Annotated in this window: 405 protein-coding genes, 9 tRNA genes, 3 rRNA genes, 6 pseudogenes and 2 riboswitches (2 of these 425 cut by a window edge); of the genes and pseudogenes, 263 read left to right on the top strand and 160 right to left on the bottom strand. The window is 70.7% G+C overall.

Annotated elements, in window-relative coordinates; genetic code table 11:
• The 3 genes from C1N81_RS19045 to nudC form a co-directional block, all read left to right on the top strand.
• On the top strand, positions 1-2,942 hold the 3' portion of the coding sequence (locus C1N81_RS19045; RefSeq protein ID WP_394430657.1) for a UvrD-helicase domain-containing protein. Its footprint begins 589 nt before the window's first position; 2,942 of the gene's 3,531 nt are visible here — the last part of the coding sequence; its start codon lies beyond the left edge, outside the window; the stop codon is at positions 2,940-2,942.
• 10 nt (positions 2,943-2,952) lie between these two features.
• The gene (locus C1N81_RS19040; RefSeq protein ID WP_394430655.1) at positions 2,953-4,374 is read left to right on the top strand and encodes a dipeptidase; all 1,422 of its coding nucleotides are present in this window, start codon (positions 2,953-2,955) and stop codon (positions 4,372-4,374) included.
• A gap of 82 nt (positions 4,375-4,456) precedes the next feature.
• Entirely contained in the window at positions 4,457-5,416 is a 960-nt protein-coding gene (nudC, locus tag C1N81_RS19035) for an NAD(+) diphosphatase (protein ID WP_394430654.1), read from the top strand.
• Positions 5,417-5,435: 19 nt separating this feature from the next.
• On the opposite strand, the gene C1N81_RS19030 is transcribed toward nudC, so the two are convergent.
• Positions 5,436-5,678: a mycoredoxin gene (locus C1N81_RS19030; RefSeq protein ID WP_394430652.1), complete on the bottom strand. Its 243-nt coding sequence runs from the start codon at positions 5,676-5,678 to the stop codon at positions 5,436-5,438.
• Positions 5,679-5,839: 161 nt separating this feature from the next.
• On the opposite strand from C1N81_RS19030, the gene C1N81_RS19025 reads away from it, so the two are divergent.
• The 5 genes from C1N81_RS19025 to C1N81_RS19005 all read left to right on the top strand — a co-directional run bounded on the left by C1N81_RS19025 (position 5,840) and on the right by C1N81_RS19005 (position 9,782).
• Positions 5,840-8,056 carry an ATP-dependent DNA helicase UvrD2 gene (locus C1N81_RS19025; protein ID WP_394430650.1) on the top strand — a complete coding sequence of 739 codons (2,217 nt, stop codon included), beginning with the start codon at positions 5,840-5,842 and terminating at the stop codon, positions 8,054-8,056.
• A gap of 163 nt (positions 8,057-8,219) precedes the next feature.
• Positions 8,220-8,543: a hypothetical protein gene (locus C1N81_RS19020; RefSeq protein ID WP_394430648.1), complete on the top strand. Its 324-nt coding sequence runs from the start codon at positions 8,220-8,222 to the stop codon at positions 8,541-8,543.
• A gap of 187 nt (positions 8,544-8,730) precedes the next feature.
• Complete coding sequence (locus C1N81_RS19015) at positions 8,731-9,099, top strand: WhiB family transcriptional regulator (protein ID WP_324771169.1); 369 nt, start codon at positions 8,731-8,733, stop codon at positions 9,097-9,099.
• Positions 9,096-9,419 carry a hypothetical protein gene (locus C1N81_RS19010; RefSeq protein WP_394430646.1) on the top strand — a complete coding sequence of 108 codons (324 nt, stop codon included), beginning with the start codon at positions 9,096-9,098 and terminating at the stop codon, positions 9,417-9,419. The genes C1N81_RS19015 and C1N81_RS19010 overlap by 4 nt, the downstream gene beginning before the upstream one ends.
• A gap of 132 nt (positions 9,420-9,551) precedes the next feature.
• Complete coding sequence (locus tag C1N81_RS19005) at positions 9,552-9,782, top strand: hypothetical protein (protein WP_394438056.1); 231 nt, start codon at positions 9,552-9,554, stop codon at positions 9,780-9,782.
• An 18-nt stretch (positions 9,783-9,800) separates the two neighbouring features.
• Here the strand turns inward: C1N81_RS19005 and C1N81_RS19000 are convergent, their stop codons facing one another.
• Together C1N81_RS19000 and C1N81_RS18995 are read right to left on the bottom strand one after the other, a co-directional pair.
• Positions 9,801-11,165, bottom strand: coding sequence for an ABC1 kinase family protein (locus tag C1N81_RS19000; protein WP_394430644.1), 1,365 nt, complete (start codon positions 11,163-11,165; stop codon positions 9,801-9,803).
• 67 nt (positions 11,166-11,232) lie between these two features.
• Entirely contained in the window at positions 11,233-12,468 is a 1,236-nt protein-coding gene (locus C1N81_RS18995; protein WP_394430642.1) for a ThiF family adenylyltransferase, read from the bottom strand.
• 298 nt (positions 12,469-12,766) lie between these two features.
• Here C1N81_RS18995 and C1N81_RS18990 point away from each other — a divergent pair, with 298 nt between their 5' ends.
• The 4 genes from C1N81_RS18990 (at position 12,767) to C1N81_RS18975 (ending at position 16,606) form a co-directional block, all read left to right on the top strand.
• Entirely contained in the window at positions 12,767-13,363 is a 597-nt protein-coding gene (locus C1N81_RS18990) for a M48 metallopeptidase family protein (RefSeq protein ID WP_394430640.1), read from the top strand.
• Positions 13,364-13,477: 114 nt separating this feature from the next.
• On the top strand, positions 13,478-15,142 hold the full coding sequence (locus C1N81_RS18985; protein ID WP_394430638.1) for a TerD family protein: 1,665 nt from the start codon (positions 13,478-13,480) through the stop codon (positions 15,140-15,142).
• An 11-nt stretch (positions 15,143-15,153) separates the two neighbouring features.
• On the top strand, positions 15,154-15,834 hold the full coding sequence (locus C1N81_RS18980; protein ID WP_394430636.1) for an AIM24 family protein: 681 nt from the start codon (positions 15,154-15,156) through the stop codon (positions 15,832-15,834).
• 16 nt (positions 15,835-15,850) lie between these two features.
• Positions 15,851-16,606, top strand: a complete 756-nt coding sequence (locus tag C1N81_RS18975) for an AIM24 family protein (RefSeq protein WP_394430634.1) — start codon at positions 15,851-15,853, stop codon at positions 16,604-16,606.
• Positions 16,607-16,674: 68 nt separating this feature from the next.
• Here C1N81_RS18975 and C1N81_RS18970 read toward each other — a convergent pair whose 3' ends face one another.
• Both C1N81_RS18970 and C1N81_RS18965 read right to left on the bottom strand, forming a co-directional pair.
• Positions 16,675-17,217, bottom strand: a complete 543-nt coding sequence (locus tag C1N81_RS18970; RefSeq protein WP_394430632.1) for an NUDIX hydrolase — start codon at positions 17,215-17,217, stop codon at positions 16,675-16,677.
• Entirely contained in the window at positions 17,214-18,737 is a 1,524-nt protein-coding gene (locus C1N81_RS18965; protein ID WP_394430630.1) for a zinc-dependent metalloprotease, read from the bottom strand. Before C1N81_RS18965 ends, C1N81_RS18970 begins: the two co-directional genes overlap by 4 nt.
• Before the next feature lie 193 nt (positions 18,738-18,930).
• Here C1N81_RS18965 and C1N81_RS18960 point away from each other — a divergent pair, with 193 nt between their 5' ends.
• The 4 genes from C1N81_RS18960 (at position 18,931) to C1N81_RS18945 (ending at position 22,180) form a co-directional block, all read left to right on the top strand.
• On the top strand, positions 18,931-20,046 hold the full coding sequence (locus C1N81_RS18960) for an SDR family oxidoreductase (RefSeq protein ID WP_394430628.1): 1,116 nt from the start codon (positions 18,931-18,933) through the stop codon (positions 20,044-20,046).
• A gap of 108 nt (positions 20,047-20,154) precedes the next feature.
• A complete protein-coding gene (locus tag C1N81_RS18955) occupies positions 20,155-20,619 on the top strand; it encodes a molybdenum cofactor biosynthesis protein MoaE (protein WP_394430627.1) in 465 nt (154 codons plus the stop codon).
• 148 nt (positions 20,620-20,767) lie between these two features.
• Positions 20,768-21,004, top strand: coding sequence for a hypothetical protein (locus tag C1N81_RS18950; protein ID WP_394430625.1), 237 nt, complete (start codon positions 20,768-20,770; stop codon positions 21,002-21,004).
• Positions 21,005-21,091: 87 nt separating this feature from the next.
• Complete coding sequence (locus C1N81_RS18945) at positions 21,092-22,180, top strand: YlbL family protein (RefSeq protein WP_394430624.1); 1,089 nt, start codon at positions 21,092-21,094, stop codon at positions 22,178-22,180.
• A 113-nt stretch (positions 22,181-22,293) separates the two neighbouring features.
• On the opposite strand, the gene C1N81_RS18940 is transcribed toward C1N81_RS18945, so the two are convergent.
• The gene (locus tag C1N81_RS18940) at positions 22,294-22,836 is read right to left on the bottom strand and encodes a PPA1309 family protein (protein WP_394430622.1); all 543 of its coding nucleotides are present in this window, start codon (positions 22,834-22,836) and stop codon (positions 22,294-22,296) included.
• A 143-nt stretch (positions 22,837-22,979) separates the two neighbouring features.
• Between C1N81_RS18940 and C1N81_RS18935 the strand changes: the two genes are divergently transcribed.
• The 4 genes from C1N81_RS18935 to C1N81_RS18920 all read left to right on the top strand — a co-directional run bounded on the left by C1N81_RS18935 (position 22,980) and on the right by C1N81_RS18920 (position 28,281).
• On the top strand, positions 22,980-25,931 hold the full coding sequence (locus C1N81_RS18935) for a UPF0182 family membrane protein (protein ID WP_394438054.1): 2,952 nt from the start codon (positions 22,980-22,982) through the stop codon (positions 25,929-25,931).
• A gap of 44 nt (positions 25,932-25,975) precedes the next feature.
• Positions 25,976-26,049, top strand: a tRNA-Met gene (locus tag C1N81_RS18930).
• A gap of 239 nt (positions 26,050-26,288) precedes the next feature.
• Complete coding sequence (locus C1N81_RS18925) at positions 26,289-28,106, top strand: tetratricopeptide repeat protein (RefSeq protein WP_394430620.1); 1,818 nt, start codon at positions 26,289-26,291, stop codon at positions 28,104-28,106.
• A 101-nt stretch (positions 28,107-28,207) separates the two neighbouring features.
• Positions 28,208-28,281 (top strand) — tRNA-Met (locus C1N81_RS18920).
• Between the two features lie 125 nt (positions 28,282-28,406).
• Here C1N81_RS18920 and C1N81_RS18915 read toward each other — a convergent pair.
• Positions 28,407-28,820, bottom strand: a complete 414-nt coding sequence (locus tag C1N81_RS18915) for a Fur family transcriptional regulator (protein ID WP_394430618.1) — start codon at positions 28,818-28,820, stop codon at positions 28,407-28,409.
• A 136-nt stretch (positions 28,821-28,956) separates the two neighbouring features.
• Here C1N81_RS18915 and katG point away from each other — a divergent pair, with 136 nt between their 5' ends.
• The gene (katG, locus tag C1N81_RS18910; protein WP_394430616.1) at positions 28,957-31,173 is read left to right on the top strand and encodes a catalase/peroxidase HPI; all 2,217 of its coding nucleotides are present in this window, start codon (positions 28,957-28,959) and stop codon (positions 31,171-31,173) included.
• A 58-nt stretch (positions 31,174-31,231) separates the two neighbouring features.
• On the opposite strand, the gene C1N81_RS18905 is transcribed toward katG, so the two are convergent.
• Together C1N81_RS18905 and hisN are read right to left on the bottom strand one after the other, a co-directional pair.
• Positions 31,232-31,633 (bottom strand): CBS domain-containing protein, encoded by a 402-nt coding sequence (locus C1N81_RS18905; protein ID WP_394430614.1) that lies wholly within the window; start codon positions 31,631-31,633, stop codon positions 31,232-31,234.
• A gap of 162 nt (positions 31,634-31,795) precedes the next feature.
• The gene (hisN, locus tag C1N81_RS18900) at positions 31,796-32,593 is read right to left on the bottom strand and encodes a histidinol-phosphatase (RefSeq protein WP_394430612.1); all 798 of its coding nucleotides are present in this window, start codon (positions 32,591-32,593) and stop codon (positions 31,796-31,798) included.
• 179 nt (positions 32,594-32,772) lie between these two features.
• Here hisN and C1N81_RS18895 point away from each other — a divergent pair, with 179 nt between their 5' ends.
• Positions 32,773-33,369 (top strand): TetR/AcrR family transcriptional regulator, encoded by a 597-nt coding sequence (locus C1N81_RS18895; protein WP_394430610.1) that lies wholly within the window; start codon positions 32,773-32,775, stop codon positions 33,367-33,369.
• 13 nt (positions 33,370-33,382) lie between these two features.
• Here C1N81_RS18895 and C1N81_RS18890 read toward each other — a convergent pair whose 3' ends face one another.
• The 4 genes from C1N81_RS18890 to C1N81_RS18875 form a co-directional block, all read right to left on the bottom strand.
• Positions 33,383-33,706 carry a DMT family transporter gene (locus C1N81_RS18890; protein ID WP_394430609.1) on the bottom strand — a complete coding sequence of 108 codons (324 nt, stop codon included), beginning with the start codon at positions 33,704-33,706 and terminating at the stop codon, positions 33,383-33,385.
• Between the two features lie 117 nt (positions 33,707-33,823).
• Positions 33,824-34,834, bottom strand: a complete 1,011-nt coding sequence (rsgA, locus tag C1N81_RS18885) for a ribosome small subunit-dependent GTPase A (RefSeq protein ID WP_394430607.1) — start codon at positions 34,832-34,834, stop codon at positions 33,824-33,826.
• Between the two features lie 13 nt (positions 34,835-34,847).
• Positions 34,848-36,191, bottom strand: a complete 1,344-nt coding sequence (gene aroA, locus C1N81_RS18880) for a 3-phosphoshikimate 1-carboxyvinyltransferase (protein ID WP_394430605.1) — start codon at positions 36,189-36,191, stop codon at positions 34,848-34,850.
• Between the two features lie 36 nt (positions 36,192-36,227).
• Complete coding sequence (locus C1N81_RS18875; RefSeq protein WP_394430603.1) at positions 36,228-36,929, bottom strand: M50 family metallopeptidase; 702 nt, start codon at positions 36,927-36,929, stop codon at positions 36,228-36,230.
• Positions 36,930-37,005: 76 nt separating this feature from the next.
• Between C1N81_RS18875 and C1N81_RS18870 the strand changes: the two genes are divergently transcribed.
• The 10 genes from C1N81_RS18870 to C1N81_RS18825 all read left to right on the top strand — a co-directional run bounded on the left by C1N81_RS18870 (position 37,006) and on the right by C1N81_RS18825 (position 47,111).
• Positions 37,006-37,821, top strand: a complete 816-nt coding sequence (locus C1N81_RS18870) for an SOS response-associated peptidase (RefSeq protein WP_394430601.1) — start codon at positions 37,006-37,008, stop codon at positions 37,819-37,821.
• Between the two features lie 76 nt (positions 37,822-37,897).
• The gene (locus tag C1N81_RS18865) at positions 37,898-38,566 is read left to right on the top strand and encodes an alpha/beta hydrolase family protein (RefSeq protein WP_394430599.1); all 669 of its coding nucleotides are present in this window, start codon (positions 37,898-37,900) and stop codon (positions 38,564-38,566) included.
• A gap of 205 nt (positions 38,567-38,771) precedes the next feature.
• The gene (sigR, locus tag C1N81_RS18860) at positions 38,772-39,446 is read left to right on the top strand and encodes an RNA polymerase sigma factor SigR (protein WP_361064360.1); all 675 of its coding nucleotides are present in this window, start codon (positions 38,772-38,774) and stop codon (positions 39,444-39,446) included.
• On the top strand, positions 39,443-39,733 hold the full coding sequence (rsrA, locus tag C1N81_RS18855; protein WP_394430597.1) for a mycothiol system anti-sigma-R factor: 291 nt from the start codon (positions 39,443-39,445) through the stop codon (positions 39,731-39,733). The genes sigR and rsrA overlap by 4 nt, the downstream gene beginning before the upstream one ends.
• 161 nt (positions 39,734-39,894) lie before the next feature.
• Positions 39,895-41,226, top strand: coding sequence for an HD-GYP domain-containing protein (locus C1N81_RS18850; RefSeq protein ID WP_394430596.1), 1,332 nt, complete (start codon positions 39,895-39,897; stop codon positions 41,224-41,226).
• A 26-nt stretch (positions 41,227-41,252) separates the two neighbouring features.
• Positions 41,253-42,482 carry an HD-GYP domain-containing protein gene (locus tag C1N81_RS18845; protein WP_394430594.1) on the top strand — a complete coding sequence of 410 codons (1,230 nt, stop codon included), beginning with the start codon at positions 41,253-41,255 and terminating at the stop codon, positions 42,480-42,482.
• A gap of 97 nt (positions 42,483-42,579) precedes the next feature.
• Entirely contained in the window at positions 42,580-43,560 is a 981-nt protein-coding gene (locus C1N81_RS18840) for a tetratricopeptide repeat protein (protein ID WP_394430592.1), read from the top strand.
• Between the two features lie 141 nt (positions 43,561-43,701).
• Positions 43,702-44,352, top strand: coding sequence for a peptide deformylase (gene def / locus C1N81_RS18835; RefSeq protein ID WP_394430590.1), 651 nt, complete (start codon positions 43,702-43,704; stop codon positions 44,350-44,352).
• Between the two features lie 351 nt (positions 44,353-44,703).
• A complete protein-coding gene (locus C1N81_RS18830) occupies positions 44,704-45,741 on the top strand; it encodes a terpene synthase family protein (RefSeq protein WP_394430588.1) in 1,038 nt (345 codons plus the stop codon).
• Positions 45,738-47,111: a bifunctional albaflavenone monooxygenase/terpene synthase gene (locus C1N81_RS18825; RefSeq protein WP_394430586.1), complete on the top strand. Its 1,374-nt coding sequence runs from the start codon at positions 45,738-45,740 to the stop codon at positions 47,109-47,111. The genes C1N81_RS18830 and C1N81_RS18825 overlap by 4 nt, the downstream gene beginning before the upstream one ends.
• Before the next feature lie 39 nt (positions 47,112-47,150).
• Here C1N81_RS18825 and C1N81_RS18820 read toward each other — a convergent pair whose 3' ends face one another.
• Positions 47,151-48,113 carry a helix-turn-helix domain-containing protein gene (locus tag C1N81_RS18820; protein ID WP_394430585.1) on the bottom strand — a complete coding sequence of 321 codons (963 nt, stop codon included), beginning with the start codon at positions 48,111-48,113 and terminating at the stop codon, positions 47,151-47,153.
• Between the two features lie 94 nt (positions 48,114-48,207).
• Here C1N81_RS18820 and C1N81_RS18815 point away from each other — a divergent pair, with 94 nt between their 5' ends.
• Complete coding sequence (locus tag C1N81_RS18815; protein ID WP_394430583.1) at positions 48,208-48,381, top strand: hypothetical protein; 174 nt, start codon at positions 48,208-48,210, stop codon at positions 48,379-48,381.
• A 43-nt stretch (positions 48,382-48,424) separates the two neighbouring features.
• Here the strand turns inward: C1N81_RS18815 and C1N81_RS18810 are convergent, their stop codons facing one another.
• The 5 genes from C1N81_RS18810 to C1N81_RS18790 all read right to left on the bottom strand — a co-directional run bounded on the left by C1N81_RS18810 (position 48,425) and on the right by C1N81_RS18790 (position 55,072).
• Positions 48,425-49,456, bottom strand: a complete 1,032-nt coding sequence (locus tag C1N81_RS18810; RefSeq protein WP_394430581.1) for a ribonucleotide-diphosphate reductase subunit beta — start codon at positions 49,454-49,456, stop codon at positions 48,425-48,427.
• A complete protein-coding gene (locus C1N81_RS18805) occupies positions 49,456-51,813 on the bottom strand; it encodes a ribonucleoside-diphosphate reductase subunit alpha (RefSeq protein WP_394430580.1) in 2,358 nt (785 codons plus the stop codon). The genes C1N81_RS18810 and C1N81_RS18805 overlap by 1 nt, the downstream gene beginning before the upstream one ends.
• Before the next feature lie 124 nt (positions 51,814-51,937).
• Positions 51,938-52,073, bottom strand: a riboswitch (cobalamin riboswitch).
• Between the two features lie 132 nt (positions 52,074-52,205).
• Positions 52,206-53,831, bottom strand: a complete 1,626-nt coding sequence (mctP, locus tag C1N81_RS18800) for a monocarboxylate uptake permease MctP (RefSeq protein WP_394430579.1) — start codon at positions 53,829-53,831, stop codon at positions 52,206-52,208.
• The gene (locus tag C1N81_RS18795) at positions 53,828-54,121 is read right to left on the bottom strand and encodes a DUF3311 domain-containing protein (protein WP_394430578.1); all 294 of its coding nucleotides are present in this window, start codon (positions 54,119-54,121) and stop codon (positions 53,828-53,830) included. The genes mctP and C1N81_RS18795 overlap by 4 nt, the downstream gene beginning before the upstream one ends.
• 186 nt (positions 54,122-54,307) lie before the next feature.
• Positions 54,308-55,072 (bottom strand): GntR family transcriptional regulator, encoded by a 765-nt coding sequence (locus C1N81_RS18790; protein ID WP_394430577.1) that lies wholly within the window; start codon positions 55,070-55,072, stop codon positions 54,308-54,310.
• Positions 55,073-55,460: 388 nt separating this feature from the next.
• On the opposite strand from C1N81_RS18790, the gene C1N81_RS18785 reads away from it, so the two are divergent.
• The 4 genes from C1N81_RS18785 to C1N81_RS18770 all read left to right on the top strand — a co-directional run bounded on the left by C1N81_RS18785 (position 55,461) and on the right by C1N81_RS18770 (position 60,148).
• Positions 55,461-56,744: an extracellular solute-binding protein gene (locus tag C1N81_RS18785; protein WP_394430576.1), complete on the top strand. Its 1,284-nt coding sequence runs from the start codon at positions 55,461-55,463 to the stop codon at positions 56,742-56,744.
• Positions 56,745-56,838: 94 nt separating this feature from the next.
• The gene (locus tag C1N81_RS18780) at positions 56,839-57,828 is read left to right on the top strand and encodes a carbohydrate ABC transporter permease (protein WP_394430575.1); all 990 of its coding nucleotides are present in this window, start codon (positions 56,839-56,841) and stop codon (positions 57,826-57,828) included.
• Positions 57,825-58,655 (top strand): carbohydrate ABC transporter permease, encoded by an 831-nt coding sequence (locus C1N81_RS18775; protein WP_394430573.1) that lies wholly within the window; start codon positions 57,825-57,827, stop codon positions 58,653-58,655. The genes C1N81_RS18780 and C1N81_RS18775 overlap by 4 nt, the downstream gene beginning before the upstream one ends.
• 8 nt (positions 58,656-58,663) lie before the next feature.
• A complete protein-coding gene (locus C1N81_RS18770; protein ID WP_394430571.1) occupies positions 58,664-60,148 on the top strand; it encodes a glycoside hydrolase family 3 protein in 1,485 nt (494 codons plus the stop codon).
• A 274-nt stretch (positions 60,149-60,422) separates the two neighbouring features.
• Here C1N81_RS18770 and nagB read toward each other — a convergent pair whose 3' ends face one another.
• The gene (gene nagB, locus C1N81_RS18765; RefSeq protein WP_394430570.1) at positions 60,423-61,208 is read right to left on the bottom strand and encodes a glucosamine-6-phosphate deaminase; all 786 of its coding nucleotides are present in this window, start codon (positions 61,206-61,208) and stop codon (positions 60,423-60,425) included.
• A 498-nt stretch (positions 61,209-61,706) separates the two neighbouring features.
• The gene (locus tag C1N81_RS18760) at positions 61,707-62,474 is read right to left on the bottom strand and encodes an SDR family oxidoreductase (protein ID WP_394430568.1); all 768 of its coding nucleotides are present in this window, start codon (positions 62,472-62,474) and stop codon (positions 61,707-61,709) included.
• Between the two features lie 165 nt (positions 62,475-62,639).
• Here C1N81_RS18760 and C1N81_RS18755 point away from each other — a divergent pair, with 165 nt between their 5' ends.
• Complete coding sequence (locus tag C1N81_RS18755; protein ID WP_394430566.1) at positions 62,640-63,272, top strand: TetR/AcrR family transcriptional regulator; 633 nt, start codon at positions 62,640-62,642, stop codon at positions 63,270-63,272.
• Positions 63,273-63,670: 398 nt separating this feature from the next.
• Positions 63,671-65,146, top strand: a complete 1,476-nt coding sequence (locus C1N81_RS18750) for a sensor histidine kinase (RefSeq protein WP_394430564.1) — start codon at positions 63,671-63,673, stop codon at positions 65,144-65,146.
• A 211-nt stretch (positions 65,147-65,357) separates the two neighbouring features.
• Here the strand turns inward: C1N81_RS18750 and C1N81_RS18745 are convergent, their stop codons facing one another.
• Entirely contained in the window at positions 65,358-65,615 is a 258-nt protein-coding gene (locus C1N81_RS18745) for a WhiB family transcriptional regulator (RefSeq protein ID WP_016639615.1), read from the bottom strand.
• A 319-nt stretch (positions 65,616-65,934) separates the two neighbouring features.
• Positions 65,935-66,903, bottom strand: a complete 969-nt coding sequence (locus C1N81_RS18740) for a diacylglycerol/lipid kinase family protein (RefSeq protein ID WP_394430561.1) — start codon at positions 66,901-66,903, stop codon at positions 65,935-65,937.
• Between the two features lie 59 nt (positions 66,904-66,962).
• Here C1N81_RS18740 and C1N81_RS18735 point away from each other — a divergent pair, with 59 nt between their 5' ends.
• Positions 66,963-67,415: a hypothetical protein gene (locus C1N81_RS18735; protein WP_394430559.1), complete on the top strand. Its 453-nt coding sequence runs from the start codon at positions 66,963-66,965 to the stop codon at positions 67,413-67,415.
• Positions 67,416-67,431: 16 nt separating this feature from the next.
• On the opposite strand, the gene C1N81_RS18730 is transcribed toward C1N81_RS18735, so the two are convergent.
• The 3 genes from C1N81_RS18730 to C1N81_RS18720 form a co-directional block, all read right to left on the bottom strand.
• Complete coding sequence (locus C1N81_RS18730; RefSeq protein WP_394430557.1) at positions 67,432-68,457, bottom strand: RNA polymerase sigma factor SigF; 1,026 nt, start codon at positions 68,455-68,457, stop codon at positions 67,432-67,434.
• Entirely contained in the window at positions 68,454-68,867 is a 414-nt protein-coding gene (locus C1N81_RS18725) for an ATP-binding protein (protein ID WP_394430555.1), read from the bottom strand. The genes C1N81_RS18730 and C1N81_RS18725 overlap by 4 nt, the downstream gene beginning before the upstream one ends.
• Positions 68,868-69,130: 263 nt before the next feature.
• Complete coding sequence (locus C1N81_RS18720; protein ID WP_394430553.1) at positions 69,131-69,391, bottom strand: UBP-type zinc finger domain-containing protein; 261 nt, start codon at positions 69,389-69,391, stop codon at positions 69,131-69,133.
• Between the two features lie 50 nt (positions 69,392-69,441).
• Between C1N81_RS18720 and C1N81_RS18715 the strand changes: the two genes are divergently transcribed.
• Complete coding sequence (locus tag C1N81_RS18715) at positions 69,442-71,040, top strand: Na+/H+ antiporter (RefSeq protein ID WP_394430551.1); 1,599 nt, start codon at positions 69,442-69,444, stop codon at positions 71,038-71,040.
• Here C1N81_RS18715 and C1N81_RS18710 read toward each other — a convergent pair.
• From C1N81_RS18710 to C1N81_RS18700, 3 genes are all read right to left on the bottom strand, one after another.
• Positions 71,019-71,960 carry a 1-aminocyclopropane-1-carboxylate deaminase/D-cysteine desulfhydrase gene (locus C1N81_RS18710; RefSeq protein ID WP_394430549.1) on the bottom strand — a complete coding sequence of 314 codons (942 nt, stop codon included), beginning with the start codon at positions 71,958-71,960 and terminating at the stop codon, positions 71,019-71,021. The two genes, C1N81_RS18715 and C1N81_RS18710, sit on opposite strands and share 22 nt — an antisense overlap.
• Before the next feature lie 62 nt (positions 71,961-72,022).
• A complete protein-coding gene (locus C1N81_RS18705) occupies positions 72,023-72,613 on the bottom strand; it encodes an N-acetylmuramoyl-L-alanine amidase (RefSeq protein WP_394430547.1) in 591 nt (196 codons plus the stop codon).
• Between the two features lie 145 nt (positions 72,614-72,758).
• Positions 72,759-72,992, bottom strand: coding sequence for a hypothetical protein (locus tag C1N81_RS18700; RefSeq protein WP_394430545.1), 234 nt, complete (start codon positions 72,990-72,992; stop codon positions 72,759-72,761).
• Between the two features lie 186 nt (positions 72,993-73,178).
• Here C1N81_RS18700 and C1N81_RS18695 point away from each other — a divergent pair, with 186 nt between their 5' ends.
• The 3 genes from C1N81_RS18695 to C1N81_RS18685 all read left to right on the top strand — a co-directional run bounded on the left by C1N81_RS18695 (position 73,179) and on the right by C1N81_RS18685 (position 76,750).
• Complete coding sequence (locus C1N81_RS18695; protein WP_394430543.1) at positions 73,179-74,585, top strand: family 2B encapsulin nanocompartment shell protein; 1,407 nt, start codon at positions 73,179-73,181, stop codon at positions 74,583-74,585.
• 112 nt (positions 74,586-74,697) lie between these two features.
• Positions 74,698-75,876 (top strand): family 2 encapsulin nanocompartment cargo protein polyprenyl transferase, encoded by a 1,179-nt coding sequence (locus C1N81_RS18690; RefSeq protein ID WP_394430540.1) that lies wholly within the window; start codon positions 74,698-74,700, stop codon positions 75,874-75,876.
• Positions 75,877-76,126: 250 nt separating this feature from the next.
• Positions 76,127-76,750: a GNAT family N-acetyltransferase gene (locus C1N81_RS18685; RefSeq protein WP_394430538.1), complete on the top strand. Its 624-nt coding sequence runs from the start codon at positions 76,127-76,129 to the stop codon at positions 76,748-76,750.
• A 7-nt stretch (positions 76,751-76,757) separates the two neighbouring features.
• On the opposite strand, the gene C1N81_RS18680 is transcribed toward C1N81_RS18685, so the two are convergent.
• Entirely contained in the window at positions 76,758-77,348 is a 591-nt protein-coding gene (locus C1N81_RS18680) for a TetR/AcrR family transcriptional regulator (protein WP_394430536.1), read from the bottom strand.
• A gap of 143 nt (positions 77,349-77,491) precedes the next feature.
• On the opposite strand from C1N81_RS18680, the gene C1N81_RS18675 reads away from it, so the two are divergent.
• From C1N81_RS18675 to C1N81_RS18660, 4 genes and pseudogenes are all read left to right on the top strand, one after another.
• Entirely contained in the window at positions 77,492-78,079 is a 588-nt protein-coding gene (locus tag C1N81_RS18675) for a dihydrofolate reductase family protein (protein ID WP_394430534.1), read from the top strand.
• 28 nt (positions 78,080-78,107) lie between these two features.
• Positions 78,108-78,428 (top strand): annotated as a pseudogene (locus tag C1N81_RS18670) (DUF952 domain-containing protein); the annotation flags it as partial.
• 33 nt (positions 78,429-78,461) lie between these two features.
• Complete coding sequence (locus C1N81_RS18665) at positions 78,462-79,010, top strand: sugar O-acetyltransferase (protein ID WP_394438051.1); 549 nt, start codon at positions 78,462-78,464, stop codon at positions 79,008-79,010.
• A gap of 14 nt (positions 79,011-79,024) precedes the next feature.
• Positions 79,025-79,927 (top strand): hypothetical protein, encoded by a 903-nt coding sequence (locus C1N81_RS18660; RefSeq protein WP_394430532.1) that lies wholly within the window; start codon positions 79,025-79,027, stop codon positions 79,925-79,927.
• Here C1N81_RS18660 and C1N81_RS18655 read toward each other — a convergent pair.
• Together C1N81_RS18655 and sodN are read right to left on the bottom strand one after the other, a co-directional pair.
• Complete coding sequence (locus C1N81_RS18655) at positions 79,911-80,750, bottom strand: ATP-grasp domain-containing protein (RefSeq protein WP_394430530.1); 840 nt, start codon at positions 80,748-80,750, stop codon at positions 79,911-79,913. The genes C1N81_RS18660 and C1N81_RS18655 overlap by 17 nt on opposite strands.
• 151 nt (positions 80,751-80,901) lie before the next feature.
• Complete coding sequence (gene sodN, locus C1N81_RS18650) at positions 80,902-81,297, bottom strand: superoxide dismutase, Ni (protein ID WP_365511445.1); 396 nt, start codon at positions 81,295-81,297, stop codon at positions 80,902-80,904.
• Positions 81,298-81,454: 157 nt separating this feature from the next.
• On the opposite strand from sodN, the gene sodX reads away from it, so the two are divergent.
• Entirely contained in the window at positions 81,455-81,907 is a 453-nt protein-coding gene (gene sodX, locus C1N81_RS18645) for a nickel-type superoxide dismutase maturation protease (RefSeq protein ID WP_394430528.1), read from the top strand.
• On the opposite strand, the gene C1N81_RS18640 is transcribed toward sodX, so the two are convergent.
• Positions 81,802-82,440, bottom strand: a complete 639-nt coding sequence (locus tag C1N81_RS18640) for a CGNR zinc finger domain-containing protein (protein WP_394430526.1) — start codon at positions 82,438-82,440, stop codon at positions 81,802-81,804. The genes sodX and C1N81_RS18640 overlap by 106 nt on opposite strands.
• Positions 82,441-82,586: 146 nt before the next feature.
• Here C1N81_RS18640 and C1N81_RS18635 point away from each other — a divergent pair, with 146 nt between their 5' ends.
• On the top strand, positions 82,587-83,366 hold the full coding sequence (locus tag C1N81_RS18635; protein ID WP_394430524.1) for a class I SAM-dependent methyltransferase: 780 nt from the start codon (positions 82,587-82,589) through the stop codon (positions 83,364-83,366).
• A 352-nt stretch (positions 83,367-83,718) separates the two neighbouring features.
• Here the strand turns inward: C1N81_RS18635 and C1N81_RS18630 are convergent, their stop codons facing one another.
• The 3 genes from C1N81_RS18630 to C1N81_RS18620 form a co-directional block, all read right to left on the bottom strand.
• Positions 83,719-84,471 carry an amino acid ABC transporter ATP-binding protein gene (locus C1N81_RS18630; RefSeq protein ID WP_394438049.1) on the bottom strand — a complete coding sequence of 251 codons (753 nt, stop codon included), beginning with the start codon at positions 84,469-84,471 and terminating at the stop codon, positions 83,719-83,721.
• Positions 84,472-84,497: 26 nt separating this feature from the next.
• On the bottom strand, positions 84,498-85,433 hold the full coding sequence (locus tag C1N81_RS18625; protein ID WP_394430522.1) for an amino acid ABC transporter permease: 936 nt from the start codon (positions 85,431-85,433) through the stop codon (positions 84,498-84,500).
• A gap of 85 nt (positions 85,434-85,518) precedes the next feature.
• A complete protein-coding gene (locus C1N81_RS18620; RefSeq protein WP_394430520.1) occupies positions 85,519-86,496 on the bottom strand; it encodes an ABC transporter substrate-binding protein in 978 nt (325 codons plus the stop codon).
• A 572-nt stretch (positions 86,497-87,068) separates the two neighbouring features.
• Here C1N81_RS18620 and C1N81_RS18615 point away from each other — a divergent pair.
• The 4 genes from C1N81_RS18615 (at position 87,069) to C1N81_RS18600 (ending at position 90,390) form a co-directional block, all read left to right on the top strand.
• Positions 87,069-88,292, top strand: coding sequence for an NAD(P)-dependent malic enzyme (locus tag C1N81_RS18615; protein WP_394430518.1), 1,224 nt, complete (start codon positions 87,069-87,071; stop codon positions 88,290-88,292).
• Positions 88,293-88,467: 175 nt separating this feature from the next.
• On the top strand, positions 88,468-89,430 hold the full coding sequence (locus C1N81_RS18610; protein WP_394430516.1) for a zinc-binding dehydrogenase: 963 nt from the start codon (positions 88,468-88,470) through the stop codon (positions 89,428-89,430).
• A 193-nt stretch (positions 89,431-89,623) separates the two neighbouring features.
• Positions 89,624-89,833 carry a helix-turn-helix domain-containing protein gene (locus C1N81_RS18605; protein WP_394430514.1) on the top strand — a complete coding sequence of 70 codons (210 nt, stop codon included), beginning with the start codon at positions 89,624-89,626 and terminating at the stop codon, positions 89,831-89,833.
• Positions 89,833-90,390, top strand: a complete 558-nt coding sequence (locus C1N81_RS18600; RefSeq protein ID WP_394438048.1) for a Clp protease N-terminal domain-containing protein — start codon at positions 89,833-89,835, stop codon at positions 90,388-90,390. Before C1N81_RS18605 ends, C1N81_RS18600 begins: the two co-directional genes overlap by 1 nt.
• A gap of 107 nt (positions 90,391-90,497) precedes the next feature.
• On the opposite strand, the gene C1N81_RS18595 is transcribed toward C1N81_RS18600, so the two are convergent.
• Both C1N81_RS18595 and C1N81_RS18590 read right to left on the bottom strand, forming a co-directional pair.
• On the bottom strand, positions 90,498-91,532 hold the full coding sequence (locus tag C1N81_RS18595; RefSeq protein WP_394430512.1) for a helix-turn-helix transcriptional regulator: 1,035 nt from the start codon (positions 91,530-91,532) through the stop codon (positions 90,498-90,500).
• A 1-nt stretch (position 91,533) separates the two neighbouring features.
• A complete protein-coding gene (locus tag C1N81_RS18590; protein WP_394430511.1) occupies positions 91,534-92,454 on the bottom strand; it encodes a DUF4097 family beta strand repeat-containing protein in 921 nt (306 codons plus the stop codon).
• A 164-nt stretch (positions 92,455-92,618) separates the two neighbouring features.
• On the opposite strand from C1N81_RS18590, the gene C1N81_RS18585 reads away from it, so the two are divergent.
• A complete protein-coding gene (locus C1N81_RS18585) occupies positions 92,619-93,455 on the top strand; it encodes a hypothetical protein (RefSeq protein ID WP_394430509.1) in 837 nt (278 codons plus the stop codon).
• A 63-nt stretch (positions 93,456-93,518) separates the two neighbouring features.
• Here the strand turns inward: C1N81_RS18585 and C1N81_RS18580 are convergent, their stop codons facing one another.
• From C1N81_RS18580 to C1N81_RS18560, 5 genes are all read right to left on the bottom strand, one after another.
• Positions 93,519-93,704, bottom strand: coding sequence for a DUF6104 family protein (locus C1N81_RS18580; RefSeq protein ID WP_030207192.1), 186 nt, complete (start codon positions 93,702-93,704; stop codon positions 93,519-93,521).
• A 68-nt stretch (positions 93,705-93,772) separates the two neighbouring features.
• Positions 93,773-97,597 carry a multifunctional oxoglutarate decarboxylase/oxoglutarate dehydrogenase thiamine pyrophosphate-binding subunit/dihydrolipoyllysine-residue succinyltransferase subunit gene (locus C1N81_RS18575; protein WP_394430507.1) on the bottom strand — a complete coding sequence of 1,275 codons (3,825 nt, stop codon included), beginning with the start codon at positions 97,595-97,597 and terminating at the stop codon, positions 93,773-93,775.
• A 234-nt stretch (positions 97,598-97,831) separates the two neighbouring features.
• Entirely contained in the window at positions 97,832-98,974 is a 1,143-nt protein-coding gene (locus C1N81_RS18570) for a HAMP domain-containing sensor histidine kinase (RefSeq protein WP_394430505.1), read from the bottom strand.
• A complete protein-coding gene (locus C1N81_RS18565; protein ID WP_361064207.1) occupies positions 98,971-99,708 on the bottom strand; it encodes a response regulator transcription factor in 738 nt (245 codons plus the stop codon). The genes C1N81_RS18570 and C1N81_RS18565 overlap by 4 nt, the downstream gene beginning before the upstream one ends.
• 95 nt (positions 99,709-99,803) lie before the next feature.
• A complete protein-coding gene (locus C1N81_RS18560; RefSeq protein WP_394430503.1) occupies positions 99,804-100,490 on the bottom strand; it encodes a spermidine synthase family protein in 687 nt (228 codons plus the stop codon).
• 179 nt (positions 100,491-100,669) lie between these two features.
• On the opposite strand from C1N81_RS18560, the gene C1N81_RS18555 reads away from it, so the two are divergent.
• Positions 100,670-101,458, top strand: coding sequence for a rhomboid-like protein (locus tag C1N81_RS18555; protein ID WP_394438045.1), 789 nt, complete (start codon positions 100,670-100,672; stop codon positions 101,456-101,458).
• On the opposite strand, the gene C1N81_RS18550 is transcribed toward C1N81_RS18555, so the two are convergent.
• Positions 101,361-102,503 carry a DUF3626 domain-containing protein gene (locus C1N81_RS18550; protein WP_394430501.1) on the bottom strand — a complete coding sequence of 381 codons (1,143 nt, stop codon included), beginning with the start codon at positions 102,501-102,503 and terminating at the stop codon, positions 101,361-101,363. The genes C1N81_RS18555 and C1N81_RS18550 overlap by 98 nt on opposite strands.
• Before the next feature lie 169 nt (positions 102,504-102,672).
• Here C1N81_RS18550 and lon point away from each other — a divergent pair, with 169 nt between their 5' ends.
• Positions 102,673-105,090 (top strand): endopeptidase La, encoded by a 2,418-nt coding sequence (gene lon / locus C1N81_RS18545; RefSeq protein WP_394430499.1) that lies wholly within the window; start codon positions 102,673-102,675, stop codon positions 105,088-105,090.
• 63 nt (positions 105,091-105,153) lie between these two features.
• On the opposite strand, the gene C1N81_RS18540 is transcribed toward lon, so the two are convergent.
• Entirely contained in the window at positions 105,154-105,423 is a 270-nt protein-coding gene (locus C1N81_RS18540; RefSeq protein WP_394430497.1) for a hypothetical protein, read from the bottom strand.
• Between the two features lie 346 nt (positions 105,424-105,769).
• Between C1N81_RS18540 and C1N81_RS18535 the strand changes: the two genes are divergently transcribed.
• Entirely contained in the window at positions 105,770-106,042 is a 273-nt protein-coding gene (locus tag C1N81_RS18535; RefSeq protein ID WP_394430495.1) for a winged helix-turn-helix domain-containing protein, read from the top strand.
• Positions 106,043-106,090: 48 nt separating this feature from the next.
• On the opposite strand, the gene C1N81_RS18530 is transcribed toward C1N81_RS18535, so the two are convergent.
• On the bottom strand, positions 106,091-106,912 hold the full coding sequence (locus tag C1N81_RS18530; RefSeq protein WP_394430493.1) for a lysozyme: 822 nt from the start codon (positions 106,910-106,912) through the stop codon (positions 106,091-106,093).
• Between the two features lie 276 nt (positions 106,913-107,188).
• Here C1N81_RS18530 and C1N81_RS18525 point away from each other — a divergent pair, with 276 nt between their 5' ends.
• A complete protein-coding gene (locus C1N81_RS18525; RefSeq protein ID WP_394438043.1) occupies positions 107,189-107,701 on the top strand; it encodes a MarR family winged helix-turn-helix transcriptional regulator in 513 nt (170 codons plus the stop codon).
• Positions 107,702-107,776: 75 nt separating this feature from the next.
• Here C1N81_RS18525 and C1N81_RS18520 read toward each other — a convergent pair whose 3' ends face one another.
• Positions 107,777-108,565 carry a protein phosphatase 2C domain-containing protein gene (locus tag C1N81_RS18520; RefSeq protein ID WP_394430492.1) on the bottom strand — a complete coding sequence of 263 codons (789 nt, stop codon included), beginning with the start codon at positions 108,563-108,565 and terminating at the stop codon, positions 107,777-107,779.
• Between the two features lie 569 nt (positions 108,566-109,134).
• On the opposite strand from C1N81_RS18520, the gene C1N81_RS18515 reads away from it, so the two are divergent.
• Genes C1N81_RS18515 through C1N81_RS18495 form a run of 5 tightly spaced genes read left to right on the top strand, consistent with a single transcriptional unit; the run spans position 109,135 to position 114,858 of the window.
• Positions 109,135-112,032 (top strand): sensor histidine kinase, encoded by a 2,898-nt coding sequence (locus C1N81_RS18515; protein ID WP_394438041.1) that lies wholly within the window; start codon positions 109,135-109,137, stop codon positions 112,030-112,032.
• Entirely contained in the window at positions 112,029-112,547 is a 519-nt protein-coding gene (locus C1N81_RS18510) for a roadblock/LC7 domain-containing protein (RefSeq protein ID WP_394430490.1), read from the top strand. Before C1N81_RS18515 ends, C1N81_RS18510 begins: the two co-directional genes overlap by 4 nt.
• Complete coding sequence (locus C1N81_RS18505; protein ID WP_394430488.1) at positions 112,544-112,948, top strand: DUF742 domain-containing protein; 405 nt, start codon at positions 112,544-112,546, stop codon at positions 112,946-112,948. The genes C1N81_RS18510 and C1N81_RS18505 overlap by 4 nt, the downstream gene beginning before the upstream one ends.
• On the top strand, positions 112,929-113,558 hold the full coding sequence (locus C1N81_RS18500; RefSeq protein ID WP_394430486.1) for a GTP-binding protein: 630 nt from the start codon (positions 112,929-112,931) through the stop codon (positions 113,556-113,558). The genes C1N81_RS18505 and C1N81_RS18500 overlap by 20 nt, the downstream gene beginning before the upstream one ends.
• 49 nt (positions 113,559-113,607) lie before the next feature.
• Positions 113,608-114,858, top strand: a complete 1,251-nt coding sequence (locus C1N81_RS18495; RefSeq protein ID WP_394430484.1) for a styrene monooxygenase/indole monooxygenase family protein — start codon at positions 113,608-113,610, stop codon at positions 114,856-114,858.
• 5 nt (positions 114,859-114,863) lie between these two features.
• Here the strand turns inward: C1N81_RS18495 and C1N81_RS18490 are convergent, their stop codons facing one another.
• The 4 genes from C1N81_RS18490 to C1N81_RS18475 all read right to left on the bottom strand — a co-directional run bounded on the left by C1N81_RS18490 (position 114,864) and on the right by C1N81_RS18475 (position 118,121).
• Positions 114,864-115,952, bottom strand: a complete 1,089-nt coding sequence (locus C1N81_RS18490; RefSeq protein WP_394430482.1) for a C40 family peptidase — start codon at positions 115,950-115,952, stop codon at positions 114,864-114,866.
• A 161-nt stretch (positions 115,953-116,113) separates the two neighbouring features.
• Positions 116,114-116,383 carry a hypothetical protein gene (locus C1N81_RS18485; RefSeq protein WP_394430480.1) on the bottom strand — a complete coding sequence of 90 codons (270 nt, stop codon included), beginning with the start codon at positions 116,381-116,383 and terminating at the stop codon, positions 116,114-116,116.
• A 33-nt stretch (positions 116,384-116,416) separates the two neighbouring features.
• Positions 116,417-117,142 carry a TetR/AcrR family transcriptional regulator gene (locus C1N81_RS18480; RefSeq protein WP_394430478.1) on the bottom strand — a complete coding sequence of 242 codons (726 nt, stop codon included), beginning with the start codon at positions 117,140-117,142 and terminating at the stop codon, positions 116,417-116,419.
• 34 nt (positions 117,143-117,176) lie between these two features.
• Positions 117,177-118,121 carry an AurF N-oxygenase family protein gene (locus tag C1N81_RS18475; protein WP_394430476.1) on the bottom strand — a complete coding sequence of 315 codons (945 nt, stop codon included), beginning with the start codon at positions 118,119-118,121 and terminating at the stop codon, positions 117,177-117,179.
• 145 nt (positions 118,122-118,266) lie between these two features.
• On the opposite strand from C1N81_RS18475, the gene C1N81_RS18470 reads away from it, so the two are divergent.
• Complete coding sequence (locus tag C1N81_RS18470; RefSeq protein ID WP_394430474.1) at positions 118,267-119,373, top strand: ferritin-like domain-containing protein; 1,107 nt, start codon at positions 118,267-118,269, stop codon at positions 119,371-119,373.
• A gap of 11 nt (positions 119,374-119,384) precedes the next feature.
• Here the strand turns inward: C1N81_RS18470 and C1N81_RS18465 are convergent, their stop codons facing one another.
• The 5 genes from C1N81_RS18465 to C1N81_RS18445 form a co-directional block, all read right to left on the bottom strand.
• Complete coding sequence (locus C1N81_RS18465) at positions 119,385-120,857, bottom strand: penicillin-binding transpeptidase domain-containing protein (protein ID WP_394430472.1); 1,473 nt, start codon at positions 120,855-120,857, stop codon at positions 119,385-119,387.
• Positions 120,854-122,341, bottom strand: coding sequence for an FtsW/RodA/SpoVE family cell cycle protein (locus tag C1N81_RS18460; protein ID WP_394430470.1), 1,488 nt, complete (start codon positions 122,339-122,341; stop codon positions 120,854-120,856). The genes C1N81_RS18465 and C1N81_RS18460 overlap by 4 nt, the downstream gene beginning before the upstream one ends.
• A gap of 40 nt (positions 122,342-122,381) precedes the next feature.
• The gene (locus C1N81_RS18455) at positions 122,382-122,912 is read right to left on the bottom strand and encodes an SH3 domain-containing protein (protein WP_394430469.1); all 531 of its coding nucleotides are present in this window, start codon (positions 122,910-122,912) and stop codon (positions 122,382-122,384) included.
• Between the two features lie 139 nt (positions 122,913-123,051).
• On the bottom strand, positions 123,052-124,341 hold the full coding sequence (locus tag C1N81_RS18450; protein ID WP_394430467.1) for an ATP-binding protein: 1,290 nt from the start codon (positions 124,339-124,341) through the stop codon (positions 123,052-123,054).
• Positions 124,338-125,078, bottom strand: a complete 741-nt coding sequence (locus C1N81_RS18445; protein ID WP_394430466.1) for a hypothetical protein — start codon at positions 125,076-125,078, stop codon at positions 124,338-124,340. The genes C1N81_RS18450 and C1N81_RS18445 overlap by 4 nt, the downstream gene beginning before the upstream one ends.
• Before the next feature lie 173 nt (positions 125,079-125,251).
• On the opposite strand from C1N81_RS18445, the gene C1N81_RS18440 reads away from it, so the two are divergent.
• The gene (locus C1N81_RS18440) at positions 125,252-126,055 is read left to right on the top strand and encodes a nuclease-related domain-containing protein (RefSeq protein WP_394430464.1); all 804 of its coding nucleotides are present in this window, start codon (positions 125,252-125,254) and stop codon (positions 126,053-126,055) included.
• A gap of 230 nt (positions 126,056-126,285) precedes the next feature.
• Here C1N81_RS18440 and ligD read toward each other — a convergent pair whose 3' ends face one another.
• Positions 126,286-127,179 carry a non-homologous end-joining DNA ligase gene (gene ligD / locus C1N81_RS18435; RefSeq protein WP_394430462.1) on the bottom strand — a complete coding sequence of 298 codons (894 nt, stop codon included), beginning with the start codon at positions 127,177-127,179 and terminating at the stop codon, positions 126,286-126,288.
• 105 nt (positions 127,180-127,284) lie between these two features.
• Between ligD and C1N81_RS18430 the strand changes: the two genes are divergently transcribed.
• Positions 127,285-128,274, top strand: a complete 990-nt coding sequence (locus C1N81_RS18430; RefSeq protein WP_394430460.1) for a non-homologous end joining protein Ku — start codon at positions 127,285-127,287, stop codon at positions 128,272-128,274.
• A 23-nt stretch (positions 128,275-128,297) separates the two neighbouring features.
• On the opposite strand, the gene C1N81_RS18425 is transcribed toward C1N81_RS18430, so the two are convergent.
• Complete coding sequence (locus C1N81_RS18425; protein WP_394430458.1) at positions 128,298-129,437, bottom strand: acyltransferase family protein; 1,140 nt, start codon at positions 129,435-129,437, stop codon at positions 128,298-128,300.
• A 221-nt stretch (positions 129,438-129,658) separates the two neighbouring features.
• Here C1N81_RS18425 and C1N81_RS18420 point away from each other — a divergent pair, with 221 nt between their 5' ends.
• Both C1N81_RS18420 and C1N81_RS18415 read left to right on the top strand, forming a co-directional pair.
• A complete protein-coding gene (locus C1N81_RS18420; protein WP_394430456.1) occupies positions 129,659-130,099 on the top strand; it encodes a BlaI/MecI/CopY family transcriptional regulator in 441 nt (146 codons plus the stop codon).
• Positions 130,100-130,103: 4 nt separating this feature from the next.
• Positions 130,104-131,027 (top strand): M56 family metallopeptidase, encoded by a 924-nt coding sequence (locus C1N81_RS18415; protein ID WP_394430455.1) that lies wholly within the window; start codon positions 130,104-130,106, stop codon positions 131,025-131,027.
• Positions 131,028-131,122: 95 nt separating this feature from the next.
• Here the strand turns inward: C1N81_RS18415 and C1N81_RS18410 are convergent.
• Positions 131,123-131,188 (bottom strand) — tRNA-Arg (locus tag C1N81_RS18410).
• A gap of 229 nt (positions 131,189-131,417) precedes the next feature.
• Here C1N81_RS18410 and C1N81_RS18405 point away from each other — a divergent pair.
• Positions 131,418-132,116, top strand: a complete 699-nt coding sequence (locus C1N81_RS18405) for a PDDEXK family nuclease (RefSeq protein ID WP_394430453.1) — start codon at positions 131,418-131,420, stop codon at positions 132,114-132,116.
• On the opposite strand, the gene C1N81_RS18400 is transcribed toward C1N81_RS18405, so the two are convergent.
• Both C1N81_RS18400 and C1N81_RS18395 read right to left on the bottom strand, forming a co-directional pair.
• A complete protein-coding gene (locus C1N81_RS18400) occupies positions 132,074-133,312 on the bottom strand; it encodes a DNA cytosine methyltransferase (protein WP_394430451.1) in 1,239 nt (412 codons plus the stop codon). The genes C1N81_RS18405 and C1N81_RS18400 overlap by 43 nt on opposite strands.
• A gap of 178 nt (positions 133,313-133,490) precedes the next feature.
• Positions 133,491-134,558: an STAS-like domain-containing protein gene (locus C1N81_RS18395; RefSeq protein WP_394430449.1), complete on the bottom strand. Its 1,068-nt coding sequence runs from the start codon at positions 134,556-134,558 to the stop codon at positions 133,491-133,493.
• Between the two features lie 1,031 nt (positions 134,559-135,589).
• On the opposite strand from C1N81_RS18395, the gene C1N81_RS18390 reads away from it, so the two are divergent.
• Positions 135,590-136,141, top strand: coding sequence for an HDIG domain-containing metalloprotein (locus C1N81_RS18390; protein ID WP_394430447.1), 552 nt, complete (start codon positions 135,590-135,592; stop codon positions 136,139-136,141).
• On the opposite strand, the gene C1N81_RS18385 is transcribed toward C1N81_RS18390, so the two are convergent.
• Both C1N81_RS18385 and C1N81_RS18380 read right to left on the bottom strand, forming a co-directional pair.
• Complete coding sequence (locus C1N81_RS18385; protein ID WP_394430445.1) at positions 136,142-136,612, bottom strand: NUDIX hydrolase; 471 nt, start codon at positions 136,610-136,612, stop codon at positions 136,142-136,144.
• Positions 136,613-136,647: 35 nt separating this feature from the next.
• Positions 136,648-137,379, bottom strand: a complete 732-nt coding sequence (locus tag C1N81_RS18380) for an XRE family transcriptional regulator (RefSeq protein ID WP_394430443.1) — start codon at positions 137,377-137,379, stop codon at positions 136,648-136,650.
• Positions 137,380-137,557: 178 nt separating this feature from the next.
• Here C1N81_RS18380 and C1N81_RS18375 point away from each other — a divergent pair, with 178 nt between their 5' ends.
• From C1N81_RS18375 to C1N81_RS18305, 15 genes are all read left to right on the top strand, one after another.
• On the top strand, positions 137,558-137,905 hold the full coding sequence (locus C1N81_RS18375; protein ID WP_394430441.1) for an SCO3933 family regulatory protein: 348 nt from the start codon (positions 137,558-137,560) through the stop codon (positions 137,903-137,905).
• Positions 137,906-137,911: 6 nt separating this feature from the next.
• On the top strand, positions 137,912-139,249 hold the full coding sequence (locus C1N81_RS18370; protein WP_394430439.1) for an FtsK/SpoIIIE domain-containing protein: 1,338 nt from the start codon (positions 137,912-137,914) through the stop codon (positions 139,247-139,249).
• 92 nt (positions 139,250-139,341) lie between these two features.
• Positions 139,342-139,524, top strand: coding sequence for a hypothetical protein (locus C1N81_RS18365; RefSeq protein WP_394430437.1), 183 nt, complete (start codon positions 139,342-139,344; stop codon positions 139,522-139,524).
• A 5-nt stretch (positions 139,525-139,529) separates the two neighbouring features.
• A complete protein-coding gene (locus C1N81_RS18360; RefSeq protein ID WP_394430435.1) occupies positions 139,530-139,709 on the top strand; it encodes a hypothetical protein in 180 nt (59 codons plus the stop codon).
• 12 nt (positions 139,710-139,721) lie between these two features.
• A complete protein-coding gene (locus tag C1N81_RS18355; RefSeq protein WP_394430433.1) occupies positions 139,722-139,910 on the top strand; it encodes a pRL2-8 in 189 nt (62 codons plus the stop codon).
• 83 nt (positions 139,911-139,993) lie between these two features.
• Positions 139,994-140,653 carry a DUF2637 domain-containing protein gene (locus C1N81_RS18350; protein ID WP_394430431.1) on the top strand — a complete coding sequence of 220 codons (660 nt, stop codon included), beginning with the start codon at positions 139,994-139,996 and terminating at the stop codon, positions 140,651-140,653.
• A gap of 15 nt (positions 140,654-140,668) precedes the next feature.
• A complete protein-coding gene (locus C1N81_RS18345; protein WP_394430429.1) occupies positions 140,669-140,863 on the top strand; it encodes a hypothetical protein in 195 nt (64 codons plus the stop codon).
• A gap of 23 nt (positions 140,864-140,886) precedes the next feature.
• Positions 140,887-141,222: a SpdD-like protein gene (locus tag C1N81_RS18340; protein ID WP_394430427.1), complete on the top strand. Its 336-nt coding sequence runs from the start codon at positions 140,887-140,889 to the stop codon at positions 141,220-141,222.
• A gap of 279 nt (positions 141,223-141,501) precedes the next feature.
• Complete coding sequence (locus C1N81_RS18335; protein ID WP_394430425.1) at positions 141,502-141,750, top strand: hypothetical protein; 249 nt, start codon at positions 141,502-141,504, stop codon at positions 141,748-141,750.
• A complete protein-coding gene (locus C1N81_RS18330; protein ID WP_394430423.1) occupies positions 141,747-142,931 on the top strand; it encodes a DNA cytosine methyltransferase in 1,185 nt (394 codons plus the stop codon). The genes C1N81_RS18335 and C1N81_RS18330 overlap by 4 nt, the downstream gene beginning before the upstream one ends.
• Entirely contained in the window at positions 142,928-143,275 is a 348-nt protein-coding gene (locus tag C1N81_RS18325) for a hypothetical protein (protein ID WP_394430421.1), read from the top strand. The genes C1N81_RS18330 and C1N81_RS18325 overlap by 4 nt, the downstream gene beginning before the upstream one ends.
• Positions 143,272-143,679, top strand: a complete 408-nt coding sequence (locus C1N81_RS18320; RefSeq protein ID WP_394430419.1) for an ASCH domain-containing protein — start codon at positions 143,272-143,274, stop codon at positions 143,677-143,679. Before C1N81_RS18325 ends, C1N81_RS18320 begins: the two co-directional genes overlap by 4 nt.
• Positions 143,672-145,039, top strand: a complete 1,368-nt coding sequence (repSA, locus tag C1N81_RS18315) for a replication initiator protein RepSA (RefSeq protein ID WP_394430417.1) — start codon at positions 143,672-143,674, stop codon at positions 145,037-145,039. The genes C1N81_RS18320 and repSA overlap by 8 nt, the downstream gene beginning before the upstream one ends.
• A 14-nt stretch (positions 145,040-145,053) precedes the next feature.
• On the top strand, positions 145,054-145,224 hold the full coding sequence (locus C1N81_RS18310) for a helix-turn-helix transcriptional regulator (RefSeq protein WP_394438039.1): 171 nt from the start codon (positions 145,054-145,056) through the stop codon (positions 145,222-145,224).
• Positions 145,221-146,594: a tyrosine-type recombinase/integrase gene (locus C1N81_RS18305; RefSeq protein WP_394430415.1), complete on the top strand. Its 1,374-nt coding sequence runs from the start codon at positions 145,221-145,223 to the stop codon at positions 146,592-146,594. The genes C1N81_RS18310 and C1N81_RS18305 overlap by 4 nt, the downstream gene beginning before the upstream one ends.
• Positions 146,595-146,836: 242 nt before the next feature.
• On the opposite strand, the gene C1N81_RS18300 is transcribed toward C1N81_RS18305, so the two are convergent.
• A tRNA-Arg gene (locus C1N81_RS18300) sits at positions 146,837-146,908 on the bottom strand.
• A gap of 120 nt (positions 146,909-147,028) precedes the next feature.
• Here C1N81_RS18300 and C1N81_RS18295 point away from each other — a divergent pair.
• From C1N81_RS18295 to C1N81_RS18175, 25 genes and pseudogenes are all read left to right on the top strand, one after another.
• Positions 147,029-147,490: pseudogene (locus C1N81_RS18295) on the top strand (PleD family two-component system response regulator); the annotation flags it as partial.
• A gap of 384 nt (positions 147,491-147,874) precedes the next feature.
• Complete coding sequence (nrtL, locus tag C1N81_RS18290) at positions 147,875-148,906, top strand: ArgS-related anticodon-binding protein NrtL (protein ID WP_394430413.1); 1,032 nt, start codon at positions 147,875-147,877, stop codon at positions 148,904-148,906.
• Positions 148,907-148,945: 39 nt separating this feature from the next.
• Positions 148,946-150,337 (top strand): diaminopimelate decarboxylase, encoded by a 1,392-nt coding sequence (gene lysA / locus C1N81_RS18285; RefSeq protein WP_394430411.1) that lies wholly within the window; start codon positions 148,946-148,948, stop codon positions 150,335-150,337.
• Between the two features lie 113 nt (positions 150,338-150,450).
• Positions 150,451-151,743, top strand: coding sequence for a homoserine dehydrogenase (locus C1N81_RS18280; protein WP_394430409.1), 1,293 nt, complete (start codon positions 150,451-150,453; stop codon positions 151,741-151,743).
• 14 nt (positions 151,744-151,757) lie between these two features.
• The gene (gene thrC, locus C1N81_RS18275; RefSeq protein ID WP_394438037.1) at positions 151,758-152,816 is read left to right on the top strand and encodes a threonine synthase; all 1,059 of its coding nucleotides are present in this window, start codon (positions 151,758-151,760) and stop codon (positions 152,814-152,816) included.
• A gap of 326 nt (positions 152,817-153,142) precedes the next feature.
• Entirely contained in the window at positions 153,143-154,069 is a 927-nt protein-coding gene (gene thrB / locus C1N81_RS18270) for a homoserine kinase (RefSeq protein WP_394430407.1), read from the top strand.
• A 402-nt stretch (positions 154,070-154,471) separates the two neighbouring features.
• Positions 154,472-156,586, top strand: coding sequence for a transcription termination factor Rho (gene rho, locus C1N81_RS18265; RefSeq protein WP_394430405.1), 2,115 nt, complete (start codon positions 154,472-154,474; stop codon positions 156,584-156,586).
• Between the two features lie 331 nt (positions 156,587-156,917).
• Positions 156,918-158,018: an LCP family protein gene (locus tag C1N81_RS18260; RefSeq protein ID WP_394430403.1), complete on the top strand. Its 1,101-nt coding sequence runs from the start codon at positions 156,918-156,920 to the stop codon at positions 158,016-158,018.
• Positions 158,019-158,162: 144 nt separating this feature from the next.
• The gene (rpmE, locus tag C1N81_RS18255; RefSeq protein WP_081219441.1) at positions 158,163-158,384 is read left to right on the top strand and encodes a 50S ribosomal protein L31; all 222 of its coding nucleotides are present in this window, start codon (positions 158,163-158,165) and stop codon (positions 158,382-158,384) included.
• A gap of 123 nt (positions 158,385-158,507) precedes the next feature.
• Positions 158,508-159,584, top strand: a complete 1,077-nt coding sequence (gene prfA, locus C1N81_RS18250) for a peptide chain release factor 1 (RefSeq protein ID WP_394430400.1) — start codon at positions 158,508-158,510, stop codon at positions 159,582-159,584.
• Positions 159,585-159,612: 28 nt separating this feature from the next.
• On the top strand, positions 159,613-160,458 hold the full coding sequence (gene prmC, locus C1N81_RS18245; protein ID WP_394430398.1) for a peptide chain release factor N(5)-glutamine methyltransferase: 846 nt from the start codon (positions 159,613-159,615) through the stop codon (positions 160,456-160,458).
• Positions 160,459-160,559: 101 nt separating this feature from the next.
• On the top strand, positions 160,560-161,207 hold the full coding sequence (locus C1N81_RS18240) for an L-threonylcarbamoyladenylate synthase (protein WP_361064076.1): 648 nt from the start codon (positions 160,560-160,562) through the stop codon (positions 161,205-161,207).
• Positions 161,204-161,872 (top strand): arsenate reductase/protein-tyrosine-phosphatase family protein, encoded by a 669-nt coding sequence (locus C1N81_RS18235; protein ID WP_394430396.1) that lies wholly within the window; start codon positions 161,204-161,206, stop codon positions 161,870-161,872. Before C1N81_RS18240 ends, C1N81_RS18235 begins: the two co-directional genes overlap by 4 nt.
• Before the next feature lie 156 nt (positions 161,873-162,028).
• Positions 162,029-163,273, top strand: coding sequence for a serine hydroxymethyltransferase (gene glyA / locus C1N81_RS18230; protein WP_394430394.1), 1,245 nt, complete (start codon positions 162,029-162,031; stop codon positions 163,271-163,273).
• Between the two features lie 158 nt (positions 163,274-163,431).
• The gene (locus C1N81_RS18225) at positions 163,432-164,751 is read left to right on the top strand and encodes an MraY family glycosyltransferase (protein WP_394430392.1); all 1,320 of its coding nucleotides are present in this window, start codon (positions 163,432-163,434) and stop codon (positions 164,749-164,751) included.
• A 359-nt stretch (positions 164,752-165,110) separates the two neighbouring features.
• On the top strand, positions 165,111-165,548 hold the full coding sequence (locus C1N81_RS18220; RefSeq protein WP_394430390.1) for a hypothetical protein: 438 nt from the start codon (positions 165,111-165,113) through the stop codon (positions 165,546-165,548).
• Between the two features lie 225 nt (positions 165,549-165,773).
• Complete coding sequence (gene atpB, locus C1N81_RS18215) at positions 165,774-166,595, top strand: F0F1 ATP synthase subunit A (RefSeq protein WP_394430388.1); 822 nt, start codon at positions 165,774-165,776, stop codon at positions 166,593-166,595.
• Between the two features lie 75 nt (positions 166,596-166,670).
• Entirely contained in the window at positions 166,671-166,901 is a 231-nt protein-coding gene (gene atpE / locus C1N81_RS18210) for an ATP synthase F0 subunit C (protein ID WP_024884520.1), read from the top strand.
• Between the two features lie 42 nt (positions 166,902-166,943).
• The gene (locus C1N81_RS18205) at positions 166,944-167,498 is read left to right on the top strand and encodes a F0F1 ATP synthase subunit B (RefSeq protein ID WP_394430386.1); all 555 of its coding nucleotides are present in this window, start codon (positions 166,944-166,946) and stop codon (positions 167,496-167,498) included.
• 2 nt (positions 167,499-167,500) lie between these two features.
• Positions 167,501-168,316, top strand: a complete 816-nt coding sequence (locus C1N81_RS18200; protein ID WP_394438035.1) for a F0F1 ATP synthase subunit delta — start codon at positions 167,501-167,503, stop codon at positions 168,314-168,316.
• Between the two features lie 115 nt (positions 168,317-168,431).
• On the top strand, positions 168,432-170,024 hold the full coding sequence (gene atpA / locus C1N81_RS18195; protein WP_394430384.1) for a F0F1 ATP synthase subunit alpha: 1,593 nt from the start codon (positions 168,432-168,434) through the stop codon (positions 170,022-170,024).
• A 20-nt stretch (positions 170,025-170,044) separates the two neighbouring features.
• Entirely contained in the window at positions 170,045-170,965 is a 921-nt protein-coding gene (locus C1N81_RS18190; protein ID WP_394430382.1) for a F0F1 ATP synthase subunit gamma, read from the top strand.
• Entirely contained in the window at positions 170,965-172,401 is a 1,437-nt protein-coding gene (atpD, locus tag C1N81_RS18185; protein WP_394430380.1) for a F0F1 ATP synthase subunit beta, read from the top strand. Before C1N81_RS18190 ends, atpD begins: the two co-directional genes overlap by 1 nt.
• 113 nt (positions 172,402-172,514) lie before the next feature.
• Positions 172,515-172,886, top strand: a complete 372-nt coding sequence (locus C1N81_RS18180) for a F0F1 ATP synthase subunit epsilon (protein WP_394430379.1) — start codon at positions 172,515-172,517, stop codon at positions 172,884-172,886.
• Between the two features lie 149 nt (positions 172,887-173,035).
• Positions 173,036-173,491: a DUF2550 domain-containing protein gene (locus C1N81_RS18175; protein WP_324766348.1), complete on the top strand. Its 456-nt coding sequence runs from the start codon at positions 173,036-173,038 to the stop codon at positions 173,489-173,491.
• 85 nt (positions 173,492-173,576) lie between these two features.
• On the opposite strand, the gene C1N81_RS18170 is transcribed toward C1N81_RS18175, so the two are convergent.
• The 3 genes from C1N81_RS18170 to C1N81_RS18160 all read right to left on the bottom strand — a co-directional run bounded on the left by C1N81_RS18170 (position 173,577) and on the right by C1N81_RS18160 (position 177,465).
• Entirely contained in the window at positions 173,577-175,439 is a 1,863-nt protein-coding gene (locus C1N81_RS18170) for a glycoside hydrolase family 18 chitinase (protein WP_394430377.1), read from the bottom strand.
• 182 nt (positions 175,440-175,621) lie between these two features.
• Complete coding sequence (locus C1N81_RS18165) at positions 175,622-176,266, bottom strand: response regulator (RefSeq protein ID WP_394430375.1); 645 nt, start codon at positions 176,264-176,266, stop codon at positions 175,622-175,624.
• Positions 176,263-177,465, bottom strand: coding sequence for a sensor histidine kinase (locus C1N81_RS18160; RefSeq protein ID WP_394430373.1), 1,203 nt, complete (start codon positions 177,463-177,465; stop codon positions 176,263-176,265). The genes C1N81_RS18165 and C1N81_RS18160 overlap by 4 nt, the downstream gene beginning before the upstream one ends.
• Positions 177,466-177,626: 161 nt before the next feature.
• On the opposite strand from C1N81_RS18160, the gene C1N81_RS18155 reads away from it, so the two are divergent.
• On the top strand, positions 177,627-178,169 hold the full coding sequence (locus C1N81_RS18155) for a hypothetical protein (RefSeq protein WP_394430371.1): 543 nt from the start codon (positions 177,627-177,629) through the stop codon (positions 178,167-178,169).
• Here the strand turns inward: C1N81_RS18155 and C1N81_RS18150 are convergent.
• Genes C1N81_RS18150 through C1N81_RS18140 form a run of 3 tightly spaced genes read right to left on the bottom strand, consistent with a single transcriptional unit; the run spans position 178,166 to position 180,295 of the window.
• Entirely contained in the window at positions 178,166-178,738 is a 573-nt protein-coding gene (locus C1N81_RS18150; protein ID WP_394430369.1) for a cob(I)yrinic acid a,c-diamide adenosyltransferase, read from the bottom strand. The two genes, C1N81_RS18155 and C1N81_RS18150, sit on opposite strands and share 4 nt — an antisense overlap.
• A gap of 13 nt (positions 178,739-178,751) precedes the next feature.
• The gene (locus tag C1N81_RS18145; RefSeq protein WP_394438032.1) at positions 178,752-179,507 is read right to left on the bottom strand and encodes an ABC transporter permease; all 756 of its coding nucleotides are present in this window, start codon (positions 179,505-179,507) and stop codon (positions 178,752-178,754) included.
• 5 nt (positions 179,508-179,512) lie between these two features.
• Positions 179,513-180,295: an ABC transporter ATP-binding protein gene (locus tag C1N81_RS18140; protein WP_394430367.1), complete on the bottom strand. Its 783-nt coding sequence runs from the start codon at positions 180,293-180,295 to the stop codon at positions 179,513-179,515.
• A gap of 83 nt (positions 180,296-180,378) precedes the next feature.
• Here C1N81_RS18140 and C1N81_RS18135 point away from each other — a divergent pair, with 83 nt between their 5' ends.
• From C1N81_RS18135 to C1N81_RS18120, 4 genes are all read left to right on the top strand, one after another.
• Positions 180,379-181,017 carry a TetR/AcrR family transcriptional regulator gene (locus tag C1N81_RS18135; protein WP_394430366.1) on the top strand — a complete coding sequence of 213 codons (639 nt, stop codon included), beginning with the start codon at positions 180,379-180,381 and terminating at the stop codon, positions 181,015-181,017.
• Between the two features lie 158 nt (positions 181,018-181,175).
• Positions 181,176-182,027: a 3-hydroxyacyl-CoA dehydrogenase family protein gene (locus C1N81_RS18130; protein WP_394430364.1), complete on the top strand. Its 852-nt coding sequence runs from the start codon at positions 181,176-181,178 to the stop codon at positions 182,025-182,027.
• 187 nt (positions 182,028-182,214) lie between these two features.
• Positions 182,215-182,538 carry an STAS domain-containing protein gene (locus C1N81_RS18125; RefSeq protein WP_394430362.1) on the top strand — a complete coding sequence of 108 codons (324 nt, stop codon included), beginning with the start codon at positions 182,215-182,217 and terminating at the stop codon, positions 182,536-182,538.
• Positions 182,539-182,790: 252 nt separating this feature from the next.
• Positions 182,791-185,316, top strand: coding sequence for an ATP-binding protein (locus C1N81_RS18120; protein WP_394430360.1), 2,526 nt, complete (start codon positions 182,791-182,793; stop codon positions 185,314-185,316).
• 124 nt (positions 185,317-185,440) lie between these two features.
• Here C1N81_RS18120 and nucS read toward each other — a convergent pair whose 3' ends face one another.
• Positions 185,441-186,112 carry an endonuclease NucS gene (gene nucS / locus C1N81_RS18115; RefSeq protein ID WP_394430358.1) on the bottom strand — a complete coding sequence of 224 codons (672 nt, stop codon included), beginning with the start codon at positions 186,110-186,112 and terminating at the stop codon, positions 185,441-185,443.
• A gap of 292 nt (positions 186,113-186,404) precedes the next feature.
• Between nucS and C1N81_RS18110 the strand changes: the two genes are divergently transcribed.
• Positions 186,405-186,797 (top strand): SCO5389 family protein, encoded by a 393-nt coding sequence (locus tag C1N81_RS18110; RefSeq protein ID WP_394430356.1) that lies wholly within the window; start codon positions 186,405-186,407, stop codon positions 186,795-186,797.
• Positions 186,798-186,901: 104 nt separating this feature from the next.
• Here the strand turns inward: C1N81_RS18110 and C1N81_RS18105 are convergent, their stop codons facing one another.
• Complete coding sequence (locus tag C1N81_RS18105) at positions 186,902-187,936, bottom strand: LLM class flavin-dependent oxidoreductase (RefSeq protein WP_394430354.1); 1,035 nt, start codon at positions 187,934-187,936, stop codon at positions 186,902-186,904.
• A gap of 214 nt (positions 187,937-188,150) precedes the next feature.
• Here C1N81_RS18105 and C1N81_RS18100 point away from each other — a divergent pair, with 214 nt between their 5' ends.
• Positions 188,151-188,480 (top strand): ATP/GTP-binding protein, encoded by a 330-nt coding sequence (locus tag C1N81_RS18100; protein ID WP_394430352.1) that lies wholly within the window; start codon positions 188,151-188,153, stop codon positions 188,478-188,480.
• Between the two features lie 9 nt (positions 188,481-188,489).
• On the opposite strand, the gene C1N81_RS18095 is transcribed toward C1N81_RS18100, so the two are convergent.
• From C1N81_RS18095 to mce, 7 genes are all read right to left on the bottom strand, one after another.
• Positions 188,490-189,359 (bottom strand): ABC transporter permease, encoded by an 870-nt coding sequence (locus tag C1N81_RS18095; RefSeq protein ID WP_394430350.1) that lies wholly within the window; start codon positions 189,357-189,359, stop codon positions 188,490-188,492.
• Positions 189,356-190,549: an ATP-binding cassette domain-containing protein gene (locus C1N81_RS18090; protein ID WP_394430348.1), complete on the bottom strand. Its 1,194-nt coding sequence runs from the start codon at positions 190,547-190,549 to the stop codon at positions 189,356-189,358. The genes C1N81_RS18095 and C1N81_RS18090 overlap by 4 nt, the downstream gene beginning before the upstream one ends.
• A gap of 218 nt (positions 190,550-190,767) precedes the next feature.
• On the bottom strand, positions 190,768-191,538 hold the full coding sequence (locus C1N81_RS18085; RefSeq protein WP_394430346.1) for an ABC transporter permease subunit: 771 nt from the start codon (positions 191,536-191,538) through the stop codon (positions 190,768-190,770).
• A gap of 1 nt (position 191,539) precedes the next feature.
• Positions 191,540-192,490 (bottom strand): ABC transporter ATP-binding protein, encoded by a 951-nt coding sequence (locus tag C1N81_RS18080; RefSeq protein WP_394430344.1) that lies wholly within the window; start codon positions 192,488-192,490, stop codon positions 191,540-191,542.
• Positions 192,491-192,616: 126 nt separating this feature from the next.
• Positions 192,617-193,552: a coiled-coil domain-containing protein gene (locus C1N81_RS18075; protein ID WP_394430342.1), complete on the bottom strand. Its 936-nt coding sequence runs from the start codon at positions 193,550-193,552 to the stop codon at positions 192,617-192,619.
• Positions 193,553-193,736: 184 nt separating this feature from the next.
• Positions 193,737-197,723, bottom strand: coding sequence for a polarized growth protein Scy (gene scy, locus C1N81_RS18070; RefSeq protein ID WP_394430340.1), 3,987 nt, complete (start codon positions 197,721-197,723; stop codon positions 193,737-193,739).
• Between the two features lie 242 nt (positions 197,724-197,965).
• Positions 197,966-198,406, bottom strand: a complete 441-nt coding sequence (gene mce, locus C1N81_RS18065; RefSeq protein WP_394430338.1) for a methylmalonyl-CoA epimerase — start codon at positions 198,404-198,406, stop codon at positions 197,966-197,968.
• Between the two features lie 137 nt (positions 198,407-198,543).
• Here mce and C1N81_RS18060 point away from each other — a divergent pair, with 137 nt between their 5' ends.
• The 3 genes from C1N81_RS18060 to C1N81_RS18050 all read left to right on the top strand — a co-directional run bounded on the left by C1N81_RS18060 (position 198,544) and on the right by C1N81_RS18050 (position 202,144).
• Positions 198,544-199,746, top strand: a complete 1,203-nt coding sequence (locus C1N81_RS18060; RefSeq protein ID WP_394430336.1) for an acetyl-CoA C-acetyltransferase — start codon at positions 198,544-198,546, stop codon at positions 199,744-199,746.
• A 39-nt stretch (positions 199,747-199,785) separates the two neighbouring features.
• On the top strand, positions 199,786-200,742 hold the full coding sequence (gene meaB, locus C1N81_RS18055; protein WP_394430334.1) for a methylmalonyl Co-A mutase-associated GTPase MeaB: 957 nt from the start codon (positions 199,786-199,788) through the stop codon (positions 200,740-200,742).
• Between the two features lie 148 nt (positions 200,743-200,890).
• Positions 200,891-202,144, top strand: coding sequence for an MFS transporter (locus tag C1N81_RS18050; protein WP_394430332.1), 1,254 nt, complete (start codon positions 200,891-200,893; stop codon positions 202,142-202,144).
• Here C1N81_RS18050 and C1N81_RS18045 read toward each other — a convergent pair.
• Complete coding sequence (locus tag C1N81_RS18045) at positions 202,111-202,731, bottom strand: PepSY domain-containing protein (RefSeq protein ID WP_394430330.1); 621 nt, start codon at positions 202,729-202,731, stop codon at positions 202,111-202,113. The two genes, C1N81_RS18050 and C1N81_RS18045, sit on opposite strands and share 34 nt — an antisense overlap.
• 130 nt (positions 202,732-202,861) lie before the next feature.
• Between C1N81_RS18045 and C1N81_RS18040 the strand changes: the two genes are divergently transcribed.
• Together C1N81_RS18040 and C1N81_RS18035 are read left to right on the top strand one after the other, a co-directional pair.
• On the top strand, positions 202,862-203,533 hold the full coding sequence (locus C1N81_RS18040) for a response regulator transcription factor (protein WP_394430328.1): 672 nt from the start codon (positions 202,862-202,864) through the stop codon (positions 203,531-203,533).
• A complete protein-coding gene (locus tag C1N81_RS18035) occupies positions 203,530-204,945 on the top strand; it encodes a sensor histidine kinase (RefSeq protein ID WP_394430327.1) in 1,416 nt (471 codons plus the stop codon). Before C1N81_RS18040 ends, C1N81_RS18035 begins: the two co-directional genes overlap by 4 nt.
• A gap of 90 nt (positions 204,946-205,035) precedes the next feature.
• On the opposite strand, the gene C1N81_RS18030 is transcribed toward C1N81_RS18035, so the two are convergent.
• The 4 genes from C1N81_RS18030 to C1N81_RS18015 all read right to left on the bottom strand — a co-directional run bounded on the left by C1N81_RS18030 (position 205,036) and on the right by C1N81_RS18015 (position 207,699).
• Positions 205,036-205,512, bottom strand: a complete 477-nt coding sequence (locus C1N81_RS18030) for a MarR family winged helix-turn-helix transcriptional regulator (RefSeq protein ID WP_394430325.1) — start codon at positions 205,510-205,512, stop codon at positions 205,036-205,038.
• A 116-nt stretch (positions 205,513-205,628) separates the two neighbouring features.
• Positions 205,629-206,378 (bottom strand): AIM24 family protein, encoded by a 750-nt coding sequence (locus C1N81_RS18025; protein WP_394438030.1) that lies wholly within the window; start codon positions 206,376-206,378, stop codon positions 205,629-205,631.
• Between the two features lie 23 nt (positions 206,379-206,401).
• Positions 206,402-207,061, bottom strand: coding sequence for an AIM24 family protein (locus C1N81_RS18020; protein ID WP_394430323.1), 660 nt, complete (start codon positions 207,059-207,061; stop codon positions 206,402-206,404).
• Positions 207,061-207,699, bottom strand: coding sequence for an AIM24 family protein (locus tag C1N81_RS18015; protein WP_394430321.1), 639 nt, complete (start codon positions 207,697-207,699; stop codon positions 207,061-207,063). The genes C1N81_RS18020 and C1N81_RS18015 overlap by 1 nt, the downstream gene beginning before the upstream one ends.
• Positions 207,700-207,836: 137 nt before the next feature.
• On the opposite strand from C1N81_RS18015, the gene C1N81_RS18010 reads away from it, so the two are divergent.
• The 6 genes from C1N81_RS18010 (at position 207,837) to C1N81_RS17985 (ending at position 213,009) form a co-directional block, all read left to right on the top strand.
• Positions 207,837-208,190 (top strand): DUF3817 domain-containing protein, encoded by a 354-nt coding sequence (locus tag C1N81_RS18010; RefSeq protein WP_394430319.1) that lies wholly within the window; start codon positions 207,837-207,839, stop codon positions 208,188-208,190.
• Complete coding sequence (locus C1N81_RS18005; RefSeq protein ID WP_394430317.1) at positions 208,187-208,483, top strand: MTH1187 family thiamine-binding protein; 297 nt, start codon at positions 208,187-208,189, stop codon at positions 208,481-208,483. Before C1N81_RS18010 ends, C1N81_RS18005 begins: the two co-directional genes overlap by 4 nt.
• Before the next feature lie 123 nt (positions 208,484-208,606).
• Positions 208,607-209,116 carry a MarR family winged helix-turn-helix transcriptional regulator gene (locus C1N81_RS18000; protein WP_394430315.1) on the top strand — a complete coding sequence of 170 codons (510 nt, stop codon included), beginning with the start codon at positions 208,607-208,609 and terminating at the stop codon, positions 209,114-209,116.
• Positions 209,117-209,265: 149 nt separating this feature from the next.
• Positions 209,266-209,604: a DUF3817 domain-containing protein gene (locus C1N81_RS17995; protein ID WP_361063948.1), complete on the top strand. Its 339-nt coding sequence runs from the start codon at positions 209,266-209,268 to the stop codon at positions 209,602-209,604.
• Between the two features lie 104 nt (positions 209,605-209,708).
• Positions 209,709-211,409, top strand: a complete 1,701-nt coding sequence (locus C1N81_RS17990) for an acyl-CoA mutase large subunit family protein (RefSeq protein WP_394438027.1) — start codon at positions 209,709-209,711, stop codon at positions 211,407-211,409.
• Between the two features lie 697 nt (positions 211,410-212,106).
• The gene (locus C1N81_RS17985; RefSeq protein ID WP_394430313.1) at positions 212,107-213,009 is read left to right on the top strand and encodes a hypothetical protein; all 903 of its coding nucleotides are present in this window, start codon (positions 212,107-212,109) and stop codon (positions 213,007-213,009) included.
• An 88-nt stretch (positions 213,010-213,097) separates the two neighbouring features.
• On the opposite strand, the gene C1N81_RS17980 is transcribed toward C1N81_RS17985, so the two are convergent.
• Entirely contained in the window at positions 213,098-213,727 is a 630-nt protein-coding gene (locus tag C1N81_RS17980) for a TetR/AcrR family transcriptional regulator (RefSeq protein ID WP_394430311.1), read from the bottom strand.
• 361 nt (positions 213,728-214,088) lie between these two features.
• On the opposite strand from C1N81_RS17980, the gene C1N81_RS17975 reads away from it, so the two are divergent.
• From C1N81_RS17975 to C1N81_RS17960, 4 genes are all read left to right on the top strand, one after another.
• Positions 214,089-215,060, top strand: coding sequence for a tetratricopeptide repeat protein (locus C1N81_RS17975; protein WP_394430309.1), 972 nt, complete (start codon positions 214,089-214,091; stop codon positions 215,058-215,060).
• Between the two features lie 650 nt (positions 215,061-215,710).
• Entirely contained in the window at positions 215,711-216,340 is a 630-nt protein-coding gene (locus C1N81_RS17970) for a DUF6230 family protein (protein ID WP_394430307.1), read from the top strand.
• Positions 216,341-216,488: 148 nt separating this feature from the next.
• Complete coding sequence (locus C1N81_RS17965) at positions 216,489-217,049, top strand: DUF6114 domain-containing protein (protein WP_394430305.1); 561 nt, start codon at positions 216,489-216,491, stop codon at positions 217,047-217,049.
• A gap of 94 nt (positions 217,050-217,143) precedes the next feature.
• Complete coding sequence (locus C1N81_RS17960; RefSeq protein ID WP_394430303.1) at positions 217,144-218,412, top strand: hypothetical protein; 1,269 nt, start codon at positions 217,144-217,146, stop codon at positions 218,410-218,412.
• A 109-nt stretch (positions 218,413-218,521) separates the two neighbouring features.
• Here C1N81_RS17960 and pyk read toward each other — a convergent pair whose 3' ends face one another.
• The 3 genes from pyk to pta all read right to left on the bottom strand — a co-directional run bounded on the left by pyk (position 218,522) and on the right by pta (position 223,359).
• Complete coding sequence (gene pyk / locus C1N81_RS17955) at positions 218,522-219,946, bottom strand: pyruvate kinase (RefSeq protein ID WP_394430301.1); 1,425 nt, start codon at positions 219,944-219,946, stop codon at positions 218,522-218,524.
• A 74-nt stretch (positions 219,947-220,020) separates the two neighbouring features.
• Entirely contained in the window at positions 220,021-221,238 is a 1,218-nt protein-coding gene (locus C1N81_RS17950) for an acetate kinase (RefSeq protein ID WP_394430299.1), read from the bottom strand.
• A 45-nt stretch (positions 221,239-221,283) separates the two neighbouring features.
• Positions 221,284-223,359 (bottom strand): phosphate acetyltransferase, encoded by a 2,076-nt coding sequence (pta, locus tag C1N81_RS17945; RefSeq protein ID WP_394430297.1) that lies wholly within the window; start codon positions 223,357-223,359, stop codon positions 221,284-221,286.
• A gap of 312 nt (positions 223,360-223,671) precedes the next feature.
• Between pta and C1N81_RS17940 the strand changes: the two genes are divergently transcribed.
• Positions 223,672-224,697 carry a 6-phosphofructokinase gene (locus C1N81_RS17940; protein ID WP_361063920.1) on the top strand — a complete coding sequence of 342 codons (1,026 nt, stop codon included), beginning with the start codon at positions 223,672-223,674 and terminating at the stop codon, positions 224,695-224,697.
• A 91-nt stretch (positions 224,698-224,788) separates the two neighbouring features.
• On the opposite strand, the gene C1N81_RS17935 is transcribed toward C1N81_RS17940, so the two are convergent.
• The 4 genes from C1N81_RS17935 to C1N81_RS17920 all read right to left on the bottom strand — a co-directional run bounded on the left by C1N81_RS17935 (position 224,789) and on the right by C1N81_RS17920 (position 228,678).
• Positions 224,789-225,493, bottom strand: a complete 705-nt coding sequence (locus C1N81_RS17935; RefSeq protein ID WP_394430295.1) for a helix-turn-helix domain-containing protein — start codon at positions 225,491-225,493, stop codon at positions 224,789-224,791.
• Positions 225,494-225,575: 82 nt separating this feature from the next.
• On the bottom strand, positions 225,576-226,406 hold the full coding sequence (locus C1N81_RS17930; protein ID WP_394430293.1) for a carbohydrate ABC transporter permease: 831 nt from the start codon (positions 226,404-226,406) through the stop codon (positions 225,576-225,578).
• Positions 226,407-227,213: a carbohydrate ABC transporter permease gene (locus C1N81_RS17925; RefSeq protein ID WP_394438025.1), complete on the bottom strand. Its 807-nt coding sequence runs from the start codon at positions 227,211-227,213 to the stop codon at positions 226,407-226,409.
• 97 nt (positions 227,214-227,310) lie between these two features.
• Complete coding sequence (locus tag C1N81_RS17920; protein WP_394430291.1) at positions 227,311-228,678, bottom strand: extracellular solute-binding protein; 1,368 nt, start codon at positions 228,676-228,678, stop codon at positions 227,311-227,313.
• A gap of 214 nt (positions 228,679-228,892) precedes the next feature.
• Here C1N81_RS17920 and C1N81_RS17915 point away from each other — a divergent pair, with 214 nt between their 5' ends.
• Positions 228,893-229,933 carry a YncE family protein gene (locus C1N81_RS17915; protein WP_394430289.1) on the top strand — a complete coding sequence of 347 codons (1,041 nt, stop codon included), beginning with the start codon at positions 228,893-228,895 and terminating at the stop codon, positions 229,931-229,933.
• On the opposite strand, the gene C1N81_RS17910 is transcribed toward C1N81_RS17915, so the two are convergent.
• A complete protein-coding gene (locus C1N81_RS17910) occupies positions 229,934-230,611 on the bottom strand; it encodes a response regulator (RefSeq protein WP_394430287.1) in 678 nt (225 codons plus the stop codon).
• Positions 230,608-232,242 (bottom strand): sensor histidine kinase, encoded by a 1,635-nt coding sequence (locus tag C1N81_RS17905; RefSeq protein WP_394430285.1) that lies wholly within the window; start codon positions 232,240-232,242, stop codon positions 230,608-230,610. Before C1N81_RS17905 ends, C1N81_RS17910 begins: the two co-directional genes overlap by 4 nt.
• Before the next feature lie 172 nt (positions 232,243-232,414).
• Here C1N81_RS17905 and C1N81_RS17900 point away from each other — a divergent pair, with 172 nt between their 5' ends.
• From C1N81_RS17900 to C1N81_RS17870, 7 genes are all read left to right on the top strand, one after another.
• On the top strand, positions 232,415-233,806 hold the full coding sequence (locus C1N81_RS17900) for a cation:dicarboxylate symporter family transporter (protein WP_394430284.1): 1,392 nt from the start codon (positions 232,415-232,417) through the stop codon (positions 233,804-233,806).
• A gap of 693 nt (positions 233,807-234,499) precedes the next feature.
• Positions 234,500-236,025: ribosomal RNA gene (locus C1N81_RS17895) — 16S ribosomal RNA — on the top strand.
• Positions 236,026-236,336: 311 nt separating this feature from the next.
• Positions 236,337-239,460 (top strand): 23S ribosomal RNA (locus C1N81_RS17890).
• Positions 239,461-239,547: 87 nt separating this feature from the next.
• Positions 239,548-239,664: ribosomal RNA gene (gene rrf / locus C1N81_RS17885) — 5S ribosomal RNA — on the top strand.
• Together the 16S, 23S and 5S rRNA genes form the textbook arrangement of a ribosomal RNA operon.
• 120 nt (positions 239,665-239,784) lie before the next feature.
• Positions 239,785-240,207: a MerR family transcriptional regulator gene (locus C1N81_RS17880; protein WP_394430282.1), complete on the top strand. Its 423-nt coding sequence runs from the start codon at positions 239,785-239,787 to the stop codon at positions 240,205-240,207.
• Between the two features lie 2 nt (positions 240,208-240,209).
• The gene (trxA, locus tag C1N81_RS17875; RefSeq protein ID WP_394430280.1) at positions 240,210-240,524 is read left to right on the top strand and encodes a thioredoxin; all 315 of its coding nucleotides are present in this window, start codon (positions 240,210-240,212) and stop codon (positions 240,522-240,524) included.
• 158 nt (positions 240,525-240,682) lie between these two features.
• Complete coding sequence (locus tag C1N81_RS17870) at positions 240,683-242,917, top strand: HelD family protein (protein WP_394438023.1); 2,235 nt, start codon at positions 240,683-240,685, stop codon at positions 242,915-242,917.
• A 64-nt stretch (positions 242,918-242,981) separates the two neighbouring features.
• Here the strand turns inward: C1N81_RS17870 and glgB are convergent, their stop codons facing one another.
• From glgB to C1N81_RS17850, 4 genes are all read right to left on the bottom strand, one after another.
• The gene (gene glgB / locus C1N81_RS17865; RefSeq protein ID WP_394430278.1) at positions 242,982-245,246 is read right to left on the bottom strand and encodes a 1,4-alpha-glucan branching enzyme; all 2,265 of its coding nucleotides are present in this window, start codon (positions 245,244-245,246) and stop codon (positions 242,982-242,984) included.
• 89 nt (positions 245,247-245,335) lie between these two features.
• Complete coding sequence (locus tag C1N81_RS17860) at positions 245,336-246,703, bottom strand: maltokinase N-terminal cap-like domain-containing protein (protein ID WP_394430276.1); 1,368 nt, start codon at positions 246,701-246,703, stop codon at positions 245,336-245,338.
• Positions 246,704-246,925: 222 nt separating this feature from the next.
• Positions 246,926-248,620 (bottom strand): maltose alpha-D-glucosyltransferase, encoded by a 1,695-nt coding sequence (treS, locus tag C1N81_RS17855; protein ID WP_394430274.1) that lies wholly within the window; start codon positions 248,618-248,620, stop codon positions 246,926-246,928.
• A 37-nt stretch (positions 248,621-248,657) separates the two neighbouring features.
• On the bottom strand, positions 248,658-250,937 hold the full coding sequence (locus C1N81_RS17850; RefSeq protein WP_394430272.1) for an alpha-1,4-glucan--maltose-1-phosphate maltosyltransferase: 2,280 nt from the start codon (positions 250,935-250,937) through the stop codon (positions 248,658-248,660).
• A gap of 496 nt (positions 250,938-251,433) precedes the next feature.
• Between C1N81_RS17850 and C1N81_RS17845 the strand changes: the two genes are divergently transcribed.
• Together C1N81_RS17845 and glgP are read left to right on the top strand one after the other, a co-directional pair.
• The gene (locus C1N81_RS17845; RefSeq protein ID WP_394430270.1) at positions 251,434-252,015 is read left to right on the top strand and encodes a maltokinase N-terminal cap-like domain-containing protein; all 582 of its coding nucleotides are present in this window, start codon (positions 251,434-251,436) and stop codon (positions 252,013-252,015) included.
• A 143-nt stretch (positions 252,016-252,158) separates the two neighbouring features.
• Positions 252,159-254,780 (top strand): alpha-glucan family phosphorylase, encoded by a 2,622-nt coding sequence (gene glgP, locus C1N81_RS17840; protein WP_394430268.1) that lies wholly within the window; start codon positions 252,159-252,161, stop codon positions 254,778-254,780.
• Between the two features lie 84 nt (positions 254,781-254,864).
• Here the strand turns inward: glgP and C1N81_RS17835 are convergent, their stop codons facing one another.
• From C1N81_RS17835 to C1N81_RS17815, 5 genes are all read right to left on the bottom strand, one after another.
• A complete protein-coding gene (locus C1N81_RS17835; RefSeq protein ID WP_394430266.1) occupies positions 254,865-256,430 on the bottom strand; it encodes a M4 family metallopeptidase in 1,566 nt (521 codons plus the stop codon).
• A 291-nt stretch (positions 256,431-256,721) separates the two neighbouring features.
• The gene (locus C1N81_RS17830) at positions 256,722-258,806 is read right to left on the bottom strand and encodes a M4 family metallopeptidase (RefSeq protein ID WP_394430265.1); all 2,085 of its coding nucleotides are present in this window, start codon (positions 258,804-258,806) and stop codon (positions 256,722-256,724) included.
• 447 nt (positions 258,807-259,253) lie between these two features.
• A complete protein-coding gene (locus C1N81_RS17825; RefSeq protein WP_394430263.1) occupies positions 259,254-261,185 on the bottom strand; it encodes an ABC transporter ATP-binding protein in 1,932 nt (643 codons plus the stop codon).
• A complete protein-coding gene (locus C1N81_RS17820; RefSeq protein ID WP_394430262.1) occupies positions 261,182-263,023 on the bottom strand; it encodes an ABC transporter ATP-binding protein in 1,842 nt (613 codons plus the stop codon). The genes C1N81_RS17825 and C1N81_RS17820 overlap by 4 nt, the downstream gene beginning before the upstream one ends.
• Positions 263,024-263,152: 129 nt before the next feature.
• Entirely contained in the window at positions 263,153-264,916 is a 1,764-nt protein-coding gene (locus tag C1N81_RS17815; protein WP_394430261.1) for an NlpC/P60 family protein, read from the bottom strand.
• Positions 264,917-265,202: 286 nt separating this feature from the next.
• Here C1N81_RS17815 and C1N81_RS17810 point away from each other — a divergent pair, with 286 nt between their 5' ends.
• Genes C1N81_RS17810 through C1N81_RS17795 form a run of 4 tightly spaced genes read left to right on the top strand, consistent with a single transcriptional unit; the run spans position 265,203 to position 268,885 of the window.
• Positions 265,203-266,123 carry an ABC transporter ATP-binding protein gene (locus C1N81_RS17810; protein ID WP_394430260.1) on the top strand — a complete coding sequence of 307 codons (921 nt, stop codon included), beginning with the start codon at positions 265,203-265,205 and terminating at the stop codon, positions 266,121-266,123.
• Positions 266,120-266,899: an ABC transporter permease gene (locus tag C1N81_RS17805; protein WP_394430259.1), complete on the top strand. Its 780-nt coding sequence runs from the start codon at positions 266,120-266,122 to the stop codon at positions 266,897-266,899. Before C1N81_RS17810 ends, C1N81_RS17805 begins: the two co-directional genes overlap by 4 nt.
• 59 nt (positions 266,900-266,958) lie before the next feature.
• Complete coding sequence (locus C1N81_RS17800; RefSeq protein WP_394430258.1) at positions 266,959-268,245, top strand: sensor histidine kinase; 1,287 nt, start codon at positions 266,959-266,961, stop codon at positions 268,243-268,245.
• Positions 268,235-268,885, top strand: coding sequence for a response regulator (locus tag C1N81_RS17795; RefSeq protein WP_394430256.1), 651 nt, complete (start codon positions 268,235-268,237; stop codon positions 268,883-268,885). The genes C1N81_RS17800 and C1N81_RS17795 overlap by 11 nt, the downstream gene beginning before the upstream one ends.
• A gap of 221 nt (positions 268,886-269,106) precedes the next feature.
• On the opposite strand, the gene glgX is transcribed toward C1N81_RS17795, so the two are convergent.
• Positions 269,107-271,413, bottom strand: a complete 2,307-nt coding sequence (glgX, locus tag C1N81_RS17790) for a glycogen debranching protein GlgX (protein ID WP_394430254.1) — start codon at positions 271,411-271,413, stop codon at positions 269,107-269,109.
• Between the two features lie 152 nt (positions 271,414-271,565).
• Between glgX and C1N81_RS17785 the strand changes: the two genes are divergently transcribed.
• The 6 genes from C1N81_RS17785 (at position 271,566) to C1N81_RS17760 (ending at position 278,069) form a co-directional block, all read left to right on the top strand.
• Complete coding sequence (locus C1N81_RS17785; protein ID WP_394430252.1) at positions 271,566-272,786, top strand: L,D-transpeptidase; 1,221 nt, start codon at positions 271,566-271,568, stop codon at positions 272,784-272,786.
• 166 nt (positions 272,787-272,952) lie between these two features.
• Entirely contained in the window at positions 272,953-274,143 is a 1,191-nt protein-coding gene (locus tag C1N81_RS17780) for a L,D-transpeptidase (protein WP_394430250.1), read from the top strand.
• A 43-nt stretch (positions 274,144-274,186) separates the two neighbouring features.
• Positions 274,187-274,954, top strand: coding sequence for an enoyl-CoA hydratase/isomerase family protein (locus C1N81_RS17775; protein WP_394430248.1), 768 nt, complete (start codon positions 274,187-274,189; stop codon positions 274,952-274,954).
• A 264-nt stretch (positions 274,955-275,218) separates the two neighbouring features.
• Positions 275,219-275,722 (top strand): ATP-binding protein, encoded by a 504-nt coding sequence (locus C1N81_RS17770; RefSeq protein WP_394430246.1) that lies wholly within the window; start codon positions 275,219-275,221, stop codon positions 275,720-275,722.
• A 353-nt stretch (positions 275,723-276,075) separates the two neighbouring features.
• Positions 276,076-276,852: a polysaccharide deacetylase family protein gene (locus tag C1N81_RS17765; RefSeq protein ID WP_394438021.1), complete on the top strand. Its 777-nt coding sequence runs from the start codon at positions 276,076-276,078 to the stop codon at positions 276,850-276,852.
• Complete coding sequence (locus C1N81_RS17760) at positions 276,849-278,069, top strand: YVTN family beta-propeller repeat protein (protein ID WP_394430244.1); 1,221 nt, start codon at positions 276,849-276,851, stop codon at positions 278,067-278,069. Before C1N81_RS17765 ends, C1N81_RS17760 begins: the two co-directional genes overlap by 4 nt.
• A 5-nt stretch (positions 278,070-278,074) precedes the next feature.
• Here the strand turns inward: C1N81_RS17760 and C1N81_RS17755 are convergent, their stop codons facing one another.
• Positions 278,075-278,737: a GNAT family N-acetyltransferase gene (locus tag C1N81_RS17755; RefSeq protein WP_394430242.1), complete on the bottom strand. Its 663-nt coding sequence runs from the start codon at positions 278,735-278,737 to the stop codon at positions 278,075-278,077.
• A gap of 52 nt (positions 278,738-278,789) precedes the next feature.
• Between C1N81_RS17755 and C1N81_RS17750 the strand changes: the two genes are divergently transcribed.
• The 3 genes from C1N81_RS17750 (at position 278,790) to C1N81_RS17740 (ending at position 280,819) form a co-directional block, all read left to right on the top strand.
• A complete protein-coding gene (locus tag C1N81_RS17750) occupies positions 278,790-279,704 on the top strand; it encodes a MerR family transcriptional regulator (protein ID WP_394430240.1) in 915 nt (304 codons plus the stop codon).
• A 58-nt stretch (positions 279,705-279,762) separates the two neighbouring features.
• Positions 279,763-279,978 carry an EF-hand domain-containing protein gene (locus tag C1N81_RS17745; RefSeq protein WP_394430238.1) on the top strand — a complete coding sequence of 72 codons (216 nt, stop codon included), beginning with the start codon at positions 279,763-279,765 and terminating at the stop codon, positions 279,976-279,978.
• A gap of 154 nt (positions 279,979-280,132) precedes the next feature.
• On the top strand, positions 280,133-280,819 hold the full coding sequence (locus C1N81_RS17740) for an NADPH-dependent F420 reductase (protein WP_394430236.1): 687 nt from the start codon (positions 280,133-280,135) through the stop codon (positions 280,817-280,819).
• Positions 280,820-280,858: 39 nt separating this feature from the next.
• Here C1N81_RS17740 and C1N81_RS17735 read toward each other — a convergent pair whose 3' ends face one another.
• Positions 280,859-281,410: a glycoside hydrolase family 25 protein gene (locus tag C1N81_RS17735; RefSeq protein ID WP_394430234.1), complete on the bottom strand. Its 552-nt coding sequence runs from the start codon at positions 281,408-281,410 to the stop codon at positions 280,859-280,861.
• A 250-nt stretch (positions 281,411-281,660) separates the two neighbouring features.
• Between C1N81_RS17735 and C1N81_RS17730 the strand changes: the two genes are divergently transcribed.
• Positions 281,661-282,650 carry a L,D-transpeptidase gene (locus C1N81_RS17730; protein ID WP_394430232.1) on the top strand — a complete coding sequence of 330 codons (990 nt, stop codon included), beginning with the start codon at positions 281,661-281,663 and terminating at the stop codon, positions 282,648-282,650.
• Between the two features lie 26 nt (positions 282,651-282,676).
• Here the strand turns inward: C1N81_RS17730 and C1N81_RS17725 are convergent, their stop codons facing one another.
• The 4 genes from C1N81_RS17725 to gcvT form a co-directional block, all read right to left on the bottom strand.
• On the bottom strand, positions 282,677-284,062 hold the full coding sequence (locus C1N81_RS17725) for an L-serine ammonia-lyase (RefSeq protein WP_394430230.1): 1,386 nt from the start codon (positions 284,060-284,062) through the stop codon (positions 282,677-282,679).
• A 148-nt stretch (positions 284,063-284,210) separates the two neighbouring features.
• The gene (gene glyA, locus C1N81_RS17720) at positions 284,211-285,476 is read right to left on the bottom strand and encodes a serine hydroxymethyltransferase (protein ID WP_394430228.1); all 1,266 of its coding nucleotides are present in this window, start codon (positions 285,474-285,476) and stop codon (positions 284,211-284,213) included.
• Positions 285,477-285,481: 5 nt separating this feature from the next.
• On the bottom strand, positions 285,482-285,862 hold the full coding sequence (gcvH, locus tag C1N81_RS17715; RefSeq protein WP_394430226.1) for a glycine cleavage system protein GcvH: 381 nt from the start codon (positions 285,860-285,862) through the stop codon (positions 285,482-285,484).
• A gap of 98 nt (positions 285,863-285,960) precedes the next feature.
• Positions 285,961-287,085: a glycine cleavage system aminomethyltransferase GcvT gene (gcvT, locus tag C1N81_RS17710; protein ID WP_394430224.1), complete on the bottom strand. Its 1,125-nt coding sequence runs from the start codon at positions 287,083-287,085 to the stop codon at positions 285,961-285,963.
• A 172-nt stretch (positions 287,086-287,257) separates the two neighbouring features.
• Positions 287,258-287,381, bottom strand: a riboswitch (glycine riboswitch).
• A 114-nt stretch (positions 287,382-287,495) separates the two neighbouring features.
• On the opposite strand from gcvT, the gene C1N81_RS17705 reads away from it, so the two are divergent.
• From C1N81_RS17705 to C1N81_RS17650, 12 genes are all read left to right on the top strand, one after another.
• Positions 287,496-288,113 (top strand): AAA family ATPase, encoded by a 618-nt coding sequence (locus C1N81_RS17705; RefSeq protein WP_394430222.1) that lies wholly within the window; start codon positions 287,496-287,498, stop codon positions 288,111-288,113.
• A gap of 33 nt (positions 288,114-288,146) precedes the next feature.
• Positions 288,147-288,947: an enhanced serine sensitivity protein SseB gene (locus C1N81_RS17700; protein ID WP_394430220.1), complete on the top strand. Its 801-nt coding sequence runs from the start codon at positions 288,147-288,149 to the stop codon at positions 288,945-288,947.
• A gap of 120 nt (positions 288,948-289,067) precedes the next feature.
• Positions 289,068-289,868, top strand: coding sequence for an enhanced serine sensitivity protein SseB C-terminal domain-containing protein (locus C1N81_RS17695; protein ID WP_394430218.1), 801 nt, complete (start codon positions 289,068-289,070; stop codon positions 289,866-289,868).
• Between the two features lie 300 nt (positions 289,869-290,168).
• Complete coding sequence (locus tag C1N81_RS17690) at positions 290,169-291,173, top strand: ABC transporter permease (RefSeq protein WP_394430216.1); 1,005 nt, start codon at positions 290,169-290,171, stop codon at positions 291,171-291,173.
• Positions 291,174-291,286: 113 nt separating this feature from the next.
• The gene (locus C1N81_RS17685) at positions 291,287-293,056 is read left to right on the top strand and encodes an ABC transporter substrate-binding protein (RefSeq protein WP_394430214.1); all 1,770 of its coding nucleotides are present in this window, start codon (positions 291,287-291,289) and stop codon (positions 293,054-293,056) included.
• A gap of 148 nt (positions 293,057-293,204) precedes the next feature.
• A complete protein-coding gene (locus C1N81_RS17680) occupies positions 293,205-294,206 on the top strand; it encodes an ABC transporter permease (protein ID WP_394430211.1) in 1,002 nt (333 codons plus the stop codon).
• Entirely contained in the window at positions 294,203-295,306 is a 1,104-nt protein-coding gene (locus tag C1N81_RS17675) for an ABC transporter ATP-binding protein (RefSeq protein ID WP_394430208.1), read from the top strand. The genes C1N81_RS17680 and C1N81_RS17675 overlap by 4 nt, the downstream gene beginning before the upstream one ends.
• A 20-nt stretch (positions 295,307-295,326) precedes the next feature.
• Positions 295,327-296,910, top strand: coding sequence for an ABC transporter ATP-binding protein (locus C1N81_RS17670; RefSeq protein WP_394430206.1), 1,584 nt, complete (start codon positions 295,327-295,329; stop codon positions 296,908-296,910).
• A gap of 445 nt (positions 296,911-297,355) precedes the next feature.
• A complete protein-coding gene (locus C1N81_RS17665; RefSeq protein WP_394430204.1) occupies positions 297,356-298,762 on the top strand; it encodes a M1 family metallopeptidase in 1,407 nt (468 codons plus the stop codon).
• Positions 298,763-298,855: 93 nt separating this feature from the next.
• Entirely contained in the window at positions 298,856-299,527 is a 672-nt protein-coding gene (locus C1N81_RS17660) for a trimeric intracellular cation channel family protein (RefSeq protein WP_394430202.1), read from the top strand.
• 81 nt (positions 299,528-299,608) lie between these two features.
• Positions 299,609-300,478: a thioesterase family protein gene (locus C1N81_RS17655; protein WP_394430199.1), complete on the top strand. Its 870-nt coding sequence runs from the start codon at positions 299,609-299,611 to the stop codon at positions 300,476-300,478.
• 152 nt (positions 300,479-300,630) lie between these two features.
• Positions 300,631-301,608: a helix-turn-helix transcriptional regulator gene (locus tag C1N81_RS17650; protein ID WP_394430197.1), complete on the top strand. Its 978-nt coding sequence runs from the start codon at positions 300,631-300,633 to the stop codon at positions 301,606-301,608.
• Here the strand turns inward: C1N81_RS17650 and C1N81_RS17645 are convergent.
• Positions 301,568-302,173, bottom strand: a pseudogene (locus tag C1N81_RS17645) (alpha/beta fold hydrolase). The gene C1N81_RS17650 and the pseudogene C1N81_RS17645 sit on opposite strands and share 41 nt — an antisense overlap.
• Positions 302,174-302,218: 45 nt before the next feature.
• Complete coding sequence (locus C1N81_RS17640) at positions 302,219-302,842, bottom strand: TetR family transcriptional regulator (protein ID WP_394430195.1); 624 nt, start codon at positions 302,840-302,842, stop codon at positions 302,219-302,221.
• 124 nt (positions 302,843-302,966) lie between these two features.
• On the opposite strand from C1N81_RS17640, the gene C1N81_RS17635 reads away from it, so the two are divergent.
• The 3 genes from C1N81_RS17635 (at position 302,967) to C1N81_RS17625 (ending at position 304,799) form a co-directional block, all read left to right on the top strand.
• A complete protein-coding gene (locus C1N81_RS17635) occupies positions 302,967-303,125 on the top strand; it encodes a hypothetical protein (RefSeq protein WP_394430193.1) in 159 nt (52 codons plus the stop codon).
• Positions 303,126-303,356: 231 nt separating this feature from the next.
• Entirely contained in the window at positions 303,357-303,575 is a 219-nt protein-coding gene (locus C1N81_RS17630) for a DUF4190 domain-containing protein (protein ID WP_394438019.1), read from the top strand.
• 54 nt (positions 303,576-303,629) lie between these two features.
• The gene (locus tag C1N81_RS17625; RefSeq protein ID WP_394430191.1) at positions 303,630-304,799 is read left to right on the top strand and encodes a cysteine desulfurase family protein; all 1,170 of its coding nucleotides are present in this window, start codon (positions 303,630-303,632) and stop codon (positions 304,797-304,799) included.
• A gap of 19 nt (positions 304,800-304,818) precedes the next feature.
• Here C1N81_RS17625 and C1N81_RS17620 read toward each other — a convergent pair whose 3' ends face one another.
• The gene (locus C1N81_RS17620; RefSeq protein ID WP_394430189.1) at positions 304,819-305,493 is read right to left on the bottom strand and encodes an N-acetylmuramoyl-L-alanine amidase; all 675 of its coding nucleotides are present in this window, start codon (positions 305,491-305,493) and stop codon (positions 304,819-304,821) included.
• Between the two features lie 100 nt (positions 305,494-305,593).
• Here C1N81_RS17620 and mnmA point away from each other — a divergent pair, with 100 nt between their 5' ends.
• Positions 305,594-306,742: a tRNA 2-thiouridine(34) synthase MnmA gene (mnmA, locus tag C1N81_RS17615; protein WP_394430187.1), complete on the top strand. Its 1,149-nt coding sequence runs from the start codon at positions 305,594-305,596 to the stop codon at positions 306,740-306,742.
• A gap of 94 nt (positions 306,743-306,836) precedes the next feature.
• On the opposite strand, the gene C1N81_RS17610 is transcribed toward mnmA, so the two are convergent.
• The 5 genes from C1N81_RS17610 to C1N81_RS17590 all read right to left on the bottom strand — a co-directional run bounded on the left by C1N81_RS17610 (position 306,837) and on the right by C1N81_RS17590 (position 309,544).
• On the bottom strand, positions 306,837-307,052 hold the full coding sequence (locus C1N81_RS17610) for a hypothetical protein (protein WP_394430185.1): 216 nt from the start codon (positions 307,050-307,052) through the stop codon (positions 306,837-306,839).
• Between the two features lie 20 nt (positions 307,053-307,072).
• Complete coding sequence (locus tag C1N81_RS17605; protein WP_394430183.1) at positions 307,073-308,197, bottom strand: hypothetical protein; 1,125 nt, start codon at positions 308,195-308,197, stop codon at positions 307,073-307,075.
• A complete protein-coding gene (locus tag C1N81_RS17600; RefSeq protein WP_394430181.1) occupies positions 308,194-308,520 on the bottom strand; it encodes a hypothetical protein in 327 nt (108 codons plus the stop codon). The genes C1N81_RS17605 and C1N81_RS17600 overlap by 4 nt, the downstream gene beginning before the upstream one ends.
• Before the next feature lie 208 nt (positions 308,521-308,728).
• Positions 308,729-309,142, bottom strand: coding sequence for a hypothetical protein (locus C1N81_RS17595; protein ID WP_394430179.1), 414 nt, complete (start codon positions 309,140-309,142; stop codon positions 308,729-308,731).
• A 57-nt stretch (positions 309,143-309,199) separates the two neighbouring features.
• Positions 309,200-309,544 (bottom strand): DUF427 domain-containing protein, encoded by a 345-nt coding sequence (locus tag C1N81_RS17590; RefSeq protein WP_394430177.1) that lies wholly within the window; start codon positions 309,542-309,544, stop codon positions 309,200-309,202.
• 63 nt (positions 309,545-309,607) lie between these two features.
• Between C1N81_RS17590 and C1N81_RS17585 the strand changes: the two genes are divergently transcribed.
• From C1N81_RS17585 to C1N81_RS17510, 16 genes are all read left to right on the top strand, one after another.
• On the top strand, positions 309,608-310,153 hold the full coding sequence (locus tag C1N81_RS17585; RefSeq protein ID WP_394430175.1) for an LOG family protein: 546 nt from the start codon (positions 309,608-309,610) through the stop codon (positions 310,151-310,153).
• A 25-nt stretch (positions 310,154-310,178) separates the two neighbouring features.
• Entirely contained in the window at positions 310,179-310,886 is a 708-nt protein-coding gene (locus C1N81_RS17580; RefSeq protein ID WP_394430173.1) for an SDR family oxidoreductase, read from the top strand.
• 44 nt (positions 310,887-310,930) lie between these two features.
• Complete coding sequence (locus tag C1N81_RS17575; protein WP_394430171.1) at positions 310,931-311,950, top strand: methionine synthase; 1,020 nt, start codon at positions 310,931-310,933, stop codon at positions 311,948-311,950.
• 68 nt (positions 311,951-312,018) lie between these two features.
• A complete protein-coding gene (ligA, locus tag C1N81_RS17570; protein WP_394438017.1) occupies positions 312,019-314,217 on the top strand; it encodes an NAD-dependent DNA ligase LigA in 2,199 nt (732 codons plus the stop codon).
• Positions 314,218-314,857: 640 nt separating this feature from the next.
• Complete coding sequence (locus tag C1N81_RS17565; protein ID WP_394430169.1) at positions 314,858-317,035, top strand: putative bifunctional diguanylate cyclase/phosphodiesterase; 2,178 nt, start codon at positions 314,858-314,860, stop codon at positions 317,033-317,035.
• Positions 317,036-317,137: 102 nt separating this feature from the next.
• On the top strand, positions 317,138-317,434 hold the full coding sequence (gene gatC, locus C1N81_RS17560) for an Asp-tRNA(Asn)/Glu-tRNA(Gln) amidotransferase subunit GatC (RefSeq protein ID WP_018531282.1): 297 nt from the start codon (positions 317,138-317,140) through the stop codon (positions 317,432-317,434).
• A 5-nt stretch (positions 317,435-317,439) separates the two neighbouring features.
• A complete protein-coding gene (gatA, locus tag C1N81_RS17555; RefSeq protein ID WP_394430166.1) occupies positions 317,440-318,933 on the top strand; it encodes an Asp-tRNA(Asn)/Glu-tRNA(Gln) amidotransferase subunit GatA in 1,494 nt (497 codons plus the stop codon).
• The gene (locus tag C1N81_RS17550; protein WP_394430164.1) at positions 318,930-319,169 is read left to right on the top strand and encodes a hypothetical protein; all 240 of its coding nucleotides are present in this window, start codon (positions 318,930-318,932) and stop codon (positions 319,167-319,169) included. Before gatA ends, C1N81_RS17550 begins: the two co-directional genes overlap by 4 nt.
• 18 nt (positions 319,170-319,187) lie before the next feature.
• Entirely contained in the window at positions 319,188-320,708 is a 1,521-nt protein-coding gene (gene gatB, locus C1N81_RS17545; RefSeq protein WP_394430162.1) for an Asp-tRNA(Asn)/Glu-tRNA(Gln) amidotransferase subunit GatB, read from the top strand.
• 109 nt (positions 320,709-320,817) lie between these two features.
• Complete coding sequence (locus tag C1N81_RS17540) at positions 320,818-322,053, top strand: SLC13 family permease (protein WP_394430160.1); 1,236 nt, start codon at positions 320,818-320,820, stop codon at positions 322,051-322,053.
• Between the two features lie 183 nt (positions 322,054-322,236).
• The gene (locus C1N81_RS17535) at positions 322,237-324,270 is read left to right on the top strand and encodes a phosphocholine-specific phospholipase C (RefSeq protein ID WP_394438015.1); all 2,034 of its coding nucleotides are present in this window, start codon (positions 322,237-322,239) and stop codon (positions 324,268-324,270) included.
• A 189-nt stretch (positions 324,271-324,459) separates the two neighbouring features.
• Positions 324,460-326,688: an MMPL family transporter gene (locus tag C1N81_RS17530; RefSeq protein ID WP_394430158.1), complete on the top strand. Its 2,229-nt coding sequence runs from the start codon at positions 324,460-324,462 to the stop codon at positions 326,686-326,688.
• 8 nt (positions 326,689-326,696) lie between these two features.
• Positions 326,697-327,296, top strand: a complete 600-nt coding sequence (locus tag C1N81_RS17525) for a GNAT family N-acetyltransferase (RefSeq protein ID WP_394430156.1) — start codon at positions 326,697-326,699, stop codon at positions 327,294-327,296.
• Between the two features lie 35 nt (positions 327,297-327,331).
• Positions 327,332-327,967: a hypothetical protein gene (locus tag C1N81_RS17520; RefSeq protein ID WP_394430154.1), complete on the top strand. Its 636-nt coding sequence runs from the start codon at positions 327,332-327,334 to the stop codon at positions 327,965-327,967.
• Between the two features lie 236 nt (positions 327,968-328,203).
• A complete protein-coding gene (locus tag C1N81_RS17515; protein ID WP_394430152.1) occupies positions 328,204-328,395 on the top strand; it encodes a hypothetical protein in 192 nt (63 codons plus the stop codon).
• 199 nt (positions 328,396-328,594) lie between these two features.
• Complete coding sequence (locus C1N81_RS17510; RefSeq protein WP_394438013.1) at positions 328,595-328,864, top strand: DUF6191 domain-containing protein; 270 nt, start codon at positions 328,595-328,597, stop codon at positions 328,862-328,864.
• Positions 328,865-328,920: 56 nt separating this feature from the next.
• On the opposite strand, the gene C1N81_RS17505 is transcribed toward C1N81_RS17510, so the two are convergent.
• Both C1N81_RS17505 and C1N81_RS17500 read right to left on the bottom strand, forming a co-directional pair.
• Positions 328,921-330,108 carry a PQQ-dependent sugar dehydrogenase gene (locus C1N81_RS17505; protein WP_394438011.1) on the bottom strand — a complete coding sequence of 396 codons (1,188 nt, stop codon included), beginning with the start codon at positions 330,106-330,108 and terminating at the stop codon, positions 328,921-328,923.
• A gap of 210 nt (positions 330,109-330,318) precedes the next feature.
• Positions 330,319-331,329, bottom strand: a complete 1,011-nt coding sequence (locus C1N81_RS17500; RefSeq protein ID WP_394430150.1) for an aldo/keto reductase — start codon at positions 331,327-331,329, stop codon at positions 330,319-330,321.
• 75 nt (positions 331,330-331,404) lie between these two features.
• Here C1N81_RS17500 and C1N81_RS17495 point away from each other — a divergent pair, with 75 nt between their 5' ends.
• The 6 genes from C1N81_RS17495 to serA all read left to right on the top strand — a co-directional run bounded on the left by C1N81_RS17495 (position 331,405) and on the right by serA (position 341,255).
• Positions 331,405-332,343: a 2-hydroxyacid dehydrogenase gene (locus tag C1N81_RS17495; protein WP_394430148.1), complete on the top strand. Its 939-nt coding sequence runs from the start codon at positions 331,405-331,407 to the stop codon at positions 332,341-332,343.
• Between the two features lie 441 nt (positions 332,344-332,784).
• Entirely contained in the window at positions 332,785-335,652 is a 2,868-nt protein-coding gene (locus C1N81_RS17490) for a putative bifunctional diguanylate cyclase/phosphodiesterase (protein ID WP_394430147.1), read from the top strand.
• A gap of 243 nt (positions 335,653-335,895) precedes the next feature.
• On the top strand, positions 335,896-337,743 hold the full coding sequence (locus C1N81_RS17485) for an acetolactate synthase large subunit (RefSeq protein WP_394430145.1): 1,848 nt from the start codon (positions 335,896-335,898) through the stop codon (positions 337,741-337,743).
• A gap of 27 nt (positions 337,744-337,770) precedes the next feature.
• Positions 337,771-338,298 (top strand): acetolactate synthase small subunit, encoded by a 528-nt coding sequence (ilvN, locus tag C1N81_RS17480; RefSeq protein WP_361065303.1) that lies wholly within the window; start codon positions 337,771-337,773, stop codon positions 338,296-338,298.
• Positions 338,299-338,410: 112 nt separating this feature from the next.
• On the top strand, positions 338,411-339,409 hold the full coding sequence (gene ilvC / locus C1N81_RS17475; RefSeq protein WP_394430143.1) for a ketol-acid reductoisomerase: 999 nt from the start codon (positions 338,411-338,413) through the stop codon (positions 339,407-339,409).
• Between the two features lie 250 nt (positions 339,410-339,659).
• Positions 339,660-341,255 (top strand): phosphoglycerate dehydrogenase, encoded by a 1,596-nt coding sequence (serA, locus tag C1N81_RS17470; protein ID WP_394430141.1) that lies wholly within the window; start codon positions 339,660-339,662, stop codon positions 341,253-341,255.
• A gap of 69 nt (positions 341,256-341,324) precedes the next feature.
• Here serA and C1N81_RS17465 read toward each other — a convergent pair whose 3' ends face one another.
• Positions 341,325-344,291: a helix-turn-helix transcriptional regulator gene (locus tag C1N81_RS17465; protein ID WP_394430139.1), complete on the bottom strand. Its 2,967-nt coding sequence runs from the start codon at positions 344,289-344,291 to the stop codon at positions 341,325-341,327.
• Between the two features lie 61 nt (positions 344,292-344,352).
• Positions 344,353-345,909 (bottom strand): MFS transporter, encoded by a 1,557-nt coding sequence (locus C1N81_RS17460; RefSeq protein ID WP_394430137.1) that lies wholly within the window; start codon positions 345,907-345,909, stop codon positions 344,353-344,355.
• 83 nt (positions 345,910-345,992) lie between these two features.
• On the opposite strand from C1N81_RS17460, the gene C1N81_RS17455 reads away from it, so the two are divergent.
• Positions 345,993-346,577, top strand: coding sequence for a TetR/AcrR family transcriptional regulator (locus tag C1N81_RS17455; protein ID WP_394430135.1), 585 nt, complete (start codon positions 345,993-345,995; stop codon positions 346,575-346,577).
• Positions 346,578-346,628: 51 nt separating this feature from the next.
• Here C1N81_RS17455 and C1N81_RS17450 read toward each other — a convergent pair whose 3' ends face one another.
• Complete coding sequence (locus tag C1N81_RS17450; protein WP_394430133.1) at positions 346,629-347,801, bottom strand: PucR family transcriptional regulator; 1,173 nt, start codon at positions 347,799-347,801, stop codon at positions 346,629-346,631.
• Between the two features lie 185 nt (positions 347,802-347,986).
• Here C1N81_RS17450 and C1N81_RS17445 point away from each other — a divergent pair, with 185 nt between their 5' ends.
• Both C1N81_RS17445 and pruA read left to right on the top strand, forming a co-directional pair.
• Entirely contained in the window at positions 347,987-348,913 is a 927-nt protein-coding gene (locus C1N81_RS17445; protein WP_394430131.1) for a proline dehydrogenase family protein, read from the top strand.
• A 96-nt stretch (positions 348,914-349,009) separates the two neighbouring features.
• Positions 349,010-350,641 (top strand): L-glutamate gamma-semialdehyde dehydrogenase, encoded by a 1,632-nt coding sequence (gene pruA, locus C1N81_RS17440; RefSeq protein ID WP_394438009.1) that lies wholly within the window; start codon positions 349,010-349,012, stop codon positions 350,639-350,641.
• Between the two features lie 81 nt (positions 350,642-350,722).
• On the opposite strand, the gene C1N81_RS17435 is transcribed toward pruA, so the two are convergent.
• Positions 350,723-351,652: an NADP-dependent oxidoreductase gene (locus tag C1N81_RS17435; RefSeq protein WP_394430129.1), complete on the bottom strand. Its 930-nt coding sequence runs from the start codon at positions 351,650-351,652 to the stop codon at positions 350,723-350,725.
• 110 nt (positions 351,653-351,762) lie between these two features.
• Between C1N81_RS17435 and C1N81_RS17430 the strand changes: the two genes are divergently transcribed.
• Positions 351,763-352,305 carry a GNAT family N-acetyltransferase gene (locus C1N81_RS17430; protein ID WP_394430127.1) on the top strand — a complete coding sequence of 181 codons (543 nt, stop codon included), beginning with the start codon at positions 351,763-351,765 and terminating at the stop codon, positions 352,303-352,305.
• 249 nt (positions 352,306-352,554) lie between these two features.
• Positions 352,555-352,698 carry a hypothetical protein gene (locus C1N81_RS17425; RefSeq protein ID WP_361065280.1) on the top strand — a complete coding sequence of 48 codons (144 nt, stop codon included), beginning with the start codon at positions 352,555-352,557 and terminating at the stop codon, positions 352,696-352,698.
• A gap of 4 nt (positions 352,699-352,702) precedes the next feature.
• Here C1N81_RS17425 and C1N81_RS17420 read toward each other — a convergent pair whose 3' ends face one another.
• A complete protein-coding gene (locus C1N81_RS17420; RefSeq protein ID WP_394430125.1) occupies positions 352,703-354,253 on the bottom strand; it encodes a purple acid phosphatase family protein in 1,551 nt (516 codons plus the stop codon).
• Positions 354,254-354,395: 142 nt separating this feature from the next.
• Here C1N81_RS17420 and C1N81_RS17415 point away from each other — a divergent pair, with 142 nt between their 5' ends.
• The 6 genes from C1N81_RS17415 (at position 354,396) to C1N81_RS17390 (ending at position 360,990) form a co-directional block, all read left to right on the top strand.
• Entirely contained in the window at positions 354,396-355,436 is a 1,041-nt protein-coding gene (locus C1N81_RS17415; protein ID WP_394430123.1) for a 3-isopropylmalate dehydrogenase, read from the top strand.
• A gap of 256 nt (positions 355,437-355,692) precedes the next feature.
• Positions 355,693-356,781, top strand: a complete 1,089-nt coding sequence (locus C1N81_RS17410; protein WP_394430121.1) for a branched-chain amino acid aminotransferase — start codon at positions 355,693-355,695, stop codon at positions 356,779-356,781.
• Positions 356,782-356,922: 141 nt separating this feature from the next.
• Positions 356,923-357,627: an urease subunit gamma gene (gene ureA / locus C1N81_RS17405; protein ID WP_394430119.1), complete on the top strand. Its 705-nt coding sequence runs from the start codon at positions 356,923-356,925 to the stop codon at positions 357,625-357,627.
• The gene (locus C1N81_RS17400) at positions 357,624-359,336 is read left to right on the top strand and encodes an urease subunit alpha (protein ID WP_394430117.1); all 1,713 of its coding nucleotides are present in this window, start codon (positions 357,624-357,626) and stop codon (positions 359,334-359,336) included. Before ureA ends, C1N81_RS17400 begins: the two co-directional genes overlap by 4 nt.
• Before the next feature lie 9 nt (positions 359,337-359,345).
• Positions 359,346-360,371 (top strand): agmatine deiminase family protein, encoded by a 1,026-nt coding sequence (locus tag C1N81_RS17395; RefSeq protein ID WP_394430115.1) that lies wholly within the window; start codon positions 359,346-359,348, stop codon positions 360,369-360,371.
• Between the two features lie 67 nt (positions 360,372-360,438).
• On the top strand, positions 360,439-360,990 hold the full coding sequence (locus C1N81_RS17390; protein ID WP_394438007.1) for a TetR/AcrR family transcriptional regulator: 552 nt from the start codon (positions 360,439-360,441) through the stop codon (positions 360,988-360,990).
• A 4-nt stretch (positions 360,991-360,994) separates the two neighbouring features.
• Here C1N81_RS17390 and C1N81_RS17385 read toward each other — a convergent pair whose 3' ends face one another.
• Genes C1N81_RS17385 through C1N81_RS17375 form a run of 3 tightly spaced genes read right to left on the bottom strand, consistent with a single transcriptional unit; the run spans position 360,995 to position 363,329 of the window.
• On the bottom strand, positions 360,995-361,858 hold the full coding sequence (locus C1N81_RS17385) for a 5-oxoprolinase subunit C family protein (protein ID WP_394430113.1): 864 nt from the start codon (positions 361,856-361,858) through the stop codon (positions 360,995-360,997).
• On the bottom strand, positions 361,855-362,577 hold the full coding sequence (locus C1N81_RS17380) for a 5-oxoprolinase subunit B family protein (RefSeq protein WP_394430111.1): 723 nt from the start codon (positions 362,575-362,577) through the stop codon (positions 361,855-361,857). The genes C1N81_RS17385 and C1N81_RS17380 overlap by 4 nt, the downstream gene beginning before the upstream one ends.
• Positions 362,574-363,329: a LamB/YcsF family protein gene (locus C1N81_RS17375; RefSeq protein WP_394438005.1), complete on the bottom strand. Its 756-nt coding sequence runs from the start codon at positions 363,327-363,329 to the stop codon at positions 362,574-362,576. The genes C1N81_RS17380 and C1N81_RS17375 overlap by 4 nt, the downstream gene beginning before the upstream one ends.
• 213 nt (positions 363,330-363,542) lie before the next feature.
• Between C1N81_RS17375 and C1N81_RS17370 the strand changes: the two genes are divergently transcribed.
• The 6 genes from C1N81_RS17370 (at position 363,543) to cimA (ending at position 370,553) form a co-directional block, all read left to right on the top strand.
• Complete coding sequence (locus tag C1N81_RS17370; protein WP_394430109.1) at positions 363,543-364,286, top strand: DUF969 domain-containing protein; 744 nt, start codon at positions 363,543-363,545, stop codon at positions 364,284-364,286.
• Positions 364,283-365,248 carry a DUF979 domain-containing protein gene (locus C1N81_RS17365; RefSeq protein ID WP_394430107.1) on the top strand — a complete coding sequence of 322 codons (966 nt, stop codon included), beginning with the start codon at positions 364,283-364,285 and terminating at the stop codon, positions 365,246-365,248. Before C1N81_RS17370 ends, C1N81_RS17365 begins: the two co-directional genes overlap by 4 nt.
• A gap of 22 nt (positions 365,249-365,270) precedes the next feature.
• Positions 365,271-365,915, top strand: coding sequence for a pyroglutamyl-peptidase I (gene pcp / locus C1N81_RS17360; protein WP_394438003.1), 645 nt, complete (start codon positions 365,271-365,273; stop codon positions 365,913-365,915).
• 291 nt (positions 365,916-366,206) lie between these two features.
• Positions 366,207-367,190, top strand: a complete 984-nt coding sequence (locus C1N81_RS17355; RefSeq protein ID WP_394430105.1) for a DUF2891 domain-containing protein — start codon at positions 366,207-366,209, stop codon at positions 367,188-367,190.
• Between the two features lie 97 nt (positions 367,191-367,287).
• Positions 367,288-368,613 carry an MFS transporter gene (locus tag C1N81_RS17350; RefSeq protein ID WP_394430103.1) on the top strand — a complete coding sequence of 442 codons (1,326 nt, stop codon included), beginning with the start codon at positions 367,288-367,290 and terminating at the stop codon, positions 368,611-368,613.
• A 305-nt stretch (positions 368,614-368,918) separates the two neighbouring features.
• Positions 368,919-370,553, top strand: coding sequence for a citramalate synthase (cimA, locus tag C1N81_RS17345; RefSeq protein ID WP_394430101.1), 1,635 nt, complete (start codon positions 368,919-368,921; stop codon positions 370,551-370,553).
• Positions 370,554-370,635: 82 nt separating this feature from the next.
• On the opposite strand, the gene C1N81_RS17340 is transcribed toward cimA, so the two are convergent.
• Positions 370,636-372,519 (bottom strand): RICIN domain-containing protein, encoded by a 1,884-nt coding sequence (locus C1N81_RS17340; protein ID WP_394430099.1) that lies wholly within the window; start codon positions 372,517-372,519, stop codon positions 370,636-370,638.
• A gap of 142 nt (positions 372,520-372,661) precedes the next feature.
• Here C1N81_RS17340 and C1N81_RS17335 point away from each other — a divergent pair, with 142 nt between their 5' ends.
• The 3 genes from C1N81_RS17335 (at position 372,662) to C1N81_RS17325 (ending at position 377,054) form a co-directional block, all read left to right on the top strand.
• Positions 372,662-374,026, top strand: a complete 1,365-nt coding sequence (locus C1N81_RS17335) for a hypothetical protein (RefSeq protein ID WP_394430097.1) — start codon at positions 372,662-372,664, stop codon at positions 374,024-374,026.
• A 192-nt stretch (positions 374,027-374,218) separates the two neighbouring features.
• The gene (locus C1N81_RS17330; RefSeq protein WP_394430095.1) at positions 374,219-375,856 is read left to right on the top strand and encodes a PP2C family protein-serine/threonine phosphatase; all 1,638 of its coding nucleotides are present in this window, start codon (positions 374,219-374,221) and stop codon (positions 375,854-375,856) included.
• Positions 375,857-375,884: 28 nt separating this feature from the next.
• A complete protein-coding gene (locus C1N81_RS17325; RefSeq protein WP_394430093.1) occupies positions 375,885-377,054 on the top strand; it encodes a cobalamin B12-binding domain-containing protein in 1,170 nt (389 codons plus the stop codon).
• Between the two features lie 12 nt (positions 377,055-377,066).
• Here the strand turns inward: C1N81_RS17325 and C1N81_RS17320 are convergent, their stop codons facing one another.
• The 3 genes from C1N81_RS17320 to C1N81_RS17310 are packed head-to-tail and all read right to left on the bottom strand — an operon-like array spanning position 377,067 to position 379,433.
• Positions 377,067-378,440, bottom strand: a complete 1,374-nt coding sequence (locus C1N81_RS17320; RefSeq protein ID WP_394430091.1) for an oxidoreductase — start codon at positions 378,438-378,440, stop codon at positions 377,067-377,069.
• The gene (locus C1N81_RS17315) at positions 378,424-378,630 is read right to left on the bottom strand and encodes a DUF397 domain-containing protein (protein WP_394430089.1); all 207 of its coding nucleotides are present in this window, start codon (positions 378,628-378,630) and stop codon (positions 378,424-378,426) included. The genes C1N81_RS17320 and C1N81_RS17315 overlap by 17 nt, the downstream gene beginning before the upstream one ends.
• Positions 378,627-379,433: a helix-turn-helix domain-containing protein gene (locus C1N81_RS17310; protein ID WP_394430087.1), complete on the bottom strand. Its 807-nt coding sequence runs from the start codon at positions 379,431-379,433 to the stop codon at positions 378,627-378,629. Before C1N81_RS17310 ends, C1N81_RS17315 begins: the two co-directional genes overlap by 4 nt.
• Before the next feature lie 113 nt (positions 379,434-379,546).
• On the opposite strand from C1N81_RS17310, the pseudogene C1N81_RS17305 reads away from it, so the two are divergent.
• A pseudogene (locus C1N81_RS17305) lies at positions 379,547-379,942 on the top strand (ATP-binding protein).
• Here C1N81_RS17305 and C1N81_RS17300 read toward each other — a convergent pair.
• Positions 379,936-381,501: a cytochrome bc1 complex cytochrome b subunit gene (locus C1N81_RS17300; RefSeq protein WP_394430085.1), complete on the bottom strand. Its 1,566-nt coding sequence runs from the start codon at positions 381,499-381,501 to the stop codon at positions 379,936-379,938. The pseudogene C1N81_RS17305 and the gene C1N81_RS17300 overlap by 7 nt on opposite strands.
• Before the next feature lie 257 nt (positions 381,502-381,758).
• Here C1N81_RS17300 and C1N81_RS17295 point away from each other — a divergent pair, with 257 nt between their 5' ends.
• From C1N81_RS17295 to C1N81_RS17275, 5 genes are read left to right on the top strand one after another with little or no spacing between them, the layout of a single operon-like run.
• Complete coding sequence (locus tag C1N81_RS17295; RefSeq protein ID WP_394430083.1) at positions 381,759-381,905, top strand: keywimysin-related RiPP; 147 nt, start codon at positions 381,759-381,761, stop codon at positions 381,903-381,905.
• A gap of 37 nt (positions 381,906-381,942) precedes the next feature.
• Positions 381,943-383,856, top strand: coding sequence for an asparagine synthase-related protein (locus tag C1N81_RS17290; RefSeq protein WP_394430080.1), 1,914 nt, complete (start codon positions 381,943-381,945; stop codon positions 383,854-383,856).
• A complete protein-coding gene (locus C1N81_RS17285; RefSeq protein WP_394430077.1) occupies positions 383,853-384,104 on the top strand; it encodes a lasso peptide biosynthesis PqqD family chaperone in 252 nt (83 codons plus the stop codon). The genes C1N81_RS17290 and C1N81_RS17285 overlap by 4 nt, the downstream gene beginning before the upstream one ends.
• A complete protein-coding gene (locus C1N81_RS17280) occupies positions 384,101-384,535 on the top strand; it encodes a lasso peptide biosynthesis B2 protein (protein WP_394430074.1) in 435 nt (144 codons plus the stop codon). The genes C1N81_RS17285 and C1N81_RS17280 overlap by 4 nt, the downstream gene beginning before the upstream one ends.
• A complete protein-coding gene (locus tag C1N81_RS17275; RefSeq protein ID WP_394430072.1) occupies positions 384,525-386,252 on the top strand; it encodes an ABC transporter ATP-binding protein in 1,728 nt (575 codons plus the stop codon). The genes C1N81_RS17280 and C1N81_RS17275 overlap by 11 nt, the downstream gene beginning before the upstream one ends.
• A gap of 40 nt (positions 386,253-386,292) precedes the next feature.
• Here C1N81_RS17275 and C1N81_RS17270 read toward each other — a convergent pair whose 3' ends face one another.
• Positions 386,293-386,901 (bottom strand): YceI family protein, encoded by a 609-nt coding sequence (locus tag C1N81_RS17270; protein ID WP_394430070.1) that lies wholly within the window; start codon positions 386,899-386,901, stop codon positions 386,293-386,295.
• Between the two features lie 232 nt (positions 386,902-387,133).
• On the opposite strand from C1N81_RS17270, the gene C1N81_RS17265 reads away from it, so the two are divergent.
• Entirely contained in the window at positions 387,134-387,643 is a 510-nt protein-coding gene (locus C1N81_RS17265; RefSeq protein WP_394430068.1) for a hypothetical protein, read from the top strand.
• A 7-nt stretch (positions 387,644-387,650) separates the two neighbouring features.
• Here the strand turns inward: C1N81_RS17265 and C1N81_RS17260 are convergent, their stop codons facing one another.
• Positions 387,651-388,073 (bottom strand): MarR family winged helix-turn-helix transcriptional regulator, encoded by a 423-nt coding sequence (locus C1N81_RS17260; RefSeq protein ID WP_394430066.1) that lies wholly within the window; start codon positions 388,071-388,073, stop codon positions 387,651-387,653.
• 179 nt (positions 388,074-388,252) lie between these two features.
• Between C1N81_RS17260 and eno the strand changes: the two genes are divergently transcribed.
• The 3 genes from eno to C1N81_RS17245 all read left to right on the top strand — a co-directional run bounded on the left by eno (position 388,253) and on the right by C1N81_RS17245 (position 391,525).
• Positions 388,253-389,530: a phosphopyruvate hydratase gene (gene eno, locus C1N81_RS17255; RefSeq protein ID WP_394430064.1), complete on the top strand. Its 1,278-nt coding sequence runs from the start codon at positions 388,253-388,255 to the stop codon at positions 389,528-389,530.
• 180 nt (positions 389,531-389,710) lie between these two features.
• Positions 389,711-391,306: an acyl-CoA carboxylase subunit beta gene (locus tag C1N81_RS17250; RefSeq protein ID WP_394430062.1), complete on the top strand. Its 1,596-nt coding sequence runs from the start codon at positions 389,711-389,713 to the stop codon at positions 391,304-391,306.
• Positions 391,307-391,333: 27 nt separating this feature from the next.
• Positions 391,334-391,525 carry an acyl-CoA carboxylase subunit epsilon gene (locus tag C1N81_RS17245; protein ID WP_394430060.1) on the top strand — a complete coding sequence of 64 codons (192 nt, stop codon included), beginning with the start codon at positions 391,334-391,336 and terminating at the stop codon, positions 391,523-391,525.
• 77 nt (positions 391,526-391,602) lie between these two features.
• Here C1N81_RS17245 and C1N81_RS17240 read toward each other — a convergent pair whose 3' ends face one another.
• From C1N81_RS17240 to C1N81_RS17205, 8 genes and pseudogenes are all read right to left on the bottom strand, one after another.
• Positions 391,603-392,193 carry a GTP-binding protein gene (locus tag C1N81_RS17240; protein ID WP_324775244.1) on the bottom strand — a complete coding sequence of 197 codons (591 nt, stop codon included), beginning with the start codon at positions 392,191-392,193 and terminating at the stop codon, positions 391,603-391,605.
• Positions 392,174-392,755 (bottom strand): DUF742 domain-containing protein, encoded by a 582-nt coding sequence (locus C1N81_RS17235; protein WP_394430058.1) that lies wholly within the window; start codon positions 392,753-392,755, stop codon positions 392,174-392,176. Before C1N81_RS17235 ends, C1N81_RS17240 begins: the two co-directional genes overlap by 20 nt.
• A 94-nt stretch (positions 392,756-392,849) precedes the next feature.
• A complete protein-coding gene (locus tag C1N81_RS17230) occupies positions 392,850-393,263 on the bottom strand; it encodes a roadblock/LC7 domain-containing protein (RefSeq protein WP_026057603.1) in 414 nt (137 codons plus the stop codon).
• Positions 393,264-393,273: 10 nt separating this feature from the next.
• A pseudogene (locus C1N81_RS17225) lies at positions 393,274-396,611 on the bottom strand (nitrate- and nitrite sensing domain-containing protein).
• Between the two features lie 384 nt (positions 396,612-396,995).
• A complete protein-coding gene (locus tag C1N81_RS17220; RefSeq protein WP_324775236.1) occupies positions 396,996-397,586 on the bottom strand; it encodes a GTP-binding protein in 591 nt (196 codons plus the stop codon).
• A complete protein-coding gene (locus C1N81_RS17215) occupies positions 397,567-397,980 on the bottom strand; it encodes a DUF742 domain-containing protein (protein WP_361065160.1) in 414 nt (137 codons plus the stop codon). Before C1N81_RS17215 ends, C1N81_RS17220 begins: the two co-directional genes overlap by 20 nt.
• Before the next feature lie 189 nt (positions 397,981-398,169).
• Positions 398,170-398,583 carry a roadblock/LC7 domain-containing protein gene (locus C1N81_RS17210; RefSeq protein ID WP_164305831.1) on the bottom strand — a complete coding sequence of 138 codons (414 nt, stop codon included), beginning with the start codon at positions 398,581-398,583 and terminating at the stop codon, positions 398,170-398,172.
• A 9-nt stretch (positions 398,584-398,592) separates the two neighbouring features.
• Positions 398,593-402,411 (bottom strand): nitrate- and nitrite sensing domain-containing protein, encoded by a 3,819-nt coding sequence (locus C1N81_RS17205; protein WP_394430055.1) that lies wholly within the window; start codon positions 402,409-402,411, stop codon positions 398,593-398,595.
• A gap of 570 nt (positions 402,412-402,981) precedes the next feature.
• On the opposite strand from C1N81_RS17205, the gene C1N81_RS17200 reads away from it, so the two are divergent.
• The 9 genes from C1N81_RS17200 to C1N81_RS17160 all read left to right on the top strand — a co-directional run bounded on the left by C1N81_RS17200 (position 402,982) and on the right by C1N81_RS17160 (position 406,988).
• Positions 402,982-403,170: a hypothetical protein gene (locus tag C1N81_RS17200; RefSeq protein WP_394430053.1), complete on the top strand. Its 189-nt coding sequence runs from the start codon at positions 402,982-402,984 to the stop codon at positions 403,168-403,170.
• A 95-nt stretch (positions 403,171-403,265) separates the two neighbouring features.
• On the top strand, positions 403,266-404,051 hold the full coding sequence (locus C1N81_RS17195; protein WP_394430051.1) for a fumarylacetoacetate hydrolase family protein: 786 nt from the start codon (positions 403,266-403,268) through the stop codon (positions 404,049-404,051).
• A complete protein-coding gene (gene gltX / locus C1N81_RS17190; protein WP_394430049.1) occupies positions 404,035-405,519 on the top strand; it encodes a glutamate--tRNA ligase in 1,485 nt (494 codons plus the stop codon). Before C1N81_RS17195 ends, gltX begins: the two co-directional genes overlap by 17 nt.
• Positions 405,520-405,603: 84 nt before the next feature.
• A complete protein-coding gene (locus C1N81_RS17185; protein WP_394430047.1) occupies positions 405,604-406,362 on the top strand; it encodes an HAD family hydrolase in 759 nt (252 codons plus the stop codon).
• 88 nt (positions 406,363-406,450) lie between these two features.
• Positions 406,451-406,522: transfer RNA gene (locus C1N81_RS17180), tRNA-Gln, on the top strand.
• 42 nt (positions 406,523-406,564) lie between these two features.
• Positions 406,565-406,637 (top strand) — tRNA-Glu (locus C1N81_RS17175).
• A 62-nt stretch (positions 406,638-406,699) separates the two neighbouring features.
• A tRNA-Glu gene (locus tag C1N81_RS17170) sits at positions 406,700-406,772 on the top strand.
• A gap of 30 nt (positions 406,773-406,802) precedes the next feature.
• Positions 406,803-406,874, top strand: a tRNA-Gln gene (locus C1N81_RS17165).
• A gap of 41 nt (positions 406,875-406,915) precedes the next feature.
• Positions 406,916-406,988, top strand: a tRNA-Glu gene (locus tag C1N81_RS17160).
• Positions 406,989-407,167: 179 nt separating this feature from the next.
• On the opposite strand, the gene ndgR is transcribed toward C1N81_RS17160, so the two are convergent.
• The gene (gene ndgR / locus C1N81_RS17155; protein ID WP_324767461.1) at positions 407,168-407,884 is read right to left on the bottom strand and encodes an IclR family transcriptional regulator NdgR; all 717 of its coding nucleotides are present in this window, start codon (positions 407,882-407,884) and stop codon (positions 407,168-407,170) included.
• A gap of 186 nt (positions 407,885-408,070) precedes the next feature.
• On the opposite strand from ndgR, the gene leuC reads away from it, so the two are divergent.
• From leuC to C1N81_RS17135, 4 genes are all read left to right on the top strand, one after another.
• Positions 408,071-409,501 (top strand): 3-isopropylmalate dehydratase large subunit, encoded by a 1,431-nt coding sequence (leuC, locus tag C1N81_RS17150; protein WP_394430045.1) that lies wholly within the window; start codon positions 408,071-408,073, stop codon positions 409,499-409,501.
• Positions 409,502-409,507: 6 nt separating this feature from the next.
• Positions 409,508-410,101: a 3-isopropylmalate dehydratase small subunit gene (gene leuD, locus C1N81_RS17145; RefSeq protein WP_394430043.1), complete on the top strand. Its 594-nt coding sequence runs from the start codon at positions 409,508-409,510 to the stop codon at positions 410,099-410,101.
• 319 nt (positions 410,102-410,420) lie between these two features.
• Positions 410,421-410,660, top strand: coding sequence for an SCO5555 family protein (locus C1N81_RS17140; protein WP_394430041.1), 240 nt, complete (start codon positions 410,421-410,423; stop codon positions 410,658-410,660).
• Positions 410,661-410,793: 133 nt separating this feature from the next.
• Positions 410,794-411,501, top strand: a complete 708-nt coding sequence (locus C1N81_RS17135; RefSeq protein WP_394430039.1) for an HU family DNA-binding protein — start codon at positions 410,794-410,796, stop codon at positions 411,499-411,501.
• Between the two features lie 130 nt (positions 411,502-411,631).
• Here C1N81_RS17135 and C1N81_RS17130 read toward each other — a convergent pair whose 3' ends face one another.
• Together C1N81_RS17130 and cofC are read right to left on the bottom strand one after the other, a co-directional pair.
• Positions 411,632-411,835, bottom strand: a complete 204-nt coding sequence (locus C1N81_RS17130) for a hypothetical protein (RefSeq protein WP_394430037.1) — start codon at positions 411,833-411,835, stop codon at positions 411,632-411,634.
• A gap of 13 nt (positions 411,836-411,848) precedes the next feature.
• Positions 411,849-412,493, bottom strand: coding sequence for a 2-phospho-L-lactate guanylyltransferase (cofC, locus tag C1N81_RS17125; protein WP_394430035.1), 645 nt, complete (start codon positions 412,491-412,493; stop codon positions 411,849-411,851).
• A gap of 135 nt (positions 412,494-412,628) precedes the next feature.
• Here cofC and C1N81_RS17120 point away from each other — a divergent pair, with 135 nt between their 5' ends.
• The 3 genes from C1N81_RS17120 to C1N81_RS17110 all read left to right on the top strand — a co-directional run bounded on the left by C1N81_RS17120 (position 412,629) and on the right by C1N81_RS17110 (position 415,690).
• Positions 412,629-413,390, top strand: a complete 762-nt coding sequence (locus tag C1N81_RS17120) for a lysophospholipid acyltransferase family protein (RefSeq protein WP_394430033.1) — start codon at positions 412,629-412,631, stop codon at positions 413,388-413,390.
• Positions 413,387-414,409, top strand: coding sequence for an NAD(P)H-dependent glycerol-3-phosphate dehydrogenase (locus tag C1N81_RS17115; RefSeq protein ID WP_394430031.1), 1,023 nt, complete (start codon positions 413,387-413,389; stop codon positions 414,407-414,409). Before C1N81_RS17120 ends, C1N81_RS17115 begins: the two co-directional genes overlap by 4 nt.
• Before the next feature lie 102 nt (positions 414,410-414,511).
• Positions 414,512-415,690 (top strand): D-alanine--D-alanine ligase family protein, encoded by a 1,179-nt coding sequence (locus C1N81_RS17110; protein WP_394430029.1) that lies wholly within the window; start codon positions 414,512-414,514, stop codon positions 415,688-415,690.
• Positions 415,691-415,752: 62 nt separating this feature from the next.
• Here C1N81_RS17110 and C1N81_RS17105 read toward each other — a convergent pair whose 3' ends face one another.
• A complete protein-coding gene (locus tag C1N81_RS17105; protein ID WP_394430027.1) occupies positions 415,753-416,262 on the bottom strand; it encodes a DUF3515 family protein in 510 nt (169 codons plus the stop codon).
• Between the two features lie 20 nt (positions 416,263-416,282).
• Entirely contained in the window at positions 416,283-416,516 is a 234-nt protein-coding gene (locus C1N81_RS17100; RefSeq protein WP_351165332.1) for an Lrp/AsnC family transcriptional regulator, read from the bottom strand.
• A 245-nt stretch (positions 416,517-416,761) separates the two neighbouring features.
• On the opposite strand from C1N81_RS17100, the gene C1N81_RS17095 reads away from it, so the two are divergent.
• A complete protein-coding gene (locus C1N81_RS17095; RefSeq protein WP_394430025.1) occupies positions 416,762-417,745 on the top strand; it encodes a thiamine-phosphate kinase in 984 nt (327 codons plus the stop codon).
• Entirely contained in the window at positions 417,742-418,587 is an 846-nt protein-coding gene (gene thiD, locus C1N81_RS17090) for a bifunctional hydroxymethylpyrimidine kinase/phosphomethylpyrimidine kinase (RefSeq protein ID WP_394430023.1), read from the top strand. The genes C1N81_RS17095 and thiD overlap by 4 nt, the downstream gene beginning before the upstream one ends.
• A 141-nt stretch (positions 418,588-418,728) precedes the next feature.
• Here the strand turns inward: thiD and rpmB are convergent, their stop codons facing one another.
• On the bottom strand, positions 418,729-418,914 hold the full coding sequence (gene rpmB, locus C1N81_RS17085) for a 50S ribosomal protein L28 (protein WP_003957616.1): 186 nt from the start codon (positions 418,912-418,914) through the stop codon (positions 418,729-418,731).
• Positions 418,915-419,175: 261 nt separating this feature from the next.
• On the opposite strand from rpmB, the gene C1N81_RS17080 reads away from it, so the two are divergent.
• Positions 419,176-420,891, top strand: a complete 1,716-nt coding sequence (locus tag C1N81_RS17080) for a DAK2 domain-containing protein (protein ID WP_394430020.1) — start codon at positions 419,176-419,178, stop codon at positions 420,889-420,891.
• On the opposite strand, the pseudogene C1N81_RS17075 reads toward C1N81_RS17080, so the two are convergent.
• Both C1N81_RS17075 and C1N81_RS17070 read right to left on the bottom strand, forming a co-directional pair.
• Positions 420,819-423,707, bottom strand: a pseudogene (locus tag C1N81_RS17075) (tetratricopeptide repeat protein). The gene C1N81_RS17080 and the pseudogene C1N81_RS17075 sit on opposite strands and share 73 nt — an antisense overlap.
• Positions 423,704-425,515: an HSP90 family protein gene (locus C1N81_RS17070; RefSeq protein WP_394430018.1), complete on the bottom strand. Its 1,812-nt coding sequence runs from the start codon at positions 425,513-425,515 to the stop codon at positions 423,704-423,706. Before C1N81_RS17070 ends, C1N81_RS17075 begins: the two are co-directional and overlap by 4 nt.
• 173 nt (positions 425,516-425,688) lie before the next feature.
• Here C1N81_RS17070 and recG point away from each other — a divergent pair, with 173 nt between their 5' ends.
• The 8 genes from recG (at position 425,689) to mutM (ending at position 433,254) form a co-directional block, all read left to right on the top strand.
• Complete coding sequence (recG, locus tag C1N81_RS17065) at positions 425,689-427,908, top strand: ATP-dependent DNA helicase RecG (RefSeq protein WP_394430016.1); 2,220 nt, start codon at positions 425,689-425,691, stop codon at positions 427,906-427,908.
• 150 nt (positions 427,909-428,058) lie between these two features.
• A complete protein-coding gene (rsmD, locus tag C1N81_RS17060; RefSeq protein WP_394430014.1) occupies positions 428,059-428,655 on the top strand; it encodes a 16S rRNA (guanine(966)-N(2))-methyltransferase RsmD in 597 nt (198 codons plus the stop codon).
• A 26-nt stretch (positions 428,656-428,681) separates the two neighbouring features.
• The gene (gene coaD / locus C1N81_RS17055; protein ID WP_394430012.1) at positions 428,682-429,161 is read left to right on the top strand and encodes a pantetheine-phosphate adenylyltransferase; all 480 of its coding nucleotides are present in this window, start codon (positions 428,682-428,684) and stop codon (positions 429,159-429,161) included.
• Between the two features lie 100 nt (positions 429,162-429,261).
• The gene (locus C1N81_RS17050) at positions 429,262-430,401 is read left to right on the top strand and encodes an ATP synthase F0 subunit B (RefSeq protein ID WP_394438000.1); all 1,140 of its coding nucleotides are present in this window, start codon (positions 429,262-429,264) and stop codon (positions 430,399-430,401) included.
• 168 nt (positions 430,402-430,569) lie between these two features.
• Positions 430,570-431,214: a YceD family protein gene (locus C1N81_RS17045; protein ID WP_394437998.1), complete on the top strand. Its 645-nt coding sequence runs from the start codon at positions 430,570-430,572 to the stop codon at positions 431,212-431,214.
• Positions 431,215-431,216: 2 nt separating this feature from the next.
• The gene (gene rpmF, locus C1N81_RS17040) at positions 431,217-431,390 is read left to right on the top strand and encodes a 50S ribosomal protein L32 (RefSeq protein ID WP_030361955.1); all 174 of its coding nucleotides are present in this window, start codon (positions 431,217-431,219) and stop codon (positions 431,388-431,390) included.
• 7 nt (positions 431,391-431,397) lie between these two features.
• Positions 431,398-432,204 (top strand): ribonuclease III, encoded by an 807-nt coding sequence (gene rnc, locus C1N81_RS17035; RefSeq protein ID WP_394430010.1) that lies wholly within the window; start codon positions 431,398-431,400, stop codon positions 432,202-432,204.
• Positions 432,205-432,384: 180 nt separating this feature from the next.
• Entirely contained in the window at positions 432,385-433,254 is an 870-nt protein-coding gene (mutM, locus tag C1N81_RS17030) for a bifunctional DNA-formamidopyrimidine glycosylase/DNA-(apurinic or apyrimidinic site) lyase (protein WP_394430008.1), read from the top strand.
• Here mutM and C1N81_RS17025 read toward each other — a convergent pair.
• Together C1N81_RS17025 and C1N81_RS17020 are read right to left on the bottom strand one after the other, a co-directional pair.
• Positions 433,227-433,607 carry a winged helix-turn-helix transcriptional regulator gene (locus tag C1N81_RS17025; RefSeq protein WP_394430006.1) on the bottom strand — a complete coding sequence of 127 codons (381 nt, stop codon included), beginning with the start codon at positions 433,605-433,607 and terminating at the stop codon, positions 433,227-433,229. The two genes, mutM and C1N81_RS17025, sit on opposite strands and share 28 nt — an antisense overlap.
• Positions 433,608-433,689: 82 nt before the next feature.
• Positions 433,690-434,934 carry a CAP domain-containing protein gene (locus C1N81_RS17020; protein WP_394430004.1) on the bottom strand — a complete coding sequence of 415 codons (1,245 nt, stop codon included), beginning with the start codon at positions 434,932-434,934 and terminating at the stop codon, positions 433,690-433,692.
• 181 nt (positions 434,935-435,115) lie between these two features.
• Between C1N81_RS17020 and C1N81_RS17015 the strand changes: the two genes are divergently transcribed.
• From C1N81_RS17015 to C1N81_RS17000, 4 genes are all read left to right on the top strand, one after another.
• The gene (locus tag C1N81_RS17015; protein WP_394430002.1) at positions 435,116-435,397 is read left to right on the top strand and encodes an acylphosphatase; all 282 of its coding nucleotides are present in this window, start codon (positions 435,116-435,118) and stop codon (positions 435,395-435,397) included.
• 384 nt (positions 435,398-435,781) lie between these two features.
• Positions 435,782-435,985: a hypothetical protein gene (locus tag C1N81_RS17010; protein ID WP_394430000.1), complete on the top strand. Its 204-nt coding sequence runs from the start codon at positions 435,782-435,784 to the stop codon at positions 435,983-435,985.
• Positions 435,986-436,204: 219 nt separating this feature from the next.
• A complete protein-coding gene (gene smc, locus C1N81_RS17005; RefSeq protein ID WP_394429998.1) occupies positions 436,205-439,831 on the top strand; it encodes a chromosome segregation protein SMC in 3,627 nt (1,208 codons plus the stop codon).
• Positions 439,832-440,074: 243 nt separating this feature from the next.
• On the top strand, positions 440,075-441,499 hold the full coding sequence (locus C1N81_RS17000; RefSeq protein WP_394429996.1) for a sugar porter family MFS transporter: 1,425 nt from the start codon (positions 440,075-440,077) through the stop codon (positions 441,497-441,499).
• A 93-nt stretch (positions 441,500-441,592) separates the two neighbouring features.
• On the opposite strand, the gene C1N81_RS16995 is transcribed toward C1N81_RS17000, so the two are convergent.
• Positions 441,593-442,564 carry an LLM class flavin-dependent oxidoreductase gene (locus C1N81_RS16995; RefSeq protein WP_394429994.1) on the bottom strand — a complete coding sequence of 324 codons (972 nt, stop codon included), beginning with the start codon at positions 442,562-442,564 and terminating at the stop codon, positions 441,593-441,595.
• Between the two features lie 82 nt (positions 442,565-442,646).
• Positions 442,647-444,092 (bottom strand): cytosine permease, encoded by a 1,446-nt coding sequence (locus tag C1N81_RS16990; RefSeq protein WP_394429992.1) that lies wholly within the window; start codon positions 444,090-444,092, stop codon positions 442,647-442,649.
• Positions 444,093-444,322: 230 nt separating this feature from the next.
• Here C1N81_RS16990 and ftsY point away from each other — a divergent pair, with 230 nt between their 5' ends.
• Positions 444,323-445,525 carry a signal recognition particle-docking protein FtsY gene (ftsY, locus tag C1N81_RS16985; protein ID WP_394429990.1) on the top strand — a complete coding sequence of 401 codons (1,203 nt, stop codon included), beginning with the start codon at positions 444,323-444,325 and terminating at the stop codon, positions 445,523-445,525.
• Between the two features lie 81 nt (positions 445,526-445,606).
• Here the strand turns inward: ftsY and C1N81_RS16980 are convergent, their stop codons facing one another.
• Positions 445,607-446,275 carry a bifunctional DNA primase/polymerase gene (locus C1N81_RS16980; RefSeq protein ID WP_394429988.1) on the bottom strand — a complete coding sequence of 223 codons (669 nt, stop codon included), beginning with the start codon at positions 446,273-446,275 and terminating at the stop codon, positions 445,607-445,609.
• Between the two features lie 489 nt (positions 446,276-446,764).
• Between C1N81_RS16980 and C1N81_RS16975 the strand changes: the two genes are divergently transcribed.
• From C1N81_RS16975 to ffh, 5 genes are all read left to right on the top strand, one after another.
• On the top strand, positions 446,765-448,246 hold the full coding sequence (locus tag C1N81_RS16975; RefSeq protein WP_394429986.1) for a transcriptional repressor NsdA: 1,482 nt from the start codon (positions 446,765-446,767) through the stop codon (positions 448,244-448,246).
• A gap of 275 nt (positions 448,247-448,521) precedes the next feature.
• Positions 448,522-449,877 (top strand): ammonium transporter, encoded by a 1,356-nt coding sequence (locus C1N81_RS16970; RefSeq protein WP_394429984.1) that lies wholly within the window; start codon positions 448,522-448,524, stop codon positions 449,875-449,877.
• Positions 449,874-450,212 carry a P-II family nitrogen regulator gene (locus C1N81_RS16965; RefSeq protein WP_361065033.1) on the top strand — a complete coding sequence of 113 codons (339 nt, stop codon included), beginning with the start codon at positions 449,874-449,876 and terminating at the stop codon, positions 450,210-450,212. The genes C1N81_RS16970 and C1N81_RS16965 overlap by 4 nt, the downstream gene beginning before the upstream one ends.
• 43 nt (positions 450,213-450,255) lie before the next feature.
• Complete coding sequence (locus tag C1N81_RS16960; protein WP_394429982.1) at positions 450,256-452,814, top strand: [protein-PII] uridylyltransferase; 2,559 nt, start codon at positions 450,256-450,258, stop codon at positions 452,812-452,814.
• A 447-nt stretch (positions 452,815-453,261) separates the two neighbouring features.
• Complete coding sequence (gene ffh, locus C1N81_RS16955) at positions 453,262-454,821, top strand: signal recognition particle protein (RefSeq protein WP_394429980.1); 1,560 nt, start codon at positions 453,262-453,264, stop codon at positions 454,819-454,821.
• A gap of 145 nt (positions 454,822-454,966) precedes the next feature.
• Here ffh and C1N81_RS16950 read toward each other — a convergent pair whose 3' ends face one another.
• The 4 genes in view from C1N81_RS16950 to C1N81_RS16935 are tightly spaced (at most 6 nt apart) and all read right to left on the bottom strand, a layout consistent with a single transcriptional unit that may run on beyond the window.
• A complete protein-coding gene (locus C1N81_RS16950; protein WP_394429979.1) occupies positions 454,967-456,202 on the bottom strand; it encodes a phosphopentomutase in 1,236 nt (411 codons plus the stop codon).
• Positions 456,199-457,365, bottom strand: coding sequence for an alanine racemase (locus tag C1N81_RS16945; protein ID WP_394429977.1), 1,167 nt, complete (start codon positions 457,363-457,365; stop codon positions 456,199-456,201). The genes C1N81_RS16950 and C1N81_RS16945 overlap by 4 nt, the downstream gene beginning before the upstream one ends.
• Positions 457,366-457,371: 6 nt before the next feature.
• Positions 457,372-458,499, bottom strand: a complete 1,128-nt coding sequence (locus C1N81_RS16940) for an aminotransferase class V-fold PLP-dependent enzyme (RefSeq protein WP_394429975.1) — start codon at positions 458,497-458,499, stop codon at positions 457,372-457,374.
• A 2-nt stretch (positions 458,500-458,501) separates the two neighbouring features.
• Positions 458,502-458,678, bottom strand: partial view of a phosphotriesterase family protein gene (locus C1N81_RS16935; protein ID WP_394429973.1) — the 3' end only. It continues 771 nt past the right edge of the window; the window shows 177 of its 948 coding nt (coding positions 772-948); its start codon lies beyond the right edge, outside the window; its stop codon occupies positions 458,502-458,504.

Genomic DNA, 458,678 nt, shown 5'->3' with positions numbered 1-458,678 from the left:
CCCTCGAAGGCGTCAAACTCAGCAACGCGGACCTGCGCAAGGTGCCCGAAGCCGCCGCCGCTCGCCTCGAACTGACCGAGCTGGTGGGCCGCTACCGGGAGGCGAAGCGGGCCCGGGACGTCCTCGACTTCGGCGACCAGATCGCCCTGTCGGCCACCCTGGCGAGCACCCGCCCCGAGGTCGGCGAGATCCTGCGCGACGAGTTCCGCGTCGTCCTGCTCGACGAGTACCAGGACACCTCCGTGGCCCAGCGCATCCTTCTCGCGGGCCTGTTCGGCGGCGACACCGGCCACGCCGTGACCGCTGTGGGCGACCCCTGCCAGGCGATCTACGGATGGCGCGGTGCCTCGGTCGCCAACCTCGACGACTTCCCGCACCACTTCGCGTACACCGACGGCCGCCCCGCCACCCGCTTCGCGCTCAGCGAGAACCGGCGCAGCGGCGGCCGCCTCCTGGACCTGGCCAACGGCCTCGCCGAGCCGTTGCGCGCGATGCACGCGGGCGTGCAGGCCCTGCGGCCCGCCCCGGGGGCCGAGCGGGACGGCATCGTGCGCTGCGCCCTCCTGGCCACCCACAGCGAGGAGATCGCCTGGCTCGCCGACTCCCTCGCCCACCTCGTCCGGACCGGCAAGGAGCCGGGTGAGATCGCCGTCCTGTGCCGCACCGCGACCGACTTCGCCGAGATCCAGGGCGCCCTCGTCGCCCGCGACATCCCCGTCGAGGTGGTCGGCCTGTCGGGTCTGCTCCACCTTCCCGAGGTCGCCGATCTCGTCGCCGTGTGCGAGGTGCTCCAGGACCCGGGGGCCAACGCGTCGCTGGTGCGGCTGCTGACCGGCCCGCGCTGGCGCATCGGCCCCCGCGACCTCGCCCTCCTCGGGCGCAGGGCCCGCCTGCTCGTCTCCCACGCGCGCGGGGGCGACGAGGACGATCCCGACCGGCGCCTGGCCGAGGCCGTCGAAGGCGTCGACCCGTCCGAGGTGATATCGCTCGCGGACGCGCTCGACACCTTCCTGGAGACCTCCGTCGAGGCCGACGGGGACGACGACGGGCTGCCCTTCTCCCCGGACGCGCGCGTGCGCTTCGCCCGGCTCGCCACCGAACTGCGCGAGCTGCGCCGCTCCCTGTCCGACCCGCTCATGGACGTCCTGCACCGCGTGCTGGCCGTCACCGGTCTGGAGGTCGAACTCTCCGCGTCCCCGCACGCCCTTGCGGCCCGCCGCCGCGAGACCCTGTCCAACTTCCTCGACATAGCGGCCTCCTTCGCGGCCCACGACGGCTCGGCGTCCCTGCTCGCCTTCCTGGGTTTCCTGCGCACCGCCGCCCAGTACGAGAAGGGGCTCGACAACGCGCTGCCTGGCGGCGAGAACACCGTGAAGGTGCTCACCGCCCACAAGTCCAAGGGCCTGGAGTGGGACGTCGTCGCCGTCCCCGGGCTCGTCAACGGCACCTTCCCCAGCGGCCAGGGGCGCGAGAAGTGGACCGCGCAGGGCAAGGTCCTGCCGCACGAACTGCGCGGCGACGCCGCCACTCTGCCCGACGTGGAGGCGTGGGACTCCCGGAGCATGAAGGCGTTCCACGCCGACATGAAGGACCACCAGCACACCGAGGAGCTGCGCCTCGGCTACGTCGCCTTCACGCGCCCCCGCACCCTGCTGCTCGGCTCCGGCCACTGGTGGGGACCTTCGCAGAAGAAGCGGCGCGGCCCGTCCGACTTCCTCCAGGCGCTGTACGAGCACTGCGCCGCCGGGTACGGCGAGATCGAGGCCTGGGCCGACGAGCCCGAGGAGGACGCGGAGAACCCGGCCCTCCAGGAGGCATCGGCCGAGCACGCCTGGCCCCTGCCGCTCGACGAAGCGTCCCTGGCACGCCGCCGCGCGGCGGCCGACACGGTGCTCGCCCATGTGGAGCGCGCCGCCGATCCGGCCGAGGGCCGCGCGCACACGCAGACGCATCCCGCCGCGCACACCGAGCCCCCGTTCGAGGACCCGGACTGGCCGCCCCCGCCCGACGACGAGGAACCGCCCTTCGCGGACGAGGCGTTCGCCGAGGAGCCGCCCGACGACTGGGACGCCTTGCCCACCGAACGGCCCGCCGTCCCGCATCCGGCGCCGGAACCGCCCTCCCACGCGCGCGTGCCGGAGCCCTCGGGGGAACCCACCGTCCCGGCCGTCCCGCACCCCGCCCCGGAGCCCTCGCTCACCGCGGAGGAGGCCCGCACCATCGCCTCCTGGGACCGCGATCTCGACGCCCTCACGGGCGAGCTGCTGCGCGCCCGCGCCGGAGTGCGCGAGGTGTCCGTGCCGCACTCGCTCACGGCGTCCCAGGTGCTGCGCCTGGCCGCCGACCCCGACGGGTTCGCCCAGGAGCTGGCCCGGCCCATGCCGCGCCCGCCCCAGCCGGCGGCCCGCCGCGGCACCCGCTTCCACGCCTGGATCGAGGCCCGATTCGAAGAGCTGCGCCTTCCCATGCTGGACCCGGAGGAGCTGCCGGGCAGCGACGCCGAGGTCGCCGACGAGCAGGACCTGGAGGCGCTCAAGGAGGCCTTCGAGCGCACCCCGTACGCGCACCGCACCCCCTACCGGATCGAGCTGCCCTTCCAGCTGGCCGTCGCGGACCGTGTCGTGCGCGGCCGCATCGACGCCGTCTACAAACAGGGCGAAGGCGACGAGGCGACGTACGAGATCGTCGACTGGAAGACCGGCCACCAGCACAACGGTGACCCCCTCCAGCTCGCCGTCTACCGGCTCGCCTGGGCCGAGCGGCAAGGCGTGCCCCTGGAGTCGGTGAGCGCCGCCTTCGTCTACGTACGCAGCGGGGAGACGGTCCGGCCCCGGCGGCTGCCCGGCCGCGCGGAGCTGGAGCGACTGCTCACCCAGGAGCCACCGGCGCCGGGCGACTCCGTCCAGGAGCCGACGGCCGAGCACGCTCCGGCGGGGGACTAGGCTCGTGAGCATGAGCAAGCCCGTCGAGAACGCTGACAGCGTGGTCAGCACCGTCCGTGCCCACATCGAGAACAACCGAGCGGCGTTCCTCGACGACCTCGCGGCCTGGCTGCGGATCCCCTCCGTCTCCGCCCAGCCCGATCACGCTCCTGACGTGCGGCGCAGCGCCGACTGGCTGGCCGCACAGCTGGCCGCGACCGGCTTCCCGACCACCGAGGTGTGGGAGACACCGGGCGCCCCCGCCGTCTTCGCGGAGTGGCCCTCAGGGGACCCCGCGGCGCCCACGGTGCTCGTCTACGGACACCACGACGTACAGCCCGCCGCCCGCGAGGACGGCTGGGACACCGACCCCTTCGACCCCGTCGTCATCGGTAATCGGCTCCATGCGCGCGGTGCCGCCGACGACAAGGGGCAGGTGTTCTTTCACACACTCGGCGTGCGCGCCCACCTCGCCGTGACCGGCCGCACCACCCCCGCCGTCAACCTCAAGCTGCTCATCGAGGGCGAGGAGGAGTCGGGCTCGCCGAACTTCCGCGCCCTTGTCGAGAGCCGCAAGCACCGCCTTGCCGCCGATGCCGTGATCGTCTCCGACACCGGCATGTGGTCCGAGGACACCCCCACGGTGTGCACCGGCATGCGGGGCCTCGCCGACTGCGAGATCGAGCTGCGCGGCCCGGACCAGGACATCCACTCGGGATCGTTCGGCGGCGCCGTCCCGAACCCGGCGACCGCCGCCGCCCGCCTCGTCGCCGCGCTCCACGACGAGCACGCGCGCGTGGCCGTTCCCGGCTTCTACGACGGCGTCCAGGAACTCACCGACCGGGAGCGCGCGCTCTTCGCGGAGCTGCCCTTCGACGAGGACCAGTGGCTGCGCACCGCCAAGTCCCATGCCACGCACGGCGAGGCCGGACACAGCACCCTGGAGCGCATCTGGGCCCGGCCCACGGCGGAGGTCAACGGGATCGGGGGCGGCTACCAGGGCCCCGGCGGCAAGACCATCGTGCCGTCCTCCGCCATGCTGAAGCTGTCGTTCCGGCTGGTCGCGGGGCAGGACCCCGACCACGTCGAGAAGGCGATCACCGCCTGGGTCGCCGAGCAGCTGCCCGCCGGGATCGGCCACACGATCACCTTCGGCGCCGCCACCCGGCCGTGTCTGACCCCGCTCGACCACCCGGCCCTGCAGTCCGTCGTACGGGCGATGGGCCGCGCCTTCGAGCAGAAGATCCGCTACACGCGCGAAGGCGGCTCTGGCCCGGCGGCCGACCTCCAGGACGTCCTGGCCGCCCCCGTGCTCTTCCTGGGCATCTCCGTCCCCTCCGACGGCTGGCACGCCCCGAACGAGAAGGTCGAGCTCGACCTCCTCATGAAGGGCGTCGAAACCACCGCCTACCTGTGGGGCGACCTCGCGGAGAACTGGACGGATGCGCACTGAACGGAGCCCCGCCCCCGCCGCACGACCCGTCGAACCACTTGCCGAACCACCCTTTTCACGACCGGGGGAGTTGGAAGCACCTGTGACCACCTGGACCGACCGCACCGCCGACCTCGCCGCGGGCCGCCCGCTGACGCTTGCCGCGCCGAGTGGGATCGACCGCGCCGCACACCACCGCCTCGACGAGGCATGGCTCGCCGCGGCCTGGAGCCACCCCTCGACCCGCGTCTTCGTGGTCTCCGGCGGTCAGGTGCTCATCGACGAGACACCGGACGGCGCGACGGAACTGGTCATGACCCCGGCCTTCGAAGCGCCCCTCACCGAGGCTCACAGGTACTTCCTGGGCACCGACGAGGACGGCGTGAGCTACTTCGCGCTCCAGAAGGACAGCCTCCCGGGGCGCATGGACCAGTCAGCGCGCCCCGCGGGCCTGCGCGAAGCGGGTCTCCTGCTGTCGCAGCGCGACGCCGGCCTCATGGTGCACGCGGTCGCCCTGGAGAACTGGCAGCGCCTGCACCGCTTCTGCTCCCGCTGCGGCGAACGCACCGTCATCGCCGCCGCGGGCCACATCCGCCGCTGCCCGGCCTGCGGGGCCGAGCACTACCCGCGCACCGACCCGGCCGTGATCATGGCCGTCATGGACGCGCAGGACCGCATCCTCCTCGGCCGCCAGGTGCACTGGCCGGAGGGCCGCTTCTCGACGCTCGCCGGGTTCGTGGAGCCCGGGGAGTCCATCGAGGCGTCGGTGCGCCGCGAGGTCTTCGAGGAGGCGGGCGTCCTCGTCGGGGACGTCTCCTACGTGGCCAGCCAGCCCTGGCCGTTCCCCTCCAGCCTCATGCTCGGCTTCATGGCCCACGCCACGTCGACGGAGATCAATGTCGACGGTGACGAGATCCACGAGGCGCGCTGGTTCTCCCGCGACGACCTGCGGGCCGCCTTCGAGACCGGGGAGGTCATGCCTCCCTACGGGATCTCGATTGCGGCCCGCTTGATCGAGCTCTGGTACGGCGAGCCCCTGCCGAAGCCCAGCGACGCCCTGTGAGCGCCCGCCGGTAGCGGCCTCAGACGCCGATCTTCTGCTTGACCTGCGCCAACGAGGGGTTGGTCAGCGTCGAACCGTCGTCGAAGAGAACGGTGGGAACCGTCTGGTTCCCACCGTTCGCCTTCTCGACGAAGGCCGCGGACTCCGGGTCCTGCTCGATGTTGATCTCGGTGTACTCGATGCCCTCGCGCGCCATCTGCTTCTTCAGTCGCTGGCAGTAGCCGCACCAGGTGGTGCTGTACATCGTCACAGTGCCCGGCATGTTCCTCGCGCTCCTTCGGGGCTGGGGTGCGTGTTCGCAATCAGACGAACGCGAGCGACGGCCCCGCCATTCCCGCGCGTCGACCGCATTAGTACGACTAACACCGGCCGCCTGTGGACAACGCGACGCACCCGTCCCCGACGACCTGGCAGCATGGCGGGGTGACAGCAGCAACGCACTCCACCCTGTTCCCACAGGTCCCGCAGACGGCCGACGAGGTGCTCGACGGGCTCGACCCCGAGCAGCGCGCCGTGGCGACGGCCCTGCACGGTCCGGTGTGCGTGCTCGCGGGCGCCGGCACGGGCAAGACGCGCGCGCTCACCCACCGCATCGCCTACGGGGTCCGCGCCGGGATCCTGCAGCCCGCCAGTGTGCTTGCCGTCACCTTCACCAACCGCGCCGCGGGCGAGATGCGCGGCCGCCTCCGCCAGCTGGGGGCGGGCGGGGTCCAGGCCCGCACCTTCCACTCGGCGGCCCTGCGCCAGCTCCAGTTCTTCTGGCCCAAGGCCGTCGGCGGCGAGCTGCCCCGGCTCCTCGACCGCAAGATCCAGTTCGTCTCCGACGCGGCGACCGCCTGCGGGGTGCGTCTCGACCGCGGTGAGCTGCGGGACGTGACCGGGGAGATCGAGTGGTCCAAGGTCACCCAGACCGTCCCCGGGGACTACGCGGCCGCGGCGCACAAGGCCGGGCGGGAGACCGTCCGCCACCCGGCCGAGATCGCCCAGATCTACGCGAACTACGAAACCCTCAAGCGGGACCGCTCCGTCATCGACTTCGAGGACGTCCTGCTGCTCACCGTCGGCATCCTCCAGGACCGGCACGACATCGCCGACCAGGTCCGGGCCCAGTACCAGCACTTCGTCGTCGACGAGTACCAGGACGTCAGCCCCCTCCAGCAGCGCCTGCTCGACCTGTGGCTCGGCGACCGGGACAACCTCTGCGTCGTCGGCGACGCCAGCCAGACGATCTACTCCTTCACCGGCGCCACCCCCGACCACCTGCTCAACTTCCGCACCCGCCACCCCGACGCCACCGTCGTCAAACTCGTCCGCGACTACCGCTCCTCGCCCCAGGTCGTCCACCTCGCCAACGGGGTCCTGGCGCGCGCAGGCGGCCGCGCCGCCGAGCACCGCCTGGAGCTGATTTCGCAGCGCGAGAGCGGACCCGAGCCGGTCTACACCGAGTACGCCGACGAGCCCACCGAGGCCGAAGGTGCGGCGCGCCGCATCCGCGAGCTGATCGCCTCCGGAGTCTCCGCGGGCGAGATCGCGATCCTCTTCCGCACGAACAGCCAGTCGGGCATCTACGAGCAGGCGCTCGCCGACGCCGGAGTGCCCTACCAGCTGCGCGGGGCGGAGCGGTTCTTCGAGCGGGACGAGGTCCGCAAGGCGCACCGGAGGCTGCGGGCAGCCGCGCGCTTCGGACAGAACGACACGGAGTTCGACGACGCCGTCGACCTGCCCTCCCAGGTCAGAGCGGTCCTCTCCGGTGAGGGCTGGACGACCGAGGCCCCGGCCGGGTCCGGCGCGGTGCGTGACCGCTGGGAATCCCTCGCGGCGCTCGCCCGGCTGGCCGAGGAGTACGCGCGTGCCGAGCCCGCCGCCGCCCTGGCCGACTTCGTGACCGAGCTGGACGAGCGCGCCAACACCCAGCACGCCCCGACCGTCGAGGGCGTCACCCTCGCGTCCCTGCACGCGGCGAAGGGCCTCGAGTGGGACGTCGTGTTCCTCGTCGGTCTCGCCGAGGGCATGATGCCGATCACCTACGCCAAGACCGACGAACAGGTCGAGGAGGAGCGCCGGCTGCTCTACGTCGGCGTCACCCGCGCCCGCCACCACCTGAGCCTCTCGTGGGCGCTGTCCCGCTCGCCCGGCGGTCGCCCCACCCGCAGAGCCAGCCGCTTCCTCGACGGTCTGCGGCCCGGCTCCACCGGCTCGGTCGGCCGGAGCGGCGGCGGGGGCCGCGGCGGCGTCGAGCACGGGGCGCGGCCGGGCGCCGCCGAGCCGCCGGGCGCGGTCCGCCGCAGAGGCGCCCGGAAGGTGGCGCGCTGCCGGGTCTGCGGGCGCACGCTCGAAGCGGTCGAGATGAAGCTGATGCGCTGCGAGGACTGCCCCTCTGACATGGACGAGGGGGTCTACGAGCGCCTTGTCGAGTGGCGCGCGCGCACGGCGGCCGCCCTCGGCCAGCCCGCGTTCTGCGTCTTCACCGACAAGACGCTGATCGCGATCGCCGAAGCCGCGCCGGAGGACGAGGCCGAGCTGTCCCGCGTCCCGGGCGTCGGTGTGCGCAAGTTTCGCGCCCACGGATCGGATGTGCTGGCCATTTGCGCAGGTCAGGTGCTGGAGGACCACCAGACAGAGGCTCCCGAGGGGGACTGAGGGAAACTCGTCGAAAAAATAGTTTGCGCATGCCCCAGCGATCCCCATAGGTTCTTAAGCACGAAAGCAGCGGCCTTCTCGGAGGCGCTGGTTTCGTGCTGTACTTACAAGCCGTCGGACCGGTTCACCCCGGTCCCCTAGACGCCGAGAGGAGGCGATTCCAGTGATCAGCATCAACACCAGCTCCAGCACCACCGTGAAAATGACCGATCGCTCGGTCGTCGCTTCCTGCCTGCTCGGCTTCTCGAACCTGGGCACCGGTCTGTCTGGCGTCAGCGCCATGCGTCCGGAGTCCGGTCTGTCTCTCGCGGGTCTTCCCATTCGCGAGGGCAATGAGCGACCGACCAAGGCACCGGAAGCAGTAGCGGCGGCACAGGCTCAGGCCTATGCCTTCGCGGCGGCCGGTGCCGGATTCCGGAAGCAGACGACGCAGCACCACACGATGTGGGCCTTCCGTGGGCTCGAACCCTGGAGCGATCCAGCCTGATCGACGATCAGGCAGGCGCCTTCAGGGCCGCGGAACCCCACCCGGGATCCGCGGCCCTTCTGTTTTCCCGGAAGAACCAGCGATCTTCCGAGGAACCGGCTCGAAGGGGCCTCGGGACAAGAACTGAACCCGGTACCACCGCCACCCGGCACACCCGCCGGAACAACCAGACGAGGAAGACACCACCGTGCAACTCGAAGCGCACGCCCCGTCCGTACCGCCTTCGGACCCTCTTCCCCCGCCCGTCCCCACGGAGGACACCACCTTGAACCCGCTGACTGCGCTCACCGCGCTCGACGACGCCATCGAGAACCTCGGCGTGCCCGTCCCCTGCCGTGCCTACGACCCCGAGGTCTTCTTCGCGGAGTCGCCGGCGGATGTCGAGTACGCCAAGTCGCTCTGCCGCACCTGCCCGCTGATGGAGGCCTGCCTCGCCGGCGCCAAGGAGCGGCGTGAGCCGTGGGGCGTCTGGGGTGGGGAGCTGTTCGTCCAGGGTGTCGTCGTCGCCCGGAAGCGGCCGCGTGGCCGCCCGCGCAAGAACCCGGTCGCGGCATGAACACCCGAGGAACGATCGACCGCCCCCTGACGCACGACCCCAAGAAGCAGGCCCCGATGAAGCCGTCCACGAGCGAGCCCACCGGCTCCGCGATTCCAGACTTTCCCACGTCCGACGCGCACGACTCGCGTCAGAACAGGACCCGTCAGATGCAACTCATCCCAGAAGCCCTGGCCCGTGCGCATATGCACGAGCAGCTGCGGGACGCCCATGCCGAGCGCCAGGCCCTGCGCCTGGTGGTCGCCCGCCGCATGCAGCGGCGTGCCGAGCGCGCCTCGCTGCGCGCCCGGCGGGCGCTCGCCCAGGCCGTCATGCAGTAGGACGCCGACGCGGCCGAGCCGGCACGCGGCGCCACCTGTCACGCAGTTCGCGGGGGCCGGTCCGAGAGGGCCGGTCCCCGCGGTGCGTTGTACCGGACGATCATCGGTATATGGCGTTATCGTCGCGGAGTGATGTCTCTTCCAGGCGGGGGCTCCGCGCAGCCGAACGACCAGCGGGCGACTGACCAGCGGGCGAACGACCGGCAGTACGTCGTGTGCGCCCGGTGCGGCACGCGTGCGCAGGGCACACCGCTGACCTGGTCGTACTCCGTGGAGGACGGGGTGGGCCGGTACGTGTGCGAGGCCTGCGCCCGCGAGCACATCAGGGCCATCGAGGCCCGGCTCGACTCCGACTGGTGGTGACCGCGCCGCGGCCGGTGCTCAGGCCTCCGCTGCCGGTTCCTGCTCGGGCTCCTCTTCCGCCTCCGTCAGGAACCCGGGCACCCACGCCTCCAGTTCATCCCGCAGCCGCACCGTGGCGCCGAGCTGGCACAGGACCCCGATCGTGCTGAGCGTGACCCGGTGGATCAGGAGGTACGCCGGGGGCAGGTTGAGCCGCTTGCCCAACTGGTGGGCGGGAGAACGGGGATCGGCGATCCGCGCCGCCTGGTTGCGCATCCAGGAACGGGTGAACGTGAACGCCTCCACCTGCGCGGGCTCGATGATCGGCAGGAGGTAGTCGAGCACCGCATCCGGTTCGAGCTCGATCGACTCCCGGACGAAGCCCTCCTCGCGCAGCATCTGATAGACGGCGACGGCCTCGCCGTCGAGCGTCATCCGCAGGGCGCGGCCGATCGTGGCGGGCAGGCCGCCCGGCAGCCGGTCGACGGTGCCGAAGTCCAGGACGCCCAGCCGCCAGCCGTCCTCGCCGTCCGGCAGCAGCCGGAAGTTGCCCGGGTGCGGATCCGCGTGCAGGAGGCCGGTGCGCGCCGGACCCGAGAAGAGGAACCGCGCCAGCAACTGGCCCGCGCGATCCCGCTGTTCCTCGCTCCCGCCGCTGATGACCTCGGCGAGCGGTGTCCCGTCGATCCACTCCGTGACCAGGACCTGCTCGCTCTGGTGCACGACGTCCGGCACCACGACATCGGGGTCGTCGGCGAACTCCTCCGCGTGCGCCCGCTGGGCCCGCGCCTCCAGTTCGTAGTCCAGCTCCTCGGTCACCCGGTCGCGCAACTCGGCGATCAGCGGCTTGATGTCCATACCGGGTATGAGCGGCCCCAACAGGCGGGCGAAGCGGCTGAGTTGCGTGAGGTCCGAGAGCAGTGCGTCACCGGCGCCCGGATACTGCACCTTCACGGCGACCTCGCGCCCGTCGTGCCACACGGCGTGATGCACCTGGCCGATGGAGGCCGCCGCCGACGGCTTGTCCTCGAACTCCAGGAACAGCTCCTGCCACCGCGCGCCGAGCCGCTCCTTGAGCACCGCGTGCACGGTGCGCGTCGGCATCGGCGGTGCCGCCTCCTGCAGCTTGGTCAGCGCGGCCCGGTAGGGACCGGCGACCTCCTCCGGCAGGGCGGACTCGAAGACGGACATCGCCTGCCCGAACTTCATCGCCCCGCCCTTCAGCTCACCGAGGACCTTGAAGAGCTGGTCGGCCGTGCGCTGCTGCAGCTCGCGGCCGACGATCTCGGCGGACTTGCCGCCGATGCGTCTGCCGATGCCCCAGGTCGCGCGGCCGGCGAAGCCGATCGGTAGTGCGGCCAGCTTGGCGGTACGGGTAACCGCCTTTCGGGGAAGATCAGACATACACCCCTCCAAGTGCCGGACAGCCGTGCCGCGCATGCCCAGGCGTCATGACGCCGTCAGCCGTTGCTTACACCGCCATTGTGTCGTGCGGCCCTCGCTCCACGGAGGTCTCCTTCCCGTTACCTCCCTCACCCGCACCGCAGGAGCAGTGCGGGTGTGGCCAGACCGGGCGGGCATGCCAGTCGAGTCCCGGCGCGGCCGTCTCCCAGCGCGCCCCGGTGGACGACGGCAGCTCCCCGTCCAGGAAAGCGAGCCCGTGGGCCGCGGCGAGACCCGCGACCGCGGTGGCGAGCGCCACGTCACAGGCCTGGATCTGGCGGCTCGCCCGACCCGAGCCCCACTGCGCGAGCAACCGGGGCCAGGTGGGATCCCGCTCCGTGCGCCCGAGCAGCAGACAGTGGGCGCAGCCGGTGCCGCCCGGCAGGACGAGGGGGCCCACGATCCCGGTGGCCTCCACCACGCCGGCGTACAGATGCGGGATGCCCGCCGCGATCAGGTCCTCGGCGGCTGCCGGGGCGGGGGAGTGGACCGCGAGCCCGTCACGCGGCGCGATGATCACGAGGGAGAGTGCGGACTCCTCTAGCTCCAGGCTCGCGAACTCCTCCTGCCTTCGGCTGGCGGACTCCTCTTGCTCCCGGTTCGCGGATTCCTCCCGCTCCCGGCTCACCGATGACGCCTGTGTCCTGCGCCGGTCGGGGCGCGGGGGCCGCGCAGGCGCCGAAGCGCGCACCACCTGGCGCGCCGACACGTCCCGGCGCTCGCCCACCGCCTCCGCCGGCTGTCCGCCCGGCGCCACGTCCCACGGCTCGACGCAGCCGCCGTCCCGCACGTCGACATGGCCCACGCCCGCGGCGGCGAGGACGGAGGCCACCAGGGCTCCCACGCGCCCGGCGCCCCGCACCTGCACCCTCATGCGGTGCCGGGCCGCGAGCTTCCGCGCCGCTTCGGCGGGCCCCGCCGTAGTCACCGTCAGTGCCGCGTGATCGGGGCGGAGCCGGTCCATCACCTGGGTCTGTTTCCGCAGCGCCCGGGCGGCCGGCCCGCCTCCTGTGGCGTCGTCGAGCAGTCCCGCGCCGCTCAGCCGCTCCAGAAGCGCCTCCACATGTCCGTCGGGCAGGCCCATCCGCTGGGCCTCCTCCCGCAGCAGTGGCACGCCCCGCGTCCCGTCCAGCAGGGTCAGGAAGCTGCCCGTCGCCGTGTCGACCGGGCCGAGCACCACGGCGTGTGCCGGGGTGAGCCCGAACTGCACCGTGTTCAGGTCGTGCCAACCGCGCCGCAGCGCGGGCTTCAAGAGCGGATGCATAGCTGTGTCCCCCGTGCCGAGCCGTCTGTCGATCGATGGCCAGCATGCTCCCCGGGCGCGAACCGTGCCGAAAGTTGTCCACAGGCTGGGGGTGATAGTCGTACTAATCGAGCGGCGGTGCCGGCAGCCCACCGAACACGCCCGCCACGCAGCGCCGCACAGTCCGCACGCCGCGCCGAACAGTTCCACGACCACGCGCCGAACAGTTCCACGACCACGCACTGACCAGTTCCGCGACAGCGCACCGAACCGTTCCGGAGACGGGACTTCCGCCCTGCGCAACCGGTAACGTCGGGGCGTGCCCGCCGACCCTCTGCACCGTGCCACGAAACCGCAGCGCAGCACGACCAGTCCGCCGCCGGGCGGCCCGGGAGTGAGCGCGGTCGAGGTCCGCAGGAGCGCCCGGCGCCGCAGGACGGTCTCCGCCTACCGCGAGGGGGACCGCACCGTGGTGCTCATCCCGGCCCGCATGTCGGAGGCCGAGGAGCAGCGCTGGGTGACCGTCATGCTCGACAAGCTCGCGGCGCAGGAGAGCAAGCGGGTCCTCGGCGACGCCGAACTCGTCGAGCGCGCCGAGCGCCTCTCCGGGCAGTACCTCGACGGCAAGGCCCGCCCGACCTCGGTGCGCTGGGTCACCAACCAGAACACCCGATGGGGCTCCTGCACCCCGGCGGAGGGCAGCATCCGCCTTTCGCACAGACTGCAGGGCATGCCGGAGTACGTCGTCGACTACGTGCTCGTCCATGAGCTGGCGCATCTCCTCGTGCCCGGTCACGGGCCGCGGTTCTGGCGGCTCCTGGAGGCGTACCCGCGGACCGAGCGGGCCCGCGGGTACCTCGAAGGAGTGGTCGCGGCGGAACGTCTTCCGCATCTGCCGCCCGCGCGCGGGGAGTGACCGTCCCACGGGACCGGTTCTGTACCAGGGCTGTACCGACTTCTTCCGCCCCTGGCGTTTGCAGTTAGCCTGACGCGACGCAATCACCATCGGGATGGGGGACGGTCGTTACGCATGGCCAGGGAATTCCAACGCGGCCACAAGGCCAAGATCAGCGACCTCACCGCGGGCACGGATCTGTACGTCGGCGTGCAGATCAGCGGCCCCGGACTGACCTTCGACATCAGTTGCTTCGGGCTCGACGCCGAGGAACGGCTGTCGGACGACCGGTATTTCGTCTTCTTCAACCAGCCCAAGACGCCCGAGGAATCCGTCCAGCTGCTCGGCGCGCAGGCCGGTGACACGGAGTCGTTCCGCGTCACCCTCGACAAGATCCCGGCGGCCGTCCAGAAGCTGTCGTTCACGGCGACCATCGACGGCGCGGGGCAGATGTCGCAGGTGGCGCCCGGGTACATCCGGATTGTCGCCGGTGGCGAGGAGGTTGCCCGGTACTCCTTCCACGGCGGTGAGTTCTCCACCGAGCGCGCGGTGATGCTGGGCGACTTCTACCTCAAGGACGTGTGGCGGTTCGCCGCGGTCGGCCAGGGCTTCGACGGGGGCCTGGAGGCGCTGCTGCGGAACTTCGGCGGGGAGGTCGCCGAGGAGGAGCCCGCCGCGCCGCAGCAGTCCGCGGAGGCTCCCGGCTTCGCGCCGCCCGCCTTCGCCGCGCCGACGGCACCCGCCGCGGAACCGGCCCCCGCGCCCTCCTTCGGCGCACCCTCGGCCCCGGCGCCCGCGCCGCCCCAGAGCCCGCAGCCGCAGACGCCCCCGCCCGCTCCGGCTCCGGCGGCGCCCCCGGTGCACGCGGCCCCGACCGTCATCGCGCCGCTGACCACCCCGCCGGGCTCGGTGCCGCCGCCTCCGGCCCCCGCCCCGTACGGCCAGCAGCCGCCACAGCAGCCCTCGTACGGCCAGGTACCCGGCCAGGGCGGCGCGAGCCTGCCGCCCGGCTACGGGCAGCCGCCGCAGGCACCGTCCGCGCCACCCGGCTACGCCCAGCCGCCCGGCTATGGACAGCCGCCCGCCGCTCCCTCCCCGTACGGCGCCCCTCAGGGCATTCCGCAGCAGGCCGGAACCCCGGGCGTCGCGGCCGCGCTCGAGAAGTTCCGTGAGGCGCCCACCGGGCAGCGCTGGACTTTGCAGAACAAGAAGCTGATCCGTGTCGACCTCGGGGCCGCCGGGGACCAGCCCGTCCTCGCCCGGCAGGGCAGCATGGTGCTCTACCAGGGCAAGGTGGAATTCAGCTACAAGGGCGCGGGTTTCGCGGGCCGCATTGTCGGCAACGCCACCGGCCAGGAGATGCAGCTGATGCGCTGCACCGGGCGCGGCCAGGTCTTCCTCGCCGAGGAGGCCACCTACCTGCACCCCATCGAGCTGCAGGGCGACGCGATCTGCGTCTCCGCCGAGAACGTCCTGGCCTTCGACGAGAGCCTCCAGCACGAGGTGCGCAGGATCGAGGGGCACGGCATCCCCGGCGGCGCCCTGTTCGTGCTGCAGTTCCAGGGCACGGGGACCGTCGTCGTGAAGACGCACGGAACGCCCGTCGTGCTGCCGGTGACGCCGACGACCTTCGCCGACTGCAACGCGGTCGTCGCCTGGTCCGCCGCCGCCCAGGCGATCGTCTCCAGCCAGGTCCGGATGCGCCGCAACGCCTACCCCGGGGACAGCGGGGAGAGCGTGAACCTCCAGTTCCGGGGCGCACCCGGCAACTTCATCGTCGTCCAGCCGTACGAGGTCTGAGGGAGCCCGTCATGAACCAGCCACTCGCGGGCTTCGCCCCGACCCCGGTAGCCGCCCGCATGGAGAACCACGGCAGCAACATGCTGAAGGTCGCCATGCAGACCGGAAACGACCTCTACGCGCGCGTGGGCTCGATGGTCGCCTACGAAGGCTTCGTCCAGTACGAGCCGAACCCGCCCGCCGTGCGCCAGATCGCGCGCGACTGGATCACCGGCGAGGGCGCGCCCCTCATGAAGTGCTCCGGCGACGGCCTGCTGTACCTCGCCGACTACGGGGCGGACGTCGTCGTCATCAACCTCGGCGGAGACTCGATCTCCGTCAACGGCACCAACCTGCTCGCCTTCGACGCGCACCTGCAGTGGGGCGTCGAGCGCGTGAAGGGCCTCGCCAAGTTCGCGGGGCAGGGCCTGTGGAACATCAAGGTCAGCGGGCAGGGGCACGTCGCCCTGACCTCGCGCGGCACCCCCATCGTCGTCGACTGCGGTCGCGGCGAGGACGAGACGTACGTCGACCCGGACGCGCTGATCGCCTGGTCACCGACGCTGAAGGTGAAGGGCAAGCGCAGCTTCCGGGCCGGCTCGCTCATCGGGCGCGGCAGCGGCGAGGCCTACCAGATGGGTTTCTCCGGGGAGGGCATCGTCGTCGTCCAGCCCAGTGAGGACAGCACCGACCGTCTCCGAGCACGGGGCTGAGGGGGAGCGAACCACCATGCAGAGCCCGCTTTTCGCGTACAACGAGCAGCAGACCCACGAGCGCTACACGGCGCAGAACCCGCAGATGCTGCGGGTCGCCCTGGACGGCCACGACGACCTTCTCGCCCGCAAGGGCTCGATGGTCGCCTACCAGGGCCTGCTGGAGTTCGACGGGGAGGTCCAGACGTCCGGGCAGCGCCGTTCGCGCGCGTACACGGGCGAAGGTCTCGACCTCATGCGGTGCCACGGCCAGGGCACCGTCTACCTGGCGAACCTCGCCCAGTACATCCACGTGGTCGATGTCGAGCAGGACGGACTGACCGTCGACAGCAGCTACGTCCTCGCCATGGACTCGGCGCTGCACCACGAGGTCATCGCGGTCGACAGCCAGTTCGGCATCTCCGGCTCGGGCAAGTACCAGCTCAACATCACCGGCCACGGCAAGGTCGCCCTGATGACGTCGGGCCAGCCGCTGATGCTCCAGGTCACGCCCGACAAGTACGTCAACGCCGACGCGGACGCCGTCGTCGCCTGGTCGACCGGGCTGCGGGTGCAGATGCAGGCGCAGACGCACTCTTCGGGCGTCTGGCGCCGCCGCGGCAACACCGGTGAGGGCTGGGAGCTGAGCTTCATGGGGCACGGCTACGCGCTCGTCCAGCCGAGCGAGCTGCTGCCGCCGCAGAACGCGGTCATGGGGCAGGGCATCGCGGCCCAGTACGGCATGGGACAGCAGGGCGCCCGCGGCCAGAACCAGGGCAACGTCTGGGGCTGACGCCACGCAAGGGCGCCTGTAAGGGGCGGGCACTACGGTGCCCGCCCCTTACACATGCGCCCATGTACCTACGCGCCCATCGCTCCCTGGAGGCGCGTGCGGGTCGCCTCCACCAGGCGCACCACCGACGCGTCGGCCACCTCCGCGACCTTGTCGTACGGGAACCAGCGCAGGTCCAGCGACTCGTCGCTGATCGCCTCCGTGGCGCCAGCCGGGGCGAGGGCCGCGTACTGCGTGTCCAGATGCTGCGTGCAGGGCCCCGGGATGGGGTGCCGGTCCAGGCGGACCGGGCCGCCCGGAAGAAGCGTCAGGCCCGCGATCCCGGACTCCTCGGTCGCCTCCCGCAGCGCCGCAGCGGCCAGCGTCGGGTCGCCCGGCTCGCAGTGCCCGCCCATCTGGAGCCACATCTGCAGCTTCTTGTGCAGCGTGAGCAGGACGCGCCCGCGCTCGGGGTCGATCACCAGCGCGCTCGCCGTCAGGTGGCCCGCGGTGCAGGGCTTCCACATCGCGGCTTCACCATGGGCGGCGAGGTGGTCCAGGTAGGCCTGGCGCAGCTCGGCCTGGTCCTCGTAGCTCTTGAGCACGAGGACCGCGTCGTCGTACAGGCTCACTTGTCGGTGTCGTCCTTGCCGTCTGTTTCGCCCTTGTCGCCTGTTCCGCGCCTGTCGCTGTCGCCGCCCTTGTCGCCCGAACGGTCTGCGCCGTCCGGGTCGGCCGCGCCCTCGGCAGGCTTGGCGGTGGACGGGCCGCCGGCCGCTTCGCCGAGCATCTTGTCCAGCTCCGAGAAGTCCATCTGCTCGCGGTGGACGAAGCCGTCCGGGTCGTCCAGGTCCGAGGCGGTCGGCAGCATGTCCGGGTGCTCCCACAGGCCGTCCCGGCCGTCGACCCCGCGCGCGTCCGTGAGCGAGGCCCACAGGCGCGAGGCGTCCCGCAGGCGGCGCGGGCGCAGCTCCAGACCGATCAGCGTCGCGAACGTCTGCTCGGCCGGGCCGCCGGAGGCGCGGCGGCGGCGCAGCGTCTCGCGCAGCGCGTCGGCGGACGACAGGCGCGGCTTGGCGGCGGCGTGGACGACGGCGTCGACCCAGCCCTCCACGAGCGCGAGAGCCGTCTCCAGGCGCGCCAGGGCGGCCTTCTGCTCCGGGGTGTCCTCCGGCTGGAACATGCCCTGCTGGAGCGCGTCCTGCAGCTGCTCCGGGTTCTGCGGGTCGAACTGGCCGACCACGTCCTCCAGCTTCGAGGTGTCGACCTTGATCCCGCGCGCGTACCCGTCGACCGCGCCGAACAGGTGCGAGCGCAGCCACGGCACGTGCGTGAAGAGCCGCTGGTGGGCGGCCTCGCGCAGCGCCAGGTAGAGGCGGACCTCCTCCTTGGGGATACCGAGGTCCTTGCCGAACGCCTCGATGTTCAGCGGAAGCAGCGCCGCCTTGCCGGCCGGGGCCAGCGGCAGGCCGATGTCGGTGGAGCCCACGACCTCGCCCGCGAGCACGCCGAGGGCCTGCCCGATCTGCGAGCCGAACATGGCGCCGCCCATGGAGCGCATCATGCCGATGAGCGGGCCCGCCATGGCCTGCATCTCCTCGGGCAGGACGTCGCCCATGGCGAGGCCGACGCGCTCGGCGACCGGGTCGACGAGCTCCCGCCACACCGGCAGGGTCGCCTCGACCCACTCGGCGCGGCTCCACGCCACGGCGGTGCCGGCGCCCGACGGCAGCGACGTGGCGTCGTCCAGCCACAGGTCGGCCAGGCGGACGGCCTCCTGGACCGCGGTGCGGTCGGCGGGGCCGACGCTCGCGTCCTTCACGCCGTCCTGCGTGCCCTGGGAGACGGTCTGACGGGCGATGTCCTTGGCCATGTCCCAGTTCACCGGGCCGCCCTCGTACGAGAGCATCTGGCCGAGCTGCTGGAACGCCGCTCCCAGGTCGTTCGGGTTCATCGAACCGAACATCGCCGCGAACGGGTTGTCCCCGCCCGCGCCGCCGGGTCCGCCGGCGCCCGGCAGGCCCGGGAAACCGAATCCGAGCGGGTTGGCAGGTCCCTGACCGCCACCGCCCTGCTGGTCCTTCTTCTTGCCCTCGTCGCCGTCCTCCGGCTCCTCCGGCGGAAGGCCGAAACCAAATGGGGTGTCACTCACGGGATTCCTCGGCTGGTAAGGCCACCGGTTCTCTCCCGGCGGCGACTGCCCGACTTACACACACCCAGCGTAGACACCGTGACGGGATCGGGCCTCGGTGCTTCGCCGACTCATGTACTGCGGCAGGATGGATGCCTCCTGGTACGTACGCGTCATACACGTTCGTACTGAAGACAACCGCTGGAGACGCCGGGTGAGTTCCCCAGATCCGCAGGTTCGCGCAGCGCGAAACCCTTCGACCAGTCCAGGACAGCGCGGCCCCGTCGTCGCGGTCACCGGTGCCGCGTCCGGCGTCGGCGCCCAGCTCACCGAGCGGCTCGCCGCCTCCGACGCGATCAAGCAGGTGCTCGCCATCGACGAGCGGCGCGGCGAGTGCTCCTCCGCGACCTGGCATGTCCTGGACGTACGGGATCCGGCCATCGCCGAGAAGCTGCGCGGCGCGGACGTCGTCGTCCACCTCGCTCTCGACCTCGACCTGGAGTCGGACCCGGCGGCCCGCACCGCGTACAACGTGCGCGGCACACAGACCGTCCTGACCGCGGCCGCCGCGGCCGGGGTGCACCGCGTCGTGCTGTGCACCTCCGCGATGGTCTACGGCGCGCTCGACGACAATGAGCTGCCTCTCTCCGAGGACGCCGAGCTGCGCGCCACCGCGGAGGCCACCGGCGTCGGCGACCTGCTGGAGATCGAACGGCTCGCCCGGCGCGCCCCGCGCGCGCACCCCGGGCTCAACGTGACCGTGGTGCGCCCCGCCGTGCTCGTGGGCGGCGGCACCGACACGGCCCTGACACGTTACTTCGAGTCGCCGCGCCTCCTGGTGGTGGCCGGCTCGCGGCCCGCCTGGCAGTTCTGTCACGTGGAGGACCTGTGCAGCGCCCTGGAGTACGCGGTCCTGGAGAAGGTCGACGGGGAGCTCGCGGTCGGCTGTGACGGCTGGCTCGAACAGGAGGAGGTCGAGGAGCTCAGCGGCATCCGGCGCATGGAGCTGCCCTCCACCGTCGCGCTCGGCGCCGCCGCGCGGCTGCACCGCATCGGCCTGACGCCCTCCCCGGCCGGTGACCTGGCCTACACGATGTACCCCTGGGTCGTCAGCGGCAGCAGGCTGCACGACGCCGGGTGGCGGCCCCGCTGGACCAACGAGGAGGTCCTCGCCGAACTCCTCGAAGAGGTCGCGGGGCGGCGCACGGTCGCGGGCCGGCGCCTCGGCCGCAAGGACGCGACGGCGGCCGGGGCCGCGGGCGCGACGGTGGCGCTCCTCGGTACGGCGGCGGTCGTCCGGCGGGTGCGCAAGGCGCGGCGGCGCATCTGAGGGCAGGGCAACCGCCCATGGAGTCGTAGAAGGCTCCAACCCGCCACGCGCGCGTGCCGGGTGAAAGCGCTATTCACGGTTGTCGGCGGCGTACGGCACGATGAGCGCATGGCACCCACCCAGCACGACCACCCGGGCGAGCAGGCGGCACAGGACCCGATCACGCTGCTCGCCATCCGTGAGACGCCCCTCTCCCTCGACGAGGTCTTCCGGGCCGTCGGGGACGACGCGGCGGGCGGCACCGCGCTCTTCGTCGGGACGGTGCGCAATCACGACGGCGGGGCCGACGTGGACCGGCTCGGTTACTCCTGCCACCCCACCGCCGAGGCGGAGATGCGGCGGGTGGCGGCGAAGGTCGTCGCGGAGTACCCCGTGCGCGCCCTGGCGGCCGTCCACCGGGTCGGCGATCTGACCGTGGGCGATCTGGCCGTCGTGGTCGCCGTGTCGTGCCCGCACCGCGGCGAGGCCTTCGAGGCGTGCCGCAAGCTCATCGACGACCTGAAGCACGAAGTGCCCATCTGGAAGCACCAGACGTTCTCCGACGGGACCGAGGAGTGGGTCGGGGCCTGCTGACGCTGCTGGCCCCCGTTGAGCTCACCCCCGTTGTGCTCACCGTGTGGTTCCGGTTGCGAAACGGCACCCCTGCTGTGACGGTTGACGCCGAGGACGGTTAGTCTGCTGATCAGTCAATTGCGGTCGCACACGGGATCGGGAGGTCGGCATGGGGGCGCTCATGTGGCTGCTGATTCCCGTCTTCGCCGGGGTCGGGGCCGCCCTGTGGGGCACCTGGGCGGGTCGGCGCCGTCAGCAGACGGGCGACCACAGCGAACTCACCGGCTACGCGCGCTTCCGTGAGGCGATGGAGAAGCGCGAGGCCATGGAGAGGGCCGAAGCCATCGAGAGGGCCGAGGCCCTGGAGCGGTCGGAGGCCTTGGAGCGGTCCGACTCCGGGACCTGAGGCGACCTGCAGGACCTGACGGGGCGTCGGCCCCGCACGGTCCGGCCCCACAGGTGCGCCGACAGGCACGTCCCGTACTGTCGTTCCATGCCACGCCGCACCGCGACGATGCTCGCCTCGACCCTGCTGCTGATCGCGCTGCTCTGCGCGGGGGTGCTCATCAAAGTGCCCTACGCGGAGATGTCGCCGGGGCCGACGGTGAACACCCTCGGGGACCACGAGGGCGAACCGGTGATCCAGATCTCCGGGCACAAGACGTACGAGGCCAGCGGCCACCTGAACATGACGACGGTCCGTGTCACCAGCGCCGATTTCAACATGAACCTCGTCTCGGCCGTCTACGGCTGGCTGGCGCACGACAACATCGTCGTCCCGCACGACACGCTCTACCCGGACGGCCAGACCGAGGAGCAGTCCTCGCAGGAGAACGCCGAGGAGTTCAGCCAGTCCCAGGAGAGCGCCAAGGTCGCCGCCCTGAACGAGCTGAAGATCCCCGTGAAGTCCTGGGTGATCGTCTCCACGGTCGTCAAGGACAGCCCCGCCGAGGGCCGGCTGCACGCCGGTGACGTCGTCAAGGCCGTCGACGACACCGAGGTCACCAAGCCCGCCGACGTGGCGAAGCTGGTCACCAAGCACAAGGCGGGCGAGAACGTCGTCTTCACCGTCGTGCCCGCCAAGGAGGCCGCCGCCGCCGAGAAGGAGGGCAAGGAGGCGACCCGCACGGAGAAGGTCACCATCAAGACGGCCAAGGCCGACGACGACCGCGCCATCGTCGGCATCCAGGCCGGGACCGACCACACCTTCCCGTTCCAGATCGACATCAAGCTCGCCGACGTGGGCGGACCCAGCGCGGGCCTGATGTTCTCCCTCGGCATCGTCGACAAGCTCACGCCGACCGACCTGACCGGCGGAAAGTTCGTGGCCGGCACCGGCACCATCGACGACGACGGCAAGGTCGGCCCGATCGGCGGCATCGGCATGAAGACCGTCGGCGCCCGGCAGAAGGGCGCGCAGTACTTCCTGACGCCGAAGGACAACTGCGCCACCGCCGCGAAGGACGTCCCGGACGGCCTGACGCTCGTCAAGGTGGACACCATCGACGACGCCATGGACGCCCTGAAGGACATCCGCGAAGGGAAGACCGGCGACCTGCCCACGTGCTCGGCGAAGAGCTGACGAAGAGCTGAAGAAGAGCTGACGACAGCCACGGAGAGGGGCGCGCCGGAGTCTCCGGCGCGCCCCTTCGCGTCTCTGTACAGGCCGCCTACGCGCGCGTAGGCGTGCGAGAGCTACTCGGCGAACGTAGCCGACAGCGCCTCCGCGAGCCCCGGCACCAGCTGGGAGCCGGTCAGGACCTCGGTCGAGGAGTCCTTCTCGCGCAGCCGCAGCGCCGAGTCGCGGGAGCCGTCGCGCAGCACGCCGACCGTCATGCGGACCTCCTGGCGGTCCGGGTGCTCGGCGACCCAGGCGGCCAGCTTCTTGTCGCTGAGGCCCTCCGGGACGCTCGCCTCGGCCGACGGCGGCAGCATGAGGCGCTCCACCGTCAGGGCGCAGCCCACGACGGCGTCCGGCCAGGCGATGGTGCCCAGGAACTCGTCCAGCGCCTTGCCCGCGGGGATCTCGTCCTGCTCGATCGGGGTGTAGCCGGTGCTCTCCTGTTCGCCGTCCAGACCGAGCTGGGAGGCGAGAGCGGGTTCCTGGGCGCGCAGGGCGGCGGTGTCGACAAGGGCGAAGAGGCGAGCGGGCTGGTCCCAGCCGAGGCCGGAGGCGTACTCGTCGATCTCGAGTACGGCCCGGGTGAGGGGGCTCGCTGCCATGGGAGTGTTGGACATGGTCACAATCCTGCCTCGTTCCTCCCCCGAACCGGGAACTGAGTAAAGCGTGAGTAAGTTGCATAGGTGATGGGTTCTCGATCTCGGGGGCCCGGCCGACCGATCGATTACTCAACTTCGAGGTGCGCACCTTGGCTTTCCAGATGCCGGACCGCGGCGGAGGCCCGACGGGGCCGCGGATCAGAGTGGGCCGCCCGTCACGGCGGGCCCGGACGCTGCTGCTGACGCTGGGCGTCCTGGCCGTGCTCGGCATGGCCTTCGTCATGTTCGCCGGATTCTGGACGGACTGGCTCTGGTACCGATCGGTCGACTACTCGTCCGTCTTCACGACGACGCTGTGGACGAAGATCGGACTGTTCTTCGTCTTCGGACTGCTCATGGCGCTGGCCGTCGGCGTCAACATCTGGCTGGCGCACCGGCTGCGCCCGCCGCTGAGCGCCATGTCGATGGAGCAGCAGAGCCTCGACCGCTACCGGATGGGCATCGCGCCCTTCAAGAAGTGGCTGCTGCTCGGCATCACGGCCCTGGTGGGCCTCATCGCGGGCGCCTCGGCCGCGGGCCAGTGGCGCACATGGCTGATGTTCGTGAACGGGGTGCCGTTCCACCAGAAGGACCCCCAGTTCCACCTGGACGTGTCCTTCTACGCGTTCGACCTGCCCTGGTACCGCTTCCTGCTCGGCTTCGGCTTCGCGGCCACCGTCATCGGCCTGGTCGCCGCCGCGCTGACGCACTACCTGTACGGCGGGCTCCGGGTCACCAGCCCGGGGGCGCGCGCCACCGCGGCCGCGACGGGGCACCTCTCCGTCCTGCTGGGCGTGTTCGTGGCCCTGAAGGCCGTCGCGTACTGGCTCGACCGGTACGGGCTCACCGTGAAGTCGAGCGACTTCAAGGCGACCAACAACTGGACGGGTCTGCGGTATGTGGACGCGAACGCGTACCTGCCCGCGAAGACGATCCTGTTCTGCATCGCCGTCATCTGCGCGGTGCTCTTCTTCGCGACCTTGTGGCGCCGCACCTGGCAGCTGCCGGTCATCGGCTTCGGCCTGATGGTGCTCTCGGCGATCCTGATCGGCGGCCTGTACCCGGCCATCGTCCAGAAGTTCCAGGTCCAGCCGAACGAGCAGTCCAAGGAAGCCCCGTACATCGAGAAGAACATCGAGGCGACCCGCAAGGCGTACGGGATCGACAATGCGGACCCGGTCGACTACAGCGGCAAGAGCGGGAACGACACCAAGCAGCAGCGCACCGACTCCGACTCGGCCGCCAGCTACCGCCTGAACGACCCGAACATCGTGTCGCCCACCTTCCAGCAGCTCGAACAGCAGCGGAAGTACTACCAGTTCCCGACCACCCTGGACGTGGACCGGTACAACGGCGTGGACACGGTCGTCGGCCTGCGCGAGCTGAATCTCGGCAAGCTCGACAAGCGCAACTGGATCAACGACCACTTCGTCTACACGCACGGCTACGGCGCCGTGACGGCGAAGGGCACGTCGACCTCGCAGGGCGCCCCGCAGTTCACCGAGTCGGGCCTGCCGACCTCCGGTGACCTGGGCGACTACAACCAGCGCATCTACTACGGCGAGAAGACGACGCAGTACTCGATCGTCGGCGGGCCGCAGAAGGAGCTGGACTACGAGCAGGACGACGGCACGCAGAAGACCACGAGCTATGCGGGCAAGAGCGGCATCAACCTCTCGAACCCGGTCAACCGTGCCGCGTACGCGGTGGCCTTCAGCGAGCCGCAGATCCTCTACTCGGGCGCCATCGGCGAGGGTTCGCGCATCCTCTACAACCGCACGCCCAAGGAGCGCGTCGAGGCCGTCGCGCCGTGGCTGACCATCGACGGCGACGCCTATCCGACCGTCGTCGACGGGAAGATCAAGTGGGTGGTCGACGCCTACACGACGTCGAACGGCTACCCCTACGCGTCCCGGACGACGCTGGGCGACACGACCGCCGACTCCCTCAACGAGGGGGACAACCAGCGCGCGGTGGTGGCCCAGCAGAACCAGGTCAACTACATCCGCAACTCGGTGAAGGCGACCGTCGACGCGTACACGGGCGAGGTCAAGCTCTACACCTGGGACGACGACGACCCGGTCCTGAAGACCTGGAAGAAGGCGTTCCCCGGCACGGTCGAGGCGAAGAGCGCCATCCCGGCGGACCTGAAGGAGCACCTGCGCTACCCGCAGGACATGTTCAAGGTCCAGCGCGAGCTGCTCAGCCTGTACCACGTGACGAACCCGGCGCAGTTCTACAACGCGTCGGACGCCTGGCAGGTCCCCAACGACCCGACGAAGAAGGACAACAGCGCGGTCCCGCCGTACTACCTGTCCATGAAGATGCCGGGCCAGACCAGCCAGCAGTTCTCGCTGACGACGACGTTCACGCCCAGCGGGCGGCCGAACCTGCGCGCCTTCATGGCGGTCGACGCCGACGCCACCAGTAAGGACTACGGGACCATAAGGCTCCTGAGAGTCACCGAGGACAAGGTCTACGGACCCGAGCAGGTGCAGAACAAGCTCAACTCCTCGAACCCCGTGGCGAACTGGGTGCGTGACATGAAGGGCGCCGACTCGACGGTCCTATACGGCAATCTGCTGACAGTGCCGCTCGACAAGGGCTTCCTCTATGTCGAGCCGATCTACGCCCAGGGGCGTAACGCCGAGTACCCCCTGATGCGCAAGGTCGCGGTCTCGTACGGCGACCGGATGGGCTTCGCCGACTCCCTGCCGGAGGCGCTGAACCAGGCCTTCGAGGTGGACGGTGAGCAGCCGGCGGAGCCGGAGAAACCCGGTGGGGACACCACGAAGCCACCGGCGAACTCCACCGTCAAGGAAGCCCTCGACGACGCCGAGAAGGCCTTCGAGGACGGCCAGAAGGCGCTCCAGGACGGCGACTGGGCGGCCTACGGTGAGGCCCAGGACAAGCTCCAGGAAGCCCTGCAGCGTGCCGACAAGGCGCAGACGAAGGCCGACAAGGACGCCAAGGCGGACGGCGATTCCAAGGCCGGTGGCGACGCCAAGGCCGGTGATGGTTCCAAGGCCGGCAGTGACTCCGCAGACGCCGGGAAGACCGGTGACGGCGGCTGATTCGGTTGCCGCCCCCGCGCCGTGGTACGGTTTGTACACAACGGCGCGGGGTGGAGCAGCTCGGTAGCTCGCTGGGCTCATAACCCAGAGGTCGCAGGTTCAAATCCTGTCCCCGCTACTGATGATCGAAGGCTCGGAAGCATCAGCTTCCGGGCCTTCGGTGCGTCGGGGCCCCGGGCGTCACGAGCCACCGGCATGTGCGGACTCTGTATCAAGACAGTACGAACACTGCTCCGCCCGGGGACAGTTCGGGAAATTGTGTTTCACTTGTCGCCCTGTGGGCATGTCGACAAAACGCTGAAGTGACCTCAATGGCTGCGGTATACCAGGTGTACCCAGGTTGCAGGTGGTGCGACGATGGACGTTATGGGGGACAAGGCAACTCTGTTGGATACAGGGCGGTTTGTGCAGCCTTCCGACCGGGACGAACCGGGTGAGGCGGCAGAAGAAGCACGCCAGCGGCTGGCCGCCGAGGCCGGCGACGTCGAGGCGATGAGCGTCCTCGGCGCCATGCTGCTGCGCCGCGGTGATCTCGACGGAGCCGAACCCCTGCTGCGCGGTGCCACGGGCGAGGGCGACCGTGCCGCCGCCAACAACCTGGGCGTCCTGCTGCACCAGCGCGGCTACGCGGACGAGGCCGCGGGATGGTGGCGGGTCGCCGCCGTCGCCGGTTCGGCCGCTGCCGCGCACGCGCTCGGCCGCCACTTCCGCGAGCGCGGCGACGAGCCCGCCGCCGAGTACTGGCTGCGCCAGTCCGCCGAGCAGGGCCACACGCTCGGCGCCTACGCCCTGGCCGACCTCCTGGAGCACCGCAGCGACGTCGGCGCCGAGCGCTGGATGCGGGTCGCGGCCCAGCGCGGGCACCGCGAGGCCGCGTACCGCCTCGCCCGCGCCCTGGACCGGCAGGCCGCCCGCCTCGGCCCCGAGGACGTCCTGGTCACCGACGAGAACAAGCAGCCCGCCGCCGAGGCCGAGCAGTGGTACCGGCAGGCCGCCGCCAAAGGGCACCGCCGTGCCGCGCTGCACCTCGGCTCGATCCTGGAGAAGCGCGGCGAGCTGAAGGAGGCCGGCCGCTGGTACCTGACGTCCGCGAAGGACGGCGAGCCGCGCGCCGCGTGCGCCCTGGCCTTCCTGCTGCGCGACGCCGGGGACGAGGAGAGCGCCGCCGTGTGGTGGCTGCGCGCCGCCCAGGACGGCGACGGCAATGCGGCCAACGCGCTTGGCGCCCTGCACGCCGAGCGCGGCGAGACGCAGACCGCCGAGCGCTGGTACCGCGCCGCCATGGACGCGGGCGACAACAACGGCGCGTACAACCTCGGCCTGCTCTGCGCCGAGCAGAAGCGCACCGCACAGGCCGAGGGCTGGTACCGGCGCGCCGCCTACGCGGGCCACCGCGAGGCGGCCAACGCGCTGGCCGTACTGCTCCTGCAGAACGGCGACGCGGTCGGCGCCGAGCCCTGGTTCTCCAAGGCGGCCGAGGCGGGCAGCGTCGACGCCGCCTTCAACCTCGGCATCCTGTACGCGGGCCGCACCGAGCCGGACGCCGAACAGCAGGCCCTGCGCTGGTACGAGCGCGCCGCCGCGGGCGGGCACACCGAGGCCGCGCTGCAGGCCGGCATCGCGCGCCTGCGCGAGGGCGACGAGCCGAGCGCCGAGCGGCACCTGCGGTGCGCCGCGGGCGGCGGCAGCCCCGAGGCCGCGTACCGGCTGGCCCAGCTGCTCGACGTGCGCCGTCCGCCCGCCCCCCGGCACGAGCTGGGCGAACCGGTCACGGAGAAGAGCGAGTGCGAGGAGTGGTACGAGCGGGCCGCCGAGCACGGGCACCGGCGCGCCCAGGTCCGCGTGGGCATGCTGGCCGCGCTGCGCGGCGACGTGGTCGAGGCGGCCCGCTGGTACCGAAAGGCCGCGGAGGCGGGCTCGCGCAACGGCGCGTTCAACCTCGGCCTGCTGCTCGCCCGCGAGGGCAGCGAGCCGGAGGCCGCGCTGTGGTGGACACGGGCCGCCGACGCGGGGCACGGCCGGGCCGCGCTCCGGCTCGCCCTGCTGCGCGCCCGCCGCGGCGATCTCGTCGAGGGCCAGAAGTGGGCGTCCCGGGCGGTGGAGCTGGGCCCGGCGGAGGTCGCCGAGCGGGCCGGGCGGCTTCGGGACGCGCTGCGGCAGGAGCTGTCGGCCTAGGGCGGCCCCAGGGCGCCTCCCGCCGCGGCGCGGCTCGTACAAGGGATCGCCGGAACGGATTTGCGCTGGTCGGGGGCGTCCCGTAAGGTTGTGTTCAACGGCGCGGGGTGGAGCAGCTCGGTAGCTCGCTGGGCTCATAACCCAGAGGTCGCAGGTTCAAATCCTGTCCCCGCTACTCAAAGGCTCAGGGCCGGAATCCCAAGGATTCCGGCCCTGAGTCGTTTCTGCCCGCACGGGTGTGCGGAGGCGCGGAAAAAGGCCCGCATCAGAAGATGCGGGCCCTCTTGCGTTCAATGACTCCTACGACGCACAGTTCGGGCAGACGCCCCGGTACGTGACCTCGACGTCCGAGATCGTGAAGCCGAAGCGCTCCGAGTCGGGGAGGGCCGTCAGGGGGTTGCCCGTCGGGTGGACGTCGCGGATCTGGCCGCACTGGGCGCAGACCAGGTGCTGGTGCGGACGGTGCGCGTTCGGGTCGTACCGCTTCGCCCGCTTGTCGGTGGCCACCTCGATGACCTCGCCCAGGGACACCATCTCGCCCAGCGTGTTGTAGACCGTGGCCCGGGAGATCTCGGGGAGCTTCGCCACCGCGCGGGCATGCACCTCGTCCGCGGTCAGGTGGACGTGCTCGCCTTCGAGGACCTCGGCCACGACACGTCGCTGCGCGGTCATGCGCCAGCCGCGCCCGCGCAGTCGTTCCAGGAGGTCACTCATGACAACCAGCCTAACAGCAAGGGGACGGGATCCCGAATGAATGTGACTTTGGAGCACCGCTTGACTTAGACATTGTCAATTGTAGGATCCTCATTGGCTGAGGCCAAGCGACAGGACACTCCCCGGAAGGGTTCGCATGACCGAGAACCATGAAGCAATCGTCACGGACGCGAAGACGGAGGAGACGGGTGGCTGCCCGGTCGCGCACGGCCGTGCCAAGCACCCGACCCAGGGCGGCGGCAACACGCAGTGGTGGCCCGAGCGCCTCAATCTGAAGATCCTGGCCAAGAACCCCGAGGTGGCGAACCCGCTGGGCGCGGACTTCGACTATGCGGCGGCGTTCAACGCCCTGGACCTCCAGGCCGTCAAGCGCGACATCGCCGAGGTGCTGACCTCCTCGCAGGACTGGTGGCCCGCCGACTTCGGCAACTACGGCCCGCTCATGATCCGCATGGCCTGGCACAGCGCCGGCACGTACCGGATCAGCGACGGCCGCGGTGGCGCCGGCGCCGGTCAGCAGCGGTTCGCGCCCCTCAACAGCTGGCCCGACAACGGCAACCTGGACAAGGCCCGCCGTCTGCTGTGGCCCGTCAAGCAGAAGTACGGCCAGTCCATCTCCTGGGCCGACCTGCTGATCCTCACCGGCAACGTGGCCCTGGAGACGATGGGCCTCAAGACCTTCGGCTTCGCCGGCGGCCGCCCCGACGTGTGGGAGTCCGAGGAGGACGTCTACTGGGGCCCCGAGACCACCTGGCTCGGCGACGAGCGCTACACCGGCGACCGCGAGCTGGAGAACCCGCTCGGCGCCGTGCAGATGGGCCTCATCTACGTGAACCCGGAGGGCCCCAACGGCAACCCGGACCCGATCGCCGCGGCCCGCGACATCCGTGAGACCTTCCGCCGCATGGCGATGAACGACGAGGAGACCGTCGCCCTCATCGCCGGTGGCCACACCTTCGGCAAGACCCACGGCAACGGTCCGGCGGACGCCGTCGGCCCCGACCCCGAGGCCGCCCCGATCGAGGCGCAGGGCCTCGGCTGGGCCAACAGCCACGGCACCGGCAAGGCCGGCGACGCCATCACCAGTGGCCTGGAGGTGACCTGGACCAGCACCCCGACCCAGTGGGGCAACGGGTTCTTCGACAACCTCTTCGGCTACGAGTGGGAGCTGACCCAGAGCCCCGCCGGCGCCAACCAGTGGGTCGCGAAGGACGCCGAGGCGACCATCCCCGACGCGCACGACCCGTCGAAGAAGCAGCTCCCGACGATGCTCACGACCGACCTGTCGCTGCGCTTCGACCCGATCTACGAGCCGATCTCGCGCCGCTTCCACGAGAACCCCGAGGAGTTCGCGGACGCCTTCGCCCGCGCCTGGTACAAGCTGACGCACCGCGACATGGGCCCGCTCGTCCGCTACCTCGGCCCGGAGGTGCCCTCCGAGGAGCTGCTGTGGCAGGACCCGCTGCCCGCGCGCACCCGTGAGGTCATCGACGCCGCGGACATCGCCGCCCTCAAGGAGCAGATCCTCGCCTCGGACCTGACGGTCGCGCAGCTGGTCTCCGCCGCCTGGGCCGCCGCCTCCTCCTTCCGCGGCAGCGACAAGCGCGGCGGTGCCAACGGCGGTCGCATCCGCCTGGAGCCGCAGCGCGGCTGGGCCGTCAACAACCCCGACGACCTGGCGCAGGTCCTCCGTACGCTCGAGGGCGTCCAGGAGTCCTTCAACGCCAAGGGCGGCCGTCAGGTCTCGCTCGCCGACCTCGTGGTGCTCGCGGGCTCCGCGGCCGTCGAGAAGGCGGCCAAGGACGGCGGGTACGACGTCGAGGTGCCGTTCGCGCCGGGCCGTGTGGACGCCTCGCAGGAGCAGACGGACGTCGAGTCGTTCGCCGCGCTCGAGCCGGCCGCCGACGGCTTCCGCAACTACGTCGGCAAGGGCAACCGCCTCCCGGCCGAGTACCTGCTGCTCGACAAGGCGAACCTGCTGACGCTGAGCGCCCCCGAGATGACCGTTCTCGTCGGCGGTCTGCGGGTCCTCGGCGCCACCACCGGCGGCACGAAGCACGGCGTGCTCACCGAGCGGCCGGGCGCCCTGACCAACGACTTCTTCGTCAACCTGCTCGACATGAGCACGACGTGGAAGTCCACGTCCCCGGCGCAGGACGCGTTCGAGGGCCGGGACGCGAGCGGTGCGGTCAAGTGGACCGGCACCCGTGCCGACCTGGTCTTCGGCTCCAACTCCGAGCTGCGCGCGGTGGCCGAGGTCTACGCGAGCGACGACGCGAAGGAGAAGTTCGTGAAGGACTTCGTCGCGGCGTGGAGCAAGGTCATGGACCTGGACCGGTTCGACCTGGTCTGATCCGCCCGCAAGGCATGAAGGAGGGCCGGTTCCCCGCGGGGAGCCGGCCCTCCTCGCGTCAGACGGCCAGGGTGGCCGCCTTGCGCCTCGCCGGTGTCCAGCAGCGGGTGATGTCGCGGACCGAGACGATGCCGACCGGCTCGCCGGCGTCGAGGACGATGAGGTGGCGGAAGCCGCCGTGGGTCATCGCGTCCGCCGCCTGCTCCAGGGTCCACGCCGGGGTGGCGAAGACGACGTCGGTGGTGGTGTGGGTGCCGGCCGCCTCACGGTCCGGGTCCTGGTCGAGGGCGAGCGAGTTGAGGATGTCGCGCTCGGTCAGGATGCCGATGCCGGAGCCGTCGGGGTCGAGGACGACGGCCGCGCCGACGCGGCGTGCCGACATCAGTCGGGCCGCCTGGCGCAGGGTGTGGGTGGGTCCGATGGTGAGGACCATCGTGCTCATGGCGTCGCGGACGAGCATGGATGGAGCCACCTTCCTTGGGAGGCACTTGTGCGACCGCGTCGCCCCGGTTCGGGCCGGGTACGAGAAACGGTTCACAAGTTCACAAGTGGGGGGACTCTCAGGGTCACAGGTAAAGGGAGTGTCAACAAGAGGGCGCGCGAGGCGAGTTGAGGGGCGCGCTCAGCGCCCGGTCAGATAGCTCAGCATCTCGTCGTGCAACAGCCCGTTCGACGCCGCCGCGTTGCCGCTGTGCGGCCCCGGACGCCCGTCGAGACCGGTGAACGTGCCGCCCGCCTCCGTCACCACGATCGCGGGCGCCGCCATGTCCCACAGCGACAGCTCCGGCTCCGCGCACAGGTCGACCGAGCCCTCGGCCACCATCATGTAGGGCCAGAAGTCGCCGTAGCCGCGCGTGCGCCACACCGTCCGCGTCAGATCCAGGAACCCGGGCAGCCGGCCCTGGTCCTCCCAGCCCGTCAGCGAGGAGTACGCGAAGGAGGCGTCGGCCATCCGGCCCACCTTGGAGACGTGCAGCCGGGACGCGGAGGTCAGGCTGCGGCCGGTGAACGCGCCCGCGCCCTTTGCCGCCCACCAGCGCCGGCCGAGCGCGGGCGCCGACACCACGCCGACGACCGGCTGGTAGCCGCCCTCGCCCGCCTCCATCAGGGAGATGAGCGTCGCCCAGACGGGGACCCCGCGTACGTAGTTCTTGGTGCCGTCGATCGGGTCGATGACCCAGCGGCGCGGCCCGGTGCCCTCGACGCCGTACTCCTCGCCGAGGATCGCGTCCCGCGGCCTCGCGCGGGCGAGGTGACCCCGGATCAGCTCCTCGGCAGACTTGTCGGCCTCGCTGACCGGCGTCATGTCCGGCTTGGTCTCCACCTTCAGGTCGAGGGCCTTGAACCGGTCCATCGTCGCGGCGTCGGCGGCGTCCGCGAGGACGTGGGCGAGGCGCAGATCATCGTGGTAGTCGGGCATGACTGCACAGTATCGATCTCGGTCGCCCGAGAGCCACACGGCCTCCGCGCGCGTGGGGCGCGGCAGGGGCGCACATGAGGGCGCGTACGGGTGCCCGCACGCACTATTGACAGGGCAGTCGGGCCCGTCAACTCTGGCGGAACAAGCCGTTCTGAAGGCGGCGGCCCGGGGAGGCGACGATGCCTGCAGCACGGGAATCCTTACTGGACGCGGCGTACACGGCGCTCGCGCGGCGCCCCTGGTCCGGCGTGCGCATGGTGGACGTGGCGGCGGTCGCCGGGGTCTCCCGGCAGACCCTCTACAACGAGTTCGGCTCCAAGGAGGGCCTGGCCCGCGCCCTCGTACGGCGCGAGGCGGACGCCTACCTCGCCGGTGTCGACCGCGCCCTGAAGGAGGGCGGCCTCGACACGGTCGCCGAGTGGACGGTGGCGAGCGCACGGCGCAATCCGCTGGTGCGGGCCGCGCTCACCGGCTGCTGGAGCGAGCGGCTGCCCTCCCCGACGCTCTCGGCGGTGCCGTCCTCGTCCGCCGTGCCGGCGCAGCGCCGCGCGGACGGACCGCTGCCCGCCCCCACCGACCTCCTCGCCGCAGTACGGGACCGGACGCTCGCCGCGCTCGGCTCGGCGGGCGCCGCCAAGACGGAGGCCGAGGCGCTCGCGCGCGACTGCGAACTGGCGGTGCGCATCGCCTTGTCGTGCGTCATGGTGCCGCCGGGGGAGGGCGGTGTGACGCGCCTTGTGCGCGAGACGATCCGGCAGGGGCGCGCCCACGCGTGAGGGTGCGCGGGTATCAGTGCGCCGAGCCCGACAGTTGCAGGCCGATCACGCCCGCGATCACCAGGCTGATCGAGACGATCTTGAGCGTGGAGACCACGTCACCCAGGAAGATCATTCCGTAGATCGCGGTGCCCGCCGCGCCGATGCCCGTCCACACCGCGTACGCCGGGCCCACGTCGAGCTTCTTCAGGGACAGCGTGAGCAGGCCGAAGCTGCCGAGCGCGAACGAGGCGAAGGCGACCGTCGGCCACAGCCGGGTGAAGCCGTGCGAGAGCTTCAGACAGACGGCGAACCCGGTCTCCAGAAACCCCGCGACGATGACCAGCAGCCACGCCATGTGAAGTGCCTCCCGTGCTCCGCTGATCCCGGCTGAATGCGTACGGTTTCGATCTTGCGTCCGGCTTGGTGTGATTATGCCTTTACCAACGCTTGGGGGCAGCAAACAAGACAGAGGTCAGTCGCCCTCGCGCCGCTCGCGTGTGGCCAGCAGACGGCGCAGCGAGTACAGGCGCGCCGGGTCCGCGTGACCCTCCGCGACCCAGGCGTCCAGGGCGCAGTCCGGCTCGTCGTGGCTGCACGCGCGCGGGCAGTTCTCCGTGCCGGGCTCCAGATCGGGGAAGGCGTGGATGACCCGCGACGGGTCCACGTGGTGGAGGCCGAACGAGCGTACGCCCGGGGTGTCGACGACCCAGCCGGCCTCGCCGGGCAGCGGCAGCGCCCGCGCCGACGTCGTGGTGTGCCGGCCGCGCCCCGTGACCGCGTTGACATGGCCCGTCGTACGCCGCTGGTCCTGCGCCACCAGGGCGTTCACCAGCGTCGTCTTGCCCACGCCCGAGTGGCCGACGAACGCGGTGATCTTGCCGTCGAGCTGCTCGCGCACCAGCGCCACCGCCGTGCCGTCCTCCAGCTCCTCGCGGCTGGTCACCACGTAGGGGATGTCGAGATCCCCGTACAGCTCCAGGAGCTTGTCCGGTGACGCCAGGTCCGACTTGGTCAGGACGAGGAGCGGGGTGAGGCCGCCGTCGAACGCCGCGACGAGGCAGCGGTCGATCATGCGCGGGCGCGGTTCGGGGTCGGCCAGCGCGGTGACGATGGCCAGCTGGTCGGCGTTGGCGACGACGACGCGCTCGTAGGGGTCGTCGTCGTCCGCCGTACGGCGCAGGACCGAGCTGCGCGGCTCGATGCGGACGATACGGGCGAGCGTGTCCTTGTTGCCGGACAGGTCGCCGACGACGGCCACCTGGTCGCCGACGACCGCCGCCTTGCGGCCCAGTTCGCGGGCCTTCATCGCGTGGACGGGACGGTCGTCGATGAGGACGGTGAGACGGCCCCGGTCGACCGTGAGGACCATGCCCTCCGCCGCGTCCTCGTGCTTCGGCCTGATGTTCGTCCGCGGCCTGTTCCCCTTGCGGTTGGGGCGCTGGCGGATGTCGTCCTCGTCGGTGTGCTTGCCGTAGCGGCGCATCGCTCTGCGTTCCCTACGTCCGGTCCGCCCCGGGCGTCCCGGACGATTCGAGCATTCCGGTCCACATGGCGGGGAAGTCCGGCAGCGTCTTCGCCGTCGTCGCCACGTTCTCGATCTGTACGCCGTCCACCGCCAGGCCGATGATCGCGCCCGCCGTCGCCATGCGGTGGTCGTCGTAGGTGTGGAAGATCCCGCCGTGCAGGCGGCGCGGGCGGATGTGCAGGCCGTCGGCCGTCTCGGTGACGTCACCGCCCAGCTCGTTGATCTCCTTGGTGAGCGCGGCCAGGCGGTCCGTCTCGTGCAGGCGCAGGTGGGCCACGCCGCTCAGCGTGGACGGGCCGTCGGCGAGGGCCGCGACCGCCGCGATGCCGGGGGTCAGCTCGCCGACCTCGCCGAGGTCCACGTCGATGCCGTGGACCGTGCCCGAGCCCGTGAACGTCAACCCCTGCTCGGTCAGTTCGCAGGAACCACCCATCCGCGTGAAGATCTCGCGCAGCGCGTCGCCGGGCTGCGTGGTGTGGTGCGGCCAGTCCGGGATCGTCACCCGGCCGCCCGTGATCAGCGCCGCCGCCAGGAACGGCTGCGCGTTCGACAGGTCCGGCTCGATGACGATGTCCCGGCCGAGCAGGGCACCGGGCGTGACCCGCCACACGTTCGCCTCGCCGCCCGACTCCGGGGTGTCGACCTGGGCGCCGACCGCCCGCAGCATGTCGACCGTCATCCGGATGTGGGGCATCGAGGGCAGCGTGGAGCCCGTGTGGCGGACCTCCACGCCCTGGTTGAAGCGCGGCGCCGACAGCAGCAGCGCGGAGACGAACTGGGACGACGACGACGCGTCGATCTCCACGGCGCCGCCGTCGAGCGCCCCGCCGCCGTGCACCGTCAGGGGCAGCGCGCCGCGGTTGTCGTCGTCGATACGGGCGCCGAGCGTGCGCAGCGCGTCGATGACGCCGTGCAGCGGACGCTCGTACGAACGGGGGTCGCCGTCGAACCGGATCGGCCCGTCGGCGAGCGCCGCGACCGGCGGCAGGAACCGCATGACCGTGCCCGCGTTGCCCACGTCGACCGTGGCCGGGCCGCGCAGCCCCGACGGGATGACGCGCCACGCCTCGCCCGAACCCTCCGGGCCCACGCCCTCCTCGATACCGACGCCCATCTCGCGCAGCGCGCTCGCCATCAGCAGGGTGTCGCGCGAGCGCAGCGGGCGGCGCAGCCAGCCCGGCTCGGCGGCGAGCGCCGCCAGGACGAGGGCGCGGTTCGTGACGGACTTCGACCCCGGCACCGCGACGGTCGCGTCGACGGCGCCGCTCGCGAGAGGGGCGGGCCAGAGGGCGGTGGGCGCGGGGTGCGTGGTCATGCCCCCACTTTAGTGGGCCCGGACCGGGTCACCTGTTCAGAGGCCGAGCAGCCAGCGGCCCCCGCCCAGCAGCGAGCACAGAGCGACGGCGTGGAAGAAAAAGAGCCACATTCCCGCCGGGACGTGCGTGAGGCGGGAGAGCTGATCGGCGTCCGAGTCGCCCGCGCTGCCCCGGCGGCGCTTGCCCTGCAGTTCGAACGCGGGGCGGACGCCGCCCAGGAGCAGGAACCAGACCGCGGCGTAGGCGAACGCCGCCTGGATCTGCGGGCCCGTCAGCCAGGAGATCAGCAGGAAGGCGCCGCCGGTCAGCACCACGGTGAGGGCGCCGTACGCGTTTCTGATCATCACCAGCATCGCGAGGAGCAGGGCTGTCGCCAGCCACAGGAGCAGCGTGATGCGGCCCGTCGCCAGGAGGGCCGCGCCGCCCAGGCCGAGCAGGGGCGGGGCCGTGTAGCCCGCCGCCGCGGTGAGGATCATGCCGAGACCGGTGGGCTTGCCCCGGCTCACGGTCAGGCCGCTGGTGTCCGAGTGCAGGCGGATGCCGTCGAGCCTGCGGCCCATCAGGAGGGCGATGAGGCCGTGGCCGCCCTCGTGGGCGATGGTGATGGCGTTGCGGGAGAGGCGCCAGACGGTGTGGGGGGTCACGGCGGCCAGGGCGAGGACGCCGGTGGCTATGACCACCCACTGGTCGGGGTCGGGCTGGGTACCGGTGAGGCGGTTCCAGAGGGTGGTGTCCATGGAGGGCTCGGCTCCCGTTCGTGGTTCCGGGGACTTCGATGGCGGTTCTGGGTTGTGCTCTGGCACTGTGGCACGTATGTGCGGACGGTATGCGTCGAGTCGTGGGCCCGAGGATCTCGCGGCGATCTTCGAGATCGAGAAGTGGGAGCCGGAGGAGGGCTATGAGCCCGACTACAACGTGGCGCCCACCAAAGAGGTCTACGCCGTTCTCGACCGCCCCGTGAAAGACGCCGACGATCCGCGTCCGGTTCGCCAGCTGCGCAAACTGAGGTGGGGCCTTGTGCCGTCCTGGGCCAAGACGCCCGAAGGCGCCGCCCGGATGATCAACGCGCGGGCCGAGACGGTGCACGAGAAGCCGTCGTACCGCCGGGCCTTCGCCGCCCGGCGCTGCATCCTTCCCGCGGACGGGTATTACGAGTGGGTCACCGGGGAGCAGGAGCGGGAGCTCGAGGTCGAGGGGAAGCGGAAGCGTCCGCGAAAGCAGCCGTACTTCGTGACGCCCGCCGACGGGGGCGTGTTCGCCATGGCCGGGCTGTACGAGTTCTGGCGGGACCGGACGCTGCCGGACGAGCATCCTCTGGCGTGGTGGGTCACGTGCTCGGTGATCACCACCGAGGCGGAGGTCGCTCCGCTCGGGGTCGCGCCCGAGGGCGGGCCGCGGTCGCTCGCCGACATCCATCCGCGGATGCCGTTGATGCTCACGCCCGACCGGTGGGACGCGTGGCTGGATCCCGGCGTGAGCGACGTGGAGAGTGCGCGGGCGCTGCTCGCGCCGCCGCCGGAAGGGCTCATGCGGGCCTATCCCGTGTCCACCGCGGTCAGCAATGTACGCAACAACGGGGCCGAGCTGCTGAAGGAGATCGACGGGCCCGAGGAAGGCACCCTGTTCTGACGCCCTCCGTACGGGATGCCCTGCGCACACGTTTCGCGGGCGCGGCCCGGTGGGGCTTCTGCGTCACCATGAAGGCGTGAATCGTACGGAGATCCATTCCACTGCTGCGGGTGATGCTCGTGTCACCTGGCACGACGCCCCGGAACCCGCGCTCGTCCTTGCCGTCGGTCATGGGGCCGGGGGCGGCATCGAGGCGCGAGATCTGCAGGCCCTTGCGCGGGTGCTGCCGGAACACGGGGTGAGCGTTGCCCTTGTGGAGCAGCCCTGGCGGGTCGCCGGGAAGAAGGTCGCGCCCGCTCCGAAGACCCTTGATGTGGGGTGGCGCGGCCTCTGGCCCGCCCTTGCCGAGCCCGGGCTGCCCGTGATCGCCGGAGGGCGGAGCGCCGGGGCGCGGGTCGCCTGTCGGACCGCCGAGGAGCTGGGGGCCGTCGCCGTGCTCGCGCTCAGCTTTCCGCTGCACCCGCCCGGCAAGCCCGAGAAGTCCCGGGCGGAGGAGTTGCTGGGGGCCGGGGTGCCCACGCTGGTCGTCCAAGGGGGCAATGATCCGTTCGGCAGGCCGGGGGAGTTTCCGGAGCCGGCTGGGTTCCAGCTCGTCGAAGTGGCTTACGGGGATCACGGGTTCGCCGTTCCGAAGCGCGCCGGGATCAGTGAGGAGGAGGCCATGGCTGTTGTCACGGACGCCGTGACCGCCTGGATCCGGTCGCTCCGGGGCCCGGGAATGTCCCGTGCGCGGTGTGTGTTGTGAGGAGCGTCGGTGACACTGCGTACGAGAGGAAGTCCGCCGCATGGGTTCGACCATCTGCCCGGGCCGCGCCACCACTCCTGAGCTGGAGTGGAGCGTGCTGAGTGCGGCCAAGACCGCTCCCATTCGGGCGGCGGGCGGACCGGATCGTCGTCTATCCTCCGATTCGGGTGGGACCTTCCCGGGTCTCGCGAAGTCTTCGGAGGAGGTGGGTCCGGTCACAGGGACCGACGCAGGGACCGAGCACGGCCAGGCGGACGAGCGCCCGGAGCCCGCGGAGAGCGACGCCGAGCGCAGCGCTCGCTTCGAGCGGGACGCTCTGGAGTTCCTCGACCAGATGTATTCGGCCGCGCTGCGCATGACGCGCAATCCGGCGGACGCCGAGGACCTGGTGCAGGAGACGTACGCCAAGGCGTACGCGTCCTTCCACCAGTTCCGTGAGGGGACCAACCTCAAGGCGTGGCTGTACCGGATCCTGACGAACACCTTCATCAACTCGTACCGCAAGAAGCAGCGCGAGCCCCAGCGCAGCGCCGCCGAGGAGATCGAGGACTGGCAGCTCGCGCGTGCCGAGTCGCACATGTCCACCGGTCTGCGCTCCGCCGAGTCGCAGGCGCTCGATCATCTGCCCGACTCCGACGTGAAGCGGGCCCTGCAGGCGATCCCCGAGGAATTCCGCATCGCGGTCTATCTCGCCGACGTAGAGGGCTTTGCGTACAAGGAGATCGCGGACATCATGGGAACACCCATCGGTACGGTGATGTCCCGGCTGCACAGGGGGCGTCGCCAGCTGCGCGGCATGCTCGAGGACTACGCCCGTGACCGCGGGCTCGTCCCGGCCGGCGCCGGAGAGTCGAACGAAGCGAAAGGCTCGGGCTCATGAGCTGCGGAGAGCCGCACGAGACGGACTGCAGTGAGGTCCTCGACCATCTCTATGAGTTTCTTGACCGAGAGATGCCGGACTCCGACTGCACCAAGTTCGAGGTGCACTTCGAGGAGTGCTCCCCGTGCCTGGAGAAGTACGGCCTCGAGCAGGCCGTGAAGAAGCTGGTCAAGCGGTGCTGCGGACATGACGACGTGCCCGCCGACCTGCGGGCCAAGGTCATGGGGCGCATCGATCTGATCCGCTCCGGGCAGCCCGCTTCCGACGAGGGTACCTCGCTCGGCTGAGATGTGCGCAGGCGGCGTGAACTCCCGTGCCTTGTGCGGGAGTTCGCTTCCGGCGTCACTTCATTCACTCGAACGTGCTAATCCCGGCCTCTGAGCCGCTCTGACGGTCCGGCACGCGTCCTATCCTCCCTGAATCGGTCGTCACGGGGAGGGGGTTGGGCATGCGTTCGGTACCGCCGGTGGCCCGTGTGTTCGTCCTGCTGGCCGGTGGTGGCGCCCTCGGGTGCGTGCTGCCCGCCTTCTCCGACGACACCGCGTGGGGCGTCGTGGCCTTGCTCGCCTGTGTCTATGCCGCGTGTGAGCAGGTCGGGCGGTGCCGGATCCTCGGACGGCGGGCCCCGAAGGGGATGGGGACGTTCTTCCCCGTGCTCCTTGCAGGAGCGTTTCTGCTGCCCGCCTCCGTCGCCGCCCTCGTCGCCGTGCCCGGCGCCTTCCTCGCCCGTGTCGACCAGCGGCCCGTCGGGCTGCGGCGACTGTGGCGGGGCGCGCAGCTCGTGCTCGGGATCCGGGCGGCCGCCGAGGCGTTCGCGGTTCTGGGTGGGCCGGACGCCGTCGCCGCGGGGCGCCTCGCGTACGCCCTCGGGCCCGCTGCCGCCACTGTCCTCGTTTTCTGCGCAGTACTTACTGTCACCGACGGCGCAATTCTCGCCCTTGCCGAGCGTGTGCCCCCGTCGGCCGCCTGGCGCGGGCTCTTCCTGCGCTCCCTCGCGCCCGTCGGCGTGCACGGGCTCGCCGGGCTGCTGATGGCCGTCCTGTGGGCCAGTCCCTACGGGGCCGTGGCCGCGCTGCTCGTCCTGCTGCCGATGTACATCTCCTGCTGGGTGTTCGCCCAGTACCAGCGCGAGCGCGCCGCCCACCAGGCCACCATCCGGGCTCTCGTCCAGGCCGTCGACATCAAGGACGGCTACACGCGCGGGCACAGCGAGCGCGTCGGGCAGGCGTCCATGATGATCGCCCGCGAGCTGGGGATGGCCGACGAGCGCGTGGAGATCCTCCGGTTCGCCGGGATCCTGCACGACGTGGGCAAGCTCGGGGTGCCCACCCGGCTGCTGCGCAAGGACGGGCCTCTCACGCCCGAGGAGCGGGAGATCATCCAGCTGCATCCCGAGTACGGGCACGAGATCGTGCGGGGCATCGGGTTCCTGGGCGAGGCGCGCGCCGCGATCCTCCACCACCATGAGCGGCTCGACGGCAGCGGCTATCCGTACGGGCTCGCCGGGGCCCAGATCCCCGAGTTCGCGCGCGTGGTCGCGGTGGCCGACGCCTTCGACGCCATGACCTCCACGCGTACGTACTCGCGGGCGCGGCCCGTCCCGGTCGCCCTTGCCGAACTGGAGCGGTGCGCCGGCTCGCAGTTCGACCCCGTGATGGTGCGGGCGCTGGCCGACGTGCTGGGGCGGGAGGGCTGGCACCCCGTGGTCACCGCCGACGAGGGGACGGTGCCCGCCGCCCGCCGCGAGGGTGTGGCCGTGCCGGGGGCGGCCCCCCGGTGACGCAGTCCGGTTCCGGGCGCCCACCCATGGTGGTCGGTCTTCGCGCGGCCGCGGGACTGCTCACCCTGCTCTCCCTGGCGTCCACCGCCTGGCACGGGCTCGACCGGCCCGGGGTCGCGCTCGCCTTCGGGCTGCTGATCGTCGTGGGGGAGCTGGCCCGGTGGGGCGGGGGCGTGGACCGTGAGCCCGCGCCGCTCGGCACTGCGGGGGCGCTCGCGTACGCGCTGCTCGGGCAGGCGGGCGGGCAGCCGTCCCAGCACGGGGTGGAGCAGGTCGTCGCCATCACCGTCGCGGGCACCTTGCTCGGCTGCGTGCCGCACGTCGCCAGGGGGCAAGGGCCCTCGCTCGACAACATGGCGCGGCGCGTGCTGACCGTCGCCTTCGCCGCCGTCTGCTTCCAGCCGCTCTACAACGAGGGCGTGGTGCTGCGCTGGGTCGGCGACGGGGCGTACTACGCCTTGTTCGTCGCCGGGCTGCTCGCGCTCACCGCGCTGTGCGACGCCGTGCTCGCCGCCGCCATCGCGCACGCGCGCACGCGCTGGCCGTTCGGCCCGCTGCTCCGGGACGAACTGCGGGCCATGCCCGGCATCGGCTCCGCCGTCTGCGCGACCGGGGCCGTCATGGCGCTCGCGGTCGCCGTGGCCGGGCTGTGGGCGCTGCCCGTCATCAGCCTGCCGTTGCTCCTCACCCAGCTGGCCTTCCGCCGCTACGCCGCCGTGCGCGCCACGTACCGGCAGACCATCGCCTCGCTCGCCCGTGCCACCGAGATCGCGGGGTACACGCCGCACGGGCACGCCCACCGGGTCGCCGCGCTCAGCCGGTCCGTCGGGCGTGAGCTGGGGCTCTCCGAACCGGACCTGACCGTTCTGGAGTACGCGGCGCTGATGCACGACATCGGGCAGCTCTCGCTCCTCGACCCGGTCGCGCAGGGGGCGACGGCGGCGCTGCCCGCCGCCCAGCAGCGCCGCATCGCCCTGCTCGGTGGCGCCGTCGTACGGCAGACGGGCGTGGACTCCCAGGTCGCCGTGGTGGTGGAGCGGCAGGCCGACCCGTACCGTGAACAGCCGCTGACCGCACGGATTGTGCGGACAGCGAACGCGTACGACGAGATGGCCAGGGAAGAGGGCCCCCAGGGTCCGCTCGCCGCCCTGGAACGGCTGCGTCTCGGCACGGGGCGCGACTACTCGTCCGAGGTCGTGGAGGCGCTGGCCAGGGTGGTGGCGCACCCCGGTCTGAGCCTGGGGTCGGCTGGGTAACCCATGGGTAATGAGCGAGCGTCCGACCGTACGTGGTTGGATGCGAAGAAGAGGGTGTTCCGGGGGCACGGGCCTCGAGTATCGGCAGGCGGGAATCGTGAGGATCTTCGGCAAGGGACGACACCGGCCCTCCGCCTCATGGCGGCAGGCCACAGATCGTGCGTTCACGCTGATCGGCGACGGTCGCTACGAGGACGCGGGGGCGCTGCTCACGCGCGCCGCCGATCTGGAGCCCTGGCTGTCCGAGTCCTGGTTCAACCTCGCGCTGCTGCACAAGTTCCGGCACGACTGGGAGCAGGCGCGCACCGCCGGGCTGCGGGCCGTCGCCCTGCTCGAGCGGGAGACCGGCGCCCCCGACTGGTGGAACGTGGGGATCGCCGCGACCGCCCTCCAGGACTGGCCGCTGGCCCGGCGGGCCTGGCAGGCCTACGGGCTCAAGGTGCCCGGCGGAGCCACCGCCGCGGGCGAGCCGACCGGGATGGACCTGGGCAGCGCCGCCGTCCGGCTGTCGCCCGAGGGCGAGGCCGAGGTCGTGTGGGGGCGCAGGCTCGACCCCGCGCGCATCGAAGTGCTCTCCATTCCGCTGCCCTCCTCCGGGCGGCGCTGGGGCGAGGTCGTGCTGCACGACGGCGTCCCGCACGGGGAGCGGACCACCGCGGCCGGGCACTCCTACCCCGTCTTCGACGAGATCGAGCTGTGGGCGCCCTCGCCGGTGCCGACCTGGGTCGTGCTCCTGGAGGCAGCCACCGAGGCCGACCGGGACGCCCTGGAGCGGCTCGCGGCCGACGCCGGGTTCGCGGCCGAGGACTGGTCGTCGTCGGTGCGACTCCTCTGCCGGATGTGCTCCGAGTCGCGGATGCCGTCCGACGAGGGCGACGGGCAGCACCTCGATCCGCACGATCACAGTGAGCCGGGGCATCCCGGGCCGCTGGGGCATCGGACGGACGGGCAGTTGTGGGTGCCTGAGCGCGAGTGCGGGGTGGCTGCGCCGGCTTCCCTGGTTCGGGGGTTGCTGGACGGGTGGGTCGCGGACTCGCCCGATTCCCGGGACTGGCGGGATCTTGAAGAGGTCTGTTAGGTGCGCTGGCGGGTGCGGGTTTCGTCGTGTCTGGGCGCGCCGTTCCCCGCGCCCCCGGCGGGGCGCTACCTGATCGGCGCCCGCAAACTCCCCGTACCCTGTAAGGGTTCCCAGTAGATTTCAGGAAGGCTTACCTCGGTCATGGCCCAGCAGGACACCGATCAGCAGCGCGCGGGCGTGCTCCCCGTGGACGACGAGGGCTTCGTCATCGACACCGAGGACTGCGAGGCGCGCGAGGCGGCCTACCGGGAGCGCGGGACGTCGCGGCCGATCACCGTCGTCGGCAACCCCGTCCTGCACACGGAGTGCAAGGACGTGACCGAGTTCGACGACGAGCTGGCCGCTCTGGTCGACGACATGTTCGCAAGCCAGCGCACCGCCGAGGGTGTCGGTCTCGCCGCCAACCAGATCGGGGTCGACCGCAAGGTCTTCGTCTACGACTGCCCGGACGACGAGGGCGTGCGCCACACCGGCGTCGTCTGCAACCCCGTCCTGCAGGAGCTGCCCGCCGAGCGGCGCCGGCTCGACGACTCCAACGAGGGCTGCCTCTCCGTGCCGACGGCGTACGCCGAGCTCGCACGCCCCGACTACGCGGTGGTGACCGGGCAGGACGAGAAGGGCAACCCCATCACGGTGCGCGGCACCGGGTACTTCGCGCGCTGCCTCCAGCACGAGACGGACCACCTGTACGGCTACCTCTACATCGACCGCCTGTCGAAGCGGGAGCGCAAGAACGCCCTGAAGCAGATGGAGGAGGGGACGCCGCGCTACCCCGTGGTCCCCAACAACTGAGGTGCGGTTGCACAGTTGAGCGTCGAGCGGCGCCCGGTACGGATGTTTCCGAGCCGGGCGCCGCTCTTGTGTGTGCCCGCGCTCACATTCGTACGCCCGGGTGTGCGAACAGGACCGGCCGATCGTGACCCATATTCAGACATGTAAGGGGACGATTCCGGCGACTGGGGGTAGTGAGGGGAGCAAATCCATTCCCAGAACGGTCAGTTGTAGTGCTGAATAGAAAGCGCGGGGATACGCAACGGCGCGCGCCCGGCACTGCGGGAGGGCGCACGCCATCAGGCGGCAGAGAGGGGTTTGTTCGTGCCTGCTTATCCAGAGACAGCGGTCCCACCGGCGCTGGCGCTACCGGTGATCGAGGACGCGTTTCCTCGCAATCTGCACCCCTATTGGCCAAAGCTCCAGGAGACAACGCGGTCCTGGCTGCTCGAAAAGCGTCTGATGCCCGCCGACAAGGTGCAGAAATATGCCGATGGTCTGTGCTACACGGACTTGATGGCGGGCTACTACACTGACGCGCCCAACGACGTGCTCGCCGCCATATGCGACTACAGCGCGTGGTTCTTCGTCTGGGACGACCGCCACGACCGCGACGTGATCCACGGCCGGACGGCCAACTGGCGGCGGCTCGCGGTCGAGCTGCACGCGGCCACAGAGGCCCCACACCTGCACCAGAACCACAAGGACCCCGTGGTCGCGGGGTTCGCCGAGAGCGTGGGCCGGCTCTACGGCTCGCTCGGCCGGACGTGGAACGGCCGGTTCGCCCGCCACTTCCACGTGGTGATCGACGCGTACGACCAGGAGTTCCACAACCGAATGACGGGCACCGTCCCGTCCGTCGACGAATACATCGCCTTGCGCCGCAATACGTTCGCGCACTGGATCTGGCTCGACCTGCTTGAGTTGAGCGCCCAGTACGAACTCCCCGGGTGGGTTCGGAAAAACGATGCGTATCGTCGTGCGGCGCTTGCCTGCCAGGATTTCGCGGCCTGGTACAACGATCTGTGCTCTTTGCCCAAGGAACTCGCGGGCGAGGAATTGCACAACCTCGGGATAAGCCTCATCAAACACGAGGGGCTTTCTCTTCGGCAGGCAATAGCGGAAGTGCGTGGCAGAGTCGAGGGCACCATCGAGGATTTCATCGCCGCGGAGGCGGAGGTGGAACAGCTCGCGGTTGCGACGGAAAACATCGGCGCCCACGGGAAGGAACTCGCGAGGGCTTTACGGTCGTGCGTGGGAAATATGCGGAACTGGTTCAGTTCCGTGTACTGGTTCCACCACGAGTCCGGGCGCTACGCGGTCGACAGCTGGGACGACCGGGCGACCCCGCCCTACGTCACCGACAGCGAGCCGAGCGAACACACGGACCAAGTGGGAGAGTGCGCATGACCGTCGAATCGACCCTGCCGGCGCCCTCGTCGCCCGGCGCGGAGCCGGGGCGGCCCCCACTCGCCCCGGGCGGCGCGCCGCTGCTCGGCCACGCCTGGAACCTGCTGCGGGACCCGCTCGGCTTCCTGACACGGCTGCGCGACGGCGGCGACGTCGTCCGGCTCAAGCTGGGTCCGGGGACGGCCTATGCGGTGTGCGACCCCGATCTGGTCGCCACGCTGCTCAAGAGCCCGGACTTCCTGGTCGGAGGCCCGCTCTGGGAGACGATGGGCGTCCTGCTCGGCAAGGGCGTGGCGACCAGCAACGGGCCGCTGCACCGGCGCCAGCGCCGCGCCATCCAGCCCGCGTTCCGCATGGACCGGATCCACGAGTACGCGGCCGTCATGGAGGAGGAGGCGCAGGCGATGGCCGCCCGGTGGAGCGACGGGCAGCACGTCGACATCGCCGCCGAGGTGTTCCGTACGGCGACCCGGATCGTGGCCCGTTCCGTGCTCCACATCGAGTCCGTCGACGAGCGGGCCGACCGGCTGAGCGCGGCGCTGCACACGGTGTTCGAGGGCCTGTACCGCCGGATGGTCCTTTCCTTCGGACCGCTGTACCGGCTGCCGACCCCGGCGAACCGGCGATTCGAGAACGCGTTGGCCGATTTGCATCGGCTTGTCGATGAGATCGTCGCCGAACGAAGGGCGTCGGGAAGCAATCCCGGCGACCTTCTCGCGGCCTTGCTCGACGACCGCGACGAGAATGGTGAAACCGTCAACGACCAAGAGGTCCACGACCAAGTCGTGTCCCTCGTCGTGGCCGGTGCCGAGAATGTCGCGAAGACCCTGACGTGGGTGTTCCAGCTTCTCGCCGAACACCCCGATGCGGAAAAGCGGTTGTACACGGAGGTGGAATCCGTGACGGGTGGCGAACCCGTCGCTTTCGGTGACGTCAAGGAACTCGCATATATGCGGAATCTGCTCACCGAGGCGATGCGGATTCGGCCCGCTGTCTGGATATTGACGCGGCTCGCCGTCGTCGACACCACGCTCGGGGGTTATCGCATTCCCGCCGGGTCGGACATCGTCTACAGCCCGCTGGCCATGCAGCGCGACCCGCGCGCGTTCACCGACCCCCTGGCCTTCGACCCGGACCGGTGGCTGCCCGAGCGGGCCGCGGACGTCACACCCGCCGCGCACGCCCCGTTCAGCGTCGGCAATCGCAAGTGCCCCGGCGACCACTTCTCCATGGCCGAACTGTCGCTGATCCTGGGCACGGTGGTGTCCCGCTGGCGGCTCGTGCCGACCCCGGAGACGGACGGCTCGGCCCGTATCGGGATCACGCTCCAGCCGAAGCGGGCGGTGCTGAGGGTCGAGGCGCGCCGCTAGACCGAGGCGCGCCGGTGGGTCGGGGCGTGCCGCCGGGCCTCAGCCGGCCAGGCGTACGCGGAAAGTCCGCCGGAAGGCGTTGGGTGTCGTGCCCAGCGCCTTCATGAACTGGTGGCGCATCGCCGCCGCGTTGCCGAACCCGGCGCGGGCGGCGATGGCGTCCACCGTCTCGTCCGTCCTCTCCAGCAACTCCTGCGCGACGAGCACTCGTTGCCGAAGGAGCCAGCGGTACGGCGTGGTGCCCGTCTCCTGCTGGAAGCGGCGTGCGAACGTGCGCGGTGACATGAGCGCCCGTGCCGCGAGGTCCTCCACCGTCACCGGCTCGTCCAGGTGCCGCTCCATCCAGGCGAGGACCTCGCCCACGGTGTCGCAGCGCGTCGCGGGCAGCGGCCGCTCCACATATTGCGCCTGGCCTCCGTCGCGGTGCGGCGGCACGACCATGCGGCGCGCGATGGCGTTGGCCACCTCGGCGCCGTGTTCGGTGCGGACGATGTGCAGGCAGGCGTCGATGCCCGCGGCGGTGCCCGCGCTGGTGATCACCGAGCCCTCGTCGACGTAGAGGACGTCCGGGTCGACATGGGTGCGCGGGTGCCTGATCGACAGTTCGCGCGTGTACCGCCAGTGGACCGCGCAGCGGCGGCCGTCGAGCAGCCCTGCCGCGCCGAGCACGAAGACGCCCGAGCAGACGCTGAGGACGCGCGCGCCCCGGTCGACCGCGCGGCGCAGCGCGTCGAGCAGCGCGGGCGGATAGCCGTCCGGCCGGGGCGCGGCCGCCGGTACGGCGATGAGGTCCGCCTCCTCCAGGCGTTCGAGCCCGTACGGGGTGGAGATCGTCATCCCGGTGACGTGCGTGGACAGGGTCGGGCCGTCGGCGGAGACCACGGCGAAATCGTAGGTGGGCAGGCCGTCGCCGCTGCGGTCCATGCCGAACACCTCGCAGACGACGCCCAGTTCGAAGGGGTGCACGCCGTCGAGCAGTACTGCGGCCACGTTCTTCAGCATGTCTGCCAGTGTGCCGCAGAGCTGGCAGTAATTCGAGGGTCAGTGACAGGACTGCCACTGCCGCGCGGGGCCGGGCGGCGGGAGAGTAGAGGACATGAACACAGCGATGAACTACCTCACCGTCCTCTTCGTCTTCCTCCTCCTCGCCGCCCCGTCCCTGTGGGGCGCCGCGCACGACCGCCGGATCGACCGGGAGATCCGCCAGGCCCGGGACGCGCGGGAGAGGGAGAACCTGACCAGCGGCCCCGAGTACGCGAAGGTCGCCTGATCCCGCGCCGAAGCGCCCGGAACTCCCGGCTCCGCGCAGGCGCCTAGAAGTCCTCGTCGAAGCCGACCGAGCCCTCGACCGCCACCTGGTACGCCGAGGGCCGGCGCTCGAAGAAGTTCGTCAGCTCCTGGACACCCTGCAACTCCATGAACGAGAACGGGTTCTCCGAGCCGTACACGGGTGCGAAGCCAAGGCGCTGGAGCCGCTGGTCGGCCACGCACTCCAGGTACTGCCGCATCGAGTCGGTGTTCATCCCCGGCAGCCCCTCCCCGCACAGGTCACGGCCGAACTGCAGCTCGGCTTCGACCGCCTCCCGCAGCATGGCGGTGACCTGCTCCCGCAGCGCGTCGTCGAAGAGGTCGGGCTCCTCCTTGCGCACCGTGTCGACCACGTCGAAGGCGAAGCTCATGTGCATCGTCTCGTCGCGGAAGACCCAGTTGGTGCCGGTGGCCAGGCCGTGCAGCAGGCCCCGCGAGCGGAACCAGTACACGTAGGCGAAGGCCCCGTAGAAGAACAGGCCCTCGATGCACGCCGCGAAGCAGATCAGGTTGAGCAGGAAGCGGCGGCGGTCGGCCTTGGACTCCAGGCGGTCGATGGACTCGACCGAGTCCATCCACTTGAAGCAGAACTCGGCCTTCTCGCGGATGGACGGGATGTTCTCCACCGCGGCGAACGCGGCCGTCCGGTCGTCCGGATCGGGCAGGTAGGTGTCGAGCAGCGTCAGATAGAACTGGACGTGCACGGCCTCCTCGAACAGCTGGCGCGAGAGGTAGAGCCGCGCCTCCGGGGAGTTGATGTGCTTGTAGAGCGTCAGCACCAGGTTGTTGGCGACGATCGAGTCGCCCGTCGCGAAGAACGCGACCAGGCGGCCGATCATGTGCTGCTCGCCCGGCGACAGCTTCGCGAGGTCGGCGACGTCGGAGTGGAGGTCGACCTCCTCGACGGTCCAGGTGTTCTTGATCGCGTCGCGGTAGCGCTCGTAGAAGTCCGGGTAGCGCATGGGGCGCAGGGTCAGTTCGAAGCCCGGGTCGAGCAGGTTCTTCTGCGCTTGTTCCGGAGAAGGGGTCGTCGTCATTACTGGCAGGCCTCGCAGGACTCGGGGTTTTCCAGGGAGCAGGCGACGGCGTCGGGCTCGGCCATCTGGACCGGGACCCGGGCCGCGGCCCGCGCGATACGCGTCGCGGGGCGCGAGCGCAGGTAGTACGTCGTCTTCAGGCCCGACTTCCAGGCGTACGCGTACATCGAGGAGAGCTTGCCGATGGTCGGCGTCTCCAGGAACAGGTTGAGGGACTGGGCCTGGTCGAGGAACGGGGTGCGGGCCGCCGCCATGTCGATGAGCCCGCGCTGCGGCAGCTCCCACGCCGTGCGGTACAGGGCGCGGACCTCCTCCGGCACCCAGGTGAAGCCCTGCACCGAGCCGTTGGACTCGCGCAGCGCCTCGCGGGTCTGCGCGTCCCACACGCCGAGCCGCTTGAGCTCGTCGACCAGGTAGGAGTTGACCTGGAGGAACTCGCCGGACAGCGTCTCGCGCTTGAACAGGTTGGAGACCTGCGGCTCGATGCACTCGTAGACGCCCGCGATGGAGGCGATCGTCGCGGTCGGCGCGATGGCGAGGAGCAGCGAGTTGCGCATACCGACGGCGGCGATGCGTTCCCGCAGCGCGGCCCACCGCTCGGGCCAGGTCACCTGCGCGTCGGGGTAGTGGTCGGGGTGCAGGACGCCGCGCGCGGTACGGGTCTTGTCCCAGGCGGGCAGCGGGCCGTTGCGCTCGGCCAGGTCGGCGGACGCCTCGTAAGCGGCGAGCATGATGCGCTCGGCAAGGCGCGTCGAAAGAGCTTTCGCCTGCGGCGAGTCGAAGGGCAGGCGCAGCTTGAAGAAGACGTCCTGGAGGCCCATCGCGCCGAGGCCGACCGGGCGCCAGCGGGCGTTGGAGCGGCCCGCCTGCTCGGTCGGGTAGAAGTTGATGTCGACGACGCGGTCGAGGAAGGTGACGGCGGTGCGGACCGCCTCGTCGAGCCGCTCCCAGTCGATGTCGCCGTCGACGATGAAGGCGCCGAGGTTCACGGAACCCAGGTTGCAGACAGCGGTCTCCCCGTCGTCCGTCACCTCCAGGATCTCCGTGCACAGGTTCGAGGAGTGGACGGTGTGGCCGGGCTCCGCGGTCTGGTTGGCGGTGCGGTTGGCGGCGTCCTTGAAGGTCAGCCAGCCGTTGCCGGTCTGCGCGAGGGTGCGCATCATGCGGCCGTACAGCTCACGCGCGGGGAGGGTCTTCTGCGCCTTGCCCTCCGCCTCGGCCTTGCGGTACGCGGCGTCGAACTCCGCGCCCCACAGGTCGACGAGGTCGGGCACGTCGGCGGGGGAGAAGAGCGACCAGGGGCCGTCGTCGGCGACGCGGCGCATGAACTCGTCGGGGATCCAGTGCGCCAGGTTGAGATTGTGCGTGCGGCGCGCGTCCTCGCCGGTGTTGTCGCGCAGCTCCAGGAACTCCTCGATGTCGGAGTGCCAGGTCTCCAGGTAGACGGCGGCGGCGCCCTTGCGGCGCCCGCCCTGGTTCACGGCGGCGACCGACGCGTCCAGCGTCTTCAGGAACGGCACGATGCCGTTGGAGTGCCCGTTGGTGCCGCGGATCAGCGAACCCCGGCTGCGGATGCGGGAGTAGGGGAGCCCGATGCCGCCGGCGTGCTTGGAGAGGCGGGCCACCTGGTGGTAGCGGTCGTAGATCGAGTCCAGCTCGTCGAGCGGGGAGTCGAGCAGGTAGCAGCTGGACATCTGCGGGTGGCGGGTGCCGGAGTTGAAGAGGGTGGGGGAGGACGGCAGGTAGTCCAGGCGGCTCATCAGGCCGTACAGGTCCGCGACCTCGTCCAGGGCGCGGACGGAGTCGTCCTCGGCCAGACCGGAGGCAACGCGCAGCATGAAGTACTGCGGCGTCTCGATGACCTGGCGGGTGATCGGGTGGCGCAGGAGGTAGCGGCTGTGCAGGGTGCGCAGGCCGAAGTAGCCGAAGCGGTCGTCGGCCTCGGTGTCGATGAGCGCGTCGAGGCGGGCCGCGTGGAGACGGGCGAACTCGGCGGTGCGGTCGGCGATCAGGCCCTCGCGGTGGCCGACCGCGATCGACCCGGTGAAGGAGGTGACGCCCTGCGTGGCGGCCTCGGCGGCGATGGAGAGCGTGAGCAGGCGGGCGGCGAGCCGGGAGTAGACCGGGTCCTCGGAGATCAGCCCGGCGGCGGCCTCGGTGGCGAGTTCGCGCAGCTCGGCCTCGTCGGCGCGGGCGCTGCGGCCGCGCAGCGCGGCGGCGGCGACCCGGCCGGGGTCGGCGCCCGGCAGGTCGGAGGTCAGCTCGGTCAGGGTGCGCAGCAGCGCGGTGCCCGGAGCGTCTTGCGGGGCGTCTTCCGGGGTGGCTGAGACCGGTTCGGCGGGCGGCGCGATGGTCACTGGGGGCTCTCCCTCGCTCGGCTCGGGGCCTTGCGGGGAGGAGTGGCTCGGGCGCGCACGCGAGGGGGCGCCTTCGTCACCGGCCCATTCCGCGAGGCCCGGACGTCGTCTCCATCCGGGCCGGGCGGCTCGGGTGGGCTGCGGCAGGTCGTCGGACTCACGCGGGCGCGGCGTTATGCGCGCTACGTTCACCGTTGCGGGACAGTTCCGGATTTGCACCGGATTCCCCTGCGGCTGCAGCGAGAGCGAGCATACATGTTGTGCCGGGTGTGGGTGACAGCCCCATATCTTGTGTCGCGCGGGCAGGTGCGTGGCGGGCGTGCGGGCCCGCTCATGGCGACGGGCCCCTCCGCGTGCGGAGAGGCCCGTCCCGGGGTGTCGTACGACGGAGCTCAGTGGCCGGAGCCCGCTCCGACGACGGGCAGGTCCGTCTGCACGCCCTTGTCACCGGCGTCGGCGGTGTAGTCGCCGGGCGACGTCTCGTCGATGCCCTCGGGAGCCTTCGCGGCCTTCAGGACGAAGGTCAGGACGACGGTCACGATCACGTTCATCACGAACGCCGTCAGGCCGATGTACCCGATCTCGCCGATGCCCGGGATCTCCTTCGAGGACCCGCCGAAGTGCGCCTGCGTCGGCGACGCCACCCCGTACGCGGCGAGGGTGCCGTACACCATGCCGACCGCCCAGCCGGCGATCAGTGCCCAGCGGTGGAACCAGCGGGTGAACAGACCGCCGACCAGGGCAGGCATGGTCTGCAGGATCCAGATGCCGCCGAGCAACTGGAAGTTGATGGCGACGGTCTTGTCCATGGTGAGGACGAAGACGAGCGCGCCGACCTTCACGAGCAGCGACACCAGCTTGGAGACCTTGGTCTCCTGCGCGGGGGTCGCGTCGGGCTTGATGAAGTCCTTGTAGATGTTGCGCGTGAAGAGGTTCGCCGCGGCGATGGACATGATCGCCGCCGGGACGAGCGCGCCGATGCCGATGGCGGCGAACGCGACGCCCGTGAACCAGTCGGGGAACATGTCCTCGAACAGCTGCGGGATCGCCAACTGCCCGTTCTGCACCTTGATCCCGGCCGCGATCGCCATGAACCCGAGCAGCGCGAGCAGGCCCAGCATGAGCGAGTAGAGCGGCAGGATGGTGGTGTTGCGGCGGATCACGTTGCGGCTCTTGGAGGAGAGCGTCGCCGTGATCGAGTGCGGGTACATGAACAGCGCGAGCGCCGAGCCGAGCGCGAGCGTCGCGTACGTCCAGTGCCCGGCCTCACCCGGCGCGAGCGCCCCGACGGGTTTCCCTGTCGCCGGATTGACCTGCTCGAACTTCTTGCCGGCCGCGGCGAAGATGTCGTCGAAGCCGCCGAGTTTGATCGGGATGTAGATGATGGCGACCGCGATGACGAGGTAGATCAGCCCGTCCTTGACGAACGCGATCAGCGCGGGCGCGCGCAGACCCGAGGAGTACGTGTACGCCGCGAGGACACCGAAGGCGATGAGGAGCGGCAGGTCCTTGATGAACCAGTTGGTGTTCTCGCCGCCGCCGACGCCCATGACGTCGAGCACGGCCTGGATGCCGACGAGCTGGAGCGCGATGTACGGCATCGTCGCGAGGATGCCGGTGATCGCGACGGCGAGCGAGAGGCCCTTGGAGCCGAAGCGGCCGCGCACGAAGTCCGACGTCGTCACGTATCCGTGCCGGTGCGAGACCGACCACAGGCGCGGCAGGAACGTGAAGATCAGCGGGTACACCAGGATCGTGTAGGGCACGGCGAAGAAGCCGGACGCGCCCGCCGCGTAGATCGCCGCGGGGACGGCGACGAAGGTGTACGCCGTGTAGAGGTCGCCGCCGAGCAGGAACCAGGTGATCCAGGTGCCGAACGAGCGGCCGCCGAGGCCCCATTCGTCCAGCGAGTCGGTCTCGGAGCGGCGCCAGCGCGCGGCGAGGAAGCCCATGACCGTGACGGCCACGAAGAAGATGATGAAGACGGTGAGCGCGACACCGTTGACGCCGTCGTTCATCGCTGACCCTCCGGAGCCTGGGCGGACGCGGAGGCCGACGCCTTGCGGCCGCGCTGGTCACGCTGCCACAGCTTGTACGCGATCATCGTGAGCCCGGTCGAGATGATCACCCAGAGCATCTGGTACCAGTAGAAGAACGGGATGCCGATGAAGGTCGGGTCGATCTTCGAGTAGGAGCTGACCCAGAGCATCGCCACGAAGGGCGCGACCAGGCACACCCCGATGACCACGCGGACCGGTGTCACCACCGGTCTCCCTGCTTGTTCCGGCACTTCCGGCGCATCCGACATCTTGGGCTCCGTCCCCTCGCTGATCCCACTTATCTCACGTTTAACGTGCGGGAAATCTAATGCGAGAGTCTTGCTCTTTGGAACCCCTGTCCGGATAACGGACGAGCCTGTTCCGCCTCGCTCTTCAGTTATGTGGGGAAGCTATGTGAGGAAGCTATGTGAGGGAAGGGCCGCGTATGTGCGGGATCAGTCCATCGGGCGCTTCAGGCGCGCCACGAACTTGTACCGGTCGCCCCGGTAGACCGAGCGCACCCACTCCACCGGCTGCGCCGAACCGTCGATCGAGTGACGGGAGAGCATCAGCATCGGAAGGCCGACATCCGTGCCCAGCAGGCCGGCCTCGCGCGGGGTGGCGAGCGAGGTCTCGATGGTCTCCTCGGCCTCGGCGAGACGGACGTCGTACACCTCGGCGAGGGCCGTATAGAGAGAGGTGTACTTGACGAGCGACCTGCGCAGCGCCGGAAAGCGCTTGGCGGACAGGTGTGTCGTCTCGATGGCCATGGGTTCGCCGCTGGCCAGGCGGAGCCGTTCGATACGCAGGACGCGCCCGCCGGCGGAGATGTCGAGCAGCCCGGCGAGGGTGTCGTCGGCGGTGACGTACCCGATGTCGAGCAGCTGCGAGGTCGGCTCCAGGCCCTGGGCCCGCATGTCCTCGGTGTAGGAGGTGAGTTGCAGCGCCTGGGAGACCTTGGGCTTGGCGACGAAGGTGCCCTTGCCCTGGATCCGCTCCAGGCGGCCCTCGACGACCAGCTCCTGGAGGGCCTGGCGGACGGTGGTGCGGGAGGTGTCGAACTCGGCGGCGAGTGTGCGCTCCGGCGGCACCGGCGTGCCCGGCGGCAGGGTCTCCGTCATGTCGAGCAGGTGCTTCTTCAGGCGGTAGTACTTGGGCACGCGTGCGGTGCGGACGGGCGCCCCGCTCTCGTTCTCCGCACTGCTCACGTCGGTGCTCATGCTCCGCCTTCCCGGCTCCGGTGCCGATGCGACCGACGTACCCATCGGCCACGGCTCACATCGTGGCACGGCTCGCTCCGGGGGACTCCCCGCACGCTCCGTGATCCCTCCTTATACCGCCCGCTGACTCTCTGGTCTAGTCCATGTACGCGCGGATGGGAGCGGTCCCCCGAACCGCTCAACCCCCTTGTCCCAGCGGGCGGGTGTCGTTCCGATAACGGACGCACAGGTCTTTCTCAGCCACCCTTGACACCTCTATTGGTCTGGGCCAAGCTCCCCGTACTGGTCTACACCATTAAACGGAGACCGGGTCCCAGTCCCACGAAGCACTGCTCGTCGTATGCGTCGCTGTGGGTGGGGGGTTGCTGGCATCCCTGAGGAGGGTGACGTGAAGCGCAAGCTCATTGCGGCCATCGGCGTCGCGGGCATGTTGGTCTCGATCGCGGCCTGTGGCAGTGACGACGACAAGGACAGTGGGAGCAAGGCGGGGGCGGACGGGTACAAGGGGCAGACGCTGACCGTCTGGACCATGTCCGGCTCCAACCCGCCGGAGTGGACCAAGAAGGTCACCGCCGAGTTCGAGAAGAAGACCAAGGCGAAGCTGGACATCCAGGTCCAGGAGTGGAACGGCATCCAGCAGAAGGTCACCACGGCCCTCTCGGAGTCGAACCCGCCGGACGTCCTGGAGATCGGCAACACGCAGACCCCTGCGTACGCCAAGACCGGCGGTCTCGCCGAGCTGTCCGACCTCAAGAGCGAGATCGGCAAGGACTGGGCCGACTCGGTCAACAAGCCGGCCGTCTACGACGGCAAGCAGTACGCGCTGCCGTGGTACTTCGGCAACCGCACGGTCATGTACAACAAGAAGATCTGGAAGCAGGCCGGCATCACGGAGACGCCGAAGACCCGCGCCGAGCTCTTCGACGACTTCAAGAAGATCGGCGAGAAGACCAGCGCCGAGCCGCTCTACCTGCCGGGCCAGAACTGGTACTTCTTCGACGGCCTCCTCGTCGGCCAGGGCGTCGAGCCCGTGAAGAAGGACGGCGACAAGTGGATCTCCAACCTCGGTGACCCCAAGGTCGCCAAGGCCATGGACGTCTACAAGCAGTACCAGGCTTTCTCCAAGGCGCCCAAGGACAAGGACGAGGCCACGCCGCAGCAGGCCACCGTCTTCGGCAAGGGCAACACCGGCGCCATCATCGCCATGGGCTACGAGGCCGGCACCGCGCTGCAGGCCAAGAAGCTCAAGGCCGAGGACATCGGCTTCTTCACCATCCCCGGTGAGACCGCCGACAAGCCCGAGGGCGTCTTCCTCGGCGGCTCCAACCTCGCCGTCGCCGCGGGCTCCAAGAAGCAGGACCTCGCCAAGGAGTTCCTGAAGATCGCGCTCTCCGTCGAGAACGACGGCCAGCTGGTCAAGGAGGCCGGCTGGGTCCCGAAGTCCCCGGCCCTCGAGTCCTACGCCAAGGACCAGCCGGCCGCGCAGGCCGGTGCCCCCGCCGCCGCCAAGGCCGGTGGCACCACGCCGCTGATCCCGGAGTGGGCGCCGGTGGAGAACCCGCCGAACCCGATCAAGACCTACATGACCGCGGTCCTGAACGGTAAGTCCCCCGCCGCTGCCGCCAAGCAGGTCGAGGGCGAGCTCAACAAGCGCCTGAGTCAGGAGCAGTAGTCGCCCGGGCCGGGGCGGCGGAAGGGACCCAGAACCCGACCGCCGCCCCGGCCCGACGCATCGTCCAGTTACGGCTTTGGAAGAGATGGCGAGCATGGCAGTGCAGACCAACCCGGCGGAAGCGGTCGACAAGATCGCGCCCGACGGGAAGCGCAGCGGTCGCGCACCCGGGCCGCGGGGGGAGAAGCGGAAGGGCGCGGCGAACACCGTCCCGTACCTGCTGCTGCTCCCCGCCCTCCTGGTGACGGCGATCTTCCTCGGCTGGCCCCTGGTGAAGGACGGCTTGCTGTCGTTCCAGAACCTCAACATGGGCCAGCTCATCCAGCACGTCACCGAGTGGAACGGCGTAGAGAACTACAAGGAGGTCCTCGGCGGCGAGGACTTCTGGCGCGTCACGCTGCGCTCCACGATCTTCACGGCGATCAACGTCGTCCTGATCATGGTGGCGGGCACGCTCGTCGGGCTGCTGCTCGCGCGTCTCGGCAAGAAGATGCGCCTGACGCTCATGCTGGGCCTGGTCCTGGCCTGGGCCATGCCGCTCGTCGCGTCGTCCACCGTCTACCAGTGGCTGTTCGCGTCCCGCTTCGGCATCGTCAACTGGGTCCTCGACAAACTCGGCTGGCACTCCATGGCCGACTACAACTGGACCGGCTCGCAGATCTCCACGTTCTTCGTGATCGGCCTGCTGATCGTCTGGGGCTCCATCCCGTTCGTCGCGATCAACCTGTACGCCGCCACGACCACCATCCCGCGCGAGCTGTACGAGGCCGCGGCCCTGGACGGGGCCGGCATGTGGAAGCAGTTCACCTCGGTGACCTTCCCCTTCCTGCGCCCCTTCCTCTACGCCACCACGTTCCTGGAGATCATCTGGGTCTTCAAGGCGTTCGTGCAGGGCTTCACCATCAACGAGGGTGGCCCCGACCGGCTCACCGAGACGCTGCCGATCTACGCGTTCGTCGAGGGCGTCGGCAACCAGCACTACGGCAAGGGCGCGGCGATCGCCCTGCTCACCATCGTGATCATGCTGCTCCTCACCGCGTACTACCTCCGCATCGTTCTCAAGCAAGAGGAGGACGAGCTGTGAAGCGCTCACTGCTCGGCCGCGTCTGGCCCAACGCCACGGCGCTCGTGCTCTTCGTGTTCATGGTCTTCCCCGTGTACTGGATGTTCACGACGGCCTTCAAGCCGACCGCGGACATCGTCACGGACAACCCGGTCTGGTTCCCGACCGATGTCACGTTCGAGCACTTCAAGACGGCCGTCGACGCGCCCGACTTCTGGCAGCTGGTCACCAACTCGATCACCGTCACGGTCTGCGCGGTACTGCTCTCGCTCGTCATCGCGCTGTGCGCGTCGTTCGCCCTCGCCCGGATGCGGTTCAAGGGGCGCAAGGGCATGATCCTGGTCTTCATGATCGCGCAGATGGCGCCCTGGGAAGTCATGGTCATCGCGATCTACCTGATCGTGCGCGACGCCGACATGCTCAACAGCCTCCTCCCGCTGACCCTCTTCTACATGGTGATGGTGCTGCCCTTCACCGTCCTGACGCTGCGCGGCTACGTGGCCGCGGTGCCCAAGGAGCTGGAGGAGTCCGCGATGGTCGACGGGTGCAGCCGCCCGCAGGCCTTCGTCAAGGTCATCCTGCCGCTGCTCGCGCCCGGCCTCATGGCCACCTCCCTGTTCGGCTTCGTCACGGCGTGGAACGAGTTCCCGCTGGTGCTGATCCTCAACAAGGAACCGGGATCGAAGACCCTTCCCCTCTGGCTGTCGCAGTTCCAGAGCCAGTTCGGGGACGACTGGGGCGCCACCATGGCAGCGGCCTCTCTCTTCGCCATCCCGATCCTCATCGTCTTCGTCTTCCTGCAGCGCAAGGCCGTCAGCGGCCTCACCTCCGGCGCCGTGAAGGGATAACGCCCCCGATGACCACTCTCACCAGCGGCACCGACACACTCACCCGCGACGCGCTCGCCGTCCTGCAGCCCGGCTTCGCCGGCACCACCGCCCCGGACTGGGTGCTGCGCAGGCTCGGCGAGGGCCTCGCGTCGGTCGGCCTGTTCGGCCGCAACATCCAGACCCCCGACCAGGTCGCGGCGCTCACCGCCCAGTTGAAGGCGGAACGCGACGACCTCCTCGTCGCCATCGACGAGGAGAGCGGCGACGTCACCCGCCTCGAGGTCCGTACGGGCTCCTCGTTCCCCGGCAACCACGCGCTCGGCAAGGTCGACGACGTGGAGCTGACCCGCTCCGTCGCCTTCGAACTGGGCCGACGCCTCGCCGAGTGCGGCGTCAACCTCAACTGGGCGCCGTCCGCCGACGTCAACGCCAACCCCGACAACCCGGTCATCGGCGTCCGCTCCTTCGGCGCCGACACCCAGCTCGTCGCCCGCCACACCGCCGCCTACGTCGAGGGCATGCAGGCCGCCGGGGTCGCCGCCTGCACCAAGCATTTCCCCGGCCACGGCGACACCGGCGTCGACTCGCACCACGACATGCCGCTCATCGACGTCGGCCTCGACGTCCTGAACGCCCGCGACCTCGTCCCGTTCCGCGCGGCGATCGCCGCCGGCAGCCGCGCCGTGATGAGCGCCCACATCCTGGTCCCGGTCCTCGACCCGGACCGCCCCGCGACCCTCTCCCGCCGCATCCTCACCGGCCTGCTCCGCGAGGAACTCGGCTACGACGGCCTCATCGTCACCGACGGCATCGAGATGCAGGCCATCTCCTCCGCCTACGGGATCGAGCGCGGCAGCGTCCTCGCCATCGCCGCGGGCGCCGACGCCATCTGCGTCGGCGGCGGCCTCAACGACGAGGGCACGGTCACCCGGCTGCGCGACGCCCTCGTCGCCGCCGTCCGCTCCGGCGACCTCCCGGAGGAGCGCCTCGCGGACGCCGCCGCCCGCGTCCGCTCCCTCGCCGAGTGGACCCGGGCGACGGGTTCGGGCTCGGAGATCGTGTCCGACCCCGAGATCGGCCTGATCGCGGCCCGCCGCGCGATCACCGTCACCCGCGGCGACTACGCCCCGCCGGTCTCCGGCCCGGTCCACGTCGCGGCCTTCTCCCCGCTCGCCAACATCGCGGTCGGCGACGAGACCCCCTGGGGCGTCGGCGCCGAACTCGAACGCCTCCTCCCCGGCACCACCACCGGCTCCTACTCGGGCCCCGACGCGGGCGCCGCCGCCCTCGCCGCAGCCGGGGACCGGCGCCTCGTCGCCGTGGTCCGCGACGAGCACCGCCACCCCTGGATGACCGACGCCGTCACCACCCTCCTCGCCGCCCGCCCCGACACGGTGGTCGTCGAGATGGGCGTCCCGGGGGCGACCCCGCGCGGCGCGCTGCACATCGCCACGCACGGCGCGGCCCGCGTGTGCGGGGTCGCTGCCGCTGAGGTCATCGTCGCGGGGTAGCGGTTCCCTCGAGGGCCCTGCACTTGCTGCCGGGCCGCAGGCCGCACATGCCGCAGGCCGCACATGAAGGAGCCGGTCACCCTGGGTGGGGTGACCGGCTCCTTCATGTCTGGCGTTCCGCGTCGCCTTTCGGCCGGCGGAGCGGGCAGTACCCGCGCCTATAGGCCGTGCCAGCTTTCTGGCGGCCGACGTCGAGCGGGTAGTGCCTGCGCCTGCAGGCCGTGCGAGCTTTCGGGCGGCCGGGCGCCGAGCGCCGAGGGGGCAGTACCCGCGCCTACAGGCCCTGCCACTCCGGCTTGTTGGCGTACGTGTGCCGGAAGTAGTCCGCGAGCTTCAGCTTCGACGCGGCGGCCTCGTCCACGACGACCGTCGCGTGCGGGTGCAGCTGCAGAGCCGACGCCGGGACCACCGACGCGACCGGCCCCTCCACCGTCGCCGCCACGGCGTCCGCCTTGCCCTCACCAGTGGCGAGCAGCACCAGGTGCCGGGCCTCCAGGATCGTGCCGATGCCCTGCGTGATGACGTGACGCGGCACTTGGCTCAGGTCCCCGTCGAAGAACCGCGCGTTGTCCGTGATCGTCTGCTCGGTCAGCGTCTTGATCCTGGTCCGCGAAGCGATCGACGAGCACGGCTCGTTGAACCCGATGTGCCCGTCCGTCCCGATGCCGAGCAGCTGGAGATCGACCCCGCCCGCCTCGGCCAGCGCCTTGTCGTACGCCTCGCACGCCGCCTGCACGTCCTCGGCGCTGCCGTCGGGCCCCATGAACGACGCCTCGTCCAGCCCGAGCGGCTCCACGACCTCGCGCAGCACCGTCGCCCGGTAGGACTCGGGGTGCCCCGTCGGCAGCCCCACGTACTCGTCGAGCTGGGCGATGCGGGCCTTCGCCGCGTCGACCTCACCGGCGCGCACCTTGGCCGCCAGCGCCTCGTAGATGGGCAGCGGCGTCGAGCCGGTGGCCACACCGAGCAGCGCGTGGGGCTTGCGCCGCAGCAGCTGGGCCATGGCCTCGGCGATCAGCTCGCCACCTGCCTTGGCGTCCGGAACGATCACAACTTCCACGCTGGGCCTGCCGTTCTGGTCAGAGGAGACTGGGGAATACGTGGTATAGACCAATCGAGACCAATCTAGCAGAGCGAGCCCTTGCCGGTCAGGCCCCGCACGGCCCCGCTCCGTCCATGCTCAGCGCTGCGGGTGGCGTCGGCATGTCGAGGGGGCGGAGCGGCGGGGAACGGGGCGGGTGGGGAGTCGCGGCGGACGGGTTGGGGGTGCGGGTGGGTCGCAGTTGGGGGGCGGTCGTGCGCAGGGGCGCGGTTGGGGAGGGGCGCCGGGCAGGGGTCGCGGTGAGAGAGGGGTGCCGGGCGAGGGCGCGGTGGGGAAGCGGTGTCGGGCGGGGGTGTGGTGGGCGAGGGGTGGTGCGCAGGTCGGGGGCGGGGGGAGCGGCACGGTGCACGGTCGCGGTTGGGGAGGGGTGCCGGGCAGGGTTGGGGTGAGCAGCGGCACCGGAGATGTCTCTTGGGGCAACTGGCGGGCGGCTGCGCGCCCGGTGCCGGGTCTCGCTCAGCGGCCGAGCAGGGAGCCGCCGGTTGCGTCCACCCACTGGCCCGTCACCCATCGCCCGTCCGGCGACGCCAGGAACGCCACCACGTCGGCTATCTCCGCCGGCGTCCCGACCTTGCCGAGCGCCGAGAGCGCGGCCGCCCCGTCCCACGCCTCGTCGCTCGCGCGGAGCCACGCCTCGTTGACGTCCGTGTCGACGATTCCGGGCGCCACCGTGTTGGCGGTGATGCCGCGCGGGCCGAGCACCTTGGCGAGGTAGTGCGTCAGTACGTCGAGCGCGCCCTTCGTCATCGCGTACGGCATGAGGTCAGGCAGCATCGCCGTGCGCGCGGCGCCGGAGGAGATGTTGATGATGCGGCCTCCGTCGCGCATCCTCGGCGCCGCGAGCTGGGCGAGGAAGAAGGGTGCCTTGGCGTTGACCGTGAAGAGGCGGTCGAACTCCGCCTCCTCGATGTCGGCGAAGGCGCTGGACGTGCCGATCCCCGCGTTGTTCACCAGGATGTCCACACCGTCCGCCCGAGCGTCGAACTTCTCCCACAGCTCCCGCGCGGCCCCCGGCGAACCGAGCTCGGCCCCGAGGGCGAACGCCGAACCGCCCGCCACCTCGATCGCGGCCACTGTCTCCTTCGCGGCGGCGTGGTTGGTCCCGTAATGCACCGCCACCCGCGCGCCGTCCCGGCCGAGCCGCTCGGCGATGCCTCGCCCGATGCCCCGGCTCGCGCCCGTGACCAGTGCCGTCTTGCCCGTGAGTACTCCAGTGCCGCTCATGTCGCAGTCCCCTTCGTGTGATCACCGTGCCGAGGTCGCCCCGGAGCCCGCAGCAGGAAGCCGAGGCGCGGAACCCGTAGCCGTGAAATCTGTAGCGGTCGTTATGAAAATAACCGTAGCCCACCCCCACCCCCTTTCGCTAGTGCCCGCTATAGAATTCACCCCATGGCGACGAAACAGCGCGGACGGCCCCGCTCCTTCGACCGGGAGACCGCCCTGGAGAAGGCCATGCGGGCCTTCTGGGAGAACGGCTACGAGGGGACCTCGGTCTCCGAACTGACCCGCGAGATGGGCATCGGCGCCCCCAGCCTCTACGCCGCCTTCGGTGACAAGCGCTCGCTTTTCGAGGAGGTCGTCCGGGTCTACGGCACCACCCACGGGTCCGGACCCGGCCGTGCCCTGACCGAGGAGCCCACCGCCCGCGCCGCCGTGGAGCGCCTGCTGCGGGAGGCGGCCGAGGAGTTCACCGCCCCCGGCCACCCGCACGGCTGCCTCGTCATCCACGCCGCGACCAACTGCACGACGCCCGAGGTCGAGCAATCCCTGCGGGATCAGCGCGGGGCCAGCCTCGCCGCGATCGAGGACCGGCTCCGCCAAGGCGTGAGAGCGGGGGAGTTGCCGCAGGCCACGGACATCGCGGCGCTCGCCCGCTTTGTCGGCGCCGTCTTCCAGGGCATGTCGCAGCAGTCGAGGGACGGTGCGACCAGGGCCGATCTGGAGGCGATCGCCGATCTCGCGATGGCGGCCTGGCCCGCGGATGAACCGGCGAGCACCGGCGCCCGTGGACAGGGGGGATAGAGGGGGTAGAGGGGGACGCCACGGTGGACAAGGCTTCCGGCCCCGCGAACATGGCTTCCGGCCCTGCGAACATGGGCCCCGGCCCCGGGAACATGGCTCCCGGACTCGGAGAAAGCGACGACAATTAAGCCGTGCCGACGCATAGACATTGGCGAATGGTCTAGTCCACAATGCGTACGAAAGGCCTCCGCCCTCCCCGCACAGGAGGACGGACAGAGGAGCCCCGCTCTCTGCCCTGACTGCGGCGGTTCCTCGATCGGCAGCCGGGCACCGCACACCGGGCGGCCGATGCACCTGAAGGGCTGCGGTGCCAGGGAAAGGGTCGAGGGTCCCTCCCCCCGGCGCCGCGGCCCGTCGGTCTTTCCGGGGCCGCAGGGGCCGGCGGGTACGCTCACCTGGTGCCCTCCATGAACGATCTCGTACGCCAGCACACCGCCCTCGGTGACTCCGACCTCGAGTGGCTCCACCTGCTGGTCTCGGAGTGGCAGCTGCTCTCCGACCTGTCCTTCGCCGACCTCGTCCTGTGGGTTCCCACGCGCGACGGCACCCGGTACGTCTCCGTGGCGCAGATGCGCCCGAACACCGGTCCGACGTCCTACCAGGACGACATGGTGGGGCATCTGGTGCCGCGCGGCCGCCGCCCCATGCTGGACGCCGCGCTCGACGAGGGCCGCATCGTGCGCGAGGGCGACCCCGAGTGGCGCGAAGAGGTTCCGGTACGGGTCGAGTCCATCCCCGTACGCAGGGAGGGCCGTGTCCTCGGCGTCATCGCGCGCAACACGAACCTGCTGACCGTCCGTACGCCCTCCCGCCTGGAGCTGACCTATCTGCAGTCGGCGTCGGACCTGGCGCAGATGATCGCCGCCGGTTCGTTCCCGTTCCCCGGCCAGCAGGTGGACATGGACGCCTCCCCGCGCGTGGGCGACGGACTGATCCGGCTGGACGCCGACGGCGTCGTCCAGTACGCGTCTCCGAACGCGCTCTCCGCCTACCACCGCCTCGGCTTCTCGGCGGACCTGGTCGGTCATGACCTCGGCAAGACGACCGCCGAACTCGCGCCCTCGCGCGGCCCTGTGGACGAGGCGCTCGCCAAGGTGGCCAGCGGCTGGGCGCCGCGCGAGTTCGAGATCGAGGGTGAAGAAGGATCGATCCAGCTGCGTGCGATCCCGCTCAAGCCCAAGGGCACGCGCATCGGTTCACTGGTCCTGCTGCGCGACGTCACCGAACTGCGGCGGCGCGAGCGGGAGTTGATCACCAAGGACGCGACCATCCGGGAGATCCATCACCGGGTGAAGAACAACTTGCAGACCGTGGCGGCCCTGTTGCGCCTCCAGGCCCGGCGCATCGAGTCGGACCGGGGGCGCGAGGCGCTCGAAGAGGCGGTCCGGCGCGTCGGCTCCATCGCGATCGTCCACGAGACGCTCTCCCAGAACCTGGACGAGCGGGTGGAGTTCGACGAGATCGCCGACCGGGTCCTCGCCATGGTCGCGGAGATCTCGCCCGGCCAGGTGACGGGCCGGCGCACGGGCCGCTTCGGCATCCTGGACGCCGAAGTCGCCACGCCCTTGTCGATGGTCCTCACCGAGGTGCTGCAGAACGCCCTGGAGCACGGCTACCGCCAGGGCGACACCGGCACCGTCGAGGTCTCCGCGGTGCGCGGCGGCACCAGCAAGGACGCCCGGCTGCTCATCACCGTCCAGGACGACGGCGTCGGTCTGCCCGAGGGCTTCGACCCGAAGCGGGCGGGCAACCTGGGGCTGCAGATCGTACGCACGTTGGTTGAGGGGGAGTTGGGCGGATCGTTCGACATGGTGCCCGCACCCGAGCGCGGCACCCAGGTCGTCCTGGACATCCCGGTGCGCTCGACCAAGTAGCCCGAGCGTACGTACGAGGACAGCACGTACGCGGACAGCAGAGAGCCCCGGACCGTCGAACGGTTCCGGGGCTCTCTGCTCGCGTTGCTCGGGTCTTGTCCCGGGCGGAGCCTGGGGGAGCATCGGGGGTACTGCGCGCTGCGGCTCGGGGGCGGGGGGATGCGTACTCGCTGTACGCGCCGCCGGGCTCAGGCTCGTAAGGGGTGGGGAATCAGGCGGAGGCCTGACGGGCCCGGTTGCGAGCGGCGCGGCGCTTCATCGCGCGGCGCTCGTCCTCGCTGAGGCCACCCCAGACGCCGGAGTCCTGGCCGGACTCGAGCGCCCACTGCAGGCACTGCTCCATGACGGGGCAGCGACGGCAGACGGCCTTGGCTTCCTCGATCTGCAGCAGCGCGGGACCGGTGTTGCCGATGGGGAAGAACAGCTCGGGGTCTTCCTCGCGGCAAACGGCGTTGTGACGCCAGTCCATGGCTGCTACCTCTCCTTGGTATTACATGCGGGTTGCTTGTGAATGTGAACGCTTTCACGAATCCCTCAACAAGTGAAGGGACGAACGTCACATAGGCGACGGGTGTCCGTTGCTTTGAGGAGGGGATTCGGGCTCTCTGTGGGGCCGATGTTGCGGGTTGTCCCGAGCGCCATGTAGAGATTCGCAAACCTCGGCGGCGGATACAACCCCTTCTGGAAAGTTTTTTTTGATTCCTCGGTGTCGACTAGGTCACAGCCGTCATTCCATGGGGTGGGACCTGGCCCAAACGTTCGAGATAAAGGACTTTGGGCCCTTCCACTCACACAATCACACGCAGTGCACGGCGTACGCCTGTGAACGTCACGCTGGTACGCAGCCCCAGGTGGTCACCGTCCATCTGAAGGGGCAGGGGCGCCTTCGAATGCAAGGTGAAGTCCGTGAGGTCATGGAGCGTGACCGCGTTCTTACCGTGCGGTCCCCGCTCGGGTGAGGAGGTCAGCAACTGGGTCCCGTAACGGGCCACCGCCGGGGTCGACAATTTCTTGAGTCCCAGCACGTCAAGGCCGGTGTCGAAGGACGCCTTGGGCGTCGGATACAGCGGCCGGTTGCCCAGGAACGACCACGGGGAGGTGTTGCTGACTATGGAGACGACCAGATCCGTGATCGGGTCCTCGCCCGGCCGTTCGAGCGTGATGGTGCCGTGTCTGCGGTCCGGCTCACCAAGAAATTGACGGACGACCTGTCGCACGTACAGGGCATGGGTCGAACGCTTGCCGCGTTCCCGCTGCTGCTCGACTCTGCCGACCACACCGGCGTCGAAGCCGACACCCGCGCTGAACGTGAACCAGCGCGAGGGGACCGCCTCGTCCTCCGTGCCCGGGGTGCCCGCGGTGAGGCCCAGGCCGACCGTGCGCTCACGGCCCTCGCGCAGGGCGTCCAGGAGCTGTCCGGTGGCCTCCACGGGCTCGTTCGGCAGGCCCAGGGCGCGTGCGAAGACGTTCGTGGAGCCGCCGGGGACGACGGCCAGGCGTGGCAGCCGGTCGGGGTCGGGGCCGTGGTGCAGCAGCCCGTTCACGACCTCGTTGACCGTGCCGTCGCCGCCCAGGGCGACGACCAGCTCGATGTCCTTGCTCTCCGCCGCCTGCCGGCCCAGGTCGCGCGCGTGGCCGCGGTACTCGGTGGTGACCGCGTCGAGCTTCATCTCGCTCGCGAGCGCGTGGATCAAGACATCGCGCGTGCGCGCACTGGTGGTGGTAGCCGCCGGATTGACCACAAGAAGTGCACGCATGCGATGCAGGGTACCCAGCGCCCTGCGGGGAACGCTTGGCCGGGGGCTACCCTGCAAAGGTGACCTCTGAGCAGAATCCCGCCCCCGAGACCCCTGACGAAGACGGCCCGCGACCCGGCCGGCTGACCGCCGCCGCCGCGCTGGCCGGACTCGAGGGGGTCGCGCTCGTCGTGGGCGGCGTCTACATGCTGGTCGCCGGGGTCTCCGGGAACCCCGACAACCCCGAGCAGGCCGTCACCGGCGGGGTGACCCTCATCGTGCTCGCCCTGCTGCCGCTGCTGGCCGCGCGCGGGCTGCTCGCCCGCAAGAGCTGGAGCCGGGGCCCGGCGATCATCACGCAGATCATGGCCCTGCCGGTCGCCTACACGCTGCTGCAGGCCGACAGCATCGCCATCCCGGGCGGGATCGCACTCGCCGCCGTGGCCATCGCCGCGCTGGTCCTGCTGGTCAATCCGGCGACCACGCGCGCGCTCGGCATCCGCACGCCGGGGAGCGCGCACCAGCCCAAGTAGGCGCGGTCGCCGCCGCTCACTCCTCGACAAGGAGCTTCTCCCGCAGCTGAGCCAGCGTGCGGGCGAGGAGGCGCGAGACGTGCATCTGGGAGATGCCGACCTCCTGCGCGATCTGCGACTGCGTCATGTTCCCGAAGAACCGCAGCAGCAGGATGCGCTTCTCGCGCGGCGGCAGATCCTCCAAGAGCGGCTTGAGGGACTCGCGGTACTCGACGCCCTCCAGGGCCTCGTCCTCCGCGCCCAGGGTGTCGGCGACCGCCGGGGACTCGTCGTCCGTGTCCGGGACGTCCAGGGACAGCGTGGAGTACGCGTTGGCCGACTCCAGGCCCTCCAGGACCTCCTCCTCCGAGATGGCCAGCTTCTCGGCCAGCTCATGAACGGTGGGGGAGCGACCGTGCAACTGGGACAGCTCGGCCGTCGCCGTCGTCAGGGAGAGGCGCAGCTCCTGGAGGCGGCGCGGGACGCGCACGGCCCAGCCCTTGTCGCGGAAGTGCCGCTTGATCTCGCCGACGACCGTCGGGGTCGCGTACGTGGAGAACTCCACGCCGCGCTCCGGGTCGAAGCGGTCGACCGACTTGATCAGGCCGATCGTCGCGACCTGGGTGAGGTCGTCCAGCGGTTCCCCGCGGTTGCGGAAGCGGCGGGCCAGGTGCTCGACGAGCGGCAGATGCATGCGCACGAGCTGGTTGCGCATCTCCGCGTACTCGGGGCTGCCGGACGGCAGGGTGCGCAGCTCGATGAACATCGCGCGCGCGTTGCTGCGGTCCCGCGGGTCGTGCCGGCCCTGCTGCTCACCGTGTCGCTCGTGGTCGCTCATCAATCCCGCCCGTCGCGCGTCCGATCCCCCTGGCCGCTCGCGAAGCCCGGCCCCGGAAGTCGGCGCTGCCTGCTGTGGCGCGTCGGCCATCGGGTCCTCCGGGTGCGGCCTGGCCTGCTGCTCGGGGATGCCGGCGGTCATCCGCCGCACCCCCGTCGTGCCGTCGGCCGGGAAATCCCGTGTGCCGCGCTTGTCGTCCCGCACCGGACCGTCCCCGTTCCTCACGCCGGGCCGGGGCCCGCGCCGCGCTTCTTGTAGAGGCTGATCGAGACGGTGTTGTCCTCGGCCACCGAGGAGTCGACCTGGCCCGCGAGGGCCGACAGCACCGTCCAGGCGAAGGTGTCGCGCTCCGGGGCCCGGCCGTCGGTGGTCGGGGCGGAGACCGTCACCTCCAGGGAGTCGTCGACGAGCCGGAACACGCAGCTGAGCACGGAGCCCGCGACGGCCTGCTGGAGCAGGATCGCGCAGGCCTCGTCTACCGCGATGCGCAGGTCCTCGATCTCGTCGAGGGTGAAGTCCAAACGCGCCGCGAGACCGGCCGTGGCCGTCCGCAGCACTGACAGGTAGGCACCCGCAGCCGGCAGCCGGACTTCCACGAAGTCCTGATTCCCGGGCTCTCCTGCGATCTGGGACACCCTCACCTCCAAGGTGGTACAAGCACTTTCGGGCTCCGGAGGTCCTCCCCCGGGTGACGCGCCACATATATCTGCGGTGACGCTACCGCGCGCCCGACTTTCCTGTCCCGGGGACCCCCGGCCCAGTGCTGTCACTCATAGTAAGCCTACGGGTACGGACAGTGGCTAGAGGGCGTGCGCTCCCAATTGGAAGAAGCGGGCGCCGGATTGACGTACCCAAGCGCCAACCGGTCGAACCCCGACCCGGCGAAGGATCGTCCGCATCAGACCAAAGACGTGTCCACGAAGCACCAGCGCCAGCTCTCACCAGGCTCGAAGGTGCGCATCACCGGATGGCCGGTCTCCTTGAAGTGCTCCGTCGCGTGCCGGTAGGGCGAGGAGTCGCAGCAACCGACATGACCGCAGACGAGACAGAGCCGTAGTTGCACAGGGTGACTGCCCAGGGCCAGACACTCCAGACAGGTCTCGCTGAGCGGAGCCGGCTCGGGGTGCGGCAGCGCGTCGACGTGCGGGCACTCGTTCATGATGGCCAGGTTACGACGGGGGACGTGAGAAGGACGGCGGAAGGCTGGGCATGGACGTTTTGCCACTGGTGGGGTTGGTCGCGGCGAGCGCCGCGGTGGCGGGAGTGGCGCGCAGGACACCGGTACCGGCACCGCTCCTCCTGGTCGCGGCCGGCCTGGTGGCCTCGTACGTGCCATGGATTCCCGCGTACGCGCTCGACCCGCACATCGTGCTGCCGCTGATCCTTCCGCCGCTGCTGCACACGGCCGCCCTGGAGAGCTCCTATCTGGACCTGCGGGCCAACATCAGACCCGTGGCGCTGCTCTCGGTGGGCTACGTCCTGTTCGCCACGGTGGCCGTGGGCTGGCTGGCGTACGAGCTGATCCCCGACCTGCCGCTGACCGCCGCGCTCGTCCTGGGCGCGGTGATCGCCCCGCCCGACGCCGTCGCCGCGACGGCGATCGCGCGCAGAGTGGGCCTGCCCGCGCGGCTCACCACGATCCTCCAGGGCGAGTCCCTGGTGAACGACGCGACCGCGATCACCGCCTACAAGGTGGCGCTCGCCGCCGCCGTGGGGGAGGGGGCGAGCTGGGCGGGCGGCATCCGCGAGTTCGTGGTGGCCGCCGTCGGCGGTGTCGGGGTCGGGCTGCTGCTGATGGTGCCGCTGCACTGGCTGCGCAAACGCCTCACCGAGGCGGTCCTGCAGAACACCCTCTCGCTGCTGATCCCCTTCGTGGCGTACGCGGCGGCCGAACAGGTGGGCGCCTCCGGGGTCCTCGCGGTCGTCACCGTCGCCCTGTACCTCGGGCACCACTCCTGGCAGGTCGACTTCGAGACGCGGCTCCAGGAGGCCGCGGTGTGGAAGGTCGTCTCGTTCATCCTGGAGTCGTCGGTCTTCGCGCTCATCGGTCTGCAACTGCGCGTCGTCCTGAAGGACCTCGGCGAGTACAGCGTGGCGCAGGCCGTCTGGTACGCGATCGGGGTGTTCGTCCTGGTGGTCGTGGTCCGCTTCGTGTGGTCGTATCCGGCCACCTATCTGCCGGTGTTCCTGTCGGCGCGGATCAGGGAGCGCGAGAACGACACCGACTGGAAGCGGCCGCTCATCGTGAGCTGGGCGGGGATGCGCGGGGTGGTGTCGCTGGCCATCGCGTTCTCGATCCCGCTCGTCACGGACGAGGGCGAGCCGTTCCCCGCACGCAACCTGGTGCTCTTCCTGACCTTCACCACCGTCATCGGCACCCTCGTGGTGCAGGGGCTCTCCCTGCCGGCGCTGATCAAGGCCCTGAAGCTGCCGGGGCGCGACGTCCAGCACGAGACGCTCGCCGAGGCGCAGGCCCAGAACGCCGCCTCCACCGCCGCGGAGGAGCGCGTGGACACCTTGATGCAGGACGAGCGCAACTGCCTCCCACAGCCCCTCCAGGACCGTCTGCGCACCGTTCTGGAGCGGCGCCGCAACTCCGTCTGGGAGCGGCTCGGCCAGCCCAACCCGGTGACCGGGGAGTCCGCCGACGACACGTACCGCCGGCTCGCGCGGGAGGCGATCGCCGCCGAGCGCGAGGTCTTCGTACGGATGCGGGACGAGCGGCGGATCGACGACGAGATGATGCGCACCCTGCTGCGCAAGCTCGACCTTGAGGAGGCCGCCGCCTACCGGGAGATCGACGACTGAGCGCCCTCGAAGGGGGCGCCGGTGACGACGGCGGCGAGGGCCGTGCCGGGAGCGAAGGCGCCCTCTTCCGTGAGAGTGACAAGGGCAAGGAGCATCTTGGCGACATAGAGGTGCTCGACCGGGACACCGTGGCGGCGCTCGAAGTCGTCCGCGAACTCCGCCACATACGCGGGCACGCGCGCGTAGCCGCCGCAATGGAAGCGGTCCTCGATATACCACGTGCCGCGGGGACTGCCGAACGCGGCCTCCTGCAAGGCGCGGACCTCGGCCGTCAGGAAGCCGCCCTTGAGGACGGAGACGCCCAAGGCGCGCTGCCCGGGGCCGAGCCCTGCGGCAAGGCCCGCCAGGGTGCCGCCCGTCCCGCAGGCGATACCGACGACGTCGGCCTGGCCGCGCAGCTCAAGACCGAGGTCCATGCAGCCCACCACCGCGCGGACGTTGCTCCCGCCCTCCGGGACGACATAGGCGTCCGCCGCTCCGGTGGTGGCCAGGAGAGCGGCCAGGACGTCCGGGTCGTTCTTCCGCCGGTACGTCGCCCTGTCGACGAAGTGCAGCCCCATGCCGTCGGCCGCGCAAGCGGTCAGGGACGCATTGAGCGGCCGCTCCGCGAGCTCCTGGCCGCGGACGATGCCGAGCGTGGGCACGCCGAGGAGGCGGCCGGCGGCGGCCGTGGCCCGCAGATGGTTCGAGTAGGCGCCGCCGAACGTGACAAGGGCGCGCCCGCACGCCGCCGCCAGGTTCGGGGCGAGTTTGCGCCACTTGTTGCCGATCAGATCCGGGTGGATCAGGTCGTCCCGCTTGAGCAGCAGGCGCACGCCGTGGCGCGCGAACCGGTCGTCGTCGACCTCGGTGAGAGGCGACGGCAGCCGGGGGCGCAGGGCGTCGGTGAACGGGCGGGGCACCCGGCCATTGTCGGACATCGGACATCTGTCCGGGTGCCACTACCGCGCGCGGCGTAGTGCTCCAGGCCGCGCGGTACGTGCTACCCGAGACGGACACCGATGCGCTTGCGCATCGACGCCATCGTGAACCCCTTCGGGTCGATCTTCCCGGGCTGCCACTCCAGGTGGCCGATGACCGAGCGCTCCGTCCAGCCGTGGTGGCGGCAGACCGCGGCGGCCGCCTTCTCGATGGCCTCCAGCTGCACCGCGGGCCACGGATCCTGCCCGTCGCCCATGTTCTCGCACTCGAAGCCGTAGAAGTGGCTGTTGCCGTCCGTGTTCGCCTCGTTGTCCGGCGGCAGCGCCTTCTCGGCGATGACGGCGCGCAGGACGTCGTCATCGCCGAGACCCGCATGGTTCGCCCGCCCGTAACCCACCAGGTGGACCCGGCCGTCCTTCGTGATGACGCCGTGGCACAGCGGTCCCGGCAGGCTCGGATGGCCCTCGCGACAGATGCGGACCGTCGCGTCGCTGCCCTTGGTGACGGTGTGATGGATCATCACACCGTGCATCGGCCCCCAGGCGCCCTTGCTGTTGCGGTTGTGATGCTGCCAGTCGCCGACCTGGACGACCGTCAGACCCTCGTCCTCGAGAGCGGACAGAAAACTGTTCGCGGACATGGGTGGGGCCATGGCCGTCTCCTCACGGGCGCGACGGCCGCCCGTCGCGCACCGTCTCGTACGCTGCTTCTACCCGCAACTACGGTGCTACGACCAGTCGTTCGGATTCCGTGCGAGCCGTTCCGGACACCGGGGCAAGGAACGCGCCACATACGCCTCAGGCGCGCAGGAAACCGTCCCCGTTCGCCGCGATGTGCGCCTCCAGCGCCTGGAGCGCCCGCTGCGTCGCGTCCGCGCTGCCGGTGCCCCTGCGCTCCTCGTAGTACGCCGCGCCCAGCTTCTTCAGCAGATCGCCGCCGGCGCGCTGCGCCTGCACATCGTCCAGCTTCTGCTTGCCCTGCGTCAGGCCGCGCTGCGCCTGCTCCTTGGCCCGGTCCAGGAAGCCCGCCATGGTCGTCTCCTTTTACGTCGTGGTTGTTGTCGGATCAACGTGCCGCTGGATCGCGGAGTTCCGCAAAACGCGACTAATGCCCCGTCGGGACGGAATCCATTCCCCCTCATTTGTGTAATGGCGAACTCACGGAACGTGCTGAAAGTGTTTGCCGTCGCAGGTCGGTTCCTGATCAGGAGGCATTTCATGTCGGTAGGCGAAGAGGTCCGCTCGGAGCAGGCGGGGTCACAGAAGAGCCTCAGTACATCCGCCGCGCGGAATCTGGCCACCACCAGCAAGTCCGCGCCGCAGATGCAGGAGATCAGCTCCCGATGGCTGCTGCGCGCGCTGCCCTGGGTGAACGTGAAGGGCGGCACGTACCGGGTCAACCGGCGCCTGAGCTACACGGTCGGGGACGGACGGATCACGTTCGTGAAGACCGGGGAACAGGTGCGGGTCGTCCCGGCCGAGCTGGGGGAACTGCCGGCGCTGCGCGGCTTCGAGGACCCCGAGGTCCTGAACGAACTGGCCCAGCGGTGCGTCCAGCGGGAGTTCGCCCCCGGCGACGTGCTCGCCTCCTTCGGGAGCCAGGCCGACCAGGCGTACCTCCTCGCGCACGGCCGCGTCGAGAAGATCGGGACGGGCCCCTACGGGGACGACGCGCGCCTCGGAGTCCTGGCCGACGGCTCGTTCTTCGGTGAACAGGCACTCCTCGACCCGGACAGCATCTGGGAGTACACGGCGCGCGCGATCACCGCGTGCACCGTGCTCGTGCTGCCCCGCCGCGACCTGGAGCAGGTCGCGGAGCGCTCCGACGCGCTCGGCAGCCACCTCCAGCATCTGCGCGCGATTCCGGAGCAGCGGGCCAACGACTACGGCGAGAAGGAGATCGACCTCTCCGCGGGCCACGTCGGCGAGGCCGTACTGCCCGGCACGTACGTCGACTACGAGTCGGCGCCGCGCGAGTACGAGCTGAGCGTCGCGCAGACCGTGCTGCGCGTCCACACGCGCGTGGCCGACCTCTACAACCACCCGATGAACCAGACGGAGCACCAGCTCCGCCTGACGGTCGAGGCGTTGAAGGAGCGCCAGGAGCACGAGCTGGTCAACAACCCCGAGTTCGGGCTGCTCAACAACTGCGAGTACGACCAGCGCCTCCAGCCGCACAACGGGGCGCCGACCCCGGACGACATGGACGAGCTGCTCAGCAGGCGGCGCGGGTCCAAGCTGTTCCTGGCGCACCCGAAGGCGATCGCCGCGTTCGGCCGGGAGTGCAACCAGCGCGGGCTGGTGCCCGAGAGCATCGACATGGGCGGGCACCGCATCCCGACCTGGCGCGGCGTGCCGATCTACCCCTGCGGCAAGATCCCGATCTCCGACGCGCGGACCACCTCGATCATCTGCATGCGTACGGGCGAGGAGGAGCAGGGCGTCATCGGGCTCCAGCAGACCGGCATCCCGGACGAGATCGAGCCGAGCCTGTCGGTGCGGTTCATGGGCATCAGCGAGCAGGCGATCATCTCGTACCTGGTGACCACGTACTACTCGGCGGCGGTCCTGGTGCCGGACGCGCTCGGTGTCCTGGAGAACGTCGAGATCGGCCGGTGGCAGTGACGCCCCGAGCGCGATCAGCCGTGTCCCCGCCCGGCAGGGCGGGTACACCCTGGGGGTACGCGCCCGACAGCAGCGGACCCGCCACCGTCCGCGCCCTCACCGGGGTGAGTTCATGACGCAGACGGCGGAGACGCGAGGGGCAGCGGGGCCTGCCGAGTCGAACACAGGGCGGACGAAGGCGGCGTTACCCTCGCCCGCGGTGCCCGGCGGAGCGGGCGTGGCCGGGCGCGGGGAGCCTGGCCCCGACGGGCGGGAGACCGCGGAGGCGGAGGTCATCCTGGCGCAGGCCAGGGCGTCGGTCGGGCCCGAACTGCGGCGGGCCGTCGAGCTGTTGCCGCAACCCCTACGCGGCGTCGCCCTCTACCACTTCGGCTGGGAGGAGGCGGACGGCACACCCGTCGCGGGAAGCGCGGCGAACGTCGGCAAGGCGGTGCGGCCGGCCCTCGTCCTCGCCGCGTCGCGCGCCCTCGGGGGGCGGGCGGAGCGGGTGGTACGGGCGGCGGCGGCCGTGGAACTGACGCACAACTTCACCCTGCTGCACGACGACGTACTGGACCGGGACGAGACGCGCAGGCACCGGCCGACCGCCTGGACCGTGTTCGGGGACGCCGACGCGATCCTGGTGGGGGACGCGTTGCAGGTCCAGGCCCAGCGGATGATCGCCGAGGATCCGCACCCGGCGGCACCGGCCGCGGCGGCCCGGCTCGCCGCGTGCGTCGTGGAACTCTGCGCCGGGCAGTCCACGGATGTGGCCCTGGAGCGGCGCGGGCCCCGGGACGTGTCGCTGGAAGAGACCCTGATCATGGCGGAGGCCAAGACAGGGGCGCTGCTCGGCTGCGCCTGCGCGATCGGTGGGTTGTACGCGGGCGCGGGCGAGGAGGAGGCCGCGGCGCTCGACGCGTTCGGGCGGGCGGCGGGCCTCGCCTTCCAGCTCATCGACGACATCATCGGCATCTGGGGCGACCCGGCCCGCACCGGGAAACCGGCCGCGGCCGACCTCGCCGTCCGCAAGAAGTCCCTGCCCGTCGTCGCGGCGCTCGCCTCCGGCGGACCGGCGGCCGAGGAACTGGCCGCGCTGTACGGGCCGCCCGGCCCCAAGAAGGAGAGCTCCGCAGAGCTGGAGGCCATCGCCCGGGCCGTCGAACGCGCGGGCGGCCGCGACTGGGCGCAGGCCCGCGCCGCGGACGAGATGGCCCGCGCCCTGGACGAACTGGCCCGGGCGGTGCCGGTGCCGGAGGCGGCGGGCGGGCTGCTGTCCCTGGCGGAGTTCGTCACGCGACGGGGGTACTGAGGCCGGGGCGGCCCCTGGGACGGCTGGGCTTCGCCCCTCACGGGCCCGCCGCGCCAGGGCTCGCCCCTCACGGGCCCGCCGCGCCAGGGCTCGCCCCTCACGGGCCCGCCGCGCCAGGGCTCGCCCCTCACGGGCCCGCCGCGCCAAGGCTCGCCCCACCCCATAGTCGCCCCCGGCAAGATCGCTTAGGCTGCCAAGTGCCAGCCGGGGAGTGTCGGTTGGCGGAGGGCGAGATGAGGGGACGATCGGCGTGGGTGTGGGGATTCGGCGGGCGCGGGCGGAGGAGCGGGACTTCGTCGTGGAGCTGCTCGACGAGGCGTTCATGGACGATCCCGTGAGCAGCTGGGTGTTCCCGGACGTGGAGCGCAGGCGGGCCCGGCACTCCTACCTCATGGGGGCGTTCACCGACGCCACCTTCGCCGACGGGTACATAGACCTCGCGGAGGACGGCACCGCCGTCGCCCTGTGGATGGACATTCCCGAGGCATCGGACGAAGGCCAGGGCCAGAGCCAGGACCAGGACGCGGGCGAGGACGGGCCCGCGCAGGTCCGTGCCGCCGTCGACCCCGACAACGAGCGGGTCGAGCAGATCGCCCGGCTGACCGAGGCCGCGCACCCCACGGGCCGGGCGCACGCCTACCTGTGGATGATCGGCGTCAAGCCGGAGCGGCAGGGCGAGGGCCTGGGCACCGCGTTGATGGCGCCCGTCCTCGAACGGTGCGACCGCGAGGGGCTGCCCGCCTACCTGGAGGCGAGCAACGCCCGTAGCCGTGCCCTGTACGAGCGGCTCGGCTTCGTGTTCACCGGGACCGCCGTCGACCTGCCCGACGGCCCGTCGCTGTGGCCCATGTGGCGGGAACCGCGGCGCGGCTGACCGCGGTTCAGGCGGGCGGCACGATCCGTTCCACCAGGCGTTCCACGATGCCGTCCGGCACTTGCACGCCCGGGATCGCGCCGTCCAGCATCCCCGGCATCGTCAAGGTCTCCAGGATGAGGCCGAGCATGCCCAGGTAGAGCAGGGTGATCTCCTCCGCGCCGCCGGGCAGTTCCGAGTCGGCGTTGAACGCGATGCCGAAGTCGAGATCCCCGCGGAGCGACGCCGTCAGGGACGCCCGCAGCGCGGGCCGGCGCGTCGCCTCCAGGCGCATCTCCATCATGGCCAGGAACCCGGTGCGGTCGCCCTGCACCCGGCCCATCAAGTTGTGCATGAAGGCGGTGACGAGGGCGCGGTCCCTCGGCCGTTCCAGGAGCTCCGCGACGGCCTCCGGGTCCGGCGCGAGCCGTTCGTGCAGCCATGCGTCGATCTGGGAGAGCAGGTCGTCGCGGTTGGCGAAGTAGTTGGACGCCGTGCCCGTGGGGACGCCCGCCGCCGTGTCCACCGCGCGGAAGGTCAGCCCGCGCGCGCCCTCGGCCGCGAGTACTCCGACGGCCGCGTCCACCAGGGCGGCCCGGCGCTCCGGGTTCTTCACCATGTCCTCGACTCCGTTCCGGTCCGTTCCGAGATCCTTGCACCCTTGCAACCACTACACCTGAAGTACTATAACTGCAGTGGTTGCGTACCGTCGCCCAATGAAGATCCAGCGAAATCCATCGAATCCAGCGAAAAGAGACCAGCTTGCGCAAGCTCACGTACTTCATCGCCGCCTCCGTCGACGGTTTCATCGGTGACGAGTCCGGTGACGGGATGATGTTCATGTCCTATGTCGACGAGGAGTTCCGGCAGTTCCTCGTCGAGGAGTATCCGGAGACCATCTCGTCGGAGGGCCGCCGCGTCCTCGGACTCGACGGGGTCGCGAACAAGAGGTTCGACACCGTCCTCCAGGGCCGCCGCAGCTACCAGGTGGGGATCGACGCCGGGCTGCTCAGCCCGTACGGGCATCTGCGCGAGTACGTCGCGACGCGCAGCCTCGCCGAGTCCCCGCACCCGAACGTCGAGCTGATCCACGACGACGTCGTCGGCAAGGTGCGCGCGCTCAAGGCGGAGGCGGGGGAGCTGGGCATCTGGCTCTGCGGGGGCGCGGAGCTGGCCGGGGTGCTCGCGGACGAGATCGACGAGCTCGTGATCAAGACGTATCCGGTGGTCTTCGGCGGCGGTATGCCCATGTTCGCGGGCCGGGCGTACGACCTCGCCGAGTTCGAGCTCGCGGAGAACCGCACCTTCGCGCAGGGCGCGGTCGTCCGTCGGTACATCAGGCGGCCCTAGCCCTTGGCGGACCCATAGATTGGCCCCCATGGCGATCGAACTGCTGCACCTCACCGAGCGCGCCCTGTGGGAGAGCGCTCGGGCGACCGGCGCGTACACGATGTCGACGCGTGGCAAGACCTTGGAGGAGGTCGGGTTCATCCACTGCTCGTTTCCGCATCAACTCCGCGCCGTCGCGGACATGTTGTACAAGGGCCAGGCGGCGGCCGGGGAGCTTGTCGTCCTGGTCGTCGACCGGACACGGGTCGACGTGCCGGTGCGCGTGGAGTCCGTGGCGCCGGGAGGCGAGGAGTTCCCGCACGTGTACGGGCCGCTGCCGGTCGGCGCGGTGACCGAGGTGCGGGAGTGGCCGCGTCCCCAGGACCGTAGCCAGAAGGAGCGCATGCTCGCCGGTGACCTCTACCTCGCCGACGACCCCGTTCTCACCGCCGACGCGCTGCGCGGTGCCGAGCTGGCCGAGCGGTACAACGCGAGCAGCGTCACCGACCTGCCGGCCCGCGGCGAGCTGCTGCGCGAACTCCTCGGCGAGGTCGGCGAGGACGTGGTGGTGCGCCCGCCGCTCTCCGTCGACTACGGGCAGTACATCAGCGTCGGTGCGCGGACGTTCGTCAACTGCGGGGCCGTCCTCCTGGACGTGGCGCCCATCCGGATCGGCGAGGACGTGCAGATCGGGCCGAACGTCCAGCTCCTCACCCCGACCCACCCCGTCGCCCCCGAGCCGCGCCGCGCCAAGTGGGAGGCGGCGAAGCCCATCACCATCGGCGACAACGTGTGGCTGGGCGGTGGCGTCATCGTCTGTCCCGGCGTCACCATCGGCGCGAACACGGTGGTGGGCGCCGGGTCCGTCGTCACCCGCGACCTGCCGCCGGACGTGGTCGCCGTGGGCAATCCCGCGCGGGTGGTCCGCAAGATCGGGGCGGCGGGGGAGTGAGACGCAGGGGGGCGGTGTGTGTCGCGGCCGCGGTCGTGGCGATCGGCTGCGCGGGCGGTGATGCCGGCGCGGGGGCCGGGCACGCCAGGAGCTGGGCGGACGGGACGCCGGTCGTGTGGTCGGACGACGACGTTCCGGAGCTGCCGATGGCCCGCTACGAGATGGCCGGGGGCGACGGGGACGCGTACCGGTCGATGGAGTCGGCGGCCGGACTGCTCGCGCAGCGGTGCATGGTCCGGCACGGTTTCGCCGACTTCCCCCGGGATCCGAGGCCGTTCACCATGGCCACCACGTTCACGTTGACGGCGGTCTCCGTGAGCACGGGCCCGGTCGGCTCCCACGACCTGGAGAGGGCCGGACGCTGGGGGTACGGCTGGGACCCGGACAAGAAGACCGCTCCGCGCGAGCACACCGGCCGGATGATGACCCGCGAGGAGTCCGACGTCTACTACGGCGACCGGCGCGCCGAGTACGGCGGCTGCTCGGGGGAGGCCTACCGGCGGATCCAGCGCGGGGTGCGTGACGTCAAGCGCATGTGGACGTATGTCACCGAACGCGAGTACGCCGTCGGCAAGCAGGCCGAACGGGATCCGCGTCTGCGCCGCGCCTACCGCACCTGGGCGGAGTGTGTGGTCGACAAGGGGTTCGAGCGGTACGCCGATCCCGCGGCGGCCTCCGCCGACAAGGCGTGGCGGCGCGGGCAGGACGGCAACACGGGGCACTCGCGGCGGGAGGTGGGCACGGCCGTCGCCGACATCGCGTGCAAGCGCGCCCACAACACGGCGGGGGTGTGGTGGGCGGTGACGGCGCGTCTTCAGCGCCGCGAGCTCGACCGGCACCGGGCGGCGTTCGACACCGTACGCGCGGACCGGGACCGGTTGCTCCGCAATGTGGCGGAGGTCAGGGAAGCGGGGTGACGGCCCGGCGGACCGACGCGGTCATCGCCGCCACGAACGCGTCGCGGGTCGCCGCGTCGAGGACGTGGAGCGAGAGGTACGGGTTCAGGTCCTCCAGCTCGACGAGGAGGAGGGCGCCCTCGCGGGTGCGGCAGGCGTCGACGCGCTGGATGCCGTACGGGAGGGCGTTCCAGTCGACGAAGTGCTGGGCGAACGCGCGGTCGGCGGCGGCCGGTTCGTACGGGCGCAGGTCCCAGCGGCGCTCCGGGTCGGGGGCGTACAGGGCGTACTGGAGCGTGCGGTCGACGAAGTAGAAGGAGACCTCGTGGACGAAGTCGATGCGGGGCTGGATCAGGAGTTCGACGTCCTGCGCGGCCGGGAGCGCGCGCGCCTCGGCCGGGTCCACGACGCGCAGCCCTATCGAGTCCGCGCCCCGCTTCGGCTTCACCACGTACGCGTCGGCCTCGGGGAGACGGTCGAGGTCGGCCGCGCTCTCGACCGTCGGGATCACCGGGTGGCCGGCGCGGGTCAGGTCCGGCAGATACTGCTTGCCCGCCATGTCGGCGCGGCCGGTCAGCGGGTTGTAGACGGTCGTGCCACGGGCGAGCGCCTCGGCGCGAAAGGCCGCGTACGCCTCTTGGTGGCCGAGTACCGGGCCGCTGTTGCGGACCACGACCCCGTCGAAGCCGTCCATGAGCGCGGTCGCGTCCAGGGGGTGGCAGAGCGCGAGGTCGAACGACGCGCGCAGACGTGAGGTGAGGAAGATGTCCTCGTCGCAGTAGCGGCGGCCACGCGCCTCGTAGGCGAGGTCGGTCACGTAGAGGACGCGGGGGCGGCGGGGCACGGGTCTCCTCGGGATGTCTACGCCGAAGGGGCCCGGCCGAGTTCGTCGGCCGGGCCCCTCCAGGTGGTCCGGGGCCCGCGGGGGTGCACCGCCCGCCGGTCACCTGAACCGGTGGTTCAGCAGCCCTGGTTCAGGCCGTGAAAGGCCGTGATCAGGCCTTCTTGGTCTCCCAGAAGATCTTGTCGATCTGGGCGATGTAGTCCAGCGCCTTCTGGCCGGTGGCCGGGTCCGTCGAGCCCTTGGCGGCCGAGAGGGCCTTCAGGGTGTCGTTGACCAGCTGGTGCAGCTCCGGGTACTTCTCGAAGTGCGGGGGCTTGAAGTAGTCGCTCCACAGCACCGAGACGTGGTGCTTGGCGAGCTCGGCGCGCTGCTCCTTGATGACCGTGGCGCGCGCCTGGAAGTGCGGGTCGTCGTTGCCGGCCATCTTCTCCTGGACGGCCTTGACCGACTCGGCCTCGATGCGGGCCTGGGCCGGGTCGTACACGCCGCAGGGGAGGTCGCAGTGAGCGCTGGCCTTCACCTTGGGGGCGAACAGGCGGGAAAGCATGTGCTGTCCTTCCTCGTGATCGTCTTCTCGGGTGCGACATTACTCCGTGGAGCACGGCTTTTCTCGGGTGCCCCCGGGGGCTTAGGCCAAAAGTCCAGGGTGACACTGGGACAGGTGGAGGATGTGACCGGCGGACGGAAACCGGGGAGGTCGGCAGATGCCCGAGACGATCGGGGAAGGGCGCGGGACGAAGGTGCCGTTTCAGATCATCGAGGTGGACGGTCCGTCCATGGTGCCGACGCTGTACCACGGTGACTGGATGCTGGTGCAGTACGGCGCCCGGGTGCGGCCCGGCGACGTCATCGTCCTGCGCCACCCCTTCCAGCAGGACCTGTTGGTCGTGAAGCGGATCGCCGAGCGGCGCGACGGCGGCTGGTGGGTGCTCGGCGACAATCCCGGGGCGGGCGGCGACAGCACCGTGTACGGGGTCGTGCCGGACGAGCTCGTGCTCGCCAAGGTGCGCGGGCGGCTGCGGCGGCGCAGGCCCTGGGCCGAGGGCGAGGGTCAGCGGTCGGTGACCGCCGTGGTGTCCTGGGCGCTGGGCGCGGTGCGGCCGGTGCTCTCGGCCCGGTCGGGCCGCTCGGCCTCCAGGCGTTTGCGGGCGCGGTAGGCGGCGACGTTGGCGCGGGTCGCGCAGCGGTCGGAGCAGTAGCGCCGGGAGCGGTTGGTGGACGTGTCCAGGTAGGCGTTGCGGCACGGCGCCGCCTCGCACAGGCCGAGCCGGTCCACGCCGTACTCGGTGAGGTGGAAGGCGAGCCCCATCGCGGCGATCGCGGCGTAGCCCGCCGTCGCGTTCGACGGGTGGTCGGCCAGGTGCATGTGCCACAGCGGGCGGCCGTCGTCGTCGCGGTGGTCGTGGCCGGAGATCTGCGGGCTCACCGGGAACTCCAGGAGCAGGGAGTTCAGCAGGTTCACCGCGAGCGTCTCGTCGCCGCCGTCCGCCGCCTCGAACACCGCGCGCAGACGGCCGCGGACGCTCCTGAACCGGGTCAGGTCGGCGTCCGCCGCGCGGCGGGCCGCCTCCTGGTTGGCGCCGAAGAGCGCGCGCACCGCGTCCACGGACGTCAGGCTGTCCTTGCCGCGGACCGGCTCCTCGGTGTTGACGAGGCGCACGGCATAGTCCGAGTAATAGGCCAGTTCCACTTGTAGTCCTTACGGGGGCGGTCTATCGTCAGGGCGGGAGCGGGTAATGCTCGTATTGGCTTTCAGGGTATTACGCGTGGCGTGACACGGGACGACACGGAACGACACGGGGCATCACGCACACGATGCCCGTACGGGAGGGCTTCATGACCGAGACCGCCGAGACCGCCGAGACCGCCGCCGGCACCGACTGGCACGCCTGGCAGCAGAGCTGGGACCGGCAACAGGAGTGGTACATGCCCGACCGCGAGGAGCGGTTCCAGGTGATGCTCGACATGGTCGAGGCGTGCGTCGGGCGAGCGCCCCGCGTCCTCGACCTCGCCTGCGGCACCGGCAGCATCACCGCGCGGCTGCTCGCCCGCTTCCCGGAGGCGACCAGCGTCGGCGTCGACCTCGACCCCGCGCTGCTCGCCATCGCACGCGGCACCTTCGAGGGCGACACGCGCGTCCGCTTCGTCACCGCCGACCTCAAGGACCCGCACTGGACCGAGGCGCTGCCGCACACCGCGTACGACGCCGTGCTCACCGCCACGGCCCTGCACTGGCTGCATTCCGAACCCCTCGCCACGCTCTACGGTCAGGTCGCCGGAGTCGTCCGGGACGGCGGCGTCTTCATGAACGCGGACCACATGATCGACCAGACGACGCCCCGGATCAACGCCGCGGAGCGGGTCCTTCGGCATCAGGTGATGGACTCGGCGAAGGCGGAGGGGGCGCTCGACTGGGCCGCCTGGTGGGAGCTGGCCGCGCAGGATCCCGTTCTGGCCGGGCCCACGGCACGGAGGTTCGAGATCTACGGGGAGCACGCCGACGGGGACACGCCCTCCGCGGGCTGGCATGTGGAGGCGCTGCGGCGGGCCGGCTTCTCGGAGGGGCGGGCGGTGTGGGCTTCGCCGTCCGATGCGATGGTGCTGGCGCTGCGGTGAGGTGACGGTCGCGTCCGCGGGGGGTGGGGTTCGTCGCGGGGCGCGGCTCGCGACGTGGCTGGTCGCGCCGTTCCCCACGTCCCTGAGGGCTTGCGGCTGCGCCGCGATGCCCTTGCCGGTTGCGTCGTCGGCTGCCGCGCCGCGGTGGCTGGTCGCGCCGTTCCCCGCGCTCCTGGAGCATGCGGCTTCGCCGCAGCCCCATGGGCCCCTGAGATGGTGCACGTAGTGCGCATCTCAGGGGCGCGGGGAACTGCGCGACCGGCCACGACGAGAGTCGCGGTGAAGGATGCGCCCGGGAAGGGGGGCCCGGGGTCCATGACCCCGGGCCCCCCTTCCCGGTTCGCCGGGACGGCTAAAGCACCTTGGAGAGGAAGGACTGCGTCCGCTCGTGCTGAGGGTTCGTCAGAACATCGCGCGGGTGCCCCGATTCCACGACCACGCCCTCGTCCATGAAGACCAGGCTGTCGCCGACCTCACGGGCGAAGCCCATCTCGTGCGTGACGACGACCATCGTCATGCCGGACTCGGCAAGGCCGCGCATGACATCGAGGACGTCACCGACCAGCTCGGGGTCGAGCGCCGACGTCGGCTCGTCGAAGAGCATCAGCTTCGGGTCCATGGCCAGCGCCCGGGCGATGGCGACGCGCTGCTGCTGGCCGCCGGAGAGCTGCGAGGGGTAGTTCTTCGCGCGGTCGGCGAGCCCGACCCGTTCGAGGAGCTGCCCCGCCTGCTCGCGGGCCTGGGCCCGGGAGACGCCCTTGACCTGGACCGGCGCCTCCATGACGTTCTCGAGGGCCGTCATGTGCGGGAAGAGGTTGAAGCGCTGGAAGACCATGCCGATGTCCCGGCGCTTGAGGGCGACCTCGCTGTCGCGCAGCTCGTAGAGCTTGTCGCCCTTCTGGCGGTAGCCGACCAGTTCCCCGTCCACGTAGAGGCGACCGGAGTTGATCTTCTCCAGGTGGTTGATGCAGCGCAGGAACGTCGACTTGCCGGAGCCCGAGGGGCCGATGAGGCAGAAGACCTCGCCCTGCTTGACCTCCAGGTCGATGCCCTTGAGGACCTCGACGCTGCCGAAGGACTTGTGGACGCCCTCGGACTTGACCATGGCCGTGGCGGCGGAGCCGGTGGTGCTCATGCCGTGCCTCCCTTCGGGCGGCCGACGACGGTGCGCAGGCGCTGCAGCGGGGTCGGGGGCAGCGAACGGGACGTGCCGCGCGCGTAGTACCGCTCGATGTAGTACTGCCCGACGCTGAAGATCGAGGTGAGGACCAGGTACCAGGCGGCGGCCAGGAAGTACATCTCCACCGTGGAGGCGGACGACTGGCCGATGTCGGAGGCCACCTTGAACAGGTCGAGGAACTGCACGGCCGAGACGAGCGAGGTCGTCTTCAGCATGTTGATGACCTCGTTGCCCGTGGGCGGCACGATGACGCGCATGGCCTGCGGGATCACGATGCGGCGCAGGGTCTTGGAGTGGCTCATGCCGAGCGCGTGCGCGGCCTCGGTCTGGCCCTCGTCGACGGCGAGGAGGCCGGAGCGGCAGATCTCGGCCATGTACGCGGCCTCGTTGAGGCCGAGTCCCAGGAGCGCGGTCAGCAGCGGGGTCATGAACGAGGACCAGTAGTCCTTGTAGATGAACCCGAGGTTGATGTACTCGAAGACGAGGCCCAGGTTGAACCAGATGAACAGCTGGACCAGGACCGGCGTGCCGCGGAAGAACCAGATGTAGAACCAGGCGATGGTGCTGGTCACCGGGTTCTTCGACATCCGCATCACCGCGAGGACGATGCCGCCCACGATGCCGATGATCATTGACAGGACGGTCAGTTCGAGCGTCTTCCCGACGCCGGTGAGGACCCGGTCGTCGAAGAAGTAGTCGGGGATCGTGCCCCACTCGATCTTGCCCTGCGAGAACGCGTAGACGATGGCGCCGAGCAGCGCCAGGGCGACGGCCGCGGACACGTAGCGGCCCGGGTGCCGCACCGGGATGGCCTTGATGGCCTCCGGCGGGGCACCCGCGGACGCGCTGTCCGCGGGCTCGTTCGCCTTGCTGAGGGGTGGAGTCATGGGTGGTGCCTTTCAGGCCTGTCAGAGTGCCCGTCAGAGGGGAGAGGCCCGCCGCCGGTTCGGGGACGGGCCGGAGTGACAGGGGTCAGGAACCACCGTTGATCTTCGACTCGGTGACGGCGCCGTCGTCGACGCCCCACTTCGCGATGATCTTCTTGTACTCGCCGCTCTTGATGATCTCGGTCATGGCGGCCTGAAGGGCGTCGCGCAGCTGCGTGTTGTCCTTGGCGACGGCGATGCCGTAGGGGCCCGCCTCGACCTGGTCGCCGACGATCTCGAAGTACTTGCCGCCGCCGGACTTCTTCACCGAGTACGCGGCGATCGGGTAGTCGGCGGAGACGACGTCGGCGCCCTTGGAGCGCATCCGGGTCTCGGCCTCCGGGTTGGTGGCGAAGTCCTCGACCTTCAGCGCCTTCTTGCCGTCCTTGGCGCACTTCTTCGCCTGCTCCTTGGCGAGGTCCTGCGAGAACGTCGCCGTCTGCACGGCGATCGTCTTGCCGCACAGGTCGTCCCAGGTCTTGATCCCCTGGTCGTCGCCCTTGTTGGTGTACAGCGAGACGCCCGCGGTGAAGTAGTCGACGAAGTCGACGCCCTTGCCGACCTTCTTGCCGGTGTCGCTGTCGATGCCGTTCTGGCGGTCCTTGGTGTCCGTCATGGCCGACATGGCGATGTCGTAGCGCTTGGAGGCGAGACCGCCCACCAGGTCGGCGAACTTGCCGTTCTGGAAGTTGAACTCGACACCCAGCTGCTTGCCGAGCGCCGCCGCGATGTCCGGGTCGATACCGACCGCCTTGCCCGAGTCGTCCTTGTACTCGACGGGTGCGTACGCGATGTCCGAACCGACGTTGATGACGCCCTTGTCGCGGATCTGCGCGGGCAGCTTGTCGGCGAGCGGCGCGGACTTCGAGGAGCCCGAGGCGGAGGACGAGTCGTCGTCCTTCGACTTCGTCTGGTCACCGCAGCCCGTCAGCAGCAGGGCGCCGGCGACCGCGATCGCGCCGACCGCGGCTATCCGGGACTTCGCGGAATTCGCGGTCGTGCGACGGGTGGTGCTTGCGGTCATGGTGGTGTCCTCCGGCGGAATGGGTGGAGATGCCGTTCGGTCGCCTGGGCACACACCTTCGGGTGTCGCGACCTCGTGCGATGACGTGCGATGACGGCATCTTGCCATTCGGACGGGCCGCCGTTGGGGGTCGATGATGTCAAAATCGGATAACAGGTCCGCCAAGACGGCCAACACGGCGGCGCATCACGGTGCATGGGACCGCATCATCTGCGGGCCCGTCGCGCGGCGGCGGGAAGATCTCCGGCGAACCGCCCGTCGTCTCACTCTTTGAACCGCCGCCCAGCGGACGTCGAGCCCGAGTTGAGGACTTGTCCACATATTCGGCTATGAGTCATGTCACCGGGCTGTGATCGATCACGTATGGGGTCGTCCGCACCCTGCTCCGTCGGGTAAGAAGGTTCTTTACACCCCTCATCCGGGGCTCAGGGCGCGCGTGCGGCGCGCCCGTCGTGTACGCACCTGTGCGGCGGTTCCCCCACAGGAACCGACTGGGGCGTACGCGGTGCCCGCCCGCTCCTCAACCAGGAGCGGACACCCTCACCTGATTCAGAATTTAAGGGGTAAGACAAGTGGCAGCGGAGATCGTCAATCCTCGCAGCGACAGCGGTACCGGCACCGAAGGCAGCAGCGACCTCGCCGATCCCTTCGATCCGGCGTTCGCACTGCACCGGGGCGGCAAGATGGCCGTGCAGGCCACCGTGCCGGTCCGTGACAAGGACGACCTGTCCCTGGCGTACACGCCCGGCGTCGCGAAGGTGTGCAGCGCGATCGCGGAGCAGCCGGAGCTCGTCCACGACTACACGTGGAAGTCGAGCGTCGTGGCCGTCGTCACCGACGGCACCGCCGTGCTCGGCCTCGGTGACATCGGCCCCGAGGCGTCCCTCCCGGTGATGGAGGGCAAGGCCATTCTCTTCAAGCAGTTCGGCGGCGTGGACGCGGTGCCGCTCGCCCTCGCGACGACCGACGTGGACGAGATCGTCGACACCGTCGTCCGGCTCGCCCCGTCCTTCGGCGGCGTCAACCTGGAGGACATCTCGGCGCCGCGCTGCTTCGAGATCGAGCGCAGGCTCCAGGAGAAGCTCGACATCCCGGTCTTCCACGACGACCAGCACGGCACGGCCGTGGTCACCCTCGCCGCGCTGAAGAACGCGGCCCGGCTCAGCGGCCGCACGCTCGGTGAGCTGCGCGCCGTGATCTCCGGCGCCGGTGCGGCGGGTGTCGCCATCGCCAAGTTCCTCCTCGAGGCGGGGCTCGGCGACGTCGCGGTCACCGACCGCAAGGGCATCGTCAGCCGCGACCGCGAGGACCTCACCGCGGTCAAGCGCGAGCTGGCGGAGATCACCAACAAGGCCGGTCTCACCGGCTCCCTGGAGGACGCCCTCGCGGGCGCCGACGTCTACATCGGCGTCTCCGGCGGTACGGTCCCCGAGGCCGCGGTCGCCTCGATGGCGCCGGGCGCCTTCGTCTTCGCGATGGCCAACCCGAATCCCGAGGTGCACCCCGACGTCGCCCACAAGTACGCGGCCGTCGTCGCGACCGGGCGCTCGGACTTCCCGAACCAGATCAACAACGTGCTGGCGTTCCCGGGGATCTTCGCGGGCGCGCTGCAGGTCCGGGCCTCGCGGATCACCGAGACGATGAAGATCGCCGCGGCCGAGGCGCTGGCCTCCGTGGTCGGCGACGACCTCTCCGCCGAGTACGTCATCCCGTCGCCGTTCGACGAGCGGGTCGCTCCCGCGGTGACGGCGGCCGTGGCGGCGGCTGCTCGGGCCGAGGGTGTCGCGCGACGCTGAGCGTTGGTTCGTGAAAAAGGCCCCGCCGACGGCGGGGCCTTTTCCTTGCTTCCTTGCTTCCTTGCTTGCCCGTCTGCCCGCCTGCCCGTCTGCCCGCTTGTCACGGTGTCCACAGGACGTGTGTCACAGGCGGAGGTGGTTCCCCGGCCCGTGCCCGACGCCTATCGTCAAGGTCATGTTCGCCGCCTATGCCGCCCGCATCGACCGTGACCAGCCGCTGAACGGCCTGGAGTTGGGGGAGCGGCCCGCCCCCCGGGACCGGCCCGGCTGGACCACCGTGAACGTCAAGGCCGCCTCCCTCAACCACCACGACCTCTGGTCCCTGCGCGGCGTCGGGCTCGGCGAGGAGGCGCTGCCCATGATCCTGGGCTGCGATGCCGCCGGCATCGACCGCGACGGCAACGAGGTCGTGCTCCACTCCGTCATCGGGCAGACCGGTTACGGGGTCGGGCCCCGCGAAGGCCGCTCCATCCTCACCGAGAAGTACCAGGGCACCTTCGCCGAGCAGGTCACCGTCCCCGAGTGGAACGTGCTGCCCAAGCCCAAGGAGCTCTCCTTCGAGGAGGCCGCGTGCCTGCCGACGGCCTGGCTGACCGCCTACCGGATGCTCTTCACCAACGCGGGCGTGCGTCCCGGCGATTCGGTGCTCGTGCAGGGTGCGGGCGGCGGTGTCGCCACGGCCGCGATCGTCCTCGGCAAGGCCGCCGGGCTACGGGTCTTCGCCACCAGCCGCGACGAGGCCAAGCGCAAGCGCGCGCTTGAGCTGGGCGCCGTCGAGGCCGTCGAGTCCGGGGCGCGGCTGCCGCAGCGGGTGGACGCCGTGATCGAGACGGTCGGCGCCGCGACCTGGTCGCACTCCGTCAAGTCGCTCAAGCCCGGCGGCACGCTGGTCATCTCCGGCGCGACCAGTGGACCCAGCCCGAAGTCCGCCGAGCTGAACCGCATCTTCTTCCTCGAACTCAAGGTCGTCGGCTCGACGATGGGCTCCAAGGACGAGCTGGAGGACCTGCTGGCCTTCTGCGCGGCGACCGGGGTGCGGCCCGTCATCGACGAGACGCTGCCGCTGGACCGGGCGCGGGAAGGGTTCGAGAAGATGGCGGGCGGGGAGCTGTTCGGAAAGGTCGTGCTGACCGTCTGACCGCCTGACCGCCTGGCCGCCTGGCCGCCTGGCCGCCTGACCGCCTGGCCGCCTGGCCGCCTGGCCGCCTGGTCGTCTGAGCAGGTAGGCGGGGCCGGAGGTCATCGGGAAGGGGCGCTGTGGCGCCCCTTTTTCATGTCGCCCTTGTCAACTCCGGTTGACGTCGGCGGCGCTGTCAACCTACATTGACAGCATGACCGAGGCTACAGATCTCGCCGAGCAGGCGGGCGCCCGCGACCCGCGCGTCGGGCTGCGCTCCGTCGCCGCGCTGCGACGGCTGCTCGAGCAACTGGAAGCGGTACAGGTGCGCAACGCGCGCCAACAGGGCTGGTCGTGGCAGGAGATCGCGGCCGAGCTCGGAGTCAGCCGACAGGCCGTGCACAAGAAGTACGGGAGGCGATGATGTTCGAGCGGTTCACCCAGGGCGCCCGTGACGTGGTCAAAGGCGCCGTCACCCACGCGGAACGCGAACGCGCCCCGCACATCGACGAGGGACACCTGCTCCTCGCGATCCTCGACGCCCGCGGCACCCGGGGCTCCTTCGCCCTGGGCGCGCTCGGCGCGGACGCCGAGGGCAGGCGGGCCTCGATCGGCGAGGCGCTGCGCGCCGCGCGCCGCCGGGCCGGGCTCAGCCAGGCCGACACGGAAGCCCTGGCCGGGCTGGGGATCGACGTGGACGAGATCGTCGCCCGCGTCGAGGAGGCCCATGGCGTCGGGGCGCTGAGCGGGAACCGTCGCCTCGGCGGGCGGCGCCCCTTCACCAAGGAGGCCAAGGGCGTCCTGGAGTCGTCCCTCCGCATGGCCCTGGCCCACCACGACCGCGCGATCGGCGACGAACACCTCCTGCTCGCGCTGGCGGCCCGCCCCGGCATCGCGAGCGAGGCCCTGGCCGGGCACGGGGTGACGGTGCCGGGGGTGGAGCGGGTGCTCTACGGGGGCGGCGAGGCGGCGACCGGCTGAGCCCCGGCCCCGCCGCCTTCCGGGTCCAAACCCCGGTCCCGCCTCCGGCGCCGGGTTCCAGCCCCGCCAGCCACCGGTGCTGAGCCCTCGCCCCGCCGACTTCCGGGTCAGACCTTCGGCGTCCGCAGCAACCCCGTGATGCGGGTCGCCGCCTCCGACAGGTGGGTCCTGGCCGCTCGTACCTGGTCCTCGGTGACTCCGTGGTCGCGGGCCGTGTCGCGGATGTCGTCCCTGAAGCGGTCGAGGAGGCGGTCCAGGTCGCGGGCCGGGTCGCCGGTGGAGTCCTCCGTCGTCCAGGACGGGACGTACTCCGCCGCCACCTTGTCCGACGCCGGACGGTACGCGGGCTCCGCGTCTGGGCCCGGGGCCGGGGCCGCAGCCGGTGCCCCGAAGTCCTTGCCGAAGTTCCTGCCGAACTCGCCGAACTCCTTGGCGAGCTCGGACAGCCCCTCCCGCACGCCCGTCGGCCAGTCGCCCCGCGCGAAGTGGTCCTGCACCTGGTCCTGCACCCGCTTGGCCATGCGCTGGAACTCGTCCTGCGCCTGCGCCCGCACCTTGTCCTGTGTCTCCTTGGCCTGGCGGCGCGCCCGCTGGGCCTCCTCGCGGGCCCGGCGGCTCTCGTCCTTCGCGCGCCGCGCCTGCTCCTTCCACTCCTGCTTCGCGCGGCGCAGCTCCTCCTTGGCGGTGCGCCAGGACTCCTTGTCGGTGAGGTCCATGAGGTCGCTCAGGTCCGGCACCGGGCCGCCACGGGTGCCGCGCGTCTGGGAGGCGGCCGCGCGGACCTCGCGGCGCAGGTCGCCCGCCGCGCCGCGCACGTCGTCCCGGATCTCCGCGGCCAGCTCGGCGACGGACTCGCGGATCTCCAGCTCCAGGTCGGCCAGTTCACCGCTGCGGTCGGCCAGCTCGGCGCGGCCCGCGTCGGTGATCGCGTACACCTTGCGGCCGCCCTCGGTGGTGTGGGTGACCAGGCCCTCGGACTCCAGCTTCGCCAGGCGCGGGTAGACCGTGCCCGCCGACGGCGCGTAGAGCCCCTGGAAGCGCTCCTCCAGGAGGCGGATCACCTCGTAACCGTGGCGCGGCGCCTCGTCGAGGAGCTTGAGGAGGTAGAGGCGCAGACGGCCGTGGGCGAAGACGGGAGGCATGTCAGAGCACCTTCTTGTCGGCGGGAGCGGCGGCGGAGGCGGAGGCGCTGGTGTCGGCGTCGGCAGCCGCATCGGCGGCGTCGTCGCCGGGCGCAGGGGCGGCGGGTTCGTCGTCCTCGCCCGGCGGCCTGCGCAGCAGCGCGATCGAGCCGGAGACCGTGGTCGCCTTCAGGGTGCCGGTGCCCGCGCCGAGGCGGCCGGCGATCTTGTGGGCGCCCCACTGGCCGGAGACGCGGAGCCCCTCGAAGGCGTTGGAGACCGCCCCGCTCGCGGTGTTCGCCTCGACCTCGGTGTCCGCCGGGTGCGGGATGCGGATGGCCACCTCGCCGGAGACGCTCGTCAGGGCGACGTCCGTGGGGCCCGCCGGATCCAGGTCCACGATCATCGAACCGCTGACGGTGTCCGCCTTCAGGGACGAGCCGGAGCCCTCCAGGACGGTCAGGTCGCCGGAGACCGAGTGGAACCGGAGGTCGCCGGTGACCGCCTGTGCCTCGACGCCGCCGGAGACCGTGCTGGTGCGCACCGGGCCCGTGACACCGACCAGCGTGGTGTCGCCGGTGACGCTCTTCACCTCGGTGCGGCCCTCGATGCCGGAGACGACGGCGCCCGCGCCCACCGCGCCCAGCTCCACCCGGGTGCCGCTCGGCACGGCGAGCGAGACGACCGCGCTGCGGTGCCAGCCCTTGCGGTCGAGCCACTTGAGGAAGTTCTTCCAGGGAAGGTCGTCATAGGCGACCGTGAGCGTGCCGCCCTCCAGCGTGACGCGCAGCGGCGGCCCCTCGATCTCCGACACCTCGAGGCGGGCGGAGCCCTCCTCCGTGCCCACCACGTTCACCGTGCCGTTCACGATGCGTACGTGCAGGGCCGTCACCCGCTCGTCGAAGGCGAGCTTCCGCGGCTCCGCGACGGACCACTCGGACATGGTGCGACCTCCTCCGGAGCGAACGCGCCATATCGCGTCCTCTGCTCAACACGATATATCGCGGCTACGGAAAGTCAAGACTGTCACGGAATCGTGCGGCAGCTGTCCCGGAACCTTCGGGTCATGTGTGGTGAAAAGCGGGCAAACTGTCTTAGCGTGGAGCCATGCCGTCCCCGCGATCCGCCACCGGTGCCCTGCTGCTCTGCCGCGCCGAACCCGACGTCGTCGGCCCCGCCGCCCAACTGCTCCGCCAGCGGATGCTGCTCACCCGCGCCGGGGCGGAATGGAGCGTGCTCGTGCCCGAGGGCGAGCCGTGGCGGGCCGCGACGGACGGCGGCGGCGACCCCAGCGAGGTCGTGGACCGGGTACTCGGCGGCTGGGCGGGCGCGCTCGCCGTCGGCGCGCCCTGGCCGGTGCTGGCCCTCTGGTGGGACGCCGACCGCAGCGGCTTCACGCTCGCGTCCGGCTTCCGGCGCCCCGTCGGCTACGAGTGGCTCGCGAACGGCACGCCGGTCGGCGAGGAGGAGGCCATGCGCACCTTCGCCGCCCGCCTGGGCCTCGACCCGGTGCTCGACATGCAGTCCCTCGACGTGCTGACCACGCCCGACACCGAGGCCGACGCCCGCGCCCGGCTGCGCGGCCTGCTCGCGGTCCTCACCCGCACCGGTCTGACCCTGCCGCCGGGCCTCGCCCCGGGCGAACCGGCCGACCGGCTGCGCGAGGCCGCGCTCGCCCAGGGCGGCGCGGAGACCGTCGAGTGGCCGGGCTGGCGGGACGCCGTCCACGCCGAGCTGGACGTCGTGGAGACCACCGGCATCGGCCCTTGGATGCGTGGCCCGAAGGGGCGCTGTCTGGCCGCCGCCCAGCTCGCGGCCGGGGTGCCGCTCACCGTGCTCGGTCTGCGGCGGCGCAGCGGCGGCTGGCTCACGGCCGGCGGCCTGCTGCTCGTGCACGGCGTGCTCGGACTCGCGTACGACAGGGTGCGCGCGGCCCGCGACTGACGCCGGACCGACGCCCGTAAGACCGGTAAGACCCGTAAGACCGGTAAGACCGGGAAGACGGACCTATTCCTCGTCGTCCTCGTCGTCGTCCAGGCGGGCCAGCCATGTCGCGAGGCGCTCCACCGGCACCTCGAAGTCCGGGTTGAGATCGACGAACGTACGGAGCTGCTCGGCGAGCCACTCGAAGGTGACTTCCTCCTCGCCGCGCCGCTTCTCCAGCTCTTCGATGCCACGGTCCGTGAAGTACATACCCCCAGGATATGCGGCAGGGCCGCACCCCCTGACGGGGATGCGGCCCTGAGCAGCGTCCGGGACGCCTACGCCTCGAACACCTCGCGCACGAGCTGCTCCTGCTCGGCCTGGTGGCGCTTGGCGGAGCCGACCGCGGGGGACGAGCCGTGCGGGCGCGAGATGCGCCGCAGGCGCTCGGCGCCCGGGATGTCGGCACCGACGGCCAGGTCCAGGTGGTCGATCAGGTTGAGGGCGATGAACGGCCAGGCACCCTGGTTCGCCGGCTCCTCCTGCGCCCACAGGTACTTCTCGGCGTTCGGGTACTTGGCGATCTCCGCCTGGAGCTCGGTGCCCGGCAGCGGGTACAGGCGCTCGACGCGGATGATCGCGGTGTCGGTGTGACCGCTCTTCTTCCGCTCGGCCTCGAGGTCGTAGTACAGCTTGCCCGCCACGAAGACGACCTTGCGGACCGCGTTGGCGTCCACCGAGTCGTCGCCGATGACCGGACGGAAGCCGCCCGAGGTGAACTCCTCCACCTTCGACGCGGCGGCCTTGAGGCGCAGCATCGACTTCGGGGTGAAGACCACCAGCGGCTTGTGGTGCGGGTTGTGCACCTGCCACCGCAGGAGGTGGAAGTAGTTCGACGGGAGGGTGGGCATGGCCACCGTCATGTTGTTCTGCGCGCACAGCTGGAGGAAGCGCTCGACACGGGCCGAGGAGTGGTCCGGGCCCTGGCCCTCGTAGCCGTGCGGGAGGAGCAGCGTGACGCCGGAGGTCTGGCCCCACTTCTGCTCGGCGGCCGAGATGTACTCGTCGACGACCGTCTGCGCGCCGTTGACGAAGTCACCGAACTGCGCTTCCCACATGACGAGGGACTCGGGGCGCGCGAGCGAGTAGCCGTACTCGAAGCCCATGACCGCGTACTCGGAGAGCAGCGAGTCGTAGACGTTGTACCGCGCCTGGTCGGGCGAGAGGTAGAGCAGCGGCGTGTAGTCCTCGCCGGTCTCCCGGTCGATGAGGACCGCGTGGCGCTGGCCGAAGGTGCCGCGGCGCGAGTCCTGGCCCGAGAGGCGCACCGGGGTGCCCTCCAGGAGCAGGGAGCCGACGGCGAGGGTCTCGCCCATGCCCCAGTCGATCGTCCCGTCCTCGATCATCGCGGCGCGGCGCTGCAGCTGCGGCAGCAGGCGCGGGTGCACCGTGACGTTGTCCGGGATGTTGACCTGGGACTCGGCGATGCGCTTGACGACCTCCTGGGAGATCGCCGTCTGCACCGGCACGGGGAACTCGGCCTGCGGGTCGGAGATGGGCGCCTCGCTCGGCTGCGCGACGGCCTCGCGGACCTCGGTGAAGACCTTCTCCAGCTGGCCCTGGAAGTCCTGGAGCGCCTGCTCGGCCTCTTCCAGGGTGATGTCGCCGCGACCGATGAGGGACTCGGTGTAGAGCTTGCGCACCGAGCGCTTCTTGTCGATCAGGTCGTACATCAGCGGCTGCGTGAACGCCGGGTTGTCCGACTCGTTGTGACCGCGGCGGCGGTAGCAGATGAGGTCGATGACGACGTCCTTGTTGAACGCCTGGCGGAACTCGAAGGCCAGACGCGCGACGCGGACGACGGCCTCCGGGTCGTCACCGTTCACGTGGAAGATCGGCGCCTCGATCATGCGGGCCACGTCGGTGGCGTACATGGAGGAGCGCGAGGACTCCGGGGCGGCGGTGAAGCCGACCTGGTTGTTGATGACGATGTGGACCGTGCCGCCCGTGCGGTAGCCGCGCAGCTGCGACATGTTGAGCGTCTCGGCGACCACACCCTGGCCCGCGAAGGCCGCGTCACCGTGCAGGGCGACGGGCAGGACGGTGAAGTCCGTGCCGCCCTTGTTGATGATGTCCTGCTTGGCGCGGGTGATGCCCTCGATGACCGGGTCGACCGTCTCCAGGTGGGACGGGTTGGCGGCGAGGGAGACCTTGATCTGCTCGCCGTCCAGGCCGGTGAAGGTGCCCTCGGCGCCCAGGTGGTACTTGACGTCGCCGGAGCCGTGCATCGACTTCGGGTCGAGGTTGCCCTCGAACTCGCGGAAGATCTGCGCGTAGGACTTGCCGACGATGTTGGCCAGCACGTTCAGCCGGCCGCGGTGGGCCATGCCGATGACGACCTCGTCGAGGCGGGCCTCGGCGGCGGAGTCGATGACCGCGTCGAGCAGCGGGATGACGGACTCGCCGCCCTCCAGGGAGAAGCGCTTCTGGCCGACGTACTTCGTCTGCAGGAACGTCTCGAACGCCTCGGCCGAGTTCAGGCGGCGCAGGATGCGCAGCTGCTCCTCGCGCTCCGGCTTGGAGTGGGCGCGCTCGATGCGGTCCTGGATCCACTTGCGCTGCTTGGGGTCCTGGATGTGCATGAACTCGACGCCGGTGGTGCGGCAGTACGAGTCGCGCAGCACGCCGAGGATGTCGCGCAGCTTCATCATCGACTTGCCGGCGAAGCCGCCGACGGCGAACTCGCGCTCCAGGTCCCACAGGGTGAGGCCGTGCTCGGTGATGTCCAGGTCGGGGTGCTTGCGCTGCTGGTACTCCAGCGGGTCGGTGTCGGCCATGACGTGGCCGCGGACCCGGTAGGAGTGGATCAGCTCGAAGACGCGGGCGGCCTTGGTGACGTCGTCGTCGTGCGAGGCGTCGATGTCCTTGAGCCAGCGGACCGGCTCGTAGGGGATGCGCAGCGCCTTGAAGATCTCGTCGTAGAAGTCCTGCTCGCCCAGGAGGAGGTTCGCGACGATGCGCAGGAACTCGCCGGAGGCGGCGCCCTGGATGACCCGGTGGTCGTAGGTCGACGTGAGCGTCATGACCTTCGAGATGCCGAGCTTGTTCAGGGTGTCCTGGGAGGTGCCCTGGAACTCCGCCGGGTAGTCCATCGAGCCGACGCCCATGATGACCGACTGGCCGGGCATCAGACGCGGCACGGAGTGCACGGTGCCGAGGCCGCCGGGGTTGGTCAGGGAGACCGTGACGCCGGTGAAGTCGTCCATGCCGAGCTTGCCGTCACGGGCGCGGCGGACGATGTCCTCGTAGGCCTGCCAGAACTCGAAGAAATTCAGCGTCTCGGCCTTCTTGATGCCCGCGACGACCAGCTGGCGGTCGCCGTTGGGCTTCACGAGGTCGATCGCGAGGCCGAAGTTGATGTGCTCCGGCTTGACCAGGGTCGGCTTGCCGTCCTTCTGCGCGAAGGAGTAGTTCATCGACGGCATGGCCTTGATGGCCTGCACCATCGCGTACCCGATGAGGTGCGTGAAGGAGATCTTCCCGCCGCGGGCGCGCTTGAGGTGGTTGTTGATGACGATGCGGTTGTCGAACAGCAGCTTCACCGGGACGGCGCGCACGGACGTGGCCGTGGGGACCTCGATGGAGGCGTTCATGTTCTTCGCGACGGCGGCGGCGGGACCGCGCAGCGTCACGAGCTCGGGGCCGGTGGGGGCCTCGGTCGTCACTTGTTCAGCCTTCTTCGGAGCGGGGGCGGCGGGAGCGGGGGCGGCCTTCGCGGCGGGCACCTTCTGGGCCGGCTGCGCGGTCTGGGCCGGCTGCGCGGTCTGCGCCGGCTGCGCGGGAGCCGCGGCGGGCTTCGCGGGCTCGGGAGCCTTCGCGGGCGCCGGCGCGGCGTGAGCGGCCTCGGCCGGTGCGGCGGGGGCCGGGGTTTCGGCCTTCTGGGCCGGCGGCGCGGTCGGCGCAGCCCCCGTGGCTGCGGCACCGGGCTTGTAGTCGGCGAAGAAGTCCCACCAGGCTCGGTCGACCGAGTTCGGGTCCTGGAGGTACTGCTGATAGATCTCGTCGACGAGCCACTCATTGGGACCGAAGCCCGCGGCAGGGCTCTTGCCCTGCTCGGTTTGGTCGGTCTCGGTGGTCGAGTTACTGGGGGACTGTGGCGACACGGCGGTAACCGCCCTCTTCCGCTTCTCACAAGGTGATGGACAGCGGGAATAAAGGCTACGCCTCCATCAGCGGGACGTGCAGGCCGGGCCGGTGATCCGTCGCGTAAGTCACACTGGAGATCGGGTTTCGGGCCGCGAAATGGCGGGAAACAACCGGGGTTTCGGTACGTTCGATCGCGCGCCCGGCGCACGGGGTGCGACTGGGCGCGGCTTGACCTCCGCCTGACCGAAACCCTACGTCAACTTTGCGGACCCGGCTTGTCCCGGAAGAGTGACCTTGATCCGGCAGCCGCGCTCCGATTCGGCCACACCGATCCGGCCGCCGTGCAGGTCCACGGCCCAGCGGGCGATGGCCAGGCCGAGACCCGTGCCACCGTCACCCTTGCCCTTCGCCGAGTGTCCGGCGTTGCCCCGGTTGAAACGCTCGAACACCCGGTGCCATTCGGACTCGGGGATACCGGGCCCCTCGTCGAGCACTTCCAGCTCGAGCGAGTCGGGCGTGAGACCGCGTCGCGCGCGGACGGTGACGCGGCCGTGCGGCGGGGAATGCTTCACCGCGTTGTCGATGAGGTTCGCCACGACCTGGTGGATGCGCTCGGGGTCGGCGTGGCCCGTGAGCTCCGGCGGCGAGACGTCCAGATGCAGGTGGACGTCCGTACGCGTGTGGGTGCCGGAGCCGGAGGCGATGCCGGCGCGCTGGGACACCGCCATGTTCGCCTCCTTGAGCACGCCCGACAGGTACGGCCAGACCTCGAAGCGGCGCGCCTTGAGCGGCACCACGCCGTTGTCCAGGCGGGACAGGTCGAGGAGGGTCTCGACGAGGCGGCCGAGGCGCTCCGTCTGTTTGAGGGCCGTGCGCATCGTCTCGGGGTCGGCGGCCATGACGCCGTCCACCACGTTCTCCAGGACCGCGCGGAGCCCCGCGATGGGGGTGCGCAGCTCGTGCGAGACGTTGGCGACCAGCTCTTTGCGCTGGAGGTCCTGTGCGGCCAGCTCGTCGGCCATGCGGTTGATGGTCACCGCGAGGTCGCCCAGCTCGTCGCGGCGGTCGGCGCCGCGGACCCGGCGCGTGTAGTCGCCGTTGGAGATGGAGCGGGCCACCGTGCTCATCTCGTCGAGCGGCGCGGTGAGGCTGTGCGCCACGAACTGCGTGATGAGCAGCGTCGCGATGATCGAGAACACGGTGATGAAGCGCAGCTCCGTCGCCGTGTACATCGCGACCATGATCAGGCCCGTGGTGATGAAGACGGAGACGACGACGAGCGTGCCGAGCTTCGCCTTGATCGAGAAGGGGCGCAGACCGCCCGTCGCCCAGTGCGGGCCGATGGGGTGCGGTCGCGCGGCGCGGGCGTGCGGTGTCCGGTCCCCGCCGCTCATGGCGTCGGCGTCTCCAGCGCGTAGCCGACACCGTGCACGGTGCGGATGCGCTCGGCGCCGATCTTGCGGCGCAGCGCCTTGATGTGGCTGTCGACGGTCCGGGTGCCGGAGGCGTCGGCCCAGTCCCACACCTCGGCGAGCAGCTGCTCGCGGGAGAGGACCGCGCGCGGGGTGTTCGCGAGGCAGACGAGGAGGTCGAACTCGGTCGGGGTGAGGTGCACGTCCTCGCTCCTGACCCGGACCCGGCGCTGCGCGTGGTCGATCTCCAGCTCGCCGAGGCGCAGGATGCCGCTGCGCGGGGTCGCGGCGGCGAGGGCCGCCCGCTCGACCCGGCGGAGCAGCACGTGCACCCGCGCGGCCAGCTCGCGCATGGAGAACGGCTTGGTCATGTAGTCGTCGGCGCCGACACCGAGCCCGACGAGCATGTCCGTCTCGTCGTCCCGGGCGGTCAGCATCATGACGGGCACCGGCCGCTGCGCCTGTACGCGGCGGCAGACCTCCAGGCCGTCGAAGCCGGGCAGCATGATGTCGAGGATCAGCAGGTCGGGCTGCCAGGCCTCGGCCGTGTCGACCGCCGAGGGGCCGTCCTGTGCGGTTTGCACGAGGAATCCCTCGGCCCGTAGCCGGGCGGCGATGGCGTCCACGATCGTGGGGTCGTCCTCGACGACCAGAACCCGGCGCTGGGCGCCCGGGGTCGCCGTGCTTCCGTTGTGGGAGGTGTGTGTCTGCTCCATCGCCCCGCCCCTGAATGCGCACCGGTCCTGGTGCGCTTGACGCTTGAATGATCTGGGTTTCGGACGTCAGCGTACGGGGAGTTACCGCCGGTCGGCTACGCGGCCCTTACTGCGAGGTGCACCACGTCGGGTACGCCTCGGACAACGGGGATCTCTTCGGTGCGGACCGCCCGGAATCCGGCATTCCGCAAGGTTCCTTCGAAATTTGCGGAGGGCTGTGCGGACCAGACGGCGAGCACGCCGCCGGGGTGGAGCCGGGCGCGGCAAGCGGCGAGCCCGGCGGGGGAGTAGAGGCTGTCGTTGTCCTCCGTGACGGTCCAGTCCGGCCCGTTGTCGATATCGAGGCAGAGCGCGTCGTAGGTACGGGGCGTCTCGTGCAGATGCCGGACGAGGTCGGCCTCGACGATCTCCGTACGGGGGTCGGCGAGCGCCTCGGCGGACAGCGGCCGCAGCGCTCCTTCGCGGTGCCAGTCGATGATCGCCCGCTCCCGCTCGACCACGGCGATGCGGCCCCAGCGCGGCTCCGCCGCCGCGTGCGCCAGGGAGAAGCCGACGCCGAGGCCGCCGATGAGCAGGCTGGGGGCGGGGCGCTCCGGCGGCAGCGCGGCGAGCGCCGCGTCGACGAGCAGCCGCTCGGAGCGGCCGTCGGAGGTGTCCATGAGGAAGGTGCCGTTGGCGATGATCTGGAGCAGATCGCCGTGGCGGCGCAGGACGACCTCGCCGTGCGGGCCCGTGCGGCGGTCCAGGACTGCGGGCCGCTCCGTGAGAATGCTGTCGGACATACGGGCATTCTCCCGGGCTCATGGACGCATGGCGGGGGGTTTACGGGACAGGAGAGGGAAGACGTGACTGGTGCGGACGCGAGCGGCATCTGTGAGGTTGCTGTGAAACCAGTCACATTTGAGGCCGCAGTGAATCGTGAAGCGTGCAATAAGGGGTGTCTTGCGTGAAAACGGGCGCGATGGTCGACGACGGGACGGCGCCCGTCCCCGGGGCCCCGCCCCGGCCAGCGCTGCACGGCGTCCCGGCCCAGGCGGGACCGCCCGCCGCCGAGGCCGCGCCGGAGCGGCGCGCGCCGCGCCGCCGCCGGCTCCTGCGGCTGCTGCCCACCCCGGCCGGCACGCCCTTCACCTTCACGTACGTCCTCGTCCTGATCGGCACGTCCCTCTTCACGGAGTTCGCCGACCCGGCCACGGTCTCCCGTGCGCTCCAGGAGTCCAGCACCGATGTCACTCATCTTGCTCAGTCGCCGGTGCTGGTGCTGACGGCCAGCGCGCTGTGGGTCGTGGGCGGTATCGCCTCACCGTTCATGGTCGCGTTCGCGGTCGTGCTGACCGCCCTCGAACGGCGCACGGGGGGTCTGCGCACCGCCGCCGTCTTCGTGCTCGGCCATGTCCTCGCGACCCTGGCCACCGAGGTCCCCGTCGGCCTCTCGGTGATGGCGGGCCACCTCCCCGACAGCTCCCTGCACCGCCTGGACTACGGCGTCAGCTTCGGCCTCGCCGCCAGCATCGGGGCGCTCGCGGGGCTGCTCACCCCGTGGCCGCGCTACGCCGTGCTCGTCGTCTTCGGCGCGATGCTGGTCGGCGACCTGCTCACGTTCACCGATCCGATGACGAGCTGGGGCCATCTCCTCGCCCTGGGGATCGGCGTCACGGCCTGGCCGCTGCTGCGCCGCCGCCGGAGCCGGACCCCCGGCGTCCCGGCGGACTCGCCCCGAACCGCACGACGCAGTGCCACACCTGCTTGAGGTACTGCGCCACCTCGTCCGGCGTCCCGTACGCGGCCCAGCTCTCCGGTGACCCGACCGCGTGCGCGGCGGCCCGGCCGACAGCGGCCGCGTCCACGCCGCCGTCCTCGCCGAACTCCGCCGCCACGCGCGCGGTGACCGCGGGCAGCGCGGGCCCGCGGAAGTCCGCGAGGTCGGCGTCCCGACCCTCGGGGCGCAGCGTGTACCCGGGGTGCCACTCCACGGGGACCCCGAGCCCGGTGAGCAGGCCGGCGGTGCGGGTGGCGCGGAACGACGGGTCGAGGACGAGCGCCTCCGCGTCCCTGCGCAGGTCCACGTCCCCGTGCACCTGCGCCTCCACGTAGAAGTCGAGGGAGCGGCCGACCGTGCGGGGTGTCGCCGGGTGGGGCAGCCCGCGGATCACGGTGACCGGGTCGGCGTCCGCCACCCCGAGCGACTGACCGCTCGCCGCCGCGTCCGCCACCAGCGCGGCGAGTACGGGGAGCAGGGCGTCGCAGGTGCCGAGATCGGCGGGGCCGACGTGGCTGTCGCCGAAGCAGAAGGAGGCCCGCGCGCTCACCTCGGGGCGCAGCCGCACATGGCAGGAGCCGAAGCGGGGCGCGGCCCCGTCCGGATGGCGGGCCAGGTTCAGCGCGCCGTACTTGGGGCGCTCACCGTCGGCGGCACCCGTGTACGCGCCGCCGAACAGCGTCTCCTCCCAGCCGTCGCGCAGGCCGCCGGGGTGCGCGCTGCGGCTGCCGTTCGACAGGCCCGTCTCGTACTGCCCCCGGTACCGGCCGTCGGCGGCGAGCCGGTCGGCGACCGTGGTGCGCCCGTCCGCGAGCAGCCGGTCGGGGTGGAAGTTGAGCGTCACGCGCGCGTGGGTGCGCAGGGTGCCGACGAGCGCGTCGGCCGCCTCGGGCGGGACGCCGTGGCGCCGCAGCCGTTCGAGCGCGGCAGCGCGGCCCGCGCTCCCCGCCGCCCGCACGTGCCGCAGGGCGGCTTCCTGGGCGCTGGTCAGTGGGGTCGTGAGCGAGGCCGTGGGCGGGATGGCGGGGGCGGTCATCGCCGCAGTATCGAGCGGTGCGGACGGGCGGGGCAAAGAGTTTCCGGTCAGAGCGTCGTGCCCCGGTGCTTGGCATGTGATCGCTGAGAGCGAACGCGGGCTCGGGAACATCCGGGGGCACCCAAGCATTGAGTCCACATAGCTCAACTTGAATGCCGAAGGGGAGATCATGGCTTCGACGTCCACACCGCTCACCTTGCCCGTGCTGCCGCTCGACGACGAGGTCGTGCTGCCCGGCATGGTCGTGCCCCTGGACCTGAACGACACCGACGTACGCGCCGCGGTGGAGGCCGCCCAGGCCGCCGCCCGGTCCACCGGCGACAGCAAGCCGAAGGTGCTGCTTGTTCCGCGGATCGACGGCACGTACGCGAACACCGGCGTGCTCGGCACCGTCGAGCAGGTGGGCCGCCTCGCCGACGGCGACCCCGGCGCCCTGATCCGCGGCCGCGGCCGCGTGCGCATCGGCGCGGGTACCACCGGGCCCGGCGCCGCCCTGTGGGTGGAGGGCCTGACCGTCGAGGAAGAGGTGCCCGAGCCGCTGCCGGGTGCCGTGACCGAGCTGGTCAAGGAGTACAAGGCCCTTGCCACGAACTGGCTGAAGAAGCGCGGCGCCTGGCAGGTCGTGGACCGCGTCCAGCAGATCGACGACGTGTCCGCCCTTGCCGACAACTCCGGCTACTCGCCGTTCCTCACCACCGACCAGAAGGTCGAACTCCTGGAGACCGCGGACCCGGTCGCCCGCCTCAAGCTCGCCACCGAGCAGCTGCGCGAGCACCTGGCCGAGCAGGACGTCGCCGAGTCGATCGCCAAGGACGTGCAGGAAGGCGTCGACAAGCAGCAGCGCGAGTTCCTGCTGCGGCGCCAGCTCGACGCGGTCCGCAAGGAGCTGCGCGAGCTGAACGGCGAGGCCGAGGGCGAGGAGTCCGACGACTACCGCGCCCGCGTCGAGGCCGCCGACCTGCCCGAGAAGGTCCGTGAGGCCGCCCTCAAGGAGGTCGAGAAGCTGGAGCGCTCCAGCGATCAGTCCCCCGAGGGCTCCTGGATCCGCACCTGGCTCGACACCGTCCTCGAACTGCCGTGGACCGAGCGCACCGAGGACGCCTACGACATCAAGGGCGCCCAGGAGATCCTCGACGCCGAGCACGCGGGCCTTGAGGACGTGAAGGAGCGCATCACCGAGTACCTGGCCGTGCGCAAGCGGCGCAGCGACCGCGGCCTCGGTGTCGTCGGCGGCCGTCGCGGCGGCGCGGTGCTCGCCCTCGTCGGCCCGCCCGGCGTCGGCAAGACCTCGCTGGGTGAGTCCGTGGCGCACGCGATGGGCCGCAAGTTCGTCCGCGTCGCCCTCGGCGGCGTCCGCGACGAGGCGGAGATCCGCGGCCACCGCCGTACGTACGTGGGTGCCCTGCCGGGCCGCATCGTGCGGGCCATCAAGGAGGCCGGGTCGATGAACCCGGTGGTCCTGCTCGACGAGATCGACAAGGTCGGCTCCGACTTCCGCGGCGACCCGGCCGCGGCCCTGCTCGAAGTCCTCGACCCGGCGCAGAACCACACGTTCCGCGACCACTACCTGGAGGTCGAGCTCGACCTGAGCGATGTGGTCTTCCTCGCGACGGCCAACGTCCTGGAAGCCATCCCCGAGGCGCTGCTCGACCGCATGGAGCTGGTCCGGCTCGACGGCTACACCGAGGACGAGAAGGTCGTCATCGCCCGCGACCACCTGCTCCCGCGCCAGCTGGAGCGGGCCGGTCTGGAGAAGGACGAGGTCACCCTCGACGAGAGCGCGCTGCGCAAGCTCGCGGGCGAGTACACCCGGGAGGCCGGTGTCCGTAACCTGGAGCGCTCCGTCGCCCGGCTGCTCCGCAAGGTCGCGGCCCAGCACGAACTCGGTGAGCGGGAACTGCCGTTCACGGTGACCGACGCCGACCTGCGCGATCTGATCGGGCGCCCGCACCATGTGCCCGAGTCCGCCCAGGACCCGGCGGAGCGGCGCACGGCGGTGCCGGGTGTCGCGACCGGGCTCGCGGTGACCGGCGCCGGTGGCGACGTCCTCTTCGTCGAGGCGTCCCTGGCCGACCCGGAGACGGGCGCGGCGGGCCTGACCCTCACCGGTCAGCTCGGCGACGTCATGAAGGAGTCCGCGCAGATCGCCCTCTCCTTCCTGCGCTCCCACGGGGCCGAGCTGGAGTTGCCCGTCGCCGACCTGAAGGAGCGCGGCGTGCACATCCACTTCCCGGCGGGCGCCGTGCCCAAGGACGGGCCGAGCGCGGGCGTCACCATGACGACCGCCCTCGCCTCCCTGCTCAGCGGGCGCCTGGTCCGTACGGATGTGGCGATGACCGGTGAGGTCTCGCTGACCGGCCGGGTCCTGCCCATCGGCGGCGTGAAGCAGAAGCTGCTCGCCGCGCACCGGGCCGGGATCACCACGGTGATCATCCCCAAGCGGAACGAGGCGGACCTGGACGACGTCCCCGCCGAGGTCCTGGAGAAGCTGGACGTGCACCCGGTGACGGATGTCCGCCAGGTGCTCGAACTGGCCCTCGCGCCCGCCTCCGCCTCGGCGGACCTGGAGGTTCCGGTCGCGGCGTGACGGACGCGGTCGGTTGCCGGAGGCCCGGGTTCCGTACGGAACCCGGGCCTCTTGGTCGTCGGCTCAGGGTCTCCGGGCGAGCCGTACGACGTCGGTCAGGCAGTCCGTGAGACACCGGCCGAGATAGCGCAGCTCCTCCCGGTCCGACGCCCGGTCCGCGAGCATGGTGGTGGCGTGGCCCAGAAGTTCATCGGCCATGGCGAGCTGGATGGAGGCGATCTCGGCGGCCCGCCGCCCGGCCGGACCGTCCGCCGGTCGTCCGGGTACCTCCGGGACGACGTAGCAGGTCTTGCCGTCGGGGGCGGTCCAGGGGAGGCGGTAGGTGAGGTTCATGCGGCGGCCCACACCCGCGTACGGCCGTGGATCGTGCGCGGGCCGTAGTAGATGCCGGGTGGGGGTGGCGCCGGTGCCGGTACGGATGCTGGGGCGCTTGGCGGGTTCAGGAAACGCATCAGTGGGCGGAGAACGCGGGCGATAGCGTGAGCCATGTCGGCCTGCTTCCTTCAGGTTGGCCATGCCCCCGGGCCGTGTCAGCGGTCGCGGGGGTCTTTCTCTACGCAGGGACGGTACGCCACTTATGACTCGGGATGCAGAGCTATAGCTTTAGCTGACCATGGATGGCGTTTAATGGCTGTACATGTAATAGCCGGGTTCGGTCCTGCGCATCTATCGTTCGGACATGGCCGAGATCGACGAGTGGCAGCCCAACCCGCGCTCGCGGGTCTACGTGTACGTACAGATCGCGGAGCACATCTGCGAGGAGATCCGCTCCGGCGTCATTCCGGTCGACACGACACTGGCCTCGGAACCCGAGCTGTCCAAGCGCTACGGAGTGGCGATCAACACCCTGCGCCGCGCCATCCGCCACCTGCGCGAACAGGGGATCGTCGAGACCGTCCCGGCCAAGGGGACGTTCGTCATCGCCATGCCCGAGGGGCCGAAAAGCAAGTAGCGGGGGCCCGCCCGAATCGGGCGCACCCCCGCTGAACCGTGCGCGTGCTCAGCCGTTGGCGAGCGCCTGGACGCGGTCGAGCGCGCCGTTGAACTTGTTGTGGTCGCCGACCGTCGGGCCGCTCGATGTGTACTGCCACATCGTGTAGAAGCCCCAGCCCGCCGGCAGCGTGCCCACGTCGGAGGCGTACCGGGCCACCCACAGCGGGTTGGTCGAGCCGAACGCGCTGGAGTTGCCCGTGCACTGCGTCCACCAGCTCGTCGCCGTGTAGATCACGGCGTCACGGCCGGTGCGGGCCTTGTACTGGTTCACGAAGTCGCGGATCCACGTCACCATGCCCGCGGCCGTCTTGCCGTAGCAGGCGGCGCCGTACGGGTTCCACTCGATGTCGAGCACGCCGGGCAGCGTCTTGCCGTCCTGGGACCAGCCGCCGCCGTGGTCCACGAAGTAGTTGGCCTGCGTGGCGCCGTTCGTGGTGTCGGGCGTCGCGAAGTGGTAGGCGCCGCGGATCATGCCCACGTTGTAGGAGCCGTTGTACTGCTGCGCGAAGTACGGGTTGGTGTAGTACGTGCCTTCGCTGGCCTTCGTGTAGGCCCACTTCACGCCGCTGCTCCACAGGGTCGACCAGGCCACGTTGCCCTGGTGGCTGCTGACGTCGACGCCCTCGGTCTGGGTGGCGCGGCCGACCGGGCCCCGGCCGGTGTCGCCGTCGTGCGCGGCGACGCCCATGCCCAGGTGGGCCGTGCCGCGGGCGGGCACGTCGGCGGCCTGCGCGGAGCTGGGCAGGGCGAGGAGGAGGGAGAGCGCGGCGAACAAGGCGCCGGCGGCGATGCTTCTACGCTTGCGGGAACCGGGTCTGTGCACGGGCATTGCATGCCTCCATGAAGGCCGTGGGGGACCAGCGAGGCGCTGATCGGGGACCTGTGCTGGGTGTGCGACCTGTCGGCACGTCGTGGGGAAGGGAATGCTGCTGGTGTGGACATGCCATGCACGACGCTACGCATGTAGACCCGGGGGAGGGAAGAGGTCCGGATGCCGCCGTTGGTCTACTCCTGCGAAATACTGACGGAGCTGCGGTGATTGCCGCGATTGGCGAAAACTTTCAGAACTGGGAAACCCGGGGAAACTCTGGCCATGGGTGCTGACGTGCACGAAGACGGGAACAGCGAGCGGCGCGCCGCCGAACGCGGCGGGAATTCCACGCCGGGGCGAAGTGGTGTGGACCGCGGTGTGGATCAAGAATTCCTGTCCCTCGAACGGGAACTGACCGTCTTTCTGCGCCGCGCCCGCGCCTCCTCCGGCGAGATGGCCCGCGAGGTCCACCCCGACCTCGAACCGGCCGCGTACGGGCTGCTCGTGCGCCTGGAGGAGTGCGGGGCGCAGCGGGCCACCGAACTCGCCGCGTACATCGGCGTCGGCAAGGCCACGATGAGCCGGCAGCTGCGCGCCCTGGAGGAGCTGGGCTTCGTCTCCCGGGAGCCCGACCCGGCCGACGGGCGCGCCTGGCTCATCTCCCTCACCGAGCGCGGCCGCGTGGACTTCGGGCGGGTTCGGGATGCTCGGCGTGAGCGGTACGTGCGGCAGCTCGCGGGCTGGGATCGGGTGGAGGTTGCCGAACTGGCCCGGCTGCTGCACCAGTTGAATGCGGGGGCTGAGTAGCGGCCGGCCCGCTGGGGGCAACCTCACGGGGCTCTGCCCGGACCCCGCTCCTCAATCGCCGGAGGGGCTGAGATGTCACAACTCGGCGTATACCAGCGTGGCGTCGTCGTGAGTCTTGCCGCGGCGCAGATACGTACGGGTCTGCGCGTCCGCCGACTCCAGTGCCCGGACCCGGGCCACCGTCGCCTCCGCGCCCTCCTTCCGGATGAGGGCGAACAGGTCGGGCCAGTCGCCCTCCCTGAACTTCTCCACCCAGCGCGTCACCCCGTCGGTCAGTGCGGCGAGTGCGCGGACCTCGGAGCGGGGGAGCGTGCCGGTCACCGCGCGGGCCGCCACCGCTGGGTCGGCGGCGGCCGTGAAGAACCCGCCCTCCTTGTTGCGCGCGGTCGCGTCCGCCACCGCGTCGGAGACGAGATGCGCGCGGGGGACCCGGTCGAGGCGGTCGTCGAGCAGCGCCGTGACCGTGCCGTCCGGCGCCTCGACCAGCAGCGCGGAGTCGGACAGCACCAGGTGGGCGACGTGTTCCGCGTCCCAGCGGGCGAGCACGACGGTTGCCTGAGGCGTGCGCGGGTGAGAAAGGTCACAGGTCACGCGGTGTGCGTCGGCGGTGCGGGTGAGCGCCGCCGCGAGGATGTCACGCAACGTCATATCAGGGCGCGAAGCGGACAGTTCGGCGAGTGCGCCGCCCAGCCGCGCCGTGAACCAATGGACGGAATGCAGACAGCCGTCGTCGCCGGTCGGAGGCGTGACACCGTCGAGGACGACCAGGGTGCCGCCCTGTCCGGAGGCCGGAACCGCGACCGATGCGTAGTCCTCGTTCGGGCGGTCCTGAGTGCCGGGTTCGGTGGCCAGTTCGATGCGCATTCGGCCAGTCTGCACGAGGGGCGCGGATGCGGGCCCAGTCCGGGCGGATCAGGCCGTACGAGCAGGTCGGGCGCCTGTTTTAGGGCGGAATGATCTACTCCGTCGGAGCGTGGCGGGGCATCTTTTCAAAGCCTGTGGAAGACGTCCAACCGGCACCCCGCGCGCGCGGCGACACGGTGCCGGAGGAACTTGCTCCCCAACTCCCGCTCGATGTTCACTCCTTCGGGTGGCGGGCAGGGTGATGTGCGCCCCCTGCACACGGGCACTGGAATGGTCAGGAGCCATGCCAGAGGGGCGCGTGGGTTGTCGGACCGTCACCTGCGCCCATGGGTAGGACGAGTCAGGAATGCGAGCACCAGGTGCGGAACACCTCCGGCAGTGATGTGGCCAGCGGGACAGGTGGGCCGGAGGGTGCGGGTGGCTTGGAATCGGCCCCCTCGATAACGGAATCGGACCCCTCCGCGACACAAGCGGCCGCGCCGTCCCCCGCGAAGGGGCGGCCCTCCGACGAATCGGTCCGGCCGGGCGCGCAGCAGCCCGCACCCGTCGGCAAGGGCAAGCGGGCCCGCGTGCGGAACCGGCTCATCATCGCCGTCGCCGTCGTGGCCGCCGCCATCGTCGGTGCCGGGGCGCCCACCCTCGTCGCCGCCTCCGGGCGGGTCGGGGAGTCCCAGGGGCTCGTCGACGACGCGGAGCGCACCCAGCGGGCCGTCGCCCTCTCCCACGCGCTCTCCGACGAGCGGGACGAGGTCAGCGCGTTCATCGCCGCCGGACGCCCCAAGGGGCAGGGGCTGAGCGAGCAGCGCAGCGGCCGGGTCGACCGGCAGATCGAGGAGCTGCGCACCGACGCCGAGGGCTCGCTGCGGCACACCGTCGACGACATCGCCGCCGTCCGGCGCGCCGCCCTCACCGGCAAGGGCACCGCCCTGGAGGCCCACACCTCGTACTCCAAGGCCATCACGGAGCTGCACCGGCTCGCCGAGGAGCTGGCCGACGCGATGCCGCCGCGCGCGGGCTCCGGCGCGCACGCGCTCGCCGACCTCGACCGCGCCGTCGACCAGGCGTCCGCCGCCCGCGGCCTGCTGCTCGCCGCCTACGCCGTCCCTGCGTCCACCACGACGACCATCGACCCGATCACCGGGCTGCCGACGACCGTCCAGAACGCCGACTCGCCCGAGAGCAAGCGGCGCGACGAACTCAGCGCCGCCGCGCAGCGCGCCCGCGTCCGCGAACAGGCCGCCCTCGACGACTTCCGCGACTCCGCCCCGGCCGCGTCCGTGTCCGCGTACGACTCCACCGTCACCGGCGCCGACATCGAGAAGGCCGACAAGTACCTCGACCGGCTCACGGACGCGCCGACGCTCGGCGAGGACGAGCTGGGCTACAACAGCAAGAACGTCGACGCGGCGCTCACCGCCCGGATCGACGCGATGCGCGGCGCCGAGTCCGCGCTCGGGGACCAGCGCGTCAAGAGCCTTGAACAACTGCGCGACGACGACGTCAGCGACCTGGAGATCCGCGTCGCCCTCGTCGGTGTCTGCCTGCTCGTGGCCCTCGGCTTCGCGATGGGCGCCGCGCGTTCGCTGACCCGGCCGCTCGCCGCGCTCCGGATCGGATCGGCGCGGGTCGCCGAGTCCCCGGCCACCGAGGAACCGGTCAAGTTCACCGGGCGCAACGACGAGTTCGCCCAGGTCGTCCGCTCGGTCAACGCCCTCCACGCGCACGCCGTCGCCCTCCACGAGCGCCAGGGCACGCTGGAGTCCGACCGCAAGCACCTCGTGGGCGAGCGGCAACGCATGGCAGACGACCGCGACGCGCTCCGCGCCGAACTGGCCGAGGCCACCGCCCAGCTGGAGCGCGCCAAGCACTCCATCAACGGCACCTTCGTCAACCTCGCCCTGCGCACGCTCGGCCTCGTCGAGCGCCAGCTCGGCATCATCGAGAATCTTGAGGACCGCGAGCAGGACCCCGAGCAGCTCGCCACCCTCTTCAAGCTCGACCACTTCGCGACCGTCATGCGGCGCCACAGCGAGAACCTCCTCGTCCTCGCCGGCGCCGAGCACGGGCAGCAGCACGCCGGTTCCGTGCCGCTCGTCGACGTGCTGCGCGCCGCCGTCTCCGAGATCGAACGCTACGAGCGGGTCCGGATCGCCGCGCTGCCGCCGCACGCGCACATCGCCGGGTTCGCCGCGGACGACCTCAGTCACCTCGTCGCCGAACTGCTGGAGAACGCCACGTCGTTCTCGCCGCCGGACGCCTCCGTCGAGGTCTCCGCCTGGCTCCTGGAGAACGGCGAGGTCATGCTCTCCGTCCAGGACGAGGGCATCGGCATGGCCGACGACAAGCTGCGCGAGCTGAACGGGCGCCTCTCCGACTTCTCCGCCGAGCAGGCCCACGACCCCGAGGACGCGGACGGGCTCGGGCTCGGCCTCTACGTCGTCGCGCGGCTCGCGGCGCGGCACGGGGTGCGGGTCCGCCTGCGCGAGCAGAAGCAGGGCGGGGTCGCGGCGGTCGTCGTGCTCCCCACCGCGCTGCTCGCCGCCGTCCCCGCGGTCGCGGCGCCCCCGCCGGTCCCGGTCCCGGGCGGCGCCCCCGCGGTCCACCTCCCCGGCTCGGAGGCGGAGGCCAACTCCAACGTCCTGAACGGCCGGACGACGCTCTCCGGCGAGGGCGAGGGCGAGGGCGAGGGCGAGGGCGAGGGCGAGGGCGAGGGCGAGGACGAGGACGAGGGCGAGGGCGGGGTTTCGTCACCGGCCACAGCCGACGCCCCGGCCGGCGCGGCGGGTACGGGCCAGGTGCCCGCGCCCGCCGACGAGTCCGGCCCGGAGCAGGGGCCCGCCCCGGACCCCCTCATCGAGGCCGCCGAGCAGGCCGTGCGCGAGGCGGGGATCGACGACGACACCGAGGTCGCGGCGCAGGGCGAGGCCCCGGGCGCGCCCCAGAAGCCGGGACGCGAGTCCGAGTCCGAGACCGAGTCCGAGTCCGAGTCCACCATGGAGCTTCTCGCTCCGGCGCCCCCCGAGGCTCTCCAGGCCCCCGAGGCCCCCGAGGAGCAGCCCTCCGGACCCGCCGCCGAGACCCATGACCGCGCCCCGGAGGACCAGGACCAGCCCACCGGGCCCGGCGAGACCCACGACCGCGCCCCGGACGACACCCCCGCCGAACCCCCGGCGGGCCACGTGCCGGCCCCCCGCCCGCCGCGCTGGGAGCGCGTCACCGACAAGGGACTGCCCAAGCGGACCCCGAAGGTGACCACCCCGGCCGCCGCGCCGCGACCGCGTACGGGTGCTGTCGACGCGGACGCGCTGCGCCGCAGGCTCGGCGGGTTCCACAGCGGCGCCCAGCAGGGCCGCCGCGCCGTGGAGGCGGAGATCGAGGACGGGGCGCCCGCGACCCGGACCGGGACCGGGACCCAGGAACGTTTCGGAGAAGCCAAGGGGGACTCAGCCGAGGAGGCAAGCAGTTGACTGCGCCCACCCCTGCACTCAACAACCCCGCGCTCAGCAGCGAGGCACGCAATCTGCACTGGCTGCTGACCAATCTCGTAGAGGAGGTGCCAGGGCTGCTCTCGGTCGCGGTCGTCTCGTCCGACGGGCTGCTGCTGCTCTCCTCCGACCCCGGGAGGAACACCGAGGCCCCTGTCGACCGCACCGGCGGCCCGAAGGGTTCGAGCGCCGACCTGGCCACGATCGTCTCCGGCGTCGGCAGCCTGACCATCGGCGCCGCGAAGCTGATGGACGGCGGCGGCGTCAAGCAGACCATGGTCGCGATGGAGGACGGCAGCCTCTTCGTCATGTCCATCAGCGACGGCTCCCTGCTCGGCGTGCACGCGACGCCGGACTGCGACATGAGCGTCGTCGCCTACCACATGGCGCTGTTCGTGGGCCGCGCCGGACACGTCCTGACACCCGAGCTCCGCAGCGAGCTGCGCCAGTCCATGGAGCAGGGCCAGGGCGACCAGAGCGGAGAGAGCAACCGGTGACCAGCCCCAAACTCCCCGTACGCGGCGGCGATCGCAAACCCGCCCGGGTACGCCCCTACTCCCTGACCGGCGGCCGCACCCGCTTCGGCCACGTCCTGCTCGTGGAGACGTTCATCGCGAGCACCGCCGCGATCGAGGGTCCCGACGAGCGCCTGGAGATAGGGAAGGGAACGCTCGCGGGCGTCATGCCCGAGATGCGCGCCATCGTGGCGCTGTGCCGCCGTATGCGCACGGTCGCCGAGATCGCCGCGCTGCTGAAGATGCCCCTGGGCGTGGTCCGTGTCCTGCTGAGCGACCTCGCCGACCAGGGAAAGATCCGCGTGTACGGAACCGGTCACGGCCCGGGACAGCCGGACCGCGCGCTGCTTGAAAGGGTGCTGAGTGGACTCCGCCGTCTCTGACCTCCTGGCCGGGCTCCCCGGCGAGGAGGAGCAGCTTCAGGCCTGGCAGACGGACACCACCCGGGCCCCCGTCGCCACGAAGATCGTGGTGGCGGGCGGCTTCGGCGTCGGCAAGACGACCCTGGTCACCGCCGTCTCCGAGATCGAGCCCCTCCAGACGGAGGCGCTGATGACGCAGGCGAGCGAGGACCACGACGACCTCACCGCGACGCCGGACAAGACGACCACGACCGTCGCGATGGACTTCGGCCGCATCACGCTCGACGACGACCTGGTCCTGTACCTGTTCGGCACGCCGGGCCAGCAGCGGTTCTGGTTCATGTGGGACGACCTGGTGCGCGGCGCGATCGGCGCCGTCGTCCTCGCCGACACCCGCCGGCTGTCCGACTGCTTTCCCGCGCTCGACTACTTCGAGAGCTGCGGGCTGCCGTACGTCGTGGCCGTCAACCACTTCGACGGGACCGAGGAGTATGAGGAGGGCGACGTGCGCGAGGCCTTGACGGTCCCGCCCCACGTGCCCGTACTGATCATGGACGCGCGCCGCCGGATATCGGCGATCGAGACACTGCTCGCCCTGGTCGGCCACGCCCTGGACGTCACCCCCGAGTGACCCCGAACTCCCGTCCCCCTACTCATCAGTGATCAGTTAGAGGCAGCGTATGTCGCGGAAGATACTCGTCGTCGGAGCCGGCCAGTCCGGTCTCCAGCTCGCCCTGGGGCTCCAGTCCCACGGCTACGAGGTCACCCTGATGTCCAACCGCACCGCCGACGAGATCCGCTCCGGGCGGGTCATGTCGACGCAGTGCATGTTCCACACCGCGCTCCAGCACGAGCGGGACCTCCAGCTCAACTTCTGGGAGTCGCAGGCCCCGAGGATCGAGGGCCTCGGCGTCTCCGTCGCCGCGCCCGGCTCCTTCGACCCGGGCCCCTCCCAGCGCGCCATCGACTGGGTCGGCAAGCTGGACGGCTACGCCCAGTCCGTCGACCAGCGCGTGAAGATGGCCGGCTGGATGGAAACGTTCGCGCAGCGCGGCGGCCAGCTCGTCATCCACGGCGCCGCCGTCTCCGACCTGGACTACTTCTCGCGCACCTACGACCTCGTGCTCGTCTCTGCGGGCAAGGGCGAGCTGGTCTCGATGTTCGGCCGCGACGCCGCCCGCTCCCCGTACAGCGAGCCGCAGCGCGCCCTCGCGGTCGCCTATGTGCACGGGCTCGACGTCCGCCCGGAGCACCCGGACTTCGACGCCGTCCGCTGCAACCTCGTACCCGGCGTCGGCGAGCTGTTCATCATGCCGACGCTGACCACGACGGGCCGCGCCGACATCCTGTTCTGGGAGGGCATCCCCGGCGGCCCGCTCGACGCGTTCAAGGGCGTCAAGGACCCCTCCGAGCACCTGGCGCTGACCCTGGAGCTGATGGAGAAGTTCACGCCCTGGGAGTACGCGCGCGCCACGAAGGTCGAACTGACCGACGCCAACGGCACCCTCGCCGGGCGCTACGCCCCGACCGTCCGCAACCCCGTCGGGCGGCTGCCCGGGGGCGGCGCGGTCCTCGGCGTCGCCGACGTGGTCGTCGCCAACGACCCGATCACCGGACAGGGCTCCAACTCGGCGTCCAAGTGCGCGGCCTCGTACCTGGCGTCCATCGTCGAGCGCGGCGACCAGCCGTTCGACGAGGAGTGGATGCGGTCGGCGTTCGACCGGTACTGGGAGACCGCGCAGCACGTCACCAAGTGGACGAACGCGATGCTCGGCGCCCCGCCGGAGCACGTCCTGAACCTGATCGGCGCCGCCGGTCAGCTCCAGCCGGTCGCCGACCGCTTCGCGAACGGGTTCAACAACCCGGCCGACTTCGAGAACTTCTTCTACGAGCCCGAGAAGACAGCCGCGTACCTGGCCTCCGTCGGCTGACCCGCTCAGCCGCCGTCGTACCCCGTGTCGTCGCCCGCTGTCGCCCCGCGCGGCAGCGGCGGCGGCCGGTACCCGGTCATCGCCTTCGCCCCGGGGTCCGGGCGGACCGCGCCGAGCACCGGGTTCGCCGCGATCGGAGACACCTTCACCCGGGCCCCGGGCCGCGGCGCCTGCACCACCTGGCCCTTGCCCAGGTAGAGGGCGACGTGCGTGGCCTTGCGGAAGTAGACGACGAGGTCGCCGGGCCGCAGCCGGTCCATCTCCACCTTCGGCAGGTTCTTCCACTGCAGCTGCGACGTGCGCGGAATCCTCCGGCCCGCGTGCGCCCACGCCTGCGACGTCAGCCCCGAGCAGTCGAACGACTCCGGGCCCTCCGCGCCCCACACGTACGGCTTCCCGACCTGCCGCAGGGCGTACGCCAGCGCCGCCCCGCCCGCCTTCGACGGTGCCCGGCCGACCGAACTGAGCGCCCCCGACGCCATGAACGCCCGCTGCGCGTCGGCCGTCCCGGCGTCCTCCGCCCGGCTCACCTCGGCGAGCTGCTCGGAGGAGAGGGAGGCGAGCAGCTCCTCCACGTCCTTCAGCCGCCGCCGCACCGCGTCCCGGTCCTTCTTCCGCGCGTCCGCCAGCCGCAGCTGCTGGTCGAGCGCGGCCCGCGCCTTGGTGGCGAGCGCGTCGGCCTTCTTCTCGTCACCGGTCAGCCGGTCGACGGTGGCCGTCCGGTCCCGGGCGGCCCGCAGGACGAGGTGCCCCTGGTCGAGCGCGTGCTGCGGATCGCGGGCGAGGAGCAGCCGCACGTACGGCGAGATGTCGCTGCGGCTCTGGTACTGCTCGCGCGCGAGCCGCCCGGCCGCGAGCCGGCTGCCGTGCAGCGAGCCGCGCGCGGAGGCCAGCTTCTCGGCGAGCGCCTCGGCCTGCGCCCGGCGCGCCTTCAGCTCCTCCTCGGTCGCGTTGTACGCCTCGGTGGCCTCCTCGGCCCGCTGGTAGAGGCCCTGCAGCTCCGTCAGAAGGCCGACGACGGACGGTTCGCCGCCCGGCGGCCCCGGCACCGCGCCCGCGGTACCCGGCGCGAGGACCGCCCCCGCGACGGCCATCGCGCACACCCCACGCACAAGCCTGCCTGACACCTGTTCACCTCCGGCGCGGACCGCCCGCTGCGACCCGCACCGTGAACATCACAGGAGACGCCCCTTCTCACGCGCGGGGCTGCGCGGTTCGGCCCAATGACGCCACTCCTGCGGGCGGCGCCGCCCGCTCACGCCCCTGACCTCGTCCACGGCCACCGCACGCTCCGCCGCACCTTCCCGTCCGGCACGAACGCGTACCGCCACTTCTGCACGAGCCGCACGGCCTTACCGTCCGGCACGGGCTCCCGCACGTACACGAGCACGGTGTCGGGCCCCCCGGCCGCGTCCGGCACGGGCACCTTGTAGACCTTGGGCGGGTTGCCGGTGGCGGTCACCAGGACGGGGAGGGTGCGCCCGTCGAGGGGGCCGCCGACAAAGGGGATGTCTTCGCTCTTCACGCCACCAGTGTCACCACACTCGCGCCACGGGTGTCACAGCAGGTGCACCGCGCCGCTCACCACCGGCAGCACCCGCCGGGCCAGGTTGCCGACCGGGCCGTCCGGCTCCTCCAGGGCGAGGGCCCGGCGGACGACGTCGGCGGTCTGGGGGTCGCGGGTCGCCGTGGCGGTCAGGGCCACCATGAACTGGTCGACCAGACCGTCCCGCAATTCGCTGAGCGGGGGCTGCTTGTCCTCGTCGAGCCAGATCAGGGACGCCCCCTCGACGGCCGCGATCCACATGCGGACCGTCATGCGCAGGCGCGGGCCGGGCTCCGCCGCGGGCAGGTGGCTGAGGATGTGCTGGGCGGCGGCGCGCCGGACGCCGTCCACGATGGCGGACGTCCGGGAGGTCTCGACGACGCTGCCGCCCTGGAGCAGCGCCGCGAACCCCATGTCGTGCTCGTCGACGAAGGCCAGGTAGCGGTCGAGCGCGCGGCTCAGGCGCGCCGTCAGCGGGCCCTCGGCGGGCTCGGCGAAGCAGCCTTCGAGGACGTCGGCGGCGGAGCGCAGCGCGGCCTCGTACAACTGCTGCTTGCCGCCGGGGAAGTAGCGGTAGACGAGCGGCCGGGACACGCCCGCGGCCTCGGCCACGTCGTCGAGGGAGACCTCCTCGGGGGCGCGGTGCGCGAACAGCGAGAGCGCCGCGTCGAGGAGTTGCGCGCGCCGTTCCCCGACGCTGAGCCGTCTGTAGGCGGGCGTACCCGTTGCCGACGTCATGCCCGGAAGAGTAGCCGCCACCGGGTCCGCCCCGTCAGGCGAGGAGCCCGGACGACTTCCACATGCGGCGGCCCACGCCGCGCAGCACGCCGATGTCGTCGAGGAAGTCCGTGAGCCGCTTCGCGCCGGTCTGCATGATCTCCCGGCGGTGCCCGCTCGCCTTGACCTGCGCGACGGCCTCCCGCCTGTCGAGCCCGACGTTCGTGTAGACCTCGGGGTTGATGAACGCCTCCGAGAAGACGCGGGCGAACTCGCCCGACGTGAGCCGGGTGAACTCCTGCGACCAGCGCGGGGCGGTCACCATCTGGCGCCGCAACTCCTCACGCGCGTACCGGACATGGCGGGCCTCCTCGACCACATGGATGCGCGTCACGCCGCGGATGAGGGTTTGCACGCGCTCGTCGGGGAAGGTCAGGCGCTGCATCCAGTCCAGGATCTCCTCGCCGAGCAGCGTCGCCGTGAACGAGCCGGGGGTGGTGGAGATCGTCTTGAAGAGGCGGCCCAGGGTGTGGTGGACGGGCGCCACCGGATAGTGCGGGGTCTCGCCGCGCGTGATCAGCCGCGCGAACATCTTGGAGTGCCGGCACTCGTCCTCGATCTCGGTGAGCGCGTACCGGACGTGCTTGCTCGTCGCCGGTTTGTCGTAGACATGGCGCACGAGCAGCTGCATCAGGATCAGCTCGAACCAGATGCCGAGGGAGGCGAGCGCCGCCGCCTCGTGCCGGGACAGGGCGATCCGCTGCTCCTCGCTCATCCGCCGCCACAGCGGGGTGTCGTACAGGGAGACCAGCTCCGGCGGCCAGAACCACTTGCCGTCCTCGAAGGGGGCGTCCCAGTCGAGCTCCTTGTCGGGGTCGAAGGAGTGCTTGGCGGAGGAGTCGAGCAGCCGCTCCGCCACCTGCTCGCGGTCCTTGAGCAGCCCGAGGGCGTCCCGCAGCCCGCCCACCGCGTCCGCGTCCGCATCCGTCATGGTGGTCATCGCCGAACTCCCGGTTCCTGTCACGAACATCAGTGCTCTCGTCCTGTACGGCCCGTCGTCTTATGAGACTGCGCGTCAGTAAGCGCGTCAATCCCTCGCGCACGACTTGTTGACCCCACGTCCAACACCGTGTGAGCCTGCCGGTATGTCGACGCACGAGCTGTACACCAGGGCCCCCGAAGCGCCCAACTGGCAGATACCGTCGGCCAGTTCGGCCCGCTTCAGCTGGGAATACGACGACGGACGCGACCGCCTGCTCGCCCTGTACCAGAAGGGCAAGGACAAGCAGTGGGACGGCGCGAAGCGCATCGACTGGGAGCTGGAGGTCGACCCCTACGACCCCCTCGGCACCCCGGACGAGGCGATGTCCCTGTACGGCACGCCCCACTGGGCGAAGATGACCGAGAAGGACAAGGGCGACCTGCGCAAGCACTACGCCTCCTGGCAGTTCAGCCAGTTCCTCCACGGCGAGCAGGGCGCGATGGTGTGCGCGGCGCGCATCGTCGAGTCCGTCCCCGACCTGGACGCCAAGCTCTACTCGGCGACCCAGACCATGGACGAGGCGCGGCACGCCGAGATCTACGGCCGCTTCCTGCACGAGAAGATCGGGATGCTCTACCCGATCAACGACAACCTCCAGGCACTCCTCGGCGACACGCTCCGCGACTCCCGCTGGGACATGCCCTACCTCGGCATGCAGGTCCTCATCGAAGGGCTCGCGCTCGCCGCGTTCGGCATGATCCGCGACACCACCGACAAGCCGCTGCCCAAACAGATCCTCGCCTACGTGATGCAGGACGAGGCCCGCCACGTCGCCTTCGGGCGGATGGCGCTGCGCGACTACTACAAGCAGCTCACCGACGCCGAACTGCGCGAACGCGAGGAGTTCGTCATCGAGGGCTGCTACCTGATGCGCGACCGGCTGCGCGGCGTCGAGGTCCTGGAGGACTTCGGCATCCCGAAGGCACAGGCCGACGAGTACACCGAGCAGTCCGAGTTCCTGGCGCTCTTCCGCCAGCTCCTGTTCTCCCGGATCGTGCCCTGCGTCAAGGACATCGGCCTGTGGGGGCCGCGCCTCCAGCAGGCCTACGTCGACATGGGCGTCTTCGAGATGGGCAACTCCAACCTCGACGCGCTCATGACCGAGGACGAGGAGATCGCCGAGAAGCTGGACGCGGAACGGTTCGCGGCCGAGGAGCACGAACGGGTCGCGGAGGTCGAGGAGGCGATCAGGGCGGGCGCGGAGGGCTGAGACCCGGCCCCCTAGTCGTCCGCGGTGTCGAGCACCGCCCGCATCACCGACCGCGCGATCGGCGCCGCGCTGCCGCCGCCGCTGATGTCCGCGCGGTCCGCCGCCGCGTCCTCCACCACCACGGCGACCGCCACCTGCGGCGTGGACGCGTCGGCGGCCTGGGCGTAGGAGATGAACCAGGCGTAGGGCACGCCCTCGTTGCGGACGCCGTTCTGCGCGGTGCCCGTCTTGCCGCCCACCGTGGCCCCGGAGATCCGGGCGTTGGTGCCGGTGCCCTTGGTCACGACGTCCACCATCATCTGCTGGAGCCGGCTCGCCGTGTACGCCGACATGACCTGCTTGTAGGTCCTGCCGGAGGTGGTGCGGACCGTGGAGCCGTCGCTCGCGGTCGCCTTCTCGACCAGGTGCGGGGTCATCAGCGTGCCGCCGTTGGCGACGGCCGCCGCGACCATCGCCATCTGCAGCGGGGTGGCCCGGGTGTCGTACTGGCCGATGGAGGAGAGCGCGAGCTGCGCCTTGTCCATGTCGGTGTCGAAGTTCGACGCGGAGACGGTCATGGGGATCTTGATACCGCTGTCGTTGAAGCCGAACTTCCGCGCGGTCCGCACCATGTCGGAGAGCCCGACCCGCACCCCGAGGTGGGCGAAGACGGTGTTGCAGGACCACTGGAGCGCGTACTCCAGGGTCGCGTCCTCGCAGGCGTCGGACGAGGACTCGTTGACGAGCCGCGTGGTCGTGCCCGGCAGCGTGTACGGGGAGGGGGCGTCGGTCTTCTCGGTGGGGGAGTCGACGATCCCGTTGTCGAGCGCCGCCGCCGCCGTGACCACCTTGAACGTCGAACCCGGCGGATACGTCTGCCGGATCGCCCGGTTCAGCATCGGCTGGTCCGGATCGCCGGTGAGCCGCGACCACGCGCCGGTCGCGGTCCGCCCCGTCCCCGCGATCTCCGCGGGGTCGTAGGAGGGCGTGGAGACCAGCGCGAGGATCTTCCCGTTGGACGGATCGACCGCCGCGACGGCGCCCTTCCTGCCGCCGAGCCCCGCGAACGCGGCCTGCTGAGCAGCGGGCAGGAGGGTCGTCTCCGTATCGCCGCCGGCCTGCTGCGAGCGGGTGATCTCGTTCCAGAACGGGATCGGCGCGAGCAGCGGGTCGGTGCCGGACAGGATGGCGTCCTCCGCGTTCTCGACGAACGTCGTGCCGTACGTCTGCGACGCGTACCCGGTGACGGGCGCGTACAGCGGCCCGTTCTTGTACGTCCGCTCGTACCGCAGCGGCTGCCCGGTGTCCCGCGACCCGGTGATGGCCTTGCCCCGTACGAGGATGTCGCCGCGGGGCTGGCTGTACCGGGTGATGGCGGGGCGGCGGTTGGCCGCGTTGTCGTCGAGGGAGGAGGCCTGGAAGAGCTGCACGCGGGCCGCGTTGACGAGCAGCGCGACGAGGAGGAGCAGGCAGAAGACGGCGGCGTGCCGGATGTACTTGGTCACCGGGCGCCCTTCACCGCGCTGCCACCCTCCACCGCGCTGTCGCTCTCCTCCTGCGCAGCGGGCACGGGCACGCCGCGGGCACGGTCGCTGACCCGGACGAGGATGGCGACGATGATCCAGTTGGTGACGAGGGACGAGCCGCCCTGCGCGAGGAACGGCATCGCCATGCCCGTCAGCGGAATCAGCCCCATGACACCGCCCGCGATGACGAAGACCTGGAGCGCGACGATCGAGGCGAGGCCGATCGACAGGAGCCGGCCGAACGGGTCGCGCAGAGCGAGCCCCGCCCGGTAACCCCGCTCCACGAGGAGCGCGTAGAGCAGGAAGATCGCGGTCAGGCCGACCAGACCGAGCTCCTCGCCCGCCGTCGCCAGGATGAAGTCGGACTTGGCGGCGAACCCGATGAGGATCGAGTGCCCGAGCCCGAGCCCGGTGCCGAGCATCCCGCCCGCCGCGAACGCGAACAGCGACTGGGCGAGCTGGTTCGGCCCGTCGCCCGCGTCGACGGAGGCGAAGGGGTGCAGCCAGTCCTCGACGCGGCCGTGCACATGCGGCTCGAAGGAGGCGACGACGAAGGCGCCCGCGGCGGCCATCAGCAGCCCGATGGCGATCCAGCTGACGCGCCCCGTCGCCACGTAGAGCATGACGATGAACAGGCCGAAGAAGAGCAGCGACGTGCCGAGGTCGGTCTCCAGGATCAGGACACCGACGCTGAGCAGCCAGATGGCGAGGATCGGCGCGAGGACGCGCATGGTCGGCAGTTGCAGGAGCCAGAGCTTCTTGCCGGTGTAGCGCAGGGCGGTGCGGTTGGCGGCGAGGTAGCTGGCGAAGAAGACCGCGAGCAGGATCTTGGCGAACTCGCCCGGCTGGATGGAGAATCCGCCGATCCGCAGCCAGATCCGGGCCCCGTTCACGGCGGGGAAGAAGATCGGCAGGATCATCAGCGCAAGGGCCACGACGACGCTCAGGTACGCGTACCGCGCGAGCACCCGGTGATCGCGCAGGAGGACGACGCAGACGATGAACAGGCCGACCCCGAGCGTCGACCAGATCAGCTGGGTGAACGCCGCCTCGTCGCCCGGGGTCGACAGGTCGAGGCGGTAGATGAGGACGAGCCCGAGCCCGTTCAGGAGCACCGCGATGGGCAGCAGCAGCGGGTCCGCGTACGGGGCCCGCAGCCGGACGGCGACATGCGCGAGCAGTGCGAGCACCCCGAGCCCGGCGCCGTAACCGGCGGCGCCGGGCGGGAGGGTTCCGTTCCTGGCGAGGCCCACGTCGCAGTAGCCGTACACGCTGAGCAGCACGGCGAGGACGAGCAGGGCGAGTTCGGTGCCGCGGCGCCGGGGGAGACGTACGGCGGGGACCGGCGGCAGCACGGTTCTCGCCTCCGCCGGTCTTGCCGACTTTGCCGGTCCCGCCGACTTCGCCGGTCCTGCCGACTTCGCCGGCCGCGCCGACCTCGCTGATCCCGGTGAACCGGTCATGCGGGGAACGTAGCAAGCCCGTCCGCGATATCCGCTTATGTCAGCACCAGCGGGGCGCGGCGCCGATGTTGTCGATGTACTTCGCGGCGCCCCAGGCCCACGTGCCGTCGGTCAGCAGGTACCAGAGGCGGTTGCCGGCCACGTCCTGGCCGCTCGTCTTGCAGTTGATGTGCACGATCGCCCGGTACGGCTCCGAGCGGATCACCTTGCTGCCCCGGGTCGGTGAGTCACGGAGCAGGAGGCCCGACTTGGCGTTGATGCGGCCCTTGTAGACGGTCTTGCGGTCCGGCTTCTGCCCCGGCTTCTGCGCCTGCTTCTCCGCCTGCTCCTGCATATGAGCCGCCGACAGCGCCTGCTCCGGTTCCGGTTCGGGCTTCGGCTTCTGCGCCTGGGCCTGCTTCTGTGCCTGCGCCTGCTTCTGGGCCTGAGCTTGCGTCTGCTTCTGGGGCTGCTTCTGCGTCTGCTTCTGCTTCTGGTTTCCGCTCGGGGTGCCGTCGGCGAGGGCGGGGGTCGCGGCGGCCGCGGTCAGCGACAGCGCGGCGAGCGCGAGGGCGATTCTCCGGACGTGCATGGGGCCTCCTGGGGCATGGGCATGCGGTCAGGGCCGGCCCGGCGCCTTGGCCCCGCCTCATACCTAAGGGGCCCCGCGGAGATACGCACGGCGACGGCCGCCGGAGGGGTGAGGAGACCGCCGGAGGGGTGAGCCCGGTTCAGCCGGAGGGCTCCTCGTACGGCAGGGCCAGCGTCGCCACCGCCCCGCCGTCCGGCGCGTTCGTGAACCGCAGGCGGGCGCCCAGGATCTCGGCCTGCCCCAGGGCGATGGTCAGCCCGAGCCCGTGCCCCTTCGTGCCCCCCTCCGTGCGGAAGCGCTGCGGCCCGTGCTCCACCAGATAGTCCGGGTAGCCGTCGCCGTGGTCGCGGACGGAGACCACCGGCCCGTCCACGGTCAGTTCGACGGGCGGCCCGCCGTGCCGGTGCGCGTTCGCGACGAGGTTGCCGAGGACGCGTTCCAGGCGCCGCCGGTCGGTGACCACGCACACGTCGCGGACGACGACGACCGAGGTGGGAGCGTTCGCCGGGGAGGCGGCCGCGGTGGCGCGCACGACCCGCTCGGCGACCGGCCCCAGCCAGGTCGCGTCGAGGTCGACCCGCTCGCTGCGCGCGTCGAGCCGGGAGATCTCCAGGAGGTCCTCGGTGAGCGTGCGCAGCGCGGCGACCCGGTCGCGCACCAGCTCGGTGGGGCGCCCCGGAGGCAGCAGTTCGGCGGCGGCGTGCAGCCCGGTCAGCGGCGTACGCAGCTCATGGGCGACGTCCGCCGTGAACCGCTGCTCGGTGAGGATCCGGGCCTGCAACGACGACGCCATGCGGTCGAGCGCCCCGGCCACCGCCGCGACCTCGTCCTGGTGGCGGTGCGGATCGCGGGTGCGCGGATCGTTCACCCGGGCGTCGAGCGCGCCGCCGCTGATCCTGCGGGCGACCCGCGCCGTGGTGTGCAGGCGGCGCGTCACGCGGGTCACCGCGAACGCGCCGACCAGCAGCGTCGCCCCGATGGCCAGCGCCGAGGAACCGAGGATGGCCCGGTCGAGCCCGTCGATGGTGCGGGCCCCCTGCGCGTAGTCGACCTCCACGGCCAGCGCCTTGCCGCCCGCCGCCGGACCCGCCGCCCACATCGTGGGCCGCCCGTCGTGCCGGGCGACCATCGTGCCGCGCTGCCCGCTCACCGCCAGCTCCCGCAGCGACGCGGGAAGGCCCGGCGGATCGAGCGCGGCGCCCGGCACATGCCGCCCGCCCGCCTGGAACGCGGCCGTCGCCTCCTCCAGCCGCGACAACGCCCGCTCCCGCGCCTCCCGCACCGTCTGATCCGTGACCGAGACGTGCACGAGGACGCCGAGCAGCGCCGCCAGCGCGCAGCAGATCACCGCGAGGAACGCGACGGCCTTCCACGTCAGCGACGCCGTCCACGCGGGCAGCGCGGGCAGCCGCCTGGCCCGGCGCGTCACGAGCGGCTCGGCGAAGCGGAGGGCGGCGGCGTCGCGTCCCCGGAGGGCGTCTCCGGCACGGGCGTCTTCGGCGGCCCCGTACGCACGATCTCGTCGCGCGTCGGCAGCATCGCCCGCTGGTGGCTGTCGTACGACCACGAGGTGCGGTACTCGTAGCCCGCCAGGTCGGCGACGGCGCGGACGACGACGCTCCGGTCGGCGAGCTGAACGCTGATGACGGCGTCCTCGTCGTCCATGATCTGGATCAGCTTGCCGTCCGCGTACATGTAGACGCGCACGATGAGCTGCCCCTTGGGGGCGCGCACGCCGACGACCATGTCCTCGCGCCCGTTGCCGGTGAGGTCGGAGTAGTAGGCGTGCAGGACGGGACAGTCGCCGCTGCCGGAACCGGCGGCGGAGCCGCAGTCGGCGAGCCCGCCCGCGATGTCCTTGTACGTGTTCGGGTCCGCGTCCGCCTGCGCCCGCAGGACCGTCACCGGATCGACCTGGCGCAGATCGCCGCCCGGCACATCGACCCCCTTGACCACCTCGGTCTCGCCCGCCCCGTAGTCGTCGGCGGGCGCGGACGCGGGGGTCAGCGTCGGCCACAGGTCCCGCGGGCCCACCGCGGTCGGGGCCGGACCCGCGCCCTCCAGCCCGCCCGCGTCGCCGCACCCCGCGAGCAGCGGCAGGGCGGCGGTCGCGGCAAGGGAGGCAAGGGCGGTGAGGGCGGTGGGACCGAGGCGCCTGGGCGTCACTGCGCTCCTGCCGTAGGGATCGATGTCGCTGTCGGGGTGACGGGCGGTACAGCCGCCGTCCAGTACACCTTATTGGCGGTGAAGTCCTTTTTGATGCCTTGCCCGTTTCGTCGCATCCCGCCTTCTTGCCCTGCGGCGGGCTTGCTGCTCCCATGGTCGGGGGGTGATGGGCCATGAACGGACTGCGCGTCGTACCGACCTGGCGCCACGGTCAGGAACGGCTCCACGTCTACGGTGAGGACGGCAGGAACGTCGCCTGGTACGACAGGGAAGCGGGCCGGATCAACCTGCTCGCCGAGGAGCACGAGGACGCGGTGCTCGCGGCGCTGCGCCCGTTCGTCGCCGGGCCCGTGACCGTCGGCCCGCCACCGGTGCCGACCCCCGCCGAACTGGCCCGGCTCAGCCTCCACCCGGACGACGACCTCGCCCCCAACCGCCCCGGCGAGGCCCTCCTCGTCGCCCTCGACCGCGACCCGGCCCCGCACCGCAGGCTCCGCACCGACCCCCGGCGCCGGGCACTGGCCGCGCAGCAACGCGTCGGCGAGGCCCTCGACGCGCTCGAAGGCGCGGGCTGGCACGTACTGCACTCCGTACCGCTGCCGGGCGGCGCCCGCATCCACCACCTGGTGATCGGCCCCGGCGGCCTGTTCGCCCTCCACGTCCTCCCGGCGCACCGCCGGCGGATCCGGGTGAGCGACCCGATGGTGACGGCGGGCAGGACCGAACCCCGCCCCCTGCTCCGCGACGTCCGGGCGGACGCCTCCCGAGCCTCCTTCGCCCTCACGGCGGAGGTCCGGGCGGCCCTGATCCTGGTGGAACCCTCCACCGTCGACGTACTGGCACCCCCGAGAGGCGTGCGCCTACTGACGGACGAGGACATCCCCGCCCTGGCGAGAAGCGGAGGCCTCCTCAAACCGGCAGACGTGGAGGCGCTGCATGCGATGGCGCGGGATCGGGGGACGTGGGGGCGGGTTTAGAGGTGGGGGCGGGGTCAGACATGGGGGCGGGTCTAGAGGTGGCGGCGGGGCCAGGGGGGCGGGGCTGAGGCCCCCCGCCGGTTTGTCCATGGCCCCGGCCCTGGCCCGGGCTCCGGCTGCGTCCCGCGCCACGACCAGCCGATGCCCGTCGAACTTGGGCTCGTAGGCCCACGCGTCACCGACCGGCAGCGACTCCACGGACTCGGCGAGCGCCACCGGCACCGGCAACTTCACGACGGCAGCCGCCCGGCCCGTTCCGGGTCGTTCAGCGGCCCGAGCAGATCCCCGTACCGCTGGAGCCGGGGCGCGATGTCCTCGGCGAGAAAGACCAGCTCACGCGCGTCTCCCCGGTCCCGGCAGGCCTCGACCTCCTCCCAGGTGACGGGCGCGGACACGGTCGGCTCGGCCCGCGCCCGCAACGTATAGGGCGCGGCGGTCGTCTTGGCCGCGGAGTTCTGACTGTGGTCGACGAACACCTTCCCGGGCCGCAGACTCCGCGTCATCCGGTGCACGACAAGGCCCGCCAGCTCCGCCTCGGCCTCCCGCGCGAGCTTCTTCGCGTAGGCACCGGCCTCCTCGGACGGCACGAGCACCAGCGGCACGAGCAGATGCAGCCCCTTGGACCCGGAGGTCTTGGCGAAGGCGTCGAGCCCGTCCCCGGCCAGCCGCTCCCGCAGCCACAACGCCACCTCACAGCACTGCACGACATCGGCGGGCGCCCCGGGGTCGAGGTCGAGGACGAGCCGGTCGGCCTGGGCGGGCGCGTCCGCCCGCCACTGCGGGGTGTGGAACTCCGTGACGAGGTTCGCCGCCCACATGAGGGACGGGAGGTCCTGCACGAGGACCTGCCGGGAGACGCCGGCCGAGCGCGGCACCTCGGCCGTCTTCACCCACTCGGGCGCCCCCGGCGGCACGTTCTTGGCGAAGAAGTGCTGCCCGTCGGGCCCGTCGGGGAAGCGCAGGAAGGAGATCGGCCGGTCGTGCAGATGCGGCAGCAGGGCATCGGCGGTGGTCGCGTAGTAGTGCAGCAGCTCGCCCTTGGTGAACCCGGTGGCGGGGTAGAGCACCTTCTCCAGGTTGCTGAGCGGTAGCCGCCGCCCCTCCACTTCTGTGATCGGCGTCATACCGTAATACTCTGACATTTCACGTGAAGGCGGCGCATCGGGCGGGGCGGATCGGGCCGCCCGTGTGGTCCGGCCATCCGCCGAACGGGAAGGGAGAGCCAGCTCGTGCGCTCCATATGGAACGGCGCCATCTCCTTCGGCCTGGTCAGCATCCCCATCAAGCTGATCAACGCCACCGAGAACCACTCCGTCTCCTTCCGCCAGGTCCACCTGGAGGACGGCGGCCGCATCCGCTACCGCAAGGTGTGCGAGCTGGAGGACAAGGAGGTCGAGACGGCGGAGATCGGCAAGGGGTACGAGGACGCCGACGGCTCCGTCATCCCGATCACCGACGAGGACCTGGCCGCGCTGCCGGCGCACACGGCGAAGACGATCGAGATCCTCGCCTTCGTCCCGGCGGACCGGATCGACCCGCTCCAGATGGACACGGCGTACTACCTCTCCGCGAACGGCGTCCACGCCACGAAGCCCTACACGCTGCTCCGCGAGGCCTTGAAGCAGAGCAACAAGGTGGCCATCGCGAAATTCGCCCTGCGAGGCAAAGAACGCCTCGGAATGCTGCGCGTGGTCGACGACGTCATCGCGCTGCACGGCCTGCTCTGGCCGGACGAGATCCGCTCACCCGATGAGGTCGCCCCCGACACCCACGTCACGGTCCGCGACGCCGAACTCGACCTGGCGGACGCCCTGATGGACACGCTGGGCGACGTCGACATGGCCTCGCTCCACGACGACTACCGGGCGGCGGTCGAGGAGTTGATCGCGGCGAAGGCCGCCGGTGAAGTCCCGCCGGAGCCCTCGGCACCGGCCCCGAGCGGCGACGGCAAGGTCATCGACCTGGTCGCCGTACTGGAGCGCAGCGTACGGGCGGCGCAGGAGGCGCGGGGTGCCTCACCGGAGGGGGAGATGGCGGAGGTGACGTCGATGGAGGGCCGCGCGCGCAAAAAGGCGGCACCGAAAAAGAAGGCGGCACCGGCGACGACGAAGAAGACGACGTCCGGTGCCGCGAAAAAGGCGACGGCCGCGAAGAAGTCGGGGGCTGGTTCGACCGGGGCGAAGAAGAAGTCGACACCCCGGAAGAAGTCCTCGGCCTGAGAGTCGGGAGCTGAAGGTCGTGGCTACCGTTTCCGGGCCACGTCGGCCGCGTCCCGTCTGAACGCCCATTCCATCTTCGGCTCCATGACGAACCGGAAGAGGCGCTGCACAGGCGGCGTGCACAAGAGGGTGATGACGCAGGCGGCGATGATCGTCACCGCCACCTCGCCCACCGGCGTATGCACCCACCGCACGTCGTACCAGTCCCAGAACCGGGACCCCTTGGCGAGGAACCCGTGCAGCAGATACCCGTACAACGTGCCGGCGCCGAGCGCGGTGACCCACAGCCTGCGCCCGGGCACCCACGCGAGGAAGCAGGCGACGAGCAGCATCGAGCACCCGAACATGGCGAGCGTCATGACGACCCCGGCCCACCCGGGAGCGCCCAACTCCTGCGCGCTGTCCCGCCGGTAGAACCAGGCGGCGTTCATACGGGGAGCGGCCCAGTAGGCGAAGAGCACCGCGGAAGCGAGGACGGGCACGGCGAGAATCCGGGCCTCACGCCGCCGGACGATCCGGAAGTGCTCGGGCTTGAGCCGCAGCCCGAGAACGAAGAACGGCAGGAACTGCAGTACGCGCTGAAGGTCGAGGTCGTCCCCGATGTCGGGGGAGACGGAGGCGAGCGCGGCGATGCCGAGGGCGACGGGCAGCGGCCAGCGCACCACTTTCCAGATCGGCGTGGAAAGCCGCCACACGAACAACGCGATGAGGAACCACGTCAGATACCAGGGATCGAGCAGACTGAACGGATAGTCGGGATCGTCCCCGGCGGTCCGCTTGAAGACCGTGTAAGCGCACTCGAAAACCACGTACGGCACGGCGACGCCGGTGATGAGCCGCTTGAGCCGCCCCGGACTGGCGTCGAAACTCCGGGAGAAATACCCGGAGATGACGATGAACGCGGGCATGTGGAACGCGTACACGACCATGTACAGCGCGGACGCGGCCCGACTGCCGTCACGCAACGGCTCCCACGCGTGCCCCATGGCGACGAGCACGATGGCCAGGTACTTCGCGTTGTCGAAGTAGGAGTCACGCGAGGCGCGCGGCTTGGAGCCGGCGGCGGCGGGGGCCGGTGCGCGCGAGGGAGCCGGGGGGCCGTCGGCCCGCTGCTGCGGCGGCAGAGGCGCGCGCGTGGCCCTCAACTGAACCTGTTCGCTCACGTTCCCTCCCGCGTGGAACCCCGACTCCAGATTTCGCATCTTCCAAGGTTTACGGGGTTCATGTGGCTGCGAGACATTCAACGCACCGTAGTCACCTACCGAGGCAGCCGTAAACCTGAGCCGGTCACGGGTGGTGCCTGTCACACGGGGCCGGGCCCACGAACCCGGACATCGCACCAGAAGCAGTACGCGCCCGGTGCACCCGAGCGACGCCCCCTACGATGACGGTGAAGAGGAGGGCGAGGCGCGCCGTGACAGAAGCCGTGACAAAGGGGGCCGAAAGCGGACGCAGGCGTGCCCAGGGCGAACTGGAGAGCCAAGTACTGGCCGCCCTGTGCGAGGCCCCGCACCCTGTGACGGCAGGCTGGGTACGCGAACACCTCGACGGAACCCTCGCCTACACCACAGTGATCACGATCCTCACCCGCCTCCAGGCCAAGGGCGCCGTCACCCGCGAACGCAAGGGCCGCTCCTTCACCTGGACAGCCGCCTCCGACGAGGCCGGCCTGGCCGCCCACCGCATGCGCAGGGTCCTGGACGCGGAGACGAACAGGGCAGCGGTACTGGCGAGCTTCGTCTCCAGCCTGTCCGAGGGCGACGAACAACTCCTGCGCGACCTGCTGTCACCGGAAGACACCCCGGGCCACTCCGGGCCTCACTGATCCCATGGGCGTAGCGGTCTTCCTCCCCCTGATCCTCCCGCTGACGGCATGGCCGATGTCCCGCCTGGCGGAACGCCACCTGCACCCACGCGCGGCGACCCTGCTCCTGACAGCGGCAGCTCTCGTCCTGGCCCTCTGCAGCACGCTCTCCCTGGCCCTCCTGGCGATAGTCGGCACAGCCCAACTCCCGGGCAACCCCCTCCCGGACGGCTGGGCGGACCCGGAGGTACGCGCGGCGGTCCCGCACGACGAGGTGGTGGGCAAGGCGGCTGTGGCAGCGCTGACAGCAGTACTCCTGGCCTGCGCGGCGCTGCTCCTCCACCACAGGAGAACAGCGAACCGGGCGCTGCGGGCCCTGTCCGCCCTCCCGCCCCACCGCCGCATCGCGGTCCTCCCCGACGCGACCCCCTACGCCCACACACTCCCGGACGGCAGGATCATCGTCTCGACGGGAATGCTGGCGGGCCTGGAACCCGCGGAACGCAGAGCCCTGTTCGCCCACGAACGGGCCCACCAGTCGGCCCGCCACCACCGCCACCTCCTCCTGACAGGCCTGGCCGCCCGCGCGAACCCGTTCCTCCGCCCCCTGCACACGAGCGTGACGTACACGGTGGAACGCTGGGCGGACGAGGAGGCGGCGCGAGTGGTGGGCAATCGCAGGGTCACGGCGCGAGCGGTAGGAAAGGCGGCCCTCCTCACCCCACCCACTCCCATGGGCACCCCCTTCGCGGCTTCTCCGGGCCCGATCCCGCGCAGAGTGGCAGCGCTCCTCTCCCCACCCCCGGCCCCACGCCCCTGGCCACCGCTCTTCACAGCAATCGGCGCGGCAGCCTGGGCGGCCCTGGCCGGCACCCTCACCTCCGCAACAGCCTCAGCCACCTCAACGGTCACCCTGATCGCAATCCTGCGCACGGCAACACCGCTGTAGAACCCCCGGCGACCCCCACACCTGCCCGCGCAACAAAAAGACCCCGCCCGCAGCGTCTCCGCTGCTGACGAGGTCTCCAGACACCTCAAAAAGGGTGCCCCCGGCAGGATTCGAACCTGCGCACACGGCTCCGGAGGCCGTGGGTTGTCCCGTCAAATGGCCTGGTCAGCCGTGTAACGCCTGCCGCATCCAACTGATCGTGTCCACGCCTGGTCCACAGTATGTGCCTTGCACCGACAGGGCTTGAGGTGAGCGGCCAAGGCTAGGACCGATTCGTTGACGCGTCCACGTTGCCTGTCGCAGCGGCGACAGCAAAGTCACGTAACGGACAATTAGCAGAAATGGCAAGGGAGGCCTCAACCGCCTCATTGGACTGTCATGATAGCGATCATGAGCGTTCAAGACGATCAGCGTGAGAAGCAGATGGTCGATCGATTCAACCTCGTCGTCCCGGAAGACCGGAAGAGGTCAGACATCGATGCCTATCTGTTGATCGATGGCCAGGAGATACCTTTCGAGCTGAAATCTGCTACAAGCAAAGGTGTGTCAACCGTTCGGGATCTGGGGCCAAATCATTTCGCCAAATGGAAGAACATCCATTGGATCTTCGGCGTTTACAACTCAAGTGGTACGCAGCTCTTGCATAGTTACTACGCCTCCCCTGACGCTATGGTTCCCTGGATCTCAAGCAAGGAAAAATATGTTCTCCCTGACGTTGAGCTGGCTGAGCATGCAATAAGGGGCGTCCGTGTAGACTCTGTCACTAATCTTCTGGGCGAGAAAGAGTTCTACACCAAAGAGGATGCTAAGTGGATTATGAAGAACCAATGGAAAGCTGCGCAATACGCTGAAGCTGCGGATCTATCAGTCGGTAAAGACGTCCGCTATTCGCTGGAGCGTATGGTCGAGCTAATGCGGGAACGCTGTCGCTATGTGATGTCACGTGGCGCCACTTTGAATAACCCGCATATCCCGCCATCGTATATTGCGAACCTGCCGAAGATTACTGATGAGCCTGCGGCCAGGCTTCGGCAGCTCGTCCGTTCCTACTTGGACAGCACATCGAGTACGGATGAGCCCACCGCGTAGGCGAGAGGTGGTGGTACCGCATTACCGATCTGCCCCAAGGCCATGTATGTAGCGCCTACGAAAGGCCAATCTTCGGGAAACCCTTGGATCAAGGCGACATCCGGAACGGAAAGACGGAAGTGGCCGTTCTTGGCGACAAATGCGCGTGCGGATGCACGGTCAGCGGCCACTCCGTTGGGCCAAATTTGGAGGCTCTCAAACTTCCGCTGAGCCGCCACGCTATTCAGAATGGATGTCGTATGGCGAGGACCCGTCAAACTGCTTCGGATGGTGGGTGACAAGTCGTCCACGCCGATGTCAGGTAGCCCCAGGGCCTTTCGGAGACCCATGCAAGGAGAGCCCGCAGTGATTGATGCGTCTCCCCAATAATGCGTCGGTTCCGGAGCAGTCCAGGCAGTAGCCATACGTTTTGTTCGGAAGCCAACGAAGAAAACTCGTCGGCGCACCTGCGGAACGCCGAAGTCGCTAGCTTGCAGGATCACTTTTTGAATATGGTAACTACCGGACAGAGGCGCCAGGATGCTCGTTTCCACATACTCAGAAAACTTAGGGCTGGCGAGCGCTGGGACGTTCTCACCGATGAAAGCAGTAGGGCGAATCTCCTTCACTGCCCTGACGAACTGTGGCCACATGTCGCGTTCGTCTAGGTGCCCCTGCTGGCGACCGGCGTTAGAAAACGGTTGGCAAGGCGGTCCTCCATGCAAAAGGTCAACCTCGCCTCGCCATTTTTTGAAGCTGACGTTTCTTACGTCACCCTCGGTTTCTCCGCTGAATACAGCCCAGTCGCTTCGTGCCTTACGGAGCGTGTCGCCGGCTTCTGGGATAATTTCGAACGATGCGGTATGAGTGAACCCTGCTCGTTCGATCCCGAGGTCTAGTCCTCCGCCACCACTGAAGAGAGAAAGAGCGGTAAGCCCCCTTCCATCCCGTTGCGGCATGAGATCCAGTGGGCGGAAGTGCGGCGTATTGATCTCGTGGAGCGGAGCGGGTCCCTCCCCGGCGAGTGCTGAACGCCGAGCCTCGCGTGATTCCCGTGACATCTGACGGAACTTCTCCCGCTGGGCCTCAGTCAAGTTGCGAGGCTGATGGAAGGGGGAGGAGCTACGGATCTTGCTGGGTACAAATGGTCCCTCGGCCTCCCCTGACTGGGTGGAGGTGTCAAAGAGGCTGTGTTGCTCAGTGGGACGTTCGGGCATGCCGAGCATCCTACGAGACTTGTGGACCTTTGTCAGCTGTGTGGCTCCATCGACCGCTGACCTGCAGCGTTCCCGTTGCTGTTCGTGTTCGGGGGAAGGCGCAGTGTGCGTGAGCGGGCCTCGGTGCTCGATACGCCCCGGTTGAGAGCAGTCTCCAGGATCGTCGACTGGCTCTGCCCTAGACGCCTCCACCCTGTCCAGGCGTCCGGTCGTCGCCCTCAGCGATTCTCTGCGAAATCGCGCGGTTCACGATCGCTGAAACGGTGGGTGTCATGCCCTTCAAGCTGAATCGTCCCATGAAGGACACAATACCCATCTCTAGGGCTAGTTTCCCTAGCACCTCGTCGGCGAAACTAGAGGAAACTACGTTCACTCCTGAAAAATCAAGCGTGAGTCTCTGGGCGCCTAGAGTCAACAAATTCACGAGTTTGTTGCGAATCTGTTCCGCCGAGCGCCGGGTGCCTAGTCCTTCTTCGAAGTCCGCTACACGAAGGCAATGCTCCCCCGCTTCGTCTTCTATGCGTTCTAGGAGTAGATTTGGCTCCGGAAAATTAAGGGCTTCGGCAAGGCTTACTCGTTTGCTAAGATCGAGTTGCCAGTCGACCGTTGTTCCATGATGGTCATTCAGGTCGACCAGAGGTACCGACATGGAGTAGTCCCCCTTAATCTCTCCGTCTCGATACTCTAGCCACCCTCTGCCTGATCGAATCTGCAGCTCACCCTTGTTTAGTCCCACGACGCGCATGAGCCCGTACAGGCCGTTGCCCATATTTTTCGTTTTACTGGTTACTTTTTCTTGTACGGCAAGCATGATTGCTTCGTAAGCGTTTTTTGCTGCGTAGACGTTGTTCTCCTTGAATGATCTGTGAATCCCAATTCCGCAGTCTGCTACAGCTACGGTGCACCACCGACGCTTCGAGTGGATCTGCATCATCGCGTAACCATACGGGGATTTGCTGTGCTGGAATACGTTATCCAGCACTTCGAACAGGCACCAGTTAAGGGATTCGATGACGCCGGTTTCACAGCGGGCGTTTTCTTCGAGCATGTCAATAAAGGCGTTGCACAAACCGGTCGATTGCTCTTCGTTATACTTCCAGACTATGTTTCCTACTCGATGATTTGCGATGTTTTCGGGCGTGGCGGGCAATGGGTGCAGGAATTTAGTACTTGCGACGTCTGGGCTGATTTGCTGAGTTGTTACTCGAAGGCCGTCTGCCCGGAAGTATTCCAGTGCGGCTGCCATTGGGACCGCGCCGTTAGGGTAAATTCGCCGCGTATTTCCCAAGTTGAGCGTTAGTCCCCCCATTCGCGCAGCGCGTCGGCTTGCTGATATGAGGGCGTTAGAGTCTGCTGGCCCGGACATGGATCGGACTGTGTAGGAGAGGCTCGGTGACATATGCCAAGGGTATTCCAGGATGTTGCTGGTTGGGAGGGTTTCGGCATGATGACAGCGCGAGGTCGGTGGAGCGGCTTTGGGCGGGAGCTGCCATGGGGCGAGTGATCATGGCCCCGTAAGCTGATGGCGAGTCGGGCAGTCTGTGGAGCTGCCCGGTAAAGCACGACGTTGGGGCCATGATCTTCGAGGCTCGCCCCATGGTGGCTGCCTAAAGCCGTGGAGCCGACCGGCCCCGGCCACGACGGGTTTCCCCCGTCCTCAAGGCTGCTGCCCGCGTCCGGGCTCGGCCGGTGAAGTGGTCAGCGGGCCTTTGGGTGCCTTGTGGACCTGGCTGCGTTGGCCCGTCGATCACCTCCGCCATGATCCGGCCTGATCGGTAACACAAAGCGTCTTTTCCCTCTGGTTGGCAACCCACCTGTAGTCCCCACGACCCCGGTAGCTGGGTTTGGTCTCTTGGGGGGACAGACAGACGACGGCCCGCCCCTTGACGCAGGCAAGGGGGGTGGGGCGGCGGCTGGCTGGCACCCCCGTAGTTATGAGGCCCTCGTTCCGTGAGGATCGATCCCCCTTGGGACAGTTGGGTCCTGGAGGCTTTTTGGGTTGTGGCTCTGCTCCTGCACCTTGAGGTCCCACAGTGCTTGGATCTTCCCCCCCTTCAAGGCCGGATCATGGTGGAGGGGAGCGAGGGGACGAAGCGGCCCAGGGCCGCAAGGGATGCCCTCTGGCGGCTGGGTAGGCAATGACCACCTACACGCGGTCGGCCCGGACCGCGAGCGCAGCGAGCCTTGATGATGTAGGGAAACTCTGTCCGCGCCATGATCCGGATGGAGCGACGCCGGGCTGTCGGCAGACCCGTTGGCTCGGCTACGGTTTGAATCATGCCTACCGCACTGGACACGCCACACGGCGCTGCCGAACTGGCTGAGTCCCTGTTGCCCCCGCTCGGGAACCGCTGGCTGCACACTCAGGCTGTGGCAGCAAGAGCCCGTGAGGCATCGGCTGCGGTTCCTGAGGCTGACCGTGATCTCCTCATCGCCGCTGCCTGGCTCCATGACATCGGATACGCGCCGGAACTGCGAGACACGGGGTTCCATCCGCTCGATGGCGCCCGGCATCTGACGTCTCTCGGCGCTCCCCGCCGGCTCGTGCGGTTGGTCGCTCACCATTCCGGTGCCGTGTACGAGGCAGAACAGCGGGGCTTGTCCGCCGAGTTGGCGGTGTACGAGCGCGAGGACTCCCCGCTTCTCGACGCGCTGATCTACGCCGACATGACGACCGGGCCTGCGGGACAGTCCTTCGACTTCGACCGGCGTATTGACGAGATTCTGGTCCGATACGAGGTGGGCAGCGAAGTTCATACCGCGATCAGTAAGGCACGTCCCTACCTCGCGGCTGCTGTCGAGCGCACGAGCGTCCGCCTTGGCGAGTGATCAACCGATGTAGGGCTCCGACCGCTTGGCCAAACCGTGTTCGATCCGCATTCGCATCGACGGGTGGATGCGCAACTCGCTCAACCGTTCCGGAGCGACGAATGCTACTTCCTTGCTCTCGCTGCTCGTTCGCGGTGCGCCGCCGACGATGCGTGCTGAGAAGCAGATCGAGAACTGTTGGCGTACCTCGCCGTCGTCGTACGCCATGACGTGTCCTGGGTTGGTGTAGAGCCCGACCAGTCCCGTCACTTCGACGTCGAAGCCGGTTTCTTCTTTGGTCTCCCGCACAGCGGCGTCGGCCACTGACTCGCCGATCTCAACCCCGCCACCAGGAAGTGCCCACAGATCGTTATCCGTCTTATGGATCAGTAGGACTTCCCCGCCCTCGTTGACGGCAACGGCGACCACCGAGGGGACGATGCTGTTTGCCTTCGGAGCGTCCGGATCATTCACATAGTCGATACGGGCCATGCCCCCAGGGTCGCACGCCTGGTCGAGCCTTGGTCCTACGTGGGTCGTCCCCGCTCCCACGCGTAGTCGAAGCTTCGCATGTAATGCCGGAACGTTCGGGCCCCTGGTAGGTACCGGAAGTGCAGAACTGGGTTCTGGCCGGCGGGCGCTCCAAGAACGTGCGGATTCACCAACACATCGTCATCGAAACGGTAGATCGAGTTGTACAGGATCGTGTCGTGCAGCCTGACTTCGACGCCGGGCACGTTGATGGCTGGTTCGAGGTACTGCCGGGTGATGCGGGCCCTCGCCGCCAAACCGTCCCCGATTCCCTCCTCTTCGCCTCGCTGCTTGATCATGGGCGCATCCGGGTCGCCTAGGAGGATGCGGACCTCCGTCCCCGCTGCGGCCTTCTCGGCGAGCTGGTTGGGTAGATCCGGGTGCCCATCGAAGAGGAAGAGTCCTGCGTACACGAGGATCTCGACATGGCTCGTCGCGTTCTCGATGAGGAAGTCCCACAGGTTCGCCGGGACTGCTCCCCGGTGTGGGTAGTACGTGATCAGTTCTGAGCTGCTAGCAGTGTCGGCCTGCTTCTCAACGGCGGGCCACAGGTACACCTCATCCGACCCGAGGAACTGAGCCGCCTTCCAGCGGTGCGTCCGGTGCGGGACGCGGTCTTTGGAGATCCAACGCTCGACGCTTTTGGGGTCGACGCCGACGTGATCGGCGAGCGTTTGGATGGTCTCACCTTTCGCGGAGATCGTTGAGCGTAACCGGTCGTTCGCCATGGTGCCGCTCCCTTGAACTCGCGGCGCTGCACGCGGTGTTGGGACGGGGGGACGTTTTCCACGGTAGCGAAGACGTCCCCAAAGGTCCATAAGGCGTCTGCACCGTCCACCCCTCTTGGGAGTCTCCTGATCTCATCGCCAGACGGCGACAAGTCGGCGCTATGAGAGGAACAACGCTATGCGTCAGATTCCCGTGGATACGCGCGAGATGACGGTCATGTTGATTCAGGCCCCGGAGCCGAAGGTCAAGAACAAGGAGACCGGGGAGATCGCGACCGACCGCACGTCGGGCCAGACCCTGTTCAACGTGAACGTGGCGGTCATCGTGGACGGCCGGCCGGACGCGCTGAGCATCGTGGTTGCCCAGGACGGTATGCAGCCGGACTTGGTGCCGGGTATGCCGGTGGAGTTCGTCGGGCTGGTGGCCCGCCCGTGGGAGAACGACTTCGGGCACGGCATCAGTTACCGCGCGATCGCGGTCACCTCCAAGACCCTGACCCCGGCGGGCTCCAACGGCAAGGGCTGATCGGCCATGACCGAAACCCTCTTAGTCGTCGTCGCGCTGGTGCTGCTTGCGCTCATCCTGCGGGCCAAGGCTCCGACCGCGTACTGGCTGCTGATCGGCTTCCCCGCCGCACTGGTGCGGGTGTTCTCCTCCTACCGCGAGACCCTCGAAGCCTGTGAGCTGACGGTGGCCCCGCCGTGGTGGAAGGTCTTCGCCAAGAAGGCATCCGGCTCGGACGAGGTGGCCCGGCCCGCACTGCCGAAGATCCGCCGGATACGCCCCACCGCGACCGGCATGCGGCTCCGGTTGAAGCTCCCGCCCGGCCTGGCCCCGGAGCACGTTGAGAAGTCCGCAGAACGGTTGCGGCACGCCTGGGCCGTGCACTCGCTGCACGTCGCCGAACTGAAACCCGGCGTCGTGGAACTACGGATGACCTCCTTCGACATCCTCGCCCGGGTGCGGATGCCGCGCCGGCTGGCGGCCGGTCTGCTGTCCGCCGTGGTCGCCCTGCGCGAGGACGGACGCCCGTACGTGCGCAACTACCAGGACTCCCCGCACGGGCTGATCCTGGGCGCCACCAAATCGGGCAAGTCGATGTTCCAACGCTGCCTGATCAAAGCGCTCGCTCCGCTGCATGTCGCGCTGGTCGGCATCGACTGCAAGCGCGGTGTGGAACAGGGCCCGTTCGCCCCTCGGCTGACCGCGCTGGCGACTACCCCGGATGAGGCGGACGGTCTGCTCGATGCCCTGGTCGGGGAGATGGAGGACCGCTTCGACTTGCTGTGCCTGCATCAGGGCATCGCCCCGGGCACTCCGCTGGAGGACATCACCTCCGACATCTGGGGCTTGCCCGCCAAGCTCCGCCCGGTACCGATCGTGGTCCTGGTGGATGAGATCGCCGAACTGTTCCTCGTCGCCTCCAAGGTCGACACCGCCCGCCGGGAGCGGATGGTTACGCAACTGGTCCGCCTCGCGCAGCTCTCCCGTGCGGTCGGCATCCATCTGGAGATCGCCGGACAGCGCTTCGGCTCCGAACTCGGCAAGGGCGCCACCGCGTTGCGAGCCCAGTTGACCAACCGGGTCACGCACCGCTGCAACGACAAACAGACCGCCGAAATGGGCCTGGGCGACATCAACGACCTCGCCGTGAAGGCCGCGACCGCGATCGCCTCCGAGCGGGCCGGGATGGCCGTGGCGGGTGACTCCTCGGGCACCTGGGTCCGTATCCGCACCCCGAAGGTCTCCATCGGGGAAGTGGCGCAGGTCTGCCGGGAGTTCGCGCATCTGACCCCGGACCTTCCGGCGCTGGCTGCCTACAAGCCGGTGACCGCGCTCCCCGCGCCGGCCGCGACTCCAGCCCCGTAGCGCCTCCTGCATTCCGGTCGGCGTGACCGCTTCACGCCGGGTCCCTACCCCGCCCATGTCTTCTGCCGGATCTCTGGAAGGGAGGAACGGCCGTGATCTACCGCTTCGAGACCCGTGCCATCGATGACATGCGAACCGACCGGCTGCGGTGGTCGATCACCCGCTACGGCTCCACGAAGGGCCACGACCCCCGCTTCGTTCTGGTCGTCCTGGACGCGTTGGTCTACCTGGCCGCGCCGCCGGCCGGACACTCCTACCCCCGTAGCGGGAGCTGAGTGCCATGGCCCCGAAGAAGCGCGTCGCCCGCCCCGCCAAGGCCGCTGAGCCGTGCGGCACCTGCAAGGGCTCGGGCGAGGTCTCCATCGCGGTCCGCGTCGGCCGTCGGCGCCGGATCACCGACAACGAGCAAACCGGCCTGTGCCTGGCCTGCCTGGGCTCGGGCGAAGCACCCCGCAAGTGACGACCTACCCGTGTGAGAGGAGCCCGTCATGGGCCTGTTCGGAACCCGCCGCGCACCACGGAGCGGCACCTGACCGTCCCGAAGGGCGAGTGCCCGCAGTGCTGGCGCCACGCCTACGACCCGACCGCCCACCAGGGCCTTGAGGGCGACTGCCCCAAGTGCGTGGACCACATGATCAACGGCTGCCCCGACCGCCGCTGAACGCGCCGTGACGGGGCGGCTGGCCTCCACACCCCGCCCCGCCCCGGCCCTGCCCGCCTCGAATCTCGAAGGAGGTGAAGACCATGACTCCCAAGATCCGCCCGGACGCCGTCCTCGTACAGGCAATGATCGCCGGGGCGCTGTCCTTCGCCCACCTACACGACCTCGCCGAAGCGGCCGGACAGAACGGCTGGAAAGCCTGGGCCTACCCCGTCTCCGTCGACCTGCTCCTCGTCGCCGCCTGGCGCCGACTGCGCACCTGTGGGCCGTCCCGGCTGGCCTGGTGCTGGTTCCTGATCGCCCTGACCGCCTCACTCGGCGCGAACGTCGCCACCGCCGGATTCCTCGACCTCGCCCACGCCCCGGCCTGGCTGCGCTTCCTCGTCGCCGGCTGGCCCGCCCTCGCCTTCCTCGGCGGCACCCTCCTCGCCCACACCCCCGGCCCTCGTCCCCGCCCCGCACCGCAGGACGTTCCCGACGAGGCGGCACCCGTACCCGAACCGGTCGGCCCGCCCGTGACCGAGCCCGCTGCCGAACCACTCGCCGCCCCGGAGCCAGCCCCCGCCTTGCCCGTGGCCTCGGCTGCTGCCGTGAGTGTTCCGCCCGCCCTCGTCGAGCGCGCCCGACAGATCGCGGACGCGCACCGCACCGCGACCGGGGACCGCATCGACGCGGCCACCCTGCGCGCCCGCCTCGGGGTGCCCGCACCGATGGCCGACTCCCTCGCCGCCCACCTCGCCTGAAAGGCCCCCGCCGTCATGCACGTGGAACTGCCGCTGGTCCTGGTCATCGCCGTACTCGGCTACTTCGGCATCCGCCTCTACCGGCCCCCGACGTGGGTGATTGTCGTCCTCTTGCTGGGCGGCTTCCTCCTCGCCGACACCTTCCTCGCCCCCGCGATCAAGTCCGGCACCCAGACCGGAACCTCGGTCGTCAACCACACCACCAAATGACCCCACCCGAAAGGAAGCGCCTCATGCTCCGCCCTAAGATCCCGATCAACGACCGGCCCACCGGCGAGATCATCCCGGCCGTCACCACCCTGGGGACCGCCACCGCGCACAACGCGACTCAGGCGTCGTGCGGCTGCCAGCACCCGGTCTCGGTCTCGGCTGCTCCCGCGTCGGTGCGGCCCACGGTCCGGCTCACCCCCGGCTCGCTTCTGCTACTCGTCGGCGGCGGCACCGCTGCCGTGCTTGTGGTCGGCGCCGTGCTGGTCTCCATGCTGCTTGCGGTCGCCGTCACCGCCGTGTCCGTCGCGGTCGTTGCCGTGGTGGTCCGCTCGATCCTCACCACCGACACCCGCCGCTGACCGGCCCCGGAGCGGCCTCTACCACCAAGTATCCGCCGCTCCGGTGCCGCGCCTCCTGCCCGAACTCACTGATCCGGAAGGAAGTTCCATCATGGCCCACCCCGGCCCGGCTCGTGCACGTAACTGCCCGGACTGCGACGGCTTCTCCTCCGTCAAGGTCACCTGCGGTGGACGCGACCGCCACGGCCACCGCCGCCTGATTACCGCCCGCTGCTCGGCCTGCCACGGCACCGGCACTCGCCCTGCCCGCCCGGCCCGTACCCCGCGTGAGGTGCCGGTATGAACGCGCTGACGGTCACCGCGCACCTGAGCACCAACACGGAATTCGTGATCCGCGTCTTCGACGGCTCTGAACACCAGTGGCAAGACCCCTTCATCAGCCTGCGCGTTGGTGACGGAGACATGGACATCGTCTTCTTCGCCGATCACACCGCCGTTGCTGGACTGCGTACCCTCGCACGCGCCGCGAACGAGGCTGCAGACACCCTCGACCAGCTCACCGCCCGGACCCCGGACGGTGCCCGATGACTGTTCTGGATCTCTTCGCGGGCCCCGGCGGCTGGTCCGAGGGACTGCGCCGCCTCGGCGTCCAGGACGTGGGGATCGAGCTGGAAGCCTCCGCCTGCGCCACCCGCGCCGCCGCCGGACACACCACCATCCGCGCTGATGTCGCCGCCTACCCCACCGCCCCCCTCACCGGACGGATAACCGGGCTGATCGCCTCCCCGCCCTGCCAGAGCTTCAGCGCCGCCGGACTGCGCGCCGGACACCATGACGTGGACCTGTGCCACCAGGGGCTGGACGACCTCGCCCGCGGAGACGACACCCGCCCCGCCCTGGCCACCGCCTGCGCCGACCCGCGCTCTCTGCTGGTCCTCGAACCGCTGCGCTACGCCCTCGCCCTGCGCCCCGAGTGGATCGCACTGGAGGAGGTCCCGGCCGTGGCGCCGCTGTTCGCCCACACCGCCCGCATCCTGCGCACCCTGGGCTACTCGGTGTGGACCGGCGTCCTCAACGCCGCCGACTACGGGGTACCGCAGACCCGCCGTCGCGCCCTGCTGCTCGCCTCCCGTACCCGCACCGCCACACCGCCTGAGCCCACCCACGCCAAGGATCCCGGCCCGGACACCCTGTTCGGTCCCGCCCTGGCCCGCTGGGTGTCGATGGCGGACGCGCTCGGCTGGGGCGCCACCGACCGGCCCACCCCGACCGTCACCGCCGGCGGCGGCAAGAGCGGCGGCCCCGAACCCTTCCCCTCCAACGCCCGCAAAGCCCTCCTCGACGCCCAAAGGCGCGGCACCTGGGTCCTGCACACCAACCGCGACCAGCGCCCCGACGGCACCCGGCAGACCCTCGACCCGCACACCCGACCCGCCCCCACCCTGACCGGCCAGACCGGCGCCCAATGGGTCCTCAAGCACAGCACCCGCGCCAAAGCCACCGTCCGCCGGGCCGACGAACCCGCCGCCACCCTCGTCTTCGGCCACGCCGGAAACGACATCTCCTGGCACCCGGCCCCGCACGCGGGCCTCGAACCGGTTCGCATCAGCGTCCAGGAAGCCGCCGCCCTCCAGACCTTCCCGCCCGGCTACCCCTTCCAGGGCACCAAGACCCGCCAGTTCGAACAGATCGGCAACGCCGTCCCGCCCCTGCTCGCCACCGTCGCCCTGCGCCCCCTGCTGCCCGCCGCCCTGGAGGTGACCGCATGACCGCCACCGCCGCTCTCGCCGGAATACCGCTGATCGTTGTCCTGTGCGGCTCCACCCATTTCATGGACGAGTTCACCGAGACCAACCTCCGGCAGACCGCCATGGGCCGGATCGTGCTGTCGGTCGGCTGCAACATGAAGCAGCCGCACCCGCTCTGGGCCGACCCGGCCGACGCCGAACTACTGAAAGCGCGGCTTGACCGGCTGCACCTGGCAAAGATCCGTCTCGCCGATGAGGTCATCGTGGTCGGCACACGCATCGGCACCTCCACCCGCGCGGAGATCGACTACGCCCGCGCCCTGGGCAAGCCCATCACCTACCTGCACCCGGAGCTGGCCCGATGACCGCCCCGGAAGTCCGGGCCCTGACCTTGTGGCAGCCCTGGGCGTCCTGCATCGCCTATGGCACCAAACGCATCGAGAACCGGCCCTGGGAGACCGGCTACCGGGGCTGGCTCCTCCTGCACGCCGGACTCACCTGCGACCGCGCCGCCTACGACCTCCCGCTCGCCCGGCCCTTCCTCACCCGTCCGCAACCGCGCGGCGCCGTCCTCGCAGTCGGCCGACTCGTCGACTGCCACCCCGGCGACGGGTACTGCACCCTGTGGTCCGCCGCCGGCCTGTGGCACTGGAAACTCGCCGACGTCCGCCCCCTGCCCCGGCCGCTCCCGTGCCCCGGCGCCCGTGGCCTGTGGACCCCCGCCCCCCGTCTCCTGGCGGCGGTCCGGGAGGTGCTGGCACGTGCCTGACACCCTCGACCCGATCGTCCTGCGTGACGTGCTGCGGGTGGCCTCCGCCCCGGACTTCGACGCCTGGCGCGCACAGATCCGCCGCACCGGAGGATGCACCGACCCCGTCCACCTGACCGGCTGGTCCGTCACCCGCGACAAGACTACTGGCAAGGTGCTGCACCACACCGCCAGTGCGGAACAACCCGGCGGCCGGCTCCGCATCGCCTGCGGCAACCGCCGTGCCTCCCGCTGCCAACCCTGCGCCTACCTGTACGCCGGGGATGCCTACCAGCTCGTACGTGCCGGCCTGACCGGCGACGACCGCATGGATATTCCCGCCACCGTGCGCGAGCGCCCTCGCGTCTTCCTCACTCTGACCGCCCCCTCCTTCGGCCCGGTCCACAACCGGCCCGACATCGGCCGCTGCCGCTGCGGCACCCGCCACAGCGAGGACGATCCCATCCTCGGCACTGCCCTTGATCCGGATTCGTACGACTACGCGGGCACAGTGTTGTTCAACAACCATGCCGGGGAGCTGTGGCACCGCTTCATCAACCGGCTACGCCGCGAACTCGCCGCCGCCGCCGGACTCACCCAAAAGGCGTTCAAGGAGAGTGCCCGGCTGTCCTTCGGCAAGGTCGCCGAGTTCCAAAAACGCGGTGCCATCCACTTCCACGCCGTGATCCGCCTCGACGGACCGGACGGAACCAACACCACCCCGCCGCGCTGGGCCAGCCTCGACCTGCTCACCAACTGCATCCGCGCCGCCGCCGCGCACCCCTACGTCACTGTAGAGATCGACGCCACCGACGAGACACCGGCTCGGGACCTGCGCTGGGGAAAGCGGTTGGACGTGCGCCCCATCCGGGCCTTCGACAACGGCGACGACATCACCGAACAGGCGGTCGCCTCCTACGTCGCCAAGTACGCCACCAAAGCCGCCGAGGCGACCGGCGCACTCAACCGGCGCATCGGAGAACTCGCCGAACTCGACCGGAGCCACGTGCCCGACCATGCCCGCCGCCTCATCCGCGCCTGCCACGACCTCGACCCGCTCTATCCCGAGCGTCGGCTGTGGGCCTGGGCTCACATGCTCGGCTTCCGCGGACACTTCCTGACCAAGTCCCGGTACTACTCCTCGACCTTCAAGGAACGCCGACAGGTCCGCGCCGACTACCGCGCCGCCCAGCAACACGAAGCGCTCGGCCTGCCCGACCCCGACACCACCCTCGTCCTGGCCGACTGGCAGTACGCCGGCCACGGCCACACCCCCGGCGAATCCGCCCTCGCCGCCTCGATCGCCGAAGACATCCGCATCAACCGGGAAGCCGCCCGCGAAGCCCTGCTCGATACAAGCGCCCTGGAAGGAGTGCCGTAGTGAACGACGAACTGATGACTGTCAAAGAGATCCTGTATGAGCTGAAGAACGTTTCTCGACGCACTTTCTACCGCTGGCGGGAACTCGGTCAGGCGCCCGAAGCCTTCAAGCTGCCCAACGGTGAACTTCGGGTGTGGCGCAGCGACTTTGACGCCTGGCTGCGGAACTTGGAGAAGGCCGCGTGAAGTCCCTTGACGTGAGGATCTGGGGCGTTCGCAAACGAGCTACAAAGCGTCCCGCGTACGACGTGCGTTGGTCCGTGGGCGGCAAAGTCATGTCGGATTCGTTCCGGACGAAGGCACTGGCGGATCACTATCGTGCCAAGCTGCTGCGTGCGGCTCGGGATGGGGAGGAGTTCGACGACGCCACGGGCTTGCCAGTGTCGATGGCGGAGAGCCGGCCCACCGTGACGTGGTATGCCTTCGCCCTGCGGTACCTGGCGATGAAGTGGCCGCACGCTGCCCCCAACACGCGCGATGGGATTAACGAGTCGTTGACCTCAGTGACTCTGGCGATGCTGGACGATCGCCCGGGGCGTCCGTCAGATGTGCTCCTCCGGAGGGCGCTGAGGAACTGGGCATTCGTGCTTCCCGGTCCGGACGATCGGGAGCTGCCGAAAGATGTGGCGAACACGCTGCATTGGATAGCGAAGGCGTCGCGGCCTTTGGGCAATCTCGCTGATCCGGTTCAGGCGCGCGCGGTGTTGGACTCCTTCAAGCTGCGTCTAGATGGCAAAGCCGCTGCTGCGGAGACCGTGCGACGAAAGCGGCGAACCTTCGTGAACGCCCTGCACTATGCCGTCGACCTGGGGGAGTTCAAGGAAAGCCCGTTGTCTGCGGTGCGATGGCAAAAACCCAAGGTATCCAGGGAAGTGGATCCACGGGTGGTGGCCAACCCGCAACAGGCTCGGTCGCTGCTTTATGCCGTGTCGTACGTTGGTGGCTACAAGCGCTCTCGCGGTCGCAGGCTCGTCGGACTCTTCGCCTGCATGTACTTCGCCGGCATGCGTCCCGCTGAGGCGGTCGGGCTCGCGGAACCTGATCTCGTCCTCCCCGAAGCGGGATGGGGCACGGCAACTCTGCACCGGACCCGTCCCAGTGTGGGAAAGCAGTGGACCGATTCTGGCGAGAGCCACGACGACCGGGGACTTAAGAACCGCCCTGCTGAGGACGTGCGACCCGTTCCCATCCCACCTCAGTTGGTGTCCGTGCTTCGTGAGCACCTGAGCACCTTCGGCACGGCTGCGGATGGTCGCCTCTTCTACAGCGAGCGCGGGGGAGTGGTGGCCTCCTCGACGTACTGGCGGGCTTGGCAGGAGGCAAGGGGGCTTGCTCTGCCGCCGGCTGTGGTCGCCTCTCCGCTGGCTCAACGACCGTACGACCTGCGGCACTCAGCCCTGTCGACGTGGCTTAACGCGGGAGTGGATCCAACCGAGGTCGCGGAGCGCGCCGGCAACAGTGTCGAGGTGCTCCTCAGCCGCTACGCGAAGTGCCTCGATGGTCGTCACGAGGTGGCCAACCGTCGCATCGAGGATCTTCTGAGGGAGTACGAGTGACACCGTCGCGCGCTGCGATGCTGGGCCCCTGGACGTGACCGGGGGCCTTCTTCGTGTGCCGGTCCCTCCGTTTTGCCGGGCTCACCTGGGACAATGCTTCAAGATCCTGTCCACGAATAGTCCACGGACGCCGACATAGCGCCGCTCAGGGCGGCATACGGCTGCGCATGGCTGCGAACGTGAAAAGACCCCGCCGTCAGCGTTTCCGCTGGTGACGAGGTCTTTTGGCACCTAATCCAAGGTGCCCCCGGCAGGATTCGAACCTGCGCACACGGCTCCGGAGGCCGTTGCTCTATCCCCTGAGCTACGGGGGCGTGCGCCGCGGTGGGCGGCGACGGGTAGAACACTACCAGCTCGTCCGGGGTCCTCAGGAACAGGTATTTCGGGTGGCCAGGGGGCGGGGCGCGCGTCCAGGTCCCCTGTACGGGGTGGAAGTGGGGAAAACCCGGACGCGGTGGTGGGTGTCGACCTACTCTCAAGTTGTGCCAGGCGCCTCGGGCCGGGTCCTCGTTGTCGATGACAACCAGGTCATCCGGCAATTGATCAGGGTCAACCTCGAGCTGGAGGGCTTCGAGGTCGTGACCGCCGCTGACGGTGCCGAATGCCTCGACGTCGTTCATCAGGTGCAGCCCGATGTCGTCACCCTCGATGTCGTCATGCCGCGTCTCGACGGGCTGCGGACCGCCGCGCGGCTTCGCGGGGACGCCCGGACCAGCTCGCTGCCCATCGTCGTCGTCAGCGCCTGCAATCAGGGCGAGGTCGAGACCGGGCTCGAAGTCGGCGTCGACGCCTTTCTTGCCAAGCCGTTCGAGCCCAATGAACTGGTGCGTGTGGTGGGGGAGTTGCGCAGGCGGGGGAGGGGGAAGGGGCAGCAGAAGGCCTCGGCGCCGGGAGGCCCGGGGACCGTTGCCGACCCGGTCGCTCCTGTCGCCGCCGGACCTGCCGGGCCCGCCGCACCCGTCACCCCCGTCGACCTACCGGCGATCACCGACGAGCCGTCCCATCCCGGCCCGGACGATGACGGGCCCGAGGGGCCGGGTCCTGCCCGTCGAACCCCCACCAGCGAGCGACCCCACCAGCACACCGTCGGCGGCCCCGGCAGCCCCTCGCACACCCCGGAACCGGTCCACCCCGTGCATCCGGCCGCCCCGGGCCCCGACCCCTCAAGGCCCAGTCCCGGCGTCTGAAACCGGCCGCGGCGAACCGTCCGCGTCCGCATGGCGGACCATCCGCCAAATGAACTCGCCTACCCACCCCCCTCCTCGCCTACGCTTGTCCCCGTGACCCCCGCAGAGATCTCCCACACCGTGCTGCACGCCGTGCGCCGCGCGGTGGACGACGGTGAGCTGGGCGCGGGGGCCCTCGACACCCTGGAGCGGGGACCCGGCCGCGGAGGCCGTGTCGTCGTCGAGCGGCCACGGCCCGGCGGGCACGGGGATTACGCCACCAACGTCGCCCTGCAACTCGCCGCCCCGGCCGGCCGGCCCCCGCGTCAGGTCGCCGAGATTCTCAGGCGGCGGCTCGCCGACAGCCCCGGGATCGACGCCGTCGACGTCTCCGGGCCCGGGTTTCTCAACCTCACCCTCAGCCCCGGTGCCCCCGCCGACGCCACCCGCGACCTCCTCCTCCACATCCAGCGCGAAGGACTGACCTACGGCCACGGGCACGCCCTCCGCGGTGACCCCATCGATCTGCGCATCCCCCACGAGCCCCGCGCCGAGATCCTCGCCGACGCCATCAGCCGCATCGGGCGCAGCCAAGGCGCCGAGGTGCGCGTCGCGTACGCCGAAGACCCGCGCGACGTCACCTTCCGGCCCGTCCCCGCCGATCCCCGCGCCCTCGGCCGCGACGCCGGGCGGTGGGCCCTCCTCCACCCCGCCCCGCACGATCACCCGGACCTCACCGGGGACGGCGCCGCACACCTCGCCCAGCGCGAATCGAACCCCCTCTTCCGCGTCCGGTACGCCCACGCCCGTACCCGCGCTCTCACGCGTAACGCCGCCGAGCTGGATTTCGGCGCCGAGCCCAGCAGCGTCCCCCCGCACACCCAGCTCCTCACGCCGCTCGCCGACCACCCCCGCATCCTGCTCAGCGCGGCGCGCCACCGCGCCCCCGACCGGCTCGCCCGGCACCTCGTAGTCCTCGCCGACGCCTTCCTCGCCGACCCGGATGTGCACGACCGCGCCCTGCCCATGGGTGAGGAGAAACCCTCGGCCGCCCACCGCGCCCGGCTCGCGCTCGCCGAAGCCGTCGGGACGGTGCTGGCCGGCGGCCTGTCCCTGCTCGGCATCGACGCACCCGCACATCTGTAGCTCCGGCCTACCAGAAGACGAAGAGAGCGCCCCGCAGTCATGAGCCGTTCCGCACACCCCGCAGGACCCCGTCACGCCGATGTCCTGCCCGAGGGGCACTACACCGCCCCGCCCGCCGACCTCAACGTCCTCGACCCCAAGGTGTGGGCGCAGACCGTCGCCCGTACGCCGGAGGGCGGCGTCCGCGTCGGCGGCATCGAAGTGGCCCGGCTCGCCGAGGAGTTCGGTACCCCGGCCTACTTCCTCGACGAGGACGACTTCCGCGCCCGGTGTGCCGCGTGGCGCGACGCCTTCGGGCCCGACGCCGACGTCTTCTACGCGGGCAAGGCGTTTCTGTCGCGTGCCGTCGTGCGGTGGCTGCACGAGGAAGGGCTCAATCTTGATGTCTGCTCCGGTGGAGAGCTGGCCACAGCCCTCTCCGCCGGCATGCCCCCCGAGCGCATCGCCTTCCACGGCAACAACAAGACCGAGGACGAGATCCGGCGGGCTGTCGAGGCCGGGGTCGGGCGCATCGTTCTCGACTCGTTCCAGGAGATCGTCCGCGTCGCGCACATCGCCGACAGCCTCGGCAAGCGGCAGCGTGTGCAGATCCGGGTGACCGTCGGCGTCGAGGCGCACACGCACGAGTTCATCGCCACCGCGCACGAGGACCAGAAGTTCGGGATCGCGCTCGCCGGGGGGCAGGCCGCCGAGGCCGTGCGGCGCGCCCTCAAGCTGGACGGGCTCGAGCTCATCGGCATCCACTCGCACATCGGGTCGCAGATCTTCGACATGGCCGGGTTCGAGGTCGCCGCCCGGCGTGTGGTCGGGCTGCTCGCCGAAGTGCGGGACGAGCACGGTGTCGAGCTTCCCGAGATCGACCTCGGTGGCGGCCTCGGTATCGCCTACACCAGCGACGACGATCCCCGCGAGCCGCAGGAGATCGCCAAGGCGCTGAGTGAGATCGTCACGCGCGAGTGCGAGGCCGCCTCGCTGCGGACCCCTCGGATCTCCGTCGAGCCCGGCCGCGCCATCGTCGGGCCCACCGCCTTCACGCTGTACACCGTCGGCACCGTCAAGCCGCTCGAAGGGCTGCGGACGTACGTGTCCGTCGACGGCGGCATGTCGGACAACATCAGGACCGCTCTGTACGACGCCGAGTACACCGTGGCGCTGGTCTCCCGGCGCTCCGACGCCGAGCCGATGCTCGTGCGCGTCGTCGGGAAGCACTGTGAGAGCGGTGACATCGTGGTGAAGGACGCGTTCCTTCCGGCGGACGTCGCTCCCGGTGATCTCATCGCCGTGCCGGCCACCGGGGCGTACTGCCGCTCCATGGCCAGCAACTACAACCACGCACTTCGCCCGCCGGTCGTCGCCGTGCGCGACGGCGAGGCCCGGGTGATCGTCCGCCGTGAGACGGAGGAAGATCTCCTGCGTCTCGACGTCGGATGATGAAATAAGCGTCTCGCCATGCGGACCGGGGGCAGAAACCCCGGTCCGGTGGGTGAGACTGGATCCACCGTACGAACAAGCCGTACATGAATGCCGTAGGGAAACGAGGTCGGATGATGCGTACGCGTCCGCTGAAGGTGGCGCTGCTGGGCTGTGGGGTAGTCGGCTCAGAGGTGGCGCGCATCATGACGACGCACGCCGCCGACCTCGCCGCCCGGATCGGCGCCCCGGTCGAGCTCGCGGGGGTCGCCGTGCGGCGGCCCTCCAAGGTGCGTGAGGGAATCGATCCGGCGCTCGTCACCACCGATGCCACCGCTCTGGTCAAACGGGGTGACATCGACGTCGTCGTCGAAGTCATCGGAGGGATCGAGCCCGCGCGCACCCTCATCACCACCGCCTTCGAGCACGGCGCCTCCGTCGTCTCGGCGAACAAGGCGCTTCTCGCCCAGGACGGCGCGGCCCTGCACGCGGCCGCCGTCGAGCACGGGCGCGATCTGTATTACGAAGCCGCGGTCGCCGGAGCCATTCCGTTGATCCGACCGCTGCGCGAGTCACTCGCGGGTGACAAGGTCAACCGCGTCCTCGGCATCGTGAACGGGACGACCAACTTCATCCTCGACGCCATGGACACCACCGGCGCCGGCTACCAGGAGGCCCTCGACGAGGCCACCGCCCTCGGGTACGCGGAGGCCGACCCGACCGCCGACGTCGAGGGGTTCGACGCCGCCGCCAAGGCCGCCATCCTCGCCGGGATCGCCTTCCACACGCGCGTGCGCCTCGACGACGTCTACCGCGAGGGCATGACCGAGGTCACCGCCGCCGACTTCGCTTCCGCGAAGGAGATGGGGTGCACCATCAAGTTGCTCGCCATCTGTGAGCGGGCCGCTGATGGTGGTTCCGTCACCGCTCGCGTGCACCCCGCGATGATTCCGCTCGACCACCCTCTCGCCTCCGTGCGCGGCGCCTACAACGCCGTGTTCGTCGAGTCCGAGGCCGCCGGGCAACTGATGTTCTACGGACCCGGTGCGGGCGGCTCGCCCACCGCGTCCGCCGTACTCGGCGACCTCGTCGCCGTCTGCCGCAACCGCCTCAACGGCGCGACGGGACCCGGCGACTCCGCGTACACGCAACTGCCCGTCTCACCCATGGGCGACTCCGTGACGCGGTACCACATCAGCCTCGACGTGGCCGACAAGCCCGGTGTGCTCGCGCAGGTGGCGACGGTCTTCGCCGAGCACGGAGTCTCCATCGACACCGTGCGGCAGTCGGGGAAGGACGGCGAGGCCTCTCTCGTCGTCGTCACCCATCGCGCGGCGGACGCGGCCCTCACCGGGACCGTGGACGCGCTGCGTCAGCTCGACACCGTGCGCGGTGTCGCCAGCATCATGCGTGTTGAAGGGGAGTAGCAGCGATGACCGGAATGACCCACCAGTGGCGCGGCATCATCGAGGAGTACCGGGACCGGCTCCCGGTGACCGGCACCACGCCGGTCGTGTCGCTGCGCGAGGGCGGCACGCCGCTCGTGCCGGCGCAGGTCCTCTCCGAGCGCACGGGCTGTGAGGTCCACCTGAAGGTGGAGGGCGCCAACCCGACCGGTTCCTTCAAGGACCGCGGCATGACCATGGCCATCACGAAGGCCAAGGAGGAGGGCGCGCAGGCCGTCATCTGCGCCTCCACCGGCAACACCTCGGCGTCCGCCGCGGCCTACGCGGTGCGCGCCGGCATGGTCTGCGCCGTGCTCGTGCCGCAGGGCAAGATCGCGCTCGGCAAGATGGGCCAGGCCCTTGTCTACGGTTCGAAGATCCTGCAGGTCGACGGCAACTTCGACGACTGCCTGAACCTGGCGCGGAGTCTGTCGGAGAACTACCCGGTCGCGCTGGTCAACTCCGTCAACCCGTTCCGTATCGAGGGGCAGAAGACCGCCTCGTTCGAGATCGTGGACGCGCTCGGCGACGCGCCCGACATCCACGTCCTCCCGGTCGGCAACGCGGGCAACATCACCGCCTACTGGAAGGGCTACAAGGAGTACGCCGCCGACTCGGTGTCGACGCGCACCCCGCGCATGTGGGGTTTCCAGGCCTCCGGTTCCGCGCCGATCGTGCGCGGCGAGATCGTGAAGGACCCCTCGACGATCGCTACTGCGATTCGCATCGGGAACCCGGCCTCCTGGAACTTCGCGCTCGCCGCGCGCGACGAGTCCGGCGGCTTCATCGACGAGGTGACGGACCGTGAGATCCTGCGCGCCTACAAGCTGTTGGCGTCCCAGGAGGGTGTCTTCGTCGAGCCGGCGTCCGCCGCGTCCGTCGCCGGTCTGCTGAAGGCCGCCGAGCAGGGCAAGGTCGACCGGGGGCAGAAGATCGTCTGCACCGTCACCGGCAACGGCCTGAAGGACCCCGACTGGGCCGTCTCCGGCGCCCCGCAGCCGGTCACCGTGCCGGTCGACGCGGCCGCGGCGGCGTCGCGGCTCGGCCTCGCCTGAGCCGGACGGCGCGCCGCGTACCACCGCTGACACGCCGTCAACTGCGCGTTCTCGCGCAGCGTTCGTACAGGGGGTGCACGGGGGGCTCACGACACGCATCGTGCGCCTCCTGTGCGCCCTATGTCGCCACAGAACCTTCCTTCGATAGGCTGTACCGAACCCGCCCGCCGCATATGCCGCGGTGCCGCCGCCGTTCCGTCGTTCCCCGACGAAGTTCCGCCGCGGTTCCGTCGTCAGTGGCCCGGGTGTCGCCGTACGCAGCACAAGACATCGGAAGTCTCGGAAGTTCTCGAAACATCCCGCAGCTCAAGGAGAGTCATCGAGCGATGGCCGGTCCCGCGTTCCGCGCCGCCGCCGTCAGGGTGCGCGTCCCCGCAACCAGCGCCAACCTCGGCCCCGGCTTCGACAGCCTCGGCCTGTCGCTGGGGCTCTACGACGACGTCGTCGTCAGGGTCGCCGACTCCGGGCTGAACATCGACATCGCGGGCGAGGGCTCCGAGACCCTGCCGCGCGACGAGTCGCACCTTCTCGTACGGTCCCTGCGCACCGCCTTCGACCTGCTCGGCGGGCAGCCGCGGGGCCTGGAGATCGTCTGCGCCAACCGCATCCCGCACGGCCGCGGCCTCGGCTCCTCCTCCGCCGCCATCGTCGCCGCGGTCGTCGCCGCGCGCGCCGTGACGATAGGCGGCGACGCCCGGCTTGACGACGCCGCGCTGCTCGAACTCGCCACCGAGATCGAGGGTCACCCCGACAATGTGGCGCCCTGCCTGCTCGGCGGCTTCACCATCGCCTGGACGGAGTCCGGCGCGGGCCGCGCGATCCGCCTGGACGCCGCGCCCACGGTCGTGCCGGTCGTCTTCGTCCCCGGCAAGCCCGTCCTCACCGAGATGGCGCGCGGCCTGCTCCCGCGCACCGTCCCCCATGTGGACGCGGCGGCCAACGCGGGCCGGGCGGCCCTCCTCGTCGAGGCGCTCACCCGCCGCCCCGAGCTGCTGCTGCCCGCCACCGAGGACCGGCTGCACCAGGAATACCGGGCTCCGGCCATGCCCGAGAGCGCCGCGCTCGTCGAGCGGCTGCGGGCCGACGGAGTTCCCGCGATGATTTCCGGGGCGGGACCGACGGTCATCGCCCTGGTGGAGGACGGTGCGGCCGACAAGGTCGCCCGGCTCGCCGGAGAGGGATGGGCGGCCAACCGCCTGGCCCTCGACGCCGGCGGGGCGAGCGTATTGCCGCTCGGTTCCTCGCCCGACTGATCAATACGTACGGTTGCCGGATTTCGAGAGGGGGAATGTTTGTTGGATCCGGTAGTGTTAACCTCAAGTCTGCACCCGACCTCACCATGGCGCGGTGCTGTGTGTCCCCGTCCGGGACAGCCATTCTTCCGGGAGCCTCCCCAGCAATTCCGCACAGTGTCCTTCTATGCCGGGACGCGGTGCTGAACGACGGCGAGCATGCTCCGGAACCGGTGTGACCGAACCGCGTGACACAGAAATCAAGTGCACCCGCGGAATCGCGAATCGCCGTCACCAATGAATTCTTCCGCCTCATCGGCGGACAACCGCCCCGGCACGGTCCGTAACTGCAGGACCACCGCCGGACAGCACGACCGGTCGCCGAGCCAGAAGGCCGACGTCCGCTCCAGGGAAGGACCCTTCGTGAGCGACACCACCGATCTGATGGGCGTGACTGCCGACAGCTCCGCTGCCGCGCCCGCCGCATCCGCAGGGGATGCGTCCGCTGCGCCTGCCACCGGTGCTTCGGGCTCCCGGCGGCGCCGCGGTACCGGCCTCGACGGCATGGTGCTGGCCGAGCTGCAGCAGGTCGCATCGGGCCTCGGCATCAGGGGCACCGCGCGGATGCGCAAGAGCCAGCTGATCGAGGTCATCAAGGAGGCGCAGGCCGGGGGCGGTGCCCCCGCGAAGAGCGCCGACACCGCCGAGACCAAGCCGAAGCGCCGGGCCACCTCGAAGGCCCGTACCGGCGAGGAGTCCGCGGCCGACGCCGCGCAGGCCAAGGCGGACGCCAAGGCGGAGAAGGCCGAGGCCCCCGACAGCGGCGCGGCCAAGGCGAAGAAGGCCGCCGGCCAGCAGCAGATCGACATTCCGGGGCAGGGTGCCGGGGACGAGCAGCCGGCCGGTGAGCGCCGCCGTCGCCGCGCCACCGCCGACGCGGGCAGCCCGGAGACCGTCACCGCCGAGGCGCAGGCCGCGACGAAGACGGACCAGCGCCCCGAGAAGGCCGACAAGGGCGACAAGCAGGACGGCGCCGACAACGGCCGGAACGACGGCGGCCAGGACGGCGGCAACGAGAACCGCCGTGACCGGCGCGACCGCCGTGACCGTGGCGACCGGAACGACCGTGGTGACCGCGGTGACCGTGGTGGCCGCGACCGCGACCGCCGCGGCAAGGGCGACGACCAGGGCGGCCAGGGCGGCCAGGGCAACAAGGACCGTCAGCAGCAGGGCGGCGGCCGCCAGGACCGCGACCGGAACAACGGCCCGCAGGACGACGGCTACGACGACGACGGCGGTGGCCGTCGCGGCCGCCGGGGCCGCTACCGCGACCGCCGTGGCCGCCGCGGCCGCGACGAGCAGGGCTTCGGCAACGAGCCGCAGGTCTCCGAGGACGACGTCCTGATCCCCGTCGCGGGCATCCTCGACATCCTCGACAACTACGCCTTCATCCGTACGTCGGGCTACCTCCCCGGCCCCAACGACGTCTACGTCTCCCTCGCCCAGGTCCGCAAGAACGGCCTGCGCAAGGGTGACCACGTCACCGGTGCCGTGCGCCAGCCCAAGGACGGCGAGCGCCGCGAGAAGTTCAACGCGCTGGTGCGCCTGGACTCGGCGAACGGCATGGCGGCCGAGTCCGGCCGCGGCCGCCCCGAGTTCAACAAGCTCACCCCGCTGTACCCGCAGGACCGGCTCCGCCTGGAGACCGACCCGGGTGTGCTCACGACCCGCATCATCGACCTCGTCGCCCCCATCGGTAAGGGCCAGCGCGGTCTGATCGTGGCCCCGCCGAAGACCGGCAAGACCATGATCATGCAGGCGATCGCCAACGCGATCACGCACAACAACCCCGAGTGCCACCTGATGGTCGTCCTCGTCGACGAGCGTCCGGAAGAGGTCACCGACATGCAGCGGTCGGTGAAGGGCGAGGTCATCTCCTCGACCTTCGACCGCCCCGCCGAGGACCACACCACGGTCGCCGAGCTCGCCATCGAGCGCGCGAAGCGCCTGGTGGAGCTGGGCCACGACGTCGTCGTGCTGCTCGACTCGATCACCCGTCTGGGCCGCGCGTACAACCTCGCCGCCCCGGCCTCGGGCCGCATCCTGTCCGGTGGTGTCGACTCGACCGCCCTGTACCCGCCGAAGCGCTTCTTCGGTGCCGCGCGCAACATCGAGGACGGCGGCTCGCTGACCATCCTCGCCACCGCGCTCGTGGACACCGGGTCCCGCATGGACGAGGTCATCTTCGAGGAGTTCAAGGGCACGGGCAACGCGGAGCTGAAGCTCGACCGCAAGCTCGCCGACAAGCGCATCTTCCCCGCGGTGGACGTCGACGCGTCCGGTACCCGTAAGGAAGAGATCCTGCTCGGCAGCGACGAGCTGGCGATCACCTGGAAGCTGCGCCGTGTGCTGCACGCGCTCGACCAGCAGCAGGCGATCGAGCTGCTTCTCGACAAGATGAAGCAGACGAAGTCGAACGCGGAGTTCCTGCTGCAGATCCAGAAGACGACGCCGGCGCCGGGCAACGGCAACGACTGACGTTCTTCCCCGGAGAACCGCAGGACCGCACAACCGCAAGGGCTGGGCCCCGTCGCAGAACGCGACGGGGCCCAGCCCTTTTCCCGTGCGTTCTCCCGCGTGCCGGAGACCTTCACCACAGGCATAAGAATGCGCGGCCTCTGTGAGACATGCGGCGCGTGGGCACAAAAGTGCTGGTGAGAGCGGTTGCTGGAGGCATCGTTCGTGACTCTGCGTGGCGCTCGCGCCCCGCCGCGGGCTCAGAACGCTGTGCAACCCTTCAGGGCGGTCCGCCGTCACACCGAGTGAGCCGCGAAGCGGGCGAGAAGCAGTCGAAGCGAACGAGGAGCACATGCCGGACAGTGACAGCACGCCCGGGCGCCGTCGCGCCAAGGGCCGCCGCCGCAAACCGCGCTCCGGCCGGTCCAGGGCCCTGCGCGTCGTGGCGTGGAGCGCGGCGGGCGTCGCCGTCCTCGGCGGCACCGGCTGCGGCTACCTGTATCTCCACCTCAACGGCAACATCAAGAGCGTCGACATCAACCAGGCGCTCGGCACCGACCGGCCCGACAACGTCGACAACGGCTCGCAGGACATCCTCGTCCTCGGCTCCGACAGCAGGGCCGGCAAGAACAAGAAGGCCGGCGGCGGCATCGACGACGGCAGCGCCCGCTCGGACACCGCGATGGTCGTCCACGTCTACAAGGGGCACAAGAAGGCGAGCATCGTCTCCATCCCCCGGGACACCCTCATAGAGCGGCCGGCCTGCACCGACAAGAACGGCACCGAGCACCCGGCGCAGAGCGGCGTCATGTTCAACTCCGCCTACTCGACCGGCGGCGCCGCCTGCGCCGTCAAGACCGTCGAGTCGATCAGCGGAATCCGCATGGACCACTACGTCGAGGTCGACTTCAGCGGCTTCGAGCAGCTGATCGACGACCTGGGCGGCGTCGAGGTCACCACGCGCAAGGCGATCGACGACCCCGACAGCCACCTCTCACTCGACGCGGGCACCCACCAGCTCACCGGCGAGCAGTCGCTCGGCCTCGTCCGCACCCGGCACGGCGTCGGCGACGGCAGCGACCTCGGCCGCATCCAGCTCCAGCAGGCGTTCATGAAGGCGCTGATGGACCAGATCAAGCACGTCGGCGTCTTCGGCAACCCCAAGAAGCTCTACAACCTCGCGAACACCGCCACGAAGTCCGTGACCACCGACTCGGACCTGGCCTCGGTCAAGGACCTGACGTCGTTCGCGGGCGGCCTCAAGGGCATCGGCTCCGGCGACATGAACATGGTGACGCTGCCGGTCCAGTACGACACCGCCGACGCCAACCGCGTCCTCGTCGACCAGACCAAGGCCGACCAGGTCTGGAAGGCCCTGAAGGCCGACAGAAACGTTCCTCGTACGGCCGTCGAGGGCACCGCCAAGGGCGCCGCGGACGGCGTCGTCGGCTGACCCGCGGGCCCGCTGGAATAGATCCGGGCCCACCCCCGTTTTGGGAGATACGAACAGTCCTGGCAGACTGGTACGTCGGCTCCGGTTCACGCTCCCGCAATCCGCGTCAGCGACCCGGCGCCCTCCCGAACCTAGGAGACACCCTTGAAGCGCGACATTCACCCCGAGTACGTCGAGACCCAGGTCAGCTGCACCTGCGGCGCGTCGTTCACCACTCGCAGCACCATCGACTCCGGCACCATCCGTGCCGAGGTCTGCTCCGAGTGCCACCCGTTCTACACGGGCAAGCAGAAGATCCTCGACACCGGTGGCCGTGTGGCCCGCTTCGAGGCCCGCTTCGGCAAGGCTGCCGCTGCCAACAAGTAGCGAGGCTTCAGCGCCGGTCTCCGGTGCCCCGATCGCAGGGGCACCGGGACCGGCGCTTTGCGGTGCAGCCCCCTTCTTGTGTCGGGAAACGACACAGCCACCCCGTACACGCAGGAGCCGGAGATGTTCGAGGCCGTCGAGGACCTCATCGGCGAACACGCCGATCTGGAGAAGAAGCTCGCGGACCCCTCGGTCCACGCCGACCAGGCCAACGCGCGCAAGCTGAACAAGCGCTACGCGGAGCTCACCCCGATCGTCGCGACGTACCGCTCCTGGAAGCAGACGGGCGACGACATCGAGACCGCCCGCGAGCTGAGCGCCGATGACCCGGACTTCGCCGCCGAGGTCAAGGACCTGGAGAAGCAGCGCGAGGAGATCACCGAGAAGCTGCGCCTTCTCCTGGTGCCCCGCGACCCGTCCGACGACAAGGACGTCATCCTCGAGGTCAAGGCCGGCGCGGGCGGCGACGAGTCCGCCCTGTTCGCCGGCGACCTGCTGCGCATGTACCTGCGCTACGCCGAGCGCGTCGGCTGGAAGACCGAGATCATCGACGCCACCGAGTCCGAGCTGGGCGGCTACAAGGACGTCCAGGTCGCCGTGAAGACCAAGGGCGGCAACGGCGCGACCGAGCCCGGGCAGGGCGTCTGGGCCCGCCTGAAGTACGAGGGCGGCGTGCACCGTGTGCAGCGCGTCCCGGCGACCGAGTCGCAGGGCCGCATCCACACCTCCGCGGCCGGTGTCCTGGTCACGCCCGAGGCCGAGGAGGTCGACGTCGAGATCAACATGAACGATCTGCGCATCGACGTCTACCGCTCCTCCGGGCCCGGCGGCCAGTCCGTCAACACCACCGACTCCGCCGTGCGCATCACGCACATCCCCACCGGCGTCGTCGCCTCCTGCCAGAACGAGAAGAGCCAGCTGCAGAACAAGGAGCAGGCCATGCGTATCCTGCGCTCCAGGCTCCTCGCCGCGGCTCAGGAGAAGGCCGAGGCCGAGGCGGCCGACGCCCGCCGCAGCCAGGTCCGCACCGTCGACCGCTCCGAGAAGATCCGCACGTACAACTATCCGGAGAACCGCATCTCGGACCACCGCGTCGGCTTCAAGGCGTACAACTTGGACCAGGTGCTCGACGGTGACCTCGACGCCGTGATCCAGGCGTGCGTCGACGCGGACTCGGCAGCCAAGCTCGCCGCCGCATAACTCTTGTAGACCAGCTCGGAGGACCAGCGTGAACCTGCTGCTCGCGGAAGTGGCCCAGGCCACCCGGCGGCTGGCCGACGCCGGCGTGCCCTCGCCGCGCAACGACGCGGAGGAGCTCGCCGCCTTCGTGCACGGCGTGAAGCGGGGCGAGCTGCACACCGTCAAGGACGCCGACTTCGACGCCCGCTACTGGGAGGCGACCGCGCGCCGCGAGGCCCGCGAACCGCTCCAGCACATCACCGGACGCGCCTACTTCCGCTACCTGGAGCTCCAGGTCGGACCCGGCGTCTTCGTGCCGCGCCCGGAGACCGAGTCGGTCGTCGGCTGGGCCATAGACGCCGTCCGGGCGATGGACGTCGTCGAACCGCTCATCGTCGACCTGTGCACCGGCTCCGGCGCCATCGCGCTCGCGCTCGCCCAGGAGGTCCCGCGCTCGCGCGTGCACGCCGTGGAGCTGTCCGAGGACGCCCTCCAGTGGACGCGGAAGAACGTCGAGGGGTCCAGGGTCGACCTGCGCCAGGGAGACGCTCTGACGGCCTTCCCGGACCTCGACGGCCAGGTCGACCTCGTCGTCTCCAACCCGCCGTACATCCCGCTCACCGAATGGGAGTACGTGGCCCCCGAGGCCCGCGACTACGACCCGGACATGGCGTTGTTCTCCGGCGAGGACGGGCTCGACCTGATCCGCGGCATCGAGCGCACCGCCCACCGGCTCCTGCGCCCCGGCGGCGTCGTCGTCATCGAGCACGCCGACACCCAGGGCGGCCTGGTGCCGTGGATCTTCACCGAGGAGCGGGGCTGGGCGGACGCCGCCGACCACCCCGACCTGAACAACCGGCCGAGGTTCGCGACCGCCCGCAAGGCGATGCCGTGACCTCCTCCTTCTTCTCCGCACCCGCGGTACAGGCAACAGCACCACAGGCAGCAGCACTACAGGCAGCAGCAGTAGAGGCATTCGAGCAGGAGGCCCGCTAAATGGCACGGCGTTACGACACCAATGACGCGACCGACCGCGCGACCGGTCTGCGCGAAGCCGCGTCCGCCGTCCGCCGCGGCGAACTCGTCGTGCTGCCCACCGACACCGTCTACGGGATCGGCGCCGACGCGTTCACCGCCGAGGCGGTCGGCGACCTCCTGGAGGCCAAGGGCCGCGGCCGCAACATGCCGAGCCCCGTCCTCATCGGCTCCCCGAACACCCTGCACGGCCTCGTCACGGACTTCTCCGAGATGGCCTGGGAACTGGTCGACGCCTTCTGGCCGGGCGCCCTGACGATCGTCGCCAAGCACCAGCCGTCCCTCCAGTGGGACCTGGGGGAGACCCGCGGCACCGTCGCCGTCCGGATGCCGCTGCACCCGGTCGCCATCGAGCTGCTCACCGAGGTCGGCCCGATGGCCGTCTCCTCCGCCAACCTGACCGGCCACCGCGCCCCCGAGGACTGCGACGCCGCCCAGGAGATGCTCGGCGACTCCGTCTCCGTCTACCTCGACGGCGGCCCCACCCCGGGCATCGTCCCCTCCTCGATCGTCGACGTCACCGGCAAGGTCCCGGTGCTGCTGCGGGCCGGCGCGCTCTCCGCCGACGAACTGCGCAAGGTCGTACCCGACCTCGAGGTGGCGAATTGACAGCCCCTGAGACGGGGCGTGGCATAGGCACCGACTACGGAGCGCCGCACGCGCTTCCCGGCGACTCCTTCCGCATCCTCCACGTCAGCACCGGCAACGTGTGCCGCTCACCGATCACCGAGCGGCTGACCCGGCACGCCCTCGCGGACCGGCTCGGCGACCCGCTGGCCGGCGGCCTCATCGTGGAGAGCGCGGGCACCTGGGGCCACGAGGGCGCCCCGATGGAGGCCAACGCCGAAGCGGTCCTCGCCGAGCTCGGCGCGGACGCCTCCGGCTTCGTCGGCCGCGAACTCCTCGACGACCACGTCATAAGAGCCGACCTCGTCCTCACGGCGACCCGCGACCACCGCGCCCAGGTCATCTCCATGGGCCACAGCGCGGGCCTGCGCACCTTCACGCTGAAGGAGTTCACCCGCCTCGTCCAGGCCATAGACCCGGCCACGCTGCCCGACCCGCTCGACACCAAGGCGGGCGGCGTCGTCGAGCGCGCCCGCTCCCTGGTCCGCGCCGCGGCGGCGCTGCGCGGCTGGCTCCTGGCCCCGAGCGTCGAGGCGGACGAGGTGTACGACCCGTACGGGGCACCACTGCCGTTCTTCCGCTCGGTGGGCGGGGAGATCAGCGAGGCGCTGGATCCGGTGGTACGAGCCCTGACGGGCGTGAAGTAGCCCGAACCGTTCAAGCTCCGCCGGCACGAACAGGCCCCTCCGGCGATCGAGGAGCGGGGTCCGGGGCGGAGCCCCGTGACGGCGCCCCCAGGCGCCCCGAGCCCTCCGGACCTACATTGGGTAGCACCCCTCCCATACGCAGGCCCGGAGCCGACCATGCCGGTCACCACTGATCCCGCACCCCTGGCGGAGCTGACGCGTCAAGACCCAGAACTGGCCGAACTGATCGCCGGCGAGACGGCCCGCCAAGCGGACTCCCTCCAGCTCATCGCCGCGGAGAACTTCGTCAGCCCCGCGGTCCTGGAGGCACTCGGCTCAGCCCTGGCCAACAAGTACGCGGAGGGCTACCCCGGCGCCCGCCACCACGGCGGCTGCGAACTCGTCGACGTGGCCGAACGCCTGGCGATCGAGCGCGCGAAAGCCCTGTTCGGCGCCGAGCACGCCAACGTGCAGGCGCATTCGGGCTCCTCCGCCGTCCTCGCCGCGTACGCGGTCCTGCTGCGCCCCGGCGACACCGTCCTCGCCATGGGCCTGCCGTCCGGCGGCCACCTCACGCACGGCTCCCCGGCCAACTTCTCCGGCCGCTGGTTCGACTTCGTGCCGTACGGGGTCGACCCCGAGAGCGGCCTCATCGACTACGAACGGGTGCACCACACGGCCCGCGCGCACCGCCCCAAGGTCATCGTGTGCGGTTCGATCTCCTACCCCCGCCACATCGACTACGCGGCCTTCCGCGCCATCGCCGACGACGTGGGCGCGAGCCTCGTCGCGGACGCCGCGCACCCCATCGGGCTCGTCGCCGGGGGAGCGGCCCCGAACCCGGTCCCGTACGCCGACATCGTCTGCGCGACCACGCACAAGGTGCTGCGGGGCCCGCGCGGCGGCATGCTGCTGTGCCGCGGCGAGCTGGCGGACCGGGTGGACCGGGCCGTCTTCCCGTTCACGCAGGGCGGCGCCCAGATGCACACGATCGCCGCGAAGGCCGTCGCGTTCGGCGAGGCGGCGGCGCCGGCCTTCACCGCGTACGCGCATCAGGTCGTCGCCAACGCGAAGGCGCTGGCCGGGGCGCTGGCGGCCGCGGGCTTCACGGTGACCACAGGCGGCACGGACACCCATATCGTGACCCTGGACCCGGCACCGCACGGCGTACTGGGCCAGTTGGCCCGCGGCCGTCTGGCCTCCGCCGGCATGGTCCTCGACACCTGCGCCCTGCCGCACGGGGACGGCCGCGGCCTGCGCCTCGGCACCGCCGCGCTCACCACACAGGGCATGGGCGAGGCGGAGATGGCGCTGATCGCGGAGTTGCTCGCGGGCGTCGTGCGGGGCGTTCTCGACCCGGGCGCGGCCCGCGCCGAGGTGCGTGAACTGGCCGCGGCGTTCCCCCCGTACCCCGGCCGATGACCGGCGGGCGGGCGGCCGAAACCGTCCGTGCCCGGCCACCGTGGCGTCACCGGTGCGTCACTCGTGCAACCATCGTCGCTACCCGGAAGTCCCCACCACTAAGCACGCGAGACTAGGGTGTGGGGCTGAGATGGCCAGCGATACCTGTGGGGAAGCCCGTGCGTGAATACCTGCTGACGCTCTGCATCACGGCCGCGGTGACCTATCTGCTCACAGGCCCGGTGCGGAAGTTCGCGATCGTGGCCGGCGCGATGCCGGAGATCCGGGCGCGTGACGTGCACCGGGAACCCACGCCGCGCCTCGGCGGTATCGCCATGTTCTTCGGCCTGTGCGCGGGGCTCCTGGTCGCCGATCACCTGACGAATCTGGACAAGGTCTTCGACTCGTCGAACGAGCCGCGGGCGCTGCTCTCCGGAGCCGCGCTGATCTGGCTGATCGGCGTCCTGGACGACAAGTTCGAGATCGACGCGCTGATCAAGCTCGGCGGCCAGATGATCGCCGCGGGCGTCATGGTCATGCAGGGTCTGACGATCCTGTGGCTGCCGATCCCCGGCGTCGGCACCGTCGGTCTGACCCAGTGGCAGGGCACGCTCCTGACCGTCGCCCTGGTGGTCATCACGATCAACGCGGTGAACTTCGTCGACGGCCTCGACGGGCTCGCGGCGGGCATGGTCTGCATCGCCGCGGCGGCGTTCTTCCTGTACGCCTACCGCATCTGGTACGGCTACGGGATCGAGGCCGCCGCCCCCGCCACGCTCTTCGCGGCGATCCTGATGGGCATGTGCCTCGGCTTCCTGCCGCACAACATGCACCCCGCGCGCATCTTCATGGGCGACTCGGGTTCCATGCTCATCGGCCTGGTCCTGGCCGCGGGCGCGATCTCCATGACGGGGCAGATCGACCCGGACGCCCTGAAGCTGAACCTCGGCGGCTCCACCCGTGACACCACACACGCGATGCTCCCGGTCTTCATCCCGCTGGTGATGCCGCTGACGATCATCGCGATCCCGTTCGCCGACCTGGTCCTCGCGATCGTGCGCCGCACGTGGAACGGGCAGTCGCCGTTCGCCGCCGACCGCGGCCACCTCCACCACCGTCTGCTCGAGATCGGCCACTCCCACAGCCGCGCGGTCCTGATCATGTACTTCTGGTCGGCGCTCATCGCCTTCGGCGCGGTCGCCTACTCCGTCCACTCCGCATCCGGGATGTGGGTCGTCCTGACGATCGTGGCCCTGAGCTTCGTCGGCCTGATCCTGCTCCTGCTGCCCCGCTTCACCCCGAGGGTGCCGCGCTGGGCGCAGCGGGTGGTGCCACCGCGCTACCGGCGCCGCAAGACGTCCGGCGAGGCCCCTGAGACCGCCGAGACGCCCACCGGCGACGAGGAGCGCACCCCGGTCCCGGCAGGCTTCAACGGAGCCACGGCGATCGGCGCCCGCGCCCGCTTCACGGACCACACCAAGGACAAGACCTTCAGCTGAGGCCGGGCCCCTGTCTTTCCGCGCGCGTCAACTTGAGGCCGTCGTGCGAGTGCCCGAGTTGTCGACTGCCGACGATCGGTCAGCCGCACGGTGCCCGATCGCGGCGTTCAAAATGGTCCATTACAGGATGAGTTGGCGTTGTGGGCGCGCAGACGCGCAGGTTCCCTCTCACGTGTGACGGTTGGCACACGTCCTAGGTAAAGACCGCATCAAATAGTTTGTGATACCGTTCACGAAACCCGGGGATAGAGCCGAAAGACCGTAGTGCGACGGTCCCTTGGCCCGAATCTCTTACTCGGCCCCGGACTACGCTCGTCCATGACGACACCCTGCCCCCATCAATAAGCGGAGCTGCCGCCATGCCGTCCAACGACGCACGGACCCTTCTCAAAATCGCCGTACCCACGGCTGCCGTAGGCGTGATCACCATCGTGGTCAGCGCCGCGGTCGCGGGCGGCAAGGGGGCCCTCGGCGCGCTCGTCGGAACGCTGGTGGCGATCGTCTTCATGGGGCTGGGGCTCGTCGTTCTCGAGCGCACCGCCAAGTCTCTTCCGCACCTGTTCCAGATGATGGGCCTGATGCTCTACGCGGCCCAGTTGCTGCTGATGGTCGTCTTCATGGCCCTCTTCAAGGACACGACGCTGTTCAACCCGAGGGCCTTCGCGATCGCCCTCGTCGTCTCGACCCTCGCGTGGATCGGCGCTCAGACGCGCGCCCACATGAAGGCCAAGATCCTTTACGTCGAGCCCGACTCCCAGAAGGGCGAGAAGCCCGAGAAGACGGGGCCGAAGTCGTGAAGCGTAGGGGCGGGATAAGTGGGGGTTCACGACCCTGCTATCGTCCGGTGCCAACTGCGGCATCGCGGGCGCGGGCAACTGAGCTGACGCCTGCTGTAGCGCGAGGCTCGATGCCCGACCGCCGCCCCCACATCCGAACCACCAGTCCCGTGCCGAACCGCGGCTGCGCGCCGCGCCGACACAACGAGGTTGCCGTACCTATGCGCCACGCTGAAGGAGCCCGCGGTGAGTGCTGACCCGACGCAGGTGCTCGCCTTCGAGACCGACTGTCACATCTTTGATGGGTGTGGATTCCCGGCTCCCGGCCTGCACTCGTTCCTGTTCGAGCCCCTGTGGGGCGACGCGGACAGCAACATGTACTTCAACAAGCCGATGCTGCTGGCGCTGCTCGGCTCGCTCATCATCGTCGGCTTCTTCTGGGCAGCCTTCGGCAAGCCGAAGATGATCCCCGGCAAGCTGCAGATGGTCGCGGAGGCGGGTTACGACTTCATCCGGCGTGGCGTCGTCTACGAAACGATCGGCAAGAAGGAGGGCGAGAAGTATGTACCGCTCATCGTCTCGCTGTTCTTCTTCGTCTGGATGATGAACCTCTGGTCGATCATCCCGGTCGCCCAGTTCCCGGTCACTTCGATCATCGCTTACCCGGCCGTACTCGCCGTAATCGTCTACATCCTCTGGGTGTCGCTGACGTTCAAGCGCCACGGGTTCGTCGGGTTCTTCAAGAACGTCACCGGCTACGACAAGTCGCTGGGCGCGGTGCTGCCGCTGGCCATGGTCATCGAGTTCTTCTCGAACCTGCTGGTCCGCCCCTTCACGCACGCCGTCCGACTCTTCGCGAACATGTTCGCCGGACACACCCTGCTGCTGCTCTTCACGATCGCCAGCTGGTACCTGCTGAACGGCATCGGCATCGCCTACGCCGGCGTCAGCTTCATCATGACCTTGGTGATGACCGCGTTCGAGCTGTTCATCCAGGCACTTCAGGCCTACGTGTTCGTCCTGCTGACGTGCACCTACATCCAGGGCGCGCTCGCCGAGCACCACTGAGCGCCGCTCAACCACACCCCCTCAGACGTCCGGTGGCCAACCCCCACCGGTTCGCACAGAAAAGGAAGAACTGGCATGTCCCAGACCCTTGCCGCTGTTTCCGGTTCGCTCGGCTCCATCGGTTACGGCCTCGCTGCCATCGGCCCCGGCGTCGGCGTCGGCATCATCTTCGGTAACGGCACGCAGGCCCTGGCCCGTCAGCCCGAGGCGGCCGGCCTCATCCGCGCCAACCAGATCCTCGGCTTCGCCTTCTGTGAGGCGCTCGCCCTGATCGGTCTGGTCATGCCGTTCGTCTACGGCAAGTAATTCGCGGACTTACGAACCGCCGACTAGACGAAAGGCACTGAAATGAGCCAGCTGCTCACGATCGCGGCCGAGGAGATGGAGAATCCCCTCGTCCCGCCGATCCCCGAGCTTGTCATCGGCCTGATCGCCTTCGTCATCGTCTTCGGCTTCCTCGCCAAGAAGCTTCTCCCGAACATCAACAAGGTTCTGGAAGAGCGTCGCGAGGCCATCGAAGGCGGTATCGAGAAGGCCGAGGCCGCTCAGACCGAAGCCCAGAGCGTCCTCGAGCAGTACAAGGCTCAGCTCGCCGAGGCCCGGCACGAGGCCGCGCGGCTGCGCCAGGAGGCGCAGGAGCAGGGCGCCACGCTCATCGCCGAGATGCGTGCGGAAGGCCAGCGGCAGCGTGAGGAGATCATCGCCGCCGGTCACGCGCAGATCGAGGCCGACCGCAAGGCCGCCGCTCAGGCGCTGCGTCAGGACGTCGGCCAGCTGGCCACCGACCTGGCCGGCAAGCTCGTCGGCGAGTCCCTCGAGGACCACGCCCGGCAGTCGCGCACGATCGACCGCTTCCTCGACGGGCTCGACGACGCCGCGACGAAGGCAGAGGCTGCTCGATGACCGTGCACGGAGCGAGCCGCGAGGCCCTCGCCGCCGCGCATGAGCGTCTGGACGCGCTGACCGACTCCACGTCGGTCGACGCCACGGCGCTCGCCGGCGACCTGGCCGCGGTCACCGCGCTGCTCGACCGCGAGGTGTCGCTGCGCCGGGTCCTCACCGACCCGTCGCAGGCCGGTGACGCCAAGGCCGAGCTTGCGGGCCGTCTGCTCGGCGGCCAGGTCAGCGGCGAGGCCGTCGACCTGGTGGCCGGTCTGGTCCGCTCCCGGTGGTCGTCCTCGCGTGACCTGGTCGACTCCCTGGAGGAGCTGGCGAACACCGCGGACCTGACCGCGGCGCAGAAGAGCGGTGACCTCGACGACGTCGAGGACGAGCTGTTCCGGTTCGGCCGGATCGTCGGCTCGAACGCCGCGCTCCGCTCCGCGCTCACGGACCGCACCGCGTCGGCCGCCGCCCGCGGCACCCTCGTCAAGGAGCTGCTCGGCGGCCGGGCCCGGCCCACCACCGAGCGCCTCGTCGAGCGTCTTGTGACCGCGCCGCGGGGACGTAGCCTGGAAGCGGGACTCGAGTCCCTCTCCAAGCTCGCCGCCGAGCGCCGGGAGCGCATGGTGGCCGTCGTCACCACGGCGGTCCCGCTGAGCGACCTGCAGAAGCAGCGTCTGGGCCAGTCCCTGGCGCGGCTCTACGGCCGCCAGATGCACCTGAACCTGGACGTGGACCCCTCGGTCCTCGGCGGGATCAAGGTGCAGGTGGGCGACGAGGTCATCAACGGCTCCATCGCGGACCGCATCGAGGAGGCCAGCCGCCGTATGGCCGGCTGACACCTCAACCACGTACTACCTACGGCCCTAGTTGGGCCGTGCAGAGGATTCCTGGGGGCTGACCCCAGACCCCCCAAGAACACTTCGGGCCCAACAAGGAGAGCAGGGAACCCAGATGGCGGAGCTCACGATCCGGCCGGAGGAGATCCGGGACGCGCTGGAGAACTTTGTCCAGGCGTACAAGCCGGACGCGGCCTCGCGCGAGGAGGTCGGTACGGTCACCGTGGCCGGCGACGGCATTGCCAAGGTGGAGGGTCTCCCCTCGGCCATGGCGAACGAGCTGCTGAAGTTCGAGGACGGCACCCTGGGTCTCGCCCTCAACCTCGAGGAGCGCGAGATCGGTGCGGTCGTCCTCGGCGAGTTCAGCGGCATCGAGGAGGGCCAGCCGGTGCACCGCACCGGTGAGGTGCTCTCGGTCGCCGTCGGCGAAGGCTACCTGGGTCGCGTCGTCGACCCGCTCGGCAACCCGGTCGACGGCCTCGGCGACATCGAGACGTCCGGCCGCCGCGCCCTCGAGCTGCAGGCCCCCACGGTCATGCAGCGCAAGTCGGTGCACGAGCCGATGGAGACCGGCTACAAGGCCGTCGACGCGATGACCCCGATCGGCCGTGGCCAGCGTCAGCTGGTCATCGGCGACCGTCAGACCGGCAAGACCGCTCTGGCCGTCGACACGATCATCAACCAGCGTGACAACTGGCGCTCCGGCGACCCGAAGAAGCAGGTCCGCTGCGTCTACGTCGCCATCGGCCAGAAGGGCTCCACCATCGCCTCCGTGCGCGGTGCCCTCGAAGAGGCCGGCGCGCTCGAGTACACGACCATCGTCGCCGCCCCGGCGTCCGACCCGGCCGGCTTCAAGTACCTGGCGCCGTACACCGGTTCGGCCATCGGCCAGCAGTGGATGTACGAGGGCAAGCACGTCCTCATCATCTTCGACGACCTCTCGAAGCAGGCCGACGCCTACCGCGCCGTGTCCCTGCTGCTCCGCCGTCCGCCGGGGCGCGAGGCGTACCCGGGTGACGTCTTCTACCTGCACTCGCGTCTGCTCGAGCGCTGCGCGAAGCTCTCGGACGACCTGGGCGCCGGTTCGATGACGGGTCTGCCGATCGTCGAGACGAAGGCCAACGACGTCTCCGCGTTCATCCCGACCAACGTCATCTCCATCACCGACGGCCAGTGCTTCCTGGAGTCGGACCTGTTCAACGCCGGTCAGCGCCCCGCGCTGAACGTCGGTATCTCCGTCTCCCGAGTCGGTGGTTCCGCGCAGCACAAGGCGATGAAGCAGGTCTCCGGCCGTCTGCGTCTGGACCTGGCCCAGTACCGCGAGCTGGAGGCGTTCGCCGCCTTCGGTTCCGACCTGGACGCCGCGTCGAAGGCGCAGCTGGAGCGCGGTCAGCGCCTGGTCGAGCTGCTGAAGCAGGCTCAGTACCAGCCGATGCCGACCGAGGACCAGGTCGTCTCCGTGTGGGCCGGTACCACCGGCAAGATGGACGACGTGCCGGTCGCCGACGTGCGCCGCTTCGAGAAGGAGCTCCTCGAGTACCTGCACCGCAAGGAGCAGGGCCTCATGACCTCCATCAAGGAGGGCGGCAAGATGTCGGACGACACCCTCACGGCCGTCGCCGACGCCATCGCGGAGTTCAAGAAGCAGTTCGAGACCTCGGACGGGAAGCTTCTCGGCGAGGACGCTCCGGCCGCCGCCGGCAAGTGACGACGGAAGGGACCTGACTCATGGGAGCCCAGCTCCGGGTCTACAAGCGTCGCATCCGATCCGTCACAGCGACCAAGAAGATCACCAAGGCGATGGAGATGATCGCCGCCTCGCGTGTCGTCAAGGCGCAGCGCAAGGTGGCGGCCTCCACGCCGTACGCGACCGAGCTCACGCGCGCGGTCACGGCGGTCGGCACCGGCTCGAACACCAAGCACCCGCTGACCACCGAGGCGGAGACGGCGACCCGTTCCGCGGTGCTGCTCCTCACGAGCGACCGCGGTCTGGCCGGCGCCTTCAACTCCAACGCGATCAAGGCCGCGGAGCAGCTGACGGAGCGGCTCCGGGCCGAGGGCAAGGAGGTCGACACCTACATCGTCGGCCGCCGTGGTCTGGCCCACTACAACTTCCGCGAGCGCAAGGTCGCGGAGTCGTGGTCGGGTTTCACCGATGAGCCCACGTACGCGGACGCCAAGACGGTGGCGGGCCCGCTGATCGAGGCCATCGAGAAGGACACGGCGGAGGGCGGCGTGGACGAACTCCACATCGTCTACACCGAGTTCGTCTCGATGATGACGCAGTCGGCGGTCGACAGCCGCCTGCTGCCGCTCAGCCTCGAAGAGGTGGCGCAGGAGTCGTCGTCGAAGGGCGACGAGATCCTGCCGCTGTACGACTTCGAGCCGTCGGCGGAGGACGTCCTCGACGCCCTGCTGCCGCGCTACGTCGAGAGCCGTATCTACAACGCGATGCTCCAGTCGGCCGCTTCCAAGCACGCCGCCACGCGCCGCGCGATGAAGTCGGCGACCGACAACGCGGGAGACTTGATCAACACGCTCTCCCGACTTGCCAACGCGGCCCGCCAGGCCGAAATCACCCAGGAAATCAGCGAGATCGTCGGTGGCTCTGCAGCCCTGGCCGACGCGACCGCGGGGAGTGACAAGTAATGACGACCACTGTTGAGACGGCCGCTGCCACGGGCCGCGTCGCCCGGGTCATCGGCCCGGTCGTCGACGTGGAGTTCCCCGTCGACGCGATGCCGGACATCTACAACGCCCTGCACGTCGAGGTCGCCGACCCGGCGCAGGACGGCGCGAAGAAGACGCTGACCCTGGAAGTCGCCCAGCACCTGGGTGACGGCCTGGTCCGCGCGATCTCGATGCAGCCCACCGACGGTCTGGTCCGCCAGGCCACGGTGGTCGACACCGGCTCCTCCATCTCGGTGCCGGTCGGCGACTTCACCAAGGGCAAGGTGTTCAACACCCTCGGCGAGGTCCTGAACGTCGACGAGCAGTACACCGGTGAGCGCTGGGGCATCCACCGCAAGGCGCCGAACTTCGACGAGCTCGAGTCGAAGACCGAGATGTTCGAGACCGGCGTCAAGGTCATCGACCTTCTCACCCCGTACGTCAAGGGTGGAAAGATCGGCCTGTTCGGTGGTGCCGGCGTCGGCAAGACGGTGCTCATCCAGGAGATGATCTACCGCGTCGCCAACAACCACGACGGTGTCTCCGTGTTCGCCGGTGTCGGTGAGCGCACCCGTGAGGGCAACGACCTCATCGAGGAGATGGCCGAGTCCGGCGTCATCGACAAGACGGCGCTTGTCTTCGGTCAGATGGACGAGCCGCCGGGCACCCGTCTGCGCGTGGCCCTCGCGGGTCTGACCATGGCGGAGTACTTCCGCGATGTGCAGAAGCAGGACGTGCTGTTCTTCATCGACAACATCTTCCGCTTCACGCAGGCCGGTTCCGAGGTCTCCACGCTGCTCGGCCGTATGCCGTCCGCCGTGGGTTACCAGCCGAACCTGGCCGACGAGATGGGTCTCCTCCAGGAGCGCATCACCTCGACCCGTGGTCACTCGATCACGTCCATGCAGGCGATCTACGTGCCCGCGGACGACCTGACCGACCCGGCCCCGGCCACCACGTTCGCCCACCTCGACGCGACGACGGTGCTCTCCCGTCCGATCTCGGAGAAGGGCATCTACCCGGCCGTGGACCCGCTGGACTCGACGTCCCGCATCCTCGACCCGCGGTACATCGCGGCGGACCACTACAACACCGCGATGCGCGTCAAGAACGTCCTGCAGAAGTACAAGGACCTTCAGGACATCATCGCGATCCTCGGTATCGACGAGCTGGGCGAGGAGGACAAGCTCACCGTCCACCGCGCCCGTCGCGTGGAGCGCTTCCTGTCCCAGAACACCCACGTCGCCAAGCAGTTCACCGGCGTCGACGGTTCGGACGTCCCGCTGGACGAGTCGATCGCGGCCTTCAACGCGATCATCGACGGTGAGTACGACCACTTCCCGGAGCAGGCGTTCTTCCTCTGCGGTGGCATCGAGGACCTCAAGGCCAACGCCAAGGACCTCGGCGTCTCCTGACCCGTGGTTCGCAGGAGGGCCGGGTCCGTTCCCGGCCCTCCCGCAACGCCCACTAGACTTTGACCCAACACCCGGCAGCGAGCGTTGCCGGGTGGTGACCCGAGGAGCCCACCTTGGCTGCTGAGCTGCACGTCGAGCTCGTCGCCGCGGACCGCAGTGTCTGGTCCGGCGAGGCCACCCTGGTCGTCGCGCGTACCACGTCCGGCGACATCGGCGTCATGCCCGGTCACCAGCCGCTGCTCGGTGTGCTGGAGTCGGGCCCGGTGACGATCCGTACGACCGAGGGGGGAACGGTCGTGGCAGCTGTCCACGGCGGTTTCATCTCGTTCGCGGACAACAAGCTGTCGCTGCTGGCCGAGATCGCCGAGCTGTCGGACGAGATCGATGTCCAGCGGGCGGAGCGGGCGCTGGAGCGCGCGAAGTCGGACGCGGACGCGTCCGCCGAGCGTCGTGCCGACGTCCGACTGCGTGCGGTGGCCCGCTGACCCCAGCGAGCCCGTAGACGCGACTCAGCCGCGGCCAGGACCGGAGATACGCTCTCCGGACCGGGTCGCGGCTGAGGGCATCTACACCTGTTTTTGCTGTTCCGTTATCTGGCGTTTGGATCTGTCGAGAAGCGAGGAGGTCGGTGCAGATGGTCCTCGTTCTCGTGCTGTGCGTAGTCGCGGTCGTCGTACTCGTACTGCTGGGGCTCTTTGTCTTCGGACTGCGGCGCCGGCTGATCCAGCGCTCGGGCGGCACGTTCGACTGCTCCCTGCGGTGGGACGCGCCGGGCCCCGACGCCGAGGACACCTCCGGCAAGGGCTGGGGCTACGGCATCGCCCGCTACAACGGTGACCGGATCGAGTGGTTCCGCGTCTTCTCGTACGCGCCCCGTCCCAAGCGCATTCTTGAGCGCGCGGCGATCGAGGTCACCGGCCGTCGCGCCCCGGAGGGCGAGGAGGAGCTGGCGCTGCTGTCCGACGCCATCGTCCTCGCCTGCACGCACCGGGGAACCCGGCTCGAACTCGCGATGAGCGAGGACGCGCTGACCGGTTTCCTGGCGTGGCTGGAGGCGGCGCCGCCCGGGCAACGGGTGAACGTGGCCTGACGGCCACCTTCGGACATGGAAGAAGCCGAGCTGGTGGGGGGCGTTCCCACCAGCCCGGCTTCGGTCTTTTGCAGCCCCGGCCGTGCTACTTCAGGCCGGAGTCGATCGCGCTGACGAGCTCACCGTTGGACGTGTCACCGGAGAACTCCCAGAAGAAGGCGCCGCCGAGACCCTGCGTCTTGGCCCAGCTCATCTTCGACTTGATCGTCGCGGGGGTGTCGTACGACCACCAGTCGGAGCCGCAGTGCGCGTACGCCGTCCCGGCGATCGTGCCGTTCGAGGGGCACTTGGTCTTGAGGACCTTGTAGTCCTCGATGCCCTGCTCGTACGTACCGGCGGCGGGACCCGTGGCGGTGCCGCCCGGCGCGTCCTGCGTGACGCCGGTCCAGCCGCGCCCGTAGAAGCCGATGCCGAGCAGGAGCTTGGACGCGGGGACGCCCTGGGCCTTGAGCTTGGCGATGGCGTCCGCGGAGGTGAAGCCCTGCTGCGGGATGCCGGAGTACGAGGTGAGCGGGGAGTGCGGGGCCGTCGGACCCTTGGCGTCCCAGGCGCCGAAGAAGTCGTAGGTCATGACGTTGTACCAGTCGAGGGACTGGGCGGCGCCCGCGTAGTCCGTCTTCTCGATCTTGCCGCCGGCCGAGCCGTCAGCGGTGATCGCGGCGGTGACCAGGTTCTTCGTGCCGAACTTGGCGCGCAGGGCCGAGGTGAGCCCCTTCAGCGCGGCGGGCCCGGAGGTGTCGCAGGTCAGGCCGCAGGCGTTCGGGTACTCCCAGTCGATGTCGATGCCGTCGAAGACATCGGCCCAGCGCGGGTCCTCGACCAGGTTGTAGCAGGACTCGGCGAACGCGGCCGGGTTCTTCGCGGCCTCACCGAAGCCGCCGGACCAGGTCCAGCCGCCGAAGGACCACAGGATCTTGAGGTTCGGGTGCTTGGCCTTCAGCTGGCGGAGCTGGTTGAAGGCGCCGCGCAGCGGCTGGTCCCAGGTGTCGGCCTGGCCGGAGACGGAGTTGGCCGCGGTGTAGGCCATGTCCGTGTCGGCGTAGGCGTCGCCCATGGTGCACTTGCCGCCCTGGACGTTGCCGAAGGCGTAGTTGATGTGCGTGATCTTCGCGGCGGAGCCGGAGGTCTCCAGGTTCGTCGGGTAGTACTGGCGGCCGTAGACGCCCCAGTCGGTGAAGTACCCGAGGTTGACCTTGCCGCCGGTGCCCGGGTTGCCCGGGTCGGTGCCGCCGCCAGTGGTGTGGACCTTCACGGCGCCGGAGACCGGGCCCGTCTGGTCGGCGGTGTCGCGCGCCTGGACCGTGTACGAGTAGTCGGTGCCCGCGGTGAGGCCGCTGTCGGTGTACGTGGTGCCGGTCACCGTGGCGACCTTGGCGCCGTCGCGCAGGACGTCGTAGTTCTTGACGCCCTTGTCGTCGGTCGCGGCCGACCAGGACAGCTTCACCGAGGTGTCGGTGATGGAGGAGGCGGTGGGGGTGCCGGGCGCGGAGGGAGCCGCGTCGCCGGGCACGTCGCCGCCGTCACAGGAGCCGCCGTTGAGCTTGCAGCCGCTGGGGGCGCCGGTGCCGGAGCCGTTGAAGCCGAAGGAGATGGAGGCGCCCGGTGCGAGGGTGCCGTTCCAGGAGAGGTTCTTGGCGGTCCAGTGGTTCGCGGAGTTGGTGACGGTGGCGTCCCACGCCGAGGTCACCTTCGTGCCGGACGGGTAGTCCCACTCGACGGTCCATGAACTGATGCTCGAAGAGCCGGAGTTCTTGATGGTCCACTTGCCCTCGAAGCCGCTGCCCCAGTCCTGGGTCTTGGCGAACGTGGCGGTGACCGCGCTCGCCTCGGCGGCGGCCTGGGACGGGGTGGCGAGTCCGACCAGCGCGGCCGCGGGCAGCAGCAGGGTGGTCAGGGCCGCGGTGGTGCGGTGCCGAAGTCTTCGTCGGGGTACGTCACTTGAGCGCATTGCTGGCTCCTCGGGTGTTCCTGGGTTCGCTATGACGGGGGACGGAACCCTGCGACGCCCGTGAGCACCGGAGTGGGGGGTGTGCTCACCGCAGTGCGGCGAGAATAGAAAGGTCTGGACCAGCGGTCAAGGTCTAAACCAATTACAGCTTTCGGCCAACCTGCCGGACACCTCTCGAACCTCTACAGACCCAACTCCTGCGCGAGCACCGCCGCTTGCACCCGGCTGCGCAGCCCCAGCTTGCCCAGCAGGCGGCTGACGTGCGTCTTCACGGTGGCCTCCGCCATGTTCAGACGCAGCGCGATCTCCGCGTTCGAGAGCCCTTCGCCGAGCCGCCCGAGCACTTCGCGCTCCCGACGTGTCAGCGTCTCCAGCTCCGGGGGAGCGGCGGGCGGTTCGGCCCGCGCGGCGCCCGTCGCGAACTCCGTGATGAGGCGGCGGGTCACGGCCGGCGCGATGAGACCCTCGCCGCGCGCCACGGTTCGCACCCCCTCGATCAGATCCTTCGCGTCGGTGTTCTTCAGCAGGAACCCGGCCGCGCCCGCGCGCAGCGCCCCGAAGACGTACGCGTCGTGGTCGAACGTGGTCAGGACCAGGACGTCGGCGAGCCCCTCGCCGACGACCGCGCGGGTGGCCGAAACACCGTCGAGGCGCGGCATCTGCACGTCCATGAGCACCAGGTCGGGGCGGAGCGCGCGGGCCCGGTCCACGGCCTCCTGGCCGTCCGCCGCCTCTCCGACGACCTCGATGTCGGGGGCGCTGTTCAGGATGAGGACGAGCCCGGCGCGCACCGCCGTCTGGTCCTCGGCGACGAGTACTCGGATCACGCGGACTCTCCTTCGGGGGCGGGGTTCTCCAGCGGCAGCACGGCCTTCACCCGCCAGACCTTGCCCCCGTCGGGGAGGCTCTCGGGACCCGCCGCGAAGACGCCGCCGAGCAGCGCCGTCCGCTCGCGCATACCGACGAGCCCGGCGCCCGAACCGGGGGCGCGCGGGCCGTCCCGGTCCCCGTACGGGCTGCTCACGCACACCTCGACCCGCTCGTCGCCCCGGCGCTCGACCACGACCGTGACCCGGCCCGCCGAGGCGTGCTTGAGCGCGTTGGTGAGGGACTCCTGGACGATGCGGTAGGCGGCGAGCCCGACGGGCGCGGGCAGCCCTTCGGTCGAGCCGGTCAGGGTGAGGGTGACATCGAGCCCGTTCGCCCTGGCCTGCTCCACGAGCGCGCCGAGGCCGTCGAGGGTGGGCGCGGCGGCGGGCTCCGTGTCGCCGCTGTCGCCGCTGTCGTCGCGCAGGATGCCGATGAGGCGGCGCATTTCGGCCAGCCCGTCGACGCTGTTCTCGCGGATCGTCTCCAGGGCGGTGCGGGTCGTGGCGGGTTCGTCGATGGAGAGCGCGGCCGTGGAGTGGATGGCGATGGCCGAGAGGTGGTTCGCCACCATGTCGTGCAGCTCGCGGGCCATCCGCGCGCGCTCCGCCGTGACCGCCTGCGCCCGGTCCATCTCGGCGAGCAGCGCGGTCTGTTCGGCGCGCAGGCGTTCCTCGGCGGCGCGGTCGCGGTGGTTGCGGACGAGAACGCCGGTCGCCGCGGGCCCGAACGCGACGAGGCCGGTCGCCACGCCCACCAGGACCGCCTCCGGCTCGCGCCACCAGGCCAGGAAGCCGAGGGTCGCGGCCACGGTGACCAGGCCGGTGGAGACGGGCAGGCGGCGGGCCATGGCCGGGGTGCCGTAGAGCGCCGCCGCGTACATCACGTCCGTGAACATCAGGACCGTCGCCAGGCTGCCCTGGGTGAACTGGTCCGCGACCAGGACGAGGGTGCCCGCGACCACGGCGAACTGCGGCCGCGTCCGGCGCAGCAGCTCCAGGGCGGACATCAGGACGAGCGGGACCAGCAGCCACGCGCCGTTCAGCAGCCGCCCGGGGTTCATCCCGAGCCCGATGCCCCACAGGGCGAGACCGCCGAGCAGACCCACGGCGGCGATACGGACGTCGTCGCGGTGCGGGCGGGGCGGCGGCAGGTGCATGACCCCATCCAACACGGGCGGCGCGGGCCGGGCACGGTGCCGCGGGACGAGGTGCGGGGCCCGCCCGTACATCGAAGGATGCAGTCGCACTTCGTCACCGGAGACGACGATCACGGGCCGGGGCGCGGCGAGCCTTGAAGGCGGACGAGAGGAGATCCGCCGTGGTCGTCACGCTGATCATCATCTGTGAGGCCGGCTTCTGGGTGCTGCTGGCCGCCGGTCTCGCGCTGCGCTACTGGGCACGGATGCCGCGCGCGAGCGTCGCGGTGCTGCTGTGCGAGCCGCTCCTCGAAGTGCTCCTGCTCGTCGTCACCGCCGTCGACCTGAGGAACGGCGCCGAGCCCGACTGGAAGCACGGCCTCGCCGCGGTCTACATCGGCTACTCCGTCGCGCTCGGCCACTCCACGGTCAAGTGGGTCGACGTCCGCGTCGCCCACCGCTTCGCGGGCGGCCCGCCTCCGTCGACCCCGAAGTACGGCACCGCGCGCGCCCTGCGCGAATGGCGCGTCGCCGGCCTGTGGACCCTGGCCTCGCTGATCGCCCTGGGCCTGCTGCAGGGCGCGATCTGGTACGTCGGCGAGGACGGCTCGACCAGCTCACTCGAAGCCTGGCAGCAGAGGATGCTGGTCGTGATCGCCATCAACGTGATCATCGCGGTGAGCTACACGGTGTTCCCGAAGAAGAAGCCCGTCGACGCCGCCTAACGTTCCCCGCCCGGCACCCACAGCACGTCCCCGACCTCCTTGTTCGCGACCCGCGCCAGGATGAACAGGAGGTCGGAGAGGCGGTTGAGGTAGGTGGCCGTCAGGGGGTTCATCGTCTCGCCGTGGACTTCGAGCGCCGCCCATGTGGAGCGCTCGGCCCGGCGCACCACCGTGCACGCCTGGTGCAGGAGGGCCGCGCCGGGCGTGCCGCCGGGCAGGATGAACGAGCGCAGCTTCTCGAGCTCGGCGTTGAAGCGGTCGCAGTCCGCCTCCAGCTTGTCGACGTAGAACTGCTCGACGCGCAGCGGCGGGTACTCGGGGTTCTCGACGACCGGTGTCGACAGGTCGGCGCCGACGTCGAACAGGTCGTTCTGGACGCGGGTGAGGACCTTGACGACCTCCTCGTCGAGGCCGCCGAGCGCGATGGCGGTGCCGAGCACGGCATTGGCCTCGTTGGCGTCCGCGTACGCCGAGATCCGCAGATCCGTCTTGGCGGTGCGGCTCATGTCGCCGAGGGCGGTGGTGCCCTTGTCTCCGGTACGGGTGTAGATGCGCGTCAGATTGACCATCCGGCCAGCCTAGTCAGCCGCCCACCCCGCGGAAGGCGCGTGTGCCGACCGTCACGGCGAGCGCGGCGAGGGCGAGCGCGGTCACGGTTCCGTACAGCATGTGCGCCGTCGCGTACTGGCCCACGTACGCGTCCCGCACCGCGTCCACGAGATAGCGCACCGGCATGAGGTGCGAGAGCACGTTCAGCCAGCCCGGCGCGAGCGCCATCGGCAGCATCAGCCCGGACAGCAGCATCGCGGGCATCGTGACCGCGTTGACGACGGGGCCGAACTCCTGCGGCCTGCCGACCTTCGCGGCGAGCGCGTACGACAACGACGCGAGCGAGACGGTCAGCAGGGCGACGAAGCCGAAGCCGATCAGGATGCCGGCGAGCGGCGCCCGCAACCCCATCACCAGCGCGGCCAGCACCAGCAGCACCGCCTGGAACAGGAAGAGCAGGGTGTCCCGCAGGACCCGGCCGAGCAGCAGCGCGAGCCGGCTGACCGGCGTGACGCGCATCCGCTCCACGACGCCGGAGTTCTTCTCCAGGATGACCGCGAACCCGCAGAACGCGGCGCCGAACAGGCCGAGCTGGAGCAGCAGCCCGGGCACCAGGACCTGCCAGGAGTCGGCGTCCGGGCTGAGCGGCAGACCGGTCAGGAGCGGGCCGAAGAACAGCAGGTAGAGCAGCGGCATGAGGACGCCGAAGAGCATCTGGAAGCGGGACGAGAGGGTCTGCCGGGCGTACCGGCCGAAGATCAGCAATGTGTCCGAGGCGAGCGTCTTCATCGGGGTCACACCGCCACCGGGGTCGTGTCGGCGGGCGCGGGGCCGCGTCCGGTGATCGCCAGGAACGTGTCCTGGAGCGTCGCGTCGATCGAGCCGCCGTGACGGAGCTTGAGCGCGCTCGGCGTGCCCTCGGCGGCGACCACGCCCCGGTCCACGACGACGATCCGGTCGGCGAGCGCGTCGGCCTCGTCGAGGTAGTGCGTGGTGAGGAAGACGGTCGTGCCGTGCTCGGCGCGCAGCCTGCGCACCAGGTCCCACAGGTCGGCGCGGCTGCCCGGGTCGAGCCCGGTCGTCGGCTCGTCGAGGAACAGCACCTGCGGGCGGTGCGTCAGCCCCATCGCGATGTCGAGGCGGCGCCGCTGGCCGCCGGAGAGCGCGGCGGTCCTGCGGTCCATCAGGGCGGTCAGGCCGAGGTCCGCCGCCAGTTCGTCCGCCCGCTCCCGGGCCTGCTTCTTCGTCAGCCGGTACAGGCGGCCCTGCGTGACCAGCTCCTCCCGCACGGAGACGGTCGGGTCGACCCCGCCGGACTGGGCCACGTAACCGACCGCGCGCCGGACCCCGGCCGGGTCGGTCGCGAGGTCGCAGCCCGCGACGGTCGCCGCGCCCCCGGTCGGCGCGAGCAGGGTCGTGAGCATCCGCAGGGTGGTGGTCTTGCCCGCGCCGTTGGGGCCGAGGAATCCGAGGATCTCGCCGGGGGAGACGCGCAGGTCGATCCCGCGGACGGCGTCCACGGGACCGCGTTTGGTCCGGAAGGTCCGGGCGAGGCCGGACGCGCTGATGACTGCCATGCGCCACAGAAAAACAGAGTCACTTAAATTTTGCAATGCCACCAAAAATTAAGCGGGACCAGCCGATCGGTACGATCGACGGCATGGCAGAGGGGCTCAGGGAGCGGAAGAAGCGGCAGACCAGGCAGTACATCTCGGACGTCGCGACCGGGCTCTTCGTGGAGCGCGGCTTCGACGCGGTGACCGTCGCGGAGATCGCGGCCGCCGCGGACGTCTCCGTGAACACCGTCTACAACTACTTCCCGGCCAAGGAGGACCTCTTCTTCGACCGCTCCGAGGGCGTCGTCGACCGGATGTCCCGCTGGGTGCGCGGCCGCGCGCCGGGGGAGTCCGCGGCCGTCGCCGTCCTGCGCGAGCTGCGCGAGGAGATCGAGACCGTCTCACCGCGCGTCGGGCTCATGGACGGCTACAGCGCCTTCATGCGCGTCGTGCACGCCGCGCCCGCCCTGCGCTCCCGCCTGTGGGCCATCCAGCAGGAGGTCCACGACAACCTGACGGCGACGCTGCGCGAGGTGACCGGCGCGGGCGACGACGATCCGCTGCCCGACCTGATCGCCGGTCAGATCGGCTGGGTGCACTCGACCGTCATGGCGGCCATCGGCCGGCGCATGCTCGACGGCGGCACCCCCGCCGCCGTCTCGCGGGAGATGCTCGAGGTCATGGACGACATCGAGGAACTCCTGAGCGAGAAGGTGCTCAACTACGCCGTCCGCGACGCCTGATGACGGCGCCCGCCCCGCACCGGTGTGATGTCCGTCATTCGAGACGTGACGCGCATCTCTAAGCGGTCACACGGCCCCTCACGGACGCTAGGGTCCGCAAAAGAGCAACGTGAAAAGTGGTCGCGCGGTTCGTGACAACGTGGTTAGGGGAAGCGCACGTGGCAGGGAAGCTCGCCGTCATCGGAGCCGGTCTCATGGGGTCCGGCATCGCTCAGGTCTCCGCCCAGGCGGGCTGGGACGTCGTCCTGCGCGACGTCACCGACGAAGCCCTGACCCGCGGCACCGACGGCATCAAGGCGTCGTACGACAAGTTCGTCGGCAAGGGCAGACTCGCCGCCGAGGACGCCGAGAAGGCGCTCGCCCGCATCACCACGACCACCGACCTGGACGCCGCCGCCGACGCCGACATCGTCGTCGAGGCCGTCTTCGAGAAGCTCGAGGTCAAGCACGAGATCTTCCGTACGCTCGACAAGCTCGTGCGCCCGGACGCCGTACTCGCCTCGAACACCTCCGCCATCCCGATCACCAAGATCGCGGCGGTGACCGACCACCCCGAGCGGGTCGTCGGCGCGCACTTCTTCTCGCCGGTGCCGATGATGCAGCTCTGCGAACTAGTGCGGGGCTACAAGACCAGCGACGAAACCCTCGCCACCGCGCGGGAGTTCGCCGAGTCCGTCGGCAAGACCTGCATCGTCGTCAACCGCGACGTGGCCGGGTTCGTGACCACCCGCCTCATCTCGGCCCTCGTCGTCGAGGCTGCGAAGCTGTACGAGTCGGGCGTCGCCACCGCCGAGGACATCGACATCGCCTGCAAGCTCGGCTTCGGCCACGCCATGGGACCGCTGGCCACCGCCGACCTCACGGGCGTCGACATCCTGCTCCACGCCACCAGCAACATCTACACCGAGTCCCAGGACGAGAAGTTCGCCCCGCCCGAGCTGATGCGCCGGATGGTTGACGCCGGTGACATCGGACGCAAGAGCGGGCAGGGCTTCTACAAGCACGCGTGACGCGGCGCCTGACGCCATGTCACCCGTCGGGGTGAATTCGGTATCGGTTCGCTTACAGACGGCAACTTATGACTCGTTGAGCCCGTCAGTTGCTGTGACATACCCAGATCACCCGGATCACCGAATTCACCCGGACCACATGACCACCTGAGTACCCGAGTACTTCCGCCTCACACGGGGAGCGCATATGCACATCAGGGGCGACCACGCCGAGTTGGTCGTCGGGGGCCGCCTCGACGTCCGCAGCGCGGCGGACGCCCGTACGGTCCTGCACACCGCCGTCGACGACGGTTTCGGCGACCTCGTGCTCGACCTGTCCGAACTGGACTCCTGGGACGCGACCGGGCTCGGCGTCATCATGGGCGCCCACCGCCGCGCCGGGCGCTGCGGCCGCCGGCTCGTGCTGCGCGGGGTGCCGCCCCAGATGCAGCGCCTCCTCGTCGCGACGCGGCTGCACCGGATCCTGGCCATCGAGGGCGGCATCGGCGTCGAATCGCTGCCCCGGGTGTGACCCGGGGCCGTCCCGGTGTGTGACCCTGGGATGAATACGCCGTTCCTGTGGGCAGCGCCCACAATCCTCATGAGACTGTGACGTCTCGGACGGCGCGGGACCCCGAGTGTTCATAGATACTGTGCCAAGGTCTAGGGTTCGGTCGCCCGCGTCATGACGAACCCGCCACGCGGGACCGGACCAGAAGCGACAGCGCAGTGTGCACAGGCCGGGAGGGCAGAAGGCGCACCACGCTTTTGGGGGGCTTTGACCATGGACCCGAACAACCTCGGACCGGACGATTTCGGCCAGGACCAGCGCGACGACACGCCCGTCGGCGGCAGGCGTCCGCCGCGTGACCAGTTCACGCCCGACTTCGGCCAGCCGTCGCCCGCGCTCGCCCGCACCGTGCAGCTCGTCTCCGGCGACTACCTCCTGACCGTCAACCCCGTCGACGGCAGCGAGATCGAACCCTGCCCGCCCGCGCGCCGCCCCGGCCGCCCCGCCAAGTACGACGCGCCGGAGCGCGCCGAACGTGCGCGCGCCGCCCGTCCGCCGCTGCCGCCGGGGCCCGCGCTGCCGCGCCTCCCGCTCCTGGAGCGCCAGGAGGAGCGCGAGCGCCTCGCCCGCCTCCTCGCGCGCGGCCGCTCCGTCCGGCTCACCGGCCCCTCGGGCGCGGGCCGCACCGCGCTGCTCGACCAGGTCGCCGAGGACTGCGCCGACATCGCGCCCGACGGCGTCGTCCGCCTCTCCGGCCACCGCCGCACCGCGACCGACCTGCTGCACGACCTCTTCGCCGCGGTGTACGACGCCCCGCAGCACCGACCCGACCGCCCGCTCCTGCTCGAACTCGTCCACGAGATCGGCGCCGTCGTCGTCCTCGACGACCTGGAGTTCGGCGGCGCCGCGCTCGACGAACTCCTCGAGGCGACACCCGAGTGCGCCTTCCTCCTGTCGGCGACGCCCGACGTCGCCGCGCCGTCCGCCGACTCCCTCGTCGAAGAGGTGTTCCTCGGCGGCCTCAGCCGCGGCGCCGGACTCGAACTCCTGGAGCGCGCCGTCGGCCGCGTCCTCACCGACGACGAGGCGCAGTGGGCCGGTGACCTCTGGTTCGAGTCCGAGGGCCTGCCCCTCCGCTTCGCGCAGGCCGGCGCCCTGCTGCGCCAGCGCGACCTGCTCCGCGCCGACCCCGACGGCTTCGACGCCTTCGGCCTGAACGGGGACGGTGACGCCGAACCGGCCGACACGCCCCTCCTCGACACCTCCTACGCCCTGGAGGATGGCCCCGACGTCCCGCTGCCCTCGCTCGCCGACGGGGCCGCGCCCGCAGCCCTGCTCGCCTCCCGCATGAGCGCCTCGGCCCGCGCCACCCTGCGCTTCGCCGTCGCCCTCGGCGGCGAGGTCCCGCACCAGGCGCACCTGCCCGCCCTCGTCGGCGACACCCACGCCGACGCGGCCCTCGCCGAACTCGTCTCCTGCGCCCTCGTCACCTCCGTCGGCGCCCGCTACCGCCTCGCCTCCGGGGTGCAGGTGCAGCTGGAGGCCGTCGGCTTCGGCGAGGAGACCGCCGAGTACGCGCACACCGCCGCCCGGCACTACGCCTGGTGGGCCGCGCACCCCTCCGTGGGCCCCGAGCGGGTCGCCGCAGAGGCCGACGCCGTGCTCGCCGCGCTCGCCGTCCTCGTCCCCGGCACGACACCGCCCGCCGAGGGCGAGGCCAGCCCCGCCGTGGAGCTGGCCCGCGCGGCCGCGCCCGCGTTCGCCGCCGGATTCGCGTGGGGCGCCTGGGAGCGCGCGCTGCGCTCCGGACAGGAGGCGTCCCGGCTCTCCGGCGAAGTCCCCGACGAGGCCTACTTCCACCACGAGTTGGGCATCCTCGCCCTCCTCGGCGGCAACCTCGACCGGGCCCGCGCCGAACTGGAAGCCTCCATCGGCCTGCGCGGCGCCCTCGCCGACAAGCGGGGCACCATCGCGGGCCGCCGCGCCCTCGCGCTCGTCGCGGACCGCTCCGGCGGCGTCCTGCCCGGCGGGCGCACCGCCGCGGGCGAGGAGGTCCCGGAGGCGATGTACGAGGAGTCGGCGTCGCCGCCCGGCGGCGTCCCGGCCGCCTACCCGCTGCCCGCGCCGCCCCGCGAACCGGCCACGGCCCCGACCCGCAAGGTGCCGCCCGTACCCACGCCCGGACCCGCCCCGACGGTCGTCGGCGGCAAGGCGCCCACCCGCAAGTCCGTCATCGGCGGCACCCGGCGCAACCTCGTCGCCGCAGGCGCCGGCGCGCTCCTCGTCGCCGTGCTCGGCACCGTCGTCACGCTCGGCGCCACGTCCGGCAACGACGACCCGCCGTCCGACAAGGTCGGCACGAACCCGTCGGCGACGGCGGGGGAGAACAACGGCGACCTCGGCGCGGAGGAGGCCCCGCGCGGCGACGACACCCCCAGCCGCCCCGCCTCGTCGACCCCGTCGGACCCGGGCGCGGACGGCATCCCGGGCACGGCGGACGACCCCGGGCCGACCTCGTCCGCGACCGGTGGCGCCCCGGCGGACAGCCCGAGCGCTTCGGCCACACCGGACGACCCGGAGACGTCGCCCAGCAAGTCGCCGAGCAAGACCCCCAGCAGGACGCCGAGCAGGACGCCGCCGTCGAGCCCCCCGGACCCGTCGACGAGCGAGCCGGACCCGGATCCGTCGACCAGTGAGCCGGAACCCGATCCGACGACCACGGCGCCGGAGCAGCCGGGGACGACGACCAACTCCGCGCCCCTCACGTCGGCCGCCACGGGCACGAACAGGCCCTCTTGAGGGGCGCGGGGAACTGCGCGACCAGCCACAGAAAAGCCGCGGACGCGTCTGCTCATGTACCGAGCAGACGCGTCCGCGGCTTTTCGTGGGCCGCTCGCGCAGTTCCCCGCGCCCCCGGCCGGGTCTAGAACAAGCGGAGCTTGTCGTCCTCGATGCCCCGCATGGCGTTGTAGTCGAGCACGGTGCAGCCGATACCCCGGTCGGTCGCGAGGACACGGGCCTGCGGCTTGATCTCCTGGGCGGCGAAGACCCCGCGCACGGGCGCCAGATGCGGATCCCGGTTCAACAGCTCCAGGTACCGGGTGAGTTGCTCGACCCCGTCGATCTCCCCACGCCGCTTGATCTCGACGGCGACGGTCTGCCCCTCGGCATCGCGGCACAGGATGTCGACGGGCCCGATCGCCGTCATGTACTCGCGGCGGATCAGCGTGTATCCCTCGCCGAGCGTCTCGATGCGGTCGGCGAGCAGCTCCTGGAGGTGCGCTTCCACGCCGTCCTTGATGAGGCCCGGGTCGACGCCCAGTTCGTGGGAGGAGTCGTGCAGGATCTCCTCCATCGTGATGATGAGTTTCTCGCCCGCTTTGTTGATGACGGTCCAGATGCCCGCATCGTCCCCGGTCCCCTCCTTCAGGGTGCACGGCGGCGACATCCAGTTGAGGGGCTTGTAGGCCCGGTCGTCCGCGTGGATGGAGACGCTGCCGTCGGCCTTCACGAGGATGAGGCGCGGGGCGAGAGGGAGATGGGCGGTGAGCCTGCCCGCGTAATCCACGGAGCAGCGGGCGATGACAAGACGCATGGTCGGCAACGCTACTCGACGCCGACGGGTGCACGCGATTCGCCCGCCCCTCGGCCCCCACAGTGCTACCAGGACCCCAGGGGGCGCCCTTTATCATCCGGAACCCACCCGTTCGTTATTGGCCGGTTGTGTGCGAAGCAGGCTCTGCACGCCCTGTTGCGGCTCCGATGCGTTGCCTACCGTAGAAGCGGGAGGTCGCGGCGCGTGCACGCTGTGTGTTCGGAGGGTCGTGCCGTGGGCTCCCGGTCTGTCCGTCAACCCCCGCTTCGTTGGGGGTGCGAGAGGAGAACCCATGTCGCTCGACGTCTCACCGGCACTGTTGGAACAGGCCGAGCGAGGCGAGGTCGACGAAGCGGATTTCGTCGACTGCGTCCGGACCTCCCTGCCCTACGCGTGGGAGATGGTCAGCTCTCTGGTGGCACAGCTGAAGGTCGACGGCGGAGAGTTCGCCGACAACCAGACGCCGCCGCCGGACGAGCAGGCACGTGGGCAGCTGCTGCGCGCGCTCGCGAGCGACGCGATTCGCGGCGCGCTCCAGCGGCACTTCGGTGTACGGCTCGCTTTCCAGAACTGCCACCGGGTCGCGGTGTTCCCGCAGGACCCGGCGGTGGACGGGACGCTGGCCCGCTTCACCTCGGTCCGCAATCAGCTGCTCAACCAGTCACCTGAATTCCGTGACTGCTGACGGCTGAACCGGAATGCCTGCCGTCCCGTACGCGGGAGGTGCATCAGTACGGGACGACAGGCATGGCGGGGCCGGCCCGACGGGAGGGGCCGCTCCGACCGGCATCAGCTGAGCTGGGGCAGTACCTCCGAGCCCAGCCGCCGTACGTTCTCCTCCGTCGTCGCCAGGTCGCCGGAGCCCTCGACCAGGAGCGCGAACCGGGTGATCCCGGTCCGCTCGGACGTGGCCGCGAGCCGGTCCGCGCACAACTGCGGTGTGCCGACCGGATGCAGCCCGCACAGCAGCTCCGTGTACGCGACGGGGTCCCGCATCGACCGCGGCCGGCCGTCCACCGTCACATGGGCGTCGAGCCCCTGCTTGAGCCACCCTGGCATCGCCTTCAGGAGCGCCTCCGTGGCCTCCGCGCGGCCGTCCCCGACCTGGGCCACCCCAGCGGAGACATGGGGTGCCGTGACTATGTCGGCCGGCGGGAGCCCGGCCTCGACCGCGCAGCGCCGCCACAGGGCGACCATCTCGGCCTTTTCCTCGTCGCCGATGTGCATGCCGAGGAGCATGGGCAGACCCCGCTGAGCGGCGAGCCGCACACTCCTCGGCGACGTACACGCGACGACGACCTCGGGGCCCGCCGGATCCGTACCCCCGATCGCCTCCGCCGGGCGCGGCACGACCGGCACCTCACGGAAGGCGAACCGGTTCCCCTCGCCCGCGACCCGTGGTTCGCGCAGCCAGCGCAGGAGCAGATCGAGCGAATCGGGGAAACCCTGTTCGTACGCCTCGATGCCCGCGCCGAAGACCTCCAGGTCGACCCAGGGCCCACCGCGCCCGACGCCGAGCGAGAACCGCCCGCCGGAGGTGAGGTGCAGCAGGGCCGCCTGCTCGCCCAGGGCCACCGGGTGCGCCGTCGGCAGGACGCTCACCGCCGTGCCGACCCGCAGGGTGCGGGTGCGGCCGAGCAGCAGCGCGGCGAGGGTGATCGCCGACGGGCACGTCCCGTACGGCACGAAGTGGTGCTCGGCGAGCCAGACCGAGTCCAGGCCCGCCTCCTCGGCGACCTCGGCCGAGCGCACCGCCCGGTGCAGCGCCTCCCCCTGCCCCTGACCCGGGAACTGGGCTGCCAATACGAATGAACCTACGCGCATCGCCTTCCTGCCTTTCTTGGCGCCGACGCGGCACTCCCCCTGAAGGCAATAACGGCTGACAAGTGCCAAGGGCACGGCTACGCATACAGATTGGCGGATTTTCCGCAGAACCTTGACAGGGCGCCCACGAGGCGACAGGCGGGTACCCCTGCCCGCGCGGCGTACGCTGGACGCGCATACCCCACCCCCGTCCACACACCCCGTGAGGTGAGCCGTGTCCCCGCGTCGCAACCGTCCGAAGGCCGGCGGGCCGCCCGCAGGCAGCAGCGAGGACGAGGGGCGGCGCTACGGCGGGTTCCAGTCCACCGAGAGCTGGCAGGGCGAGGAGTGGTGCGTACGCCATGTGGCGGGGGCGAGCGCGGCCGGGAAGACGTACCGCTGCCCGGGGTGCGACCAGGAGATCCCCTCCAGGCTCGCACATGTCGTGGCCTGGCCGGAGTACGGCGGCGTGGACGACCGGCGCCACTGGCACAAGGCATGCTGGAACGCGAAGGACCGCCGCACCACGAAGGTGCAACGGTCCCGGAGCGCTCCGCGGTATTGAGCGCCTGCGCTACACGTCGCGGTTGTTCAGGCTGAAGAACGCGCCGCCGAGCGTCACCGCCGCGGCCACGCCCATGATCCACAGCGGGTCCCAGCCGGACGGTCCCGAACCGCCCGCCACCGAGTCGCCGTAGAGCACCGCGAGCTGGCTCGGGATCGAGTACTCGAAGAGGGCCTGCTGAAGGTCCTTGAGCGAGTCCGAGAACATGAACATCGCGAGGACCAGCGGCAGCAGCACGACGCCGATCATGATGGTGATGGCGCCCGCCGAGTGGCGTACGAGCGTGCCGACGGCCAGGCCCACGAGGCCGAGCAGGCCGACGAACAGGCCCACGCCGACGGTCGCCTTGAACCACTGCGAGCCGCTGGGGGAGCCGACGTCCAGGATGCCGACCTGGAGCACGGAGACCAGTGCCGTGAGCACGGTCGTCAGCACGAAGACCAGCGTGAAGAAGACGATCGCCTTGGCGGCCAGCACCCGGCTGCGGCTGGAGCAGGCCGTCATCGTCGTACGGATCATGCCGGTGCCGTACTCGGACGCGATCGTCAGGACGCCGAGCGTGATCACGCAGATGGTGCTGAGCAGCACGCCGAAGAAGCCGAGGCTGAGCGCCTCGTCCGCGTCCGGCTGCGTGGTGTCGGCCGCGGAGACGATCGCGGCGGAGGCCAGGCCGATGCCGACCATGAGCAGCACCATCACGCCGAGGGTCCACATCGTGGAGCGCACCGAGCGGATCTTCGTCCACTCCGAGGCGAGCGCGTCCCCGAGGTGCGCGCGGCGCACGGGGATCGGTGAGGTGTACGAGCCCGGGAAGACCTGCCCGACAGGCGTCGCCGGGGGCTGCTGCGGGGCGGCGTAGGGCGGGGGCGGCGTGCTCATCGGGCGTCGTCCTTGTCCATGGTCGGAGCGGCGGCGGGCGGCTGCGGCGCGGGGGCGGGCGCCGGCGCGGGGGCGGGCGCGGGCGTGGGCGCCGGTGCGGGCGCCTGCGCGGGCGCGGGCGCGGCGTACGGGTTGGCGACCGGCGCCTGCTGCGGCTGCGCCTGGGGCGGCGGCGGGGCGTACCAGCCGGGCTGGCCCTGCCCCGGGACCGGCATCTGCGGCGGCGGCACGGCGCCGGGCGGCAGCGGCTGCGCGAACCCGGCGAGCTGGTCGTCGGTGGAGCGGTAGTCGACGGCGCCCTGCGTCATCCGCATGTACGCCTCCTCCAGGGACGCCTGGTGCGGGGAGAGCTCCCACAGGCGGACGTCCGCGCCGTGGGCGAGGTCGCTGATGCGCGGCAGCGGCAGGCCCATGACACGCAGCGCGCCGTCCTGCTCGGGCAGCACCTGGCCGCCCGCCTCGGTCAGCGCGGCGGTCAGCTTCTCGCGCTCCTGCGGCTCGGCGTCGGGGGTGCGGACCCGCGCGAAGTCGGCCGAGTTGTGCGAGATGAAGTCCTTGACGCTCATGTCGGCGAGCAGCTGTCCGCGCCCGATGACGATGAGGTGCTCGGCGGTCAGCGCCATCTCGCTCATCAGGTGCGAGGAGACGAAGACGGTGCGGCCCTCGGCGGCGAGCGTCTTCATCAGGTTCCTGACCCAGAGGATGCCCTCCGGGTCCAGGCCGTTGACCGGCTCGTCGAAGAGGAGGACCTGCGGGTCGCCGAGGAGGGCCGCGGCGATGCCGAGCCGCTGGCCCATGCCGAGCGAGAACCCCTTCGAGCGCCGCTTGGCGACGTCCTGGAGGCCGACGACGCCGAGCACCTCGTCGACGCGGCGGGCCGGGATGCCCGCCAGCTGGGCCAGGCACAGCAGGTGGCTGCGGGCGGCCCGGCCGCCGTGCATCGCCTTGGCGTCGAGCAGCGCGCCGACCTGCCGCGGCGCGTTCGGCAGCTTGTTGTACGGGTAGCCGCCGATGGTCACGTGCCCGGTGGTCGGCTGGTCGAGGCCGAGGATCATGCGCATCGTCGTCGACTTGCCCGAACCGTTGGGTCCGAGGAAGCCGGTGACGGTCCCCGGCCGCACCTGGAAGGAAAGGTTGTACACGGCCGTCTTGGCGCCGTAGCGCTTCGTCAGGCCGACTGCCTCGATCATTCTCCGCACCCATCGGAAGGTTCTGAAAGGTTCAGGACGTCGGGGCACACGCCCCCGTAAGAGTCTGTCTCTGCACCCCCGTCGTCCGCGCCGGGCGTCGGGGCGCAGACGGGGGTTCAGAGACAGACTCTTTAGGGTTAGGAGGATATCCGGGCGCTGACGGTTCCGGCCAAGAGTGAGTAAAGGGTTCGGCGGCCCTCCGGGCGGCTCGTGAGGCGCTACGCGTCGCGCTTCTTCAGCAAGGCATATCCGACCAGCAAGGCCACCACGACCCACACCACCAGGATGACGAGCCCGCCCCAGGGCCCGTACGGGGCGTCGTCGCCCGGCGGCGTCACCACTTGCATGATCTTCGAGCCGGCCTGGTCGGGGAAGTACTGGGCGACCTTCTTCGTCGCGGAGACGTTGCCGAGGATGGGGGAGACCAGGAAGAGGAAGGGCATGAGGATGCCGAGCGCCAGCATGGGGGAGCGCAGGATCGCCGCGACACCCATGGCGAACATCGCCATCAGCGTCATGTAGAGGGCGGCGCCGATGACCGCGCGCAGCACGTTCGGCGAGCCCAGGTCCGTGCTGTGATCGCCGAGCATCGCCTGGCCGAGGAAGAACGCGGCGAAGCTGGTGACCAGGGCGACGACGAGCGCGAGCAGCGCGGCGACCGCGATCTTGGAGAACAGGAACGTGCCGCGCCGCGGGACCGCCGCGAGCGAGGTGCGGATCATGCCCGTGCTGTACTCGCTCGCCACCACCAGGACGCCGAAGACGACGAGGGCGAGCTGGCCGAGGGTGAGTCCGGCGAAGGCGGTGAAGGTCGGGTCGAAGGTCAGCTTGTCCTCGGTGGACAGATTGTTGAACTCGTTCTTCGACAGGGCGCTGATCAGCATGCCGAGACCGACGGAGACGACGACGGCGAGGCCGAGCGTGAGGGCCGTCGAGTTCACCGACCTGATCTTCGTCCACTCGGAGCGCAGGACCTGGGCCACGGCCATCTCAGGCCCCCTTCTCGTTGGTGCCCCACTGCGGGGCGGCGGCGGGCCCCGAGTGCGCGTGGTACTCGACCGACTCGGCGGTCAGCTGCATGAACGCCTCTTCGAGCGAGGCCTGCTGCGGGCTCAGTTCGTGCAGGGTGAGCTGGTGGCTCGCGGCGAGTTCACCGATCTCCTCGGCGGAGTGCCCGTCGACCTCCAGGGTGCCGTTGCCCGACTCCGCGGCGGTGATCCCGGCCTCGTGCAGCACGTCGAGGAGCCGTTCGCGCTGGGGCGAGCGCAGCCGTACGTAACTGCGCGAGTTCTCCCGGATGAAGCCCGCCATGCTGGTGTCGGCGAGGAGCCGGCCCTGGCCGATGACGACCAGGTGGTCGGCGGTCAGCGCCATCTCGCTCATCAGGTGCGAGGAGACGAAGACCGTACGGCCCGCCGAGGCGAGCGATTTCATGAGCGTGCGGATCCAGTGGATGCCCTCGGGGTCGAGCCCGTTGACCGGCTCGTCGAACATCAGGATGCGCGGGTCGCCGAGGAGCGCGCCCGCGATGCCGAGGCGCTGGCCCATGCCGAGCGAGAACCCCTTGGACTTCTTCTTGGCGACCGCCGTCAGACCGACGGTGTCCAGGACCTCGTCCACCCGGCCGCGGGGGATTCCGTTGGACTGCGCCAGGCACAGCAGATGGTTGTAGGCGCTGCGGCCGCCGTGCATCGCCTTCGCGTCCAGGAGCGCGCCGATGTGCCGCAACGGGTCCTTCAGCTGGGCGTAGCGCTTGCCGTCGATGCGGACCGTGCCGGCGGTCGGGTTGTCCAGGCCGAGCATCATGCGCATGGTGGTCGACTTGCCCGCGCCGTTCGGCCCCAGGAATCCGGTCACGATGCCCGGCCGTACGGAGAACGTCAGGTCGTCGACGGCCGTCTTGTCGCCGTACCGCTTGGTCAGCCCCTCAACGTCGATCATGCGGCAACGCTAGTCCGCGAAAAAGCCCCCTGCCACTTATTCAGCACAGAGGGCTTCAATCGACCCAGGGGGCGCGGGGAACTGCGCGACCAGCCACGGCGGGCCGGCAGTCACCCACAACCGGAACTACCGGGACTGTTGCGCAGGCACACCACGCGAAACGGGCTCGTCGTCGGCGGGCGCACCCGCGGCAGCGACAGCCGCTCCGGTCAGCGTGGCCAGCATCTCGCGGACGTTGGTCAGCTGGGCGTTGATCGAGTCGCGACGGTTCGTCAGCGCGGCGAGCTCGCGCTCCGATTCGCTGCGGATACGGTCCGCCTTGGCGTTGGCGTCGGCCACGATGTCCTCGGCCTGGCGCTGGGCGGTCTCCACCGTCTGGCGGGCGCGGCGCTCGGCGTCGGTGCGCAGCTTCTCGGCCTCGAGGCGGAGCTGCTCGGCGCGGTGCTCGATCTCCGCGAGCCGCTTCTCGGCCTTGGCCTGACGCGATGCCAGGTCCCGCTCGGACTGCTCGCGGCGCTTGGCCAGGTTCGTCTCGAAGTCGGCGGCGGCCTGCGCGGCCTTGGCGCGGGTCTCCTCGAAGAGGGCGTCGGCCTCCTCGCGCTTCTGCTGCGCGTCCTTCTGCGCGTCGGAGCGGAGCTGGGTCGCCTCGCCCTTCGCCTTCTCGACGATCCGGACGCCCTCGTCCTCGGCCTTGGACTTGCGCTCGGCGGCGAACGACTCCGCGTCGTTGCGCACCTGCTGGGCGGCGGACTCGGCCAGCTCGCGGTGCTGCTCGGCAGCGCGGCGGGCCTCCTCGCGCAGGTCCTTCGCCTCCTCCTCGGCGAGGCGGAGGATCTTCTCGACGCGGGCGCCGAGCCCGGCGTACGACGGCTCCGCGTCGTTCACCTGGGCCTGGGCGTTCTGCGTCTCGAGGTGGAGCTCCTCGATGCGCTTTTCCAGAGCAGTGATTCGAGCAAGAGCGCTGTCACGGTCGGAGACGAGCTTGGAGATTCGTTCGTCCACCTGAGCGCGGTCGTACCCACGCCGCACAAGCTCGAAGCCGTAGGGGGAAGTGTCGCTCATGGGGTTCCTGTCGAATGAGACCGGTGAGGTGATAGAGGGAATCCTAGGGGTCGTAGCGGCGTGTCATCGAGCGTATGCCCGTTTGATCTGGAGAATGACACTCCTTTTGAGTGGCGTGGCCCCGGAAGTACTTGCCAGATACAGGGTCGAAGGTCAGTGCGAAGCACGGTAGTTGTGCTCCTGGCTAGCCCTCTGCCCCCTTGCCACTCGAACGTGTGGCGCCCGCCGCGGCGCCCGCCTTGACGCCGCTGTCCTTGCCCCCGCTGCCGGGCGACGTCTCAAAGGTTTCCAACGCCTCCAGGACGTCCTGGACACGGGAAATCTCGGCATTGATGTCCTTGCGGCGCCTGACCAGGACGTCCAGCTCGCGCTGACCCTTTTCGATCATGGCCGTGGACTCGGCCTCGGCGTCCGACCTGATCTTTTCCGCCTCGCGCGACAGCTCGGCCTTTTTCTGCTCGGCCTCCTTGAGCAGCCCCTCGGCCTTTTTGACCGCCGCGATACGGACCTTGCTCGCCTCCGAATTGGCGTCGGCTACCAGCTCCTTGGCCTTGGCCTGCGCCTCGGCGAGCTGCTCCTCCGCGGCCTTGACCAGCGCGTCGCACCGCTCGCCCGCGTTCTTCATCGCCTCCGACGACTCGCGCCTGGCGCGCTCGTGCAGCTCCTCGATCTCGGCGGTGATCCGGTCGCGCAGCTCCTCGGCGCGCTGCCTGATCTGCGTCGCGTCCCGGCGGGCGCCGACGAGCAGCTCGTCCGCGTCCGTACGGGCCTTCTCCACGCGCGCGTTGCCCTCGACCGTGCCCTCGGAGACCAGGCGGTCGGCCTCCTTGCGGGCCGCGCCGACCATCGTGTCGGCCTGCGCCTCCGCCTCGGCCGTCGTCTTCTGCGCCGCCTCCTGCGCCTCACGGGTCAGCTTGTCGGCCTCCGCCGCGGACTCCGTGATGAGCGTGTCGACCTGCTCCGCGGCCTCCGTGCGCCGCTTGTTGGCGTCCTTGCGGGCCTCGTCCAGGGTGCGCTCGGCCTCCTCGCGCGCCTCCGACCGCAGCCGCTCGGCCTCGGCCGCCGCGTCCGCCTTGACCCGCTCGGCGTCGCCGCGGATCCGCTCGGCGTGCGCCTGCGCGGAGCCGACCGTCTCGGCGGCCTCGGCGCGCAGCCGCTCCGCGTCCCCGGTCGCGTCCGAGATCAGCTTCTCGGCCGCCGCCACGGACTCGGCGCGGACCCGGTCCGCCTCCGCGCGCGTGTCGTTCGTCAGCTGCTCGGCCGCGGCCGTCGACTCGGCGTGCAGCCGCTCGGCCTCCGCCGTCGCGGCGGCGACCAGCTCCTCGGCCTTCGCGGTGGACTCGGCGCGGACGCGCTCCGCCTCCGCGTTCGTCTCCGTCGTCAGGCGCTCGGCCTCGGACGTCGCCTCGGTGATCAGGGTGTCGGCCTGCGCGGCGGCGTCGGACCTGATCCGGTTGGCGTCCTCGCGGGCCTCCGCGCGCGTACGGGACGCGTCCTGGTCGGCGGCCGTCCGCAGGTCCGAGACCTCGGTGCGGACCCGCTGGGCGTGCTCGGACGCGTCGGTGCGCAGCCGCTCGGACTCGGCGATCGCCTCCGCGACTGTGCGCTCGGCGAGCGCCTTCGCGGCCTCCGTCTCGGTGTTCGCCTCCGTACGGACGCGGGTGGCGTCCTCCGTGGCGCGCTCGCGCTCCGCGTGCGCGTCGGCGCGGACCCGGTCCGCCTCCTCCTGCGCCTCCTGCTTCGTGCGCTCCGCCGCGTGCTCGGCGGCCGAGCGAAGCCCGGTGATCTCCTCCTGGGCCTGCTCCTGGAGCCCGGCCACGGAGTCGCGGACCTGCTGCGCGGTCTGCTCGGCGGCGGCCACCATCTCGGTCGCCCTGCGGTCCGCCTCCTCGACGAGCCGGACCGCCTCGGCCTGGGCCTCCTCGACGCGCGCCCGCGCCACCGCGAGCAGCTCCTCGCTCTGCTCGCGGGCCCGCTCGCGCTCCTGGTCGGCCTCCTCGCGCGCGCTGCCGAGCGTCTCCTCGGCCTCGCGGCGCCTGCGGCCGGCCTCCTCCTGGGCGGCGGCCAGCGTCTCGGCGGCCTCGGTGGCGATCCGCTCCGCCGCGTTCTGCGCCTCGGAGCGGATGCGGTCGGCCGACTCCTGGGCCTCCGTCCTGAGGTGCTCGGCCTCGGTCGCGGCGTCGGAGCGCAGCCGCACCGCCACGTTCTCCGCCTCGGAACGGGCCGTGGCCGCGTCCGTCGCCGCCTCGGTGCGCAGCCGCTCGGCCTCCGCCTCGGCCTGCGCCTGCACCGTCCGCGCCCGCTCGGCCGCCTCGGTGCGCAGCCGCTCGCTCTCGTCGGCCGCCTCCTTGCGCAGCCGCTCGGCCTCCGCGCGGGCGTCGCTCAGCGCCGTCTCGGCCGCCGTGAGGCGCTCCTCGGCCTCCGTGTGCAGCCGGGTCAGCTCGGCGGCCGCCTCGTCATGCCGGGCGCTTATGGCGCGCTCGGCCTCGTCCTTCAGCTCGTGCGCGGCGCGCTCCGCCTCGGCGCGGGTGGCCTCCGCCTGTTCCTCGGCCTCGGTGCGGAAGCGCTCCGCCTCCGTGCGCGTGCGCTCCAGGGTCTCCTCGGCCTGCTTGCGCAGCGACGTGGCCCGCTCGATCGCCTCGGTGCGCACCCGCTCGCTCTCGGCGGTCGCCGCGGTGCGCAGCTCGTCACCGTCGGCCCGCGCCTTGGCGAGCAGCTCCTCGGCGGTCTTCGCGGACTCCTCGATCTGCTGGACGGCCTCGCGGCGGGCCTCGGCCCGGATCCGCTCGCCCTCCTCGACGGCCTCGGCGCGCAGCTGCTCGGCCTCGCCGCGCAGCCGCCGCGCCTCCTCCTGGAGCTCGACCGTCTTGGCGCGGTACTCCTTGGTGTCGTCCTTCGCGGTGCCCTTGAGCTGCTCGGCGATGTCGTGCGCCTCGGCGCGGAGGCGGTCCGCCTCGGCCTCGGCCTCGGCGCGGATCCGCTCGGCCTCCTCGGCGGCGGCCTTCGTCGTCGACTTCGCTTCCTGGGACGCCTTGTTGAGCACGTCCTCGGCGGTGCGCGCGGCCTTCGCCAGCTCGCCCGCGGTCTCCTCGGCCGTCGCCGTACGGGCCTTCTCCTTGGCCTCCGCGATCAGCGTCTCGGCGTCCGTGCGCGCGGTGGCGACGAGCTGCTCGGCCTCCGCCTTGGTGGCCTCGGCCTCCTTGGTCGCCTCCGCGACGAGCCGGGCCACCTGCTCCTTGGCCGTACGCGTGCGCTGCTCATTGGTCGACTCGGCGCTCGCAAGCTGCTTGGCCGCGGCCTCCTTGGCCTCGCTCAGCACCTTCTCGGCCTCGGCGCGGGCCTCGCGCAGCGCGGTGTCGGCCTCGCTGATGCGCTGCTCGGCGGCGCGGCTCAGCTCGCTCGCCTGGCGCCGGGCGGCGTCCGACTCGGCGGTCGTGGTGGAGCGCAGCTGCTCGGCGTGGTCGGTGGCCTCCTGGGCCTGCGTCGACGCCGCGTTGAGAAGTCGCTCGGCGTCCTGGCGGGCGCGGGCGAGCAGCGCCTGCGCCTGGGCGCTCGCGTTCTCCGCCTCGTCGGTCAGGCGCCTGCGGGCCTCGGCGGCGACCCGCTCGGCCTCCGTGCGGGCGGCGGCGAGCGTCTGCTCGGCCTCGGAGCGGGACTCGTCGAGGAGGCGGCGGGCCTGCTGCTCGCTGCGGGCGCGCAGCTGCTCGGCCCACTGCACGTTCTCGTTGACGTGGTTCTCTACGGTGCGGCGGCGCTCGGCCAGCTCCTGGTCGAGCTGCTGGCGCCGGTTGACCGCCTCGGCGTGCAGTTCCGCCTGGAGCCGCGACTGCTGCTCGGCGTGCTCCTGGAGGATGCGCTGCGTCTGCGCGCGAGCCTCCCGCAGCTCGCGCTCGGCGTCCGCGCGCACCTGCTCGGCCTGGATCTGGGCATTGCGGAGCAGCTGCTCGGCCTGGTAGCCGAGGTCCGCCCCGTCGTAGGACGGCCGCATCGCGAGGCTGCGCCGCGCCTCGTGCAGCTTGGCGCGCAACACCTCCACCTGGTAGCCCAGGTCCTCGGCGTGCTGGACGGCCTTCTCCCGCTCGGTCTTCAGCCGGTCCATCTCGGCCTCGAACCGCGAGAGATGGTCGGTCTCAGCCGGCTTGTGGCCGTCCTGGCTCTCGTAGCCCCGCACTGCGCGGTCCCATCCGTCCCCTGGTCGCAAGTACTGCCTGACGAGCTCCGTCCATCCGCCGGACGGGGCTCACCGGGGAATGGTGTCAGATCGAGAACGGCGGCGCCCCGGGCTTGCCTGTGCGCAGCCCGACTCCGCCGACCCTCGTCCCCCGATACCCGGACCCCGGCCCACGGCTGCCCCGTCGTCCCGCTTGCACGCGACAGCCGCCCCCCAACCCTACCGGCCCCAGTATGCGGAGGTCAGTGCTCCGTCTTCTCCCGCGGGGCCGCGGTGACGAGTTCGGTGAGCACACCGTGGCAGTCCTTGGGGTGCAGAAACGTGATGCGCGACCCCATGGACCCCCGCCGGGGCTCGTCGTACAGAACGCGTACGCCCTTGTCCCTGATGTCGGCGGAGTCGGCGTCCACGTCGGCCGTGCCGAAGGCGATGTGGTGGACGCCCTCACCATTCTTGGCCAGCCATTTGCCCACCGCGGAGTCCTCGCGCGTGGGTTCGAGCAACTGGAGGTAGGAGGCGCCCCCGTCACTCGTCTCGTTGATCTTGAGCATGGCCTCGCGCACGCCCTGCTCCTCGTTGACCTCGGTGTGGAACACCTCGAAGCCGTAGGTGGCCTTGTAGAACTCGACGGTCGCGTCGAGGTCGTGACAGGCGATCCCGATGTGGTCGATTCGCGTCAGCATGTGGTAAGTGCAGCGCGGTCCGGGGCGATTACGCAACGTGCGCGCGATCACACTTGTCCGGCGATGACGTGCGGCGTACCGCTCAGTACATTCGAGTAAACCCTCGTTCACTTCTCATCCCCAAGGGGCCGTGCCTCATGACTGGAACGACCGGTACCACCTCAGTGATCGTCGCGGGCGCGCGAACGCCCATGGGCCGCCTCCTCGGGTCCCTCAAGTCCTTCTCCGGAGCCGATCTCGGAGGATTCGCGATCAAGGCCGCCCTCGACCGTGCGGGTATCGGTGGCGACCAGGTGCAGTACGTGATCATGGGTCAGGTGCTGCAGGCCGGGGCAGGGCAGATCCCGGCGCGCCAGGCGGCCGTCAAGGCGGGCATCCCGATGAACGTCCCGGCGCTCACGATCAACAAGGTCTGCCTCTCGGGCCTCGACGCGATCGCCCTCGCCGACCAGCTCATCCGCGCCGGCGAGTTCGACATCGTCGTCGCCGGCGGCCAGGAGTCCATGACCAACGCGCCGCACCTGCTGCCCAAGTCCCGCGAGGGCTACAAGTACGGCGCCGTCGAGATGCTCGACGCCATGGCGCACGACGGGCTGACCGACTCCTTCGAGAACATCCCCATGGGCGCCTCGACGGAGAAGCACAACACCCGCCTCGGCATCGCACGGCCCGAGCAGGACGAGATCGCCGCGCTCTCCCACCAGCGCGCCGCCGCCGCGCAGAAGAACGGCGTCTTCGAGGCGGAGATCACGCCCGTCGAGATCCCGCAGCGCAAGGGCGAGCCGGTCCTCTTCAGCAAGGACGAGGGCATCCGCGGCGAGACCACCACGGAGACGCTCGGCAAGCTGCGCCCCGCCTTCGCCAAGGACGGCACGATCACCGCGGGCACGTCCTCGCAGATCTCCGACGGTGCCGCCGCCGTCGTCGTCATGAGCAAGACCAAGGCCATCGAACTCGGCCTGGAGTGGATCGCCGAGATCGGCGCGCACGGCAATGTCGCGGGCCCGGACAACTCGCTCCAGTCCCAGCCGTCCAACGCGATCGCGCACGCGCTGAAGAAGGAGGGCCTCGACGTCTCCGACCTCGACCTCATCGAGATCAACGAGGCGTTCGCGGCCGTCGCCGTCCAGTCCATGAAGGACCTCGGCGTCACCTCCGACAAGGTCAACGTCAACGGCGGCGCGATCGCCCTCGGCCACCCCATCGGCATGTCGGGCGCCCGCATCGTCCTCCACCTCGCCCTGGAGCTGAAGCGGCGCGGCGGCGGTGTCGGCGCGGCCGCGCTGTGCGGCGGTGGCGGTCAGGGTGACGCGCTGGTGGTACGGGTACCGAAGGCATAACCGCGACACGTTGTACGAGCCCGACCGAACGGAGCTGTGATGCAGGACGTCCCCACGCTGGTCGCCCAGGCGAGAGAGGGCAGGCCGCGCGCCGTGGCCCGGCTGATCTCCCTGGTGGAGGGGGCGTCCCCGCAACTCCGTGAGGTCATGGCCGCGCTCGCGCCGCTCACCGGGAACGCGTACGTGGTCGGGCTCACCGGATCGCCCGGCGTCGGCAAGTCCACGACCACGTCGGCCCTGGTCAGCGCGTACCGGCGGGCAGGGAAGCGGGTCGGGGTCCTGGCCGTCGACCCGTCCTCGCCGTTCAGCGGCGGCGCGCTCCTCGGCGACCGGGTGCGGATGTCCGAGCACGCCTCCGACCCGGGCGTCTACATCCGCTCCATGGCCACGCGCGGCCACCTCGGCGGCCTCGCGTGGGCCGCGCCGCAGGCCATCCGCGTCCTGGACGCGGCCGGCTGCGACGTCGTCCTCGTGGAGACCGTCGGGGTCGGCCAGTCCGAGGTCGAGATCGCCGCCCAGGCGGACACCAGCGTCGTCCTCCTCGCCCCCGGCATGGGCGACGGCATCCAGGCGGCCAAGGCCGGAATCCTGGAGATCGGCGACGTCTACGTGGTCAACAAGGCGGACCGTGACGGCGCCGACGCCACCGCCCGCGAGCTGAACCACATGCTCGGCCTCGGCGAGGCCCGCGCCGCCGGTGACTGGCGCCCCCCGATCGTGAAGACCGTCGCGGCACGCGGCGAAGGCGTCGACGAGGTCGTCGAGGCGCTGGAGAAGCACCGCGCCTGGATGGAGGAGCGCGGCGTCCTGGCCGAACGCCGTGCGGCGCGCGCCGCCCGCGAGGTCGAGACGATCGCCGTGACAGCGCTCCGCGAACGCATCGACGACCTCTCCGGCGACCGCCGCCTGGGCGCCCTGGCCGAACGCATCGTCGCCGGCGACCTGGACCCGTACCGCGCGGCGGACGAACTGGTGGAGGGCGTCACGGGGGGCTGAGCCCGCCGGGACACCTCACGCCCCTCCGGGCCCTTCTGCCGCGCGCGGGGGCTCTGCTAGGTTGCCCGGCATGACCTTCCTCCGTGCGTAGAACTCCGGTGCTCCGAAGCCCCGTCGAGTTCTCACGCATGACCGGAGGAGATCCCTCGTGTACGCCGCTGTTCTGCGGACCCCGTATGCCCTGCGCACCTTTGGTGCCGCCCTGCTCGGGCGGCTCTCGTACGGGACCGTCGGCCTTTCCCTGATGCTCGCGGTCAAGGCCGCCACCGGCTCCTATGCCGTCGCGGGCACCGTCATGGCGGTGTTCGGCGCCGCCAGCGTCTTCCTGTCACCACTGCGCGCCCGGTACATCGACCGGTACGGGCCGCGCCGCGCGCTGACCCCGATGGCCGTCGGCTACGCGGCGCTGCTCGCGGTGCTCGCCGCCGTGACCTGGCGGCCCGGGGCGCCGGGCGCGCTGCTCGTCGCCCTCGCCCTGTGCGCGGGGGCCGCGACGCCGCCGCTCGGCCCGACGATGCGCGCCGTGTGGTCCCGGATCCTGCCCGACCGGCGGCTCCTGCAGCGGGCCTACAGCCTCGACGGGGTCGCGGAGGAGCTCCTCTTCGTGTCCGGGCCGCTGATCGTGGGCGTGCTCGTGCTGGTCGCGCCGCCCGCGTTCGGCGTCGCCCTGAGCGCCGGGCTCGTCGCCGTCGGGACTTTGGCGTTCGTCGCCTCGCCCATGGTCGGGGCGGTGGTCCCGGCGGACCGGAAGCGCCGGGAGCGGGCCCGCGTCGTGGGCCGGATCAAGCGCCCCGTGCTGGTCACGCTCGGCGTCGGCGTCGCGCTCGGCGCGGCCGATCTGCTGGTGCTGGCCTTCGCCGAGGACCGCGGCCGGGCCGACGCGGCGGCCTGGGTGCTCGCCGCCCTGTCGGCGGGCAGCGCGGTCGGCGGCCTCGTCAACGGCGCCGTCGACTGGCGGCGCCCCGCCCGCACCCGGCTGACCCTGCTGGCCCTCGGCCTCGCGGCGGCTCTGGGTGCCGCCGCCCTCGCCCCGGGCCTGCTCGCCCTCGCGGGAGCGGCGGTCTGTGTCGGGCTCTTCGTCGCGCCCGCCCTGACGACCGCGTACCTCCTCGCGGACGAGGCGGTGGAGCCGGGCCTGCGCACGCAGGCGGGCGCCTGGGTCAACACGGCGGTGAACGCGGGCAGTTCGGGCGGCACGGCGGGTATCGGCCTCCTGGTGGGCCACGCCCCGCTGCCCGTCTGCTTCACGGCGGCGGCAGCGGCGCCCTTGCTGGCGGGCCTGATCGGGGCGGTCCGGGCCCCGCTGCGGGGCGAGAGGCAGCGGGGCCCGGGGCAGAACCCCGCGACCCGCGCCCAGGCTCGCCCGCCTCAGTCGTCGTCGCCCTCGTCGTCCGCCGAGTGATCCGCACTCACCGCACCGGACCGGAGGTCGACCCGCCAGTCCTGCTGCTTCCCGTTCGCCGCCGTCGTCTCGACCTCCCAGACCCCGACGGAGCCGTCGTCGTCCGCGTCGACCGAGGTCACCGTGCCCTTGGCGGCGCCGGCCCGGGCCGCGTCCCGCGCGGAGACGGACGCCCCCTTCAGCGCGGAGGCGACCCGCGCCGCGTCCCCGTCGTCGTCCTTCTCGCTGTGCGCGCCGAGCACCTTCCCCGTACCGGGGTCGACGTCGACGTCGTGCCAGGTGTCGCCGGAGCCGATGATGTCGACCTCCCAGACGAGGCGGCCGTCGTCGGAGTCGAGGTCGGCGCCGGTCGCGGTGCCCGGCGTGTGCTTCAGGGCGGCGGCGATCGCGTCCTCGGCCTTGATCCTGGCGCCCTTGACGTCGTTCGCGTTCTCCTGGGCGTCGCTCACGCCGTCGTCCTTGACGCGCACGCTCGACTTCGGGGCCGACGACCCGTCGTCGTCGGCGACCGCCACCGCGGTGGCGGTGCCCGCGCCGAGCAGGGCGACGACGGCGATGGCGGAGATGACGGTCGTACGGCGCTTCATGAGGTTCTCCCGTTCGCAGAGACGGTCAGGTCGGGTTCGTGCATCGGGAACCAACCTGCCGGAGCGACCCTGAAGCCCCGCTGAAGCACCCTGAAGATTTCTTCAGGTACGGCCTGCCACCCTTGCTGCCATGCGCTTGCTGATCGTGGAGGACGAAAAGCGGCTCGCCCTGTCGCTCGCCAAGGGGCTCACCGCCGAGGGCTACGCCGTCGACGTGGTCCACGACGGCCAGGAGGGCCTGCACCGGGCGAGCGAGGGCGCGTACGACCTGGTCGTCCTCGACATCATGCTGCCGGGCATGAACGGTTACCGCGTCTGCGCCGCCCTGCGCGCCGCGGGCAACGACGTGCCGATCCTCATGCTCACCGCGAAGGACGGCGAGTACGACGAGGCGGAGGGGCTCGACACGGGCGCCGACGACTACCTGACCAAGCCCTTCTCCTACGTGGTCCTCGTCGCCCGCGTGAAGGCCCTGCTGCGCCGCCGCGGCAGCGCGGGCGGCGCCTCGCCCGTGCACACCGTCGGCCCGTACGCCGTGGACACCGCCGCCCGCCGCGTCACCCACGGCGAGGACGGCGAGGTCCCGCTCACCGCGAAGGAGTTCTCCGTCCTGGAGCAGCTCGTCACGCGCGCGGGCGAGGTCGTGTCCAAGGCCGACATCCTGGAGCACGTCTGGGACTTCGCCTACGACGGCGATCCGAACATCGTCGAGGTCTACGTCAGCGCCCTGCGCCGCAAACTCGGCGCTCCCCTCATCCGCACGGTGCGCGGCGCCGGCTACCGCCTGGAGATCCCGCGGTGAGGCGCGCGTTCGGCTCCGTACGCGCGCGTGCCGCGCTCGCCGCGACCCTCGTCGTCGCGCTCGCCCTGGTCGCGGCGGGCGCCGCCGTGCTGTTCGCCCTGCGCACCAACCTGACCGGGGAGGCGGACGGCAGCGCCGAATCGGGCGCGCGCCGCGTCGCGACCGCCCTGGCCACCGGCACCGCGCCCGACGCCCTCGACCTGGACGACGAGGACCAGCCCGTCCAGGTCGTCGACGACGACGGACGCCTCGTGGCCGCCTCCGAGGACCTGGAACGGATCACCGGCACCGGCACGGGCGCGGTGAGGCCCGTCCCGGCGAGGGCGGCGGGTGACAACGACGACGACCCGGGCGAGGACGACAGCACGGGCCCCGGCAAGGTCTCCGACAGCACCGAGTACACCGCCGGCGGCGCCACCGTGGACGGCGACAGCGCCGACTACCGGTTCGCCGAGGTCACCGTCGACGACACCGCTTACGGCGAACTGACCGTGTACGCGGGCGCCCCGCTCTCCGCCGAACAAGGCGCGGTCTCCTCCGCCCTGACGGCCATGCTGATCGGCTTCCCGGTGCTGCTCGTGGTCGTCGGGGGCGTCACCTGGCTGGTGACCCGGCGCGCCCTGCGGCCCGTCGAGGCGATCCGCGCCGAGATGGCCGCCGTCACCGCATCCCGGGACCTGGCGCGCCGCGTGCCCGAGCCGGACACGCACGACGAGGTGGCCCGTCTGGCCCGGACCACGAACGAGACCCTGGCCGCCCTCGAGGACTCCGTCGAGCGGCAGCGCCGGTTCGTCGCGGACGCCTCGCACGAGCTGCGCAGCCCGATCGCGAGCCTGCGCACCCAGCTCGAAGTGGGCGCGGCGCACCCGGAGTTGCTCGATGTGCCGGGCGCGGTCGAGGACACCGTACGGCTGCAGGAGCTGGCGGCCGATCTGCTGCTGCTCGCCCGTCTCGACGCGGGGGAGAGGCCGGGCGCGGCCGAGGTCGATCTCGCGGCGCTGGTCCGCGAGGAGCTGTCGCAGCGGACCGGCGACCGCCACCCGGTGACCGTGGAGGCCCGGGGGAGTGCGCGGGTGAGCGGCTCACGGAGCCAGCTGGCGCGGGTGCTCGGCAATCTGGTGGACAACGCGCAGCGGCACACCCGTACCGGTGTCCGCGCCACCCTGACCACCGGGCGGGGCCGGGCGGTCCTCACCGTCGCCGACGACGGGGACGGCGTGCCGGAGGGCGAGCGGGAACGGATCTTCGAGCGGTTCGTCCGGCTCGACGACGCGCGCTCCCGGGACGGCGGCGGGGCGGGACTCGGCCTCGCCATCGCCCGGGACGTGGCCGCGCGGCACGGCGGCACGCTGACGGTGCGCACCGCGCCGGACGGCGGAGCCCTGTTCGAACTCGTCGTGCCCCTGTCGTGACCGGCGCGGATCAGTTGGGCAAAATTGTTCGGAAAAGGTGGGGCACGGAGGAAGTCGGCGGTCCCCCGTACCCCACAGAATTCGCAGCTGTCACGGTTTGCCGCGCTGCGAACGCAGGTGTTCGGCGATGGGCGAGAGCGCCTTGTTGAGGTTGGCCAGGTCCTCCGCCGGGACGAGATCGACGAAGTGCTGCCGCACGGACGCCACGTGGTGCGGGGCGACCTTCTGCATGGTCTCCAGGCCGAAGTCGGTGAGGACGGTGTAGAGGCCGCGCCGGTCCGACTCGCAGTTCTCACGGCGGACCAGGCCCGCGTTCTCCATGCGGGTGATCTGGTGCGACAGCCGGCTCTTGGACTGCAGGGTCGCCGCGGCCAGGTCGCTCATCCGCATCCGGAGCTCCTCGGCCTCGGAGAGGTTCACGAGGATCTCGTAGTCGTTCATCGTCAGGCCGAAGGGCTGAAGATCCTTCTCCAGCTGGTAGTTGAGCAGCCTGTTGACCTCCAGGTGGGTGCGCCAGGCGCCCTGCTCAGCGTCGGTCAGCCATTGCGTGGCCGTGTCGGTCTCCATAAATCGATTCTACCTAAGAAGTTGAAAGGCGAACGAATGTGGGGGTGGTGACGCCCCGCACCCCGGGTGAACGCTATGGGGTCACGCGTTCGACGTCACACTCCGCAGACTACCGCTCACAGCCCGAAGCGACGCTGGAGGTCCCCGAGCTGTCCGGGAAGGCGCGGTCCCGGTGGCTGACCTGCGCCCGCACCCTGCTGACCGCCCGGCACGCCCGTTTGGTGAGGTACGTCACCCGTCAGCCGCTCGGGCATCAGCGCCTCGCTGGACTGGAGCAGGACCGTGCCCGCGCCGACGAACTCGAACTGGTGCTCCTCGCCGGAGACGCCGCCGACGCCCGTCATCGCACGTAGACCGCCGATCACGCCGGTCAGATAGCCGTGGTCGTAGTGGTGGCACGGCGACGGGCAGTCGGCCCAGCCGACCAGGGCCTGCGGGTCCACCCGGACGGGCGGCTCCATGAAGACCACCGGACCGTTTGAAGCCGCGACGAATTTGCCGGTGCCAATGAGTGTCAGGAAGCCCGGCACAATCGACTGCTTCAGCGAGAGACTTGGCTGAAAAGCGAGCAGATTGCCCGCCCGGATGGTCAGATTGCCGTCATCCAGGTCGTACGAGTTCACGTCGAAGGCGCGGTCCGCGAGCAGCATCTTGCCGCTGCCCTCCGCCACCACCCAGTCGCTCGCGTGCAGCGGCGAGTGGAACGAGGTGCGCACCAGGCGGTCGAGCCGGCCGTGCCCGATCCCGTTGAACTCCATCCGCCCGTAATAGGCGATCATCTTGCCCTTCTGCAGGAACCACTGACTGCTCTTGAGTTCCACACAGAAGGTGTACGCGTTGACGTTGTCGTCGACGGGCAGCGTCATCGGGTCGAAGATCACAGGGCTGGTCACAGCTTCTCCTCCGAGGCCTGGACGTACACCGCGCCGCTCCCGCTCAGCTCCAGCTGGAACGCCTCGCCGCTGCCGCGGCCCACCATGTCCCGCCAGCCGAGCGCCGTGGACAGCTTGTTGCGCACGTCCCCGTGGTGGGCGACGTACGCCTGCGGGTCGACGTGCACGGACCGGCCGGGCGTGATCGGCACCTCGATGACACCGCCGTGCGCCATCACGGCCACGGACCCGTGCCCCTTCAGCGTCGTCGTGAACAGGCCCTGGCCGGTGACCTGGCCGCGCACCATCCCCATGACGCCGCCCTGCGAGCCCATGAACATCGTGCCCTGCTGGAGCGTCCCCTCGAAGGCGAGCAGCCGGTCCGCCTCCACGTACAGGGTGTCGCCCGAGAGCGTGATCACCTGTACGTGGTGGCCGCCGTGCCCGAAAAGGACGGTGCCGCTGCCCTCGACGGACATCAGCGGCGTCGCCTCATTGGCCACCCGCCGCCCGAGCATGGACATCAGCCCGCCCTGCCCGCCCTGGACGTTCGGTGTGAAGGAGACGTCCCCCTTGTAGGCGAGCATCGCGCCGCGCTGGCTGTAGAGCCGCTGCCCCGGCACCACGGTCACCTCGACCATCTTGGAGTTGATCTCCCGGAAGTTCGCCGGCGGCATCACACATCTCCCGCGATCGTGTTGCGCTCACTGGGCTGGACGTAGACGAGCCCGTCGCCCTCGAAGCGGATCTGGAACGCCTCGCCGCCGCCTTCCCCGAGGAACGTACGGAAGGTGACGCCCGACTGGAACGACTGGTTGAGGTTGCCCTGGTGCGCGATGTACGCGCCCGGGTCGACGGTCAGCGGATAGTCGCGGCCGACCCGCAGGACGACCGCGGGCCCGTCACTCATGATCGCGGCCTGGCCGTGCCCCTCGACGGTGGTCGTGAAGAGCCCGTTGCCCTGCGAGGCGCCGCGCATCCCCGTGAACGAGGTGCCGGTGCGCAGCGCCGCGTCCGTGCACAGCAGATTGCTCGACTCCACGAAGAGCTTGTCGCCGCGCAGCTCCACCACGTTGATCTCGCTCGCCCGGTCGGCGAACCAGCAGGTCCCTTGCCCCTTCACCTCCATCACCACCATCTGCTCACCGGTGATGCGGCGCGTCACCATCCCGCGGAGCCCCTCACCGCCACCGGTCAGTTTCTTGAACGTCATCCGGCCGTCGTACGCGACCATCGACCCGTTCTTCGCCTTGACGCTGTCGCCCGTCATGTCGACGGCGAGCATCTTGCTGCCCTGCAGCCGGAACGTTGCCACGGGTCGAAGGTAACCGGGCCGGGGAGCCCGCCGACAGGGCCCGAGGCGCGCGATGCCACAATGAGGAACGCTTGTGCGTCGTTTCACAAGATCGACGTCGCCCGTCACTCCAGCCGTTCTCACGCCGAAGGTGCCCCGTGGACATCAAGACCGCCTCCGCCCTCCGCCGCCTCCGCCTCGTCTCCGCGCCGGAGGCCGTCTCCTTCCTCCTGCTCATCGTCTGCTCGGTCCTCAAGCGCACGACCGACTTCAACGCGGTGCCGGTGATGGGCATGGTCCACGGCATCCTCTTCGTGCTCTACGTGCTCTTCTGGCTGGACGCCTGGAACCGCACCAAGTGGAGCTTCGGCCGCGCGGCCCTCTACTTCGTCCTCTCCGTCCTGCCCACCGGCGGCTTCTTCGCCGAGCGCAAGCTCAAGCGCGAGGCCGACGACGCGGTCAGCCAGGTCATCGCCGCCCGCGCCCGCCAGGAAGGGATCGTGAACGCATGATCGTCGCCTTCTCCGTGACCCCGCTCGGGGTCGGCGAGGACGTGGGGGAGTACGTGGCCGACGCGGTCCGCGTCGTCCGCGAATCCGGCCTGCCGAACCGCACCGACGCGATGTTCACCTCCGTCGAGGGCGAGTGGGACGAGGTCATGGACGTCGTCAAGCGCGCCGTCGCGGCGGTCGAGGCGCGGGCGCCGCGCGTGTCCGTCGTCATGAAGGCGGACATCCGACCGGGAGTGACCGACGGGATGACGTCCAAGGTGGCCACCGTCGAACGGCATCTGGCCGACGGCTGAGCCGCGTGGGGTGGTCGGACCGAGGCCGACGGCTGAGCCGCGCGGACCGGTCGGAACGGGGCCGACCGGCCAAAGAGCGAGACAGGGCTGACCACCATATGACCGGCCGGTAAGGTCGGAGGCGTGCCGAAGCCGCTCAGTCTTGCCTTCGATCCGATCGCCCGCGCCGACGAACTCTGGAAGCAGCGCTGGGGATCCGTGCCCTCCATGGGCGCCATCACCTCGATCATGCGCGCGCACCAGATCCTGCTCGGTGAGGTCGACGCCGTCGTGAAGCCGTACGGGCTCACGTTCGCGCGCTACGAGGCATTGGTGCTGCTCACCTTCTCCAAGGAGGGTGAGCTGCCCATGTCGAAGATCGGTGAGCGCCTCATGGTGCACCCCACGTCGGTCACCAACACGGTCGACCGCCTGGTGCGCTCCGGCCTCGTCGCCAAGCGCCCCAACCCCAACGACGGCCGCGGCACGCTCGCCACCATCACCGACAAGGGCCGCGAGGTCGTCGAGTCGGCGACGCGCGACCTGATGGCGATGGACTTCGGGCTCGGGGTGTACGACGCCGAGGAGTGCGGGGAGATCTTCGCGATGCTGCGGCCGCTGCGGGTGGCGGCCAACGACTTCGACGAGGAGTGAGGCGGCTTCGACGAGGAATGAGGCGGCTTCCACGATGAGTGAGGCGGCTTCGACGAGGAGTGAGGCGGCCGGTTTCGCTTCCCGGGCCGCGGGTTCCGCTTCCCGGGCCCGGCTGAAGATCGCGCAAATCGGGCGGTTACGCTCGTCCCATGAAGAAGAGCGTGCTGACCCGCTACCGGATCATGGCCTACGTGACCGGTGTGCTCCTGGTCCTCCTGTGTCTCGGCATGATCGCCAAGTACGCGCTCGGTATGGACGGCGCGGCGGACGCCACGCGCGTCATCGCCATCGCGCACGGCTGGCTGTACGTCATCTACCTCGTGTTCGCCTTCGACCTCGGGTCCAAGGCGAAGTGGCCGGTCGGCAAGCAGCTGTGGGTGCTCATCGCGGGCACGATCCCGACGGCGGCGTTCTTCGTCGAGCGCAAGGTCTCCGCGGAGCTGGAGGCCAAGGTCACCGAGGACGGCACGAAGCTCGCGAAGGCGTAAACGCGCCCGTTCCGGGTCCGCCGAACCGCTCGCACTCGACTGTGTGAGCGGTTCGCCATCGACATTTACTAGGACGTCCAAGTAAATTGGATGGCATGGGAAGCATGGACGCTGACGCCATCGCGGAGGGCCGCCGCCGCTGGCAGGCCCGGTACGACTCCGCCCGCAAGCGGGACGCCGACTTCACGACGCTGTCCGGAGACCCCGTCGATCCGGTGTACGGGCCACGGCCCGGGGACACATACGACGGGTTCGAGCGGATCGGCTGGCCCGGCGAGTACCCCTTCACGCGCGGCCTGCATCCGACCGGCTACCGCGGCCGCACCTGGACCATCCGCCAGTTCGCCGGGTTCGGCAACGCCGAGCAGACCAACGAGCGCTACAAGATGATCCTCGCCGCGGGCGGCGGCGGCCTCTCCGTCGCCTTCGACATGCCGACCCTCATGGGCCGCGACTCCGACGACCCGCGCTCGCTCGGCGAGGTCGGCCACTGCGGCGTCGCCATCGACTCGGCGGCCGACATGGAAGTCCTGTTCAAGGACATCCCGCTCGGCGACGTCACCACATCCATGACGATCTCCGGGCCCGCCGTCCCGGTCTTCTGCATGTACCTCGTCGCGGCGGAGCGTCAGGGCGTCGACCCGGCCGTCCTCAACGGCACGCTCCAGACCGACATCTTCAAGGAGTACATCGCGCAGAAGGAGTGGCTCTTCCAGCCCGAGCCCCACCTGCGCCTCATCGGCGACCTGATGGAGCACTGCGCCGCCTCCATCCCGGCGTACAAGCCGCTGTCGGTCTCCGGCTACCACATCCGCGAGGCCGGCTCGACGGCGGCGCAGGAGCTGGCGTACACCTTGGCGGACGGCTTCGGATACGTGGAACTCGGCCTCTCGCGTGGACTCGACGTAGACGTCTTCGCCCCAGGCCTCTCCTTCTTCTTCGACGCGCACCTCGACTTCTTCGAGGAGATCGCCAAGTTCCGCGCCGCCCGCCGCATCTGGGCCCGCTGGATGCGCGACGTGTACGGGGCACAGACCGACAAGGCGCAGTGGCTCCGCTTCCACACCCAGACGGCGGGCGTCTCGCTGACGGCCCAGCAGCCGTACAACAACGTGGTCCGCACGGCGGTCGAGGCTTTGGCGGCTGTCCTGGGCGGCACCAACTCCCTCCACACCAACGCTCTCGACGAGACCCTCGCCCTGCCGAGCGAGCAGGCCGCCGAGATCGCCCTGCGCACCCAGCAGGTCCTCATGGAGGAGACCGGCGTCGCCAACGTCGCCGACCCGCTCGGCGGCGCCTGGTACGTCGAACAGCTCACCGACCGCATCGAGGCCGACGCCGAGAAGATCTTCGACCAGATCAAGGAACGCGGCCTGCGCGCCCACCCCGACGGGCAGCACCCCATCGGCCCCATGACCTCCGGCATCCTGCGTGGCATCGAGGACGGCTGGTTCACGGGCGAGATCGCCGAGTCCGCGTTCCAGTACCAGCAGGCCCTGGAGAAGGGCGACAAGCGGGTCGTGGGCGTCAACGTCGCGCACGGGTCGGTCACCGGTGACCTGGAAATTCTGCGGGTCAGCCACGAGGTGGAGCGGGATCAGGTCCGCGTCCTCGGTGACCGGAAGTCGGCGCGGGACGAGTCGGTCGTACGGGCCGCGCTCGACCGGATGCTGGGCGCTGCGCGGGACGGGTCGAACATGATCGCCCCGATGCTCGACGCGGTCCGGGCGGAGGCGACGCTCGGGGAGATCTGCGGGGTGCTCCGGGACGAGTGGGGCGTGTATACGGAGCCGGCGGGGTTCTAGCGGGGCCTGCTCCTCGCGGCCTGCCCGGCGCCTGCCACGGGGCGGGCTGCGGCCCGGCGGGGCACTTGGCTCCGCCATTCCCCGCGCCCCTGGGGACGTGTGGCTTTCGGGCGCGGGCATCGTCGTGGCTGGTCGCGCCGTTCCCCGCGCCCCTTGGGGGCTTCCCCTTCGTGTCGTTCTTCGGCCGCGGGCATCGTCGTGGCTGGTCGCGCAGTTCCCCGCGCCCCTGGGGGGTTGTCCCTTACGCGCCGATCTCTGGTGCGGGCATCGCTGCGGCTGGGCGCGTCGTTCCCCGCGGCCCTTGAGGCCTGCGGCCTCGTCGCGGAGGCGATGCTGGAGAGCGCGCTCCCACGCGCGCCCCTGAAATGGCGCACGCAGTGCGCATTCCAGGGGCGCGGGGAGCTGCGCGACCAGCCACGACGTGACCGGCACTCGGTGATGCGCCCGGGACCGTGCGCGGGCCCGCGTCACGGCGAGCCCAGCCGGTAGCCGACCCCGTGCACCGTGTGGACGACCCGCGACTTCACGTACGTCACGGACACGGCCCGCGGCTTCCTGGCGGTGGCGGAGTGCGACCGGGCCCTCGGCGAGGTCGTAACCTCGGCATCGGTTCGCGCCGGACAGGTATCAAGTCTGACGGACGACAGCGGGGCACCGGGAGCCGCTGCCGCACCCACTACCGCCATGAAGGGCCGTGATGACGAAGCTGGTGGCGCTGCCGGGCCGGGGTGAGGCGGACGGCCTCAACTGGTGGGCGACCGGCGCGCTGTTCGAGGACGCCGTCAGGTTCGTCATGGAACGCGTCCACGACCCCCGCGTGACCGAGGACCTGACCGGCCAGGCGGCATCCGGCCACCTCTTCCTGGCGGAGCTCCCCGAACCCGCCCTGTCCGATGTCCTGACAGCCCTGCGGGACGACTTCCCCGCCTACGTGGACACGGAGATCTACCCGCCCGCCGTGGTCCGCCGCATGGATTACGCGGACGTCTTCGTGGCCCGCGCCAAGGCCCTCGCGGACCTGGCCGGACGGAGCCTCGCACTCCGTACGTCGTCGGACCCGGGGGCGGCGGCACGCTCCGGCCCGACGACCCTCAGCGCGCGGGCCCTCCCCGGCACTCCGCTCGCGGGCCGCCTCGTGTGGCTGAGGGACGGGGACGTCGCATTCCTCTCCGAGGACCGCGCGGCGCCCCTGGCGAGGGCCGGCGGCCTAGGCTCCACCGCGCTCACCATGGGAGCCGTACACATCGCCGTGGGCGTCACGACAGGGCAGTTGCTGTACGTGCGGGGCTTCGTACCCCGCTCGACCTGGCGCCCGGCGAGCCTCCCCGCGCCCGCCGCGAAGCCGGGAACCGTCCACGTGACGCCGGACAGCCCCTTCCTGCCCGGCGTGCCGTTCGCATTGGGCCCGGGCGAGGACTGGCGGACCGAGCACGATGAACGGTCCGGCTGGCTGCGGGTCGCGGCGATGCCGGGGAACGCGGCGGCCGAGCCGACGAAGACGGAGACGGAGACGGAGACGGTGACGACGATCGCGGAGCACACCGGGATCGGGTTGCGTGCGGGACGGATCTCCTCGGTCTGGCTGCGCGTCGGGGCGTAAGAGTCGGGTGCAAGAGTCGCGGCGTCAGCGTTGGGGCGTGAGCGTCGGGGCGTGAGGCGTCCTGACCGCTTTCGCGGCGGCCGAGCCCTCAGCCCGATGCCGCCGCGAGCCCGCCGAGCAGCAGCGCCGTGAATCTGCGCACCCACTCCCCGTCCACCGGCTCCGCGCTCACCAGCGTGCGGTGGACCACCGCGCCCGCCGCCACGTCGAAGATCAGGTCCGCTGTCGCCGCCGCGGCGGCCGGGTCGGGGGAGGGCGGGAGTTCGCCGCGGCGCTCCGCTCGGGCGCGGCCTTCCAGGACGAGACGTTTTTGCCGGTCCACGATCGAGGTGCGGATGCGTTCGCGCAGGGGTTCGTCGCGGGTCGACTCCGCTACTACCGCCATCAGGGCCGTCTTCGTCTCCGGGCGGTCCAGGATCGCCGCGAACTGGAGGACCACGCCCTCGATGTCGGCGGCCAGGGAACCATTGTCGGGGAGTTCGAGTTCATCGAAGAGGACGGCCACCGCGTCGACGACCAGTTCGTTCTTTCCGGCCCAGCGCCGGTAGAGCGTCGTCTTCGCGACGCCCGCCCGCGTCGCCACGTCGCCGAGCGTCAGCTTCGACCAGCCGAGGTCGACCAGCGCGGCGCGCGTGGCTTCGAGGATCGCCTCGTCCGCCGCGGCTGAGCGTGGCCGGCCGAGTCGACCCGCGCTGGACGGCGGCGTGCGGCTCTGCATGGTCGCGACCATACCGGCCAGTAGGTCGACTGGTATGCGTGAGCCAGATCACCCGGGGCCGCCCTCCGTGCCCTGCGTAGGACAGTTACGCTACGAGCCGTAGCGAAAGCTCGATAGTGTGATCTCGCCGCGTCCGACTCCGATCTGCACCCGGAGCCGGCCGGGACGAGCGGCAACCACGGATGCCGGGTGGGGACCCGGCATCACCAGGCGCCGGGTGGGGACCGGGCGCCGAACCTTCGGGAAAAGAAGGAGCAGGCCGAGTCCGCTCCGTGTCTCTTCATTGCGTCTCGCAATCCGGCGGGAGGCCACGGAGCGGTACCCGGCCCACAAGCGGTCGCGGAGGGGGGAGAATGCACGCATGCAGCCACGGAACATGTCCATGAGCGGAGTCGTCGATCTCGCCGCGGTGAAGGCGGCCCAGGAGGCCAAGGCCAAGGCGGAGCAGGCGCGCGCCGAAGCCGCCCGGCAGGGTGGCGGCCCCGCCGCGGTGTCGCCTTCGAGCCTCGTCATCGACGTCAATGAGGCGGACTTCGAGCGCGAGGTACTGCAGCGCTCCACCGAGGTGCCCGTCGTCATCGACTTCTGGGCCGAGTGGTGTGAGCCCTGCAAGCAGCTGAGCCCCCTCCTGGAGCGGCTCACCGTCGAGTACGGCGGCCGCATCGTCCTTGCGAAGATCGACGTCGACGCGAACCAGATGCTGATGCAGCAGTTCGGGGTGCAGGGCATCCCGGCGGTCTTCGCGGTCGTCGCCGGGCAGGCGCTGCCCCTCTTCCAGGGAGCCGCCCCGGAGGCCCAGATCCGCGGCACGCTCGACCAGCTGATCCAGGTCGCCGAGGAGCGCTTCGGCCTCACGGGCATCGCCGTCGACCCGGGCGCCGAGGGCGACGCCCCGGTGGCCGAGGTTCCGGCCGGCCCGTACGACGCGCTTCTCGAAGCCGCGGTCCAGGCACTCGACGCGGGCGACCTCGGCGGCGCCATCCAGGCGTACAAGAACGTGCTGTCCGACGACCCCGGCAACACCGAGGCCAAGCTCGGCCTCGGCCAGGCGGAGCTGCTGCAGCGCGTGCAGAACCTCGACCCGCAGGCGGTCCGCAAGGACGCGGCCGAGAAGCCCGGCGACGTGCAGGCGCAGATCGCCGCCGCCGATCTGGACCTCGTCGGCGGCCATGTCGAGGATGCTTTCGGCCGACTTGTCGACGCGGTGGCCCGTACGGCGGGCGACGACCGCACGGCGGCGCGGGTCCGTCTCCTTGAAATGTTCGAGATCGTCGGTGCCGACGACCCCCGGGTGACCACCGCGCGTACTGCCCTGGCCCGGGTTCTTTTCTGAGCGGGCAGTGACCTGTTCCTAAACCCCCGGCATGTGATGCCGAGGTGAAAATTTGGCCTCCGGGGGCCCACAGCGGCCGCGCTTTACCAAAACTTGGTAAACGCGGCCGCTGTTACTTGGAGTAAGTCGAGGGCTTGCTTCCGTCCGAGTCTGTCCCGGTATCAACATCTTTGCCGCCTCCGTGGACGGCACCCTGCGTTGCTGTCCGATGTCAGGCCGTCGTGGCGCGGTTACTCGTCCGTTACCCATGAGTAACGAACCCCCTTGTGCGAGCGCCGGGAATGCACCACGATCGGGCACGCTCGGTCCACTTCCTCACTTTCCCGACACCCACTCGGGCGGCGAGGGTTCTGGGTCCCCACCGAGCAGGTCGGCGGTGAAGCCTTGGGGAGCGCCGTCGGTCTGGGACAGGGGGGTCTCGGTCGATTTTCGACTGAGCCTGTCCAGCAGGTTGCGCGTGATGGATCAGGTGCGACCAGTGGTTGTCGCTCGGGGGTGATCGCCGGTGATCAGGGTGCGAATCAGCGCCTCCGACACAGGCGCTCTCCTTCCCGAGGACGTAGCACTTCTCCCATCCCTGCCCGGCTGAGCCGCCGAAAGGGGCGAGTCAGGGCCGGAGATGTACGTCCGAGAAGGAGGAAAAAACAGTCATGAACTCTGTGGCTCGTGGTGGAACGAGATGGAAGCGGTTCGCCGTCGTCATGGTGCCGAGCGTTGCGGCCACCGCGGCGATAGGTGTCGCGCTCTCGCAGGGCGCCCTCGCGGCATCGTTCAGTGTGTCGGGGCAGTCGTTCAAGGTGCATGTCGACAAGCTCGACGCCACCGGCATGATCCAGTACGGCGCCGTCGACGCTGAGAAGAACGGGACCCCTCACCCGGTCTCCGTCTCGGCGTTCAAGAACGCCGAGCTCACCAACATGTGCCAGTCCGTGGTGACGCACCTGCCGGGCCTTGGTGACATCACGCTGGTCCTGAACGCCGGTGGCGGCGGCAAGCCGGCGGTTGCCGACAACATCTACATCGATGTCGCGCAGCTCAAGGCGGACGCCGAGTTCCGCAACATCAACATCGGCGTCGGTGCCGGGTCCTCGACCAAGGGCCCCGGCATGAAGGGCGGCAAGGAGCAGGCCGACCCGAACGGTTTCGCTCAGGAAGCCGACCGCGCGATCCTGACCGACGTCGACCAGACCGCCTGGGCGACGAGCGCCGGCACCTTCAAGCTCAACGGGCTGAACATGAGCCTGAAGAGGGGCAGCGGCAAGGGCGTCGAGTGCTACTAGGCCTCACCGCCTAGCGCTCTCGATCACCCGCACCGCACAGCACGGAGGGGCGCGGGGGCATGGCCTGCACCGTTCGGCCGGGGTCCCCGTGCCCGCATCCGCACACATCACCACCGAACAGAACGCCAGTCCTGAGGAGCTGTACGACATGAGCGCCGAAGCGCAAGCAGGGGTGGACGACAGGTTCGGCCACGCACGCCGCACGTTCCGCACTTGGCGCGGGCAACGCCCCTTCTGGGCAGGCCTGTTGACCGTGCTCGGCGGCATCCCGATCATGTACTTCCCGTACGCGAACCTGACGCTCGGCTCGATGACGATCCGGATGGCCACCACGGCCGGTGCCGGTTCGCTGATCATCGGTGTCCTGCTCGTCGTGCTCGGCCTCACGATGTGGTTCCAGTACCAGTCCCGCGTCTTCGCGGGTGTCGCGGCGATCCTGCTCGCCCTGGTCTCCCTTGTCGTCTCCAACTTCGGCGGATTCGTCATCGGTTTCCTGCTGGCCCTGGTGGGCGGCGCTCTCGCCGTCTCCTGGGCTCCGGCCAAGCCGCAGGAGGAGGCACCGGTGGCGGACACCGCCGTTGCCGAGACCGGTGGTGCGGAGAGCGTGCCGCCGGTCACCGGCGTCACCTACCGCGTCGCGGGCGCAAACCACGACGAGTCAGGGACGAGCCCGGACAACGGGACGAACGGGAGGCACCGTGCCGGCTGACGAGGTGCACCACGAGGACTCCGCGGGGGAGTCCCGTGCGAGAACCGGGCCGCGGCATGCAGCACCGAGGAAGCATCTTTTCACCAGGTTGCACATGCCCGCGGGCAAGGCGATCGCCATCGCGGCCATGCCCACGGCCGTACTGATGGGGATGGGCCTCACCCCCACGCTGGCGTCCGCCAAGGACAACCCCACCAAGTTCTCGGTGGACGACTACAAGGCATGCGCCGACGCCGTGCAGGCGGAGCGCGACGCCAAGGACGGCAAGTCCGCCACAGAGAAGGACGACAAGCCGGAGGCGTCCGCGACTCCGTCACCGTCCGCGTCGGCGTCCACGGGGAAGGACGCCGACAAGGACAGCGCCAAGAGCGGCGACGAGGGCGGCACCAAGGGAGAGGGCACGGATCAGGCCGAGCCCACGCCCACCCCCACCGCCGAGAAGCCGAGCAGCGGTAAGAGCACCACGGAGACGCAGGACAGCAAGGACGGCAAGGCGGCTCAGGACACCGCCACGCCGACCCCCTCGCCCTCCGCCTCCGCGACCAAGAACCCGCTCGACCCGCTGGGTCTCGGGGACGCGCTCAAGGACATCTTCACGCCGAAGGACAAGGAGACGGCCACCCCGACTCCGACCCCGTCGGCCTCGCAGACCCCTTCCGCCGACACGACGGGTACGGCGGAGGACTCCGGGCAGGACGCCGGGGAGAAGGACGGCAAGGACCTCGGCTCGGCCGTCAAGGACACGGTCGACGGTGTGGGCGACACCGCCAAGGACGTGACCGGCAAGGTCACCGACAAGGCCGGCGATGCGGTCGAGGACGCCACGGAGAAGGCGACGGAGTCGGCGACCCCGTCCCCGAGCGCCAGCGCCACCGGCATCCCCGAGGACTGCCCGGTCGCCACCGACGCCGAGGGCGCCGACGAGACCACCCCGGTCGCGCTGCCGGACAAGCCGTGGCGCCTTGAGGCCAGCTCGCTGCTGCTCAAGGGCGCGGACTACCAGGGCATCGTCAACGTCCGGATGGCCGACGGCACCGTCAAGCGCGTCATGAAGTACGTCATCTCCAACGGTACGGACATCGGGGACCTGCACCAGATCGCCCCGGGTTCCGGCGGCAAGTCGTCCCACATCCGCTCGGACAAGGGCTCGACGTCGACCATCCGGGGCGGGAAGACGACGATGTACACCGAGGAGCTGTCGGGCAACCTGCTCGGGCTGATCCCCGCGACGTTCAACGCCGACAACCCGCCGCCGATCAACCTGCCGATCCTGTACTTCACGAACGTGAAGGTCACGCAGGCCGCGCAGTTCGGCGGGAACCTGCACATCCCCGGTCTGACGATCTCCATCGAGGACGACTGACCGGCGCACCACCCCCAAGACCCGTTCGGGAGCCGCACACCACCGAGGGCGCCCCCTGTCTCGTACAGGAGGCGCCCTCGGTGTGTGTGCCGTCAGCCGGCGTGCCGGATCAGTCGCGGCCGCCCAGGTGGTGCACCCGTACCATGTTCGTCGTGCCGGGGACGCCGGGGGGCGAGCCGGCGGTGATGACGACGGTGTCGCCGTCGTTGAAGCGGTTCAGCTTCACCGTCTCGGTGTCGACCAGCTCGACCATCGCGTCCGTGGTGTCCACGTGCGGGACGACGTACGACTCGACGCCCCAGCTCAGCGAGAGCTGGTTGCGGGTGTTCTCGTCCGTGGTGAAGGCCAGGATCGGCTGGGCCGCGCGGTAGCGGGACAGGCGGCGGGCCGTGTCACCGGACTGGGTGAAGGCGACCAGCGCCTTGCCGCCCAGGAAGTCGGCGATCTCGGCGGCGGCGCGGGCCACCGCACCGCCCTGGGTGCGCGGCTTCTTGCCGGGCACGAGCGGCTGGAGGCCCTTGGAGAGCAGCTCCTCCTCGGCCGCCTTAACGATCTTCGACATCGTCTTGACGGTCTCGATCGGGTAGGCGCCCACCGACGACTCGGCGGAGAGCATGACCGCGTCGGCGCCGTCCAGGATCGCGTTGGCGACGTCGGAGGCCTCCGCGCGCGTGGGGCGCGAGTTGGTGATCATCGACTCCATCATCTGGGTCGCGACGATCACCGGCTTGGCGTTGCGGCGGCACATCTCCACGAGGCGCTTCTGCACCATCGGGACCTTCTCCAGGGGGTACTCCACGGCGAGGTCGCCACGAGCCACCATCACGGCGTCGAACGCCGCGACGACGCCCTCCATGTTGGCGACGGCCTGCGGCTTCTCCACCTTGGCGATGACGGGGACCCGGCGGCCCTCCTCGTCCATCACCTTGTGGACGTCCTTGACGTCGGCGGCGTCGCGCACGAAGGACAGGGCGACCATGTCGCAGCCCATCCTCAGGGCGAAGCGCAGGTCCTCGACGTCCTTCTCGGACAGGGCGGGGACGTTCACGGCCGCGCCGGGCAGGTTGATGCCCTTGTGGTCGGAGATGACGCCGCCCTCGACGACGATCGTCTTCACGCGGGGGCCTTCGACCTCGACGACGCGCAGCTCGACGTTGCCGTCGTTGATCAGGATCTGGTCGCCCTTGGAGACGTCGCCGGGCAGCCCCTTGTAGGTGGTGCCGCAGATCGACTTGTCGCCGGGCACGTCCTCGGTGGTGATGGTGAACTCGTCACCGCGCACCAGCTCGACGGGGCCCTCGGCGAAGGTCTCCAGACGGATCTTCGGGCCCTGGAGGTCGGCGAGGACGCCCACGGCGCGGCCGGTCTTCGTGGCGGCGGCCCGCACCCGGTCGTAACGACCCTGGTGCTCGGCGTGCGAGCCGTGGCTGAAGTTGAAGCGGGCCACGTTCATACCGGCTTCGATCAGCGAGACGAGCTGCTCTTCGGAGTCGACGGCTGGGCCCAGCGTGCAGACGATTTTGGAACGGCGCATGGGGGCGATCCTATCGGTTTGTTTCGCTACGGAATATTCCGTCTGGTGGAATCTACAAATGGGCGGGTGCGCGCTCAGTCGTGGTCCGGCGCGACCAGCGCGTAGGTCTGCTGCGCGATCTCCAGCTCCTCGTCGGTCGGCACCACGGCCACCGTGACCCGGGCGTACTCGGGCGAGATGACCCGCGCCTCGTCGGAACGTACGGAATTGAGCTCGCCGTCGACCGCGAGACCCAGCTCCTCCAGGCCCGCGACCGCAGCCTCCCGCACCGGCGCCGCATTCTCACCGACCCCGGCGGTGAACACGACCGCGTCCACCCGCCCGAGCACCGCGTAGTAGGCACCGATGTACTTCTTCAGGCGGTGGATGTAGATGTCGAAGGCGAGTTTCGCCTCCTCGTCGCCCGCGTCGACACGGCGCCGGATCTCCCGCATGTCGTTGTCGCCGCACAGACCGATCAGGCCGCTCTTCTTGTTGAGGAGGTCGTCGATCGCGTCCGCGGACATGTTGCCCACCCGCATCAGATGGAAGATGACGGCCGGGTCGACGTCGCCTGAACGCGTCCCCATCACCAGCCCTTCGAGCGGGGTGAGGCCCATCGAGGTGTCCACGCAGACGCCGCCGCGCACCGCTGAGGCCGAGGCGCCGTTGCCCAGGTGCAGGACGATGACGTTGACGTCCTCGGGCTCCTTGCCGAGCAGCTCGGCCGTCTTGCGCGACACGTACGCGTGCGACGTGCCGTGGAAGCCGTAGCGGCGCACCCGGTGCTCGTCGGCCGTCTTGATGTCGATCGCGTAGCGCGCCGCCGACTCCGGCATCGTCGTGTGGAACGCCGTGTCGAAGACCGCGACCTGCGGCAGGTCGGGGCGGAGCGACATCGCCGTACGGATGCCCGTGAGGTTCGCCGGGTTGTGCAGCGGCGCCACCGGGATGAGCCGCTCCACCTCCTTGAGCACGGCGTCGTCGATCACGGTCGGCTTGGAGAAGAACAGGCCGCCGTGGACGACGCGGTGGCCGATCGCGGCCAGGTCGGGGGAGTCCAGGCCGAGCCCGTCCCGCGCCAGCTCGTCGGCGACGGCCTTGAGCGCCTCCTCGTGGTCGGCGATGCGCTCCTCCCGCTCCCGCGCCTCACCGCCCTCACCGGTCAGCGGGGTGTGCTTGAGGCGCGAGGTCTCCTCACCGATCCGCTCGACGAGGCCGGCGGCGAGCTTGCTGCCGTCGCCCATGTCGAGCAGCTGGTACTTCACCGACGAGGAGCCGGAGTTGAGGACGAGGACTCGGGTCGCTGTCACGGATGAGGTTGCCTTTTCGTCGGGGACGTCTGGAGCGGAGGTGGGTCAGCCGGCCGGCGTCTGGGCCTGGATCGCGGTGATGGCGACGGTGTTCACGATGTCCTGCACGAGCGCGCCCCGCGACAGGTCGTTGACCGGCTTGCGCAGCCCCTGGAGGACCGGGCCGACCGCGATGGCGCCGGCCGAGCGCTGCACCGCCTTGTACGTGTTGTTGCCGGTGTTCAGGTCCGGGAAGATCAGCACGCTGGCCTGCCCCGCGACCTCCGAACCGGGCAGCTTGGTGGCGGCCACGGAGGGCTCCACGGCGGCGTCGTACTGGATCGGCCCCTCGATCTTCAGGTCGGAGCGGCGCTCACGGACCAGCTCGGTGGCCTCGCGGACCTTGTCGACGTCGGCGCCGGAGCCGGAGGTGCCGGTGGAGTACGAGAGCATGGCGATGCGCGGGTCGACGCCGAACTGGGCGGCCGTCACCGCGGACTGCATGGCGATGTCCGCGAGCTGCCGGGCGTCCGGGTCCGGGTTCACGGCGCAGTCGCCGTAGACGAGGACCTTGTCGGCCAGGCACATGAAGAAGACCGAGGAGACGATCGCGGCCTCCGGCTTGGTCTTGATGATCTCGAAGGCGGGCCGGATGGTCGCGGCCGTGGAGTGCACGGAGCCCGAGACCATGCCGTCGGCCAGGCCCTCCTGGACCATGAGGGTGCCGAAGTAGTTCACGTCGGCGACCACGTCGTGGGCCAGCTCGACGGTGACGCCCTTGTGGGCGCGCAGCTCCGCGTACGCGGCGGCGAACCGGTCGCGCAGTTCCGAGGTCTGCGGGTCGACGACCTCGGTGTCCGCCAGGTCGATGCCGAGGTCGGCGGCCTTCTTGCGGATCTGCTCGACGGGGCCGAGCAGCGTGAGGTCGCAGACGCCGCGGCGGAGCAGGACGTCGGCGGCGCGCAGCACCCGCTCCTCGGTGCCCTCGGGCAGGACGACGCGACGCCGCTGCGAGCGGGCCTGTTCCAGGAGCTTGTGCTCGAACATCATCGGCGTGAGCCGGTCCGAGGACGGCGCCTGGATCGTCTTGAGCAGCCCGGCCGTGTCGACGTACCGCTCGAAGAGGCCGAGCGCGGTCTCCGCCTTGCGGGGCGTCGCCGCGTTCAACTTCCCTTCCAGCGCGAACAGTTCACCGGCCGTGGGGAACGAGCCGCCGCTCACCGCGACGACCGGGGTGCCGGGCGCGAGCCGGTCGGCCAGCTTGAGGATCTCCTCGCCGGGCCGCTCGTTCAGGGTGAGCAGGACGCCCGCGATCGGCGGCGTACCGGCGCTGTGCGCGGCGAGCGAGCCGACGACCAGGTCCGCGCGGTCGCCGGGGGTGACGACCATGCAGCCCGGGGTCAGGGCGTTGAGGAAGTTGGGCAGCATGGCGCCGCCGAAGACGAAGTCCAGGGCGTCGCGGGCGAGCCCCGAGTCGTCGCCGAGCAGCACCGTGCCGCCGAGGGCGTGGGTGATCTGGGCGACGGTCGGCGCGGAGAGCGCGGGCTCGTCGGGCAGCACGTAGGTCTCCACCGGGAGGTGCCCGGCGAGCTGCTCGTGGATGGCGTCACGGTCCTCGGCGGCGACCCGGTTGGCGAGCATGGCGAGGACGTCGCAGCCCAGGCCGTCGTAGGCGCGGAAGGCATTGCGGACCTCGGCGCACACCGAATCGGCGGTCTGCTTCTTGCCGCCGACGACGGGCAGCACGGAGGCCCCGAACTCGTTCGCGAGACGTGCGTTCAGCGCCAGCTCGTCGGGGAGCTGGGTGTCGGCGTAGTCCGTGCCGAGGACGAGGACCACGTCGTAGTCCCGGGCCACCACGTGGAAGCGGTCGACCAGGCGCGACAGGAGCTCGTCGGTGCCCTGCTCGGCCTGGACCGTGGCCGCCTCGTGGTAGCCGAGGCCGAACACGGTCGCCGGGTCCTGCGAGAGCCGGTAACGCGCCCGCAGCAGGTCGAAGAGGCGGTCCGGGCCGTCGTGGACGAGCGGGCGGAAGACGCCCACCCGGTCGACCTGGCGCGTCAGGAGCTCCATGACTCCCAGCTCGACGACCTGGCGGCCGTCGCCCCGGTCGATCCCGGTCACGTACACGCTGCGCGTCACGCGTGCTCTCCGTTCCTGTCGTGACGTTTCCGTCGTGGCCGGCCGGCCCGGCAGGCCATCGTGCGGCCGGTCGTGCCGTGGCCGAAAAAAATGGCCATATCGAAAGCTGTGCCCTATTGACAATACCTCCGGCGCTGGCTAGGTCGCCCGCCGGACAAAAGCCCTGTACAACCCCTCTGGCAGCAGGGTTCCCACGCCCCCGCACAGCATGCCGAAGCGCCCCGCCCGGCGGGGGCGAACGCAGCCCCTCGCGGAGCGTGGAAGAATCGCAGTGGCTCACACGTACCGGCAGCGAGCAGGAGACACAGCACGATGCGTATCGGAGTTCTGACCGCAGGCGGCGACTGCCCTGGACTGAACGCAGTGATCCGGTCGGTCGTGCACCGAGCCGTCACGCACTACGGCGACGAGGTCCTCGGCTTCGAGGACGGCTACGCGGGCCTCCTCGACGGCCGCTGCCGCACCCTCGACCTCAACGCCGTCAGCGGCATACTCGCCCGCGGCGGCACCATCCTCGGCTCCTCCCGCCTGGAGCGCGACAAGTTCCGCGCGGCCTGCGAGAACGCCAAGCAGCTCGCCGAGGAGATCGGCTTCGACGTCCTCATCCCGATCGGCGGCGAGGGCACGCTCACCGCCGCCCGGATGCTCTCCGACGCGGGCCTGCCCGTCGTCGGCGTCCCGAAGACGATCGACAACGACATCTCCTCCACCGACCGCACCTTCGGCTTCGACACCGCCGTCGGCGTCGCCACCGAGGCGATGGACCGCCTCAAGACGACCGCCGAGTCCCACCAGCGCGTCATGGTCGTCGAGGTCATGGGCCGCCACGCTGGCTGGATCGCCCTCGAGTCCGGCATGGCCGGCGGCGCCCACGGCATCTGCCTGCCCGAGCGGCCCTTCGACCCCGCCGACCTCGTCAAGATGGTCGAGGAGCGGTTCGCCCGCGGCAAGAAGTTCGCCGTCATCTGCGTCGCCGAGGGGGCGCACCCCGCCGACGGCACGATGGACTACGGCAAGGGCGCGATCGACCAGTTCGGCCATGAGCGCTTCCAGGGCATCGGCACCGCCCTCGCCTACGAGCTCGAATCCCGGCTCGGCAAGGAGGCGCGGCCCGTCATCCTCGGACACGTCCAGCGCGGGGGTACGCCCACCGCGTACGACCGGGTGCTGGCCACGCGGTTCGGGTGGCACGCGGTGGAAGCCGCCCACCGGGGGGAGTTCGGGAAGATGACCGCGCTGCGAGGGACTGACATCACCATGGTGCCGCTCGCCGACGCCGTGACCGAGCTCAAGACTGTGCCCAAGGACCGGATGGACGAGGCGGAGTCCGTCTTCTAGGCGCGGAGTCGCGTCCGCCCGGTTCAGGTGTGATGCCGGGTGCGCGTGCGTCGTGGCTGGTCGCGCAGTTCCCCGCGCCCCTGTCAGGGGCCTACGCCTGCCGGATCCTCGACCAGAACTCGTCCAGGATCCGGTCCAGGAACTCCCTGCCCGCGTCGCCCGACTGCGCGGACGCGCCCCCGCCCCAGCTCAGCGTCGACGTCATCAGCGCCTGGTACTCCAGGTGCATCTCGTGCAGGACGTCCTCCGCCTCGCGGCGCTGTACCGGCACGAGGCGCGTGAGCGGGCGCACGTACGCCTGCCAGCGGGTGGTCGCCGCGCTGCGCAGCAGCTCCGCGAGGTGCGCGTCCCGGCCCGTCACCGTCGTGAACGCCCGCGGAGCGAGCCGCAGGGTCGTGGCGAGGGCGCTGGACTGGCGGTCGTTGCCGCGCCACACGCCCGTCTCCTCCATGCGGAGATACGCGTGGATGTCGACACCGACCTCGCGCGCCACGTCCTCGGGGGCCAGCCCGAGGGAGAGCCGGTGCTCGCGCAGGGTGCGGGGTGCGCCGATGAGGTCGCCGGGGGAGCACCACAACGCCCCGGCGAGCGCGGTGAGTTCGCCGGCCAGGGGCGTCGCCTCGCCGCGCTCCCAGGCGATGATCGTCTCCGGGGTGATGTGCGCGAGCCCGTAGGACGCGCGCATGCCGTACGCGACATGGCCCGGTGCCATACCGAGCGCCTCGCGCAGGCGACGGGCGGCAGGGGCGTTGAACGGCGGGGTCGGCTGTTGCGCCGCGGCGGTGTGCACGGGCACAAAGTAGGGGGGAACGGCCCGCTTGGCTACGGTGTGTTCAGCTTGCGTGACATGTCGTAGGAACGTACAGCCGCGCCGGTGCTCATCCCTTGACCGCACCGCCAAGCGCGAAGCCGCCGCCGAACCGCCGCGAGACCAGCACGTACAGCAGGATCACGGGTGCCGAGTAGAGGACGGAGAAGGCCGCGAGCTGGCCGTAGACGACGGTGCCGCGGTTGCCGAAGAAGTCGTTGATGCTGACCGAGGCGGGCATCTGGTCGGGGGAGAGCAGCAGCATGAACGGGACGAAGAAGTTGCCCCACATCATGGCGAAGCAGAAGACGGTGACGACGGCGGTGCCGGGCCCCATCAGCGGCAGCACGATCCGTACGAGCGACTGGAAGGTGCCCGCGCCGTCCGTCCACGCCGCCTCCTCCAGCTCCTTCGGGACGCCGTCCATGTAGTTCTTCATCAGCCAGATGGCGAACGGGAGTTGGGACGCGGTGAAGAAGTAGATCGTGCCCGCCATCGTGTCGATCAGATTGACCTGCACGAAGAGCGCGTAGACCGGGACCATGACCGCGGTGATCGGCAGGCACGTCGCGAAGAGGATCGTCGTCAGGTACGGGTTGTTCAGGCGCGAGCGGTAGCGGGAGAGAGGGTAGGCGGCGAGCGCCGCGCAGACGACCGTCAGAGCGGTCGCGCCGCCGCACAGGATCAGGCTGTTCAGGAGCGGCGTGAAGGTGATGTCCGGCTTCAGGACCGCGTCGAAGTTGTCGAACGTGGCATGGGAGGGGAACTTCACCTTCAGGTTGGCGTCGGCGTCCAGGGACGACAGGACCACCCACGCCAGCGGGAGCGCGAAGGCGACGGCGACGAGGAACAGCGTCGCGTCGGCGGTGAGCCGGCTGCGGCGGGTACGGCTGCGGGTCACTCAGGCCTCCGAGCGCAGCAGGCGCATGTAGACGAGCGAGAACAGGGAGCCGACCACGAGCAGCAGCAGGGCGACCGCCGTGCCGTAGCCGATCATGCTCTTCTGGAAGGCCTGCTCGTACATGAACAGGGGCAGCGTCTGACTGTCGTTGCCGGGTCCGCCCCTGGTCATGACCCAGATCAGCCCGAAGACGGACAGCGTCTGCAAGGTGTTGAGCATCAGGTTGGTGCCGATGGAGCGGCGGATCATCGGCAGGACGACGTGCCACAGCCGCTGCCAGGCATTCGCGCCGTCGACCTCGGCGGCCTCGGTGATCTCCTTGGGGATCTCGGAGAGCGCCGCCGAGTAGACGAGCATCGAGAAGGCGGTGCCGCGCCACACGTTGGCGAACGACACGGCGAGGATCGGCAGCGTGAACAGCCAGTTCTGGCTGGGCAGATGGAGCCAGTCGAGGATGGCGTTGAGCGTGCCCTCGCGCCGGAAGAAGGCGTACAGCAGGAATCCGGCGACGACCTCGGGCAGCACCCACGCCGTGATCACCACGGCGCCGGTGAGCGTGCGGAGCGGCTTCGAGGCGCGCTGCATGAGCCCGGCGAGGGCGAGGCCCAGCGTGTTCTGCCCGACGATCGACGACAGGAACGTGAAGACGAGCGTGAGGCGTACCGCGTTCAGGAACGCCTCGTCCTTGAACGCGGCCCGGAAGTTGTCGAACCCGACGAACGACGAACCGGCCTGGCCGGTGAGCTGGAGATCGGTGAAGGCGATGTACGCGCAGTAGGCGATCGGGCCCGCGAGGAAGAGGGCCATGATGATCGTGGCCGGCGCGACGGGCAGGGCACGCAGGGCGGAGCGGCGACGGATCACGTGACGGTGGACCCCTTCCAGTTCTCCAGCACTCACCAGGTCAGGGCTTGTTGACGACCTTGCCGTCGGCAGCGGTCTTCAGCTGCTCGTCATAGGTCGACGCCGCCTTGTCCGCCGAGGCGTCCCCGGTGGTCACCGACTCCATGGCCTCCTGGATCGCCGTGGAGACCTTCGGGTACGCGGGGTACGCGGGCCGGTAGTGGGTCGTGGCGACCAGGTCGGTGAAGAACTTGATGCCGGGCTGCGCCTGCACGTACGCCGGTTCGGCGGCGACGTCCTTGCGGACCGCGATACCGGAGTTGGCGATGTACCAGCGCTGGGCGTTCGCCTTGGTCTGCATCGTCTTGATGAAGTCGAAGGCGAGGTCGGGGTTGGCCCCCTTGCTGGGCACGGCCCAGGTCCAGCCGCCGGACATGGAGACCTTGCCGGGCGCCTGCCCGTTCTGCGTCGGCATGGTGGCGAGCCCCAGTTTCTGCGACCACTCCGGCCATTCGTGGCCGCTGCCCTTCAGCCAGTCCTGCGGCAGCCAGGAGCCGTCGAGGTTGATGCCGAGCTTGCCTTTGGGCAGCATCTCGCCGCGCACGCGGGTCGACCAGTTCGGGTCGAGCGCGTCGGAGACGTCGGGGCCGAGTTTCTCCTTGAAGACGGTCTCGACGAACCGGAGGCTGTCCTTGAACGCCTCGGACCCGGCGATCCACTTGTTGGACGAGGTGTCGTGGAGCGGGTCGGCGCTGCCGTCCCCGGTCCCGTACAGGAGCATCTCGAAGCCCTGCATGGTCGCGGCCTCACCGTTCGGCTTGCCGGTGTAGACGTTCAGCGGGATGGCGTCCGGCACCTTCTCCTTGATGGTGCGGGCGGCGTCGAGCACCTCTGCCCAGTTCTTCGGCTGCCAGGGGGTGGCGATGCCGGCCTTGGCGAAGATGGCCTTGTCGTACCAGAGCCCGCGGGTGTCCGTGCCGTCCGGGACGCCGTACGTCTTCCCGTCCTGGGCCTTGGCGGCGGTCTTGGCGGTGTCGATGAACTGTCCCCAGTCCGCCCACTTGTCGAGGTACTGGTCGAGCGGCTTCAGATACCCACTCGTGATGTCGGAGTTGATGAGGAAGGTGTCCTCGTAGACCAGATCGGGCGCGGTCTTCGGCGACCGGAGCATCTGCTGGAGCTTCGTGTAGTACTCGGAGTCCGGGGCCTTGATCGGGACGAGTTCGACCTTCTTGCCCGGATGATCCTTCTCGAACTGCTTCTTCATCGCGGCCAGGTAGGTGTCCATGACCTTGATCTGGTTGTCCGTGGACTGCTTGAACGAGACCTTGATCGTGTTCGCGTCGCTGCCGGAGCCGCCGCCGCAGGCGGTGAGCGTTCCGGCGGCCAGTAAGGCGGTGGCGACGAGGAGAGGGGCGGTGGGGCGCACAGGCACGACCTCCTACGGAGCTCACGGGCATCGTTGCCGCGCGGGGCTGCCCGGAAACGTAAGGGCGGGTCCGGACCAAGGTCAATGGGCGTGCGCCGGGCCGCCTGGGGCGGCAGGGGCTCAGGGGCCGGGTTGGAAAGTTAGGTAAGGCTAAGCTAACTTAACTCTCGGTTGGTCACACAACACCCCCGCCTCACAGGGAGATTGACGCCGCATGCCTCGCATCACGCCCAGGATCCGCCGCTCCGCCGCCGTCATGGTGGCCCTCGTCGCCGGCGCCTCGGTGGCGCCCGCCGCCGTCGCCGCCCCCGGCACGGGGACCGCCGCCGCCTCCGCGCCCGTCACCAAAGGCCTCTACCAGTCGGCGTACTCGGAGCGGAACCACGTCCTGTGGACCGCGTCGGCGGTGGGGCGTCCCCCGGTGACCACCTCGGCCCTGACCAAGGTCGACCCCAAGACCCTCAAGGTGCTCGCGACGTACACGCCGCCGGTCACCGACGAGGCCACCGGAGCCGTCGAGGCGGTCTACGGCGTCGCGGTCGACGACGAGCACAACACGGTCTGGGTGACCAACACCCGCAACAACAGCGTCGCCGTCTACAGCCAGCGCACCGGCGCCCACCTCGCGACCCTCCCGAACGTCGCCCACGCGCGCGAGATAGCCGTCGACGAGAAGCACGACACGGTCTGGGCGAGCGGCTTCGGCGACGGCAGCCTCGTCGCCTTCGACAGCCGTACGTACAAGGAGAAGAAGCGCGTCACCGTCGAGGGCGCGGGCCCGACCGGCATCGCGGTCGACGAGCGCACCGGCACGGTCTACGCCGCGGACCTCACCAACGACCAGCTGATTGTCGTCAACCGCAAGTCCACGACCCCCCGCCTGATCCCGACCGGCGACGGCCCCATCTCCGTAGCCCTCTCCGCCAACGGCCGCACCGCCTACACGGCCGACAACACCGCGGGCACCGTCTCCGTCGTCGACCTGGACAAGGGCCTGGTCACGAAGTCCGTACCGACGGGCGCGGGCGCGCTCTCGGTCGCCGCCGACGCCCGCACGGGCAAAGTCGTCACGGTGAACCGCACGGACGCGACGGCGACGGTCGTGGACCCGCGCAAGGCCACGGTGACCAGGACGATCACGACGGGCGCCAACCCCAACCACGTCGAGATCGCGAACGGCACGGCCTACGTGGTCGACAAGTCCGGCACGGGCCCGGCGGGCGAGGACCGGCTCACCCGCTTCCGCGTCGGCTGATCACTTCCAGGTGTAGATCAACTCGGGCCGGCCGACCTGCCCGTACTGCGGACTGCGAACGGCCAGGCCCGAGTCCACCAGATGCTCCAGATACCGCCGCGCGGTGATCCGCGAGATCCCGACCGCCTCGGCGGCACCGGTGGCGGTCATCCCCTCGGGCGCGACGTCACGCAGCGCCTGAGTGACCCGCTCGAGAGTCGGCGCGCTGAGCCCCTTGGGCAGCGCGGCGGGGGCGGGCGACCGCAGATTGGCGAGCGCCCGATCGACTTCGTCCTGCCCAGTGGCCTCTCCGCTGGACGTCCGGTACTCGGCGTACCGAACGAGCCGATCCCGCAAGGTGGCGAACGTAAAAGGCTTCAGTACGTACTGCACGACACCCAGCGAGACACCCTCCCGGACGACCGCCAGATCACGCGCCGAGGTGACGGCGATGACATCCGCCGAGTGCCCGGCGGCCCGCAGGGACCTGGCGAGCGCGAGCCCGTGCCCGTCCGGCAGATGAAGATCCAGCAGGATCAGCTCGACAGGGGCCCGCTCCAGGGCCCGCCGCGCTTCCGCCGCACTGTGCGCCTTGCCCACGGTGACGAACCCGGGCACCCGATTGACATACAGCGCGTGCGCGTCGGCGGCGACAGGATCGTCCTCGACCACGAGCACACTGATCCGCGATCCGGTCATGGCGTGGTCCCGTCCTGAGAGGTGTGCGCGGCGAGCGCGCTCGAATGCAGAGGCAACCGCACACTGAACACGGCGCCGCCTTCCCCCGACTGTGCCAGCTCCAGCGTCCCCCCGTTGCGCCGCACGGCCTGCCGGACGAGGGCGAGCCCCAGCCCGCGCCCGCCGGGCCCCGCCGGCTTGGTCGACCAGCCGCGCTCGAACACGGCGTCGGAGTGCTCCGGATCGACGCCGGGGCCACTGTCGGCGACCCGCAGCAACAACACCTCGCCCGTGGCCCGAGCGGTGACGGTGACACGGGCCCGCACCGACCCCTGAGCGGCGTCCACGGCATTGTCGACGAGATTCCCGAGCACGGTGACGAGATCCCGGGCGGCGAGCGCCTGCGGCAGCACTCCGTCATCGATCCGCGTGTCCCCGGCCACGACCAGCTCGACCCCCCGCTCATTGGCCTGAGCGGCCTTACCGAGCAACAAGGCGGCGAGCACGGGCTCACTCACCGCACCCACCACCTGATCGGTGAGCGCCTGAGCGAGTTCCAGCTCGGCGGTGGCGAATTCGACCGCCTCGTCAGCCCGCCCCAGCTCGATCAGCGACACCACGGTGTGCAGGCGATTGGCCGCCTCATGGGCCTGCGACCTGAGCGCCTGGGTGAACCCCCGCTCGGAATCCAACTCACCCATGACGGACTGCAGTTCAGTGTGGTCGCGCAACGTGACGACGGTCCCTCGCCGCTCCCCACTGGTGACCGGCGACGTATTGACGACCACGACGCGATCGGCGGTCAGATGCACCTCGTCGACCCGCGGCTCGGCGGCGAGCAGAGCCCCGGTGAGCGGCGCGGGCAGCCCGAGTTCGGCGACCCCCCGCCCCACGGCCTCCTCGCCGACCCCGAGCAGCTCCCGCGCCCCGTCATTGATGAGAGCGACACGCCGCTGCCCGTCAAGCATGACGAGCCCCTCACGCACGGCATGCAAAGCGGCCTGGTGATAGGCGTGCATCCGGCTGAGCTCCCCGGCGTTCATCCCGTGTGTATGCCGCCGAAGCCGCGCATTGATGAAGTAGGTCCCGATGCCACCGAGCACCAACGCCGCCCCCGCGACACCGGTGACGGCAAGCACCTGCCCCCGGGCCTGAGCGGTGATCTCCTCGATGGTGATCCCGGCACTGACAAGCCCGACAATCTGCCGCTGTTCCCCATAAACGGGAGTGACCACACGCACGGACGGCCCGAGAGTCCCGGTATAGGTCTCAGGAAACGTCCGCCCCTCCAGAGCGGGCCCGATATGCCCGAGGAACCGCTTCCCGATCTGCTCCTCATCGGGATGCGTCCACCGGATCCCGCGCGGATCCATGATCGTCACGAAGTCCACCCCGGTGTGCCGCTGCACGTCATCGGCGTAGGGCTGAAGCCGGACGGACGGATCACCGCCCCCCTCGATGGCGGCCCGCACGGACGGCGAGTCGGCGACCGCCCTGGCCGCCGCGGTGGCCTGCCGCTGAGCGGCCCGCTGCGCCTGCCCGCGATCACTGACGTACGTGAACAGCGCGCACCCCGCGACGACGACCGCCACCAGCACGGCCTGCATCGCGAAGAGCTGGCCCGCCAGGCTGCGGGGAAGGGGGAGACGCATGCGGCCCAGTGTGCCCGGTCGTACAAGCGCGAACTAAATGAACGGAAGGGTGACGGTCCTCACCGCCTGGGAGATAGTCACCGGGATTCGCAGACCGTGAGCCGCACGGCCTGTGCGTACAAGAACCCTTCTCAACAGTTCCAGTACGCCGACGTCGTCGTCAGGAGGAACCGTGGCCGAGACCGCGCCCGCGACCAAGCCCCCCGCCGCAAAGCGGGACCGCACGCACTACCTCTACATAGCCGTGATCGTCGCGGTGCTGCTCGGCATCGCCGTCGGCTTCATCTGGCCCGACTTCGCCAAGGAGCTCAAGCCCCTCGGCACGGGCTTCGTGAACCTGATCAAGATGATGATCTCGCCGATCATCTTCTGCACGATCGTGCTCGGCGTCGGTTCGGTCCGCAAGGCCGCCAGCATCGGCAAGGTCGGCGGCCTGGCCCTCGGCTACTTCATCGTGATGTCCGGGGTCGCCCTGGCCATCGGCCTCCTGGTCGGCAACATCCTCCACCCCGGTGACGGCATGCACCTCACCGAGGCGACGAAGGAGGTCGGCCACACCGCGGCCAAGGACGCGGCGGAAGGCCCGGTCGACTTCATCCTGGGCGTCATCCCGCACACGCTCGTCTCGGCGTTCACCGAGGGCGAGGTCCTCCAGACCCTCCTCGTCGCCCTCCTCGTCGGCTTCGCGCTCCAGGCCATGGGCCGCTCCGGCGAACCGGTCCTGCGTGGCGTCGAGCACATCCAGAAGCTGGTCTTCCGCGTCCTCGGCATGATCATGTGGGCGGCCCCCATCGGCGCGTTCGGCGCGATGGCCGCGGTCATCGGCGAGACGGGCGTCGACGCCCTGAAGGCCCTGGCCACGATCATGGTCGGCTTCTATGTCACATGCGCCCTGTTCGTGGGCATCGTCCTGGCCCTGATCCTCCGCTTCGCGGCAGGCTTCAACATCTTCGCCCTGCTGAAGTACCTGGGCCGCGAGTTCCTCCTGATCCTCTCGACCTCGTCCTCCGAGTCGGCGCTGCCCCGCCTGATCGCCAAGATGGAGCACCTGGGCGTGAGCCGCCCGGTCGTCGGCATCACGGTCCCGACGGGCTACTCCTTCAACCTCGACGGCACGATGATCTACCTGACCATGGCGTCCCTCTTCATCGCCGACGCCATGGACCAGCCGATGAGCATCGGCCAGCAGATCGGCCTGCTCCTCTTCATGATGATCGCCTCGAAGGGCGCCGCGGGCGTCTCGGGCTCCGGCATCGCGGTCCTCGCGAGCGGCCTCCAGTCCCACAAGCCGGCCCTGGTGGACGGCGTCGGCCTCATCGTCGGCATCGACCGCTTCATGAGCGAGGCCCGCGCCCTGACGAACTTCGCGGGCAACGCCGTGGCCACCCTGCTGATCGGCACCTGGACCGGCGAGGTGGACCGCGAGCGGGTCCAGCGCGTCCTCGCGGGCGACCTCCCCTTTGACGAGCGCACGCTCCTCGACACGACGGACGACGACGACAGGACCACCAAGGAGTCCCCGTCGCCCCGCACGGAGGGCCCGAAGGAGCCGGTCAAGGCCTGACCGGGAAGACGAGCAAGTGGGGCCCAGCACACCTGTGCTGGGCCCCACTTGTACGACCGGGGGTGGATGGCGTAAGGTCCTTCGAGTTGTCACGGAGCCGGTCGGTTACGGCGACAGCACTTCCGCCGCTGAAGCGGCACCCACACAACAGCACGAACTCCCCCCGGGATTGTTTTCGGCGTGCCCGAATTCAATTCGCCTCGGCCCGATTAGGAACGAGAGCGGGAATCGGCTAACGTCTGGGACGTCGGAACGGCTCAACGACCCGGACGACAAACCCGGTTGACAGGGAATCAGGCCCGAAAGGATCTGATAGAGTCGACACCGCAGGAAGGCCGAAAGGCCGGAAAGCGAAAAGCAACACCGAGCAACACCGAGCAAGACCCCGAGGAAATCGGATCGGAAAGATCTGATAGAGTCGGAAACGCAAGACAGCAAGACCGAAGGGAAGCGCCCGGAGGAAAGCCGCGAGAGAGTCTCTCGGGTGAGTACAAAGGAAGCGTCCGTTCCTTGAGAACTCAACAGCGTGCCAAAAGTCAACGCCAGATATGTTGATTACCCCGTCTCCGGCCGTCATCTGATGGTTGGGGCGAGGTTCCTTTGAAATAAACACAGCGAGGACGCTGTGACCGGACGGGACTATTCCTCCTGTCTGGTCCGCTCTCGTGGTGTCACCCCGATCACGGGGAAACATTCACGGAGAGTTTGATCCTGGCTCAGGACGAACGCTGGCGGCGTGCTTAACACATGCAAGTCGAACGATGAAGCCCTTCGGGGTGGATTAGTGGCGAACGGGTGAGTAACACGTGGGCAATCTGCCCTTCACTCTGGGACAAGCCCTGGAAACGGGGTCTAATACCGGATAACACTTCCGTCCTCCTGGACGGTGGTTAAAAGCTCCGGCGGTGAAGGATGAGCCCGCGGCCTATCAGCTTGTTGGTGAGGTAATGGCTCACCAAGGCGACGACGGGTAGCCGGCCTGAGAGGGCGACCGGCCACACTGGGACTGAGACACGGCCCAGACTCCTACGGGAGGCAGCAGTGGGGAATATTGCACAATGGGCGAAAGCCTGATGCAGCGACGCCGCGTGAGGGATGACGGCCTTCGGGTTGTAAACCTCTTTCAGCAGGGAAGAAGCGAAAGTGACGGTACCTGCAGAAGAAGCGCCGGCTAACTACGTGCCAGCAGCCGCGGTAATACGTAGGGCGCAAGCGTTGTCCGGAATTATTGGGCGTAAAGAGCTCGTAGGCGGCTTGTCACGTCGGTTGTGAAAGCCCGGGGCTTAACCCCGGGTCTGCAGTCGATACGGGCAGGCTAGAGTGTGGTAGGGGAGATCGGAATTCCTGGTGTAGCGGTGAAATGCGCAGATATCAGGAGGAACACCGGTGGCGAAGGCGGATCTCTGGGCCATTACTGACGCTGAGGAGCGAAAGCGTGGGGAGCGAACAGGATTAGATACCCTGGTAGTCCACGCCGTAAACGGTGGGAACTAGGTGTTGGCGACATTCCACGTCGTCGGTGCCGCAGCTAACGCATTAAGTTCCCCGCCTGGGGAGTACGGCCGCAAGGCTAAAACTCAAAGGAATTGACGGGGGCCCGCACAAGCAGCGGAGCATGTGGCTTAATTCGACGCAACGCGAAGAACCTTACCAAGGCTTGACATACACCGGAAAACCCTGGAGACAGGGTCCCCCTTGTGGTCGGTGTACAGGTGGTGCATGGCTGTCGTCAGCTCGTGTCGTGAGATGTTGGGTTAAGTCCCGCAACGAGCGCAACCCTTGTTCTGTGTTGCCAGCATGCCCTTCGGGGTGATGGGGACTCACAGGAGACCGCCGGGGTCAACTCGGAGGAAGGTGGGGACGACGTCAAGTCATCATGCCCCTTATGTCTTGGGCTGCACACGTGCTACAATGGCCGATACAATGAGCTGCGATACCGCAAGGTGGAGCGAATCTCAAAAAGTCGGTCTCAGTTCGGATTGGGGTCTGCAACTCGACCCCATGAAGTTGGAGTTGCTAGTAATCGCAGATCAGCATTGCTGCGGTGAATACGTTCCCGGGCCTTGTACACACCGCCCGTCACGTCACGAAAGTCGGTAACACCCGAAGCCGGTGGCCCAACCCCTTGTGGGAGGGAGCTGTCGAAGGTGGGACTGGCGATTGGGACGAAGTCGTAACAAGGTAGCCGTACCGGAAGGTGCGGCTGGATCACCTCCTTTCTAAGGAGCATCTAGGCCGCCAAGCTTGCTTGGTGGTCCAGGGCCATAACGTCGGCAAACGTTCGACGGTGGTTGCTCATGGGTGGAACGTTGACTATTCGGCACACTTGATCGTCTTCTCCTTCCAGTACTGCTCTTCGGAGCGTGGAACGTTGAGGGAAGCGGCGAGGGTGTCGGGCACGCTGTTGGGTATCTGAGGGTACGGACTTGTTCCCGACCTCAATGCCGGCCCCGGTAAAGATTCGCGTGAGCGGGTTGTGACGGGTGGTTGGTCGTTGTTTGAGAACTGCACAGTGGACGCGAGCATCTGTGGCCAAGTTTTTAAGGGCGCACGGTGGATGCCTTGGCACCAGGAACCGATGAAGGACGTGGGAGGCCACGATAGTCCCCGGGGAGTCGTCAACCAGGCTTTGATCCGGGGGTTTCCGAATGGGGAAACCCGGCAGTCGTCATGGGCTGTCACCCGCTGCTGAACACATAGGCAGTGTGGAGGGAACGCGGGGAAGTGAAACATCTCAGTACCCGCAGGAAGAGAAAACAACCGTGATTCCGGGAGTAGTGGCGAGCGAAACTGGATGAGGCCAAACCGTATACGTGTGAGACCCGGCAGGGGTTGCGTATGCGGGGTTGTGGGATCTCTCTTCTGTCGTCTGCCGGCGACAGGACGAGTCAGAAACCGTTGATGTAGGCGAAGGACATGCGAAAGGTCCGGCGTAGAGGGTAAGACCCCCGTAGTCGAAACGTCAGCGGCTCGTTTGAGAGACACCCAAGTAGCACGGGGCCCGAGAAATCCCGTGTGAATCTGGCGGGACCACCCGTTAAGCCTAAATATTCCCTGGTGACCGATAGCGGATAGTACCGTGAGGGAATGGTGAAAAGTACCGCGGGAGCGGAGTGAAATAGTACCTGAAACCGTGTGCCTACAAGCCGTGGGAGCGTCGCGCAAGGAACTTGTTCCTTGCGTCGTGACTGCGTGCCTTTTGAAGAATGAGCCTGCGAGTTTGCGGTGTGTTGCGAGGTTAACCCGTGTGGGGAAGCCGTAGCGAAAGCGAGTCCGAATAGGGCGATTTAGTAGCGCGCTCAAGACCCGAAGCGGAGTGATCTAGCCATGGGCAGGTTGAAGCGGAGGTAAGACTTCGTGGAGGACCGAACCCACCAGGGTTGAAAACCTGGGGGATGACCTGTGGTTAGGGGTGAAAGGCCAATCAAACTCCGTGATAGCTGGTTCTCCCCGAAATGCATTTAGGTGCAGCGTCGTGTGTTTCTTGCCGGAGGTAGAGCACTGGATAGGCGATGGGCCCTACCGGGTTACTGACCTTAGCCAAACTCCGAATGCCGGTAAGTGAGAGCGCGGCAGTGAGACTGTGGGGGATAAGCTCCATGGTCGAGAGGGAAACAGCCCAGAGCATCGACTAAGGCCCCTAAGCGTACGCTAAGTGGGAAAGGATGTGGAGTCGCACAGACAACCAGGAGGTTGGCTTAGAAGCAGCCACCCTTGAAAGAGTGCGTAATAGCTCACTGGTCTAGTGATTCCGCGCCGACAATGTAGCGGGGCTCAAGCGTACCGCCGAAGTCGTGTCATTGCAGTAATACGCCCAACGGCGGCTGTGATGGGTAGGGGAGCGTCGTGTGCCGGGTGAAGCCGCAGCGGAAGCTAGTGGTGGACGGTTCACGAGTGAGAATGCAGGCATGAGTAGCGATACACACGTGAGAAACGTGTGCGCCGATTGACTAAGGGTTCCTGGGTCAAGCTGATCTGCCCAGGGTAAGTCGGGACCTAAGGCGAGGCCGACAGGCGTAGTCGATGGATAACCGGTTGATATTCCGGTACCCGCTGTGAAGCGTCAAACATCGAATCCAGTGATGCTAAGGCCGTGAAGCCGTTCCGGACCCTTCGGGGAATGGAAAGTGGTGGAGCCGCCGGTCCAATCTGGTAGTAGGTGAGTGATGGGGTGACGCAGGAAGGTAGTCCAGCCCGGGCGGTGGTTGTCCCGGGGTAAGGGTGTAGGCCGTGCGGTAGGTAAATCCGTCGCACATTAAGGCTGAGACCTGATGCCGAGCCGATTGTGGTGAAGTGGATGATCCTATGCTGTCGAGAAAAGCCTCTAGCGAGTTTCATGGCGGCCCGTACCCTAAACCGACTCAGGTGGTCAGGTAGAGAATACCGAGGCGTTCGGGTGAACTATGGTTAAGGAACTCGGCAAAATGCCCCCGTAACTTCGGGAGAAGGGGGGCCATCACTGGTGATCCGATTTACTCGGTGAGCTGGGGGTGGCCGCAGAGACCAGCGAGAAGCGACTGTTTACTAAAAACACAGGTCCGTGCGAAGCCGTAAGGCGATGTATACGGACTGACGCCTGCCCGGTGCTGGAACGTTAAGGGGACCGGTTAGTGCACTTTCGGGTGTGCGAAGCTGAGAACTTAAGCGCCAGTAAACGGCGGTGGTAACTATAACCATCCTAAGGTAGCGAAATTCCTTGTCGGGTAAGTTCCGACCTGCACGAATGGCGTAACGACTTCTCGACTGTCTCAACCATAGGCCCGGTGAAATTGCACTACGAGTAAAGATGCTCGTTTCGCGCAGCAGGACGGAAAGACCCCGGGACCTTTACTACAGTTTGATATTGGTGTTCGGTTCGGCTTGTGTAGGATAGGTGGGAGACTGTGAACTCTGGACGCCAGTTCAGGGGGAGTCGTCGTTGAAATACCACTCTGGTCGTGCTGGATGTCTAACCTGGGTCCGTGATCCGGATCAGGGACAGTGTCTGATGGGTAGTTTAACTGGGGCGGTTGCCTCCTAAAGAGTAACGGAGGCGCCCAAAGGTTCCCTCAGCCTGGTTGGTAATCAGGTGTTGAGTGTAAGTGCACAAGGGAGCTTGACTGTGAGACCGACGGGTCGAGCAGGGACGAAAGTCGGGACTAGTGATCCGGCGGTGGCTTGTGGAAGCGCCGTCGCTCAACGGATAAAAGGTACCCCGGGGATAACAGGCTGATCTTCCCCAAGAGTCCATATCGACGGGATGGTTTGGCACCTCGATGTCGGCTCGTCGCATCCTGGGGCTGGAGTCGGTCCCAAGGGTTGGGCTGTTCGCCCATTAAAGCGGTACGCGAGCTGGGTTTAGAACGTCGTGAGACAGTTCGGTCCCTATCCGCTGTGCGCGTAGGAGTCTTGAGAAGGGCTGTCCCTAGTACGAGAGGACCGGGACGGACGAACCTCTGGTGTGCCAGTTGTCCTGCCAAGGGCATGGCTGGTTGGCTACGTTCGGAAAGGATAACCGCTGAAAGCATCTAAGCGGGAAGCCTGCTTCGAGATGAGGACTCCCACCCCCTTTGAGGGGTTAAGGCTCCCAGTAGACGACTGGGTTGATAGGCCAGATCTGGAAGCCCGGTAACGGGTGGAGGTGACTGGTACTAATAGGCCGAGGGCTTGTCCTCAGTTGCTCGCGTCCACTGTGTTGGTTCTGAAACCACGAACAACCCCGCATAAGGTCACATGCGGTGCGGTTGACAGTTTCATAGTGTTTCGGTGGTCATAGCGTGAGGGAAACGCCCGGTTACATTCCGAACCCGGAAGCTAAGCCTCACAGCGCCGATGGTACTGCAGGGGGGACCCTGTGGGAGAGTAGGACGCCGCCGAACTAATTGTAGAGAAAAGCCCCGTGCCATTGGCACGGGGCTTTTCTGCGTTCAGACGCACCCCCCGCTCGACCCCGGCACGGACTGGCCTTGACCCCCACGTCAACGTCTACCGTCATAGGCATGCGCATCGGAGAGCTCGCGGCCCGCGCCGGCACGACCACGCGGACGCTCAGGTACTACGAGTCGCGCGGGCTGTTGCCCGCGCGGCGCAACGGCAACGGCTACCGGACCTACGACGAGGCGGACCTGCGCGCGCTGCGGCAGATCCGCACGTTGCAGGATTTCGGGTTCGACCTGGAGGAGACCCGCCCGTTCGTGGAGTGCCTGCGGGCCGGCCACCCGGAGGGCGACTCGTGCCCGGCCTCGCTCGCCGTGTACCGCAACAAGCTCACCGAACTGGACGCGCTGATAGATGAGTTGACCGCCGTGCGGGCGAAGGTCGGTGCCCAGTTGCACCGCGCCGAGCGGGCAGTGGCCGCGCTGGCCGCGGAGGAGGACCCCGCCCCGCGCTGCGAACTGGCCCAGCGACAGAAAGAGGACTGATCATGCGGGACGTGACGGACGCGGACTTCGACGGGCAGGTGCTCAAGGCGGAGCTGCCCGTACTCGTGGAGTTCACGGCCGAGTGGTGCGGGCCGTGCAGGCAACTGGCCCCAGTGCTGCGGGCGATCGCGGAGGAGGAGAAGGAGCGCCTGGACATCGTGGCGATCGACGTGGACGCCAACCCGGAGACGGCGGCGAAGTACGGCGTGCTGTCGATGCCGACGCTGATGGTCTTCAAGGAGGGCGAACCGGTCTGGTCCCGGGTCGGAGCGAGGCCCAAGCGCCGCCTGCTCGAGGAATTGGTGGGCACCGTCTGAGAAACCAGGACCGAGGTTGGAATTACCCCCTGCCCGGGGTATATTCGGTGTTTCTGTGTGCCCACAGAAAAGGCCCCTCACCGGGGGCCAACTAAACACACCGTACCGGGCAGGGAGCAGTTTTGTCAAGCCGGGAATCCGCCGCATCGCAGAAAGAACTGCAAAAGGAACAGGAATTCATCGACCGGCTCTACGCGCGGGTCGACGCGCTGCGCGGCGCCGCCGCGGACTCGGTCACGGACGCCTTGACGCCCGTCGGCACAGGTCAGCAGGCCCGCTTGGAGCGCGACCTGCTGGTCGTGGAGCGCTCGGGACTGCTCGCCGCGTTGAATGCGGTCGACGGTTCGCTGTGTTTCGGCCGTATCGATCTCACGGACGGCGTGGCGCATCACATCGGGCGTATCGGAATCAGGGACGACGACACGGAACACACCCCGATTCTGATCGATTGGCGCGCACCGGTGGCCCGCCCGTTCTACTTGGCGACGGGCCACGTCCCGATGGGATTGCGCCGTCGCCGCCACCTCACCACGCACGGCCGCACGGTCACGGAACTGCACGACGAGATTCTCGATCTGGGCGACGACGAACGCACGGGCTTCGAGGACCCGAGCGGCGACGCCGTCCTCCTGGCCGCGCTGAACTCGGCGAGGACCGGCCGCATGGGCGACATCGTGCAGACGATCCAGGCGGAGCAGGACCGGATCATCCGGCACGACCACAGGGGCGTCCTGGTCGTGGAGGGCGGCCCGGGCACGGGCAAGACCGCGGTGGCGCTGCACAGGGCGGCGTTCCTGCTGTACGAGCACAGGGAACTGCTCGCCAAGCGGGCGGTGCTGATCGTGGGCCCGAACCCGGCGTTCCTCTCCTACATCAGCGAGGTGCTGCCGGCGCTGGGCGAGACCGGCGTACTCCTCGCGACGGTGGGCGAGCTGTACCCGGGGGTCCACGCGACGGCGAAGGACACCCCGGAGGCGGCTGCGGTCAAGGGTGCGGCGCACATGGCGGAGGCGCTCGCCATCGCCGTCCGGGACCGCCAGCAGCTCCCCGAGCCGGGCGCGCCGCTGATCATCCCGCACGACGACGGTGACCTGATCCTGGACTGGGAGATCGCGTACGAGGCGCGCCAGGCGGCCCGCGACGCACTCCTCCCGCACAACTTGGCGCGGCCGCACTTCGCCTTCCGCATCCTGGACGCCCTGACGGCCCAGCTCGCGGAGCGGATCGGCGCGGACCCGTACGGCGGCCCGAACTTCCTGGGCCCGGACGACCTGGCGCAGCTCGGCAAGGGCGTGGCGGCGAGCGCGGAGGTGCACGCGGCGATCGAGGACCTCTGGCCCACGCTGACGCCGGAGCAGTTCGTGGCGGAGTTCCTGGCGGAGCCGGTCCACCTCCCGGACGAGGACGCGGAGGCGATCCGCAGGAAGGCGACGGGCCCGGCGGACTGGACCCCGGCGGACGTACCGCTGCTCGACGAGGCGGCGGAGCTGCTCGGCCACGACGATTCGGCGGAGCGGGCCGCGGCGGAGGCGGCGCGGCAGGAGCGGATCGCGTACGCGCAGGGCGTGCTCGACCTGTCCCGGGGCTCGGAGACGTACGAGTTCGAGGACGAGGACGAGTCGGAGGTGCTCGCGGCGCACGACATCGTGGACGCGGACCGGGTCGCGGAGTGGTACGGGGAGGAGGACCACCGCAGCGCGGCCGAGCGGGCGGCGGCGGACCGGACGTGGGCGTTCGGCCACATCATCGTGGACGAGGCGCAGGAGCTGTCGCCGATGGCGTGGCGGCTGCTGATGCGGCGTTCGCCGACGCGGTCGATGACGCTGGTGGGGGACCCGGCGCAGACGGCCGAAGAGGCGGGCGTCGGCGCATGGGACAAGATCCTTGAGCCCTATGTGGAGGACCGCTTCGAGCACACGCGGCTCGGGGTCAACTACCGGACGCCGTCCGAGATCATGGACGTGGCGGCGGAGCTCCTGCGCGAGGCGCACCCGGAGTTCGTACCGCCGTCCTCGGTCCGGTCGACGGGCGTACGGCCTTGGCGCCGCATGGTGACCGGGGACATCGCCCGGGCGGTGGCGGAGATCGCGGCGGCGGAGACCCCCGACGAAGGGCGCTTGGCCGTGATCGCCCCGCGCCGGCTGCGCGAGGCGCTGGCCGCGCGGTTGCCCGGAATCTCGGCGGACGCTGATCCGGACCTGACCCGGCATCTCGTGCTGCTCGATCCGCGTCAGGCCAAGGGGTTGGAGTTCGACCGGGTCATCGTGGTCGAGCCGGCTGAGTTCGGGCTCAGCGACCTGTACGTGGCGCTGACCCGGGCGACGCAGACCCTCGGGGTCGTGCACGCCGGGGAGCTGCCTTCGGCGCTCCAGCGGCTCGCCGTGGCCGATTGAGGTCGTAGGCCGGGGAACCGCGCCACCGTGGCTGGTCGCGCAGTTCCCCGCTCCCCTGAGGGGGCTACGGCCTCAGCCACACCGTCGCCAGCGGCGGCAGCGTCAGCCTGATGCTCGCGGGGCGCCCGTGCGCGCCCACGTCATCGGGCTTGACCGGCTCAGGGTTCCCGACGCCTCCGCCCCCGTACCGCGCCCCATCGGTGTTCAGCACCTCATGCCAGGCGGGCACCTCCCCGGGCACCCCGAGCCGGTACTCGTGGCGCACGACGGGCGAGAAGTTGGAGACGGCCAGCAGCGGACTCCCGTCGGCGGCGTACCGCAGAAAGGCGAACACGTTGTCCTCGACCGCGTCCCCGGCGATCCACGCGAACCCGGCCGGATCGGTGTCGCGCTCCCACAGCGCGGGCGCCTCGCGGTAGGCGGCGTTGAGGTCGCGGGTCAGATCGCGTACCCCGCGATGGTCGGCCTCGGCGCCGTACGCCGGGTCGAGGAGCCACCAGTCGGGCCCGCTCGCCTCCGACCATTCGGCGCCCTGGGCGAACTCCTGGCCCATGAAGAGGAGCTGCTTGCCGGGGTGCGCCCACATGAACCCGAGGTAGGCCCGGTGCGTGGCGCGCTGCTGCCACCAGTCGCCGGGCATCTTGCTGACCAGCGACTTCTTCCCGTGCACGACTTCGTCGTGGGAGATGGGGAGGACGTAGTTCTCGCTGTAGGCGTACACCATCGAGAACGTCATCTCGTGGTGGTGGTACTTGCGGTGCACGGGTTCATGGGCGAGGTAGTCGAGCGAGTCGTGCATCCACCCCATGTTCCACTTCAGGCCGAATCCGAGCCCGCCGAAGCCGCCGGGGCCGATGTGATGGGTCGCGCGGGTCACCCCGTCCCAGGCGGTGGACTCCTCGGCGACGGTGACGACGCCGGGCACGCGCCGGTACAGGGTGGCGTTCATCTCCTGGAGGAAGGAGACGGCGTCGAGGTTCTCCCGACCGCCGTGCTGATTCGGGGTCCACTGCCCGTCTTCCCGCGAGTAGTCCAGGTACAGCATGGAGGCGACGGCGTCGACGCGGAGCCCGTCGATGTGGAACTCCTCGCACCAGTACAGCGCGTTCGCCACCAGGAAGTTGCGGACCTCCTTGCGGCCGTAGTCGAACTCAAGGGTGCCCCAGTCGGGGTGCGCGGCCCGCAGCGGGTCCTCGTGCTCGTACAGCGGACGCCCGTCGAACTCGGCGAGCGCCCAGTCGTCGCGCGGGAAGTGGGCGGGCACCCAGTCCATGAGGACGCCGATACCGGCCTGGTGGAGGGCGTCGACGAGGAACTTGAAGTCGTCGGGGGTGCCGAGCCGGGCGGTGGGGGCGTAGAACCCGGTGACCTGGTAGCCCCAGGAGCCGCCGAAGGGGTGCTCGGCGACGGGCATCAGCTCGACGTGCGTGAACCCCAGATCGGCCACATACCCGGGCAACTGCTCGGCCAGCTGCCGGTAGGTGAGACCGGGCCGCCACGACGGCAGATGGATCTCGTACACCGAGAACGGCGCCTCGTGCGCGGGCCGGTCGCCGCGCGACCGCAGCCATTCGTCGTCGTGCCAGACATGGTGCGAGGCGTGCACGACGGACGAGTTGGCCGGGGGTGTCTCGGTCCGGGTGGCGAGCGGGTCGGCGCGCTGGGTCTTGCTGCCGTCGGGCCGGGTGATCTCGTACTTGTACAGCTCGCCCTCGCCGATGTCGGGGACGAACAGTTCCCAGATCCCGGTGGAGCCGAGCGAGCGCATGCTGTGGGCGGCGCCGTCCCAGAAGTTGAAGCCGCCGACGACGCGGACGCCGCGCGCGTTCGGCGCCCAGACCGTGAAGCGCGTGCCCTGGATCCCCTGGTGCTCCATGGGGCGGGCGCCGAGCGCGGTCCACAGCTGCTCGTGGCGGCCCTCGCCGATGAGGTGCAGGTCGAGTTCGCCGACGGAGGGCAGCAGGGAGTAGGCGTCCGCGATGCGCTGCACGGTCTCGCCGTACGTGATCTCCAGGGTGTACGGGGACGAGGCCGGGGACGCGGGCGCGGACCAGGCGGCCTCGGCCGGGAGCAGCGCGGAGAAGAAGCCGTCGCCGTCGTCGTGCAGGTCGGTGCGCAGGCCCTCCGGGGTGGTGACGGTGACCTTCTCGGCGTAGGGGCGCCACGCGCGGAACGCGACGCCGGTGCCGACGGGGTGGGCGCCCAGGACCGAGTGCGGATCGTGGTGGGTGGCCGAGAGCAGGCGCTCGCGGTCACTTTCCGGTACAGAACTGCTCACCGTCGCCGGTGCCGGTACCGGGGGCGGGTTTTCGGTCGGGCGGCGGGTCACGGGCGGGGCCTCCTTGGTAGCCGTGGTGCCGTGCGGGGTGCCGTGGTGCGGTAGCCGTGGTGCCGTGCTGCGGACAGTGGCGACGCCGTTCAGGCCGGTTCCGCGAGGCGTGCCAGCGCCGCCAGCGGCACGGGCAGCCAGTCCGGGCGGTGCCGTGCCTCGTACAGGGCCTCGTACACCGCCTTGTCCGTCTCGTACGCCCGCAGCAGGACGGGGTCGGTGCGCGGGTCGCGGCCGGCGGCGGACGCGTAGCCCGCGCAGTACGCGGCGCGGCACGCGTCGGACCACGCGGGGTTCCAGGGGCGGTGCGAGCGGGCGGCGTAGTCGAAGGAGCGGAGCATGCCGGCGATGTCGCGGTGCGGCGGGTGCGGCATACGGCGTTCGGCGAGGGGCCGGGACGGTTCGCCCTCGAAGTCGATGAGGCGCCAGAAGCCGGAGGGGTCGCGCAGGCACTGGCCGAGGTGGAGGTCGCCGTGGACGCGCTGGGCCTGCCAGGTGCAGCCCTCGGTGGCGAGGTCGGCGAGCGCCTCGAACGCGGTGCGCAGGCCCGGCACGTAGGGCAGGAGCGCGGGGACCTGCCGGGCCGTGGCCTCCAGGCGGCCGGTCATGGCCGCGGCGAGCTGTTCCAGGTGGGCCCGGGTGTAGGTGACGGTGGGCAGGGCGCGGGCGAGGGCGGTGTGCACCTCGGCGGTGGCGCGGCCCAGCTCGCGCGCCTCGGCGGTGAAGTCCTGCTGTTCGACGAGGTGTTTGAGGGCGAGGTCGAAGCCGTCGGCGGCGCCCTTGAGGTAGGGCTGGAGCACCCCGAGGGTGGTCTCGCCGTCGGCGCTCTCGTACCAGGCGACGGGGGCGGGGACGCGGTCGCAGCCCTCGCGGGCCAGGGCGAGGGGGAGTTCGAGGTCGGGGTTGGTGCCGGGCAGGACGCGGCGGAAGACCTTGGCGATGAGCGCGTCGCCGTACACGACCGAGGAGTTGGACTGTTCGGCGGCGAGCGGGCGGGGGGTCAGGTCGTCGGGTATTCGGCCGTCAGGCTCGCGGTGGAAGCGGAGTCCGCCGAGGGTGCCGGGCAGGCGGAGCCGTTCGAGGAGGACGGAGGTCTGACGCGGGTCGAGCAGGGCCTCGTACGCGGTCCGGCCGGCGAGCGGGCCGCGGGTGAGGTGGCCGATGACCGCCGGCGCGAGGTGGGGCGGCAGGGCCTCCTCGGTGCCGATGAGGAGCTGGTAGCAGTCGCCGGGGCCGCCGTCCGCCGGGGGCTGGTGGGCGCGCAGGAGCAGGTGCAGCAGGGCGCCGTCGGGCCGCAGCCGGGTGACGGAGTCGAGGGTCAGCTCGGTGACCGGGCGCCCTTTTCCGGCGAACCACCGCTGGCGCGGCAGCCATTCCCGTAACAGGGGTTCCAGGGAAGTGAGCAGCTCGGAGTGGTCCAGTGGTGAGGTGGCGGGCCGGGCTGCGGTTTCCGACATGGCGTCGCGTCCTTCCCCCGGGGGTGCGTCGGGTGGTGCGAGCGGGCCCGGGTGCCGAGGTGCTGTTCAGACGAGCGGTCCAGAAAGCGGTGCGGGAGCTGCCCAGAGATGGGGACGTGCCGGGTATGCGTCTAGGAGTGCCCCGGGCGCGGGGGAGAAAACCGGAGGATGCGGCTCTCCCGCCCCGGGCCGCGGGGCGTGCGGTGCGCGGTCCGCGCCGTTTCAGTCCTTGCGCAACCGGTACCAGTAGAAGCCGTGCCCCGCCAGGGTCAGCAGGTAGGGCAGTTCTCCGATGGCCGGGAAGCGGACGCCGCCGATCAGCTCGACCGGGTGCCGGCCGGCGAAGGTCTGCAGGTCCAGTTCGGTGGGCTGGGCGAAGCGCGAGAAGTTGTGCACGCACAGCACCAGATCGTCCTTGTACTCGCGCAGGAACGCGAGCACGGCCGGGTTGGAGGACGGCAGTTCGGTGTAGGAGCCGAGGCCGAACGCCGGGTTCTGCTTACGGATCTCGATCATGCGGCGGGTCCAGTGGAGCAGCGAGGACGGCGACGACATCGACGCCTCCACGTTGGTGACCTGGTAGCCGTAGACCGGGTCCATGATCGTCGGCAGCGACAGGCGGCCCGGGTCGCAGGAGGAGAAGCCGGCGTTGCGGTCCGGCGTCCACTGCATCGGGGTGCGCACCGCGTCGCGGTCACCGAGCCAGATGTTGTCGCCCATGCCGATCTCGTCGCCGTAGTACAGGATCGGCGAGCCGGGCAGGGAGAGCAGCAGCGCGGTGAAGAGTTCGATCTGGTTGCGGTCGTTGTCGAGGAGTGGGGCGAGCCGGCGCCGGATCCCGATGTTGGCGCGCATCCGCGGATCCTTGGCGTACTCCGCGTACATGTAGTCGCGTTCCTCGTCGGTGACCATTTCCAGGGTCAGCTCGTCGTGGTTGCGCAGGAAGATGCCCCACTGGCAGCCCGACGGGATGGCCGGGGTCTTGGCGAGGATCTCGGAGACCGGATAGCGGGATTCGCGGCGGACCGCCATGAAGATGCGCGGCATCACCGGGAAGTGGAACGCCATATGGCATTCGTCGCCGCCGGAGGGGAAATCGCCGAAGTAGTCGACGACGTCCTCCGGCCACTGATTGGCCTCGGCGAGGATGACGACATCCGGGTACTGGGCGTCGATCTCCCGGCGGACGCGCTTGAGGAACTCGTGCGTCGCCGGAAGGTTCTCGCAGTTGGTGCCCTCCTCCGCATAGAGGTAGGGGACGGCGTCGAGGCGGAATCCGTCGATGCCCAGATCGAGCCAGAACCGCAGGGCCGCGAGGATCTCCTCCTGGACGGCCGGATTCTCGTAGTTGAGGTCCGGCTGATGGGAGAAGAAGCGGTGCCAGAAGTACTGCTTGCGCACCGGGTCGAAGGTCCAGTTGGACGCTTCCGTGTCGACGAAGATGATGCGCGCGTCCTGGTACTGCTTGTCGTCGTCGGCCCAGACGTAATAGTCGCCGTAGGGGCCGTCGGGGTCGGTGCGCGACTGCTGGAACCACTCGTGCTGGTCGCTGGTGTGGTTCATGACGAAGTCGATGATGACGCGCATGCCCCGCTGGTGTGCGGCGTCCACGAACTCCACGAAGTCCGCGAGGTCTCCGAATTCGGGGAGCACCGACGTGTAGTCCGACACGTCGTAACCGCCGTCGCGCAACGGGGACTTGAAGAACGGCGGAAGCCAGAGGCAGTCGACGCCCAGCCACTGGAGATAGTCCAGTTTGGCCGTGATGCCCTTGAGGTCACCGACACCGTCGCCGTTGCTGTCCTGGAAGGAGCGGACGAGCACTTCGTAGAAGACGGCGCGTTTGAACCAGTCTGGGTCCCGGTCCTTGGCAGGGGTGTCCTCGAAGGTGTCCGGAACGGGCTCATTCATGATCATGGGGTGGGTGACCCTCCGAATCCCTTTGGCGAAGAATTCATCGCGGCGTGGACGGTCGCAGGACGGTGAAGACGTGCGCGGGCGTGCTCCCCGGTTCCAGGCGCACGTAATTCGACCTGCCCCAGGCGTGGGTGGTGCCGGTGAGCTCGTCGTGCACGGTCATCGCGTCGTGCCAGCCGAGCCCCAGCTGCGGCATGTCCAATGAAACGGTCGCCTCCTGGGTGTGGTGCGGATCGAGGTTCACGACCACCAGAACCGTGTTCGAGCCGCTGCGTTTGGAGTACACGAGCACCGCGTCCTTGTCGGCGTGGTGGAAGTGCACATTGCGCAGTCCGCGCAGGGCCGGACTGCGGCGCCGGATGTCGTTCAGCGCGGTGATCAGCGGGGCGATGGTGCGCCCCTCGCGCCGGGCCGACTCCCAGTCCCGCGGCCGCAGTTCGTACTTCTCGGAGTGCAGATACTCCTCGCTACCGGAGCGTAGCGGAGTGTTTTCGCAGAGTTCGTATCCGCTGTAGACGCCCCACGACGGGGAAAGGGTCGCGGCGAGTACGGCCCGGAGTTCGAAGGCGGGGCGGCCGCCGTGCTGCAGGAACTCGTGCAGGATGTCCGGGGTGTTGACGAAGAAGTTGGGCCGCATCGCGGCGGCTGATTCGCCGGCCAACTCCTGTACGTATTCGGTGATCTCCGTCTTCGTATTGCGCCAGGTGAAGTACGTGTACGACTGCTGGAAGCCGATCTCGCCGAGCGTCCGCATCATCGCCGGGCGGGTGAACGCCTCGGCCAGGAAGATCGCGTCGGGGTCGGTGCGGCCGATCGCCCCGATCACGTGTTCCCAGAAGACGACCGGTTTCGTGTGCGGATTGTCCACCCGGAAAATACGCACCCCGTGCGCCATCCAGTGGCGGAGTATCCGCACCGTCTCCGCGACGATCCCCGGCATGTCGTGGTCGAAGGCGATCGGGTAGATGTCCTGGTACTTCTTCGGCGGGTTCTCCGCGTACGCGATCGTGCCGTCGGGGCGGTGGTGGAACCACTCCGGGTGCTTCTCCACCCAGGGGTGGTCCGGTGAGCACTGGAGGGCGAAGTCGAGCGCGATCTCCAGGCCCTCGGCCCGGGCGGCGGCGACGAAGCGGTCGAAATCCTCGAAGGTGCCTAGGTCGGGGTGGATCGCGTCGTGCCCGCCCTCGGCCGAACCGATCGCCCAGGGCACGCCGACATCGTGCGGGCCCGGGGAGAGGCTGTTGTCCGGCCCCTTGCGGAACGTCGTGCCGATGGGGTGGATCGGCGGCAGGTAGACGACGTCGAAGCCCATCGCCGCGATGGCGGGCAGGCGGCGCGCCGCGGTGGCGAAGGTGCCGCCGACCGGCGGTTTGCCCGGCTCGACGACCGCGCCCTCCGAGCGCGGGAAGAACTCGTACCAGGACCCGTACAGGGCGCGTTCGCGCTCGACCAGGAGCGGCAACGGGTCGCTGGAGGTGACCAGTTCCCGCAGCGGGTGGGCGGAGAGGACCGCGTCGACGTCGGGGGTGAGGGCGGCGGCGAGCCGGGTGGCGGCCGGTTCCTCGGTGTCGCGGAGCGCGGCGGCCGCCTGCAGAACCGTTTCTCGCTGCGTTCCCGCGAGGTCCTCCGCGGCGCGCTCGTACAGCGCCGCGCCCTCCTCCAGGACGAGTTCGGTGTCGATCCCGGCGGGGATCTTGATCCTTGCCGCGTGCCGCCAGGTCGAAACCGGGTCGCCCCACGCCTCCACCGCGAACGTCCACGCGCCCTCCGCGTCCGGCGTGACCTCCGCGCCCCAGCGGTCGGTGCCGGGCGCCAGTTCGCGCATCGGCGTCCAGGGGCCGGGCGCGCCGTCGGGGCCGCGCAGCACCACGTTCGCCGCGACCGCGTCGTGGCCCTCGCGGAAGACGGTGGCCGTGACCTGGAACGTCTCCCCGACGACCGCCTTCGCCGGACGGCGGCCGCGGTCGATGACCGGGCGGACGTCACGAACGGGGATCCGGCCGATGGTGACCTGGACGGGCGGCGCAGCGGGCGCCTTGCGTGGGGCCGGAGCCTTGCGCTGAGCCGGTGCCTTGCGCGCGGCAGGTGCTTTGCGCGGAGCCGGGGCCTTGCGCGGCGCCGCGGTCTTGGGCGCCGCGCTTTTGGCCGCCGTGGTTTTCGCCGCCGCGGTCTTCGGCGCCGGGGGCTTCTTGGCGGCGGTGGCGTCGGTGGCCCCCTTGCTGCGGGTGCGCTGCGCCGGCGGCACGCTCGCGGGGGCCGGATCCTTGCCGGGTGGCGTCTTGTCTGAGGACGTCGGGGTGGGTCGCTGTGCGGGCATGACCGCTCCTGTCCGCGGGATCGGGGGTTGCGGAGACGACGTTCGGGGGCAGTGGGCCGTGCGAGGCGTGGCGCGTCGGTGCCGCTGCGGTGCCGCGCCGCTGTCGCGACGGTGCATAAATGCGTGCCGGGTGGAGCCTTCCACACTCTTCGGGCGAACAATCCGGTGCTTTGTTAACTACTCGCGCGTAAGGGAGAAGCTGTCGTCCGTCCCGCCTCCGGAGCCGGGACCGGATCATGAAATCCCCTTCCCATGGCGGGTAGTTGACCGGCGCGAGGCATCGACGTGCGGACCGATCGATACGAGTACCCCGCCCGGGGAAACTTGCACGCGCGTCTTCACGGTCGCCGGTGCCGGATGGCAGCCTTGCGCGCGGTGCCAAGTGCCACAAGTTGTACGAGGGGGCAGAACCGGCCATATCGTTCGCCGCGGCCGAGTGCGCCCAAATGGGGGCCGGGAACGGCGCGTTGTCGGTGGGCCGTGCGAGCCTGGACGCATGTCGACCATTCACCACACCACGGTCAAGCCGACCAAGCTCGAACTCCTCACCGGGTGGCTGCCGGAGCAGCCCTGGTACGAGGGGCAGGGCAGCCCCGAACTGGCCCGCTCCGGCGGGTTCCGGCTCGACGACCCCGCAGGGGAGGTCGGCATGGAGTTCATGGTCGTCACCGACGTGTCCGGGGAGCGGCCGGTCGCCTACCACGTGCCGATGACCTACCGGGGCGCCCCGCTGCCCGACGCGTCCGACGCCGCGCTCATCGGCACCGTGGAGCACGGTGTGCTCGGGCGGAGATGGGTGTACGACGGCGCGTACGACCCCCTGCTCCGCACCCAGCTGGTGGCCCTCCTGAAGGGCCGGGTCCCGGCGCACGCCCAGAGCGTCGACGGCGCGCTCGACCCGACGGTGCACGCCCGGCTCGACCCCGGCGCGCCGGCGGCGCCGGAGATCGTGCGGGTGCTCCGGCCCGGTCCGGCCGCGCCCGGCGCGGTGGGCGAGGTCAGCGCGGAGTGGCGGCGCCCGGACGAGAGCACGGTGCGCGGGGCGTTCGTCGTGGTGCGCGCGGCACAAGGCGCGTAAGTGGGGCGGGTGGCCCGTGCGCCGTGGCCCGGGGAGCCGTCGCCGACTACCGTCGGGGATGACGTCCGGGACGCAGGAGGAGGTGCGTCCCGGCCGACCCACCGACCGTCCGACGCCCCCGCTGCCCGCGCGAAAGGGGAACCGTGAAGGCCATCCGTCGTTTCACCGTCCGTCCGGTCCTGCCCGCACCACTCGCCCCCCTGCATGAGCTGGCCCGCAATCTGCGCTGGTCCTGGCATGCCGGAACCCGTGACCTGTTCGCCTCCGTCGACCCGGGGCACTGGGCCGGTTCCGGGGGTGACCCGGTGCGGCTGCTCGGCGGCGTGGCACCGGCCCGGCTCGCCGAGCTCGCCGCCGACGACCGCTTCCTCGCCTCCCTCGGCGAGGCCGCCGAGGATCTGCGCGGCTACCTCCAGGGCGACCGCTGGTACCAGACCCAGGCGCAGGCCGGCACCCTCCCCGCCGCCGTCGCCTACTTCTCGCCCGAGTTCGGCATCACCGCCGCCCTGCCCCAGTACTCCGGCGGCCTCGGCATCCTCGCCGGCGACCACCTCAAGGCCGCCAGCGATCTCGGGGTGCCGCTGATCGGCGTAGGGCTGCTCTACCGGCACGGCTATTTCCGGCAGTCCCTGTCCCGGGACGGCTGGCAGCAGGAGACCTACCCCGTCACCGACCCGAACGAGCTGCCGCTCTCCTTACTGTGCGAACCGGACGGCAGCCCCACCCACATCGCCCTCGCCCTGCCCGGCGGGCGCCGGCTGCTCGCGCGCGTGTGGCAGGCGCAGGTCGGCCGGGTGCCGCTGCTCCTCCTCGACTCCGACGTGGAGGAGAACGACGCGCACGAACGCGACGTGACCGACCGGCTCTACGGGGGCGGCAGCGAGCACCGGCTGCTCCAGGAGATGCTGCTCGGCATCGGCGGCGTCCGGGCGGTGCGCGCCTACTGCCGGCTCACCGGGCATCCCGCGCCCGAGGTGTTCCACACCAACGAGGGGCACGCCGGGTTCCTCGGCGTCGAGCGCATCGCCGAACTGAGCGCGGACGGGCTCGACTTCGACGCCGCGATCGAGGCGGTCCGCGCCGGCGCCGTCTTCACCACGCACACGCCCGTCCCCGCCGGGATCGACCGCTTCGACCGCGAACTGGTCGCCCGGCACTTCGGCGCCGCCGCCGAACTCCCCGCGCTCGACGTGAACCGGATCCTCGGCCTCGGCATGGAGACGTACCCGGGCGGCGACCCGAACGTCTTCAACATGGCGGTGATGGGGCTCAGGCTCGCCCAGCGCGCCAACGGCGTCTCCACCCTGCACGGCTCGGTCAGCCGGTCCATGTTCGCGGGCCTGTGGCCGGGGTTCGACCCCGAGGAGGTGCCCATCGCCTCCGTGACGAACGGGGTGCACGCGCCGACCTGGGTGGCGCCCGAGGTCTACCGGCTCGGCGCCCGCCAGATCGGCGAGCGGCGCACCGAGGACGCCCTGTCGGTCGGCGGCTCGGACCGCTGGGACGCGGTCGGCGACATCCCCGACCGGGACATCTGGGAGCTGCGGCGCGACCTGCGCGGCCAGCTCGTCGACGAGGTGCGCACACGCCTCGCCGCGTCCTGGCGCCAGCGCGGCGCGTCCGGCGCGGAGCTGGGCTGGATCGACTCGGTCCTCGACCCGGACGTCCTCACCATCGGCTTCGCCCGCCGCGTCCCCTCGTACAAGCGGCTCACCCTCATGCTGCGCGACCCCGACCGGCTGATGCGGCTGCTGCTCGACGAGGAGCGGCCCGTGCAGATCGTCGTCGCGGGCAAGGCGCACCCCGCCGACGACAGCGGCAAACGCCTCGTCCAGGAGCTGGTGCGGTTCACCGACGACCCGCGCGTGCGCCACCGCATCGTGTTCCTGCCCGACTACGGCATGGCGATGGCGCAGAAGCTCTACCCGGGCTGCGACATCTGGCTCAACAACCCGCTGCGGCCCCTTGAGGCGTGCGGCACGTCCGGCATGAAGGCGGCGCTCAACGGCTGCCTCAACCTCTCGGTCCTGGACGGCTGGTGGGACGAATGGTTCGAGCCGGACTTCGGCTGGGCGATCCCCACCGCCGACGGCACGGCCACCGACGAGCACCGCCGCGACGACCTGGAGGCCGCCGCGCTCTACGACCTCCTGGAGCGGCGGGTCGCGCCCCGCTTCTACGAGCGCGGGCCCGAGGGCCTGCCGGACCGCTGGATCGAGATGGTCCGCCAGACCCTCACCCACCTCGGCCCGAAGGTCCTGGCGGGCCGGATGGTCCGCGAGTACGTCGAGAAGCTGTACGTGCCCGCCGCCCGCGCCGACCGTGCGCTCACCCCGGACGCGGCCCGGGAGCTGGCGGCCTGGAAGGCGCGGGTCCGCGCGGCCTGGCCCCGGGTCGCCGTCGACCACGTCGAGGCGGAGACGGCCACGGCGGCGGAGCTGGGCGCGACCCTCTCCCTGCACGTCCGGGTCGCCCTCGGCGAGCTCGACCCCGACGACGTCGAGGTGCAGGCGGTGGCGGGCCGCGTCGACGCCGAGGACCGCATCGCCGACGCGCTCACGGTCCCGCTCAAACCGGTCGCGGGCCCCGACGAGGAGGGCCGCTGGTCCTTCGAGGGCCCGCTCTCCCTGGACCGCACGGGCCCCTACGGCTACACGGTCCGCATCCTCCCGGCCCACCGCCTGCTGGCGTCGGCGGCGGAGGCGGGCCTGGTGGCGGTGCCGTCGGAGGCGGTGGGTGAGGGGGCGGGCGTCCTCATGCGCTGAGCCCGGGGCGATTCGTACGAGTCACCCACGGCAAAGGGCGCCCGGAGGGATCCGGGCGCCCTTTGTGTCAGGTGGTGCGGGTGGTCACTTGACGTTCACGGCCGTCCAGGCCGCTGCGACGGCCTTGTACTCCGCCGAGGTGGAGCCGTACAGGGCCGAGGCCGCGCTCAGGGTCGCGGTGCGGGCCTTCGCGTAGTTGGTGCTCGACGTGAAGTACGTCGTCAGCGCCTTGAACCAGATCTTCTCGGCCTTGGAGCGGCCGATGCCGGTGACGGTGGAGCCGTCGGAGGTGGGGGAGTCGTAGGAGACGCCGTTGATGGTCTTCTTCCCGCTGCCCTCGCTGAGCAGGTAGAAGAAGTGGTTGGCGATGCCCGAGGAGTAGTGGACGTCCACGTTGCCCGCGCCGCTCTTCCAGGCGTCGAGCGAGGCGCCGTCCTTGCTGGGCTTGTCCATGTAGCGCAGCGGGGTGCCGTCGCCGTTGATGTTGATCTTCTCGCCGATGAGGTAGTCGCCCGGGTCGGAGGCGTTGTTCGCGTAGAACTCGACGGCGGTGCCGAAGATGTCGGAGGTCGCCTCGTTCAGGCCGCCGGACTCACCGCTGTAGACGAGGCCCGCGGTGGCCGAGGTGACACCGTGGCTCATCTCGTGCGCGGCCACGTCGAGCGAGGTGAGCGGGTTCTTGTTGCCCGTGCCGTCGCCGTAGGTCATGCAGAAGCAGCTGTCGTCCCAGAACGCGTTGACGTAGGCGTTGCCGTAGTGGACGCGGGAGTAGGCGCCCTTGCCGTCGCCCTTGATGCCGTTGCGGCCCTGCACGTTCTTGTAGTAGTCCCAGGTGACCTGGGCGCCGTAGGCGGCGTCGACCCCGGCGGTCGCGGCGTCGTTGGTGGTGCCGTCGCCCCACGTGTCGTCGGCGTCGGTGAACAGCGTGCCCTTGCCGGACGAGCCGTTCTTGAGGTTGTACGTGGAGTGGCCGCCGCGCGTCGCGTCCGTGAGGGAGTAGGACGAGCCGGACTTGGTGGTGCCGATCGTGACGGTGCCGCTGTAGCGCGACTTGCCGGTGCCGGTCTGGATCGTGTCGAACTCGAAGATCTTCTTGCCGGTGGCCGCGTCGGTGATGACGTGCAGCTTGCTGGGCGTGCCGTCCTCGTCGGTGCTGGTGACGACCTTCTCGTAGGCGAGTCTCGGCGTGCCGCTCGCCGCCCAGACGACCTTGCGGGCGCCGGCCGGGGCGGCCTTGAGGGTGGCGCCGGCGGTGGCCACGTCGAGGGACTTGGCGGTGGCGCGGGTGACGCCCTCGCCGGCGCCGGAGGCCGACGTGTGGACGACCAGGTCGCCGCCGAGGACGGGCAGGCCGTCGTAGGTCCGCTCGTAGCGGGTGTGGGTGGTGCCGTCGCGGTCCTTGACCACGTCGCGGACGACGAGCTTCTCCTTCGAGCCGAGCTTCAGCTCCTTCGCCGTCTCGGCGGTCCTCGCGCTCGCGTCCTGCACGAGGTCGGCGCGGGCCGACGCGCTCAGGGCCAGCGGGGTGGCCGAGGGGATCGCCGGCTGGGCGGTCGCGCTGGTGGCGGTGAAGGTTCCGGCGACCAGGGCGCCGGCGGCGACGGCCGTGGCGAGGGAGAGAGCGGTGCGACGGGATATGGGGGAGGTCACGAAGAAAGCTCCTTGCATGAAGTGGGGGAGCGAGCTTTGCCGTGCGAGTGGTGCATGTGGTGCTGGAGGTGCGGGGAAACTCTGGCAGTTGAGAGCTGTACATGTCATGTACGTGATCGCAGGTTGGCCGGAATTCGTTCGTTGAGCGAAAACTGACGCACGTATTGCGAACGGAATGTGAACGGAAACGCCTGCGAGAAACAATGCGGAAACGTGAACGGGCGCGCCGTCCCCGGGAGTTGAATCACCGGGGGCGGCGCGCCCAGACCGTGCGGGGTCGTCCCGACCCGCTTACGGGAAGGTCAGCTTGAACTGGTTGATGTAGCCGGTGTCCGCGGCGCCGAGGTCCTTGACCTGAAGCTTCCAGGTGCCGTTGGCGGTCTCGGTGGAGGCGTTGACCGTGTACGTGGTCTGGATGTTCGGGGTCGGGTCGTACACGGAGGAGTGCAGCCGGTACGCCTTCCCGCTCGGGCCGATCAGGTCGACCTGGAGGTCACCGCTCCACGTGTGCACGATGTCGACGCCGACCTTCAGCGTGGACGGCGCGTTGCCGCTGATGCCGGAGACCGTGAGCGACGAACTGACCGCCGAACCCGGGTAGTCCGGGATGTTGTAGTCGGCGTCGTTGGTGAACACCTTGCCGGTGCCCGGGTCGCCGCCGCCGGAGCGGGCGCCGACGTTGATCGCCGCGAACGCGTCCTGGACCGCCTTGTACTCGGTGGACGTCGTCCCGTACAGCTCACCGGCGGCCGCGAGGGCACCGGTGCGGGCGCCCGCGTAGTTGGTGGTCGAGGTGAACTTCGTGGTCAGCGCCTTGAACCAGATCAGCGCCGCCTTGTCGCGGCCGATGCCGGTGACGGGCAGGCCGTCGGAGGTCGGGGAGTCGTAGCTCGTCCCGTTGACGACCTTCGCGCCGCTGCCCTCGCTGAGCAGGTAGAAGAAGTGGTTGGCCGGGCCCGACGAGTAGTGCACGTCGACGCTGCCGATACCGGAGTACCAGGCGTCCTTGGACGCGCCGTCCTTGCTGGGCTTGTCCATGTAGCGCAGCGGGGTGCCGTTGCCGTTGATGTTGATCTTCTCGCCGACGAGGTAGTCGCCCGGGTCGGAGGCGTTGCCCGCGTAGAACTCCACGGCCGCGGCGAAGATGTCGGAGGTCGCCTCGTTCAGACCGCCGGACTCACCGCTGTAGTTGAGGCCGGCGGTGTTGGAGGTGACGCCGTGCGTCATCTCGTGCGCGGCCACGTCTATGGAGGTCAGCGGCTTGCTGTTGCCGCTGCCGTCGCCGTAGGTCATGCAGAAGCAGCTGTCGTCCCAGAACGCGTTCACGTAGTTGTTGCCGTAGTGGACCCGGCTGTACGCGCCGACGCCGTTGCCCTTGATGCCGGAGCGGCCGTGCACGTTCTTGTAGTAGTCCCAGGTCAGCGCGGCGCCGTAGTGCGCGTCGGCGGCGGCCGTCTCGGTGTTGCTCGCGGCGCCGTTGCCCCACACGTCGTCCGAGCCGGAGTACAGCGTGCCGGTCCCCGAGGTGCCGCGGTTCAGGTTGTACGTCTTGTGGCCGCCGCGCGCGGCGTCGTTCAGCGTGTACGTCGACCCCGACTGCGAGGTGCCGAGGGTGACGGTGCCGCTGTACTGGGTGTTGCCGGTGCCCGTCTCGATGGCCTGCCACTCGTGCAGCTTCTTGCCGGTCGCCGCGTCGGTGATGACGTGCAGCTGGTTCGGCGTGCCGTCCTCCTGGAGGCCGCCGACCACCGTCTCGTACGCCAGCGTCGGCTGACCCTTGACGGCGCCCTCGCCCAGCCAGACGACCTTGCGCGGCGCGTGGTCGGCCTCGGTCTTCTTCGAACCGTCGGCCTTGGCGAGGGTCAGCGCCTGCGCCTCGGCCGCGGCCGGCTTCACGTCGGCCGTCGTGTCCACGCCCTTGAGCTGGGCCTTCGACGCCTTCGTGACCTCCTGCGCGGCGCCGGACTTCGTCTTCTCGACGATCAGGTCACCGCCGAGGACGGGCAGCCCGGCGTACGTGCGCTCGTAGCGGGTGTGGGTCGTTCCGTCCTGGTCCTGCAGCACGTCCCGGACGACGAGCTTCTCCTGGGCGCCCAGACCGAGCTTCTTCGCGGTGTCGGCCTTCGCCTTCGTGGTGTTCGCCGCGCGCAGCAGCTCCGCGCGCTTGGCGGGGGAGAGCTTCACGGGCAGGGCGCCCGGGTCGGCGCCGCGCGTGGCGTTCGCCGTGATGGCCGACGCGGCCTGCGCCGTGTCCGCCCCGGCGCCCGCGACGGCCGGGCCCGACTGGAACGCGACGGCCAGCAGGGCGGTGACGGCGCCGACAGCCGCGGCTGCCGTGGCCCGGCGTCTGTGGGAGGTGGAGAAGGTGCTTCTCAACGCTGACTCCTTCTGCGCGGCCGCATGTGGGTGTGCGGCCAGTGGGGACCGGGCGGCGTTTGGCCGGCCGGGCAGAACGCAGTACAGGCAGTGCGGGACTTGCGCGTGGAGCGGGGCTAGCGGACTAGCGGGACTAGCGGGGCTAGTGGGACTAGCGGTTAACCCGGCCTGGCCGCGATCTTGCTGTGGGGCAGCTGTGCGGTGGCCGAGGGGAAGAGTGGCAGGAGAACGCGCGTGCTGTCAGGAGCGCGTCAACAGGTTGGCCGGAATTAGTTCGGTGCGCGGAGGGGCGTGTTCGATATGCGGGGCGGTTGGGGCTTTGCGGGGCTTGGTTTTGGGGGGCGTTCGGGGGTGTGCGGGGTATGTGTGGGGGGTGGCCGGGTTGTGTGGGGGCGTGGCTGGAAAGCGTCGGGCTGTGGTCGCCAGATTCTCAGGCTGGAGCCGCCATCAGCTCACCAGGCTCTCCCGCCACGCCCTGTGCAGGTCCGCGAAGCGGCCCGTGCCCGCGATCAGTTCTGCCGGGGGGCCGTCCTCCACCACCTCTCCGCGCTCCATCACCAGGACCCGGTCCGCGATCTCCACCGTGGAGAGGCGGTGGGCGATGACGACGGCTGTGCGGCCGCGCAGGACCGTGTGCATCGCGCGTTGCACCGCCTGTTCGCCCGGGACGTCGAGGGAGCTCGTCGCCTCGTCCAGGATGAGGACGGCCGGGTCCGCGAGGAGCGCCCGGGCGAACGCGACCAGTTGGCGCTGGCCCGCGGAGATCCGCCCGCCGCGCTTGCGCACATCCGTGTCGTAGCCGTCGGGGAGCGCCGTGATGAAGTCATGGGCGCCGATCGCCTTCGCGGCCTGTTCGATCTCGGCGCGGGTGGCTTCGGGGCGGCCGATCGCGATGTTCTCGGCGACCGTGCCGGAGAACAGGAACGCCTCCTGGGTCACCATGACGACCCCGCGCCGCAGTGCGGCGTGGGACAGGTCGCGCAGGTCGACGCCGTCGAGGAGGACCTGCCCGTGCGAGGGGTCGTAGAACCGGGCGAGCAGCTTGGCGAGCGTGGACTTGCCCGCGCCGGTGGAGCCGACCACGGCCACGGTCTGTCCTGCGGGCAGCACCAGGTCGAAGCGGGGGAGCACCTCGCCGCCCGTGCGGTAGCCGAACGAGACGTCGTCGAAGCGCACTTCGCGGCCGGGGCGGCCCTCGCGCGGGGCGGGCAGCGGGCGCGGTGACGCGGGCTCGGGCACGGACGGGGTCTGTTCGAGCAGGCCCGCGATCTTCTTGAGGGACGCGGCCGCCGATTCGTAGGAGTTGAGGAACATCGCCAGGCGGTCGATGGGGTCGTAGAGGCGGCGGATGTAGAGCACCGCCGCCGCCAGGACGCCGAGCGCGAGGGTGCCGCCCGCGACCCGGTAGGCACCCCACAGGACCATGCCCGCGACCGCCGTGTTGGCGAGGAGGCGGGAGCCGACGACGTAGCGCGCCATTTCGAGCAGGGCCGTGCCGTTGGAGCGTTCGTGGCGGTGGTTGAGGACTGCGAAGTGGGCGTCATTGGCCTGTTCGCGACGGAATGCGCGGACCGGGCGGATGCCGTTCAGGGTCTCGACGAACTTGACGATGACCGCCGCGACCGCCGACGACCGCTCCCCGTACGCGCGCGCGGCCCGCCGCCGGTAGCTGCGGATCAGCACGGACAGCGGGATGAAGGAGAGCGCCGCGACCGCGCCGATGCCGAGGTCGAGCCAGAGCAGCGTCACCGTGATGTAGAGCGAGGCGAGGACGACGTTGACCAGCTCTTGCAGCCCCTCGGAGAGCAGTTCGCGCAGCGACTCGACATCGGTCGTCGCGCGGGAGATGACGCGGCCGGAGGTGTAGCGGTCGTGGAAGTCGACGCTGAGCGCCTGCGCGTGGCGGAAGATGCGGTCGCGCAGGTCGAGCAGCACGTTCTGACTGACGCGCGCCGAGAACTGGATGTACGCGTACTGGAACGCGGCCGAGCAGCACGCGGTCAGCAGGAAGCCCGCGCCGACCGCGATCAGCGGGCCGTAGTCGTGGTCCCGGAAGGCGGGCACCGCGCGGTCGATGGCGTACGCGACGATCAGCGGCCCGGACTGCACGGCGGCCTGCTGGAGCAGCAGCGCGAGGACGGTGAGCCAGACCGTGCGGCGGTGGGGCGCGAGCAGGGAGCGGAGCAGGCGGCCGGTCGCGCCCTTCGACGTGGGCAGATCGTCCTGGTCGAAGGGGTCCGCGGGGGAGGGCGCCGGGACGGCCTCGGCCTCGCCGCCCTCGGTCGGCTCGGTCGGCTCGGTCGGCTCGGTCGGCTCGGTCGGCTTGGCCGGCTCGGCCGGTTCCTCGGCGGCCGTCTCCGTGTTCGTGCTGGTCGTCATCGGTGCGCCGTCTCTTCCCTGTCGCCCGCGGGCTCGCCCGTCATCAGATGCCGGTACTCCGCGCTGTCCCGCAGCAGTTCGTGGTGGGTGCCGACCGCGGTGACGCGGCCGTCGGAGAGCAGGGCGACCCGGTCGGCGAGCAGCACCGTGGAGGGGCGGTGCGCGACGACGAGGGCCGTGCTGTCCGCGAGGACCCGGCGCAGGGCCGCCTCGACGGCGGCCTCGGTGTGCACGTCGAGCGCGGACAGCGGGTCGTCGAGGATCAGGAAGCGGGGCGCGCCGACGACCGAGCGGGCGAGCGCGAGGCGCTGCCGCTGGCCGCCGGACAGGCTCAGGCCCTCCTCGCCGACCTCGGTGTCCACGCCGTCCGGCAGGCGTCGCACGAAGTCGGCCTGGGCGACGCCGAGCGCCCTGTCCACCTGGTCCTCCGTGGCGTCGACGGCTCCCATCAGCACGTTCTCCCTGACCGTCGCGGAGAACAGGGTCGGCTCCTCGAACGCCATCGACACCAGCGTGCGCAGCTCCTCGCGCGGGATCGCGGTGATGTCCCGCCCATCGAGCGTGATGCGCCCGGCCGTGACGTCGTACAGGCGCGGCACCAGCGCGGTCAGCGTCGTCTTGCCGCTGCCGGTCGCGCCGACCAGGGCCATGGTCTCGCCGGACCGGACGTGCAGGTCGATGTGGTGGAGTGTCGGCTCGGCGTCCTCGGCGGCGTCCGGGTAGCGGAAGGCGACGCCCTCGAAACGCAGCCCGTCCCCGCCCTGTCCGCCGTCGGCGGCGCGGACGCGCGGGTCCTCCTCGGGCTCGTCCATGACCTCGAAGTAGCGCCGGGTCGCGGTCGCCGCCTCCTGGCTCATGGCGAGCAGGAAGCCGATGGACTCGATGGGCCAGCGCAGGGCGAGCGCCGTCGACAGGAACGCGACGAGCGTGCCCGCGGACAGGTCGCCGTCCGCGACCTGCACCGTGCCGATGACGAGGGCCGCGCCGAGCGCCGCCTCCGGCAGAAGGGTGATCACCGCGAGGATGCCCGCGAGGAGGCGCGCCTTGACCAGCTCGGTGCCGCGCAGGGTGCGCGAGAGGTCCTTGAAGGCGCGGGCCTGGCTGCGGTGGCGGCCGAACCCCTTGATGACGCGGATGCCGAGCACCGACTCCTCGACGACCGTCGTCAGATCACCGACCTGGTCCTGGGCGCGGCGCGACGCCTCCGCGTAGCCGTGCTCGAACCGGTAGCAGACCGCGATCAGCGGTACGGCGGGGGCGAGCAGGACGAGGCCGAGGCCCCAGTCCTGCGCCACGAGCAGCGCGAGTCCCGCGGCGATCGTCACCCCGTTCACGATCAAGAACGTCAGCGGGAAGGCGAGGAACATCCGCACGACCATGAGGTCCGTCGTGCCGCGTGACAGCAACTGGCCTGATGCCCACCGGTCGTGGAAGGAGACGGGAAGGCGCTGGAGGTGCCGGTACAGGTCGGCGCGCATCGCCGCCTCGACGCTCGCGAGCGGCCGGGCCACCAGCCAGCGCCGCAGCCCGAACAGCAGCGCCTCGGCGACGCCGAGGGCGAGCAGCACCCCGGCGCCGAGCCACACGCCGCCCGGATCGCGGTCGGTGACCGGACCGTCGACGATCCACTTCAGCACCAGCGGGAACACGAGCCCCAGACAGGACGCCACCACCGCGATGACCGCCGCGCTCGCCCAGCGCGCCCGCACCGGACGTACGTAGGGCCACAGGCGCAGCAGCGAGCGCGCCGCCGACTGCCGCGCGGGCGCCGTGAGTTGGCCGCCCTCGTCGGTCCGGTGCGGGTCCTGATCCGTGGTAGCTGCATCCGTAGTCGCCATCAGGGGTGAGACTACGGTTCGGCACTGACAACGCCCACTGAGTTTCGGCCGGGCCACCGGTCCTCGGAGGGCGGGCCGCAGGTCGTCAGAGGCCGGGCCGCAGGTCGTCAGAGGCGGGGCCGCCGGTCGTCAGAGGCGGTGCACGGTGTGCAGCTTTCGCGCGTAGACACCCGTGCCGTCGAGCAGCGACGCACCGCCCAGGTCGGCCATCGTCGGGCCGTTGCCCGTCTTGCGGCTGGACAGGAACCGTCGCTTGCCCGCCGCGTCCTCGCCCAGATACACGCCGACGTGGTCGACCGTGGCCGTCACCGTGTCGTCGCCGGAGTCGGCGTTGAACAGGACCAGGTCGCCGGGTTGCAGCAGCGCCGCGGCCGGCGGGTTGGTGCCGTCGGTGCGGTCGATCCGCACGCCGGGGGCGTACTCCGCCATGTCCCGTGACTTGCGGGGCAGCCGGGTGCCGGAGGTGTCCGCGCCCGCCGCCATGGGGACGCCCAGGTGATGGCCGTAGACCATGCGCGTGTAGCCGGAGCAGTCGAGGTTGCCGGTCTGCTTGCTGGAGGGGCCTGTGTACGCGCCGTCGGGGAACGTCCAGCCGATGCCCATGTACTCGTGGAAGTCGGCGCCCTCGTAGCGGTAGCCCCGCGGGTCCAGGTAGCCGTACCCGGCCTCGCCCAGGACCCGCCGGCCCGCCGCGGGACCCGATCCGGCGGTGACCGCGGGCGCGCCTCCCAGGAACATGGCCGCGTACGCGAGGACGTCCGGGTCCGTGGAGCCCGCCCAGGCGCGGACGGTCCGCTCAAGCTCCGCCGACCAGGTGCCGTCGAACGGCTTGTCCAGGACGCGTACCCAGGTGCCGTGGGTGACGCTCGGCGGGGTCTGCCAGGCGGCGGCGTCCACCTGGAAACGGCTGACGGACAGGGTCACCGGCAGGTTGGTGCAGCCGTCGTTGGCCAGCGCCCGCAGACCCACCCGGCCCGCGCCGAACGTGGCGTCGGTGACGTCGACCGACCACGCCGAGGGTTCGGCGGCCGAGGAGCGCCACGCCTTGACGCGTATCCGGGTGCCCTCCCGGCGCACCCGGATCGTCCAGTCGGTCCCGGCCGGGACGGCGGTGGCCAGGGAGAGCGCGGTGGTCAGCTGGGTGACGGCGTCCGCGACCTCCTTCTCCACGCGCAGCTCCACCGCGCCGGAGGTCAGGAAGGAGAGGCGGGCCCGGTAGTTGTTGTGCGTGTCCTGGTAGCCGAAGGACAGCGCGTACGAACAGGCCTGTCCCGTGGGCACCTTGTCGAACCGGGCGACCGCGCGCACGTCCACGTCGCTCACGGCGTCGTCGCGCAGGGTGGCGTGTCGGCTCGCGTAGTCGGTGCTGAGCCGCAGCAGCCCCGCACCGGGGACCACGGCGTAGTCGTCGGCGGCGGGACCGAGCGTCGACCAGGAGCCGCCGCCGGGCGAAGTGCCCCAGTACGCGCGGTCGTCCTCCGGCAGGGACAGGTCGGGCAGGGTGCGCTGGAAGGTGTCGGTGAAGGGCTTCTTGTCCTCGGTGAACGTGCGCTCGGGGCCGGTGAGGACCACGGTCCGCGCGCCGCGGGTCAGGAGCGCGACCCGCTTGCCGCCCGAGGTGACCTCGGTGCGCGCCGGGGTCCCGGCGAGGACGGTGGCGGTGAGCGGATCGCTCAGCGTCAGCCGGGAGAAGTACGAGGCGTCCAGGGCGGGCAGCGACACCGACGAGCGGGGCCCGGCGAGGCTCCCCGTGGCGGCGGCGAGGGGCTCGGCGGTCGCCGCCCCGGCCCCCGTCGCCGCGCGGGCGGTGGCCCCGCCGAGTCCGGCGAACGGGACGGTGGCCGCCGAGATGCCGAACGCGGTGAGCAGGCCACGTCGTGACGTGTAGGACATGAAGGATCAGCCGATCTTGGCCGGCTGGAGCCGGACCGGGTCGAAGGAGCGGCCGAAGCCGGATCGGTCCGTACGGGACGCGAGGCGGCCGGCCCGGAGACAGGGCGGCCTCGCGCCGCACCCCCGCATGCGACGACGACCTTCACGGAATCTTCATGACCTTAGCGGTCGCGCCGCCGCCCCCGGCCGCCGCCCGTGGTCGTACCTCCCATCAACCGATCGGCTGATGCGCCTTCGAGCGCGATGGCCGATGCGGCGGACACCCCAGCGGCGCGAATCTGGCTGCATGACCACCACCAGTGCACCGCTCATCGAGGTCACCGGGCTGCGCAAGACGTACGCCGGGCGGGCCGTCGTCGACGGGATCTCGTTCACCGTCCGGGAAGGCGAGATCTTCGGCGTCCTCGGCCCCAACGGGGCAGGCAAGACCACCACCGTGGAGTGCGTCGAGGGCCTGCGGGTGCCCGACGCGGGGCGGGTGCGGGTGGCCGGGCTCGACCCCGTACGGGACCACGCCGACGTCACCCGCATCCTCGGCGCCCAGCTCCAGGAGAGCGAGGTGCAGGCGAAGCTGACCGTGCGGGAGGCCCTGGAGCTGTACGCGTCCTTCTACCCGGACCCGCTCGACTGGCGCCCGCTGGCCGAACGGCTGCGGCTCGACGAGAAGCTCACCACCCGCTTCGCCGCGCTCAGCGGCGGCCAGAAGCAGCGCCTGTTCATCGCGCTCGCCCTCGTCGGCAACCCGCGCGTCGTCGTCCTCGACGAACTCACCACCGGGCTCGACCCGCGCGCGCGGCGCGACACCTGGCAGCTCATCGAGGACGTCCGGGCCGGCGGCGTCACCGTGCTGCTCGTCACCCACTTCATGGAGGAGGCGCAGCGCCTCTGCGACCGCATCGCCGTCATCGACAAGGGGCGCGTCGCCGCCCTCGACACCCCGGCCGGGCTCATCAGCCGGGCCGCCGGGTCGACCGTCATCTCCTTCACCCCGTCCGCGCCGCTCGACGAGCGGGAGCTGGCCGCGCTGCCGGGGCTCGCCACCGTCGAGCACCGCGACGGCCGCACGACCCTGACCGGCGGCGACGAGACCGTCAACGCCGTCATCAGCCTGCTCGCCCGGCACCACGTCACCGCCCACCAACTCCGGGTCGTCGACGCCACCCTCGACGACGCGTTCCTCGACCTGACGGGAGCCGGCCAGTCATGACCACCTCCACCCTCGACGGCACCCACGCGCGCGTGCCGGGCGCGAACGCCGCCGTCCTGCGCAGCGAGACCAGGCTGTTCCTGCGCGAACCCGGCGCCCTCTTCGGCATCGCCGTCTTCCCGCCCGTGCTGCTCGTGATCCTCGGCTGCGTCCCCGCGTTCCGGGAGTCCGGCTCGGGCCCCGACGGGCTGCGCCTCATCGACGCGTACGTGCCCGTCACCGTGCTGCTGCCGCTGATCGTCGCCGGGCTCCAGGCGATGGCGCCGGTCATCGCCGGATACCGGGAGCGCGGCATCCTGCGCCGGATGTCGACGACGCCGGTCCGCCCGCCCGCGCTGCTCGGCGCGCAGATGGCGATCCACGGCGCTGCGGCCCTGTTCTCCTCGCTCCTCTCGCTCGCCATCGGCCGGCTCGCGTTCGACGTGCGGCTGCCGCAGCAGGCGTTCGGCTACCTGCTCGCGCTCGTGCTCAGCGTCGTCGTCGCACTGTCGCTCGGCGCGCTCGTCGCCGCGCGGGCCCGGACGCAGAAGATCGCGAGCGCCATCGGCTCGGCCGTGTTCTTCCCGAGCATGTTCTGCGCCGGGGTGTGGCTGCCGGTGCAGTCGATGCCGGACGTGCTCGCGCGGATCGTCGAGTGCACCCCGTTCGGCGCCGCGTCGCAGGCGATGAGCGAGGCGGCGGCGGGGGACTGGCCCGGCCTGGTCCACCTCGGCGTCCTCGCCGTGTGGGCCGTCGCCCTGTCCGGCGCGGCGGCGCGCTGGTTCCGCTGGGAATGAACCCGATGAGCGGGGCGGTGTCCCGGTGGGGGGAGGCGGAGGCCGTGCAGACTGAAGGAATGACGACGGGAACCGACCAGCGCGGCGCCGCCGAGGCGGCGGCCCGCACCGTCCAGGAGCGCTGGGCCAACTTCCACCGCTACGGCCCCTGGGGCCTGCTCGGCGTCGGCGTCGTCCTGTCCGTCGCCACCGCCCACGTCGTCGGCATGAACCGGCTCGACTGGTACCTCTTCGTACCGCTGTCCGTCGCCGCCGTCGTCCTCCAGCTGTGGTGGGGCCGCGCGATGCGCACGCGGCCCGGCCCCAGCCGCGCGGGCGTCCTCTACTACTGGGTCCGCTGGGCGATCGCCTTCGTCGGCTCGCTCACCAACCCGTTCTACGTGTTCTACGCGGCCTGCGGCTACTTCGACATCGCCCGCCTCGTACCGTCCCGGCAGATCAGGCCGGGGCTCTTCGCGGCGATCGTCGTCGTGGCCGGATCCCAGTCCGGCGGACTGCCGCCCGGCAACGCGTCGGGCTGGATCCTGTTCGGCGGCCTCCTCGCGGTCAACTCCGTCCTCGTCGGCTTCATGGGCCACATCAACAACAAGGAACAGGAAGCGGCGCGCATCCAGATCGAGACGATCGACGAACTGGCGCGCACCAACGCGGCCCTGCAACAGGCGATGGACGAGAACGCCCAGCTGCACACCCAACTCCTCGTGCAGGCGCGGGAAGCCGGGGTCGCCGACGAGCGGCGCAGGCTCGCCGCCGAGATCCACGACACCATCGCCCAAGGCCTGACCGGGATCATCGCCCAGCTCCAGGTCGTCGCCAACGCGCCCACCCTCGCCGTCGCCCGCGAACACCTCGACCGCGCCTCCGGCCTCGCCCGGCACAGCCTCGGCGAGGCCCGCCGCTCCGTGCACAACCTCTCGCCCGCCGCCCTCGCCGACGCGAGCCTGCCCGAGGCGCTGAAGAAGACCGTCGCCGCATGGGCCGCACGCACCGGCGTACGCGCCGACTTCACCCTCACCGGGACCGCCGAACCCCTCCACGACGAGATCGAGGCGAGCCTGCTGCGCATCGCCGAGGAGGCCCTCTCCAACGCGGCCCGGCACGCCCACGCCGGCCGGGTCGGCGTGACCCTCTCCTTCATGGCGGGCGAAGTCACCCTCGACGTACGCGACGACGGGCGCGGCTTCGACCCCCGCACCCTCCCCGCCCGCACCGGCACGGCCGGATTCGGCCTCGACGGTATGCGCGCCCGAGCGGAGCGCCTGGCCGGCGACGTCACCGTCGAGTCCGAACCAGGGGGCGGTACGGCGGTCTCGGCTCGCGTACCGTTGGTCCGCCATGACCAGTGACTCCGCCGGGACCATCTCCCTGCTCATCGTCGACGACCATCCGGTGGTCAGGGACGGCCTGCGCGGCATGTTCGACTCCGCCGACGGGTTCACCGTCCTCGGCGAGGCGGCCAACGGGGTCGAGGCCGTCGCCCGCACCTCCGCGCTCGACCCGGACGTCGTCCTGATGGACCTCCGGATGCCCGGTGGGGGCGGGGTCGACGCGATCAAGGAGCTGGCCCGGCGCGGGGCCCGCGCCCGCGTTCTGGTGCTCACCACGTACGACACCGACTCCGACACGCTGCCCGCGATCGAGGCGGGGGCCACGGGGTACCTCCTCAAGGACGCGCCGCGCGAGGAGTTGTTCACCGCGGTCCGCGCCGCCGCGGAAGGCCGCACGGTCCTGTCCCCGGCGGTTGCCTCCCGGCTGGTCACGGCGGTCCGTACGCCTGCGGTCGCCGCCGACGAGACCCTCTCCGCCCGCGAACGCGAAGTCCTGCTCCTCGTCTCCAAGGGGACCTCCAACAAGGAGATCGCCCGTCACCTCTTCATCAGCGAGGCAACGGTCAAGACCCACCTCACGCACATCTACGCGAAGCTCGGCGTGAAGGACCGCGCGGCGGCGGTCGCGGTGGCCTACGACCGCAAGATCCTGGGCTAGCGGGCTTCTGCGCGTCTGCCCCCTTCGCGCCATTCCCGGGTGCGGCACCGTCGTGGCTGGTCGCGCAGTTCCCCGCGCCCCTGGAGCATGCGGCTCCGCCGCAGCCCCATCGCCCTGAGATGGCGCACGCAGTGCGCATCTCAGGGGCGCGGGGAACTGCGCGACCAGCCACGACGCGACCCGCACCCGCCGACGAACCCGCGACCAGGCAGACGCACCGCCTACTCCCGCACCCGCAGCAACAGCACCGTCCGCGCCCCCACCCCGACCGTCGCCCCCGCCTCGTACCGCACCCCGGGCGCTCCACCCTGCTCCTCCGACCCCGTGTCGACCACGACCTCGTACACCCGGGCCCACGGCCCCCCGGGCAGCACGAACTCCCCGGGCCCGGCCCCCGCGTGCAGCACGACCAGGAAGCTGTCGTCGAGCACCCGCTCCCCCCGCGCGTCCCGCCCGGGAATGTCCCGCCCCGAGAGGTACATCCCGAGCGTCGCGGCCGGCGCGAACCAGTCGTCCTCCGTCATCTCCGTACCGCGTGCCGTGAACCAGGCCAGGTCCCGCAGCCCGTCAGCGGACCGGGGGCGGCCGGAGAAGAAGGCCCGCCGGCGCAGGACCGGGTGCGCGTGCCGCAGGGCGATGAGGCGTGACGTCAGATCGAACAGTGCCCGCCAGCCCGGGTCGTCGAGCAGCGACCAGTCGACCCAGCTGACCTCGCTGTCCTGGCAGTACGCGTTGTTGTTGCCGCGCTGGGTGCGCCCGAACTCGTCCCCGGCGACCAGCATCGGCACCCCGGTGGACAGCAGCAGCGTCGTCAGCATGTTGCGCAGCTGGCGTCGGCGCAGGGCGCGTACGGACTCCTCGTCGCTCTCCCCTTCCGTCCCGCAGTTCCACGACCGGTTGTCGTCCGTGCCGTCCCGGTTGCCCTCCCCGTTCGCCTCGTTGTGCTTGCGGTCGTAGCTGACGAGGTCCCGCAGGGTGAAGCCGTCGTGCGCGGTGATGAAGTTGACGGACGCGTAGGGGCGCCGCCCGCCCCACGCGTACAGGTCGCTGGAGCCGGAGAGGCGGTATCCGAGGTCCCGTACGTCCGGGAGCGCGCCGCGCCAGAAGTCGCGTACGGCGTTGCGGTAGCGGTCGTTCCACTCGGCCCACAGCGGCGGGAACGCGCCGACCTGGTAGCCGCCGCTGCCCACGTCCCACGGCTCCGCGATCAGCTTGACCCGGCGCAGGACCGGGTCCTGCGCGATGACGGCGAGGAACGGGGAGAGCATGTCGACGTCGTGCATGGAGCGGGCCAGCGCCGCCGCGAGGTCGAAGCGGAAGCCGTCGACGCCCATCTCGGTCACCCAGTACCGCAGGGAGTCGGTGATCAGCCGGAGGACCTGCGGCTGGACGACGTGGAGGGTGTTGCCGCAGCCGGTGTAGTCGGCGTAGCGGCGGGCGTCGTCCTGGAGGCGGTAGTAGCCGCGGTTGTCGATCCCCTTCAGCGACAGCATCGGGCCCAGTTCGCCCGCCTCCGCCGTGTGGTTGTAGACCACGTCGAGGATGACCTCGATCCCCGCGTCGTGCAGCGCCCGCACCATCCGCCGGAACTCGCCGACCTGCTGCCCGCCCGTACCGCTCGCCGCGTACGCCGCGTGCGGGGCGAAGTAGCCGATCGAGTTGTAGCCCCAGTAGTTCTTGAGGCCTCTGCGCAGCAGGTGGTCCTCGTGCGCGAACTGGTGCACCGGCAGCAGTTCCACCGCCGTCACCCCGAGACGGGTCAGGTGCTCGATCGCCGCGGGGTGCGCGAGACCCGCGTACGTGCCGCGCAGCTCCTCGGGTATCCCGGGGTGCTCCCGGGTGAAGCCGCGTACGTGCAGTTCGTAGATGACCGAGTCCGCCCAGGGGGTCTTCGGGCGGCGGTCGTCCCGCCACTCGTCGTCGGGCGCGTCGTCGTGGACGACGACGGCCTTCGGGACGTACGGGGCCGAGTCCCGGTCGTCGCGCACGGTGTCGGCCACATGCTGCTGCGGCCAGTCGCGGACGTGTCCGTACACCTCGGGCGGCAGCCGACTGTAATCATTCCCCCTGGCCGCGTCGACGGCGCGCGCGTACGGGTCGAGGAGGAGTTTCGCCGGGTTCCAGCGGGCGCCGGTCCACGGGTCCCAGCGGCCGTGCACCCGGAACCCGTACCGCTGTCCGGGGCGGACGCCGGGGACGAAACCGTGCCAGATCTCGTCGGTGGACTCGGCCAGCGGGGAGCGCCGTTCGCGTCCTTCGGCGTCGAAGAGGCACAGGTCGACGGATTCGGCGCCGCCCGCCCACAGGGCGAAGTTGGTTCCGGCGACGCCGTCGGGGCCGACCCGGTAGCGGGCGCCGAGGGGGACGGGCGCGCCGGGCCAGACGGGTTCGACCGGGGGAGTGCGCCCGCGCTCCCGCTCCGGGCGGTGGGCCGCGTGAACGGGCGGCCCGCCGTTCCCCGTGCGGCCGTTCGGCACACCGGGCCGCACGCCGGTCTGCACTGCGTCCTGCTCGGGTGCGCTCGACACCTGACAGCCTCCCGCGGCTCCAGAAAAGAATGGGCGGCGGGACGCGCACGGCGTCCCTGCCGCGCATCGCCCCTGATCCCCTCCTGTCTGTTCTGCCCAGAGCACGGGTCGCACTCACGTTTCCCCGGCGGGGTGAGCGTCGTTGGCCCGGCGTGAGAACAGCTGTGAGGCGCGCGCGGCGCGCAGGGGCGACACTGGCCGCCGTACTGACATGGGCGGCACTGGCCGGCGGGCTCGCCGGATGCACCGGGGGCGCCGTGTTCGGCAAGCCGCGTGCGCCGGAGGAGCTGATCCGGGTCACGCCGGAGGACCGCGGCAAAGAGGTGAAGGTGGACACGGGGCTCCTGGTCGAGGTCCCGGCGGGCCGGCTCGAGTCGGTGAAGGCCGTCAAGGTGCAGGACGCGCAGGAGGAGCCGGTGCCGGGGCGGATCGAGCCGGACGGCGCGCGCTGGCGCCCCACCGGGCCTGCCGCGGACCGGCTGGCGCTCGCCGCGAAGTACACGGTCGACGCGGTCGCGGTCGACGGTGACGGGCGCCGCGTGGCCCGGCACACCACGTTCACGACGGCCGTTCCCGGCGAGCGCTTCATCGGGTACGTGACGCCCGAGAACCGTGCCACGGTCGGCACCGGCATGATCGTGAAGCTGGAGTTCAACCGGCGGATCGAGGACCGCGCGGCCGTCGAGCGCGCGGTACGGGTCACCTCGGTGCCCCCGGTGGAGATCGCCCCGCACTGGTTCGGCCGGACCCGGCTCGACTTCCGGCCCGAGCGGTACTGGCGGCCCGGCACGAAGGTGACCGTCGCCCTCGACCTGCGGGACGTGGAGGCGGCGCCGGGCGCCTACGGCCTGCAGCGCAAGTCGTTCTCGTTCACCGTCGGGCGCAGTCAGGTCAGTCTGGTCGACGCGGCGAAGCACACGATGGAGGTCCGCAGGGACGGCCGGCTCCTGGACACCGTGCCGGTCACCGCGGGGGCGCCGAACTCGACGACGTACAACGGGAAGATGGTCGTCACCGAGATGCTCGACGTGACCCGGATGGACAGCCGCACGGTCGGCTTCGGCGGCGAGTACGACATCCCGGACGTGCCGCACGCGATCCGGCTCACCGACTCGGGCACGTTCCTGCACGGAAACTACTGGTCGGGCGGGGTGTTCGGGTCGAGCAACGTCAGCCATGGCTGTGTCGGTCTGCGCGATGTGAAGGGCGGCAGCCCGCTCACGCCGGCGGGCTGGTTCTTCGACCGCACCCTCGTCGGCGACGTCGTCGAGGTGACGCACAGCGCTGACAAGAAAGTGGCTGCTGACAACGGGCTCGGGGGCTGGAACATGGGATGGCAGGAGTGGAAGGACTCGGGCGCGGCGTTCCCGTAGCCGCGCAGGCGCTGAAAGGGGGTTCGCCGCCCGGGTGTTGGGACTAAACGGTGACATTAGCGGGGATCCGTTTTCCCAGGTCGGGCGGTTAATCTTGCCCAGTGCGCGCGCAGACGCGCAGGAGTGCGGGCCTTGGACCGAGGCCGTGCGAGGGGAGAAGAACATCTTGAACGGGCGACGACCGATATCGGTGGCTCTGCTGGGGGCGGCACTGCTGCTAGTCACCGCGTGCGGTGGCGGGGGGAGTTCGGAGAACGAGGGCAAGGGCACGTCCGACAAGGCCGCCGAGGCGAACAAGGCATCGCAGGCCGTGGTGACCGTCGCGCCGAAGGACGGTGCCGATGACGTCGCGACCAGCGGGGCGCTGAAGATAACCGCCGACAAGGGCAAGCTCACCGAGGTGAAGGTCGCCGACTCCAAGGGGAACGCGATAGCCGGGTCCATATCCGGCGCCGGCAGCTGGACCCCGGCGCACCACCTCGCCGCGTCCACCACGTACAAGGTGCACGCGGTCGCGAAGGACGAGGACGGCCGGGAGTCGGCCAAGGACACCACCTTCACCACGCTCACCCCGAAGAACACCTTCGTCGGCATGTTCACCCCGGAGGACGGTTCGAAGGTCGGCGTCGGGATGCCGTTCTCGATCCGCTTCACCCGCGGTATCACGCATCCCGAGGACGTCGAGAAGGCCATCACCGTCAAGACGGAGCCCTCCGTCCCGGTGGAGCCGCACTGGTTCGGCAACGACCGCATCGACTTCCGGCCCGAGAAGTACTGGGCCCCGAACACCAAGGTGACCGTCAAGCTCAACCTCGACGGCGTCGAGGGCCGCCCCGGCGTCTACGGCAAGCAGGTCCGCACGGTGAACTTCACCATCGGCCGCAGCCAGGTCTCCACGGTCGACGCGAAGACGCACATGATGACCGTCAAGCGGGACGGCAGGACCATCAAGAAGATCCCGGTCACGACCGGCAAGTCCGGCTACGAGACCTGGAACGGCCAGATGGTCATGACCGAGAAGCTCGCGGTGACCCGGATGAACGGTGAGACCGTCGGCTACGGCGGCGAGTACGACATCAAGGACGTCCCGCACGCCATCCGCCTGACCACCTCCGGCACCTTCATCCACGGCAACTACTGGGGCGGCGACGCCTTCGGCAACTACAACGCCAGCCACGGCTGCGTCGGCCTGCGCGACGTGCGCGGCGGCTACGACAGCAAGGTCTCGGCGGCCTGGTTCTTCAACCGGTCGATGATCGGCGACGTGGTCGTGGTCAAGAACACCGGTGACAAGACGGTCGCCCCGGACAACGGGCTCAACGGCTGGAACATGAGCTGGGCGGAGTGGAAGAAGTAAGGGCGGCGCCGGTCCCGGTGTGAACGGCCGCTAACCTGCGGCCATGACCGTACACCTGGAAATCGCCGACGGGGTGGGCACGATCCGCCTCGACCGACCGCCGATGAACGCCCTTGACGTCGCCGTCCAGGACCGCATCAGGGAACTGGCAGCAGAGGCGACGGCCCGTACCGAGGTACGGGCCGTCGTCGTCCGCGGCAGCGAGAAGGTCTTCGCGGCCGGTGCGGACATCAAGGAGATGCAGGCCATGGACCACGCGGCCATGGTCGCGCGGGCGCGCGGGCTGCAGGACGCGTTCAGCGCGGTGGCCCGCATCCCGAAGCCCGTCGTCGCCGCCATCACGGGGTACGCGCTCGGCGGCGGCTGCGAACTGGCGCTCTGTGCCGACTTCCGGATCGCCGCCGACAACGCCAAGCTCGGCCAGCCGGAGATCCTGCTCGGCCTGATCCCGGGCGCGGGCGGCACCCAGCGACTGCCCCGGCTCATCGGCCCGTCCAGGGCGAAGGACCTGATCTTCACGGGCCGTCAGGTGAAGGCCGACGAGGCGCTCACCCTCGGCCTCGTGGACCGTGTCGTCCCGGCCGGCGAGGTCTTCTCCGCCGCACACGCGTGGGCCGCGCAACTCGCCAAGGGCCCGGCGATCGCGCTGCGCGCGGCGAAGGAGTCGGTCGACGCGGGTCTGGAGACGGACCTGGAGACCGGACTCGCCCTGGAACGCACCTGGTTCGCGGGGCTGTTCGCCACCGAGGACCGGGCGACCGGTATGCGCAGCTTTGTGGAGGAAGGCCCCGGGAAGGCGAAGTTCGCCTGAGCCAACTCCCGCGCGGGTGGGTCGACTTCCTCTCGTCCCCCGTTGGAGCGCATTATCAAAGCCTTAAGAGAACCTTAAGGCCGCGGCGCCCGTGACGATCTAGAGCCGATCGCGCACGATAAGTCATCGCAGGTCAGAGGGCGTGTCGCGACCGCTTAAGTGCCTGTGGCATATGCCAAAACGGCCCCCCGGAATGAGGCATTCCGGGGGGCTTATTCGGCCGGAAGGGCCTCAAGGCCCTGACTTTGCAGCCATCATGGGGGCATGGCGGGGCTTGAGGGTGTCGAACATCCACGGAAGCACGGGGGTGTGACCGCGGCGCGCTGGTCTCCCGCGGTCGAGGACGAATACGCGCTGCGCGCCCTCGAACTGTTCGGGAACCCGACCGAGGCGGAAGTGCCCCTTCCGTCGCGTCCCGAATCGGCGGCGACCGCCCGCCGCCTCGCCCAGGTCGTCATCCTGCGCCAGTGGGGCCTGTCCCCGAAGATGACCGAGGACGCCGTCCTGCTCGTCTCCGAACTCGTGGGCAACGCCGTGCGGCACACCGGCGCCCGCGTCTTCGGCCTGCGGATGCTGCGCCGCCGCGGCTGGATCCGCGTCGAGGTGCGCGACCCGTCCCGCGGCCTGCCGTGCCTGATGCCGGTGCAGCCGCTCGACGTCTCCGGGCGCGGCCTCTTCCTCGTCGACAAGCTCTCCGACCGCTGGGGCGTCGACCTGCTGCCGCGCGGCAAGACCACCTGGTTCGAGATGCGGGTCGCCGACCGCTGAGCCCGCCCCCGCCCCCGCCCCCGTGCCCGCCCCGGCCCGCTCCCGGACGCACGAAAGCCCCCGTTCTCGCCGTTGTGAGGCGCCGCGGGGGCTTTCGTGTGGTGCGCCGCGAACAGTGGGGGGTGTAGTCCGCGGCGTCTGACGACGACCTGGCCCGGGTCAATGGGGGTCGTGTCACCGATCATGACAGACCGGCCGACGAGGGCCAAATGAATCCATGGTGATGTGGGCCACTAGCCTCACAAATGAAGATTAAGTACAGCCAGCATCCAGTAATCGTTAAGACTGTCGGGTCGGTATGCGGAAATTGTCCGCTATTCCCTTTGAATGGGTAAGTGACCCACGGAGAACCGATGGCGCGGCCGTACGCACGCCGCTCGGCCCTGCGCCTCGGCGCCGGGCTCACGGCCGCCCTCACCGCCGGCTGCGCCACCGAACGGCAGCCGCCCGCCCCCGCCACGGGCCCGCACTCCGCACCCCCGCGGCCCGCGCGCCCCGCCCCCGCACCCGCCCCCCGCCGATGGCCCGGCCTGCCCGTCCAGATCGACCACGGCCCGCGCACCGGCGGCCGCGTCGCCCTCACCTTCCACGGGCAGGGCGACCCGGCCATCGCCCGCGCCGTCCTCCAGGAGGCCGAACGCGCCGGTGCCCACGTCACCGTCCTCGCCGTCGGCACCTGGCTCGACGAACACCCCGCCGTCGCCCGGCGCGTCCTCGACGGCGGCCACGACCTCGGCAACCACACCCTGCACCACCGCACCGTCAACGAGATGTCCGAGGCCGACGCCTACGCCGAGATCACCGGCTGCGCCGCACGCCTGCGCCGCCTCACCGGGTCCGTCGGCACCTGGTTCCGGCCCTCGCGCGCCCAGCGGGCGACGCCGCTCGTCGCCCGCCTCGCCCGGCGCGCCGGTTACCCGCACGTCCTGTCCTACGACGTCGACTCCCTCGACTACACCTCGCCGGGGGCCGCCGCCGTCGTCTCCACCGTCTCCTCCGCCGCGCGCGCCGGATCGGTCGTCAGCCTGCACTTCGGCTACCGGGACACCGTCGCCGCCCTGCCGCCCCTCCTGGACCACCTCGACCGTCGCGGTCTGACCGCGGTGACCTGCACGGAGCTGCTCACGTGAACCTCACCCCGCCCACCACCCCGAAGACCGGGCGGCGCACCGGCGCGCTGCTCGCCGCCGCGACCGTCGCCCTCGCCGCGCTCGCCGGGTGCGGCAGCAAGGACGACACCGCGGACCGCGCCACCCAGGGCGCCGTCAAGCCGGCCGAGCCCGTCAAGCCGGCGGCGCCGACGCGACAGGCCGAGCGCGGACTGCCCGGGATGCCGCCCGTCCTCGACCCCAAGGACGTGTACGCGGCCGACCGGCCCGGCAAACTCTCGCCCGTGGTGAAGGACTTCCCGTCCCGCGTCTACGTGCCGAACACCGAGTCCGACACGGTCACCGTGATCGACCCGAAGACGTACAAGGTCCTCCAGACGATCCCGGTCGGGCACCAGCCGCAGCACGTCGTCCCGTCCTGGGACCTGAAGACGCTGTGGGTCAACAACAACCGAGGCCACACGCTCACCCCGATCGACCCGAAGACCGGGAAGGCGGGCAAGCCGGTCGACGTGCACGACCCGTACAACCTGTACTTCACACCCGACGGCAAGTACGCCGTCGTGATGGCCTCGCTCGACCGCCAGCTCGTCTTCCGCGACCCGCACACCATGCGGGTCAAGCACACCGAGCCGGTCAGCTGCTACGGCGTCAACCACGCCGACTTCTCGACCGACGGCCGCTACTTCATCGTCAGCTGCGAGTTCAGCGGCGAACTGCTCAAGGTCGACACGGCCCGGATGAAGGTCGTCGCGCAGCAGAAGCTGCCGTTCCAGGGCGCGATGCCGCAGGACGTGAAGATCTCGCCCGACGGGAAGAAGTTCTACGTCGCCGACATGATGGCCGACGGCATGTGGATCCTGGACGGGGACACCTTCTCCAAGCCGAAGCTGCTGAAGACCGGCAAGGGCACGCACGGCCTCTACGTCAGCCGCGACTCCAAGGAGATGTACGTCTCCAACCGCGGCGAGGGCACCATCTCCGTCTTCGACTTCGCCCGGGACCGGGTGAGCAAGAAGTGGAAGCTGCCGCAGGGCGGCAGCCCCGACATGGGCGGTGTCTCCGCGGACGGCAACACCCTGTGGCTGTCGGGACGCTACGACTCCGAGGTCTACGCGATCGACACGCGCACCGGCGCCCAGGTCGCCCGCGTCCCGGTCGGCCGGGGCCCGCACGGCCTCGCCGTCTATCCGCAGCCGGGCCGCTACTCGCTCGGCCACACCGGCATCTTCCGCTGAACCACCTACGGGGCGAGCATGAGCGCCTCGGACCCCACCGGGCGGTAACCCGCCGCCTGGAACACCCGCACACTGCGCGCGTTGCCCGGCGACTGCTGCGACCAGACGAACTCGTCGGTGGTCAAGTGCCGTGCGGCGAGCGCCAGTTGACGCCCGAGGCCGCGGTGGCGTAGGTCCTCGGCCACCTCGATCGCGGCCTCGGTGCGGCCGCCGATCCCGCGCCCGAGGACCAGGACCCCGGCGCCGTCCGCCGTCTCCCACACCCGTACCGCGTCGCGGTGCGTGAGGGCGCGGACCACCCGGGGGTGCTCGCGGTCGCGGATCTCGCGCAGCGCGCACGGCGGCGGGCCCGCGAGCGCCGGCGCCGCCGTCAGCAGGTCGATCGTGTCGTGGACGCGGCCCGTGCGGTCCATGAACGCGGCGAGGAAGCGGGCGTTCATCGACGCCGCCAGCGGATCGCAGCCCGTCGCCGCGAGCGCCTCGCGCACCCACTCCTCCGGCTCGTCCGTGAAGACGACGGTGTGCGCCGTGAACGCGAGCACGCCCGCGTCCCGCGCGCACGTCTGCGGCACGACGGTGACCGAACCGTCCGGGTCGGGGAAGACCCCCTTCGCCGCCGCGTCCAGAATGTCCCGCAGCCCCATGAGCCCCGTGTCCCGTACTTCCATGCCCGTCCCTCCGCTTGAGTCTCCACCCACTGGAAGGCCCAGACTCCCCGACATGACCGACGACGGCCCGCCGCTGCTCACCATCGGGCAGTTGGCCCGCCGCACCGGACTCACGGTGCGCACCATCCGCTTCTGGTCCGACGAGGGCGTCCTGCACCCCGCGGGCCGCAGCGGCGGCGGCTACCGACTGTACGACGCGGAGTCCGTGGCCCGCCTGGAACTGATCCGCACCCTGCGCGAGCTGGGTCTCGGCCTGGCCGAGGTGCGCGAGGTGGTGTCCGGGGAGAAGGACGTCGCCGCGGTCGCCGCCGCGCACGTGGCGGCGCTCGACGCGCAGATCCGGGTGTTGCGGGTGAACCGGGCCGTCCTGTCGACCGTCGCGAAACGCAACTCGACCACCGAGGAGACGGCCCTCATGAACCGCCTTGCACGGCTCTCCGCCGCGGAACGCAAGCAGATCATCGACAGCTTCATGGAGGAGACGTTCGGTGGCCTCGACGCCGCCGACCCCGAGATCCGCAACCGCATCCGGGTCATGGTGCCCGACCTGCCCGACGACCCGACCAGCGACCAGGTCGACGCCTGGGTCGAACTGGCCGAACTCATGCAGGACGCCGGATTCCGCGCCCACATGCGCCGCATGGTGGAGTTCAACAGCGCGGACCGGGGCCCGGATGTCGCGCCGGGCAGCTCGCTGTGGTTCATGAGCCGCCTGGTGGGGCTCGCGGGGGAGGCCCTGCGGCGCGGGGTCGCGCCCGCGTCCGGCGAGGCGGACGAGGTGCTCCGCGGCCTGCTCGGGGACGCCGACCGGGCCGAGGCCCTTGAGCGGCTCGAAGCGGCGGCCAACCACGACGTGGCGCGCTTTCGCGATCTGGTCTCCCTGGTGCGGGGCCTGGAACCGACGCGCAGGCCCGACGAGGAGTTCGCGTGGGTGGTCGCCGCACTCCGCGCCCACCCCGCCGGATAATCTGACCCCGTCATTACGGCAGTACGCGACAGCGGTACGTAAACGAGGGGTGGTCCCGGTGGCGGACATCGAGGAAGCACGCAAGGCGTTCGATCGGTTCGACGCGGACGGCGACGGCTTCATCACGGCGGCCGAGTACAAGAGCGCCATGGCGCAGATGGGCGACTTCAACGTCACCGAGGCGGTGGCCGAGGTCCTCATCGCCCGGCAGGACACCAACGGGGACAAGCTCCTCTCCTTCGACGAGTTCTGGGCCAACCTGAACAAGGCCTGACCGCAGCCGCGCAGCCGTCCGCCGGGGCGGGAACCAGCTGGTTCCCGCCCCGGCGGACGTGTTCGTGTCACCCCTTCGGTCACCCCTTCGCGGGAATCGGCCGGACCGCAGGAATAGCCCCGGGCCCACCGAAGTTGGCACCGCATGTATGCACATGCATGGAACTCTCGAAGGGCCTGACATGAAGATCGGCATCATCGGCGCGGGCAACATCGGCGGCAACCTCACCCGGCGCCTCACCGCCGTGGGCCACGACGTCCACGTCGCCAACTCCCGCGGTCCGCACACGCTCACGGCGCTCGCCGAGGAGACCGGGGCGACGCCCGCCACCATCGAGGACGCCGTGCGCGATGCGGAGGTCGTCGTCGTCACGGTGCCGCTGAAGGCCGTGCCGAAGCTGCCCGACGGCTTCATCGAGGGGGCCTCGGACGGCGTCACCGTCATCGACACCGGCAACTACTACCCGCAGCAGCGCGACGGGAAGATCGCCGAGATCGAGGAGGGGCTGACCGAGAGCCGCTGGACGGAGCGGCAGATCGGCCACCAGGTGGTCAAGGTCTTCAACGGCACCTACGCGCAGGACATCCTCGACAAGCCGCGCCCCTCCGGCGACCCGCAGCGCGTCGCCCTGCCGATCTCGGGCGACGACAAGGTGGCCAAGCAGGTCGTCACCGCGCTGCTCGACGAGATCGGCTTCGACACCGTGGACGCCGGCGGCCAGGACGAGTCGTGGCGCCAGCAGCCCGGCACCCCGGTCTACGGCCTCGCCGCCGGTGCGATCGCCGTCCGCGAGGCGCTGGACGCGGCGTCCCCCGAGCGCACCGCGGAGTGGCGCGCCTGAGCCGCCGCGCCGCCGTCACCCCTCGTCGAGGACGGGCCCTCAGGGCGTGGCCCACTCGCGCAGCGCCGTCTTGCTCGCGAAATCGGCCACGTTCTTGTCGAGGGGGTTGTCGGTGTGCTGGTGGAAGCGCCAGTCCGCCTGGATGCGCGGCTTTCCGGCCGTCACGTAGTCGGCTATCCAGAGGCCGTCGCCCGCGTACGACGTCGTGTCGATGTTCAGCCAGAAGTTCCGGTTGCAGTAGAGGACGACCCGGTGGTCCGGGCGCAGCCGCTTCACCTCGCGGATGAACCTGTCCTTCTCCGCGTTGCTCGCGTGCGTGCCGTTGCCGGTCGTCTCCCAGTCCACGGCCAGGACGTCGCCCGCCTTCTCCGGCGCCTTGCTCACGAAGTACTCGGCCTGTGCCGTCAGGTTCCCCGGCCACAGGAAGTGGTAGAAGCCGACGACACAGCCCGCGTCGCGGGCCCGCTTCGTCTGCGCCGCGAGTCGCGGATTGACGTAACTGCGGCCTTCCGTGGCCTTGATGAAGACGAACGAGACGCCTTCCGTGCTGAACGAGGACTGGTGCGAGCTGACGTCGATGCCACGGATCATGGCGAGCCTCCTGCTCGGTGGGGCGGCGCGGTGTGGGGGCGGCATGGTTGACATACCCACCGATCTCGCGTGGGCACCGTCGCGCCGTTGCCTGTCTCGTACAGGGTCGTTTGTCCGCCCTCAGTCTTGGAACACGCTTTACACGGGCTCGTGCAACTGACAGGGCCGCTTCCGCTGTCTGACAGGGAGGCGAAGGAGCAGGGGCCGGGTCCCCGCAGGGACCCGGGCGACCGAGGAATTGGGGCAGTTCGTGGGACGGCGCAAGGGCGGCGGAATAGGCATCGCGCTCATGACGGTGGTGGCGCTCGCGGGGGTGAGCGCCTGCGGAGGCGGCAGCGGCGACGAGGCGGGCGGAGGCGACGCCAAGGCGTCGGACAAGCCGAGCGCGAGCGCGAAGCCCTCGCCGGCGAAGCCCAAGGGCCCGCCGATGCTCCTGGAGACGATCACGCCGCAGACCGACGCGACGGTCGGGGTGGCCATGCCGGTCTCGGTGGTGTTCACCAACCCCGTGGCGGAGAAGGCGCGCGCCACCGTCGAGAAGCACATGAAGGTCAGCGCCTCACAGCCGGTCGCGGGCGCCTGGCACTGGTTCGGCGACAAGCGCGCCGACTGGCGGCCCAAGGAGTACTGGCCCTCGGGGACGACCGTGAAGGTCGAGGCCGACATGAAGAACGTCGGCAACGGCAACGGGCGCTACGGCGTCCGCACCTACACCCACACCTTCAAGGTCGGCGACGACGTCCGCGCCGACGTCTCCGTCACCGGGCACACCCTGAAGGTCACCAAGAACGGCCAGGCGGTGCGCACGCTGTCGATCAACGCGGGCAGCGCCCAGTACCCGACCTGGAACGGCACCATGGCCGTCATCGACAAGCAGGAGAAGCTCCACATGACCTCCTGCAGCGTCGGCATCAGCTGCACCAAGGGCGACCCCGACTACTACGACCTGACGCTGCCCTGGGACGTCCACCTGACCCAGTCCGGCACCTACGTGCACTACTCCACCGGCGACCCGAACCCGGGCAGCGGCAGCGCCCGCGGCTCGCACGGCTGCGTCCACCTGTCTATCTCCGACGCCAAGTGGTTCTACGGCCAGGTCAAGCAGGGCGACCCGGTCACCATCACCGGCTCCCCGCGCGCCAAGGCCCCGGCCGACAACGGCTACGCGTCGTTCAACCTGAGCTGGGACCAGTGGCTCGCGGGCAGCGGCTCGGGCGAGTCCACCACCGCGAGCCTGTAGGTCGCCTCACCTGCGGCACGGCGGGTTCAGCACTCGATGATGTTCACCGCGAGCCCGCCGCGCGCCGTCTCCTTGTACTTGACGGACATGTCGGCGCCGGTCTCCTTCATGGTCTTGATGACCTTGTCGAGGGAGACCTTGTGGGAGCCGTCGCCGCGCATCGCCATCTTGGCGGCGGTGACGGCCTTCACGGCGGCCATGCCGTTGCGCTCGATGCAGGGGATCTGGACGAGGCCGCCGACCGGGTCGCAGGTCAGGCCGAGGTTGTGCTCCATGCCGATCTCCGCCGCGTTCTCCACCTGCTCCGGGGAGCCGCCGAGGACCTCGGCGAGCGCGCCCGCCGCCATCGAGCAGGCCGAGCCGACCTCGCCCTGACAGCCGACCTCGGCGCCGGAGATCGACGCGTTCTCCTTGAAGAGCATGCCGATCGCGCCCGCCGAGAGCAGGAAGCGGACCACGCCCTCCTCATCGGCCCCCGGCACGAAGTTCACGTAGTAGTGCAGGACAGCGGGGATGATGCCCGCCGCGCCGTTCGTCGGGGCCGTGACGACCCGGCCGCCGGCCGCGTTCTCCTCGTTCACCGCCATCGCGTACAGGGTGATCCACTCCATGGCGTGGGCCAGCGGCTCGCCCTCGGCGCGCAGCTTGCGGGCCGAGCCCGCCGCCCGGCGCCGGACCTTCAGGCCGCCCGGCAGGATGCCCTCGCGGGACATGCCGCGCGCCACGCACGCCTGCATCACCCGCCACAGTTCGAGCAGCCCGGCGCGGATCTCGTCCTCGGTGCGCCACGCCTTCTCGTTCTCCAGCATCAGCGCCGGGATGGACAGGCCCGTCTCGCGGGTGAGGCGGAGCAGCTCGTCGCCGGTGCGGAAGGGGTACTTCAGGACGGTGTCGTCGGGCACGACCGGGTTCTCGCCCGCGACCGCCTCTTGAGAAAGAACGGTCTCGTCGACCACGAAGCCGCCGCCGACCGAGTAGTACGTCTTGGTCAGCAGCTCGGCGCCGTCCGCGTCGTGGGCCCACAGACGCATGCCGTTGGCGTGGTACGGGAGGGTCTCGCGGCGGTGCAGGACCAGGTCGTCGTCGAAGGAGAAGGCGATGTCGTGCATGGAGAGCAGGTTGATGCGGCCCGAGGACTTGATCTCCTCCACGCGCTCGTCGGCGTGCTCCACGTCGACCGTGCGCGGGGACTCGCCCTCCAGGCCGAGCAGCACCGCCTTCGGCGTGCCGTGCCCGTGCCCGGTCGCGCCGAGCGAGCCGTACAGCTCCGCTCGTATCGAGGCGGTGTGGGCCAGCAGGCCCTCGTTCTTCAGGCGGCGGGCGAACATCCGCGCCGCGCGCATGGGGCCGACCGTGTGGGAGCTGGACGGGCCGATGCCGATCGAGAACAGGTCGAAGACCGAGATGGCCACGGGGGTACTCCAAAGATGGTTGGTAGACGCCGTTGTCTGCCGGGGGCACGGGGCGGGGCACCGTGCCCACTGATCCCTTGTGAGTCCAGTGTGCGCGATGCCCCGTAAGGACGTATGTACGAAAGGGTACGTAACTCCAGCGGAACCGTTACAGGCCGGGGTAGAGCGGGTGCTTATCGGCCAGAGCGGTCACGCGGGCCTTGAGCGCGGCCGCGTCGTACGACGGCTTGAGCGCCTCGGCGATCACGTCGGCGACCTCGCGGAAGTCCTCGGCGGTGAAGCCGCGGGTGGCGAGCGCGGGCGTGCCGATCCGCAGGCCCGAGGTGACCATCGGCGGGCGCGGGTCGTTCGGGACGGCGTTGCGGTTGACCGTGATGCCGACCTCGTGGAGGCGGTCCTCGGCCTGCTGGCCGTCGAGCTCGGAGTCGCGCAGGTCGACCAGGACCAGGTGCACGTCCGTACCGCCGGAGAGCACGTTCACGCCGTGGGCGCGGGAGTCCTGCGAGGTCAGGCGCTCGGCGAGGATCTGGGCGCCCTCGATCGTGCGCTCCTGGCGCTCCTTGAAGTCCGCCGAGGCGGCGACCTTGAAGGAGACGGCCTTCGCCGCGATCACGTGCTCCAGGGGGCCGCCCTGGAAGCCCGGGAAGACGGACGAGTTCAGCTTCTTCGCGAAGTCCTGCTTGGCGAGGATGATGCCGCCGCGCGGGCCGCCGAGCGTCTTGTGCGTCGTGGAGGTGACCACGTCGGCGTGCGGGACCGGGTTCGGGTGGAGCCCGGCCGCGACGAGGCCCGCGAAGTGCGCCATGTCGACCCAGAGGTACGCCTCGACCTCGTCGGCGATGCGGCGGAACTCGGCGAAGTCCAGCTGGCGCGGGTACGCCGACCAGCCCGCGATGATCACCTTCGGGCGGTGCTCCTTGGCGAGCCGCTCGACCTCGGCCATGTCGACCAGGCCGTTGTCGTCGACGTGGTACGGGACCACGTTGAACTGCTTGCCGGAGAAGTTCAGGCGCATACCGTGCGTGAGGTGGCCGCCGTGCGCCAGGTCCAGGCCGAGGATCGTGTCGCCGGGCTTGGCGAGCGCGAAGAGGGCCGCCTGGTTCGCGGAGGCGCCCGAGTGGGGCTGCACGTTGGCGTACTCGGCGCCGAACAGCTCCTTGACCCGGTCGATCGCGATCTGCTCGGTGACGTCGACGTGCTCGCAGCCGCCGTAGTAGCGGCGGCCCGGGTAGCCCTCCGCGTACTTGTTGGTGAGGACCGAGCCCTGCGCCTCCATGACGGCGACCGGGGCGAAGTTCTCCGACGCGATCATTTCGAGCGTCGACTGCTGGCGGTGCAGCTCGGCGTCGAGGGCCTGCGCGACCTCGGGGTCGAGCGCGTGCAGGGACTCGTTCAGTACGGACTTGTCGGTCATCGTGGTCAGCTCCCGGAGAACGCGGTGTATTCGTCGGCGGTGAGCAGGTCCTTCGGCTCCTCGGAGACGCGGACCTTGAACAGCCAGCCGCCCTCGAAGGGGGCCGAGTTCACCAGGGACGGGTCGTCGACGACGTCCGGGTTGGCCTCGGTGACCTCACCCGACACGGGGGAGTACAGGTCGGAGACCGACTTGGTGGACTCCAGCTCGCCGCAGGTCTCGCCCGCGGTGATGGTGTCGCCGACCTCGGGGAGCTGGACGAAGACGATGTCACCGAGCGCGTTGGCCGCGTGCTCCGTGATGCCGACCGTGGCGACGCCGTCCTCGACGGCCGACAGCCACTCGTGCTCCTTGCTGTAACGCAGCTGCTGGGGGTTGTTGCTCATGAGACGAATTCTCCTGTACGCGGGAGGGTGCGGGTGACGGTGGGGCGAGCGGTCGGCGAGTGAAGAAGCCCTGCTCGTTGCTTCTGGCGCTTGTAGTACTACTTCTGGCGCTTGTAGAACGGCAGCGCCACGACCTCGTACGGCTCGTGCGTACCACGGATGTCCACGCCCACGCCCGGCGTGCCCGGCCCGGCGTGCGCGGCGTCCACGTACGCCATGGCGATCGGCTTGCCCAGGGTCGGGGACGGGGCGCCGGAGGTGACCTCGCCGATCACCTGTCCCTCGCGCACCACCGACATGCCCGCGCGCGGGACGCGACGGCCCTCGGCGACCAGGCCGACGAGCTTGCGGGGCGGCGCCGTCTCGGCGCGCTCGGCGGCGGCGGAGAGCGCCTCGCGTCCCACGAAGTCGCCCTCCTTCTCGAACTTCACGACCCGGCCGAGCCCCGCGTCGAACGGCGTCAGCTCCGTGGTCAGCTCGTGCCCGTACAGCGGCATGCCCGCCTCCAGGCGCAGCGTGTCGCGGCAGGAGAGGCCGCACGGGATCAGGCCGAGCTCGGCGCCCGCGGCGGTCAGCGCCTGCCACAGCTTCTCCGCGTCGGCGGGGGCGACGAACAGCTCGAAGCCGTCCTCGCCGGTGTAGCCGGTGCGCGCGATGAGCGCCTGGACGCCCGCGACGGTGCCGGGGAGGCCCGCGTAGTACTTGAGCCCGTCGAGGTCGGCGTCCGTGACGGACTTCACGATGGCGGGGGAGTGCGGGCCCTGCACGGCGAGCAGCGCGTAGGCGTCGCGGTCGTCGCGGACCTCGGCGTCGAAGCCCTCGGCGCGCTCGCTGAGGGCGTCGAGGACGATCTGCGCGTTGCCCGCGTTGGCGACGACCATGTACTCGGTGTCCGCGAGGCGGTAGACGATCAGGTCGTCGAGGATGCCGCCGTCGGCCTGGCAGATCATGGTGTAGCGGGCGCGGCCGACACCGACCGTGGCGATGTTGCCGACGAGCGCGTAGCCCAGCAGCTCGGCCGCCTGCGGCCCGGTCACGGTGATCTCGCCCATGTGGGACAGGTCGAAGAGCCCGGCCCTGGTCCGTACGGCGTTGTGCTCGTCGCGCTCGCTGCCGTAGCGCAGCGGCATGTCCCAGCCGGCGAAGTCGGTCATGGTGGCGCCCAGCGAGCGGTGCAGGGCGTCGAGCGCGGTCGTGCGGGGCGTCTGCGGGGTATCGGTCATGGCGTGCTCCCGGGCGTGGACGGCGGTGGCGAGGGGTCCCCCGTGGCGGAGGCCCTCCCCATCTGTCATCGGAACCTGAGAGGTTCGCCGCGACCCCGCGTACGTGAGGTCATGGCTTGCACCTTGGGTGGGGCCGCCGTACGTCTGGGGGCGGCCCGCTTTTCAGATGTGCCTCGCCCGCGCGGTACGGGGCCTGAGAGATTCAAGGGAGGAACTTGCTCCTTCGGCGTCCGGGTACCTGTTCTTCCCGATGGCCTGACGGCCTGGTGGTCCCGGAACTCTCCCGCGCGGATTCAAGCGGCCGGTATGCGGTTGTGTGGGTCTGGCGCGCACATCATCGCACGACCGCGGAACAGGGAAACCCGGCGCCAGGCATTACCTTCTCTTTACACTTGCCGGGCAGACACGGCGTGACCGGAACGGGGAGGACGATCACGGTGCGGATCCCGCGACAGCGCACGGTCCGGGACCTACGCGGGCGGAGCGGCAGGACACCGCGGCGCATCCGGTTCGCGGCGGGTGACCTTGTCGTGCTCTCCGGTCTCCCGGGCAGCGGCAAGTCCACGCTGATGCGCCGGGCCGTCAGGGTCGTCCGCGTCGACTCCCAGGACACCCGGGAGCGCTGGGCCGCCCGCCTGCCGCGCTCCGTGCCCTACGTCCTGTACCGCCCGCTGGTCCGCGTCGCCCACTATCTGGGCCTGCGGCGGGCGATGCGCTCGGGGGCCAGCGTCGTCGTGCACGACTGCGGCACCCAGGCGTGGGTGCGCCGCTGGGTGATCAGAGCGGCCCGGCGCCGCGGCGCCGCCGTCCACCTGGTCCTCCTCGACGTGCCGCCCACCCTCGCCCTCGAAGGCCAGCTGGCGCGCGGCCGAGGCGTCTCCCGGTACGCCTTCGCCCGCCACCGCCGGGCCGTCGGCGCCCTCGTGACGTCGACGGAGCGCGGCGAACTGCCCACCGGCATCGAGTCGGCGGTGCTCCTGGACCGGGCCGCGACGGACGCCCTCGGCGGAATCACCTTCCGCAAGTAACCCCCGCCGGGGCAGGCGTTATCGTCGGCGGCTATGGAACACCCGGCATTTCACGAGGACGCGCGCTTCCACGAGGAGGCCCACCCCCACCCCCAGCCCACGCGGAGCTGGCCGGCCAACGAGCTGGAGGAGGTCCTCGCCGCCGCGCTCGGCGTCGAAGGGGCGGGCGCGCGCATCGTCGAGGTCCTCGGCCGCAGCCCGGTCTGGATACCCCTGCCGCAGGGCGGCTCGGCCGAGAGCCGCGACCTCGACCTGCCGACCCTCGAACTGGGAGGCCAGGCGTATGTGCCGGTCTTCAGCTCGGAGGAGCAGTTCATGCAGGTCACCGGCGGCCGGATGAGCTGCACGGTGGCCCCGGCCGTCGAGTTCGCGCGCGGGCTTCCCGCCCAGGTCGGCATCGCCCTGAACCCGGACGGCGCCGTCGGCATACCGCTGCCGCCGCCCGCCGTCGCCGAACTGGCCCGCGGCGGCCGCACCCCGCTCGACGGCCCCTCCACCGGCGGCCGCGTCGTGCTCTCCGAGCCGGACTGGCAGGACGATCCGGTCGACTTCCTGGCCGCCGTGCGCGAGGAGTTCGACGCGGCCGGCACCGTGCTCAGCGCCCACCGCTGCCTCGCCGTCGTCGAGGACGCCGCACCCTCGCTGTTCATCGGCGTCCAGCTCACCCAGTGGGAGGGCGCCGCCCGCGACCTGCCGCTCGACGCCCTGGGCCGCGCGCTCGGCCGGGCCCCGGCGCCCTGGCCGGTCAACCTCGTCTTCCTCGACGTCACCCAGGATCCGGTCGCCGACTTCCTGCGCACACGCGTACGTCCGTTCTACGAACGGCACCCGTGAACACCGTCCGTCAAGTCGGTGCCGACATCGCCGCTTAAGCTGGTTTCATGACCTGACCGGGCGGCGCTGTGCCGTCCGGTCACGGGCGGAACACGGACGTTCACGAAGGGGCGGTTACGGGTGAGTGCGTCGGGCACGGCCGCGGCCGGACAGGTCGAGCACATGCTGCGCCAGGTGACCCCCGGGCGCTACGACGCGTACGAGGCGCTCCTCGCGGCCCTCGCCGCCGGCCAGGTCTGGATGCTGCTCTGGCACGGCCAGGCGGGCTCCCCCGACGCCCAGTACGGGAACATGGACGTGGACGGATTCTCGTACGCGCCCTGCGTCACCTCCGCCCAGGAGCTCTCCGCCTCCGGCTGGTCCCGCGCCTACGAGGTGGTCAGCGGCGTCGACGCGGCCCGCACGCTCTACCCCGACCACTACGGCCTCTGGCTCAACCCGCACGCCCCCGGCGGCGGCGTCGGCGTGCCCTGGCTCGACCTGCGCCGCATCGCGGGCGGCCTCGACCGGCAGCCCGCCGGGCCGCTGCGGCTGAGCGAACCCACCCTCGAACTCCCGCAGTTCTACGCGCTGCTCGCGCAGAACGCCCACCGGACCACCGCCGTCCGGTCGCTGCGCCGCGCCTGGGTGCAGCCCGCCGTCGGCGCCCCCTACCTGGCGATCGGCCTCGACGTGTACGACGCGTCGCCCGCGTCGGTGGACGCGGTGCGGGCGATGATGCAGCAGTCCGTCGCGGCGGTCCCGGACGGTCTGCCGGTCTCCACGGTCGCGATGTCCGACGCCTACGACCCGGTCGCGATGTGGCTGCGGGCGAACGCGCGGCCGTTCTACGACCGTGAGGCGCATGTGGCCCCCGCCGGTCAGGCAGGTCAGGCCGGGGCGGGTTACGGGTATCCGCCCCCTTATGGGGCGTCGTACTAACTGCCGGACGCCTATCGACTGGTGTGGGGCCAATGTCCGAAGTGGCGCCACTTAGACCCCAACTGACCGCTGTTCGCACGGCGTTCACAGGCGTCCGGATAACGGAACACCCCTGACCGCATCACGGTTAGGCATCCTTTCCCCGTCAAGTCTGGCAACAGATCGCACACAGGTTGAAGACTCCCGCAGCAGGGGGCTTCGTCTTTGTGTACGAGCCCCTATGTACGACGGACTGAACCACGCCGCTACAGCGGCAAGTGCGGGCCGGTCACCGCCGGTTGAGAAGGGGTCCTTGCCACGATGACGGCACCATTGCACGACACGACCGCGGAAGCGGAACCGACCGCCCCGGTCGACGCTGCCGCGAGCGTCCCCGGCCGCAAGGTCGAGGGCCGGTCACTGAAGCAGATCGCCTGGAACCGCCTCAAGCGGGACAAGGTCGCCCTCGCCGGTGGCATCGTTGTCGTCTTCCTGATCCTGGTGGCGATCTTCGCGCCGCTCATCGTGAGCCTGCTCGGCCACCCGCCGAACCAGTTCCACCAGGACAAGCTCGACCCCCTGACGAACCTGCCGCAGGGCTCCCTCGGCGGCGTCAGCGGCGACTTCCTCTTCGGCGTCGAGCCGAACAAGGGCCGCGACGTCTTCAGCCGCATCGTCTACGGCGCCCGGATCTCGCTGCTCGTCGCGTTCCTCGCGGCGATCGTCGCCGTGGCGCTCGGCACGCTCTTCGGCATCATCGCGGGCTACTTCGGCGGCTGGGTCGACGCGGTCATCAGCCGCGTCATGGACGTGCTGCTCTCCTTCCCGCAGCTGCTCTTCATCATCTCCCTGGTCTCGGTGCTCCCGGACGACCTGCTCGGCCTGACCGGCAGCGGCGTGCGCATCGCCGTCCTCGTCATGGTCATCGGCTTCTTCGGCTGGCCCTACGTCGGCCGCATCGTCCGCGGTCAGACGCTCTCCCTGCGCGAGCGCGAGTACGTGGAGGCGGCCCGTTCGCTCGGCGGCGGCTCGCGCCACATCCTCTTCCGCGAACTGCTGCCGAACCTGGCCGCGCCGATCGTCGTCTACATGACCCTGATGATCCCCACGAACATCCTCACGGAGGCCGCGCTCAGCTTCCTCGGTGCCGGTGTCCGGCCCCCCACCGCGTCCTGGGGCGGCATGCTCCGCGACGCGCTCGAGACGTACGAGCACGACCCGATGTTCATGGTCTTCCCGGGCGTCACGATCTTCATCACCGTCCTCGCGTTCAACCTCTTCGGCGACGGGCTGCGCGACGCGCTCGACCCGAAGGGGACCCGGTAAGACCACAGGCCCGAGCGGTCTGCAACGAACTGCCCCTGCCGCATCGTCAGGTGGCTCGACTCCCTGGTTCTCCGGCCCCGGCCCGGAACCGCGATCTCGGAGGTTACGAGAAAATGTCCACAAGTTCCTCGAAACGACGGCTCGCCGCCGGCGCCGCCCTCGTCGTCGCGGCGCTCGTGTCGACCACGGCGTGCGGTGGCGGTGACGGCGACTCCAAGGACTCGTCGAAGGGCGCCGGCTACGACGCCGCGTACAACAAGGTCGCCAACGCCTCCACGAAGAAGGGAGGCACGCTGAAGATGGTCGGCAAGCAGGACCTGGACTCCGCCGACCCGCAGCGCGCCTACTACGGCATGTCGTGGGACTTCATGCGCTTCTACACGCGTCAGCTCGTGACGTTCGCGCCGAAGCCGGGCGCGGCCTCCACCGAGCTGGTGGGCGACCTCGCCACCTCCACCGCCAAGGTCTCCGACGGCGGCAAGACCTACACGTACACCCTGCGTGACGGCGTCACGTGGGAGGACGGTTCGCCGGTCACCGCGCAGGACGTCAAGTACGGCATCGAGCGCATCTGGGCGTCGGACACCATCACCGGTGGCCCGCAGTACCTGAAGCAGACCCTGGACCCCAAGGGCGAGTACAAGGGCCCCTACAAGGACAAGTCCAAGGACAAGCTCGGTCTGAAGTCGATCGAGACGCCGGACGCGAAGACCATCGTCTTCAAGCTCCCGAAGCCCAACGGTGACTTCGAGCAGTTCCTCGCCATGCCCTCCGGCTCCCCAGTGAAGCAGGAGAAGGACACGGCGACCAAGTACACCCAGCGCCCGTTCTCCAACGGCCCGTACAAGTTCGAGTCGTACAAGGCCAACAAGAAGATCGTGCTTGTCCGCAACGACAAGTGGACCAAGGCGTCGGACCCGGTCCGCGCCGCGCTTCCCGACAAGATCGACGTGACGATCTCCGCCAACCTGGAGGAGAACGACAAGCGCCTGATGGAAGGCGACTACGACGTCGACATGAACGGCACCGGCATGACCCAGTCGGGCCGTGTCAGCGCCGTGCAGGACCACCGCGACAGCGTCGACAACATGCGGACCTCCTTCGTCCGTTACGTCGCCCTGATCCACACCGCCAAGCCGTTCGACAACGTCCACTGCCGCAAGGCCGTGTTCTACGCGACCGACTTCGCGGGCCTGCAGCAGACCCGTGGTGGCGAGCTGGCCGGTGGCGAGATCGCCAACTCCACCCTGCCGGTCTCCATCAAGGGCCACTCGAAGTACGACCCGTACGGCGTTCTCGCCCGCAAGGGCAAGCCGGACGCCGCCAAGGCCAAGGCCGAGCTGAAGGAGTGCGGCAAGCCCGCCGGCTTCTCCACCAAGATCACCGCTCGTAACAACAACCCGGGCGAGGTCGACACCGCCGAGGCGCTGCAGGAGCAGCTCTCCAAGGTCGGCATCAAGCTCGAGGTGGACGCCCTGGACGGCGCCGAGACCTCCGCGATCACCGGTTCGCCGAAGGTCGTCAAGGAGCGCGGCTACGGCATGACGATGAGCGGCTGGGGCCCGGACTTCCCGTCCGGCCAGGGCTTCGGCCAGCCGCTGTGGGACAGCCGCTTCCTCTCGGACACGGGTAACTACAACGAGTCCCAGATCAAGGACCCGAAGATCGACGGCCTCTTCGACAAGGCGATCGCCGAGACGGACGCCGAGAAGGCCGGGAAGATCTACGAGGAGCTGGACCACCGGATCCTCGACCAGGCCGACTGGATGCCCTTCATCTACGAGAAGAACATCACCTGGCGTGGCCCGCGTCTGACGAACGTCTACATGTCCGACGCCTACAACGGCCGCTACGACTACGTCTCCCTCGGCGTCGTCAAGTAACACCCCCGCCGGGCAGCGGAGTTCGCCTCCGCTGCCCGGATCTGGACCTCCGCCGCCGAAACCCGCCAGTCCGAAGGGCAGGTGATGGCCCCGGGCGCCGAACGGGAACCCCCACAAGGGGTTCCCGGCAGGTGCCGGGCCGCGCACAGTGCTTGCTTATCTCATCCGGCGCCTGTTCGCCGTTGTCATCATGGTGCTCGTCGTGCTGCTCGCGACGTTCACCATCTTCTTCATGCTGCCCAAATGGGCGGGTCAGGACGTGGCCGTCCTCTTCGCCGGCAAGGCAACCGGAGCCGAGCAGCTCGCCGGTATCCGGATCAAGCTGGGCCTGGACGACCCCGTGCTCGTCCAGTTCTGGGACTTCGTCAAGGGCATCCCGATGGGCCGTGACTACGTCAACGGCTCCGACGTGACCCACTGCTCCGCCCCCTGCTTCGGCTACTCCTTCCGTACGGAGGCGCCGGTCTGGGACACGCTCAAGGACGCGCTCCCGGTCACCCTGGCGCTCGCCGCCGGTGCCTGTGTCCTGTGGCTGATCGCCGGTGTCGCCACCGGTGTGCTCTCCGCCCTCAAGCGCGGCACCATCTGGGACCGCGCCGCCATGACCGTCGCCCTCGGCGGCGTCTCCCTCCCGGTCTTCTTCACCGGCATGGTCGCGATGGGCATCTTCGTCCACAGCCTCGGCTGGGTGCACATCGCCGACAGCCTCTCCACCGACGACTCCATCGGGGTCTGGCTGGAGACGCTGATCCTGCCGTGGATCGTGCTCGCCTTCCTCAACGCGGCGATGTACGCGCGTCTCACCAGAGCCACCATGCTGGAGATCCTGGGCGAGGACTACATCCGCACCGCCCGCTCCAAGGGCCTCGGCGAGTCCACCGTCATCACCCGGCACGCCCTGCGCTCCGCGATGACCCCGATCCTCACCGTCTTCGGCCTCGACCTCGGCGTCCTCCTCGGCGGCGCCGTGCTCACCGAGTCCACGTTCAACCTGCCGGGTCTCGGCCTCGCGGCGGTCCAGGCCATCAGCAACAAGGACCTGCCCGTGATCCTCGGCGTGACGCTGTTCGCGGCTCTCGCGATCGCCGTCGCCAACCTCGTCGTGGACCTTCTGTACGCCGTCATCGACCCGCGAGTGAGGCTGGGATGACCGACCTGAACAAGACCGGGGCGGCGGTCGGTGAACCCACCGACTCCACCGCCTCGGCCGCTCCCAAGGCCTTCCTCGAGGTCCGCGACCTCAAGGTGCACTTCCCCACCGACGACGGCCTGGTCAAGTCCGTCGACGGCCTCTCCTTCTCCCTGGAGAAGGGCCGCACCCTCGGCATCGTCGGCGAGTCGGGGTCCGGCAAGTCCGTCACCTCGCTCGGCATCCTCGGCCTGCACACCGCGGGCCAGTACGGCCGCCGCAAGGCGCAGATCAGCGGCGAGATCTGGCTCGACGGCACCGAGCTGCTCTCCGCGGACCCGGACAAGGTCCGCAAGCTGCGCGGCCGCGACATGGCGATGATCTTCCAGGACCCGCTGTCCGCGCTGCACCCGTACTACACGATCGGCAAACAGATCGTGGAGGCCTACCGGGTCCACCACGACGTCGACAAGAAGACGGCCCGCAAGCGCGCCATCGAGATGCTCGACCGCGTCGGCATCCCGCAGCCCGACAAGCGCGTCGACGCCTACCCGCACGAGTTCTCCGGCGGTATGCGCCAGCGCGCGATGATCGCCATGGCGCTCGTCAACAACCCCGAACTGCTCATCGCCGACGAGCCGACCACGGCCCTCGACGTGACGGTGCAGGCCCAGATCCTCGACCTGATCCGGGACCTGCAGAAGGAGTTCGGCTCCGCCGTCATCATGATCACGCACGACCTCGGCGTCGTCGCGGAGATGGCAGACGAACTCCTCGTCATGTACGGCGGCCGGTGCGTCGAGCGGGGCTCCGCCGAGCAGGTCTTCTCGACCCCCCAGCACCCGTACACCTGGGGCCTGCTCGGCTCGATGCCGCGCATCGACCGTGAGCAGACCGAACGGCTCACCCCGGTCAAGGGCTCCCCGCCCAGCCTCATCAACCTGCCGACCGGCTGCGCCTTCAACCCGCGCTGCCCGTACGCGGACCTCCCCAAGGACAACATCACCCGTCGCGAGCGCCCCGAACTCCAGCAGATCGACTCCGGCCACTACTCGGCCTGCCACATGTCGGCCGAGCAGCGGGAGCGGATCTGGACCGAAGAGATTGCGCCGAGCCTGTGACGGACGCCAAAGGACCCGACATGACGATCCCTCAGCAGACGACTGCCGCGCCGGCCACCTCGCCGGACCCCGCCAAGGGTGAGCCGCTGCTCAAGGTCGAGGGCCTGGTCAAGCACTTCCCGATCAAGAAGGGCCTGCTCAAGCGGCAGGTCGCGGCCGTGCAGGCGGTCGACGGGCTGACCTTCGACGTCCGCGCGGGGGAGACCCTCGGCGTCGTCGGCGAGTCCGGCTGCGGCAAGTCGACGATGGGCCGCCTCATCACGCGCCTCCTCGAACCCACCGCCGGGCGCGTGGAGTTCGAGGGCGAGGACATCACACACCTCGGCGTGCGCGGTATGCGTCCGCTCCGCCGCGACGTGCAGATGATCTTCCAGGACCCGTACTCGTCGCTGAACCCGCGCCACAACATCGGCACGATCGTGGGCGCGCCCTTCCGCCTCCAGGGCGTGAAGCCGGAAGGCGGCGTCCGCCAGGCGGTCCAGGACCTCCTGGAGCGCGTCGGTCTCAACCCCGAGCACTACAACCGCTACCCGCACGAGTTCTCCGGCGGCCAGCGCCAGCGCATCGGCATCGCCCGCGCGCTGGCCCTGAAGCCGAAGCTCGTGGTCGCCGACGAGCCGGTCTCGGCCCTGGACGTCTCGATCCAGGCCCAGGTCGTCAACCTCCTGGACGACCTCCAGGAGGAGCTGGGCCTCACCTACGTGATCATCGCCCACGACCTCTCGGTCATCCGGCACGTCTCGGACCGCATCGCGGTGATGTACCTGGGCAAGATCGTGGAACTCGCGGACCGCGACGACCTCTACTCGACCCCCATGCACCCGTACACCAAGGCGCTGCTCTCGGCGGTGCCGGTGCCGGACCCGAAGCGGCGGGGCGCCAAGAGCGAGCGCATCCTGCTGCGCGGCGACGTCCCCTCGCCGATCGACCCGCCCGCCGGGTGCCGCTTCCACACGCGCTGCTGGAAGGCGACGGAGATCTGCGCCACGAAGGAGCCCCCGCTCCTCCAGCTCGGCACCGGCCACCAGGTCGCCTGCCACCACCCGGAGAACGCCCCGGACCAGGCCCCGTCCGACACGAAGCTCCTCTCCGCGGCGCGGGAGGCGATCGACGTGGTCACACTCCCGGCACCGGCACCGGCACCGGCCGCTGCCGCGGAAACCCCGAAGCCCTCGAACCCGGCACCGCTCCCGGAGAAGCCCGAGGCTTCGAAGGAGCCGGTGGCGGCGGACCCGGCCTCGGAGACGGCTGAGGCCGCGAAGACGCCGGTGGCGACGGACCCGGCCTCGGAGGCGGCTGAGGCCCCGAAGACGCCGGTCACGGCGAACCCGGCGGCGGACACGGAGGAGCCCGAGGCCCCGAAGACGCCGGTCGCGGCGGACCCGGCGGCGGACACGGAGGAGCCCGAGGCTCCGAAGACGCCGGTCGCGGCGGACCCGGTGGCGGACTCGGAGGAGCCCGAGGCCCCGAAGGCGCCGATCGCGGAGAGCCCGGAGGAGCCGGGGGCCCCCGAGGACGTGAAGGCGCCGAAGACGCCGGCGTCCTCGGATGCTCCGGAAGCCCCGGGCACGCCGGAGAGCCCGGAGAGCCCGGAGAAGAAGTAACGGACTGGGGGCGCGGGAACACCCCGCGCCCCCAGCACCGGGGTCCCCGCCCAGGGACCTCACCACCCGGCGCCCCCGCCACCCGCACTTCCGCCCCGGGCGCCCCCCCCGCCTTGGGCAGTCTGCCGCCTGGGGCGGCACGGGTGGGCAAGGCGGCACCCCAGCGCCGGGCAAGCGCGAAGAGGGGGCGGGCGAGAGCCCCGCGACGGGCGGGGCCGGCGCCGGGCACCCGTGTGAAGTGGACCCCTGCAAAAGCTCCCACCGGGGCGCGGCCCCACCACCCCCCTCTGGCCCAGGGCAAAAACGGCCCCTAAGCCGCGGGCCCCCCAAAAGCCGGGCCGAGTAAATTCCCCCCAAATGACCCGGCAGGGTCATGTACACGCCCGCCCCCGAACGGCACTGTTCCCGTGTCACAGACACCGGCACACGTTCGAAGGGAACGCCCATGGCCCTCTCCCGTTCGGCACGCCTGGCCGCCCTCACCGTCGCGGCCGCTTCCTTCACCCTGATCGCCGCGGCCCCCGCCCCCACCCCCGGCGCCCCGGGCATCGGCGACACGTACTTCCCGCTCCTCGGCAACGGCGGCTACGACGCCCGTCACTACTCTCTCGACGTCGCCTACGACCTGGAAACGGACCGCCTGGACGGCCGTACGACGCTCACCGCACGCGCCACCCAGAGCCTCTCCTCGTTCCATCTGGACCTGCAGAAACTCACGGTCACGAAGATCGAGGTGGACGGCAGACGCGCCGACTTCACCCGCACGGGCGACGAGATATCGATCACCCCGCGGGACGCGATCCGCGACCACCAGACCTTCGAAGTCACCGTCACCTACCACGGCATCCCCGAACCCCTCAACGGCCCCATCGTCTTCGGCTCGGACTACGGCTGGATGAAGACCCCCGACGGAGTCTTCGTCGCCTGCGAACCGAACGCCGCCTCCACCTGGTTCCCGTCCAGCGACCACCCCGCGGACAAGGCGACGTACGACATCCGCATCAAGGCCCCGAAGGGCCTCACGGGCGTCTCGAACGGCCGTCTGGTCGCGACCTACGACACGAAGGACAACCAGACGGTCCATCACTGGCGCGAGTCGAAGCCGATGGCGACCTATCTGGCGACGGCGAGCATCGGCAAGTTCGACGTGCGGACGGGCCGCACCCCGGCCGGCATCCCCCTCTACGTGGCGATCGACCCGGTCCTCGCGAACGGCAACACGGTCGACGTCTACGCCGTCACCGCCGAGGCCACGGACTACTGGTCGCAGGTGTTCGGCCCGTACCCGTTCGAGGAGACGGGCGCGGTCGTCGACGACATGCCGCAGGCCGGTTTCTCCCTGGAGACGCAGACGAAACCGAGCTACTCGGCCGTCCGCTCCGAGGCGACGATCGTGCACGAGCTGGCCCACCAGTGGTTCGGCGACTCGGTCTCGGTCGAGCGGTGGAAGCACATCTGGCTGAACGAGGGCTTCGCCACGTACGCCCAGTGGCTGTGGTCGGAGCACAAGGGCGTCCGTTCGGCCCACGACTCCTTCCAGGCCGCCTATGACGCGCGCCCCGCCGACTCCGCCTTCTGGGACATCGTCGTCGCGGACCCGCAGCGCGACACGATGTTCGCCTCGGCCGTCTACCAGCGCGGCGCGATGACCTTGCAGCAGCTCCGCGAGTCCATCGGCGACAAGGCGTTCTTCAAGCTGCTCCCGGCCTGGGTCAAGCAGAACCGGTACGCCAACGCCACCACCGACGACTTCAAGAAGCTCGCGGAGAAGATCGGCGGCAAGAACCTGGACGCCCTCTTCGACACGTGGCTGTACCGCCCGGAGAAGCCCGTGCTGCAAGCCGCCCGCTGAGCCGCGCGGCAGGCCACCCGGCAAGCCACCCGGCAGGCCACCCGGCAAGCCGCTCGGTAAGCCCGCGCTGTAACGATCCGCCAGAATCATCGGGTGCTCCAGAACCTGTTCACCCCCTCCGTCCAGCACTGGCTCGACCTCATCGGCATCTTCGTGTTCGCCATCTCGGGCGCGCTCATGGCCGTACGCAAGAACTGGGACGTGTTCGGCATCGGCGTCCTGGCCGAGGTCACCGCGCTGGGCGGAGGGCTGCTCCGCGACCTGATCATCGGGGCCGTGCCCCCGGCCGCGTTCACCGATCTCGGCTACTTCTCGACGCCGCTGATCGCCGCGGCCCTGGTCTTCTTCCTGCACCCGGAGGTCGAGCGGACCCAGGTCGCGGTGAACGTCTTCGACGCGGCGGGCCTCGGCCTGTTCGCGGTCACGGGCACGACGAAGGCGTACGACTTCGGGCTCGGCCTGACCGCGTCGGCCGCGCTCGGCGTCGCGACGGCGGTCGGCGGGGGAGTGCTGCGCGACATCATCGCCAACGAGGTCCCGTCACTGGTCCGCTGGGACCGCGACCTCTACGCGGTGCCGGCGATGGTCGGCGCCGTCATCGTCGTCGTCTGCATCAACTACGACGCCCTGAACGCCTACACCAGCTCCCTCGCGGTCCTCACCGCGTTCGTCCTGCGCCTCCTCGCGATGCGCTTCCACTGGCGCGCGCCGAGGGCGTGGAACCGCAGGTCGGCGGCGGTGGACGTGACGGAGGAGACGCCGTAGCGCAGGTTGTCGCAAGCGTTGTAACGAGCGCTTCACAGTAAGAAGCTACCGCTTAGTAATTTCCTGTTGTACGTTCAATGCATGGCAGAAGCAGCATCCCCGGCCTCCGTGAAGGCCCGCATCGGCGACAGCGAGTTCGACCGCGACACCGCCGTCACGCGCCGCGCACCCGGGGTCTACGACATCGACCTCTCCGCCGGCTGGACGATCATCAACGCCGTCAACGGCGGCTACCTGCTGGCCGTCCTCGGCCGCGCCCTGGCCGACACCCTGCCGCACAGCGACCCGTTCACGATCTCGGCGCACTACCTGACGGCGTCGGCGCCCGGCCCCGCCGTGATCCGCACCGACGTCGTCCGCACCGGCCGCACCCTCTCCACCGGCCAGGCCTCCCTCTTCCAGTACGCCGACGACGGCACCGAGGTCGAGCGCATCCGGGTGCTCGCCTCCTACGGTGACCTCGACGCCCTCCCCGACGACGTACGCACCAGCGCGGAGATCCCGGCGTTCCCGCCGATCGACCAGTGCTTCGGCGCGAGCGACGCCCCCGAGGGCGCCCCGCCCGTCCCCGGCAGCTCCGCGATCACCGACCGCCTCGACCTGAAGCTCGACCCGGCCACGCTCGGCTGGGCGCTCGGCGCCCCGTCCGGCAAGGGCGAGATGCGCGCCTGGTTCGCCCTGGCCGACGGCCGCGACGCCGACCCGCTCTCCCTCCTCCTGGCGGTCGACGCCCTTCCGCCCACGGCCTTCGAACTCGGCCTCAAGGGCTGGGTCCCCACGGTCGAACTGACGGTCCACATCCGCACCCGCCCGGCCCCCGGCCCCCTCCGAGTCTCGATCACGACCCGCAACCTCGCGGGCGGCTTCCTGGAGGAGGACGCGGAGGTCTGGGACAGCGACGACAGGCTGGTGGCGCAGTCGAGGCAACTGGCAAGGGTGAGGCTGAGCTAGGCCGTTCAGCCTGAGCGCCGCCCTCCGGGGGCCGCACGAAGTGCGCCTCCCGGGGGCGCGGGGAAGTGCGCGACCAGCCACGACGCACCCCGCACCCGGCGACGCCGATCACCAGGCAGACGCGGACCGTCGCCCGACGTCAGACTGACCCGGTGAAGTCCGACCGCCTGCTCTCCATCCTGCTCCTGCTGCAGACCAGGGGCCGAGTCCCGGCTCGCGAACTGGCCACCCGGCTGGAAGTCTCCGTCCGCACGATCTACCGGGACGTGGACGCCCTGAGCACCGCAGGCGTCCCGGTCTACGCGGAGCGAGGCCGCGGGGGAGGCATCACCCTCCTCCCCGGCTACCGCACGGACGTGACAGGACTGACCGCCGACGAGTCCCGCGCCCTGTTCATCGCGGCGGCCCGCGGCCCCCACGAGGCCCTGGGCCTGGACGCGGCGATCGGCTCGGCCCTGCGCAAGCTGATGGCCGCGCTCCCCGCACCGCACCGCCCGGCGGCCGAGCTGACCGCACGCCGCATCCTGATCGAACCGTCCCGCTGGATGGGCCCGCCGTCGCGGGAGATGGACGTCAGCGCCTTGCGGGACGCGGTCTTCGCCGACCGGCGGCTGCGGATCCGCTACCGGCACAGCGGCGCCGCCGCACCCCGCACGTACACCGTCGATCCGTACGGTCTCGTCTGCAAGGCGGGCGTCTGGTACCTGGTCGCCGACCGCAGGAGCGTGCCGCGGCTGTTCCGCGCGGACCGGATGCACGCGGCGACGCCGACGGACGCGCCCGTACGGCGACGCGAGGGCGTGGAACTGGCCGACGCCTGGGCGGTCCTGAAGCGCGAGGTCGAGGAACGCCCCGCCGCCGTCGAGGTCACGGCCCGGGTCCGCCGCCCCCGCCTCGACCTGTTCCTGCGGATGTGCGGCACCTCTCTGACCGCACCCCCCGAGGACGACGGAACCGGCGACTGGATCACCGTCCGGCTCGGCTACGAGGCGCTCGGCGCGGTCCGTTCCCTGGCCCCCTTCGCCGCGGACGTGGAGGTCCTCGGCCCACCACAGGCCCGCGCCGAACTGTCCCGCTGCGCCGCCGCGATCACCGCGCTGTACGCAGGAACCGACCCAGCGCGGCCGTGAGTTCGGCGGGCGCGTCCTCCTGGACGAGGTGCCCGGCGCCCTCGATGACCCGCAGCTCGGCACCGGGGATCGCCGCGACCAGCTCGTGCCCGCGCGCGACGGGGATCCACGTGTCCTCGGCGCCCCAGCACACGAGCACGGGCATCCGCACCTCCCCGTACCGCCCCTGCACGTCCTCGGTGAACCGCTGGTCGTTCTGCTCGATCTGCCGGTAGAAGGCGTCCTTGCCCGCCTCCGTCAGCCACGGCGCGACGAGCCGCGGGTTCGCTCAGGCCCCAGTGGTCGATCAGCGCGGCCAGGGTACGGGCCTGGGCGTCCAGGGTGACGTCCTGCCCGTGCCGCATCGCGGAGGCGCCGTACCCCGCGAGGTCCCACACGTACACGCGGTGCTCGGCGGCGAGGGCGCGGCCGGGCCGCGCCACACGTACGACGAGAACGGCGTGCCGTGGACCAGGACGACGGGCGGCGCGTCGGCCGGCCCGAGGACACCCCAGCGGATCTCGCCGGAGGGTCCGGGGTAGCCGCGGTCGAGGTGCCAGTCGCTGTACGGCTCCGCTGCCATCATGACCGTAAGGCTAGTAGCTCATGACACCCTCGACCAGTGCCCGGCTCACTGTCCGTCCAGCCAGTGTCTGCGGCCCAGGCTCACGAGCCGCAGCTGGCGCTCCGCGACCCCCGCCACCCGCGCGTAGTCCTCGGGCGGCGTGGTGAGGAAGGCGGACGCGGTCGCCACCATGTGGTCGACGTAGAGGCCCGCGAGCATCAGGAGGTCCTCACGGCTCCAGCCCGCCGACTCCGGGTCGAGGCTCAGCGCGGCGGACACCTCCTCGGCGAACTGTCCGAGCTGCGCCCCTATCGCGTCGCTGACCCGCCGCACGCCACCGTGCCGCTCGCGCGCGATGAACCGGACGTGGGCCGGGTGGGCGCGCACGTGCGCGGCGATCAACTCGACGGTGCGGGCGATGCGTTCGTCGCTGTCCCAGGTCGCCTTCAGCAGCTCGGAGACGACGGCGTGCAGGCTGCCGAGCGCCTGCTCGACCAGGGCGACACCGAGGTCCGCCGTGCTGTCGAAGTGCCGGTAGAACGCGGTCGGCGCCACCCCCACGGCGCGCGTGACCTCCCGCAGGCCCAGGCTGCTGAGGCTCTGCTGCTCCAGCAGCTCGAGGGCCGCGTCGAGGAGTGCCTGCCGGGTCTTCTGCTTCTGGGCCTGCCGGATGCCGAGAGTGTGACTCATGTCATCCAGTTAACAACTGTTCTCCGTGATTGGGAACCGCAGCGCGCGGTACTCTAGAAATCAGTGAACAGTTGTAAGCCAGAACGTCAGAAGTACTTGCACGCTCACGTCTGAGAGGTTTCCCGTGCTGTTCCTCGTAGCGGCCCTGTTGCTGCTGGGCTTCGCGCTCGGCACCGTGGCCCACGCCCCGCTCTCGTTCACGCTGGTCGCCGCCGCCGTGATCGGCGTCTGGCTGGCCGTCTTCGCGGCGCGTGAGCGCCACGCCCGCCGCCACCAGAGCTGACCAGCGCACTAGCGGAAGCCGGAAGCCGGACCCGAATCCGGATCGACAGGGGGTACCACCATGCAGCTCACCGCACCGGACGAGACCGCCACGACCCACAAGACCGAGGCCGCCAAGGTGAACGAGGCGAACGCGGTGAACGAGGCGAACGGGGTGAACGAGACGGACGGGGTGGACGGGGCCAGTCAGAAGCCCGCGCCGCGTCCCACCGGCCGACGGGACACCGACGGCATGGCGGTCGCCTCGTTCGTCCTGGGCCTGATCGGCCTGCTCGTCCTGAACGTCTTCCTCGGCCCCATCGCGATCGCCCTCGCCGGGATCTCCCTGTGGCGCGGCACCGCCCGCCGCGGCCGCGCCCTGCTCGGCCTGGGTCTCGGCGTCGCCGACCTCGTCGTCCTCTTCGCGTTCGTCGCCGCCGACAACACGCTCTCCTGGAGCATCACGGGCTGACCGCGCGGGCCTTGACCCGGGGCGCCCGCCGGGGCTCGTAGAATCGAGCCCACCATGGCCTACCTCGACCACGCCGCGACCACTCCGATGCTCCCGGAGGCGGTCGAGGTGATGACCGCCCAGCTCGGCGTCACCGGCAACGCCTCGTCCCTGCACGCCGCGGGCCGCCGCGCCCGGCGCACCGTCGAGGAGTCCCGCGAGACCCTCGCCGCCTCCCTCGGCGCCCGCCCCAGCGAGGTCGTCCTGACCGCGGGCGGCACCGAGGCCGACAACCTCGCCGTGAAGGGCCTGTACTGGGCCCGGCGCGCCGCCGATCCCGCCCGCACCCGCGTCCTCGCCAGCCCCGTCGAGCACCACGCGGTCCTCGACGCCGTGCACTGGCTCGCCGAGCACGAGGGCGCGACGGTCGAGTACCTGCCGGTCGACGCCTACGGCCGCGTGCACCCGGACGCGCTGCGCGAGTCGATCGCGCGCCACCCGGCCGACGTGGCCCTGGCCACGGTCATGTGGGCCAACAACGAGATCGGCACGATCCAGCCGGTCCGCGAGCTGGCGGACGTGGCCCGCGAGTTCGACGTCCCGCTGCACGCGGACGCCGTGCAGGCCTACGGCCAGATCCCGGTCGACTTCGCCGCCTCAGGCCTCGCCGCGATGACGGTGTCGGGCCACAAGATCGGCGGCCCGTACGGCATCGGCGCGCTCCTCCTCGGTCGCGAGTACACGCCCGTCCCCGTCCTGCACGGCGGGGGACAGGAGCGTCACGTCCGCTCGGGCACGCTCGACGTACCGGCGATCGCCGCGTTCGCGACGGCGGGCCGGATCGCGGCGGAACAGCGCGAGTGGTTCGACCGGGAGATCGGCGCCCTGCGCGACGACCTCGTCACGGCGGTCCGCGCGGCCGTCCCCGAGGCGATCCTCGGCGGCGACCCCGCCCCCGGCGGCCGGCTCCCCGCCAACGCGCACTTCACCTTCCCCGGCTGCGAGGGCGACTCGCTCCTGCTGCTCCTGGACGCCCAGGGCATCGAGTGCTCGACCGGCTCGGCCTGCACGGCGGGCATCGCCCAGCCCAGCCACGTCCTCCTCGCCACCGGCACGGACCCGGACCTGGCCCGTGGCACGCTCCGCTTCTCACTCGGCCACACGTCGACGAAGGCGGACGTCGAAGCGGTGGCGGCGGCGATCGGCCCGGCGGTGGAACGGGCGAGGTCGGCGGGCCTGACCTGAGGAGGCACGCCTTGGCGGGCTATGCCTTGGCGGTACCGGCGCGCGCGTGGGCGGCTCTGACGAGGCGCATGTACTTGTCCCAGTCCCACAGGGGCCCGGGATCGGTGTGATCGGTCCCCGGCACCTCCACGTGCCCGATGACATGCTCACGGTCGGCCGGAAACCCGTACCGCCTGCATATCGCGGCGGTCAGCCTGGCCGAGGCCGCGTACATGGCGTCGGTGAAGTCCTCGGGCCGGTCGACGAAGCCCTCGTGCTCGATCCCGACACTGCGCTCGTTGAACTCGCGGTTGCCCGCGTGGAAGGCGACGTCCAGCTCGCGGATCATCTGGGCTATGTGCCCGTCCTGCCGGACGACGTAATGCGCGGCGGCACCGTGCCAAGGATCCTTGAACACCTTCAAGGTCCCCTGATAGCTGCCCTGCGTGACGTGCACGATGACACGGTCGATCGTGTAGTCGGCGGGCCGGTCCGCCCGCCGCCAGTTCGCGGCCGCGGCCGCGACCCACTCCGCGCCCTTGAAGTCGACGGCACCGGCCTCGCGTGGCTTGTCGACACCGGGCACCTGCCACCACATGTGCGCGAGATCGCTGCGCGCGAGCAGTCCGACGCCGACGGCCGACGCGACGCCACCGACGATCAGGGTCCGCCGACTGACCGCCCGCCCGCCGTCGCGCCCACCTGACTCCCCCATACGCGCCCCCGTTCTCTTCCTCCCCCACCTTCTCCGTACGAGATCCACAACGCTTATCCGGGAGATTCGGTTCCCGCGGCCCCGTACCCTAAAGAGTGCTATGACTTCGCAGACCTCGATGCCGAACCCGTCGCTCCCCGCCGACCGTCCCCTCCGCGTGCTCGCCGCCATGTCGGGCGGCGTGGACTCAGCCGTCGCGGCGGCCCGCGCCGCCGAGGCCGGGCACGACGTGACAGGCGTCCACCTGGCTCTCTCGGCAAACCCCCAATCGTTCCGCACGGGTGCGCGCGGCTGTTGCACCATCGAGGACTCCCGCGACGCGCGCCGGGCGGCGGACGTCATCGGCATCCCGTTCTACGTGTGGGACCTGGCGGACCGTTTCCGCGAGGACGTGGTGGACGACTTCGTCGCGGAGTACGAGGCGGGCCGCACCCCGAACCCGTGCCTGCGCTGCAACGAGAAGATCAAGTTCGCGGCACTCCTGGACAAGGCGCTCGCCCTCGGCTTCGACGCGGTCTGCACGGGCCACTACGCGAAGGTGATCGTGAACGCCTCCGGCGCCCGCGAACTCCACCGCGCCTCCGACATGGCCAAGGACCAGTCCTACGTCCTCGGCGTCCTGGACGACCGCCAGCTCGCCCACGCGATGTTCCCGCTGGGCGACACGGTGACGACGAAGGAAGAGATCCGCGCGGAGGCGGAGGCCCGCGGCCTGGCAGTAGCCAAGAAGCCCGACTCCCACGACATCTGCTTCATCGCGGACGGCGACACGCAAGGCTTCCTCGCCTCCCGCCTCGGCAAGGCGGAGGGCGACATCGTCGACGAGTCGGGCGCTGTGCTCGGCACCCACGAAGGCGCCTACGGCTTCACCATCGGCCAGCGCAAGGGCCTCCGCATCGGCACCCCCGCCCCCGACGGCAAGCCGCGCTACGTCCTGGACATTTCCCCGGTCAACAACACGGTGACGGTGGGCCCGGCGGAGGCGCTGGACGTGACATCCCTGACGGCCATCAAGCCCCGCTGGTGCGGCGAGCCCCCCACGGGCCCCGGCGTGTACACGGCCCAGCTCCGCGCCCACGGCGGCGAAACAGAGGTAACAGCGGAGCTGATCGCGGACGAACTCCGGGTCTCCTTCTCGGAGCCGGCGCGAGGCGTGGCCCCCGGCCAGGCGATCGTCCTCTACGACGGCACGCGAGTGGTGGGCTCGGCGACGATCGCCACGACGGGGCGGACTGCGGCGGTGGCGTAACCCGGCTTACTGGTGCGCTGACACCTACGTACGTCCCCTGCGGCGTCGCCCTGCTCAGGCCGACGCCGCAGGGGACGCTCATTCCAGGGGTGTGTCAGGGGCGGCGCTGTCTGACGGTGATATATCCGTAGACGACGTTTCCTACGCAGCCCGCCGTCAGCAATGACAGAAGCCAGGAGAACTGGCCGTCGGCAGCCAGGATTCCGACGAACAGCGTCATGAAGGCTGCCACCCCGCTCATGTAGAACAAGGCGCTTTTGTGCTGACGGTCACCGTAATCGGATGGCCTGTTGGGGTCTTTGAGTTCCATGTTCCGCTCTGATCGACGGGTCAGACCAGTTTGTTGTCGTAGCTGTTGCCTACGACGGGGAAATCCTCGAGCTCGTTGATGAATTGGGCAGAGGTGATTCCGGCACCTGCGAGAGTTCCGGTGAGCGCCAGGAGGAGCTTGTCGTACTGAGCGACGAGCTCCTCGTACTTGCTCACCATCTCGACAACGCGATCCGCGGTGAAGGCGGCACCTACGAAGGTCCCCAAGAGCCCGACGCCTGACGCGGCCACAGCGGTGGAAGCGGCGGCGGAGACGGCGGCTTGCAGCGCGAGGTCGCAGATCTGCGCGATCAGACCCTTCACGATATCGGCGAACGAGAACACCGCCGCAGTGATGTCGTGGTAGTGATCTCGCAACGCATGGAAGGAGCCCCGCGCGGATTCGAGCCGAAGTGCCGCGTCGTCGAAGTACTTCCAGGCCGCGTCGGCCGCGTTCCCCCGCCACGTGGTCCCGAGTACCTCGTTGCCGTGCCTGATGTTTGCCGCCGCGTCGGCACAGAAGTTGCCCAGACAGTCCCATGCGTCCATGCAGTTGGCGTAGCTCTGCCAGTCTCCGGCCAGCTTGTTCGAGAAATAGCCGAGGATGTCGAAATCGAAGGCCATCTTCAAGCCCTCGTTGACGAGGACGGACGGGCTGCCGAAGTCCAGCAGGGTGCCGACCATTTTGTTGACGGGCGCGAACTCCAGCTCGGCCAGATGGCCGGCTCCCCATCCGCCGGAGCCACCGGGTGGTGTGAGGCGGCTGACGGCGTCATGCACATCCTTGAATGGTGTGGCGCCGCTGGGGCGAGGCCGGGGAACGCCCCTCGACGTCTTCACCTTCGGGCAGGCGGCGTCGAGTTTGCGGGCCTCTTCCAGGTCCACCGACTCGTACCACGTGGCTGTTTTCTTGAGCTCGCGCTCGGAGGCTCCCAGGATCGTGTCGAAGCGGCTCAGTACGTGTGTGGCGTTGCGTACGTTCTGGTGGTGTCCGCCCAAAAGTTTGTTCCAGAGCGGGGCCGCACAACAGAAGTCGATGCTGGTACTGCTCCGGACATAGGACGTGGCGCTGGCACAGTCTCCACCCGCCCTGTTGACCAGGCGTGCGTAACCGTTCAGGTCGCTCGATTCGACCGCAAGCGTCATGGCCGCCGCCCGCGCTGAGCCCGCTCTTCCCTCATGCAGGCCCGCTCTTCCGCCGCTTGCCGTTGGCCCTCGCGCGCAAGGGCGAACCGCTCGGAGTCGGGCATGCGGTCCCAGCGCCGCCTGAAGTCCCGCCCCCGCTCGATCACCGCCTCCGCATACGCAGGGATACGCGTCGCCTCGCGCAAGCTCACACGGCCCGCCAGGACCTCCTGGGACATTTCTTTCAGGACGGGGTCGGCGTCGCCGCGCTGGAACTGTTCCAGCGCCTTGCGCAACAGGCGTTGCTGTACGGGGTCATCGGTCAGGTCCATGTCGGCGGTCACTACGTCTTCGTCTCCCTCGGTGCGGTAGCGCAGGGAGCGGCACAGTAGTGATGCCGGTTGTAGGAAAAGCTGCGTCGTGAGCCGGAGAGCGGTGAACAGTCGGTCCTGGGGTCAGTGGGCCCTTGGGGGAAAGCTTTCCGTGTGTCTCATCCGAATGGGGTAGGCCACAATTGACCCGCCCCGCACGCCAATTGAGCGAGCGCAGAGCTCAGCCTCGCGCCCCGAGATAGTGGTGGAGGACCGCGGAGAGTTCTGTGCACCAGCGCGGCACCTGCGACCTTTTCCGGGCCCGGACCCGGCACTCGTACACCGGGCCCTCGACCGTCACCGCCGTCACCGACAGACCGTCGCCGAGCGGTTGGAAGCGCACCGTGTGCAGGCGCGGCCACGGGAGTTCGATGCCGTGGGGGCCCTGCTCGAAGTGGACCCCGTCGGCGTCCACGACCATGCCGTTGAACTCGTCCGCCGCCACGAACTCGGGGCCGGTGACCGGCGTGGGCGGCGCGAATCCGGGGCCGGTCGCCGGGGCCGGTGGCGGCGGGTACATCGGCGGGGGCGGGCCGAAGCCATGTGCCGGAACTGCCGGAACCGGACCGCCTTGATGGTCGAATCCCTGCGTCATGCCCACCCCGCCCTGCCCTGCCCTGCCCTCAGAAGTTCAGCCTTGTGTCCGCGGGGCCTATCCCACCACTTCCGCCTCGTAGAAGCACAGGTGCCCCTTGATCGCCGCCACGTCCTCCTTCGGCTCGGGGTACGACCACACCGCATCCGCGGCGCCGGGCAGCGACCAATAGGACGCCGTTCCCTTGAAGGGGCAGTACGTCGTCGTGTCCGAGGGGGAGAGCAGGGACGTCGTCACGTCCTCCGGCGGGATGTAGTAGCGCACGGGACAGCCCGTCTCCCGCAGCAGCAGCGCACGCGTACTGTCCGCGATGACCTGCCCGTCGCGCACCACCCGCACCCGCTCCGCACCCTGCTCGATCGTGATCTTGTGTCCGGGGATTCCGGCGTTTCCAGGAGTCATGGAGAGTTCAGCGCCGCCGACGCCGCCGTTCTTCCCGGCACAGGGCCCCGTACCGTTGTTCCCATGAACATCTGCGTCTTCCTTTCCGCCGCCGACCTCGACGACCGCTACACCCGTCCCGCCCGCGAGTTCGCCGAGCTTCTCGGCAAGGCGGGGCACACGCTGGTGTGGGGTGGTTCGGAGAGCGGGCTCATGAAGGTCGTCGCCGACGGGGTGCAGGAGGCCGGGGGGCGGCTCATGGGCGTGTCCGTCGAGTTCCTGGCGGCCAAGGCGCGCGCGGTGACCGCCCCGGACGAGATGGTCGTCGCCAAGGATCTCGCCGAACGCAAGGCGCTGCTCCTCGGCAAGGCCGACGCCGTCGTCGTCATGGTCGGCGGGACCGGGACGCTCGACGAGGCCACGGAGATCCTGGAGCTGAAGAAGCACGGGAAGACCACCATGCCCATCGTGCTGCTGAACAGCGCCGGGTTCTACGACGGGCTCAAGGAGCAGTTCCGGCGGATGGAGGACGAGGGGTTCCTGCCGATTCCCCTCACCGATCTTGTCTTCTTCGCCGAGGAACCGGTCGGCGCCCTGGCCTACCTGGAGGAGTCCCAGGGCATCGAGTAGCGGCGGCAGTGCGAGCATGGCCCGTATGACAGGCACAACCAGCCCAGCCACTCACGTGATCACCGGCGCCGGTTCCGGCATCGGCGCCGCCGTCGCCCGCCGCCTCCACGCGCGCGGGGACGAACTCTTCCTCCACGCGCGCGACGCGGGCCGCGCCAAGGAGCTCGCCGCCGAGTTCCCCGGTGCCAGGACGCTCGTCGGCGACCTCGCCGACCCCGACAAGCTGTCCTGGGCGTTCTCGCACCAGTCGCTGCCGGACCGGGTCGACTCGCTGCTCCACATCGCCGGGGTCGTCGATCTCGGGCCGGTCGGTGAGCTGACCCCCAAGTCCTGGCGGCACCAGCTCAACGTCAACCTCATCGCCCCCGCAGAGCTGACCAGGCACTTCCTGCCCCAGCTGCGGCTCACCCAGGGACACGTCCTCTTCGTGAACTCCGGGTCCGGGATCCACGCGGGGCCCGAGTGGTCCGCGTACGCCGCGTCCAAGCATGGCCTGCGGGCCCTCGCGGACTCGCTGCGCAAGGAGGAGCACGAGAACGGGGTGCGGGTCACCTCCGTCTACCCCGGCCGCACCGCGAGCGCCATGCAGGAGAAGGTGCACCAGCAGGAGGGCAAGGCGTACGACCCCTCGCGCTGGATCGACCCCGAGTCGGTCGCCACGACGATCCTCATGGCGCTCGATCTGCCGCGCGACGCCGAGGTCAACGACCTGACCGTGCGCCCGGGACGCTGACCTCCCCGAGGAGCGACCCCGCCGGCGTTACGTACCCTGCCTGAGTGAGTGAAAAGAGCGACTTCAGGTGGGGGCCGGCCACTGGCGTCGGTTCGATGCCCGGCGGCGATGCCCGAGAGGCCGCCAAGACCGTCACCGGCTCCTTCGAGGGGCCGGAGACGGGGATGCCGTTCCTCGCGGAGCTGCCCGCGCGCGGGCCGGGCGCCGACATGATCGGCCGTACCGCGGGGCTCCTCGTGGACCTCTACGCGCGCGTGGAGCCCAGCGGCTGGCGCATCGGCGACCGGCCGGGCCGTGACACCAAGCGCGCCCGCTCCTGGCTGGGCGAGGACCTCGACGCGCTCGAGGAGTTCACCCAGGGCTACGAGGGGCCGCTCAAGGTGCAGGCCGTCGGCCCGTGGACGCTCGCCGCCGCCCTGGAGCTGCGGAACGGCGAGGCCGCGCTCTCCGACCTCGGCGCCTGCCGCGATCTCGCCGGGTCGCTCGCCGAGGGGCTCCGCGCCCACCTCGCCGACGTCCGGCGCCGCGTGCCCGGCGCCGAGATCGTGCTCCAGCTCGACGAGCCCTCCCTCATCGCCGTCCTGCGCGGCCGGATCAAGACGGCCAGCGAGTACCGCACGCACCGCGCCGTCGACCGCCAGCTCGTCGAGTCCACGCTGCGGGATGTCATGGCCGCCGCCGGGGGCGGGCCCGTCGTCGTGCACTCCTGCGCGCCCGACGTGCCGTTCGCGCTGCTGCGCCGTGCCGGGGCCGACGCGATCTCGTTCGACTTCTCCCTGCTCACGGAGCGTGACGACGAGGTGATCGGGGAGGCGGTCGAGGGAGGCACCCAGCTCTTCGCCGGTGTCGTGCCCGGCGTGGACGGCCGATTGTCGGACCCTGCCGGTAGCGTCATGGGTGTCAGGACGCTGTGGCGCAGGCTGGGACTGAATCCGGGGTCGCTCGCGGAGGCGGTCACGGTCACGCCGTCGTGCGGGCTCGCGGGCGCTTCACCCGCGTACGCGCGGGCGGCGCTCGCCCACTGCACCCGGGCGGCAAGATCACTCGCGGACAACCCTGAGTGACCGGGGACCGAAGGCAACGGGAGGACGAGACGGTGGCTGCCGAGAAGGCCGGACAGGAACAGGCCAAGATCGACAAGGTCGCGCGGCAGAGCCCCGTGCCCCCCAAGGCGCGGGAGGAGCACGGCCGCCTCGCCGAACAGATCGAGGAGCACCGCTTCCGGTACTACGTGAAGGACGCGCCGGTCGTCTCCGACGCCGAGTTCGACAAGCTCCTGCGCTCCCTTGAGGCGCTGGAGGAGCAGTACCCGGAGCTGCGCACCCCGGACTCGCCGACGCAGAAGGTCGCGGGCGCGTACGAGACCGAGTTCACCTCCGTCGAGCACCGCGAGCGCATGCTCTCCCTGGACAACGCCTTCGACGATCTCGAACTGGCGGCCTGGGCCGAGCGCGTCGCCAGGGACGTCGGCGCACCCGGCTACCACTTCCTGTGCGAGCTGAAGGTCGACGGCCTCGCGGTCAACCTGACGTACGAGAACGGGCGGCTGACGCGCGCGGCCACGCGCGGTGACGGCCGCGTCGGCGAGGACATCACGCCCAACGTGCGCACGATCGCGGAGATCCCCGACCGCCTCAAGGGCGACCGCGTCCCCGCCCTCGTCGAGATCCGCGGCGAAGTCTTCTTCCCGATGGAGAAGTTCGAGGAGTTGAACGCGCGTCTGGTGGAGGCGGGTGACAAGCCCTTCGCCAACCCGCGGAACGCGGCGGCCGGTTCGCTGCGCCAGAAGGACCCCCGCGTCACCGCCACCCGCCCGCTGCACATGGTCGTCCACGGCATCGGCGCCCGTGAGGGCTTCGACATCGAGCGGCTCTCGGAGGCGTACGAGCTGCTGCGCGAGTGGGGGCTGCCCACCGCCAAGCACAACAAGGTCGTCGACGATCTCGACGGCGTGCGCGCGTTCATCGCCCACTACGGCGAGAACCGGCACTCCGTGGAGCACGAGATCGACGGTGCCGTCGTCAAGCTCGACGAGATCCGCCTCCAGGGCCGCCTCGGCTCCACCGCGCGCGCCCCGCGCTGGGCCATCGCCTGGAAGTTCCCGCCCGAAGAGGTCAACACCAAGCTGGTCAACATCCGCGTCAGCGTGGGCCGCACCGGCCGGGCCACCCCGTACGCGCAGGTGGAGCCGGTGACCGTCGCGGGCTCCGAGGTCGAGTTCGCCACGCTGCACAACCAGGAGGTCGTGAAGAAGAAGGGCGTGCTCATCGGCGACACGGTCGTCATCCGCAAGGCCGGTGATGTGATCCCCGAGATCCTCGGGCCCGTCGCCGACCTGCGGGACGGCAGCGAGCGGGAGTTCGTGATGCCCGCCGAGTGCCCCGAGTGCGGCACGGCGCTGCGGGCCATGAAGGAGGGCGACAAGGACCTGCGGTGCCCCAACGCCCGCGGCTGCCCCGCCCAGTTGCGCGGGCGCCTGTTCTACCTCGGTGGCCGCGAGTGCCTGGACATCGAGAACTTCGGGCAGGTCGCCGCCGCCGCGCTCACGGCGCCCCTTGAGCCGCCCGAGCCGCCCGTCGTCGACGAGGGCGACCTTTTCGGCCTCTCCATGGAGCAGCTGCTGCCCATCAAGGCGTACGTCCTCGACCCGGACAGCGGCCTGCCCAAGCGCGATCCGAAGACCGGCGAGGACAAGGTCGTCACGGTCTTCGCCAACCAGAAGGGCGAGCCGAAGAAGAACGCGGTCGCGATGCTGGAGAACATCGCGGCGGCCAAGGACCGCCCGCTCGCCCGGTTCCTCAACGGGCTCTCGATCCGCCACGTCGGCCCGGTCGCCGCCCAGGCGCTGGCCCGGGAGTTCCGCTCCATCGACCGCATCGATCAGGCCACCGAGGAGGAGCTCGCCGCCACCGAGGGCGTCGGCGGGATCATCGCCGCGTCCGTGAAGCAGTGGTTCGCGCAGGACTGGCACCGCGAGATCCTGCGCAAGTGGCGCGAGGCCGGGGTGCGCCTGGAGGACGAGGGGGCGGGCGAGGACGAGGGGCCGCGACCGCTCGAAGGGCTCACCGTCGTCGTCACCGGGACGCTGCAGAACTACACGCGGGACGGCGCCAAGGAGGCCCTGCAGAGCAGAGGCGCCAAAGTGACCGGTTCCGTTTCCAAGAAGACGTCGTTCGTGGTCGTCGGGGACAACCCGGGGTCCAAGTACGACAAGGCCGTGCAGGCGAAGGTTCCGGTTCTGGACGAGGACGGATTCGCCGTTCTGCTCGGCCAGGGACCCGAAGCGGCCGCGGAATCGGCGCTTCCCGTGGAAGAACCGACTCAGGAGTAGCGGTTGAAGGCCACCCGATCGGCGCATACCAGATGCATACGGATGGCCAGGCCGCATTCGGGCAACCGCGGTCGGGCACGGCCGTCTGGTGCCCGTGGAAGCCTTCCGCGGCCTAATGTTGAGTGTGTGCGTCTGCCATGTCCTGCTGCGGATGGGGCACATCCCCCGGTTCACCGAAGGCCGGGGGAGCGGGCAGTGGATGTGGGCACCGCCGGCTGTGAGAGGGACGGGAATGGAACCGACCGAGAGCGCTGCCCCGGACTCACACCTGCGTCCGCGCCGCCGTACGCGGCGCGCGGCGGCGGCACACGGGAGCGGGGGCGACGGCAGCGAGAGCGGTCGCGGGGAGAACGAGCGCGGTGATGTGGTGAACTGGCGCAATTGGTGGCGTGAGGCGGGACGCGGTCTGCTCCGGGCGGGCGGCGGGCGGTCCGGAGCGGCGCCCGGCACGGCGCGCGGAGCTGCGAACCGGGTGACCGGGGGCGGACTCGGCGCGATGTTCGGCAAGGCGCGCGGAACCGCGGACCCGGCAGAGGGAACAGGACCCGGCGGGACCGTGAGCGGCGCAGCGCGTCACCCGAGCGGCTCAAACGGCACCCGTCGGCCGGGCACAGGCCCGAGAGGCACCGCCTTCACGACCATGGACGCACCGGTACCGCTGACCCCGGTCGCGACCGGCACGGGCGCCGCCGGACCGGCCGCGCCCGGCACCGTCGGCGTGGCGACCCCGGCGGGGAACCCGCTCGCGGGGCAGGCCGACACCGGCTCCCGGGCCGCGGCGCCGCCGCTGCTGCCCGGCGCCATCGTCACGTTCGCCGCGGTCATCCTCGGCGCCGGGTTCTACCGCGCCTTCGCGGGGCATCACGCGCTCTTCCCGTCCGGCACCGTCGGCTGGTCGCTCGCGGTCCTGACCGGCATCATCGTCGGCCACCTCGTCGCGCTCGGCCGCGACCGCTGGTGGGGCGGGACCGGCTCGGGCGCCGCCCTCACCCTCGCCGTCCTGCTCCTGTACGGCTGGGTACCGGCCGGAATGGTCAGCCTCACCGTCGTCGTCCTCGTCGGAGTCGCCCGGCGGCACCGCTGGCGCCAAGGCGCGCTGCACGGCGCCATAGACATCCTGGGGATCGGCGCGGGCGCCCTCGTCCTGGCCGCGTTCGGCCGCGTCCCGTCCGTCGAGTCCCCCTGGGACCCGCAGACATGGAGCTTCTCCGCGGTGCCCGAGGTCGTCCTCGTGGCGGCCGCGTATCTGCTCGTCACGCGCGCGCTGCTCTGGTACGTGCACGCGCCGCGCCCGGCCGGGCTGCCGACCCTGGCCCGCCCGGCGCTCCTGCGGCAGGGCCTCGTCGGCGTCGCGCTGCTCGGTATCGCGCCGCTGGTCTGCGTCGTCGCCCTCGCCATGCCGGTGCTGCTCCCGCTCTTCGCGATCCCGCTGGTCGCGCTGGACTCGACGCTGTGGATCGCGCGGGCCCGCGCCGAGGAGCAGCTGCGCGATCCGCTCACCGGGCTGCCCAACCGGCAGTGGCTCCTTGAGCGCACGTGGTCGGCGCTGACCGACGCCGAGCGGATCGGGGCGCGCAGCGCGCTCATGCTGATCGACCTCGACCGGTTCCGCTCGGTCAACGACACGCTCGGCCATCTCGCCGGTGACCGCCTCCTGTTGCAGATCGCCGACCGGCTGAGAGCGGCACTGCCGCGCGGCGCGGAGGCGGCGAGGATCGGCGGTGACGAGTTCGCCGTCCTGCTCCCGGTCGCCGACTCCACGACCTCCGCCTCGCGCGTCGCCCGCCAGCTCGTCGCCGCGCTCGGCTCACCCCTCGACCTCGACGGGCTGACGCTCGTCCTGGAGGCCAGCGCCGGGCTCGCCGTCTTCCCCGACCACGCGCTCGACGCCGAAGGGCTGCTGCGCCGCGCCGACGTCGCCATGTACCAGGCCAAGCGGGACCGTACGGGCGTGGAGGTGTACGAGTCGAAGCGGGACTCCAACACCCCCGACCGGCTCGGCCTGTTGGGCGATCTGCGGCTCGCCCTGGACGCCGGGGACGTGGAGCTGCACTACCAGCCCAAGGTCCGCTTCGACGGGCAGGTCGCCGGGCTCGAAGCGCTCGTACGGTGGGTGCATCCGGAGCGCGGGAAGGTTCCGCCTGACGAGTTCATCGCCATCGCCGAGTCCTCCGGGCTCATGCCGCACCTGACCGAGTACGTCCTGGACACGGCGCTCGCCCAGGTCGCCCGCTGGCGGGCGCAGGGCCTGCACGTGCCCGTCGCGGTGAACGTCTCGCCGAGGGACGTGCACACGCCCGGGTTCGCGGGCGCCGTCGCCGCGCGCCTCGCCCGCCACGGAGTCCCCGCCGGATCGTTGCAGCTGGAGATAACGGAGCACGTCCTCCTTGAGGACCCGCAGCGCGCCGCCGACACCCTCGCCGGGCTCACCGGGCACGGCGTGAAGATGTCCCTGGACGACTTCGGCACCGGCTACTCCTCCCTCGTCCACCTGCGGCGGCTGCCGGTGAGCGAGCTGAAGATCGACCGCTCGTTCGTGGCCCGGCTCGCCGTGGACAACGAGGACGCGGAGATCGTCCGCTGCACCGTCGACCTCGCGCACTCCCTCGGGCTGCTCGTGGTCGCCGAGGGCGTCGAGGACGACGAGACGTGGGAGCGCCTGCGCGACCTCGGCTGCGACGCGGTGCAGGGCTGGCTCGTCGCCGCCGCGATGCCGCCGGACGAGACGACGGCCTGGCTGCGGGCCCGCGGTTCGCGCGGCTGGCAGCGGACCCCGGCGGCGCTCCCGGCGGTCCAGGGGGACGATCCGCGCCCCTGAAGGCCCCCTGGAGAGCATCGCGGCCGAGGGCGGGTACGGGCACGGGGTCGGGCCCCATAGGATTGGGGCCAAACCACACACTCCCACCCTGAGGATCGCTGCATGCCTGGCATCACGCGCGAGGAGGTCGCCCACCTCGCCCGGCTGGCGCGTCTGGAGCTGAAGCCCGAAGAGCTCGACCACTTCGCCGGCCAGCTCGACGACATCATCGGCGCGGTCGCCCGCGTCAGCGAGGTCGCCGACCAAGACGTACCGCCGACCTCCCACCCGCTGCCGCTGACGAACGTCATGCGCGCGGACGAGGTCCGTCCGTCGCTCACCCCCGAGCAGGCGCTCTCCGGCGCCCCGGCCCAGGAGCAGCAGCGTTTCAAGGTGCCGCAGATCCTGGGGGAGGACTAATCACCATGACGGACATCATCAAGCTCACCGCCGCCGAGACCGCCGCGAAGATCGCTTCCGGCGAGCTGACGGCCGTCGAGGTCACCGAGGCCCACCTGGCCCGGATCGAGGCCGTCGACGAGAAGGTGCACGCCTTCCTGCACGTCGACCGCGAGGGCGCCCTCGCGCAGGCCCGCGCCGTCGACGAGCAGCGCGCCAAGGGCGAGAAGCTCGGCCCGCTGGCCGGCGTCCCGCTCGCCCTGAAGGACATCTTCACCACCGAGGGCGTGCCGACCACCGTCGGCTCCAAGATCCTCGAAGGCTGGATCCCGCCGTACGACGCGACGGTCACCAAGAAGCTGAAGGCGGCCGGCGTCGTCATCCTCGGCAAGACCAACATGGACGAGTTCGCCATGGGGTCCTCCACCGAGAACAGCGCCTACGGCCCGACCGGCAACCCCTGGGACCTCACCCGCATCCCCGGCGGCTCCGGCGGCGGTTCCTCCGCCGCGCTGGCCGCCTACGAGGCCCCGCTCGCCATCGGCACGGACACCGGCGGATCGATCCGCCAGCCCGCCGCCGTCACCGGCACCGTCGGCGTCAAGCCCACGTACGGCGGTGTCTCGCGGTACGGCATGGTCGCGTTCTCGTCCTCCCTCGACCAGGGCGGGCCCTGCGCCCGTACGGTCCTGGACGCCGCGCTCCTTCACGAGGTCATCGCCGGGCACGACCCGCTCGACTCGACCTCCATCGACGCGCCGGTCCCGCCGGTCGTCGAGGCCGCGCGCAACGGCAGCGTGCGGGGTATGCGCGTCGGCGTCGTCAAGCAGTTCCGCGGCGAGGGCTACCAGGCCGGTGTCGTGCAGCGCTTCGACGAGTCGGTCGAGCTGCTCAAGTCGCTCGGCGCCGAGATCGTCGAGCTGGACTGCCCCACGTTCGACCTGGCGCTGTCCGCGTACTACCTGATCGCGCCGTCCGAGTGCTCCTCGAACCTCGCCCGGTTCGACGCCATGCGCTACGGCCTGCGCGTCGGCGACGACGGCACGCACTCCGCCGAGGAGGTCACCGCCCTCACCCGCGAGGCCGGCTTCGGCGACGAGGTCAAGCGCCGCATCATCCTGGGCACGTACGCGCTGAGCTCCGGCTACTACGACGCGTACTACGGCAGCGCCCAGAAGGTCCGCACCCTGATCACCCGCGAGTTCGAGGCCGCCTTCGAGAGCGTGGACGTCATCGTCTCGCCGACGACGCCGACCACCGCCTTCCCGATCGGCGAGCGCGCCGACGACCCGATGGCGATGTACCTCGCGGACCTGTGCACCATCCCGACCAACCTGGCCGGCAACGCCGCCATGTCGCTGCCCTGCGGCCTGGCGCCCGAGGACGGCCTGCCGGTCGGCCTGCAGATCATCGCTCCCGCCATGAAGGACGACCGCCTGTACAAGGTGGGTGCCGCCGTCGAGGCCGCCTTCGTGGAAAAGTGGGGGCACCCGCTGCTCGAGGAGGCTCCGTCGCTGTGAGTGCGTTTGGTAAGGCCAAGGGATTCAAGAAGTCCAAGTCCGGCACGTACCTGTCGATCGGGACGACCGCTTTCGGCGCGCTCAGCGTCGTGAAGCAGGCGAAGAAGGCGCGTTCGGAGAACGACACGCTCCGGCTCGTCGACGCCGTCGTCTCCGCCGCCGCCATCGCCACCGGCCTCGCCCTGCTGCTGCGCGAGCTCAAGCGCATCGGCGACGACGACGTCCTGCTGGGCTGAGAGGGAAGTACCAACACCGTGACTGCCACGACCACTCCCGAGCTGCTGCCCTACGAGGAGGCGCTCGCGTCGTACGACCCGGTCATGGGCCTTGAGGTCCATGTCGAGCTCGGTACGAAGACGAAGATGTTCTGCGGCTGCTCCACCGAGCTGAAGCAGGGCCCCAACAGTCAGACCTGCCCCACCTGTCTCGGCCTGCCCGGCGCCCTGCCGGTGGTCAACGAGATCGGCGTCGAGTCCGCCATCAAGATCGGCCTCGCGCTGAACTGCGAGATCGCCGAATGGTGCCGCTTCGCCCGGAAGAACTACTTCTATCCGGACATGCCGAAGAACTTCCAGACCTCCCAGTACGACGAGCCGATCGCCTTCAACGGCTACCTCGACGTCCAGCTGGAGGACGGCGAGGTCTTCCGCGTGGAGATCGAGCGCGCCCACATGGAGGAGGACACCGGCAAGTCGACGCACGTCGGCGGTGCCACGGGCCGTATCCACGGCGCCTCGCACTCGCTGCTCGACTACAACCGCGCCGGCATCCCGCTCATCGAGATCGTCACCAAGCCGATCGAGGGCGCGGGCGAGCGGGCCCCCGAGGTCGCCAAGGCGTACGTCGCCGAGCTGCGCGAGGTCATCAAGGCGCTCGACGTCTCCGAGGCCCGCATGGACAAGGGCCAGATGCGCTGCGACGTCAACCTCTCCCTGCGGCCGCACGGCCGCAAGGAGTTCGGCACGCGCTCCGAGACGAAGAACGTGAACTCGCTGCGTTCCGTCGAGCGGGCCGCGCGCTACGAGATCCAGCGCCACGCCGCCGTCCTCAGGTCGGGCGGCACCATCGTGCAGGAGACCCGGCACTTCCACGAGGAGGACGGCTCCACCACGTCGGGCCGCATCAAGGACAACGCCGAGGACTACCGGTACTTCCCGGAGCCCGACCTCGTCCCCGTCGCCCCGTCCCGCGAGTGGGTCGAGGCGCTGCGCGCCGAACTCCCCGAGCTGCCCCTCGCTCAGCGCAACCGGCTGATCGAGGAGTGGGGCATCAGCGCCCACGACATGCAGTCGATCCGCAACGCGGGCGCGATCGGCCCGATCGTCGCCACGATCAACGCCGGTGCGGACGCCACGTCCGCGCGCAAGTGGTGGATGGGCGAGCTGGCCCGCAACGCCAACGAGCAGGGCGTCGACCTGGGTGAACTGCCCATCACGCCCGAGCACGTGGCGCGCGTCTCCGAGCTGGTCTCCAAGGGCGACCTCAACGACAAGCTCGCCCGCCAGGTCATCGACGGCGTCCTCAAGGGTGAGGGCACGCCCGACGAGGTCGTCGACAAGCGCGGCCTGAAGGTCGTCTCCGACGAGGGCGCGCTGTCCACCGCCGTGGACGAGGCCATCGCCGCCAACGCGGGGATCGTCGCGAAGATCCAGTCCGGCAAGGTCGCGGCGGCCGGTGCCCTTGTGGGGGCCGTGATGAAGGCGACCCGGGGTCAGGCGGACGCGGCTCGCGTCAAGGAGCTGATCCTTGAGAAGCTGGGCGTCAGCGAAGGCTGAGCGGAAGCGGGCGGCGGCGCACTGGGTTCCTGGTGCGCCGCCGCCCGCTTGTGTCTACGTCACGGGGCTCCGCCCCGGACCCCGTTCCTCAATCGCCGGAAGGGCTTGAATGGTCGTCTCCCTCGCCCTGCTCGCTTTCACCCTCGCCTTCGCGGTGGTACGACCCCGCGGCTGGCCGGAGGCCGTCGCCGCCGTGCCCGCCGCCGGGATCGCCATCGCGCTCGGGGTCGTCACCCCCTCCCACGCCTGGTCGGAGACGAAAGAGCTCCTCCCTGTCGTCGGCTTCCTCGCCGCGATCCTGCTGCTCGCCCAACTCTGCGCCGACGACGGCCTGTTCAAGGCCGCCGGTGACGCGGTCGCGCGGGCCTGTCACGGCAGCCCGACGCGGATGCTCGGCGGGGTGTTCGCGGTGGCCGCCGCCGTCACCGCCGTGCTCAGCCTGGACGCCACCGTCGTCCTGCTCACCCCGGTCGTGTTCGCGACGGCCGCGCGGATCGGCACGAGCCCGCGCCCGCACGTCTACGCCAGCGCCCACCTCGCCAACTCGGCGTCGCTGCTGCTGCCCGTCTCCAACCTCACGAACCTCCTCGCGTTCACCGCGAGCGGGCTGACGTTCAGCCGGTTCGCGGGCCTCATGGCGCTGCCGTGGCTGCTCGCGATCGGCATCGAGTACGTCGTGTTCCGCCGGTACTTCGCCGACGATCTCGCGGCGCCTGCGCACGATCCCGACCCGGGGGAGCCGACCGGTGTGCCGGTGTTCACGCTGGTGGTCCTCGCGCTGACGCTCGCCGGGTTCGTCGTCACGTCGTTCGCGGGGATCGAGCCGCTGTACGCCGCCTGCGCGGGCGCCCTCGTGCTCGGCGCCCGGTCCCTGGCCCGGCGCCGCTCCACCCCGGGCGAGCTGTTCACGGCGCTCAACCTGCCGTTCTGCCTCTTCGTCCTCGCCCTCGGCGTCGTGGTCAGGGCCGTGGTCGACAACGGGCTCGGGGACGGCATCGCGCACGTCCTGCCCGACGGATCGTCGCTGCTCACGCTGCTCGCGGTCGCCGGGGTGGCCGCCGTGCTCGCCAACCTCATCAACAACCTGCCCGCGATCCTGGCGCTGCTCCCCGCCGTCGCCCCGGCGGGGCCCGGGCCGGTGCTCGCCGCGCTGATCGGCGTCAACCTCGGCCCGAACCTCACGTACGTGGGCTCACTCGCGACCCTGCTCTGGCGGCGCATCGTGCACGCCCACGGCACCGAACCCGACCTCGCGGGGTTCACCCGGCTCGGGCTGCTCACGGTGCCCACGACGCTGCTCGCCTCGACGGTGGCGCTGTGGGCGGGGCTGCTCGTCCTCGGGTAGCGGTTGGACCTTTGTCCCGGATGCTTGGACGTTTACGTTTCGGCTCGTTCTTGTACTTCCCAGGGACATCTGACGTGGCTACGGTCCCGGCCGAACCACTCAATGGGTCGATCGCAGACCATTACGCGCGGAGGTCCCGTGTCACCGTCCCCGGAGTCCCCCGAGTTGTCCCGCCGACGCCTGATGGCCGTCGGCGGGGGCGCGCTGGGCGCCGCCGCCGTCGGGTCCTTCCTGCCGCCCTCGCTGCGGCAGGCCGTCGCCGCTCAGGCCGAGCGGGGCGCGCCGCCGAAGGGCGGGCTCGACGCCATCGAGCACGTCGTCATCCTGATGCAGGAAAACCGGTCGTTCGACCACTACTTCGGGACCCTGCGCGGCGTGCGCGGCTTCGGTGACCGCAATGCGATCCGGCTGCCCGGCGGCACCAGCGTCTTCGAGCAGCCGGGCGCGCTCCGCACGGTCCTGCCCTTCCCCGTACGGGAGGCCGCCGCGACGCAGAAGAAGGACCTGCAGTACATAGGCGCCCTCGACCACTCCTGGTCCGGCGGCGCCAAGGCCGCGCACGGCGGCTGGCACGACGGGTGGATCACCGCGAAGACCGCGGCCACGATGGCGTACTACACGCGCGAGGACATCCCGCTGCACTACGAACTCGCCGACACCTTCACCGTCTGCGACGCCTACCACTCCTCCATCCACTCCTCGACCAGCCCCAACCGCAACCACCTGTGGAGCGGCAGGACCGGCGACGAGCCGCTGACCGGCGCCCGCGCCGTCGGCAACGACGCCTACGACGAGGGCAAGCACCCCGGCTACGACTGGGGCACGTACGCCGAGCGCCTGGAGAAGGCGGGCGTGAGCTGGCAGACGTACACCGAGTGGGAGAACTTCACCGACAACCAGATCGAGTTCTTCACCACCTTCAAGGCCATCGCGAAGAAGGCGCTGGTCAAGACTGGTCTCACCTACATGGAGGCGTTCTACGCGAAGGTGCGCGACGCCGCCGACGAGGCCACCCGCGACAAGCTGTTCGCCACCCTGGAGGAAGGCGTGGCGACGCTGGACCGGCGGGAGCGGTCGCTGTTCGAGCGGGCGCTGCGGCGGGTGCCGACGGGTGAGCTGGCCGCGACGTTCGCCCGTGATGTCGCGCGCGGAAAGCTGCCGCGCGTCTCCTACCTCGTACCGTCCGCGGTCGACTCGGAGCACCCCTCCGTCTCCTCGCCCGTCCACAGCGCGACCATCGTCTACAAGGTGCTCGACGCGCTCGCCTCGCACCCCGAGGTGTGGCGCAAGACCGCCGTCTTCATCAACTACGACGAGAACGACGGTTTCTTCGACCACGTACCGCCGCCCGTGCCGGGCCCGGACGTCACCGACGAGCACTGGCAGGGGCTGCCGACCGGGCTCGGCATCCGGGTGCCGATGCTTGTCGTCTCGCCGTGGACCGTCGGCGGGTACGTGTGCTCGGAGGTCTTCGACCACACCTCCGTGATCCGCTTCCTGGAGCAGTGGACCGGCGTCCGCGAGCCCCACATCAGCGCCTGGCGCCGCCAGGTCGCCGGCGATCTCACCGGAGCCTTCGACTTCCGCCACGGCCACCGGCAGCCCGAGGTCGAGCGGCCGGGGCCGATCCCCGCGTTCACCGGCCGCTGGGCGCCGCAGCCCCCGGCGCAGCAGTCGATGCCGGTGCAGGAGCCGGGCACCCGGCCGGCCCGCGCCCTTCCGTACCAGCCGGACGCCCACGCGCGCGTGCGGGACGGCGACGTCACGCTCACCCTCCTCAACACCGGGCGTTCCAGCGCGCACTTCGCCCTCTACCCGTACGCGGGCGAGTTCGCGGCGCCCCAGCACTTCGACGTCGTCCGGGAGCAGACCGTGACGGTGCCGGTGCGCGAGGGCGCGTACGACTTCGTGGTGACGGGACCCAACGGGTTCCGGCGCGAGTTCCGCGGGCGTACGGACTCCGGCGTCGACGTGACCACGAGCGTGGACGCACGCGCGCGTGCCGTGCGCGTCCGGGTGCGCGGCACGGGGGAGACGGCGCGGACGGTCGTCGTAGGGAAGCGGACCGTCACCGTCCGGCCGGGCCGGACCGTCACCGTCGTCCACGAGACGGGGAAGGCGCACGGCTGGTACGACGTCGAGGTCACGGCGGGCGACACGTTCCTGCGGCGCCTTGCCGGGCATATCGAGGACGGGCGACCGAGTGTGTCGGGCTGACCGGTGTGCGGCGCGGTGCAGCGCGAGGGCATGTATGTGAGTAAGCCCACGAAAGCGACAAAGGATCACTTCTGCCTGCAAGAGTGACTGGCTCCTGCTCAAGTGTTTCTTTGCGGGCTCGTTCGATCGATACACGCCGATCACCGACTGCTCCCGGTAAAGATCCCCCAGACCCCAGGGAGCACGCCCGTGGCCGCACTCGCACGGTGGTGTGTCAGGCACCGGCTCGTCGTCGTCCTGCTGTGGCTGCTCGCGCTCGGTGGCACGAGCGCGGCGGCCGCCGTCGCCGGATCCGCCTACTCGAACGACTACGAGGCACCCGGCACCGAATCGGGCCGCGCCACCCACCTCCTCGACGAGGGCTTCTCGGGGCTCGGCGGCGACAGCGACACCGTCGTCTGGCACATCGAGGGCTCCACGGTCCGCGCCGCCGACGTCGAGACGGCCATGAGCAACACGCTCACCCAGATAGGTGACCTTCCCGGCGTCTCCTCCGTCGTCTCTCCTTACGGGGACAGGGGCGCGGGCCAGATCAGCGCCGATGGACACACCGCGTACGCCACGATCACCTTCGCCGAGCAGGCCGACGACATCCCGCGCGGCCAGGCGCAGGCTGTCGTCGACACGGCGCGGGAGGCCGAGACGCACGGGCCGGACGGGCTCCAGGTGGAGCTGGGCGGCAGCGCCGTCGCACTCACCGAGCCGACCTCCGCGCACCTGTCCGAGATCATCGGCGTCGTCGTCGCGGCCGTCGTGCTCTTCCTGGCCTTCGGCTCGCTCGCCGCGGCCGCGCTGCCCATCGCCACCGCCCTGATCGGCGTCGGCACCGCCTACGCGGGCATCGGGCTCCTCGGCCACGCCATGACGGTCGCCGACTTCGCGCCCATGCTGGGCATGCTCGTCGGGCTCGGCGTCGGCATCGACTACGCGCTGTTCATCGTGACCCGGCACCGGCGCGGCCTGAAGCGCGGCCTGCCCGTCGCCGTCGCCGCCGAGCGGGCCGTCGCCACCACCGGACGCGCCGTCGTCTTCGCGGGCGCCACCGTCTGCATCGCCCTGCTCGGCATGCTCATCCTGCGGCTCAGCTTCCTCAACGGGGTCGCGATCGCCGCGTCCGTGACCGTACTGCTCACCGTCGCCGCGTCCGTGACCCTGCTGCCCTCGTTCCTCTCCTTCATCGGCATGCGGGCCCTGTCGCGGCGCGAGCGGCGCAGGCTGGCCGAGCACGGGCCCCAGCCGGAGCTGCCGACCGGGCTCGCCGCCCGCTGGGCCGCCTTCGTCGAGCGCCACCCGAAGCTGCTCGGCGGTATCGCCCTCGCCGTCGTCACCGTCCTCGCGCTGCCGACCCTCTCCCTCCACCTCGGCACTTCCGACCAGGGCAACAACGCCAAGTCCAGCACCACCCGGCAGGCCTACGACCTGCTCGCGAGCAGCTTCGGGCCGGGCGTGAACGGGCCGCTCACCCTGGTCAGCGACGTGGACGGGGCCAAGGACAAGCTCGCCCTCGGACGGTTGGAGAGCGATCTTCGTGAGACCGAGGGCGTCGCCGCCGTCTCCCCGATCACGTACAACCACGACGACACCACCGCCTACCTGACCGTCGTCCCGTCCTCCGCGCCGCAGTCCGACCGGACCAGCGACCTCGTCGACCGGCTGCGCGCCGACGTCGTCCCGGGCGCAGAGCGCGGCACCTCCCTCGACGTCCAGGTCGGCGGCGTCACCGCCAGCTACGACGACTTCGCCCAGGTCGTCATCGGCAAGCTGCCGCTGTTCGTGGGCGTCGTGATCGGGCTCGGCTGCGTCCTGCTGCTGCTCGCCTTCCGCTCGCTCGGCATCCCGCTCAAGGCCGCCGCGATGAACGTCGCCGCCGTCGCCTCCGCCTTCGGCGTCGTCGTCGCCGTCTTCCAGTGGGGCTGGGGCAGCGACCTGCTCGGCCTCGGCCGCTCGGGGCCCATCGAACCGTTCCTGCCGGTCATCATGGTCTCGGTCCTCTTCGGGCTCTCCATGGACTACCAGGTCTTCCTCGTCAGCCGGATGTATGAGGAGTGGCTGGAGACCGGCGACAACCGGCGCGCCGTCCGCATCGGCCTCGCCGAGACCAGCCGCGTGATCAACTCGGCGGCCGTCATCATGATCTCCGTCTTCCTCGCCTTCGTGCTCAGCGGCGACCGGGTCATCGCGATGTTCGGCATCGCCCTGGCCGCCGCCGTCGCCGTCGACGCGTTCATCCTGCGCACGCTCCTCGTCCCCGCCCTCATGCACCTGCTCGGCGGCGCCAACTGGTGGCTGCCCACATGGCTCGGCCGCTGCCTGCCCCGGCTCAGCATCGAACCGCCGGAGTGCCGCGCGGCCGCGAGTGCGAAGATCCCCGGGCAGCGCGGCGCACGGGGCGACGCGCTGGACGACGTAGCCATGTGAGGAGCCGGATGTACGCGATACCGCTGGGCGACGGGGACATTCAGGGCGGCGGTGCCGCCGAACTGCGGCCGCTCGAGACCTGGCACGCGGAGGAGTTCCTGCGCCATCTGGACCGCGGCCGCGACCACATCGGGCAGTTCATCCCGTTCGGCAAGGACGCCGTCGACACCGAGTCGTCCCGCGCGCTCCTGCGGCGCTGGGCGGAGAAGCGCGTCGCCGACAGCGGCGGCCTGCACGGCATCTGGCTGAACGGCGAACTCGTCGGCGGCGTCCTCTTCCGGACCTTCGACGCGGCGGGCGGCACCTGCGAGGTCGGCTGCTGGCTGGAGCCCGCCGCCACCGGGCGCGGCCTCGTCACCCGCGCCGCCCGCGTCCTCATCGACTGGGCGGTCGAGGAGCGCGGCATCCACCGCGTCGAGTGGCTCGCCGCGGCGGGCAACACGGCGAGCACCAATGTCGCGCGCCGCCTCGGGATGCGGCGGGACGGCGTCCTGCGCGAGGCCAACCTCTACGGCGGCGTCCGCCACGACGAGGAGATCTGGGCGCTCCTCGCACCGGAATGGCGCGCCGCACGCGACAAGGCGGGCAGCGCGCACAAGGAACGTTAAGAGACCTCTCAGACTCCGGCCCTACGGTGCGCAGCATGGATACGAAGACTGACGCCAAGCCCGACGCCGCCGAGCGGAAGGAGAACGAGGAGGCCGTCGAGGCGACGGAGACCTCACGTGCTGGAGAGGCCGATGGTGCGGTGGCGGCCGATGGTGCCGACGGTGCCGATGGTGCCGACGGTGCCCATGAGGCCGGGGCCGACGAGGCTCATGAGGCGGACGAGGCTCATGAGGCAGACGAGGCTTATGAGGCGGAGGCCGCCGCCGCGCCCCGCGCGACCGGTGTCGGTCAGGGCGCCGGCGCCATCGTCTCCGTAGGACTCGGCATCATCGCGCTCAGCGGCAGCTGGCTCGGCACGGTCGCCTCGGCCCGCGAATCCCTCATCGGCCAGCTCAACACCGCCCAGACCGCGAGCGTCGCCACGCAGGTCTCCGAGGTCTACGGCGACTCCTGGCACGCCGCCGCCCTGGTCGGCGGCGTCTTCGCGCTGCTCGCGCTGATCGTCGGCGCGGTCGTCCTGGTGCGCCCCGCGTTCGGCGTGCCCGGCAAGGCGCAGGCCACCTGGATCAAGTCGGCCGCCTGGGCCGGCGTCTCGCTCGGCGTCCTCGGACTCCTGATCGCCGTGGCGAAGTACACGGACCTGCTGCTCGGCCTGCCGAAGACCAGCTGACCGGAAGGCCCCCAGACGCTCCTCCGGGGTGCCTTAGGCGAGGAAACCGGCCCGGTGCCGGACGCCTAAGGCACCCCGGACCTCGTATAAGGCACCCCGGCCCCCGAACATGCGGCACTCTCCCGATGTGCCGCACCCCCCTGGGAAACGAGAGTTGAGGCATCGCGGAGAACACGCCGCGAGAACCACGACACGATCCGCGAGAGCCGCGGACGCATCGTCACCAGGGAGACGAGATGTTCGAGTACGAACTGCACCAGGCCCACTCCGCCGAACTCATCGAGCGCGCCCGGTCCTACCGTCTGGCCCGCACGGCGCGCGCCGCCGCCAAGGCCCGCCGCGCCCAGCTCCGATCGGCCGGCCACGAGGCCGAAGGGCGGGTGAACACCCACCGGTCACGTCGACAGCGCGCCCCGCGCACCGCATGAACGCGACACCCCGGCCGGGGAAGCCGGTACGGGGGAAACCGGAACGGGGAAACCGATACGGGGGAACAGGAACGGGCGAACCGGTCCTGGTGGGGCCCGGCAGCGCGGCCTGAGGCGCTTGCCGGGCCCCGCCGTACGCTGGAGGTGAGGCCCGGCCACCCCGCCCGCCTGCCCACCGCCCGGAGGCGCCGTGTTCAACATGTTCGAGGAACTCTTCGCCCCCGGCCGCAAGCACACCAACGACGAGCGCAAGCGCCTGGAACTGACCCGGGTCGACCTCAACGACGGCGACCCCGGCCGGGGCCCGATAGACCTCTCGTCCGGCAAGGTGACGGTGCGGCCCGCGGCGGCCCCCTCGACGCCGCCGCGTGAACCGGCAGGGCAGAGCACGGACGAAGCAGTCGCCCGCGACGAAGCAGACGCCCGCGACGAAGCAGTCGCCCGCGACGAAGCCGACGCCGGCGACTGAGCCGATCGGCCCTTGTCGCGGCCGGGCCCGGGCCCCGGCCCCGGCGCGGGGAGCGGCTAGCTCACCTTCAGCTCCAGGATGCGGTCGTCCCCCTTCCCGGGGGTGCCCCGCGAGTCCGTCTCGCTCGTCACCAGCCACAGCTTGTCGCCGCCCGCCGCCACCACCGTGCGCAGGCGCCCGTACTTCCCCTCCAGGAACGCCTGCGGGTCGTGCGCCGCCTTGGTGCCGTCCAGCGGGACGCGCCACAGGCGTTCGCCCCGCAGCCCCGCCATCCAGATCGACCCCTTGGCGTAGGCGATGCCGCTGGGGGAGGCGTCCGCCGTGTGCCACTGGGCGATCGGGTCGTGGTAGCCGGAGCCGCCGCCCTTGCCCTCGGCGTCGGGCCAGCCGTAGTTGTCGCCCGCCACGATGTCGTTCAGCTCGTCCCAGGTGTCCTGGCCGAACTCCGAGGCCCACAGCCGCTTGTCCTTGTCCCAGGCCAGGCCCTGCACATTGCGGTGGCCGTACGAGTACACGGGGGAGTCGCCGAAGGGGTTGCCCGGCGCCGGGTCGCCGTCCGCTGTCAGGCGAAGGATCTTGCCGCCCGGCGACTTCTTGTCCTGGGCCAGCTCGGTCCGGTACGTCTCGCCCGTCCCGGCGTACAACAGGCCGTCCGGGCCGAACGCGATCCGGCCGCCGTTGTGGTTCGTGCCCTTGGGGATGCCCTTGAACACCGTGTCCGGGGCGCCCAGCTGCTCGCCCGCGGGCTTCTTCTCGTCGTAGATCATCCGCGCGATGCGGTTGTCGGACTCGGTGGTGAAGTACGCGTAGACCATGTGGTCCGAGGCGTAGTCGGGCGAGAGCGCGAGGCCGAGGAGGCCGCCCTCGCCGGCCGGGGCCACCCCGGGCACCGAGCCGGCCTCCGTCTTCTTCCCGGTCTCCGTGTCGACGCGGGTGATCGTCCCCTCGTCCCGTGACGAGACCAGCAGGTCCCCCTCGGGCAGCGGGGCGAGACCCCAGGGCGACTTGAGGTCCTCGGTCACCGTGCGCACGACGCTCACCGAGCCCTTGGCGGGCGGGGTGTCGGCGGGCTTCGGTGAGGTGGAGGAGGAGCCGGGGGAACCGCTGTCCGGCGCGGACGCCCCGGCTCTCTCCGGCTGCCCGTCGCCGCCGGAGGAGCACCCCGCCGTGAACAGGAACGCGGCACAGGCGGCCACGGCCAGCGCGGGCCGCACGGCTTGACGTTGCTGACGCTGCACGATCAGGGTCCCTTCGACGCGACGGTCCTACCGTTCATACACCGCTCGCCCCGCAGGAGTTCCCGATCTCCCGCGATGGATTCCCCGCCGTCGCTTTTCAGGGGCCTTTCAGCCCCATACCGCTGCTCAGTCCCATACCCCTGCTCAGTCCTATGACCGTGCTCAGTCCCATACCCCTGCCCAGTCCTATGACCGTGCTCAGTCCCATGACCCCGCTCAATCCCATGACCCCTGCGCCGCCGGCAACCCCGCTATCTCCCGCAGCTCCGCCGGGGTCAGCGCCAGATTGACCGCCGCCGCGTTCTCCACCGCCCAGCGCTCGTGCTTCGCCCCGGGGACCGGAACCACGTTCGGGCCCTGGGCGAGCACCCACGCGAGAGCGATCTGTGCCGGGGTGACGCCCTCGCCCCGGCGGGCGGCTATGCGGCGCAGGCCCGCCACGACGGGCTGGTTCGCGGCCATCATCTCCGCGGTGAAACGGGGGTGCCGGGCCCGTATGTCGTCCCGTTCGAAGCCCTGGCCCGGGGTGAGCGTCCCGGTCAGGAAGCCGTTGCCGAGCGGCATCGCCGCCAGGAGCCCGACGCCGCGCACCGCGCACCACGGCAGCAGGGAGCCGAGCGCCTCGGGCGACCACACGGACAGTTCGGCCATCACGGAGCTGACGGGGAAGACCTGCTGGATCCGCTCCAGTTGCTGAATCGTTCCGGCATAGGGCCCGCCCCGGCCGCCACGACGCCAGCCCCGCGCCTCCGCCGCGCCGACCGCGCACAGCCCGAGCGAGCGCACCTTGCCCGCGCTCACCAGCTCCGCCATCGCGCCCCAGGTCTCCTCGACGGGCACCTCCGGATCGGCCCGTTGCAGTTGGTACAGGTCGATGACGTCCGTCTGGAGGCGCCGCAGCGAGGCGTCGCAGGCCCGCTTCACATACCCCGGGCGGCCGTTGGCGACAATGTGCTGCTCCCCGACGAGCAGCCCCACCTTCGTCGACACGAACGCGTCCGCGCGCCGCTCCTTGAGGACCCGGCCGAGCAGCAGCTCATTGGTGAACGGCCCGTACATGTCGGCGGTGTCGAGCAGGGTGCAGCCCCGGTCGAGGGCGGCGTGCACGGTACGCAACGACTCCTCGCCGCGCTGTCGCGAACCGGTGTACGCCCAGTTCATCGGCATGCAGCCGAGCCCGATCGCCCCCACCTCGAGCGCCGCCGCCCCGATCGCCTTGCGCTCCACTTGCCCGTGACCCTCCCTGTCTCGACCCTCAACCTAACCTCTGCGCCTCGGCGCGGCTGACATAGCCTCCTGACCATGACTGGAGATGTGTGGCTGCCCTTCCGCGCCGACGAGATCCCGGGCCTTCCCGAGGGCTTGGACTACCGCTTCTGGAACGGTGAGGAGGACTTCCCCGCGGACCCGGCCGACTGCGCGTTCTACGTCGTCCCCTACATGAAGGGCGCGGAGACGGCCGTGCGCCCCCTGCCGGACATGACGTCACTGCGTGTGGTGCAGACCCTCTCCGCGGGCGTCGACCACGTCCAGAACGGGCTCAAGTACCTGCGCCCGGGCGTCCAGTTGTGCAATGCGCGCGGGGTGCACGACGCCAGCACCGCCGAACTCGCGCTGACCTTGATCCTCTCCTCCCTGCGCGGCATCCCGGACTTCGTTCGAGCGCAGGGGCGCGGGGAGTGGCGCTCCGGCTTCCGCCCGGCGCTCGCGGACAAGAACGTGCTGATCCTGGGGTACGGCGCGATCGGTTCGGCCATCGAGGACCGGCTCGTACCCTTCGAGGTGGCGCGGGTGGCGCGCGTCGCGCGCTCGGCGCGCACGACGGAGCGCGGACCCGTGCACCAGCTCACCGATCTGCCGGATCTCCTGCCGGACGCCGACGTCGTCGTCGTGGTCACGCCGCTCACCGAGGACACCCGCGGCCTCGTCGGCGCCGACTTCCTCGGCCGGATGAAGGACGGGGCGCTGCTCGTCAACGTCAGCCGCGGCCCCGTCGTCGACACGAAGGCGCTGCTCACGGAGGTGGAGAGCGGGCGTCTCACCGCCGCCCTGGACGTCACCGACCCCGAACCGCTGCCCCGGGAGCACCCGTTGTGGCAGGCTCCGGGGGTGCTGATCTCCCCGCACGTCGGCGGTCCCACCTCCGCCTTCCTGCCCCGGGCCGAGCGGCTCCTCGCCGCCCAGCTCACCCGCTACGCCGCCGGGGAGCCGCTCGGCAACGTCGTGCGCACCATCGGCTGACACGGACCGCACCGGTCGCACCGGGTCCCCGGGGCCCCGCCCGTGCGGCTGCCCGCGGTCCGGCGCACACGCTCCGCGCCCGTCCGGCTGCACCGCGTGCCCCCATCACCGCTGGTCGTCACGGAGCGTAGAGAGACTATGTCCCTGAGTGACGATCCTGGTGTATCGTCCCGACTGGGGTGGCGCCGCTACGGGTACACGGGCGCCGGGGAAGAGTGACGGAAGGCGAGGGGGGCGACGGGCGATGCACGGCCTATGGGTGAACGATCCGACGCGACGGAACCGCCGACGGCGACCCTCGAACGCATTGATGCGCGGCCGAAGTACGAGCTGCCGCGGGCGCCACACGCACCACGGTGGCGCCCGCGGCAGCCGCAGAAAGCATCCACAGGCCGGTCCGGGCGAGCGGGACACCGGGGCGGCACGGAGCGGGGCGGTCCGATGACCGCGCAGCCGACGGAGACCCCCGTCCTCGGATCCCTGCAGGCCAGGCCCCCGGTGCAGAGGCGCCTGGAGCCGGGTGGCGGCGGCTCGGTGACAGGCCCGCAAGTGGTCCTCACCGTCCTGTGCGCGGCGTACGCCACCGGCTCGGCGCTCGGCTGGGGCAGCAAGGAAGTCGCCCTGTTCATGGGTGACTTCGGGCTCAGCGTGGCCGCCGCCGTCGCCGCCGTGTCGAACTTCCTGTACGCCCGCTCGCGGCGCAGTCGCTTTCGACCGGCCTGGCTCCTCTTCGCGCTGTCCTCGCTGATGGCCTCGCTGGGGAACGGCGTGTGGGGCTGGTACGAGGTCGTCCTGAAGGCGCCCGTGCCGACACCGAGCCTCGCCGACCTGTTCTTCCTCTGCTTCGCGCCGCCCGCGATCATCGGCCTCCTCGTCCTCGCGAAGCGGCCCGTGTCGAAGGCCGGCTGGACCTGCCTCGGGCTCGACGCCTGGCTCATCGCCGGATCCCTCGTCACCCTTTCGTGGAGTCTCGCCCTCGCGCACACCGCCGAGTCCGAGGGGCAGAGCGTCACCCGCACCGCGCTCTCGCTCGCCTATCCGCTGCTCGACATCGCGCTGGTCAGCATGGTGCTCGCGCTGCACTTCCGGCGCTCACCCGGTAACCGCACGGCGGTGAACACCGCGATCGGGGCGCTCGCCCTGACCGTGATGTGCGACGCCCTGTTCACCTCGCCGCTGCTGCACGCCAGTTACCGCTCGGGCGAGATCCTCGACGCGGGCTGGTTCGCCGGGTCGCTTTTACTCGCGTACGCGCCCTGGGTGGGCCCCGCGGCCGACCCGCACCCGCCGCGCGAGGAGCGGCCCTCGGGCCCCGACGTGCGCTACCAGGTCAGCCACACCCGGCCGATCTCCGGATCGCTGGCCGCGCTGACCCCGTACCTGGCCGCCGCGGTCTGCACCCTCGGCATTCTGTACAACGTGCTGAACGGGCACAGTGTCGACCGGGTCGTGCTCTTCACGGCCTGCACCGTGGTCCTCGCGCTCGTCGTACGCCAGGGGATCATGCTCCTGGACAACATCACGCTCACCCAGGAGCTGGCGCAGAAGGAGAACCACTTCCGCTCCCTGGTGCAGGGCTCCAGCGACGTCATCATGATCGCCGCGCCGAACGGGATCCTCAGATACGTCAGCCCGGCCGCCGCCGGGGTCTACGGCCGGGACGCGGAGGAGCTGGTCGGCTCCGAACTCGCCTCGATCATCCACCCCGAGGACCTCAGGCGCGTCATGCACGAGGTGCGCAGGTTCCTCGCCGCAGGCCAGGTCGAGGAGCCCACCACCCGGATCGAGTGCCGCTTCCGCTCCGGCACCGGAGCCTGGCTGAACGTGGAGTCCACGATCAACCGCCACCACGGCGGACTGATCCTCAACAGCAGAGACGTCACCGAGCGCGTCCGCCTCCAGGCCCAGCTGCAGCACAACGCGGAACACGACCCGCTCACCGACCTGCCCAACCGGGCGCTGTTCACCAAGCGGGTGAGCCAGGCCCTGACCGGGCGGCGGGCCAGCGACCGGGGCACCGCCGTGCTCTTCATCGACCTCGACGGCTTCAAGCAGGTCAACGACACGATCGGCCACCAGGCGGGCGACGAACTGCTCGTGCAGGCGGCAAGAAGGCTGGCCGACTCCGTACGTTCCGGAGACACCGCGGCCCGTCTCGGCGGTGACGAGTTCGCGGCGCTCATCGTCGGCGACGGAGGTCGCGACCACACCGCCAGGGAGCAGCAGATATACGAGCTGGCCGACCGGCTCAGAATCGCCCTGTCCCAGCCGTACACGATCGACGGGCACAAGGACGTCCGGGTCGCCGCCTCCATCGGCGTCTCCTTCGCCGAGCCCGAGATCACGGCGGGAGAGCTGCTGCGCAACGCGGACCTGGCGATGTACCGCGCCAAGGCCGCGGGCAAGGGCCGGGTCGAGCTGTACGCGCCGCAGATGCAGGCCGATGTCGTACGGAAGGCGGAGCTGGCCACCAGGCTGCGGACGGCGCTGCACGACGGGGAGTTCGCCCTGCTGCACCAGCCGGTCGTCTCGCTCGACGACGGCCGGATCACGGCGGTCGCCGCGCAGGCCCGCTGGCGCTCGTCGCAGGGCATCCTCTTCACGCCCGCCGAGTTCCTGCGGGTGGCCGACGACGGTGAGCGCACCGCCGAGCTGGGCCGCTGGACGCTGGAGAAGGCCGTCGAACAGGCCGCGGACCGCCGCCAGAGCGGGCATGTGACGCCGGTCGTCGTGCGGATGAGCGCGCGCAGACTCCTGGACCGGGCCATGCCGCTCGGCTCCATCGAGGCGCTGCTCACCCGGCACGGACTGCCGTCCGGCGCGCTCGTCATCGAGCTGGCCGACAGCGACCCGAGAGTGCCGCTCGACGAGCTGGAGCGGCGCCTCACCGCGCTGCGCAGACTCGGTGTCCGTATCGCCCTGGACGGTTTCGGCAGCGGCTATGCGGCGATCACCGCGCTGCGCCGCCTCCCCGTGGACGTACTGAAACTGGACAGGTCCCTCGTCGAGAGCGTCGTCGAGTCCGCGCGTCTGCACAAGATCACCAGCGGGCTGCTGCGGATCGCGGGCGACCTCGGGCTCGCCTCGGTGGCCGACGGAGTGGACCTGCCGGAGCAGGTGCTCGCGCTGCGGAAGATGGGGTGCACGCACGGGCAGGGGATGGCGTTCTCGGGGCCGCTCGACGAGTACCGGCTGCGGTGTGCGCTGAGTTCGGGGGAGTACCCGGTGCCGCTCGGGGTGGGCGAACCGGTGCTCGCGGGGGCGCTCTCCGCGCGCTCACATGCTGAGACGCCCGTCCCACCCACTTGACACGCCATGCGTGCCGGGGGGAGGGTCAGAGCCATGCGCACCCGAATTCTCGTACTTGGAAAGCGCGTCGGCTGAAGCTGGGACCCACCGGTCCACACCGGAATCCCCAGCGACCGCTCCCGGCGCGCTCCCCTCGCTTGCCTCACGGCACGAGGGGTTTTTTGTTGCACCGGCACAGGACGCAACCCGCAACACTCCTGCACAACCCTCGCAAAAACCCTCAGCATCGAGAAGAGAATGCCGATGACCGAGCAGGCCACCGGGGCCCACCATCCGCAGCCGCGGCCCCGTTCCGGAGGACAGTCCGCCCCCGTCGAGCACGTCACGGGAGCGCAGTCCCTCATTCGCTCGCTTGAGGAGGTCGGGGCCGACACCGTATTCGGCATTCCGGGTGGCACGATCCTTCCGGCCTACGACCCGATGATGGACTCCAGCCGGGTGCGTCACGTGCTCGTCCGTCACGAGCAGGGTGCGGGCCACGCGGCCACCGGTTACGCGCAGGCCACCGGCAAGGTCGGCGTCTGCATGGCGACGAGCGGTCCCGGCGCCACCAACCTGGTGACGCCGATCGCCGACGCGAACATGGACTCGGTGCCGCTCGTCGCGATCACCGGCCAGGTCGTCTCCGAGGCCATCGGCACGGACGCCTTCCAGGAGGCGGACATCGTCGGCATCACCATGCCGATCACCAAGCACAGCTTCCTGGTCACCAAGGGCGAGGACATCCCCAAGGTGATCGCCGAGGCGTTCCACATCGCCTCCACCGGCCGTCCGGGCCCGGTTCTCGTGGACATCCCGAAGGACGTGCTGCAGCGCAGGACGACGTTCTCCTGGCCGCCGCAGACGGACCTGCCCGGCTACCGCCCGGTGACCAAGCCGCACGCCAAGCAGATCCGCGAGGCCGCGAAACTGATCACGAACGCGAAGCGGCCCGTCCTGTACGTGGGTGGCGGCGTCCTCAAGGCGCACGCCACCGCCGAGCTCAAGGTCCTCGCCGAGCTCACCGGAGCGCCCGTCACCACCACCCTGATGGCGCTCGGCGCGTTCCCCGACAGCCACCCGCTGCACGTGGGAATGCCGGGCATGCACGGTGCGGTCACCGCCGTCACCGCGCTGCAGAAGGCCGACCTGATCGTCGCCCTCGGCGCCCGTTTCGACGACCGTGTCACCGGCAAGCTGGACAGCTTCGCCCCGTTCGCGAAGATCGTCCACGCCGACATCGACCCCGCCGAGATCGGCAAGAACCGCGCCGCCGACGTGCCGATCGTCGGTGACGCCCGCGAGGTCATCGCCGACCTGGTCCAGGCAGTCCAGAAGGAGCACGCCGACGGCAACACGGGTGACTACAGCGCCTGGTGGCGGGATCTCAGCCGCTGGCGCGACACCTACCCGCTCGGCTACGACCTGCCCGAGGACGGCTCGCTCTCCCCGCAGCAGGTCATCCAGCGGATCGGGCAACTCGCGCCCGACGACACGATCTTCGCCGCGGGCGTCGGCCAGCACCAGATGTGGGCCGCGCACTTCATCCAGTACGAGAAGCCCGCCACCTGGCTGAACTCCGGCGGCGCCGGGACCATGGGCTACGCGGTCCCCGCCGCGATGGGCGCCAAGGCCGGCGCGCCCGACAAGCCGGTCTGGGCGATCGACGGCGACGGCTGCTTCCAGATGACCAATCAGGAGCTCACCACCTGCGCCCTGAACAACATCCCGATCAAGGTCGCCATCATCAACAACGGCGCCCTCGGGATGGTCCGCCAGTGGCAGACCCTGTTCTACAACCAGCGCTACTCGAACACCGTGCTGCACGCGGGCCCGGACGGCGAGACCCCGCCCAACAAGGGCACCCGCGTCCCGGACTTCGTGAAGCTGTCCGAGGCGATGGGCTGCTACGCGATCCGCTGTGAGCGCCCCGAGGACCTCGACAAGTGCATCGAGGAGGCCAACGCGGTCAACGACCGCCCGGTCGTGATCGACTTCATCGTCCACGAGGACGCCATGGTGTGGCCGATGGTCGCCGCCGGCACCTCCAACGACGAGGTCATGGCCGCGCGCGGCGTCCGCCCCGACTTCGGCGACAACGAAGACGACTGAGAGCTGTCAGGAAGAGGAACGACCGCCATGTCCACCAAGCACACGCTCTCCGTCCTGGTCGAGAACAAGCCGGGCGTGCTCGCCCGGATCACCGCCCTGTTCTCGCGCCGCGGCTTCAACATCGACTCGCTCGCCGTCGGCATCACCGAGCACCCCGACATCTCCCGCATCACCATCGTGGTGAATGTCGAGGGACTCCCGCTCGAACAGGTCACCAAGCAGCTCAACAAGCTGGTCAACGTCCTGAAGATCGTCGAACTGGAGCCGGGCTCCGCCGTCCAGCGCGAGCTGGTGCTCGTCAAGGTCCGCGCGGACAACGAGACGCGCTCGCAGATCGTCGAGATCGTCCAGCTGTTCCGCGCCAAGACCGTCGACGTCTCGCCCGAGGCCGTCACCATCGAGGCCACCGGGTCCAGCGACAAGCTGGAGGCGATGCTCAAGATGCTGGAACCGTTCGGCATCAAGGAGCTCGTCCAGTCCGGCACCATCGCGATCGGCCGCGGCTCGCGCTCCATCACCGACCGGAGCCTGCGGGCGCTGGAACGCAGCGCATAAGCGGTCGCGCGCCCGTACACACAGCGTTCTCTCGCATAGCGAGACCTGAAAACTTTCCTTCCGCCCCCCGCCGTACGGTGGGACGCAACACCGCACACCAAGGAGAACCCCAGTGGCCGAGCTGTTCTACGACGACGACGCCGATCTGTCCATCATCCAGAACCGCAAGGTCGCGGTGATCGGTTACGGCAGCCAGGGCCACGCCCACGCGCTGTCGCTCCGTGACTCGGGTGTCGACGTCCGCGTCGGTCTGCACGAGGGCTCCAAGTCCAAGACCAAGGCCGAGGAGCAGGGCCTGCGCGTGGTGACGCCGTCGGAAGCCGCCGCCGAGGCCGACGTCATCATGATCCTGGTGCCGGACCCGATCCAGGCCCAGGTCTACGAGGAGTCGATCAAGGACAACCTGAAGGACGGCGACGCGCTGTTCTTCGGGCACGGCCTGAACATCCGCTACGACTTCATCAAGCCCCCGGCGGGCGTCGACGTCTGCATGGTCGCCCCCAAGGGCCCGGGCCACCTGGTGCGCCGTCAGTACGAGGAGGGCCGCGGCGTCCCGTGTATCGCGGCCGTCGAGCAGGACGCCACCGGCAAGGCCTTCGAGCTGGCGCTGTCCTACGCCAAGGGCATCGGCGGCACCCGCGCCGGCGTCATCAAGACGACCTTCACCGAGGAGACCGAGACCGACCTCTTCGGCGAGCAGGCCGTGCTCTGCGGTGGCACCGCCGCGCTGGTCAAGGCGGGCTTCGAGACGCTGACCGAGGCCGGCTACCAGCCGGAGATCGCCTACTTCGAGTGCCTGCACGAGCTGAAGCTCATCGTGGACCTCATGTACGAGGGCGGCCTGGAGAAGATGCGCTGGTCGATCTCCGAGACCGCCGAGTGGGGCGACTACGTCACCGGCCCGCGCATCATCACGGAGGCCACCAAGACCGAGATGAAGCAGGTCCTCGCCGAGATCCAGGACGGCACCTTCGCCCGTAACTGGATGGACGAGTACCACAGCGGTCTGAAGAAGTACAACGAGTACAAGAAGCAGGACTCCGAGCACCTGCTCGAGACCACGGGCAAGGAGCTGCGCAAGCTCATGAGCTGGGTGGACGAGGAGGCGTAAGCCTCGGACGACGGGGCCGCGGCGGACGCCGCGGCCCCGTTCGCCATCGCCGCGTTGTCCACGGCGTCCAGCCACGGACGAGTGATCCTTCCAGGGAGGCGCAAGCCGCTTCCCCGCGCGCCACTACACTGCTGAACTAATTCGCGTCGGGCCCACAGCGTCGTGCGTCTTCCACGCGGCCATGCACCCACCCCTCCACCGCTTGCGGCCGTCGGGACGGCCGTCCGCATTGGGACTTGTGAGGACTCACGTGAGCACTGCTGCCAAACCCGTCGTACTCATCGCTGAAGAGCTGTCGCCCGCCACCGTCGACGCGCTGGGCCCGGACTTCGAGATCCGCCAGTGCAACGGGGCGGACCGCGCGGAGCTGCTGCCCGCCATCGCCGATGTCGACGCCATCCTGATCCGCTCGGCCACCAAGGTCGACGCCGAGGCGATCGCCGCCGCGAAGAAGCTGAAGGTCGTCGCACGAGCCGGCGTCGGCCTGGACAACGTGGACGTGTCCGCCGCCACCAAGGCCGGCGTCATGGTGGTCAACGCCCCGACGTCGAACATCGTGACCGCCGCCGAGCTGGCCTGCGGCCTCCTCATCGCCACCGCCCGCAACATCCCGCAGGGCAGCCAGGCCCTCAAGGGCGGGGAGTGGAAGCGCAGCAAGTACACGGGTGTGGAGCTGGCCGAGAAGACCCTGGGCGTCGTCGGTCTCGGCCGCATCGGCGCGCTCGTGGCCCAGCGCATGTCCGCGTTCGGCATGAAGGTCGTCGCCTACGACCCGTACGTGCAGCCCGCGCGCGCGGCGCAGATGGGCGTCAAGGTCCTCTCGCTCGACGAGCTGCTCGAGGTCTCGGACTTCATCACCGTCCACCTCCCGAAGACGCCGGAGACGCTCGGCCTGATCGGCGACGAGGCGCTGCACAAGGTCAAGCCGTCGGTGCGGATCGTGAACGCCGCGCGCGGCGGGATCGTCGACGAGGAGGCGCTGTACTCGGCGCTCAAGGAGGGCCGCGTCGCGGGCGCCGGTCTGGACGTGTACGCGAAGGAGCCCTGCACGGACTCCCCGCTGTTCCAGTTCGACCAGGTCGTCTGCACCCCGCACCTCGGCGCCTCGACCGACGAGGCGCAGGAGAAGGCCGGTATTGCCGTCGCCAAGTCGGTGCGGCTCGCCCTCGCCGGTGAGCTGGTCCCGGACGCGGTGAACGTGCAGGGCGGTGTCATCGCCGAGGACGTCAAGCCGGGTCTGCCGCTCGCCGAGCGCCTCGGCCGGATCTTCACCGCGCTCGCCGGTGAGGTCGCGGTCCGTCTCGACGTCGAGGTGTACGGCGAGATCACCCAGCACGACGTGAAGGTGCTCGAACTCTCCGCGCTGAAGGGTGTGTTCGAGGACGTCGTCGACGAGACGGTGTCCTACGTGAACGCGCCGCTGTTCGCGCAGGAGCGCGGTGTCGAGGTCCGCCTCACCACCAGCTCGGAGTCGCCCGACCACCGCAACGTCGTCACGGTGCGCGGCACCCTCGGTGACGGCCAGGAGGTCTCGGTCTCCGGCACGCTCGCCGGTCCCAAGCACCTGCAGAAGATCGTCGCCGTCGGCGAGTACGACGTGGACCTGGCGCTCGCCGACCACATGGTCGTCCTGCGCTACGAGGACCGTCCCGGTGTCGTCGGCACGGTCGGCCGCGTCCTCGGCGAGGCGGGCATCAACATCGGCGGCATGCAGGTCGCCCGCGCCGATGTCGGCGGCGAGGCCCTCGCGGTGCTGACCGTCGACGACTCGGTGCCGCAGAACGTGCTGAGCGAGGTGGCGGCGGAGATCGGCGCGACGTCGGCGCGCTCGGTCAACCTGGTCTGACCCACAGCAGCTCTGAGGGCCGGTCACCCGCGCGGTGACCGGCCCTCAGCCGTTCTCGAAGACAGGCTGTCAGGACGGGGCGCGCTCGATCAGGCCCTCCCGGTAGGCGATGCCCACCGCCTCCGTGCGGCTCGTCGCGCCCAGTTTGGCGAGGATGTTCGAGACGTGGACGCTCGCCGTCTTGCCGCTGATGAACAGCTCCTCGCCGATCTGGCGGTTGGTGCGGCCCCGGCCGAGCAGCCGCAGCACGTCGCTCTCGCGGGCGGTCAGGGACGCGATCCGCTCTTTGCCGCCCGGCGCGTCGGCGAAGCCGCCCCGGCGGGCCAGCGCGTCCAGGGCCTCGCGCAGCGGCACCGCGCCGAGCTGTTCCGCGACCTCCCGGGCCGTACGCGTCTGCTCGGCGGCCTCCTCGCGGCGCTCCGCGGTGAGCAGCGCCTCGGCGAGCCTGCGGCGGCAGCGGGCCAGTTCGTACGGTTCGCCGTAGCCGAACGCGGTGACCGCCCGCTCCCAGGCGTCGACGCACGGCCCGCTGGCGGCGCGGGCCTCCTCGGCCTCGGCGCGCGCCAGCCAGGCCAGCCCCTCGGGCCCCTGCTCGGTGCCGTCCTCGCCCTGGGCCGCCGTGGCGCGTGCCAGGTCGGCCAGTTCGGTGGCGGTCCGCGCCCAGCGTCCCGCGGTGTCCGTGTCACCGGAGAGGCGGGCCTCCTCGGCCGCGTCGGCGACCGCCGCCAGGGTCAGCGCGGCGAGCCGCACGAAGGCGTCGGGCCGCTCCGAGCCCGCGCCTTCCACGAGCCGCTCGGTCGCGGCGTCCATCCGGCGTACGCATTCCTCGGCGTCGCCGCGCAGGGCCGCCTCGTCGATGAGGACGACGCTGGCGACGAGCGCCGCCATCCAGTCGGCGCCGGGGCCGAGCAGGGCGCGGGCCCCGGCGGCGGCGGTCTCGTAGGCGCCCCGCGCGAGGGCGACGTAGAGGGCCGGTGCGGTGGTGAACGCGCCCGCTGTCGGCAGGAGTTCGGCGTCGGCGTCGGCGGCGCGCACGCACTCGTCCCAGCGGCCGAGGGTGTAGAGGAGCACGGACTGCAGGTAGCGCAGTTCCAGGGCGTACGGGGAGGTGAGGAGACCGGCGCGGCGGGCGCGGTCGAGGCCGACGGCGAGCCAGTCCAGGCTCGCGCCCAGGTCGCCGGACTCGTAGCAGCCGATCCCGAGGTTGTAGAGGGCGCGCATCTCGACGGCCAGGTTCCCGGCGCGGGTGGCCAGGTCGCGGGCGTGGACGAGGCGCTCGCGCCCCTTCGCCGTACGCCGGTTGTCGGGTTCGAGGCCGACCAGGGAGATCACCAGGTCGGCCTGCGCGTCGGCGAGCCCGAGCCGTTCGGCGACGCCGAGGGCCTGCCGCGCGACGCGCTCCGCGTCCTCGTCGCGCCCCACGTACCGGGCGGCCATGACGTGCGTCGCGGCGGCCCACACCCAGGTGGGGGAGGGCGGTTCGGCGGGGATGAGGGCCAGCGCCTCGCTGCTGTAGGTGAACGCGGCCTCCAGGTTGTCGATCCGCATCAGGTTGCCCGCGAGGGTGTAGCGGACGCGGGCGGCGAGTTCGGAGTCGGCGTCCGAGCCCGCGCGGGCGAGCGCGGAGCGGGTGAGCTGGACGGCGCGGTGCGGTTCGCCCGCGCGGGCGGCGGCCGCGGAGGCGCGCAGGGTGAGGGTGACCCGGTCGCCGTGGACGGGACGGGCGGCGGCGTCGACGACGGACCACAGTTCGAGCGCGGTCTCCAGGTGGCGCAGCTCCTCGGCGGGGGCGCGGACGCGCTGGGCGTGGTCGGCGGCTTCGAGGGAGGCGGCCAGCGCGTCGGGCAGGTCGTGGCTCTCGCGTGAGTGGTGGGCGCGTTCGGCCGCGCTCGCCGGTGCGTGGCCTTCGGCGGCGAGGAGGCGGGCGAAGACGCCGTGCAGGCGGACGCGTTCGCCGGGCAGCAGGTCGGCGTAGACGGCCTCGCGGGTGAGGGCGTGGCGGAAGGAGTACGTGGCGTCGTCGCCCGGCACGAGCAGTTGCCGCCCGACGGCTTCGCGCAGCGCCGACTCCAGTTCCTCCTCGGGAAGTTGGACGGCGCCGCGCAGCAGTTCGTGGCCGACCTTGCGGCCCGCGACGGCGGCGGTGCGGAGCACCTGCTGGGCGGTCTCGGTGAGCTGCTCGATGCGGATGAGCAGGACGTCCGCGAGGCCGCCGAGCCTGTCGGGACCGTCGGGGGAGCCGGTCCCGGGGAGCGCGGCGAGCAGCTCCTCGGCGTAGAAGGCGTTGCCCTCGGCACGGTCGACGATGCGGCGCACCGTGCTGTCGGGGACGGGCCCGGTGCGCTGCGCGCGGACGAGGCGGGCCATGTCCGCGTCGGCCATCGGGCGCAGGTCGAGGCGTTCGACGGCGGGCAGCCGGACGAGTTCGGCGAGCAGGGGGCGCAGCGGGTGGCGGCGGTGCAGGTCGTCGGCGCGGTACGAGGCGAAGACGGCGAGGCGGTGGGGCGGCCCCGCCGGGGTGGGGCGTTGCAGGATGCCCCGGCTGAGCAGGAAGCGGAGCAGGTCGCGGGAGGACTGGTCGGCCCAGTGCAGGTCCTCGATGACGAGGAGGAGCGGGGTCAGCGCGGTCAGTTCGGCGAGGAGGCCGGCGACGCCCTCGAAGAGCTGGAAGCGGCTGCCCGGGTCGGTCGCGGCGCCGTTCCCCGGGGCGGCGCCGAGCAGCTGGTGGACCGCCGGGTACCCCGCGAAAGCCGGGGCGAGCCGTTCGTCGGCGGCGGCCGCGCCCAGGATCTCCGTGAAGGGGAGGTAGGGCAGGCCCACGTCGCCGAGGTCCACGCAGTGCCCGGTCAGTACGGTCATCCCGGTCCCGGCGGCGTGCCGCGCGGCCTCCGTCAGCGTGCGGGTCTTGCCGACGCCGGCGTCCCCGGCAAGGAGGACGGCGCGGGGCTCTCCGGCGGCGGCCCGCTCGGATACGCCGGTGAGCCGGGCGAGTTCGCCCGCCCGGCCGATGAACGGCGTGTCGAAAGTCTGTGCCACGGGCCCATCCTGGCACGGCCCGACCCGCGCACCGCCGGGTCCGGGCGGCCCCGGGTGACGGTCAGACCGTCGCGGGGTCGCTCGCGCAGCACTCCTCGGGCGCGGGCTCCCGTACGACCACCTTGCGCAAGGTGAGCGCCGCCGCTCCCGCCGCCCCGAGCAGCAGGACCGCACCGGCGACGGCCGCCGCCTGCATGCCGTGGGTGAAGGCGTCGCGGGCGGCGTCCGTGAGGGCGCGGGCCGCCTCGGACGGCAGATGGCTCGCGGTCGCGAGGGCGCCGCCCAGGGTCTCGCGGGCCGCGTCGGGCGCGCCGGACGGGATGTCGTGGCGGTAGACCGCCGTGCCGATGGAGCCGAGGACGGCCATGCCGAGGGCGCCGCCGAACTCCGCGCCCGTCTCCAGGAGGGAGGCCGCCGAGCCGGAGTGGGCGACCGGGACGGTGCCGAGCGCCAGGTCCATCATCTGGGACATCACGGTGACGATCCCGGAGGCGAGGACCCCGGCGCCGGCCAGGACCAGCCACAGGGAGTCCGTGCCGGCGAGGGCCAGCAGGGCGTATCCGCAGGCGGCGACGGTGAAGCCGCCGGTGACGACATGGGCGCGGTGCACGCCCTTCTCGACGAGGTGGGCCGCGACCGGCGCCGCGACGCCGACCAGGACCGTGGGGAGCAGCGCCCAGAGCGCGGCCGCCATGGAGCTCTTGCCGAGCACGGACTGGAGGTACTGGGTGGTGAAGTAGGCCGAACCCATCATGCCGAAGGACGAGACGAGGTTGAGGACGACGGCGGGTGCGAAGCCCCGGCCCTTGAAGAGCGCGGGGGAGATCAGCGGGGACTTCGCGGTGCGCTGGCGGTGCACGAAGAGGGCGGCGAAGAGCAGGCCCACGGTGATGGAGACGACGTAGCGCACGTTCCAGCCCTCGGACGGGATCTCCTTGACGCCGTAGACGACGGGCAGGACGGCGGCCATCGACAGCGGCACACTCAGCAGGTCGAAGCGGCCGGGCTCCGGGTTCCTCGACTCCGGCAGCAGGACCGGGCCGAGGACGAGCAGCAGCACCATCGCGGGCAGGTTGACCAGGAAGACCGAGCCCCACCAGAAGTACTCGACGAGGACACCGCTCATCACCGAGCCGAGCGCGACCCCGCCGGTCATGACGGCCGACCACAGTCCGATCGCCTTCGCGCGCTGGCCCGGGTCGGTGAACATCGTGCGGACGATCGCCATGGTCGACGGCATGAGGGTGGCGCCGCCGACCCCGAGGAGCGCCCGCGCGGCGATGAGGGTCTCCGCGCTGTTCGCGTACGCGGCGAGCGCCGAGGCCGCGCCGAAGGCCGCGGCGCCGATGAGCAGCAGCTTGCGCCGCCCGATCCGGTCGCCCAGGGACCCCATGGTCATGAGCAGCCCGGCGAGCACGAAGGCGTAGATGTCGAAGATCCAGAGCTGCTGTGTGCCGCTCGGCGCCAGGTCCGCGCTGATCGCGGGGATCGCGAAGTAGAGGACGGAGACGTCCATCGACACCAGGAGCAGCGGCAGCATCAGCACGCCCAGGGCGGTCCATTCGCGGCGCCCCGCACGGGAGTTGGGGGGTGTGGTGGTGCTCGTCGGGTTCGTCATGACAGGGACTGTACGGACGTCTTATACGGCTGTCTAGTACGCGCGTATGGGACAACCGTCTGAATCCCGGCTAGGGTGACGCCATGGGACACCGCGAAGATCTGCTCGAAGGCGCCAAGCGCTGCCTCCTGGAAAAGGGCTTCGTGCGCACGACGGCGCGCGACATCGTCCGCGAGTCGGGGACGAACCTGGCCTCCATCGGCTACCACTACGGCTCGAAGGACGCGCTGCTCGCGCAGGCGTACGTTGCGCTCGCCGAACGCGCGGCGGACGCCTGGGGAGCGCCCCAGCGGCTCCCGGGCGCCGACGGCTCGCTGGAGCGGTTCCAGGCCGTCGTCGCGGGCATCACCGAGAGCCTCGGCAAGCCCGGCTCCATCTGGCACCTGAGCATCGAGCTGGTCACCATGGGCGACAAGCTCCCGGCGGTACGGGAGTACCTCTCGGCGGCTCAGCGCGAGGCGGGCAGCGGCTTCGTCGCCATGATCATGGGCGGCGAGGAGCCGTCGACCGACGACCCCAGCGTCGACACCCTCGGCAAATTCTGCTCGGTCCTGCTCCTCGGACTGGTCGCGCAGCACACCTTCGACCCGGAGTTCGTACCGAGCGCGGCGGAACTGACGGAGGGGATCAGGCTGTTGACGGGGGAGCCCACGTCCTCGGAGGCGTGACGCCCACGCCCTCAGAGTCGTGACGCCCACGCCTTCAAAGGCGTGACGCCCTCAGAGTCGTGACGCCTTCAGCCCCATGTGCAGCAGCAGTCGGTCCTCGCCCTCGTCCAGGTCGAGGCCCGTGAGCTGTTCGACGCGGGAGAGGCGGTAGTAGAGGGTCTGGCGGTGGATGCCCAGGGCGGCGGCGGCCCGGCCCGCCTGACCCGCGCAGTCCAGGAACGTTTCCGCGGTGCGCGCCAGCTGCTGGTGGGCCGGGGCCAGGAGCGGGGTCACCGCCGGGTCGTGGGCCGCCTCGGCGGGCAGGGCCGTGAGGAGGCGGTACGGGCCGATCGCCGACCACTGGGTGTCGGGGCCGAGGCGCGGGTTGGCCAGGGCGGTGCGCGCCGCCGCCGTCGCCTCCTGCCAGGCCGCGGCCAGCTCGGCGAGGTCGGTGCGCGGGGCGCCGATGCCCGCCGCGACCGTGCCGGTGCCGGCCCGCGCCCGCAGCTTCGCCGCCGCCGTCAGCGCGGGGGACAGGACCTCCGCCGAGCGCAGGCGGACCAGGAGCGCCAGGCACTGGCCCGTCACGCCCCACGGCACGGTGCATAGTGCGTCCGCCGCCGGGATCGAGCGCACGGACGGCGCGTCGTCCGGGTCCGCGGAGGGCCACGGGGCGACGCACACCACCGTGTGCAGGCCCTCCGCGCGGCTGCCGAGCGCCGTGCGCAGCGCCGCCACCGCCATGTCGCGCTGCCAGCCGCGCTCGGCGGTCAGCACGGAGTGGAACTCGCGGGTCAGGTCCGCGCCCGCCTGCGCCTCGTCCGCGAGCTGCGCCCCGATCCGGCCCGCGACCTCCATCGCCGCGTCGAGCTGGTCGCGGGTCGGACCCGGATCGTCGTCGAGCAGCCATACGTAGCCGAGGACGATGCCCCGGTGGCGTACGGGGAGGCAGATCCGGCCGCGGTAGACCCCGGCCTCGGGGGTGGCCGGGATGCGGACCGGTTCCGTGGCCCGGGTGATGCCGAACCCCTCGAACCAGGCCCGGACCGCCGCCGTGGAGCTGCGGGTCAGGATCGATCGGGTGCGGACCGGGTCGAGGGTGGAGGCGTCGAAATCGGTCTCCGCGTCCCCGTCGCTGAGCTGCGCGCCGAACGCGATCAGCCGGAAGTCGCGGTTCTCCAGGGTCGCGGGGGCGCCGAGCAGCGCCGAGATCTCGTCCACGAGCTCCTGATAGTCGCCTTTCACCCCTCCAGTCTCTCGCACCCCACCCGACTCTTCATACAGATGTCTGAGGTGGCGAACACAGATGCGTGACAGCTGTCGATGGCACAGGATCGGAGGGATCCTTAGATTTCACGGTGGTTCCCCGTGCCGTTCCCCTTTTGTAGGGGTTCGGCCACTCCTCAACTCTTGCTCCGTGGAGGTGCCCCGTGCTGGCTCCCCTGATCCTCGCCGCGTCGCGCAGCGACAAGATGCGCTCGTTCGTGTCGGCGGCGCCGGGCACCAAGCAGGTCGTCGCCCGCTTCATCGCCGGTGAGAACGTCGACCAGGTCGTGCCGGTCATCGAGGACGCCGCCGCCAAGGGGCTCGAAGTGACCCTCGACGTCGTCGGTGAGGACATCACCACCGTCGAGCAGTCGCACGCCGCGCGCGACGCCTACCTGGAGCTGATCGGCCGCCTCAAGGACCTCGGCCTCGGCACGAAGGCCGAGATGTCCGTGAAGCTGTCGATGTTCGGACAGGCGCTCGCCGACGGCCACGAGCTGGCGCTCGCCAACGTGCGGCCCGTCGTCGAGGCCGCCGCCGAGATCGGCACCACGGTCACCCTGGACGCCGAGGACCACACCACCCTCGACTCGATGTTCGCCATCCACGAGGAGCTGCGGAAGGACTTCCCGCAGACCGGCTGCGTCATCCAGGCCTACCTGTTCCGCACCGAGGACGACGCCCGCCGCCTCGCCGCGAACGGCTCGCGCGTCCGCATCGTCAAGGGCGCCTACAAGGAGCCCGCCGAGGTCGCCTACCAGGACAAGGCCGAGACCGACAAGGCGTACGTGCGGATCATGCGCATCCTCATGGAGGGCTCGGGCTACCCGATGATCGGGTCCCACGACCCGCGCCTGATCTCCATCGCACAGGAGCTGGCCAGGACCGCCGGGCGCAAGCTGGACGAGTACGAGTTCCAGATGCTGTACGGCATCCGCAGCGACGAGCACCTGCGCCTCGCCGCCGAAGGCCACCGGATGCGTGTCTACACCGCGTACGGCACCGACTGGTACGGGTACTTCATGCGCCGCCTCGCGGAGAAGCCCGCCAACCTGCTCTTCTTCGCCCGCTCGGTCCTCACCAAGGACTGAGCCGCCCCTCAAAGGCCGTAAAGGCCGCCCGTCACAGGGCCCCATAGCTTCCCGAACACCTCCCGACCCCCCCCGAAGGAGATACGGACCATGACGCTGGACGCCGTGACCCGAGTCCCCGCCCCGGTCAACGAGCCGGTGCACGGCTACGCCCCCGGATCGCCCGAGCGCGCCCGCCTGGAGGCCAAGCTCAAGGAGCTGGCCGAGAACCCGATCGACCTGCCCTGCACCATCGGCGGTGTGCGTCGGATGGGCGGCGGCGAGCGCTTCGACGTCGTGCAGCCGCACCACCACAAGTCCGTCATCGGCACGTACGCCAACGCCACCGAGCAGGACGCCAAGGACGCGGTCGACGCCGCCCTGGCCGCCGCCCCGGCGTGGCGCGCGATGTCCTTCGACGACCGCGCCGCGATCATCCTGCGCGCCGCCGAGCTGCTCTCGGGCCCGTGGCGCGAGACGCTGGCCGCGTCCACGATGCTCGGCCAGTCGAAGACCGCCCAGCAGGCCGAGATCGACACCCCGTGCGAGCTCGTCGACTTCTGGCGCTTCAACGTCCACTACGCCCGCAACCTGCTCGCCGAGCAGCCGCCGGCCAACTCGCCGGGCGTGTGGAACCGCATGGACCACCGTCCCCTCGAGGGCTTCGTCTACGCGATCACGCCGTTCAACTTCACGGCCATCGCCGCGAACCTGCCCACCGCCCCGGCCCTCATGGGCAACGTGGTGGTCTGGAAGCCGTCCCCGACGCAGACGCACGCCGCCGTCCTGATGATGCAGCTGCTCGAGGAGGCCGGCCTCCCCAAGGGCGTCATCAACCTGGTCACCGGTGACGGCCTCGCCGTCTCCGAGGTCGCCCTGAACCACCGCGACCTGGCCGGCATCCACTTCACCGGCTCGACCAAGACCTTCCAGCACCTGTGGAAGACGGTCGGCAACAACATCGAGAACTACCGCACCTACCCGCGCCTCGTCGGCGAGACCGGCGGCAAGGACTTCGTCGTCGCCCACCCGAGCGCCGACCGCGCCGTCCTCAAGACCGCGCTGACCCGCGGCTCCTTCGAGTACCAGGGCCAGAAGTGCTCCGCGTCCTCGCGCGCCTACATCCCGGCCTCCATCTGGAACGACGGGTTCAAGGAGGAGTTCGCGGCCGAGGTCGACGGCATCACCATGGGTGACGTCACCGACCTGTCGAACTTCATCGGCGCCGTCATCGACGAGCGCTCGTTCGCCAAGAACAAGGCCGCGATCGACCGCGCCAAGGCGGACGACTCCTGCACGATCGTCGCGGGCGGCACCTACGACGACTCGGTCGGCTACTTCGTGCGCCCGACCGTCATCGAGTGCACGGACCCGGCCAACGAGGTCTTCACGACCGAGTACTTCGGCCCGATCCTCGCCGTGTACGTCTACGAGGACGACCAGTACGACGCCATGCTGGAGCAGATGGAGTCGGCGTCCGACTACGCGCTGACCGGTGCGGTGATCGCCAACGACCGTGCCGCCGCCGCGTACACGATGGAGAAGCTCCGCTACGCCGCGGGCAACTTCTACATCAACGACAAGTCGACCGGCGCCGTCGTCGGCCAGCAGCCCTTCGGCGGCGGCCGCGCCTCCGGCACCAACGACAAGGCCGGTGCCCCGCAGAACCTGATGCGCTGGACGCTGACCCGCGCCATCAAGGAGACGCTGGTCCCGCCGACGGACTACCCGTACCCGCACATGGGCTGACGCCCGCCCGGTGGGCCCTGCCCACCCCTGCGACCCCGCCCTCGGCCCCGGGCCCCCACCCGGCCGGGGGCGGTGTTGTCTCTACACCGGTTGTACGGTCAGCACGATCCGGCCCTGCGTCCGCCCCGCCGCCGCCACCTCGTGCGCCTTGCCCGCCTCCTCCAGGGGCAGCACCGCCGAGACGTGCGGGCGCAGCCGGCCCGCCGCCATCAGCGCCGCCACCTTGCCGAGCGTGCTGCCCGACGGGCGGACGACGACCGGCCGCAGCCGTACCGCTCGGGCCGCCGCCTCCTCCGGTGTGACGCCGAGCCCGGTCAGGACCGCCGGGACGAGCAGGCCGCCGGGGCGCAGGGTGGCGAGCGAGCGCGGCCCGTAGTCGCCGCCGACCAGGTCGAACGCGAGGTCCACCTGGCGCAGGGTCAGCGCGAAGTCGGCTGTGGTGTGGTCGAGGGGCTCGTCGACGCCGAGATCACGCAGGAAACCGTGCAGTGCGGCGCGGGCGGTGCCGATCACGTACGCGCCCTGGACCTTGGCGAGCTGCACGGCGATGTGCCCGACGCCGCCCGCCGCCGCGTGGATCAGCACCCGGTGCCCGGGGCCGACCCGGCCGAGGTCGACGAGCGCCTGCCATGCCGTCAGGCACGCCCGGGGCGCGGCGGCCGCGTGGACGTGGTCGACGCTGGCCGGCTTCGGCGCGAGCGCGTCGGCCCGCACGGTGACGTACTCGGCGTAGCCGCCGCCCGGGACCATCGCGAACACCTCGTCGCCGGGGCGGAACGCGGTGACGTCCGCGCCCGTCACCGCGACCACCCCGGAGACGTCGAGGCCCAGGGTGAACGGCGGGTCGCCGAGGACGGGGGCCGCGCCGGACCGGGCGAGCCGGTCGGCCGGGTTCACCCCCGCCGCGTGCACCCGCACCAGGACCTCGCCCGCGCCGGGCACCGGCCGCGCCGCCTCCACCACCTCGAGCACCTCGGGTCCGCCGAAGCGGCGCTGGCTGATCACGCGCATGGGGGGACTCCTCCCAGGGGCCCGCCGGGCCACCACCCGGCCGGTGCTGCACTCCATCGTGCCCGAGATATTCGCCTGCCCGGCGCCGGGACGCTGAGTACCGTGTGCCGGTGACCACGCTGCGCACCGCCCACACGGCCGACCTCACCGCTCCCGAACTCGTCGCGGCCCGCGCCCTGTTGGACGACGCCTTCGACGGCGACTTCTCCGACGCCGACTGGGCGCACGGCCTCGGCGGCATGCACGCCCTCGTGCACGACGACTCCGGCGCGCTCCTCGCCCACGGCAGTGTCGCCCAGCGCCGCGCCGTGCACGACGGGCGCACGCTGCGCGTCGGCTACGTGGAGGCGGTCGCCGTCCGCGCCGACGTGCGCCGCACCGGGCTCGGCGGGCGCGTGATGGGCGCCCTGGAGCGCGTGATCATGGGCGCGTACGACATCGGCGCGCTCTCGGCGTCCTCCGACGGGGCGCCGCTGTACGTGGCGCGCGGCTGGACCGAGTGGAGCGGACCGTTCGCGGCGTACGGCCCGGCCGGAACGATCGTGTTGCCGGCCGACGAGGACCCGCCCTACCTCTTCCCCGCCCTGGTCGCGCGGGGTCTCGACCCCTCGCACTCGCTCCTCTTCGACTGGCGCGACGGCGACCTGCTGTGAGGCTCTGGGGTGAGGTCCGTCTCAGATAGTAGGAAGTCCGAGTAATTGTGGAGACAGAACCGGAGTCCTGTCCTAGCTTTGTAGAAGCCGAAGCTTTGCAGGACTGAAGCTTTGTAGGAGCCGAACGTATCGCTTACTGGCGAACGGCGGCAGCGAGCCGGAGCACCTGGCAGGCAACCCCTGCGGCCCCGCGCTCCCCGCCTCTTCCGGCCCTCGAAATCCCTAGTGATCTCAAGGAGTCGATCCGTCATGGCCACTGCGACGCCTGCCCGCCGCCGAGTCCGTCACGTCTCCCCGTCGAGCGAAGCCGACCGCCAGACCGCCAAGATCGCCGCCGCCGCCCTCCAGCGCGCCCTGGACCGCAGGGACAACGGCGGCGAGACCGGCCACTAGAGCCTCAGGACCCCCGCCGCACCTCGAAGTGGTCGACGCGCCGCCCGTCCTGGGCGAGCGCCGACACCTTCAGGCGCGGTCGCGCACCGCTCTCCACCTCGACCCTGAGCAGGGAGAATCCGCGGTAGCGCACCCGTGACCAGGCGACCGTCTCGGCCGCCGCCCGCCGTCCCTTCTTCCACACGAGGCTGTCGACGGGCTCGTGGGGCCGCTCGCGCCCCTCGAAGCTCTCGGCGCTGCCGGCCTGGAAGCTGTACAGATCGCGTCCGCCGCCGCCCGCGGTGACGTACACGACCCCGTCCCGCGCCGGGTCGACCGCGCCGCCGACCGGTACCTCGCGGCCGACCGCGCCGTCCTTGACGGCGTCGGTCCGCTCGTAGACGTGGTTGTGCCCGTTGATCACCAGGTCCACCTGGTGGCGGGCGAACAGCGGCAGCCACGCCGCCCGCACCCCGCCGTCCGAGCCGTGTGTGGACGTGGAGTACGCGCAGTGGTGGAAGAAGACGACCACGAAGTCCACGCCGCGCGAGGCGCGCAGCGCGCCGAGCGTCCGGTCCAGCCAGGCGGTCTGCCGGCCGTCGCTGTGGCCGAGGTTGGCGGGGATCTCGTAGGAGACGTCGTTCGCGTCGAGCGCCACGACGCCCACGTTCCCGTAGGTGAAGGAGTACGCGCCCGGGGTCGTACGCGGGTCGAAGCCGTTGTCCGGCAGGGCCCAGCGCGCCAGTTGGCCGCCGTAGCCGTCGGGGGAGTACCAGGCCTCCATGTCGTGGTTGCCGGTGGTCACCATCCACGGGACGGTCCGTGCGACCTGCTCGTTCTGCTGGAGGAAGAGGTCCCAGGCGCCGGGGTCGTAGCTGTCCGTCGGCTTTCCGTGCCCGGTGCCGTCGGCGTAGCAGAGGTCGCCCGCGTGCAGATGGAAGGCGGGGTCCTGGCGCAGCACCAGGTGGTCGCTCGCCGCCGCCGCGCTGCCGACTCCCTGGTCGCCGAAGGCGGTGAAGGTGAACGAGGTGGGGGCCGCGGCGGGCGCCGTGCGGAACGCCGAGACGGTCGCGCGGTGCGCGGGGGACGCCGGGTCGAAGCCGTCGTGGCCGACGCCGTAGTAGTAGGTCGTGCCCGGACGCAGGCCGTCCAGGGCGGCGTGCGCGTAGAACTGGTCGAGCGCGAGGCGCACGCCGTCGACGCCGGGGGTGTGCAGCGCGCGGACTTCGGCCGGGATCTTCCGGCCCAGGTCACCGGGTGCGGTGCCGACGCGGACGTAGGGGGCGCGGACCGCGTGCGGGGTCTGCCAGGAGACGCGCATCCGGGTGCGCGGGTCGGACCCGAAGGCGAGATGGCGGCCGAAGGGCGGGACGGCGGAGGCGGGGGTCGTCGACGTGCGGGGGGTCGCCGTGCCCGGCGTGCCGGACGAACAGCCGGTGAGCGCGGTGCCCGCCATCGCGCCGGCCGTCACGAGCACGCGCCGCCGCGCCACCTTGGTCCGCAGGTACTCGTACTGCTCGGCCATGCTCATCCGGCGGGCGAGCGGTGCCGGTATGCCGAAGTCGGGAAGGTCCATGAGGGCGTGGTGCCCGGCGCGGGCCAACGCCGGTCGTGCGTACGGGTGAACGCGGGCTGACGGGAAGTCGCCCTCCCGGTGCGGCTGTCCGGATTCTGGACACGACGTGTCATCCCATGGGACAGCGAGTACGGTGCGAACCATGTCTCGCAGCATCAATCTCGCAGTGATCCCCGGTGACGGCATCGGCCAGGAGGTCGTGGCCCAGGGTCTCAAGGTCCTCTCCGCCGTCCTCCCGCAGGATGTGAAGCTGGAGACCGAGGAGTTCGACTTCGGCGCCAGGCGCTACCACGCGACGGGGGAGACCCTCTCCGACGCCGACCTCGACGCCCTCAAGAAGCACGACGCCATCCTGCTCGGCGCCATCGGCGACCCGAGCGTGCCCTCCGGCGTCCTGGAGCGCGGCTTCCTGCTCAAGCTCCGCTTCGCCTTCGACCACCACGTGAACCTGCGCCCGAGCAGGCTGCTCCCGGGTGTCGCGACACCGCTCGCCGGTCAGCCGGAGATCGACTTCGTCGTCATCCGCGAGGGCACCGAGGGCCCGTACACGGGCAACGGCGGCACCATCCGCCAGGGCACCGAGCACGAGGTCGCCACCGAGGTCTCCGTCAACACCGCCTACGGTGTCGAGCGCGTGGTCCGTGACGCCTTCGCCCGCGCCCAGGCCCGCCCCCGCAAGAAGCTGACGCTGGTCCACAAGAACAACGTGCTGACCTTCGCGGGCCACCTGTGGACGAACATCTTCAACCGGGTGGCCGAGGAGTTCCCCGAGGTCACCACCGACTACCTGCACGTCGACGCCGCGACGATCTTCCTCGTCACCGACCCGGCCCGGTTCGACGTGATCGTCACCGACAACCTCTTCGGCGACATCATCACCGACCTCGCCGCGGCCGTCTCCGGCGGCATCGGCGTCGCGGCCTCCGGGAACATCAACCCGAGCCGCGAGTTCCCCTCGATGTTCGAGCCGGTGCACGGTTCGGCCCCGGACATCGCGGGCCAGGGCAAGGCCGACCCCACGGCCACCGTCCTGTCCGTCGCGCTGCTCCTGCGCCACCTCGGCTACGAGGCCGAGGCCGCGCGCATCGAGACCGCCGTCTCCGCCGACCTCGGCGAGCGCGGCTCGGCGCCCCGCACCACGGAAGAGATCGGCGACGCGCTCGCCGCCCGAGTAGCCGGCTGACCCGGCGCTCCTCCTCGCAACAGCAGCCGCCGGGTCGCATCAAGCGCCCGGCGGCTTCTCTGTTGGCGGCCCCGGGTGCCACCATCCCCTTGGGCCGCACCACACCGCACCCTCCAGGCCCGTACCGAGCACGGCACCTCACGCGCGATAATCGAACGTGGGGCCGCGATGTACGGAGAAAAGCTCGGACGTCCTAGTACAGGGAGTGCAGGCGTGAACGCGGTCCGTCACAACCAACGGTGAAGGACACGCAACCATGACGACGCCCACGATCGAGCTCAAGCCCACCGCCACCCCGCTGTCCGCAGCGGAGCGCGAGGCGATCCTGGCCAACCCGGGATTCGGCCGCCACTTCACCGATCACATGGTGACGGTCCGCTGGACCGAGGGCCGCGGCTGGCACGACGGCCAGCTCATCCCCTACGGCCCGCTCTCCCTCGACCCGGCCACCAACGTCCTGCACTACGCGCAGGAGATCTTCGAGGGCCTCAAGGCGTACCGCCAGCCCGACGGCACGGTCGCCACGTTCCGCCCCGACATGAACGCCAAGCGCTTCCAGCACTCGGCCTGGCGTCTCGGTATGCCCGAGCTGCCCGTCGAGATCTTCCTGGAGGCGTGCGACGCGCTCGTGCGGCAGGACCGTGACTGGGTGCCCGCGCACGGCGGCGAGGAGTCCCTCTACCTGCGCCCCTTCATGATCGCGACCGAGGTCGGCCTCGGTGTGAAGCCCGCGAACGAGTACCTCTTCATCGTCATCGCCTCGCCGGCCGGCGCCTACTTCCCCGGCGGCGTGAAGCCCGTCTCCATCTGGCTCTCCGAGGACCGCGTGCGCGCCGTCCCCGGCGGCGTCGGCGACGCCAAGACCGGCGGCAACTACGCGGCGTCCCTGCTCGCCCAGGCCGAGGCCGCCGCCAAGGGCTGCGACCAGGTCGCCTACCTCGACGCCGTCGAGCACAAGTGGGTCGAGGAGCTGGGCGGCATGAACCTGTACTTCGTGTACGGGGACCGCATCATCACCCCGGGCCTCACCGGCTCGCTGCTCGCGGGCGTCACCCGCGACTCGCTGCTCTCGGTCGCCCAGGACCTCGGCTACAAGTCGGAGGAGGGCCGCGTCTCCATCGAGCAGTGGCAGGCCGACTCGGCCTCCGGCGAGCTGACCGAGGTCTTCGCCTGCGGCACGGCGGCCGTCATCACGCCCGTCGGCACGGTCAAGCGCGCGGGCGCCGAGTGGCAGCAGTCCGGCGGCGTGGCCGGCGAGGTCACCATGAAGCTGCGCAACGCGCTCCTGGACATCCAGCGCGGCACGGCGCAGGACCAGCACGGCTGGATGCACCAGCTGGGCTGAGCCCACCCTCGTTCGAGCGCCCGTCCCTTCTCGGGGGCGGGCGCTCTGCTGTGTGCGGCCTGGCGTCCGCGCGGATCCGGCGTTTAGAGTGGCGTTCAAATCGGTTTGAACGCCGTTCTAAACTTCGAGGAGGTGCGCGGCGTGCGACTCACCCCCACCGAGCGCGACCGGCTGCTGCTGTTCGGCGCCGCCGAGCTGGCGAGGGCCCGCAAGGCACGCGGGCTGCGGCTCAACGTGCCCGAGGCGACGGCCCTGATAGCGGACACCGTCTGCGAGGCGGCCCGGGACGGGCGGCGGCTCGCCGAGGCGATCGAGGCGGCGCGCTCCGTGCTCGGCCCCGGTGACGTGCTGCCCGGCGTCGCGGACGTGGTCACCGAGGTGCATGTCGAGGCCGTCTTCGACGACGGCTCGCGGCTCGCGGTGGTCGGCGACCCGATCGGCGGCGGCCTCGGCGACGAAGCGCCCGGCGCGCTCCTCCCCGGCCCCGCACACGCCGACCCGGCGCCCCGGCTGACGCTCACGGTCACCAACACCGCGACCGTCCCCGTCTCCGTCACCTCCCACTTCCACTTCTTCGAGGCCAACCCGCGCCTCGACTTCCCGCGCGCGCGGGCGTACGGGATGCGGCTCGCGGTCCCGGCCGGTTCGTCCGTGCGGTTCGGCCCTGGGGAGACCCATGACGTGGGGCTCGTCCCGATCGGCGGTGCCCGCGTGGCGATCGGTTTCGCCGGGCTCGTCGACGGCCCGCTGGACGCGCCCGGCGCCCGCGAGGAGGCGCTGCGACGGGCCGCCGCCTGCGGATATCTCGGCGTCGGTCCCTTCGACAGCAAGGAGGCGGACCGATGAGCCGCCCCGGAGGCCACCCCGCGGAGGCCCGCCGCCTCACCCCGTACGAATACGCGAGCACGCACGGCCCGCGCGCCGGTGACCGGCTCCGCCTCGGCGACTCCGGGCTCGTGATCGAGGTGGAGTCGGACTCGCAGGCGTACGGGGACGAGTTCCTCGCCGGGTTCGGCAAGACCGCACGCGACGGGCTGCACCTCAAGGCCGCCGCCGTCCGCGAGACCTGCGACATCGTCATCAGCAACGTCGTCGTCATCGACGCCGCGCTCGGCATCCGCAAGGTCTCGATCGGCCTGCGCGAAGGCCGCGTCCACGCGATCGGCCGCGCCGGGAACCCGGACACCCTCGACGGGGTGGACGTCGTCGTCGGCACGGGCACCACGATCGTCTCCGGCGAAGGGCTCATCGCCACCGCCGGGGCCGTCGACACCCATGTCCACCTGCTCTCCCCGCGCATCATGGAGGCCTCGCTCGCCTCCGGGGTCACCACGGTCATCGGGCAGGAGTTCGGCCCGGTCTGGGGCGTCGGGGTCAACTCGCCCTGGGCCCTGAAGCACGCCTTCTCCGCCTTCGACGCCTGGCCCGTCAACATCGGCTTCCTGGGCCGGGGCTCCTCCTCGCACGAGGCGCCCCTGGTGGAGGCGCTCGCCGAGGGCGGGGCCTGCGGATTCAAGGTCCACGAGGACATGGGCGCCCACACCCGCGCCCTGGACACGGCGCTGCGCGTCGCCGAGGAGCACGACGTCCAGGTCGCCCTGCACAGCGACGGCCTGAACGAGTGCCTCTCCGTCGAGGACACCCTGAAGGTCCTGGAGGGGCGGACCATCCACGCCTTCCACATCGAGGGGTGCGGCGGCGGTCACGTGCCGAACGTGCTGAAGATGGCCGGCGTCCCGAACGTCATCGGCTCCTCCACCAACCCCACCCTGCCCTTCGGCCGGGACGCCGTCGCCGAGCACTACGGGATGATCGTCTCCGTCCACGACCTCAAGACCGACCTGCCAGGCGACGCCGCCATGGCCCGCGACCGCATCCGCGCCGGGACGATGGGCGCCGAGGACGTCCTGCACGACCTGGGCGCCATCGGCATCACCTCGTCCGACGCGCAGGGCATGGGCCGCGCGGGCGAGACCGTCCGCCGTACGTTCGCCATGGCCGGGAAGATGAAGGCCGAACTCGGCGACCCCCGCGTCGGCCACGACAACGAGCGCGTCCTGCGCTACATCGCCAAGCTCACCCTCAACCCCGCCATCGCCCACGGCCTCTCCCACGAGATCGGCTCGATCGAGGTCGGCAAGATGGCGGACATCGTGCTGTGGCACCCCGAGTACTTCGGCGCGAAGCCGCAGCTCGTCCTCAAGTCGGGGTTCCCCGCGTACGGCGTCGTCGGCGACCCGAACGCGGCCACCGACACCTGCGAACCCCTCGTCCTCGGACCCCAGTTCGGGGCGTTCGGCGCGACCGCCGCCGAGCTGTCCGTCGCCTTCGTCGCGCAGGCCGCCGTCGACCAGGGCCACGACGGGATGCCGACGCGCAGGCGCCGCGTCGCCGTGCGCGGCACCCGGGCTATCGGCCCCGCCGACCTGCGGCTCAACTCCCGGACGGGCGCGGTGGACGTGGACCAGCGCACCGGCCTGGTCACCCTCGACGGCGAACCGCTGCGCTCCCAGCCGGCCGACTCCGTCTCCCTCAACCGCCTCTACTTCCTCTGAGGACCCGCGATGACCCATGTGATGCCGCCCGAGTGGGCCCCGCACGAGCGGACCTGGATGGCCTGGCCGGGACCGAACCCCACCTTCACCGACGAGAAGGAGGTGGCCGAGGCGCGCACCGCCTGGGCCGCCGTCGCCCACGCCGTACGCCGCCACGAACCGCTGACGATGATCGTCGGCACGGGCCAGGCCGGCTCGGCCCGCGCGCTCCTCAGCCCCGACATCGAACTCGTCGAACGCGACCTCGACGACGCCTGGATGCGCGACATCGGCCCGACCTTCGTCAAGCACCGGGACAGCGGTGAACCGGCCGCCGTGGACTGGACGTTCAACGGCTGGGGCGCCCAGGACTGGGCCCGCTGGGAACACGACTCCACGATCGCCCGCCACATCGCCGACCTCACCGGCGTGCCCGCCCACTCCTCACCGCTCGTCAACGAGGGCGGCGGCATCCATGTCGACGGCGAGGGCACGGTCCTGCTGACCGAGACCGTGCAGCTCGACCCCGACCGTAACCAGGGATGGACGAAGGAGCAGGTCGAGGCCGAGATCCACGCCCGGATCGGCACGTCGAAGGCGATCTGGCTGCCGCGCGGCCTGACCGGCGACTACGGCGAGTTCGGCACGCGCGGGCACGTCGACATCGTCGCCGCGTTCGCGGCGCCCGGCGTCATCCTCGTCCACGCACAACGCGACCCGGCCCACCCGGACTTCGAGGTCAGCCGCGAGATCATCGGCACCCTCACCGGACGCACCGACGCGCAGGGCCGCCCCCTGGAGATCGTCGAGGTCCCGGCCCCGACCGTGCTCGCGGACGACGCGGGATGGGTCGACCACTCCTACATCAACCACTACCTCTGCAACGACGGCGTCGTCCTGTGCGCCTTCGACGACCCGCGCGACGAGGAGGCCGCCGCCCTCTTCCGCCGCCTCTTCCCGACCCGCACGGTCACCCTCGTCGACGCCCGGACGATCTTCGCGGCGGGCGGCGGCATCCACTGCGTCACCCAGCAGCAGCCCGTGGCAGGCTGGTGACGTGCCCCGCCGACACCGACAGGGCCACACCCCGGCCCCGCCCCTGGACACCGTGCTCGCCACCGCCATGCGGATGATCGCCGAGAACGGTCTCGAACGGCTCACGATGGCCGCGCTCGGCCGCGAGGTCGGCATGAGCAGCGGGCACCTCGCCTACCACTTCGGCTCCAAGGACGAACTGCTGCTGCGCACCCTGGAGTGGAGCGAGGGCCGGCTCGGCGAGGAGCGGCGCAAGGTGCTGGACGGCCCCGGCAGCGCGCGGGAGCGGCTCGACGCCTACGTGGACCTGTACGTGCCCGGCGCACCCCGCGACCCGCACTGGACGTTGTGGCTCGAGGTGTGGAACCGCTCGCAGAGCACGGCCGCCGGCGCCTCGGCCCGCACCCGGCAGTCCGCCATCGAACGCGCCTGGCACGACGACCTCGTGGCGCTGCTCGCCGAGGGCGTCGCGCGCGGCGAGTTCCGCGCGGTCGCCCCCGACCGGTACGCGGCCCGGCTGCGGGCGCTGCTCGACGGATTCTCCATCCATGTCGCGATCGGGCTGCCGGGGGCGGAGCGGGCCCAGGCCCTCGCTCACGTCCAGGAGTTCGTCGAGGAGGGGCTGGTTCGCCGGGGGTGACGGCTCAGCGGGGCGCGAACCGTACCGGCGTGCCCGGCACCGCCTGCGCCGCCGCGGCCAGGGCCTCCTCCGCGACCACGGCGATCACCGGGTAGCCGCCGGTCGTCGGATGGTCGTGCAGGAAGACCACCGGACGCCCGTCCGGCGGCACCTGCACCGCGCCGAGCACCATGCCCTCGCTGGGCAGCTCGCCCTCCGTCGCCCGCTCCAGGGCCGGGCCCCCGGTCCGCAGCCCGATCCGGTTGCTGTGCACCGACACCGTGTAGGTGGCGGTCAGGAAGGTGCGCAGCGCCGCCTCGGTGAACCAGTCCGCCCGGGGGCCGAACCGCGCCGGGAGCACCAGCTCGGCGGGGGGCGCGGGCCAGGGCGGGGCGACGGGGAGCGCGGGGGGCGCGGCGGCGGTGGCACGGGCTACGGGGAGGAGGTCGCCCTGTGCCAGAGGGGCCGGGCCGAGCCCCGAGAGCAGGTCGGTGGAGCGGCTGCCCAGGACGGGGTCGACCGCGATGCCACCCGCGACAGCCACGTAGCTGCGGATGCCGGAGGTCGCCGGGCCCGCGTCCAGGGTGGCGCCCGCCGGGACGCGGACCGGGGTGCCCCAGGGGGCGGGCCTACCGTCCACGGTGACCGGGCACGGGGCGCCGCCGACCACCATGGTGAGGTCCCTGTCGGGGCGCAGGGCGCAGCCCGTGAGGGTCGTCTCCAGTACGGCGGTGCCCTCCGGGTTGCCAAGGAGTCTGTTGGCCAGGTTCATGGCGGGGGCGTCCAGGGCGCCCGACCTCGGGACGCCGAGGTGGGCGTGGCCTTGGCGGCCGGTGTCCTGGATGGTGGTGAGGGCGCCGGGGCGGGTGACCGTCAGTTTTGTCGTCATCGTTCGCTCGGGTTCGGCTGGTCGCCGTGGCGGGTGGTGTCGGATGCCGACCGGTCGTCGTTTGTGGTTGCTCGCGCGGTTCCCCGCGCCCCTGGCGGGGCGAATCTGACCCGTGTTCCGGGGGTGAGGAGGGCGGCTTGATCCCGGTCCGTGTTCCACAAGGGGGCCGGGTCCTTCATCGTGCCGATGATCTGCCAGCCGCCCGGGGTCGCTCTCGGGTAGACCGCCGAGTACGGGCCCGCCAGGGCCACCGCGCCCGCCGGGACGCGGGTGCGCGGGGTCGCGCGGCGCGGGACGTGCAGGGGTTCGGGCAGGCCGGTCAGGTAGCCGAAGCCGGGGGCGAAACCGCAGAACGCGACGCGGTAGGCGTACGAGGCGTGGCGGGCGCCCACCTCCTCCTCGGGGACGCCCCACAGCGCGGCGACCTCGGCCAGGTCGGGGCCGTCGTACTCGACGGGGATCGTCACCACGTCGCCGTCGGCCGGGGGAGCGGCCGGGACGGTCCAGGAGGTGAGGCGGCGGGTCAGCGCGGCCGGGTCGGGGACGCCGTCGAGCAGGACCGTGCACGCGCCGGGGACGATCTCGGCGACCGGGGGCAGAGTGCCGTCGGTACGGCGGCGCAGCAGCTCCGCGTGGAGGGCCCCGGCGCGCTCGGCGTCCGGCAGCTCGACGAGGAGCGCGTGCCGTCCCGCCGGGCGGACCACCAGGTCCGCGCTCACGTGAACGCACCCACCGTGACACCGGCCTCCTCCAGGGCGGCGCGGACCCGCGCGGCGATCGCGGCGGCGCCGGGGGTGTCGCCGTGCACGCACAGCGAGCGGGCGGCGACCGCGACGCGCGTACCGTCCACCGCGTCGACCCCGCCGTCCACGGCGAAACCGACGGCGCGGCGCACCACCGTGTCCGCGTCCTCGACCACGGCGCCGGGTTCGCGGCGCGGGACGAGCGTGCCCTCCGGCGTGTAGGCCCGGTCGGCGAAGGCCTCCCGTACGGGGGTGAGGCCCGCTTCCCCGGCGGCGGTGAGGAGCTTCGAGCCGGGCAGGCCGAGGACCGGCAGGGCGCCGCCCGCGAGCCGGACCCCGGCGACCACCGCGTGGGCCTGCGCGTCGTCGTGGACCGTGCGGTTGTAGAGCGCGCCGTGCGGTTTGACGTACGTCACCTCGGCCCCTGCGGCCTGCGCGAACACGCGCAACGCCCCGATCTGGTACGCCACTTCGGCCGCCAGTTCGTCCGGGGGCACGTCCATGGCGCGGCGGCCGAACCCGGCGAGGTCCCGGTAGGAGACCTGCGCACCGATCCGCACCCCCCGCTCGGCGGCCAGGTCACAGACCCGGCGCATCACGGAGGGGTCGCCCGCGTGGAAGCCGCAGGCGACGTTGGCGCTGGTCACCACCGAGAGGAGGGCCTCGTCGTCGGTGAGTGTCCAGCGGCCGAAGCCTTCGCCGAGGTCGGCGTTGAGGTCGATCTGCATCACCCGCTCAACGTAAGCGATCGTTCAACAATCCGACAAGAGGTGGATTTGATGGGGGATGCGCCACAACCTCGAGTTACCTCTTGTTCGATCGTTCAACGATCACCTAGGGTCCGTGCATCCCCCATGGAAGAGGAGGTCCATCATGAGGACCCTCCGCTTCCATGTCGCCCAGTGCTCCCCCATGCCCTCGTCGGCAAAGAAGGCAGCCGCATGATCGTGCTTCTCGGCGTGCTCGTGGTGATCCTCGGATTCGTCACGCGCCGCAATCCCGTCCTGGTGGTCGGCGTCGCCGGCATCGCCACAGGACTGCTCGGCAAGATGAACCCGCAGGAGATCCTCGCCGCCTTCGGCCACGCCTTCGCGGACAGCCGGTCGGTCACGGTCTTCGCCATCGTGCTCCCGGTGATCGGACTCCTCGAGCGCTACGGGCTCCGCGAGCAGGCCCGCACCCTCATCGGAAAGCTCGGCAAGCTCAGCGCCGGCCGCTTCCTCACCGTCTACCTGCTCGTCCGCCAGGTCACGGCCGCTTTCGGCCTGAACAACCTCGGCGGCCCCGCGCAGACCGTGCGCCCGCTCGTCGCCCCCATGGCCGAAGCCGCCGCCGAGCGCACCGCCGGGGCACCCCTCCCCGACAAGCTGCGCGAGAAGGTCCGCTCCTACTCCTCCTCCGCCGACACCGTCGGCCTCTTCTTCGGCGAGGACTGCTTCATCGCGATCGGCTCCATCCTGCTGATCACCGGCTTCGTGAACTCCACCTACCACCAGGAGCTGGAGCCGACCCAACTCGCCCTGTGGGCCATCCCGCTGGCCGTCTGCGCCTTCGTCATCCACGGTGCACGGCTGCTGCTCCTCGACAAGCAGCTGGAGCGCGAGATGGCGCTGGCCGCCGCCGAGAACGACCTGCCGCTGCCGCCGCAGACGCCGGGCCAGAGCCGTGAGGAGTCCGCCAAGTGATCAAGGTCGAATGGCTCTACTGGCTCATCGGTCTCGTCTTCGTCGTCATGGCCGTGCAGATGGCGCGGGACGCGAGCAACCCCAAGCGGTGGACGTCCGCCGCGTTCTGGGGGCTCCTCGGACTGACCTTCCCCTACGGGACCGGGGTCGTCGAGGGCGGTGCGAGCTGGAGCCTGCCCGCGGAACCGCTCGGCGTCGCCGTCCTCGCCCTCATCGTGCTCGCCGGATTCAACTTCATCGGCAAGGGCGTGCCGGTCACCACGACACAGGAACAGCGCGAGGCATCGGCGGCCCGCCTCGGCAACAAGCTCTTCATCCCCGCCGTCACCATCCCGATCGTCGCCATCATCTGCGCGTCCTTCCTCGACGAGTCCGGCCTCTTCGAGACCGGCAAGGCCACGCTGATCGGGCTCGGCCTCGGCTGCATCGTGGCGCTCGTCGTCGGCATGATCGTCACCGGCGAGCGCAAGGTGTCCGTCCCCATCCACTCCGGCCGCTCGATGCTGGAGGCGATGGGCTCCGCGCTGCTCCTGCCGCAGCTCCTCTCGGTGCTCGGCTCGATCTTCGCGGTCGCGGGGGTCGGCACCCAGGTGGGCGAGATCATCAATGATGTCCTGCCCGACAACTCCAAGTACTTCGCCGTCATCGCGTACTGCGTCGGCATGTTCCTGTTCACCGTGATCATGGGCAACGCGTTCGCCGCGTTCCCCGTCATGACCGCGGCCATCGGCTGGCCCGTGCTCATCCAGCAGATGCACGGCAACGAGGCCGCCGTCCTCGCCATCGGCATGCTCGCCGGATTCTCCGGCACGCTCTGCACGCCCATGGCCGCCAACTTCAACATCGTCCCCGCGTCGCTGCTCGAACTGAAGGATCAGTACGGGCCGATCAAGGCGCAGCTGCCGACGGGGATCGCGCTCCTCGTCTGCAACATCGTGATCATGGCCGTTTTCGCGGTCTAGAAAGGACGCAGCTATGACCGTTGTGACCCGAGTCCTGCTCACGGGGTTCGAAGCGTTCGGCGGGGAAGCGGTGAATCCGTCCTGGCAGGCGGCCGAACTGGTCGCTGCCGCGCCGCCCGAGGGTGTCGTCGTGGAGGCGGTCCGGCTCTCCTGCGTGTTCGGGGAGTCGCTGAAGGAGTTGCGGTCCGCGGTGGAGCGGGTCCGGCCCGCTCTCGTCGTCGCCCTCGGGCAGGCGGGGGGCCGGGCCGGCGTCACCGTCGAACGCGTCGCCGTCAACGTCGACGATGCGCGGATCCCCGACAACGCCGGCGCCCAGCCGATCGACGAGCCGGTGATTCCGGGCGCCCCCGCCGCCTACTTCTCCTCCCTGCCCGTGAAGGCGTGCGTGGCGGCGATGCGGGAGGCCGGGGTGCCGACGGCGCTGTCCAACACGGCGGGGACGTTCGTCTGCAACCACGTGGCGTACGGGCTGGCGCACTTGCTGGCGACCGAGTTCCCGTCCACCCGGGGCGGCTTCGTCCACGTCCCCTGGGCCCCGGCCCAGGTCCCGGACGGCACGGCCCCGTCCCTCCCGCCGGAGACGGTGGCCGCCGGCATCCGGGCGCTGCTCCTCGCTGCCGCGTCCACCCGGTCGGACCTCAGGGTGACCGAGGGCGCCACGCACTAGCCGCAGCGGCCCCATCGGCCACTCGCCGGGTGCGGGTGCGTCGTGGCTGGTCGCGCAGTTCCCCGCGCCCCTGGAATGCGCACTACGTGCGCCATTCCAGGCCCGCGCGGGGAACGGCGCGAGCAACCACGACGCGAGCCGCACTCGACGAACGGGTAGCGCACGCAGTGCGCATCTCAGGGGCGCGGGGAACGGCGCGATCAGCCGCACACAACCCGCACCCGGCAACCATCCGCACCCGGCAGGCGCCAAACCGCCGCCCGCACCCCCTCCCCACCCCGAGAGGCCCACATGCTCAGCCCGGAGGAAACCGCGAACCTGGCGGCAGCCAATGTCACCCGCGAGTTCCCGAACTTCCCCGCCCACCTGGTGACGGGCCCCGCCGAGAACACCCGCCCCTCCCACTTGCACCCCGCGTTCTACGGCGCCTACGACTGGCATTCCTCCGTGCACATGCACTGGCTGCTGGTGCGGACTCTCCCGGCGCTCCCGGAGGCGATCCGGCCGGCGTACACCGAGGTCCTGGACCGGCATCTCACGCTGGCCAACCTGACCACGGAGGCCGCCTACCTCCTCGACCGCCCCGGATTCGAGCGCCCGTACGGCTGGGCCTGGCTGACGGCCCTCGCGGCGGAGTGCCGGAACACCCCGTACGAGGACGCCTTCGCCCCGGCCACGAAGGCGGTGGAGGAGCTCCTCACCGCCTGGCTGCCGAAGGCCACGTACCCGGTCCGCCACGGCATCCACAGCAACAGCGCGTTCGCGCTCGGCCTGATCCTGGACACGGGCGCGGCGGCGGGCCTCGCGGGGACGACGCTCGACGCCGTCCGCGACCGCCTGCGCACATGGTTCGCCGACGACCACGACGCCCCCGCCCACTGGGAGCCGTCGGGCCAGGATTTCCTGTCGCCCGCGCTCAGCGAGGCGGACGCGATGCGCCGGGTCCTGGACGGGCCGGAGTTCGAGATGTGGCTGGACCGTTTCCTGCCCGCGCTGCGTACCGGCGCCCCCTGCCCGGTACTGGACGTCCCGGTCGTCTCCGACCACGCGGACCCGCAGATCGGCCACTTGCTGGGCCTCGCCCTCTCCCGTGCCGCGGCTCTGCGCCACATCGCGGCCGCGCTCCCCGGCGACAGCCCCGTACGGACCCGTCTCGCCGAGGCCGCCGACGCCCATCTCGCGGCGGGCCTCCCGGCGGTGGAGAGCGGCGACTTCACGACGGACCACTGGCTGGCGACGTTCGCGGCACTGGCCCGCGAGGCGTCACCGGCGTAAACCCGCGAGGCCGTGAACGCAATGAACGCAAGTACGCGCGATCGTTGCGAGTGACACCCTTGTCACGCCCCGCGACGACCCCCCATCGTGGCCCCTCATGGGACGAGAGCAATGGAAGAAAGTCCTGGTCGGCTCGGCCGGGAACATGGTCGAGTGGTTCGACTGGTTCGTCTACGCGAGCTTCGCGACGTACTTCGCGGGGGCCTTCTTCCCCGACGGGAATCCGACCGCGCAGTTGATGAACACGGCCGGGATCTTCGCCGTCGGCTTCTTCATGCGGCCGGTCGGCGGCTGGCTGCTCGGCCGGGTCGGTGACCGCAGGGGCCGCAAGGCGGCGCTGACCCTGACGGTGACGCTGATGTCGGCGTCGGCCGTGCTGATCGCGGTCGCGCCGACGTACGCGGTCGCCGGGTACGGCGGCGCCGTCGTCCTGCTCGTCGCCCGTCTGCTGCAGGGCCTGTCGGTCGGCGGCGAGTACGCGGCCAGCGCCACCTATCTCACCGAGGCGTCGGACCCGAAGCGGCGCGGTTTCGCGTCGAGTTTCCAGTACGTGTCGATGACGGCGGGCCAGATCGTCGGCCTCGGCCTGCTGATCATCCTGCAGCGCACCCTGTCCGACGACGCGCTGCACGGCTGGGGCTGGCGCATCCCGTTCATCGTGGGGGCGCTCGGCGCGGCGATCATCTTCTATCTGCGCCGCAGCATGCTGGAGACGGAGGTCTACAAGGAGTCGGCCGACGCGGACGGCGCCGTCGGCGGCGACGACAAGGGCACGGTGAAGGCCCTGTGGGTGCACAAGCGCGAGGCGTTCCTCGTGATCGCGCTGACCATGGGCGGCACGGTGGCGTACTACACGTACACGACCTACCTGACGAAGTACCTGTCGAACTCCGCCGGGCTCAGCAAGCAGACGGCGACCCTGGTCTCGTTCTGCGCGCTGATCGTCTTCGCCTGCCTCCAGCCGCTCGCGGGCGCCCTTTCGGACCGGATCGGCCGCCGCCCGCTGCTGATCACGTTCGCCGTCGGCTCGACGTTCCTGACCGTGCCGATCATGACGCTGCTGAAGCACGCGGGGTCGTTCTGGCCGGCGCTCGGCCTGTCGCTGCTCGCGCTGGTCGTCGTCACCGGCTACACGTCGATCAACGCCTGCGTGAAGGCCGAACTCTTCCCGACCGGCATCCGCGCCCTCGGCGTCGCCCTCCCGTACGCCATCGCCAACGCCCTGTTCGGCGGCACCGCGGAGTACGTCGCCCTCTGGTTCAAGGACGGCGGCATGGAGTCCGGCTTCTACTGGTACGTGGCCGGCTGCGCGGCCGTGTCGCTGATCGTCTACCTGGCCATGCGCGAGACCCGCGACATCGACCTCAACCGGGTGAGATCGACGGACACGGAGGCCGGGGCGGCCATGGAGCCCGCCGCATAGCAGACGGGCTGTTCGCATCGTGAGACCACGGTCCGGACCCCGTCCGGGCTGTGGCAGACTGCGGGCGTGCTCTCGTTCGCCATGATTATTGGCAGCAGGCGCGCCGGTCCGCAGTGACCGTCTCGTACGACCACGTACGGGCGGACACCGTCGTCCTCGACCCGCGCGCAGACCTCTCGCACCCGCGAGAGGTTTTTCTCGTTTCTGGCCCACCCATGCCAGGCGGAGAGCGCACGGGATCATAGATGGATGGTGGAACCGGTCATTCCGGTAGACCGAGATCCCCTATCAGGAGCCAGATCAGCATGAGCAGCAGCCCCAGCGAACGTAACGACGACGAACGCAACGGCGAACTCGACGATTCCTTCCACGTCTTCGACACCACGCTGCGCGACGGCGCGCAGCGCGAGGGCATCAACCTCACCGTCGCGGACAAGCTGACCATCGCACGGCACCTGGACGACTTCGGCGTGGGCTTCATCGAGGGCGGCTGGCCCGGCGCCAACCCCCGCGACACCGAGTTCTTCGCCCGCGCGCAGAAGGAGATCGACTTCCGGCACGCAAAGCTCGTGGCGTTCGGCGCGACGCGCCGCGCGGGCGCGAAGGCGTCGGAGGACCCGCAGGTCAAGGCGCTCCTGGACTCCGGAGCGCCGGTGATCTGCCTGGTCGCCAAGTCGCACGACCGGCACGTCGAACTGGCCCTGCGCACCACCCTCGACGAGAACCTGGAGATGGTCCGCGACACCGTCTCCCACCTCGTCGCCCAGGGCCGCCGCGTCTTCGTCGACTGCGAGCACTTCTTCGACGGCTACCGCGCCAACCCCGGCTACGCGAAGTCCGTCGTACGGACCGCGCACGAGGCGGGCGCCTCCGTCGTCGTCCTCTGCGACACCAACGGCGGCATGCTGCCCGCCCAGGTGCAGGCGATCGTGCACACCGTCCTCGACGACACCGGCGCCCGGCTCGGCATCCACGCCCAGGACGACACCGGCTGCGCCGTCGCCAACACCCTCGCCGCCGTCGATGCGGGCGCCACCCACGTGCAGTGCACCGCCAACGGCTACGGCGAGCGCGTCGGCAACTCCAACCTCTTCCCGGTCGTCGCGGCCCTGGAGCTGAAGTACGGCAAGAAGGTCCTGCCCGAGGGCGCGCTGAGCGAGATGACCCGGATCTCGCACGCGATCGCCGAGGTCGTGAACCTGACCCCGTCCACGCACCAGCCCTACGTGGGTGTCTCGGCCTTCGCCCACAAGGCGGGCCTGCACGCCTCCGCCATCAAGGTCGACCCGGACCTGTACCAGCACATCGACCCGGACCTCGTCGGCAACCGCATCCGCATGCTGGTCTCCGACATGGCGGGCCGCGCCTCCATCGAGCTGAAGGGCAAGGAACTCGGCGTCGACATCTCCGGCGACCGCGAGCTGGTCGCCCGCGTCGTCGAGCGCGTCAAGGACCGCGAGCTGGAGGGGTACACGTACGAGGCGGCCGACGCCTCCTTCGAACTGCTCCTGCGCGAGGAGGCCGAGGGCCGCGCCCGCCGCTACTTCCGCGTCGAGTCCTGGCGGGCCATCGTCGAGGACCGCCCCGACGGCACCCACGCCAACGAGGCGACCGTGAAGCTCTGGGCCAAGGGCGAGCGCATCGTCGCCACGGCCGAGGGCAACGGCCCGGTCAACGCCCTCGACCGGGCCCTGCGCGTCGGCCTCGAACGGATCTATCCCCAGCTCGCGCAGATGGAGCTGGTCGACTACAAGGTCCGCATCCTGGAGGGCAAGCACGGCACGTCCTCCACGACCCGCGTCCTGATCTCCACGACCGACGGAGCGCAGGAGTGGTCGACGGTGGGCGTCGCGGAGAACGTGATCGCGGCGTCGTGGGGCGCGCTTGAGGACGCGTACACGTACGGGCTTCTGAGGGCGGGCGTCGAGCCGGTCGAGTAGCCCACATCGCCGGAGGGGCTTGAAATCAAGCCCCTCCGGCGATTGAGGAGCGGGGTCCGGGGCAGAGCCCCGTGACGGCCACCTACGACAGGGCCCACTTCTGATTCGCCGCGCCGGTGCACGACCACACCTGCGTAGCCGTCCCGTCCGCACTCGAATTCCCGGTCACATCCAGGCACTTGTCGGACGCGGAGTTCACCAGGTCCCCGGCCCCTGACTCGTACCGCCACTGCTGCGCCCCGGACCCGTTGCAGTCGTAGAGCTGCACCTTCGCCCCGTCGGCCGTGGACCCGCCGCTCACGTCGAGGCACTTGCCCAGGGCGCGCACGGTCCCGTCCGCCTTGACCGTCCAGGTCTGGTTCTGCGACCCGGAGACGCAGGACCAGATCTGGGCGACGGCCCCGTTCGCGGTGGATCCGTCCCGCACGTCGAGGCACTTGCCGCCGAGCCCGCGAAGGGCCCCCACCCGGTCGGTGCCACCGGCCTGCGTGCCGCTCCAGGTGAAGGTCGCCGAGGTCTTGCCGGGCAGCGAGTACGTGACGTGCTGCCCGCCCCAGTTGAGGGTGACGTTCTGGGCGCCGGACGCGTCGTTGTAGGCGATGACGGCCTTCGACCCGTCGGTGTTGCGCCAGGCGACGTTCGGTACGGCGCTGGAGCCGGTGGAGGCGATCCTCGAAGCCCCGGGCCGGACGAACTTCGTCAGGTGCCCCATCGTGTAGTACTCGATGTTGTAGTCGACCTGTCCACTGCGCGAGTCACCGTTGTGGACGGTGATGAGCCCGTCACAGGTACCGCAGCCGCCGTTGTGCGGCCCCCGGTTCTGGTCGACGGCGAGGGACCACTTGGTCACCGACTTCGCCCAGTTGCGGGTGTAGTCGATGATGTTCATCATGTCCTCCCGCTGCTGGTTGGCGATCCAGGTGCCACCGGAGTGCTCGGTCTGGAAGGCGTCCAGCTGCGGGTACTTGTTGTGGATCTCGGTCTGCTTGCTGATGTCGCCGCCGTAGCCGTGCCAGGCGATGCCGCCGAAGTTGGGGTGCGAGCGCACGGCGGCGTCGTCCACGGTCGGGGCGGCGTAGGCGTCGTAGGTGTCCCAGTTCCAGTCGTGGGCGAGCACCTTGGTCTTCACGCCCGCGCCCGCGAGCTTCGGCAGCAGCTCGCTCTTGGTGAAGTAGGCGAGCCCCGAGCCGTTCCAGCTCATCGAGGGGTAGCCCGAGCAGCAGGTCGGCTCGTTCTGCGCGGTGACGTAGTCGATGGGGACACCGGCGGCCTGGTACCCCTGGATGTACTTCACGAAGTAGTTGGCGTAGGCGCCGTAGTTCTCGGCCTTGAGCCAGCCTCCGTTGAGCTGCCCGTTGTCCTTCATCCAGGCGGGCGCGGTCCACGGGGATGCCATGACGGTGGCGGCGGGGTTGAGCTGCTTGGCCTGCTTGGTGAGGGGCAGGACGTCGGCCTGGTCGTGCGCGAGGGAGAACTTGGCGAGCGACGGATCGGTCTGGCCGGCCGGTACGTCGTCGTAGGTGTAGCCGAAGCGGGCGAGGTCGGAGCCGCCCATGGGGTTGCGGATGAAGGAGAGGCCGATGCCCTCGCTCGGCGAGAACAGCTTCCTCATCGTGGCGTCGCGGGTGGCCGACGACAGGGCGCCGCTGCTGTTCATCAGCCAGGCGGCGGTGTCCGTGAAGGAGGCGCCGCCGCCGGTGAACGTCTGGTAGCGGGTGTTCTCGTCGACGGTGATGTTGGTGCCGCTGCCGCCGGTGCCCGCCTGGAAGGAGACCGGGGCCTGCTGCTGGAGCCCGCGGGTGACGTGGCGGCCGCCGCTGTCGTCGGTGGTGGTGAGGTGGATGCTGACCTGCTCGCCGGCGGCGTGTGCCGTTCCGGCGCCGGCTCCGAGCCCGGCTCCGGCGAGCCCGGCGGTGGTCAGGGCTCCGGCCAGCAACAGCCGGAGCAGGGGTGTGGGGGTGCGCACGAATGCCTCCTGTGTCCCAACAGTGCACTCTCATGGCTTAGTTCAAGTCGTGAGCAAAAGGGGGTTCCATGCCCACGTCAAGACTTCACGTCGCGAAGACCCCGACCCGTCGTTCACACCCCGGCTGGGTTAGCGTCGAGGTATGAGGCCACTCCTCGCGGCCGTCGCCGCCCCGCTGCTCGCCCTGGCCGCGACGTTCGCCGTCGCGCCCGCCGCCTCCGCCGCGTCGGACGTCTCCACGGTGGCGGATGCCCTGGAGAAGAGCCCGGTCTACGTCGATCCGGCCGCGTCCGGCGGTCTGACCTCGGCGGACGTCAACGCGCTCGAAGAACGGATCAGGGACGCGGACAAGCCGGTGATGGTGGCGGTGCTGCCCGCCGACTTCCCGAAGAAGGACCTGTTCACCGACCTCCGTACGAAGACGGGCGTCGTCGGCGTGTACGGGGTGCGGCTCGGCGACGCCTTCGAGGCGCGCGCCGATCACGAGGTCATGTCCAAGGCGGCCGTTCAGAACCTGACGACGAGCGTGCGCGGTGAACCGCTGAGCGAGCAGCTCGACGACTTCGTCTCCACGGCGCTCCGTACGGCCAAGGGCTCGGCCCCCTCGGCCTGGGGCGGCGCCACAGAAGACGCGGACGACGGGGTCTCGGCCGGCCCCCTGATCGGCGTCGGCGCGGTCGCCGTGCTCGGCGGCGCGGGCGTCTACGCCCTGACCCGCCGCAACCGGCGCCGCAAGGAGCAGGAACAGCGCGAGGCCCTCGACAGGCTGCGGGTCGTCGTCGACGAGGACATCACCGCGTTCGGCGAGGAGCTGGACCGGCTCGACTTCCACCCGGCGGAGGCCGGCGCCGACGACGCGATGCGTGCGGACTACGAGCGGGCGCTCGACGCGTACGAGAAGGCCAAGCAGTTCATGGCCGCCGCCCAGCGCCCCGAAGAGGTGCGCGGTGTCACGCAGGCCCTGGAGGACGGCCGCTTCTCCCTCGCCCTCCTCGCCGCCCGCCGCGAGGGCCGCCCGCTGCCCGAGCGCCGGGCGCCCTGCTTCTTCGACCCGCGCCACGGCCCCTCCGTCGAGGACGCCGAATGGACCCCGCCGGGCGGCTCGCCCCGCCAGGTCCCGGTCTGCGCCGCCGACGCCACCCGGCTGCGCGACGGCGCCGAGCCCATGATCCGCACGGTCGACGCGGGCGCGGGCGAGCGCCGCCCCTACTACGAGGCCGGGCCCATGTACGGACCCTGGGCGGGCGGCTACTTCGGCGGCGGCATCCTCCCCGGCCTCCTCGTCGGCACGATGCTGGGCTCGATGATGTCGGGCCCCGCGTACGTCGCCGACTACGGCTCCGGCTACGGGGACTTCGGGGGCGGCGGGGACTTCACCGGCGGCGACTACTCCGGAGCCGACTTCGACACGTCGGACTTCGGTGACTTCGGCGGCGGGGGAGACTTCGGCGGAGGCGGGGACTTCGGCGGTGGCGGTGGCGGCGGCGACTTCGGCGGCAGTTTCTGACCGGATGACCCGACGTTTCCTGACCGTTCCCGGACATCGACGGTCCGGTGTTGCGCACAAATTTCAGTAGACGGCAGAGGTTGTCACAAGAGTGACGAATCACTGCCCGCAGTCATATGCCGCCGGTAACGTGACGCCCCCTGCCTTCGAGCGGATGGGTGGTGGGAATCCGCGCCAGTGGATTCCGAGTCGATGGTCTCCTTGCCGGAGCAGAACAGTGCACGTGGGGTAAGAACCGCGGCCCAGCACCCCGACCCGTACCCCGCGGTGACAGTGGACGCCGAAGGCATCGTGCTGTCCCACAACGAGCAGGCCGGCACGGTGCTGACCCGGATCGCCGCCGGTGTCCCGCTGGCCGCCGTCGCGCCCGCCTGGCTCGTCGAGGCGCACCTGCGGCACGTCGCCGACGGGGGCGGGAACCGGTCGGCCTCGGCTGCGGGCCGGCTCGGCGGACGCCGGGTGAACGCGCTGGCCGGAACCGGCGTGAACGGCACGGTGACGTGGTGGCTGGTCGGTGGCGGTGCCCCGGCCGCCGCCGCACGGGAGCTGACGCGGGAGCGGGCCAGAGCCGGTCTGCTGCAGGAACTCTCCTCCGACCTGCTCGCCTCGATGAACGTCGAACGCTGCATGAGGGTGACCGTGCAGCGGGCGGCGCGGAACCTGGCGGACGCGGCGGTCCTCGTCGGCCCGGCCGACGGACGCGGCTTCCCGGTGAGCCGGTGCACCGCCGACGGGCCCGTGGCGCAGGAGCGCGTCGCCCTGGACCCGGGGCAACTGCCCGGCCTGGCCGAGGCGTTGGCGGGGCTCCCCGCGGTGTCCTCCCCCTGGATCGACCCCGGGCTGCTGCCGCCCTGGGCGGTGCCGGACGGTTTCGTGGACGCCGCCGCCGACATCGGCTCGGTGGCCGTGATCCCGCTGCCGGGGCACGGCGCGCCGGCCGGCTGCCTCATCCTGCTGCGCCGCAGGGAGGCGTCGACGTTCACCCCCGGCGAGGAGTCCTTCGCCCACCTCTTCGCCGCACGCGCCGGCGCCGCCCTCTCCATCGCCCGCAGCCACACCCGCCAGGCGCACCTCACCGACGTGCTGATGCGCGACCTGCTCCCGCCCGCACTCGGCCGGGTGCACGGCATCGCCTTCTCCGCCCGCTACCGCGCCTCGGTGGCAGGCGAACAGGTCGGCGGCGACTTCTACGACGTGTACCCCGCGGACACCCCGGACGCCGAGACCGTGGCGGTCCTCGGCGACGTGTGCGGCAAAGGCATCGAGGCCGCCGTCACCGCGGGCAGGACACGCACGGCGCTGCGGGCGCTGGTGCCGTTCGCCGCCGACCACACCCGCCTGCTGACTCTCCTCAACAGAGCACTGCTCTCCGCCGAGGAGTCGCCCTTCGTGACGCTGGCCCTGGCCACCGTGGTGCGCGACGGCGTACGGGTACGGCTGCGCGTGACGAGCGCGGGCCACCCCGCCCCGCTCATCGTGCGCACCACGGGCGAGGTCGAAGCGGTGTGGACCACCGGCACGCTGATCGGCGTGTTCCCCGACATCGAGTTCGCCACCGCCGAGGTCGCCCTGCGGCCCGGCGAGACCTGCCTGCTGTTCACCGACGGGATCACCGAGGCGCGCGGGGGACCGCTCGGGGACGTGATGTTCGGCGAGGACAGGCTGCGCACCGTGCTGTCCCAGTGCGCCGGGATGCCGCCCGAAGTCGTCACCGAACGGGTGCAGATGATCGCCGCCCAATGGGTGGGCGAGGGCCGCCACGACGACATGGCCGTCCTGGCCATCGGCGCGCCCCACGACAACCGACCGAAGACCGACCGACAACCCTGAACGATCCGAACCGGAGAAGGTGAACGGTGTGAACGCTGGAAGCGGCACCGACCTGCTGGACGAGCCCCGCGAACACCTCTGGCACGCGCTCGGCGAGGGCGACGAGGCCCGGGCCGTCGCCATCGTGCGGCACGCGATGACGACGACGGAATCCGAACCCACGACGGGATCCGAACCGACGACGAAATCCGAACCGACGACGGAACCGGACCCCGGACAGCCGCCCGCCGGGAGCATGACAGCCGCCGAACGGACCCGCGCCGCGGGCGAACGAGTCCTGCTCGGCCTCATCGCGCCCACCCAGAAGCGGGTGGGTCTGGCCTGGGCGGCCGACGACATCACGGTGGCGCAGGAGCACGCCGCCACCGCCATCAGCGACCGGTGCATCGGGGCGGTGGCCGACGCCTCCACGACCGCGTCCACCGGCGGCTCCACGGGGCGGGTCCTGGTCGCGTGCGTCGACGGCGAGTGGCATGCCCTGCCCGCACGTCTGATCACCGAGGTGCTGCGGCTGCGCGGCTGGCGGGTCGACCATCTCGGGGCGCACGTCCCCACGGAGCACCTGGTCGCCCACGTGCGCCGCACCGGAGCGCAGGCGGTGCTCCTCTCCTCGTCCATCCCCACACTCCTGCCCGGCGCCCACAACGCGATCACCGCGTGCCAGAGCGTCGGCGTCCCGGTCCTCGCCGGGGGAGCGGCGTTCGGCCCCGGCGGCTGCTACGCGCGGCTGATGCGGGCCGAATGGGCCGAGGACGCGCCCGGCGCGGCGGCCCTGCTCGACCGGGGCCGGAACCGGGTCGGGCCCGGTGCGCAGGCGGCCCGGCCGCCCGAACTGGACCTGCCGCACCTGACCGACCAGGAGTACACGATGGTCCGCAGGACCAGGCAGCAGCTCACGAAGCAGACCCTCGTCGACGTCGAGGGGGGATTTCCCGAGATGCACCGGTACAGCGAGTACCAGCGGGAGCGCACCGTCGAGGACGTCGATCACATCGTGAACTACCTCGCCACCGCCGTGTACGTCGACGACCCCCACCTGTTCACCAGGTTCATCATGTGGACCGCCGACATTCTGGCCGCCCGCGACGTGCCGCCCTGGTGCCTGTTCCCCGCGCTCGACTCACTGCTCGACCAGCTGAAGGACTTCCCCCGCACGGTCACCACGCTCACCGCCGCCCGCGACCTCCTGACGCCGTAGCGACGACAGACCCTAGGAGCGGCTGAGGGCTCGCGTCACGCCGGCCAGGACGGTCGTCGTCAGCACCCAGCCGAGCGCGATCAGCGCGTACGCGAGCCCTTGCACACCGGCCTCGGACCAGTGCCAGCCGTCGCGCTGGCCCAGCCCGCCGACGGGGATGAGCAGGTCGAGGGTGTACGCCACGGGGTTGAAGGGCGCGCCCTCGCCCGGCTTGTTCGGCAGGGGCGTGTGGGTGTGGAAGACGACCGAACCGATGAGTGTCAGCACGGCGAGCCAGATCCCGGCGATCCAGGGCCGGTACCCGTACCCGACGGTCACTTCGAGCAGCAGCCCCCACACCCGGCCGAGCGGCCGCTGCGTCGCCCGGCGCCGCCGCTCCCGCACGAGCAGCACCCGCCGGGCCTCGTCCTCGTGGCCCAGTTTCCGGTAGTACGCGGCCAGCTGCTCGTACGGCTGCGGGGTGAACCCCGGCTGGAACCGCAGCCACGCGAGCCGGTTCGCCGTGTCCTCGCGCTGGTTGCGGCCGGTCAGCTCCATCCAGTCGTACGTCAGCCCGTCCAGGCCCAGCGGCGCGCGCCAGGTGGCGGGCCGGTCCTGGATACGGGTCGCCCGCGCGTTGCGCAGATCGACACCGCCCGCGGGCGGCCGTTCGAAGCGCAGATCGAGGGCTTCGACCTGAGCCCCGACCGCCATCAACGAGCCGACAGCGCCCATGAGTTCGGCATGGTGGAACGACAACAGGTCATCGATCCGCGCCCCGCGCAACCGCACCCGTCCTTCGGCCCGGAACCCGTGGTGCAGCCGGACCGTGGAGGCGCGCAGCGCGTCCCCGTTGAAGGCGACCTCCTCCGGAGCGGTGCCGGTGATCCGGGCGCCGTCCATCCACAGCCCGCCGGGCAACTCGGCGCCCGGGAACAGTACTTGCCCCTCCGCCACGAACCCGTTCTTGCAGAACACGCCGCCCTGCATGATCAGCCCACCGGCGTGCAGAGCGATGCCCTCCGTGGCGATGAGGTGGGCCCGGTCGAGGATCAGCCCGCCCGCTATGTGGGTGAGCGTGACGTTCACGGCGCCCCGGGGCCCGCCTGTGATCGTCGACCCCCGCAGGTCCAGCCGCCCACCGATCTGCGCGGTCGGCGCGACGAATCCGGGCAGCTCGCAGTCGGTCACGGAGAACGCGAGCGTGTTCGCCCCCTCCAACGTCATCGGCCCGTCGAACCGACACCCCTCGAACCGCACGAGCCGCCTGATCTCGGCGCCGTCCAACGCCAGTGCGCCATGGACGTGGGCGTCGCGCAGCACGTACGGCTCGGACTGCGCGTCCGGGTCGAGAATCTGCTCCCTGACGCGCGCGGCGTCGATATGTCTTTCAGGGGTGGGTGACATGTGTGCGGAGGAAGTTTTTCCAGGTGTCGAGGCTGAGGGTGAGGATGGCGCCAGTCGCGGGGTCGTTCTTGGAGTCGCGGATGTGGACGGTGGTGGCCTGTGTGGCGACTTCGAGGCAGTTGCCGCCGTTGTCGCCGCTGTAGCTGGACTTGATCCAGACGGGCCCGGCGTTGCTTGCTGCGGTGTTCATGAGGCTCCTAGCAGTGTGTCCAGCATGCGCGCGCTCTCTGCTGGAGATAGTGCCTGTGACCGCAGCATTCCATACTTGAGCTGAAGGGAGTGCACCTCGCCGGGGTCTTCGACCAGGGCGCTGATGCACTGGCTCTCCAGGTAGGCCACGCTGTCGTGGTCGATGGTTTCCACGAGCACCATCGGGCCGCTGAGTCCGGCGTGAGGCTGCCGCGACGTAGGCATGATCTGCACGCCCACGCATTGGAGTTCGCTCAGCTCCACGACTCGCCGGAGTTGCGCCCGCATCACCTCCGTACCTCCGACGGGGCGCTGAAAGGCTGCCTCCTCGATGATGAAATTGCAGCAGGGCGGGTGCTCCCGTCCCCAGATTGACTGCCGCTCCAGGCGCCCCGCGAGCCAGTCCTCCAGCGTCTCGTCCTCGATCGGTGGATAGCAGGAGTCGAAGACCGCGCGCATGTACTCCGGTGTCTGGAGCAGACCTGGGACGACCTGCGTCTCGTACGTCTGGATCGCCCGCGCCTTCTGTTCGAGCTCCACTAGGTCGGCCACGAGGAGGGGAAACTTCTCGCGTGCGGGGATCTTGGCCACCGCCACCTGCAATGTGCCGCCCGTTCGGAAGAGTTCGTCCAGGGCTACGGCCAAGGCCAGGCTGACAGGACGCCTGCCCTGTTCAATGGACGCTGTCTTGTCCGGGCTCACGCTCAGCGTCTCAGCCAGCTCGGCTTGCGTCATCCCGGCGATCCTGCGATGCAACGCGATCTGCGCCCCGATCGCGTGCCACGAAGTCACTCGCTTCTTCATACGCGCACCCTGCCCATCCTCAACCCCGCCCGAGCGGCGCGGACTCGTACAAATGCAGATGTACGACCTGTGGCGCTCCCCGAGTGAAACGCGCCCGCACGAGGGTGATCGCCATGGAACAACTGCCGTACCGGCGCGAGGCGTTCTACCGCCGCGAACGCAAATCGATCCCCGCGGCCCGCGCGTTCACAGCCTGGGCTTTGCGGGATTGGCGCGCAACCGAACGTCTTGACGATGCACTCTTGTGCGTAAGCGAGCTGGCGACGAACGCGCTGCTGCATGGCGTGCCGCCGGGCAGGGGTTTCCGGTTGCACATCGGGATGTGTGCGCACGGGGTGATCAGGATCGAGGTGTAGGACAGCGGAGACGGCATGGTCGCCGCGAACGACCCGCGCCCCGAGGAGGAGCACGGCCGGGGCCTGCTCCTCGTAGCCGCGCTGGCGGACAAGTGGGGCACAGGGGTGCGGGACCCGGGCAAAAGCGTGTGGTGCGAGTTCGGATCTCAGTGACGGGGTGAGCCGGACTCAAGCTCCTCGGGGCGGGGCTTCGGGACCCGGGCCCCCTCCCCGTACAGGAACCGCGACAACGCGACCCGCGCACGTCGCACCCCGCGCTGATCCCCGTCCGAGGCCAGAGCCACCGGCTCCTCGTGCTGAGTCAGCCGGAACACCTCCTCGCGGGGCAGCGGCTCGTGGACCTCCACGTACTCCCCGTGAGGCAGTCGTTTGATGAGCCCGGTCTCCCGCCCGTGCAGCACCTTGTCCCGGTCCCGCCGCTGCAAGCCCAGGCACACCCGCTTGGCCAGCACAAACGCCAAGACCGGCCCCGCGAACAACGCCACCCGCGCGCACCACGTAATGGCGTTCACGGACAGATGGAAATGCGTGGCCCAGAGATCGTTCGCACCGGCCGCCATGGCCACCAGGAAGCCGACGATCCAGGCCACCCCGAGCCCCGTCCGCACAGGACGATCGCGGGGCCGGTCGAGGAGATGGTGTTCGCGGCGGTCGCCCGTGACCCAGGACTCGATGAACGGCCAGGCCCCGATGAGGACCAGCCAGAGAGGGAACGCCAGGAACGGGACAAGGATGCCGAGATTGAGCGTGTGGCCCCACAGGACGATCTCCCAGCCGGGCATCACGCGGACCAGGCCCTCGGCGAAGCCCAGGTACCAGTCGGGCTGGGCGCCCGTGGAGACCTGGTCGGGGCGGTAGGGCCCGTAGACCCAGACGGGGTTGATCGACGCGATGGCCGCGATCGCCGCCACCACCCCGAAGACGAGGAAGAAGAAGCCGCCCGCCTTGGCCGCGTAGACGGGGAAGAACGGCTGGCCCACGACGTTCTTCTCGGTCTTTCCGGCGCCCGGGAACTGCGTGTGCTTGTGGTGGAAGACGAGGATCAGGTGGGCGACGACGAGCGCCGCCATGATGCCGGGCAGCAGCAGGATGTGGATCGAGTAGAAGCGGGCCACGATGTCCGTGCCCGGGAACTCCCCGCCGAAGAGGAAGAACGACAGGTACGTCCCGACGATCGGGATGGACAGCGTCATGCCCTCGATGAGCCGCATACCCGCGCCGGAGAGCAGGTCGTCGGGGAGCGAGTAGCCGAGCAGGCCCTCGAAGAGCGCGAGGAACAGCAGCAGCCAGCCGAACAGCCAGTTCAGCTCGCGCGGCTTGCGGAACGACCCCGTGAAGAAGTGCCGCATCATGTGCACGAACATCGCCGCGACGAAGATGAGCGCCGCCCAGTGGTGGATCTGCCGGATGAGCAGTCCGCCGCGTACGTCGAAGCTGATGTCGAGCGTCGAGGAGTACGCCTCGGACATCCGGATGCCCTTCAGCGGAACGTAACTGCCCTGGTACGTCACCTCGTTCATCGACGGGTGGAAGAAGAGCGTGAGGTAGACGCCGGTCAGGATCAGGATGACGAACGTGTAGAGGCAGACCTCGCCCAGCAGGAACGACCAGTGGTCGGGGAAGACCTTGCGCAGGTACTTGCGGCCGAGACCGTAGATCCCGAGCCGGCCGTCGACCCAGTCGGCGACGCGCTCGCCCGTGCTGTCGGACATGACTGCCTCCCGTCGGTGCTCACTGTCGTGACGGCCGGGGAGGGGCCGGATGTGACATGGACGGCTGCTTGGTGAGCCACATCACTCCCGCCGAAACACCACCACTTACCGGCGGTAACAATTCACTTCAAGTCAAAGAACAAGAGCGGTCGCTCTACGTGCATGTCCGCTCACGAGCTGGCAATGAATGGCCATGGCGTTCACACGCTGCACACCAGTCACATCCGTCACGCACAACCCAGCGAGAAGGGACGGCCATGCAGAAGCAGACGCAGACGCGACCGCACTCGGCCAAGAAGGCCTACGCGAAGCCCGCCATGTTCAAGCAGGGCGACTTCACGAAGACGACCGCCGGTTACTTCTACGGCGCCTTCTCCGAGTGGATCACCCGCCGCTTCACCTGAGCCCACTGACTCCACCGCCCCAGGAACGGAACCAGGAATGATGCCCGGCCGCCCCGCACACGACTGCTTCGTCGTCCTGCCCGACACCGACGCGGGCCGAGCGGCGGCCGGGCCTCTTCTCCCCGACGGCGCCCCGGACGGCGCCCCGGACGGCGTCCACGTCCTGCGCTACCCCTCCGGCCGCCCCTGGCTAGTCGCCCGCACACCGCTGCGCAGCATCAGCGGCGCCGAGGCGGCCGACGCCGCCCTCGTCGTCATCGGCCCGGACGCCCCGTCCGCCCCCGCACTCGCCGCCGACCTGCGCGCCGCCCGCGACAACGCCACCCTCCACGACCGGCTGGCCCGCCGTCTGCCGGGCGTCCATCACGTCATCTCCCGGACGGGGGCGGAGACTTGGGTGCGCGGCACCGCCTCCGGACTGCGCCGCGTCCACGCCACCGAAGGGCCCGGGCCCCGGCTCGTCTCCGACCGGCCCGCCGTCCTCGCCCGGCTCACCGGCGCCGCGCTCGACGACACCGCGCTCGCCCTGCGCCTCCTCGACTTCCTGCCGCATCCGCTCAGCGGGCGGCCGGTGTGGCGCGGCATCACCGAGACCGACCCGGCGTACGCGCTCGTTCTGCGGCCCGACGGCACCACCACGACCCGCCGCTGGTGGCACGCCCCGGAGGCCGGCCTCCCCATGGCCGAGGGGGCGGCACGCCTCGCCGACGCGCTCGACCGCTCGGTCCGCGCCCACCTCGCCGGCCGCACCCGTGTCAGCTGCGAACTCTCCGGCGGCCTCGACTCCACGTCCCTCACCTTCCTCGCACGCCGGGCCGCCCCCACCGCCGACCTCACCCTCCTGACCGTGGTCTCCCGCGAGACCCACGCGGAGGACGAGACGTGGGCCCGGCGGGCGGTCGAACTGGCCCGCCACACACCCGGTGCGCTCACCCACGACGTCGTCCCGGCCGACGAGGCCCCCCTCTTCTACGCGGGCGTCAGCGACACGCCCACCCCCGGCGGCGACGGTCTCACCGGATTCGGCGTGCTCACCGACGAACCCCTTCCCGTCGCCCCCGCCCGCGCCCGCGCCCGCATGTTGCTCGCCCGCGCCGCGGCCGCCGGGTCCGAGTGCCACCTCACCGGGTACGGCGGCGACGAACTCTTCATGGGGCTCCCCGCCGCCTCCGGCGACCTGTTCCCGCGCCACCCGCTGGCCGCCTGGAACCGCATCGGCGCCGTCCGCCACCAGCTGGGCTGGCCGCTCGCCGCGACGGTCCGCGCCTTGCTGACCCGGCCCTCGTTCCCGCGCTGGCTCGCCGGGGCCGTCACCGACGGCGCCGCCCCGACCGCCCGCACCCCGCAGCTGTCCTGGGGCGTCCGCCAGACCTTGCCGCCCTGGCTGACCCCGGACGCCCGCGCTCTCGTGCGGGACGCGTTCCGGGCCGCCGCCGCGCACGCGGAACCGCTCGCCCCGCGCCCCGGCCGCCACCTCGACCTCGACACGATCCGGATCGGCGCCCGGCACTTTAGGGCCATGGAGGAGTACGGGCTCGCCCTCGGCCTGCCCGTGGCCGCGCCGCTGTACGCGGACCACGTCGTCGAGGCGACCCTCGCCGTACGCCTCGCGGACCGCATCGACCCCGCGCGCTACAAGCCGCTCCTCGCCGAGGCCGTCCGCGACGTCGTCCCCGCGCCGCTGCTCGCCCGCACCACCAAGGACCACATGAACGGCGACCACACCCAGGGGCTCGTCCAACACGCGGACGAACTGCGGCAGTTGTGGGCGCCGGACGCCTCCCGGCTCGCCGCCCTCGGACTCGTCGACCCCCGCCCGCTCGACGCCCTCGCCGCCGACCCGTACTCCCCGCTCCACACCCGGCACTCCATCGACGCGACGGTCGCCTGCGAGATGTGGCTGCGCGCCGTCGACCCCGCAGACGTCCACAGAAAGGTCCCGACCCCGTGAGACTCAGAGACGGCATCGCGGTCACCGGCACCGACTTCGGCGGCGTGCTCCTCGATCAACGCGCCGGAACATACTGGCAGTTGAACGAGACCGGCACCGTCGTCCTCACCGCCCTCGCCGACGGGCAAGGACCCGACGGCGCCGTGGAACGGCTCCTCGCCGCCTTCGACATCGACCGGGCGCAGGCCGAGGCCGACGTCGCCGCACTCACCCGGCAGCTCCTCGACGCGAAGATGGCCACGCCATGAGCACCGAGATGACCATGCCCGGCCGCGACGCCCGGCGCGGCCCGCGCGTGCGCCTCGCCGTCGGCGCGGCCCTCCTCGTCGCCCGGCTCCGCCCCGACCGGCTGCGCCGCCTGCTCACCCGCATCGGCCGCGGCGCCCGTCCCGCCACCCACGCCGAGGCGCTGGCCGCCTACGAGTCGGTCGTCACCGCCAGCCGGCGCTGCGCGGGCTGGTACGGCTGCCTGCCCCGCTCCGTCGCCGTCGCCCTGCTGTGCCGCGCCTCCGGCACCTGGCCGGACTGGCACGCGGGGGTGCGGGCCGCGCCGCCGTTCGCCCCGCACGCCTGGGTCACCGCCGAGGGCAGACTCGTCGGGGAGCGGGCGGACGCGTCCGAGTACCGCCCGCTGATGACCGTCCCCGCCCCGCCGGAAACCGGACCCGATGGCCGCTGAGCTGCGCCGGCTCCTCGCCCACGCCCGCCCGCACGCCCGCCCCCTCGCCCTCGGCGGCGCCCTCGCCCTCGCCGGTTCGGGCGCCGGGCTCGGGATGCCGCTGCTGGCGAAGTACGCGGTGACGGCCTTCGCCGAGGACCGCTCACCCGCCCCCGCGCTGTCCCTGCTGACCCTCGTGGTCCTCGCCGGGGCGGCGCTCACGGCGGGCGGCAGCTACCTGATGGCGCGGACCGGGGAAGCGGTCGTACTCGGCGCCCGTGACCGCCTGGTCGCCCGGATGCTCCACCTCGACGTGGCCGCCGTCGACCGCCTCACCCCAGGCGCCCTCCTCACCCGCGCCACCAGCGACACCACGCTCCTGCGCACCGTCCTGTCGCGCAGCCTCGTCGAATCGGCGAGCGGCGCCCTCACCCTGCTCGGCACCGTCGTGCTCATGGGCGTCATGGACCTCGTCCTGCTCGGCGTGACCCTCCTCGTCCTCGCCGTCGTCGCGGGCGCGCTCGCGCTGCTCATGCCGCACATCCGGCGCGCCCAGGTGTCGGCCCAGGACGCGGTGGGGGAGATGGGCTCGACCCTCGACCGCGCCCTGCAGTCCTTCCGCACGGTCAAGGCGAACGGCGCCGAGGCCCGCGAACACGCCGCGATCACCGCCGCCGTCCGCCGCGCCCGCGACCGGGGCCTGTCGGTGGCCCGCTGGACCTCCGCGTCCGACGTCTCGATGCTCGTCTCCGTGCAGGTGGCGTTCTTGTGCGTCCTCGGCGTCGGCGGCGCCCGCGTGGCCTCCGGCGCCCTGGACATCGCGACACTGATCGCGTTCCTGCTCTACCTGTTCTATCTGGTGGCGCCCCTCGGCCAGCTGACGGAGGGCTGGGTGGGCCTGAACAGCGGCATGGCGGCGATGGGCCGCATCGCGGAGATCGAGGAACTGGCGCGGGAGGAGGCGCCGGTCCCCACCCGCCCCGAGCCCGCAAGCCCCCTGTCCCTCGCCTTCACCGACGTCGTCTTCCGCTACGACGCCGCCCGCGCCCCCGCCCACACCGGCCTCACCTTCGACGTCCCGGCCGGTGGCCTCACCGCGCTCGTGGGGCCGTCGGGCGCCGGGAAGTCCACCGTGTTCGCCCTGCTCGAAAGGTTCTACGACCACGACTCCGGGCGCCTCACGGTCGACGGCCGCGACATCCGGGACTGGCCACTCGGCGACCTGCGCGCCGCGCTCGGCTACGTGGAGCAGGACGCGCCCGTCCTCGCCGGCACCCTGCGCGACAACCTGCTCTACGCCGCCCCGGACGCGACCGGCGACGCACTGCGCGACGTCGTCGCCCGTACCCGGCTCGGCGATCTCGTCGCCCGGCTCCCCGACGGGCTCGACACCCCCGTGGGCCACCGGGGCGTGCTGCTCTCGGGCGGCGAGCGTCAGCGCGTCGCCATCGCGCGGGCGCTGCTGCGCCGCCCCCGGCTGCTCCTGCTCGACGAGGTCACCGCCAACCTGGACGCCGTCAACGAGCAGCACCTGCGCGAGGTCGTCCGCGACCTGGCCACGCGGACGACGGTCCTGGTGATCGCGCACCGGCTGTCCACCGTCGTCGACGCGGACCGCATCGTCGTCCTGGAGAACGGGCGGGCCCGCGCCCAGGGCACCCACGCCGAGCTGCTCCAACGGGACGCCCTGTACGCCGAGTTGGCGGCCACGCAACTCGTGACCGCCTCAACTCGATGACGCTTGTTGTGCCTCTGGTGGCTCCGGCAGCGGTGCCGGGTCAGGCCTGCTTGATCGCGGAGATGTCGAAGTTCAGCTTGATCTTGTCGGAGATCAGGACACCGCCGGTCTCCAGGGCGGCGTTCCAGGTCAGGCCCCACTCGGAGCGCAGGAGCTCGGCCTTGCCCTCGAAGCCCACGCGCTCGTTGCCGAACGGGTCCTTCGCCGAGCCGTTGAACTCCAGGTCGATGGTGATCGGCTTGGTCGTGCCGAGGATCGAGAGGTCGCCGGTGACCCGGTAGTCGGAGCCGCCGAGCGACTCGGCGGACGTCGACCGGAACGTCATCGTCGGGAACTCGTCGATCTTGAAGAAGTCGGCGCTCTTGAGGTGGCCGTCACGGTCGGCGTTGCCCGTGTCGATGCTCGCCATCTGCACGTCGAACGAGGCCGTGGACTTGGCCGGGTCCGCACCGTCCAGGTGCAGCTCACCGGTGAAGTCGCTGAAGCCGCCCTTCACGTTCGTCACCATGGCGTGCCGGGCGACGAAGCCGAGCGTGGTGTGCGCGGGGTCGACGGTGTAGGTGCCCGTGAGGGCGGCGAGCTGGGGGTCGACGGCGGCCGGGGTGGCGGCGGCGCCGGCGGTCTCGTTCTTGCGGCTGAAGATGCTCATGACGCGCTCCTGGGGGACGGGCGGCACGATGGATGCCGCTTGATGTTGAACGTTGAACTATCAACTGAGGACGACTGTAGCGCGCTGATGTTCAACTTTCAACATCAAGCGCGGCGTGTCCATCCGATTACAGCGAGTCGATCTTGAAGGCGCACTACCCCACGCGCGTAGAACCCGGCACCATCTCCCTGTTCCACCTGCACCACCCCTCACTCGGCAGGAAGGGAACCCCATGCGTATCCACTCCGCCCTCACGGCGCTCGCGCTCACCACCGGCGCCCTCGTCGCCCCCGGCTTCGGTGTGCTCGCCTCGGCGACCGACGCCTTCGCCGCCACCAAGATCAGCCACTCCACCGCGACCTCGATGTTCAGCTCGGCCGGCATCACCTGGTCGTCCTCCGGCGGCTGCTCGAACCGGAACGTCAGCACCTGTACGTCCTTCGACCAGCTCAACCTGGCCACCGCCCAGGGCGCCCAGACCCTGAAGCGCGCCACCGGCTGCGCCCTCAACATCACCGGCGGCACCGAGACCGGCCACGCCAGCGGCACGTACTCGCACTGGAACGGCTACAAGCTCGACTTCGGCAAGAGCACCTGCGTCACCAACTACATCAAGGGCACCTTCAGCTACATAGGGCTGCGCGGTGACGGCGCACCCCAGTACAAGTCCGGCTCAGGCAACATCTACGCCGACGAGGGCAACCACTGGGACGTCCTCTACTACAACTGCGGCGGCTGCTGACCCCGTATCAGCGCGCGGCGAGGCGCTCCAGGAGTGCCGCGCCGCGCGCGAGCAACTCCCGCTCCTCTGCGGTGAGTTCGGCCTCGATGGCCTGGGCGAGCCAGCCCGCCCTGCGGCCCCGCTCCGTCTCCAGGGCGGCCCGCCCGGCGTCGGTCAGCTCCACCAGGGACTTGCGGCCGTCCGTCGGATGCGGGCGGCGGGTGATCAGCCCCTGCTCCATCAGCAGCCCCACGGCGCGGGCCATCGACTGCGGCCGTACGCGCTGGTCCAGGGCCAGATCGCTGGTGGTCATGGCGCCGTCCCGGTCCAGGGCGCCGAGCACGGCCACCTGGCCGAGCGGGATCCGGTCCTCGTGCTTCACGCGCCGCGTGAGCTTGCCCATCGCGGTACGCAGTTCGGCGGCGACGGCGGCGGCTTCCGGGGTGGGCATACGGAACTCTAACCCGCAGGTCATCGGCGTACGCGGCTCCGTGGGAGGTGTGCAGCGAAACTGCACAGCCAATCTGAACAGCACAACTGAACAGCATTGCTGTAGAGTTACTGACCGTCGGGCTCAGCGCCAGCGTCGTCGCAGCCGGGGCCCGGCCCGCGACAAGGGAGGGAACTCCTATGACCGACGCCACCACCATCCGCTCCGTCACCGCCCGCCCCGTGCTCGACAGCCGCGGCAACCCCACCGTCGAGGTCGACGTCGTCCTCGCCGACGGGTCCCTGGGCAGCGCCGCCGTCCCCTCCGGCGCCTCCACCGGCGCCCGCGAAGCCGTCGAACTGCGCGACGGCGACCCCGCGCGCTGGCACGGCAAGGGTGTCGACCGCGCCGTCGGCCATGTGAAGGGCGAGATCGCGGCGGCCGTCATCGGCCGCGACGCCGCCGACCAGGCCGGTCTCGACACCGCCCTGACCGCGCTCGACGGCACCCCCGCCAAGTCCCGGCTCGGCGCCAACGCCCTGCTCGGCGTCTCGCTCGCCACTGCCAAGGCGGCCGCCGCCGCGCACCGCCTGCCCCTGTACCGCTACCTCGGCGGCGCCGACGCCCGCACCCTGCCCATGCCGATGATGAACATCGTCAACGGCGGCGCCCACGCCGACAATCCGCTGGACTTCCAGGAGTTCATGATCGCGCCGGTCGGCGCCGCGACCTTCGCCGAAGCCGTCCGGATGGGCTCCGAGGTCTTCCACACCCTGCGCCGCGACCTGCTCGCCGCCGGACACTCCACCGGCGTAGGGGACGAGGGCGGATTCGCGCCCGCGCTGCGCACGGCCGAGGAAGCGCTCGACTTCGTCATGGCCGCCATCGAACGCACCGGCTACCGGCCCGGCGCCGACATCGGCCTCGTCATGGACCCCGCGTCCTCGGAGTTCCACCGCGACGGCGTCTACACGTACACGGGCGAAGGCGTCCGCCGCACCTCCGCCGAACAGGTCGACTACCTCGCCAAGCTCATCGACGCCTACCCCGTCCTCTCCGTCGAGGACCCGATGGCCGAGACCGACCTCGACGGCTGGCGCGAGCTGACCGCCCGCGTCGGCGACCGCTGCCAGCTCACCGGCGACGACGTCTTCTGCACCAACGAAGCGCTGGTCAGGGAGGGCATCCGGACCGGCGTCGGCAACGCGGTCCTGGTCAAGGTCAACCAGATCGGTACGCTGACCGAGGCGCTCGGCACCGTCGACGCCGCGCGCCGGGCCGGCTGGGCGGTCGTCATCTCGCACCGCTCCGGCGAGACCGAGGACACGACCATCGCGGACCTCGCCGTCGCCACCGGCTGCGGCCAGATCAAGACGGGCTCCCTGTCCCGCTCCGACCGCACCGCCAAGTACAACCGGCTCATCCGGATCGAGGAGGAGCTGGGCGCCGCGGCCGTCTACGCGCCGACGCTCGTGTGACGGGCCTCTCACCCTTCGCCGCCGTCCGCCTTTGTCCGACCCCGACAAGCGGAGAGGGGCCTGAGCAGTAACTTCGGCTGCATGAGACGCCGGTTCTGTTCAGGGCTACCAGGAAAACGAGCCGGAGACTGTGCGAAGTCGACGGCCCGTTTTCCTTGGTCGGCTTCGTATGGTCACTACATGACCGTTTTGGACGACACCGCCTCCGCCCCCGGGGACGAGCCCACCGACGCCCGCGGGCGCGTGGCCGAGCTGCACGAGATCCGTCAGCAGGCCCTGCGCGGACCGAGCGACCGGGCGACCGAGGCCCAGCACGCCAAGGGCAAGCTGACCGCGCGCGAGCGCATCGAGCTGCTGCTTGACGAGGGGTCGTTCAACGAGGTCGAGCAGCTCCGCCGGCACCGCGCGGTCGGTTTCGGCCTGGAGGCCAAGAAGCCCTACACCGACGGTGTCATCACCGGCTGGGGCACGGTCGAGGGCCGCACGGTCTTCGTCTACGCGCACGACTTCCGGATCTTCGGCGGCGCCCTGGGCGAGGCCCACGCCACGAAGATCCACAAGATCATGGACATGGCCATCGCGGCCGGTGCCCCGCTGGTCTCCCTGAACGACGGCGCGGGCGCCCGTATCCAGGAGGGCGTCTCGGCGCTCGCCGGGTACGGCGGCATCTTCCAGCGCAACACCAAGGCGTCCGGCGTCATCCCGCAGATCAGCGTGATGCTCGGCCCGTGCGCGGGCGGCGCGGCCTACAGCCCCGCCCTCACCGACTTCGTCTTCATGGTCCGCGAGACCTCGCAGATGTTCATCACGGGCCCGGACGTCGTCAAGGCGGTCACCGGCGAGAACATCACGCAGAACGGGCTCGGTGGCGCCGACGTCCACGCGGAGACCTCCGGCGTCTGTCACTTCGCCTACGACGACGAGGAGACCTGCATCGCCGAGGTGCGCTACCTCCTGTCGATGCTGCCGCAGAACAACCGCGAGAACCCGCCCACGACCCCCTCCGACGACCCCGCGGACCGCCGCGGCGACGTCCTCCTGGACCTGGTCCCGGCCGACGGCAACCGCCCCTACGACATGACCAAGGTCATCGAGGAGCTCGTCGACGACGGCGACTACCTGGAGATCCACGAGCGCTGGGCCCGCAACATCATCTGCGCCCTGGCCCGCCTCGATGGCCAGGTCGTCGGCATCGTCGCCAACCAGCCCCAGGCCCTCGCCGGTGTCCTCGACATCGAGGCCTCGGAGAAGGCCGCGCGCTTCGTCCAGATGTGCGACGCCTTCAACATCCCGATCGTCACCCTCCTCGACGTCCCCGGCTTCCTGCCCGGCGTCGACCAGGAGCACGGGGGCATCATCCGCCACGGCGCCAAGCTGCTCTACGCGTACTGCAACGCCACCGTCCCGCGCATCTCGCTCATCCTGCGCAAGGCGTACGGCGGTGCTTACATCGTCATGGACTCCCAGTCCATCGGTGCGGACCTCACCTACGCCTGGCCGACCAACGAGATCGCGGTGATGGGAGCGGAAGGCGCCGCCAACGTCATCTTCCGCCGCCAGATCGCCGACGCCGAGGACCCCGAGGCCATGCGCGCCCGCATGGTCAAGGAGTACAAGTCCGAGCTGATGCACCCCTACTACGCGGCCGAGCGCGGCCTGGTCGACGACGTCATCGACCCGGCGGAGACCCGCGAGGTACTGATCAAGTCCCTGGCGATGCTCCGCACCAAGCACGCCGACCTGCCCTCCCGCAAGCACGGCAACCCGCCGCAGTAGCGGCACCCACCCGTAGGAGACCCGCCCATGTCCCACGCTGACATCCGTGTCGAGAAGGGCCACGCCGAGCCCGAGGAAGTCGCCGCCATCACCGCGATCCTCCTCGCCCGCGCCGCCGCCCAGCCGGCCGCCCCCGCCCACCGCGTCCGCCAGAACCGCGCCGGCTGGCGCCGTCTGGAGCGCGAGCCCGGCTTCCGCGCCCCGCACAGCTGGCGCTGAGCCCGCACCACGACGAACGGCCGCGGCCCCGTCCTCCTTCCGGAGGGCGGGGCCGCGGCCGTTGTGCCGGTGGGCGGCTAGCGCAGGCGCGCCATCAGCGCGTGCTCCACCAGCGTGATCAGCGAGGACTTCGCGTCCGCGCGGTGACGGGCGTCCGTCGTGATGATCGGGGTGTCCGGGCCGATCTGCAGCGCCTCGCGGACCTCGTCGGGGCCGTAGGGCTGGTTGCCGTCGAAGCCGTTGAGGGCGATGACGAAGGGGAGGCCCGAGTTCTCGAAGTAGTCGACGGCGGGGAAGCAGTCGGCGAGGCGGCGGGTGTCGACGAGGACGACGGCGCCGATCGCGCCGCGCACCAGGTCGTCCCACATGAACCAGAAGCGGTCCTGGCCGGGCGTGCCGAACAGGTACAGGATCAGGTCCTGGTCGAGCGTGATGCGGCCGAAGTCCATGGCGACCGTCGTGGTCGTCTTGTCCCCGGTGTGGGTGAGGTCGTCGATGCCCGCGGAGGCGGACGTCATGACGGCCTCGGTGCGCAGCGGGTTGATCTCCGACACGGCGCCGACGAACGTCGTCTTGCCGACGCCGAACCCGCCGGCCACCACGATCTTCGCGGACGTGGTGGAACGACTTGGAGTTGCCGGCCCTCCGCTAGAGCTTGCGAAGTCCACTGAGCACCCTTTCGAGCAATGTCACGTCTGGCTGACCGCCGGCACTCTCGTCGCCGCCGGGCTGATGGATGGCGACCAGGCCCGCCTCCGCCAAGTCGGCGACGAGAATCCTGGCCACGCCGAGAGGGATGGTGAGCAGGGCCGAGATCTCGGCCACCGACTTGATCTCCCGGCAGAGCTGGCAGATCCGCTGGTGCTCGGGCAGTTGGCCCTGCAACTGGTGCGGCTGCGCGGTGGTGTGCACCAGCGCCTCGATGGCGAGCTGGTAGCGCGGCCTGGTACGACCGCCCGTCATGGCGTACGGGCGCACCAGGGGATTGTTCTTCGCAGCGGGCGCGGGGCTCGCGTCGGGACGCGGCTGCGGCTGCACAGGCTGGATACGGGGTGCCGGCGGCTGGTCGTAGGGTCCGGGCTGCCGGGGCCGGGCATGGCTCGGCGTGGAAGGGAAGTTGTACCGGTTCCGCGAACCGTCATGCGCGCCCGGCTGACCCTGGCCCTGTGCGGGGCCGTAGGGCGGCCAGTGCGCCGATGAACCGCTCGGGGGTGTTGCTGAACCAGACACGTACTTCCTCCTCCGACTGCGCTGGGCACCATCACTGTGGAGCCGCGTCCCGAAACTTTACGGCCACGGGACGCGGAAACGCACCGCCTGTCTGTTAGTTGAGAAGGCTTCCCTGAAGCTCCGCCCGCAGGTCCGGGGTGAGAACCGTGCCCGCACGGTCGACAAGAAGTGCCATCTCGTACCCGACGAGGCCAATGTCCGCTTCGGGGTGTGCAAGGACGGCAAGGGAAGAACCGTCGGAGATGGACATGATGAAGAGGAATCCTCGCTCCATCTCCACAACGGTCTGGTTCACCGCGCCGCCCTCGAAGATCCGGGACGCGCCCGCGGTCAGCGAGGTCAGTCCCGACGCGACGGCCGCCAGCTGGTCGGCGCGGTCGCGGGGGAACCCTTCGGACATCGCCAGAAGGAGTCCGTCGGCGGAGACCACCACCGTGTGGGACACCCCGGGGGTGTTGTCCACGAAGTTGGTGATCAACCAGTTCAGGTTCTGTGCCGCCTGGCTCATCGGGCTCACACTAACGCTCCTGGATGTAGGTGCTGTCAGGGCCACCGGGAAACCCGCTGTCCTGGCCGTTCTTCGTCACTGCCGTCACTACCACTACGGTCGCTCCGGTCACTGCTGCTCACTACTGCCTTCACTGCGCCCACGCTGCACGCCGCGCCGCAGATTGCTCAGCCGGCCCCGGACGTCCTCCGGGGCGCGGGATATCTGCGGGCCGCCCTGCGGCGTGGACTCCGCGGCACCCTCGATCAAGTTGGCCTTGGGCACCCGGCGCGGCAGTCCGGAAGCGGTGACGCCGCCCGCCTTGGGCTGCTTGAGCCGCTCCGCGCGCCCCCACCGCTCGTCGTTGGCCGAGCGCCAGTCGGCCGTCCCGTCGGAGCCGGCCGCCGCGGGGGTCTCCTGCGCGGGGTCCTGGCGCTGGAGGGCGCCGGCGCCGCGGCGCGGCAGTCCGGCGTCCGTTACCTCGTGCGTGACGGAGGGGGAGGGACCGGCCGCCGGTCCTGATCCGGCGGTGGTGCCCGGGCCGAAGCCTACGCTGTCCCGGTCCGCCGCGTCAGCGGCCTGCGCGGATTCCGCATCGGCCGCGTACGACGGGCCGAAGTCGCCCTGATAGCCGTCCCGTGCTGGCCAGTCGTCGTGCTGACCGCGCTCCGGATAGGCGGTGTAGGCGTCCGCGCCGGCTTCCGCATAGCCGTCCGTGCCGGCTTCCGCATAGCCGTCCGGCGAGGTGGGGTCGGAGCCGTACACCCCCTGCCCGCCCTGGTCGTAGGACGGCTGTGCGGGGGCGAAGGCGTCGTACCCGGTCTGCTGCGGGGTGTCGTAGGAAACCTGCTGCTGATCGCCGTAGACACCCTGACCCTGATCGTCGTAGGAGATCTGCTGCTGCGGGTCGTAACCGAGCTGCTGACCGTCGTACGCCGACTGGTCCGGGTAGGAGGACTGCTCCTGCTGGGCCGGGTGGGGCCGCGTCGGGGGGACCTCGTCGCGGAAGAGCGGACGGTCGTCCGCCGCTTCCTGGCCCTGGGTCTGCGCCTCCAGGGCCGCACGGCGCTCCTCGCGCATCAGGGAGCGGCCGACCGGGTCCAGGTCGCGGGCGTCGTCCGGCACCTCGTAGCGGCTGTCGTCGAAGCCGAGTTCGGCCGCGGTGCGCAGCGGCGCCTTCTCGAACGACTGCTGCTGTTGCTGCTCCTGCTGCGGGATCATCGTCGAGACGGTGAACTCGTCGAAGTCGGTCGCGTTGCCGCCCTGGCCGCCGCCACCGCCGTGGGTGATGCCCTCCGGGAGCATGACGAGCGAGGTCGTGCCGGCCTGCTCGCCCGAGGGGCGCAGCTGGACGCGGATGCCGTGCCGGTCGGCGAGGCGGCCGACCACGAACAGGCCCATGCGCTGGGAGATCGCGGCGTCCACGGTCGGCGGGTTGGCCAGCTTGTGGTTGATGTCCGCGAAGTCCTCGGCGGTGAGGCCGATGCCCTTGTCGTGGATCTCGATCATGATGCGGCCGTCGGGCAGACGGGTCGCGGTGACGCGGACCTTGGTCTGCGGCGAGGAGAACGTCGTGGCGTTCTCCAGGAGCTCGGCGAGCGCGTGCACGAGGTCGGTGACCGCGCGGCCGTGGATGTCGGCCTCGGGCACGCCGGACAGCTCGATGCGCTCGTACTGCTCCACCTCGGAGGAGGCGGCGCGCAGGACGTCGACGAGAGGGACCGGCTGGTCCCAGCGGCGGCCGGGCTCCTCGCCGGCGAGGACCAGGAGGTTCTCGCCGTTGCGGCGCATACGGGTCGCGAGGTGGTCCAGGCGGAAGAGGTTCTCCAGCTGGTCCGGGTCGGCCTCGTTGTTCTCCAGGTCGGTGATGAGGGTCAGCTGGCCCTCGATCAGCGACTGGTTGCGGCGCGACAGGTTGGTGAAGATCGCGTTGATGTTGCCCCGCAGGAGGGCCTGCTCGGCGGCGAGCCGGACGGCCTCGCGGTGGACCTGGTCGAAGGCGCGGGCGACCTCGCCGATCTCGTCACGGGTGTTGATCGGGATCGGCTGGACGCGGGTGTCGACCCGGCCGGGCTCGGTGCGCGAGAGCTGGTCGACCAGCATCGGCAGGCGCTGCTCGGCCACGTCGAACGCGGCGGAGCGCAGACGGCGCATCGAGCGGGACATCTGGCGGGCCATCATCCCGGCGAGGATGAACGCGGCGAGCAGAGCGACGACGACGGCGGCACCGATGACGACCGCCTGCTGCTTGGCGTCCTCGGCGATGCCGGACGCCTCGGTCACGGCCTTGTCGGCGAGGTCCGACTCGATGGTGCGGTACATGTCGAACTTGGCGGTGTTCACCGCCCACCAGTTCTCGGCGGTCACGCCCTTCTCGGCGAGGGCGACGCGGGCGCTGGGCTGGGTGCTGGGCATCCCCACGATGGCGGCGACCATGTCGGTCGTCTCGGCCGGCGGCGGGATGTAGTCCGGGTCCTTCGCCTTGGCCGCGGCGGCCTGCTTGGCGCCGTCGGTCTTCAGCTTCTCGGCCGCGTCCTCGAGCTTCTTGAGGTCCTCGGGCGTACCGCCGCCCTTGTACTCCTCGACGGCGATGTTCTCGAGGTAGGCGTAGCTGCCGAGCGCGGTGCGCTGCTTGGCGAAGCTCTCCGAGGAGACACCGGGCTTGATCAGGAGGTGCATACCGATGGAGCGCTCCAGGGAGAGCGCCGCCTTGGTGAGCGAGATCGCGTAGACCGTACGGCCGTAGCTGGTGATGTTGCCGGTGCCGAGACCCAGCTCGTTGGCGAACTCCATCAGCGGGTGCTGGATGGCGACGTAGCCCTCTTCGGTCGCGACGCCCGGGAGCTTGGCGGTGTAGGACGCGGCACGCAGCTGGTCCAGGCCGCCCTCGACCTTGGTGAACTGCGCGAGGCGGCGCTCCAGGCCCTCCTTGTGCGGCATGTTCTTCGCCGCGGTGTGGAACTCCCCGGCGGCGGCGTCCGTCGCCGCGCGCGCCTTGACGACCGTGGGGTCGTTCTTCTTGCCCTGGAGCAGGGGCGCGGCGGAGATGTCGCGCTCCTCGACGAGCCGGTTGCCGTAGGTCAGCGACGCCTGCACGAGGCGTGCGGTGGCTTCGGCGTCCTCCGCCTCGTGCCAGGTGTCGATGGAGTTCTTCACCTGGAAGCCGCCCATGACCAGGCCGACGAGGACGGGTACGAGGAGAATGGCGTTCAGCTTGGTGGGCACACGCCAGTTGCGCGGCGACAAGCGGCCGCCCGACGGCTGGGGCGCCGCCGTCTCGGCCGGTGCGGCCTGCGCCGCTGTGCGCGGCGGCGGGGTGAAGTTGCCCCGCGCCGACTGCGGCTCGGGACTTTTCTTGCTTCGCCTCACTCGACCAACAACCTCTCGGCGTCGGCACCTACGTTGTGCCGCGGTGTGTCTTCAGGCCCGTTCTTACTGGGCAGTTCAGCGCATTCCAGCACGTCAGGAGGCGCACCTCCAAACAGTCGGAAGCGGAAGCTCCCCGTGATGTATGCCCCACATAAAACGGTCATAAAGAGCGAGCCCCGCCAAAAGGCGGGGCTCTTGTGCGCACAGTGGAACCAGGTGTGCGCGACGTGTGTCTACGCCCATGGAATTCTCTGTCGAAACGTTATGAACACAGCGGCCCCGCGTGTCAAACGCCACAGGGGCCGCTGAAATCACTGCGACAACTGCCGTACGGTTCCGGCCACTTGATGGCCGACTTCCGACTGTTCCAGGCCGCTCGGCCGGCTACTTCAGACGGGCCATCAGCGCGTGCTCCACCAGCGTGATCAGCGCACTCTTCGCATCGGCGCGGTGCCGGGCGTCCGTCGTGATGATCGGGGTGTCGGGCCCGATCTGCAGCGCCTCGCGCACTTCCTCGGGGTTGTACGGCTGGTGCCCGTCGAACCCGTTGAGGGCGACGACGAACGGCAGCCCCGAGTTCTCGAAGTAGTCGACGGCGGGGAAGCAGTCGGCGAGGCGGCGGGTGTCGACGAGGACGACGGCGCCGATCGCGCCGCGCACCAGGTCGTCCCACATGAACCAGAAGCGGTCCTGGCCGGGCGTGCCGAACAGGTACAGGATCAGGTCCTGGTCGAGTGTGATGCGGCCGAAGTCCATGGCGACCGTCGTGGTCGTCTTGTCCCCGGTGTGGGTGAGGTCGTCGATCCCGGCGCTCGCCGAGGTCATCACGGCCTCGGTGCGCAGCGGGTTGATCTCGGAGACCGCTCCCACGAACGTGGTCTTGCCGACGCCGAAGCCACCGGCCACCACGATCTTGGCCGAGGTCGTCGACCGGGGCGCCGCCCCGGTGGCGCCGTCAGAGCTTGCGAAGTCCACTGAGAACCCTTTCGAGCAGAGTCACGTCCGGCGCACCGCCGTTGTTCTCGTCGCCGCCGGGCTGGTGGATCGCGACGAGCCCGGCCTCGGCCAGGTCCGCGACGAGGATCCGGGCCACCCCGAGCGGCATCGACAGCAGGGCCGACACCTCGGCCACCGACTTCACCTCGCGGCACAGGTGGCAGATGCGCTGGTGCTCGGGGAGCAGCGTCACCAGGGCGGCCGGGTCGGCGGTCGTGCTGACGAGCGCCTCTATGGCGAGCTGGTAGCGCGGCCGGGTCCGGCCGCCGGTCATCGCGTACGGGCGGACCAGCGGCTGGTCGCCCTCAAAACCGTAGGCGGCCTGCGCGGCAGCGCTGCCGTACGGATCGTGAGGAGCGGTGGGCGGGGTCATGGATCCTCCGGGCGGGACGACGGGCCTCGAGGCCTGCCGTCTGAGGGTGGGCCGGTGGGGGGATTGTGACGGCCTTACGGTGACAGGACGCAGATCGGAAGGGGATTACGTGACTTCTCTGGTCTCCGGGGCCGGTGGTGCACCAGACTTCTGGTGTGGCCGGGGTTACCGGCCGTCACCCCGGTCGGGTCAGTGCAGAAGACTGCCCTGCAGCTCTGCGCGCAGATCCGGGGTGAGCACGGCGCCCGCCCGGTCGACGAGGAGCGCCATCTCGTACCCGACGAGGCCGATGTCGCAGTCCGGGTGCGCGAGCACGGCCAGCGACGATCCGTCGGACACGGACATGATGAAGAGGAAGCCGCGCTCCATCTCCACGACGGTCTGATTGACCGGGCCGCCCTCGAAGATTCTCGAGGCCCCCGCCGTCAGCGAGGTCAGACCCGACGCCACGGCCGCCAGCTGGTCCGCGCGGTCGCGCGGAAAGCCCTCGGACATCGCGAGCAGCAGACCGTCCGCGGACACCACGACCGTGTGGGAGACCCCCGGTGTGTTGTCCACGAAGTTGGTGATCAACCAGTTCAGGTTCTGTGCCGCCTGGCTCATCTGGCTCAACTAACGCTCCTGCTGGTGAGTGGGGCGGAGGAAGCTGCCGGTCTGGCCGGAGTTACCGGCCTGCCGGCCCTGCTGGATGCCCCTACGGAGATTGGTCAGCCGTCCCCGCACCTCGTCGGGTGCGCGTGAGACCTGCGGGCCGGTCTGGTTCTGCTGCTGTTCCTGAGCCGTGCCCGCCACGAGGTTCGCCCGCGGCACACGGCGCGGCAGACCCGAGACGGTGACGCCGCCCGCGGCGGGCTTGCGCACCCGCTCGGCCTGACGCATCAGCTCGTCGTTCGGGGACTGCCGCCAGTTGGACTGGTTCTGGCCGGCGTCGGGGGCCAAGGGCGCCTGGTGGGCCGTGCCGTTCTGCGCCTGCGGACGCTGCGGGAGACCGCGCTGCGGAAGGGAACGTCCCTGCGGAGCGGGCTGCGCCTGCTGCGGACCCGGGGCCTGGCCCTGGTGGTTGTTCTGACCGCCCTGACCGCCCTGGTTGCCCTGGCTCTGCTGACCGTGGAACCAGTTCGTCTCAAGCGTGTCGTACAGCGGGGTGCGGCCGTCGCCGGGACCGGTGGCCGGCGGCAGGTACTCCTGCTGCTGCGGCTGCGCCGCGGGACGCTCGTACGGGTACGGGTCCTGCTGCGCCGGGGCCTGGTACTGCTCGTACTGGCCGGTGTCGGCCGGGCTCTGCTGCTGCTCGTAGCGCTGCTGCTCGTACTGGCCCGTGTCCGCGTGGTTCTGCTGCGGCGCGTACTGCTCGAACTGGCCGGTGACGGCAGGGTCCTGCGGCCGCTCGTACTGGCCCGTGTCCGACGGGTCCGGCCGGCCGGGTATGCCGTTCGGTATGCCGCCGAAGACGTCGGAGCGGACGAACTGGCCGCTGTCCTGGTCCGCGGGGCGCGGCGCGTCGAAGTCGGGACGGGCGAACTCGGCCGTGGCGGCCGGGCCCTGGTGCGTGTCCTGGACCCGGGGGTAGCGGGCCGTCGAGTCCGGCTCGTCGTGCTGGCGCGGCGCGTCGAGCCGCGGCTGGGCGTTCTCGTCGCTCCAGCTCGGCACGCGGGGCTGCGGGTTGCCGCCCGGCAGCTCGGCACGCGGGCCGCCGCGCGGGGGCAGCACCGGACGGCGGCGGCCGCCCTGCTGCTGCTCGGCCGGGTCGTTGTGGGTGCGCTGCTGCGGCGGGACCGGGCCCTGTCCGAAGACACTGGCGCCGGTACCGGCCGGCGCCTGCGGAGCCGGTGCGTTCTGCGGGTTCTGCGGGCCGCGCTGGGCGCGCGCGGGCAGCGGGGGCTGCTGCCGCTGGGGCGCCTGCGGGTTCTGCGGACCCTGCGGGGCGAGAGGAGCCTGCGGGTTCTGCGGGCCGCGGGGCTGACCCTGCTGCCCCAACTGACCCTGCTGACCCTGCGGCACGGCATCGCGGGGGCCCTGCGGCCCACGGGGGCCCTGGCCCTGCGGGTTCTGCGGACCCTGCGGACCCGGGGCGCCGTCCCGGCCGGGCAGCGCCGCACGGGGGCCACCGGCACCGGCGCCGACCTGCGGGCGCGCGGCGCCAGGACCGGCGTTGAGACGACCCGCGGCACCGTTGCCCGCGCCGCCGGGGGCGACACCGCGACGCGCGGCGGAGGCACCGGCCGCGGCCTGCGCGGCGGCGGGACCGCCACCGCCGGGACCACCCTGGCCGGGCAGCTTCTTGCCGCCCTGGGCGACGTCCACGGGCAGCATGACAAGCGCGGTCGTACCACCGGAGTCGGACGGCCGGAGCTGGATGCGGATGCCGTGGCGCTGCGACAGACGGCCGACCACGAACAGACCCATGCGGCGGGAGACGGAGACGTCGACGGTGGGCGGCGCGGCGAGCCGCTCGTTGATCGCGGCGAGGTCCTCGGGGGAGAGGCCGATGCCGGTGTCGTGGATCTCGATGAGGACGCGGCCGTCGGGCAGCGCGTGACCGGTCACCTTCACCTTGGTCTGCGGCGAGGAGAACGAGGTCGCGTTCTCGAGCAGCTCGGCGAGGAGGTGCACGAGGTCGTTGACGACGCGGCCCGCGACCTCGGTGGTCGGCACCGAGGCCAGCTCGATGCGCTCGTACTGCTCCACCTCGGAGGCGGCGGCGCGCAGCACGTCGACCAGCGGCACGGGGCGGGTCCAGCGGCGGCCCGGCTCCTCACCGGCGAGGACGAGGAGGTTCTCGCCGTTACGGCGCATGCGGGTCGCGAGGTGGTCGAGCTTGAACAGCGAGGAGAGCTGGTCGGGGTCGGCCTCGCGGGACTCCAGCTCGGAGATGAGCGAGAGCTGGCGCTGGATGAGGCCCTGGGAACGGCGCGAGAGGTTGGTGAACATCGCGTTGACGTTGCCCCGCAGGAGGGCCTGCTCGGCGGCGAGGCGGACGGCCTCGCGGTGCACGTCGTCGAAGGCCGCGGCCACCTGGCCGATCTCGTCCCGGGAGTGCACACCGACCGACTCCACGGACGTGTCGACGTCCTGCGGGTCGGACTCGGAGAGCTGCTTGACCAGCTCGGGCAGGCGGTCCTTGGCGACCTTGGTCGCGGTGTCCTGGAGCCGGCGCAGCGAGCGGATCATGGAGCGGGCCACGACGAACGCGCCGACGAGGGAGACGCCGAGCACGACCAGGATCAGCGCACCGTTGACGATGGCGGACTGCTCGGAGGAGTTGCGCAGCTCACGGGCCTGCTGCTCCATCTGGTTGAGCAGCGTCAGCTCGATCTTGGACATCTCCTGGATCCGGGAGCTGTCCGCGTCGACCCAGTCCTTGTAGGAGCGCTTGTCCTGGGACCTGATGCCGTCCGGCTTGCCCAGGACCCGGTCCGCGTAGGTGTCGGCCGCCTTGATGGTGGCGTTGTTGTCCGTCAGCGGCTTGAGCAGGCTGGCCGCGTCGCTCCCGTAGACGTTGCGGAAGGTGTCGAGCGCGTTGCCGAGGTTGTCGGCGGCGGCGAGGCCGTACTGCCGGTCGGACTCGGAGAGCTTGCCGAACTGGGAGCTGTTCGGCGGCAGGGCCGCGGCGATGATGGCGCGCTGCTCGGAGGCGTACTCCTTGGCGTTGGAGAACGCGGCGAGCGAACGCGTGCGCTCGATCATCTCCGGGTTGCTGGTCGCCTGCGCCATGTCGGTGGAGAGCGACAGCAGGTTCTCGATGATGCGGCTGTACGCCTCGATGGTCTGCGACGAGGTCGAGCCCTTGACGAAGGCGTCCTCACGGACCGACTTGATGGTGCCCAGCTGGGAGGCGATCTGCACGACGTGGTCGTGGACGCCCTTCAGCTTGGAACCGTCGTCGTCCTCGACGCTGTACGTCCCTTCGAGGAACGTGGCGCTGGCGCGGTCGGTCTTGTCGCGCGCCGCCTTGATGCTGAAGTCGCCGGTCGCCTTGGGGTCGTTGGACAGCGGGCCCGCCGACTGGTCGCGCTCCTCCTGGAGCGCCGAGGCCAGGTCGGTGGCCTGCTTCGTCATCTCGGTCAGCAGCTTCATGTTGTCGAGCTGCTGGATGTCGTCCAGGGACTCCGCGATCCGCAGGGCGCCGAGGGAGGTGGCGGCGACCACGGGGAGCGTGAGCAGGGCGACCAGACGGGTCGAGATGCGCCAGTTGCGCAGGGCGACCCGGGGGCCGGGGCCGGTCGGGCCCTTCGGCTTGGCGGGGGCCGGCTCGGGCGCGGCGGCGCCGGGCGTCGTGGAGCGCCCGTCGCGCTCCCCGGCGTCGACGGACGCGGTGCGCCCCGGGTTCTGGGCGTGCGGGGGCTGGGAGCCGCCTGTTATCGGGCCGGTCCCGCCGCGCGGCTCCGGCTCCGCCGCAGCGCTGCCATCCCTGTTCTTACGTCCCTGCACTAGCGTCGCAACCTCTGGACCAGGCGCCCCGCCCGCATGAGCGGGTGAAGCGGTGTCGGCGTAGTTCGAGGGGCGACCTGAACGCCCCCCTGTTGGTCGTGAGTGACCGGCGTCGGCTCCCCCTCCGCCGCCGCCGCTCGGCGCTGAAGTCGCGCCCCCGTGCGCCGGCGCAGTCCGCGGCGGTCCCGGGAATTTCAGCACAGTGCAGGATCTCCAACAAGGCCCGAGGGATTCGCCGCACCGGCTGTGACGGGGCGTGAGGGGAGGGTCACGAGCCGTAGAAAGTGATCTAGGGGAAACCGGGCATTCATGGAGGTTATCCGTACGGGTGGGGGGTGTCCCAGTCGCCATGATCGGGAGCGGAATGGTGGCTTCAGTGGCGCAATGTCCGTTTCCTCGCGCTCGAAAGTGAGCCCGAAGTGCCCCTTTTGGGGGTCTCTTCGTGAGCAAACTCACACGCGGACGATCACAACTTCCCGGCTTTCGGCGGGAATCAGATGTTTAGCCTGACGCTTTACACGGACGAACCGACCGACAACCGCGACGACACAAAGGTGCACGAGCGCAGCCATGAAGACGAAGACGATGTTCCTGAACCTCGCCAACCCGCGGCGCACCACCCTCGCCCACCTCAAGGACGCCGAGGAGATCCAGGCCGCGCCGCACCTGCCGGAGCACGCCGTCGAGCTGCCGACGAACACCGCCAACCCGAAGCGCACGATCCTCATGGAGATGCCGCAGTCGCAGACCGTGGCGTAACGCTCACGGAGAAGCCGGGGCAAGGGCGCGCGCGTTAGCCTGGGCAGGTCACATCCCACCCGGGCCCAACGCAAGAATGAGGGGCGCAGCCACCCGTGCGCATCGCCAGATTCTCCATCGACGGGAACGTCGCCTTCGGCGCGGTCGAGGGCGACAAGCCAGACGAGCTCGTCCTCGACATCATCAAGGGCATCCCCTTCGCGGACTTCGAGCTCTCCGGCACCAAGGTCCCGCTGAGCAAGGTCCGGCTGCTGCCGCCCGTGCTCCCCAACAAGGTGATCGCCTTCGGCCGCAACTACGCGGAGCACGCGAAGGAGCTGGGCAACGAGGTCCCGGACACCCCCTTCGCCTTCTTCAAGCCGTCGACGTCCGTGATCGGCCCCGGCGACGAGATCCAGTACCCCTCGTTCTCGCAGGAGCTGCACCACGAGGCGGAGCTGGCCGTCGTCATCGGCCGCATGTGCCGCGAGGTCCCGGCCGAGCGCGTCAACGACGTGATCCTCGGCTACACCGCCGCCAACGACGTGACCGCCCGCGACGTCCAGAAGCGCGAGAAGCAGTGGGCCCGCGCCAAGGGCTTCGACACCTCCTGCCCGCTCGGCCCCTGGGTGGAGACGGACCTGGACGTGGCCGCCGCCTCCGACCTCGGCATCCAGTGCACGGTCAACGGGCAGCAGCGCCAGCTCGGCTCCACGTCCCAGATGATCACGTCCATCCCGGACCTGATCGCCAACATCTCCGAGGCCATGACGCTGCTTCCCGGCGACGTCATCCTCACGGGCACCCCGGAAGGGGTCGGCCCCCTGGCGGTGGGCGACGAGGTCGCCGTCAGCATCGAAGGCATCGGCACTCTCACCAACAAGGTTGTCAAGCGTGGCTAGCGCACCCGTACGCGTCCGTTTCTGTCCTTCCCCGACCGGCAACCCCCACGTGGGCCTGGTCCGCACGGCCCTGTTCAACTGGGCCTTCGCGCGCCACCACCAGGGCACCCTCGTCTTCCGCATCGAGGACACCGACGCGGCCCGCGACAGCGAGGAGTCCTACGAGCAGCTCCTCGACTCGATGCGCTGGCTCGGCTTCGACTGGGACGAGGGCCCCGAGGTCGGCGGCCCGCACGCCCCGTACCGGCAGTCGCAGCGCATGGACCTCTACAAGGACGTCGCGCAGAAGCTCCTCGACGCCGGCCGCGCCTACTACTGCTACTGCTCCACGGAGGAGCTGGACGCCCGCCGCGACGCGGCCCGCGCCGCCGGCAAGCCGTCCGGCTACGACGGCCACTGCCGCGAGCTGACCGCCGAGCAGAAGGAGGCGTACGAGGCGGAGGGCCGCAAGCCCATCGTCCGCTTCCGGATGCCCGACGAGACGATCACCTTCACGGACCTGGTCCGCGGCGACATCACGTACGAGCCGGAGAACGTGCCGGACTACGGCATCGTCCGCGCCAACGGCGCCCCGCTGTACACGCTGGTCAACCCGGTCGACGACGCGCTGATGGAGATCACCCACGTCCTGCGCGGCGAGGACCTGCTCTCCTCCACCCCGCGCCAGATCGCCCTGTACGCGGCGCTCAAGGACCTCGGCATCGCCAAGCAGACCCCGCTCTTCGGGCACCTGCCGTACGTCATGGGCGAGGGCAACAAGAAGCTCAGCAAGCGCGACCCGCAGTCCTCGCTGAACCTCTACCGCGAGCGCGGCTTCCTCCCCGAGGGCCTGCTCAACTACCTCTCGCTGCTCGGCTGGTCGCTCTCGGCCGACCGCGACATCTTCTCGATCGAGGAGATGGTGGCCGCCTTCGACATCGCCGACGTGCAGCCGAACCCGGCCCGCTTCGACCTCAAGAAGTGCGAGTCGATCAACGGCGACCACATCCGCCTGCTCGACCCGAAGGACTTCGCGGCCCGCTGCGAGCCCTGGCTGAAGCCCCCGTACGCCCCGTGGGCGCCGGAGCAGTTCGACGAGGCGAAGTGGGCGGCGATCGCCCCGCACGCCCAGACCCGCGTCAAGGTCCTCTCCGAGATCACCGACAACGTCGACTTCCTCTTCCTCGACGAGCCGGTCTACGACGAGGCGAGCTGGGCCAAGGCCATGAAGGAGGGCTCCGACGCCCTCCTCGTCACGGCCCGCGAGAAGCTCCAGGCCGCGGACTGGACGTCCCCGGAGTCCCTCAAGGAAGCGGTCCTTGCGGCGGGCGAGGCCCACGGCCTCAAGCTCGGCAAGGCGCAGGCCCCGGTCCGCGTCGCGGTCACCGGCCGCACGGTCGGCCTCCCGCTCTTCGAGTCCCTGGAGATCCTGGGCAAGGAGAAGACGCTGACCCGCATCGACGCGGCCCTGGCGAAGCTCGCGGCCTGACCCCGCGCGCGGCACCACGCACCGGACGGCCCGGTCGACGGAGAACACCCCGTCGACCGGGCCGTCCGGCGTTACGGTCATGACATGCCGCCGCACGAAGCCGCCAGGACCACGACGCGCTCGCAGCCCGTGAAAGCCATCGTCTGGGACATCGACGACACCCTCTTCGACTACGCCACCGCCGACACCGCCGGTTTGCGTGCCCACCTCACCGCCGAGGGTCTGCTCGACAGCTTCGGCACCGCCGAGCAGGCGCTCGTCCGCTGGAAGGCGCTGACCCGCGAACACTGGGCCCGCTTCGAGGCGGGGGAGACCGACTGGGAGAGCCAGCGCAGGGACCGGGTCAGGGCCTTCGTGGGGCAGGTGCTCGACGACGCGGCGGCCGACGCCTGGTTCACCCGCTACCTCGGCCACTACGAGGCCGCCTGGGCGCTGTTCCCGGACACCGTGCCCGTTCTGGACGCCCTCGCGCGCACGCACCGGCACGCGGTGCTCTCCAACTCCTCGCTCCACAACCAGGAGCGCAAACTCCGCGTCCTCGGTGTACGCGACCGCTTCGAGGCCCTGCTGTGCGCGGCCGAACTGGGCGTCGCCAAACCCGACGCCGCCGCGTTCCACGCCGTCTGCGACGCGCTGGGCCTCGCCCCGCACGAGGTCGCGTACGTGGGCGACCAGCCGGACACCGACGCACGCGGAGCCGTCGAGGCGGGGCTGACCGGCATCTGGCTGGACCGCACCGGGATCGGCGGGCGCCCTGAGCTCGTCCGCATCACGAGCCTCGACCAGCTGCCGCCGCTGCTGGCCCGCGATACCCGTTTTGGAGCGCCGGAGACCTTCGGGTAATGTTCTTCCTGCGCCGAGGGGAGCGAGCCGAAAGGCTGGCCCCGGAAGCGCAAGCCGAGCGAAGGTCCCGACGGGATTGGCGTTCCGGTGGCCTATGGTGTAATTGGCAGCACGACGGTTTCTGGTTCCGTTAGTCTAGGTTCGAGTCCTGGTAGGCCAGCTCGCAGAGCTCATCTGCAACCGTGGATTCCAGATCCACAAAGCCCCCGTTGTGTAGCGGCCTAGCACGCTGCCCTCTCAAGGCAGTAGCGCCGGTTCGAATCCGGTCGGGGGTACAGATCCTTCCCACGAGGACGGCACGGGTAGCTCCCACCGACCTTGATGCAGGATCGCTAGGGCCCCCGTTGTGTAGCGGCCTAGCACGCCGCCCTCTCAAGGCGGTAGCGCCGGTTCGAATCCGGTCGGGGGTACTGTTCGGACCTCAGTGGTCTGGACCACTATGGCCTATGGTGTAATTGGCAACACTACGGTTTCTGGTACCGTCATTCTAGGTTCGAGTCCTGGTAGGCCAGCTCGCAGAGCTCATCTGCAACCGCGGATTCCGATCCGCAAGGCCCCCGTTGTGTAGCGGCCTAGCACGCCGCCCTCTCAAGGCGGTAGCGCCGGTTCGAATCCGGTCGGGGGTACAGAACGAAGAGGCCCTTCCCATCGCGGGGAGGGCCTCTTCGCGTGTGTACGACAGGTGTGTACGGCAGGTGCGTACGGCAGCTGCGTGCCGCGGGCGGGCCGGGACACAACTCCGGCCGGTCGCTGCGGCGTTGGAGCGACCGGCCGGAACGGGCAGGTGAATGCGGGCGAGTTGTTCTCAGCCGGTGCGGCGCAGGGCCTCGGAGAGGCGGCCCGCGGCGTCGATGACGGCCTGGGCGTGCATCCGGCCCGGGTGCCGGGTCAGACGCTCGATGGGGCCGGAGACCGAGACGGCGGCCACCACGCGGTTCGACGGGCCGCGCACGGGCGCGGAGACGGACGCGACGCCCGGCTCCCGCTCGCCGATCGACTGGGCCCAGCCCCTGCGGCGCACACCCGACAGGGCCGTCGCCGTGAAGCGGGCGCCCTGGAGGCCGCGGTGCAGGCGCTCCGGCTCCTCCCAGGCCATCAGGATCTGCGCGGACGAACCGGCCTTCATCGTCAGCGTCGAGCCGACCGGGACCGTGTCCCGCAGCCCGGACAGGCGCTCCGCCGCGGCGACGCAGATGCGCATGTCGCCCTGGCGGCGGTAGAGCTGCGCGCTCTCGCCCGTGACGTCCCGCAGGTGCGTGAGCACCGGGCCCGCGGTCGCGAGCAGGCGGTCCTCGCCGGCCGCCGCCGAGAGCTCCGCGAGACGCGGGCCGAGGATGAACCTGCCCTGCATGTCCCGCGCCACCATGCGGTGGTGTTCCAGGGCCACCGCCAGGCGGTGGGCCGTCGGTCTTGCCAGTCCGGTGGCCGCTACTAGTCCTGCGAGAGTCGCGGGCCCGGACTCCAGGGCGCCCAGGACAAGGGCTGCCTTGTCCAGAACGCCGACGCCGCTACTGTTGTCCATGCGTCGATACTCCCGTCTCACTCTGTGAAACGCAAGTTCAAATATCCGTGGAACTTGCCACTCTGTACGGACGCCGGTCCGTGGACCAACGGACCCGGCAGCCGACGTCCGGTACGAGGGGTACGAGCGACGGCGATCCGAACTCTCTAGTGGGGCCGGTGCGACCGGCCGGCCGAAGGGAAAGCGATGGGTAGGACACTCGCGGAGAAGGTCTGGGACGACCACGTCGTCCGGCGCGCCGAGGGCGAGCCCGACCTCCTCTTCATCGATCTGCACCTGCTGCACGAGGTGACCAGCCCGCAGGCGTTCGACGGCCTCCGGCAGGCCGGGCGCCAGGTGCGCCGCCTCGATCTCACCATCGCCACCGAGGATCACAACACCCCGACCCTCGACATCGACAAGCCGATCGCCGACCCGGTCTCGCGCGCCCAGCTGGAGACGCTGCGCAAGAACTGCGCCGACTTCGGCGTACGCCTGCACTCGCTGGGCGACGTCGAGCAGGGCGTCGTCCACGTGGTGGGACCGCAGCTGGGCCTGACTCAGCCCGGTACGACCGTGGTCTGCGGCGACTCGCACACCTCCACGCACGGCGCCTTCGGCGCACTGGCGTTCGGCATCGGCACCTCGCAGGTCGAGCACGTGCTCGCCACGCAGACGCTGCCGATGGCCCGCCCGAAGACCATGGCGATCACGGTCGACGGCGAACTGCCCGAGGGCGTCACGGCCAAGGACCTGATCCTGGCGATCATCGCCAAGATCGGCACCGGCGGCGGTCAGGGCTACATCATCGAGTACCGCGGCTCCGCCATCGAGAAGCTCTCGATGGAGGCCCGCATGACCATCTGCAACATGTCGATCGAGGCCGGCGCCCGCGCGGGCATGATCGCCCCCGACGCCACCACCTTCGACTACCTCGAAGGCCGCGCCCACGCCCCGCAGGGCGAGGAGTGGGACGCCGCGGTCGCGTACTGGAAGACGCTGCGCAGCGACGACGACGCGGTCTTCGACGCCGAGGTCTTCATCAAGGCCGACGAGCTGTCCCCGTTCGTCACCTGGGGCACCAACCCCGGCCAGGGCGCCCCGCTTTCGGCCAACGTCCCCGACCCGGCCTCGTACGAAGACGCTTCGGAGCGCTTCGCCGCCGAGAAGGCCCTGGAGTACATGGGTCTGACCGCCGGGCAGGCGCTGCGCGACATCAAGGTCGACACCGTCTTCGTCGGCTCGTGCACCAACGGCCGCATCGAGGACCTGCGCGCCGCCGCGGCCCTCGTCGAGGGCCGCAAAGTCGCCGACGGCGTGCGCATGCTGGTCGTGCCCGGCTCCGCGCGGGTCGGCCTGCAGGCCGTCTCCGAGGGCCTGGACAAGGTCTTCAAGGAGGCCGGCGCCGAGTGGCGGCACGCGGGCTGCTCGATGTGCCTCGGCATGAACCCGGACCAACTCGCCCCCGGCGAGCGCTCCGCGTCCACCTCCAACCGCAACTTCGAGGGCCGCCAGGGCAAGGGTGGCCGCACCCACCTGGTCTCGCCCCAGGTCGCCGCCGCCACCGCCGTCCTCGGCCACCTGGCCTCGCCGGCCGACCTGTCCGACGCCGACGCCCGTACGCCCGCTGGAGTCTGATCAGCCATGGAAGCATTCACCACGCACACCGGCCGGGCCGTCCCGCTGCGCCGCAGCAATGTCGACACCGACCAGATCATCCCCGCCCACTGGCTCAAGAAGGTGACCCGGGACGGGTTCGAGGACGGGCTGTTCGAGGCCTGGCGCAAGGACCCCGAGTTCGTGCTCAACAAACCGGAGCGCGCGGGCGCCACGGTGCTGGTCGCGGGCCCGGACTTCGGTACCGGATCCTCCCGTGAGCACGCCGTGTGGGCGCTGCAGAACTACGGCTTCAAGACCGTCATCTCCTCCCGCTTCGCCGACATCTTCCGCGGCAACTCGCTCAAGAACGGCCTGCTGACCGTGGTCCTCGACCAGAAGGTCGTGGAGTCGCTCCAGGAGCTGGTGGAGAAGGACCCGCAGGCCGAGGTGACGGTCGACCTGGAGAAGCGCGAGGTCCGCGCCGAGGGCGTCACCGCCTCCTTCGAGCTCGACGAGAACTCCCGCTGGCGTCTCCTCAACGGGCTCGACGACATCAGCATCACGCTGAGCAACGAGGACGACATCGCCGCCTACGAGGCGAAGCGCCCGTCGTTCAAGCCGCGGACCGTCCAGGTCTGAGCCCCGGTCCAGGAGGCCGGCCGACCCCCCGAGTCGGCCTCCGGGCAAGGCTCATTCAGGCCACTTCCACAGGCCCCGTACCCCCAATCGTGCACCGGTTGGGGGTACTTCTGTGTCCGGGCCCGACCGCCTCCACGGGGCCTGCGGGGAAGCCCCTTCCCGGCTGTCAACTCCCCTGGTTACCAGGGGTGTTACCGGGGTACGCGAGATTCGGTGCTGCTCCGGACGAGCGCGCCGCGTACGGGCTCAGGAGGCGCTTGTGGGGCGGGAGTTACCCCCTGCGGAGGCGACAACTCGCCCCAGATGGCACAATCTGTGCATGGAACACGACGGCCAACTCCAGCTGTACGCGGCGGTCGCGAACCAACTCAAGGAAGCGCACGCCCGAGTGCGCGCACTGCAAGTCCCGGAGGGCGTACGGATGGCGCTGACCCGGAAGCTGCTGGCCATTACGGCCGCGGCCAAACACGATCTGGCCGGCGCGGCCAGACGTCTGGAGCGATTCGGTGCGGACCTCGACGACTTCGAAGAGGGCTCCGGCACGGAAGAGGAACTCTGAGACGGCCGAGTTCGTTGCGGCACAAGGGTGATTAGCCCGTTTCGTGTTTGATTTGCGGTATATATCTGCCTAACGTGCGAAAAAGCCGGGGGCGAAAGAGATTCGTTCCGGCAATGTCTCCGAAGGGGAAGACGTGAACAAGGCGCAGCTCGTAGAAGCGATTGCCGACAAGGTCGGTGGCCGTCAGCAGGCCGCCGACGCCGTCGACGCGGTACTCGACGCCATTGTCCGTGCCACGGTCAACGGCGACCGTGTCTCGGTCACCGGCTTCGGTTCGTTCGAGAAGGTGGACCGTCCGGCCCGTTACGCCCGCAACCCGCAGACCGGCGAGCGTGTCCGGGTCAAGAAGACGTCCGTGCCGCGCTTCCGCGCGGGCCAGGGCTTCAAGGACCTCGTCGCGGGCTCGAAGAAGCTCCCCAAGAACGACGTCGCGGTCAAGAAGGCGCCCAAGGGCAGCCTGACCGGCCTCGCTTCGGCGACCGTCAAGAAGGCGGCGGCCAAGAAGACGACCGCCAAGAAGGCCACCGCCACCGCGAAGAAGGCCACGCCGGCGGCGAAGAAGTCCACCGCGAAGAAGACGACGGCGACGGCGAAGAAGACCACCGCCGCCGCCAAGAAGGCGTCCCCCGCGAAGAAGACGACGGCGACGAAGTCCACCGCCGCCGCCGCGAAGAAGGCGTCCCCCGCCAAGAAGGCCACGGCGCAGAAGACCACGGCCAAGAAGGCGACCCCGGCCAAGACGGCTCCCGCCAAGAAGACCACGGCCAAGAAGGCGCCCGCCAAGAAGTCGACGGCTCGCAAGACGACGACCGCCAAGAAGGCCACCGCCCGCAAGAAGTAAGGGCACACGCCACAAGGCTGCTCACGCGCCGGGCCGGGCTCCCTTCGGGGAGCCCGGCCCGCGGCGTGTCCTGACCCCGCTGTGTGAGCAGCCGGTTCAGGAGATCCGCGGCGCCCCGCTCCGGGCCTGCTCAGAAGGTCTGCAAGGTCACCAGCGTGATCCGGCGTGCCTCGCCCGCGTCCTGGACCTCGATCCGTACCCGCTGCCCCGGCCGCAGCAGCCGCAGGCCCCCCGCGTCGAAGGCGGCGGTGTCGAACGGCAGCGGCGTGCCGTCGTCCAGGAGGACGCTGCCGGAGCGGGAATCGGGGTCGTACGTGTACGCGGTGGCCTGCATACGGGCAGCGTACTCAGTCCTGCGCCGAGTCCAGGGACAGCAGTCCTGCCGTGGCCCGCGCGGTGTACGGGCCCACCCCGAGCGCGAGCGCCACGCGCAGATCGTCGCCGGTGTCCACGTCCTGGCGCACGGAGTCGACACCGGCGAGCGGGAGTTCCGCCGCGCCCGACGCGGTGTGCCGGGCACGGGAAGCCGCGCCGAATGCGGGGACCAATTCCGCGCCGGGTGCCGCGGACAAGAGTGTCGTGCCGATTCCGGCGGCGTCGGGCAGGAATGCCCGGGGAAATGCGGTGGCCGCGCCGAGAACGCGGGCCAATTCCGTGGGGCGCAGCGCAGGGAGATCCGCGTTGAGTGCCGCCACCGGCGCGGCGGGACGCGCGGCCCGTACGTACTGGGCGCCATGGGCGAGCGCCGCATTGAGACCTGCCTGCGGCGTGTCGGGAACGATACGGGCGCCGAGAGCGCCCAGTTCGCGCGCGGCGCGGACATCGTCCGTGACGACCACCACATCGCCCACCGCCGCACAGGCGGCCGCGGCGGCCACGGTGTCCTGTGCGAACGCAAGCGCGAGGCCCGGACGCAGCCCGCCGGCCGCGGGCGCCAGCCTGCTCTTGGCCCGCACCAGCGGTTTCAGCGGTATCACCAGGGTCCACTGCACGCCCCTATTGTGACCTGTGCATGAGGTGAGCCGGTTCGGGCGGGCGTACGGTGTTCTCGACAGACCGGTGGCCTGGGGCGACACTTGTGCGGCCCGACGGGGCCCACCCGCCAGGTCCTAGAGGAAGGTGTCCGAGTGTCCCGCCGCAGAATCGGCTTCTGGTACCGCTTCGCAGCGGTCCTGTGCAAACCGCCCCTGGTGGTTCTGTTCAAGCGGGACTGGCGCGGAATGGAGAACATTCCTGCCCATGGTGGCTTTATCACCGCGGTGAACCACAATTCGCATCTGGACCCGTTCCTCTACGCCCACTATCAGTACAACACCGGACGAGTCCCGCGTTTCCTCGCCAAGCACGGCCTCTTCCGGAAGGGCTTCGTCGGTGCCGCGATGCGCGGCACCGGACAGATTCCGGTCTATCGCGAGTCGACGAACGCGCTGAGCGCCTTCCGCGCCGCGATCGACGCCGTGGAGCGTGGCGAGTGCGTCGCCTTCTATCCAGAAGGAACGCTTACCCGGGACCCCGAACTGTGGCCCATGACCGGTAAGACCGGTGTCGCCCGGGTCGCGCTCCAGACGCGGTGCCCGGTCATTCCCGTCGGCCAATGGGGCGCCACCGACGCACTCGCGCCCTATGCGAAGAAGCCGCATTTCTTCCCGCGCAAGACACACCATGTCCTCGCCGGTGAGCCCGTCGACCTGTCGCGGTTCTACGACAAGGAGATGACGCCGGAGCTGCTCAAGGAGGCCACCGAGGTCATCATGGGCGAGATCACCACGCTGGTGGCGGAGCTGCGCGGCGAACCGGCCCCGCAGAAGCGTTACGACCCGCGCGAGGCCCGGTTGGAGCAGCGCCGCAAGTCGCGTGCGCAGAGCGGCAGTTCGGAGGAGAGCAAGTGAGCCGACCCGTGAAGGCCGCAGCCAAGGTCGCAGTCTTCGGGACCGGATCATGGGGCACCGCGTTCGCCATGGTCCTCGCCGACGCGGGGTGCGAGGTGACGCTCTGGGGCCGCCGCGCCGAACTCGCCGAGGCGATCAACTCGACGCACGTGAACCCCGATTATTTGCCCGGCGTCGAGCTGCCCACGACCGTACGGGCGACGACCGACGTGGCCGAGGCCGCGGACGGCGCCGACTTCACCGTCCTCGCCGTGCCCTCGCAGACCCTGCGCGACAACCTCGCCGCATGGGCGCCGCGGCTGGCCCCCGACACCGTGCTCGTGTCGCTGATGAAGGGCGTCGAACTAGGTTCGGCCATGCGGATGAGCGAGGTCATCGAGGACGTCACGAAGGCCGGCGCCGACCGCGTCGCGATCGTCACCGGCCCGAACCTCGCACGCGAGATCGCCGCCCGGCAGCCCGCCGCCGCGGTCGTCGCCTGCCGGGACGAGGCCGTCGCCCAGCGCCTCCAAGTCGCCTGCCACACCCCGTACTTCAGGCCGTACACCAACACCGACGTGGTCGGCTGCGAACTCGGCGGCGCCGTCAAGAACGTCATCGGGCTCGCCGTCGGCATCGCGGACGGCATGGGCCTCGGCGACAACACCAAGGGCTCGCTCATCACGCGCGGCCTCGCCGAGACGACCCGGCTCGGGCTCGCGATGGGCGCCGACCCGCTGACCTTCTCCGGGCTCGCGGGCCTCGGCGACCTCGTCGCCACGTGCTCCTCGCCGCTGTCGCGCAACCACACCTTCGGCACCAACCTCGGCAAGGGCATGACGCTGGCCGAGACCATCGCCGTCACCAAGCAGACCGCCGAGGGCGTCAAGTCCTGCGAGTCCGTGCTCGACCTGGGGCGCCGCCACGGCGTCGACATGCCCATCACGGAAACGGTCGTCGGCATCGTCCACGAGGGGAAGCCGCCGGTCGTCGCCGTGAAGGAGCTGATGTCGCGCTCGGCCAAGCCCGAGCGGCACTGACCCTCCGGACCGGGGCGCCGGGCAGGGACGACGCGGCTCGGCCCGGCGGAGGCCGACTCCTTCGCTGACTCCTTCTGTACCAGCAGGTACGCTCATCGCGATATGAGCAGCGAGAACCTTTCCCAGAGCCCTGCGTCCGTCGAGCCCCCCGCGCATACGGGCGGGCAGAAGCCGCGTGTGGCCGTCGTCTTCGGTGGCCGTAGCTCCGAGCACGGTGTCTCCGTCGTCACCGCGGGCGCCGTGCTGCGCGCCATCGACCGCTCCAAGTACGACGTGCTGCCCATCGGCATCACGCGCGAGGGGCGTTGGGCGCTCACCTCGGACGACCCGGAGCGCATGGCGATCGCCGACCGCAAGGTGCCGGACGTCGCCGATCTCGCGGACTCGCCCGAGGGCGGCGTGGTCCTGCCCGTCGACCCCTCCTCGCGCGAGGTCGTCTACACCGAGCCGGGCTCCGTGCCCAAGGTGCTCGGCGACGTCGACGTCGTCTTCCCCGTGCTGCACGGCCCGTACGGCGAGGACGGCACGATCCAGGGGCTCCTCGACCTCTCCGGCACGCCGTACGTCGGCTGCGGTGTGCTCTCCTCGGCCGTCGGCCAGGACAAGGAGTACATGAAGCGGATCTTCACCTCCTTCGGCCTCAAGGTCGGGCCCTACCTGGTCATCCGGCCGCGCGAGTGGGAGCGCGAGCAGGAGGGCGCGCGCCGTCGCATCGCCGACTTCGTCAGCGATCACGGCTGGCCGCTCTTCATCAAGCCCGCGCGCGCGGGCTCGTCGATCGGCATCACGAAGATCGACTCGTTCGCCGGGCTCGACGAGGCCATGGAGACCGCCCGCGCCCACGACCCGAAGGTCATCATCGAGGCGGCGATCCTGGGCCGCGAGATCGAGTGCGGCGTGCTGGAGTTCGAGGACGGGCCGCGCGCCTCCGTCCCCGCCGAGATCCCGCCCGTGCAGGCCCACGACTTCTACGACTTCGAGGCCAAGTACATCGACTCCGCCGCCGGGATCGTGCCCGCCCCGCTCACCGCGGAGCAGACGGCCGAGGTCCAGCGCCTCGCCGTCGCAGCCTTCGACGCGGTGTCCTGCGAGGGCATCGTCCGGGCCGACTTCTTCCTCGGCGAGGACGGCGAGTTCGTCATCAACGAGATCAACACGCTGCCCGGCTTCACGCCCATCTCGATGTACCCGCGGATGTGGCAGGAGAGCGGGGTCAGCTACCCGGAGCTGGTCGACCGCCTGCTGCAGGCGGCGCTGAGCCGCTCCACGGGGCTGCGGTAGTCACCGCTGCGGCAGCCACTGCGGCGGTCACCGCTGCGGTCGGCAGTGGTGGTGTACGCGGGTCAGGAGGCGATCCCCGTCGGGATCGCCTTCTTCACGGCCGGGGCCAGATCCACCAGGAGACTCGAACTGTCCCGCCCCTTGTCCGCGCTCACCTCGACATACGCCGCGCGATTGGCGGTGGTGAAGCGGTACGACCCGTCGTCCTGCTTCTCCATCAGCCAGTCCACCCCGTTCACCCCGCCGGCGACCGCGTCGGGATCGCCGCCCTCTGCCACCTTCGGATCGATCATCTTCGGGGGTTGCGCGACTCCGCAGCGCAGTATGATCGCGTTGCTTCCCCAGGCAGCGGTCAACGTGGACGCCGGCTCGGGGTCCTCGCGGCTCAGACCGTCCACCTTCGACGGCAGGACCTTGTCCAGGTTCCGGCACAGCTTCGTGGCCGACGCGCCAGGACGGGGAACCACGACCGACGCGCTGCCGTCTGCCGGGGAACAGCCCGCCAAGGCGAACGGCAGGCACAGCGCGGGCAGCCCGATGAGAAGACGGAGCCGGTGACGGAAAGAGTTCACCGGCACAGGGTAGACGGGGGCTACAGGTGGACCACCGGGCAGGTCAGGGTGCGCGTGATGCCGTCCACTTGCTGGACCTTGGCGACCACCATGCGACCCAGTTCGTCGACGGTGTCGGCCTGCGCGCGAACGATCACGTCATAGGGGCCGGTGACATCTTCGGCCTGGATCACTCCCGGAATCTTCGCGATGAGCTCGGCGACGGTCGACGCCTTGCCCACCTCGGTCTGGATCAGGATGTACGCCTGTACCACGGAACCTCCAGGGCGGCCACGAGGATCATGTGGGGGAAAGGGACGCCACGGTATCGCGTCGCCGCTCGTCGCGGGGAGACCCGGGGTGGCTGTGGCGTACACGCCGTGTGCGGGATGGTGGGCACAGGCAGTGCAGGGGACCTCTCGGTGGGCTGTGCGGGAAGCCCGTCCTTGACAGAAACCGTACCGATGACAGAGACGGACCGCGACCGCAAGCGGGCCGGGGCAGAAGGGGCAGTACGCGCATGAAGGGCACCGTCGGCGAGCTGGGGGAGTTCGGACTCATCCGAGAACTCACCTCCCGGCTCACCACCACCCCGGCCGTACGGATCGGCCCCGGCGACGACGCCGCGGTGATCGCCGCGCCGGACCGCAGGGTCGTCGCCAGCACGGACGTCCTCCTGGAGAACAGGCACTTCCGCCGCGACTGGTCCACGGCGTACGACGTGGGCCGCAAGGCCGCCGCGCAGAACCTCGCCGACATCGCCGCCATGGGAGCCGTCCCCACGGCCCTGCTGCTGGGCCTCGTCGTGCCCGCGGAGCTTCCCGCGTCCTGGCCGTCCGAACTCATGGACGGGCTGCGCGACGAATGTCAGGTCGCCGGGGCCGCGGTGGTCGGCGGCGACGTCGTCCGCGGCGACACCATCACCATCGCCATCACCGCACTGGGCGACCTGCGCAACCACGAGCCGGTGACCCGCGCGGGCGCGGACCCCGGCGACGTCGTGGCCGTCACCGGCTGGCTCGGCTGGTCCGCGGCCGGGTACGCCGTGCTGTCCCGCGGCTTCCGCTCCCCGCGCGCCTTCGTCGAGGCCCACCGCCGCCCCGAGCCGCCGTACCACGCGGGCCCCGCCGCCGCCGGACTCGGCGCCACCGCCATGTGCGACGTGAGTGACGGCCTCATCGCCGACCTCGGCCACATCGCCGAGGCCAGCAAGGTCCGCATCGACATCAAGTCAGGGAAGGTCGACGTGCCCTCCCAGATGAACGACATCGGCCAGGCCGTCGGCGTCGACCCGCTGCAGTGGGTCCTGACCGGGGGAGAGGACCACGCCATCGTCGCCACCTTCCCGCCGGACGTGAAACTGCCCGCCCGCTGGAAGGTGATCGGCGAGGTACTGAACCCCTCCGCCCTGCCCCAGGTCACCGTGGACGGCGCACCCTGGACCAGCAAGGGCGGCTGGGACCACTTCGGGGACGACTTCCCCGGAGGGGAGATCGAGTCGTGACAGCCTCCGTGCCCGTACCCGGGACCGCCTCCGTGCCCGTACGGGTGCTGACCGTGGCCGGTTCCGACTCCGGCGGTGGTGCCGGGATCCAGGCCGACCTGAAGACCATGCTCGCTCTCGGCACCCACGGCATGAGCGTCGTCACGGCCGTCACCGCGCAGAACTCCCTCGGTGTCCAAGGCGCCTGGGAGCTGCCTGCGGAGGCGGTCCGCGCCCAGTACCGCAGCGTCGTCGACGACATCGGCGTCCAGGCGATCAAGACGGGGATGCTCGCCTCTCCCGAACTCGTCGAGTGCGTCGCCGAGCTGCTCGCGGGCACCGACGCGCCGGTCGTGATCGACCCGGTCGGCGTCTCCAAGCACGGCGACTCGCTGCTCGCCGCCTCCGCGCTGGACTCCGTCCGGACGAAACTCCTGCCGACCGCCACCGTCGCCACCCCGAACCTCGACGAGGTCGCCCAACTCACGGGCCTGCGCGTCGTCTCGGAGGACGACATGCGGCGCGCGGCGGCCGCGGTGCTGGCGTACGGGCCTCGCTGGGTGGTCATCAAGGGCGGCCATCTGGACTCCGGGCCAGGTCCGGGCGGGGAGGCCGTCGATCTCCTCACGGACGGTTCCGAGGAGCACTGGCTGCGCGCCCCGCGCCACGACAACCGCCACACGCACGGCACGGGCTGCACCCTCGCCTCCGCGATCGCGGCCCAGCTGGCAAAGGGGCAGTCGGTGCCCGAGGCCGTGCACGCGGCCAAGGAGTACGTCACCGGGGCGATCGCCGCCGGGTTCGCCCTCGGGGCGGGGATCGGGCCGGTGGATCACGGGTGGAGGCTCAGGCCGGGGGCGTGACCGCTTGCACACGAGGGGTGGGCACGCGAGGTGTGAGCACACGGGGTGTGAGCACACGGGGTGTGAGCACACGAAAAAGCCGGCCCCCGAGGGGACCGGCTTTTTCAAGCAACCAGCGAGGTGGCCGCGCTACGCGAAACGTCAGCGCGAGACCTTGCCGGCCTTGATGCACGAGGTGCAGACGTTGAGCCGCTTCGGCGTCCGACCGACCACTGCACGCACACGCTGGATGTTCGGGTTCCAGCGACGGGACGTACGGCGGTGCGAGTGCGAAATGTTGTTGCCGAAGCCCGGCCCCTTGCCGCAGACGTCGCAGTTGGCAGCCACGGGTCACTCCAAAGACTTCAGATGCACTTACGGTTGATCCCGGCATGCCGAGATCAGGATCAGAGGATCTGAGTGGCGGTGCCAGGGGAGCGCCCGACGGATATCGGGCAACCGGAGCAGCATACAACGACTGCTTCGGTACAACGAAACTACCATGGCTGCCCGGACCGCTGCCCCGACGTCCTGACCGGGGCCCTTACCCGGCGGCCACTCGCCGGGGTCTACTCTGCGAGGCCAGTCCAGCCGCTCGAGGAGGCGCAGGTGCCGCAGGTGCCCCAGGTGCTCGACGCAAGTGCTGTGCGCTCCTGGTGCTCACTGGCTCTCGAGGCGCTCGGCCGCGACCGTGCGGAGATCGACGCGATCAACGTGTACCCCGTGGCGGACGGCGACACGGGCACCAACCTGTACCTGACCGTCGAGTCCGCGCAGCAGGCCGTCGAGGCGGTCTTCGCGGGGCTCCAGGCCGGCCGGGAGCCCGCCGCGCCCTCCCTTGCCGAGGTGATGCGCGCGATGGCGCACGGCGCCCTCATCGGCGCCCGGGGCAACTCGGGGACGATCCTCGCGCAACTGCTGCGCGGCATGGCGCAGGTCCTCGCCGACGGCGGCAGCCGTGACACGGATCACTCCGGTCGCTCCGACCATTCTGTGGTGGACGCGGGAGCTTTGCGGCTCGCCCTGGGCCGGGCCGCGGCGTCCGCGCGCGAGGCGGTCGCCCACCCCGTGGAAGGCACGGTCCTGACCGTCGCGACGGCGGCCGCGGAAGCCGCCTCCGGCGTCGACGGCGACTGCGCGGCCGTGGTCCATGCCGCCTACGAGGGCGCCTGCGCGGCGCTCGACGCGACACCGGGCCAGCTCGCGGTGTTGGGCCGGGCCGGGGTGGTGGACGCGGGCGGACGCGGTCTCGTCGCCGTGCTCGGGGCGCTGCGCGAGGCGGTCTCCGGACAGGCGACGCCGGTACGCGCGCGCTTCGACGGCCACCACGCGCGCGTGGACGCCGTTGACCCTCCGCCGGACGACGATGCCCTTGAGTGCGCGGACGCGCCCGACGGCGCCGGCCCCGCTTTCGAGGTCATCTACCTCCTCGAAGCCGACGACTCGGCCGTGACCCGGCTACGGAACCGGCTCGACGCCCTCGGCGACTCCTTGGTCGTGGTCGGCGGCGACGGCCTGTGGAACGTCCACGTGCACGTCGACGACGCGGGCGCGGCCGTGGAGGCCGGCGTCGAGGCCGGCCGGCCGTACCGCATCCGCATCACCCACTTCGGCCTCGGGGACGCGCACGCGGCCCGTTCCTCGGCGCCGCCGCGCGAGCGGGCGCAGCGCGCCGTGGTGGCGGTCGTGCCGGGTGACGGGCTCGCCGGGCTGTACGCGGAGGCGGGCGCGACGACCGTGCCCGACCGGCCCGGCGAACCGCCCGCCAGCGGAGAGCTGGTCGAGGCGATCCGGCGCGCCCACGCGCGCGAGGTGGTGCTCCTGCCGAACGACGCGGACCTGCGCCACACCGCCGCCGCGGCGGCCGAACAGGCCCGGTCCGAGGGCGTACGGGTCGCGCTCATCCCGACCCGGTCCGCCGTGCAGGGCATCGCCGCGCTCGCCGTGCACGAGCCCGACCGCAGCTTCGACGAGGACGTCGTCGCGATGACGTCGGCCGCCGGAGCGACCCGGTACGCCGAACTGGCCGTCGCCGAGCGGCAGTCCTGGACCATGGCCGGGATCTGCCAGGCCGGTGACGTCCTCGGCCTCATCGACGGCGACGTAGCCGTCATCGGCGCCGAGGTCCCGGCGACCGCCCGCACCATCCTCGACCGCATGCTCGCGGCAGGCGGCGAACTCGTCACGCTCGTCCTGGGCGACGAAGTCCCCGACGAGGTCGCGGACCGCCTTGAGCAGCACGTCCGTGAGACCTACCTGGCGGTGGACACGGTGGTGTACCGGGGCGGGCGGCAGTCCGCGCCGATGCTGATCGGCGTGGAGTAGCCGCGGTCCGGTCCCGCGCCGGGTGAGCGCGCGCCCCGGGCGACGGAGTCGGTCCCCCTGGAGCCGGCCCCCCTGGAGTCGGTCCCACTGGAGCCGATCTCCGCAAGGCATCGCGCCCCGCCCGCCCCACCCCTACCGTCCGAGCGCCGCCCTGGCCTCGTCCCGTTGCTCCATGTCGCCCGCCTTCTCGAACGCCATGGCGGCGCGTTCCAGATGCGTGGCGGCCTCCTCGTCGTCGTGCCGTTCCAGGAGCTCCGCGAACTGGCGGTGCGTGTGGCCGAGTTCGGAGAGCAGGGACTCGCGGTCGGCGGCGTCCGCCGAGGCGAGCGCCTCTTCCAGGGCGTGGATCGCCGCGTGCATCAGCTCTCGTTCGTCGTCCGCGGACGCGCTGTCCAGCCAGGCACGCGCGCGGAGCGACCGCACCACGGCGTGGACGTGCCCGAGGGAGCGCCACAGCTCGCCCGCGCGCGCGTAGGCACGGTCCGCCTCCTCCGGGCGGCCGGCCCGGTCGAGGGCGTCGGCCGCCAGGTTCGCCAGCATCGCGTGGTCGCGCTGCTCGGGCCAGTGCTGGGCGATCTCCGCGGCCTTGAGCCACGCCTCGGCGGACTGGCGGTGTTCGCCGAGCGCGCGGGCGCAGTCGCCGAGCCACCACCGGGCCTGCACGAGCGCCCCGTCACCGTGGTCCTCGGCGGTCAGGTCGAGCAGCGCCGACTCGAGGACCTCGGCGGCCTCCGCCACCCGCTCCTCGCGCAACAGGTGGCCGCCGAGCTGGAAGCGTGCCCAGGCGGCGAACGCGGCGTCGTCGTCCGCCTCGTCGGCCCAGTGCGCGGCCTCCAGGGCGTGCGCGGACGCCTCCCCGAACTGCTCGGTGGCGGCAAGGACCTCGGCGAGCTGGAGGTGCAGCCGTGCCGCGCCGGACGGCTCCAGGTATCCGGCGCCGTGCTCGATCGCCGCCCGCAGCGCGTGTTCGGCGGCCACCGCGTCGTCCCGCTCCCGGGCGAGCCCCGCGAGGCGCACCTGGCAGTCCACCGCCATCCAGGGGCGTCCCGCGGCCACCTGCGCGGCGGCGGACTCCTCGTACAGCGCCACCGCCGCTTCCTGGTCTCCGCGGTGCACGGCGATGTCGGCGAGCAGCGAGCGCGCCGACGCCGCCTGCGAGGCGATCCGCGGGACGACGGTGAACGGCTCGGTGGCGGCGAGCAGCTGCCGTACGCACTCCTCGGCCGCGGCGACCTCGTCGTCCCCGGAGTGGGCCGCCAGCAGGATGCGGGCGCGGCAGACGAGGACGGCGGCGGCCTGGCGGGCCGTGGTGGCGTCCGGGGCGTGCAGGGCGGCGCGCACCTGCTCGTACGGTTCCCGAATCGCGGCGACGGCTTCTTCGGCGCGTCCGGCGCGGGACAGCGCGTAGGCGCCACGCGCGCGTGCCGCCCGCGCCTCGCCGGGGTCGCCCGCCTCGTCGTACAACTCGGCGGCGTGGGCGAAGAGTCCGGCCGCGTCCTCGGCCTCCATCGCCGTGTAGTCGGCGATCTCGGCGCGGTCGTGGACGGTCAGCTCCAGGCCTTCGGACTCGGCGGCCCGCGCGGCGGTCCGCCAGGCGCGGGCCGCGTCCGGGCCGCCGTCCGTCTCCGAGATCCGCCGCGCCTCCGCGACCAGCGCCGCCGCGTCCACGACCGGCTCCGCGGCGGCCGTGACGACCGGCTTGGGCGGGGCAGCCCGTACGACCCGTACGCCAAGGGGCAGGCGGTCGAGGAGGGGCTCCTGGTTCATCCGCCGCCGGATTCGTGTGCCGACGCGGTCCGTGCCGTTGCGCGCGTCGAAGCGGGCCGCGATGGAGAGCGCCTCCACGCGCGCGTGGGCGCCGAGTCCGGCGGCTGTCCATGCGCGCCCGGCGGGCCCCGGGACGTCCTGCTCACCCATGCCGAGCGCCACAAGGCGGTCCATCAGCAGGGCGGCCACCGCGAGGAAGTCCATCAGGCCCTGCGGATTGCCGCTGTCCGTGAAGTACGCGGGCCGCTCCGCGAGCAGCTCAAGCGCGCGTGCCTCGTTGCCGGTCAGGGCGCAGAACTCCACGTGCGCCGCGAACGCGCCCCGCATGGACTCCATCGACCGTACGAGGCGGGAGCCGCGCAGATGGTTGGCGCGGGCCTCCTCGGGGCGGCCCAGGCGCAGCAGGGGGAGCAGTGAGGCGGCGAGCGTGGCGTGCGGCTCGTGGGCGCAGGTGTACTCGCCCTCCAGGACGGGCCGCCACAGTTCCAGGGCGCGCTCGTCCTGGCGCAGGTCCGCCTGGCGTTCGCCCTGGCCGTCCAGTTCGCAGGCGTGGCAGTCGGCCATCTTGTCGCGGTCGGCCGCGAGCCACGCCTCGTACGCGCGCGTGGCCCGCTCCTCGTCGCCCACGTGGTCGGCCACGTAGAACTCGCTCATGCGGACGGCGCGCTCGGAGTGGCCCGCCACCCGGTAGCGGTGCTCCATCTCGGCGAGCCATTTCTCGATGGAGGCGAGGGGTTCAGCATGCCGCCGGACATCCACTTGAAGACCCAGTGCAGCGAGTGCGTCTCGTAGGCGTCGAAGTCCTCGGGCCGCTCGTCCCACATGCGCAGCAGGCGCGCGAAGGGGACGAACATCTTGTCCTTCTCGGAGCTGTAGTTGTACATCTGCAGCTGATGGCCGAGCGCCTCGACGACACCGAGCGGGACGCCGAGCTTCTCCGCCTCGGCCAGCAGTCGTTCGGCGCGGGCGCCGCGGGCGGGCCCCTCGGGCTCGGCGGCGTTCTCCGCCATCGCGCGGCGCAGTGCGTCCAGGTCCATGGTCTCGTTCATCGGGGGGCGTCCTTTCCGGTGCCGGGGTGCGTGGCCCACTCCAGGAGGCCGATGAACGAGCGGTTCAGGAGCGCGGAGTCGGCGGGGCGCAAGGGGCGCTGTGCCATCAGGAGCGCCTGCCCGTACAGCGCCTCTGCGGCCGTGCCGATCAGCTCGGGGTCGGAGAGCGCGCTCACCCGTCGGATCAGCGGGTTGAGGTGGTTGAGGACCAGCCGCGCGCGCGGGGCGCCGCCGCGCAGCGAGCCGAGGATGCCGGCCCACAGGTCGTCGGCCTGGGACTCGGCCTCCGCGCGCGCCTGCTCGTGCCGGGCCGCGCGGTCGTCCAGGTGCAGCGCGGGCACCGTCAGCGGGTGGAAGGCGCGCAGGGCGACGTCGCAGCCGAGCGGGTCGAGCCGGGCCCGCGCGGCGGCCAGGAACGCCGACAGGGCCAGTTCCTCGGCCGGGTCGACGGCGTCCAGGTGGGCGGTCACCGTGTCCGCGTCCAGCTCGGAGACGGCTGTGCCGGGGCGTACCGACGGCAGCGCCTCGACCAGATCGGCGTCATACGTGTAACCGCCGTTGACGACCCCGATGCCCTGCGCGGAGGCGATCGGCGCGACCTGCCGGTACTCCTCCACGGTCCGCGTGAAGTGCACGACAGGGTGGCGCTGGGCGAACTCCTCCAGGGAGAGCTGCCCGTCCGTCGTCTCGAAGGGCAGCCACGGCAGCATCGTGCGCAGCATCTCCTTGTCGTGCCGCGCCAGGGACTTGACGCCCAGGTGGTGCACGGACAGGAAGGCGGCGAGCCGCTCGGGATCACCGGCCGCGAGCGACGTCAGCCACTCCCGGATGCGCTCGCCCAGGGCCTCGCGCACGGCGGCCAGGGTCTCGTCCTCGTAGAGCGACTCGCGCGAGGCGGTGGGGCGCAGGCTGTCCGTGTCGATCACGCAGCGCACGAAGAACGCCCAGTCGGGCAGCAGTTGTTCGGCGCGGTCGGTGAGCAGCATGCCCTTGAGGTGGACCCGGTGGCCCGCGCGCTGTGCCGGGCTGACCGCCTTGGGCAGCACATGGGCGACGCCCCGGACGCCCGCCAGAGGTACCTCCAGGTCGATCGAGTCCAGCGGCGTGAACCCGAACAGCTCGTGGCAGTGGCGGGCGAGGGCCACCCGGCGGGCCGCCGGACCGGGGTACGCGCGGCTCCAGACGGACGGCAGATCCGTGACCGGGGTGTCCCCGACGCGCACGTCGTAGGGCAGCAGTGAGCCGAAGTCCCGGGCGAGGGACAGGACGCGCTCCTCGGTAAGCCACTCGGCGGCGCCCGCGCGGGCCTCCAGGTACACGGTGGTGCCCGGTTCCGGGCGGGCCGCGTCCGGGAGCGTACGGACCGTGTACGAGCCGTCGTCGCGGGCCGTCCACTCGACCGGCGGCGCCTCGGGCGTCCGCGCGCTGCGGCTGACCACCCGGATGCGCTCGGCGACGACGAAGCAGGCGAGCAGGCCGATGCCGAACTGCCCGAGGAAGTCGGCGCGGGCCGACTCCAGGCCGTCGCCGCGCTTGGAGCTGCGGCCGATCGTCGCGAGCAGGTTGTGCACGTCGGCCTCGGTGAGGCCGATGCCGGAGTCCTCGACGCGCAGCGACCCGCCCTCGGCGAACAGCCGCACGGTGGCAGGGGCGTCCGGCTGCTCGGCGCGGCGGGCCGTGATGGCGTCCACCCCGTTCTGCAGCAGCTCGCGCAGGTAGACCTTGGGGCTGGAGTAGAGGTGGTGGGAGAGCAGGTCGACGAGGCCGCGCAGGTCGACCTGGAAGGTGTGCGGTGTCTGTGAGTTCATCGTCGCTGCGCCGGTGGGGGGACGGGCGACGGCGCGGGTCGGGCGGCCCCGCGAGAGGTGACCGCGATCAAGGTCGGGAGCCCGTCACTCTACGGCCGTACAGCCCCTTGTGACCAGCGGTTTTCCGCAGTTCTCCGCGGGACAGGACGGGATTGTCGGTGGCGTGGTGTGCAATGGATCTCGTGCCCGTGCTCGAAGAACCGCTGAAGAAACTGCTCGGCCCGCCCACCGCGAAGGTGATGGCCGAGCACCTAGGCCTGCACACCGTCGGTGACCTGCTCCACCACTACCCGCGCAGATACGCGGAGCGCGGGGAGCTGACCCGCCTCGCCGATCTGCCCCTCGACGAGCACGTCACGGTCGTCGCCCAGGTCGCGACCGCCCGCGTCCTGCGGTTCAACGGGGGCAGCGGCCAGCGCCTCGAAGTCACGATCACCGACGGCAGCGGACAGCTCCAGCTCGTGTTCTTCGGCAAGGGCATCCACAAGCCGCACAAGGACCTGCTGCCGGGCACGCGCGCGATGTTCGCGGGCAAGGTCGGCGTCTTCAACCGCAAGATGCAGCTGGCGCACCCCGCCTACCAGCTGCTCACCGCGGACTCGTCGGAGGAGGCGGCCGAGACCGTCGGCTCCTGGGCCGGTGCGCTGCTCCCGATCTACCCGGCCACCGCCAAGCTGGAGTCCTGGAAGATCGCCAAGGCCGTCGACCTGGTGCTGCCGAGCGCCCAGGAGGCCGTCGACCCGCTGCCCGAGTCGCTGCGCGAGGGGCGTGACCTGGTCCCGCTGCCCGAGGCCCTGCTCAAGATCCACCGACCGCACACGAAGGCCGACATCGCGGACGCGCGGGCCCGCCTCAAGTGGGACGAGGCGTTCGTCCTCCAGGTCGCCCTCGCCAGGCGCCGCTTCGCCGACACCCAGCTGACCGCCGCCCCCCGCGTGGCGAAGCCCGACGGGCTGCTTACGGCCTTCGACGCCAAGCTGCCGTTCACCCTCACCGAAGGCCAGCAGAAGGTCTCCAAGGAGATCTTCGACGACCTGGCCACCGATCACCCCATGCACCGGCTGCTCCAGGGCGAGGTCGGCTCCGGAAAGACGATGGTCGCGCTGCGCGCCATGCTCGCCGTCGTCGACGCGGGCGGCCAGGCCGCCATGCTCGCGCCCACCGAGGTCCTCGCCCAGCAGCACCACCGCTCCATCACCGAGATGATGGGCGAGCTCGCCCAAGGGGGCATGCTCGGCGGCGCGGAGCACTCCACCAAGGTCGTGCTCCTCACCGGCTCCATGGGCACCGCCGCGCGCCGTCAGGCCCTGCTCGACCTGGTCACCGGCGAGGCCGGTCTCGTCATCGGCACGCACGCGCTGATCGAGGACAAGGTGCAGTTCCACGATCTCGGCCTGGTCGTGGTCGACGAGCAGCACCGGTTCGGCGTCGAGCAGCGGGACGCCCTGCGCTCCAAGGGCAAGCAGCCCCCGCACCTCCTGGTCATGACGGCGACGCCGATTCCGCGCACCGTCGCCATGACCGTCTTCGGCGACCTGGAGACCTCCGTCCTCGACCAGCTCCCGGCCGGCCGCTCACCGATCGCCAGCCATGTCGTGCCCGCCGCCGACAAACCGCACTTCCTCACGCGCGCGTGGGAGCGCGTACGGGAGGAGGTGGGCAAGGGGCACCAGGCGTACGTGGTCTGCCCGCGCATCGGCGACGACGAGGACGAGAAGCCCAAGAAGGGCGGCAAGAGCGCGGCCAAGAAGCAGTCCCCCGAGGACGAGGCGGAGAAGCGGCCGCCGCTCGCCGTGCTCGCCGTCGCCGAGGAGCTGGCCCGCGGCCCGCTCCAGGGCATCAAGGTCGAGGTGCTGCACGGCCGGATGCAGCCCGACGACAAGGACGCCGTGATGCGCCGCTTCGCCGCGGGGGAGACCGACGTCCTGGTGGCGACGACCGTCATCGAGGTCGGGGTGAACGTGCCGAACGCCACCGCCATGGTGATCATGGACGCCGACCGCTTCGGCGTCTCCCAGCTCCACCAGCTGCGCGGACGCGTCGGCCGTGGCTCGGCGCCCGGCCTCTGCCTCCTGGTCACCGAGATGCCCGAGGCCAGCCCCGCCCGCGCGCGCCTGGGCGCCGTCGCCTCCACGCTCGACGGCTTCGAGCTGTCCCGCATCGACCTGGAGCAGCGCCGCGAGGGCGACGTGCTCGGACAGGCCCAGTCCGGGGTGCGCTCGTCCCTGCGGATGCTCGCCGTCATCGAGGACGAGGAGATCATCGCCGAGGCGCGCGAGGAAGCGACCAGAGTGGTCACGGCCGACCCGGAGCTCGATCGCCTGCCCGCCCTGCGCACCGCCCTGGACGCGCTCCTGGACGAGGAGCGCGAGCAGTACCTCGACAAGGGATGAGCGACCAGTACCTCGACAAGGGATGGGCGAGCAGTACCTCGACGAGGGGTGAAGGGGCCTCGACAGGGGTGAAGGGGCCTCGCGAGGGCCGGGACCCCGGCTTTTGAGACACTGGTCCCACAGCTCTCACAAGCAAGGACAAGGACCGAGATGACCCGCGTGATCGCCGGACGCGCCGGCGGACGCCGCCTGGCCGTACCGCCGGGCAACGGCACCCGCCCCACCTCCGACCGCGCGCGCGAGGGCCTCTTCTCCACCTGGCAGGCGCTGCTCGGCACGCTCGACGGCACCCGCGTCGCCGACCTGTACGCGGGCTCGGGCGCCGTCGGCCTGGAGGCACTCTCCCGCGGCGCCGCGCACGCGCTGCTCGTCGAGGCCGACGCCCGCGCCGCCCGCACGGTCCGCGAGAACGTGCGCGCGCTCGGCCTGCCCGGAGCCGAAACCCGTACCGGAAAAGCGGAACAGGTCGTTGCGGGACCGCCCCCCGAGGACCCTTACGACCTGGTCTTTCTGGACCCCCCGTACGCCGTCTCGGACGACGATCTTCGGGAGATCCTCCTCACACTCCGCACTCAGGGCTGGCTCACGGACGACGCGCTGGTCACCGTGGAACGCAGCACCAGGGGCGGGGATTTCCGGTGGCCGGCCGGTTTCGAGGGACTGCGGTCCCGTCGCTACGGCGAGGGCACGTTTTGGTACGGTCGCGCCGCCTTGACCACCAGCCTCACGTGCGACGACGCACGATGACCGGACCGGAGAGCGAGGGACTTCCCGTGCGCCGCGCAGTCTGTCCCGGGTCGTTCGACCCCATCACCAACGGCCACCTCGACATCATCGCCCGAGCCTCCAAGCTGTACGACGTCGTGCACGTCGCGGTGATGATCAACCAGTCCAAGAAGGGCCTGTTCACGGTCGACGAGCGGATCGCCCTGATCCGCGAGGTCACCGCCGAGTTCGGCAACGTACAGGTGGAGTCCTTCCACGGCCTCCTCGTCGACTTCTGCAAGCAGCGTGACATCCCGGCCATCGTGAAGGGCCTGCGCGCGGTCAGCGACTTCGACTACGAACTGCAGATGGCGCAGATGAACAACGGTCTGTCGGGCGTCGAGACCCTTTTCGTGCCCACCAACCCGACCTACAGCTTCCTGTCCTCCTCGCTGGTCAAGGAGGTCGCGGCCTGGGGCGGCGACGTGTCGCACCTGGTCCCGCCGCGGGTGCACGAGGCCCTGACCGAACGCCTCCCCAAGAAGTGACACGCACGCGCCAGTTGGGCATACAGTCGTCCCGTCCGTCTCCAAACCCCCTGTCAGCCCAGTGACGACAGTGACAAGACGAGAGAGTGGCGAGCACACGGTGGACGTGCAGAAGAAGCTCGACGAGATCGTCGCCGCGGTCGGCAGCGCCCGGTCCATGCCCATGTCGGCCTCGTGCGTGGTCAACCGCGCCGACCTGCTCGCGATGCTCGAAGAGGTGCGCCAGGCGCTGCCCGGCTCCCTCGCGCAGGCGCAGGAGCTGATCGGCGGCCGCGAGCAGATGGTCGAGCAGGCCCGCGCCGAGGCCGACCGGATCATCGAGACCGCGCACGCCGAGCGGGGCTCACTGATCTCCGACACCGAGATCGCCCGCCGCTCGCAGAACGAGGCCGACCGCATCCTCGCCGAGGCCCGTCAGGAGGCCGAGGAGGTCCGCGCCGAGGCCGACGACTACGTCGACTCCAAGCTGGCCAACTTCGAGGTCGTCCTCACCAAGACCCTCGGCTCCGTCGGCCGCGGCCGCGAGAAGCTCCTCGGCACCGGCCCCGGCACGGACGAGCAGGGCTACGAGGACGAGGACGCCCCGGAGCGCAGCCACGACCCGGAGACGCTGCGCCGCGACGCCGACACCTACGTCGACACCAAGCTCGGCGCCTTCGAGGCCGTCCTCGCCAAGACCCTGGAGGCGGTCGGCAAGGGCCGCCAGAAGCTGCACGGCCGCATCGCCACCGACGACCTGGGCGCCCTGTCCGTGGACGCCGAGGGCGGCTCCCAGGCGCACACCAGCGACGCCGACTACCTGGCGGGCCTCGCGGAGATCGGCTCGGGCCCCGGTCGGGCGGCGGAGCAGGAGCCGGAGCCGATGGCCACGCCCCAGATCCCCGCGCAGCAGCCGGCCGCCGCCTACGCGCACCAGCAGCAGGACCCGTACGGGTACGAGCAGCAGCAGTACGGCCAGCAGGACCCGTACGCCGCCTATCAGCAGCACGACCCCTACGCGTACCAGCAGGGCCAGCAGCAGGACCCGTACGCCGCTTATCAGCAGCAGGACCCGTACGGATACCAGCAGCACCAGGAGCAGCACGCTCATCAGGAGCAGCACTCTCATCAAGGGCAGCAGGACCAGCACGGGCACCAGGGGCACCAGCACGACCAGGGCGGGGCGCTCGACGAGACGAGTCTCTTCGACACGAGCATGATCAGCCTGGAGCAGATGCGCCAGTACGAGCAGGGCCGCTGACGCCCACGCCGACGGGGGCGCCGCAGGGTGGCCGGGAGCGGATTGGGCCGAGAGCGAAAGGTCCAGTACCCTGGTTCTTCGGTCGCGCGTACACGTGTGATCCGAGCTGCCCGGAAATCTCGCGGCAGTGACCCCCCAGAGCTTTGAAGATCGAAAGCAGGAACAGCCCTGAGTACTCGCCTCGACCACCGCAACCCACTTGTGTTCGACACGCACGAGCTGGGTCGGCGTCCTGGTGCCATGCAGCGGCTGACCCGCACGATCGACGCCCCCCGGGACCTCGGTGTCGAGGGCGTCATCGGAGTGCCGGAAGGCGCCCCGGTGGAGCTCGAACTCCGCCTTGAGTCGGTCATGGAAGGGGTGCTTGTCACAGGCACCGCCCGTGCACTGGCGAAGGGGGAGTGCGTAAGGTGTCTGGAGCCGGTCGGCCTCGAGGTCGACACGGACTTCCAGGAGATGTTCTCGTACCCTGACGCCGATGACCGGGGCCGTGTGAAAGCGGAACCGGGCGACGACGCCGAGGACGACGAGGACAGGCTCTTTCTCGAGGACGGCTTGTTCGACCTCGAATCCGTGCTGCGTGATGCGGTGGTGCTCGCACTGCCGATGCAGCCGGTGTGCCAGGAAGACTGCGAGGGTCTGTGCTCCGAGTGCGGAGTGCGGCTGTCGGACGAACCCGGACATCATCACGACGCCGTCGACATCCGTTGGGCGGCTTTGCAGGGACTCGCTGAATCCATCCAGGACGGCGAGAAGGACGAGATGAGCGGCGCCGAAGCGGAAGCGGGCGTCGACGAGAAGCAGGAGAAGTAGCCGTGGCTGTTCCGAAGCGGAAGATGTCGCGCAGCAACACGCGCCACCGCCGGTCGCAGTGGAAGGCTGCGGTCCCCACCCTGGTTTCGTGTGAGCGTTGCCAGGAGCCCAAGCTGCAGCACATCGCGTGCCCCGCTTGCGGCACCTACAACAAGCGCCAGGTCCTCGAGGTCTGAGCGGCTGGTGAGAGGCACAGTGGCTAGCCAAAAACCGGCGGATGACGCCAAGAAAAAGGCCGACACCACAGCCTCGTCCCACACGCTTCTGGAAGGGCGGCTCGGGTACAAGCTCGAGTCCGCCCTTCTGGTGCGTGCCCTGACGCACCGCTCGTACGCGTACGAGAACGGCGGACTGCCCACGAACGAGCGTCTGGAGTTCCTCGGGGACTCCGTGCTCGGCCTCGTGGTCACCGACACGCTCTACCGCACCCACCCCGACCTGCCCGAGGGCCAGCTGGCCAAGTTGCGGGCCGCGGTGGTCAATTCGCGTGCACTGGCGGAGGTCAGCCGCGGGCTCGACCTGGGCTCCTTCATCCGGCTCGGCCGGGGCGAGGAAGGCACGGGCGGCCGGGACAAGGCGTCGATTCTGGCCGACACCCTCGAAGCGGTGATCGGCGCGGTCTATCTCGACCAGGGGCTGGACGCGGCCGGTGAACTCGTACACCGGTTGTTCGACCCGCTGATCGAGAAGTCCTCGAACCTGGGAGCCGGCCTGGACTGGAAGACCAGTCTCCAGGAGCTGACGGCGACCGAAGGGCTCGGCGTGCCCGAGTACCTGGTCTCCGAGACCGGCCCCGACCACGAGAAGACCTTCACTGCTGCCGCCCGCGTCGGAGGCGTCTCGTACGGCACCGGCACCGGCCGCAGCAAGAAGGAAGCGGAGCAGCAGGCCGCGGAGTCCGCCTGGCGCGCGATCCGCGCTGCCGCGGATGAGCGGGCCGAGGCGGAGGCGGCGGCTTCGGCCGCCGCCTCCTCCTCCGACTCGGCGTGACGCTGCGCTTCCTTGACCCGTTCCCATCGGCCCCGCGCCGGTGGGAACGGGCTTTTTCGGATCTGCCCCCGCGCGCGCGTAGTGACGTGTCCGCGGGTCCGTGGGGGCTGCTCGCGCAGTTCCCCGCGCCCCTGAGCGGCACTGCGCGCCCCTGCAATTCACTACAACGGTAGGAGCGTCGTGCCCGAACTGCCCGAGGTCGAGGTTGTGCGCCGGGGGCTCGCGCGGTGGGTCGCGCATCGGTCCGTCGCGGACGTCGAGGTCATGCACCCCCGCTCCGTACGCCGCCACATCGCCGGCGGCGAGGACTTCGCGCTCCGCCTGAAGGGGCAGACGATCGGGGAGCCGAGCCGCCGCGGCAAGTACCTGTGGCTGCCGCTGGAGACGGCGCACATGTCCGTCCTCGCCCACCTCGGGATGAGCGGCCAGCTCCTGGTACAGCCGCACACCGCCCCGGACGAGAAGCATCTGCGCGTCCGCGTCCGCTTCGCCGACGACCTCGGCACCGAGCTGCGCTTCGTCGACCAGCGCACTTTCGGCGGCCTCTCGCTGCACGACACCGCCGAGAACAGCGCGGACGGCCTGCCCGACGTCATCGCGCACATCGCCCGCGACCCGCTCGACCCGCTCTTCGACGACGCGGCCTTCCACACCGCCCTGCGCGCGAAGCGCACCACCATCAAGCGCGCCCTGCTCGACCAGACGCTCATCAGCGGCGTCGGCAACATCTACGCCGACGAGGCGCTCTGGCGCGCGAAGCTGCACTACGAGCGCCCCACCGCCGGCCTCACGCGCCCCCGCACGGCCGGACTCCTCGGCCACGTACGCGACGTGATGAACGCGGCGCTCGCCGTCGGCGGCACCAGCTTCGACTCCCTCTACGTGAACGTGAACGGGGAGTCGGGCTACTTCGACCGCTCCCTGGACGCGTACGGGCGTGAGGGCCTGCCCTGCAAGCGGTGCGGCACCCCGATGCGCCGGCGGCCCTGGATGAACCGGTCGAGCTACTTCTGCCCGCGCTGTCAGCGCGCCCCGCGCGCGGTGTCGTAGCGCTCCCGCGCCGCCAGGACGTCGTCCATGCGCCCCTCCACGAAGTGGATGAGGGACAGCAGGCGCTCCGCCACGTCCCGGCCCAGCGGCGTCAGCTCGTAGTCCACGCGGGGCGGATTGGTCGGCTGGGCCTCGCGGTGCACCAGGCCGTCCCGCTCCAGCGCCTGCAACGTCTGGGACAGCATCTTCTCGCTGACCCCGTCCACGCGGCGGCGCAGCTCGTTGAAGCGCAGCGAGCCCTCGTACAGCGCCCCGAGCGTGAGCCCGCCCCAGCGGCCGGTGACGTGCTCCAGGGTGCCGCGTGACGGACACGCCTTGGAGAACACGTCGAACGCGAGGTCGATGGAGTCCATAGGGCGAGAGTACTGCGGCACAGCGCGGTGTGCAGGGCAGCGCTGTGCCGCAGTTAGTGCGACATCCGGGCGGGCGCGGCTGTCAGAAGCCGAAGTCCTGGGTCCACCACGGGCCGCCCGACCCGAAGTGCACCCCCACGCCGAGGGTCTTGTAGTCGCAGTTGAGGATGTTCGCCTTGTGGCCGGGGCTGTTCATCCAGGCGTCCATCACGGCCGCCGCGTCGGCCTGGCCGCGGGCGATGTTCTCGCCGCCGAGACCGTCGACGCCGGCCTTCGCGGCACGGTCCCAGGGCGTCGCGCCGTCCGGGTCGGTGTGGTCGAAGAAGCCCCGGGCGGCCATGTCCTCGCTGAAGGCGGTCGCCAGCGCGGCCAGACCGCCGTCGGCGGTGACGGGCGAGCAGCCCACCTTGGAGCGCTCCTGGTTGACCAGGGCGAGGACCTGGGCGGCGGCCGCGTCCGCAGCCGACATGGCGGGGGCGGCGGTGGTGGGCGCCTGGGTCTTCTCGGGAGCCTTGGGCGCGGGCGTCGCGCTCTTGGTCGTCGTGGCGGCGCCGCCACCGTCACCGCCGGAGGACGTCCTGGACGGCGCGGGCTTCTTCGACGGTGTCGCGGACGGCTTGGCCGGGGCGGACTTCGAGGGCGCCGTCGAAGGGGTGGTGCGCTCGGTGGCGCGGCTCGGGGCCGACGGGGCGCGGTCGTCGACGGTGCCGTCCGTGCCGCCCTGCGCCTCCACCGTGGGGGAGACGGCGGCCTGCACCTTGTCCCCGTCGTGGTCGCCGCCGAGCTTGTAGCTGTCGCCGCCCGGTATCAGGCCGGAGGCCACCGCCACCGCGCCCATGGCGACGGCGGCCGAGACGCCGAGCAGCCCGGTGCGCACGGGGACGCCGCCGCGCTTGGCGCGCCGGTGGGACCGGCCGCGGGCCACCTGGGCCGAGCCGCCGGCCGGGGATATGGAGCCGTAGACGCCCACCAGGCTCCCGGCCTCGCGCTGCTCCGGGAAGCCGACGGTCGGGGCGTCCGCGAAGGAGGGGAAGGGGGCCTGCGGGGAGGAGCTGTAGGGCGCGTCCGGCACGTAGGGGGAGCGCGCTTCCGGAGCGGCGCCGTAGGGCTCGTCCGGGAAGCGGGGCTCCTCGGGGAAGCGGGGCTCCTCGGGGAAGTAGAGGGAGTGCGCCGGGCGGGGCGGGTACGGCGCGGAGGGGGCGGAGCGTGGGTGGGTCTCCGGAGTGTCCGCGGCGCGGCCCGTGGCGGCGCGGCCGGCGGCGGAGCGTCGGTGGCGTCCCATGTGATGGCCTTCCTCGTCCTCGCGGTCGTCAGGACGACGGTCCATGCGGCGCACCGGCCGCCGATGTGACGGTCCGGTGGCCGATGTGACGCACCGATCGTCAACGTGACGCACCGGTCGTCCATGTGACTCACCCGTACGGGTGAGGCTCGTCGGTCGGCGACGGTACCCCACGACGTACGGGGCCGAAGTGCTCTCTGTTCAATTGGCCGGTTAGCGTGCAGCCATGAACGAAGACGTACGACTCACCGCCTGGGTGCGAGGACGCGTCCAACGTGTGGGTTTCCGCTGGTTCACCCGTGCGAGGGCGCTGGAGATCGGCGGGCTGTGTGGTTTTGCTCTCAATCTGGAGGACGGCCGCGTGCAAGTGGTCGCCGAAGGACGGCGCGAGGCGTGTCAGCAACTCCTGGACTGGCTCCACGGCGACGACACACCCGGGCGCGTGGACGGTGTCACTGAGATCTGGGACACGCCCCGCGGCGGCTACGACGGATTCGCCATCCGCTGAAGCGTTGCCGCGAGCGAGTCCTGGTGCGGTCGGTGAAGAGGTGTCGCAGGCGGGCGCTCCGGGCAGAAAGGCCCTGGTGGTTGCCAACGCGGAGGACTCGTGGCAGGCTCCGGAGCAACGGATGATCACACGCCCCCAGGGCCCCGGAAGACAGGCCGCGCCGGACGATCCACGGTGCGATGGCGCCGGGTTGCCCACCAATACGGGGCGTGATCGTGTTGACCGTCAAACTTTTTGGTGAGACTCTGGAATCCCCGCGCACCTTAGCTGTTTGGCATGTGAGAACGGCCAGTAAGACACAACAAGTGCCAAGCACCGCGGGTGCGATTCCCTCACGACCCACCACCGCTTCGGTCGGTCACTCAGTGTGGAGGACCATCCATCATGGCAAAGGCGCTTCTCGGTTACGTCGGCGGCAGCGACCCGCGACTCCTCGCCGAGATGCGACGGCTTCAGCAGCGCGTTCAGGATCTGGAATCCGAACTCGGCAGGATTCAGGCCGAGAAGGACGCGCTCGCGGCTGCCGCTTCTCGCGACGCTCTCATGGAGAGCATCGACGTACCCCAGGCGGAGCCGGCGCTCACCTGATCACGCCCAGAGTCGTGCGTGAGCGGGCTGCTCGTACAACCGCTTGACAGAGATACGCAAGGGACGCTTCGGCGTCCCTTCTTTCTTTTCCGTCCCGCTCTTCCCGGCCGCCCCCGCGCCCCGAAGCCCTTTTCTTAACGTCTGATGTGCCCTGCACCTTCACAGGCGAAACCGTGGGTTCATGGAGTGAGACAGGGGCGCCGGGTAGAGTCCGACGGCGTGCACCTCAAGGCCCTGACCCTGCGCGGGTTCAAATCGTTCGCCTCGGCCACCACCTTGCGGTTCGAGCCGGGCATCACCTGCGTCGTGGGCCCCAACGGTTCGGGCAAGTCCAATGTCGTGGACGCCCTGAGCTGGGTCATGGGTGAGCAGGGCGCCAAGTCCTTGCGCGGCGGCAAGATGGAGGACGTCATCTTCGCCGGCACCACCGGGCGCCCGCCGCTCGGCCGCGCCGAGGTGTCCCTCACCATCGACAACTCCGACGGCGCGCTGCCCATCGAGTACGCCGAGGTCACCATCACGCGGATCATGTTCCGCAACGGCGGCAGCGAGTACCAGATCAACGGGGACACCTGCCGCCTCCTCGACATCCAGGACCTCCTCTCCGACTCCGGCATCGGCCGCGAGATGCATGTCATCGTCGGCCAGGGCCAGCTCGACGGCGTTCTGCACGCCGACCCCATGGGGCGCCGCGCCTTCATCGAGGAGGCCGCGGGCGTCCTCAAGCACCGCAAGCGCAAGGAGAAGGCGCTGCGGAAGCTGGACGCGATGCAGGCCAACCTCGCGCGCGTGCAGGACCTGACCGACGAACTGCGGCGCCAGCTGAAGCCGCTCGGCAGGCAGGCCGCCGTGGCGCGCCGGGCTGCCGTCATCCAGGCCGACCTGCGCGACGCCCGCCTGCGACTGCTCGCCGACGACCTCGTACGGATGCGGGAGGCGCTCAGCGCCGAGGTCGCCGACGAGGCGGAACTGAAGCAGCGCAAGGAGACGGCCGAGGGAGAGCTGAAGAAGGCGGCGCTGCGCGAGGGCCACCTGGAGGACCAGGTGCGGCAGCTGACGCCCCGGCTCCAGCGGGCGCAGCAGAGCTGGTACGAGCTGTCGCAGCTGGCCGAGCGGGTGCGCGGCACGATCTCGCTGGCCGACGCGCGCGTACGCAGCGCCGCCGCCGCACCGGCCGAGGAGCGGCGCGGCCGTGACCCCGAGGATTTGGAGCGCGAGGCCGCCCGGGTGCGGGAGCAGGAGGCCGAGCTGTCGGCGGCGCTCGAAGCGGCGCAGGTCGCGCTCGACGAGACCGTCGCCCACCGCGCGGATCTCGAACGGGAGCTTGCCGTCGAGGAGCGCCGCCTCAAGGACGTCGCCCGCGCCATCGCCGACCGGCGCGAGGGCCTCGCCCGGCTCCAGGGACAGGCCAACGCCGCCCGGTCGCGGGCCGCTTCCGCGCAGGCCGAGATCGACCGGCTCGCCGCCGCCCGGGACGGGGCGCGGCAGCGGGCCGACGCCGCGCAGCAGGAGTACGAGCAGCTCAGGGCCGAGGTCGACGGGCTCGACGCCGGGGACGAGGAACTCGTCGCGCAGCTGGAGGAGGCCAAGTCGGCGCTGTCGGAGGCCGAGTCCGCGCTGTCCGCCGCGCGCGAGGCGGCCACGTCGGCGGAGCGCAAGCGGGCCGCCGTCGCCGCACGCCGTGAGGCGCTCGCGCTCGGCCTGCGCCGCAAGGACGGCTCGGGCGCGCTGCTGGGTGCGCGGGAGCAGCTGACCGGCGTCCTCGGCCCCGCCGCCGAGCTGCTGACGGTGGCGCCGGGGCACGAGGTCGCGGTGGCGGCGGCGTTCGGCGCGGCCGCCGACGCGATCGCCGTGGCCACCCCCGCCTCGGCGGCGGAAGCGATTCGCCTGCTGCGCAAGCAGGACGCGGGACGGGCGGCGCTGCTCCTCGCGGACGGCCCGGACGCGCGGGACACGTCCGCGGGAGGCCCGGCGTTCGCCGCCGCCGATCTCGTGCGCGGCCCTGACGTGCGGGAAGCGTCCGTCGGGGGCCCGCCCCTCGCCGCCGATCTGGTCCGGGGTCCCGCCGAGCTGATGGCCGCCGTACGGCATCTGCTGCGCGGCATCGTCGTCGTCGGGACGCTGGAGGACGCCGAGGACCTGGTGTACGCGCGGCCCGAGCTGACCGCGGTGACCGCCGAGGGCGATCTGCTCGGCGCGCACTACGCGCAGGGCGGGTCCGCCGGGGCGCCGAGCCTCCTGGAGGTGCAGGCGTCGGTGGACGAGGCCGCCGCCGACCTCGATGAGCTGGCCGCGCGGTGCGAGGAGCTGGCCGAGGCGCAGCACGCGGCGACCGAGCGGCGCGGCGAGTGCGCCGCCCGTGTGGAGGACCTTGGACAGCGGCAGCGCGCCGTAGAGCGGGAACGTTCCGGCAGGGCCCAGCAGCTCGGGCGGCTGGCCGGGCAGGCGCGCGGCGCCGCGGGGGAGGCCGAGCGCGCCGCAGCGGCGGCGGCCAAGGCCCAGGAAGCCCTCGAACAGGCCGCCATGGACGCGGAGGAGCTGGCCGAGCGGCTCGCGGTGGCGGAGGAACAAGCCTCTTTCGGAGAGGGAGGGGACGAGGAACCGGACACCTCCGTCCGCGACCGGCTCTCCGCCGACGGGGCCAACGCCCGCCAGACCGAGATGGAGGCCCGCCTCCAGGTCCGTACGCACGAGGAGCGGGTCAAGGGGCTCGCCGGGCGGGCCGACTCGCTCGACCGGGCCGCCCGCGCGGAACGCGAGGCACGCGCGCGTGCCGAGCAGCGCCGTGCCCGGATGAAGTACGAGGCCGCGGTCGCCGAGGCCGTGGCGTCCGGGGCCCGGCAGCTGCTCGCGCACGTCGAGGTGTCCGTCGCCCGCGCCGACGAGGAGCGCACTCTGGCCGAGCGGGCCAAGGCGGAGCGGGAGCGGGAGCTGGTCGCCGAGCGGACCCGTGGCCGTGACCTCAAGGCGGAGCTCGACAAACTCACTGATTCAGTTCACCGGGGCGAGGTACTAGGAGCGGAGAAGCGGCTGCGCATCGAGCAGCTGGAGACGAAGGCGCTGGAGGAGTTGGGTGTCGAACCGGCCGGGCTCGTCGCGGACTACGGTCCGGCGAAGCTCGTGCCGCCCTCGCTCCCCGCCGAGGGCGAGGAACTGCCGGAGGACCCGGAGCATCCGCGCAACAAGCCGCGGCCCTTCGTCCGTTCGGAGCAGGAGAAGCGGCTCAAGTCCGCCGAGCGCGCCTACCAGCAGCTCGGGAAGGTCAATCCGCTGGCACTGGAGGAGTTCGCGGCGCTCGAGGAGCGTCACCAGTTCCTCAGTGAGCAGCTGGAGGATCTGAAGAAGACCAGGGCCGACCTCCTTCAGGTGGTGAAGGAGGTCGACGAACGCGTCGAGCAGGTCTTCACCGAGGCCTACCGTGACACCGCGCGTGAGTTCGAGGGCGTCTTCAGCCGCTTGTTCCCGGGTGGTGAGGGGCGGCTCATCCTGACCGATCCCGACAACATGCTCACGACGGGCGTGGACGTCGAGGCCCGCCCGCCGGGCAAGAAGGTCAAGCGGCTGAGCCTGCTCTCGGGTGGTGAGCGATCGCTGACCGCCGTGGCCCTGCTGGTCTCCATCTTCAAGGCGCGCCCCAGCCCGTTCTACGTGATGGACGAGGTCGAGGCCGCGCTCGACGACACCAATCTGCAGCGCCTCATCCGCATCATGCAGGAGTTGCAGGAGGCGTCCCAGCTCATCGTGATCACGCACCAGAAGCGCACGATGGAGGTGGCCGACGCGCTGTACGGGGTCTCCATGCAGGGCGACGGGGTGTCGAAGGTGATCAGCCAGCGGCTGCGCTAGCCGCAGCGCCCTCGCGAGACGCCGGCAGCTCCCACGTTCCTCAGGCAGTCTTCAAGTCTTGAACTCAACTGCCACTTCCATGCCTAATAACTCACACCAGTCTCACTATTGACTTCGAAACTTGAAGGCATAGTCTCTGCAACGTTGCTTTTACCTTCAGGTGGTGAGCCGCGTGCAGTTGTGCGCCACTGGAAGGGCTCGCCCCCACCCCCGGCAGCGACGCCGGTGGCCCGAGGAGTACACGTGACCAGCACTGAGGCACCTTCGTCAGGAGCCAGAAACGCCCAGCCCGATCACCTCGGGCACGTCATCTTCATCACGGCCGCGGCCGCGATGGGTGGCTTCCTGTTCGGCTACGACAGCTCCGTGATCAACGGTGCGACCGTCGCCATCCAGCACCGGTTCGACGTCAGCGCCGACACCCTGGGCTGGATCATCGCGTCCGCGCTGCTCGGCTGTGCCGTCGGTGCCGCCATCGCCGGACGCATCGCCGACCGCATCGGCCGCATCCGCTGCATGCAGATCGCCGCCTTCCTCTTCGCGATCAGCGCCATCGGCTCGTCGCTGCCCTTCGCGGCCTGGGACCTCACCATGTGGCGCGTCATCGGCGGCCTCGGCATCGGCATGGCGTCGGTGATCGGCCCGGCCTACATCGCCGAGGTGGCCCCGCCCGCGTACCGAGGCCGGCTCGCCTCGTTCCAGCAGGCCGCCATCGTCATCGGCATCGCCGTCTCCCAGCTCGTCAACTGGGGCATCCTGAACATGGCCGACGGCGACCAGCGCGGCAAGCTGGGCGGCCTGGAGGCCTGGCAGTGGATGCTCGGCGTCATGGTCATCCCGGCCCTGCTCTACGGTCTGCTCTCCTTCGCGATCCCCGAGTCGCCGCGCTTCCTGATCTCCGCGGGCCGTCGCGACCAGGCCAAGAAGGTGCTCGCCGAGGTGGAGGGCGACGGTATCGACGCCGACGCCCGGGTCGCCGAGATCGAGCACGGCATCCGCAGCGAGCACAAGTCGTCCTTCAAGGACCTGCTCGGCGGCAAGTTCGGCTTCCTGCCGATCGTCTGGATCGGCATCTTCCTGTCGATCTTCCAGCAGCTCGTCGGCATCAACGTGATCTTCTACTACTCGAACCAGCTGTGGCAGTCCATCGGCAAGGACCCCTCCAGCTCGTTCCTGTACTCGTTCGAGACGTCGATCGTGAACATCATCGGTACGGTCATCGCGATGGTCTTCGTCGACCGCATCGGCCGCAAGCCGCTCGCGATCATCGGCTCCACCGGTATGGCCGCCGCCCTGTTCACCGCCGCCTGGGCCTTCTCGTACCGCACCGGCTCCGGTGACAACGTCTCGCTGCCGAACGCGCAGGGTCTGACCGCGATCATCGCCGCCAACGCCTTCGTCCTCTTCTTCGCCCTCTCCTGGGGCGTCGTGGTCTGGGTGCTGCTCGGCGAGATCTTCCCCAACCGGATCCGCGCGGCCGCGCTCGGTGTGGCGGCCTCGGCCCAGTGGCTGGCCAACTTCGCCATCACCAAGACCTTCCCGAGCATGTCGGAGTGGAGCCTGAGCGGCTCGTACATCATCTACGGCGCCTTCGCCGCGATCTCCATCCCGTTCGTCATGAAGTTCGTGAAGGAGACCAAGGGCAAGTCCCTGGAGGAGATGGGCTGACCCGCCCCCTCCCCGCCCGACCCGGGGAGGTGGGTCAAGTCCCCGCTGCCACCTCCCCGTTCACGGCACTGCCCCGGCTCGCCGGCCTGCACGTCAGGTCGTGAGCCGGGGCAGTACGTTTTCGCAGAACAGGTGCAGGCTGCGCCACCCCTCGTCGAGGGGCATACCGCCCGACAGCGGGTGGAGCACGTACGTGTCGAGGCCCTGGGACAGACACTCCTCCGGGGTCAGGATCCGGTAGACGCCTTCGGCGCGCAGCTCCTCCACCGTCGTCGCCCCCGACTTCACGGCCGAGCGGATGTCCGTGGACTGCCAGGACGCATAGGTCCGTGCCTCGTGCAGGAAGTGCGCGCCGTGCTCGGCCCAGGTGCGGTCCGGGTCCTCCGACAGGTGCAGCAGGGACGTGTCCTCGGCGGGCATCATGGTCCAGCCCTCGGTGCCGTACTCGGCGAGCCGCTCCTTGTAGTACGTGTCGAGGTCGGGCAGATGCGCGCTGGGGAAGAACGGCAGGCCGAGCCGGGCCGCCCGGCGCGCCGCCGCCCGTGAGGAGCCGCCGACCAGCAGGAGCGGATGCGGCTGGGTGTACGGGCGCGGCGTGACACGGGCCGGTCGGCCGCGGAAGGTGAACTCCTCGCCGGTCCAGGCCTTCAGCAGGGTGTCGAGCAGCTCGTCCTGGAGCGCGCCGCGCCGCGTCCACTCCACGTCGAACTGCGCGTACTCCTGCGGCCGGTACCCGATCCCCGCCACGGTCACGAGCCGCCCGCCGCTCAGCAGGTCCAGTACGGCGATGTCCTCGGCGAGCCGCAGGGGATCGTGCAGCGGGCCGATGATCGCGGAGACGGTGACCGCGATGCGGCGGGTGGCGCCGAGGACGGCGCCCGCGAAGGTGAACGGGGAGGGCAGCCAGTTGTTGGCGGCGCCGTGGTGCTCCTCGGTCTGTACCGTGTCGACGCCCCGGTCGTCGGCGTACGCGGCCATCTCGACCGCCGCCTTGTAGCGGGCGCCCAGCGACTCGGGGGTGGCGTCGGGCTCGACCAGGTTGAACCGTACGACGGATACGGGCATGAAGAAGTCCCCCTTCACGCGGGCGCGGGCTTCGGGCGCGGGCTTCGAGCGCGGGTGAAGGGGGACGTTAGCTGACGGAGCGTCAGACGGCCAGGGGTGCGGGCTCCGCGCTGTCCGCCGGGGCCGTGGTGGTGTCCGCGGGCTTCGGCAGCGCCAGGTAGAGCAGGCCCGAGACGACGATCGTGACGATCCAGCCGAGCCCGTACTCACCGATGAAGTTGTTCGTGGCGAGCGGCCCGGTGAACCAGTCCGACGTGGTGAAGAGCAGCCCGGCGACGAGGCCGACGGCCCAGGCGGCGACGGCGGCGGGGGAGAAGCCGCCCTTGTGCCAGTAAGCGCTGGTGCGGGTGGTGTCGACGAGGGCGGCGGGATCGTAGTGCTTGCGCGTGAACATGTCCGCGCCGAAGACGCCGACCCACGCGGAGAACGCGACCGCGAGCAGCGACAGGAACGCGATGAACGAGCCCATGAAGCTGGTGGCGACGAGCATCAGGATGCCGCCGAAGACCAGCGAGATCAGCGCGTTGACCGAGACCGCCCAGTGGCGCGGGACCTTGAAACCGAGGGTCTGCGCGGTGAAACCGGCCGAGTACATCGACATGGCGTTGATCAGCAACATACCGACCAGGGCGATCAGCAGGTACGGCACCGCGATCCACAGCGGCAGGATCTCGCCGAGGAAGGAGACCGGGTCGGCCGCCGAGGCCAGGTCGGGCGTGGAGACCGCCATGACCGCGCCCATCAGGACCATCGGCAGGACGACGATGCCGGCGCCGCCGACCGAGTGCCCGACGATCGCCTTGGAGGAGGCGGTACGCGGCAGGTAGCGCGTGAAGTCGGGCGAGGCCGGGATCCAGCTGACGCCACCGGCGGCGATCAGGCCGATGCCCGCCACCATCAGGGACGTCTTGCCCGCGGGCTGGTCGAACACCTCGGACCAGTCGGTGTCGACGATCAGGAAGATCAGCACGAGCGCCGTGAACAGGCCGAACAGGTACGTCGCGTACTTGTTGCACTTCTGCACGGCGTTGATGCCGAGGCCCGAGATCGCGAACGTGGCGACCACGAAGCACAGCAGCGTGACGATGACCAGGAAGTCGTTCTGCTTGATGTCGAACAGGATGTCCAAGACGGTGAGCACGGCGTACGCGCCGGTCACCGCGTTGATCGTCTCCCAGCCCCAGCGCGCCACCCAGATGAGGGAACCGGGCAGCAGGTTGCCGCGCTGGCCGAAGACCGCGCGCGAGAGCGCCATGCCGGGGGCGCCGCCCCGCTTGCCCGAGATGCCGATCAGGCCGACGAGCCCGTACGACACGATCGGCGCCGCGATCGCCACGACGATGGCCTGCCAGAAGTTGAGCTTGTACGCCACGACGAGGCTCGCGCCCATCGTGAGCAACAGCACGCTGATGTTGGCCGCGACCCACGTCGGGAACAGCTCCCGGGTCTTGGCGGTGCGCTCGGCGTCGGGGACGGGCTCGATGCCGCGCGTCTCCAGGGCGCCTTCGGATTCGGCGGTCTTGCTCATGCGGTGGGGTTCCGTGCCTCTGTGGGGTGGGGCGGGGGCGCGAGCCTGCCGCAGGGACAGCGCCTGCCTCAGGGCTCGCGGAGTGAGAGATCGCGATGGACTCTACGCGCGTTGATGCGGCCTCTTCCATCGTAGTTTAGTCCGAGTAATACCTTGCGGAGACCTTTGTCCCTTGGAGGATGCGACGAGAGCGGCCCCGCCGGGGCCCCATGGCTGATACTGGACGGGTTATGGAAATCGTCATCCTTGCTGTAGTCATCGCCGTGGTCGTGATCGGCGCGCTCGGCGGGCTCGTGGTCGGCAGCCGCAAGAAGAAGCAGCTGCCTCCGCCGCCGCCCTCGGCGCCCGACATCACCACCGCCCCGCCCACCGAGCCGCACGTCGGCGACGAGGCCGAGACGCCGCGCGACGAAGCGCGGCGCACGATCGAGGAGGTCGACCTCCCGGTCGCCGAACCGGTCACCGAGGAGGTCGTCGAGGAGCCGGCCGCCCCGGCGGTCGAGGTGCCGGAGCCCACCGCGGGCCGCCTGGTACGCCTGCGCACCCGGCTCTCCCGCTCGCAGAACGCGCTCGGCAAGGGACTCCTCACCCTGCTGTCCCGCGAGCACCTCGACGAGGACACCTGGGAGGAGATCGAGGACACGCTGCTCACCGCCGACGTCGGCGTGCAGCCCACGCAGGAGCTGGTCGACCGGCTGCGCGAGCGCGTGAAGGTGCTCGGCACCCGCACCCCCGAGGAGCTGCGGGCGCTGCTGCGCGAGGAGCTCCTGACGCTGCTCGTTCCCGAGTTCGACCGCACGGTCAAGACCGACTCGAACCTGGACACGCCGGGCATCGTGATGGTCGTGGGTGTCAACGGCACCGGCAAGACCACGACGACCGGCAAGCTCGCGCGTGTGCTCGTCGCCGACGGCAAGAACGTGATGCTCGGCGCGGCCGACACGTTCCGCGCCGCCGCCGCGGATCAGCTGCAGACGTGGGGCGAGCGGGTCGGCGCCAAGACGGTGCGCGGGCCCGAGGGCGGCGACCCGGCGTCCATCGCGTTCGACGCCGTCAAGGAGGGCATCGCCGCGGGCGCCGACGTCGTGCTCATCGACACCGCCGGCCGTCTGCACACCAAGACCGGCCTGATGGACGAGCTCGGCAAGGTCAAGCGCGTCGTGGAGAAGCACGCGCCGGTCGACGAGGTGCTGCTCGTCCTCGACGCCACGACCGGGCAGAACGGTCTGGTGCAGGCGCGCGTCTTCGCCGAGGTCGTCGACATCACCGGCATCGTGCTGACCAAGCTGGACGGTACGGCCAAGGGCGGCATCGTCGTCGCGGTCCAGCGCGAGCTGGGCGTGCCGGTCAAGCTGATCGGTCTCGGCGAGGGTCCTGACGACCTGGCGCCGTTCGAGCCCGAGGCGTTCGTGGACGCGCTGATCGGGGAGTAGCCCGGACAGAGCCGAAAAGGGGGCTGGGAAGGTGCGAGCACCTTCCCAGCCCTCTTTCTCACGTCCAGGCGGCGGTGTCCGCTACGCGCAGGGCGAGCGATGCGCCACGTACGCCAGCGTCCCCAGGAGCAGTCGCGCCTGCGGCGGCTGCGTCGCCGTGTCCAGGGACGGGGCGCGCAGCCAGGTCGCCGGGCCGAGGCCCGCGCGGTCGGAGGGCGGGGCGGTGATGTACGCGCCGGGGCCGAGCGCGTGCAGGTCGAGCGCCGCGTCGTCCCAGCCCGTGCGGTAGAGCAGCGAGGGCAGTTGGGCGGCGGCGCCCGGTGCCACGAAGAAGTGGGCGCGGCCCTCAGGGGTGGCGATCACCGGGCCGAGCGGCACACCCATCCGCTCCAGGCGGATCAGGGCGCGACGGCCCGCGGCCTCGGGGACGTCGATGATGTCGAACGCGCGGCCGACCGGGAGCAGGACCGACGCGCCGGGGAACCGCCCCCACGCCTCGGTCACCTGGTCGAGCGTGGCCCCGGCCGGGACCACCGCGGCCGGGTCGAGCGGGTGCGCGCCGGGCGCCCGGCAGTCCGCCCTGCCGCAGGAGCAGTGGGGTCCCGCCGCCCGCGCGCCGGGCACCACGTCCCAGCCCCACAGTCCGGTGAACTCCGCCACCGTGGTGCAGGTCGAAGCGCGGCCGGACGTGCGGCCGCGGCGACGTGACCCGGTGCGCATCTCGCGAATGCCGCCGATCGTGAAGCCCATGCCCCCTCCAACGGGTACAGCGCGCCGGTGGTTACGTGACGGAATCGGATCGTGACCCAGTGTGCGCGAGACGCCTGGTCGGGGCGGCGGTGAGTCGCGTCCGGGGTGGTGCGCCCGGCTTCGCGCGCCCTCGCGCACTCCGTTTCGCCGACTTCCGGTTGTCCTATGTCAAGTGAATCGCGTGTGGCGGCCCTTGAGTTCATTCGAAGGGGTGGCGAATGGTGGCGTTTCCCTGTTCGCCCTCGCCGGAGGGGTGATCGTAGGATTACTTTCAGTACACGGACTCTCGGGGTACATGCACCCGTGGGTATGCCGCGGGCAAGTCGCTTTCCTGTTCGACGAGTGACAACTGGCGGACGGGAAGCCGTAGTTGACGGCATTCTGATAGGGCTTGCGGGTAGGGCTCGCGGGTAGGGCTTGGAGAAGCGGCCGACAGGACGTGGCGTTGAGTTGAGTGCCTTAGACGGTTCAAGGGATGGGGGCGTTCCAGTGGGCGGCAGCGGCGGAAGCGTGACGAACGCTGAGAAGCGCCCGAACGAACTGCTCGGCTCGTGGTTCGTGCGCAGCGGCTGGTCCAAGGGCGAGCTGGCGCGTCAAGTGAACCGGCGGGCCCGGCAGTTGGGTGCGAACCACATCTCCACCGACACCTCGCGTGTGCGGCGTTGGCTCGACGGGGAGAACCCGCGCGAGCCGATCCCACGCATCCTCAGCGAGTTGTTCTCGGAGCGGTTCGGCTGTGTGGTCGCCGTCGAGGACCTCGGGCTGCGCGCCGCGCACCAGGCGCCCTCGGTCTCCGGCGTCGACCTGCCGTGGACCGGGCCGCAGACCGTCGCGCTCATCGGCGAGTTCTCGCGCAGCGACCTGATGCTGGCCCGCCGCGGCTTCCTCGGCAGCTCCCTCGCGCTCGCCGCGGGCCCCTCGCTGATCGAGCCCATGCAGCGCTGGCTCGTGCCCGGGCCCAGCGGCGCCGCCTCGGGACCCGAACCCGACGCCATGGCGCAGCGCCGCGGGAACCGGCTGTCGCGCCCCGAGCTCGACCTGCTCGAGTCCACCACCGTCATGTTCCGCCAGTGGGACGCCCAGTGCGGTGGCGGTCTGCGCCGCAAGGCGGTCGTCGGGCAGCTGCACGAGGTGACCGACCTCCTCCAGGAGCCGCAGCCCGAGGCCACCACGAAACGGCTGTTCAAGGTCGCCGCCGAACTCGCCGAGCTGGCCGGCTGGATGAGTTACGACGTCGGCCTGCAGCCCACCGCGCAGAAGTACTTCGTGCTCGCCCTGCACGCCGCCAAGGAAGCGGGCGACAAGCCGCTCGGCTCGTACATCCTGTCCAGCATGAGCCGCCAGATGATCCACCTCGGCCGCCCCGAGGACGCCCTGGAACTCATCCACCTCGCCCAGTACGGCAGTCGCGACTGCGCCAGTCCGCGCACCCAGGCCATGCTGTATGCGATGGAGGCCCGCGCGTACGCGAACATGGGCCAGCCCGGCAAGTGCAAGCGGGCCGTGCGGATGGCCGAGGACACCTTCGCCGACGCCGACGAATGGGACGACCCGGACCCCGACTGGATCCGCTTCTTCTCCGAGGCGGAACTGCACGGCGAGAACAGCCACTCCTTCCGCGATCTCGCCTACGTGGCGGGGCGCAGCCCCACCTACGCGTCCATGGCCGAGCCGGTGATGCAGCAGGCCGTCGAACTGTTCGGCAAGGACTTCGAGCACCAGCGTTCGTACGCGCTGAACCTGATCGGCATGGCCACGGTGCACCTGCTCCAGAAGGAGCCCGAGCAGGCCACGGTCATGGCGGACCAGGCCCTCGGCATCGCCAAGAAGGTCCGCTCCGAGCGCGTCAACACCCGTATCCGCAAGACCGTGGACACCGCGGTCCGGGACTTCGGGGACACCGCCGAAGTCATCGAGCTGACCGAGAAGCTGGCCGTCCAGCTGCCCGAGACCGTCGAAGCCGCGGTCTGACACCCACACACGCCGGCCGCGGCCGACCGTCCCCGTAACAGCCCGACTCGGCTCCCCCATGCCAGGTCACCGGAGACGGAAGACCGCGGCCGGTTCGCCGTGCCGCCACTTCATGCAGGCGTAACACCCACGACCTCTTCGTCACTGCGTCGAAACATCGAGGGGCCCCCGCCGAAACCGCGCTGGGCCAGAGTCTGGCGCATAACCGGCCCACCCCTCATGCCCGACTCCAGGCTTCGCCCGCACGGGGCCGTACCGACGACGAGGAGACGCCGATGGCACCTGCCGCCATCACGCTCGCCGCAGAAGCGCCGCAACTCTCTGCCGCGAACACAGGCTTCATGCTGATCTGTTCCGCCCTGGTGATGCTCATGACGCCGGGTCTCGCCTTCTTCTACGGAGGCATGGTCCGCGTCAAGAGCACCTTGAACATGCTGATGATGAGCTTCATCAGCCTCGGGATCGTCACGATCCTGTGGGTGCTGTACGGCTTCTCGATCGCGTTCGGCACCGACAAGGGGTCACTGTTCGGCTGGGACGGTGACTTCGTCGGCCTCAGCGGGATCGGCCTGACCCAGCTCTGGGACGGCTACACGATCCCCGTCTACGTCTTCGCCGTCTTCCAGCTGATGTTCGCCATCATCACGCCCGCCCTGATCAGCGGCGCCCTCGCGGACCGCGTGAAGTTCACCGCCTGGGCCCTCTTCATCACGCTGTGGGCCACGATCGTGTACTTCCCGGTCGCCCACTGGGTCTGGGGCACCGGCGGCTGGGCCTTCGACCTCGGCGTCATCGACTTCGCGGGCGGCACGGCCGTGCACATCAACGCGGGCGCCGCGGCGCTCGGCGTCATCCTCGTCATCGGCAAGCGCGTCGGCTTCAAGAAGGACCCGATGCGGCCCCACTCGCTGCCCTGGACGATGCTCGGCGCCGGTCTCCTCTGGTTCGGCTGGTTCGGGTTCAACGCCGGATCGTGGCTCGGCAACGACGACGGCGTCGGCGCGCTGATGTTCGTCAACACGCAGGTCGCCACCGCCGCCGCCATGCTCGCCTGGCTGCTCTACGAGAAGATCCGCCACGGTGCGTTCACCTCCCTGGGTGCCGCCTCCGGCGCCGTCGCCGGACTCGTCGCCGTCACCCCCTCCGGTGGTGCGATCTCGCCGCTCGGGGCGATCGCCGTCGGCGCCGTCGCCGGTGTGCTGTGCGCCATGGCCGTCGGCCTCAAGTACAAGTTCGGCTACGACGACTCCCTCGACGTCGTCGGCGTCCACCTGGTCGGCGGCATCGTCGGCTCCCTGCTCATCGGCTTCTTCGCCACGGGCGGCGGCCAGTCCGACGCCCAGGGCCTCTTCTACGGCGGCGGCCTCACCCAGTTCTGGAAGCAGTGCGCCGGTGTCGGCGGTGTCCTCGCCTACTCGCTCATCGTCTCCGCGCTCCTCGCCCTGCTGATCGACAAGACGCTGGGCATGCGGGTCAGTGAGGACGACGAGGTGTCGGGCATCGACCAGGTCGAGCACGCCGAGACCGCCTACGACTTCACCGGCGCGGGCGGCGGCTCCATCGCCCGCACCGCCGTGCCGGCCCCGCCCGCCGCGCAGGCTGCCCAGAACACGAAGAAGGTGGACGCATGAAGCTCATCACCGCGGTCGTCAAGCCGCACCGGCTCGACGAGATCAAGGAGGCCCTCCAGGCCTTCGGCGTCCAGGGCCTGACCGTGACCGAGGCCAGCGGCTACGGCCGCCAGCGCGGCCACACCGAGGTCTACCGCGGCGCCGAGTACACCGTCGACCTCGTACCCAAGATCCGGATCGAGGTCCTGGTCGAGGACGACGACGCCGAGCAGCTGCTCGAAGTCGTCGTGAAGGCCGCGCGCACCGGCAAGATCGGCGACGGCAAGGTCTGGGCGGTCCCCGTCGAGACAGCGATCCGCGTCCGGACCGGAGAGCGCGGGCCGGACGCGCTCTGACCGAGGCGACACAGCACAGGACGGGAGCCGCCGGGTGGCGAGTGTGAACGACGCAGGAACAGAAGCAGCGGACGACCGACCCAGCGGTTACGCGGCGGCCCGGCTGCGCCTCCTCCAGGAAGGGGCGCGGTCCGGGCCGCCGCGCCGTACCGCCCTCGCCGAGCTGACGGACGACTGGCTGACCCGGCTGTTCGGTCCCGGAACGCCGGGCGGCGGGGTCTCCCTCATCGCCGTCGGCGGCTACGGGCGCGGCGAACTCTCCCCGCGCAGCGACCTCGACCTGCTGCTCCTGCACGACGGCTCGGCCGACCCGGGCGCGGTCGCCGCACTCGCCGACCGCATCTGGTACCCGGTGTGGGACCTCGGCCTCGCCCTCGACCACTCCGTGCGCACCCCGGCCGAAGCGCGCAAGACCGCGGGCGACGACCTCAAGGTGCAGCTCGGGCTGCTCGACGCCCGCCACCTCGCCGGGGATCTCGGCCTCACCGCGGGACTGCGCACCGCCGTCCTCGCCGACTGGCGCAACCAGGCGCCCAAACGCCTTCCCGAGCTGCGCGAACTGTGCGAGGAGCGCGCCGCACGCCAGGGCGAGCTGCAGTACCTTCTCGAACCCGATCTGAAAGAGGCGCGGGGCGGGCTGCGGGACGCCACCGCGCTGCGGGCCGTCGCCGCGTCCTGGCTGGCCGACGCGCCGCGCGAAGGCCTCGCGGACGCGCGCCGCCGCCTGCTCGACGTACGAGACGCCCTGCACCTCGCGACCGGCCGCGCCACCGACCGCCTCGCCCTGCAGGAACAGGACCAGGTCGCCGCGGAACTCGGCCTCCTCGACGCCGACGTCCTGCTGCGGCAGGTGTACGAGGCGGCCCGCACGGTGTCGTACGCCAGCGACGTGACCTGGCGCGAGGTCGGCCGGGTGCTCAAGTCCCGCTCGGTACGTCCCCGGCTGCGGGCCATGCTGGGCGGCGGCAAGTCCGCGCCCGTGGAGCGCTCGCCGCTCGCCGAGGGCGTCGTCGAGATGGACGGCGAGGCGGTCCTCGCGCGCGCGGCCCGGCCCGAACGGGACCCGGTGCTGCCGCTCCGTGCCGCCGCCGCGGCGGCCCAGGCCGGTCTTCCGCTGTCGCTGCACGCGGTCCGGCGGATGGCCGCCGCGACCAGGCCGCTCCCCACCCCGTGGCCCGCCGAGGCCCGCGAACAGCTCGTCACGCTGCTCGGCGCGGGCCGCACGACCGTCGACGTGTGGGAGGCCCTCGAGGCCGAGGGGCTGATCACGCGGCTGCTGCCCGACTGGGAGCGGGTCCGGTGCCGCCCGCAGCGCAACGCCGTCCACACCTGGACCGTCGACCGGCACCTCGTCGAGACCGCGGTCCGCGCCTCCGAGCTGACCCGCCGCGTCGGCCGGCCCGACCTGCTGCTCGTCGCCGCGCTGCTGCACGACATCGGCAAGGGCTGGCCCGGCGACCACTCGGTGGCGGGCGAGGTCATCGCGCGGGACGTCGCGGCGCGGATCGGCTTCGACCGGACCGACGTCGCCGTCCTCGCCACCCTCGTCCGGCACCACCTGCTGCTCGTCGAGACCGCCACCCGGCGCGACCTGGAGGACCCGGCGACCGTACGCGGCGTCGCGGACGCGGTCGGCTCGCAGGGCACGCTGGAGCTGCTGCACGCGCTGACGGAGGCCGACGCGCTCGCCACCGGCCCCGCCGCCTGGTCGTCCTGGCGCGGATCCCTCGTGTCCGACCTGGTCAAACGGGTCTCCGCGTTGCTGGCGGGGGCCGCCCCCGCCGACCCGGACGCCTCCGACATCGAGGAGCCCACCGCCGAGCAGGAGCGGCTCGCCCTTGAGGCGTTCCGTACGGGCGGCCCGGTGCTCTCGCTGCGCACGCAGACGGAGCCGGTGGCGCCCCCGGTGGCAAAGGAGAAGGCCGAGGAGCAGGCGGCGGAGCACGCTGCGGAGCACGCGGCGGAGCCGAGTACACCGGAACCGCTCGGTGTGGAGCTGCTGATCGCGGTGCCGGACCAGTCGGGTGTGCTCCCCGCCGTGTCGGGTGTCCTCGCGATGCACCGGCTGACGGTGCGCACGGCGGAGCTGCGCTCGCTGTCGCTGCCGGACGAATGGCGTCAGGAGCCGGGGGAGGGCGGCTCGCCCCAGGGCCCGACGGTCCTGCTGCTCAACTGGCGGGTCGCCGCCGAGTACGGCTCGCTCCCGCAGGCCGCCCGGCTCCGCGCAGACCTCGTCCGCGCCCTCGACGGCTCGCTCGACATCGCGGCGCGGCTCGCCGAGCGGGACGCGGCCTACCCGCGGCGGCGCGGCACGGTGGCGCCCCCGCCCCGCGTCACCGTCGCGTCGGCGGGCTCCCGCCTCGCGACGGTCATCGAGGTACGGGCCCAGGACGCGCCAGGTCTGCTGCATCGCATCGGGCGCGCGTTCGAGACCTCCGGCGTACGGGTACGCTCCGCGCACGTCTCGACGCTGGGCGCGAACGCGGTGGACGCCTTCTACGTCACCGGGCTCCAGGGCGCGCCCCTGCCGTCGGAGGAGGCGGTGACGGTGGCGCGGACGGTCGAGAAGGCGCTGCAGACGGACACGGGGAGCGGCGGCTGAGCCGGGGCGCTCCTGCTCGGCGCGGGCAGAGGAAGCCCCGGGTTCGGCGGGCCGCCGCGCGGCCTGGGGTGCCACGGGGGCGGCGGGCGGTCGAGCGGGGGCCTGGGCCGGCCCGGCTCGCTTTGAGCCGGCCTGCCGCGTCTCGGCTCGCTTCGGTTCGGCCTGCCTCGGCCTGGCTCGCTTTGGTCCGGCCCGTTTCGGTTCGGCCCGTTCCGGTCCGGCCTGTTTCGGTTCGGCTCGCTTCCGTTCGGTCGTGTTCGGCTCCGGCGACGGGACGGCGGCGTACATAGGGAGAGCCCGAGGCGCACGCTCGCCGCGGCGAAACGTGCCCTTACCACCCGCCACTCCTCGGCGTCCCCGACGGGGCGCTGACCCAATGCGTCGCGGCAGATACCCTGGAAGGCCACCTGTCCGTAGAGCCACCCGACCCGAGGATTCGCGACCGCCGTGTTCGACACTCTTTCCGATCGCCTCGCAGCGACATTCAAGAATCTCCGCGGCAAGGGTCGCCTCAGCGAGGCGGACATCGACGCCACGGCGCGCGAGATCCGGATCGCCCTCCTTGAGGCCGATGTGGCACTGCCCGTCGTCCGCGCCTTCATCAAGCAGATCAAGGAGCGGGCGGCCGGTGCCGAGGTCTCCCAGGCGCTGAACCCCGCCCAGCAGGTCATCAAGATCGTCAACGAGGAGCTCATCGGCATCCTCGGCGGCGAGACCCGCCGGCTGCGCTTCGCCAAGACCGGGCCGACCGTGATCATGCTCGCGGGTCTGCAGGGTGCCGGTAAGACGACCCTCGCGGGCAAGCTCGGCCACTGGCTCAAGTCCCAGGGCCACTCGCCGCTCCTCGTCGCCTGCGACCTGCAGCGCCCGAACGCCGTGAACCAGCTCAGCGTCGTCGCCGAGCGCGCCGGCGTCGGCATCTACGCCCCCGAGCCGGGCAACGGCGTGGGCGACCCGGTCAAGGTCGCCAAGGACTCCATCGAGTACGCGAAGTCGAAGGTCTTCGACGTCGTCATCGTCGACACCGCCGGCCGCCTGGGCATCGACCAGGAGCTGATGCAGCAGGCCGCGGACATCCGCGACGCGGTCTCGCCGGACGAGGTCCTGTTCGTCGTCGACGCGATGATCGGTCAGGACGCGGTCAACACCGCCGAGGCATTCCGCGACGGCGTCGGCTTCGACGGCGTCGTCCTCTCGAAGCTCGACGGTGACGCGCGCGGTGGTGCGGCGCTTTCGATCGCCCACGTGACCGGCCGCCAGATCATGTTCGCCTCCAACGGCGAGAAGCTGGACGACTTCGACGCGTTCCACCCGGACCGCATGGCGTCCCGCATCCTCGGCATGGGCGACATGCTCACGCTGATCGAGAAGGCCGAGCAGACCTTCTCGCAGCAAGAGGCCGAGAAGATGGCCTCGAAGCTGGCCTCCAAGAAGGGCCAGGACTTCACGCTCGACGACTTCCTGGCGCAGATGGAGCAGGTCAGGAAGATGGGCTCCATCTCCAAGCTGCTCGGCATGCTGCCGGGCATGGCGCAGATGAAGGACCAGATCAACAACCTCGACGAGCGCGACGTCGACCGCACCGCCGCCATCATCAAGTCGATGACCCCGGCCGAGCGGGCCGACGCCTCGATCATCAACGGCTCGCGCCGCGCGCGTATCGCCAAGGGCTCCGGCGTGGAGGTCAGCGCGGTCAAGAACCTCGTCGAGCGGTTCTTCGAGGCCCGCAAGATGATGTCCCGCATGGCCCAGGGCGGCGGCATGCCGGGGATGCCCGGTCTGCCCGGCATGGGCGGCGGCGGTGCCCGGCAGAAGAAGCAGGCGAAGAAGGCCAAGGGCAAGCAGCGCTCCGGCAACCCGATGAAGCGCAAGCAGCAGGAGCAGGAGGAGGCCGCCCGGCGTGCCGCCGCCGCCGAGGCGGGCGGCGCGCTCGGCCTGCCCGGCGCCGATCAGCAGGGCGGCAAGGACTTCGAACTGCCCGACGAGTTCAAGAAGTTCATGGGCTGACGTCATGGACCGGTGACCTTTCCGTACGCGGAGGGGAGAGGGGCGCTCGCTGCTGCGGGCGCCCCTCACCCCTGTACGGGGCCCATCTCGGGTCCCTTGTACGGGAGTCCCTTGTACGGGGTCTACGAAGATCCGTACGGAGGTGTCAGGCGGCCCGCGTCGAGGCCGCCCGTATCTCCGTGCCGTTGGCCAGGCCCGCCGGGTCGAGGCCCAGGGCCGCCGCGGCGGTGGCGCCCACGTCGGCCAGGCTCGTCGCGTCCGGCATCAGTTCGGTGCCTTGCGCCTCGGGGCGGTGGATGAGCACCGGCACGTACTCGCGCGTGTGGAAGGCGTGCCCGATCGTCGGGTCGTTGCCGTGGTCCCCGGTGACGATCAGCCGGTCGCCGGGCTCGGAGAGCAAGGAGACGAGCGCCGCGAGGCCCGCGTCGACCTGTTCCAGGATCCGTCCGTACCGCTCGGTGTCCTGCTGGTGGCCCGCGAGGTCGGACTCCTGCACGTTCGCCACGACCAGCGCGTCCCCGTCGGCCCGCACCGCTTCGAGCGTGTGCGCGAGGACCTCGGCCGTGTCCACGGCGGGCCGCCGCACGGCCGCCTCGCAGGCCAGGATGTCCGCCGCCTTGCCGACGAGCGTCACCGGGACACCGGCCCGCGCCGCCAGGTCCGGCAACTGGCGGGTGTGGTCGAGCTCGGCGCCGAGGTGCTGCACCTGGAGCCCGCCGTTGCGGTAGAAGCCGGACGCCGGGGTGTCCAGGCCGACCGTGCCGCCGTCGCCCGCGCGCACGAACGCGTCCAGCGACTCCTGCGCGTGGCCGCCGACCGCGATGACTCTGGCGACCGGGGCGACCGCCCGCACCGCACGGGCGATGGCGAGGATCCCGGCGAAGTCGACGTCCTCCAGGCGGCCCGACGCGTTCCAGTTGATCCCCGGGTCCGCCTCCAGGTTGTCGTGCACGAGCACCGTGCCGTCCACGATCAGCAGGGGCTTGCCGTCGAGCGGTTCGACCTTGTGTCCCGCCTTCGTGAGCGCCCTGGTCACCTCGTCGAGGTGCTCGGCGAGCCGCGCCACCGTCACCCGGCTGAAGTCCGCGCCCATCATCGTCTGGTGCCCCGCGAACGTGTCCGCCCCCGGATAACCGAGCGCGACCCTCCCCACCGCCACCGGCAGATGCGTGCGCCGGGCCAGGTCGGGGTGCGGGTGGACCAGGCCGAGGCCGAGCGCGCCGAGCACGGGCAGCCGCAGCGGCCTGCCGAACGCCTCCCGGCACCGGTCGAGGACGTGCCCGCAGGTGTCCGCCGAGAGATCGCCGGGGCGCAGGGCCCCGGCGTCCGCCATCGCGCCGACGCCGAACCCGTCCACCACCACGATCACGGTCTTGCTCATGAGACGGCCTTTCCTTGTGCGTCGTACAGCCCGACCAGACGCGGCGTGCCGGTCGAGAGGCCGGCCACCACCGCGACCGTCGAGCGCGTCACGAAGATCTGGGTGCGGAACGCCAGCAGCGCGGTGTCGCCCGCCCGTACGTCCGCGCCGGGCTCCGGGGCGTCGAGCAGCCGGTAGTAGTCGATGTTCTGCGCGGGCGCGTCCTGCACGGGAAGGCGCAGGCCCGTGCGGGGGAGCAGCGCCGACGTGATGTGGGAACGCGCGTAGAAACCGCCGCCGAAGACCGCGGGCCTGCCGTCGGCGAGGGTGTGCGCGACCTCGGTGACGTAGACGTACGCGGGCTGCTCGGGCTGGCCGAGGTCGCGCGCGTGCAGCGGGGTGGTGCCGGTGAGGGAGTGACCGGGCTCGCCGTGTGTGGCGCCCAGCTCGGCGAGGAGCGGGAGCGTCGCCACGGAGGTGGCGCTGGGCGCGCTGAGCTTGAGGTCCTCGTGTCCGCGCGTCGCCAATATGTGGCGTGCCTTGAGCGCGATCTCGAAGTTCGGCGTGGGCGCGGGCAGGCCCGTGACCGGGTCGCACAGCACGCACGGGAACGCCGTGACGCCCGCGATCCGTACCCCGGGCAGCCGCTCCACCGCCGCCGCGAACTCCTCGATGGCGGCGAGCGGGACCCCGCCCTCCTGCCCCGGGTAGACGGACCCCTCCGCGCCTTCGAGACGGACCATCACGTCCTGGACGAAGCCGAGCCGCAGTGCGGCCTCGGACACGGCCCGCGCGTTCGCCACGTCGTACACGGTCACCGTCTCCGGCCGCCACGCCAGCATCTCGGGCAGCGCCCGGTGCGGGATCTGGACCAGGTGCCCGAGGTTGCCCGCCCGCGCGCCGGCCGCGTGCAGCGTGCGGGCCTCCGGCGGGTCGATCGCGGCGTACTTCGGAATGTGCCGGGCGATGGCCCTGATCAGCTCGGGGTTGCGGCCGAGCTGCTTCACGACGAACCAGAGGTCCAGGCCGAGCCGCTCGGCCTCCGCGGCGAGCAGTGCCGCGTTCCCCTCGATCGCGTCCAGGTCCATCACGTAGGTGTCCGGCGGGATCGCGCCGCGCCGGTGGAGATCGGTCGCCGCGTCGATCAGCGCGGGGTTGCGGGCGAGCAGGCTGTCGAGGAACACGGTCGGTCAGTCCTTGCTGAGTTCGTGGAGTGAGCGGCGCAGGACGGAGACGACCAGATCGGCACCTGCCCGCATCGGGTTGATCCGGACCGTCCAGTCGGCGAGCTCCGGGGCGTCGTCGAGGGAGGAGCTGGACATGCGGTAGAAGAGCGGCGCGATCTCGTACCGCGAGTTGGAGCCCACCGGGTAGGGGGCCGCCCCGAACTTCGCGGCGACGGCGGGCAGCTCGCGCGCGACGGGCCGGTCGAGCCGCACGAGGAGACAGCGGTCCTGCGCGTTGGCGACGCGCACCTCGGTGACGCCCGGTACCTCGCCCGCCGCGAGACGCTCGGCGACCTCCGCGCCGACTCTCGACTGGAGCGCCCACATCACCGGTACGTGCGTGAGCGCGCGCAGCGCGTCGAGCGCCTGGTGGCCCTGGACCTGGCCGCCGCCCGAGTAGTTGTCCGCGCGGACGTGCCCCACCAGGTCACGGGCGCCCACCACCGCGCCCACGCCCTCCGGGCCGTGCAGCTTGAAGAGGGAGAAGCAGGACGCGTCGGCGCCCAGCTCGACACCGGCCGCCGGAACCCGGAACACCGCGTAGTTGTCGTCGACGACGGTGCGCACCCCGGCCTCCCGGCAGGCGGCCAGGACCTCGCCCGGGTCGTAGGAGTCCCCGAGCCGCTGGCGCGTGTGCTGCATGTACGCCCAGCGGAACCGGCCGGAGCCGAGGGCGGCGCGCAGCGCGTCCAGGTCGTTGAAGTCGACCTCGTGGGTCCGTACCCCGAGGCCGCGCAGGGTGACCTCGGTGGTGCGGTAGACGGGCGCCCGGTGGATGAGCAGCGGATCGCCCGCGCTCACCGCCGCGCTCAGCGCCGCGCGGATGGCGCCGGTGCCCGCGCCCTGCACGAGGGCGGCGTCCTCGGCGCCGAAGTAGTCGGCCAGCACGGCCTCCACCTGGGCGGTCGTCCTGGGCCGTCCGAGGCCGGGCACCACGCCGGCGTCCGCGGAGAACAGCTCGGCGCCCTGGAAGTGCGAGGCCGTGCATTCGAGGAGCTGGAACTGCCGTGCCGCGGCTTCCTCCAGGGGGACGGTGGCGAGCGGGTAGGTCACCGGGAGGTCCGGTACCGCGGGTGCGTTCGGTCGGGGCATGGTCAGATCTCCTCCGTGCTCGCACCGGTCAGGAAGCGCAACGGGTTGCGCCGCGTCATCAGGTCGATCAGGTCGTCGTCCACCCCGGCGGCCCGCAGCCGCGGCAGGAACGAGCGGAACAGATGCCCGTAGCCCTGGCCGCCCTCCGCCTCCAGATACGCGTGCCGGGAGATGTCGCA

This window comes from Streptomyces sp. SGAir0957, assembly GCF_043523415.1.
The sequence above is the reverse complement of the archived record's forward strand: the minus strand, read 5'-3'. Positions and strand labels throughout refer to the sequence as shown.

Excerpts from the sequence above, each read along its gene's own strand:
- C1N81_RS17915 (WP_394430289.1), top strand. The coding sequence starts at position 228,893 with ATGCCTCGCATCACGCCCAGGATCCGCCGCTCCGCCGCCGTCATGGTG.
- C1N81_RS18790 (WP_394430577.1), bottom strand. The coding sequence starts at position 55,072 with ATGAGCACCGACGTGAGCAGTGCGGAGAACGAGAGCGGGGCGCCCGTC.
- C1N81_RS18925 (WP_394430620.1), top strand. The coding sequence starts at position 26,289 with ATGGACGTTATGGGGGACAAGGCAACTCTGTTGGATACAGGGCGGTTT.
- C1N81_RS18745 (WP_016639615.1), bottom strand. The coding sequence starts at position 65,615 with ATGGACTGGCGTCACAACGCCGTTTGCCGCGAGGAAGACCCCGAGCTG.
- C1N81_RS17015 (WP_394430002.1), top strand. The coding sequence starts at position 435,116 with ATGAACGAAGACGTACGACTCACCGCCTGGGTGCGAGGACGCGTCCAA.
- C1N81_RS17260 (WP_394430066.1), bottom strand. The coding sequence starts at position 388,073 with ATGCCCACCCCGGAAGCCGCCGCCGTCGCCGCCGAACTGCGTACCGCG.
- C1N81_RS17925 (WP_394438025.1), bottom strand. The coding sequence starts at position 227,213 with ATGGCCCTCTTCCTCGCGGGCCCGATCGCCTACTGCGCGTACATCGCC.
- rsrA (WP_394430597.1), top strand. The coding sequence starts at position 39,443 with ATGAGCTGCGGAGAGCCGCACGAGACGGACTGCAGTGAGGTCCTCGAC.
- mctP (WP_394430579.1), bottom strand. The coding sequence starts at position 53,831 with ATGAACGACGGCGTCAACGGTGTCGCGCTCACCGTCTTCATCATCTTC.
- C1N81_RS17525 (WP_394430156.1), top strand. The coding sequence starts at position 326,697 with ATGTACGCGATACCGCTGGGCGACGGGGACATTCAGGGCGGCGGTGCC.
- C1N81_RS17310 (WP_394430087.1), bottom strand. The coding sequence starts at position 379,433 with ATGAAGAAGCGAGTGACTTCGTGGCACGCGATCGGGGCGCAGATCGCG.
- glyA (WP_394430228.1), bottom strand. The coding sequence starts at position 285,476 with ATGACCGACAAGTCCGTACTGAACGAGTCCCTGCACGCGCTCGACCCC.
- C1N81_RS17965 (WP_394430305.1), top strand. The coding sequence starts at position 216,489 with ATGAGCGCCGAAGCGCAAGCAGGGGTGGACGACAGGTTCGGCCACGCA.
- C1N81_RS18720 (WP_394430553.1), bottom strand. The coding sequence starts at position 69,391 with ATGAACGAGTGCCCGCACGTCGACGCGCTGCCGCACCCCGAGCCGGCT.
- C1N81_RS17630 (WP_394438019.1), top strand. The coding sequence starts at position 303,357 with ATGGCGGTCGCCTCGTTCGTCCTGGGCCTGATCGGCCTGCTCGTCCTG.
- treS (WP_394430274.1), bottom strand. The coding sequence starts at position 248,620 with ATGATCATGAATGAGCCCGTTCCGGACACCTTCGAGGACACCCCTGCC.
- C1N81_RS18370 (WP_394430439.1), top strand. The coding sequence starts at position 137,912 with ATGACCGAAACCCTCTTAGTCGTCGTCGCGCTGGTGCTGCTTGCGCTC.
- def (WP_394430590.1), top strand. The coding sequence starts at position 43,702 with ATGGCCCAGCAGGACACCGATCAGCAGCGCGCGGGCGTGCTCCCCGTG.
- C1N81_RS16995 (WP_394429994.1), bottom strand. The coding sequence starts at position 442,564 with ATGCCCGTATCCGTCGTACGGTTCAACCTGGTCGAGCCCGACGCCACC.
- C1N81_RS18090 (WP_394430348.1), bottom strand. The coding sequence starts at position 190,549 with ATGATCGAGGCAGTCGGCCTGACGAAGCGCTACGGCGCCAAGACGGCC.
- C1N81_RS18005 (WP_394430317.1), top strand. The coding sequence starts at position 208,187 with ATGATCGTCGCCTTCTCCGTGACCCCGCTCGGGGTCGGCGAGGACGTG.
- C1N81_RS18440 (WP_394430464.1), top strand. The coding sequence starts at position 125,252 with ATGAACGGACTGCGCGTCGTACCGACCTGGCGCCACGGTCAGGAACGG.
- C1N81_RS18580 (WP_030207192.1), bottom strand. The coding sequence starts at position 93,704 with ATGTACTTCACGGACCGTGGCATCGAAGAGCTGGAGAAGCGGCGCGGC.
- C1N81_RS18560 (WP_394430503.1), bottom strand. The coding sequence starts at position 100,490 with ATGTCCGACAGCATTCTCACGGAGCGGCCCGCAGTCCTGGACCGCCGC.
- C1N81_RS17455 (WP_394430135.1), top strand. The coding sequence starts at position 345,993 with ATGGGACACCGCGAAGATCTGCTCGAAGGCGCCAAGCGCTGCCTCCTG.
- C1N81_RS18340 (WP_394430427.1), top strand. The coding sequence starts at position 140,887 with ATGCTCCGCCCTAAGATCCCGATCAACGACCGGCCCACCGGCGAGATC.
- ftsY (WP_394429990.1), top strand. The coding sequence starts at position 444,323 with ATGGAAATCGTCATCCTTGCTGTAGTCATCGCCGTGGTCGTGATCGGC.
- C1N81_RS18985 (WP_394430638.1), top strand. The coding sequence starts at position 13,478 with ATGGCCAGGGAATTCCAACGCGGCCACAAGGCCAAGATCAGCGACCTC.
- mnmA (WP_394430187.1), top strand. The coding sequence starts at position 305,594 with ATGACTTCGCAGACCTCGATGCCGAACCCGTCGCTCCCCGCCGACCGT.
- leuD (WP_394430043.1), top strand. The coding sequence starts at position 409,508 with ATGGAAGCATTCACCACGCACACCGGCCGGGCCGTCCCGCTGCGCCGC.
- C1N81_RS17985 (WP_394430313.1), top strand. The coding sequence starts at position 212,107 with ATGACGAAGCTGGTGGCGCTGCCGGGCCGGGGTGAGGCGGACGGCCTC.
- C1N81_RS17810 (WP_394430260.1), top strand. The coding sequence starts at position 265,203 with ATGACCACCACCAGTGCACCGCTCATCGAGGTCACCGGGCTGCGCAAG.
- C1N81_RS17585 (WP_394430175.1), top strand. The coding sequence starts at position 309,608 with ATGAACATCTGCGTCTTCCTTTCCGCCGCCGACCTCGACGACCGCTAC.
- C1N81_RS17295 (WP_394430083.1), top strand. The coding sequence starts at position 381,759 with ATGCAGAAGCAGACGCAGACGCGACCGCACTCGGCCAAGAAGGCCTAC.
- gatC (WP_018531282.1), top strand. The coding sequence starts at position 317,138 with ATGCCTGGCATCACGCGCGAGGAGGTCGCCCACCTCGCCCGGCTGGCG.
- eno (WP_394430064.1), top strand. The coding sequence starts at position 388,253 with ATGACCGACGCCACCACCATCCGCTCCGTCACCGCCCGCCCCGTGCTC.
- C1N81_RS19010 (WP_394430646.1), top strand. The coding sequence starts at position 9,096 with ATGAACACCCGAGGAACGATCGACCGCCCCCTGACGCACGACCCCAAG.
- C1N81_RS17330 (WP_394430095.1), top strand. The coding sequence starts at position 374,219 with ATGGTCTCCTTGCCGGAGCAGAACAGTGCACGTGGGGTAAGAACCGCG.
- C1N81_RS18780 (WP_394430575.1), top strand. The coding sequence starts at position 56,839 with ATGGCAGTGCAGACCAACCCGGCGGAAGCGGTCGACAAGATCGCGCCC.
- prfA (WP_394430400.1), top strand. The coding sequence starts at position 158,508 with ATGTTCGAGGCCGTCGAGGACCTCATCGGCGAACACGCCGATCTGGAG.
- C1N81_RS17625 (WP_394430191.1), top strand. The coding sequence starts at position 303,630 with ATGGCCTACCTCGACCACGCCGCGACCACTCCGATGCTCCCGGAGGCG.
- C1N81_RS18905 (WP_394430614.1), bottom strand. The coding sequence starts at position 31,633 with ATGCTCGTCCGCGACGCCATGAGCACGATGGTCCTCACCATCGGACCC.
- C1N81_RS17595 (WP_394430179.1), bottom strand. The coding sequence starts at position 309,142 with ATGACGCAGGGATTCGACCATCAAGGCGGTCCGGTTCCGGCAGTTCCG.
- C1N81_RS17250 (WP_394430062.1), top strand. The coding sequence starts at position 389,711 with ATGACCGTTTTGGACGACACCGCCTCCGCCCCCGGGGACGAGCCCACC.
- gcvH (WP_394430226.1), bottom strand. The coding sequence starts at position 285,862 with ATGAGCAACAACCCCCAGCAGCTGCGTTACAGCAAGGAGCACGAGTGG.
- C1N81_RS17320 (WP_394430091.1), bottom strand. The coding sequence starts at position 378,440 with ATGTCACCCACCCCTGAAAGACATATCGACGCCGCGCGCGTCAGGGAG.
- C1N81_RS18495 (WP_394430484.1), top strand. The coding sequence starts at position 113,608 with ATGTCGCGGAAGATACTCGTCGTCGGAGCCGGCCAGTCCGGTCTCCAG.
- C1N81_RS18950 (WP_394430625.1), top strand. The coding sequence starts at position 20,768 with ATGGGGGCGCTCATGTGGCTGCTGATTCCCGTCTTCGCCGGGGTCGGG.
- C1N81_RS17425 (WP_361065280.1), top strand. The coding sequence starts at position 352,555 with ATGGCCACTGCGACGCCTGCCCGCCGCCGAGTCCGTCACGTCTCCCCG.
- C1N81_RS18085 (WP_394430346.1), bottom strand. The coding sequence starts at position 191,538 with ATGGCCGTGGCCCAGGTCCTGCGCTCCGAGTGGACGAAGATCAGGTCG.
- C1N81_RS17940 (WP_361063920.1), top strand. The coding sequence starts at position 223,672 with ATGCGTATCGGAGTTCTGACCGCAGGCGGCGACTGCCCTGGACTGAAC.
- C1N81_RS18490 (WP_394430482.1), bottom strand. The coding sequence starts at position 115,952 with ATGGCCGTCGCGGGGGCGGTCCTCGCGCCGGGTACCGCGGGCGCGGTG.
- C1N81_RS18170 (WP_394430377.1), bottom strand. The coding sequence starts at position 175,439 with ATGCGCTCAAGTGACGTACCCCGACGAAGACTTCGGCACCGCACCACC.
- C1N81_RS19005 (WP_394438056.1), top strand. The coding sequence starts at position 9,552 with ATGTCTCTTCCAGGCGGGGGCTCCGCGCAGCCGAACGACCAGCGGGCG.
- C1N81_RS17845 (WP_394430270.1), top strand. The coding sequence starts at position 251,434 with ATGTCGACCATTCACCACACCACGGTCAAGCCGACCAAGCTCGAACTC.
- C1N81_RS18695 (WP_394430543.1), top strand. The coding sequence starts at position 73,179 with ATGTCGGTAGGCGAAGAGGTCCGCTCGGAGCAGGCGGGGTCACAGAAG.
- C1N81_RS17990 (WP_394438027.1), top strand. The coding sequence starts at position 209,709 with ATGGACGCTGACGCCATCGCGGAGGGCCGCCGCCGCTGGCAGGCCCGG.
- C1N81_RS17335 (WP_394430097.1), top strand. The coding sequence starts at position 372,662 with ATGAGGCCACTCCTCGCGGCCGTCGCCGCCCCGCTGCTCGCCCTGGCC.
- C1N81_RS18110 (WP_394430356.1), top strand. The coding sequence starts at position 186,405 with ATGTCGCTCGACGTCTCACCGGCACTGTTGGAACAGGCCGAGCGAGGC.
- C1N81_RS18680 (WP_394430536.1), bottom strand. The coding sequence starts at position 77,348 with ATGGTGAAGAACCCGGAGCGCCGGGCCGCCCTGGTGGACGCGGCCGTC.
- C1N81_RS18895 (WP_394430610.1), top strand. The coding sequence starts at position 32,773 with ATGCCTGCAGCACGGGAATCCTTACTGGACGCGGCGTACACGGCGCTC.
- C1N81_RS17535 (WP_394438015.1), top strand. The coding sequence starts at position 322,237 with ATGGCCGTCGGCGGGGGCGCGCTGGGCGCCGCCGCCGTCGGGTCCTTC.
- C1N81_RS18040 (WP_394430328.1), top strand. The coding sequence starts at position 202,862 with ATGCGCTTGCTGATCGTGGAGGACGAAAAGCGGCTCGCCCTGTCGCTC.
- C1N81_RS18120 (WP_394430360.1), top strand. The coding sequence starts at position 182,791 with ATGGACCCGAACAACCTCGGACCGGACGATTTCGGCCAGGACCAGCGC.
- katG (WP_394430616.1), top strand. The coding sequence starts at position 28,957 with ATGACCGAGAACCATGAAGCAATCGTCACGGACGCGAAGACGGAGGAG.
- C1N81_RS17355 (WP_394430105.1), top strand. The coding sequence starts at position 366,207 with ATGCTCAGCCCGGAGGAAACCGCGAACCTGGCGGCAGCCAATGTCACC.
- C1N81_RS18530 (WP_394430493.1), bottom strand. The coding sequence starts at position 106,912 with ATGCCCGTGCACAGACCCGGTTCCCGCAAGCGTAGAAGCATCGCCGCC.
- C1N81_RS18520 (WP_394430492.1), bottom strand. The coding sequence starts at position 108,565 with ATGCGCATCGAACTGGCCACCGAACCCGGCACTCAGGACCGCCCGAAC.
- C1N81_RS17670 (WP_394430206.1), top strand. The coding sequence starts at position 295,327 with ATGACGATCCCTCAGCAGACGACTGCCGCGCCGGCCACCTCGCCGGAC.
- C1N81_RS17070 (WP_394430018.1), bottom strand. The coding sequence starts at position 425,515 with ATGAACTCACAGACACCGCACACCTTCCAGGTCGACCTGCGCGGCCTC.
- C1N81_RS17640 (WP_394430195.1), bottom strand. The coding sequence starts at position 302,842 with ATGAGTCACACTCTCGGCATCCGGCAGGCCCAGAAGCAGAAGACCCGG.
- C1N81_RS17375 (WP_394438005.1), bottom strand. The coding sequence starts at position 363,329 with ATGCAGATCGACCTCAACGCCGACCTCGGCGAAGGCTTCGGCCGCTGG.
- C1N81_RS18175 (WP_324766348.1), top strand. The coding sequence starts at position 173,036 with ATGGTCCTCGTTCTCGTGCTGTGCGTAGTCGCGGTCGTCGTACTCGTA.
- C1N81_RS17280 (WP_394430074.1), top strand. The coding sequence starts at position 384,101 with ATGAGCACCGAGATGACCATGCCCGGCCGCGACGCCCGGCGCGGCCCG.
- C1N81_RS18975 (WP_394430634.1), top strand. The coding sequence starts at position 15,851 with ATGCAGAGCCCGCTTTTCGCGTACAACGAGCAGCAGACCCACGAGCGC.
- C1N81_RS17690 (WP_394430216.1), top strand. The coding sequence starts at position 290,169 with ATGACGGCACCATTGCACGACACGACCGCGGAAGCGGAACCGACCGCC.
- C1N81_RS18870 (WP_394430601.1), top strand. The coding sequence starts at position 37,006 with ATGTGCGGACGGTATGCGTCGAGTCGTGGGCCCGAGGATCTCGCGGCG.
- C1N81_RS17435 (WP_394430129.1), bottom strand. The coding sequence starts at position 351,652 with ATGCGCGTGATCAGCCAGCGCCGCTTCGGCGGACCCGAGGTGCTCGAG.
- C1N81_RS16950 (WP_394429979.1), bottom strand. The coding sequence starts at position 456,202 with ATGAGCAAGACCGTGATCGTGGTGGTGGACGGGTTCGGCGTCGGCGCG.
- C1N81_RS17245 (WP_394430060.1), top strand. The coding sequence starts at position 391,334 with ATGTCCCACGCTGACATCCGTGTCGAGAAGGGCCACGCCGAGCCCGAG.
- C1N81_RS18700 (WP_394430545.1), bottom strand. The coding sequence starts at position 72,992 with ATGGCGGGCTTCCTGGACCGGGCCAAGGAGCAGGCGCAGCGCGGCCTG.
- C1N81_RS17910 (WP_394430287.1), bottom strand. The coding sequence starts at position 230,611 with ATGACCGGATCGCGGATCAGTGTGCTCGTGGTCGAGGACGATCCTGTC.
- C1N81_RS17395 (WP_394430115.1), top strand. The coding sequence starts at position 359,346 with ATGACCCATGTGATGCCGCCCGAGTGGGCCCCGCACGAGCGGACCTGG.
- C1N81_RS17960 (WP_394430303.1), top strand. The coding sequence starts at position 217,144 with ATGCCCGCGGGCAAGGCGATCGCCATCGCGGCCATGCCCACGGCCGTA.
- C1N81_RS18415 (WP_394430455.1), top strand. The coding sequence starts at position 130,104 with ATGGGCGTAGCGGTCTTCCTCCCCCTGATCCTCCCGCTGACGGCATGG.
- C1N81_RS18455 (WP_394430469.1), bottom strand. The coding sequence starts at position 122,912 with ATGCACGTCCGGAGAATCGCCCTCGCGCTCGCCGCGCTGTCGCTGACC.
- C1N81_RS17685 (WP_394430214.1), top strand. The coding sequence starts at position 291,287 with ATGTCCACAAGTTCCTCGAAACGACGGCTCGCCGCCGGCGCCGCCCTC.
- C1N81_RS17510 (WP_394438013.1), top strand. The coding sequence starts at position 328,595 with ATGTTCGAGGAACTCTTCGCCCCCGGCCGCAAGCACACCAACGACGAG.
- C1N81_RS17400 (WP_394430117.1), top strand. The coding sequence starts at position 357,624 with ATGAGCCGCCCCGGAGGCCACCCCGCGGAGGCCCGCCGCCTCACCCCG.
- C1N81_RS18820 (WP_394430585.1), bottom strand. The coding sequence starts at position 48,113 with ATGCTGAAGAACGTGGCCGCAGTACTGCTCGACGGCGTGCACCCCTTC.
- ilvN (WP_361065303.1), top strand. The coding sequence starts at position 337,771 with ATGTCCACCAAGCACACGCTCTCCGTCCTGGTCGAGAACAAGCCGGGC.
- C1N81_RS18630 (WP_394438049.1), bottom strand. The coding sequence starts at position 84,471 with ATGGTCAAGTCCGAGGGCGTCCACAAGTCCTTCGGCAGCGTCGAGGTC.
- C1N81_RS17385 (WP_394430113.1), bottom strand. The coding sequence starts at position 361,858 with ATGACGACAAAACTGACGGTCACCCGCCCCGGCGCCCTCACCACCATC.
- C1N81_RS17580 (WP_394430173.1), top strand. The coding sequence starts at position 310,179 with ATGACAGGCACAACCAGCCCAGCCACTCACGTGATCACCGGCGCCGGT.
- C1N81_RS18395 (WP_394430449.1), bottom strand. The coding sequence starts at position 134,558 with ATGGCAGCCGCACTGGAATACTTCCGGGCAGACGGCCTTCGAGTAACA.
- C1N81_RS18715 (WP_394430551.1), top strand. The coding sequence starts at position 69,442 with ATGGACGTTTTGCCACTGGTGGGGTTGGTCGCGGCGAGCGCCGCGGTG.
- C1N81_RS18620 (WP_394430520.1), bottom strand. The coding sequence starts at position 86,496 with ATGACCGCAAGCACCACCCGTCGCACGACCGCGAATTCCGCGAAGTCC.
- C1N81_RS17490 (WP_394430147.1), top strand. The coding sequence starts at position 332,785 with ATGACCGCGCAGCCGACGGAGACCCCCGTCCTCGGATCCCTGCAGGCC.
- C1N81_RS17290 (WP_394430080.1), top strand. The coding sequence starts at position 381,943 with ATGATGCCCGGCCGCCCCGCACACGACTGCTTCGTCGTCCTGCCCGAC.
- C1N81_RS18380 (WP_394430443.1), bottom strand. The coding sequence starts at position 137,379 with ATGGCGAACGACCGGTTACGCTCAACGATCTCCGCGAAAGGTGAGACC.
- C1N81_RS17210 (WP_164305831.1), bottom strand. The coding sequence starts at position 398,583 with ATGAGCCAGGCGGCACAGAACCTGAACTGGTTGATCACCAACTTCGTG.
- C1N81_RS18625 (WP_394430522.1), bottom strand. The coding sequence starts at position 85,433 with ATGACTCCACCCCTCAGCAAGGCGAACGAGCCCGCGGACAGCGCGTCC.
- C1N81_RS18540 (WP_394430497.1), bottom strand. The coding sequence starts at position 105,423 with ATGAACCTCACCTACCGCCTCCCCTGGACCGCCCCCGACGGCAAGACC.
- C1N81_RS18635 (WP_394430524.1), top strand. The coding sequence starts at position 82,587 with ATGACCGAGACCGCCGAGACCGCCGAGACCGCCGCCGGCACCGACTGG.
- C1N81_RS17275 (WP_394430072.1), top strand. The coding sequence starts at position 384,525 with ATGGCCGCTGAGCTGCGCCGGCTCCTCGCCCACGCCCGCCCGCACGCC.
- C1N81_RS17265 (WP_394430068.1), top strand. The coding sequence starts at position 387,134 with ATGCGTATCCACTCCGCCCTCACGGCGCTCGCGCTCACCACCGGCGCC.
- C1N81_RS18665 (WP_394438051.1), top strand. The coding sequence starts at position 78,462 with ATGCTCGCCGGTGACCTCTACCTCGCCGACGACCCCGTTCTCACCGCC.
- C1N81_RS17485 (WP_394430145.1), top strand. The coding sequence starts at position 335,896 with ATGACCGAGCAGGCCACCGGGGCCCACCATCCGCAGCCGCGGCCCCGT.
- C1N81_RS17860 (WP_394430276.1), bottom strand. The coding sequence starts at position 246,703 with ATGTCGGAAACCGCAGCCCGGCCCGCCACCTCACCACTGGACCACTCC.
- C1N81_RS18345 (WP_394430429.1), top strand. The coding sequence starts at position 140,669 with ATGCACGTGGAACTGCCGCTGGTCCTGGTCATCGCCGTACTCGGCTAC.
- C1N81_RS17765 (WP_394438021.1), top strand. The coding sequence starts at position 276,076 with ATGGCGCGGCCGTACGCACGCCGCTCGGCCCTGCGCCTCGGCGCCGGG.
- hisN (WP_394430612.1), bottom strand. The coding sequence starts at position 32,593 with ATGCCCGACTACCACGATGATCTGCGCCTCGCCCACGTCCTCGCGGAC.
- C1N81_RS18375 (WP_394430441.1), top strand. The coding sequence starts at position 137,558 with ATGCGTCAGATTCCCGTGGATACGCGCGAGATGACGGTCATGTTGATT.
- lon (WP_394430499.1), top strand. The coding sequence starts at position 102,673 with ATGGCTTCGACGTCCACACCGCTCACCTTGCCCGTGCTGCCGCTCGAC.
- C1N81_RS17230 (WP_026057603.1), bottom strand. The coding sequence starts at position 393,263 with ATGAGCCAGGCGGCACAGAACCTGAACTGGTTGATCACCAACTTCGTG.
- C1N81_RS17515 (WP_394430152.1), top strand. The coding sequence starts at position 328,204 with ATGTTCGAGTACGAACTGCACCAGGCCCACTCCGCCGAACTCATCGAG.
- C1N81_RS18190 (WP_394430382.1), top strand. The coding sequence starts at position 170,045 with ATGGGAGCCCAGCTCCGGGTCTACAAGCGTCGCATCCGATCCGTCACA.
- rsmD (WP_394430014.1), top strand. The coding sequence starts at position 428,059 with ATGACCCGCGTGATCGCCGGACGCGCCGGCGGACGCCGCCTGGCCGTA.
- C1N81_RS17795 (WP_394430256.1), top strand. The coding sequence starts at position 268,235 with ATGACCAGTGACTCCGCCGGGACCATCTCCCTGCTCATCGTCGACGAC.
- C1N81_RS18940 (WP_394430622.1), bottom strand. The coding sequence starts at position 22,836 with ATGTCCAACACTCCCATGGCAGCGAGCCCCCTCACCCGGGCCGTACTC.
- C1N81_RS18045 (WP_394430330.1), bottom strand. The coding sequence starts at position 202,731 with ATGAAGCGCCGTACGACCGTCATCTCCGCCATCGCCGTCGTCGCCCTG.
- C1N81_RS18030 (WP_394430325.1), bottom strand. The coding sequence starts at position 205,512 with ATGGAGACCGACACGGCCACGCAATGGCTGACCGACGCTGAGCAGGGC.
- C1N81_RS18550 (WP_394430501.1), bottom strand. The coding sequence starts at position 102,503 with ATGACCGCCCCCGCCATCCCGCCCACGGCCTCGCTCACGACCCCACTG.
- C1N81_RS17185 (WP_394430047.1), top strand. The coding sequence starts at position 405,604 with ATGCCGCCGCACGAAGCCGCCAGGACCACGACGCGCTCGCAGCCCGTG.
- C1N81_RS17700 (WP_394430220.1), top strand. The coding sequence starts at position 288,147 with ATGGAACACCCGGCATTTCACGAGGACGCGCGCTTCCACGAGGAGGCC.
- C1N81_RS18605 (WP_394430514.1), top strand. The coding sequence starts at position 89,624 with ATGACCGAGGCTACAGATCTCGCCGAGCAGGCGGGCGCCCGCGACCCG.
- C1N81_RS18335 (WP_394430425.1), top strand. The coding sequence starts at position 141,502 with ATGAACGCGCTGACGGTCACCGCGCACCTGAGCACCAACACGGAATTC.
- C1N81_RS18205 (WP_394430386.1), top strand. The coding sequence starts at position 166,944 with ATGAGCCAGCTGCTCACGATCGCGGCCGAGGAGATGGAGAATCCCCTC.
- C1N81_RS18140 (WP_394430367.1), bottom strand. The coding sequence starts at position 180,295 with ATGGCAGTCATCAGCGCGTCCGGCCTCGCCCGGACCTTCCGGACCAAA.
- C1N81_RS17495 (WP_394430148.1), top strand. The coding sequence starts at position 331,405 with ATGACTGGAGATGTGTGGCTGCCCTTCCGCGCCGACGAGATCCCGGGC.
- C1N81_RS17805 (WP_394430259.1), top strand. The coding sequence starts at position 266,120 with ATGACCACCTCCACCCTCGACGGCACCCACGCGCGCGTGCCGGGCGCG.
- C1N81_RS18760 (WP_394430568.1), bottom strand. The coding sequence starts at position 62,474 with ATGAGCGGCACTGGAGTACTCACGGGCAAGACGGCACTGGTCACGGGC.
- C1N81_RS17270 (WP_394430070.1), bottom strand. The coding sequence starts at position 386,901 with ATGAGCATCTTCAGCCGCAAGAACGAGACCGCCGGCGCCGCCGCCACC.
- C1N81_RS16970 (WP_394429984.1), top strand. The coding sequence starts at position 448,522 with ATGGCACCTGCCGCCATCACGCTCGCCGCAGAAGCGCCGCAACTCTCT.
- leuC (WP_394430045.1), top strand. The coding sequence starts at position 408,071 with ATGGGTAGGACACTCGCGGAGAAGGTCTGGGACGACCACGTCGTCCGG.
- ligD (WP_394430462.1), bottom strand. The coding sequence starts at position 127,179 with ATGACGCCGATCACAGAAGTGGAGGGGCGGCGGCTACCGCTCAGCAAC.
- C1N81_RS17605 (WP_394430183.1), bottom strand. The coding sequence starts at position 308,197 with ATGACGCTTGCGGTCGAATCGAGCGACCTGAACGGTTACGCACGCCTG.
- C1N81_RS17390 (WP_394438007.1), top strand. The coding sequence starts at position 360,439 with ATGCGGATGATCGCCGAGAACGGTCTCGAACGGCTCACGATGGCCGCG.
- trxA (WP_394430280.1), top strand. The coding sequence starts at position 240,210 with ATGCGGGACGTGACGGACGCGGACTTCGACGGGCAGGTGCTCAAGGCG.
- C1N81_RS17970 (WP_394430307.1), top strand. The coding sequence starts at position 215,711 with ATGAACTCTGTGGCTCGTGGTGGAACGAGATGGAAGCGGTTCGCCGTC.
- C1N81_RS16965 (WP_361065033.1), top strand. The coding sequence starts at position 449,874 with ATGAAGCTCATCACCGCGGTCGTCAAGCCGCACCGGCTCGACGAGATC.
- C1N81_RS18400 (WP_394430451.1), bottom strand. The coding sequence starts at position 133,312 with ATGCCCGAACGTCCCACTGAGCAACACAGCCTCTTTGACACCTCCACC.
- cimA (WP_394430101.1), top strand. The coding sequence starts at position 368,919 with ATGAGCAGCAGCCCCAGCGAACGTAACGACGACGAACGCAACGGCGAA.
- C1N81_RS18220 (WP_394430390.1), top strand. The coding sequence starts at position 165,111 with ATGCCGTCCAACGACGCACGGACCCTTCTCAAAATCGCCGTACCCACG.
- C1N81_RS18280 (WP_394430409.1), top strand. The coding sequence starts at position 150,451 with ATGATGCGTACGCGTCCGCTGAAGGTGGCGCTGCTGGGCTGTGGGGTA.
- C1N81_RS17200 (WP_394430053.1), top strand. The coding sequence starts at position 402,982 with ATGAAGACGAAGACGATGTTCCTGAACCTCGCCAACCCGCGGCGCACC.
- C1N81_RS17735 (WP_394430234.1), bottom strand. The coding sequence starts at position 281,410 with ATGATCCGTGGCATCGACGTCAGCTCGCACCAGTCCTCGTTCAGCACG.
- C1N81_RS17095 (WP_394430025.1), top strand. The coding sequence starts at position 416,762 with ATGAAGGGCACCGTCGGCGAGCTGGGGGAGTTCGGACTCATCCGAGAA.
- C1N81_RS17410 (WP_394430121.1), top strand. The coding sequence starts at position 355,693 with ATGACGACGCCCACGATCGAGCTCAAGCCCACCGCCACCCCGCTGTCC.
- C1N81_RS18995 (WP_394430642.1), bottom strand. The coding sequence starts at position 12,468 with ATGCATCCGCTCTTGAAGCCCGCGCTGCGGCGCGGTTGGCACGACCTG.
- C1N81_RS18845 (WP_394430594.1), top strand. The coding sequence starts at position 41,253 with ATGGTGGTCGGTCTTCGCGCGGCCGCGGGACTGCTCACCCTGCTCTCC.
- C1N81_RS18020 (WP_394430323.1), bottom strand. The coding sequence starts at position 207,061 with ATGCCGCCGGCGAACTTCCGGGAGATCAACTCCAAGATGGTCGAGGTG.
- C1N81_RS18690 (WP_394430540.1), top strand. The coding sequence starts at position 74,698 with ATGACGCAGACGGCGGAGACGCGAGGGGCAGCGGGGCCTGCCGAGTCG.
- C1N81_RS18310 (WP_394438039.1), top strand. The coding sequence starts at position 145,054 with ATGACTGTCAAAGAGATCCTGTATGAGCTGAAGAACGTTTCTCGACGC.
- C1N81_RS17140 (WP_394430041.1), top strand. The coding sequence starts at position 410,421 with ATGGAACACGACGGCCAACTCCAGCTGTACGCGGCGGTCGCGAACCAA.
- C1N81_RS18810 (WP_394430581.1), bottom strand. The coding sequence starts at position 49,456 with ATGACGACGACCCCTTCTCCGGAACAAGCGCAGAAGAACCTGCTCGAC.
- C1N81_RS18600 (WP_394438048.1), top strand. The coding sequence starts at position 89,833 with ATGTTCGAGCGGTTCACCCAGGGCGCCCGTGACGTGGTCAAAGGCGCC.
- C1N81_RS17750 (WP_394430240.1), top strand. The coding sequence starts at position 278,790 with ATGACCGACGACGGCCCGCCGCTGCTCACCATCGGGCAGTTGGCCCGC.
- C1N81_RS18405 (WP_394430453.1), top strand. The coding sequence starts at position 131,418 with ATGAGCGTTCAAGACGATCAGCGTGAGAAGCAGATGGTCGATCGATTC.
- C1N81_RS18815 (WP_394430583.1), top strand. The coding sequence starts at position 48,208 with ATGAACACAGCGATGAACTACCTCACCGTCCTCTTCGTCTTCCTCCTC.
- C1N81_RS17775 (WP_394430248.1), top strand. The coding sequence starts at position 274,187 with ATGACCGTACACCTGGAAATCGCCGACGGGGTGGGCACGATCCGCCTC.
- C1N81_RS18150 (WP_394430369.1), bottom strand. The coding sequence starts at position 178,738 with ATGGTCAATCTGACGCGCATCTACACCCGTACCGGAGACAAGGGCACC.
- sodN (WP_365511445.1), bottom strand. The coding sequence starts at position 81,297 with ATGCTTTCCCGCCTGTTCGCCCCCAAGGTGAAGGCCAGCGCTCACTGC.
- C1N81_RS18240 (WP_361064076.1), top strand. The coding sequence starts at position 160,560 with ATGGCACGGCGTTACGACACCAATGACGCGACCGACCGCGCGACCGGT.
- C1N81_RS18945 (WP_394430624.1), top strand. The coding sequence starts at position 21,092 with ATGCCACGCCGCACCGCGACGATGCTCGCCTCGACCCTGCTGCTGATC.
- C1N81_RS17460 (WP_394430137.1), bottom strand. The coding sequence starts at position 345,909 with ATGACGAACCCGACGAGCACCACCACACCCCCCAACTCCCGTGCGGGG.
- C1N81_RS18850 (WP_394430596.1), top strand. The coding sequence starts at position 39,895 with ATGCGTTCGGTACCGCCGGTGGCCCGTGTGTTCGTCCTGCTGGCCGGT.
- C1N81_RS18460 (WP_394430470.1), bottom strand. The coding sequence starts at position 122,341 with ATGACCGGTTCACCGGGATCAGCGAGGTCGGCGCGGCCGGCGAAGTCG.
- C1N81_RS17880 (WP_394430282.1), top strand. The coding sequence starts at position 239,785 with ATGCGCATCGGAGAGCTCGCGGCCCGCGCCGGCACGACCACGCGGACG.
- C1N81_RS18585 (WP_394430509.1), top strand. The coding sequence starts at position 92,619 with ATGCCGTCCCCGCGATCCGCCACCGGTGCCCTGCTGCTCTGCCGCGCC.
- C1N81_RS17740 (WP_394430236.1), top strand. The coding sequence starts at position 280,133 with ATGCATGGAACTCTCGAAGGGCCTGACATGAAGATCGGCATCATCGGC.
- C1N81_RS16940 (WP_394429975.1), bottom strand. The coding sequence starts at position 458,499 with ATGCCCCGACCGAACGCACCCGCGGTACCGGACCTCCCGGTGACCTAC.
- C1N81_RS18535 (WP_394430495.1), top strand. The coding sequence starts at position 105,770 with ATGGCCGAGATCGACGAGTGGCAGCCCAACCCGCGCTCGCGGGTCTAC.
- gatA (WP_394430166.1), top strand. The coding sequence starts at position 317,440 with ATGACGGACATCATCAAGCTCACCGCCGCCGAGACCGCCGCGAAGATC.
- C1N81_RS18060 (WP_394430336.1), top strand. The coding sequence starts at position 198,544 with ATGACTGGAACGACCGGTACCACCTCAGTGATCGTCGCGGGCGCGCGA.
- mce (WP_394430338.1), bottom strand. The coding sequence starts at position 198,406 with ATGCTGACGCGAATCGACCACATCGGGATCGCCTGTCACGACCTCGAC.
- C1N81_RS17590 (WP_394430177.1), bottom strand. The coding sequence starts at position 309,544 with ATGACTCCTGGAAACGCCGGAATCCCCGGACACAAGATCACGATCGAG.
- atpE (WP_024884520.1), top strand. The coding sequence starts at position 166,671 with ATGTCCCAGACCCTTGCCGCTGTTTCCGGTTCGCTCGGCTCCATCGGT.
- C1N81_RS18890 (WP_394430609.1), bottom strand. The coding sequence starts at position 33,706 with ATGGCGTGGCTGCTGGTCATCGTCGCGGGGTTTCTGGAGACCGGGTTC.
- C1N81_RS17770 (WP_394430246.1), top strand. The coding sequence starts at position 275,219 with ATGGCGGGGCTTGAGGGTGTCGAACATCCACGGAAGCACGGGGGTGTG.
- C1N81_RS18770 (WP_394430571.1), top strand. The coding sequence starts at position 58,664 with ATGACCACTCTCACCAGCGGCACCGACACACTCACCCGCGACGCGCTC.
- meaB (WP_394430334.1), top strand. The coding sequence starts at position 199,786 with ATGCAGGACGTCCCCACGCTGGTCGCCCAGGCGAGAGAGGGCAGGCCG.
- C1N81_RS18470 (WP_394430474.1), top strand. The coding sequence starts at position 118,267 with ATGTCGACGCACGAGCTGTACACCAGGGCCCCCGAAGCGCCCAACTGG.
- C1N81_RS17010 (WP_394430000.1), top strand. The coding sequence starts at position 435,782 with ATGGCAAAGGCGCTTCTCGGTTACGTCGGCGGCAGCGACCCGCGACTC.
- C1N81_RS17975 (WP_394430309.1), top strand. The coding sequence starts at position 214,089 with ATGCAGCCACGGAACATGTCCATGAGCGGAGTCGTCGATCTCGCCGCG.
- C1N81_RS18160 (WP_394430373.1), bottom strand. The coding sequence starts at position 177,465 with ATGCACCTGCCGCCGCCCCGCCCGCACCGCGACGACGTCCGTATCGCC.
- C1N81_RS16980 (WP_394429988.1), bottom strand. The coding sequence starts at position 446,275 with ATGGGCTTCACGATCGGCGGCATTCGCGAGATGCGCACCGGGTCACGT.
- C1N81_RS18590 (WP_394430511.1), bottom strand. The coding sequence starts at position 92,454 with ATGTCCGAGTGGTCCGTCGCGGAGCCGCGGAAGCTCGCCTTCGACGAG.
- C1N81_RS18795 (WP_394430578.1), bottom strand. The coding sequence starts at position 54,121 with ATGTCGGATGCGCCGGAAGTGCCGGAACAAGCAGGGAGACCGGTGGTG.
- C1N81_RS18360 (WP_394430435.1), top strand. The coding sequence starts at position 139,530 with ATGGCCCCGAAGAAGCGCGTCGCCCGCCCCGCCAAGGCCGCTGAGCCG.
- C1N81_RS18080 (WP_394430344.1), bottom strand. The coding sequence starts at position 192,490 with ATGATCGACGTTGAGGGGCTGACCAAGCGGTACGGCGACAAGACGGCC.
- C1N81_RS18980 (WP_394430636.1), top strand. The coding sequence starts at position 15,154 with ATGAACCAGCCACTCGCGGGCTTCGCCCCGACCCCGGTAGCCGCCCGC.
- C1N81_RS17520 (WP_394430154.1), top strand. The coding sequence starts at position 327,332 with ATGGATACGAAGACTGACGCCAAGCCCGACGCCGCCGAGCGGAAGGAG.
- C1N81_RS17565 (WP_394430169.1), top strand. The coding sequence starts at position 314,858 with ATGGACGCACCGGTACCGCTGACCCCGGTCGCGACCGGCACGGGCGCC.
- C1N81_RS19000 (WP_394430644.1), bottom strand. The coding sequence starts at position 11,165 with ATGTCTGATCTTCCCCGAAAGGCGGTTACCCGTACCGCCAAGCTGGCC.
- C1N81_RS18740 (WP_394430561.1), bottom strand. The coding sequence starts at position 66,903 with ATGCGTGCACTTCTTGTGGTCAATCCGGCGGCTACCACCACCAGTGCG.
- C1N81_RS18875 (WP_394430603.1), bottom strand. The coding sequence starts at position 36,929 with ATGGACACCACCCTCTGGAACCGCCTCACCGGTACCCAGCCCGACCCC.
- C1N81_RS17315 (WP_394430089.1), bottom strand. The coding sequence starts at position 378,630 with ATGAACACCGCAGCAAGCAACGCCGGGCCCGTCTGGATCAAGTCCAGC.
- C1N81_RS19040 (WP_394430655.1), top strand. The coding sequence starts at position 2,953 with ATGAGCAAGCCCGTCGAGAACGCTGACAGCGTGGTCAGCACCGTCCGT.
- C1N81_RS18595 (WP_394430512.1), bottom strand. The coding sequence starts at position 91,532 with ATGCCTCCCGTCTTCGCCCACGGCCGTCTGCGCCTCTACCTCCTCAAG.
- C1N81_RS17825 (WP_394430263.1), bottom strand. The coding sequence starts at position 261,185 with ATGACGACCAGCACGAACACGGAGACGGCCGCCGAGGAACCGGCCGAG.
- rsgA (WP_394430607.1), bottom strand. The coding sequence starts at position 34,834 with ATGCGCCGCTACGGCAAGCACACCGACGAGGACGACATCCGCCAGCGC.
- C1N81_RS18915 (WP_394430618.1), bottom strand. The coding sequence starts at position 28,820 with ATGAGTGACCTCCTGGAACGACTGCGCGGGCGCGGCTGGCGCATGACC.
- C1N81_RS18125 (WP_394430362.1), top strand. The coding sequence starts at position 182,215 with ATGCACATCAGGGGCGACCACGCCGAGTTGGTCGTCGGGGGCCGCCTC.
- C1N81_RS18330 (WP_394430423.1), top strand. The coding sequence starts at position 141,747 with ATGACTGTTCTGGATCTCTTCGCGGGCCCCGGCGGCTGGTCCGAGGGA.
- C1N81_RS17620 (WP_394430189.1), bottom strand. The coding sequence starts at position 305,493 with ATGGGGGAGTCAGGTGGGCGCGACGGCGGGCGGGCGGTCAGTCGGCGG.
- C1N81_RS18350 (WP_394430431.1), top strand. The coding sequence starts at position 139,994 with ATGACTCCCAAGATCCGCCCGGACGCCGTCCTCGTACAGGCAATGATC.
- C1N81_RS17110 (WP_394430029.1), top strand. The coding sequence starts at position 414,512 with ATGAGCAGCGAGAACCTTTCCCAGAGCCCTGCGTCCGTCGAGCCCCCC.
- lysA (WP_394430411.1), top strand. The coding sequence starts at position 148,946 with ATGAGCCGTTCCGCACACCCCGCAGGACCCCGTCACGCCGATGTCCTG.
- C1N81_RS18610 (WP_394430516.1), top strand. The coding sequence starts at position 88,468 with ATGTTCGCCGCCTATGCCGCCCGCATCGACCGTGACCAGCCGCTGAAC.
- C1N81_RS17665 (WP_394430204.1), top strand. The coding sequence starts at position 297,356 with ATGGCCCTCTCCCGTTCGGCACGCCTGGCCGCCCTCACCGTCGCGGCC.
- C1N81_RS17215 (WP_361065160.1), bottom strand. The coding sequence starts at position 397,980 with ATGACCCCGCCCACCGCTCCTCACGATCCGTACGGCAGCGCTGCCGCG.
- C1N81_RS18320 (WP_394430419.1), top strand. The coding sequence starts at position 143,272 with ATGACCGCCCCGGAAGTCCGGGCCCTGACCTTGTGGCAGCCCTGGGCG.
- ndgR (WP_324767461.1), bottom strand. The coding sequence starts at position 407,884 with ATGGACAACAGTAGCGGCGTCGGCGTTCTGGACAAGGCAGCCCTTGTC.
- atpD (WP_394430380.1), top strand. The coding sequence starts at position 170,965 with ATGACGACCACTGTTGAGACGGCCGCTGCCACGGGCCGCGTCGCCCGG.
- C1N81_RS18555 (WP_394438045.1), top strand. The coding sequence starts at position 100,670 with ATGGTCGACGACGGGACGGCGCCCGTCCCCGGGGCCCCGCCCCGGCCA.
- C1N81_RS18710 (WP_394430549.1), bottom strand. The coding sequence starts at position 71,960 with ATGTCCGACAATGGCCGGGTGCCCCGCCCGTTCACCGACGCCCTGCGC.
- gcvT (WP_394430224.1), bottom strand. The coding sequence starts at position 287,085 with ATGACCGATACCCCGCAGACGCCCCGCACGACCGCGCTCGACGCCCTG.
- C1N81_RS17350 (WP_394430103.1), top strand. The coding sequence starts at position 367,288 with ATGGGACGAGAGCAATGGAAGAAAGTCCTGGTCGGCTCGGCCGGGAAC.
- pyk (WP_394430301.1), bottom strand. The coding sequence starts at position 219,946 with ATGCGCCGTTCCAAAATCGTCTGCACGCTGGGCCCAGCCGTCGACTCC.
- thrC (WP_394438037.1), top strand. The coding sequence starts at position 151,758 with ATGACCCACCAGTGGCGCGGCATCATCGAGGAGTACCGGGACCGGCTC.
- C1N81_RS18935 (WP_394438054.1), top strand. The coding sequence starts at position 22,980 with ATGCCGGACCGCGGCGGAGGCCCGACGGGGCCGCGGATCAGAGTGGGC.
- C1N81_RS18025 (WP_394438030.1), bottom strand. The coding sequence starts at position 206,378 with ATGACGCTGCCCGTCGACGACAACGTCAACGCGTACACCTTCTGTGTG.
- C1N81_RS18480 (WP_394430478.1), bottom strand. The coding sequence starts at position 117,142 with ATGACGTCGGCAACGGGTACGCCCGCCTACAGACGGCTCAGCGTCGGG.
- C1N81_RS18095 (WP_394430350.1), bottom strand. The coding sequence starts at position 189,359 with ATGAGCACGCCGCCCCCGCCCTACGCCGCCCCGCAGCAGCCCCCGGCG.
- C1N81_RS17675 (WP_394430208.1), top strand. The coding sequence starts at position 294,203 with ATGACCGACCTGAACAAGACCGGGGCGGCGGTCGGTGAACCCACCGAC.
- C1N81_RS18325 (WP_394430421.1), top strand. The coding sequence starts at position 142,928 with ATGACCGCCACCGCCGCTCTCGCCGGAATACCGCTGATCGTTGTCCTG.
- C1N81_RS18825 (WP_394430586.1), top strand. The coding sequence starts at position 45,738 with ATGACCGTCGAATCGACCCTGCCGGCGCCCTCGTCGCCCGGCGCGGAG.
- C1N81_RS17300 (WP_394430085.1), bottom strand. The coding sequence starts at position 381,501 with ATGTCCGACAGCACGGGCGAGCGCGTCGCCGACTGGGTCGACGGCCGG.
- C1N81_RS19030 (WP_394430652.1), bottom strand. The coding sequence starts at position 5,678 with ATGCCGGGCACTGTGACGATGTACAGCACCACCTGGTGCGGCTACTGC.
- thrB (WP_394430407.1), top strand. The coding sequence starts at position 153,143 with ATGGCCGGTCCCGCGTTCCGCGCCGCCGCCGTCAGGGTGCGCGTCCCC.
- C1N81_RS18385 (WP_394430445.1), bottom strand. The coding sequence starts at position 136,612 with ATGGCCCGTATCGACTATGTGAATGATCCGGACGCTCCGAAGGCAAAC.
- nucS (WP_394430358.1), bottom strand. The coding sequence starts at position 186,112 with ATGCGTCTTGTCATCGCCCGCTGCTCCGTGGATTACGCGGGCAGGCTC.
- C1N81_RS17815 (WP_394430261.1), bottom strand. The coding sequence starts at position 264,916 with ATGTCCTACACGTCACGACGTGGCCTGCTCACCGCGTTCGGCATCTCG.
- glyA (WP_394430394.1), top strand. The coding sequence starts at position 162,029 with ATGCCGGTCACCACTGATCCCGCACCCCTGGCGGAGCTGACGCGTCAA.
- C1N81_RS17850 (WP_394430272.1), bottom strand. The coding sequence starts at position 250,937 with ATGCCCGCACAGCGACCCACCCCGACGTCCTCAGACAAGACGCCACCC.
- aroA (WP_394430605.1), bottom strand. The coding sequence starts at position 36,191 with ATGACCACGCACCCCGCGCCCACCGCCCTCTGGCCCGCCCCTCTCGCG.
- C1N81_RS17655 (WP_394430199.1), top strand. The coding sequence starts at position 299,609 with ATGGCAGAAGCAGCATCCCCGGCCTCCGTGAAGGCCCGCATCGGCGAC.
- C1N81_RS17980 (WP_394430311.1), bottom strand. The coding sequence starts at position 213,727 with ATGCAGAGCCGCACGCCGCCGTCCAGCGCGGGTCGACTCGGCCGGCCA.
- C1N81_RS18570 (WP_394430505.1), bottom strand. The coding sequence starts at position 98,974 with ATGAGCGGCGGGGACCGGACACCGCACGCCCGCGCCGCGCGACCGCAC.
- C1N81_RS17610 (WP_394430185.1), bottom strand. The coding sequence starts at position 307,052 with ATGGAACTCAAAGACCCCAACAGGCCATCCGATTACGGTGACCGTCAG.
- C1N81_RS17540 (WP_394430160.1), top strand. The coding sequence starts at position 320,818 with ATGGTCGTCTCCCTCGCCCTGCTCGCTTTCACCCTCGCCTTCGCGGTG.
- C1N81_RS18260 (WP_394430403.1), top strand. The coding sequence starts at position 156,918 with ATGCCGGACAGTGACAGCACGCCCGGGCGCCGTCGCGCCAAGGGCCGC.
- C1N81_RS17370 (WP_394430109.1), top strand. The coding sequence starts at position 363,543 with ATGATCGTGCTTCTCGGCGTGCTCGTGGTGATCCTCGGATTCGTCACG.
- C1N81_RS18955 (WP_394430627.1), top strand. The coding sequence starts at position 20,155 with ATGGCACCCACCCAGCACGACCACCCGGGCGAGCAGGCGGCACAGGAC.
- C1N81_RS17420 (WP_394430125.1), bottom strand. The coding sequence starts at position 354,253 with ATGGACCTTCCCGACTTCGGCATACCGGCACCGCTCGCCCGCCGGATG.
- C1N81_RS17800 (WP_394430258.1), top strand. The coding sequence starts at position 266,959 with ATGACGACGGGAACCGACCAGCGCGGCGCCGCCGAGGCGGCGGCCCGC.
- C1N81_RS18705 (WP_394430547.1), bottom strand. The coding sequence starts at position 72,613 with ATGGCCCCACCCATGTCCGCGAACAGTTTTCTGTCCGCTCTCGAGGAC.
- C1N81_RS17995 (WP_361063948.1), top strand. The coding sequence starts at position 209,266 with ATGAAGAAGAGCGTGCTGACCCGCTACCGGATCATGGCCTACGTGACC.
- C1N81_RS18075 (WP_394430342.1), bottom strand. The coding sequence starts at position 193,552 with ATGAGCGACACTTCCCCCTACGGCTTCGAGCTTGTGCGGCGTGGGTAC.
- C1N81_RS18105 (WP_394430354.1), bottom strand. The coding sequence starts at position 187,936 with ATGCGCGTAGGTTCATTCGTATTGGCAGCCCAGTTCCCGGGTCAGGGG.
- C1N81_RS18390 (WP_394430447.1), top strand. The coding sequence starts at position 135,590 with ATGCCTACCGCACTGGACACGCCACACGGCGCTGCCGAACTGGCTGAG.
- C1N81_RS18135 (WP_394430366.1), top strand. The coding sequence starts at position 180,379 with ATGGCAGAGGGGCTCAGGGAGCGGAAGAAGCGGCAGACCAGGCAGTAC.
- C1N81_RS18420 (WP_394430456.1), top strand. The coding sequence starts at position 129,659 with ATGACGGTGAAGAGGAGGGCGAGGCGCGCCGTGACAGAAGCCGTGACA.
- C1N81_RS17415 (WP_394430123.1), top strand. The coding sequence starts at position 354,396 with ATGTCTCGCAGCATCAATCTCGCAGTGATCCCCGGTGACGGCATCGGC.
- C1N81_RS16990 (WP_394429992.1), bottom strand. The coding sequence starts at position 444,092 with ATGAGCAAGACCGCCGAATCCGAAGGCGCCCTGGAGACGCGCGGCATC.
- C1N81_RS18565 (WP_361064207.1), bottom strand. The coding sequence starts at position 99,708 with ATGGAGCAGACACACACCTCCCACAACGGAAGCACGGCGACCCCGGGC.
- C1N81_RS17755 (WP_394430242.1), bottom strand. The coding sequence starts at position 278,737 with ATGGAAGTACGGGACACGGGGCTCATGGGGCTGCGGGACATTCTGGAC.
- C1N81_RS18145 (WP_394438032.1), bottom strand. The coding sequence starts at position 179,507 with ATGAAGACGCTCGCCTCGGACACATTGCTGATCTTCGGCCGGTACGCC.
- C1N81_RS18755 (WP_394430566.1), top strand. The coding sequence starts at position 62,640 with ATGGCGACGAAACAGCGCGGACGGCCCCGCTCCTTCGACCGGGAGACC.
- sodX (WP_394430528.1), top strand. The coding sequence starts at position 81,455 with ATGCCCGAGACGATCGGGGAAGGGCGCGGGACGAAGGTGCCGTTTCAG.
- C1N81_RS17020 (WP_394430004.1), bottom strand. The coding sequence starts at position 434,934 with ATGGACCGTCGTCCTGACGACCGCGAGGACGAGGAAGGCCATCACATG.
- C1N81_RS18475 (WP_394430476.1), bottom strand. The coding sequence starts at position 118,121 with ATGACCACCATGACGGATGCGGACGCGGACGCGGTGGGCGGGCTGCGG.
- C1N81_RS17025 (WP_394430006.1), bottom strand. The coding sequence starts at position 433,607 with ATGGACTCCATCGACCTCGCGTTCGACGTGTTCTCCAAGGCGTGTCCG.
- atpA (WP_394430384.1), top strand. The coding sequence starts at position 168,432 with ATGGCGGAGCTCACGATCCGGCCGGAGGAGATCCGGGACGCGCTGGAG.
- C1N81_RS17820 (WP_394430262.1), bottom strand. The coding sequence starts at position 263,023 with ATGGCGACTACGGATGCAGCTACCACGGATCAGGACCCGCACCGGACC.
- C1N81_RS17905 (WP_394430285.1), bottom strand. The coding sequence starts at position 232,242 with ATGCGTCTCCCCCTTCCCCGCAGCCTGGCGGGCCAGCTCTTCGCGATG.
- C1N81_RS17130 (WP_394430037.1), bottom strand. The coding sequence starts at position 411,835 with ATGCAGGCCACCGCGTACACGTACGACCCCGATTCCCGCTCCGGCAGC.
- recG (WP_394430016.1), top strand. The coding sequence starts at position 425,689 with ATGGATCTCGTGCCCGTGCTCGAAGAACCGCTGAAGAAACTGCTCGGC.